Below are 393240 nucleotides of genomic sequence, written 5' to 3'. Positions count from 1 at the left end.
TCCGTCATTCCGACTCTTCTTTCCGTCACTTCGGCCTTTCTTCCCGTCGCTCAGACCCTTCCTTCCGTCACTCCGACTCTTCTTTCCGTCGCTTCGACCTTTCTTTCCTTCGCTCAGACCCTTCCTTCCGTCACTCCGACTTTTCTTTCCGTCGCCTTAGCTTCGTTCCGTCGCTTCGACTTTTCTTTCCATCATCCTGACCTCTTTCCGTCATTCCGACTCTTCTTTCCGTCACTTCGGCCTTTCTTCCCGTCGCTCAGACCCTTCCTTCCGTCACTCCGACTCTTCTTTCCGTCGCTTCGGCCTTTCTTTCCATCGCTCAGACTCTTCCTTCCGTCGCTTCGACTGTTCTTTCCATCGCCCTGACCTCTTTCCGTTGCTTCGACTTTTCTTTCCATCGCTCAGACCCTTCCTTCCGTCACTCCGACTTTTCTTTCCGTCGCTTTGACGATTCTTTCCATCATCCTGACCTCTTTCCGTCGCTTTGACTATTCTTTCCGTCGCTTCGGCCTTTCTTCCGTCGCTCAGACCCTTCCTTCCGTCACTCCGACTTTTCTTTCCGTCTCCCTAGCTTCGTTCCATCGCTTCGACTTTTCTTTCCATCGCTCAGACCCTTCCTTCCGCCACTTCAACTCCCCGCCTTTCCATAGAACAAAAAAAACGAGAACCCCCTTTATCAAAGAGAGTTCTCGCTTCATATTATTTATGCAATTGTATAAGCATTTAGTACTTTTTCTATTGTTTCCTCATCGATTTGACTATTCGAATATAAATAAGCAATCGTTTCGCCAGTACGAACATGGTCGCCTTTTTTGGCAATCAATTGAATACCAGCATCATAATCAAGCTCAGATTCCTTAGTTAATCGACCTGCACCAAGACCAACACTAGCTTCTCCGATTAATAATGCATTAATCGTCCCTACAGTGCCTTCAGTAGGTGCTTTGATAGCTACTTTATTTGCTGTGTCTTTTTGCACGATATCTGCTAAATCGCCACCCTGTGCTACGATAAATTCTTCAAATTTTGAAGCTGCTGAACCATCCTCTAACACTCGTTTAACAGCAGCTGTTGCTTCAGTCTCATTTACACCTGCTGCAACTTGGTACATAAGCGAAGAAATAATAATACATTCCTCAAGCAGATCCTCATGCGTTTCGTCCATACGTCCACTTAATAAAGCAAATGCTTCTACTACTTCAAGCTTATTACCAATCATTTTACCTAGTGGATTATCCATATCACTAATATGCGCAACTACTTTACGCCCTAGCTTTTCACCGATTGCAGTCATCGTATCAGCTAAAACCTGCGCTTCTTCTTGTGTTTTCATAAATGCACCTGAGCCACATTTGACATCGAGTACAATGCCGTCTGCACCACTTGCTATTTTCTTACTCATGATAGACGCGGCAATAAGTGGAGTGGAATCGACAGTACCTGTTACATCTCGCAATGCATATAATTTTTTGTCAGCCGGTACAAGATTACCTGTTTGACCAGCCACTGCAATTTTATGTTTATTGACATTGTCGATAAATTCTTGTGATGAAAGCTCTGTTTTAACGCCACGAATCGATTCTAATTTATCGATTGTACCACCTGTAATGCCTAGACCCTTACCACTAAATTTCGCCACTGGAATATCTAATGCAGCAATTATTGGCGTAACAATTAGTGTGACTTTATCGCCTACACCGCCTGTCGAGTGTTTATCAATTTTAAAACCTTCAATAGATGATAAATCAATAATGTCTCCAGATTCTATCATTGCTTTTGTTAAATAAAATGTTTCATCATATGTCATACCTAATAAACGAATTGCCATTAGAAGGGAGCTTGCTTGATAATCAGGAATTACACCAGTAGTGTAACCCTCTACAAAATATTGAATTTCAGCCTGTGATAGCTCCTTGCCTTGCTTTTTCTTTTCAAATAGTTGCGCCATATTCATATCGAAAATCCCCCTTACTTCAGATTATTTAAGAAGCTTTTACCAAACTCTGGTGCTTCTACTTTGAAGTTTTCAGCAACTGTTGCAGCAATATCTGCAAAAGTTTCACGTAGTGCTAGCTCACTACCACCATTAAAGCGTGGTGAATAGACAATTAACGGTACATATTCACGTGTATGATCTGTCCCATGGAATGTTGGATCATTACCGTGGTCCGCCGTAATGATTAGTAGATCATCTTCTGTCATTGCCTCAGTAATTTCAGGTATACGTGCATCAAATTCTTGGAGTGCGTTACCATAACCTAGTGGGTCACGACGATGTCCAAAATTCGCATCAAAGTCCACTAAGTTTAAGAAGCTTATACCATGGAAATCACGGCGTACTACCTCTGCAAACTTATCCATACCATCCTTATTATTTTTCGTACGTACTGCATCAGTGACACCTTCACCGTTGAAGATATCAGAAATTTTTCCGATTGCTATAACATCTAAACCTGCATCCTTTAAGACATTCATCGTTGTGCGACCAAATGGCTTTAACGCATAGTCGTGACGATTAGATGTACGCGTGAAGTTTCCTGGTGTACCAACAAATGGACGAGCAATAACACGGCCAACTAAATATTCTGGTTGTAATGTTAACTCACGAGCAATTTCACAAATTTTATATAATTCCTCTAGTGGAATAATTTCTTCATGTGCAGCAATTTGCAAAACAGGGTCAGCAGATGTATAGACAATAATCGCTCCTGTCTCCATATGCTCCTTGCCGAAGTCCTCGATTACTTGTGTTCCGCTTGCAGGTTCATTGCATAGGACTTTGCGGCCTGTACGTTTTTCTAGCTCTGCAATAAGTTCAGCCGGGAATCCCTCTGGATACACTTTAAACGGTTTATCAATATTTAACCCCATGATTTCCCAATGACCTGTCATAGTATCTTTACCAACAGATGCTTCTTGCATTTTTCCGTAATATGCTTTTGGTTTGTCGGTAGCTTGCATACCTTGTAATGGTTCAATGTTTGCTAAGCCGAAAGACTCCATATGTGGCATTGTAAGCCCATTCATTTTTTCAGCGATATGTCCTAGAGTATGTGAACCTACATCTCCAAAATTAGCTGCGTCTGGAGCTTCACCAATTCCAACTGAGTCCAATACTGCTACATGGATTTTTTTAAATGGTTTATTCATAATTTTGCCTCCTAATCTCATGTCTCTATTTTACCAAAAAACAGCGAAAAATAAAGGTCAGACCTCCGACTGATAAATTTCTCACTTAAGCGCGTGGATGAAATTGTTTATAAACCTCTGATAGTCGGGACTTACTAATATGTGTATAAATTTGTGTTGTGGAAATATCGGCATGTCCAAGCATCTCTTGCACTGCTCGTAAATCCGCACCATTCTCCACTAAATGTGTTGCAAAGGAATGACGTAATGTATGTGGCGTTAATTCATGTTGGATGCCTGCTTTTAAAGCATGCTCCTTCATTAATTTCCAACAACCTTGCCTTGTTAAACGTTTTCCTCTTTGATTGATAAAAAAAGCTTCTGTTTTTGGAGATTTCCCTTGTAATTGACTTCGTGCGCCATCTAAATAAGTACTTAATGCAGAAAGAGCGCTTTTTCCAAGGGGAATGATACGCTCTTTGCCGCCCTTACCAAAAACGCGTACGAAGCCCATTGTTAAGTGAATATCTGCTAAATCCAATGCAATCAGCTCACTAATGCGCATCCCTGACCCATATAATAGCTCTAGCATTGCCACATCGCGAATGCCCTGCGGTTTGCTGCGATTTGGTGCCATTAATAGCGCTTCTATTTCTTCTATAGAGAGGACATTTGGTAGCTTTTGCTCAATAGTCGGCATTTCTAAATGGACTGTCGGATCTGTTTCTGCTCGCTTTTCTCGGAGTAAAAATTGATGGAAACTGCGAATGGAGGAGATATGGCGGGCAACAGTACGACTTGTCTTTCCTTGCATACGCAACTGCTCTAAATGACGCAAAATGGTCGTTCTTTCCACTTTACGAAAATCAGACATCCCCTCCACTTCTCGTAAAAAATTCGCGTAATTTTCTAAGTCTCGGCGATAGGATGCTAATGTATTATCGGATAATTGTCGTTCTACTTGGATAAAATGGATATAATCCTCTATTGCATATTGAAATTCATTCATCACAGCGCCCCCCTTTACAATCTATTATCTTTCATAATAACATGTTCAATAAACCAAATGCTTTCTCTACAAAGAAAAACCTCGCTTCACTTCAAAACATTAGGGAAGCAGTTTATTTTATTTTTTCAATTGATACGATTGCAAAAAATACCAGCGGCAAAACGTATATGCTACTGATTGAAAATTTTTTTATCATTACAGATATCCAAGACCACATAAAACAACAAAATTTTACTAATAAAAAAAGATGCCCCAAAAAGTCATAAAACTTTTTGGAACATCTTTTTTATTTTTCTTCTGATACCTCGTCGTTTTTATCATGACAGCGCCAGCAAATGCCGTGGAAAGTTAGTCGGTGATCCTTTATGATAAAGTTCCAACGTTTTTCAACAACGGCTTCCACATCTTCAAGTAAATCTTCCTGAATTTCATCAACTGCACCACATTCGATACAAACTAGATGATGGTGGAAATGCGCAGCTCCCTCTTGGCGTAGATCATAGCGCGAAACGCCATCGCCAAAGTTGATTTTGTCGACAATTTTGAGCTCAGTTAGTAATTCTAACGTTCTATAGACAGTCGCAAGACCAATTTCCGGTGCCTTTTCTTTTACTAAAAGATAAACATCTTCTGCACTCAGGTGATCTTCCTCGTGCTCAAGCAGTACAGCAACTGTTGCTTCTCGCTGCGGCGTCAGCTTATAACTAGCACTATGCAACTGTTTTTTTATACGATCAATTCGGCTCTCCATGTGACGCCCCCCTAAACTCTTTCCATTATACCAAAGGAGTAAATCCTATTACAAGATAGTGAGTAGATTTCGAATATGCTTTTGTATGTTTTTACCTAATGCTAAATTTCTATAGCTCATCACCATAACATGTGGTTGATTTCCATTCTGACTGGGCGCTTTCCTGGGGGCGTCCAGTCTTCACTCTCATCAACGTTATAAAAGGTATACGTTTTAACAAATGCCATCCACAACCTTTGGTGATGAGCCATTTTCATGTTGTATTTATCAATTTAATACATAAGAAATAACAATAAACTCAGCAACTATTATGATGAAAAATGCGATAAAATTCAACAAAATTGTCCGACCATGTATCATTTTCCCGATTTTTCTCTTTGACCATGCTGGTACAAGTAAATTGCATAGGTTTAGCAACAATATACAATAGATGAGCTGAAATGGAAACCACCAAATCGTATAAACCCAGAAAGCTTCAAGCTTCTGTAATAAAAAAACGGAGCTAAAGCCAAAAAAGGTAGCACGTATCGCCACTGTTACACGTACTAGTACCTTCAGGACACTATGTGTTGCAAGCAATAGTACAAGCGCTATTGAAACAGCAACAGGCAACACTAAACGAATTAGAGAATGCCTGTCCCCATTTGTTAATCGAGGCTCTATAAATGAAATAAAAGGCTCTGCATTCGGCCCACCAATAATATGAAATAAGATAACGCCACAAACAAAACTCATAGCAATAATGGAAGCGTGATAAAATATAGACACCGTACGAGACATAAACATGCTCCTTTTCTATCAAGGTTTGTACAGCTTATGCTCGTCCGCTTCTATTATGCTAAAGATATTTTCTTATTGTGTCGCGAGCCAAAGTACTGCAAACGCTGTCTTGGCGTCGAATATACGCTCATCTGCAACCATTTGCCCCGCTTCTTCCAACGAAACTTCTAATAGTTCGACAAATTCATCCTCATCTAGCTCTGCTTTGTTTTCAATTTTATATAAATCCTTTGCCACAAATAGATGGATGATCTCGTCTGCGAAGCCTGGGGATGTTGCAAACGCTTGTAAATAAGTGAAGTTTTGTGCACCGTAGCCTGTTTCTTCCTCTAATTCGCGGCGCGCGGTTACAATCGGCTCCTCACCAGGTTCTAGCTTACCAGCTGGAATTTCAATAATTGAACGCTCTAAAGCTTTGCGATATTGCTCCACTAAAACTAATTTGCCTTCATCGGTAACAGCTATAACTGCAACTGCGCCTGGATGCTTAATAATCTCCCTTTTTGCAACATTACCATTCGGTAAAGTGACATCATCAACCTGGAGTTTCACAATTTTCCCGTCATAAATGGGTGTAGTCTTTGTCGTTTTTTCCTCAAACTTTTTCATTGACATAACCTCGCTTGTTCTTCAGATATGTTCATTGTACCATTACAAGTAGAGAAATCGAAGGAGGGCATTGGCATGAAAAAAAGACAGCTTGGCTCAAGTGAATTGTTTATTTCAGAAATTAGTTTAGGGGGCATGTCTCTTTCGACAGATAAGAAAAAGGCTGCTGAAATCGTTGCTATGGCACTAGATGCTGGCATTAATTACATCGATACAGCCGATTTATATGATTTTGGATTAAATGAAGAAATGATTGGCTCTATTTTAGGGAAACGCCGTCAAGATGTTATAGTCGCTACGAAAGTTGGGAATCGATGGACAGAAGGTGTAGAAGGCTGGCATTGGGATGCATCTCCGTCTTATATAAAGGAAGCTCTACACGCTAGCTTAAAACGACTAGGAACTGACTATATTGATGTTTATCAATTACATGGTGGGACGATTGAGGACAATTGGGATGGCATTATCGACACTTTTGAAGAGTTGAAAAAGAATGGATTGATTCGAGAATATGGTATTTCCTCTATTCGACCAAATGTACTAAAGCGTTTTTTACCAGCAAGCTCTGCAAAAAGTGTCATGATGCAATACAGTGCTTTAGACCGTCGACCAGAAGAATGGCTCGATTTTATTGCAAGTGAAGGGGCTTCTGTTGTAACACGCGGGACTGTTGCAAAAGGTTTACTAACAAATAGCTGGAAAGAACGTTTACAACGTGTCAACCGCTTTAACACATATACAGCGGACGAATTAACAGCAGTATTAACAGGCTTATCTTCACATTATGACGATTTACATGCGCTAGCTATCGCCTTTAATCTAAAGGAACCTACTATAGCCTCGACAGTGATTGGTGCAAGCTCACAGGAACAGCTGGCTCAAACACTCGCTGCCTATGAAAAAATTGCTTCAATAATAGATTTTAAAGCAGTAAAAGAGCTAACAAAAGCCGATCAATATATGGAGCACCGATGAAAAAATGGCTTATCCTATTAGCGTTTTTAGTAATACTTACGATCTCCTCTAGTATGACCTATGAACAACAGTCTATTATTCCTGAATTGGAGCAAGTATTAGCAAATAAACCGTTTGAAAAGCAATTATCCGTTTTCAAAATTCCTTATTGGGACACAGTTGTTTCTGTTGAAGAACGTGGTTACTTTAAGTTTGTAGAATTTTTAATTCGGAAATTAACACATTTTGTTGGATTCGGCTGCATTGCACTTGGCATTTACTTTGCATGGGGAAAACGTCGGTTCGCCGCAGGTGTCGCTATTGCTGGGACAGCTCTTATAGCAATGCTTGATGAAATGCGTCAAAGCTTTACACCAGAACGTATGATGAGCGGACAGGATGTTATGTTGGATACAGCTGGAGCGATTGTTTTTGTTGGGATGGCAGTGTTGGTGAGGAAGATATTTAATAGACAAAGGGCGCGTTAAAAGCACCCTTTGCCTTTTAATTGATGTCATTCGAATCTCCAGAAATATAGTTCTTCCGATTCTGAATATAACGTTGCACCAGCTTTTTGTAATACTCTGTGTGAGGCAATATTATTTTTATTAGTGTCGGCCATCACATACTTAACATTAGATTGACGTAGTAACCAATCTTTCATCACCCTAACAGTTTCCGTCATGTATCCCTTTCCTTGATATTGCGGAAATGTATGGTATCCGATTACGACTTCACCATGCTCATTCGGTAGACCTTTTAACATAATGCCACCGACGATACAGTTTTTTTCTTTCGACACGATTAACCAATTCGTGTACCAAATATAATTTCCCTCATCTTCTAATACTTTAGATAGTCTAAACTTCAAAGCATGTCTTAGTTCTTCATCAAGAAAAACTTCTTTACTATTTACTGACAACTCTATTTCCAATGTCATTTCTTCATGAATTAGTAAGTCTAAATACTTTAATGGGATTAATCTTAATCTTGTAGTGCTTAATTCAAACATTTTTTTCTCTCCTATCATAGATTATAACTAAACTATTAAGAGATATTTGTATTGGCAGCGTCTCCCGTTTTTTTATTTTTAAATTAATTTAGGATCATCACCATAAAGTGAGGTTGATTTCCGTTTAGTCTAGGTGCTTTCCTGGGGGCGTCCGATGATTCCCAAGGAGTCACTCAGTCTCCACTCCAATCATACGTTTTAACATACCAATAAAATTGAGTATAAATCATTCCGATAAAACATAAAAAACAGTGAATCCGTATTATTTGGATTCACTGTTTCTCTTTAGAATTTCGAGCCTTTATCGCCGTATTCGTTTAGTAGTTCTTCAAACGATTTGTTTTTTTCACGTTGTTTGCGCTCAAAAGCTAGCTTTGCTTGGCGCTCTTCTTCAGCGGCTTGTTCTTTCGCTGTTAAATCTTGCTTTGCAGCTTTTAGTTTGGCTAGCACGTCACCGCCTAGTTGATCGGCTAATGTCACTGCCTCCTGCTTTGGTAGACTAGCTGTTACGCTACTATCTACACGTTGCTGCTGTTTTCGTTTTTTTCCCATTGCATTTCACCTTCTTATTCACTTCAAGGACGCTTGACAACTGTTGCTACGCCTTGTCCACCACCGATACATAGTGTTGCGAGACCTGTTTTTGCATCACGCTTTTCCATCTCGTGTAAAAGCGTTACTAAAATACGTGCTCCACTTGCACCAATTGGGTGACCAAGAGCAATTGCGCCCCCGTTCACATTTAGTTTATCATGATTAAAGCCTAGTTCGCGATCTACAGCGATAGATTGAGCTGAAAAAGCTTCATTTGCCTCAATTAAATCAATATTATCTAACGTTACATCAGCTTTTGCCAATACTTTCTTTACGGCCGTTACAGGGCCAGTTCCCATAATAGCTGGATCAACACCCGCGCTTGCATTCGCTGTAATTAGTGCGATTGGTCGAATACCTAACTCGTCCGCTTTTTCTTTCGACATGACAACGACAGCCGCTGCACCATCGTTAATGCCCGATGCATTTGCTGCTGTTACAGAGCCATCCTTTTTAAAGGCAGGTCGTAGTTTTGATAGCGACTCAGCTGTAACGCCTTGACGCGGGAATTCATCTTTATCAAAAATAAGAGGATCGCCCTTGCGCTGAGGAATTTCCACTGCTACGATTTCTTCGTTAAACTTCCCTGCCGCCATTGCCGCTTCTGCACGTTGTTGTGAACGTGCCGCAAAGGCATCTTGTTCCTCTCGAGAAATCTCATAGGCATCACATAAATTTTCAGCTGTAACGCCCATATGATAGTCATTGAAGGCACACCATAATCCGTCATGAATCATCGTATCGACTACTTTTTGATCCCCCATGCGGAAGCCTTCTCGTGCATTTTTTAAGACATATGGTGCCTGGCTCATATTTTCAAAGCCACCTGCAACGACAATATTCGCATCACCTGCTAAAATGGCTTGTGTCGCTAAGTGAACCGCTTTTAGTCCTGAGCCACAAACTTTATTAATCGTTAATGCAGATACTTCATGTGGTAAGCCTGCTGCAATGGCTGCTTGGCGAGCTGGATTTTGACCAAGTCCAGCCGATAAGACATTCCCCATAATGACCTCGTCAACTTGTTCACCTGCTACACCAGCACGTGCTAATGCATCTTTAATAACAATACTCCCTAAGTTTGTTGCTGGTACGTCCTTTAATGTTCCTTGGAATGCACCAATAGCTGTACGTACAGCACTTACTATTACTACCTCTTTCGTCATAAACATTCTCCCCTTTTCCCCGTTCAAAAATGAACACTGCATGCATATGCTACTAGCAGATATATCTATTTTAACAAATATTTTGACGATTTTCGATAACAGAAATTATCGCAGTTTTGCTAAAGATAATGTAAAATGTTGACGTGTTTCAAACAATCTCAGTTGGGAACATTACAATTAAGAAAAGGGCATACATACGAGTGACGTCGCTTGTATGCCAAGACAACAAAAGAAACAGGACGTGGAGGTGTTAATAATGAAAAAGAAAATGCTGTTATTTTCAGGTATAACAACGACGATTGCCGCAGCAGCAACTGGTCTGTTCGGCTTCGCGCTTTCCAATAAATTAATGTACATTAAGCAAAAGGATCCTGAATTTGTTCGCGAACGTGAAACCACTGCTAAACGTTTTGATGAAGCTTGGTACAATAAAAATTTAAAATGTGAATTAAATATTGACTCGCCAAATGGCTATACAATCCGCGGCATTATGTTTCAGCCATTGGAAACAAATAATACCATCATTATTTGCCATGGCGTAACAGAAAATAAAATCAACTCCGTCAAATATGCTCGACTTTTTGAACGCCTTGGTTACAATTCCGTTATTTTTGACCATCGCAGACATGGGGAGACAGGTGGAAAAACGACTAGCTACGGCTATTATGAAAAAAATGACCTTGATGCAGTAGTCAAAACGATAAAGGCCATGATTGGCGAAGATGCCATTCTTGGTATCCATGGTGAATCGATGGGTGCCGCAACAATGTTACTATATGCAGGAACTATAGAGGATGGTGCGGATTTCTATATTTCTGATTGTGCGTTTTCTGATTTTTCAATGCTGCTGAAACAAATTGCGAAGACAGAATTTAAATACGGCTCGATTATTCCAATTCGTTTTGCAGATTTTTTTGTCCGCTTACGAGACGGTTACTCCTTTAAAAGCGTGACACCTTCTGAGGCGGTGACAAATATCGAAAAGCCTGTGCTCTTTATCCATAGTATTCCGGACACATTTATCCCAGCTTCCATGTCACTGGATTTATACAATAAAAAAACTGGTCCTAAAAAACTGAAGCTATTTGATAAAGGTGCTCATGCACAATCCTTTAATGAAAATATGGCTGAATACGAGGATTTAATCCATGACTTTTTAGAAAATTTCATTTACCAAAAAATTAATCGTGATTCTTCTTCATCTAATGTCATTCCATTTCATTTTTAAAAACGAGGGATTGATTATCTTTCCGATTGGTGGCTTCTGATGAACAGCTTCACTCTCGCTCCAAGGCTCACCTTGGACAGAAATAATTACAAAGATTTTTTAGCCATTTTAGACACCATGAAAAACCTTGCATACGCAAGGTTTTTCAATCTTTTATTCAGCAAAAACAATATGCCATTCATCACGTTTGGCTAAAAATTCTTTGGCTAACGCTTGTGCACCTTCTAGACTATGGCTAGCTGCCCAGCCGCATTGCACTTCATTGCATGCTGGGACTGCAGTGGCCTTTGTTACATCTGTAAATGTTTTTTCTAAAATATTCAATAAGTCTTCATAATCATTGTGATTTATTAGCGATACATAGAAGCCTGTTTGGCAACCCATTGGACTGAAATCAACAATATGGTCTGAATAATTGCGGATAATGTCAGCAGATAAATGCTCTAGGGAATGTAATGCAGGCATTTCCATATGCTCTTTATTTGGCTGTTTAAATCGAATATCATATTTGTACACTTCATCGCCATTTTTTCCTGTTTTAACACCCGCTAAACGTACATATGGCGCTTTTACTTTCGTATGATCTAAATCAAAGCTTTCAACATTTGTTTTTTCTTTCTGCAATACAAACAACTCCTTTATATAGAATATTTCCATTATAACTAGTTTTCCGATAGATTTATATGGTTTTTAACGAATTATTCAAATAATTTATAAAAATCAATTTTATCTCAGCATAATTGTTGCTGTCGCTTCGCTTTCGCACAGAAAAACATTTGTATAAGAAGTTAAAAAAACAACCAGCCCTGGCTTGGACTAGTTGCTCTTTAAAATTCCAATTACTTTTGGAATTTATTCATTTGTGACATCATTTGACGTACTTGCTTTTCAGACGGCGTACGACCCATCTGCGCCATCATCATACGAATCATTTGTTCGTTAATTGGTGGGTTCTCTTTTAAATATTTCATCATAGCTTGGCGAGCTAAATAGAAACCAAGTGCCGCGCCCGCTGCTAATGCGATAATTACGATAATAATCCAGCCCCATGTAGGCATACAACCAACCTCCTCCACTACAATATATACCGAGAAAAAACTCTCCACGCTCCATTATACACCAAATATTAGCGTGTTACTATATATTGTAGTGAAATTTCCTAATGCATTGTATACTTCATTGGCTTTAACCACCCACACTCATTATCTTGTTTATTAAATGCAATAAAGCGCTCGCTCATCTTCGCAAGCATTTGGAATAGATCCAAATCAAGCATTCGTGAACCCTCACAATAAACACAAATTTTGCGTTCCACTAAATAAATAGCCATTTTTCCTTTTATAGGATGTTCTAAAAATAAAGCATTACGAGCTCTCTCTAAATGTGCATACTTGGAATCTAGTTGCGCCTCAAGCATCGTAGCAATCTCATCGAAACGTACGCTTTCACATATATATGCAAGCTCTTTTAAGGATTTCTCGTTAGCGTCTTCACAGCCTTGCATCATTTCTAATAACTTACGCTCTCTGCCGAATATAAACGTTAAATGCTCTTCTTTTATTTTATATATGGAATAGGTTCTCACTAGAAATCCTCCTTCGCTCATTGCTTTTTCATAAGTATAGCTCATCCAAACTTTTTAATTTGTCAAACGAAGGAGGCATTCATCTTCTATTTTTGTCGAAAACTTTCTACTTTCCGTTCTATCAAATGCTTTATGGCTAATTAAGTTTTTACAATTTCAAGCTTCTTCTATAGTACTTAGAATATTCTCAGCCTCAAGACCTAGAGTAAAATCAATTTCCAGTCCGTTTTAGCAAAGCTTTCTAATAGGTAATATAAAGGTATCAACGAAAGGAGCTAAAAAATATGAGAAAATTTTTTCTACTAATAGGAGGCTTTATCGCAGGATGTGTTGCACTCGCTTTAACTGGACCACTTGCAGGTCTACTATTTTCTGGATTGTTTGTAGCACTCGGTATGCACTTTTACACTTCAAGTAAATCGACATTCGGCAAAATCTTGTGGTTTACAGTAGGTCTGATTGGTGTGCTATCAGCAATATCTAATATCCCAGCAATGGTTGGTTTAGCAGCAATCGCTGTCATCTATGTTATCTATAAAAAATGGAATGGCGAAGATGTAAAAATCCCAACAATTGAAGCTAAAGAAGAAGATCCATTTAAAAACTTTGAAAAAGAATGGTCTAACTTAACAAAATAAAAGGAGCGAATTTACATGAACTTATTTCAACGTTTTAAATATACAGTAGAGGCAGATTTACATCAGTTATTTGATAAGAAGGAACAAAAAAATCCAATTGCGATGTTGAACCAATACATTCGTGAAGCAGAAAAACAAACAGAGCAAACTGGAAAATTACTAGAGCGTCAAGGTCAGTTAAAAGAAAAACTAGAGCAGGAATTTAAACAAAATGCTGAATTACTAGCTAAACGTGAGGCTCAATTAAAATTAGCTACTACTAGCGGGGAGCAAGATTTAATCGATTTCGCTTCTGATGAAGTTGCTGCATACACAGCACGTAACAATACATTACAAGCTAGTATTGAAGCAAGTACACGTGAATACTTCGAACTTGAACGCAAATTTGAAACGATGAAACACAAAATTAAAGATATGAAAGTGCGTCAATTACAGCTAATGGGTAAAGAAAACGTCACACGCGCTCACCATCAAATGGACGGTATGATTGCTAAAAACAATAAAACCAACTTTGAAGATTTAGAATCGTATATCGATAAGCTTGCTTACCAAATCGACAAAGATCATGAAGTAACATCTTTCGAGTCTCGTCTTGCCCAGCTAGAAAAAAATGTCGCAGAAGATAACACACCACTGCTAATTGAAAATAAATAAGAGTAAGGGATGCCTCAATTATTGAAGCATCCCTTTTCTTTTAAAAAACTTTTGATGGTGACCTAAAAGAGATAGAGAAAATAATTTTAATAAAAAATTGTAAATAGAAAGTGTTTTAGTCCTATGATTAAAATATGTATTGATCGCTCATTTCTTTTTCATACGTATAGGTCATCACTACTCTTTAATTTGTAAAACTAAGGAAGCTTTCATCTTCTATTTTCGGTTCTATCAAATACTTTATCTTTTACCAATTTAGCTTCTTCTATAGTGCTTAGATTACTCTCAGCCTCAAGACCTAGAGTAAAATCAATTCCCAGTCCGTTTTAGCAAAGCTCTCTAATAGGTAATATAAAGGTATCAACGAAAGGAGCTAAAACATATGAGAAAATTTTTTCTATTAATCGGAGGCTTTATCGCAGGATGTGTTGCACTTGCTTTAACCGGACCGCTTATAGGTCTACTATTTTCTGGATTGTTTGTAGCACTCGGTATGCACTTCTACACTTCGAGTAAATCGACATTCGGTAAAATTTTATGGGTTACAGTGGGTCTGATTGGAGTTCTATCAGCAATATCTAATATCCCAGCAATGATTGGTTTAGCAGCAATCGCTATCATCTATGTTATCTATAAAAAATGGAACAATGAAGATGTAAAAATCCTAACAATTGAAGCTAAAGAAGAAGATCCGTTTACAAACTTTGAAAAAGAATGGTCTAACTTAACAAAATAAAAGGAGCGAATTTAAATGAACTTATTTAAACGTTTTAAATATACAATTGAGGCTGATTTACATCATGCATTTGATAAGAAGGAACAAAAAAATCCAATTGCGATGTTAAATCAATATATTCGTGAGGCAGAAAAACAAACAGAGCAAACAGGAAAATTATTAGAGCGTCAAGGTCAATTAAAGGAAAAACTAGAGCAAGAATTTAAGCAAAATGCAGATTTACTAGCTAAACGTGACGCTCAACTAAAATTAGCTACTACTAGTGGAGAGCAAGATTTAATCGATTTTGCCTCTGATGAAGTAGCTGCTTATACAGCACGTAACAATACATTACAAGCTAGTATTGAGGCAAGTACACGTGAATACTTCGAGCTTGAACGCAAATTTGAAACGATGAAACACAAAATTAAAGATATGAAAGTGCGTCAATTACAGCTTATGGGCAAAGAAAACGTCACTCGCGCTCACCATCAAATGGACAGTATGATTGCTAAAAACAATAAAACAAACTTTGAGGATTTAGAATCATACATCGATAAGCTCGCTTACCAAATCGACAAAGATCATGAAGTAACATCTTTCGAGTCTCGTCTGGCACAACTCGAAAAAAATGCTGCAGAAGATAACGCGCCACTGCTAATTGAAAACAAATAACATGTTATAATGAAAGAAATGCGCCATATTTAGAGGCGCATTCTTTCCGTTTTGAAATAGAGGGACCCATTCCCTCTCTTATACTCTTAGTAGAAAGAAGGGTGACCCTCTTGCAAAATTTCACAACTAATAAGCTCACATTTTTAGTACTATGCTTCTTTTTACTCGTTTTTGTGGAGCTTACAATCTTTAATAACGGTGGCGCCTTTTGTCTTTTGATTGGGGTAGGACTTCTTTATTTAAGTTTCTCGAAAAAAAATCGTTTCTTTAAATGGACAGGAATTTTCTTTATCTCGATTGCACTCTTTACGATGTGGAGTTTACGCTTATTTATTGTCATCATTCTCTTATATATGCTCTATCAATACTTGCAAAGAGAAAACAAAGCCAAAGTTGTTGGTTCGGAGCTTTTCGAAAAACTTCCTGCTACGAAAAACGAATTATTCGGTACAATGCCTGCACCATTAGATGCCTACAAATGGCAAGATGTTCAAATTCAGCGACTTGCAGGTGACATTACGATTGATACTACACAAACAATTTTGCCTACCGGCACAAGTATCATTACGATTCGTCAAGGCATTGGTAAGGTTCAAATTTATATCCCATATGAAATTCCATTTCGCTTACACTATACGACATTGTTTGGTGAGATAAAATGCCTAAATGTTGGACCGCAACGCATACTCAATGAAAGTGTAAATTTTTCAGATGGAAACCCTGAGGATGCAAAACGTATACTTGTGATACATGTTGCAACATGGCTTGGGGACTTGGAGGTGCTACGTAAATGATTGCCTTTATCTCAAGAATATTTACTATACTTTTTATGTTGATGAGTGCTGTATTCGGCCTTCTTGTCGCTGTTTGGGGCGAGCCAAACGAGAAAACATGGGAGCCATTATGGCAGCAGAATTATAATAATATCCCACTCGGTGGGTTTATTGTTGTCATTCTTTTTGCGCTTAGTTTACTGATTGCAAGTTGGATTAGTATGACAGCCCGCGCAAGAGAGGCTCAGGCAACCAAAATCGTGAAACAATTAGTTGAACCTGATTTTGTATTACCTAAAAAACAGCCTTTACCAAAACCTTTGAAAAAAGCTTTAGTTCAAACAAGTGAATTAATCGATACCCAACGAAAAAGCTTACAGCGCTTATCCAATGAACGTGCAGAAGCTAATGATAAAATTATTCAGGAGCGAATTATTGCTGAACGTCAACGCCTTGCTCGCGAGCTCCATGACTCTGTATCACAGCAATTATTCGCAGCTTCGATGTTGCTTTCCGCATTGACCGAAACTGATGAAAATGCTCCAAGATTAAAGCAAGTCGAAAAAGTTGTACAACAGGCACAACTTGAAATGCGCGCATTATTATTACATTTGCGTCCAGTAGCTTTGCATAATAAAACGCTGGCACAAGGTCTTGAGGAGCTCATTATTGAGCTGCAGCAGAAGGTATTTTTTCATATTGAATATGAGCTTGAGGAAATGTCGTTATCCAAAGCGGAGGAGGATCATTTATTCCGCATTGCACAGGAGGCGTTATCCAATACGCTACGCCATGCAAAAGCGAGCGAAGTTGAATTACTGCTCGTTGCCCGCGATGATTTAGCCATTTTACGTATTCAGGACAATGGCCTCGGCTTTGATGTCGAAGCTGATAAATCTACTTCTTATGGACTGCAAAACATTGCCGAGCGCGCGGTAGAGATTGGCTGTACGTACAAAATTGTATCCGTGCCTGGAGAAGGTACAATTGTAGAGGTTAAAATTCCACTACAAAAGGAGGTTGAAGTGAATGATTCAAGTGTTAATAGTGGATGATCATGAAATGGTGCGAATTGGTGTTTCTGCCTATCTATCAGCACAACCAGATATCAATGTTGTAGGAGAAGCTGAAAATGGTAAAGAGGCAGTGGAACGTGCTCTTGAGCTGCGTCCAGACATTATTTTAATGGACAATGTGATGCCCGTCATGACAGGAGCTGAAGCGACAGCTGAAATTTTAGCTGCATGGCCAGAAGCAAAAATTATGATGGTGACAAGTTTTTTAGATGATGACAAAGTCTACCCTGCATTAGAGGCTGGTGCAGTCAGCTATATTTTAAAAACGTCAAATGCGAAGCAAATCGCCGATGCCATTCGAAAAACAATGGGCGGCGAAACCGTTTTAGAGCCAGAAGTAACATCAAAAATGATGCATCGCATGCGCCACGGCTCTAGTACTCCTCTGTATGAGCAGCTAACCGAGCGCGAAATGGAAGTATTATTGCTAATGGCTAAAGGCAAAGCCAATCAGGAAATCGCCGATGACTTATACATTGCTTTAAAAACCGTAAAAACACATGTCAGCAATATTTTAGCGAAGCTTGATGTTCAAGATCGCACACAAGCAGTTGTCTACGCTTTTCAAAACGGGCTTGCGAAGTAGTTTTTCTTAGGTCGTTTGGTTTATTAGCGATTTTGCTGGGGTTATCAGCGATTCTACCTGGGCTATCAGCGATTTTACCTCTTTTATCAGCGATCCTACCTGGGTTATCAGCGATTTTACCTCTTTTATCAGCGATCCTACCTGGGCTATCAGCGATTTTACCTCTTTTATCAGCGATTACGTCTGTTTTCCAAAAAATACGAAACTGCATTTCTATCAATGCAGTTTCGTATTTTTTAACTCCATCTATTAAAAAACTTTTGCAGCTCGTTTACACTGTTCACTATGTATGTTGCTTGTGCTTCCGTCAATTCCTCAAGTGAGCCATAGCCATAAGTAACACCGATAGAATCGATTTGATTTTCAAGTGCCCCAACAATATCGTATTTACGATCTCCAATCATAATTAATTGATTGATATTCACTTCATTAAAATGTTCGCGTACATATGCGATAACTTCTCCTTTAGCTGACCGTGTACCATCTAAATTGCTGCCTGCAACAAGGTCAAAAAAATGTTCAAGGTTAAAGTATTGTATAATTTGTTCTGCAAATACAGTTGGCTTAGATGTGGCTATTGCTAACTGATAACCATCCTTCTGTAAATATTCTAATAAAGATGATATATTTTGATACAATTTATTCTCATACATGCCAGTTTTGATAAAACGTTCACGGTAAAAAGCAATCGCTCGTTCAATTTGAACATCATCCATTCCATATATTTCTCGAAATGATACTTGCAGCGGCGGCCCAATAAACGTTTCAAGCTGATCAAGGTCTTCTTCAACTATACCCATTTTCCCTAAAGCATATTGAACAGATTTTGTTATCCCTATTTTAGGATCAGATATTGTACCGTCTAAATCAAATAACACTACGCTATACTTTTTCATTACTAGCCCTCCTTTTATTATTAAAGAATTGATTGATACACGGTTGAACCAAAATCATGAATATCTTTAATATAATCAAACCCTTCAGGTGAGCCAAAGCTGTTAAATCCACGAACTGCCACAATATTTTCTTTAGGAATTACCAATAGAGCAACACTTGTGAAACCAAGTAATTGAAAGCTTCCTTGTGGTAATATTGGGATTAACTCTGTAACCCCTTCTCTCTGTTGTGGCTGAATGAACCAGAAAAAGCCATTAGTTGGCAAGTTCTTTGGTTTAGAATTTGGGGATTGAATTGTCGTTAATAACTGTATGATTTCTTCAGGTATAATTTGTTTTCCAAGTAATCTCCCTTTATCAAGATGCACTTGTCCCCACTTAGCTAGCTCTCTTAATGTGCTATACATATTCATTTTACTACCATCACATACGTCGCTTTCATACCAAAAGGGGTTATCATTATGTATTACTTCTATATGCTGTTCGTTTTTTTCACTAAACCAATTTGTTTCAGTTAAAGACAATGGCTGAAATACTTGCTCATCTACAATTTCTGCAATAGTTTTTCCAGTAGCTTTAAAAATGACTTTTGCAAGTAGTTCTACATTAATATCTCGGTATGCCCAGTTATAACCTGCTTTGAATTCCTTCATTACTTTTTCATTTTGCCGACGTAAACCGTGAGTATGGGTGAGTAGATGTCTAATTGATACATCAGCAAAAACTATTTCATTCTCTAAATAATCACTTAGTTTATCATCTATTGAAGCAATATAGTTATGATAAATCGCATATGCTACAGCAAATCCTACATATGTTTTACGAACAGAAGCAAGATGAAAAAGAGTATGTGGTCCAATCCTTTTGGCGTCTTGTTGTTGTCCTTGCACACCAAAATATTCTTCTAATACTGTTTGACCATGCTTATTAATAATAACTCCGCCACCTGTACAATCTAATTGTGAGAAAGTTTCCTTTACTTGTGTGAGTATTGCTTGTGAATTCATTTAAACACCTCTCAACATTTCTAGTTCGATGCCTACACTTATCATTATATACCTATTGGGAATTAATACTAGATGAGTTTCTTAATTCATGAAACCTTTTATTACCAAAACCGTTATTATTTTTAAGGAGGGGTTGTGTGGATACTCAATTTACTTATAAGCATTTTGTAAATGAAAATACGTTTTCACTTCTAGATCCGATTTTTGAAGCTACCCTACTTTTTGCTGTTTTGCTACTCATTATTGTGATTGTAAAAAAAGTATCTATTTGGTTTTGTTTACTTTTTGCAAGCCTCTCAGCAATTATCACAGGTCAGCTTCTTTGGTTTAGTGGCATTATAGCTGATGAGCTAAACATTGAAGGAAGTTCCAAAGGCTTTTACTGTTTTGTCATTATGCTGCTAATTCATTGTGCAGCTATTTGGATTTCTTTAGTGAAATCCTCTAAACACGAAAAAATACCGCAGTACTCAGAGGAGATTTAACCTACTGAGTATGCGGTATTTTATGAATTATAGCGCTTTTACCTTCGCTACAACATTTTCTACTGTGAATCCGTATTTTTCCATCACTATTTCACCTGGTGCAGAAGCGCCGAACTTGTCAATTGCAAGAACGTCCCCTTCAAAACCAGTGTATTTATGCCAGCCGAATGATGAGCCCATTTCGATTGCAAGACGTTTTGTTACAGCTTTTGGAAGAATAGATTCTTTGTACGCTGCGTCTTGTTTTTCGAAGCGATCCATAGATGGCATTGAAACAACTGCCACATCTACACCATCAGCTTTTAATGCTTTTTGTGCTTCGACTGCAAGTGAAACCTCAGAGCCTGTTGCAATTAAAATGGCATCTGCCACTTCTTTTGTAGCAGGAGACACTGTATAAGCACCTTTAGTAACACCTTCACGTACTGTATCAATAGATGCGTCAAGAACAGGTAAGTTTTGACGGGACAATACTAAAACAGTTGGTGTTTTTTCAGATGCTACTGCTAGCTCCCATGCAACGGCTGATTCATTTGCATCAGCTGGGCGAACAACAGATAAATTCGGCATTGCACGTAAAGATGCAAGGTGTTCGATTGGTTCATGTGTTGGACCATCTTCCCCTACAGCAATTGAGTCATGTGTAAATACATAAGTAACAGGAAGACCCATTAATGCAGAAAGACGTACAGCTGGACGAACATAATCAGAGAATACGAAGAATGTACCACCAAATACGTTAAGACCACCGTGAAGTGCCATACCGTTCATAGCAGCACCCATTGCAAACTCACGTACACCGAACCAAATATTACGGCCAGCATAATCGTCTGCAGAGAAATCTCCAGCGTCTTTCATCGTCGTTTTATTTGAGCCAGCAAGGTCAGCTGAACCACCGAAGAATGATGGAGTTTTCTTTGCAATTGCATTGATTGCATCTCCAGAAGAAGAACGAGTAGCTACTGATTTACCTGCTTCATAAACTGGTAATTCAGAAGCAAAATCTTCTGGTAATTGACCATTCATTGCCTTTTCAAATTGCGCTGCTAATTCTGGGAACTCTTGCTTATATGCTTCAAACTTAGCATTCCAAGCTTCTTCAGGTTGTGCCCCTTGAACTTCAGCAGCTGCTGCGAATGTATCATATGCTTCAGCAGGAATTTGGAATGGCTCGTGTGCCCATTCATATGCTGCTTTTGTTAAAACAACTTCATCTTGACCAAGTGGTGCACCGTGAGAAGCAGCTTTACCAGATTTGTTTGGTGAACCAAAACCGATAACAGTTTTCACTTCAATCAGTGTTGGCTTGCCAGTTGATTTTTTAGCTTCTTCGATTGCTGCGTTAATTGCTTCAACATCTGTACCATCTGCAACTTTTAAATAGTTCCAGCCATAAGATTCGAAACGTTTTTGAACATTTTCTGAGAATGATTTTTCTAAATCACCATCTAAAGAAATATCGTTTGAATCGTATAAAACGATTAACTTTTCAAGTTTTAAGTGACCTGCTAAAGAGATAGCTTCAGCTGCTACACCTTCCATTAAATCGCCATCGCCACAAAGTGCAAATGTATAGTGATCAACGATGTCATGTCCTGGTTTATTGTAAGTAGCTGCTAAATGGCGTTCAGCCATTGCCATACCAACTGTCATAGCAATACCTTGACCTAGAGGCCCTGTTGTTGCCTCTACCCCAACAGTATGACCATATTCAGGATGCCCTGGAGTTAATGAATCCCATTGACGGAAGTTTTGAATTTCTTCCATTGGTAAGCCGTAGCCACCTAGATGAAGTAGGCTATATAAAAGCATAGAGCCATGACCTGCAGAAAGTACAAAACGGTCACGGTTAAACCATTTTGGATTAGCCGGATTATGGTGAAGTTGTTTTGTCCAAAGCGTATAAGCCATTGGCGCAGCCCCCATCGGTAAACCTGGGTGACCTGAGTTTGCTTTTTCAATTGCATCAATTGACAAAGTTCGGATAGCATTAATCGCTAGTTGATCCGCATGTTGAGTCATTATTTTGTGACATCCTTTCTCGTCCTATATATTGTTCTTATACAGTTTAGTCAACATTGCTTCAGAAAACAATGGTTTTGTTATACTATTAACGATTTATAACATACTTTATCTTTATTCAGCGAAAAATCCCCCACATTATAAAGCCGGCAATGAGGCCAACTGAATAAAGATAATGCCTCCGGCGGGATGTCACGGATTTTGAAAGGAATTAACATAAGGATGTTAGCCTAAACCTTCGCATCCTGCGAAAACGGCTAACTGACCTGCATTGCGCAAGCCTAAGCACAATTCAAAATCCGGACGCAATTACGTCGAGGCGTAATTGTCCTAAATGTGTCATATTAATTGAGAAATTTATTTTTTTTCGCTTGTTTAACTTTTTCTGGTGTTACATCATTTCCTTCAGCATCTACCACTTTTACGTTTTCAATTGTATCTCGCATCGTTGATCTAAATGTATCTAGATATTCTTTACGAAGCGCTGATCGTTCCTTAGCTTCTGCCTCTGTTAATGTACCACTTTTAGCCTTAGCAGAAAGTTCATTGATTCGGTTAATTTTTTCTTTTGATAACATAATTACACACCTTTCAATACATATCTTAATGAATATGGTATATAAAGTATAGCATGTATCCCCTTGAAATGCAGTTATACCAACCTTTCAAGTATCACTTTATTCTTGAATGTAGTATAGAGCGAATTTCTAGAAACTTCACTCAGTACACACTTGCAAGGAAATAAAAACATCCTTGCAGGTTAAGGACAATTAGCAAGTGTAATTTGTTCTTTATTTACTAGACCATTTTCCAGAAACAGCAGATAACATTAGCCATGGTTCAATAAACATATTAATTAAAATATGAGCTACTATTGGTGCAAAGGTACTTCGGCCAGCTACAATATAAAGCGTTGCGAGAAGACCCCCTAATATTGTGGTACTTATAATAGCAGGTAATGCAAACTTCCAATCCCCTTTCAAAAGTACCCACATACCGTGAGCAATTCCAAAGAGTATCCCTGAAATTAATATTTGTGCTACGTCTGAAAATGCAATAGTTAATAGGTACTCCATAAGTATATGTCTGAAAACAACTTCTTCAACTATTCCTGTCACAACGGCAGCCCATATCCCAATTACTTTAAGCCAAGAAATAGTAAATAAATGAGCTTTTACAAAAGGTATTGCACTGAGTGTGTATGCAATGTATCCCGTTATGATTAATAGTGTGAAAATCCAAATAAATATATTCGAAAATACATCCGTCCTAAAGCCAATTCCATTTTCAATAAAACCTTCAGGATTATTATAGAACCAAAAAATTATACTAGCTGTTAGCATACTTGCAATACTTACTAATAGCCAACCAGTTTTAGTTCTATCACTTGAGGTAGTTATTTCATTCATATTAATCCTTACCTCCTAATAATGAATTGTCAAATAGTCAATTACTCGAAAAATTCATATCCCTATATTGTTTAGATCTCTATTTCATTTGCAGTACATTAAAAGCTTTTAATTTACCTGGACTCAATATAACGAACGAAATGTACCCCAACAATACGTTTGGAGTAACATGTTGTTATGATTGTGTAAGATGCCTTTTTCGAATAATGACCTGCATTTTCCAAAACGCTGTATATGCTATAATTTTTTTGAGAGGTGATAAAGCTGAAAATAGAGGTAAAAATAGATTCAGAGTATGAAGAGCCACATGTAACAATTTGTACAGCAAAACTTAGTCCTACGATACAAGCTGCTATTTCTTTATTACAAAAAGAGAAAGAAGAACAAATTTTAACAGGGCTAGCAAATAATAAAACATATATCATTGATCCAAATTCAATTATTGTTATTCGAACTGAAGGAAGAGAATTAGCTTTATATGATAAAGATAATAATCGTCTCATATTGAATAAACCTTTATATGAATTAGAGAAGCTATTGGGGAATAATTTTATACGGATTTCTAAATCTGCAATTATAAATCTAACAAAAGTTAAAAATATCGAAGCTTCATTTAACGGAACATTGGAAATTGAGCTAGTTTTAGGAATTAAAGAAGTAATTACTCGTAATTATCGAAAGCAATTTAAAAAGCGTTTGGGGGTTTAAGTTAGGTGCATTTTTTTAAAAATGTAGCGTTTGGTGTAAGTATGGGCTGTACAGTTTTTGTTTTTATTAATCTTTTCGGTTCTTGGATTTTTGGAGATATTTTTTTCGAAGCTATAACGGCTGACTTCATACAACAATCCCTTGGTTCAATTATGGTGGGACTCGCTTGTGTATTACCATCGTACATTTATCAAGTAGAACGTTTAACATTTTTACTACAAACAGCTATCCATTTTGCAATTTCTTTAGGTACTTTTATTGTTGTTGCGCTATTTTTAAATTGGCTTCCCACATCGTCTATAGGAATAACTTTGTTAATGCTATTCTTTAGTGTTTTGCTATTTACTTTAATTTGGGTGTTATTTTATCTATATAACAAATCAGAAGTGAAAAAAATGAATAAAAAGATTGATGAGCTGATAAATAAATAGAAAATAAAACTAATGTGAAATATCAAAGCTTGGAGGAATATAAATTGTTTATCAAAACGAACAGACTTTTAATAAGAGAATTTGAGATTCAAGATTGGCAAGCTGTCTATGAATATACTTCGAATCCAAATGTAATGAAGTATATTCCCGAAGGAGTTTTTAATGAAGAAGAAGCTAAAAAGTTCGTATTAGAAAATAGCGGTGGACAAGCAAAATACTTCCCCGTTATTTTAATAAGCGAAAATATTGTCATTGGTCATATTGTTTTCCATCAATATTTTGGTGACCATACGTATGAAATTGGCTGGGTATTGAATCCGAACTATTACAATAATGGCTATGCCTCTGAAGCAGCAAAAGCTGTACTGAATTACGGATTTAAAGAAAAGCAACTTCATAGAATTATTGCTACATGCCAACCAGAAAATATCCCATCTTATCGAGTGATGGAGAAAATCGGCATGAGACGCGAAGGTTATTTTAAAAAATGCATACCAAATGGAGATGAGTGGTGGGATGAATATTACTATGCTGTCTTAAAAGAAGAGTGGGCATAAGATCCTTTTAGGGATTATCGATTTCTAGAGGAGAAATTTATATAAAAAAGACCGCTGTATTATTGTATCCCCAATTTAGTGAATTGAGTGTAGCATTATCTATATTAATGCAAGGAAATGAACCCGGCATACTGTTGGATTAAACAGCGAAAAAATTAAAGGGGAATCTGGGTTATCTTGTATAGCAGATACACAAATAAGTGATATTAATCTTGACGAAGTTGATAGCTTGATATTACCAGGGTGTTTTATTAATACATGAGCAATATTATTTGATTTTATTAGTCATGTAAATGCCGAAGGAGCTATCATTGCAAGTATTTCTAGCACGCCATCTCTTTTAGCAAAAGCTGGAGTATTAAAGAACAAAAAATATACTGTAGGATTATCTCTAGAAGGTATGGATAAGTTGGGCTTCTTTGATCTTAGTCATCTCTCTGAAGACTTAGTTGTACAAGACGGCAACATCATAACTGCAAGAAGTAAAGGTTTTATACAATTTGGCATTACTGTGGGTAAAGCCCTGCATCTCTCTTTTGATGAAAATTGGTACAGGGCATAAATAAAAATATCGCTAATTGATGATATAAAAATTTTTTATAGTGAATTTATAAGGAAGAGAGGTAGCAATCGCTACTTCTCTTATTTTTTTGCTATTCATTCTATTCGTCGATCGGGTCTACCCGTCAGTTTGGAACTTAGAACCTTTAAAAATTAAAAAATCAGCGGGACGATAAAACTCCCACTGATTAATACGTTACTTTATTTTGCCCGTTACCCTCTTGATGTTCCCGATATCTCCTATGGACTGTAGCTTTGCTTACTTCAAAGCCTAAACCTCTAAGCGTCATGGCGATTTCCTCAAAGGTGAAGCCTCGATTACGTAGGTTGACAATTTCGTCTATAGGAACATCCTTACGTTCTTGACCATTTGGATTTCCACGGTTAGATAAATTGTTTTCAGGGCGATAGCCATTTTCAACGGCACGACGCATGCCACGACGTATTTTAGCATTATGGATTCTGCGCTGGTACTCCTCTACGATTGCTAAAATTTCTAAGAGCATCGTATCCATTTCATTTAATTGTATAGGTCCCTCGTCTCGCATAGAAAAAACATCAGTTTCAGTTTTCTGCAATAAATGCAATACTGCCATTCGAGCATTTCCACGCCCTAAACGTGTTTCATCCTGTACAAATAATGCTTCTATTTCTTTTTCTTTAATGAAATCAAGCATTTCTAGTAAACCTTCACGTTCCACATCATAACCACTATGCTTGTCCATAAAAACACGCTTGACTTCGTAGCCCTGTTCTTTGGCATAGCGCATCAACTCCTCTTGCTGACGCTCTAATGAAGAACTTTGTGTCTCTTTTTCTGTACTCACACGGCAATAGACAACAGCCGATTGTTGATTCATTATCATTTTTCGTTTCTCGCAATTTCAATTGAATTTATAGGGGATTGGCCACCCACTACTGGAATCACTAGGGATTTACCTGCAATAATTTGTACGTTCGATAATTCATTTTCTGTTTTCACAAGCTTAATCCATTCATCCGTTTTCATTTTACCACGGTATTGATCGGCTAACGACCATAAGCTATCACCATGTGTGATTTCAATTTCTGTGTATGTTACATCGCCTGGGTCTGTTATAAAAAGGTATGCCGCCAAAAGCAGACAAGCTCCTAATAAAGTTGTAATATGTGGATTTTTCTTTAACCAGTTCATGTTTAAAACCCCTTTCCTAGAATGTTTGTTCGGAATATATGTTCTCATATTAATACGAACAAACGTTTTTGTCAAACACTTTTCGAACCTATGTTTGCTTAAGTGTTCGCATTCTGTTATACTATTAATTAGTAGAATGATTAAAAAAAGAGGTGAGCAAATATGAAAAAAGTTTCGAAAAGACAAGAGGCCATATTAGAGTTCATTAAAGAAGAAGTACGAGCAAAGGGGTATCCACCATCTGTACGTGAGATTGGTGAGGCAGTTGGACTTGCCTCAAGCTCAACAGTTCATGGGCATTTAGCTCGTTTAGAACAAAAAGGCTTGATTCGACGCGATCCAACTAAACCACGTGCAATTGAAATTTTAGAGCCAGAGGATTCTATTCAAAAGCAACATGTTATTCATGTCCCATTAGTTGGGAAGGTTACTGCAGGTTCTCCGATAACCGCTGTTGAAAATATCGATGAATATTTCCCACTTCCAGATATTTATGGTACAAGTGAAGATCAATTATTTATGCTTGAAATTATGGGTGAATCAATGATTGAAGCTGGCATTTTAGATGGAGATTTAGTGATTGTTAAACAAAAAGCAACAGCTGATAATGGTGATATTGTCGTAGCAATGACTGAAGAGAATGAAGCAACTGTAAAGCGTTTCTTTAAGGAAAAAAGTCATTTTCGTTTACAGCCTGAAAACTCAACAATGGAGCCAATTATTGTAGATCAAGTTTCTATTTTAGGGCATGTTGTAGGTCTATATCGTCGTGTACATTAAAAGTATCTCAATATTAAAGTATAAAAAGAGGTTATTATGTTCACAAATGGGCATATACCTCTTTTTCTTATCTTTTGAGTGTTATGTTAAACGCTAAAAAAGAACCCACTTGAAAATGGATTCCTTACACCTAGCAATATATTCATGTTCATCACCAAGGTTATCTAGAACCTTGGATAAATAATTAATGCTTATAAAGTTTATGCCTCTACCTTAAATTTCAAACTTGCCTTTACAAATGCAGCAAATAGTTTCTTTGATACTGCATCTCCTACAATAGCTAGCTCTTCAGGATGCCATTGTACTGCTAGACAAAATGGTAAATCATCATGCACTACCGCTTCAACGATACCATCACTTGATTTTGCTACCACTTTCAGCTTTTCTGCTACTACGTTTATTGCCTGATGATGAAATGAATTCACAGCAATTTTTTCTTCCTCAATAATCGTTTTTAATAATGTTTCAGGTGATAGATTAACATAATGTGTTGTAACACCTCGTGCTGCCTGTTGCACATGCTTTATTAATTTTTTACTATGATACTCACTTTCAATATCCTGATAGACTGTGCCTCCAAACGCAACATTTAGTATTTGAAGCCCTCGACAGATTCCGAGAATTGGCATTTTCCGAATATAGGCTGCATTAATTAAAGCAAGCTCCACTGCATCTCGTTCAGGATGAATCTTCCCTAATTTTGGTGCAGGTTCTGCGTCAAAGAGGAATGGATGTACATCATAGCCACCTGATAATAATAATCCGTCCGTCAACGATAAAATTTGTGCTACATCCTCTTCAACGCCAATTGGAATTATCAGTGGAACTCCCCCTGCTTCCATTATACTTTTGCTATAAGCAGCATTTAATCTTGAGGACAAATCATCCTCCGCAAAAGCCGTTATTCCGATAATTGGTTTCATCTTATCCCCTCCATGATCTTTATCTTGCATTCACTGCCTGACTATTAATCATTGAAGGAATCCATCAATGATTACTTACCAAAACCCAAGATACCAATTCATCAACGCATCCCCATAGAAATAGATGATAATAGCTGCTAGAGCAATAGAAGGTCCGAATGGTATAGGCGTTTTCCTTCCCTGTCCACGTATCTTTAATACAACGATGCCAACAATCATGCCAATTACTGCCGCTACAAACAGCGTCAAAATTGTATGTATTGTCCCGAGTACGAGACCAAGTAAAAAGAATAATTTAATATCGCCACCACCCATTCCACCTCTTGATAGAACAGCTATACAATACAATATGCCAAAACCTACGACAGCACCAACTATACTGTCCCACCAAGGAGACAAAGGAGAGATCACGCGTCCAAAAACTAGCAATGGTAAAAAGAATAATAGCACCTTATCGGGAATAAGCATATACGCAAAATCCGATACAACAATAATGACTACTAATGAAATTAATAATAGCGCCACAAAAAATTCTGCACTAAAGCCTAATTTCCAATAAGCAAAAGCAAATAATAGGCCAGTAATAAGTTCCATCAGTGGATAAATCCAAGAAATTTTTTGCCCACAGCTACGGCATTTTCCACCTAAAAATAAATAAGACAAAACAGGGACCAAATCAAGCGCCGTCAACTGTCTCTTACAAGAAGTGCAATGCGAGGGTGGGCGCACAATGGACTCCTTCATAGGCACACGTAAGCCAACTACATTAAAAAATGAGCCAAGAACAAGCCCAAATAGTAAAACTGTAATTGTATAAGCGATTTCCATTTTTATGTCCTCCTATACTAATAGACGCCCATACACTTAAGTATGCGCGCCATCTAGATTATTGTTGTCCTTCATAATAGAACGTCGTTACTTGTATGGTTGCTTTTAAAGTTGTATCAGCGTCCTCCTGGAATTTCGCTTCTTCACCAGTTAATGTGAAATCAATCGCATCAATTTTCATCACACGATCAATTTTTTCAATCTCTTTTATAAACTCAACCATAGCTTTATTATCCAATGCGACAACTTCAATATCAAATGTTACGAGTTTTAATTCCTTCGGTAAGGAATCTTTATTAAGAGTAGCAGTTGGTATTTTATCTTTCACTTCAGATGTTTCATCATTCTTAGCAACAGCTTGTTCATCCGCTTCAGTTGCAGATTGCTGTGTATCAGCCTGTTCCTCAGAGTTTGTCGAGTTAGGATCTGTAATAGCTGACTCCATTACGAGCGAATCATAATTATTAAAGTCCATAGCTTCTACCCGTGTGCCCGTCACCACTTCAATCTCTTCAATATTTCGAATTACTTCATCAATAGCTCGAGTTTGAGGTACTTTTTTACGTAATATTAAGTTACTTGTACTATTCGATTTACCATTCTTTTCAATTAAAGCAATCTGCTCCTGAATTGTAGAAACTTCTTGTTGAAGGGCGATATTCGAGCTTTCTTTCGCATCCACTTCTTCTAATTTAGGTGTTACTATATAGTAATAAAGCGCAAATAAAATCGCTGCAATTAAAGCCGTTAAGATAAGAATCGTTGAATTTTTACTACTTGTCATGATTCTCTACCTCCAGCGAGAAATTTAAAATCAATTCCTAATGTAATAGTTGCCGAATAACGTGGTATTTCCTTAAACTTATTTTTAGCACTTTTTTCCTCTTGATTTCCAATAGCAACATCAAAATTAGAAATAGTATCAACCTGTATATCATTGAAATAGGGGCTTGCAGTTAGCTTTTCTAAATAAGATGATATAGCTGACATCGTTTCAAAATCAGCCGTAATTTCAACATTTTTCTCACCAAATACATAGTTCCTTAAATACGTTTGCTCTGGTAATAATACTTGCGTTTCATCCATTAAAGGTGTCACAGGGTAGGATACATTTTCCACAAATTGTACGGATTGCTCCAATGAGCCTTTGTTCGCATCTTGTTTACCATCTAACTCTATTTGAAGTTGTTCGCGTTGCGATGAAAGCTCCACTTCCTGCGCATTTAATTTTGTAAGATCACTTTTCGCTTGGAAAAACAAGAAAATCATGTATCCTACTATCAAACCAATAAGAATAATAAATACTACATATATTAAAGTAGGCGTTGAATGCTTCTTTTCCAAATTTGGCAAGAGGTTAATGTCTGGTACCATCAGTTAACCTCCTTTAATGCAAGTCCAATTAAGCTAGCAAATTGCTCTGAAAATTGAGGGAAAGATTTTTGAATGATTGAATCATTTAACATAATAATCGGTATCGAAAAATTATTTTCTAAAAACTCTTTAACGGTTGAAAGTAGTGGATTATCTCCTAAAATGATAATCTCATCTACACTTTTCTCACCTTTATGTAAGGAAAACTTAAAAAAATTCATAATACGATCGATTTCAAGCATTTGATCGGTAAGAATCATACGATACTCATCTTCGACTTCTGAATGATAAGAAAAACGATACTCTTCAATTTCTTCAGGCTTCCATTTCGATAAATCTGTATCAAATGATTGGTATCGTAAAAACTCCAATTGACCGAATGAAAAAATACTTATCGACAATTCATTGATTGACCAATCCGCTATTAAATAAGTTCGATCGTCCTTTATTAACTGCAAATGCTCTAACAGACGAATATTACACAATGCCCGAATATCTGCTGCTTGTGGATCTAATGTAGCATCGAGTAAAAGTCCAATCATTTTCGTCACTTCTTCTGAAGGTGCCGCAAATAACATGGCCTGTCCATCATTAGGATTCGGGTCATAGACATCGATAAGAGGATCTTGAAACGGAAGATGAATGGACTGACCAAGCTCCATCTCTACATAACCTTTTAATTCATTCCACTCTATATCATCAGGATGCTCAAAGCTCTTTAACAAAACGGAAATATCCGGTACAAAAATACGCGCATTTTGCTTTTTGCCAGCCCATTTTGCCACATCATTTTTCATGACATCAAACAATTCCATTTCATCCTGAATAACAGATCCTTCAACAATCCCTTGTGCTAATGGCATTTCATAGCCTTTCCATTGCGACGGATCAGCACCTTTTGCCACAATCGCACGCAATATATAATCTTTTATTTCAATCGACACATGCGATTTTTTCTTTTTTGTAAACATGTGAAAAGATGCCTCCTTTTTGATTTTTATAACAAAATTTAAATATATTAATCTTTCATTTGAACATCCAATTCATGAATTGGATGTTCTTTGAAAAATTAATATTTAATCTTTCTTTTTATCCTTATCCGTATTACCCATTGCTTTATTCAAATCTTTTTCACTTATTGAAGTACTAGCTCCAGGTTTAAATGCTCCAACTTCAAATTTCGATTTATTTTTAATATTTTTTAAATCATCAAAAGTTATAGTATATTTTTTGCCTGTTTTAGTATATTCTACTTTATCACCGTCTGTTAATTCACCGTCAAAAACGTCTTTAAGAACATCTGTTTTACAGGTAACAGTTTCTAGAGTTGAATCACCACATGCTCCATCTGCAATAGCAATTTTTGCACCCGCTAGGACACCGGCAGCATCTGAAAGGATTGCTTTGTCTTTAGAATTACTAATAACATTCCCAATCGCAGGAATAGCAATAGCCGCAATAATCGCTAGAATGACAATTACAGCTAATAGCTCGATTAACGTTAAACCTTTTTGATTTTTTAATAGTTTTTTGTTTAAGATTTTTTTGAACATCACTGTTCCTCCTTATAAATTGTTATGATTAGTCCGAAAACACAAGTACAACCATTGCTACAACAACTTTTCTCTCTACCACCCCCTTTAAAGTTAGTCACCTACATATTTTCGTATAATGCGAACATTGGTAGGAAAATCGCTGCGACAATCACTCCTACAACCGCTGCTAAAACTAGTATCATTAATGGTTCAATGAGTGATTTTAATGTATCAACGGACCGATCTACCTCATCCTCATAGAAATCGGCTATCTTCTCGAGCATATAATCAAGAGAACCTGTTTTTTCTCCGATAGATGTCATTTGAGTTACTAAAGGAGGAAATAGCCAACTTTTTTCTAATGGCTCTGATAATGTACCTCCTTTTTCTAGATTATCTCTTGCCTCCAGTACAACCTGTCCTACTACTGGATTCCCTGAAACCTTTTCGACAATTGTCAGTGCCTGTAAAATTGGCACTGAACTACTGAACAAAGAAGATAAGGTTCTAGTCATTCGAGCAATTACATTTTTTTGCATTAAAATACCAAATACAGGAATTCTTAATAATGCATAGTTCACATTGTAATGAAATTGCTTATTATTTTTATAGAAAAATCTAAATAGAAGAATCGATAATAAGAGAATGCCAATCGCAAAATACCAGTATGCTATTAACCAATCCGATATACTGACAACAACGACAGTTAAGATCGGCATTTCTATGTCCATTTCTTCAAAAGTAGCCATAAACGTTGGCACGATAAATACCATTAAAAACATCCCTACAGCGATTGTCAGTACTGATAAAATAGCCGGATATGCCAATGCCGATTGTACTTTTTTCTTAATTTTAAATTGTTTTTCAAGTGTCCCTGCTAAACGCTCTAAAGTCTCATCGATATTCCCCGTTGCCTCACCTGAGCGCATCATATTCACAAACATTACTGGAAAAACCTTTGGGTGTTTGGCCGCTGCGTCTGAAAACGCTGTCCCCCCGCGTATATCCTCTTCCACTTGTTCTAATGCTTTTTTCAAGGCTTTACTTTTCGTTTGGCCACTTAAAATATGTGTTGCCTCTACAATTGAAACGCCAGCACGGATTAGTGTTGCATATTGACGACAGTAAATAACGAAATCCTGATGCTTTACTTTACCGCCAATAGTTAAGTCTTTGTGCAAAATGCTTTTAGACTCTTCCAGCTCACGAGCATTAATGCCTTGTGCTCGTAATTTTTCTAGTGCTACTTTTTTGTTAGTCGCGTCAATAATTCCTTTTTTGTGTGCACCTGTTTTTGTGCGTCCACTATATCGAAAAACGGTCAATTATAATCCCCCGCATTCATATATGGCCTTGCTTCTTCCAAAGAAATTTTCCCCATTGCTATTAGCTGCTGCATAGAAGATTCCAAAGTATGCATACCTAAAGCTTTACTCGTCTGCATAACAGTAGGAATTTGGTGAACTTTTTCATTTCGAATTAAATTTGAAATAGATGGTGCTTGTACTAATATTTCAGTTGCAGCAATACGTCCCTTAGCGTCCTTACGTACAAATAAACGCTGTGAAACAATGCCCACTAAAACATTGGCTAGTTGTACACGAATTTGTCCTTGCTGATGTGGTGGAAAAACATCTATAATACGATCAATCGTAGTCGGAGCACTACTTGTATGTAATGTCGCCATCACTAAATGGCCCGTTTCTGCCGCTGTAATGGCTGTTGAAATCGTTTCGTAGTCCCGCATCTCGCCTACTAAAATAATGTCAGGGTCCTGACGAAGCGCAGCACGCAAACCATTGGCAAAGCTCTGCGTATCGACGCCTACCTCACGTTGATTAATAATTGATGTTTTGTGTGTATGTAAATATTCAATCGGGTCCTCAAGCGTGATAATATGCTTTGATTTTGTTTCATTAATATGATCAATCATTGCAGCAAGTGTTGTAGATTTTCCCGAACCGGTTGGCCCAGTTACTAAAATAAGTCCCTGTGGTTTTTCTGCTAATTGATACAATACCTGTGGCATATTTAACGATTCAATGGAAGGAATTTTCGCTTCAATTAAACGGGCTGCTATTGTCACTTCATTGCGTTGATGATACGCATTTACACGAAAACGACATTTCCCGGGCAATGAATAGTTAAAATCAGTTTCCCCTTTATCATGAAATTCTTGTAATTTATGTTCTGGTAAAATAGTTTTCACCATTGCTTGTAATTCTTCAGAAGTTAGTAGTTCACTCCCATAATGTTCTAGCTGCCCATGGATACGATAAACCGGCGGGATCCCTTTTGTTAAATGGAGGTCAGACGCTTTTTCTTCAAATGCGCGTGTTAATAGCTCATCAATATTTCTAAATGTTGTCATGAACATTCACCTCCTAATCTACATTTGCTACACGCAATACTTCTGAAGTAGTTGTTTGTCCTTCTACTACTTTTAACAACCCATCTACTAGTAATGTGTAATAGCCTTCTTGTTTCATATAATCGCGGATCACACTATCGCTACTTCGACTTAAAATCATGTCTTTAATATTGCGGTCGATTGGTAAAATTTCGTGAATAGCCATCCGTCCACGATACCCTGTTTGATTACACGAAGGGCAACCCCTTCCGCGTCTACCATGCGTGAAACCTTCAATGCCGTTATTACGCATTATTTCCAATTCATGGTTAGTAAAAGTATAGTCTTCTCCGCAATCTCGACAAATTCGTCGTACTAAACGCTGTGCCATAATTCCTACAAGTGAGGAGGATAATAAAAACGGCTCTACCCCCATATCTTGAAGTCGAGAAATTGATTCCACTGCACTATTTGTATGTAAAGTACTTAACACTAAATGCCCTGTTAACGAGGCACGTACTGCTATTTGCGCCGTCTCGAAGTCCCTAACTTCACCTATCATTACAATATCTGGGTCTTGGCGCAAAATTGAACGTAATCCAGTGGCAAAAGTTAAGCCTACTTCTTCTTTCACTTGAATTTGGTTTATCCCAGCGAGCTGATATTCAACCGGATCCTCAACTGTAATAATATTGACACCCTCTTCATTCAAGTTAGTTAAGGCAGCATATAATGTTGATGATTTCCCAGATCCCGTAGGGCCGGTAATGAGCAGAATCCCATTCGGATTGGCAATCATGTTTCGGAAAAGGGCCTCGTTTTGCTCTGTAAAACCCAGCTTGTCAATAGAATTGGCAACACTGCTTAAGTCTAAAATCCGCATTACCACTTTTTCTCCATAAACAGTTGGCAGTGTCGAAAGTCGAATATCTACTGGCCTAAAATTAACATTCGTTTTAATACGTCCATCTTGAGGAATTCGATTTTCCGTAATATTTAAATTTCCCATAATTTTAATACGTGCTAATACTATATTTTGCATATGTTTTGGTAAAGAGCGCTCTGTTCTCAAAACGCCATCCACTCGATAACGAACCCTTAGCTCCGTTTCCTGTGGGTCAAAGTGGATATCGCTCGCTCGTTGGGCAACTCCGTTAGCAATGATTTGATTAACTAGCCGAACAATCGGAGAATCCTCTCGTTCAATTTCTTCCTGTGCTTCAGCAACTGTCGCGCCAATGTCGAGCAATGCGGCTTCCATAGACTCTTGTAAATCATAGTATTTCGTTAGTGTACGATATAAGTCATCCTTAGCTGCAATACTTGTTTCGATTTGGCAGCCCGTCGCCATACGTACTTCCTCAATTGCAAAATAATCCATCGGGTCAGCCATCGCGATAAACAGTTTATTTTTTTCGCGACGGATTGGAATAATATTTGTCCGTTTAGCGAGTTCGGCTGGAACAAGTTGAAGTAAATCCGGGCTAATTGAATATTGATTCAAATGAATGTGTGGGATTCCTAGCTGAAACTCTAGTACTTCGATTAACTGTTGCTCGGTTAGAATATTTTCTTTTATAAGAAAATCGCCCAATTTCTCTTCTTTTGTTTTGTTTGTAAGAGCAAATTCTAATTGCACATTTGTAATAACACCAGATTCGACAAGTAAATCACCTAAGCGCTTTCGTCCAGTTTTTACGATCATTCGCGTTTGCTCCTCTCTTTACGGGCTTATTTGTATAAAATTCCCACCTTTATCGTAGTAGCCGTATACAATTTCAGGGTCATTCGGGTCTGTTGAAGTATTAGTATCTTTACTCGTTATTGCAGCATTATTGCCGAATTTTTTATTTTCAGATTGTGTATCCGGTAATCCATCTCCATCTAAATCCATTTGTAAGTCTGGATCATTGAGATTTACCTTATCCGTTCCACTACTATTTTCAGAAGCAACAGGTTGTCTTGAAGATTTCACAATAATTTTGTTAACTGGTGGATAATAGTCACGACTAACAAGTTCCTCTGTAGTGTTACCATTTTCTGAAATCGAGCGATACACTTCGACCCGTATGCCTTCTTGACCTTTTTGAATAACTTCTTCTCTACCTGCTGGTAAATCTTTCGAATAGCGAGTAATGACTCGAGGTTGTATAATCTTATCTTTACTAACACGAACTGAAACTTCTTTGTCTTTCTTTTGAGCTAGTAATTCCACTTTTAAAGAATCACCTTCTACTGTGAGTTTTAATTTATTTGGTTGATCCGAACGGTTTATAAATTGCAAATCTTTATCTAACGCTTGATTCACCTTCGCATCCAAACCTTGTTGTAAATAATTTGGCTTCTCTCCTTGGGAATGTCTTTCTGAAATCTCATATTCGGTTTGAAGAGCAACATGATAAAGCAAAGAGGCGACGAAATTAATCGCTTCACTATCTGATTCTTCATATTTTTCTTCTATCATTGTAAAAAAAGAAAACGGTTCATTCGGTAAAACAATAGCATCATTTAATGTATTCGCTAATTTATCAACACCCATTGCATTTGCAGGGATTTCCTCAATCGATAGAGCTAAACGCTCCGCTTCTATTAAATTAGTATCTGCAACTGTTGCAGGGACTTCGCGACTTTTTAAATTGGAAGCTTCGGTGATAATCGTATGTAAAGTCCTTTCAACTTCCCATACACCAGTAGCCTCAAGCTGCTTCTTCACTTGCTCGTCAACTACCACATGTAAGGGTATATGTACTACTTGTCTTTGCTTCCAGAAAGCAAGCCAAGACTTGTCAGTTAAACTATGATATTCAGCTAACGTACTCTCTACATCAAATACAAACAATTTAGGGTCGAGTGAAATCGTAACATTAGCCCCTTCTACATCGATAGGAGCCTCTTGCCAAGTATTTATGGCCTCTCGTAAAGCATTTTCAATAGCATCATCTTCTAAATCCTTAACTGATATTCCACCGATTGTAGATTCATCGCCTTTAGCTAATGCTCTATCAATCATTAAGTTCGGTATCCAGACTGTTAATAAAATGATTAGAACAACTACTATTGAGCCTAGCTTCAAATGTAATTTCATAGCCTTACCGCCTTTGCAAATATATCCAAAAATAAAATGTCTAATTACTCATATCTATCCATTACTTTTTATTCATATTTTTACCATACAGCATACTAGATATTATTTAATGAGTCTTTTTAACTAAAAAAAGTTAAAATTTTATGAACTGAAATTTTTTCATGTGTAATTAAAATCATCAATAACACATTGTCAATAAGGTAAACACCCTATATAATGAGGTTATATATACCTATGTATTTCCGAATCAAACTTATTAAATCAACTTTTCTAGATAGAAAAAACTATTAGATCGGAGGTATTTATGTTGATCAAATCACAGAGAGGATTTTCTTTAATTGAAGTAGTTGCATCACTTGTATTAATATCCATTATTCTCTTATCCTTTGCCCAAATATTTATATTTACGAATAAAACAGCCATAGTAAATACCGAAAAATTAGTCACTGTAAATTTAGCCGATGCTGTATTAGCTAAATTAAAATCTGATCCACTTACCAAAATAGCTACACAAGACTTAAATGATTATTTTAAAGATACCGGTGAACCAGATGCCAAAAAGGAACCTCACAAGATAGTTTTAAATGGAAAAACATATGCAATTACATATACCCCTTATCAAAATTCTAATAAATATGTGAATTCAGATTTCACAGAAAAGGATTTAAATCTAATAAAAGTAGTTGTAACAGTAACTTCTCAAAATGGAAAAACAAAAGGCTCGTCGGAAGGATATGTGTCAATTGAATAAATATATTAAAAATCAAAACGGTTTGACACTAATTGAATTACTCGCAACGATTGTTATTCTAGCAATCGTCTCCACCCTTATCTTTTCAATCCTTGTGAAAACTTTAGAAACGAATCAAAATATTCAACAAGAAACTATGCTTAGAGATGAGGCAGATCTAATCATAAGTAAATTTATTAAAACCCTCTATACAACAAACCAAAGTCATATTGTTAGGAATATCAGTAATCAATATATTGAAGTAACCAATGATCTGTCTAAATGTAAAAAAAACGATGATGGTAAATGGATTATTACTAGCGAATGCGAAAAGACTCTTGAGCCTATAGGATTTAAAACTGAAAATAGCACTACATATATCCATTTTAAAAAGGAGAAATATAAAGTTCAAAACAGCAACATTAAAATTTCCGAAGATTCCGAAATAGAAGGAAACCCTATAGTCGAATCCATTTACACAATCAATTTAAAGCTTGCGATTATAAAACAACGTTCAGGTAATGACCAAACAAAAACTATGGAATTTAAAAATCAGATTGAACCTATTGTAAGCTCAAAATAGTTTAAATAAAGGAGATTGTACTATGAAAATTTTCCGGCAAAATGAAAATGGCTATTCATTGTTAATAACATTTGCAGTCATCATCATTTTCACTATACTCGGTTTGAGTCTTATCACTTTAACGTCAAGCGGCATTACAAAAAACAACACCCGAGAGGAACTAGTACAAGCACAAGATTTATCAGATAAAGGAATCGACTATGCCGTTAAAGACATTCAAGCTATTCTAAATAAAGAGATTAAAGATAAACCTATGGGAAAGACTGCATTTGAAACTTTCCTCGATAACACCTTGAATGCTTCAAAGCTAAGTTGCTCGCAAGGCATTAACATCCCTGCTGAGAAAACTAATCAAACAAACGTCTGCATCGAGAAAGTAGAACTAATTTCAAATGAAGAGAAGGATCGTTATAAACGCCTAGTAACATTTAAAAGTACTGGAAAAGTAAATAGTAAAGAGCATATTACATATTCACAAATCATCATCGGCACAGATGCAATTCCAGATCAATTACGCTATGCTGTTTCAACGAATGACGAGGGGAATCTTTATTTACATGGTGGTGTTGAAATTCAGGGAGATATTAAAACAGATGGTCATTTAATTATCTCTGAAAAAGCCCATTGGCTAAAAAATAATATGGCACAATGGCCAGATAGCGTTTTTCCTAGAATAATTCCAGACTCTAAAAGTGTTACCCCCAAAATTATTATGAGGGAATCAGAAAAAAATATATATTATGTAAATAATACTGTTGATTACTCCTCACATATATCTGGCAATACAAACTATTTAAACGGTTCAAAATATACAAAATTCACTCCCTCAAATCCTACTACAAAAAGTGAATTACAGAATCGTTTGTTTTTAACAAAAAATGTATCCCTAGTCACAAAAAGCTTACCGGGAGATAATCTTGAAATAACAGAGAAAGTTATACCTTTGTATACAAATAAAAATTATAATAAAAATTATCCTTCTGGATTAAGTGTCTCGTACATAAATCACGAAACATCTAAATTTAATAGAGACAATATCATTTTCATACATGGAGAAAAAGAAGACTGTAATATTTGGGGTTTATTTGGATGCAAGAAAACCCTCGATAGAGGAAATTTTAATATTAATGGAAGTGGAAAAACTTTAAATTTGTCGGGCACCTATTTTATTAATGGAGATTTCATTGTAAACAATACTAATTTACGGAGCGACGCCATGCTATATGTAAATGGCAACGTTGATATTAAAGATAGTACTTTAAATGGAATAAATTCAAATAGCACCCTCTTTATTTTCGCTACAGGAGATATTTCAATTAGTAATATTTCTGTTGATAGTGCTACGCCTAGTATGATTAAAGGCTTTTTCTATTCAAAACAAAACATGATTATGTATGGAGTTGGCTCGAATATAAACTTGTACGGAGGCATTTCTGCAAAACGAACGATTCTAACTGCAGTACGTGGTAATAGTAATAACTATACTTATGAAAGTTCTAAAAACCAAAAAGAAACCGTTATTACAAATGGTATTGAAGTACCTAAAAGAAAGTCCAGATTAAAAATAACCTATGACGAAAATTTAATATCTCAATATACATCCTTTAAACGTGATGAAGAAGAAGAATTTATTACAGAATTGAACGAACCCGAAACAATTAATCGTTATTAAAATAAGGGTTGTTTAGAAAGACTGATTTCACACAGTCATTGTAAACAACCCTTTTCTATTATTTCCTCAAGAACCATCCCGACAAATCGAAGAGTATATGTTTTTCAACAGCTTAATGCATTTAGTCAACTTCAAGCATACCATTAGAAATTGTTAAATTGTTATTTTCTTCAAAAATCAAGCCACCATTTGATATTGTATCTTCAATCGTTTTCGGTTTGTACGTAACAGCCGGAGCTCCACTAGTCTTGACTGTATGAGCCATTATTCCGCCTATAACTGTTCCTGATCCCCCCAATATGACTCTTGCGTTAGGGGCATATATATATAAGTTGTGATTATAAGATCCTCCTTCAATGGTGATATTTGATCCGCCTGCATAGATATTTCCTTGTACGCTACCAGAACCATCAATTTTTATATTGGTTGATTTAGCATAAATAGAGGCTTTTGTGCGTGTATTACCAGTAAAATCCATTGGCGAAGTGCCTGCATAATAGACACTTAATTGGCCTATGTCCCCTGTATTATTCATACTTGAATCCCCCTTTAAATCAAAAGCATTCTTTATATACAAAGTTAATTTACCACTTCCTATAATATTTAAATGACCTTGAGAGAAGTCAAAGTTATCTATAAATAAATTTTTGTCTGAATTACCAACATCAATCGTTAATATATTATTCGAAGCAACCATAAGCGTCTTGACGTACATATCCTGAGAAATCGGAAGAATACCATTGAAATTTGGTTCACCATTTATCTTTCTATCCTTATCAATCTCAATTGAATTATTTTTTAAAAAATGTTCAACTCGCTCCCCACCGATCGTAACTTGTATTGATTTCGTATATGGCCTTGTGCTTAAATTAGTAAATTGATTATCCGGGAAAGGTGGCAATATATCTTCAGGAAACGCAACATTCCCTATAATCTTATTTGTAATAGTCATCCAGTCTGGTTTTGAAAACTTATCTAAAGTTGTGCCAATTTTCCCATTAATTTTTGTATCATCTTGTGTAATATCAATATTTCCACTTTCAGATACAACATCCCCATTAAACTTACCGCCCCCAAGTATGATGTTTTCAATAGCGTGGATAGCAGCGGCATTTGAAAAAGCAGGGCCAGTTTCCGTTCCACTTCCTAAATTAACTGTAATTGTTTGCGCTACGGCTCTCGTTTTCTTACCAATAGATCCAACAGACGTTATTTTATATTGCAAAGGTTCTGTATTTTCTTGAACAATTGTTACATTCGCAATAGGTTGTTCTTTAAATTGTTCATCAAAAGTGACTGTAGCAGTATATGTTGATTGGGTATTCTCTTCAAAGGTTTTTTTTAAGCTACTTTCAAATGCATCAATAAAATCTAACTTGAATTTTTCCGGCTTTCTTTTATCAAGAGGTAGCTTATTGAAATCCTTTCTATTTTGATCGTATGTAATTTTAGCTATTTGTTCTACTTTGCTTTTTGTACTGTTTAAACCGCCTTCTGCAATGTAAAATACAGATTGGTCATCTCGCTCACTAGTAGAAATCTTTAATGAATTTGCAGTAAGTGTTAAAAGCGTAATTCCAAGAACTGATAGTAAAGCAATTGTCAAAATTACTAAAAGTAACGAATACCCATTTTCTTGTTTTAAATACTTAAACATCTAGCTACCTCCTCTGAAATATATAGTTGATGAAAAGGGCTTATTATTTGGCGTTGTAATATCAATAATTATATGACTCCGTTTATCTTTAATTTTAAAATCAAGTACATTCACTGCAATTATTTCATCGTCCCTTGCAATTGTCTGATTATTTCGATGAAACACGTAGTTGTATTTTTGATTATTTTGATTATTAGTTAATATATATTCTGTACGATCATCTAAGTCTTTCGTAATAATTTCTGTAGATTTACGAGTATCTTTAGTGACAACTTTCAAAATATAAGTTGCATCAGACAATTGCACACTCGATTTCATTTGTTTATCGCTAGAAGTCTTGCCATTCGTTAAGATCGACATTAGAACAATAGAAACGAGTGTAACTATTATGGTAACAGCCAAAACTTCTAGTAAGGTCATGCCTCTCTCATTATAAAATTTAGACATATGCACCACCTCTTTCCTTATAAGCTAAAGATATTTTGCACTTTTGCTTTTAATATCTTCCCTCTTGCATCATAGACTTCAATAGTAATCCTAACTGTTTTATCAGACGACATATCTTCAGCTGTCACTATTATGATTTCCTTATTTTTAGCATTCACGGGTGTCACTTTATACTGAGTGGTATTACCGCTCGATTTCTCTTCATCCTTTTCGTTTACATATGGAAAGTCAGATTCCCAAGTTTCGATTTTGGTGGATTTGAAGTAGTTATACATTTTCTCCATTTCCTTTTGCGCTAAATAGGTTGCATCAATAATTTGTTCAGAGCTTTTTCCTGTTTTATTCGATTGAATGAGTAAGCCAAAAAAGGATACTAAGATGATAGTTATGATAACTAAAGAAGCAATAACCTCAATTAAAGAGAATCCCCCTTGACTGTTAAATAATTCTCTATTTTTACGCTTCATTTTCGCCCTCCTTCTGCAGATAATACTTTTATTAATATAAGATATCAAAAAAGTCTATTAGCCTTAAACACTATAATAACAGTGCTTATAGCAACTAATATTCACTAATTATTCAATTAAATACTATTTTATGATAATTACACTATTCCATATATAAACAATATTTACAAGACCACTTCTTCATATGAATATATATATTCTTCAAAATTTTCCATACCTAAAACTACGTTTAAATTACAATAAAAAGCAATACGATGTAAAAAAACGTTTACCCAAATTATGGTAAACGTTTTTTTGTGAAAACATTTTATTCATTTCCTCAACAACCTACCCGACAACAGCAACCCAATCCCACCAATCGTCATAAACAGGACTGCTCGTATTAGTAAGTCTAGTGCTGACAAATCAAAGAATATAAGCTTAATAAACGCAATAACTAAGATGATAAAACCTGTTATGCGTAATGTTCGTAAGTTTCGCACGTTACTAAGCCAAAGGGAGATACTTGCTGTCAGGAATAACGTAATCGTTGAGAAGGCAATGCTTAGCTTCCAATCAAGCAAACTGTTGTAGGAAAGCTGGAAGATGAGACCCCAAACAGCTATCATCGTAAGCACCACACCTGCACTTACAATTGGGTCAAGAAGTTTCTCTATTTGCTCTTGATAGCTTTGATAAATGCGACCCTTCATCAGTAAATCGATCATAATTGCTACGATAACAGCTATATAGACAATTCTTGTCACTATATTTAACCACTCGACACCTTGCATATTGTACGGAATTATTTCAAGCATTATTGTGAAGAGTATGAAAAATACACTAAGGACCGGCGTTAATGCACGCCCTTTGTATTTTGTTGGTACTAAAAGTGATCCCGCGAAAAGTACAGCGAGGATCATACACATTAGATGTGGAATATTACCAGCACCTGCAAAGTACGTTCCATCCAGCTTTCCGATATAAGCTAAGAAATAACCAGTCGTTATTACTGCTAAAAAGTCAATCACATATAGTTCCTTCATTACCTTTTCAAATACAGTCTGTGTCTCTTTCGGACGTCTTGCATATACATAAATAATTAGGAGATATATTCCTGGCATTATCAAGCTAACATGGTCTATGCTAAAAAATGGTGTTGGCTCATGAATTATAAAGCTTAAAGCGAGTGCAATCATAAATGAAAATGAGCTGACAATCTTCATCCTACTAATTCGTAAACGTAAACTCATCATTACGCCCATAAAGGTAATGAATGGGATGAGCAAATGATCCACTTTCTCTGGGAAATTCATAACTAGTAGTGTATTACATAATGTAATAAATGCGAGTGTTACGGCACTATCAAATGCCTCCTGCCATTTTTGCTTATAGCCATAACCCGCTAAAGCTGCAAACAAGCAAACTAATATGAGTAATAGTGCTTCGCTATATTCAATAGGACTAATGATAAAGTTCAAGAGCAATAAACTAAAGGCTCCTAGGCTAAATTGAAGTCCAACATGGATATATTTCAATTTAGACTCTGCATTATATAAACGGTACCAACTCGTGTGAAAAATAGATAAAACAACAAGGAAACCTATTGCAAAAACAGCTCGATTGTCCTGATTCATAAACGCTATAATGCTGACAGCTAGCACTGAGAAAAAGGTTGCTATATAGAGAGCCAACTTCTGCTTGTGTTGATGAATAACAAATTGCAGCATCGTAAATAGGACAACCACATAGATTAAAATAATGATAGGACTAAAATCCATATATTCTAATAAATAAGGTAATAATAATGAGGTAAATGCTACGAATATTGTTAGTACTTCGTTTTTCTTTAAATAGCTAATAGCAATACCGTAGCCGATATAAACGGCTGCAATAACAAGTGCCATCGTTAAACCGATGATTTCATACAATATCGCACTAGCCGCTGTTGTTAATATTCCAACAATAAACGCCCCACCGTATAAAGATATTGTGATGGCTGAAGACCCTATTTTTTTATGTTCCAACACATAAGCTGTTGCGGCTAAGGCAAGCGATAATGCATAGGCGAGAATAATTTTAACCTCGTTCGATAAATAGCCATAATCATTCACAAGCTTAAGACCCCAAAGCACCCCCATCACTAAAATTACCATAAATACTTTTGGAAGTGCCCACATAAAACGTTCTTCCAACGTTCGCTGTGGCTCCGTCTTTTTTTCTGGAGCTGGCATTGTTTTTGGCCTTTGTTCCAAGTTTGAATTTGGCTTTGGGCTTTGCGCTAGTTTTGGCGTAGATTGCTCAATGATGGATTTTCTGGCGTTCAATATGCTTGTTTTATCAACAGATTGCTGACGCTTTAAGCCCTCTAATTCCTGCCGTAAATCCACCATTTCTTGCTCGAGCGTGGCAATCCTCCGCTCCATTTCAAGCGACATTCAATCATCCTCCCTGCACTATCAATTTTTAACATTATAACATATTTATTCTTGTTGTAAAATTACACTTTTGATTTATTTTTACCCCATTATTTATCTTGGTCTTCGATACATTAAAGCACGTTCACTATCACTGGTTCCCCGTGTAGTTGGATCTACTACAACTCCTATTAAAACGAAAATTGATAATACGGTATTTAAGATGTGCGTTGCCTGATCACTCATTGCACTCGTTAAGTCATAGCCAAAAATAGTTGCTACTTGCTGTGCGAGTAACAAAATCAACGAAAATAGCGCAAATAAAAATGGTTTATGCTGAAAACGGATCATCCAGTTAATTCTCATAAATACTCACCTCCCTCCTTCTTATACACAGTATATGCTCCTCCGTAATATGGCACATATGCAAAAATGGAGCTATAAATAGAATAAGAGGGATTTTTATACCACAAATATTATTAAGTACAAATATGCAATGCTAGTTTTCACAAAATGCACATTAAAAAGCCATCTCAGCAATGAGATGGCTTCGAATTGTTGAAAATCTATTATGTTAATGAAATTAAGTATAGCTCTTCGACAAAACGAGGGATTGATTTCCATTCCGACTGGGCGCTTTCTCGGGGGCGTCAAGTCTTCGCTCTATTTTATATCAGCTGAAGTTTTTTGTGGGAAAGTGAAGCGACAGCAACACCAAATGTTTTATGTCTGAAAAACAAAGCCTCCTAGCTATGATGATCCGTGCGAAAGCGGAGTGTCAGTGGAATTGTTTATTGCTAAGTTACGAAGTGTACGCAACAACAAAGTGCAGTAAGTGACACACCATTTCTTATACCCCATTTTTGTTTTTCATCACATTAATCATTTCAGTAATGAGATGCTTCAAAGCCTTTTCGTTTATCAAATTTTCGCGCAACGAAGACTAGCCCATAAACAAGCGGTGTTGCTACAATGGACGCAAAAAATTTAAACAAATACTGTGTTATAAATAATGTCAGTAACACTTTAATTGGCATTATTCCATAAAAGGCTATCGTAATAAACAATGCAGTATCGATGAGTTGACTTAACATCGTAGACGCATTGTTTCGAAGCCAAAGTTTACCGCTTCCATGCTTTTCTTTTAATTTATTGAATATCACTACATCCAAATTAACACTTACCGTATAGGCTACAAGACTTGCAATAATGACACGCATACTGCCGCCGAGAATTGTCTCAAACTCCTGTTGATGAACAAAGGCTTCTGCAGGTGGTAGTGCAATGGCAATCGCGATAAAGCATGCTGCAAACACCTGTGCCATAAGCCCTGTTCTTACCGTGCGAGCGCCCGCTTCCTTGCCATATACTTCACAAATTACATCAATAAGAGGATACGTAAAAATAATTAAAATAGCTGCTGCCGGAAGCATCATCCATTCGCCTATACTAAACACTTTAACAGCTAAAACATTTGCTAAAATTAAAAAACCTACAAACAATCCATTTAAATAGTAAAGCATCAACGATTATCTACCTTTTCTGGATACAGATCGTGGTTCATCAAACGATGCTCCGCCATTTTTTCATATTTTGTGCCAGGGCGACCATAGTTACACCATGGATCAATGGACAGGCCACCACGTGGCGTAAACTTACCCCACACTTCAATATAGCGCGGCTCAATCAGTTTAATTAAATCATTCATGATGATATTAACACAATCCTCATGGAAGTCCCCGTGATTACGGAAGCTAAATAAATAGAGCTTTAAAGATTTACTCTCCACTAGCTTTTTATCTGGAATGAAAGATATATACATAGTCGCAAAGTCAGGCTGCCCTGTCATTGGACAGAGGCTCGTGAATTCTGGGCAATTAAATTTCACAAAAAAATCGTTTTTCGTATGTAAATTGTCAACTGCCTCAAGTATCTCCGGAGAGTATTCAAATAAATACTTTGTGTTTTGGTTACCAAGTAGGGTTAAATTCTGTAATCCTTGTTCTTCATTTCTTCCTGCCATAAAAATGCCTCCTCAAGTTGTGAGAAGTCCATTACGCATTAAATCTAATAAAAAAAAATCGCCATATCCGCATTTTTGGGATATGGCGTAAATGACGTCATCCATAGTTTTTTATAGAGGGTATGCGCTATGAACCTCTTTCTTATTCGCTAGTAATATTAACTTAATGAACGCATTCAGTCAACTAAATTTTTCATAATTTAGCATTGACAAAATATACTGTCGTACTTTACTCTATCCTATCTATGGCGATTCGAAATGCTCCTGTTAATCCAGCATAATTCTAGATGCTATTAACCGTGCAGAATAGTTCCATAAGGATTATTTAAATACCCAATGCTTTTTCGATGTATTTAATTTTATAGAGTAAATCACATCTTGAAGTGAAGACTTTTTGTTTTAACAGCAACAATCTTTAAGAAAACAGTAAATGATGCCAAGCCCATATTGTCTTGGCATTTTTTATTATCCATGTTCATCCTCTTGCGTTGTATAGTCAATGGAATTAGCTATGTCAACTAAAACTTCAGGTGTCACCTTATTTGAAACCATTTTATCAATCCACAGCATGTATTGCCAATCTTCTCTTTCAAAAGCAAGAACATTAAAACCTGATATTTCCATATAAATAGAAGTCATTCCGTTTTTCAACTTGAATGTCTTTACTATATTTTCTTTTTTAGATGGGAACTTAAACTCAATAGGTCGAACCGTTATTTTATAATGATGCTCAGGAAGTTGATGATTAATAAATGTCGCTTCAAAAAAATCATTCATATCATCATCAAGATCATTAAATCGACCAAAATGATGTGTAAAACTAATAGGAGGTACTCGAAGTGGTAGCTTTAGCCCTTGATGAAAGTGCCGTTCAAAATCGGAGGCAGCTGCTTCAACCGTTTTATAGCCTATCTCTGGATAAATTTCTTCATAAGAACTGAGCGAATCATTGATATAGGCATCACTTGGTTGAGAAAATAATAAATAACAGGAACTTAAGCAGAGAGAAAAAATTCTGTCCATTTTATCACCTCAGTATCACTTTACGTGTAGTTTTTCCCAACTCAATGAAATTATGTGTCAAGTTGTATTCTGTTCACAGTTATTTATTCATTTTTCCTACGGATATTTTCCATTAACGCGCGATATAGATAAAGAAAAAAGCAATTGTTCGCGTTAATAAGTTCGAACAATTGCCTTTTTAGTCTAAAAGAGTATATGTGCAACTAATGCCGCGATTGGTAGAGAAATAATCGTACGTATTAAGAAAATAACAACTAGATCAAAAAATTTAAGTGGAATCTTTGTACCTAAAATAAGTCCACCAACTTCAGACATATAAATAAGCTGTGTCACAGAAACGACAGCAATTACAAATCGTGTAGTGTCAGCTTCAATCCCTGCTCCTAAAATTGAAGGTAGGAACATGTCAGCAAAACCAACAACCATCGTTTGTGCTGCCTCAGCTGCTTCCGGTAAACCAAGCACTGTTAAAATAGGTTCAAACGGCTTTCCTAAAAGTGCAAAAATATTAGTGAATTCAGCAAGCATTAAAGCAACCGTACCAAATGCCATAACAACCGGTGCTACACCAACCCATAAATCCAAAACATTTCTAATGCCATCTTTCAAAAATTGACGTGGGTCACGATTTGCATGCGCAACAGTTAAAGCATTTTCTAAGCCATGTGACACAGAATTATAACCTTCTGGTAATTCCTCACGCGATAAATCTACTGGTGTTCCGTCGATATAAGTATCTTCTTTGTTAGCAAGTGGGAAAATTCGTGGCATTACTACCGCTAACACAAGACCACAAAGAACTACTGTTAAGTAATATGGAATAAAATAGCGTGACAAATGCACTGTATCTAATACTACGATACAGAATGTGATAGATACTACCGAGAAGCTCGTTGCAATAATGGCAGACTCTTTTTTCGTGTAGTTCCCCATTTCATATTGCTTACTCGTCATAAGAACACCAATTGTTCCATCCCCAACCCACGATGTAAGTGCATCAACCGATGAGCGACCAGGGCTTTTAAAGAGAGGACGCATGATTTTTACCATCATCGTTCCGAAAAATTCAAGCAAGCCGAAGTTTGTTAGAAACGGTAATAGTAGGCCTGCAAATAAGAAAATCGTGAATAAAAATGTTACTAAACCACCGTCTGGGTTCATTAATAATCCACCAGTATTTTCATTATTAATCGCCGATGGTCCAAAATCAAAGACAACCATTGAGGCAAATACTAAACCAATGACTCTTATAATTGTCCAAAACCAATTGACATAAAATAATGTATCTAAAATACTAGGTTCTTTTGAATTATTTCGCGGAATAAATTTGGCAATGAGTGAACCAATTGCCGAAATCGCAAACATAATTATAGTAAAATAACTAATAACCGGAGCAATAAAACCTGCTAGTAAATTTGCTAAAATAGCAATTGGAACTTTCCATCCATCTTCCGTTAAGACCGGTGTCATAAATAACAGGACACCAATAAGAGACGGAATTATGAAGAAAAAGTATGTAGAAGTAGGATATTTTTTCATCATTTAAAGCCTCATTTCTCTTGGTTTTCGAAGTTCTATATATCAAGCTTGTTAGTTATGGACTGATCAATTTTACCTCGGCATAATTGCGTCCGGAATCGGCCTAATTCCGTGACATCCGCCGGAGGCTTTAACTTCTTTTGTGCGAATGTCTTTTGTACCGAAAGCGTAGCGACAGGTACTGATGTTTGGACACCGGCTGAAAGAAGTTATCCCGCTAAGAAATGTATATCTGCACTTTAATCAGTAGGAATTTTTTTATGCCTCACTGATTATTAGTCTTTACCAATTAGGCATTTACGAGCCGTTAATCTCCCACTCTTTTTACTTTAAGCGAGAGCGTTGTTACCTGAGCTTCTCTTTTTTGTACAGATAAATTACTGTCCGTTAATGCGCGATAAAAATGGGATAAGGATAAAATAAAAAAACATCCCTCTAAAAAGTAATAAAGGAATGCCCAAACATACTTTTTTATAATTAACATCCGCAATGCAAAATTTCTATTCATTAAGTCATAGCTATAAAATATCATAAACCAACAATACATCGGTTAATTCTACAACAAAATGCATTTTTATTCAATCCATAAAAATTTGTTATTATGATAATTCTCTTCTAATTATCCACACTTCTTCTTAGTATCATTCCCTTTCAACAATGCTCAATTTTACATTGTTTAAAAGAAGACCCATTTGGCCTTGCATACTTGCGTCCGGAAGCTTTAAGTTCTCTCAGCAGGTGTCCAAACATCCGCTGAGAGAACTTAAAGTTTGGTGAAACTCTCCATTAATCATATCTATTTTAATTGCCTAAGAGATTTAACCAGCCCTTAATAGGCATACAAATAGACCATACTGTCTTTCATCTCATATGTTAATTATGAACCACAACTTATCAAAACAGGAGGTTTTACCATGCATAGACGTATGCATCATCATCATGCAGGTCCACATTGTTGTCCACCACAGCATTGCCCAACTCAATTTGATCCACCACACTTTTGTCCGCCAGAGGAATTTGTTCGCACTAATTACATCCATACGGTCGTACCTCATGTACAACCAGCACATATTACAACAGTTAACAAACATATAATTGATCATCAATATCATTTCCCATGCACTGAATGTGTAGTGGAAGAATGTTGCGAAACTCATACACTTTGCGAGATGCCACCTGATCCTTGCCATATGCCACATCATCATATGGGACACCATCACCATCACATGGGCCATCATCATATGTGCCATCATATGGATCATCATACGGGCCATCATATGGGTCATCATCATATGGGCTATTAAAAAATATGCGATGAGGTTAGAAATACCTCATCGCTTCATTTTTTTATAGCATACTGCTTACCTAGTTCTATTAGTGATCTCTTAATTTCATAAGAAAAACCGAGCACCTATACTAGGTACTCGGTTACTATTTTTAGTACATTTTTAAATATTGATCGCGTTCCCATTGGTGTACTGTTGTACGATACATGTCAAACTCGATTTCTTTTGCCTCTTTAAAGTTTGCATAGATATGCTCACCTAAAGCTGCTTGCGCTACTTCATCTTGAGCAAGTAATATTAAAGCATCGTCCAGTGCTGCTGGTAAGTTTGCGATACCATTCGCTTTACGCTCTTCATCAGACATCACGTAAATGTTACGGTTAATAGCTGCTGGTGGTGTTAAGCTACGGCGAATACCTTCAAGACCAGCTTCTAAAATAACAGCCATCGCTAAATATGGATTAGCAGATGGGTCCACAGAACGTACTTCTACACGAGTTGAAAGACCACGTGCTGATGGGATACGGATAAGTGGTGAACGATTTTGAGCTGACCATGCTACATAACATGGTGCTTCATAACCCGGTACAAGACGTTTATAAGAGTTAACCGTAGGGTTTGTCACAGCTGTGAAACCTTGAACGTGAGCAAGGACACCTGCCATGAATTGCATCGCTGTTTCAGAAAGACCTAGTTCAGTAGATTCATCGTAGAATGAATTCTCTTTACCTTTAAATAATGAAACGTTGAAGTGCATACCAGAGCCAGCTTCACCGAATAATGGTTTTGGCATAAATGTAGCATGTAAACCGTGTTTACGAGCAATTGTTTTAACAACTAATTTAAACGTTTGGATATTGTCACAAGCTGTAATTGCATCTGCATATTTAAAATCAATTTCGTGTTGTCCTGGAGCTACCTCATGGTGAGATGCTTCAATTTCGAAGCCCATTTCTTCTAGCTCTAATACGATATCACGACGGCAGTTTTCGCCAAGATCAGTTGGTGCTAAGTCGAAGTAACCACCGTGGTCATTTACTTCTAGTGTCGGTTCACCTTTGGCATCTAATTTAAATAAGAAGAATTCTGGCTCAGGCCCTAAATTGAAGCTTGTGAAGCCCATGTCTTCCATTTTCTTAAGGATACGTTTTAAGTTGTTTCGTGGGTCACCAGCAAATGGCTCGCCTTTAGCAGTGAATACATCACAGATGAAACGTGCTACTTTCCCTTTTTCAGAAGTCCAAGGGAACACTACGAAAGTATCCAAGTCAGGATATAAATACATATCTGATTCTTCGATACGTACGAAGCCCTCAATAGATGAGCCATCAAACATCATTTTGTTTTCTAGAGCTTTGTCTAATTGGCTTACAGGAATCTCAACATTTTTGATTGTGCCAAGAATATCTGTAAATTGTAGACGTATAAAGCTTACGTTTTTTTCCTCGATTAGACGTTTAATGTCCTCTTTTGTGTATTTACCCACAGTTTTCCACACTCCTATAAAATGTCTAGCTTTTTTATCATTACCCTACCCTATTAATAAAGTAATTAATGATGTTGCTTTTTATTAATAGAATCGAGATAAATCCCCACGACGGATGGATGATTTTTGCATGCGCTGCGCTTGAAGCATTTCCTCACGCATGATGCGACGTAATTCTGAGTCACTTAAATTAGGTTCATCTGTTGAAACAGGTTCATTCTTTTTAGCGAACAGCTTTTTAATTTTTGCCATGTTCATACCCTGTTCCAAGTAATCTTTTATTTCTAGCAATGCATCGACGTCATTTAATGAAAACATTCGACGGTTGCCTTCTGTTCGGTGCGGCTCAATTAAATGGTGTTCTTCATAATAACGAATCTGACGTGCCGACAGCTCGGTCAATTGCATTACGATATTCATTGATAATAACGGCATAGTTCGTCTAATTTCACGACTCATTTAAGTCCCCTCCAATACCTGCTAATAATATAACGAAAAATTTACACTGTCAACCGCTCATGTGAGGTTTCCTAACATGAGTTAAAAAATTTTTTTCGAAATTGTAAAAAACTAAAATTATTATCCTAACGTGGAGATTGATTTCCGTTCCGACTTGGCGCTTTTCCTGGGGCGGCCGATGTCCAATTCACTTAATTACATTTCTACGTTTTAACAAATGAAATCTTCAACTTTTCATCTATAAATAAAAAACTATTCAAAATAGAAATTTTGAATAGTTTTTTCTCTACTTATTTTTGGATTTTTTGAACAGCACTACAAATTGCAAATTTTACGTGTTCGTATGTTAACCCACCTTGAATAAATGCTGTAAATGGCGGACGAATAGGACCGTCTGCTGTAAGCTCAATACTAGAACCTTGAATGAATGTTCCAGCTGCCATGATGACATCATCCTCATAGCCAGGCATATAAGCAGGCTCTGGTGCATAATGCGCATTAATTGGTGAATTCGCTTGAATTTCACGGCAAAAAGCAATCATTTGTTCCGCAGTTTGGAAAGAAACCGATTGAATTAAATCTGTACGATTAGCATCATAGCTCGGTGATGTATTCATACCAATTTCTCCTAGTATAGCAGCCGTGAAAATCGCACCTTTTAAAGCTTGAGATACAACATGTGGTGCAAGGAAAAATCCTTGATAGAAATCACCAAGCGTATTTAATGTTGCTCCTGCTTCAGCACCTATACCTGGTGATGTCATACGATAAGCACATTTTTCTACTAAATCTGCACGGCCAGCAATGTAACCTCCAATTTTCGCTAAGCCTCCGCCTGGATTTTTAATGAGTGAGCCTGCAATTAAATCAGCCCCAACCTCTGTCGGTTCCTGTGCCTCAACAAATTCACCGTAGCAATTATCAACGAAAATAACTGCATCCGGTGCTAATTCACGGATTTTTGCACACATGACTGTAATTTGCGAAATGGTAAATGATGGGCGTGTTGCATAGCCCTTCGAACGTTGGATAGCAATCATTTTTGTGTTTGGTGTAATTGCAGCTGCAACACCTTCCCAATCGATCGCTTGATTATCGATTAAATCTACATGGCTATAACCGATTTTATAATCTTTTAAAGAGCCAGTATCTTTATCGCCACCATCAACTATTGATTGCAATGTATCATAAGGCTGACCCGAAATATAAAGTAATTCATCACCCGGACGTAGTACTCCGAATAAGCTAAGTGTAATTGCATGTGTACCAGAAATAATTTGCGGACGTACAATGGCAGCTTCCGCTCCAAAGACCTCTGCATAAACTCGTTCTAGATTGTCACGCCCCTCATCATCATAGCCATAACCATTAGACGGGTGCAGATGATAGTCACTTACTTGATGCTTTCGGAACGCGGCAAGCACTTTTTGTTGATTGAAGAACGCCATGTCTTCTACCTTTGCATGAAAAGGGCGTACCTTTTCTTCTATTTTAGCAGCTAATGCTAGTGTTTCTTCTGATAAATTGGTTGTAAAAGTCATACTGTTCTTCTCCATTTCACATTTGTTCAAATCTTATCTTAACAATTTGTGAGCTTGCCTGCAAAGCTTGCTAATTGCATTAGGCACTAAGATCAATTATGACTCGGCATAATTGCGTGACATCCAACGAAGGCTTTCATTTCTTTTTAGCTATCCTTTTGCGACAGGCACAGGGTGTTTGGATACCTTGAAGTAACTTAAATCCGCATTCATCTCATCCACCTATAGTGCTGGGATATTTCTGTTGAAAAGAAGTAGTTACGAACTTAAAGTTTTAATTCTGCTATAATAAAATATTTAGTATCTGATAATTCCAAATCATAAGTCGATGCTTTTTTTTTGCGAAAACTTGTAGATACAGTAACTAATCTACAACAACATAAAATGATTTATTCACATAAGGGGTGAAAGGGTTGGCTTGGGAGGTTTTTAGTATCATTGGCACAATTGCCTTCGCAATTTCCGGGGCAATAATTGCAATGGAGGAAGAATACGATTTATTCGGTGTATATATACTCGGTATCGTAACTGCTTTTGGTGGTGGAGCTATACGAAACTTACTTATAGGTTTACCTGTAACAACACTGTGGGGGCAGGATAGAATGTTCCAAATTGCCATTGCAGCTATTACGCTCTTTTTTTTATTTCCACATCGACTCATTCAACATTGGCATCGTTGGGGCAATGTCACTGATGCTATTGGATTATCGGCATTTGCGATTCAAGGTGCCCTTTATGCTGTGAAGCTCGACATGCCTATTAGTGCCGTTATTGTTGCTGCTGTCTTAACAGGGTCAGGCGGTGGAATTATTCGTGATTTATTAGCTAGACGACAACCATTAGTCCTCCGCGATGAAATCTATGGTGTTTGGGCAGCATTAGCCGGGCTTATCATAGGACTTCAACTATTTTCAGGGGATATCTTTTTATATGTATTATTTGGTGTGATCACAGTACTAAGAATACTTTCATATATAAAGAAATGGCGTTTACCGTTACGGAAGTTGAATCGAGCATAGATATACTGTTGCATATTTAAAGCCCAAATCTGATATTTGGGCTTTAATTTTTAAATTCATTCTTTCTTAGCGGTTCTATTCAACGACTTTGGCTGTTCTATCCACGATTTTGACGGTTCTATCCACGATTTTGACGGTTCTATCCACGATTTTGACGGTTCTATCCACGACTTCGGCTGTTCTATCCACGATTTTGACGGTTCTATCCATGACTTCGTTTATCACACACCGTGATCCGCGTAATAAAGTTACTTTTTCAACAGCAACATTGCTTCTTCTAAAGTAGCCATATTTTTCATCATAGAGCACGCTGCGTCCAAAATAGGAAAGGCTAAAGCTGTACCAGAGCCCTCCCCCAATCGCATATTCATCTGCAACATCGGTTCAACTCCGAGCATTTCAGCGGCAATTTTTGCACCTGGTTCTTCAGAGGCATGCGAAGGAATGATATAGTCTTTTACGTTAGGTTCAAGTTCGTAAGCGATAAGGGCAGCGATGGTAGAAATAAAACCATCAATAACAACAGGTTTACGATGTGCAGCGGCAGCAAGTATCACCCCAGCCATAGCGCCTATTTCTAATCCACCGACTTTTCCAAGAATATCTATAGCATCATCACGATTTGGTTTATTTAATGCAATAGCATCATAAATGACTTGTACTTTATGCGCTATCCCGCCTGGTCCAACACCTGCACCGAAGCCTGTCACTTCATTCGGATGACATTCACGAAGAACCGATAATATGGCAGCACTCGGTGTTGTATTACCAATACCCATTTCACCTGTCCCGAGTACATTTATCCCATTTTTTATTTCTTCTGTAGCTACTTCAATTCCTACTTCAATAGATTGAATGGCTTCTTCCCTTGACATAGCAGGGCCCTTTGCCATATTGTCCGTGCCATATTTAATTTTTTTTACGATAACACCAGCATCATGTGGAATATCTTCTTTTACACCAACGTCAACTGTGACAATTTTAGCATCTGTGATTTTTGCGATGGCACAGACACCAGTTCCTCCTCTAGGAAAATTTAATGTTTGAAAGACTGTTACATTTTGTGGATTAGATGTCACCCCTTCATCACAAACACCATGATCTGCGGCACAGACAATAATTGCTTTATTATCAATCGCAGGAAATAGTTCGCCTGTAATTCCGGATAGTTGCACAGCAAGGGCCTCCAGTTTCCCCAAGCTTCTAGGCGGCTTGCAAAGTGCATCTATGCGTTCTCTTGCCTTCTCCATCATTATGTAGTCAGCACTTTGAATGTTTTGAATCGTCTGTTGTAATAATTGCATGAAAATTTCCCCTTTCTTTTTTGCCCTTGTAACTTGAAGAATGATTTATAGAAAAAATAAAAAGCCTGTAGTTTATTCCATAACAAATAAACTACAGACTTTTCCATCGTCTATATAACCGAAGCAGATAGGCAGGTCTCCTGGCTCAATTTCAACATTTCATAGAACCTTCCCAGAACGATGCTAGTGGCATTCTCTATGAAACTCTCTTTTACAGTGGTGGGACCGCTAAAGCTTTTCACTTTATTCCCTATTCTCCCGCAATGGGCACCTAATGCTCTTATGCAATTACTTTAAATCTACGTCAAAGTAGTTTTTGTGTCAATACATTAGTGAAATTGTATATTTCTTGCCAACTTTTCTGAGTCCGACTTTCCAAGTGACTCAACAATCAACCGGGACAAGAAAGCGAATATTATATCTCATACCTTTAAATAATAAATCGACACGTATATACGCGGTTTCACTTGGTAATGTAAACGTATCTGATAACCGCGTCCAATCAACTGTCCCTGTAATTGGAGCCGATAAGAATTTTTGAAAATATAAGAAAAATCAATTTGTACTTTTAAGAAGATAGCTTAAAGGCTACTCTTTACTGAAGGCATCTGAGCTTTTTCGTCACCCTTAGCCTAAATGATTGCAAAAAAAAATAAAATGAAGGTTGTTTTATTCCCCCTCTTAATCACTTTATTTATATGAGTGTGAGAAATCGTTGATAACAAGGTTCGTGGATAACCTTAATCAACGACATCCACTAGTCTCACATCTCAAATAACTTTTAGGAGGAAATAATAATGGCTTCATGTTCTCAATCTGATTTAACTGCTGCGACAATCCCAAATGTGGTACCATCTTTAAAATTATACGGTAAAGCAAGTAATAATCAACGTTTCTTCTTGTCTGATAATCCAGAAACTATTAGTAGCTCTGTTCCATTTACTAATGGTTTTGCAACGCTTTGGGCTGATACTGCATCTGGATTACAGAGTGTAACTTATCGAATGTTTGTTTGGCATCTAAATAACACAGGTGCGACTATCAAGTTTGGTGTTACCATTGGTAATGGTTCAAGTGGCAGTACTTATCAAGTCTCTGGTGTTAAAGACTGTGTCGAGACTATTACCAACTTTGTAGCTCATGGGAAATGTGCCGCAAAAGCTTTACTCGGAAATACATTAACGCCTAGTTCTCCGGTTGATAGTTCCATTGCAGCGGGGAAAGTTGGATTAGTTAAAGAATGGAAAGTACCAAATGGTTATTTGGTGGGTGGAATTATTGAGTTTACGTTATCGTCTAGTTCTCCAATGTCTTATAAAGTCAGAACAGTAGCTGCTAAAAGTACTACTGCCGATCTTCGTAGTAATCAAAATGCAGTTGTGTCACCAGTTGGAACTCATCCGCGTGGTTCTTGGAACTTTTCCAATATCGACGGCTATGGTACTTCAGATGGTGCTGCTGCTCTATATACTGTTGGAGACGGCAATAAAAGTTTCTCTATAAATAATGGCATTAATGACAACTTAATGACTAAAGACACTAGCTATATGCCTAGCGAAGCTGTAGCAACTAATAAGGGGCATTATGGTGTTATTTATAAGGCGAATATCACTTTCAAAAACCCAACTCAAGCCGATAAGGCATTAAAGGTCTATTTGACAGGTCGTGGAGGTTCATATGGCGGCGCTGTACGTTGGAACAATGGTCCAACTTACGGTGTTCCTACACTGGCTTCCAATACCCAAGGTGTTCGGATTGCTACATTTACTATACCTAAAGGAACTAGTGTTACACATTCAGTCTATACTTCTACAGCTGGCTCGCTTAACACCCCAGCGGCGATACTGATTACAGAGTAATTTAAAGAATTTCTCGTTAAATAAAGGAACCCTGTACTTATCGCAAATTCTCCGATGAGCTACAGGGTTCTCTACATATCATAATATAATATTCATTCGAAACATCTTGGAACGTAAAACCAGGGAAAACGGTATAACTGCTTAATTGGGTATTACTAATTATTTGAGCTTTATCTATTCAAAAAAGAATAAAGAGCTGCGTATGCCACTCAATGATCTTTAATTAACGCACCCCCTTAGGTTTGTATATGTTATTAATCATATTTTACTAAAAGTTAAACAAGCCTACGATATTCCCCACCACAATAAACGAAATACTTCCCAACCCTAAAAAACATACATTAAAACACTTTCTTTTGAAAAAGTTCGAACTTTCATGAATTCTTTACCGGCATCATAAAAAGAATAAACAACGACTGGTAATATTAATGCCATCGCTAACCAATGTTTCCACTCCCCATCATTCCAGGAAAGCTTCCATAATGCATCATAAATTGGTAACATAATTGCAAATAAAAAACCCTGTATATATTTCTTGATGTATCTCTCCACACCTATCCTCACTCGTCACCTCATAATTTTAAAACACTTAAAAGTTATCGTATTTATTCAGGTGTTTTCCTATCTAAATTTTTTAAGTGTAAATCAAGTCTTAAAAGTGCTATTCAACAATTTTCCTTTTTTATAGTCGCAACTAGGAAAAGGTCGGATAATTTTTTTACAACAGTTAGTTTATTTTCAATTATCGTTTCAGTCTCTTCACCGTATTCATGATCTAATAAATAGACAGGAGGATTATTTCCTTCATGTATATTTATTGCGTATGGATTTCCAATACCTATTTCTAACCCGATACAAATATAACCGTTTTTATGTACTGCGCATCCTGGAACATATAATAAACATTCTTTACTAATACTCTCTGGATTCAAGAATTCTATTCGCAATTCAGCTTCTTCATCTAGAGGAACTACCAATTTACTATCACACACTTCTACCGTAGTCATTAGTTCTATCAACCACTCTGGAAGTTTAATATCTAGTTTTTCATTTAGGTCATTTATTTCTCTAACTGTGGCTATCCTAGTGGATGTTCCAGACCTTTGAATCATTTCTTTAGCATTTGTAATTACTTCATTCACCAACGTGACTCCTCCATACAATTGGGAATATTCACCTCTTGAACTAACGCTATTTCTATGTACCTTATACATTCACATACAGCCAGCTATTGCATCTCGTTAGTAAAAAATTTCTTTCCATTATCCTCTAATGAAAAAAATTTTTGATTTAAAATATCCATTTAAAAAATGTATAAACTCCAACCAATGCAAAAATAAATATTAAAATTATGATTGAAAGACAACCAAAAATAATCCAGTTATGTTCACCCTCTATTGAAGCATCTGGTTCCTCTACTAATTTTTCTTTTACTTTATTGATAGATAAAAGTGCTGGGTCTAAATCCAGTCCTTTTAAAAGTTCAATATCACCTTTATACTTTAAAGCTCTTGCTATATTATTAATGTCATTTCCCATAGAGCTTTCAAATTCAATACACGCATGTACCATTTTTGGAGTCTTATTCTTTTCTAAATACCAGTATCGACCAGCCATTGCAGGATATTTTAACTCAAAATAAATGTCTCCCAACTTTTTACGGAGTTCTAATTCATTAGGAAAGGTTGCTATTAACCCGTGTAATCTATCCCTTGCTTTCCCTAAATCATCATTTAATATCCTCTTCTATTCGTTTTAAAGTCTTTGAAATTTTCTTTTCAATAAAAAACACCCTCTTATGTCCTAATTCTTTACTCTTATTATTTTTCGATAGTATACTGCATGGTTAGTAAAAAACGTCTCCACTTGTTGGCGAAACGTTCCCACTCTAATTTCTTTCCTTAGAATACTTGGCCTATCAAATCTTAACAATGTATGGCCTTATTATATATGTAATTTTTTCCTCATCAACTAAACTGTAAAATTTTTCACAAGATAACCATCGATATTAACATAAATATCCAAATCAGGTGCAATTACTGAGCAAGAAGTAAAAGGGTGATACATATTATATATGACTAATATGTATCACCCTTTATATTTTATGATTTTTACAATTTAAGTCTTGATAATGCGTTCGAAGTTTAATCGACCATTATTTAAATTCTAACTCTCCATCATAAGCAAGCATGCCGCCTTCAAGGTTTGTTACGTCAAAGCCTTGAGCTTCTAGGTATGCACAAGCATTTGCTGAACGACCGCCTGCCTTGCAAACGATAATGTATGGCTTAGTAGCATCTAATTCACCTAAACGCTCTGGGATTGTCCCAAGAGCAATGTGCTGCGCACCGGGAATCATGCCTTGTGCTACTTCATCATCTTCACGAACATCAATAATGTATAGATCTTCGTTCGCATCTAATAGTCCTAATATTTCTGTTGTTTCCATAGTTTTCATCTGTGTAGTCCTCCAATATGTCGATTTCCTCTTACATTATAGCCTGTGGGCAAAAAAACAGCTAGTGTCATGAACACTAACTGTTTTACTCTCATGTTTCTATTCTTCTGTTTCTAAAAAATCTACTTGCTTTGCTGGAACAAATGTAGAAATAGCGTGTTTGTAAATAAGATGTTGCTTGCTTTCAGCATCTAGTAATAAAACTGTAAAATTATCATAGGATTTCACAGTTCCTTTTAACTGAAATCCGTTTAACAAAAACACAGTTACAAAAACATTATTTTTACGTAGATGGTTTAAGAATGTATCTTGCAAGTTAATTGATTTCATCAAATATGCCTCCCTATGCTCTCTTTCTACCTCTTCATTCCTATAGTAGCATGTTCTACCAATTTAGCAATTAGTAATTTTTAGGAATTAATTAAAGTTTTCGCCATTATTAACAAAATATACATCCATTTTGTTGCGGAAGTATGTTAGCTGTCTTTTCGCATAGCGGCGAGAATTTTGCTTTAAGCTGTCAATGGCTTCTTCTAAAGAACATCTTCCATCAAGGAAATCATATAGTTCTTTGTAGCCGATTGCTTGGATTGACTGTACACCTCGTATATTTTGCTGCCATAGGCCTTTTACTTCTTCTAAAAGTCCTTTTTCCATCATTATATCAACACGGCGGTTAATACAATCATAGAGCACCTCACGTGACATATTTTGCCCAAGCCCTATTATCACATGATTGTAAAGTGGGACTTCTCCACGATTTTGTGCTTCGGATGCCTTTGAAACGCCACTAAGCTCAATCATCTCTAACGCACGTATAACACGGCGAGTATTATTTGGATGAATCGTCTCTGCTGTTTGTGGATCAAGTTTTTTAAGCTTAGCATGCATTGCCTCTGGACCTAATTTCTCCAGTTCTGCATAATAGGCTTTTCGTGCCACCTCATCTACCTGCTCCTCTGTAAATTGAAAATCATAGAGTACTGCCTGCACATATAAACCTGAGCCCCCTACAATAATCGGTAGCTTACCGCACGCTTGAATTTCTGCAATTTTAGCTCGCACTAATTTTTGATAGTCTGCTACTGAAAAAGACTCTGTTGGCTCTTTGAAGCTTAGTAAATGATGGGGTACACCCTCCATCTCTTCCTCCGTAATTTTCGCTGTCCCAATATCTAATCCTCGATAGATTTGCATGGAGTCACCGTTGATGATTTCGCCATTATATTTTTTTGCTAACTCAATGCTTAGTGCCGTTTTCCCAGAAGCAGTTGGCCCTACGATTGCTACGACCTCTGCCTGCTGTAGTTTATCTTGTATCATATTTTTCTAACCACCGTAATAAAACTTGATAGACTGCCTCTTGATTGTCCTCGTTTAGGATTTCATGGCGCTTATCCTCAAATAAGTAAACCGTGACATCCTGTATGCCCGCTTCTGCCAATTGTTGTGCTACAACGTAAACACCTTGGCTTTGTTCTCCGACCGGATCCTTACTACCACTTATTAATAATATAGGTAAGTCTTTTTTTGTTTTTGCTATCTCTTTTTTACGATTTAACGACATAAAACCTGTTGTTAAATCTACAAAAAATTGGTTTGTTGGAATAAAGCCGCAATACGGATCATCTATATATTTTTGTACCTCGTCTTCCGCTGAACATAACCAGTCATACGCAGTCTTTGAATTCGGGAACTGTTTATTAAAACTACCAAAGCTCAGCTTATTTAATAACTTGCTCTCCGTATCTTTACCAAGTTGTTTGGCCAATATTTTTGCTACTAAATTTCCCATCGTATGCAATGTTGTAACGTTTCCTGTTCCACAAAGAATGACATTATCCACTTGATCGCTGTACAATTGAATATATCTTCTAGTAATGAATGATCCCATACTATGACCAAATAAAATCAAAGGTGCATCTGTAAATTGTTCATGCAATATTGTTACTACTTCATGTACATCCTCCACGACGCGATCGAACCCATTTTCTTCAGCGAAAAAACCTAGTGTGCCATTATAGGCTGCTGTTTCTCCATGCCCTCGATGATCATGCATTGTCACTGCATATCCAGCTTCATTTAGGCTATTTGCAAATTTAACATAACGTCCACTATGCTCCGCCATACCATGTAAAATATGAATATGACCAATACATGGCTTCGATGGCTTTAATGTCCGAGTAAACAAAAAATGGCCATCTGACATTTCAATATAACGCATTGCCTACACTCCTTCCTCCGCAAAATTTGTTGCATCTACAATAGCTTGCTCTAGTTGTGCGACATAAGTATTTCTTTGTGACTCTGTATAGTTAAAATGTTGTTGCATAACTTGAATGACCTGCTGTTTATAACGTTTTACCGCATCAATATCGAAGTATAATAAGCCTGTTCGACGGATAAAGAAATCACTTGGTGTGTACACCATTTCCGCTTCTATACCATAAAGTAGTATGGCATGTAAGGCTAAGGGCATCGAACTTCCATGTTCATGCAAATATTTCACCTGGTTATATAATGCATCAACATTCGTGCCATATTTTTGTACAAGCTGTTTTGCTTCATCATAATTTAGACCATACTGAACGCCCTCTTTAGCTTTATAAGTACAATAATCAGTGAAATTAATGGCATTAATGCCTTTTGCACCAGAAAGTGATAACTCGCGTGTTACACATGGACTTGCATGCTTATATTTATGTGTTTTCACAATTTTATCAACGATTGTCTCTGCCATTTGACGGTAGCCCGTTAGTTTGCCACCCGCAATCGTCATTAGTCCACTCGGAGCCGTCCATATCTCATCTTTGCGTGAAATTTCCGATGGATCCTTGCCTTTTTCAAAAATAAGTGGACGCACACCTGCCCATGACGATTCAATCGTATCTCTTGAAATATTTGCCGTTGGAAAGACGGTTTTTGCAGCAGCGATTAAATAATCAACATCCTCTTGGGTAGCGACGGGATGTACAGGGTCTCCCTCGTAAACTGTATCTGTTGTCCCTACATAGGCTTTACCATCACGTGGAATAGCAAAGGCCATACGCCCATCCACTATATCAAAGTAGACTGCTTGTCGTAATGGAAAATCCTTTTGATCAAGGACAATATGGACTCCTTTTGTGAGACGTAATTGCTTTTTGTCTGCTACTTTATCTTTTTGGCGAACCTCGTCCACCCAAGGTCCAGTTGCATTAACAATTTGCGCAGCATGTACTTCAATCGTTTTCCCTGTAACATGATCCTTCACTTGTGCCCCAACAAGCTTTTTCTTCTCATATAAAAATTCTGTCATCTCCGCATAATTTAGACAAAGCGCCCCATATTCAACAGCTTTTTTCAGCACTTCAATTGTCAGACGGGCATCATCTGTACGATATTCTACGTAGTAGCCACCACCAATAAGCTCATCTCGATTGAGTAAAGGCTCTAGCGCTGCCGTTTCCTGAGCGTTTAACATTGTTCTACGTTCATGCTTTTTAACACCTGCTAATCGATCATATACCTTCAGTGCCATTGATGTTGTAAATGGTCCAAGAGAGCCCTTCTTATATAATGGTAGTAGCATCTTTTCAGGTGTTGTCACGTGGACAGCATTGTCATATACAATTTCACGCTCACGCCCAACCTCAGCTACTACACCTACTTCAAGTTGCTTTAAATAACGAAGTCCACCATGAATAAGCTTTGTTGAACGGCTTGATGTGCCAGCAGAAAAATCCTGCTTCTCAATCAAAGCGACTGATAGCCCTCTAGATGCTGCATCAAGTGCAATGCCAGCACCAGTAATGCCGCCACCAATGACTAAAACGTCAAAGCTATATTGCTCTAAAAACTGCATAATTTTAGGACGATGTTCAAATGAAAACATAACTTTTTCCCCCATTAGCTATAATTTAAAAATACGTGTAACCTCTACTGCGTATGCAAGCCTGTATAACTAGCAATAACTTTAAACATAGAAATTCTAATATCATTTGTATAGCTCATCACCATAACGTGTGGTTGATTTCCGTTCCGACTGTGCGCTTTCCTGGGGGCGTCCGATGAGCCGCTTCGCTTCGCTGCAGGGTCTCGGGCCAACAGGATGTTGGTCACGAAGGCGTTATCACAGGACGTGATGCTTTTAGCCTTCGTTCCTCTATATCGCTAATCCCCAAGGAGTCGCCCAGTCTCCACTCCAATCAACTTATATAAATGGCATACATTTTAACAAATGTGAACTGTTGTTCTAGGCGTTACATCTACATTACCCGTTTAAACATTTTTTCCACTTCATACGTTGTAAAATGTATCAACACTGGACGTCCGTGTGGACAAGTAAATGGATTGTCGGCATTGCGTAAATCTAGCAGTAACGTATCCATTTGCTCTTTCGTTAAATAATGATTGGCCTTTATCGACTTTTTGCAGCTCATCATAATCGCTGCCGCCTCACGTAATTTTTTGACGTCCGCCTTTTTAGTTGTCAGTACCTGTTCAATTAAGTTCTCAATAATTTCTTGTTCTTCTCCCTTAGGGAACCAGCTAGGATGCTCCCTCACTACAAATGAAGCCTGTCCAAATTCCTCTAAAAATACGCCAACAGCTTCTAACTCCTGACTATTTTCTCTTAGTATAAGAGCTTCGTCAGCAGCATAATGGAAGGTCAATGGAAGCAATAAAGCTTGACGCTCATTTGGGTTCACCTGACCGACCTTTTCACGGAAAAATTCATATTTAATACGCTCCTGAGCAGCATGCTGATCAATTAAATAAAAGCCATCCTCCATTTGTGCAACAATATACGTGCCGTGAATTTGCCCTACCACCTCAAGCGCAGGGAACGGTTCTTTAGCAGGATCATCCTCTAGTATTTCCACTAGCTCCTCTAGCTTCACTTCTTCAGGAGGATTCTCCATCACTGCTGTCGGTTGCCAGCTATCTTCAATGGCAGTAGGAACGGATTCAGGTTGTGGCACTATAGGATCTATTGTGTTCGATTCCTGCACTGTTTGCACATCATAAAGTTTTTCTACAATAGCATTCATTTTCTCCACATTAAGCTTTGGTGCTGGTTTCCAAATATTTAACTGCTCCGTCGCAGGCTTTACCACTTTTTCCTTCTTTTCCATTAGCGGTACCCGAATAACATTGCGGATTTTCTCTCGTATTGTTTCTTCAATTAGCTTAAGAAGCTCAGGCTCCTTACTTAAACGTATTTGGTGTTTGGCAGGATGAACATTGACATCCGTTAAATAAGGATCACCCTCTATATAGAGCGCGACAATCGGAAAACGTTCAATTGGCAAATACGTATGATAGGCGTCGACAATCGCTTTTTGTACCAAATAATGCTTCACCCAGCGACCATTTACAAACAAAGACATATAGTTTTTCGAAGCTCGAGTCACCTCAGGTAGTGATACGAAGCCAGAAATTTTATAATCATGTGATTCTCCATTGAATGACACCATTTTTTTCGCATTATGCACACCGTAAATGGCAGCTAATACTTGTTGTACGTCACCTCGTCCATTTGTTTGTAACAACTGCTGACCGTTATGCAATAATCTAAACGCAATTTGTGGATTTCCGAGTGCAAGACGGTTCATCAGATCAATTGTATGCCCAAGTTCGGTCTGTATTGTTTTCATATATTTTAATCGAGCAGGTGTATTGAAAAATAGCTGTGCCACTGTAATATCTGTTCCCTTGCGCAAAGGGCCAGGTTTATGTGTAGCAATATGCCCACCCTCAAGCTCTAAATACGTTCCTGATTCACCATTAGATGTAATAAGCGTCATTTTTGACACCGATGCAATGGAAGCTAAGGCCTCACCACGGAACCCGAGGGTACGAATACGAAATAAATCGTGTTCTTGATGAATTTTACTAGTCGCATGGCGAGAGAATGATATTAATGCATCCTCTTCATCCATACCACTACCATTATCAATTAGTTGAATTGAAGTGAGGCCCGCTTCTAGTAAAAAAACATCAATGGACGTACTTCCTGCATCAATGGCATTTTCAACAAGCTCTTTAACTACAGAGGCCGGTCTCTCAACTACTTCCCCTGCCGCGATTTTATTGGACAGCCACTCGTCCATAATTTGTATTTTTCCCATAGCGTATCACTCCTTTACTTTTTTGCGTTTACTAGTTGCTGCTGTAATTCGTATAAAATATTCATCGCTTGCATTGGTGAAGTGCCCAGAATATTTACTTTTTCTAGGTTTTTAAGCACTTCTGACTCTGCCGGAGAGATTGGTTCTCCCTCCGTAAATAGTGACATTTGCACTGGCTTTTCAATAACTTCCTGTACCACGGCTACTTTGTTTTCAGCTTCGTTTCCGGCCTCGAAGTTTTCAAGCAATACTTGTGCTCTTGTTAAAATTTCCTCTGGCAATTGTGCAAGCTGTGCTACATGAATTCCGTAAGATTTATCGGCAGCACCCTTTTTCACCTTATGCAAAAAGACAACCGTGCCATTTTTTTCAGTAGCAGATACGTGTACATTTTGCAGTCGAGGAAGCTCCTTTTCGAGTGCCGTTAATTCATGATAGTGAGTTGAAAACAGTGTATTTGCCCCAATTTTGTCATGGATGTATTCCATCATAGATTGGGCAAGGCTCATACCATCATAAGTAGAGGTCCCACGACCAATTTCATCAAACAGCATTAAACTATTTTTTGTAGCATGCGTAATGGCATGCTGAGATTCTAGCATCTCCACCATAAATGTTGATTGTCCCGCAGCTAAATCATCCGCTGCACCGATGCGTGTAAAGATCTGATCTGTAATTGGTAATCTAGCTTTTTCAGCAGGCACATAACAGCCCATTTGCGCCATGACAACAATTAGTGCAACTTGACGCATATACGTACTTTTACCGGACATATTCGGACCTGTAATAAGCATCATATTGTTATTTTCCTCAAGTACACAATCGTTTGGTACATACATTTGCTTATTAAGCATCTTTTCAACAACCGGATGGCGTCCTTCAATAATTTCTAGCGAACGTCCGCCATGAAACTCCGGCTTCGTAAAACGATATTTCTCTGAAACACTTGCGAAGCTTAATAGCACATCTAGCTCACTAATGCTCGCTGCTAACGCTTGGACACGTGGAATAAACGCCTTCAATTCATCACGTATTTTCACAAATAAGTTATACTCTAACGTTAAACTCTCTTCCTCAGCATTTAAAATTAATGCTTCTTTTTCTTTAAGCTCTTGTGTAATATAACGCTCGGCATTGGCCAAAGTTTGCTTACGTTCATAACGTGTTAAATCTGCTAAATGGATATTAGACTTCGTAATTTCAATATAGTAGCCGAAAATTCGATTGTAGCCGATTTTTAAGTTTTTAATGCCCGTTTTCGTCCGTTCCTCTTGCTCTAGCTGTGCAATCCAATCCTTCCCATTACGAGAAGCATAGCGTAATTCATCTAAGCGTGCATCATAGTCATCGCGAATGACGTCACCCTCTTTAATTGTAATTGGTGGATTGTCTGTAATAGCACGCGCTAATAGTGCCTCTACATCTGCACACGTATCAAGCGCCGCGCCTAGCTTTTGCAATGTTTCTTTATCGGTATCAAGTAATTGCTGCTGAATGGCAGGTACTTGACGCAATGAATCACGTAGCTGCGCTAAATCTCGTCCACCAACATTACCAAAAGCTACACGTCCAGCTAAACGCTCTAAATCATATACTTGTTTTAAAGAGGCTTGTAGCTCTGTTCTTACAAAGTATTCCTCTAATAAATCAGTGACGTATGCTAGTCTTTCTTCAATGGCAGCGCGTGAAGCAAGAGGTTGGTGTAACCATTGCTTTAACTTGCGTCCCCCCATTGCTGTCACTGTATCATCTAACAACCATAAAAGTGTGCCCTTTTGATCGCCACCGCGAATAGATTGAATAAGCTCTAAATTACGCTTAGAGCTAGAGTCAATACGTAAATAATTTTTCATTTCATTGTAAGTAAATGCTTGAATATGTGATAATGAACGCATTTGTGTTTTATCGATATAAGCGAGCAAACGAAGGCAAGCAATTTGTAAATCATTTGGCACCGCATCTAAATAATGTGCGGCTTTAGCCATTGTCATTTCATCTGTTCCAATAGAAAGGACGATACCCGCGTTTACTGCATACTCTGCTAATAGAAGCTGCAAACTTTCCGTTACAATTAATTCACGAATACCGTATGCCTGCATTTGCAATAAAAGTGCCTTACCGTCGCCCTCAATCGAGGAGGCTACTGCTTCACCTGTAGATAAATCTAAATAAGCGTAGCCAAATGTCATATCGTCAAATTGCTCCGCAGCACCAATAAAATGATTGGTTTTACCATCAAGCGACTTACCTTCCATGATCGTTCCTGGTGTAATAAGCTGAACAACTTCACGTTTTACTACACCCTTTGCTTGCTTCGGATCTTCTGTTTGCTCACAAACAGCAACCTTATAGCCCTTTTGCACAAGAGTTTCAATATAATTTTTTGCCGAATGATGTGGAACGCCACACATTGGAATACGCTCTTTTGCACCCGCATCTCGGCTCGTTAATGTAATTTCTAAAAGTTGAGAGGCATTAATAGCGTCCTCAAAAAACATCTCGTAAAAGTCGCCTAATCTAAAAAATAAAAAGGCATCCTTGTAATCTTCCTTTACCTGCAAATACTGTTGCATCATTGGTGTATATGTTGTCATTTTAAAAATTCCCTCGCTCTAACCATTTAGATATTTTTATTATAACAAAAGATACATGCGAAACGCTTAATTCACCTTTTTTTAAGATGCTAGCGCTTCGCATGTATAGAATGTTTAGTATTATCTTTGTCTTTCATCAGGAAACGATGAGGACTCTAAAACATACCTGCCTTCTTCACTGGAGCTAGACGATGAGCTGGAACTGGAGCTAGATGAAGACGATGAGGAGCTCTCATCAAAACTCCATTCCTCTTCGAAATCTAGTGGATGTACACTAATGCAAATCGTCGTTTCTCCCATTACCTCTACAACTACTTCACGTTCTACTACGATTTCAAACTTCGTACCACATGGAGAGATAATTGCCTCTATGCAGTTTGGCTCTTGAATAACACGTACACGAACATCATCACCAGCACTCACTTCGCCTTCTCTAAAAGAAAGCTTCACTTTGTCTTTATAGTGTACCGTTTCAGAAAACACTGCTGTTTTCGAATGACTACTATAGGCATACCATACATTGACATCAAATTTCCCCGATACTTCTACAAATTTACCGACTTTTTTCGCGGAGCAAGTATGATTGATAACCCAGCAACCGAGAATACTCGTCGGTTTATTCGATGGACTTAATGTTACACGGTCTTCCGTTCTTTTCTTCCCTTTGGCAACTACTGCTCTCGTCACGATTTGTCGTAAACGTTTCAGCGCAATTCCTCCTTTGATTCTTTTCACTCCATCATATGCAGGTAGCGCCTATTGGGTGAACATATATTTTTATAGAATCGAATTACTGACTTTTTCATACTATGTTGTCTGAAATGCGCTAATTTCCAAGAGTATTATGCAATTATGCCTCGGCATAATTGCCGCTGTCGCTTTGCTTTCGTTTCAAAGAACATTTGCAACGCGTCCGGAATCGGCTTTGTACTTAGTCCTGCATCAGGGTCTACACAATGTCGGTCATTTCGGTAATACCAATGAACGTGGCGTTCTTAAACTGAGTTCCTCTATTTCAGAAGATGTCTTTTGTCCCGAAAGCGTACTACAGGTACGGATGTTTGGACACCCACTGAAAGAAGTTAAACATATAAAAATAGCCCGAATGCTTGCATTCGAGCTATTACTTTTATTATTTTTATGAGCAGCTGCCTGGTGTTGTATTGGCTACGTATGAGCCAGTTTCTCCACGAAGTAAATCTCCATCAGTTGAGCGAACAATCTCATTTGTAACATTGTTAGCAATTGTGTTTGAAACTAATTGCAATAAATCATTTACATCAATTTGAGATTCTTTAAATTGTTGAACCACTGGGATTGAGTTGATTTCTTCTTCAATTTTTTCGATTTTATCTTCAATTAATTTAAGCGCTTTTTCTTTTCCTAAGTGTTGGAAGTTAACAGCTTGCTTCTGTAGGCTTTTTAGGCTGGCAATACGCTCACGTACAAATTGATTTTCATTAATTTGTGCTTCGGCTTTTTTGAAAAATTCAACTTCTTGCGTATTGGCAATCATATGCGCAATTTCGTGTGACTTCTTGATTAAATCATCTTTTGTATATAATACTTGTGACATTTACGCTTCCACCTTTTCATTTTTTACTACTTCTACGAATTCACCACTTAGTGAATAAGAAGTAGCCTCAACTATTTTTACCTTCACTAATTGACCAATTAAATCTGCTGGCGCTTTAAAGTTTACAAGACGATTTTTACGCGTATAGCCAGCTAATACATCTTCGCGTTTTTTACTTGTACCTTCGACTAAGACTTCTACTAATTCACCCTTCAAGCCCTCTAATGCTTTTCGAGAGTATTCCCCTACAACTTCATTTAATCGTAGAAGACGTTCTTTTTTCACTTCTTCAGGTACATTATCCACCATTTTTGCAGCAGGTGTACCCTCGCGAGGAGAATAAATATAAGTAAAGGCCATTTCAAAGCCTACTTCACGGTACAAGGATAATGTTTCCTCAAATTGCTCCTCTGTTTCATTAGGATAGCCTACGATAATATCAGTCGTTAGTGTTACTTCCGGAATAGCCGCTTTAATTTTCGCTACTAATCCAAGGAAATGCTCACGTGTATACTTACGCGCCATAATTTTTAGCACATCATTTGAACCAGATTGTACTGGTAAATGAATATGTTCAACTAAGTTACCACGTTTTGCAAGAACTTCGATTAAATGATCATCGAAGTCACGTGGATGACTCGTTGTAAAACGAATGCGTGGAATATCAATTTTTCGTAATTCATCCATTAAATCACCAAGTCGATATTCAATATCCTCAAAATCCTTGCCGTAAGCGTTGACATTTTGCCCTAGTAGCATAATTTCTTTATAGCCAGCAGCCGCTAATTCACGAACTTCAGCAATGATTTCGTCTGGACGGCGACTACGCTCCTTACCACGTGTATAAGGTACAATACAATACGTACAGAATTTATCACAGCCGTACATAATATTTACCCAAGCTTTGATGGAGCCAAGACGTTTTTTCGGCAGATTCTCAATAACATCGCCTTCTTTGGACCAAACCTCAATGACCATTTCCTTAGACATATATGCTTCTTTTAAAATGTTCGGTAAACGGTGAATATTATGTGTACCAAACACCATATCGACATGTGGATAACTTCTTAAAATTTTATTTACAACGGATTCTTCCTGTGACATACAGCCACAAACCCCAATAAGCATCTCTGGATTTTTACGTTTATATTTTAGTAGGAAGCCCAGTTCTCCAAATACTTTGTTTTCTGCATTTTCACGGATAGCACACGTATTCAGTAGCACCACATCAGCTTCATCAATCACATCTGTAGGCGTATAACCTAGCTGCATAAAAATCCCAGCCATCACTTCCGTATCATGCTCGTTCATTTGGCAGCCATACGTACGAATATAAAAAGTACGCCCCGTACCCATACCTGCAAACTCTTTTGCAATGTTAAAGTCCTTATGGTACTTAACTTCTTCTTTCCCACGTTTTTTAGCATCTTTTAATGAAGGTGCCGTAAAGACCGTTTCAAAATATTTACTATAATCCTTTTCAGGCTTGTCTTCTTTTTTTGGTTGATTGACTTGTTGATTTGCTAAGCGTTGTTCTTCATTCATTGCAATCAGGTAACTCCTTTCAAACGAATTCCATACATTTGAATTCCCATTTTACTATTATACTGAATAATTGCAACATCCTACAAGGTTTGCGAACTAAATGTCGCGGTTTAGACTTAATTACACGTTGGTTAGATGAATATTTTTGTTGGGTTGAGGGGGACTGCCAGTTTTATGGGGCTTTCTTTCAGTTTATTGGTTCTATCCGTCGCTTTGTCGGGGCTATCCATCACTTTGATGGTTCTATCCACGACTTTGGCTGTTCTATCCACGACTTTGGCTGCTCTATCCATCATTTCGACAGTTCTATCCACGATTTTGACGGTTCTTTCCGTCGCTTTGACTGCTCTATCCACGACTTTAACTGTTCTATCCACGATTTTGACGGTTCTATCCACGATTTTTGCTTTTCTATTCTTCACTTTGATCTTTCCATCCTTCACTTCGCTGAAGCCCATTCACCACTCTTCCTAAAAATAAAAAATCACCGAAGATATCCATCAACGGCGACGTTTATTATAGTTCTATATATTGTTTTTGGCGTTGGTCAAATCCAATAATTGTTTGAACGCCATAGCTTTTTAGTAAAGCTGTATTCGCAAATGTGTATTTACCTAAATCGTCTGGGAAATGCGCATCTGAGGAAACTGTAAAGGCTACTCCATGTTCAATTAAAATTTGCAAGAAACGTGGTCCTGGGCACATTTCCTTTACTGGATAGCGATAAAATAAACCGGCATTTATTTCAGTGGCAGTTTGTGTGGTCACAAGTGCCTTTGCAATTCTTTCATACCAAGAGTCAAGAAAAGCCGTGTCCTTCACTTGATAATCGAACACTTTAAAGTTGTCTAAATGCGCCACAAAGTCAAACATATTCGAGAAGATCATTTTTTCTACTGTAGCAAAAAAACGTGCAAAGTTTTCCTGTAAGGCTGCTGCGTCCATGCTCTCAAATATGTATTGGGTTTGAGGATTATCAAAGCCCCAGCCATCCATAAAATGGACAGATCCGATGACATAATCCCACGGATAACCTTCTAATAATGATGCTAATTCTTCTTCACCGCCGACAAAATAGTCTGCCTCGATGCCAAGCTTTAAGGAAATACCATGACGACTCCATTTTTCCTTTGCTCGATTAATAGTTGACACAAAATCATCCATGCTTTCCGTCATCACACGATCAAGCCAGTAACGCTGAGCTATACCAACTTCATTGTCATCTAATTGCATATAACGTTCAAAGTATGCTCGCGTCTCCTTGAAACGATAGAGATGGTCGACAACCCCAACCTCGCGCAAACCAAGCTGCTTTGCTTGCTGTAAATATAAATCTAACCATTCCTCACTATAGCAACCATTGTGTAAACGCTTTGATAACTGTTGCATTTGTAGCTCTATAAATGCTTTAGAACCTTTTGTTGCTCCTCCATCTTCATTAAAAAATCTAATTGCCCGAGAAGTACGCTCTAGCCAACGAAATGAATATGGCCCCTCCTCTAAATGTACATGATAATCAATCATCCGATTTCCCTCCATTGCATACCGTCCACTTTTCCTCATACGCATGCCACTCTAATGGGCAAGCTATATCACAAAAAATTTCTGAGCACTGCTCTATGTGACAAATTTGATAAAAGGACTTACCATTTATTTTAGATGCATCCGATAATAAAAAGTTCATCTTGCTGCGATCAAGCATTTTTTTAGAAATTAATGATTCATCCAAATCATAATCGTACACGATACCATCACTTATACCACCACACGAAATAAATGCCTTATCAAAATTCATATTTCCTAATAATTCTAATGTCATAGCTCCTATTACTGAGGATTGTCTTGGATTTGTCGTTCCACCGAGTAATATGACCTTTCCAGTCATTCGTCGCTCCTCTATCGCCAAATTAAATTGTACAGCTGCAGCGATAGAGTTGGTTACGACAGTTATATCGTCGACTGCCAATAAAAAATCTGCAATATGCACCGTCGTTGTACCTGTATCAACCGCAATTGTATCCCCGCCACATATACGACTAGCTGCTAAGCGGGCTATATTACGCTTTGCCTCTTTTTGCATTTGAAGCTTACGCAAAAATGCTGGTTCATTTCTAACGTTCGTATACTTTACTGCTCCGCCGTGTACTCTCGTTAATAAATGCTGTTGCTCCAGCTCATCAAAATCTCTACGAATCGTTTCTGGTGCTACTTGTAATTCATCTGCAATATTGGCAACGACAATTTTTCCATCAGCCTCTAACTTTTTTAAAATAAATTCAAAACGTTCAATTTTTGCATATGTCATGATAATGCAATCACATCTTCCCTCGCTATATAGCACACATATTGCTTACCAAGCTCAAACGAATGCCCTCGTTGGTGTAGCTGTTCCATCATAAAGAGACATCCACCCTCTAACGTTGTCCGAATAACATTGCCACTCATTAATGACTGCTTCACCTCTCCAGTCAGACAAACATCCCCCTGTCTCTGATCGAGATGTATGGCTTCTGGTCGAATCGCAAATTTTGAGTATTCTTTTGGCAATGCCTCGCCAATCATTTTCTCAAGGGCTTGACGCGTAAAAACATTGTAATGTCCGATAAAATTTGCGATAAATTCACTTTCAGGGCTTGTATAAATCGCAGTAGGTGTTCCACTTTGTGCAATCATTCCATTATTCATCACAAATATTTTGTCAGAAACAGCCATTGCTTCCTCTTGATCATGCGTAACTAAAATCATCGTTATACCTAGCTTTTGTTGAATAGCTCGTAAGTCTTCTTGAAGTTTCTTACGAATTTGGGCATCTAACGCACTGAGCGGTTCATCTAATAGCAATACTTTTGGACGTACAATTAATGCTCGAGCAAGGGCAACACGCTGCTGCTGACCTCCAGATAATTCTTTCGGATATGTATGCGCTTTTTCACTTAAATGCACGATTTCAAGTATTTCTTGAACACGTTGATCCACTTCAGCAGTATTTACTTTTTGCATACGTAAACCGAAGGCTACATTTTCTTTCACCGTCATATTTGGAAATAGTGCATAAGATTGAAACACCATACCAACTTGGCGATCCTTTGGTTGAACACTATTCATATCCTTGTCTTCTATGTTAATTTTTCCCGCAGATGCATCTGTTAAGCCTGCCAAAATACGAAGGATTGTACTCTTACCACAGCCACTCGGACCTAAAAGAGTTATAAATTCACCTTTTTCAATCTTCATATTTATATTTGATAAAACCGTCGTTGATCCATATTTTTTATGAAGTCCTTCAATCACAATATAACTCATAGATTTGTAGCACCTTTCGATCGTTTCGTTAATGTTGCAATAGCGTACGTTAATAAGCCCATAAGAACGATATAAATAAAGACAACTGCACTAGCAATATGTCCACTTGTACTAAGCTTCTTCATTAAATAAATTTGCACCGTCTCAAAGCGAGTACCAACCACTAGATTAATCAGTACAAATTCTCCAAAAAGTACGGAAAACGATAATAATGCACCAGCAAATAAGCCTGGGTAAACAGTAGGTAATAATATTTTAGTAAATGCCTGCAATTTTGATGCTCCCAGTAATTGCGCTGCGTCTAAAAGCTGTCGTGCATCAACATTCTGCAAACTATTGCGTGTCCCCTGATAAATGTATGGTAGGATACCGATAACATATGCCCCTAATACTACTAAAATCATCGGCACACCAAATTTGCTATAAACACGAATGAGCCCGACTGCTAAAATAATTCCCGGGAATGAATACACCATCACAACAGCCATCTGTATCCATTTTTCGTATTTTGGAAAATACAACACGATCACAAAAATAGCCGGTACGATAACGAGCAATGCAATCATGACAGCCCCACTAGACAATAAAACCGAACGTCCAAACGCCTGTATAAATTCTGCATCCTGAAATAATGTCGCAAGCCATTTCAATGTTAATCCTTCTGGCAAAATGGTCTTATTCCAATTCGTCGCAAAGGCATAAAGCATTGTTGCAACAACTGGCAACACTAAATACACCACTAACAGGAGGAAAAATAAATCAGCAAAGCCTCTTTTTTTCACTATAACTTCCTCCTTGTTTTTGAAATGCTCCACTCACTTAATAGCATTGCCGTCACCATCGTTACTGCTAGTATTACTGCAATAGCACTTGCCAGCTCTGGTTGTGCAAAAATATCTCCCTTAATAAGAGAACCAATACGAATGGCTACTAAATTGTAATTACTGCTAGTTAGTGCATAGGCAGAGGCATACGCTCCCATTGCATTGGCAAACAATACGCTAAATGTCCCAACAATTCCAGGAAGCATAACAGGGATCCCAATCTTCATCCAAAACTGCCATGTGGAAGCTCCAAGTAATGCTGCTGCGTCCTTCCATTGTTGCTGAATCCCATCATAAATTGGGTATAAAAGCATTAAGGCTAATGGTAGCTGAAAATAAATATAAATCAGTAACAAGCCACCCCAGCTATAAAGAGAAAATGATGAAAATGTGTCAATACCCCATTTATCGAATAGCAATGTAAAGAGCCCGCTATTGCCAAGTAATACAATAAAGGCAAAAGCTAACGGAATACCTGAAAAATTTGATGTTAAATTTGTTAGTATTAAAATTTTCTCACGCACTGGCTCAGAAAATCTCATAAGCGCATAAACAGCAAATAGGGTAACAATTAAGGCAATGACTGCCGAAATAACAGACAGTGTAATACTATTTGTAAAGCCTTGTAAAATGTAATCGTTCGTTAGTACAGTTTGATATTGTGCGAATGTAAAACCATCACTATTTTGAAAGCTTGTGATGAGCATATACAGTAACGGTACTAAGAAAAATAACAAGACAAGTACTAGAAAAGGAGAAAGCCAGGCAACTGTTTGCCGCTTCGAAATCAAAACAATCACTTCTTTCAATATTTAATAGCAGTTCATGTTGATTTAATCATTTTTATTAATTAGAAGGCTCATCACCATAACGGGGGTTGATTTCCGTTCCGACAGGGCGCATTGTTGCTGGCGCTTCGCTTTCGCACAGACAACATCCGCTTCACTGCAGAATCTCGGGCCAACACGATGTTGGACACGAAGGCGTTATCACAGGACGTGATGGTTTTAGCCTTCGTTCCCCCTATCGCTGATCCCCAAGGAGTCGCCCTGTCTTCACTTCAATCAACTAACACATTACAAATATTTTGAAAATGTCATCCCAACTTTTGATGATGAACTAATAGAATTTCCCTGCTGGAAGCTTCCCAAACACGCCCAATTAATATTGATGATTAAACCTTTTTTAATGAATGCATCCCTTCTAATAACAGGGGAACCATTTCATCAGAAGGTTCGATATTCAATAAATGACAGCATAACGGAGCAATTTGTAACTGTGATACAATCTCATCCTTAATGCCTGCTTTAACGTGATTCGAAATAACAAACATTGGTACATGACGATCCTCAGCTGTTGTGCCTCCATGATTTCCATCACTCGTCATCCCATGATCTGCTGTCACGATCACTTCATAGCCCTGCGCAAGACATTTTGGGATAAATACAGATAATAATGCATCAACTGCTAAAACACGATTTCGATATTGCGCCGAGTCAGCTGTAAATTTATGACCGTCATCATCTACATTCATCGGATGAATATATAAGAAATCTGGTTGCTTTTGATCCATTAGCCAAGCAGCTTCAGCAAATAAATGACTGTCTGGATAGTAATCCTCAAAGTAGAACAGTCCATTCTCAATCGGCAATTGGGTATCTAATTGTAGTCTGTCCTCCATATGCACAAATGGAGCACGATTATATAGCTCACTTACCCAATAATAGGCAGCTGCTGCTGTAGATAGACCGTTTTCTTTCGCTAAATGAAATAAACTATTTTGCGTCGATAAACGCACTGTCATATTGCTCGTTACTCCATGTACAATGGGTGGTGTCCCCGTTAAAATCGTTTCATATAAAGGCCTTGATAGTGAAGGGACCTCTGAGCAAACCTTGTAGCGTGCTGCTAGTTTACGTTCAACTAAATGGTGCATAAATCCCATATGGGTACAAGCTGTATCAAAGCGAAGTGCATCTACGACAATTAAGACAACTTTATTATTTTCCATGAATTAATACCTGCTCCTGATATTGTTGTGGAATTTGCTTTGTTGTTTCTTCCCATTTCTTTTGGTCTTTTACTGGCTGTGCATTTTTGTACATTTCCGCAGGTAATAATAGCTTCTGAACATCTTGAGGTAATTGAACCTTGTCACGAATTGGACGAGCATAACCCTTCGCTAAATTTTCTTGTCCTGCATCCGATAAAATGTATTCACGAGCTAGCATAGCTGCATGAGGATTTTTGGCATATTTATTAATGATTGTTGCATAGCCTGATGTTACAGAGCCTTCTGATGGAATGATGACATCAAAACGTTTCTCATCAATTTGGTGTCGATAGCCAAGTGCATTAAAATCCCATAAGATGGCTACATCAATCTCGCCTTTTTCTAAATTCGCTACAGTTGGATCTCCTTTTAAACGCCCTTGTTTTGCTAAAGATGCAAAAAAGTCTATTCCAGGTTGAATATTCGATTCATCACCACCAAATGCCATAGCAGCTGCTAAAATAGCAAACTGTGCTTGATTCGCTGTTAAAGCATCACCAATGCTAACCGTGTAATCTCCGTTTTTAATATCCTCCCATGATTTCGGGGCATTTTTGACGTTGTTTTTATCAGTTAAAAATGAAATAGTTCCAGTATAACCCACGATCCAATGGCCATCATTATCCTTTGCCCAGTCAGGTATTTCATTCCAATAAGATGTTTTATACGGTAATGTTAAACCCTTGTCCTTGGCAATCGGTCCAAAAGCAATTCCGACGTCACCAATATCCGCAGTTGCATCATCCTTTTCCGCCTCAAACTTCGCTAGCTCCTCGGCACTCGACATGTCTGTATCCTTATGCTTAAGGGTATATTCAGTACCAAGATCACCCCAAGTCTCTACCCAGTTAGCCCATGTATCTGGCATTCCGACAGAATTTACAGTTCCTTCTTCTTTTGCTTTTTTCGTAATCTCTTCAAGTGTCAAATCACTTTTCACTTCATTCGAACTAGATGAACCGTCGGAACAAGCTGCCAACATTGAAATTGCTACTGCTCCGATTAGACCTTTCTTCCACAACTTTTGAATTGCCATGAGTTGGAACCTCCATTTGTTTATGTTTGTTTTCATTTGCCTTACAACATTTATGTTAGGAAACAAACATTAAGCAAGTATGGAGGACATTAAAATATTCAGTAAAAATTATGAAGGAATTATGAAAATCTATAAACGATTATTAATTGAAGGGGGATTGTAAAAGTTTTAGAGGAGTAAGTAGGGATCTAGTTCTGTATGCGCACGTTTATGTAGCTTTCTAAGAACGTGCACACACTCTAGATTCATTTTATAAACCAAGAAAATCTGCATATGTATGCGGCTCGTTTTCTTTTAAAATTGTTAAAAATGTAAAGGCAAGCTGTACAACTGACCACCATTTCATATTGTAGGACATCTCAAAGTGGGCAGGTGCTAATGTAAAAACATCTTGAAAAATATCAAGTGGATCGATTTTTTTATCATTTAATATCGAGAGAAAACCTAAAAACAACGTATGGTCCTTGACCTCAATCATTTTTCCATCAACAAGTGCATCAATATTTTCCGGTTGATGAAAATTACATTGTGTCGCAACATACCTTTCCAAATCCTGTGTGCGTTGTCTTTCTTCACGTTCTTTTTTCTTTGCAATAAAATCAATGACGTTATCCACGTGCATCGCCTCTTCTTTTTTTCTTTTATTGTAGCATTTTTTACAATACTATTGCCCGAACACGCTCCCCATTTTTTCCCTTTTATCAAAAACAAAAAGAATGTTTTGACAAATTCGTCAAAATCATTCTTTCTAATGAATTTCATTAATATGCTATTGGTAAAACGTTTACCATCTATATAAGTTGATTGAAGTGGAGACTGGGCGACTCCTTGGGGTCAGATCACAGCGTCACACATGAGACTCTGGAGCGAGCACACAAGGGAACGAAGGCTAAAACCATCACGTCCTGTGATAACGCCTTCGTGACCAACATTGTTTTATCTGTGCGAAAGCGCAGTGTAACGAAGCGTCCAGCCGGAACGGAAATCAACCCCACGTTATGGTTATGACCTTATTTTCTTCATTAACATAACTCTATTGTGACTAATTATTGATTGGGATTGATATGGTTACTCTTCCTCCACCAGCTAATAAATCATTGTCAATTAGCAATGTTCCAGCGTGACGCTGAACAATTGATTGGGCAATATAAAGTCCCATCCCATGGTGATCTCCTGCATTTCTGCTTGGATCTCCGCGATAAAACTGTTTGGTAGCCTCGTTTAAATCTCTCGGAGAAAATCCACAGCCGTTATCAGTAACGATAAATCGAATAACATCAGTAGCAACTTGCACAGTTAATGTTACCTTTCCATATTCAGGTGTGTGCTCTACAGCATTAGCAATGACATTTAAAATCGCACGATAGAACTGCTCTTCATCGATAAATATACGTGCAGGAAGAATTTCCTTCTGGATATCCACTTGAAGCCTTTTTTCCAACGAAAGAGCTCTCATTTGTTGTTCTACATCTGTCATAAATGCATCCGTTTTAACATTCGTTTTTTCACGAGTTACATTTCTTTCCATTTTCGATAAATCAATCAACTCTTTCGTGAATTTTTCTATTTCCATTGTATTTTTTAAAATATAGTCATTATATTCTCTTTGTATATCATCTTGAGCCGTATCCTGCAAAAGCTCTGCATTTCCCCGAATAATTGTGAGCGGTGTTTTCAGATCATGAGCAAGAGCAGAAATTTGTTCTCTACGTGCCTGTTCAGATTCCCATTGCTGTTTTAAGGAGCTATTTAAAGCCTCTTTCATCTGCTCAAGAGAAACCGATATTTCATCTATTTCACGAATTCCTGAATGATTAATCGTAAAATCCAAATTTTGATTTTGTATTTTTTCAATCGCTTCCTGCAAGCCAAACATTTTTTTCTTTAGACTTCTTCCAAAATGGATAGCAAGGACAGTTGCATAAGCTACTATCCCTATAATAAACACTAGAAATTCTAATAGTTGCGGATTAGGTAAATATTTTCTTAAAATTTCTGAACGATACTGAGGTACTAAATAATATCGTAATATACAAATCTCATTTTCTCGCTCTATAAACGAGTAAAATTGGGAACTATTTCTAGTTTCCCTTTTTTTCATTACATCCCATGCTTTAAAAGCTTCCTTTTCTGAAAGATTCCCTGTAAGGAATTGTCCATCTTTAGAAAAGACAGCATAGTCAACAAGGTCTGGAATAATATCAGCGGTAACCGAACTACTAGACGCAATCCGATCCTTTGATAATGTAATTTGACTTTCTGCATAATTTGCTGGCAAAACAATGTTGGTAGAAAAAGTAAATAAAAATATACTAAACAGTATTACGACTAACAGAATGGTGCCTAAACTTAGGAAAAGGAGATATCGTAGAAAAAAAGTATGTAGTCGAGTGCCTTTTGTGGGCTTTATTGTCTCCATTTATATCCGATCCCCCAAACAGTGTCAATGGCGTCAACATGAAAGGCATGTAGCTTTGAACGAATATTTTTAATATGCTCCGTAATAGCAGTACTGTCACTCTTCCCATCAAAGCCAAAAATAGTTTCATAAATTTTTTCTTTCGAAAATACTTGTCCTCGATTTCGAGCTAGAAATTCGCATATTGCATATTCGCTTTTTGTCAGCATTACCTTCTCTTCATTTATAAACAGCTCTTTGCCTGATAGATTGAAGTGAACATTATCTACAAAAAGGATACTACGTCTTTCTCTTTTTTCGCGTCTCAAATGCGCATTCACTCTTGCACGTAGCTCTCCAATGCCAAACGGCTTGATAATGTAATCATCAGCGCCAAGACCTAGACCATACATTAAATCTTCTTCTAATGATTTAGCCGTTAAAAAAAGGATGGGACAATCTACAGCATGACGTATTTGACCACATAGTGTAAATCCATCTATTTCGGGCATCATTACATCCAGTAAAATTAAATCGAAGGCACCAAGATCCATTTTACTTACTTCCGGCGCATCAAAGACTGCCGTTACTAAATGTTCGTCTTTTAGTAGTGCATTTTTTATCAATACTAAAATATCTTTTTCATCATCTACTGCTAATATTTTTGCCATATTTCTACCCTCATCATTTCTTCATACCCTAATTCTCCGATCTTCTTCCTTCCCACTTCCAAAACCAGAAACAAGATAGGACTAATGCGCACAATGTTCCGCAAACTGAAGCAATAATACCTTCCTGTAGTCCTACTTTCACCGTTGATAGGTCTAGCCCTGACGTCTTCATTGTCCATAACGAAACAAAGTGACCACCCCAACCATAAGGTATAAATGACCAAATACCATTACCTAGTCCAGTTAGTAGTAAGGCTACTATTAGTGATCCCACAATCCCTAAACCGATTGAGGCACCTTTACCAAAATGAAGACTAACAAATAAATGTAAAATATATAAAAATACATAGCCTACAAATAAAATACATCCAGCTATGAAATAAAATTGATAACCAAAAGTATCTTCATGCAAAAGCTCAATAAAACCAGCACTAAAAATACCGATGGACAGTAATATTGCGCCAAAACTAAATAATAATAACAGTAGCAACTTGCTTAAATAGGCTACTATTTTTGTTTTAGTAGTGGTTAGCATCTCCTGAAAATGTCCTGCAGTTGCTTCTTGTTCCGCTGCCATCGCACAAACTAACCCAATAATAATTGGAAATCCGCATGCTACTCCTTGAAGATAAGCCGTTACCCTAGCATTGAAACCCCATGGTGAATAAGTATAGTATGCTAAAAATATCCCTGAAATAATGATAGGTACAATTAGATGTGTGAGTAAAAAAGGCGTTCTTTTTGTTTTAAGAAGCTCTGCTCTAAGTAATCTTAACATTATCATGCACTATTTCGCCTCCCTTTTTTGGAACCATCGTGCAGTAAGGAAGCTTATTAAAGCAAACCATACTAAGGCAATTAATATACCTGGAGCTATAACCCACGTGTTTAATAATGGACTTCCTTCAGGCACTAGCAGACCATTTGGTAAAATCTCTAATGTTGGACATATTAGTCTTGCTGTAATGGCGTAAGGAACACTATACCAAAAATCTCCATTCGCAAATGCAATCATACCTGCCATATTACCGACTAAATTTATTAAAATTGCTATATAAGTTCCTAATTTTGCCGCAAGAAATAGACAGAAGGGAATTTGCCATAATAACGTTAAGAAAATTACCGAGCTACCTGTAAAACTACTTGTTAAAGAATAGCTAGTGCCAAAGAGTACTCCACTAGCAGATATACTTACAAAGAAAATAAGTGTAGTTACTAACAACCAGGCGCTACATGTTAGTATTTTACCAAACCAAATCTTCTTTAGGTCAATCGGCATTGCGAGAATACTATGATATTTCAATTTAGCATCTTTTTCCACCACTAATGTGCAGCATATCGTCAGTGCACCTGGTAGGAGCAATGTATACCAAAAATTATAAGCACCACTTTGAAAAAACTTTCCTCCCATTAATAATGCAGTTAGTACTATCGCCACAATGGGTGCTAGCCAAACTAATTTAGGAATAAAAGTCTTTTTCCATTTTAATCTTTCAGCCTTCATAATTGAAATCATGTTACATGCCTGCCTTTCTATTAGCAGACACTACTTGCATAAATAATGATTCTAATTCCTGACCTTGTGGAGCAACTCCCTGATAGCCTAATTTCCCTCCTGCAATGATGCCAATTTCATCAACAACCTGCTCTACCTCTGACAGGATGTGACTAGATAAAATGACTGTAATCCCTTGCTCTGGAAAAGATCGGATTAGCTTTCGAAGCTCTTGAATGCCGATTGGATCGAGACCATTTGTCGGCTCATCAAGAATTAAAAGCTTTGGATAGTTTAATAGCGCAATAGCTATTCCAAGACGTTGTTTCATCCCTAACGAAAACTGTCCTGCTCGTTTTTTTCCTGTATTGGTCAAGTCTACGATTCTTAATACTTCGTCAATACGTGACTGTGGCAATCCGAGGGCAATCGTTCGAACCTTTAGATTTTCTGTTGCCGTTAAATTTTCGTAAAGCGGTGGTGTTTCAATTAATACACCAATGTCTTTTAAATCATTGCGATTCCATTCACGTCCATTAAAAAGTATCTTTCCTGCATTCGGACGCAGCATACCCGTAATCATTTTTAACGTTGTCGATTTCCCTGCACCGTTAGGACCGAGTAAACCGTAAACAGTATTGCGAGGTATCGTTAACGACAAGTCCTCCACAATTTTTTGTCCCTTAAAGCTTTTACTAAGATTTTCTGTTTGTAAAATAATATCTTCCACTTTATAATCATCTTCCTTTCGATGATTATAGTGTAAAAAATGATTATAAGGATTTTATAAGGATAGCAAAAATTTTGAAGAAACCCTATAAAAATCAAAATTGGTTGGCAAAACGAGGGGGTTGATTTCCGTTCCGACTGAGCGCTTTCCTGGGGGCGTCCGATGAGCCGCTTCGCTTCGCTGCAGGGTCTCATCTGTGACGCTAATCCCCAAGGAGTCGCTCAGTCTCCACTCCAATCAACCACTTCACAGAGCATGTATCTACTCATTTATAATGATAAAACTCAAGCTTCAGCACTTCGCTTCTTATGTGCGAAAGCGTAGTGCTAACGTAGCGACAGCTAGAAAAATATTTTAACATCTTAATTTCATTGACTTAACAGTCTTTCAAAAACACAAAAAGCATTTGGAATGAGGACATCCCAAATGCTTTTTATCATGCTATATAAAATTTAATTTACATAAATTCTTTTACTAATTCATTAAAATCATTTTCGCTCATTTTAATATCGATATCCGTTAATGGTAGCTCTGAATAGCCTGGTACTTTTTCTTGGTATGAAGCTGTTTCAGTATCTTGATAAATAATACCTGTTACTAAACCTTCATGCTCCATCACTGTACGCATTGCCATACCACGGTCAGAATTGTCATAGCCTTCAATATCAGCAAGCTTCGTTAAGTTTTCTTTAAACCAATCGTACGTGTTCACTTTGTTATACGTAACACAAGGTGAGAATACGTTGATGAATGAGAAGCCTTTATGATTAATGCCCGCTTCAATTAAAGCTGTTAACTCTTTAATATCCGTTGAGAATCCTTGTGCGACAAAAGTAGCTCCGCTTGTTAAAGCTACTTCTAACGGTTTTAATGAAGGCTCAATCGCACCACCTGGCGTAGATTTTGTAATAAATCCTGCAGCAGAACGTGGAGATGTTTGCCCCTTTGTTAAACCATAAATTTGGTTATCCATCACAACGTATGTGATGTCAATATTACGACGGATAGCATGAATTGTATGACCCATACCAATCGCAAATCCATCTCCGTCACCACCAGAAGCAATAACGTTTAAATCACGGTTAGCCATTTTTAAGCCTTGTGCAATTGGTAATGCACGACCATGAATACCGTGGAAGCCATAAGAATTAATGTAGCCTGAAATACGACCAGAACAGCCAATCCCAGAGATAACAGCTAATTCGTTCGGTTCAATACCGACGTTTGCCGCGGCACGTTGAATCGCTGCCTGAACAGAGAAGTCACCACAGCCTGGGCACCAGTTTGGTTTCACTGTATTACGAAAATCCTTAAATGTCGCCATTAGCGAGTCAACTCCTTCACACGATTTTCTAATTCACCTGGCAAGAATGGTGTACCATCATATTTTGTAATAGTCTCGATTTTATCGTGACCACCAACATTCATCTTCATAATATTTGCTAATTGACCTGTGTAGTTATTTTCTACAACGATTACTTTTTTCGCTTTTGCTACAAGTGGTGCCACCTCAGCAGATGGGAATGGGTGAATTAAACGAATATGTGCATGGTTCACCTTCATGCCTTGAGCATTTAAGCGTTCTTGTACTTCTTCAATAGCTCCACGTGTTGAGTTAAAGCCCACTAATAAAATATCAGCTTCTTCGTGTGGCGCATTTGAATGTACTGGATGATCAAATTTCAATGCTGCTAGCTTACGGAAACGTTTATCCATTTGTACTTGACGGTTACCAGATGCTTCAGACGGTTTACCTGTTTCATCGTGTTCAACCCCCGTTACATGGTGAATACCATTCAACGTACCAGGTAGCACACGCGGTGAAATACCATCTTCCGTATCTTCATAACGTTTAAAGTATGCTTTATCGGCTACTTCTTCAATATCGCCTGTAACAATTTTACCGCGACGAATTTCAATTTTATTGTAATCGAATGGCTCAACAGATTGTTTACCTAGAGATAATTGCAAGTCTGTCATTAAAATAACTGGTAATTGTAATTCCTCTGCAATGTTAAATGCTTGGATTGTGTCAAAGAATGCTTCTTCCATTGTAGATGGTGCAATTACTACTTTTGGAATTTCACCATGCGTACCATATAACATCGCCATTAAATCTGATTGCTCTTGTTTTGTTGGTAATCCTGTTGATGGACCACCACGTTGTGTATCAACAACAACTAGTGGCTGCTCTGTCATACCTGAAAGACCAAGTGCTTCCATCATTAATGAAAGACCAGGGCCAGCAGAAGCTGTAAAAGCACGAACACCACCAAAGTTTGCACCAATTGCCATTGTCGCTGCAGCAATTTCGTCTTCTGTTTGAATAACCGCACCACCGAATTTCGGTAATTTTTTAATAAGATATTCCATAATCTCAGAAGCTGGTGTAATTGGGTAGGCTGCCATAAAGCGTGTCCCAGCTGCAAGTGCACCAAGTGCAACTGCATCGTTTCCGATCATGAACATACGGCGTTTACCGTCTGCTGGTGCTAAAGCCCAGTCACCTACACGATCTCCTAGCAGCTCATTCATTAATTCATGACCGCGTGCAATGGCCTCCATATTTTTCTGAACAACTTCTTCACCTTTTTTGCCAAAAATATCATCTACAACATTTTGGAACACTTCGTCCTCTAGATTTAGCAATGAAGCTGTTGCTCCGATCGCCACCATATTTTTCATCAACGAAGTACCAAGCTCTGCCGCTACCTCTGTAAAAGGTACTACAAATAATGGCGCTTTTGAATCTTCTGGCTTCACTGGAGTAAATTTTGAATCCGCTAAAATAACGCCTGTTTCTGTTAATTCTTTATAATTGACGTCGATTGTTTCTTGGTCGAACGCTACTAAAATATCTAAATCATCCGCAATTGAACGTACTTCTGTTGGACGAACTGTAATTTTATTATTCGTATGGCCACCTTTAATTCGAGAAGAGAAATGACGATAACCGTATAGGAAGTAACCTAAACGATTCATTGCCGTTGAGAAAATTTCGCCGGTACTTTCAATCCCTTCACCCTGTTGCCCACCGACTTTCCATGAAAGCTGATGTAACATGTCAACAACTCCTTAGATCCAATGTATATACTATTATTTTTCCTTCATAAGTTTAACACGAAGAAACGGTCTACACTATTGTTATTCCCCGATTTAAACGAAAATCAGACCTTTGACTGAAAATGGCGTTCATAAAGTTGTAATTTTAAATCAATTAAGTTTAAAAAATTAATTTGCGGATTTCAAGTGACATTTAACATATTAGTATGTAGAGCATGTAGGATTCTCTTCCTCAAATTCTGATTGTCTATATAAACGAAAAAAATGCCTTGCAGCTTATTATGTGCAAGGCATTTTACTTCATTACTTTTTTATCGAATACGTTTCTCCACAAGAAGCTTTAAAGCTGTACGTTCCTCACCAGCAATTAAAATATCGGCAAACGCCGGTGCGCAAATTAAATCTGTGCCACTTGGCGCTACAAATCCGCGTGCAATGGCCACTGCTTTCACGGCTTGGTTAAGTGCACCTGCCCCAACTGCCTGCATTTCTGCTTGCCCTTTTTCTCTGATTACCGCGACTAATGCACCTGCAACTGAATTTGGATTAGAGCGTGATGATACTTTTAATGAATCCACAATTATTCCTCCCCGTTTCGCGAATAGTGTTTACGCTCAACAACTCATGTCCCCCTTTTTTTGGACCTCAAGTTATTGTCGATAGGTCATTTTATGCTCGGTAAGAAGAAAATAGACTATTTTCATTTCTTATATATCAAAACAATCTAAAAAGACTGATATTTACAGTTAGAAAATTACTTTGTCATTGAAATAAATACGCCATTATAAATAACTTAGGGCTCCTTTGCAAAACGTGGGATGATTTCCGTTCCAGGCTACTCGCTTTCCTGTGGGCGAGCGCCGAGCCGCTTCCTTCGCTACGCTCCGTGCAGGGTCTCGCCTGTCTCGCTTTCCCACGGGAGTCGAGTAGCCTTCCACTCCAATCAACGATAGTGTAGAGCTTTTATAAGTTTTTATCGTTTCAAAAGTGAACACTATTGCTACTTATTATAATCGAAAAGAAAAGACTTATAATAGTGACACAATTGTACACCTGTTATTTCTGAACTTTTGCACAGACAAACCCCTTTGTTGAAGTTTCGTTTTATCACTATAAATTTTGAGTGACATGCCAGAAGGTACAAGCTTGTGAAATGGTTGGTTGGAGTGGAGGCTGGGCGACTCCTTGGGGATTAGCGATAGAGGAACGAAAGCTAAAACCATCACATCCTGTGATAACGCCTTCGTGACCAACATCGTGTTGGCCCGAGACACTGGAGCGAGCAACGCGAGTGAAGCGGCTCATAGGGCGCCCCCAGGAAGCTCTGCTCTGCGCGAAAGCGTAGCGTCCGCGGCAAATTTTTTATCTGTGCGAAAGCTAGCGACAGCAACAAAGCGCCCAGTCGGAGTGGAAATCAACCTCTCGTTTTGCCGAAGAGTCATTTTTTATTATGACGCTTTAATTGAATTAACAAATTTTCAAACAAAAAACTATTGTGCATTTTTTAACACACAATAGTTTCTCTTCTTATGCTTGGAACGGATAATCTTCGTTTATATATATTCGCTCACAATGTCGAGCTTTTCCTGTTTTATCATCAATCTCTACAAAGAAACCACTTAACACTTCGCGTCCTTTTTTAGGCACTTCAAAACGAGATGGCATGTTTGTTTGGAATTTATAAATGACACTTTCCTTCGTCATCCCTAAAATTTCATCGTATGGACCTGTCATACCAACGTCCGTAATATAGGCTGTTCCATTTGGATAAATGCGTGCATCGGCTGTTTGCACATGTGTATGTGTACCAACAACTGCCGAAGCCTTCCCATCTAAGTGCCATCCAAGTGCAATTTTTTCACTTGTCGCTTCTGCATGAAAATCCACGAATACAAGCGGTGACGTTTTATGTGCTTCTTCGATTAATTTCTCCGCCATCGCAAACGGATCTTCATGAGGAGGCAAAAATACTCGTCCATGTAAATTAATAACAGATAGAGTTGCACCGTTTTTTGAAATTTGCACCATTCCTTTACCTGGTGCATCATTTGAAAAGTTCGCCGGGCGTATTAAATAATCTGCATCATCTATAAAATCAAAAATATCTTTATTATCCCAAGTGTGATTGCCCATCGTAATAACATCAACACCCATTTGCAATAACTCATTATAAATATTACGTGTAATTCCGCGTCCTGCTGCTGCATTTTCACCATTGGCAATAACAACGTCTAGATTGTATTTTTTCTTTAAACGGGGTAAATATTTTTCTACTGCATCTCGACCGATTGAACCTACAATATCCCCAATAAATAAAACTTTCATTTTCATAACCACTCTTTCATTAATTAGCACCTTATATTTTACCACTAATTCAAAGTCAAACGCAAAACTATGTCCGTTCAGCGTATTAAACTGGTCTTGAAAAAGTAGGTACTCATACTCTTTCTCATTGTCTATAAAAAAACACCTAACAAGTAATTTAGGTACTTGTCAGGCGGACGGTACTGATTTCTATTTTTTCACATGATAATACTGGCTCTTATATTGTTTTTTTTGCAAAGTATAGTTATTCATGACGACCCCTAATATTTTCGCTTGTGCCACTAATAAGGAATTTTTTGCTTTGACAACACTAGATTTCTCAACTACTCCAGTATTAACAATAAGTAGTGCACCATCTGTTTTATTTGCTAAGATTTGAGCATCGGTCACAGAATTAACAGGTGGCGTATCAAAGATTATTACATCATAATACGCTATCATTTTTTCTATTAAAGTATCCATCATTTCTGAAGAAAGAAGCTCTACTGGATTAGGTGGGATCGGCCCACTAGTGAGGACAAATAATCCCTCAATAAACGTTTCTTGTATAGCCTCGCTCAAAGTGTCATTTTGTATCAATACACTCGATAAACCTGAAATATTAAGCAATTCAAATGTATAGTGCATTGTAGGCTTTCGCATATCAGCATCCACTAATAAAACTTTTTTTCCTTCTTGTGCAAAAACTATCGCAATATTTGCTGCATTCGTTGTCTTTCCTTCACCAGGGATAGATGATGTCACTAAAATTGTTTTACACGATAAATTAGGGAGTGCAAATTTCAAATTTGTTCGTATTGTTCGAAATTGTTCAGAAATGATAGAAGTTGTATGTTCGCTAGTCAATAATTTCCGTGGCATCATCGCTAATACTTTCTTTTTTTTATTTTTCATTTTAAACATTATGTGACTCGCCTCCCTCTTCTAGTAGAGATAGACCCTCTGCCTCCTTTTATTGAACTTACGAATCCTAATATCGGTAAATTCAATAGTTCTTCAATTTCCTGCTCAGTCTTTATTGTTGAATCGAAAAATTCTAGACTAAATGCAATGCCTGTTCCTAAAAGGAGTCCAAGGAGTCCTGAAATTGAAATATTTAGAATTTTTTTCGGCTTCACTGGTTGTGAGTCATCAGCTAATGTAGCTACTGATAGGACATTGATATTATCTACGTTCATCAGTTTTTGAATATCTTCTTTAAAGACATCTATTATCGTATTAGCAATCTCCACTGCTCGTGCTGATTGTTCATCAAGAACTTTTATAGAAACTACTTGTGATTTGTTTTCATTACTGACCGTAATTTTCTCTGCTAATTGTTCAGGAGATAATTCTAATTTCAATTCTTTAATCACTTTAGATAGAATAGCTGGGCTTTTTATAATGACATTATACGTATTAATTAATTGTAAATCCGTCTCAATTGAATACCCACCCGTATAAAGTTGTTGATCCGTATTTTTTTGGTTGATTAATATTTGAGTTTCAGCTTGATACACAGGTGTGATGACATAATAACTAAGATAAGCAGCCAATGCCATCGCCATTACGATTATCGATAGAATAAGAAGTAAACGTTTGCGTAAAATTTTCACTATCGCTTTTACTTGAATAGAAGTCTCCACCGAATAGATCTCCTTCCCCTAAACTGTCTAAATTTATGTAATGTAATGTCATGTGATATTCATAGTTAATTGTTATAGTAGCTATATTTAATATATAAATTTATGCCCTATGTTATTCCTAGATAGTGTCAATATTTAGTGAAAATGACTTCAAGACCTTTTTAGTCAGTTTTCTTTATGGATAAAAAAATGAAAAATGCTAGCGTAGATACAGCATTTTTTTTCAACAGCTGATAATAGAGCTTTTTTTTCAATGAAAATTTTATTGGTTTTAACTCGAGAACATGAGGGTAGTCATCAACAAAACTGACTATTTCTTCTTTAATCGCTCTTAATAAATGGAGCCCCTTATATGGGGAATCCTGCATATGAAGCGTTAAATTTACTAAACCTGAAAATACATATCCGTTAAAACTAGTTTCAATAGATGTAAAAATATTTTCAGCTACTAATGTCTCACGAACACGTTCATAGATTACATCATATTTTTCTCTTCCATTCATACGATAGCCTCGCGTTAATGATTGCTGTGTCAACACATTGTAATGATAAAGTTGCTGAGGCACATAACAAATTGCCTTACTCTTTGAGATAGCTTTTGTTATAAATAAAACATCTTCAGAAAAATTCATATCCTCTTCAAATCGAATTCCAAACTTATCAAGAAAAACTTTAGAATACAATTTGCAGCAAGCAAAACCGAAATGTTTTTCATTAAATTCAGTAAATAATAAATGTAAACATTCCTGAGGATCAAAAAGTTCATTTACTGTTGAGGGATAATTCAAACGGTTACCACCGTTTTTTCCATCTACAAAAACATCACATTTAGCTATTTTAGTTCCTGATTCTTTAATAGCGCTATATAAACGTTCCAACATAGAAGGCTCTATCCAATCATCCGCATCGACAAACGTAACGTATTGACCTCTTGCCTGGTCAATCCCTCTATTTCTTGCATGACTAACCCCACCATTTGCTTTATTATGAATGATAATTCGCTGATCTTGTAAGGCAAATTGCTGTAAAATAGAAAGGGATTCGTCAGTACTGCCATCATTAATCGTAATAATTTCGATTGGCTTTAACGTTTGTTGGCAAATACTTGCTAGACATTTCTTTAAATACGGTGCTGCATTATATACCGGTATAATGACAGTTACGAGGATTTCTGACCCCAAAATTTCATCCCTCCAGCTAGGCTGAGCATTTTCACTTTTCGAATCAAGTATTTTCTATCAGAAGCGGGAATGCCAAATGTGAACAAAGATATACCGAAAATAATACTGTATAAAGCAATATATAGTCCTAGAATGTACCAGGTATTTGTAAGTGGGAAAACAATAATAATGCCTTTCATTAAAAGGGACGCAATAACAATAGCTACGAAAAGCTTACTAATGCGTAGCCAAAATCTTTTAATATCTAGGTGTATTTTTTTTGCATAGTAAACATTGATAATACATACATTCCCAATAAATAATGATACAGCCGTTATAATAGCTGTTCCAATAACCCCGTAAAAATAGATGGCAGGAATAGATAGAATAATATTTATGCTAGCAAGTATGATTAATAATACCGTTCGAAACTTAAACATGTTTTTTGCCTTTAACACACTTAGCCCTATATTTTGAATTAAATCGACAGAAAAAGGCAACATGATGATCAGTACGATAGGATAAACAATTAAATATTCATCACCTATCCATAGTGAGATGAAAGTTTTACCAAATAAAAAAAAGCCACTTAGTACATAGCCAAGAATCATTAGCTGAATGGCACCAACATTGACAAATAACCGGTTAATCTCTATTAGGCCATTCGCTTGTGTCACTAACATTGAAATCTTTGGCAAATACAAATCACTGATTGCAAGTGCTAGTGCCATAAAAATCATAATAAATTGTATAGCAATCCCATAAACCGCTACATCTTCTGTTCCTTTAATAATCCCGAGTAATACTTGGTCAGTTTGCCAATAAATTTTGTCCACTATGACTGTCACAAATAGAAAAAATGAATAGACAAATATTTCTTTCATAAGACCAGAGTTATAACCAGAAAATATAAATCGTACTTTCAAAGTTTTCATACAGATTACAGAATTTATTATTAATACACATACATTTAAGCTAGCTACAATAAAAATCATCACCAATGCATCTGCACCTTGTAACAAGAAAAACAGCATCAGTAACGGTTGTACTATTACTTTTATAAATGAAGTTAAATTAATTAGTATGAATTTTTCATAGGCCTTAAGTATAGAAGAGAAAACACTTAATGGAAATTGCAAGGCAAAGCTTACGATCATCGCCATAACCATTACTTTTGCCTTTTCGATTTGCAAGGAAGATAAGCTTTGTCCAAAAATTGTCTCAACTTGGAAATACATAACACAACCAATGGCAAGGGTGAAAACACCTATAATCGAAAAAAGCCGCAGAAAAAAGCCATTTAGTCTAGCTTCCATCTCCTTATCGCCTGCTACTCGATTATTAGAAATATAACGAATAATTGCATTCCCTAAACCAAAATCTAATATAGTTAAATACCCAACAAAAACTGTCATTAATGTGTATAATCCGTATTCTTCTTGACCAAGAATTCGAATCATAATAGGGGTAAACACAATTGCCACAATAAATGTACAAAAAATAGATAAGTAAGAGAGAATAGCACCCATCCGAATTTCCTTCATTAGTCCATCTTGCCTCCACTAGTCCATTTATGGATTACACTTTACTCGAAAATCTTTGTACCATTTAATTTTTTACGTGTTTTATTTAACATATCAAAAGCATTCGGTCCAAATATTTTGTTTATTGCATATTTATATCGCATGACTTTTTTATGTCGTTTTTTTTGTTCTTCTGACAACCATGACCCATTAAAATGATGGATTGTAAAAGTATTAACAGTTTGGTTAATCTCTCCTGATTCGAAGTCTTTCGAACAGAAATATTCAAATGGATAAATGTGTAGATCGTCATCCAATTGGCTATGTTGATTTGACTCTGTAAATCCATATTTTTCTCTCGTTAAATCCGTAATGATGACAGTATTTGTTTGTTGGCCTTGTTCCGTATAAAAGCTTTTATCTTCATAATAATCCAGTAGCAACTTAATCCACGGATGCCCCTTTACTGCACCCATAATACCAGTTACACATGTATCACTACTTTCTCCGCCAGTAAATGCTCGATGGGATAAAAAGGGTGTTAACGATTGCACAACTTCTACATCTGTATCCAAGTAAATACCACCTTGTGTATATAGTGCATATAACCTTACATAATCAGCTACATAAGCATATTTTTTAGATTCGTAGGCTTCTTGTACAAATTGATTGGATTGAATATCAAATGATTTTTCATTCCATTCAATTAGTTCATAGTCAGGCATTAATTTTTGCCATGAGGCAATACACGCTTCAACTACCTGTGGGTAAGGATTTTCTCCAAACCAACAGAAGTGAATTTTTTTAGGGATCATTATACAATTTCCTTTCTGTTATGCAAATAAATTAATGCATATCACCTATCAAACTATCCCATTACTAATTTGATAAACTCTATCAGTTTTACCCTATCTAACAATAGGTTCCACTCTAGATAACTAACATCTGGCGTCACAAATTCAAAGCTATTTAAATTTGTCATCGTTAAGTTTGCTAAATTTCGGTGTAATTTAAAAAAGCGCCCTTGTGTTTTCTGTTCAAAATTGTTGACCCAAGGATAATCAGTCGAAACAATTTTCAAATCTAATGCGCAGTACTCGAGGAGCTTTGTTGAAGCTTGTAAATTAAAGGGGTACACATCTGGTATATAATTCAGCCCGTATTCTGCTTTTGACGCTAGAAGAGGAACTTCATGATAAGGAAGCGATCCTGAAAAGATAATATTTTTATAGTCTTTGAAAGATTTATATAATTCATTTGTTGGATTTCCTATTAATAAAATAGTGTTATCTTTTAAAGTTGTCGTAAAGGGCTTTAGCGCATGATCGATACCTCTTCCATGTCCCATATCACCAACATATACAAAATCGTACTCTTTTTTTGACGTTTTTATAAAAAAGTCTTTTGATATTCCCATATCTCGATGAATTTTTGGAATATTGCCCTTCATCTTTAAATCCTTTTCTACAAGTTCATTCAAAAATATGCGACCATGCGGTTTAATATTACATGTTTTTTTTACATAATTTTTCAACATCGCAAAGTGACCAATTGATAACGAATTATATTCATGGATAATCTTTGTCTCGCTTGAATATTTTTTAATATCTAAACCAGTAAATTTCCATAATAAATCTATATTGGCTATCGGAATTTCATTCATCTCCGCTGTTAAAATGGTTATAGCTTCAATATTATCCTGCTGATTTAAATATGCTGCATAGGCTGAAATTTCTGGTAAAAATGATTTTCCGCTATTGACAAATCCTATCTTCAAATAGATTATCCCTCCTTTTTACAAACGCTATTTTTCATTAAATTGGTCTTTTTACTATTTCTATTACTTTGATTCTCGTTTTATTCATATTTGAACTATCAATTATGAGTTTTATGATGGGTAAATGAATTGCCAGAAAGAACAAATAAAACGATCATTATCGGCGTTGTATAAATAATTATTTCCGTCATTGAAAGTAGAATATAGGTGATAAGTATTAAAAATGGTAATAGTTGTAGCATTTTCGCATACTTTACTTTTTTTTTGGCAAAAGAAAATGCATTCCATACTAATGTTGCTACGAATAATAGAAAAAATGTAACCGCCAACCAACCATACTGAGCTAATAGGGCGATAAAAGTATTATGTGCATCCAATTGGCCAACATGATAATTCTCTCCATGCCCAAATAATGTGGAATCTTTTATTATATTTTGCCAAATAGCCATTCGTCCATCAGATATATCAGCAGATTTTCGCTGAAATTTCCCTACAATATTTTGAACTGCTTCGTTTAGTATCGGAAATTTACTAAGACTAAAAATGAATATCATACTTAGTACACATAGAACTGAAACGAGTGCGCCTACTATTCTAATACTTGAAGTGTTTTGAATAGCTAACATGGTTATACTCATTATGACACCGATTAGTACGGTGATGGCAGCCGTTCTACTTTGTGTTAGTAAAATAGTATAAAAAACAAAAAAGAATAGGCTTACTAGGAATACGATTGTAACTTTTTTCGTATCAACCTGAAAATATTGAACAGCCCCAGCTAGTAATACGACTGCAAATAATGCCATGACCAATCCCATCATGTTCGGGTTGCTATAAATCCCCGCAAATGCGTTGAAAACAACTCGATTCATGAAAAAAGATAAGAGTAAAATAATGAGATGTGAGACACAAATACTAATTGCTAGCACATGTAAAGTAGATGTTTGAAAAGAGTTATATATAATCGATAACCCTATATACATCACAAGCATACATACAATATTCTTAAGTGATCCCATATCTGAATTGGCTAAAGTACTTATTAGCCCACAAATAATAAATAGATAGAAAAATAAATCGCTCACATACATTCTACGAATATTTTCGTTGCGATTATAGATAAAAAGGATGATTGGAAAGATGGAAAAAAAGACAGTAAAGTAAATTAGTATGGGTATTTCATAAGATAATGCACTAGAGAGTAGTAATACGCTCATACACATTGTTAGTATAAAAAACCGCACTTTCATCACCCCACTATTGCTTTATTTCGTTTTTTTATATTGTGAAAAGATGCCACCATTTTCTTTCGCTTATAACGATTGGCTCCGCAATTAATAGCTGCTTATTTTCTAAAACACGCTCATTGTTTTCAAGGAAAAGGTTGACCATATCCAGCTGTTTCATTTTCTCCAAGTAATCTAACCCAGCTTCAAAAAGCAGTGGTCTTGTAGACATATTATGGACATCTGAGCCATACGTATGAACAAGTCTTGCTTCTATTAAATTCATTGCACACTGTCGGGCTTTTTTCCCAAAATGCCCAGTAATGCTACCCGCTGTAATTTGTGCTAATGCCCCTTCACGAATTAATTGTTCAAGAAGTGCTACATTTTGTTGAATAGCTCTATTTCGCTCTGGATGTGCAATAATGGGTGTAATACCTGATGCTACTAATAGCCTAATCATTTCTTTACAATAAAAAGGTATCGTTTCCGAAGGTAATTCCAGTAATAGATAGTTTGAGTTTGCCAACATATGAAGCTGTTTAGTTGTGCTATATTCTAAAATATTTTCATTTATGTGCACTTCATGTCCAGGAAATATTTTGATTGGCCATGCTCTTTTTGCTATTTCTAGCTGTAAAGTATGTACTTGATGTAATACATTTTCATATGACACATCGTATATTGGATGTTTGGCATGAGGGGTAGTAATAATGGCTGTTATGCCTTGCATCACAGCATGTTCTATTATTTGCAATGACTCAGCAAGTTGTTGTGGTCCATCGTCAACTCCGTATAATAAATGACTGTGAATATCAACCATGCTCTTTCATCTCCCTATCCCAATTCATCACCTAAATATTTCCACCAATTTAGTGAAAATCTAATTGATTTTAAATAAAGGTACTTATTGTATATATGCCATTTCACGATAAATATGACAGTAGCTCACTTACAACCAAGTTACTAAAAAAACGCCTTTTACTCTATTTCGAGTAAAAGACGTTTCTGTATTACAATTATTTCGCATATTCCACGGCACGTGTTTCACGAATAACCGTTACTTTAATATGACCTGGATAATCAAGTTCTTCTTCAATTCGCTTACGGATATCTCTCGCTAAGCGATGTGAAGCTAAGTCATCAATTTTTTCAGGTTGTACAATTATACGGATTTCACGACCAGCCTGAATCGCAAAGGATTTTTCTACGCCATCATAGCTTTCAGAAATTTCCTCTAACTTTTCAAGTCTGCGGATATAGTTTTCAAGCGTCTCACTTCGAGCACCTGGACGAGCTGCTGATAATGCATCAGCTGCAGCCACTAATACCGCGATGACAGATGTTGCTTCTGTATCACCATGGTGGGAAGCAATACTGTTTATAACGACCGGATGTTCCTTGTATTTTGTTGCCAATTCCACACCGATTTCGACATGGCTACCTTCAACTTCATGGTCAATTGCCTTACCAATATCATGTAATAAGCCTGCACGGCGAGCTAATGCTACATCTTCACCAAGTTCAGCAGCGAGCAAGCCTGATAAATATGCGACCTCAATGGAATGTTTTAGGACGTTTTGTCCATAACTTGTACGATATTTCATGCGGCCTAAAATCTTCATTAAATCTGGATGTAAATTATGAATGCCAATTTCAAATGTTGTCTGCTCACCTGTTTCGCGGATTTGTTCATCCACTTCACGACGAGATTTTTCGACCATTTCCTCAATTCGAGCAGGGTGAATGCGGCCATCCTGTACAAGTTTTTCAAGTGCAAGTCGAGCCGTTTCACGACGAATCGGATCAAAGCCTGATAAAATAACCGCCTCTGGAGTATCATCAATTATTAAATCTATACCTGTTAACGTTTCCAAAGTTCGGATGTTACGACCTTCACGACCAATAATACGACCTTTCATTTCATCATTTGGCAAGTTCACGACAGATACTGTTGTTTCAGCAACATGATCTGCTGCAAAACGTTGCAGTGCCAGTGATAAAATTTCACGTGCTTTTTTATCTGATTCTTCCTTCGCACGTGTCTCAGCTTCCTTCGTCATCACAGCAATATCAGTTGTTAGCTCTTTTTCTACTTCTCCTAAGATAATAGCTTTTGCTTCATCTCTAGTTAAAGCAGAAATTCGCTCTAGCTCTGATTTTTGCGAGGCAACGAGCTCGTCCACTTTGCTTTCCATCTGTTCAATATGCTGTTGTCTTTCGCTTAGAGCTTGTTCTTTACGCTCTAAACCTGCTTCTCTCTTATTTAGAGCATCATCTTTGCGATCAAGATTCTCTTCTCTTTGCAATAAACGGTTCTCTTGTTTCTGAAGTTCTGAACGACGTTCACGAATGTCATTTTCTGCTTCAGTACGAAATTTGTGAGTTTCATCTTTGGCTTCAAGTAGTGCTTCTTTCTTCAATGCCTCCGCTTCTCGTTTTCCTTCTTCAACGATTGTTTCAGCGACATGTTTAGCACCAGTGATTTTTGAGTCATTCACTTTTTTCATGTAGATATAGCTAACAGCGGCACCAACGATGAGTCCAAGCAAAGCGGAGATGATAGTAATTCCATCCATATGAACACCTCCTCTTGCTATTTGGGTATTACAGTTTCAGTCGGCGCATACATCAATTTCGCCTTGGCATAATAATAGACATCTGCCAAAGTCTTCATTTAATAGATCTTCAAAAGCCATTATAAATGAAGTCAGAATGTACTGCCTATTTAAAGTCATAATTCAGAAATTATACATTTTTAATTGTATAGCTAGCCTTAAGCTCTGTCAAGGATAGTCGGGCATCTGTTCGCCCTCTCAAGAAAAAAAGTAAGTCATATCCATTAGGAGAATTAATTACCTAATACTTTTTACACTAACGCTTATTTTATCTTTTATCATTAATGCGTAGAAGCAGTACTTAGGAATTATTTTTATAAAAATGTCATTCATAACTTTCGAAGAATATATGGATAACCTAACAACAAAACGGCATTCTCCAGTATGTGTAAATAAAAAAATGCATTGCTCTCACTATAAAGAGTGGGAACAATGCATTTATATTATTCATCTTCAAGAAGAAGCTTTAATTCCTCATCCATATCTTCCTCTTCATCATGCGCAGCAATTGTGTAAGCTGAAGATGCAATACCGTAAGAAGCACGAATTTTATTTGCGATGTCGTCTAGTACTGCTGGATTTTCTTTTAAATATTGTTTAGCATTTTCACGACCTTGACCTAGGCGCTCATCACCGTAAGCATACCAAGAACCGCTTTTTTGAACGATGTCTAGTTCAACACCTAAATCGACTGTTTCGCCCTCTTTTGAAATTCCTTCACCGTACATAATATCAACTTCTGCTGTACGGAATGGTGGCGCTACTTTGTTTTTCACAATTTTAATTTTTGTACGGTTACCCATAATGTCATTACCTTGTTTAATGGCTTCTGCACGACGTACTTCTAAGCGAACGGAGCTATAGAATTTAAGTGCACGACCACCAGGTGTTGTTTCTGGGTTTCCGAACATGACACCGATTTTTTCACGTATTTGGTTAATGAAAATAGCAATCGTTTTTGATTTATTGATAGCACCTGAAAGCTTACGTAAGGCCTGAGACATTAAACGGGCTTGTAAACCAACATGCGAATCACCCATATCTCCTTCGATTTCTGCTTTCGGAACTAATGCTGCTACGGAGTCAATAACGATGATATCGATAGCACCACTACGCACTAATGCCTCTGCGATTTCAAGCGCCTGTTCTCCTGTATCTGGTTGAGATAATAGAAGTTCATCAATATTGACGCCCAATTTTTGTGCGTAAATTGGATCTAGTGCATGCTCAGCATCGATAAACGCTGCTTGTCCACCATTTGCCTGCACTTCTGCAATGGCATGAAGAGCAACCGTTGTTTTACCTGATGATTCTGGGCCATATACTTCAATAATACGTCCACGTGGATAGCCACCAACACCTAATGCAGCATCAAGTGCTAGCGAACCACTTGAAGATGTAGCGATTTCTAAATCCGTCTTTTCACCAAGTTTCATGATGGAACCTTTACCAAAATTCTTTTCAATTTGTTTTAACGCCTGTTCTAAGGCAGCTTTACGATCACTCATTCATTTTCCTCCTTTGAAAACTGTTCACTGTTTTTCTCTATCTCTACTATACTTGTTTTTGAGAGAAGACGCAAGAAAAAAGCGAACGTTTATTCGTTTTTCTTCAAAATAAAAATTTGGGTAACTTTCCATTACCCAAATTTCTATTTTCAACATATTTAACTTCTTTCAGCAATATTTTCTGTAGCGAAAGCAAAGCGTCAGCTACAAGTTTGCCGAGGAATAATTGATTAACGTTTTTTAAAGCCTCTTTCTTCCAAAAGTTGCATTAAATAATGACAAGTAAATTTCGCCGCGCGCAGTCGATTTGTATTGCGCATACCTGATAAATGAAGTAAATACGTTATTGGTTTATCATCGCCAATGGCAAGACCAATCCAAACCGTCCCCGCTGGTTGATGATCATGGGCTGTAGGACCTGCCGCACCTGTTAATCCAATACCAATATCCGTATCAAACTTTTTACGTACAGCACTAGCCATAGCCGCCGCACATTCACTGCTTACAATCCCATGTGTAGTTAAAAATTCTTTTGAAATACCGAGTTGCTTAATTTTAGCCTCTTCCGTATACGTAACAACGCCACCAACAAGGGCATCCCCTACACCCGGTATTTCAGCAAGTTCTGACTGAAATAATCCTGCTGTTAAACTTTCTGCTGCAGAAATTGTTAACTTATTGTCTAGTAACATTTCTACTGTTTTAGAGGCAAGAGAATCGTCATCTATACCGTATTGATAGTCCCCAACAAGCGCTTGAATCTCTGTTACCTTTGCGGCAATAAGATGCTGCGCTTCTAGCTCCGTTTCTGCTTTAGCTGTTACACGCAATGTAACCTCGCCGTCAGAAGCAAGTGGAGCAACAGTTGGATTTGTTTGCGAATCTAAAATATGTTGGACACGAACCTCAAGCTCCGCCTCTCCAATTCCATAAAAACGCATAACATGCGATGTAATTACCCCTCCAGCGTTTAACATCGCACCAAGCTTTGGCTTTGCTTCAAACTGGAACATTGGCTCAAGCTCTTTAGGTGGCCCCGGCAGTAAAATATACGTACGTTCATCCTTAGTTACTATCATGCCAGGTGCCATACCGTGATGGTTTGCAAGCACCTCACTACCCGCTAGTATTAAAGCCTGCTTACGATTATTATCCGTCATTGGACGTCCTCGTTTTGCAAAAAACTGCTCAATATTAGCCAGTGCGATATCATCAAATTCGAGAGAAACGTCCAGATGACGCGCAATCGTTTCCTTTGTTAAATCATCCTTTGTAGGCCCAAGCCCACCAGAGAAAATGATTAAATCAGCACGAGTCTCTGCAATGGAAATAGCCTCTTCCAAACGTTGTGCATTATCTCCAACAACAGTGTGATAATATACATTTATTCCCAACTCTGACAACTGACTAGAAATAAATCTTGCATTTGTGTTCGCAATCTGACCAAGCAATAACTCTGAGCCAACTGCAAGAATTTCAGCATTCATGACCCTCAAGACCTCTCTTATTTAGACTCAAGTAAGACACGTCGATTTAGATAGAAATAATCCCATCCAGACCATAGCGTAAAGAACAATGCAATATATAGCATAATTGTATCGAATGGAAGACCGATAAGTGTAAAAATTGTATTGTGTAAAAGTGCTGCACCGATGGCCACAATTTGAGCCCACGTTTTAATTTTGCCAAGCTGGTTGGCCGCAACAACTTCTCCTTCACCTGCCAATATTAAACGAAGGCCAGTAACTGCAAACTCACGACTAATAATAATGATTATTATCCATGCAGACGCCATATCAAGCTCTACCATTAAAATAAAAGCCGCTGAAACTAGCAACTTGTCAGCAAGTGGGTCTAAAAATTTCCCAAATGTCGTCACAAGATTGTACTTACGTGCATAAAAACCATCCACCCAATCAGTCGCTGAAGCAATAATAAAAATGAGTGCACCTACAAAATGATGAACAGGCATCGTCGCACCGAATAGTGACATTGTTCCCCAGCCAAAATCAAACATCATAACAATGACAAAAAACGGAATAAGTAAGATTCGAGAGATGGTAATTTTATTTGGAATGTTCATTTTTCTAACACCTTTCATGATGAAAGAAAGTAGTCATCGCTAGATGACTACTATTCTTTATTGAAATTGATGACGATGTTTTGCGTTACAATTTGCTGTGCATACGTTAAAGGCTCGTCATTAATGTATACTTTAGCTTGCGCTGAATTACCTAAGCGGATACGGGCGTAATTTTGAGATGTTGCGTCGAATTCTACTACTTCTCCTGCATTATATACACGAGTATCTGACAGTAATTCTTGTTGCTGTTGGTTACGAATACCGATAAATGTAGGACCTGATACTTCAATACGTATTTTAAATGCATCTGTACCTGTTAACGTATAAGAAGTTGTCGCACGGTCTGCTTCAATAACCCCAGCTGAAATCGATTGCTTAACCTCTTCCGTTTGCTTTTCGTCAGGTGTTTCCTCTTTTGAATCTGCTGAGTCTTGTTTGTTATTTGTTTGAGCTTTTTTTTGCTCTTTATCTTTTTCTGTATCTATTGGTTTTACTTTTGTATCATATTCTATTTCCGATGGAGTATCGCCTATAGCATCATCTGGCACTACTTTATTTTTAGACTGCATTAGCACCCAAATCACCACAATAATGACAATGATAAATAAACCAACGGTTATTTTCGGCATTGCCTCCATCATTTTAGTAGAAGGACCTTTCGAAACTTTTCTTCTACTTGGGCTACTCGTCATCGATTGACTTACTTGATTGTTTGGAGTACCTGGTAGCTCGCTTTTATAAGTTTCTAAAAGCTCCTCTGCGTCCAAACCAACAGCGTCAGCATATTGTTTAATAAAAGCTCGTACATAAAACGAACCAGGCATAATCGAATAATTACCCTCTTCAATACCTATTAAATAACGCTTTTGAATTTTCGTTATTTCTTGTAAATCGTCTAAGCTGTAGCCTTTAGACAGTCTCGCCTCTTTCAGTCGAGTCCCTAATTCTGCCACTCATAACACCTACTTTAATATCAAATTAAAAATTAAATCCACCAAATGAATTAGATTCGGACATCATTTGGCTTTTTTCCATTATTTCATACGTAATTTCTTCATCTGGGTGATGACGCAATTCAATGATATAATCAAAATCCTCTATCTTATATTCTGAATGCTGAACAAACATGTCTGGATGCTCGATGACCTTAATGGAAGGCATACTCATCATTTCACGCACTAGTTGCAAATGTCGCTCATCAGATGAACGACGTGTCACAATGCCATCTAATATAAAAATATTATTGTCACTGAATTCATCACCAGCAAGTTTATTGCGAACAGTCTGCTTAATCATTGTAGACGATAAAAAAATCCATTTTTTATTGGCACATACACTTGCAGCTACAATTGATTCAGTTTTTCCAACACGAGGCATTCCACGAATCCCAATAAGCTTATGCCCGTCTTTTTTAAATAGCTCAGCCATAAAGTCAACTAAAATACCAAGTTCATCTCGTACGAAGCGGAAGGTATTTTTTTCATCTGCATCTCGAGGAATATAATGACCGTGCCTAATGGCTAAACGATCACGGAGCTTAGGTTGTCGAAATTTGGTAACGTTAATATGTTCCATTGTCGAAACAATTGTACGAAAACGCTCAATTGTTTCATCGTTGTCTGTATGCACTAACATACCACGTCGATCCTCATCGACACCATTTATTGAAATAATATTGACACGAAGCATCCCTAAAAGTGAAGCAATATCTCCTAATAATCCAGGGCGATTCACCTGAATTTCATATTCAAAGTACCAATCGCTCAAACACACTCGTTCCCTTCCTATTAGTTAACGTAAAAAATCCTTTATAAGTTCCATCATAGCTGATTTTTTATGTAATGGAAAGTTAGAATACATGGAATTATGAGGTTATTTTTAAAAACTTACTATTTTTTTTTTCAACGTACGAAATAGGCTTACATACGTTCCCTTTTCTATGTAAAAATTGCTTTTTTATATAGAAAAAAGAGGAGATAACTCTCCTCTTTGTTTTACTGTACATGTTTATTTTGTACAAGTTTAACGACACAATTCGCCAGTGCGTGTTTTTCCTCTTCAGAGGCAACGCCCCATAAATCCGACAGCACTCGCTCTTGTTCATTTTTAGGATCGACATTTGTCGCCAAATATTCTCCAATTTGTACAGCAGCTTGTTGAATCATTTGCGATGGCATACCGCTTGATTCTGCTCGCATAACGTTTTGACCTAAAAACGAAGTCCATTTTTGCCAGTTTTCTAAAATAGTCATATGTTCCTCCTCCTTTACACATGTAGTATGTGCGAAAAAGAACATTATATGTACCAGCCACCGTTTAATCTAATAACTTGTCCCGTTACATAATCTGCTTTTCCAGAAAGATAAAAACGTACCATTTCAGCAACATCCGTTGTTTGTCCGGTTATACCTAGTGGAATGTCCTCTAAAATATATTCAAGCTCTTCTTCGCTTAAATGACTGTTCATCGAGGTATTAATAAAACCAGGTGCAATGGCATTAACACGAATATGTGACAGTGCGGCTTCTTTCGCATATGACTTCACAAAAGCATGTTGGGCGCCTTTCACAGTGGCGTAAAGTGCTTCACCAGCTGATCCAGCCTCTCCCCAAATTGAACCAATAAAAAGCACATAGCTGACATCATGAGCGCGTAGCTTTGATGATAGCAATGCCGTAAGACGCATTGGATTTTGTACATGGACACGCCATAATGCCTCCATATCCTCCACCGTAGTATCTTCCAGCAGAGAATAATGTGCTTGACCATTTGCAAAGACAATCGCTTGCACATTAAAAATTTGAGATGCTAGCAATTGTGCCCCGGACGCTTTCGAAAAATTTCCCTGTACAAGCATAAACTCCTGTGCAGGGAAACTTTCTGAAAGGGAGCAGTATAGAGCCTGTGCTGCTTTTTCATTGTTTGAAAAGTGTATGTAGATGGACCAACCGTCTTCTGCCAGACTTCGACAAATAGCACGGCCAATCTCACCCGATGCACCTAAAACGAGCGCAAACTTTTTCACTATACGCCCTTCTCAGTAGGTAAAATTTTAAAGACAGTTTGTTGAGATTCACCTTGAACTGAAGAAAACGCTTTTTTCAAATCTTCAATCGTTAGTTCTTCTAGTACAGGCACAATATCGAACAAATTCATCTCATTAAACGAATAACGTGTAAATTGGTTGGCGATAAATTCAATAGAGTTCAGTGCACGTAGGAAGAAACCTATTTTTTTACGTTTTACTCGTTCTAAATCGGTACTTTCAAAATGTGCATCTCCATCATACTTTGCTAATTCTTCCTTAATAGCTTTCTCTAATGCAGCCGGGTCTGTAGAATCTGAGCCAATCATAGCAAATCCAAAGCCTTTTTCTAACGTGAAATCAAATGCATATGTTTCATCAATTAATCCGTCATCATAAACGTTCTCATAAAATTTAGATGTACGTCCAAAAATAAGTTCAAGTGCAATTTGAACAGACAGCTCATGTTTTAACATGTCACGCCCAGAAAGATTTGTTTCTTTTGCTTTTAAGCCGATATAGATCTTAGGTTTTTGTACATCCATATGCAGCTCACGTTCTTTGATAGCAACTTCTGTCGGCTCTTGATCGAAAAAGCGTTGAATTGGTGTTGGTTCAGGGAATTCTTTTTTGTCTTGATTGTCACGAATAAACGTCATCATTTCATTAGGATCTACTGCACCAATGACAAACAATAACATATTGGACGGATGATAAAATGTATTGTAGCACGTATATAAATGGTCGGCAGTAATACCATCAATTGACTCAATTGTACCAGCGATATCAATTTTTACTGGATGATTATGATACATATTTTCGATTGTACCGAAATATAAGCGCCAATCCGGCTGATCGTCGTACATCGTAATTTCCTGACCAATAATGCCCTTTTCCTTATTAACAGTTGCTTCTGTAAAGTAAGGCTCTTGAACAAAATTTAATAATGTTTCTGTGCTGTTATAAATATTGTTAGTTGAAGAAAATAAATACGCTGTACGTGTAAATGATGTAAAGGCATTGGCTGAAGCGCCGAATCCACTAAACTTTTGGAAGACATCTCCATCTTCTTTTTCAAACATTTTATGCTCTAAGAAGTGGGCAATACCATCTGGTACTGTCATGCTTTCAGTTCCACCAATTGGCACAAAAGTACGGTCAACAGAACCATATTTTGTGGTGAACGTTACAAAAGTTTTAGAAAAGCCTTTTTTCGGTAATATATAGACATCTAAGCCATTTTCTAGTTTTTCATAATACAATGTTTCATCTAATTGTTTGAATTCAATTGTTTTCATTGTGCGGCTTGCTCCTTCCCACTTAAGAAATAGACCGCTTCTAGCTGTACTTGCTTCGCCATTTCAACAATATCTTGCTTGGTCACAGCTTTCCATTTACTTGCCCAAGCCTCAACAGTGAACTCTTCGGGTAAATCTTTATATTGGTCAAAAATTTCTATTTGTCCTCGAGCAGAATCCAATGCTTCTTTTAGCTGATTCGTCAGCATTGCCTTTGTTTGCTCTATTTCCAAATCTGTAATATCGCCCGCTTGCATAACGGCAAGTTGTTCCTTAATTAGTGATAACGCTTTTTCCTCATTCTTTGGTTCAATCCCAGATACAACAAAGACTAAGCCATAATGTGATGCATATGAGCTAGACGCGTAGTAGGCTAAACTTTCCTTTTCACGAACATTCATAAATAATTTGGCGTGAGGGTAGCCACCAAATACGCCGTTAAAGATTTGCATTTTGGCGAAATCAGCGTCACCAAATCGTACTGGTGTACTAAAGCCAATATGCAACTTTCCTTGCTTCATTTCTTGTTGTTCACGTACATAATCATTTTGTGGATGCTGTTGTGGAAGTACAGCAAGAATTTCTTCAGGTGTACGATCATTAAATGGTAGCGCTTCTTTTAGCTTCGCTACGATTTCTTCTTCATTGATATCACCCGCGACATAAATGTCTATTTTATCGTTAGCAAGCATGGATTGATATGCTTCAAACAATGATGTAGGGGTAATTTTTTGAATGTCCTCGATAGTTCCATTAGCAGAAATAGAGGCCGGTTCATTTGGACGTAAAATTTGTTGAATGCGTTGCTGCGCAAAACGAGATTTATCGTCAAAAATGGACTCAATACGCTGAATGACCGTTTTCTTTTCACGTCCCACAATCGATTCCTTAAATACACCATTTTCTATATTCGGTTCAAATATTGCTGTGTGCAATAAATCGAGTACCTCGTTTAAAACACTAGTATTTGCCAAATAATGATCATTAACAGCTTCTACATTCATCAATACTGTATGTTCATTACCACGTTTAGATGTGTCGAAATATAACACTGTGCCATACAAGTCATCCAAGAAACTTCGGAATGCAGCTGTTGTCTTATATTTCGCATTACTGTGTTGCAAAACATTTGTTAACACTGTACGTTCAGACGCATTTGCCGCCGTTAATGCTCTTCTCCATTTAATTGAAAAATTTACGGTTTTAAATTGGGTCGTTTGTCGGATATGCAAATTGACACCTTTTGCAAAAGGTATTGTTTTAAACATATATAGAACCCTCCTTATCTTTCTTAATATAACAAAGTACTACACATACTATACATGTCTATTGTCTATAATTGCAAAAAGAATCCAAAGTATGTATATGAAATGTGTGAAATTACATTTGGTTGTTGAGGAACCTGTACATACAAGCACATAAAGATCAACCACCAACCATTATTTTCCCAAACACTTGAAATATGTACAAGGAAAAAGACTGAGCATTTTCGCCCAGTCTTTCGTGTCAACAATTATCTGTTTGTTATTAGCGTTTCCCTTTAATATAAGGTTGACCACTAGCTTTTGGTGCATTTGCTTTACCGATAAATCCTGCTAATGCAAAAATCGTTAAGACGTACGGTAAAATTTGTAAGTAAACAGCAGGAATATCTTGAATGTAAGGAATTCCACTTCCTGCAACACTTAACGTTTGTGCTACTCCAAAGAATAAAGCTGCACCTAATGCACCGATCGGATGCCATTTCCCAAAAATCATTGCAGCAATAGCCATAAAGCCTTGACCAGCAATTGTTGCATGTGAGAAATTGCCTGCAATCGATTGCGCATATACTGCACCACCAAGACCACCTAATGCCCCAGAGATGACAACAGCAATGTAGCGCATTCTATTCACTTTTACACCCATCGTATCTGCAGCCATTGGATGTTCACCAACAGCGCGTAAGCGTAAGCCAAATGGTGTTTTATAAATGATAAACCATGCCCCAATAGCTACTGCAAAAGCTAATATCGATGTACTGTAGACATTTTGGAATAATAATGGACCAAAGAACGGTATGTCCTCTAAATAAGGGATAGCGAAACGATTTATTGCATAGGTTTGGTCAATCATATCTGTTTGACCTTTATCATAAATCATTTTCACCAAGAATACGGATACCGCTAAACCTAATAAGTTGATAGCAACCCCCGATACTGTTTGATCGGCACGGAAGGAAATAGACGCAACTGCATGAAGAAGTGAAAAGATTCCCCCAATAATGAAAGCCGCCAGCATTGCCATCCAAATTGTTGCTGAACCGAATGTTGAAGCATATTCTAAATTGACATAAATACCAACAAATGCTCCAACAATCATTAAACCTTCTAATCCGATGTTTACTACACCAGAACGTTCAGAGAATACACCACCGATTGCCGTAAAAATTAACGGTGTTGCATAAAGAATCGCCGAAGGGATGATGAAATATAACATTTCTAAAAAGCCCATGTTATTGTCCCTCCTTTTTCTTGCTCAACTTTTGTAATGCTACTCGAATAATATAGCCTGATGCCACGAAGAAAATAATTAACGCGATAATAATAGACACGATTTCTTCTGGAATACCTGCAGCATTCGGCATATTTAGCGCTCCGTATTTAAGTGAGCCGAATAATGAAGCCCCGAATACAACCCCTAGTGGCGTGTTGGCACCAAGTAAGGCCACGGCGATCCCATCGAAACCTATACCTGTAAAGCCTGGTTTAATAGAGGCGTTTCCGAAAGTACCTAGTGCCTCCATAGCACCAGCAAGACCAGCGAACATACCTGAAATTGTCATAGCTAAAATAATGTTTTTATTGACGCTCATACCAGCATAGTCTGCAGCATTCTTGTTAAAGCCTACCGCTTTTAGCTCATATCCGCGTGTTGTTTTTTCTAAAATGAACCACATAACCATTACCATTAATAGTGCAACAATGATGCCATAGTGAAGACTTGAATTGTCTGTAAGCTCTCTTAAAAACGGAGAACGTAATGAAGCTGATACATGAACGCGTTCTGTTTTAAAGCCACCGTCAGACAAGTTTTTAATAACTGCATTTGCAATATAAAGCGCAGTGTAGTTTAACATAATTGTCGCAATAACTTCGTGAACTTTAAATTTCGCTTTTAAGAAACCTGCAATAAAGGCCCAAAATGCACCTGCAGCTGCGGCTGCAAGTAATGCTAATGGTAAGTGAATGACTTTAGGTAGATCAAATGCAGATCCTACCCAAGCTGCTGCTAACCAACCTAAAATTAACTGACCTTCTACACCGATGTTGAATAAACCTGTGCGGAAGGCAAATGCTACCGCAAGACCCGCCAATATGTACGGTGTTATTTGACGAATTGTGTTCCCAATTGAATATGAATCTCCAAAAATACCTGTCCAAAGGGCGCTATAACCTTGTACTGGGTCATAACCGCTAACTACCATTACGATAGCACCAACAATTAAACCGATAATGATAGAGATGATAGGAACGAGTATATTAATGACACGATTTGACATTAGTCGTTCCCCTCCTTCGCGTCATTCATGTTATTTTTATTACTTTGTCCTGCCATTAATAGGCCCAGCTCTTGTTCAGTTGTTTCTTTTGGATTTAACTCATCCACAATTTGACCGTCATAAATAACAGCAATACGATCCGAAACATTCATGACCTCATCTAATTCAAATGAAATTAACAGTACGGCTTTTCCTTTGTCACGTTGCTCAATAAGGCGAGAGTGAATAAATTCAATTGCCCCTACGTCAAGACCACGTGTTGGTAAAGCAGCAATCAATAAATCTGGATTACGATCAATTTCACGACCGATAATCGCTTTTTGCTGGTTACCGCCTGAAAGGGCACGTGCTGGAGTCATTTCACCATTACCAGTACGCACATCATATTCTTCAATGATTTGGCGTGCTTTTTCAGACACTTTCTTGTAGTCCATGACAAAGCCCTTAGCGATTGGAGACTGATAATATGTTTGTAGTGCGATATTATGACCTATTGGGAAATCTAACACTAAACCATGCTTATGGCGATCTTGTGGGATATGCCCAACGCCTTCCTCCGTAATTTTTCGAGGCTTCATATTTGTTATATCTTTGCCATTTAATCTAACGTTACCACTTTTAATTTTACGTAGACCCGTTATAGCCTCGATTAACTCGGATTGTCCGTTGCCATCGATACCCGCAATACCAACAATTTCACCTTTACGTACTTTTAAGTTCAAACCTTTTACTTTATTGATATTACGATAGTCTGTAACAACCAAGTTTTCGATTGTAAGTACTTCATCAGTTGGTTTTGCTTCTGTTTTTTCTGTTTTAAATTCGACTTGGCGTCCAACCATCATTTCAGCTAATTGGTTAGGATTTGTTTCAGCAGTTATAACTGTCCCAATCCCTTCCCCTTTTCGAATAATCGTCACACGGTCAGAAACTTCCATAATTTCTTTTAGCTTATGAGTAATTAAAATAATGGATTTGCCCTCTGCAATTAAACGGCGCATTATTTGAATTAGTTCTGTAATTTCCTGTGGTGTTAAAGATGCCGTAGGTTCGTCAAAGATTAAAATTTCTGCACCGCGGTATAGTGTTTTTAAAATTTCAACACGCTGTTGCATCCCCACAGTAATATCCTCGATTTTGGCATATGGATCAACATCTAAACCATATTTCTCAGAAAGTGCCTGTACTTTCTTTGCCGCATCTTTAATATTAATAACACCCATTTTTGTAGGTTCAGAGCCTAAAATAATGTTCTCTGTTACTGTAAAATTTTCCACCAACATAAAATGCTGATGCACCATACCAATCCCTAGATCATTGGCCACATTTGGATTTGTAATTTTAACAGCCTTCCCACGAACTTGAATTTCGCCACCCTCTGGTTGATACAAACCAAAAAGGACGTTCATTAAAGTCGATTTACCTGCACCATTTTCACCTAGCAATGCATGGATTTCGCCTTTTTTCAGTTGGAGGGTGATGTTATTATTCGCCACGAAATTACCGAATTCTTTTCGGATTCCTAGCATCTCAATCACGTATTCCAATTTCGTCACTCCCTTAATAGGCACTTTTATCAATTTCGCCTTGGCGTAATTGCGGCTGTCGCCACAGAAAACATTTTGTAGCTGTCGCTTTGCTTTCGCTACATAAAACATTACTGACGCTTTGTTAACACTCCGCTTTCGCACAGATAAACAATACGTCCAGTTTTTGAAACCGTTATTTAGACAAACTTAAAACTAGCTATAGTCACTGTTAGTTCAACGTTTTTTCACATCGACAGCAATGACCTCAGCCAGAGGTTCCATCTTCGCTCAGTGGCATTATGTACCCTATTAACAAAAATTCACGCATATCATGTCCCACTAATAGAGGTAGATATTCTTCTGAATGAAGATAAATTAATACAGGAAAGGTCATCGTTAGAAACCTTTCTTCTATTAACTTGTTACCATCATTACTATTCTTTCGATAAACTCATAGAAAAATTACTACCTCTATGGTAAACAAATAGAATCCAACAGAGTATTGCAAATAGTCGAAATATAACGATAGATTGAAAAATCATCATAAGGGCCTTTTAAAAGTCCCTTATGATGATCAAAAGATGAATTATTTTTTCACTTTTTCCGGAACTTTAATTTCACCTTTAGCAATTTTTTCTTTATATTCATCAATGACAGTTTGAACATCTGCTGGGATTGCACCACGAGAATCTGCAAGTTTCACGCCGTCTTCAGCTAAACCATAAGTAAGTGTTTTGCCACCAGGGAATTCACCGTTTTTAGCTTTATTTGAAATATCTATAACTGCTGCGTTAACACCTTTTAACATAGAAGTTAATGTAACGTTTGTTTTATCATCCACTTTACCTTCTTCGTATTGGTCAGCATCTACACCAATTACCCATACATTTGCATTAGGATCTTTTTTCTTACGTTCCTTGGCCTCAGAGAATACACCGTTACCAGTTGCACCAGCAGCGTGGAAGATAATATCTACGCCTGAAGAATACATGCTATTAGCTGTCATTTTACCAAGATCAGCTTTATCAAATGCGCCAGTATATTTTCTTTTAATATCAATATCTGGATTTACTGTTTTAGCCCCTTCAACGAATCCAGCTTCAAAGCGATTAATAACGGGAATATCTCCTCCGCCAACGAAGCCGATTTTCCCTGTTTTAGACATTTTTGCAGCTGCTACACCAGCTAAGAAGGCACCTTCTTGCTCTTTGAACATAATAGATGCTACGTTGTCTGCTTTTACTGAAGCATCAACGATTGCGAATTTTTTATCTGGATTTTCTTCAGCTATTGCAGTCATAGCATCTTCCATCAAATAACCAATACCAAATACTAAATTAAAGTCACGACGTAATAATAAGTTTAAATTTGATTCATAGTCAGCGTCTGATTTTGATTGTAAGTAATCGAAGCCACCATTACCTTTTTTTAGGTTATTTTCTTCACCGTAAGCTTGAACACCTTCCCAAGCAGATTGGTTGAATGATTTATCATCAACGCCACCTACGTCAGTAACCATTGCTACTGAGAATGCTTCTTTTTTGTCTTCGCCTGTTGATGCATTTCCATTGTCTTTTGCAGGTTTTTCTTCGTCTTTCGTACCACATGCACCTAAGATTGCACTTGCAGCTAAAACTGATGATAATACTAAGCCAAATTTACGTTTCTTCATTCTGTTAACCCCCCAAAGGTATTGTAATTAGCAGGAAAATATTTAGAAATGTTCTACACCCGTTTACGAACTACATGGAAGCTGAATTTATCAGCTCGGAAATAATTTTTTGAATACAGCACTACTTGATCATGATCATCGTAATGCAACTGCTTTAATACTAAAAGAGCTGTTTCACGCCCGCAATTTAAAATCGGTGAAGCTTGCTCATGATACCCGATTGGATCAATATATGTAACGGCATAGGCAACATGAATTTTACCAGATTGTTCAAGTGCAGAAAAAAGTGAAACTTCTTTTTTTTCAACAAAGTCAGTTGGCAGGAAACTTGCTGGTAATCTGTCTATGCAGTATACTACCGGCTCGCCATCCGCTGTTCTGACACGTTCAATTGTGAGTATTTTATCTTCGCCATCACATTGGAAGCGTTTTAAATCTTCCTCAGAAGGTATACTTTCCGTCGCCTTTAAAAAGCGGGAACCGGGTTCCATACCTGCTGCCTCGATCATAGAAGAAATGCTCGATAAATGCTCGATACCTGATGTAAACAAAGGCTTAGGGTTTACAAATGTCCCCACCCCATGTCGACGCACGATAACATTTTCCTCTTCCAACAGTCGTAGCGCTTCTCTAAGAGTTGCTCGACTGACTCCTAGTGATTTCGATAATTCAAACTCTGAAGGCAGTTTTTCATTTTCTTTAAAAATGCCTGTTTCAATGTCAGACTTTAAACGATCAATTACTTGAAGATAGAGATGACGATGATCTGCTTTAATAGTCACATATATCACCACCAAAATCAGAGATCAGACATCTGATGTACAACATTCCTACTAATCGTTCATAAATATAACATTTTTATAGACTGAAAGCAATTACACCTTAGCGTAATTGCTTCCGAATTTTGAAATGAATTTGGCCTATTTGATATATTCAACATTATTCATTTTTTTGTCGTTGTTTTGGCTCTAATTATCGTATTGATTAATGAGCACTTGTCGAGGTTTACTACCCTCTGAAGGCCCGACAATACCGCGTTGTTCCATTTGATCGACAATACGAGCAGCTCTCGAATAACCGATACGGAATCGGCGTTGCAACATCGAAACAGAGGCCGTCTGCATACTCACAACTAACTGTACAGCCTCATCAAATAATTCGTCGGTTTCCTCTAATATTGTCTCTTCTTCGGTCGGAATCATTTCCTCCTGATACTGTGCTTTTTGCTGTTCTATAACAAAGGTAACAACTGACTCAACTTCTTGATCTGATAAAAAGGCACCTTGCACACGTTTCGGTTTAGATGCACCGGCAGGTAAAAACAGCATATCGCCTCGACCGAGTAAACGTTCTGCTCCACCCATATCTAAAATCGTTCTAGAATCGATTGCTGATGAAACCGCAAAGGCAATACGCGAAGGAATATTTGCTTTAATAACACCTGTCAATACATCAACACTTGGTCGTTGGGTTGCAATTATTAAATGAATCCCTGCTGCACGTGCCATTTGTGCTAAACGTGTAATAGAATCCTCTACATCACTTGAGGCAACCATCATTAAGTCTGCTAACTCGTCTACAATTACCACAATATAAGGTAATTTCGGATGTTTTTCATCCGTTTGCTCATTAACTTTTTGTACATGACCATTGTAGCCTTCGATATTACGAGTACCTGTATGAGAAAATAGATCATAGCGGCGCTCCATTTCAGCCACAACTTTCTTTAGCGCCTGAGACGCTTTACGAGCATCCGTAACAACTGGTGCCAGTAGATGAGGTATTCCATTATAAACATTTAACTCCACCATTTTCGGGTCTATCATCATTAGCTTTACCTCATGTGGTTTTGTACGCATTAGGATTGATACGACAATACCATTTATACACACACTTTTCCCACTACCCGTCGAACCTGCAACAAGTAAATGTGGCATTTTATTGAGCTCGGCGAGTACTGCTTGTCCAGTAATATCACGACCTAATGCGACTTGTAATAAAGCTTCTGGCTTGGCACCATCTTTAGACTCTAACACTTCCCGCAATGTAACAATTGCTACCTCACTATTTGGTACTTCAATGCCAATCGCAGACTTCCCTGGAATAGGTGCTTCCATACGAATATCCTTTGCAGCAAGTGCTAAGGCAAGATCATCCTGTAAATTTACTATTTTACTTACTTTCACGCCTATATCCGGTAATATTTCGTATTTCGTTACAGCTGGGCCTAAATGAACCTGCGTTACTTTTGCTTTTACACCAAAGCTTTGCAACGTTTGCTCAAGCTTTTTCGCATTGGCCTGAATGACAGAATATTCGCCACTTTGGTCATGCTGCGGCGGTAATTGTAATAGATTATAAGACGGTAGTTGATAATCTGCATTTTCTACAGCATCTGCCCCTTCGATATGGACATCATCAACAATTTCTCCATGTTCAATATCTTCATTTTCAGCTGTTGCATATTCTTCTCGTTCATGAGATACATTTTGAGTAAAGGCAGAGATGATTGGTTCATAAGAATTTCCATCTTCTTCTTGTACCTCAGGCTCCTGTTCGACAGCTGCGATATCATCCTTGCTTTCTACTTTTGAACGGCGATTTTTAGATTTCTTTGGCATATTTTTTTTCTTTTCACGATGTTTTTTCTGCCATTTCCCAAAAAGGTCAGGCATTTTTTCTGCTAAATATGGAACAAGCGCCTTTCCTGTTACTAAAATTAAGCCGATAAAGAAGATAACCCATGCAACGACCTTCGCACCTCTTGCCTCAAATAATACATGTAGAGCGCTGAATAACAGTGCACCAATCATACCTCCGCCAAGTGCGTTACTTCGATGGATAATACCCTCTGAATTAATTAATATTCGCCAAGATTCTCGCAACACAGAGTCCGATAATAAACCACCAGATTTTGATAATTGTTCAAAAAGAATACCGTGACTAAAAATTGTTAAACTCATAACAATGAGGAGCATCCCTAATATGAGACGATCATAAATGCTTACTTTTTTCCGCCCAATCATTAGTAATAACGCAACAAATATAAGCATAAATGGCACAGCAAAATGTAAATTTCCTAAAAGAAACATTGCTATTGTTTGGAGAACACGTCCAATCATGCCATATTCAAAAATCATAATAACCGCTAATGCAATTAAAATAAGTCCTAAAATTTCATACATAAGTGGATGCATTTCTTTTTTTTCTGTAGACGTTTTACCTTTCGTGACTTTTCTTTTTTTACTAGTCGCCATCTATTTCACCTTCTTTTGTAATCCATTCTATATATGTAGCGAATAATATCATGTAGAACTTGTTTATTTCAAAAAATAGACTCATCACCATAACGTGTCGTTAATCTTCGTTCCGGCTGGGCTTTCCTGGAGGCGTCAGCCGGAACGGAAATCTACTCTCTTATCAATTTTACCTTGGCGTAATTGTGGCTGTCGCTACAAATAAACAATGCGTCCAGATTTTGCATTATACTCAGGCCTGCACGAGGGCCGACACGATGTTGGTCATTTCGGTAATGCCACAGGACATGGCATTTTTACCGATGCAGGTTCAGAGGTGAGAGTCTTCTACTCAATGAGATAAATGACATATGTTTTAACAAATATCATTCTTACTATTTAGGTTCGAGCCAAAAAAAGGATTTTCCACCGTTTACATTCGGTTAGAAAATCCTTTTTCATTCAACGATGATCTTTCATTTTTAATATTCCATAATGATTGGGATAATCATTGGGCGGCGCTTCGTTTTTTGGAATAAATACGTATTCAGTGTATCTCGAATTTCTTGTTTAATGTTTGTCCATTCAAATGTATCTTTACCAACGTATTTTTCAATAACAGTTTTCGCAATCTCAGAAGCTTCTACCATCAATTCTTCTGATTCGCGTACATATACGAAACCACGCGATAAAATTTCTGGACCAGATGCAATTTTCTTTTGAGCACGGTTTAACGTTACAACAACAATGAAAATACCATCCTGCGATAATAACTTACGATCGCGAAGTACAATATTGCCTACATCCCCAACACCAATACCGTCTATTAATACATTACCAGCTTGTACACGGCCACTCATTCGCATTTTACCATTTTTATATTCTACAATATCCCCTTTATCGGCGATAAAAATTTGTGATTTTTGCATACCTAGTTGTTGAGCAAGCTTAGAGTGAGCAATAAGCATACGGTACTCACCTTGCACAGGGATAAAGTACTTCGGTTGCATTAAGTTTAGCATTAATTTTAAATCCTCTTGGCTACCGTGACCCGACACATGTACATTTTTGCTAGATGTTAGAATTTCAGCGCCTGCTTTTGCAATAGAGTTCATCGTATTTGCCATCTGTACTTCCATACTAGGAGATGGTGTAAAAGTAATTAATACGGTATCATCTTGCTTTATTTTAATGTCTCGGTGATGTTTGCGGACGATTTTCTCTAATGCATCAAGTGGCTCCCCTTTATTACCTGTAGCAATAATAATAATCTCATCATCTTGATACTTTTGCATTTCTGAAATAGGGATGATTGTATCTTCCTCAGTCGTTAAGTAACCTAGCTGTACACCTAAATCCACAGCTTTCTCTAAAGGTTTTCCTACGATGACTACCTTACGGAAAGACTTTTGAGCTTGTGTAAATACTTGTTGAATACGAATAAAATTCGATGCATAAACAGCAACTAAAATACGACCTGGTGCTGAATGGAATGTTTTTGATAATTGCTCTTCAATGACAATCTCAGATGTCGTATAACCTGGTCGCTCAGCTTCACTCGACTCAGATAATAGAATAAATACGCCTTCTTCTCCTAACTGAGCCATTTTTGCTAAATCAGGCTTAAATTTACCTGTCGCTGATTGATCGAATTTAAATTCCCCTGTATGAACAATTGCTCCTTCAGATGTATGGAACACTACCCCTAACGAATCGGGAATACTATGTGTTGTATGGAAGAATGTCACATACGTTGAGTTAAAATTCATACGACTACGGTTCGTAACCTCAAAGAATTTCACCTGATGTGGTGCAGGCAATTCCTTTAATTGTTCCTTTGCAAGTGCAATTGTTAATTTTGATCCGTACACTGGCGCTTTCACTTTTTGTAATACATAGGCAATCGAGCCAATCGCATCTTCATGACCATGTGTTAAGAAAATCCCTTTCACACGATCTTTATTTTCTTCTAAATACGTAATATCCGGAATTACGATATCAATGCCCAGCATTTCGTCTTCAGGGAACATCAAGCCGCTATCCACTACAAATAGCTCTTCGTCAATTTCTACTACGTACATTGCTTTCCCAATTTCGCCCACGCCACCAAGTGGGATGATGCGAATTAATTCATTTTTCTTTTTTGTCAATTTATTTCCTCCTAAAAAATATCCCGAACAGCAACCACTTAAGATTTATTATACGGTTTGCAAAGCTTTTGCACAAATTAAAAATTCAACTTTCATGAAGGAAACAGAAATTTTTTGCTAATTTTATTACTAATAGATGGAAAGCTGGTTGAGTATGTAGCATTGTGAAAGGTCTAATTTTCGCCTTTTATTTAGCGACGTAAGCTTTTGGTAATGGGGTATATCGCGGATTGTAAGCCTTTCTCTGTAAGGTTGTTCTAGCGCTTCGAGCGGATTTCAGTCTTACTTGAGCAGTTCTCTTTCCTACCCGAGCGGATACCATCTTCCATGAGGGGGGCATCCCTTCGAGCAACGATCTTATTCTTCTATATTTTTAACAAAAGAAAAAAGACCGTAAACAAACTAAAAAATTTCACGTTTGTTTACGGTCTGAGGATTTAACTAAAGGTACTTATTTTTCTAAAGCTTTTCGCTTTTTCTTGATACGTATCCCAAATTCGGTCAAAGTTTGCTTTTTCTTCATCTGTCATTTCCATCATTGGCAGACGAACATTAAGTGTATCAAAGCCTAATTTTGTCATCGCGTATTTTACAGGCGATGGGTTTGGCTGTGCGAACAACGCACGTACAAGTGGTAATAATGCTCGGTGAATTTTGGCTGCTAGCTCGTGATTTCCTTCTTCAAACGCTTTAATCATTAATTGCATATCATTTCCAACAACATGAGCAGCAACAGAAATAATTCCTGCTCCGCCTATTGCTAGTAGTGGGAGTGTTAAACCATCATCCCCACTATAAACGAAGAAATCATCATCTGAATCAACATTCTCAATAATATCGCCCATTTGATCTAAATTGCCACTCGCTTCTTTAATCCAGGAAATATTAGGGATTTTACTTAAAGCAACGGAAGTTTCATAGGCAACATTGATGCCTGTACGTCCTGGCACGTTATAAAGCATGACAGGCAAACTTGTTTCTTTTGCAATTGTTTCAAAATGCGCAAAAATACCGCGTTGATTTGGCTTATTATAATATGGTGCTACAAGCATGATACCATCTGCACCATTTTCTTCAGCCTTGTGCGTCATTGCAATAGAGTAAGCAGTCTCGTTATCCCCTGTACCTGCAATTACAGGTACACGGCCTGCTACTTTTTCTACTGTAAAGCGTACAACTTCAATTTTTTCTTCTGTGGACATAGTTGGGTTTTCAGAGGTTGTGCCACATGCGACAATGCAATCTGTACCATTATCAATCAAATAATTAATAATACGTTCTAGTTCTGGATAATTAATCGTGCCATCTTCTTTGAACGGCGTAATCATCGCCGTTCCAATTCGACCTAAATTCATCCTTACACCCCTCTTATAGTAAGTTATCCTCCAGCATTGCTTCTGCAATTTGAATAGAGTTTAATGCAGCGCCTTTTAAAAGATTGTCAGAAACGATCCATAGATGGAATCCTTTTTTATTGTCTAAATCTTGACGGATACGTCCTACATAAGTAGCATCTTCCCCTTCTGCATAGATAGGCATTGGGTAAGTTTGTGTTGCGATATCATCTTGTAATACTACTCCAGATGCACTGCGTAATACTTCAAAAACCTCCTGTACCGTTGCTTCTTTTTCTACTTCAATATAAACAGATTCAGAGTGTCCTGAAACGACTGGCACGCGAACACAAGTTGCTGCTACTTTTAGTTCTGGTGCATGCATGATTTTCTTCGTTTCATTAATCATTTTCATTTCTTCGTATGTAAAGCCATTGTCTGTAAATTTATCAATTTGTGGAATGACATTACGAGCGATTGGATAATGACGTTTGTCGCTACCAGAAGGTAAAATATTTGCTTCTACATCCTTACCTGCATCCCAATTTTCACTTTGTGCCTTTAATTCTTGAATAGCAGAAATACCTGCACCTGAAACGGCTTGGTATGTTGATACAATAATTTTAGTTAAGCCAAATGCATTACGAATAGGTTCAAGTGCAGCCATCATTTGAATTGTAGAGCAGTTTGGATTCGCAATAATCCCTTTATGCTTAGCAAGATCGCCACGATTTACTTCAGGCACAACTAGTGGTACCTCCGGATCCATGCGGAAATGGCTCGTATTATCGATTACTACGGCACCACGTTTTGCCGCTTCTGGCGCCAGTACCGCTGATACAGAACCACCAGCTGAGAATAAAGCGACATTGACGCCTTCAAAAGCTTCAGGTGTCGCTTCTTCAATTGTATATGTCTTACCATTAAATTCGATTGGTTTCCCTGCTGAACGTGCAGAAGCTAAAAATTTTATATCTCCGATTGGAAAATTCCGTTTAATTAGCTGTTCCATCATTTTTGTGCCTACTGCCCCTGTTGCTCCAACAACCGCAACTGTTAACTGCTTTGTCATCTGTCATCTCTCCTTGAATACATGTTCCATAATGTGTGCTATTGTATCACAAAAATACAGAAAATTGTGTGTAATTCGTGAATTATTTGAAATATTGTATAAACAGTGGCTGTAATTGTTTTTTCTCCGTAATTGCTTCATGTACAGTTGCGACCATTTGATCAAAATCAGCAATCAAGGAATTTGGCTTGGAATGCGGGGAGTCCTGCCCGAATGGAATAAAGTAAATGTTTTTAGCATTTAGCAGCCTCATAATATTCATACCATTTAAGCCAAGCGCATCATTAGTTGAGATGCCTAGGACAACAGGCGAACCGTTACGCAATGTTGCCTTAGCAGCCATCAATACTGGACTATCTGTTGCTGCATTAGCAAATTTACTAATACTATTGCCAGTCATCGGCGCTATAACCATCGCATCCAATGGATTGGATGGTCCGAATGGTTCTGCCTCTTTAATAGAGGATATTACCTTTTCTCCAGTAAATTCCTCTATTTTTGCAATCCACTCCTCTCCGGTACCAAAACGCGTAGCCGCATGTAACACAGAATGCGTAATTATTGGAATAACTGTTGCTCCTGCATCTATAAAGTTTTGAATTTTAGGTACTACATCCTCATACGTACAGTGAGAGGCTGTAATACCTAAACCAATTCGTTTACCCGTTAGCAATTTTCTTCCTCCTCTATTGCCTTGCACAATATTGTAGCTGCATCATGTGCAAAGTATTTCCCAGGTAATGATGGCAATAGTACGTACGTTTGTAATTGCTCAGTGTCTATATCTAAACAGCCAGGCTCTGAAGCCAAATCATATAGGACAGCTGGGACATGATCTAGGAATGATTCTGTAATCCATTTAGCTGGAATCGTATTGATAAAAATCCCATCATTAATTGACCATTTGCGGTCGTCTAAATTCGTAGCTTTATAACCATATGCCTTTGCTTCACTCACTTGTACAACTGAACGCGCAACTATATGGACATTAGCGCCCATCTTGACGAGTAAAGAGGCGAGCATTTTGGCTGTGCGTCCAAAACCTGCGATCGTAAAGTTTTGTCCGTGAATGCACTTTTGCTCGAGTCCGTAAAACGTGGCGATAAACCCTTCGGCTGTTAATCTTGCGTTTTGCCAAATAAAAGATTCTTGTTGTAAATAACAATTTGTTTCATTTTTCTCAAGCAATTGCTTCCAATGCATCGTCAAACGCCCTGTATAAAACTTAACTTGGGATATCCCATAAAGCTGTTCCACTTCAATTTTTAGTGGAAGGACGGGAAGAATAATTCTATTTGGTTGGAATTCTAATACAAGCTTATTTAACTCTTCATTCCAAACTGATGTTCTTTTATAAAATACCGTTCTCGATGGGCTTCTTAGCATAGTAGCTAATTCCTTTAACCTTAGATCCTCACCGATAACAAGCCATTTTTCATTTTCCAAAAGCTCACCTCACTGTAAAAATTCTGACTGTACCGTCGTTGTTTTGTTAAATAAAATTCGATCTTCTCCAATTAGTATAATTTCATGCCAAGGTATCATTTCACTAACTTTTACTTTCTTTTTTTGGAATGGCAATTTATCTTTAACAATCTCAAAACCATGAATCTTTCCTGTTTGCACATCTAATAGACATTCTGTATGTGCCAATATACCAAAATGTACGCCACCCTCAATTTGAATTAACTCTTTATCCACCATCTCTGATAGTAGCATGCCTCATCTCCCTCCTTGAACCGTTACCCCAATATATGCCGAGTTTTTGCAATTCGTGACCCTTACCCAAAGTATGAAAATATTGCATTTATTCTTCAGGCTGTGTATAGTGTATATATACAGTTGTGTGAGGTGAGAAATTTGTGCATATTCATTTAAGCAATGCCAGTGATAAACCCATCTATGAGCAAATAACCGTACAGCTTAAGGAAGCGATACTAGCCAATAAATTACAAGCAGGTGACGCACTACCATCTATCCGTGCACTTGCAAAGGATTTAAAAATTAGCGTTATGACAACGAAGCGAGCTTATGCTGATTTAGAGCGAGATGGATTTATTGAAACGGTAGCCGGAAAAGGAAGTTTTGTTACAGAACGAAATCAGGATTTTCTACGCGAGGAATTATTGCGTCAAGTTGAAAAGCATATGCAACTGGCAGTGAAAACGGCCAAAACTGCAGGGCTAACAAAAGAGGAATTACAGGAGTTACTTTCATTAATTTTGGAGGAGGACAACTAAATGAATGCTATTGAAGTTTATGATTTACAGAAAAGCTTTGAAGGGTTTTCTCTTAATGATGTAAGTTTTTCAGTACCTCAAGGCACTGTCATGGGTTTTGTAGGAGAAAACGGTGCTGGGAAGTCTACTACAATTAAATGCATACTTAACTTACTTAAAAAAGAACATGGCGAAATTTTGCTATTTGGTAAGGATGTTGTCGAACATGAATTATCGATAAAAAACGACATCGGTGTGGTTTTTGACGATTTACATGTGCCTGAAACGCTCAATGCGACGCAGCTCGACAAATTTATGAAAAAAGTATTTAAAACATGGGATTCAGGTTATTATTTTGAACGATTAGCACAATTTAAAATTCCAGTGAGGAAGAAGGTAAAAGAATTATCTCGAGGAATGAGGATGAAGCTGTCCATTGCATTAGCCATGTCGCATCATCCAAAGCTATTAATTTTAGATGAACCTACGAGTGGGCTAGATCCAATTATTCGTGATGAAATTCTCGATTTGTTTTTAACGTTTATGCAGGATGAAACACATAGCATCCTATTTTCTTCTCATATAACAAGTGATTTAGAAAAGATAGCTGACTACATTACATTCATTCATAATGGGGAAATTTTATTTAGCGAAAGTAAAGATGTACTTGTCTATGAGTACGGCATATTTAAAGGAAATAATGAAGAGGTAAGTGTAATACCAGAACATGCCATTATAAGAAAACGTAATGGCACCTTTGGAACAGAAGCTTTAGTTTTAAAAAATGAAGTAAATGAGGTATTCTGCCTTGAAAAGCCATCTATAGAAGATATCATGCTATTTTATGTGAAAGGTAGTGTTTGAACATGGCAGGTCTTATCTTAAAAGATTTAATGACGATTCAACGTCAACTAAAAACACAGGCTTTCGTGCTAATTTTCTTCCTATTTATATCAATTTTTATGCAACAAGGGTTAATGCTCTTTACAATAATTATATTTATCGTGACCTTTCAAACTATAACTGCTCTTACCTATGATGAACAAAGCAGTTGGGATAAATATGCAAATACTTTCCCCATTTCAAAAGGGGACATAGTACTTAGTAAATATATACTTAGTATCCTTCTTATGCTTTTTGGGCTTATACTCGCACTACCGATTGTCTTTATTATTCATCGTTTTATGAATAACTGGGCATCAGCAGAGTTTTTTCCAACATTTAGTCTTCTTGTGACATTAGCCTTTTGTATGCTAGCACTTTTATTACCGATCTACATTAAATTCGGTTCTATAAAAGGAAGAATGGTTCTTATTGCTCTTTGCTTCATACCTGGTTTTTTATTTGGTCTTTTAAAAGAGTATTTTCCAGATATGACATTACTATTATCCAACTTAAAACAGTATATGTTTTTTGCTCCTGTTGCTGGACTTTTAATCTTATGGTTGTCCTCTCTCATTTCAACCGCAATTTATCAACACAAAGAATTCTAGGAGGGAAAGAGTAAATGCAGGCTTTACTTTTACAAAGAATAATGATCCAAAAATGGTCTATTCTTTTTGCAGTTATTATTTGTACGATCATAAGTTATATGGAAATACCTTTTTTAGATAATCCCGCAATAGTAATATTTGCTGCAGTTTTTTCTGCTTCCATTGTGGAAGGGATCTATAAGGACGATCAAAAAGTAAATTGGGAATTGTTTGTGAATAGTCTACCTTTGACAAGAAAAACACAGCTACAAGCTGATTTTCTATATTGTCACGGCATCGTGATGCTACTTTTTGTTCTCATAGTACCTGCTTATTTTTCACAAACCGCAGCTGACGATAATTTTCCAGAGCATTTTGCCATGTACTTCGCCTATATTAGCAGTGCTTCTTTACTCATCTCCATCCAGTTTTATATCCATCATCTAGAAAAGCGGATGCGTTATTTTAGAATGATAATAGCCATCTTCCTTATCTTTATAATTAATTTCCCTATTCATTACTATTTATCCCAAATGGCGGAAAATTTGATCATTATGTTAATTCCTACACTAATAAGTATACTCATTAGTAATTATATTTTTCGTCAAAGCCATACCTTATATTTAGCAAGAGAGGTTTTTTAAAGCAACAAAATCGAGAAAAGGTTGCCTATTAACGGCAACCTTTTTTTAATCTTCTGGGCCAATAATTGAAATGGCTGGCTCAACTTTCAAGATTTTAGCTATTAAGCGCTCGATCGATTCCATTGAGACGGCATCGATTGACGCTAATACTTCATCTACTGAACGATGTTTACGATGTACTAACTCACTTGTACCGTTGCGATTCATACGAGCACCTGTCCCCTCTAGACCGAGTACAAAACTACCCTTCAGCTGTTCCTTCGCATTCATAAGTTCTTCCTCTGTCACGCCACCTGCTACGATATCAAGTAATGTCGCATCAATTGTATGTTGAAGCTGTGATAATTGTTGACGACTTGTACTACCATAAATCGTAAATGCTCCAACATCCGCATAACAAGATTGGTAAGAAAATATTGAATAGGCTAAACCACGTTCTTCGCGTACTTCTTGGAACAAACGAGAGCTCATATTACCACCAATAATATTATTAAGTGCAATAAAGCTATACATATCTGGATCCTTTACACCAATTGCTGGATAAGAAATAGCCAAATGCGCTTGCTCCGTATCGCGAGTTTTAGAGACCTCTCCTGGATAAAAATGAGGATTCGAAAGCACAGGCTCAACCGCAAGTGGAGATGGCTGATATTGGCCAAATAAGTCTTCAATTGTTTGCATGAGCTTCGCAGAAATATTTCCCGCTATTGAAATAACAACTGATTCTGGACCATAATGTTTAGCCATGTAATTACGTATCATATCTGCTGTAAATGTTTTTAAAGTAGCCGCAGTTCCGAGAATTGGACGACCGAGTGCGTCGTTTGGATACATGACTCCCCATAGCTTTTCATGAACATCGTCATCAGCTGCGTCTTCACTCATTAATATTTCCTCTAGTACCACTTGTCTTTCCTTCTCTAACTCTTCCCCTGCAAACGTAGAATTAAAGAACATATCAGCTAATATTGTAACTGCAAGCTCAGCATGATGGTCTAAAACCTTTGCATAATAACAAGTGTTTTCCTTGGATGTAAAGGCATTTAATTCTCCACCAATTCGGTCAAATTCTTCAGCAATTTGGCGAGCTGTTCGAGTTTTTGTCCCTTTAAAAAGCATATGTTCTATAAAATGCGTAATACCATTTTCCTCAGGTAGCTCATAACGAGATCCTGCATTAACAAAAATGCCTAGCGCAACGGATCTTACATGATCGATTTGCTCAGACACAATACGCACACCATTCTGACATGTATGTACTTGTACCAAAAAATCTCCCCCAATTTATCTCTGGTTCTACATCAAAGGCATAATGTGGGGTCATCACCAAAACGTGTGGTTGATTTCCGTTCCGACTGGACGCTTTGTATCTGACGCTTCGCTTTCGCACAGAGCAAAGCTTCCTGGGCAGGATATTGGTCACGAAGGCGTTATCACAGGACGTGATGCTTTTAACCTTCGTTCCCCTAGTTGCTCGCTCCAGGGTCTCGGGCCAACAGGATGTTGGTCACGAAGGCGTTATCACAGGATGTGATGATTTTAGCCTTCGTTCCTCTATCGCTAATCCCCAAGGAGTCGCCCATTCTCCACTTCAATCAACTTATTTACGTTTTACCAAAAGTCATCCACGACTTTTAGTGATGAACCATAATGTGAAGCTTCCCCCAAAATATCCCTTATTGAACCAAATTCCTTATACTTGATTTAAAAAAGGCTGCGCATTATACGCAGCCTTTTCTACAATTTATTATTTATCTTGCTCAGCGCGTTCTTTTTCCTCTTGAATCACAACTTTACGAGATAAATTCACACGACCTTGCTTGTCAATTTCAATAACTTTTACAAGTAATTGATCGCCCAGTTTTAATACATCTTCAACTTGTTTTGTACGTTCCTCTTGAATTTCAGAAATGTGAAGTAAGCCATCTTTTCCAGGGAATATTTCACAGAACGCACCGAATTTTTCAATACGTTTAACTGTTGATAAGTAATACTCGCCAACTTTTGCTTCACGTACGATGTCTTCGATAATTTGTTTTGCACGAGCGTTCATTTCTTCATCTGCAGAAGAGATGTAAATTGTACCATCTTGCTCCGTATCAATTTTTACGCCAGTTTCTTCAATAATTTTGTTAATTTGTTTACCACCAGGTCCGATGACATCGCGAATTTTATCAGGATTAATCTTCACGATAACAATTTTCGGTGCGAATTTAGATAATTTTTCACGTGGGTCTGCAAGAGTAGCAATCATTGATTCTAAAATGTGCATACGACCAATTTTAGCTTGTGTTAATGCTTCTTCTAAAATATTACGTGATAAACCATCAATTTTAATGTCCATTTGAAGTGCTGTTACACCTTTAGCTGTACCTGCAACTTTAAAGTCCATATCTCCAAGGTGGTCTTCCATACCTTGAATATCCGTTAAAATAGAGTAGTGTTCTCCTTTTTTAATAAGACCCATTGCAATACCTGCTACAGGTGCCTTTAATGGAACACCAGCATCCATCATCGCTAACGTTGAAGCACAGATAGAAGCTTGAGATGTAGAACCGTTTGATTCAAGTACTTCCGATACACAACGGATTGTATATGGGAATACAGATTCATCTGGAATAACCGCATCAAGAGCACGCTCTCCTAATGCACCATGTCCGATTTCACGACGACCTGGTCCACGAATTGGGCCAGTTTCCCCTACAGAGAATTGAGGGAAGTTATAGTGATGCATAAAGCGTTTTGATTCTTCTACACCTAAACCGTCGATAATTTGTACATCCCCAAGTGCACCTAATGTACAAATAGAAAGGGCTTGTGTTTGTCCACGCGTAAATAATGCTGAACCGTGTGTACGTTGCAATATGCCTGTTTCAGAAGAAAGTGGACGGATTTCGTCTAACTTACGACCATCTGGACGTACTTTATCTTCTGTAATCTGACGACGTACTTCGTCTTTAACCATTTTATCTAGAATTGTATAAACTTGCTTCATTGTTACATCATCAGCTTCTTGCTCTTCATAAGAAGCAATAACACGGTCTTTTACCGCTTTAATAGCCTCATCACGTGCATGCTTTTCAGCAGTTTGAATAGCATCATGCATGTCTGTCTCACAAGCTGCTTTTATATCTGCTTGAATCGCTTCATCAATTTCAAATAATGTTATAGATAATTTTTCTTTTCCTACTTCTGCAACGATTTGCTCTTGGAAAGCAATAATTTTTTGGATTTCTTCATGACCGAACATAATGGCTTCTAGCATTATTTCCTCTGGTACTTCTAGTGCACCTGCTTCAACCATGTTGATAGCATCCTTGTTACCTGCTACAGATAAATGGACTGTTGATTGATTAGATTGTTCCACTGTTGGGTTCACGATAAATTTACCGTCGATATATCCAACTTGTACACCTGCAATCGGTCCGTCGAATGGAATATCTGAAATAGCTAACGCTATTGATGAACCAAGCATTGCAGCCATTTCAGACGTACAATCCGGATCGTTAGACATGACCATCGAAATCACTTGTACTTCATTACGGAAACCGTCTGGGAACATTGGACGAATCGGACGGTCTATTAAACGGCTTGCTAGTATTGCTTTTTCAGATGGACGTCCTTCACGCTTAATAAAGCCACCAGGAATTTTACCCGCTGCGTATAAACGTTCTTCGTAGTTTACTGTTAATGGGAAGAAATCAAGTGGCTTCGGTGATTTTGACATTGTTGCAGTTGAAAGTACAGATGTATCACCATAGCGTACTAATACGGCCCCATTTGCTTGTTTTGCTAACTGTCCAACTTCGATTACAAGTGGACGGCCAGCCCATTCATAGGAATAGACTTTCTTTTCGTTCATTCAATGAACCCCTCTCTATTATAAAAACACTTACTTCGTCTGTATGTACTAATAGTAAGTGTACCAAAAATGCTTGTTCTATGCTAAATATTTCATCAAATAATCATACATTTAAATTCAGTTATTGCCAATTTATTTAGGATTTATTTCTGTATTCGATTGAAACCAAGTTTTTTTGCTTGAATTTCGTGTCATATATGCTTTTTTCGCAATAGTAAAGTTAATGTCTTCTTAATGTTTATAAACATAAAGAAAAAGCGGGATTAATCCCGCTTTTAGATCGACAATTAGCGACGTAAGCCTAAACGAGTGATTAGTTCACGGTAACGTTGTACGTCAGTTTCACGAAGATATTTTAATAGGTGACGACGACGACCTACCATTTTAAGAAGACCACGCTCAGAGTGGAAATCTTTTTTGTGTGTACGTAAGTGAGTATTTAGAGCGTTGATTTCCGCTGTTAATACTGCAACTTGTACTTCTGGAGAACCAGTGTCACTTTCGTGAGTACGGTACTCAGCAATAATTTCATTTTTACGTTCATTTGTAATAGCCATTTGTATGGACCTCCTAAATAATTGTTAATCGCCATTAGCACAGTAAACGTTGGAGTCATCGATATACCGAGCTAAGGTTAAGCATATTATGCACTTATGAATGTTACCATAAATCAAAAGGTCAAGCAAGTGTTAACATAAGCACCTATTCATTGGCTAAAGCAGATTTGATTTACATTAATAAACTTTATTTGAAGTCTCTGTTAGATCTCAATAAAATATGGTTCATCACCATAACGTGTGTGGTTGATTTCCGTTCCGGTTGGGCGCTTTGTTGCTGCCGCTACGTTAGCACTACGCTTTCGCACAGAGCAAAGCTTCCTGGGGGCGTCGGGGCAACAGGATGTTGGTCACGAAGGCGTTATCACAGGACGTGATGCTTTTAGCCTTCGTTCCCCTACCCGCTTCGCTAGCGCTCCAGGGTCTCGGGCCAACACGAGGTTGGTCACGAAGGCGTTATCACAGGATGTGATGCTTTTAGCCTTCGTTCCTCTATTGCTGATCCCCAAGGAGTCGCCCAACCTCCACTCCAATCAACTCATGGCGTACGTTTTAACTTTCGGCGATGATCCCAAAATATTCAATTGCTTCCTGTTTATCTTTTTCGATTTGCGCTTTCAAAGCTTCAATGCCATCGAATTTTCGTTCACTTCTTATACGTTTATACCAAGCGACATGCACTTCTTCACCGTAAATATTTTTTTCGAAGTTTAATATATGGACTTCGATAGATAATTGTTTGTCGTTTGGATTTTTAAATGTTGGTTTATAGCCTACATTACATACACCATCATACCAGTTATTTTGCACAAGTACTCGAACCGCATATACACCGCTTGCTGGAATATAAGTTCCCTCTAACGCTTGGACATTTGCAGTTGGGAAACCGATTGTGCGTCCTCGCTTATCACCATGTACAACGATTCCCGTAACTTCAAATGGACGTCCTAGGAGTAATCTTGCTTCCTCCATATCTCCGTCTTGCAAAAGCTTACGGATACGTGTAGAGCTAATTTTTTCAATATCATCAGTTTTCTTTTCAACAACCGTTACGCCGTAATCTCCATTACTCAATGCACGCATTTCTTCCATTGTACCTTTCCCAAATGCACCAAAAGAATAATCAAAGCCAGCTGTAACATGTTGAATGTTCAACCCACGAATAAATGTATCAATAAATGCATCAGGTGAAAGCTTTGCAAAATCAGATGTGAAATGTACAACAAATATTGTATCAACACCCTGTTCTTCAAAAAGCTGCAATTTTTGCTGTAATAACGTTATATAAAATACTTTTTCGTTACGTCCGCCAAGCACTAAAGAAGGATGTGGATCGAATGTCATAACAGCCGTTGGAATTTGGCGCTTGTCTCCTTCTTCTTTCGCCGCCTTAATAACTGCCTGATGCCCTCTATGTACACCATCAAAAAAACCAAGAGCCAATGAATATGGCTGCATGCTTTCTCGTTGCTGTAGTTGGTGTGGGTATTTTAAATGAATGACCTCCATACAAAAAATCCTCCTACTCTATCGTCGGAAACATCTTATGTGGCTTCATAAACCCTTCCTTTGTAGGATGGGCTTGATAGACCGCAATTGCTTTCCCACTGATTCCAAAAACAATTTTATCATGTATCTTTAATAATGCATCTGCGGGAAGCACTTGTCCATTGAAAATTTCTTTTTCATTAGCAGAAGTTATTTCAATAAATGGATAATCTGTCAATGCATACTCAACTGGTAAAATGCATGTATCAATTTGTTCACCTTCCATCAGTTCAGCAACTTGTGCCAACGTAAAGCAATTTTCTTGTGTAAATGTACCTGAGGCTGTGCGTACGAGCTCCTTCATGTGTGCAGGATAGCCAAGTGCCGCTCCGATTTGCACAGCTAGTGTCCGAATATACGTCCCTTTACTACACGCTATACGTACTGGGAATGTAATTTCTTGCCCTTCATATATTTCTACATCATCTAGTAGTTCTAATGCATAAATGGTAACTTGACGTGTAGGTCTTTCGACAATTTCGCCTTTTCGAGCATATTCATAGAGACGTTTACCATTTACTTTGACAGCTGAAAACATCGGTGGCGTTTGTTGAATAACACCTGTTAGCGATGTTAAAACCTCTTGCAATTGAGTACGTGTGAACTTTTTAGTCGTACTATCTTGCTCAACCGTTTCTCCTTCTGCATCCTCCGTTGTCGTTGTACGGCCAATTGAAATAACAGCTTCATAGGTTTTCCCTGCATCAGTTAAGTATTCTGCGATGCGTGTTGCTTGACCTATACAAATGGGAAGAACCCCCTCAACACCTGGATCAAGTGTGCCAGTATGGCCAACCTTTTTAGTACGTAAAATTTTTCGTAATTTAAAGACGCAATCATGACTTGTCATGCCGCGTTCCTTCCAAAGCGGTAAAATACCGTTCATAATTTTCCTCCTAATATCCAATAAAAATAACAGGTGTGTTGATTAACCATTTTTATCCATCCTAATAAATAGAAGGCTCTGATTTCCGCTACGGGCTACTCGCTTTGTAGCTGCCGCTTCGCTTTCGCTACAGAAAACATTTGTCGCTGATGCTTCGCTCCGTGCAGGGTCTCGTCTGTCTCGCTTTCCCGTGGGAGTCGAGTAGCCCTACGCTACAATCAGTTAAAAATGGGCATATATTAACAAAATAGCAAAAAAAATCTCTTTATCGCTCAATAATAAACCTATTGTTTCCTAATTAACACGCCTGTAAAAAAATAGAGTCACAAAATGTTTTATTGCATTTCCGATAAATATAAAAAGCCTGCCTGCATGAACATGCATATGGCAGACTTTTTTAAGTTAAGCTTATTCTTCGTGTAAACCACGTAGCAATGTATCAATACGGTTCCCATATTCAATCGATGAATCGAATTCAAAAATTAGTTCTGGTGTACGACGTAAACGGATTCGTGAACCGATTTCTGAGCGAATAAAACCAGAAGCCTTTAATAAGGCTTTTAGTGTGTCCTCTTTTTCACGTTCATTGCCTAGAGTTGTAATATAAATTGTCGCTTGCTGTAAATCACCTGTCACCTCAACACCAGTAACAGTAACGAAACCAACACGCGGATCTTTAATTTTACGTCCAATAATCTCGCCAAGCTCTTTTTTCATTTGCTCAGCGACACGGTTTGAGCGTAGAGACATAGTTTGTCACCTCAATTTCGATGTACAGAAAGTTGTGTCCTTACTTACACATCTATTTTCATGCAAGGTTGGTAAATCAAACAACACAACTTCTAATGTTACTTATAGATAGTCTCGCCACACATTAAGCTGTTCCCAAGATGGATTTGACTGTAAGTAGTGGAGCGCGTGATTAATTTCACGCTCGGCTGCTTCTTTTGAAGAAGAAACAGCAACAAGCGCTAATTTCGTGCGTTGCCATACATTTTGATGATCAATTTCCGCGATGGATACATTAAATTTTTGTTTCGTGCGGGTAATCATACGCTGTAAGACAGCACGTTTTTCCTTCAACGAATGGGCAGTTTGAATAATGAATTCAACCTCTGCGTAAACAATCATTAAGCACGTTTAACTTCTTCCATAATATAGGCTTCGATAATGTCGCCTTCTTTAATATCGTTGAAGTTTGTAATTGTAATACCACATTCGTAACCACGGGCAACTTCTTTTACTTCATCTTTGAAACGTTTAAGTGTATCTAATTCACCTTCAAAAATTACTACGTTATCGCGAATCACACGTACGCCTGAATCACGAGTTACTTTACCTTCTGTTACGTATGAACCAGCAATTGTACCAACTTTTGATACTTTAATTGTTTGTCGAACTTCTGCTTGACCAATAATTTTTTCTACGAATTCTGGATCAAGCATACCTTTCATTGCTTGTTCAATTTCTTCGATTACTTTATAGATAATGCGGTGTAGACGAATATCTACGCCTTCTTCTTCTGCTGCACGTTTTGCATTGACATCTGGACGAACGTTGAAGCCGATAACAATTGCATTAGAAGCCGCAGCAAGAGAAATATCTGATTCTGTAATCGCTCCAGCGCCAGTGTGAATAATTTTTACGTTTACGCCTTCAACATCAATTTTCATTAATGATGCAGCCATAGCTTCTACAGTACCTTGAACGTCAGCTTTAACAATTAAGTTAAGCTCCTTCATTTCGCCTTGACTCATTTGTTCGAATAAGTTATCAAGCGTTACGCGTTGTTTTTCTGAACGTTGTGCTTGAATCGCTGTCATTGCACGAGTTTCTCCAACTTGACGTGCTGTTTTTTCGTCTTCAAAGACAACGAAACGGTCGCCAGCTTGTGGTACATCGTTTAAACCTGTGATTTCAACTGGCGTTGATGGTCCAGCTTCTTTCACACGACGGCCTTTGTCATTCACCATAGCACGTACACGTCCATAAGTATGGCCGACAACAATTGGGTCCCCTACTTTTAATGTTCCATCTTGTACTAAAAGCGTTGCAACAGAGCCTCGACCTTTATCTAGCTGTGCTTCAATTACTGTACCAAGTGCTAAGCGATTAGGGCTCGCTTTTAATTCTCCAACTTCAGCAACAAGTAAAATCATTTCAAGTAATGTGTCAATGCCTTCACCTTTTAATGCAGAGATTGGTACGAAAATAGTTTCGCCACCCCAAGCTTCAGGAACTAGGCCATGCTCTGTTAACTCTTGCATCACACGGTCTGGATTAGCTGAAGGTTTATCCATTTTATTGACTGCAACAATAATTGGTACTTCTGCTGCTTTTGCGTGGTTAATTGCTTCTACTGTTTGTGGCATAACGCCATCATCCGCAGCCACTACTAAAATCGTTAAGTCCGTTACTTTCGCACCGCGCGCACGCATAGTTGTAAACGCAGCGTGTCCTGGTGTATCAAGGAACGTAATTTTTTTGTCGCCTTCAGTTACTTGATAAGCACCGATATGCTGAGTAATACCTCCAGCCTCTCCAGCTGTAACTTTAGTATTGCGAATAGAGTCTAACAATGTAGTTTTACCATGGTCAACGTGACCCATAATTGTTACTACAGGAGGACGTTCTGATAAGTCCGCCTCGTTAATTTCTTCTGTTTGTTCGAAGTGTGTTTCTAAATCCGTAATATCTACACGAATTTCTTCTTCAACTTCTACACCATAGTCTGCGCAAAGTAATTCAATTGCATCCTTATCTAATTCTTGGTTAATTGTTGCCATTACACCAAGCATAAATAATTTTTTAATAATTTCTGATGGCTCACGGTGTAATTTTTTTGCTAATTCCGCTACAGAAAGTGATTCAACAAATGTAATTTTTTCTGGTAATTCCTTTTGTTTCACTGGTAGAGTTGGTTGATGTGTTTTTGGATGGCGACGTTTCCCGCCATGGATTCCTGGTTTTGGACGTTGGTTGTAACCACCGCCACCTCTGCGATTATTATTATTATTATTGTTATTATTTTGTGTCATATTTTTATTTTGATTACCTTTTATATTCTTAGATTTTTCGTTAGACGAATTTGAGTTTTGACGCGTTTGTTGCTGATTACTTGTTTTAGGCTTAGAAGTAGCAGATTGTTGCTTTTGCCCTTCTTGCTTTTTCACCGGTTGCTGTTGTTTTTGCGATACATTTTGAGTAGGTTGCTTCACATCTTTACTATTTTTAAATGTTTGGTTTAACTTTATCACTGTGTCTTTTTCTAACATTGACATATGATTTGTTACGCTCTCATTTAATTTATTTAGTGCTTCAATAACCTCTTTACTCGTTTTATTCACTTGTTTCGCATATTCATGAACTCTGATTTTGGTCATCTGCTCACCCCCGATTATTTTTCGTTGAGTAGACTAGACAATTTGCTTGCAAAACCTTTATCGGTAATAGCTAAAGCCACTCGGGCCTCCTTACCTGTAGCATGTCCTAGATCATAACGATCACCAATTACATGATACTCAACGTTGTAGTACGTGCATTTATCTTGAATTTTTTTGCTAGAGTTTTTAGAAGCGTCGTTTGCAAGCAGTACTATCTTAGCATTACCATTGCGGACTTCCTTTACTACTAACTCTTCTCCTGAAATCACTTTACGGGCTCTTGCCGCTATTCCAAGCAAATTATGCACTGCTTGATTGATCATAATATAGACTCCCTACGAATCATCAAAATAAGTTCATCGTAGATTTCTTCAGGGATTTTTACATCAAGTTGATGCCCTAAAACATTTTTCTTACGGGCGATTGCAATCGCTTCCTCCGATTTAGAAACATAGGCACCACGTCCGGGTTTTTTCCCGGAAACATCTACACTTACTTCGCCCTCTTTCGAACGAACGACACGAATCATTTCTTTCTTTGTTAGCATTTCTCCGGTTGCTACGCATTTTCGAAGAGGTACTTTTTTATTAATAGCCATAAGAATCACCTTTCCTCTCTGAAGCTTGTCGTAAGAGGTGGACCAGCCATGCACTACATTGTTATATATTCAGAATTTAACCATAATATTTTCCAATGTAGGCTCTGCCATTATTCAGTCGACGCAGCCCAACGCCCACTGAATAATGGCAGCTAACAAGTCACACGGGCTTTCTTACTTATTCTTCGTCGTCTTGATATAAGTCAACTGTCACATCATCAAAATCACTTTCTTCATCCTCAGCAGGTATGAAAGTGCTTGTTGCAGATGGATAAATGCCTAACTCACGTGCATCTGTTTCACTCTTAATATCAATTTTCCAGCCAGTTAGCTTAGCAGCTAAACGAGCATTTTGACCACGTTTACCAATTGCTAGTGATAGTTGATAGTCTGGAACAACAACAGTAGTAGATTTTTCTTCTTCATTGACTTGAACATCTAAAACTTTAGATGGGCTAAGAGCATTTGCTACAAATACAACCGGGTCTTCTGACCATTCAACGATATCGATTTTTTCGCCGTTTAATTCATTTACAATTGTTTGCACACGAGCGCCTTTTGCTCCTACACATGAACCTACTGGATCTACCTCTTCGTTATGTGCATAAACAGAAATTTTAGAACGATCTCCTGCTTCACGAGCAATTGATTTAATTTCTACAATACCTTCATAAATTTCAGGTACTTCCATTTCAAATAAGCGGCGTAATAAACCGGGATGTGTACGTGAAACAATAACTTGCGGTCCGCGCGTTGTACGTTCAACCTTTGTAATATAAACTTTGATGCGCTCGTGTGGATGGTATGTTTCACCTTGAATTTGTTCGTTTTGTGGTAATGCAGCCTCTACTTTTCCAAGACCTACGTAAATATTACGAGCATCTAGACGCTCAACTACACCCGTCACGATATCATCTTCACGGTCCACATATTGCTCGTAAATTAAGCCGCGTTCTGCTTCGCGAACACGTTGTGTTACAACTTGTTTCGCTGTCTGTGCAGCAATACGACCAAAGTTTCGAGGTGTTACTTCCTGCTCAACCACATCTTCCAACTGGTATGCAGGGTTGATAGCCTTAGCATCTTCTTCAGAGATTTGTAAACGGTCATCTTCTACTTCTTCAACAACATCTTTGCGTGAAAAGACACGAATAGAGCCCTTATCTAAATTTAAGTCAACACGAACATTTTGTGCTTGATTGAAGTTGCGTTTGTAAGCTGTAACTAATGCCGCTTCTATTGCTTCAATTAACACATCTCTTGAAATTCCTTTTTGTTCTTCTAGCGCATTTAGCGCATCTAACAAATCACTACTCATTTTTGTTTTCACTCCTAAATATGCATTATGCTTAAAAATCGATGGCTAGTCGTGCCAATGCGATTTTTTCTTGTTCAATTGTTACTGTAATTTTACGCGTTTTAATGCGTACTTCCATCACTAATGTATGTTCATCGTATGACGTTAAGTAGCCTTGGAATTCCTTCATGTCCTTGATGGGCTCATAGGTTTTAACATAAATAAATTTGCCAATCGCATTTTCAAAATCAGTATCTTTTTTTAATGGACGTTCTGCTCCAGGTGAAGAAACTTCTAAATAATAGTTTTGTGTAATTGGATCATTTTCATCCAATAGCAAACTTAGTCGTTCACTAACTTGAGCACATTGTTCAATGTCAATTCCACCTTCAGGTGTATCCACATAAACACGTAAAAACCAGTTACGTCCTTCTTTTACGAACTCGACATCTACAAGCTCAAGATTTAACTCTTCAACAATCGGTTTGGCGAGCTCTTCAATTAAAGATGGTACTTTGCTCATTATTTCCTCCTGTATCTATCAAATTCTGGCGTAATAAAACAGAAATTCCACCAGTAGCTTTGGTGAAATTTAACGGTCTTACCTGCTGTTAGTCAAAAATTTGTTTTGCTACGGTATAACAACAGAAAAGAGCGGGAAGGTCCCACTCTTTTGCTGGAAAAATATCAACAAATTATTACCATAAGGATAGCATAGTTTACAGCACAATGCAAATTTCCTTCAACTAGACAACAGTTGTATATAGCCATTGTTATGTCTGAAATTTGAATTGACACTTTATTTAGTCATAAAGAATTCACTTTATCCGTATTATTTGCATGAACATTATATCTGATACCTTAATTTAATCCCACAATCGATATTAGAAAAGTGTTAGCTGATTAGTATCAGTCATCCCCTCTAAGCAGCCTAGCTGATCCATGTATTTGATTAATGTTTTAGAAACACGACCTCTATCTTCCTTCTTTTGCAGTACACCTATCATGCAGGTTCACAAAAGTCAGGTAGTTAAATATCCATTTTGCTTAATGTTTATTTTTTCAATAATATAGTTTAATTTATCATTTAAATCATTATAGGAATTCGATTTAAGTATAATATACCCCAATCGATCAGAGGAGTTTCTAGCTTTTCTAATCATTGTACCTGCTTTAGCATTAATTGAGACCAAGTGAAATTCAGGTAAGTTTTTTATTTCTTCAATACCACTGATTTGTTCTAAAATACCATCAGAAGGTGAAGTAATAAACTGTATACCAGCAAAGCTATCGATGTTAATTTTTTTAATTTCTCTTTTATTTAAAATTGAAAGTATATGTTGCTCAAGAATATCAATTCCTGTCGACAGTTTTACTAGTTCTGGTATCATACCACCAGCCAATCTAGGATTAATCTCTATAATATAACAATTGCCTTTATAGACTTTAATTTCAGCATGGAGTGCCCCTCTTAAGTATCCCAATTCTTCAATTGCAATTGAAACAGTTTGAAGAATAAGTTTTTTAGTATCTTGACAAATGCAAGCAGGGAATATGTGCCTGCTTTCAACAAAGAAAGGCATACCCATAGTTGTCTTTTCTGTAATACCTATTAAGTTGAATTCTTCTTTATTTACGAAGAACTCAACACTGAATTCTCTCCCTTCGATATACTCTTCAATCAAGACTTTTGGGTACATTTTCTGGTTTCGCATATTTGTATCTTTCTGTAAAATCACATTGACGTGGTCACCGACTTCTTTATCAGAAAAGCATAATTTAACATCATTTGACCCACTATCTTCAGTAGGCTTTACAATACACGGAAAGCTAATCTCATCATTATAGTTCTTTAAATCTCCATATTTTTCTATTATTCTGTATTTTGGTTGCATGATTTGTTTTTTCTTTGAGAGTTTGGTTCGGAGAAGTGCCTTATCTCTATAGTTTCTAATAAAATTTGGATTATTACCATTGTAGCCATATTGGTTTGCAAGTTCAGCAGATATTTCTATATAGTATTCACTGGTACTCATGATACCAACAATAGATTCTACTCCTATATATTCAATTGTAGAACTTAGTTCCTTAATGTTATTAGTATCACAAGTTAGATACTCTATCCCTTCAAAACCATTATATTGAGAAAAATCATTGGTTAAAAGAAGCCCTTCATACCCAAGTTTTTTAACAACATCAAATGCTTTTTTTCCTGTACCGGTTGTATTAGACTCTATGAATAGAATTATGTTTGGTTTCTTCGTATTCAATACTATCCCCCCGTAAATTTGAGTACGACCAACTTTCTACTACATCACCTTCTGTAACCATAGTAGGGTTATTAGGAATGGTCCCTAGTTTTAGATTGTTCTCATTCCAGAATTGCTTACTATATATTGAATTATGGTATCGATCTCCTCTATCAGGAAAAATCGCTACAATTACCTTATCACTACTAATCTGTTTACTAATCCAAGATGCAACTGTATACACTGACCCAGAGCTGTTACCTGCAAATATTTTCTCTTTTTCTCCTAATCTTAAGGTCGATTCAAAAGCCTCGTTGTCGTTTAGCCAGTGTACCTCATCAATTATGTCATAATTTACATTTTGGGGTTTTATGCTATTTCCTAATCCACCTTGAAGTCTATTACTCTTTAAAGGTTGATTAAAAATCACACTACCTGCACTATCAACAGCTATAACTTTTAGATTTTTATTATATCGTTTAAGTTGACTTGCTATTCCACATAATGAGCCTCCACTACCTACGGCGCCAACTAAGTAATCGATATTTTTTAATTCTTTCATAAGCTCATTAGCAAGTGTCTTATACGCTCCTGGATTATTAGGATTCTCGTATTGTTTTGGCCAAAAATGATTTGGGAAAATCTTGAAAAGCTCATATACATATTCAAGCCGAGCACCTTGCCAACCATGCTCATTCATCTTTTCAACGATATGCACATTAGCACCTAATGTTTTTAATTTCACTAAAGTCAATGGATCAATTCTCGGATCCGTTACTATAATAACCTCGTGACCAAGTGCCGTACCAACCATTGCTACTCCCAGTGCCATAGTTCCTGAAGAGCTTTCTATAATTGTAGCATTTGGTTTTAGACTACCATCTTTTTTAGCTTGTAAAAGAATATTTTTAGCAACTCTATCCTTCATACCGTAGTGGTTTAACAATTCTAATTTGGCATAAATATTCGATTGACTCAACTTAACCAGAGGTGTATTTCCAATGGAGTCAATTAAATTGTTTTCCATAGCATTTCTCTCCTTGGTTAATAGTGTGCATTACCTGAACATCATCCGATAGTTTGCTAATAAGTTGTTTGGCAATGCCTAATTTTTCATAATACTCTTCATCATGTTGAGAAATTAAAATACCTATATAAGTGCCACTGTGTGCTATCACAACACCTAGTCCATTAATTTCATTATTTATATCTATCATTTGATTTAAAGTTCTCTTTGGAGAAACGTTTTGATGTAAAATCGCACTTCTTGTTGTAATTTCGCCAATCCCTTTATAATCATTGTTGTTTATTGCAGTAATTAATTTTTTTAGTAATAATTCATATTCTTGTTTTACATCAATTTCATATTTATAATATCTTCTATTAAAGTCAATAGTATTGATTTCTCCCCCTTCATCGTGCGAAACGATTGTTAATGCAGGTACATTACCAATATAATCTTTTAATTTTGCTTCTCGATGATAATAAGAAACAATAGATGGGTACATTACTCCGTCTGTTGGTTCTATACTAGCAAGATACTGTTCTAATTTATTAATATCTAATGTAAAATCATAGGCTGATTCAATTGCCCTTGACACAGCTACTAAGTCTGCAGAGGAACTTGCTAACCCTTTTCCTACAGGAATTGTACTCACTATTTCTAATGTACCTCCTAATGGGAGGTTATTATCTCTTAATATCATTTCACAAAGGCATTTCGCTTTTACTTTAAATTCAGGTATTACCTCAATTGATTCTTTAGCAAGAGAAGGTTTGAAAATTGCTTTAGAAAACCTATTAATGGGCAGTGTGACCAAAAATGGTTTACCGTTCGTAAGTACTCCTTGCAACATTTCCCCAAAAGTTCCACTAGAAATTCCGGTTCCTTCTTGTCTTACAGGAAGCTTGCTAGGGATATTTAGAATGTCAGTATACAAATTTACAACCTCCTAAATTTTAATCATTTGGTTTCTTTCTACTATCCCAGACATCATCAATTTCTTTATTAATTATTTTATAATCTTTCAACATGGATTCTACTGAACATGGATTAGTTGATCCTAGAGTCTGTTTATTTAAGTTTTGTTTTACAGAGAAAAGATTTTGTATTTGATGATCCTTTATATACACACTATACCCATGCTTCTCACTAACTTCTTGTATTATTTGTGAGCTCAGATTCATTGGGGTTAGATTATTCTCGATAGCTGTTCGAATTACTGAACCCACAATGGATTGAGCTTTTCTATTCGGAATTCCGTATTCCTTTGATAAGTAGTTTGCAAGCGTAAATCCACCAAAAAATTCATTTGAACAGTCTTTTAGCATTTTATCTTCATTAAATTTCATATTTTCTATAACTATTTTTAATAAATTTAGATTTACGTTCGTCGTCCTAAATAGTTCTAGTATATATTTACTTCCTTCTTTAGACGTCTCAACTAAATTTGTAAATGGTGTATTTTTTTGAGACAAAGTTAACCCATTATAAAAAGATATCATGTGGGAATTTTGACCTCTAATCCTCTCCATAATTGGATAATTTTTCTTCTGTGGCATAGCTGAAGATATACCAGATAACTCATCTGGTAAGTCTATATAATTATTTACCAACCAATCAATAAGATCAGTTGCAAATCTACTAATCAATACGCCTAAATTTGCTTGCATGGCTGCGACTTCAAGATGACCTTGCTTAGATGCTATAGCAGATAGTGCAGTGTTTTTAGGTTTTATAAAGCCTAGTTCTCTAGCAATCCACACTCGGTTCCATTCATATTCTAACCCAGCCATAGAACCAGCCCCTAATGGACATTGATTGACATAATCATAAATATTTAATAGTGAATTTCTAATATGAGTTAGTTCCTCAACAATTGATATAAAATAAAAGGCAGGTGTAATAATTTGAGCAGGTTGATAATGAGTACGCCCTGGAATCGGCTTATCAATTGACTCGTAAGACTTATTAATTAAACTTTTTATCAATCCCGATACTTGGCTTTCTAGGTTTAATAATTGATCTCTTAACAACATGATTTGGGCACAACTTTGTATATCGTTTCTGCTTCTATCGCTATGCCATTTATCAGGTAGTTTATCTTCCATTATTTTTTCAACGTACTTTTCTATTGCAAAAGATATATCCGACATGTTTTCTAATGGATTAGCCTTTATAATTGAGGCATCTAAAGTGGTTAGAGCCTCGTCTATTTTAATTCTTTCGTTATTACTAATTAAACCTAGCCTTTCGTATTCCTTATTCATGACAAGTTCAATTTCAACATAGTACTTCAATAAGTTTTCTACTTCGTAACTAAAATGCGGCTCCAAAATGTACGCATTAACGAGTTCATTTGGCTTTTGGGTTATCCTACCTGTTAAATGTATCAACGATATATCCCCCCTTCTTTCTTCGAAAGAGGTAGAGCTCTTTGTATAATTTCTATTGTATCTAATATATCTTCATCGCTAATATTCCTATGCAAAACTGCCCTAATAATCCCTGGCTCTAACTCATCTATATTTAGTCCAAACATTGCACAAGTAGTAATAAATTTATTTATTGAATATTCAGGTTTTAAAGTAAAAAAAACCATATTAATTTCTACATTTGCATTAAGTTCAATCTCATTAATTGAACTTAAGTAACTTGCTAAGTTTTTAGCTCTGCTATGATCTTTTTGCAAGGTCTGATGCATATTATCTAACGCTATAATGCCAGGTGCCGCAATTATCCCTGCTTGCCTCATCCCCCCACCGAGCATTTTTCTAATCCTTCTAACCTTACTGACAAATTGTTCGGTACCTGCCACGATTGACCCTATAGGAGCTGATAAACCTTTCGATAAACAGAACTGCACCGAGTCAGCATACATAGCAATCCGATTTGCCGGTATCTGTAATGCAATAGCAGCATTAAAAATTCGCGCACCATCCATATGCAAAGCTATTTCTTTTTCCCTAGTAAAATGGAACAACTCTTCTAAATATCCTAATGGTAGAATATTCCCCCCAGTGCGGTTACTAGGATTTTCAATACAAAGTAACGCAGGTAATGCGAACTGTGGATCATCAGTATCAACAGGAAATGCTTTTTCTATATTCCCTATTTTTAAAGTACCATTTGTCTCTGTTTGAATCGGTTCATATATAACTCCACCACATACGGATGCCCCACCAGCTTCATAAATATAAATGTCAGATTTATTTCCAACTAAAACTTTGGAGCCCCTCGGACAATGGGCGAGTATTGAGGCTAAATTTGCCATAGTACCAGAAGGCATAAGTATTGCATCTTCCTTGCCTAGCATATTTGCAGCCTTTTTTTCTAATTCTTTAACAGTTAAGTCTAAACCGTATACATCATCACCTAATATAGCCCCACTAATAGAATTCAGCATATCTACACTAGGCAAAGAAAAGGTATCGCTTCTCAGTTCAATCACTTTTTTACCTCCTATCTTCTAGTAAAGTTTTAAATGTATTAGCAAGTTTACTTACTTTGGACTTATCCATTAAATTATGATGATCCCCATCTATCTCATGGATAAATAATTTTTTGGTTGTTCTTTCTCTCCACACATTAGCATCTACTAAAGGTATGGGGTTAATATGAGATAATTCATTAACATTAAATAAATGGATATTGTGATTTAAATAGTAATCACAATAGAAATCTTCTGCAGCCATATTATTACAGTACATTACTTCTAAGATTTTATTTGTTTCATTGATAGTTGACTCTAGGGGTATCATTTTTCTGTTCTTAACTTCTGAATGGATTAGTTTAATTTTTTCTTTTTGGGTTGTATCCGTATCGAAGGAAATGTTTAGCCTTGTAGCCCACGCCTCAATCGGAGTTTTGCGGGATTGTGCCACCTTAAGGCTATCTTTCATACTATCGATAGGATATGTATCTATTAATCCTAAAAAATCCACAGTTTTATGCATTTTTTCTAATTGGTGTGCAATTTCGAACGCAATTGTCCCGCCTAATGACCAACCAGCTAAAATATATGGCCCAGTGGGCTGCACTTTTACGATTCCTTTAATGTACTCTTCTGCCATGTGCTTTATAGATTTCAAAGGTTCTCTATTGTCATCGTACCCTAAAGACTGTATTCCATAAATTGGATTTTCGATATTCATTTTTCTTACAAACTCGTAGTAACATATAATACCTCCTCCACCGGGATGTATTAAAAATAAGGGAGCCTTATTTACATCACCGTTTTGTAACAGAATTATATTTGATTTTTCAACTTCCAGACATCTCCTGTTTTCAATAACTTTACACATTTTTTCAATAGTTGAATTTTTAAAAATAAAACTTAAAGGGAGATTTATTTTAAACTCTTGGTTGATACTATTTAGCAATTTAAATGCATTTAAAGAATGACCTCCTATATCAAAGAAATTACTATTAATACCTATTTGATTGTGCCCTAATAGATTACTCATTAATCGACAGATGATGAGTTCCTTGTTTGTTCTTGGCAAAACCAATTTTGACTGTGATATTGTGCTTAAATTTGGTATCGGCAATGATTTTCTATCAATTTTTCCGTTGGACAACAACGGTAAAGATTTCATTTCCTCATAATGATTTGGCAGCATGTACATTGGTAATTTGGAAGTCAGTTCTTCTTTAACTTCCTGCATTGCAGAACTATGCTCAGATATCAATGAAATGTATGCTATAAGCTTGTAATTATTATTATGATTAATTACTTTCACAACACCTTGATTGACTAATTTGCTATTATTAATTACTCTCTCAATTTCATCTAATTCAACTCTGATTCCTCTAAGTTTTATTTGGTTATCTTCACGTCCAACAAATTTTATATTTCCATCTTCAAGGAAGTATCCTTTATCACCAGTTCGATACATAATTGTGTCTTTTTTAAAAGGATTATTTATAAATGATGCACTCGTCTTTTCTTGATCATTTACATATCCCTTACTTAGTCCTATACCAGATACATATATATCACCCGTTACATACACAGGTACAGGGTTTAGATTTTCGTCTAATATATACACCTCATTATTCATCATAGGTGTACCTATTGAAATAATTTCATCGCTAAATTGATCTTCCTCCCTACATAAGTATTGGGTAACGTCAATTGAGGCTTCAGTTGGCCCCCATGTATTATAAACAGGGCAATCTATTTTCTTTATCAAACTTCTATATAAACTAGATGTTAACGGCTCACCAGCACTTGCTATAAATTTCAAATGCCTACTTAAACAGGAAAGGTCTTCTTTTTTTAATTCTCTGACTATTTCATTTAACATACTAGGCACAACTTGAAGAAAGATAACTTTATGTTTTATCATTGCATCAATAATGGATCTAGGATTTCTATGTTCTCCAGCCTCTAACAAACATACATTCCCGCCAAACAATAATGGCCAAAATACTTCCAAACCAAATGCATCAAAGGTATATAAAGTCTTCTGCAGTACAGAGTCACCAACTTGTAAATGATGAGTCTGTTGCATACAGTTCATTCTATTAATCCAACCAATATGATGATTTATTACACCCTTTGGCTCACCAGTAGAGCCAGAAGTAAAGTAAATTGAAAGCATGCTTTCGGGTGTTGTTTTGGTTGAAGGATTATTCATGAATTCATCTATAGGTAAATCTGATTCATTAAAACTATAAGATTCTATATTAATAAATTTCTTTAATTTATCTTTACTGTCTTTATTTGATAAAACAAATATTACATTTGCTTTTTTTATAATATTTATTGTTCTTTTTGGTGGATCCTCTATATTAAGCGGTACGTACACTCCCCCCATTTTTAAAACAGTTATTATCGAAATAATCATTTCCATTGAACGATCCATATATATGCCAATTGGGGACCCGCTCTCAATTTTATGTTTAAGTTTCCCTGCTAACTTATTGCACTTTTGATTGAGTTCAAAGTATGTTAGCGTCTGCTCTCTAAATGTTAAAGCTATAGCTTGAGGGTTTACTGCAACTCGATCTTCAAATAATTCATGTATACACTTTCTAGGAGGCATCTCTTTTTTGATATTGTTTAACAAAATATTATTTTGTTCCTCTTCAGTCATAATTTCTAGGTACTTTAAAGGTTTGTTTTCATTGTTAGACAAATTAGCTAGTAATGTCATAAAGTGATGACCAAACATCTGCTTGATATAATTTTCATTGAAAATTTTTGTATTATATTCTACTTCCATCCCCATTCGATCGTCTTCTATAATTATAGAAAGAGATAAATCAAATTTACTGGTACTGTTATCTAATCGAATCTCATCATATTTTATACCTTCTAATTTAGGTTTATCGGTAGCGTAATGTAACGCAAACATTATGTTAAATAACGAGTTATTAATATCTTCTCTATCAGGACTAATTTCTTTTACTATTAAATCGTAAGGAATATATTTATGTTTAAAACATTCAAAAACATTAGCTTGAATATGGTTTACGTTATCCGAAAACGAAGTGTGTGGATCAATCTTAGAATTAATGACTACCGTGTTGATGAAAAGTCCAATAACATTTTTAAGTTGTTTGTTCTCTCTCAAACTTACAGGTGAGCCGATACTGACTTCATTCTGTGATGTGTACTTGTTAATCAATACTTTGAATGCAGTTAATAAGGTAGTAAATACAGTTGTTCTATTGGATTTTGAAATTTCTCTAATGAATTGCTGTAATTCACTCGGTAATATGAATCTACTAGTTTTCCCATTAAATCCAAATGCAGTTCCGTGTTTATTAAAATTTACTTTAGCAGGGGCATCTTTTAAATTTTCTTTCCAGAACTCTAGAGATTCTTTGTAACTAGTTTCCTCTTGTAGGGATCTTTCCCATTCTGCGAAATCTGCAAATTGAATATCTAGTTCTGGTAATGTTAATGCTGTTTTACTAACCTTGTGGTTATATAAACTAAATAAATCTTTAATTAATATCCCCAACGATGGTCCATCACAAAGAATATGATGAATATTTAATGCAAAATAATAAACATTTAATTCTGTTTTTATTATTTTTGCTTTAAATAGAGAGTCATCACATTCAATATCAAATGGCTGATGAATAAAATCGTTTATTACTTCCCGTGCCTCACCCTCTAATAATTCTAAGTAGTCAAAAGAGGGGGTTGTATTACTTGTAATAAGTTGAAATAGCTCTTCTTCAAATATAAAACTAGTTCTTAAGATCTCATGACGTTCTATTAATTCTTCTAAGCTTTTTTTCCATGCCTCCAACTTTAAATTCCCGTGAAAACGAAAAACTTTTGAGATATTATAGGTAGGTTTATGCGGTTCTAAATTATGAAGAACCCAAAATCTCTCTTGGGAAAATGAGGGCTTTAATTTGAAGTATGTTATGGGTTTGCTTTTTATTTCAGTAGTCATACTTTATCACTCCTAAAAAAAATTTTTGGATGATTAGCTTTAACAAAGTATAATTTTTTTAAATAGAATAATCATTAGTAAATAACGCAAAGTAAGTGAGAATAACAAAATTAATTTTACAAAACACATAAACTGTAATATAAAAGTAGCCCCACTGTTAAAAAAACTTAGTTAAGAAAATTTTCGTAAACGTTCTTAGTCATTCTTTTTTTGGGAATTGTTAGTGGAATCTTTTATACTATTCGAAGTAAAGTGGAGACCAATTTTCTGTAGAAAGCGGAGTTTGTCCCACTTTTTGGGCTCCGCGGGCGTAATACCACGGTAGAGGGCAGGACAGAGAGCTCTTTTGAGCTATCCGGCTAGGGGAACTCACCTGTAACAGGTGCAACGTATCATGAAAGAGCTTGGTTTAAAATGCTTAGTGTGAAAAAATATAAATCCTATAAAGGAAACGTTGGCAAAATTGGTCTAAATATTTTAGACCGTCACTTTACAGCTGAGGCCCTAATAAAAATGGGTAACGGATATCACAGAGTTTAAATTATTTGGAGGTAAGCTCTATTTAATTAACGGGGAAATTATCACGTATACAATTGGCTCTAGACCACCTATTCACTTGTTTCAGACATGTTAGACAAAACGTTCGAACGTTTACCTGAGCACCACTAGCTACTTATGCATTCCGATCAAGGCTGGCACTCAAATGAAGAAATATCGTCGCTCCTTAAAATCAAGAGGAATTGTTCAAGATGTCTCGTAAAGGAAACTGTTACGACAACGCTGTCATGGAGAATTTCTTTGGAATTATGAAATCTGAATTCCTTTACATGAGGGAAATTGAAAGTATTGAGAATTTTAAAATAGAATTACTATAATACGAAACGGATCAAGGATTAAAAATGAGTTCGGTGCAATACCGAACTCATTTTACCCAAGCTGCCTGATGAAATAACCGTGTCTAACTTTTAGGGGTCACTTCATCTCCCAAGAGCTAGACCGCCATCTACCACTAAAGAATGTCCAATGATATAACTTGCACTATCTGAAGCTATCCAATACACTGCCTCAGCAATTTCTTTGGTACTAGCCATTCGACCAGCAGGAATATATTTATTGCATAACTCATCAGAACCATCTTCACTGATGCCTAAAACTCTATTCGCCATTGGTGTTTGCACTAATCCAGGAGTAACATTGTTTATTCTTATTCCAAATCTTGCAAATTCATGAGCAGCTGTTTTCGTTAAACCTTCTAACCCGTGTTTACTGGCTGAATAAATGGAACCGTTTGGGGTAGTCTTCAATCCACTAACTGAGGATATATTAATTATTGATCCACCATTCCTTTGACGCATCATTTGTTTTATTTGATATTTCATACATAACCAGGCACCCTTTAGGTTAACATTAATTACTTTATCGAACTCCTCTTCTTCCAAATCAATCATTGAAGCAAAGCGATGTTCGATCCCAGCACAATTACAAGAGATATCGATTCTACCATATTTTTGTGCTATAGTTTTAATAATATTTTCTACATCTTGAGCATGATTAATATCCAGTGGATAGAATTCAATATTTTTGGATACCCTCGACAATTCTTCTTGTGTGTTAAGTCCTTTTTCAATATCTCTACCAGTAATAATAACTATATTCTTGCTGTTTTCGAGGAATTTTCTCGCAATTCCTTTTCCTATACCTGAATTTCCACCTATTATTAACACAACTTTATTCATGTCATTTTCGTTTTTTTTCATGCTATTCAATTCTCCATTTTATGTTTTTTAATATTAAGCAATATGAAACAACAGTAAAAATGATTAATATTACTGAGTTAATTATTACTCCTTTAGTAAGCCCGCTAATTAATAGCTCTCTCAGTGCTTCAGCAACGTAAGTTGTTGGGAAAATTAAGGACAGCCAATATAACACTTTAGGTAGTTGCGAACTATCAATTAGAACAGGTGTTAAAAAACCTAAAAACATCATTAAACTAGGTAAAACAATATTAGTTACTTGTGGGCTTGGCGACCAAAATCCAATAAAAACTCCAAAACCCACTATACTCAAAATACTCAAGAAAATCAGAGGAATTATAAACCAATGAAAGCTCCAGTTTAGGTCATAAATCATTTCACCTATCATTGCTAATATCAAGAAGGAAGGAAGACTTGTAATTATCCCTTTAATCAGATTTGCGTAAATAAAAGTTATCTTACTAATAGGTAAAGTAGCATAAAAAACAAAATGTCCTCGGTGTTTTTGCCATGATAAATCTTGAGCAAGCAGATTAATGCCAGTTATTATTAAGGCAAAAACCATATTTCCAGTTACAATCCTTAATATCATTTCATTTGTTGGATTCTCCACAAAAAAATGAAGTAACATTAAAGTTGTTAATGGAAATAAAGATGCTAAAATAATTATTAAAATCCATTGTTCTCTAACATTTGCATACTGTATTCTAACCAAAATCCATAAATCAGTCAGCCATTGGCCTACACTCATTTTCTTTTGTTTATATTCCAATTGATTCACTAATTTTTTCACCCCCTTCGAAACGAAGATAAACATCTTCCAAAGTGGGAGGAACAAGTGAAAAATCGAAATCCAATTTCTCGTTTAAGTTAGCAAGTTTTTTAACAATACTAACTACTTCATCTTTTTGAATCAATAATCTTAATTTATGATCCGTTATTCTTTGGGGTCCCTTTTCACTAAATGAAGTATATAACTTATTAGTTATTAAGCTATCATTAGTTGATAAATCTAATCTCATTCGTTGATCTATCCTATGTTTAAGTTGTTTTATTCCATCTAAAGCTACAATCTTTCCTTCGTTTATAATTGCTACTCTATCAACTACCTGTTCTGCTTCCAATACATTATGTGTAACTAAAATTATAGTAGCTCCTTCTTTATTTTTATCAGTTATTATCTCCCACACCTTTTTCCTTTTAACTGGATCTAATTCATTTGTTGGCTCATCAAATATAAGGACTTTAGGATTACCTGTTAATGTTAGGGCAACACTTATTAAACGCTTTTGTCCTCCTGAGAGATTTTTAATGTAATCATTTTTATATTTTTCTAAGCCTATTTGTTCGATAAGTCTATCTGCCTCTATGGTGGCAGAAGCTTTATTTAATCCTTTTAATCTACTGGAAAAATAAACTGATTCCCATACTCGCAATGAAGTTATTGCGTGCGGATCCTGAGCATAGTATGATACATTTTCAGTAATAAACTTACTGTTTGCTTGTATGTCCTCACCAAATAAATGTATACTCCCACTTGTAGATTTAATTAGTCCCATCATTTGCTTTATAAGTGTCGACTTACCTGCACCATTTGGTCCTAAAAGTGCAATTATTTCTCCCTCATAAATCTCTAGATTAATCTCCTGGTTAGCAGTAATATTGCGTGAGGGATATTTTTTAGTTACATTTTTTATATCGTAAATAATTTTCATAAGACCTCCTTATTTTGAAGTTCTATTATCATCATATAAAGGAAGTTGTTATAAAACATCTGTATATTACGCAATGTAACTCCGTTTATGTGTAAATTAAAAGGAAACCCTCTTGTTTTGCAATTAAATAGGAAACATCATTCATTAATAAGAGTTCTATATTGTAAGGGCTCAGGTTGTTTCATTTAATGTTGAAAGCTCTAGTGATTTATGCAGAAGAATTACCATTATGTTTTATTTTTGCATTCCTACGTATTGAGTCATCATTAATTTTAAGTCATTTTTGTTACTACTCAACTCATTAGTATGTAAAATGCTCAATACCTGAAAGATATAGTCTCTCCGCATCAAAGACCCAATAAATAAGTCCTGTAACGCCCTTTCTCATTAGGTTTTAAAGCTTGTAAATCTCTGCTATGGCAACTCTCTTAAACAAGATAAGCTTCCTTATCTCTTTCACATTGCATCACATTTTAGGTGCAGATCTAAAAGTTTTCTTTTACAACGTACGTTTTAAGTTTCGTGCTTCTTTCCCATAAACAATCCCCTATAGTAGACAGATTAATTTACTTTCTTTTCTGTCTTCCATAGGGGAACCATATCATTATTTAATTTTCTTTTAATGCACTTAGAAGATTAACCTTTGCAGCAATGTGGGATGGTATAATTGAGGCAATTAGAGTTAGGAGTATCCCTGCAGTAATTGCCAAAACTACGTTTCCCCACGGGATAATAAATGGCATATGCATTGCAGATAAGTTTGAGATAGAGTTTAAATATACTACAAATATGCCCAATAAAACCCCCATAATTATTCCTGCCACACCTACCACAAAACCTTCTCCTATAATCATTGTTCTGACTTGTTTAGTAGTAAATCCAATCGCACGAATGGTACCAATTTCCCCCACTCTTTCCATCGTATTCATCAATAATGTATTACTTATACCTATACTAGAAAGAGCAATCACAATTATCAATAAAAATTGCATAACTTCATTCATTCCATCAAAAGAACTTTGCGAAGATTTAATTTGATCTTCTACTAATGTAACGGTAGAAATTGAAGTTGCAAAATTTAAGTTTAATTTTTCGCGCAATGTATAAGGATCCCCAGAAACACTGGTATTTATCATAATTGTATTAATTACATCCCAATTAAAACCTTCTTTAAACTCATTTTCAGATATAAATCCAACATATCCTCCATCTTGAGAAGTATTAACTTTCCCTACTACCTGATATTCTCTTGTACCTGAAGGGGTATTAATAGTAATGTAATCATTCACTTTCCCACCCCATTCATCAAACGCTCTTTCACCTAAAAGTATAGAGTTGGATGGAAGATTAATGCCTGGGTCTTCGAAGAGTTGATATTCTTCAGTATTTTTAGATGGCGTACTCATAATATAGAATTCTCTATACTCACCTTCAACTGTTTTCCAGGTCACCATTGTTTCTCTGAACCATTCAACCCCTTCTACACCAGCGTAACTCCTTACCTTATTAATAATTTCCTCATTTACTGGTTCTTCAAACTGTACTTGAATATCCCCTCCAAAAGTCCGGCGAATCTCCTTTTCAAATCCAGAAGGGATTGATTCTAAAGCTGAACCTAAAAAAATTACTACCGCAATACTTATTGCCAACATCGCTGATGTATTAGCGTTTCGATTAGTATTAACTTTTATGTTACTGACAGATAATTTCCCTGGATAGCCAAGCATTTCTTCTATCATTGGTGTAAGAATTTTTGCAAGGGTCCTCATCACCAATGGATATATTAATACCACTCCAAATAATAAGAAAATATACCCCAAATAACTGTCAACAAAGCTTAGTAATATGAGTATAAGCCCCAATAAATACCTAAGAATTTCTACTCTAAACCTAGGCGTTTTATTTGTATTTCGCATTGCGTTTACTATAGGAGTTTTAAATGCAATATACATAGGTATTCCAGAAATTATTATTGGAAATAAGATTCCGATTAATGCAGATAAAATTGTTGCGCTTTTCCAATCTAGCGTGTAAACCATAGTATCTTGAAAGATTCCTAAAAGCATTTCTACAAACAAATCTGCGAATAAAACACCAGTTGGCAATGCAATAGCAGTACCTAAGAGCGAAAGTAAAAAGACTTCAATCAATACAAGTTTAAATACGTCAAAATTTGTATATCCAAGACTCTTCATAACAGAAAATTCTTTTTTTCGTTCAATTACACTTGAATAAATCATATTAAATATTATGAAGGAACTTATAAAAAGAGAGAGAATACATACGAGATAAAAGACAGAGTATAGACCTTCAACGTCATTATTTCTTAAATCATCAATAACAACAGGTTGAACATAAAGGGGTGTCCCTCGTAATAATTCTTGATAAGTCGATAACCAATTTTCATTATCACGATCTTTATGCTGGAGTCGTATATAACTTATTTGATTATCTAGGTTAGTCCAGTCTTGAAGTGTTTCTAAATCCATCATAACTCTAAATGATCTACCTTTAGCGTCATTCCAATTACTAGGACTGGCGAGCCAAGATGTAAAGCCAACAATCCCCGTTACTTCAATTTTACCCAACCCTTTAAATGTCAAAGTGTCTCCTATATCTTTACCCCATAGTTTAGCTGCATTCTCGGGTATAATTATACCCTTACCTTTCAAACTCCCTTTTATTAATGGGAGCTTTAAAAGATTACTTTCTATATCACTGACACCAGTTATTCTAACTGAAGTTTCAGCCGGAGCTTGAGGTTGATCTATTTCCACCAATGCTTGTTTATCAAGGACACTTAAGCTATCTATTACAATATCCCGCTGCTTTATTGCTTTTACTTCATCTTCTGAGAAAGAATAATTTTTGCTTAATATCCAATAATCAGCATTCCCTGCGTAGATTTCTTGATAATACTTAAATGTACCTTTAATAGTGTTATTAGCCACCAACATACTAGTTGTTAAGAAGATACCAAGTATTACTGCAATGAGTGTAAAGAAAAACCTTTTTTTATTTTTTGTTAAGTTACGCCAAGAAACTAGCCAAATATTCAGCATAGCCATGATCCTCCCTAGTTACTTCGGTTTCAATTAATCCATCCTTGAACAAAATAATTTTATCCGCGTAACCAGCTGCGAAGATATCGTGAGTTACCATAATAATTGACTGTTTTCTTTGTTTGTTAAATTTAGCTAATAGATCCAGTATTTCTTTAGCTCGTTTCCTATCTAGGTTTCCCGTTGGTTCATCAGCTAATAATATTTTGGGCTCGTGGATCAAAGCCCTTGCTATAGATACCCTTTGCTGTTGTCCTCCGCTTAACAGATTAGGAGGCTTCTTTTCAAAACCTTCTAAACCAACTTCTTTTATAATGTTTCTTATTTTCTCTTTGATGTTTTTGTTTTTCCTACCATCTGCATGAAGTGGAAAACCAACATTTTCTTCTACAGTTAACGTAGGTAATAATTGGTAATTCTGAAAAATGAATCCGATATTTTTTCTCCTTACGATAGTTCTTTGCTTCTCAGTTAATCCAGAAAAATCTTTTCCTTGTATTTTCACCTGACCAGAGGATGGTCTATCTAAACCACCTAATAGTTGTAATAGCGTACTTTTACCCGAACCACTAGGTCCCATTATTGCTATAAATTCACCTTCCTTTACAGAGAGGTCAATACCTTTTAGCACTTCTATCTTTTGATTACCTTGTTCAAAAGATTTAAATACTCGATCAACTGAAATCATACTTGTATCTCTCCTTTAAACTCAAATAATAAAAATCTTCATTTTTTCACTAACATTGACAGGAATTTAAAGGCCGTTGATTTTTTGTAACTAGTTCATTAAATTCCGTAATGATTTCATAGTCATTCATATCTTTGTAATACAAAGCACACAATATTGTAAATTTAACCATCATGTGAATCCCTACTTCTTTATTTACTTGTAAATACTTAGTATACGTATCATTGATCATAATTATTTTTTAAAAAATTATTTAAATAAAAAGTATGGGAGAGACACTTTATTTACGTTAATTTATCAGTTCAAATTTACACTTCCTGATTTAGTTTCAATTTTCATTTTATTTTCTCCATTACCTGAGGAACCTTTTAAACCTTTCTTTGTTTGTGTTTTTTCGCTTAGGGACAGGTTTATGGATTGTCTTCCGCTGTTTGTAGCGATTTCCAAATTTAGATTGGGTTGCTTTTCATCAAAAGTTACTGAGGCATTGCCACTTGTAGTTGAAAGTTCTACGTCACCATTTAATTCTTTAAAGTGGAGTTTAATATCGCCACTGCTAGATCGTATGTCAATATTATTTTGAACAAGATCCTGTCCAGAAACATTGCCAGAGGATCCATCCAAAATTATTTTCCCCTTAAATTGATGAGGAATTCTAACCTCTAAAGTAGGTTTTTTTTTGTAATTGATTAAGCGTCTAATATCATTACCTAGATCAATTGATAACCGTTTTGAAGACTTATCTAATGTAACACCTGGTCCGTTATCATAAGCCGTTAGATAGGTTTCTAATTCACCGTTTTCGCTTGGCAGGAAATTAACATCGGTACTTGCAAAATTTATAACAATTTCCTCAACCTCTTCTATCGACTCTTTATTAACACTTACCTCCTTTTCCCCTGATGAACACCCTGCAAGAACGATTACTACTAAAAACAAAATTAAAGCAGATTTTTTCAACATAAAATTTCCTCCTTATGCCAATTATACAAAATGACGCAAGGTCATTTTCAATCTTTACGCAGTATAATGTTTAAATTAGTTGAAAGTGACCTCGCGTCATCTTTTATACTGGAACTATACCTTTTACATTATTATCTATAGAAGGAGGAAATTTCTTTTGAAAAAAGAAGATATTATTATCTATGCTTGCGTTATTATTGGAGCAGGTATAGCTTTCCAATTTGGTAATGCTATTATTGGGGTGCTTATTGGCCTGGGAGTAGGTTACTTATTTAAATCTCTATTTTTCAATACGACGAATAAAGAATAAAGAATAAGGAAGTAGGAATAAAATTGTTACATATTAATGAAGTTAAAAAGATGAGTGGTGTGTCCGTTAGAACCTTAAGATATTATGACCAGATAGAACTGCTAAAACCTGCATCAAAAACTCAAGGAGGTCACAGATTATACTCAAATACAGAGTTAAAAAAATTACAGCAAATACAATTCTTAAAAACGATAGGCTTTCAATTAAGTGAAATCAAAATTATGTTAGAGTCTGAAGAATGGGACTGGTCCATTAGTCTAATGAAACAACTATCTTATGTAATAAATGAAAAGGACCGACTCTCAAATATAGAATTTAATTTAAGAGAACTAATAAATGGGATAGCAATTGAAGGAGAGGAATTTAGAATTCAAAAAATTATGAGTTTATATACTAGGGATTCAAAAGATATTCTAGCTCATAATAGAGATGAATTAAATATTAAAAACACTGAAGTACTATATAGACTACCGAATATGACAAGTAGTGATCCTGATTCTTTAGAGTGGATTGCTCTACTTGGTCAATTAAAAAAACATATGCACCTTGGTTATAGTGCTACACGCATACAAAATATTATAAAAAGGATGGATGAAAAAAGAAGTGAAGATTTTGGTGATGAAGATGCTTTTTTAGATACCCTTTGGAAAATTAGAATGACACCTGAGGAGTCAAAAAAACATAACCTTTATCCTATTGATCAAGAGGTCCTCAATTTTATGGAAAAAGCTTATATTCATTACACCGCTAAGAGGTCATAGTTTTTTATCATTATCTATCGATGTGGAGGAATATATGGGAACAGATATTTTGGTTTATATAGGTGGCTTAGCGCTATTAGACACATTAAGTCCTACAATAGTGGGCGTTACACTATACCTTATTTTAACAAATAAAAGAAATTTAACTTCAAGATTATTTTTATATCTATTTACAGTTGCACTATTGTATTTCTCATTAGGTGTAGCAATGATGTTAGGGTTAAATTATATTATTGAAACCTTCTCTAACATATTTCAAAATAAAGTATTTAGTTGGATTATTTTTATAGTAGGGGTTATTTTATTTGTGGGTAGCTTTTTTATCCCTACAAATAAAAAAAATAATATTCCCAAACCTAAAACTCAAAGTATATCCTCAATTATATTTATTGGTATTACAACTTTTTTAATTGAGGCAAGTGCAGCTTTTCCGTATTTTGCTGCTATTGGTTTGTTAACAACAAATAATATACCTACTTATCAATGGTTGCCAATTATCGCCACATATAACATTATTATGGTTTTACCAGCATTACTTATCTTTTTAGGATATAAGTTATTTGGAAGTTGGATAAATTCTAAATTAGTTAATCTTCATCATAAACTATCAAACACTTCAAATTCCGCACTATCTTGGATAATGTGCATTGTTGGGTTAATATTAATTTTTAACACTCTAGATTATCTATAATCAAGTGAATCCCCAGCCTAGTTGATAAGTTCCGCTATGGGGAGTAGAAATAAAAAGAGCATTGACCTGTGGACTGCTCCCCGTTTTCAATATAGGAATCAAAAAACATCTAAACAGCCAATTGCCGGGATTTGACCGGTGACGGCTGTTTAGTTTCGCTCGAATACATGTATGGGATAACAATTTTCGGTGGAGGCATTACCATTGGGTTAATACCAATTGAACAAAGAAAACGTTTTAACTCGCTTCGAAGCTTACTTGATTCTGGCGCTTTCATAACCGGTCCAGCCATTGCAGGACTGCTGCTTACGATTGGAACACCTAATATGGCAATTTACTTGAATGCCAGCCTTTCCGTCACTCTGACTCTTCTTACCGCCGCTTTGTCGGGGCTATCCACGACTTTGACGATTCTATCCATCACTTCGGCTGTTCCTTCCGTCGCTCCGATTTCTTTCCGTCATGATACTATATCCGATTGTCTAATCACTAGGGGTTTTAAATTAAATGAAACAACCTGAGCCCTTACAATATAGAACCCAAGTTGATGAATAGTACTTATTTATTCTCTCCTATTTAACGGGATGCACTAATCCGGGATGGTAACACCGTCTAACTTTAATACCTCTTCTGAACTGTATATGGATATGGTTTTTTTCTCACAGTTTAAAAATGTGACACTTCCAATCATATCTTCAATTTGAAAATCCACCATTTGATGTTGAAGTTGAGGTTTATTTGGAAAGTTAATAATATAGGGTTGTTTATCCCAATCAGAAACTTCTAACTTAGTTAAGTCAATATTCAATCCAATACCCAATGCTTTCACAACGGATTCCTTTCGTGTCCAATATTTTAAAAGAGCCATAGTCTTATTAGCTTTAGTAATTGTTTTCTTTTCATTATCTGATAATGTATTAAATAGAAAATCAAAATCTTTATTTTGATTTAAATTTTCTATATCAATTCCTATCTCATCTAGACTTACGCCAATTACTACGTATTTACATGTGTGCGACACATTAAATTTAATCTTCTGATTCTTTCCAGTTAGATAAGGCTTACCATGGGGCTCACCACACGTCTTACAATCCCTATTAATTTTTATATTTTTTGGAGAGTCTGCAGTATATAGAGCTAGTATGTCCCTTAAGAAGGTAAAGGTAACTACTGCATTGTCTTTATCCTTTTTAAATCTTAGTCTCCTTATTCTTTGTAGTTCCTCTTCACTCAAGTTATTGCAATCCTTTCCATATGTATCTAATTTAGCCCACCAAATGTGACATTCATTTTTAGAAAGCAAGCTAATACTGATCTCCTCCTTCCGCTATCAATTTCTTCACTTATTTTTGTTTCCTTCATATTATGATATATCTTTGATGGCACTTTCGCTATTGCGTGAATTACTAGTTTTTCTTCGGACAAAATATAGCGTAGACGGCGATACTAGGTGATCTACTTGAGCAAAGCAGGTGCCGATTCTGTTTAAGTTTAACAGAAACAGCAAAAGCAAACGGCATTGACTTCTATCAATACCTTGTGAAGTGACTGATGATCTGCCTCCCTTACCGCTTCATCAACAACATAAAACTTAGTCGAAGTTGATTCAAGCAACATGTGCAAATTAACAGCCTTCTATCCAAATAGCATCGGATAGAAGGCTGGTTGTCATGCATACTGGGAGGTGCGTTATTTTATTATCAAAAGCCAACTTCAGCAATGGATCGCTAGCCTTCCTAAGAACTTACTTTCTAATCGGAACTCTGGCAGCTCTATATATCTTATTATCAGCTTCTTTATCTTCACCATTTAGAGAGTGCTTCTTAATCAATTGGCTCATTAACTTAATTGTAGGATTTTCAAACAAACTTATTAGTTTTATATTAGTGTTATATACTTCATTTATTTTTATTAGTAGTTGAACAGCTAACAATGAATGCCCCCCTAACGCAAAGAAGTCCTCATTCTTAGATATCTCAACATTAGTATGAAGAATCTTCTGCCACAGCCTAGCTAAATGAAGTTCAGTCTCTTCTAAAGGCTCTAAGTTCTCGCTAGCTATTTCATCCCATCTTATCTGTGGTAGTTTTTTTCGATCTATTTTTCCATTAGCACTAATAGGTAAATCATTTAACAACACAGTTTTACTTGGTACCATGGCAACCGGAATATTTTCCAGCAAATACCTTCTGATTTCATGCTCATCAAGATTTACATTCTCGTGCGGAACAACATAGGATTGTAAATATTCCTTATCATTATCATTGACTTTAATCACTACTGAACTTTTAATTGCTGGATATTGATTCAGAAAATATTCAATTTCGTTCAGATCAATCCTCACTCCATTTAATTTAACTTGAAAATCCTTTCTACCCAAATATTCTATAAATCCACTTGGATGATATCTGCCAATATCGCCCGTATAATAGACTAAGTCGTCATGTTTTTGGGATAAAGGGTTACTTCTAAAAGTATTATTAGGGTGGTTAATATAACCACTACTTTTATATGGAGTCTTAATAACGATCTCTCCTGGTTCATTAATTGCACAGAGAGAATTTTGATCATTGATAATTAATATTTCCGTATTTTTTATAGGCTCACCAATTGGAACAATAGATAAGCGTTCTTTATTGTCCCTTACCCTATGGAAACATTTAGCTAAGGTTGTTTCAGAGGGACCATATAAATTGACAATTTCGCTTTCTTTTGAAATAGCATTTTTCCATTGTTCAACTAATTTGTAACTAAGAGGTTCGCCTGCAAAGAATGTCAGCCTAACATCCAAGCTTTTTACTTTATTAGATACAATCCACCTATTTAGTAATGAAGGGACAGCATGAATGACCGTGATTTTGTTATTCATTAACCACTCGATGACATCTTCATAGGAATTCGGTAAACAAAGGGTAGCTCCACTTATTAAAGGTAGAAATACATCCCGCAAATATACATCAAAAGCAGGATTCGTAAATTGAGCAAACCTATCGTTAGGCTTAATATTAAATTCACTTTTTTGCCAACATAAAAAATGATTTAAACCTTTCTGATTACCGATAATACCTTTCGGCTTACCCGTTGATCCAGATGTGAAATAAACATAAGCTTCGGAATCATTTCTAACTAATGGATTTATTATTAGCTCATTTACACGGCCACTCTCTTTAGAAATAGAGATATCTGGTGATAGGTACTGTGCATTTATTTTATTTCTTTGTATAGAAGACATTAAATTATCAAAGTCAATAAATAATTTTACATTAGCCTCATCTAAAATAGTATTAACTCTATTGATTGGTGTGCCTACATTAATAGGAACAAATACATAACCATTCATTAGCATACTGATAATACTAGTTATATAGTTAAAAGAGCTCTTTCCATAAATGGCTATTCTATCTCCCTCTGTTAGATTTAATTCGCGCAATACTTTTGTAAATTCATTTGTATAATCTAGTACATCCTTATATGTCCAAACTCTATTTTGTTCTTCAATGGCAGCTGATTTTAAGTTCGCTTCTATGGAGCCCTTTAAAGTATTTAAGAAGGTCTCATGAAGATTTTCATTATAATTAAAGTTGTTATTATAATGATGACTAATATTACTTAAACGAATACAACCTATTCTATTATTTTGTTGTTCAATCAATGATTCACATAAGGTATTAAGTTGTTCAACAAATGCTAGCATGCGTGTTGTATGGATTTTATTGTTTTGAAAAACTACTTTTAATTCGAGAGAATCCCCCTTATCAATGAAATAAAAAGTGATAAGGAATTTTGCCTTAGTTTCATGTAATTGTTTTCTTTCTACTTCCAAGTCTATTAATTCATTAGAATTCCGATCATAGTTTATATAGTTTACTAATATATCAAATACTGGGTTAGCACTTATTGTTCTAGACGGTTGAATTTCTTCTACAATTTTTTCAAAAGGAACATCTTGATTTACAAACATCTCTGTAATTACATTATTCATATTGTCAATCACATCAGTAATGGTTTGGTCATTTTGTATATACGTTCTTAAAGGCAACGTATTTAAAAATAATCCAATTGTGTTTTCCCACTTTGTTGATCGATCAATAACTGGTGTTCCTATTATTACATCATTTTGTCTATTCATTCTATGAAGTAGTATATTTAAAGCTGAAACAATTGTTGTGAAGTGTGATGTCGCCTGCTGTTTACTGATCTCTTTCATATTATTATAAGATTTAGTTGAGAACGTATAATCAAGCTGTGTACTATGGTTGTTATGAATAGTATTATACTCATCGATGGGAAATTTGGTCTTCATTAAGTTTCCACTTAAATTTGCCTTCCAATATTCAAGTTGCTTTTTATAGAATGAAGAATTAGTAAAACGAACCTGCTCTCTTGCGTACTCAGTATAAGAGCATGGTTTCTTATAGGTTAAGTTATTCCCTAGTTTTAATTGATTATAATTTTCAAACAGTTCGCTCTCGAAATATTCTACTGAAAGACCATCAATAACTATATGATGGAAAACTATTAAAAGGAGATATTCTGTGTCACTAAACTTTAATAACTTGACTCTATAAGGCATATCCGTCTCTAAATTAAATGGTTTGGACAAAATCTCATTTAATTGATTCTTGCTAAAGCTATCTTTATCGCAATGTTCATCAAATTGTTCGACTTCAAAGTCTACTTTTTCTATATTTTTAATCAACGTGTATGGCTTACCATTGTTTACTCTAAAATTAGCTCTTAATATTTCATTATCCTTAATAATCTTTGTAACACTTTCAATCAATAAATCGATGTTTAATTTGCCATTTATTTTTAATGAATAAGGTAAATGATAATTATAATCCTCTGGATGAAGTTGATATAAGAACCATATCCCTTCTTGAGCAGAAGACAATGGTTGAAAGTCGTTGTCATTTTTATCAATAACTTCTTTGTTATTGATAATTTCGTTATCAATCTTTGACGCAAGTTCCCTAATAGTTGGAGTTTCGAATATATCTCTAAGTCTTAACTCTGTTTCAAAAGCTTTATTGATTTTAGAAATAATCTTGACACCTAATAAAGAGTGTCCACCTATCTTAAAGAAATTGCTTTCTACCCCTATATCTTCTAAGCATAACGCTTCTTCCCAAATATCTGATATGTCTTTTTCTGTTTTATTACTTGGTGACACATAACCAGCAGGGCTGAGAATGTTTTCCTTATTTGGTTTAGGCAAAGCTTGATAATCTAATTTCCCGTTTTTATTAATTGGGAACGCGTTTAAGTACACTATATATTGAGGGATCATATAATCAGGAAGCTTCTTACTTAGAAAATTATATAAATAATTGTTTTCCAACTGAGAATTCGCAATGACATATCCAACTAGCGCATTTTTTTGATTTGATTTATCGAAATGAACAACTGCATCTTTTATTTTATCAAACTCCTTGAGTGAGTTTTCAATCTCACCCAATTCTACACGCATACCTCTCACTTTGACTTGCGAATCTTCTCTGCCGGTAAACATTAAATTACCATCAATGTCTAAATATCCCTGGTCACCTGTACGATAGATTGTCTCATCTATACTGTATGGATTTTTAATGAAGCTCTTATTTGTTTTTTCTATATCATGTAAATATCCATTTGCTAATCCGATACCTCCTATATACAGGTCTCCGGTAACACCATAGGGAACAGGTTTCATCTTTTTATCAAGTACATAGATGTAATTATTATTTATTGGTTTGCCTACTGAAACAATTCCTTTTTTATGACCGTCTTGAGATGTACATTCATAACAAGTGGAATCAATAGAAACCTCCGTAGCTCCCCACGAGTTAAATAACCTAACGTCCATTTTTTTGAATAGCTCTTTAACTAAAGATGATGATAACGCCTCTCCACTAGATATAATTGCTCGTAAATTCTTAAGTTTTAATGTTTCTTCTTCACTAATTAAATCTATGAAAGGTTTTAACATACTCGGTACAAAATGCAATATTGAAACATTATATTTTATAGCATCTTCAATAATAGAGTGCGGATCTTTATGTTCTTCCGGTTTCATTAGTGCTACTCTTGCTCCTACAATTAATGGCCAAAATATTTCAACTGCCGCATCATCAAAAGATAATGTTGTTTTTTGTAGGACAGTTTCATCAGGTTGCAAATTATGATAATTTTGCATCCATAACATTCTATTAATCCAGCCTCTATGATTATTAGCAACGCCTTTCGGTTTCCCGGTCGAACCAGATGTATAATAAACTGAAATTAGGTCTGTAGGTTTTACCTCGCCTTCTTTGCAGCCACCAAGCTCAAAAGATGCATCTAAGTTTAGTTGTTTAATATCAAGTATGGAGGTATTTGTGTCAACTACATCACTTTCCTTACATCCTGATAGCAGTAATAATTTTGCTTTTGAGTCTTCTATTATTTCATGAACCCTATCTGCTGGCATACTATTATCTATTGGCAAATAAGCCCCACCTGCTTTTAAAATGCCCATTAACCCTATTATCATATCAAGTGAACGTTCAATTTTAATAGCAACTACATCATTTCGTCCAATACCCCTGTTTTTTAACAGTTTACTTAGACATGTAGACTTTTTTTCTAGCTCCTCATAGGTAATATTCTTATCACCAAATGTAACAGCTATATTATGTGGAGTTTTTGATGCTTGCTCCTCAAATAAATTATGCAATCCTACATTTTGAGGGATTCTTATCACACTTCCCTTATTCAACAAGCATTCTATTTCATTCTTATTAAGCATATTAATATCGCCTATTTTACTGTCCAAAGTACTATTTTGGATATTATTTAATATCCCCTGGAAGTGATTGGTAAATTGATAAATCATATCTTCGGTAAAAATGTCTGATTTATATTCCCATCTCCCAGATATAGCATGCTCATCTTCCTCGAAAAACAATGTAAGGTCATACTTAGATGTATTATTGTTAACTTTTTCAGGTACACCTTTAATGAAATCAAAGTGCTTTTTATTATATTTAGGAGTATTTTGGAGTGCCATCATTATATTAATTATTGGAGTAAAGCTCTGATCAATGCCTTCTCTAACCTCATTAACTATCTTTTCAAAAGGCAAATCAGCATTTTTTAAGTTACTTATACTTTGCTTTTGAATATGATATAGAAGGTCTCTGTATGTTAAATTGTCATCGAGTTCTGACCTCCAAGGTAATGTGTTCACAAAAAACCCCAGTACATTTTCAAAATTACGGTTAGGCCTTCCTGCAACTGGCGCACCAACAATCAAATCTTTTTGCTTTGTATATTTATAAAGCAAAACTTGAAACACACTCATTAGTACCATAAACTTGGTTGTGCCTGTTTCTTTTGTAATTCGATTTATTATATCGACCTGCTTTTGAGGAAGTATAAAACTAAAAAAATCACCCTGGAAATTACTATCTGAATTAACTCTATGGCTTGTAAATTTAACTTTATCTAGCTGTCCTTTCAATAAATCTTTCCAATAATTAATTAATTCAGCTTCATTATGCTGTAAATATTTCTTGTGCCATAGCGTATAATCTTTATATTGAAAAATATTATTGGCTTCTATTTTATTTTCCCTATCAGTTTGTAGTGAATTGTAAATTGTAAATAAATCATCGATGAAAATATTGAAAGACCAATCATCAAATATAATATGATGAAAGTTAAGAAATAGTAGATAGTTATCAGTACCTAATTTATATAGGTTAACTTCAAAAAGAGGGGCTTTAGACAAATCGAACTTTCTTTTAGATTTTTCAATTAAGATAGCTTCTAAGTTTGTTGAGTCTTTTTCCAAATCAACAAATTGAAAAGGCGTCGTGTCAAGATTGTTTACGACTTCTTGCAAAGCAGTACCATCTGACTCAAAAATTCTAGTTCTTAATATTTCATGTTTATTGCATAACACTTTTATAGAATCCTGGAGTTTACTTGAATCAATTTTGCCTTTCAACTTTAATTTATATGGTATGTTGTATAAATAATCGCTCATTTCCGTTTTATCCCAAAACCATAGTCTTGTTTGTTGCGAAGAAGCTGCTAACCTTTTCTCGTTCGTCTTACTTATGACATAATTTCTAGTTTTTTTCTCCCTTTTTCCGATTAGCTCAGCAAGCTTTTTAATAGTTTTCATCTCAAAAATGTCACTTATATTAATATTAATATCGAAAGTTTCCTCAATCGCACCTAATAATTTTACTGCATTTAAAGAATTTCCCCCTATTTCAAAGAATGATGTATCAATAGGTATGCTATTGACATCTAAAATCTCCTTCCAAAGTGAATAGATTTTACGCTCAACCTCATTCATCTTGACTTTTTTTGTAATTTCCAAATTAGAAATTACATAATTGGTCAAATACTGCCTATCAACCTTACCATTTTTATTAAGTGGTAGAGACTCCAGTGTTAAGTATTCCTGAGGAAGCATATAATTAGGTAGCTTTTTAGAGAGTATTTCTTTTACTTCATCCAAATTTCCTTGACCTTGATTTTTAAAGACAATTACTGCTCGGATTATCGTTTCATTATTCTTATTAATCCTTGAAACAACTGCACTATCTTGTATTGAACTGATCTTATCAATTTGAGCTTGTATTTCATTTAATTCAACTCTGAAACCTCGGATTTTAACTTGATGATCTACCCTACTTATGAATTCTAATTGATCATTATCATCTACCCTTGCTAAATCACCGGTTTTATATAAAATCGACTCATTTTTACCTTCTTGAAAACAATTTTGTTTATATTTTGAAGCAGTTAATGAATCGTTCTTGTAATACCCTCGGGTAATCCCCAAACCAGTAATATAAATTTCACCGACTCTACCCTTTTCTACAGGATTCATATATTCGTCTAATAACAAAATAGTTGAGCGGCCGTAAGGTTGACCTAATGGAATTACATTGCCTTTTCGTTCTATTCTATCTACATCATTTGCCATTACACCTACAGTAACTTCAGTTGGTCCATAGTGGTTAAAAATTTTACATGCAGCGTTAGTTTCTTTAATTTTATCTACAAGACTCCACTTTAATTGTTCCCCGCCTAAAATTATGTATTCTGGTATAAACATTGATGTATTTTGTCCGTGTAAAAGAGCTTCCATATGAGACGGCACTAACTTAATACAATGAATGTCGTGCACCCTACAATAACTGCTCAACATCACAGAATCCGTTATCATACTCTCTGGTATAACATGAAGTGAGCCACCTGTAGTTAATGATGCAAAAATAGGCGTTACAGATAAGTCTGCAGCAATTGTAGTTAACAACGTATAATTTAACGGCTTGTTGACCTCCATATAATGAAGAATTCCTTGTAGATGATTCAAAACATTTTTATGCTCAACCTGAACACCTTTAGGTTCTCCTGTGGTGCCCGATGTAAAAATAGTATAAATCAAATTATCAATCGTATATTCTTTTGATACGTTCATTTCACCGTATCGATCATAATCTAATATCTCTAAATTATGAATACTAGTTACACAAGCTTTCTCAAACTTGCTTCCATTTTTATTGTCAGTTAACAAAAAATTAGGATTTACTTGATCTACTATTTTTGTTAGACGGTCCACAGGTAATGACGGGTCTAAAGGTACATAATATCCACCTGCTTTAATAATACCTATGATTGCTATAATCATTGTAATTGATTTATCAAAGCATATTGCCACCGGTTCTTCTACATTCATTTTTTCATTCTTTAATAGATTTGCTATTTGGTTTGCTTTACTGTTTATATCTTTATAAGTGATAGTTTCATCCATAAAGCGAACGGCTATCTTATTTGGGTGCTTGATTACTTGTTCTTCAAAAGAATCAATAACTGTTTTAGTTAAATCAATTTTTTGGTTACTTACAAATATAAAATCTTTCTTTGCAATTAACACTTTATCACCTCATGCAATATTCTATTTAAAAAAACTCCCATTCGAAATCGAAAAGATGTCGCTCACTACCATTTTATGATTGGCTTTTCTATTTTCCATTTTCACTCGTTTGTTTATCTTTTCCCTATGGAGATTTTTAATATGAGCGTTGAATGGCAAGTTGCCAAACTCTAATATCCTGACTGCCCCTAAATGATCTCTTATTGGGATAACACTTCCTTGATTATAGATACTTGGTGCGAACGGAATATCTAATACACCGTTAGCAAAAGATTTAATGGTTCCTTGTGCAAGGTCTCCATTTCCAATTTCCAGGACTTTATCTATAATTAGATTTGTTTCCTCATTTATAATTGTGACTTCATCAGATACGTCAATTTTTATACTGCCAATTTGACTACTAATCATCTTCACCATATGTTCAGAAGTTCTTATTCCATCCATATTTGCCTCTAAGGTAGGTATTCCTTCCGCCTCATGCGGTGTTTTTAATATCATTTTATTTGCAGCAGAAAGAACAGCTGTAAGAGAACCTAAGTTTATCACTGAATAAGCAGCTGATTCTTCTCGTGGAAAATTGCCCATCCATTGATGATACACTGTTGACAGGTTTACAGTGTATCCATACTTCTTGAATATATCAATTGCTTGAGTACGTAATGAAATCATCGCAGCAATGTCCTGTACAATATGTCCAACGCTACCATATCCTAGGCTTATATTCTTTACACCTTGTTCTGCTGCTAATAGCCCCTCTATTATGGCTATTGAATTTGATATACTCGGTGGTACCAGTGTACCTGTTAAAGGTCCAAATGGTTCTCTATTCAATGAAATGCCCATTTCTTCATAAATACCTATCAACCTATCACAGTATTGCCAATCGGATATACTTTTTTCTAAGCTAACTTTCTTAGAATAAGGAATATTATAAGAAATGCCTCCCCCCTCATTAGAAGTCCATCCAGAAGCGTGTATAATCTCTGCTAGAAGTCTACCATCTGGAGAACCATGCCTCGCCTGTAATGGTTTTGAGATTGAGTCGTTCAATTCCCTACACCCTTTTAACCCGTGGTTAACTGCTGGGAAGCCATTTAAAACCGAGCTTTTTTTGCTTAAGCTCTCACTTAAACCTTTCTCACTTTTAAGGTATTCATTTTGTCTTGTGTAACTATCAATAGTCACAGGCATTAAATCTGCGCCAGCTTCAATAAAACCTTCCAATAAGGTCTTCTGTCCCCGAAGTGTAGCTACCCCACCTCGAGGTTGAAGCAATAATTTATTGTTCCTTTTAGCATCATCTAATATTTTTGAGAAGTATTTATGCTCAGGCAAGCTACTTAAATATTGATAAGCTTCATCTAACTTAATTGATTTACCTGTAGGCCAACTATCCAATACTTGTTTTCTTGTCTGATAAAATTGATCTTTAGTTAACTTTACGTTTTTGACTTGCATCTTTATTCCCCATATCTAAAGTAAGATCGTTAACTTTCCTTAGAGAAATATCATTATAAATAGAATCTATTGCCCATTCTAAGTCATCTGCTGGGCTAAAAACTCTGTTAAATCCCATTTTCAAAAACTTTCTTTCTACAGTTTCCCATTCACTTTTACCAATGCTTAAATTTCCTCCAATATAAAGTAATACATTATTTAATCCATTTTTAAGACAATTTCTAGAAAATCCCCTACAATCTAGTTCAGCATGACCATATAATGAAGATACTACAATTGCATCCGCCTTTACTTCCTTCGCAGTATTGATGAAATCTTCTTGTGAACACTGTACACCTAGGTTATGAACTGTGAAACCCTTTTCCTTGAACGCAAAATGCAGGATCTTGTTCCCTACAGAGTGACAATCCTGACCAATTACTCCCATAACAATAGTAATAGTATTCATGTATATAATCCTCCTAACATAATACCTCCTGCCTGAACTAGACAAGAGGCAAATTAATAATATTTATATGGATTTTCAGCTAGTTTCTTTTGGCATGGACATGTTAATAAAGTCCACCATTTTATTCATAGTGTTAAAATTAGTAATTTGCATTGCGTTAATTTCTAGCCTGTATTCATCTTTTAAAATAGAAATGATCCTTAGAACATCCATAGAATCTAATTTGTATGGTGAATCTGGCCCGAATAAAACGGTATCACTATCAATATCCTCTTTAAGGTTTACTTCATATACTTCAGCAAACAATTCTATAATCTTCTCTTTAATTAATTCATCCATTTTACTTTCCTCCTAAAAATATTTGTTAACCAATAAGTATACTAAAGGGCGAATCCGGTACAAATAATGAACAATCTTCCTCAACTAAATAATCATCAATTTCAACTAAATAATCATCAATTTCAATTGAATTATCACTAGTCTCATTTTTAATTTTTAGTAGGTGGTTCACATTGTAGCCTCCCTTGTATTCGATTTTCTAAATCCCAATGCCCCCCAGATAAAGCCGGCCCCTATACCTCCAATAACAATTGATTCATCCCTAGATAGAGTATTGTTTGCTAATGCTTGATGTAATACCGTTAATACCGTTGCCGCACCTGTATTGCCGTACTTATCAATATTAATTGTAGTCTTATACTCAGGTTGATTAAGTTCTTTTAAAACCTCTTTTATAATATTTAAATTAGCTTGATGAATAATATAATGATCTATATCATCTGGACTTAAATCCATATCATTAATAACAGAACGAATTGAATTTGGTAAGTACTTAGTAGCCATTTCCCATACTGTTCTTCCATCCATCTTAATATAGTGCTCGTTATTATCTACAGTCCTGAAACTTGTAGGCTTTCTCGATCCCCCTGCTGGAATCTCTACTTTATATGAGAGTTCTGAATCTAAATTCCAAGACATTAAATTATAGCCATCTTCTTTGTAATTCAAAATAATTGCTCCTGCAGCATCCCCAAAAAACACACGTGTTGTTCTATCAAGTGGGTTTGTGTACTTAGATAATGACTCTGCACCTATAACGAGTACATTATTAATAGAAGTGTTTTGAAGTAAATGGGTTCCTAAAAACAAGCCATAAATCCCACCCGCACAAGCAGCTTGATTTAAATCTAAAGTAATAGCATTTTTAATACCCAGGGCATCTTTAACAATTACAGAGGTTGAAGGTAATATTTGATCTGGAGTAAATGAGGCAATAATAATTGCATCAATTTCCTCTGGTGAAATACTAGCATTTTCGATTGCCTCCTTGGCTGCAGCAATACATAGATCCGATGTTGCCTCAGATTCATCCACAAACCTTCTCGTTTTAATCCCTGTTCTAGTTACAATCCACTCATCTGAGGTATCTAAACTTTCACTCAAATCATTATTAGACACCTCATTTTTAGGAACGTACATTCCAGAAGATAGAATCCCAATTGGTCGGATTAAAGTGTTCACTTGTTTGCTTTGCTTAATTGTAGTCTCAATCATCATAAACCTCCCATTATAATTTAAAATTCAAAGGATCAATGTTTATAACTTTAAAATCCTTCTTTAAAATGGCTCCAAAGAAGCTACTAGGACCAATCACATAGATATCTTTAATCTTGTCATCTAACATTTTTTTGTGAACAAGTGTAAATTTAACGGGTGTGTCTACACTTTTAAGCATTTCCTCTTTCAAGCCTTCTCCACATGTGATACTGCTTGCATCTAAATCTGAAACGAATGGTTTCGATAATTCTGAAAATTCATACCCTGAGTAAACCTCTTTGTCTAACAAATTTCTCAACTCTTTGAGATTACTTGTATGACTTAGCTCTGTAGTGTATATAGATGTACTTTTCCCTTGAATCTTAATTATTCGTTTAAGTTCATTAATGGTCTCTACAGTAGATCCTATACCTATAAGCTCATCTGATATATAAACAGATATTTCAATCCATTTTCCTTCAGACCTAAATTTTTGTATGAGGTTTTCTAAATCTTCAAGTGAATACTTGTATATAAAATGGGTACAATATTCCTTGTCCATATTTCTCAAATATTCATCTTCCACAATTGCAGTGTCTCTCACTATTTTAAGAGCTTCTTGAAAGTTTAGACTACCTAGATAAACACCTGCTGCAATTATCCCAAAACTCGAACCAATCACATATTCAGGATGCAAATCTTTATTGCTCTTTTGTAATTCATAAAGCAAAGTAAGCGTGTTAACGAAAAAAGCACATCGCTCAGTAACGATTGACTTGTCCCCACTTAAGAAACTTTTAAGTAATGGATAATTAAGACATTCTTCTGCTTTCATATATAACGACTGAGAAATTTCGGAATTTCCTATCAATTCTTCAAAATCACTAAACCTCGATTTAGCCATACCTGGAAATAAAAAGACTGATTTACTCATTATAGTCCTCCATTTTTAACTTCTAGCGAATTGAAAATCATTTATATCTAAATAACTTTCAATATCAAAGGAAATATCTGTATATTCCATCGATTTAACCAAAAATTTCCCTGGCCCAATGATGTCTAATTGTTTAATCTCTTCTTTCTTTAGCAAATGTAGAATATCTGTCCATCTGACAGGTAGAACATATTGCTCAGTTAATGATTCTTTAATTTGTTCACCTTTTAATAAGGGTTGCGCGGTATTGTTACAAATATTCGGAATAATCGGATCTTTAAAATCATTGATATCCATAAACTTTTGTTTAAAGATATCTCGCACTCTATTCATCATAGAAGAATGTGCAGGCGGGCTATAAGGAATATGCACACCCAATCCTCCACTCTTTAATACTTTCCATCCCATTTTTTCTAAGCCAGTCAATTCTCCAGTAATTATCATTTGATTATCCGCTGTATACATACAAGGTGCAACATAATAACCTTGATCATTCATTTCTTCAACTATTTTTAATAATTCTTCTTGCCTAATGTTATAGAACATATAATTGCCATACTTATCATCTGAATAAACAGATTTCTCACTATTAACCATAGCTACAATCATCTTTAAAGCTGTCTCAAAGCTATAAGCTCCACTAATGTAACCAGAAGTAATACTACCTAGACTCGGACCGGAAATAAATGAGTATTCATTCAAATCAATATTGAGTTTTTGTAATAATCCACAAGTGATTGAGACAATTCCACATCTGCCGATATAGCTTTCATTTATTAATTTTTCGTCTTCAGAAAAAAATGACTTATATAAATTAATTCCTAATATTGCACTTGCTTTTTCAAAATATTGTTGTACTTCTTCAAACTGTTCATAATATTCTTTCAGATGACCAGTACGTATGGTCATTTGCGGAGGTAATATTAGTGCTTTTTTTACCATTTAAGATATTCACCATCCCTTATTAAATTGACAAGCCACCATCAACAACTAGTGTATGTCCAGTTATGTAACTGGCATCATCTGAACAAATAAAACATACCGCTTTTGCAATTTCTTCTGGTTGGCCAAATCTATTTAAATCAATTTGTTTTTTGTATTCCAATAAGTCTTTTTCTTCTATTTGATTAAACATCCTAGTACCTGCTATATATCCCGGTGCAACAACATTTATTCTTACATTGTAACTTGCAAATTCTTTACTTAAGGATCTCGTAAGTCCTATGATGCCAGCCTTACTAGCTGAATAACTGCTTAATTTGGGTAGACCTTTAATTCCAGCTACAGAGGAAATATTAGTAATGCTCCCCTTTCTCTCCAGAAGCATATGTAAAGAAACTGCTTTAATACAATTAATAGTACCCATAATATTTGTTGATAGAATATCAGCCCAATTATCTAGACTGTTAATCGCTAATGCTCTTTCTGCGCTTACAGCAGCATTGTTGACTAAAATATCAATTGTTCCATAATCTTTTATTATTTGACTAAAAACCTCTTCAACACTTTTATAATCTCTAACATCCAACTGTAGAGCTTTTGAATCAGCTTGATATTTACTATTAATTTCTTCCACAGTCTTATTTGCTTCAATATGATTGTTAAGATAAGTTATTATAACTTTGGAACCTAATTCAGCTAACCTAATGGCGATTGCTCTACCAATGCCTTGGGATCCCCCAGTAACTACAGCAATTTTACCCTTCAATTTATATTTCACACTCCTAAATTCGAAAAGAGACTTCTTTGATTTTCGTAATATTTCCTAAACTTTTCTTTTGTCTCCTCTAATTTCTTTGGATCAAAAATATTGTAGTAGAATTCAGGGTTCTCTTCGTAATATTCATAATACTCATCGCGAAGAACTGAACAAATAACAGCATCATGATATTTACCGTCTAAGAAATAGTAGTCCCTCAATATGCCTTCAATTTGAGTTGAATGCTTCATTAACATACTAATTGTTCTTGTATTATATAAACCTGTTATAAATTGCAGTCTGTGGGCGTTTTTAAAATGAAATAAATAATCCATTATTAATTTAGTTGCCTCGACACCATAACCTTCATCCCAGATAGATGGGTCTCCTATCGTGCCGCCAATTTGATAATTCCCTTGTGTTTTTACCTCGTGCCAAGAAACAAAGCCTATTTTTCTACCGGCATTAGTTTTTACTCCCACATATCTAGTTTTATCTTGCTTCATTTGTTCCTTCATTTCATTTAGCGATACAAAATCTAGTGAACCGCTCATTAAAGTACTAGTTAGGTCTGATTGTCTCCATTTATAAATTAGCTCTACATCATCTTCTTCAAATGGCACTAAAGAAACCATTAATCCTTTCAATGAAAGCGTCCCCCTTTTTTACTTCACTAACTCATTTATTAATGAGTCATATGATTCCCCTTCAATAAGAAAAAGTGCTTTTACAGCTAAACCTACTCTCGAGTTAACCTCAAATTTCTGAATACAAGAAGTAATATGATATTCTACTGTTCTTCGACTCATATAGAGAGTATTTGCAATCTCTTGATTTGTCTTATCTCTTATTAATTCTTTAACTACAGAAATTTCAGTTTTGGTTAATGGCATTTTGTTCGCATTCCTTCTGAAATAGCCTCTATTTTCATTATAATCAGAAAATTCTTTAGAATAATAAAACCCCCCGCTAGAGACTGTTTGTATAGCTAATAGTAAGTCTTCCTTTTGTCTATTTAAGATTATGCTGTTAGAAAATTCCCACATTAAATGGATCCTTTCGATATTAACTACAGTATCATCAAAGATAATCACATTTGGCTTATCTTTACCATTGGCTATATGCTGTTGTTTTAAGAACCCTCTTAACATTTTTAATGCAGACAAATTAGTATTACTCATTATAATTAAATCAAGTTTTATTTTGTCTAGATTATTGAGTTCATATATCTGGTCATCATCATACAAACTATATTGAACATCGATTTTTAAATTACAGGATTTAAGATACAAATGCGTTTGGTTAACCAGTGACAAGTTTCTATCAATTATCGCTATTTTTAATGGCCTTATCATATTTCCTCCAGTAATTGTTAGTCTAATTCTTCTGTAAATCTAAACAAAGTGGTAGGTTAATTTTTAATAAGGATTTTATCATTTGAATAAACTGATGCAAGAGTGGCTTTTTGTACATAGAGTCTATTTTCTGCGGTATTATACATCAATGATCTTGGTCCATCAATAATTTCCGCAACAGCTTCATCTCCTCTAATAATAGGTAGTGGATTAATAAAATAAGCGTCTTGATTCGTTCTATTAAACCGCTCGTTGTTTACCAACCACTTATCTCTAATTTCATTTTTATATCTTTGTTCTTCATAACCAGGTAGATTCAAACTTCCCCATGCTTTTGCATAAACCACATCAACATCTTCTATTGCCTCATCTAAATCATGAGAAAACTCTAGATTCGCCCCTGATTCTTTTGCAGCTTGTTTAGCAAATGATAAATATTGTTCATCTAACTCAAACCCTTTTGGATGAGCGATTCTTAAATCCATCCCGAGTAGTGATGCAGCTGTTAACATACTATGAGTACACCCGGGAGATTTTTTCCTTTCAGCATATCCCCAAGTAAATAAAACTTTTTTCTTTTTATAATTTTGACCATACTTTTCTTTTAAGGTAAGAATATCTGCCATTATTTGACACGGATGATCTTTGTCGTCTAGTGCATTTATTACTGGAATATTAGAATGACTTGCTATTTCTTCTAATGTGTTACGTCCATATCCATAATCATTCATGTTATACCAACGGACTACTAATCCATCTAAGTATTTCCCCATGACTGTAGCCGTATCTTTCATACTTTCTTTATTTGCTAATTGAAGCTCATGAGCACTATAGGTGAAGGCCTCCCCTCCTAAATGCTTAATTGCTGTTTGGAAGGAGATTCTTGTACGAGTAGAGGGTACATTAAATAATAAACCGATATTCTTATTTTTTAATGGTTGATCGTTAATTTTTCCACTTTTATAATCTGATGCTAATTCTATTAATCTTTCTAACTCACTACCACTCAATTTCGAAAAATCAAAAAAGTTCTTCAATTTCCAACACTCCTTTTCTCCTAGAAACTCTAATTTTTTATTTTTTTGTATTATTCTGTAATGAAAGTATAATATACCAATCTGTTTTTTGTATACGTAATTACCGCAAGTTTGGAATTTTTACAAAATTTATATATTCAGTAAATAGTTGCGTTATTTACCGTGGAATTCAACTCCCCAGTAAATTAATATATCTATATTTAAAGGAGGTATTTAATATGGATATTACCCAGAAAAAAAATAGTTCAATTATTTTTGAAAACGAAGTTTATTCACATGCGCGCTTTACAAACGATGTCTTTAACTACTCAAATGTTCTCTTAGCTCATGGAGTTGTTAAGGGAGACAGAGTGATCCTCTGTTGTGATAATAATTATGCATTTTTGGTATCTCTTTTTTCACTTATGCATATTAATTGTTCAATTGTTCTCCTCGATACAAATACTAACTACTCTGATTTACAAATGATAAATATGAGAACAAAAGCAAATTGGATACTCACAGAGGATGAATCTTCTGCATTTAATGGACCTAAATACATTAGCTTATCTGCTTCATTTGATAATATAGGAACGAACCAAGCCCCTCCCGGAAATAAGATAGATTTACATGAATGGTATCGTAGATCCGATGCCATCATACTATTTTCTTCTGGCTCAACTGGAACTCCAAAAGGAATTGTCAAATCTGGTGCTTCCTTATTCAATAATATGGATTCAACTGCATTGGGAATGGGTTATAAAGCAAACGAAGTTATTCTACCTGTGGTTCCATTTTTTAATATATGGGGATTAAATATGATTATTCAGTGGTGGGTCGTCGGGTGCACAATTGTTATATGTGATTACCAAAATATAAGAACATTACCTTCTATTATTAATAGGCATAAAATTTCAGTTGTAGAGGCTACCATTGCAACAACTTATTTAACTGTACAAATTGCAGAAAGAAATAAAGAAAAAGTTAATTTCATAAAAGATAATATACGTATGTGGTTTACTAGTGGTGCTCCAGTCCCCCTAGTATTAAAAAATAGGTTTGAGAAAGTTTTTAACATACCATTGCTTGATTATTATGGTTCTTCAGAGGCTGGAAATTTAACATCTACAAATTTAAATAGCCACAATGGAACAGGAAAAGTTTTACCTGGACTTTCAGTTAAAGTAGTCGATGAAAACTTTAATGAAACAAAATCTAATGAACTAGGACACATCTATGCAAATGGCAATGGATTAATGGAAGGATATCTCGATAACGATGGAAATGTTAAATTAGACTTAAAAAACGGTTGGCTCGATATGAAGGATTTCGGATATTTCGATGTAGATGGAAATCTAGTTGTAATAGGTAGACATGACAATGCGATACATAGAATGGGGGCAACTTTTTATCCCTGTCATATGGAAAGAATCGTAGAGGAACTAGGAGTATTGAGTAAAGTAATAAGTTTCACAGAAGATAGAAAAGGTTCCTATTTAATATTGTTTATTCAATATTCTTCTGAGGACTCCGGTGAGTTACGAAAAAAAATAGTTGATGCTTTGCCTACCTATATGTATCCAGATAAACTAATTTGCACAAAAGAATTTCCTTTTCTACCAAATGGAAAAATAGATAATAAAAAATTAGAGAAATACGCATTGGAAAATTTAACAATTTCAATTTAATGAGTAATAATGACGGCGACTCTGTCTTAAAAAGATAACTATCCACTTTCATCAGGATTAAATATGTCCCTTATATGGTTGCATGGTCATTTTGAAGTGCTCTCGTCAAGTAGACCTTAGAAATAATACAAAAACTTTATGCGGCTTGATTCCTAAATCCCAAAGGGCTCAAGCTTTCCTCTAGGGCACTGAAAAAACAAATAATTATATTGTTTTGAGTAGTTTAATTAAAAAAAGACAGCTTCTTATTCATATTGAACAAGAAGTTGCCTTTTTTATTCTCCATTACTATTTTCTTCTTTTAAAAGTACTTTGGGTAATCAAAGCAATGCTTCTCATCTTTATCCTTCCGTTTTAGAAGGTGATATAGCTTTTTGTCTTAGTAAATAGAAATGGTCATATCAGATTACTAACTGAAAAGTTCTGTCAGTCTATAGCTATCCGTCTCTGGATCATATATACTTTTGCATCCGCATAAGTGACGCTTTTCTTAAAGCTTTTAGAAAAGTGATAATTGATTTGCATCAGGCATTCCTTCTAAACAACCCAATTGATCCATGTATTCAATTAATGTCTTGGATACTCGACCTCGTTGTTGTAAATCTTCCTTCGATAAAAATTCTCCGTCCTCACGTGCTGCCACAATTTGTTTAGCAACGTTTGTACCAAGTCCAGGAATCGCATCGAATGGTGGAATTAAAGAGTTCCCATCAATGATAAATTCACTAGCCTGCGAACGATATAAGTCTACCTTCTGGAAGCTCATGCCACGCTCACACATTTCAAGTGCTAGTTCCATCACAGTTAATAGGTTTTTTTCTTTTGTTGAAGCATCTAAGCCCTTTATATTGATTTCATCAATTTTTGCACGAATCATTTGCGAGCCTTGTACCATGGCAATTAAATCAAAATCATCTGCACGTACTGTAAAATACGCTGCATAATAAAGAATCGGGAAATGTACTTTAAACCATGCAATACGAACAGCCATTAACACATAAGCTGCTGCATGGGCTTTCGGGAACATATATTTTATCTTTTTACATGAATCGATATACCAACCTGGTACTTTATTCGCTAGCATTTCTGCCTCAAACTCTTCAGATAAACCTTTCCCTTTACGTACGGACTCCATAATTTTAAATGCCAGTGAAGGTTCTAGCCCTTGGTAAATTAAATACACCATAATATCATCACGACAGCCAATTACTTCTTTCAGCACACATGTACCGTTTTGAATTAACTCTTGCGCGTTACCAAGCCATACGTCTGTTCCGTGTGAAAGTCCTGAAATTTGCACGAGCTCCGAGAATGTTGATGGCTTTGTATCTTCAAGCATTTGGCGTACAAAACGAGTACCGAACTCAGGAATGCCTAGTGTTCCTGTCTTACAGCCAATTTGTTTTTCTGTTACGCCTAAAGATTCTGGAGAACTAAAGATTTTCATAACGACTGGATCATCTGTTGGAATGGTTTTTGGATCTATCCCTGATAGATCCTGCAACATCCGAATCACAGTCGGATCATCGTGCCCAAGTATATCAAGCTTTAAAATATTATCGTGAATGGAGTGGAAATCAAAGTGCGTTGTACGCCATTCTGCATCCTGTGCATCCGCAGGGAATTGCACTGGGGAGAAATCAAAAATATCCATATAATCTGGTACTACAATAATTCCTCCTGGGTGCTGTCCTGTTGTACGTTTTACGCCAGTACAGCCTTGCACTAACCGGTCTACCTCGGCACCGCGGAAATGTAAGTTGTTATCATTAGCATAGCCCTTTACGTAGCCATATGCTGTTTTCTCCGCTACTGTGCCGATTGTTCCGGCACGAAATACATAATCCTCACCGAATAATACCTTCGTATAGTTATGAGCTTGTGGTTGATATTCCCCAGAGAAATATGACGATAGGTAAGCATTTGATATGATCTCCAGCTTTTCCCCCGTCCCACACCGTACATGACCCTTTCGGCGTCATACGGCGTTCCATCGTTAACTTTGTTGAAATTTATAAACTAAGCTTTGGATTTCCTACTTTTGTTTCAACGTTAACGACTTGTGCCCTTCCCTCTGAAATGTTTTTCCCTCCGACTTATTGGTTATTCAGTCATCAACAGCATTTCTTCGTCGGTACTACGGCACTACTGCCACTCCTTTAAAGTATGTTATAGCGATTTGCCTTTCCATACACCGTCATCATTGAAGTGCAACCTTCTCTTACGTTAGGAGCTTCACACGTTCCACTATTTCTATCTGTACATAATTCCCGTAGGTTCCCTCTAAATTCCGCTAGGCAAAGATTGTGCCTGTAACACAATATGGATTTTCATAACCTAACGCTTACTCATCCACACCTAGAAGTCCTAACTGGACCCCGCAGCATTTCTACTACGTGACATTTACGAAAAGTCAGTCGAGGGTTCGTCTCGATGATTCTACCGGTTCTAACCATAGGAATTTTATAGACGCCAGACCTATCATTCACAAGAGATTTCTATCCCTCTTTCCACAGCCAAACTGTTTGGGTGAACTTCAGCCTACTTTAACGAGCTTCAAACGTTTTTGGTGTTTGCAATACCGTCCACGCTTGTCGTAGCTTTAGCGAGTGTGTTTCAAGACGTTACTCTCTCATTCCACACTTTGAAATAGCAGTTCTACCAATTTAGGTGGTTAACCTTTTCAGTTAACAACGTGTCGCACTCAAGTCGATATCAGGTACCTTATCCCCTTTAAAGCCAAGGAACGTTTCGAATGGGATATCTTGCCCATCTTTTTTATACGGTGTTCCACATTCTGTACAATCTTTATTTGGTAAGTCAAAGCCTGAGCTTACTGAACCATCATTAAAAAACTCGGAATGCTTACAATTTGGACAAATATAATGAGGTGGAAGTGGATTTACTTCAGTAATCTCCATAAAGGTCGCTACTAATGAAGATCCAACAGATCCACGAGAACCTACTAAATAGCCATCCGCTAATGATTTTTTCACAAGCTTCGCTGAAATTAAATAAATTACGCCGAAACCATGGCCTAAAATTGACTTTAATTCCTTTTCAATTCGGGCCTTCACGATTTCTGGTAGTTCTTCTCCATATATAAGATGTGCCATTTCATAGGTTAAATTTGTGACCTCATCATCTGAACCTTCAATTTTTGGTGTATATAAATCATCTTTAATCGGCTTAACATCACCAATCATATTTGCGACTTTTTGAGAATTGGTGACAACGACTTCCTTCGCAAGATCCGGTCCTAAAAAATCAAATTCTTCAAGCATTTCATTAGTCGTTCTAAAATGAACTTCAGGTAGCTTTGATCTATTTAAGATGTTGGCACCACCTTGAGAGCCAATTAGTATTTGTCTAAACATCCCATCTGTCGGATCTAAGTAATGGACATTACCGGTAGCTACAACGGGTTTATCAATTTTCTTCCCTAGCTTTACAAGCTTACGAATAATATCTTCAAGTGTCCATTCATCATGTATGACATTGCGCTCAATTAACGGTGCATACACGGCCTTTGGTTGAACTTCAATATAATCATAAAATCTTGCAACTTGCTCGGCTTCCTCTGGGGATTTATTCATCATCGTCTCGAATAATTCGCCATTACTACAACCTGATCCGACTAATAAACCTTCTCTATATTGCTCAAGAACCGCTCGTGTGACGCGAGGTACACGATAGAAAGTTTTTGTATGGGCGTGAGTGACTAATTTAAATAAATTTTTTAGTCCCGCATTATCTACTGCTAATATCGTGCAATGCATTGGTCGTCCCTTTTTATAAGCATCTCCACCGCCAACATGCTTGTTAAAGTCGTCGTGATATTTGATACCTAATTCATCCGCATCTTTTAACAGCTGTAAAAGTAAGAAGCCGGTTGCTTCTGTATCATAAATAGCTCGGTGATGCTGGGTTAAATCGATATTGAATTTTTTACAAAGCGTATTTAAACGATGATTTTTCATCGTTGGATACAGCATTCTCGCAAGCTCCAACGTATCAATAACTGGATGAATCGTTCCCTCAAGCCCATATTTTTTATAGCCTGTGTATAAAAAGCCCATATCGAACGATGCGTTGTGGGCTACTACTATGCCATCTCCGATAAATTCATGGAACTCCTTAATGACTTGCTCTACTTCTGGCGCGTTACGTACCATATCATCTGTAATACCTGTCAGCTCAATGGTCGTTGCTGAAAGTGGATGATGTGGATTGGCAAAGCTTTCGTATTTGTCTATAACATTTCCATCTTGAATTTTAACTGCAGCAAGCTCAATGATCGTATCGTAAGCAGTAGATAGACCTGTCGTCTCGACGTCAAACACGACATAAGTTGTATCATCTAATAATCGGTGCTCAGCTGCATAAGCAATCGGTACACCGTCATCTACTAAATTAGCCTCCAAGCCATAAATAACTTTTATACCATGCTTTTTCCCTGCTGAATAAGCCTCTGGGAAGGATTGCACAACAGCATGGTCAGTAATAGCCACGGCTGGATGACCCCACTTTGCCGCCTGCGCAACGAGTCTATCAACCGGTGTCACTGCGTCCATTGTGCTCATCGGTGTATGCAAATGTAATTCAACTCGTTTTTCTCCCTCTGGCGCCTTATCCCGTCGTGTTTCTTTTTTGATTTCATTGATATCATTTGCCATAACGATTAAATCACGAATGAATGTGTCAGTTTGTACAGAGCCTCGGACTTTTACCCACATGCCTTTTTTCAAATGCTTCATAAGTTCTGCATCATCATTATCACGTGAGAACATTTTTACTACGATAGAATCCGTATAGTCGGTAATTTTAATTTGTAATAAAGAGCGACCACTTTTCAGCTCCCTAATTTCCGTATCAAAAACAAAACCTTCTATGATAACACGGCGTTCTTCCTCAACAATGCGTTTAATTTCCATCGTTTCATCATCTTTAATTAACATACCAAGCTGGAATGGACGGTCACCAAGGTTCGCAAGAGCTGGATTTTCTTTCTTCTCTTGCTCACGTTTTTGGTAATCTTGTACCGCTTGTTGGGCTAAAGCTGCTTCCTCTAAACGCCTCTGTTCCATGAAAGCTTCCTGTGCCGCGATCATTTCTTCCGTTTGATCTTGAAGCACAAAATCTATCACAATGTGTGGAAAGCCAAATTGACTATAGCTTTCGGAAAGCTTTTCTGCATACTTTGTTTTCAACATCATAAATTCCAATTCTTGCATGCAAGATAAAGTGATTTTTTGCCCATTCCACATAGGCATTTGCGATACTAGACAATGTTTTAAAGGTGGCGCCATCTCATCTATTTGCTCTACTACTGTTAACCAATATTGTTGGACAAGTTCTTCCGTAACATTTTTCTCTACCGTATCAAAAGTTGTGTGGATTTGAGCGATAGCTGAAAATTTTTCAGTCAACCGAGTACGAAATAGTTGGTATAGTGGAAAAGGGAGTACATCTCGTAATTTAATGGTAAAATTCCATAGCCTGTTCTTTTTGTGTACAGTTAGGCGTGATAATTCACCTTCTTCAAAAAAGGACATATACACATCATCTGTTAACTCTAGTTGTTGCAAGAGCATTTGAAACTTCGTTCTTGCTTCTTGTTGCTGTTCCAATCTATTGACACCTACTTTCAGAAAGAGGCAGTCTTAAAAGCCCCTTGTTTTATTTCCTCACCAACGTTTACGAACTAAAGAAAAAATTCGCTCCCTTTCCGCGGGCGACTGTCAAGCCTCACAAATCCTAAACATCTATGAATTCATGCTTGGCTCGCTGTCCCCGAGAAGTGGCGCGAATCTTTATCTATTTAATGCCATTTCATCCTTTTTGGGACAAGCATTTCTAAAGGAAAATCAATTATACCTCGGCATAATTGCGTCCGGAATCGGCTTTGTACTTAGGCCTACGTATGCAGGTCAGTTAGCCGTTATCGCATGGATGCGATGAATTTAGGCTAGCAACCTTAGCTCCATTCCAATTCCATGACATCCGCCGGAGGCTTTAGGCCATCACGAAGTTGGTCACTCAGTCGTTGCCACAGGATGTGGCGTTCTTTGACTGAGTTCCTCTATTTCAGCGGATGCTTGGACACCCACTGAAAAGTAGTTCAAACCCGCATTCATCTCACCACCGTTGAAGTGTGAGACTTCAGCTAAAAAGAGTTAATTTTTGCGGAAAAATTCATTTAAGCGATCAATGACCTCTTCTTTTTTCCATTCGAACGTTTCACCTGTTTGACGGAATTTAACCTCAACAACACCTTCTGTTGCTTTTTTACCCACTGTTACTCGGACCGGTAAGCCAATTAAGTCAGCATCTGCGAATTTAACCCCAGCGCGCTCAGCACGATCATCTAATAACACATCATAACGGTATGATTTTAATAAGCCATATAGCTCATCAGCTAAGGCAACCTGTGTTTCATCCTTTGTATTAACAGGGACAACATGGATATCATAAGGCGTTAATTGTGTTGGCCAAACAAAACCATTTTCATCTTGGAAATGCTCTGCAACAGCAGCTAAAATACGTGATACACCAATACCATAGCATCCCATGATAAACGGTTGTGATTTACCTTGTTCGTCTAAGAAAGTACCATTCATTTTTGCAGAGTAAGTTGTTCCTAATTTGAAAATATGACCAACCTCGATACCTTCTGCAAATTTGATCATTCCTTGTCCATCTGGAGATGGATCACCCTCTTGAATAAAACGAATATCTAAGTATTCATTCACTGCAAAATCACGCTCTGGATTAACATTAACTAAATGGAAACCATCTTCATTTGCACCAGCTACACCGTTACATATAGATTTAATAGCATTGTCAGCCACTACTTTTACGTCTACTGGTAATTTAACAGGACCGATTGAACCAACTCCACAGCCTAATAAATCACGGATTGCCGCTTCACTAGCTAGTTCAACAGAACCAGCATTAAGCGCATTTTTCAGCTTAATATCATTTATTTCGTGATCTCCACGAGCAAGTACAACAACTAATTCACCATCAACATCAAATACTAATGATTTAATGACATTTGAAGGCTCAATATTTAAGAAAGCTGATACTTCTTCAATTGTTTTTTGGTCTGGTGTTGCCACTTTTTCAAGCTCTTTTAATGCTTCATCTGATGGTTGATAGTCTACAAGAACTTCTGCCATTTCGATGTTTGCAGCATAATTAGACGTGTCAGAGTATGCAATTGTATCTTCCCCAATTTCAGAAAGCACCATAAATTCATGAGTACCTTTCCCACCAATTGAGCCAGCATCTGCAATAACTGCACGATAGTTTAAACCTAAACGAGAGAAAATATTTGAATAAGCACGATACATATCATCATATGTTTCATCCAAACTTTCACGTGATGCATGGAAAGAGTATGCATCTTTCATAATAAACTCTCTGCCTCGTAATAAACCAAAGCGAGGACGTTTTTCATCACGGAATTTAGTTTGAATTTGATAAAGTGTTAGCGGTAATTTTTTATAGGATTTAATTTCATCGCGTACTAAAGTTGTAATCACTTCTTCATGAGTTGGCCCTAATGCGAAATCACGATCATGACGGTCCTTTAAACGCATTAATTCTGGACCGTATTTTTCCCAGCGGCCTGATTCCTGCCAAAGTTCCGCAGATTGTAATGAAGGCATTAAAAGCTCAATAGAATTGATCGCTTCCATCTCTTCACGAATAATATTTTCTATTTTTGTTAACACACGTTTTGCAAGCGGTAAATACGAGTATACCCCACTTGTATTTTGACGAATAAACCCTGCACGTAGTAATTGCTTATGTGATTTTACCTCTGCATCAGCAGGTACTTCACGTAGCGTTGGGATAAATGTTTTACTTTGCTTCATTCAGTGTTCCACCTTTTTAATAGATAAGTTTTATACTCTAATTAGCATAAACAAATTTAGCTTTGAACGCAATGTTTCAAAAAAATTGCGCTCAAAGCTATGTTTTTTCAATCAATTTTCACCTTGGCATACTTGCCTTGGCATCTTCTAACTATGTTTCACTTGAAAAACTTAACTTAACTTCATTTATTTAGCTCAATTATGCCTCTGCATAATTGCGTCCGGAATCGGCTTTGTGCTTAGGCCATGTTAGCCGTTATCGCATGGATGCAATGATTTTAGGTGACATCCGCTAGAGGCTTTAGGCCAACAAATGTTTTTCGCGCGAAAGCGAAGCGTCAGTGGCACCGAGGTTGGTCACTCAGTTGTTGCCATAGGACGTGGCGTTCTTAGACTGAGTTCCTCTATTTCAGCGGATGTTTGGCATCTGCTGAAATAAGTTAAAAGAAAAATCGTTGTATATCATTCCATGTAACTACGACCATTAAGATCATCAATAGTACGATACCGACAAAATGCACAAGACCCTCTTTTTGACGATCAATTGGTTTGCCTCTTACTGCTTCGAAGCCGAAGAACAATAGACGACCACCGTCAAGTGCTGGAAGCGGTAGTAAATTCATAATTCCAAGGTTAATACTTAACATCGCGGCCCAATTCATTAAATTGATGAATCCATATTGAGCGACCTGCTCTGTCGCTTTATAAATGCCTACTGGACCTGATAAAGCATCAATCGTAAATTTACCGGTAATTAACATACCAAGCAATTCAAATATTTTAGCAGTCATATTATACGTTTCTTGAGCGCCATAAACAACAGACTTTAACGGATTAAATTCACGTGGGCTCTCATACTTAACCCCTATTTGACCAAACTTTTCGCCATTTTGTTCAACTTCTTTTACCGTCATATTCAAGTTAACTTGCTGACCATTTCGTTCAACTGTAACAGCAATATCTTCACCTGGATGATCTTGTACAATGGCAGCTAAATCTTGCCATTTCTCAACCGCTTGTCCGTCAATGTTAACTACTCTATCCCCTGCAAGCATTCCTGCTTGTGCAGCTGGATCATTTTCTACTACTTCTGTGATGATTGGCTCATACGTAGGTACACCATGAATTAATCCAATCAGCATATAAATAATAAACGCTAATATAAAGTTAAATAACGGGCCTGCAAAGATTGCCATAGCTCGTTGACCGACTGTCTTAGCGTTAAATTGACGATCGTATGGTGCAATTAACGTTTCTTTTCCGTTTTCTACGAGAATACAATCTCTTGCAACATTATAACGAACTAATTTTTCCTCTTCATCATAGCCTTCTACAAACAAATCCTTTTCTAAATCGGCATGCTCAACTTCTAAAAATAACAAATCTGGTAATTGCTTATTATTTTGATTAAAGATAATTTTCTTTACAACATTATCTTCATCTACAATAAGCCCTACTCGATAGCCCGGCTGTAATTCGGCGCCATCCATGTCCTCACCAGCCATACGCACGTAACCGCCGATCGGCAATAAACGTATCGTATAGATTGTTTCACCATGTGTTTTTCCATAAATTTTTGGTCCCATACCGATAGCAAATTCCCGAACCATAATTCCTGCTCGTTTCGCGAATAAGAAGTGACCAAATTCATGGAAGAATACAAGTATGCCAAATATTAAAATAAATGCAATAGCTGTTTGCATAAAATCCCACCTTTAAAAGCGAATAGTTAACGATATCTTCTCTCTTTATTTTACCATGTCTAACACTGTTTTTCTCGTTTCACTGTCTACATGCAAAATTGTTGGCAAATCTGGCACTAATATGTTGTTATGTGCTTGCATTACACGCTCAATCGTTTCGTCAATTTCAAGGAATGTTATTTTCCCTTGTAAAAATGCCGCAACTGCAGCTTCATTCGCTGCATTCATCGCTGTTAAAATTGTACCGCCTGTGCGCCCAGCCTCATATGCTAGTCGCAATGCTGGATAACGTTCAAAATCCATTTCTTTAAAATGTAGCTGACCAATTTGCGCTAAATTAAGTCGTTGTCCGTTATGTAGCGGCATACGATCTGGGTAACTTAATGCATATTGGATAGGTACACGCATGTCCGGCGTACCTAGCTGTGCAATGACACTAGTATCATGATACTCAACTAGGGAGTGAATAATACTTTCTCTATGCAAAAGTACATCAATTTTATCATAAGGCATATCAAATAACACATGTGCTTCAATGACTTCTAGCCCTTTATTCATCATTGTAGCTGAATCTATCGTAATTTTCGCACCCATTGACCAGTTCGGGTGATTTAGTGCATCTACAACCGTTACATGCTTCAATTCCTCGCGTGTTTTGTCACGGAAGCTACCACCAGAAGCCGTAATAATTAATCGTTCAATATTTTTCGGATTCTCACCATTCATCGATTGGAAAATCGCAGAATGCTCACTATCAACCGGCAAAATTGTTGCGTTATATTTCTTAGCCTCTGCCATCACTAAATGTCCAGCGGTTACAAGTGTTTCTTTATTGGCAATGGCAATTGTTTTGCCCATGCGAATTGCAGCTAATGTCGATTCTAGTCCAACACTTCCAAGAACCGCGTTTACTAGCACTGTCGAATCAGGATGTGTAGCGACCTCTATGAGCCCTTTTGCACCAAACGTAAAGTGTACTTGTGGATATTCTTTAGCGAGCATAATTGCATCTTCTTCTAATTGAACAGATACAAGCTCAGGCTTTAAAGTTTCAATCATTTCACGAGTTTTTTCGATATTTTTTCCTGAAGAAAACGCTACTAAATGAAAGGCATCGCGTTGTTCTTTTAAAATATCATAGGTTTGCCAACCGATTGAACCAGTTGCACCAAGTAAACTAATTTTTTTCACGACGAGTTGTCCCCTTTTTCTATCTCAGCAAAAATGATATAGCACGATTATTACCACTCTGTTTAGAGGTAAATGCTATTGTTATGGCTCATCACCATAACGTAGAGTTGATTTGTGGTTCCGACTAGACTCTTTCCAAGAGGAGTCCAACGAGCCGCTATTGTTCCTAGTTACCAAAAAGATGTAAAAAAATGTAGTAAAGGCACGACAAATAAAAGACTATCAAAGCGATCTAAAATACCGCCATGTCCAGGTAAGATATTGCCTGAATCCTTTACGTCAAAATGACGCTTGATAGCCGATTCCACTAAATCGCCCATTTGACCAATAATTGACGCAAAAATTGTGATGAAAATAAGTGAGACATAGCCGTTCGCAAACGGATAAATTGCCTGCATTCCAACAGCAAAGATTACAGCAATGACAATCCCCCCAATAAAACCTTCCACGGTTTTCTTCGGTGAAATTTCTGGCCATAGCTTATTTTTGCCTAGTTTTCTTCCTACAAAATATGCACCTGAGTCAGTTGTCCAAACTACAAGTAAACAATATACGACAAACTCTAGACCATAGCTTCGTGTTTCGATTAAATAATGGAAGCCTAACCCGACATAAAACGCACCTAATAATATAAATGCAACTTCATCGAATGTAATTTTATTTTTTACAAGGACTACATATATGAGTAATAGCATCATTAGACCATACACAACCATTAAATTGGAGGAATAGCCAATTGCATCTACTACCTTATTTGACCAGTCTGTTGGTATAACAAGAAGTATTAATGTTAGTAACCCTAAAAAACCAGGTACTGAAAAAAGTGAAATACCTTTCATTTTTAGTATTTCATAAAAGCCGACAACAGCCATTGCAAGCACAAGTATTGTAAATGGCACTTTTCCATAAATAACAAATGGAATAAATAGTGCTGCTGCAATTATTGCTGTAATAATTCGTTGTTTCAAGTTGTTTCTTCTCCCTTCAACCCACCGTAACGGCGATTACGTTTCTGGTAGTTTTCCACCGCTGCCAGTAAGTTTTCCTCGCTAAAATCTGGCCACAATGTATCTGTAAACCAAAATTCTGTATAGGCGAGCTGCCATAACATAAAGTTGCTTAATCGCACTTCACCACTTGTACGAATTAATAAATCTGGCTCTGGCAAATGAGCCGTCATTAAATGAGATGTCAAGCATTCTTCTGTTATGTCTTGCATCGTTAATTGACCATCCTGCACCTTCTGAAGCATTATTTTCATGGCGTTAACCATTTCCGAACGACTTCCATAATTCAGAGCAAAATTTAGAATTAATCCTGTATTATGCTTCGTCTCCTCCATCGCTTCATACAACGCTTTTTGCGTATGTGCAGGTAATAAAGATGGATCTCCTATCATCTCAACACGTACATTGCGTTCCATCATTTCAGGTAAAAAGGAACCTAAAAATTCTACAGGTAAACGCATTAGGAAATCGACCTCTGGTTTTGGTCGCTTCCAATTTTCTGTAGAGAATGCGTACACCGTTAAAACTTTAATACCTAAATCTGACGCAAATCTAGTTACCTTTCGTACCGTCTTCATACCTTCATGGTGCCCAGCAACACGTGGCATGGCACGTTTCTTTGCCCAACGTCCATTTCCGTCCATAATAATCGCTACATGGGCAGGAATCGGCTCGTTTTTAGCAAGGGCAACACGTTCCTCCAATGATAGTGAATCTATATTTATTTGTTTACCTAATAGCTTTTTAAACATGCTAACTCCCCCACTACAACTAATCGGACGTATACTAACCTATCATAACAAACAAAAGCGCGTTTTGTCTTTTTTTTCCCTCTAAATTGACTATGTATGAACTACCTTATTTTAGAACTACACACATTTTAAGATATCACCATATGTTGAGTTAATTTTCGTTACAACTGAGTGTAGTCGAAACGAACATCAACTTATCATGACATATTCCAACCTAAGGTGATGAACTCTTTAGTAGAGGGGCTTTTAAGACTTTTATCACGCCCACTCAATTGAAGGGGTAATTGCTTCCCTTATTTTGTTCATAATAATGTATTTCAGTTCACGTAAAGAATAGTTCTTCTTAATCTTAAATGAAAGCAAAAATAGATGAAAGGTATTTCCCTTAAAACAATTAAAGATGCTCTGTCTCGGTAAGTGTTTGTATAACTGCCTGAATAAAGACCCTTTAACAGTAAAGAGAAAAGACGTCCTTTATATATATAGGACGCCTTCATCTCATCAAAAAGTTCCATCATAGATATGCAAAACGAGTTGCTTACACTTCTAGAATTTCTTTTTCTTTTTCTTTCGTCACTTGATCTACTTTAACGATGAATTCATCTGTTAATTTTTGAATATCTTCACCGTAGCCACGTAGATCATCTTCTGTGATTTCGCCAGCTTTTTCAAGTTTTTTTAGATCATCATTCGCATCGCGACGAACATTACGTACAGCGATTTTTGCATCCTCTGCTTCTTTTTTCACTTGCTTCACAAGATCTTTACGACGCTCTTCTGTTAAAGCCGGGATCATTAAACGAATGACAGATCCATCATTTGTTGGTGTAATACCAATATCTGATTTCATAATCGCTTTTTCGATTTCACCTAAGATTGTTTTATCGTAAGGTGTAATAACTAATAAACGCGCTTCTGGTACCGATACACCTCCAAGCTGATTAATCGGTGTTGGTGCACCATAATAATCAACCGTAATGCGGTCTAATAGAGAAGCATTTGCACGACCTGCACGGATTGAAGCTAGTTCACGTGAAAAAGCGGCAATTGTTTTGTTCATTTTGTCTTTAGCTTGTTCTAAAACTTGTTTAGTCATTATGCATTCCTCCTAACAACTGTTCCAATTTTCTCGCCTTGTACGGCACGTTTAATATTACCTGGTTCCGTAATTGAGAAGACAATTAACGGAATATCGTTATCCATACATAAAGTAGAAGCTGTTGAATCCATTACTTGTAAGCCCTGTTGAATAACGTCTAAGTATGTGAGTGTATCATATTTAACGGCAGTTGCATCTACTTTCGGATCTGCAGAATAAACACCATCTACATTATTTTTCGCCATTAAAATCGCATCTGCGTCGATTTCAGCCGCTCGTAACGCAGCTGTAGTATCTGTAGAGAAGAATGGGTTACCTGTACCTGCTGCAAAAATTACTACACGTTTTTTCTCTAGATGACGAACTGCTTTACGGCGAATATATGGCTCCGCTACTTGTGTCATTACGATAGAAGATTGCACACGTGTTTCAATTCCTAATTTCTCCAGTGCATCTTGTAACGCTAAAGAGTTCATAACCGTTGCTAACATACCCATATAATCGGCTGCTGCACGATCCATCCCCATTTCGCTACCGATTTTTCCACGCCATATATTACCGCCACCTACAACAACAGCAACTTCTACATCAAGATCTACTACTTCTTTTACCTGTTCTGCAACAGACTTGATAATTTTTGGTGATAAACCGAAGCCCGCTTCCCCAGCTAACGCTTCACCACTTAATTTTATAACTACTCGTTTATATTGTGGCACACTCATTGTAAACCTCCGTCAGACTTTATTTAAAACATCTCTATTCCCTTTTCCATTATAGTATAAATAACAATAATTGCTAGTTGTGAATAAGGCAGAATAGGAAATTATATGGCTCATCACAATAACGTGTGGTTGATTTCCGTTCCGGCTGGGCGCTTTGTAGCTGCCGCTTCGCTTTCGCTACAGAAAACATTTGCCGCTGACGCTTCGCTTTCGCGCAGAGCAGAGCTTCCTGGGGGCGTCCGATGAGCCGCTTGGGCCAACACGAAGTTGGTCACGAAGGCGTTATCACAGGACGTGATGCTCTTAGCCTTCGTTCCTCTGCCTGCTCGCTCCAGGGTCTCGTGCCAACAGGATGTTGGTCACGAAGGCGTTATCACAGGATGTGATGGTATTAGCCTTCGTTCCTCTATCGCTGATCCCCAAGGAGTCGCCAGCCTCCACTCCAATCAACTTATATACATAGCATACGTTTTAACAAATGTCATCCACAACTTTTGGTGATGAACCAATTATATCTTTTTTTCGCTCATTTCGGAAAAATAGGGAACACGCTATGTTGTGTTCCCCATTTTTTTGTCTAGAAAATCTAGATATTATTTGATTAGGATCAAACGCAAGTAAATTAGTTACCTTTAACTTGGCTCATTACTTCTTCAGCAAAGTTATCTTCACGTTTTTCGATACCTTCACCTACAGCGTAACGTACGAAGCCGTTTACTGAACCGCCAGTTGAAGCAACGAAGTCACGTACTTTTTGATCTGAGTTTTTAACGAATGTTTGGTCAAGTAAGCAAACATCTTCGAAGTATTTACCAAGACGACCTTCAACCATTTTTGCTACGATGTTTTCTGGTTTACCTTCGTTAAGAGCTTGTTCAGTCAATACTTTACGCTCACGTTCAACTTCTTCAGCAGAAACTTCATCGCGAGAAACATAAGTAGGGTTAATAGCTGCGATATGCATAGCAACATCTTTAGCAGCTGAAGCATCTGTAGAACCTTCTAAAGAAACTAATACACCAATGCGGCCGCCCATGTGTAAGTAAGAACCGAATGCATCTGCATCAGTTTTTGTTTTCACTTCGAAACGACGAAGAGTAATTTTTTCACCGATAGTTGCAATTGCTGATGAAATTTGGTCAACAACTTTTACACCTTCAGCATTTGTAAGCTCTAATGCAGCTTCAATTGATGCAGGTTTAGCAGCAAGTAATTGTTCAGCTAGAGAAGCAACTAATACTTGGAATTTATCGTTTTTAGAAACGAAGTCAGTTTCAGCATTTACTTCAAGGATAATTGCTTCGTTACCTTGTTCTAAAATGTAAGTTGTACCTTCTGCAGCGATGCGGTCAGCTTTTTTAGCAGCTGAAGAAAGACCTTTTTCACGTAGGAAATCGATTGCAGCATCTAAATCGCCATCAGTTTGTACTAACGCTTTTTTACAATCCATCATTCCAGCGCCAGTTTTTTCACGTAATTCTTTTACTAATTGTGCAGTAATGTTTGCCATTTAGTGTTTCCTCCTCAAATTGGTTGTACAAATTTTAGTGATAGGTTCTAAAAAAGGTGATAAGGGTCCTGAGCCACTTATCACCTTTTTGTAAACGTGAATTACTCAGCAGCAGCTTCTACAGCTGGAGCTTCTTCTTCACCTTGTTTTGACTCGATTAAAGCGTCAGCCATTTTAGCAGTTAAAAGTTTAACAGCGCGAATAGCATCATCATTAGCAGGGATTACGTAGTCGATTTCATCTGGATCACAGTTTGTATCAACAATACCTACTAGAGGGATGTTTAATTTAATAGCTTCTGCAACAGCAATGCGTTCTTTACGTGGGTCAACCACGAACATTACGTCTGGAAGAGCGTGCATATCACGGATACCGCCTAAGAATTTGATTAGACGTTCGTGTTCTTTTTTAAGTTGGATTACTTCTTTTTTAGGTAGAACTTCAAAAGTTCCGTCTTCTTCCATTTTTTCGATTGCTTTCATACGTGCAACACGTTTTTGAATAGTACCGAAGTTTGTAAGAGTACCACCTAACCAACGTTGGTTGATGTAGTAGTTGCCTGAACGTTCAGCTTCATCTTTGATCGCTTCTTGTGCTTGTTTTTTCGTACCAACGAAAAGAACTTTACCACCGTCTTGACCAACTTGACGCATGAAGTCATAAGCTTCCTCTAATTTTTTAACAGTTTTTTGTAAGTCGATGATGTAGATCCCGTTACGCTCAACGAAGATATATTTCTTCATTTTTGGGTTCCAACGACGAGTTTGGTGACCGAAATGTACACCAGCTTCAAGTAATTGTTTCATAGAAATTACTGACATGTGAATTTCCTCCTAGTATGTTTGGTTTTTATCCTCCGCATTTATCACTTGCAACAAGCTACCCTATACTTAGAGCACCACTTACTACATCAAAATGCGTGTGTATTAATAACACCATTTGCAACTATATCATAGCTTTATCCCGTTCGCAACTGTTTTAGTGATGAAATTTCAACAAAAGCTCAATCTCTGTTTTTCCTTTTTGCAGCTGCTTGGCAATTTCTTCTGCTGTTTTACCTTGTTTCGCTAATTCAACAGCTTGTTGTTCTATTGTTAATGGCTTCGCTTCTTCCTTTTTGGTTGCATTAGTTGGCTGCTGGGCCGAATGCACCACTTTAGCTTCTGTTTTAGCTTCAGTTTGCTGCTGACGTGAATAAGCATTGGCTACAATATTTTTGGGCACATAGAAACGCGGTTCATTATCTAGACTAGTAGAACCGTCTACTGTGCTTTCCTTTGGCAAAGAAGGCGATTGCTCCTGCTCCTTTTGTCTCTCAATCTGTTCTTCATGTTTCACAGCATTCGTTTGAGTTTCAGACTTTGAAACTCGTTGTAGCTCTTGAATTAGGCGATCATTTTCATCTTTCATCTCAGCTAAATAAACACTAATGGTGTCATCCATTTCACGCATTAAGCGCTCCTGCTTTTTTTCTAAGTCCTTAAATTTTGCTAGCTTCGTATTTAATATAATAAGGAAATAAAATGAAAGTAGCTGTAAAATAAAAAGAACCGCGATTAGTATGATTGTCATAGTAAGCTCCTATCCACTAAAATCCACAAAATTTCCTTTAAACGGATGCTGCGCTTGCGTTTCTCGCTTCTCGTTATCCTTATTTTTCTTTTTTCGAGTACCTTTTATATACTCGCCACCTGCTTCTTCATCTTCACTAATCTCATCCATACCCTCTGAAGTATTCACAACTTTTTGCTTGCGTTCTATTTCTTTTTTTAACGCGTCATTTGCATGTGCTTGCTGAGCCAAAGTTTGTTGTTGGGCCTGATCCGCCATTTTCCCTGCTTCAAATGTTTTTGGAATAGCTATTTGTAGTTCGACACCCTTTAAACTCATGTGACTCCCTCCTTCAACGATATGTATATAAGGATTATTATGCATTAATCATTTCATTAGATAATAATTTCCGTAGCTTTAATAGCGCCTTTGAGTGGATTTGTGAAATGCGCGATGTTGATAACCCAAGCATTTCTCCAATTTCTGTTAATGTTAATTCTTCAGTATAAAATAAACTAAGCACCAGCTGCTCCTTATCATTGAGCTTTTGGATATTTTCTGCTAAATCCCCAAGCAGTTCAGACTTAACGACAGCTTGCTCAGGTGTCGTTGTTGTATCATCACGAATAACAAATGACTTTCCATCAGTCTCATCTTGATCTTGCTGCTCATTAATGGAAAGAACATTTGAAAAGAAATGCTCCTGTACAGTTTGGTAAACTTCCTCAACAGGTAAAGTCATATGTTCCGCAAGTTCCTCAGGTGTTACATGACGCATATATTTTTGTTCTAACTGTTCAATCTGTGCATCTAATTTTTTTGCCTTCTCACGTGCGGAACGCGGCAACCAATCTTCCTTACGTAAACCATCAATAATTGCTCCTCTTACTCTAAAAGAAGCATATGTATCAAATTTTAAGTCTCTATTAATATCAAATTTATTTAATGCATCAAAAAGGCCTACCATACCTAAGCTCGTTAAATCGTCTCGCGATACACTCTTTGGTAAGCTCGATCCAATGCGTTGTACATGATAAGATACTAGAGAAATATATTTTTTTATAAGTAAATCACCAGCATCTGGATCACGTTCATTTATCCAGCGGTTCCACAGCTTTTGTTCATCGTTCAGAATTGGTTGTGTCATGTAATCCACCTCTCTAAGAAAAACGCATTTACGCGCCTGTTTGCCACTGTCTTATATTACCTTGTTGTTTTCTGTTGTACTTCTTCCTATGAAATTTAGTTATTTACAGAGGGTAACAAAGCGTTACTAGCTATCCAGCCTCTAACATAAAAACCAATGTAATTCTTTCCTATATTATAACAAGAATCGACTTTAATTTCATTTGTTTCTCAGACTCAATCACAGATTCTTTACATTTTTGTGTCAGGCATTTTTTAGTTTGGACATAGTCAAAACTAAAAAATGCACAAGAATTAAGATAACTATAAAAAGAGCCGCTACTCGCGACTCCTATTTTTTAAGCATTATTTAATTGCGGATCATCCTCACGAATCATCATTGTACGTACAACTTGAGCAATTTCTTCTGAGTTTTCATCTTGAAACTCAACGGTAGAGCTGGCCGTCGGTGTTTCTTGATTGTCTTCCTCACGATTGCCGGATTCGTTTTCTTCATGCTCACCTTCAACGACTTCTTCAGCATCCTCTGGTGTGAATAAAATGTAGGCAATTAAAAATCTTACAATATACATGATGAAAAACACAATTATTCCCGCCACAAATGACCCTATGATAATACGTAATGGTGTATAAGGTTTTAGAAAAGTACTAAAAAAATATATAGAAAAGGCAATTAATGCTCCCCATAGGTTATAAAAAATAGAACCAAACATTATATTTCGCTCACTCCTTGGTTAACCGTTCGAATATGTAATATCGAAGTCGCAGGACTAAATTCAATTGTTCTACCACTATTTCCGCCCGTGTCTTCGGCAACTAAACGAATTCCATGACGCTTTAGCTCATGCTTTACAGCTTCTACATTACGCGGGCCGATGCGCATGGAATCTTTATCTGAAGTAAATTGAAACATCTGCGCACCACCCGCAATTTTTGCCTTTAGCTTGAATTTTTGAACGCCTTCTAACTTTAATAAGTCAATCATTGCCGCAATGCCTGTGTCAGCAAATTTAGCCACATTTATTGACTCTTGTCTACCTAAACTCGAATCTGGCAACATCACATGAATTAGACCAGCTATTTTTTTTGATTCATCGTATAAAATAACACCTACACAAGATCCAAGACCTGATGTTCTTATCGTATTTGGTAACTTTACTACATCCATTTGTGCAATTCCAACTTTTATAACTTGCCCATTACCACTGTTTTGCATCATCTATGAAACTCCTAATGCTTTAAAAATAGCATCAAATGAGTCTGGATCTGGTAATAAAAAGAAATGCCCTCTTACTGTTTCCTGATCCTCTACACCGTCTTCAAAAATGGATGTGTTAATGACGATAACATTATCGCTAACGTGTGATAATTCAATTAAACCAATACTAATAATGGCACCAAACATGTCAACACTTAGTCCCGGCACAGTTGGATAAATTTTTAAATTTGTAAAGTCAGATAACGCCGATAAATAAGAGCCAGATAAAATATTACCCATCTCCTGCATAGCTGATAAACCTAACTCTGAAACAGGTCGTTTTTTAAAGTCGAATGATTCATCAAATATGAGACGACGAATAAAACGATTCGCTTGTTCAATTGGCAGAATAAAGAACATACTACCTTCAGCATCACCTTCAATGCGTAGATAGATTCCAACTACGACATTCTCAGATCCGCCAGCAAGCTCCATCATGTCATTAAATGAAACCATTTCAACCTTTGGTACCCGCATATCAATTTTTTTACCGAGTAAATTGGAAAGTGCTGTCGCCGCATGCGCAGCACCTATATTACCAATTTCCTTTAATACATCTAAATGTAGTGATGTAATCTTTTGATTATATGTCATTATCGATCCCTACTTTAGTGGATTTAGTACTTTTTCTAAATGCAATAAAATTAATAATCGTTTATCTATTTTAGCCACCCCTGAAATAAACTCTTCTTCCAATGAACCTACTACTTCGGGCTGTGGTTCAATAGAGTCAGCAGGGATGTCTAACACATCATTTGCAGAGTCTACGACGAAACCTACTTCCATATCTTCTAATGAAATAATGATAATACGTGTTGTTTCTTCGTGCTCAGAGATAGGTAATTCAAACCGTTCACGTAAATCTACAATTGGTGTTACGACACCGCGTAGGTTAATAACACCTTTTACATATTTCGCCGTTTTCGGTACGCGCGTAATATGCATTAGTTTTTCAATTCCTTGTACATGTGACACTGGAATCGCATATTCTTTATCAGCTAGTTGAAAAACAATTACTTTAATACTTTCTTGTTCCACTGCATTTGTCATTGTTTACACCTCTCTTATTCATTCACCTTATTTAATAAGTGCGTTACAATCCACAATTAAGGCTACTTTTCCGTTACCTAAAATTGTTGCACCTGAAATTGCAAAGATATTCGTTAAGTAGTTTCCTAATGATTTCAGAACAATTTCTTGTTGGCCAATGAATGAATCCACAACTAAACCAGCAAGCTTCTCACCTTTTCGAACGATGACCACTGAATGGAATTCGTCACCCTGTGGTTCTTTGCGAGGTACCTCAAAGATTTCTTCTAAAAATACTAGTGGTACAACTTTGCCACGGAAATCGATTACTTTTTGATTATGCGCATTCATAATTTCAGATGAACGGATAATGGAAGTTTCGATAATTGATGAAAGTGGAATTGCATAAATCTCTTTCTCTATTTCTATTAGCATGACAGAAATAATCGATAATGTCAGTGGTAATTGAATCGAGAATACTGATCCTACATCTTGTGTAGATTCAATTGAAATATTTCCACCCAATGATTCTATTGTTGTTTTAACAACGTCTAATCCAACACCTCGGCCTGATACGTCAGAAATAACATCTGCCGTTGAGAAACCAGAAGCCAAAATAAGCTCATTGATTTGCTTATCTGACATTGAATATGATTGCTCTTGTGTAACAATACCTTTAGAAATAGCTTTCGCAAGTACTTTTTCACGGTTAATACCTGCTCCATCATCTTCAATTTCAATAAAGACATAGTTACCACTATGATAAGCACGCAGGACAACTGTTCCTTCTTCTGGTTTACCTTTTGCAAGACGAGCAGTCGGATTTTCAATACCGTGGTCAACAGAATTACGAATTAAATGAACAAGAGGATCCCCGATTTCATCGATTACGGTACGATCAAGTTCTGTTTCAGCACCAATAATTTCGAGGTTAATTTTCTTGTTTAGATCACGAGATAACTGACGAATCATTTTCGGGAAACGATTGAATACTGTTTCAACCGGAACCATACGCATCGTTAAAATAATAGTTTGTAAGTCACCCATGACGCGGCTCATACGTTCCACTGTTTCATTTAACTCTCCATGGTTAACTTCAGTTGCAATAGACTGTAGTCGTCCTCGATCGATAACAAGTTCTTCAAATAAGTTCATTAATATATCAAGTCGCTCGATATTTACACGAATTGTTTTATTACCTACAGGCGCATGACTTTTTTCAGCCTTAGCAGGCGCCACTGCTTTTGCAGGTGTAGGTGTTGCAGTATTTGTTTTAGGTGCGGTAGCAGGTTGAGCCTCAACTTCTACCGTTGCTGTTGCCACTACTTCTTGAATTGCTTGTTCTTTTTCGCTCTGGTGCTTTTGTTCGATCGTTGCGACAATCACTTCTTCGACTTCAGAAACTTTCATAATCTTTTTCTGCATATCTTCAGCAGATTCTTTTGTTACGAAGGCTACGTAAAATTGTTGGTCGAACTGTTCGTCTTCAAGCTTATCTACAGATGGAGTTGATTTAATAACATCCCCATCTTTTTCCAATATTTCAAACACCATAAATACACGTGCTGCTTTCAAAAGACAGTCCTCACGTAATTTCACTGAAATTTCGAATGCATTGAAACCTTGTTCAGCAGATTGTGAAATAACTGTTTGTTCAAAGCCGTCATACTCTAACACACTTGCTACAGCAGTAGTTGGTGTCTCAATAGTTGCGACAATAACTTCTTCAACTTCTGAAACGCTCATAATCTTTTTCTGCATATCTTCAGCAGATTCTTTCGTTACGAAAGCTACGTAAAATTGTTGGTCGAACTGTCCGTCTTCAAGCTTTTCTACAGATGGAGTTGATTTAATAACTTCTCCATCTTTTTCTAAAATCTCAAACACCATAAATACTCGTGCTGCTTTTAAAAGACAGTCCTCACGTAATCGCACTGAAATTTCAAATGCATTGAAACCTTGTTCAGTAGATTGAGCAATAACTGTTTGTTCAAAGCCGTCATACTCTAACACACTTGCTACAGCTGTAGCTGGTGTCTCGGCAGTTACTACTACTTCAGGAATCGCTTCCTCACCTAATTCAATACGCTTTAATTGAGCAACAGTTGAAGATACATCACGTTTTCCATCTCCGCCATTTGCAATGTCCATTACCATTTCTTCTAGATGGTCAACAGACTCGAAGACAACATCTAAAATTTCAGGAGTTACATGGATTTTCTCATTGCGGATCGCATCCAACACATTTTCCATTTTATGAGTTAAATCTGCTAAATCTTCAAAGCCCATTGTCGCAGACATACCTTTTAATGTATGCGCAGAGCGGAATATTTCTCCAACAATCGCCAAATCGTCTGGATTTTTTTCTAGTTCTAATAAATGTTCACTACACGCTTGTAAATGGTCTTTACTTTCTTCAATAAACATCTCTAAATATTGATTGACTTCCATAAGAGGACACCCCTTTAAGGCAAATATTTCATTATTGTTTGTGCAATATCATCTACATCTGCTACTTCATCGACAAGCTGCGTTTCCACTGCTGCTTTCGGCATACCATACACTATGCAAGTTTCAGCTGACTCAGCGATTGCAATCACATTTCCAGTACTTTTTAGTGCTTTTAGTCCATCAGAGCCGTCATGGCCCATACCTGTCATAATAACTGCCACTTTATCAAAATCATTAAATTGGCTGACATCTTCAAACATGACATCTACAGAAGGGCGATGTCCAGATCTAGGTGGTTCATTATTATCAAGAACTATGCCAAAGGAGGTACCTACTTTTCTAAGTTTTAAATGATACCCACCAGGTGCAATATACGCCGTGCCATTTTGAAGAATATCTCCTTGCTCAGCTTCCTTTACGGTAATCTCACTCAATTGATCCAAACGAGTTGCAAGAGATTTTGTAAATCCTGCTGGCATATGCTGGACAATTAAAATTGGTGCTTGAATTGATTTTGGGATTTTTGTTATTACTTCTTGTAATGCTCTAGGTCCGCCGGTAGAAGTCCCAATCAGTACAATTTTCCGCCCTACTTTATTCCATTCAACATGTGGCTTTGATAATTCTGCCCTTGTCGGAAAAACATTGACAGGAGGAGCCACTATGCCTTCACTAAAAGATTCTCGTCTAACAGTACTCGCTATTAATGAATGTTCTTGTTGTCTTTTACTACTAGAAGGTTTTTTTAATTTTGAAATAGGTACCGATGATGCTTGTTCAACCTTGTGAACAAGTTCGGTTTGGATTTTATGTAAATCAAGAGAAATTGTTCCGCTCGGCTTTGCGACAAAATCTACTGCACCAAGTTCAATTGCTGACAAGGCATTTTCTGCTCCTCGTTGAGTTGTACTTGAGAGCATGACAACAGGTACTGGACATATAGTCATAATTTCTTTTAAAGCATCAAGCCCATTCATTTCAGGCATCTCAATATCCATTGTCACAACTGTTGGCTGCAATGATTGAATCTTCTTTATCGCATCTTTCCCATTTCGTGCTGTTCCAACTACTTCAACCTTCGAGTTGCCAACAAAAAAGTCACTAATTAGCTTTCTCATAAAAGCAGAATCATCAACAACTAATAGCTTGCTTTTATGTAAAAAGTCCAATTAATCACGCCCTTTCGAAAAAATACTTCTTAATTTAGTTAAGAAATTACCCGCTGACTGATCATGTGCATGAACTTCCTCCACACGGTATTCCATAAAACGTGCCACTATAAGATGAAGCGTCTTTGTAATAAGCGCGTCTGGATAGGCAAGTGAAAAAGGCACTTGCTCACGCACAGCCTTACGCACAACAGAATCTTCAGGTAATGAGCCTAATATTGTAACCTCTTTGTCCAAAAAACGTTTCATCGAACGCTTCAGTCGTTCATTGGTTTCCAGTCCTTCTTCTTTACTATAAGCTCGATTACAAAGTATATAAAATTGCTTGTCTACATCTCTCGTATGAATATATTTCATCATTGAATAGGCATCTGTTATAGAAGTTGGCTCTGCTGTTGATAAAACAATGATTTCATCTATAGAAGTTAGTAAATCTAATGACCAGTTAGTTGCTCCTGCTCCCATATCAAATAAGATGTAATCAAAGCTTTTTTGAAGCTGCTCAAATGCATGAATGAGTCGATCAAACATAATCTCTGACCATTGTAAGACGCCCGACATACCAGACCCGCCTGAAATATACTTTAAATCGTAAGGACCTTCAAATATTACCTCATCTAGTAACTTATTTCCTTCTAAGTAATCTTTCAAACTATAGGATGCATTTTTTCCAATTAAAATATTGATATTTCCCATACCAATATCCATATCAACGATGACAACTTTTTTCCCTTTATTGGCCATTGTAATGGCAAAATTCATCGTGAAGTTACTTTTACCAACTCCACCTTTTCCACTTACAACCGCAATTGCCCTGCCTAATTCGCCTTGCTGTTTTAACATTTTCAAGCGTAATGTTTCAGCTTGGTCTCTCATTTTTCTTCACCTTGAAAAAATAAATTTAGTACTGCTTCTAGATCAGCTTCCTCAATATCTTCTGGTACTTCTTGACCATTCGTGTAGTAAGCAAGTCCTTTATTATATTTAATCATTAAATTAATCATTGTGCCAATAGAATTTGTTTCATCAATTTTTGTAAAAATGAATTTTTCAATTGGTAATTGCTTAAATTGCTCTACAATGTTTGCCATATCCTTTTCTTTCGTTGTCATAGCAAGTACTAAGAAGGACTCAGCTTGATCATCAAATTTTATGAGACGCTGTAAATCGTCTACATATTTTACCTCTTTATAATTGCGGCCAGCTGTATCTATAAACACTAAATCTAAATGGGACAAACGATGGATTGCTTGTTCAAAATCTGTTGCATTATAGGCAATTTCGACAGGAGCTTGTAACAGTCCAGCATACGTTTTTAATTGTTCAATTGCGGCAATACGGTAAGTATCTGTCGTGATAAATCCTATTTTTTTCTTTTTTTCTAAAACTGCTCTAGCTGCCATTTTAGCAATTGTCGTAGTCTTTCCGACACCTGTTGGACCTAGAACATTAATATATTTTTTGTCATAGGATAAGCCCCCGACTGGGAGATTCTCTAGCTCTTTGCGCAATAAATTTTTCGTAACCATCTTACATTGAGAAAAATTGATTTCTGACGCTTCTTTGAAATGCGTAAAAAGCTCATCACCAATCGTTGTGATGAGCTCCTCACTTAGCTCCTGCTGTCTTAAGTATTCAATGAAGGGTAAGAGTTCATCGGGATATTGATCTTGGATAGTCTTCTTATGCATAGAATGCATTAAAGATTTTAAATCTGCGATTTCCTTCCTCAAATCTTCAGAAATGCCAGTTTCCTCATGCAAGGGCACATCATTCTGTGGCTGTACTTGGTGCGTTTTAGCTTGCACAGCATTCGTAATCTCTTGTAACCTTACATTTTCTTTTTTAGCTGTTGTTATAGGTAAAGCTGCAGGTGCTGGAGCCACATTACCTGGCTCCATTGAATCAATCCCTGCAACAACCTCAAAACTTTTCTTTTTAATAATTCCAAAAAACTTTTTTGTAACGACTACTTTCGAATTCAAAATGACAGCGTCCTCACCTAATTCAGCACGTACAAGCTTCATCGCTTCTGGTATGGAGGATGCATAATATTTTTTCATTTTCATTCAACATTCACCACCCCAACACTTTGAATTTCAATTGTAGCATCAAGTTCATTGTATGATAGAACTGGAATTTGCGGGAAATAACGCTCCGTTAGTTGACGTAAATACATACGAACTGCTGGAGAGCATAAGATAATAGCAGATTGTTCCATAAAGGAAACGCGTTCTACTTCTGCAGCCATAGTCTCCAAGACAGTTTGAGAATCTTGCGGATCCATCGCTAAGTAATTTCCGTGATCAGTTTGTTGAATACTATCAGCAATCATTTTCTCTACTTTACCCGAAACAGTTATAACCTTTAATGATGAGTTGTCTCCTACGTATTGAGAAGTAATCTGACGTGCCAATGATTGACGTACATACTCCGTTAATATATCGGTATCGCTCGTTAACTTTGCATAGTCTGCTAGCGTCTCAAAAATAATTGGTAAGTTTCGCACTGAAACATTTTCTCGTAAGAGTTTACCCAGTACTTTTTGAATTTCTCCAGTCGATAACGGTGTAGGCGTCAGCTCTTCGACTAAAATTGGATGTGTTTCACGTAAATGATCAATTAACTGCTTCGTCTCTTGACGACCGAGTAATTCATAAGCATTTGCTCGAATCATTTCGGTTAAATGAGTCGACACTACGCTCGGTGGGTCAACAACTGTGTAGCCGAACATTTCGGCATCTTCTTTCACTTGCTCAGTAATCCATTTTGCAGGTAAACCAAATGACGGTTCAACTGTGTCAATTCCTTCGATGGAATCATCATCTCCTGGACTCATTGCTAAATAATGATCAAGTAGAAGTTCCCCACGTGCCATTTCGTTACCCTTTATTTTAATTCGATATTCATTTGGTTGTAATTGAATATTATCGCGAATACGGACAACCGGAATGACAATCCCTAATTCTAATGCTAACTGTCGACGTATCATAATGACTCGATCTAATAAATCTCCACCTTGAGCAGCATCTACTAACGGTATTAAACCATAGCCGAATTCAAACTCGATTGGGTCCACATTTAATAAATTCACAACGTTTTCAGGGCTCTTCATGCCGTCTGTTGCCACTTCTTCCTCAATTTCAAGTAATTCTTCTTCATCCTCTGGTTTCTTATGGTCCATCATATAAGCACCAGCAATTAGCGAACCACCAATTGGAAGCGTTATCCATAAAGGGATAGGTGTGAAAAATCCAAGTAAAAGTATTGTTCCACCAGCTACATAAAGCAGTTTCGCTTGAGCAAAAAGCTGCCCTGTAATATCTTCACCAAGACTTCCCTTAGAAGATGCACGTGTTACGACAATCCCTGTCGCAGTAGAGATAAGTAGCGCAGGAATTTGTGAGACAATACCATCCCCAACTGTTAACTTAGAAAAATGATTCGCTGCATCTGCAAATGGAAGACCCATCTGCACAACACCGATGATGATACCAAATAATAAGTTGATAATAACCATGACCATAGAGGCAATGGCATCCCCTTTTACGAATTTTGTGGCACCATCCATCGCTCCGTAAAAGTCCGCTTCACCCGCTACTTTTTCGCGTCGTTCACGTGCTTCCTTTTCAGAAATAACTCCTGCATTTAAATCAGCATCAATACTCATTTGTTTACCCGGCATCGCATCCAGTGTGAAACGTGCTGCTACTTCAGCTACACGCTCCGCTCCTTTTGTAATAACGATAAACTGAATTAACACAAGAATTAAGAATACAACTAAACCAACTAGTACATTCCCGCCGACTACAAAATCACCAAACGTTTCAACAACCGCACCAGCATCACCTTTGGCTAAAATGGCACGTGTTGTAGAGACGCTCAGTCCGAGTCGGAACAAAGTTAACAATAAAATAACTGAAGGGAAAATAGAAAAGTCTAACGCTTCCTTCATACTCATTGCTGTTAACAGTACGATTAATCCTAATGTAATATTAATGACGATTAAGAAACTTAACATCCACGGAGGAAGAGGAATGATGAGCATCGCAACGATTAAAATAACCGCACCTAAAACCCCTATATCGCGAACTTTCATTTGTGTCCCTCCTACAAAAAGCTTTAAATTTTCCGCTTAATTCGATAAACATAAGCAAGCACTTCGGCTATTGCTTTGAAAAACTCTTCTGGTACTTGATCACCGATTTCAACTTGATCGTACATTGCTCGTGCTAATGGCCTGTTTTCAACCATAATCACATCATGTTCTTTCGCAATCATTTTAATTTTTTGAGCGATAAAGTCTGTACCCTTGGCAACAATGCGTGGGGCTTCCATACTTTCCTCATCATATTTGAGGGCAATCGCATAGTGAGTTGGGTTAGTGATGACAACATCGGCGTTTGGAATCTCTGACATCATTCGACGCATCGCCATTTCGCGTTGGCGTTGCTTAATTTTCGATTTTATCAGCGGATCGCCCTCACTATTTTTATATTCATCTTTAATATCTTGCTTAGACATTTTAAGATTTTTTTCGTAATCAAATTTTTGATACATCCAGTCTAAAAGGGATACACATAGTAAGACAAGCGAAGCAGCAATCCCCATAATACCAACAAGCTTACCCACGGTAATAAGAGTTATCCATGGGCTTTTAAAGGATAACGCCAAAACTTTCGGTAAATTTGTCCAAACTATAATTGTCGTAACGCCACCGATGAAGCCAATCTTTAATACTGACTTTATAAGCTCTATAATGGCTTTAACAGAAAATATTTTTTTCAACCCTTTGATCGGGTCCATTTTTTTCAAATCAAACTTCATTGGTTCTAATGTAAATAGAAAACCGAACTGTAGAAAGTTACCTGCCAACGCTCCAACAAATGCAATTCCCATAATTGGACCAATAACAAAAGCCATTTGCGCCAATGTTTCTGTAAATAAGCGCATCACACTATCAATTGTTAGTGTTTCTACGCGTATGTTATGAATAAAAGTTTGCTTAAAAAAAGCTAAAAGATCGTCTAGCATTGAACCTGCAAAGAAATATAAAAAGATAAATACCATGAGCATGACAATTGCACTGGAAATATCCTGACTCTTGATAACCTGACCTTTTTTTCGAGCATCTTGTCGTTTTTTGGGCGTTGCCTTTTCCGTTTTTTCTCCCGCAAAATACTGTAAATCTAAATCCAGTAGTAGCAACATTTTACCCACCACCTAAAATAGCCATTACATCACGCATCGCATAAATCATAATTGTAATAAGCTTTTGTATCACTTGAACCATTACAGCCATCATTGTGAATAACACTAGAAAACTAACACCAATTTTAATAGGAAAACCAACAACAAAAATATTTAATTGCGGTACAGTTTTCGCCGTGATTCCTAGTGCCAAGTCGACTAAAAATAAAGTAGCTACTACTGGAGCAGCCATTTGAAAGGCAATCGCAAAAACAGCTGTAAATTTTGTGATGATAAACTCTATATAATTATCATTTGCGAAATTAGGAAATCCTTGATCCATCGGTAAAAATTGATAACTATAATAAATTCCATCGAGAATCATATGATGTCCATTTATAGCTAGTAGAAAAAGTAATGCTAGCGTATTAAAAAACTGTCCTATCAATGGACTTTGTGCACCTGTTTGCGGGTCAATAATATTGGCAATGGCAAAACCCATTTGAAAATCTATAAAGCTTCCGGCAATTTGAATTGCCGACATGATGATATAGCCTACTAAACCGAGTAACAGTCCAATGAGTGCTTCTTTCATCACTAAAAGTATGTAATCACCATTAAATACAAATGGTTCGACGTCAATTGTGTAATACATCATCCAAGCTAAAACTAATGCGAGCGTTATTTTAACTTGTGGCGGAATCGTTCTGTACGAGAAAAAAGGCACCGTGACAAAAAATGCCGATACGCGCACAAGCACTAATAAGAAAACCGTAAAATGCGGGATTAATTCATTCATCTACTCACCCTATATAACGCGTTAAATTCTCAAAAATGTCTCTCGCATAGCTAGTCACTTGTGATAACATCCAAGGACCGAAAAATACGATGGCTGCTAATACAGCGATGATTTTTGGCACGAATGCTAAAGTTTGCTCTTGAATCGATGTAGTTGCCTGAAAAATACTTACCGCTAAACCAGAGATTAAAGCAACTAATAGTAGCGGACCGCTTGTTAGAAGGATAACCATAATGGCACGCTCTGCAATGGAAATAACCAATTCACCTGTCATACTGTATCATCCCCTAAAAACTTTGTAGTAATGATTTCATCACAAGATACCAACCATCAACGAGTACAAATAATAAAATCTTAAACGGCAATGAAATCATAACCGGTGGTAACATCATCATCCCCATCGACATTAGCGTACTTGCGACAATCATGTCGATTACTAGGAATGGAATAAAAATCATAAAACCAATTTCAAATGCTGTTTTAATCTCACTCAATGCGAAAGCAGGTACTAGCATTGTCAGTGGAATTTCTTCTACAGATGCTGGTGTTTCTGCTTTATTATACTTTAAAAATAAATTAAGATCCTTTGGCCTTGTATACTTACTCATAAACTCTTTAAACGGCACACTGGCTCGATCGTACGCTTCTTCAATGCCAATTTCCTCAGAAAATAATGGCTGTAATGCCTCTTTATTGACCTCTTGAAATGTTGGGGCCATGATAAAGAAAGTTAAAAACAAGGCAAGCCCTACAATGACCTGGTTCGGTGGCATTTGCTGTGTCGCCAACGCAGTACGAACAAACGATAATACGATAACTATTCGTGTGAACGATGTCATCAAAATTAAAATACTAGGTGCCAGTGAAAGAACTGTTAACATCAAGAGAAGCTTCACTGCGCTAGAGACATTTGTCGGGTCGCTGTTGGAAAAAACACTGATTACATCATTCATTTATCATCATTCTCCTTTTGCTTCCATTTCTCCAGCTCTTCACTGCGCTCCTGTTTAATTTCGGAAATCTTTTTTTCGAACAGCTCACCAAAAGAGTTTTGTTTTTGTTGTACTGTTGAACTTTCATTATTTTTTTTCTTAAACTTAGATAATACTTCTGCAATATACGGTGATGTTGCTGCAAGTTCTTGTCGTTCATTATATAGCGCTAAAAGTGTTGCAATTTCATCCGGATCAGTAATTTCACGTAATAGCTGGACATCATCACCGACCCCAACTAAATAGAGTGTTTTACCTACTTGTAATAGTTGTACCGACTTTTGGGCACCTAACGATAAACCGCCTAAATTTTGTACTAATTGATTACGTTGAAAGTTTAAATTTCTTCTATTTAAAAACTTCATTAATCCATAAAATAAAGCTACAACAAAAATAAGCGCCAACACCATTTTTATGTATTCCCACGTAGATACACCTCCAGCCGCTTGTGAATCTGAATCTTTCTTAGCAGCTGGAGTACTATCTTCTTCACAATCTCCTTTTTTGATGCAGTCGCTCACAGAATTCGTGTTAGATTCTGCATATACAGAAGTCGTTGTAGGGTACAAAAACAGGAAGGTTACAAGAAATGCGAAAATCATCGTTAGACGAAATGATTTTAACATTTGCATTCAATCATCCTAGAGCTTTTTGAATCGCTTCAATTACACGATCAGCTTGGAAAGGTTTCACAATAAAGTCTTTCGCACCAGCTTGAATTGCATCGATTACCATTGCTTGTTGTCCCATTGCCGAACACATAATGACAGTTGCATTTGGATCTGAACCTTTAATTGCTTTAAGCGCAGCAATACCGTCCATTTCTGGCATCGTAATATCCATTGTTACTAGGTCTGGCTTTAATTCGTTGTACTTTTCAACTGCCTGTAAACCATCAGCAGCCTCTCCAACAACTTCAAACCCATTTTTCGATAAAATATCCTTGATCATCATGCGCATGAATGCGGCATCATCTACAATCAAAATTCTTTTAGACATGGTTAACTCCTCCAATTGAAACTATCTTAAATTATTTAAACGCTCTGCTTGACTTAAAACATCTGTAATGCGGACACCGAAGTTTTCATCAATAACAACGACTTCACCTTTAGCGATTAAACGGCTATTTACTAAAATATCAACTGGTTCACCAGCCAATTTATCTAGTTCAATAATCGAACCACTAGATAGTTCTAATATCTCTTTTACAGAACGCTTTGTACGTCCTAACTCTACAGTAACTTGCAATGGAATATCAAGTAGCATATTTAAATTTCTAGCTTCAGATTGCGAGATAACATTTGGATCAAAACTAGCAAACTGTGCTTGTTGAACATTGACCGGTTGCATAGGTCTTGTTGCTTGAGGAATCTGTTGTTGCTCTTGATACATTGGTTGCTGCACAGGAGCTGTCTGCTGTTGATATACTGGCTGTTCAGGCTGTGGTGCTACTGGCGCTTGCGGTTGCATAGTCGCTTGTGGTTGTACAGGCGCAGGAGCTACTGGCGCTTCAGGTGCTATTGTTGCAGCCACAGGTTCACCGATTGATTCTGTTTCTCCTAACAGAGATTTTACAATGTTTTGACTAAATTTCAGCGGCAATAATTGCATTATATTCGAATCAATTAAATTACCAATTTTCAATCTAAACGATACTTTTACGAGTAAATCATCTTCAGGAATATTTTCTCGTCCTTCGTTTTGAGAAATATTCATTAAATCAATAGTAGGTGGAGAAATATCCACTTTTTTATTAAATACTGTCGACATTGAAGTAGCCGCAGAACCCATCATTTGATTCATAGCTTCTTGCACGGCACTTAGCTGAATTTCACCTAAATCTGGTTTCGGATTTAAGCCATCTCCACCTAACATTAAATCAGCAATAATCGCTGCATCGGATTGCTTAATAACAAGTAAATTCATACCTGTTAACCCGATTGTATATTCAACCTGTACGGCTACATAAGGATGAGGAAATTCCTCTTCTAATTTATTTCGGTTAATCATTGAAATACTTGGGGTAGTAATATCTACTTTTTGACCTAGTAACGCTGAAAGCGCCGTTGCAGAGCTACCAAAAGATATATTTCCTACCTCACCTAACGCATCTTGGGCAAACGAATCGAGGTAATCCTCTACTTTTAAATCATTAATTTCCTCATTTGTAGAAGCTTCAGTGCCGCTGTTTTTATCTTCCAACGTTTCGCCCCTTAATAACGCTTCAATTTCTTCTTGGGAGAGCATTTCATCACTCATCTTCGTCTCCTCCTTTCAAAGGGTCGATAATCTGGATTGCTAATTTTTTGCCTTGTTTTCCTGGTTGAACTGTAAATTTCGGTAATGTCCCTACTTTTAACAGTAGTGGATCTTCAATTTTTTGTTCTAATTGAATAACATCTCCAACTTGCATTGTGAGGAAATCCTCAATGGTAATGTCTGTAATACCTAGTTCAACGGAAACAGGTAGTTGTGCTTGTTTCACACGTGTTTCAAGCATTTTTGTTTGCTCTGGAGACATCTCTTTTGTATTAGTCTGCATCCAGTAACGAACAGAAAGATTTGGAACTATTGGCTCCAATACAACATGCGGGATACAAATATTAATCATACCGCTTGTCTCACCGATGATCGTATTTAAGGAAATAACGACAACTGTTTCATTTGGTGAAATCATTTGTAAAAATTGAGGGTTGACCTCAAGTTCTACTAAAATTGGATCAATTTCCGCAACATTTTCCCATGCCTCGCGTAAATTGTCGAATGAACGTTCAAAAAGGTTTGTCATAATTTTAGTTTCAATTTCTGTTAAGTTATCCACATTACTATGACTCGCCCCACTACCGCCCATTAAACGATCTAACATCGAGTAGGCGATGTTTGGGTTTATTTCCATCAATATATTACCATCTAATGGTGGCACTTCAAACACATTAATGAGTGTCATATTCGGAATCGAACGTACAAACTCTTCAAATGGTATTTGGTCCACTGATGCAACAGTAATCTGCACATAGCTTCTTAGCTGTGCAGAAAAGAAGGTTGTCAGTAATCGTGCAAAATTTTCATGTATTCGGGTCAAACTTCGGATTTGATCTTTTGAGAAACGAAGTGCTCGTTTAAAGTCATACACTTTAACCTTGCGCCCCTCGTCCTCTTTTTTCATGTCGTCCGCTGACATTTCCCCGGTTGATATTGCGGAAAGCAGCGCATCTATCTCGGATTGAGATAACACATCTCCTGCCATTTGCCCACCTCCATTTCAAGCAGTTTCTTTAATTATTGGGTGATGAAGGAGGTAAAATAAACTTCCTGAACTTCTCCCTCTTGCATCAATTCATTAATTTTTGTTTTTAATGATTTTTGGAAAACTTGTTTTCCTTGCTTACCTTCTAAATCTTTTTGCTCCATCTCGGAAAGCTCTTGAATAACAATATTTTTCACTTGGAAATCACGCTTCGTTAATTCAGCAGCAGCATCTTTACTTGATGTTTGAATTTTTAACGAAAAGCGTACAACTTTGTTATCAGCTAGATTTGTAGTAATTTCCGGAATTTCAACAGAAGCTTCTACGATTTCATCAATAGTTGGCTCAAGAGTCTTTGCTGGCTTATTAAATTGAGTAAATAATGCAAAGCAAATACCCCCGATAAGTATAATTGCTACTAGTACGATGATAATCATCGTTAACATTTTGTTATTCTTCATCTTCTTCACCTCGTAGATGCGGGTTTGATAGTATTTGTATATTTTTATAAAAGGCTGATACCTTTTGTCGCACCTCATCTTCACTCTGTAAAACAATGATTTTGGTTCCAGTCGTTAATGTAATGGTCGTATCTGGAAAAGATTCGACCGTTTCTATGTATAAAGCATTCAATGTAAATGCTTTGCCATTTAAACGTGTTAGTTCAATCATTGAAATAGGGCCGGGTCTAGCACGAGAGCCGGCCCGACCCTCCCTCATATGAAATTATGTTTTTAGTTTTGAGCACTTTGAAATCTTAACTGTGTTTCTTTACTTACAAATTACTTAGCGTTTTAAATTTACAAGCTCTTGAAGAATTTCATCAGAAGTTGTGATAATACGTGTATTGGCTTGGAAACCACGTTGCGCCACAATCATTTCTGTGAACTCTTCAGAAAGATCGACGTTAGACATTTCTACCGCTCCCGCAACAACTTGACCCATACCTGCTACAGTAGCTACTTGTGCATATGCTACACCTGAGTTTGTAGTTTGTTGATAGTAATTACCACCTACTTTAGCAAGACCACCAGCGTTCGGGAATTTAGCCATTACCAGCTGTCCAGCCCACTGTAGATCACCGTTTAAATCTTGATAAGTAATATTACCATCAGGTCCGATATTTACTTCTTTAGCTGTTGTCGGGATACGAATAGGTCCTACAGTACCATTAGCAGGTGTTAACACTCCTGCATCATCAAATAAATTAGCACCTTCATCACCAGATGCATTTGGTGCATCATCCGCTAAAATACCTTTATCATCCTTCTCGGTAACAATATCTTTACCCGCAGTGACCCCAACTAAATATTTCCCATCTGCATTTACTAAGTAGCCATTGTTGTCCATGTAGAAAATACCATTACGTGTGAATAACGTGTTATTGAATCCATCTTCATCAATAAATCCAGAAGTTTCGTCTGGAGCGCCATTCGCATTAGCCACCATAAAGAAACCATCGCCTTCAATAGCTAAATCTAGTCCACGTCCTGTACCCTGTAAGGATCCACCACCGTGGATAGTATCGATAGCAGCTAATTGTGAACCTAAACCTACTTGTTTTGGGTTGACACCTCCACGCGTCGCAGTAGATCCAGCTGCGCCTGCTGTTGTTTGAGACATTAAATCTTTAAAATTAACACGTCCTTTTTTAAAACCAACTGTATTAACGTTAGCAATATTATTACCAATAACGTCCAGTTTTGTTTGGAAGTTTTTAAGACCTGAAATACCTGAATACATAGAACGTAACATAATGTCGTTCTCCCTTCATTTATATTGTGTGCCTCTATCAATCAGCACACCTAGGCTTCCTTTCGAAGGTCCAGCCCTTATAGCACGATAGTGCCATCTATATTTGTAAATATTTGCTGCTTTGCTTCCGTGCGGTCCATCGCTGTAATGACAGTTGCGTTTTTAGCACTGACAATTAGAGCTGCTTGATCCATCAAGACTAATGGTTGTTTGACACCTTTTGAGTGTGCTTCAAATACCTTGTCCGATACAACCTGCCATTCTTGTTCAGAAATCGCTATCTTACGCTCTATAATACGTTCATGAGCATGCTTGCTCACTTTTAACTCTTGTTGATTGGTAGCTTCTTGCAAATGAGCTTTAAACGATTGCTGTGCGTTTATTGGCTTAGGTTGTGCCTGGCGAATAGATGGATGCAATGGTACACGATGAATTGAAAACTTATCCATCATTCTTCTCCACCTTTATTCGCTGATTACGGTAAATTCTTTATCTGTTAATTTTTTGTCATTGTCTAAAACATATTGAATGACGCCATCTTTATTCGTTACAGAAACGATACGTCCTTGTAGTTCTTGCTCGCCGTCCATATACGTAACTTTTTTACCAATTAGTTTGCTAGCTTGTACAAGTGGAGATTCTGATTCTGTTACTGCATTATCACTCGAACCGCCTAAAATAGCTGAAATATTACCAGGCGTTAATTCTTTACCATCTGCTAGTTCAAACACTGCATTACCATCTACAAACTTCACCGATTTAATTGTGCCTGTTCCTTCATTAATAACCGGTTTGCCTTTGTCATCTAGCTTATCCGTTACCTCATGCCATTTTACTTCCTTACCAACAAATGATGTATAATTCATAAGCTGTGTTTGCTGCTGTGAGGCAAGTAATGATTCCATCGCTTTTGTCATATTTTGCATTTGCTCTAGCGAAGAGAATTGGGCCATTTGAGAAATGAATTCTCGGTCGTCCATTGGATTTGTTGGATCTTGGTGTTGTAATTGCGTAATTAATAATTTTAGGAACGCATCCTTGCCAAGGTCACTATTACCCGTTTGCTTCGTTGGCTTCTTATAGTTGGAATAATAAAAGTCATCTGTTACATTTGTACTTACTGGTTTTGTATTAGACGTTGCATCTGCCATCTTTACACCTCCTCACTTATTAAAAAATCACTAAATGATTTACCTTCATCATCATCGTCGTTTTTTTGCTCTTGCTCTTCTTGCTGTTGTTGCTTAAAGAAATTATTGAAGAAGCTTTGGTCGCGTTGTTGGCGATCTGCGTCTTGCAATGATTGAGCAATATCGAGTCGATCAACTTGAATATTTTGCTGTACAAAGGCTTGCTTTAATTGATGTGCCTGACTATCAAGTAATTCACGTCCTTGAGCTGTTGAAGCGAGTAGTCTTGCTGTCAGGACACCGTCATTTTGCACAAGCTCGATACGTATTGTTCCTAGATTTTCTGGATACAATTTCAATGTTAAGCGCGTAATACCTTGTGCATTCGAGATTTGGGCTCTATTGATGATTGCTTGCATCTCTTTCAAAAATGCCTCAGACTGTGCTGGCTTTGCTGCTGGCAGTGTCACTTGGAACGTGTCTGCTTTTGTTTGGACTGTATTAGAAGTCACCATTTCATTAGCACTTGTATCTGTCTGCTTTGTAACCTGAACTTGTTGAACGACTTTTTGGAAGCCTTGCAACGGAAGTGTCACTGTTGTTTTAGTTGTTACTTGCTGTTCAGATAGAGTCGTTTCTACTTGTGTTTGAATCGTTGTCAAAAGACTTTTTATGTCAGTTAGCAAGTTTTCTTGTGATGCTGTTAAGTCCGTTTTTTGCCCAACTAATTGTGCTAACTTTAACACTTGAAGTAATGGCGCTGCTTCCTTTGGCGTCACTTTTCCTTCACCTTGTAAAGCTGTTACGATTTGCGTTTGAAGCATTGGTGCCTGAGCGTCTACTAGTGCTAAAAGCTCCCAAACATCTTTTGCTTCTTTATCTTCGCCTAGCAACTGTTGTACTAATTTTTGAAGCTGCTCGGCATCAATCCCCAATGCATCCATTAGGTTATTTAGATTTAACATTTCATCTATTGCAACAGCTTTGCCTTCATCACCAATTTGAAGCATTAACAAGCCATCGTCGTGTGGAATCCCCAGTAAGTCTAGTACGTCTTCTATAGATTCAGCATTTAAAACTGCTGTCAAATCAGAGGTATCTTTTGTATCTGCTGACTGTGTAGGCTGCTGTATTTGATTTGAAGAAGAAATAATCTGTCCAAAAACAGACCCAAACTTGTTCGACGGTCCATTAGCTTTAATATTGGAATCGCCTGATGTTGTAGGTTTTGTAGCCGCTGCTTTAGTTGGCATAGGCTTAGACATCATTTGCATCATTGCTACATCCATTTTTTCACCTCCCTTCAGATTTTCTTATTGTTTAGCCATCATTTCTGTATATTTCGCTGCATTTTGTGGATCCATTTTTTCTAAAATCGCGGCTAATTTATCTGGTTTTAAGTTTGTTAAAATACGAAGTGCTTCAGTATCGCTCATTTTAATAAGAACTGGCGCTGCTGCTTTAGGGGACATCTTATCAAATGTTTTTAAAATATCAGTAAAGTCACGCTTTACGTCACTTTGCTCCCTATTTAATTTCTCCATTTCAAATTTTAACTGTTCATTTTCTGTCGTTAACTTTTCTTTTTCAGTTGTTGCCGTATCCATCTTTTTTTGAAGCTGTACGATTTCTGCTTCTTTTTCTTGTATTTCGGCCTGTAACTTTACAACTTTTGAATCATTATTAACTACAGCATCTTTTGCTTGTTGTTCTTCTGAAGGAACGAATGGTAAGCTTTGAACTGCCTTCTTCCCTAAATCAAAGACATTCGTATTCATAAGGGTTGCAACAACAAGTAGAACTGCCGCTACGAACATGATAGGTATTACAAACCACGTAAAAAACTTTCGCAAGCCTCCTGATTTACGTTTAGGCGGTTGTTCTACTAATTCTGCTTTAAGTCGATTGTCTGTTTTCGCCATGAAATCACCTGATTTCTCTCTTGTTATACGTCAGCGATGAAATCTCATCTAAAAAAATGCCTTCGATACGATCCTGTTCCTGCTGAAACACTTTAAAATCTTTCTCTCGCATTTTTTCAAATTTACGTACTTCCAAGTTTTTTTCTAATAATTTTTCTTCGTGCCAATTCATTTTTGCACGAGCTTGAACAACTTTTTGCTGTACATCAACAATTGTTTTTTCGAGGCTATCAATAAACCGTGCATAGTGATGAACTTCTTCTATTGATGAACCTACAGCTAAACGCTCCTGCTGAAACTCTATTAAATCTTCTTTCTTTTTTAACAAGTCATATAGCTTAGTTGCAATTTCTTCAAAAGAACGTACAGATTCTTTATAGGCAATTTCTGTTTCATTTTTTTCTTGCTCTCGAATGGTTAACACTTTTTCAAAACGATATATATAGCTTACCACCCTATTTTCCACCACCGATCGATAATGAAATTAACTCATTCTTGCTTTCCTCTAAGGTCACCTTATCTAAATAGCCCTGCTTTAAATAAGCGGTAATGAGCGGTTCATAGTAAATGGCTTCATCAATCTCTTTTGATGTTCCTGTCTTATAGGCACCGATATTAATTAAATCCTCTGACTTGTCATATGTATAATAGAGCTCCCTTAATCGTTCTGCAGCCTTTTTGTGCTCTGGCTCTGCCACATGATTCATCAAACGGCTGACACTTTTTAATACATTAATAGCTGGATATTGACCTTTATTAGCAAGGTTTCGATCAAGGACTATATGACCATCTAAAATCCCTCGCACCGTATCTGCTATCGGCTCATTCATATCATCACCATCTACTAACACTGTATAAAAGGCAGTAATAGAACCTTTCTCATTCGTACCTGTACGTTCTAATAGTTTAGGTAGAATGGCAAATACAGATGGTGTATATCCTTTTTGAGCTGGTGGTTCACCTGTCGCAAGACCGATTTCACGCTGCGCCATAGCAACACGAGTCACAGAGTCCATCATCAACATGACATTTAAGCCGCGATTTCTAAAATATTCGGCAATCGCTGTTGCGGTAAAGGCCCCTTTAATTCGCATTAGTGCAGGCTGGTCAGAGGTAGCAGCTACTACTATAGATCGACTTAAACCCTCTGGTCCTAAATCACGCTCTATAAACTCACGAACCTCACGACCACGTTCCCCAATTAGCGCAATTACATTTAAATCTGCTTGGGTATTTCGCGCAATCATACCGAGCAATGTACTTTTCCCGACCCCAGAGCCAGCGAAAATACCAACACGTTGTCCATTACCCACTGTTAGCATGCCATCAATTGCTTTAACACCTACTTCAAGTCTTTCATTAATAGGTGGGCGCGTTAGCGGATTGGGTGGATCCTGCTCTGTCGGAACTGTCATTAATCCTTTCGGTAATACAGTTCCATCTATTGGATTCCCCATAGAATCAAGTACCTTACCGATTAGCTCAGGGCCCACTTTTACCTCAAGTGGTGCCCCTGTACCTTCGACTAGGCAGCCTATTGATATTTCCCGAAGAGAAGTAAAAGGCATTAAGACGACAATTTCATCTTTGAAGCCTACAACCTCTGCTAAGATGATTTGATGGCCGTTTTTAGAAGTTTCCACATGAATTTTACAAACATCACCAATGGAACTATCTGGACCTTGTGACTCAATCATCAAGCCGACAACTCTAGTTACTCTACCAAATTTTTTAAAGGTTGGTATTTGAGGAATTTGTTCGATTAATTGAGCCGTTTTCATCTAGATCATTCCTTACTTTCTAATATTTCATGTAGCTTTAATCTTAGTTCATTCAATTGCTCATCAATACTTACAACAATACGGCCATGATTTGTTTCAATATAACAATCTGTTTCATTTTCTAACTCCTCATTTACAAAAATCATAAATGGTACGTCAGTTGGGAACATTTCAGCTAGTTCATCCCGATTAGCAGTTATTAAAGCATAGTAGGTTGGCGAAACGTAAATTTTTATTTCCTTCATTTCTCTCGCTTCTTTAAGTCCTCTGTGAACGATTGAAACAAACAATTCGTTGTCTCGCTCTAAAGATGCATCAATAATTCGCTCTGCTGCAGTTAAGCCTAGCTCTAAAATAATCGATTCTTGATCTTCAATATATTTCCGAGCATTTTCCCTCGCATGAATGATTGTTTCATTGGCCGTTTGGAGAGATTGTGCCATCGCTTCAGAAGCTTTGTTTATCCCGTCCTCATAGCCTTGACCGAATCCTTCATCATAAGCTTCTTGCACTCGATTAGGTCGTTCTTCTTCCCAACCTTGCTTTAAATGTTCAATTTCCTGAAAAAACATTTGCTTTTCTTGTTCAAAAGCTTCACGTTCAGCCTGTAAAGTAGCTCTAGCCTCTGCAAATAAACGTTCGCGCTCTTCTAGCACTTCTTCCATAGTCATTTGTTTTTGAGGTGAATTTTCTCCTTCTTCTACCTCTTGCATTTCAAACATGTCACGAATTTGAATTTTTTTGACATGATCGCCATTGGACTGTGTGTATACAGAACGGATGATTCTAGACAATGACGTCATCTCCTCCACCACGTGCAATAATAATCTCACCAGCATCCTCTAAGCGACGAATGACAGCAACAATTCGAGATTGCGCTTCCTCTACATCACGTAAACGTACAGGTCCCATAATTTCCATTTCTTCCTTAAATGTCTCAGCCATGCGTTGTGACATATTGCGGAAAATAATATCTTTTACTTCTTCACTTGAAACTTTCATTGAAAGCAGTAAGTCTTCATTTTCACAATCACGAATAACACGTTGAATCGAACGGTTGTCAAGTGTAACAATATCCTCGAATACAAACATACGTTTTTTGATTTCTTCAGCAAGCTCTGGATCTTGAATTTCGAGTGCATCGAGAATCGTTTTTTCCGTTTGTCGGTCTACACCATTTAACACTTCAACAACTGCGTCAACGCCACCTGTTTCCGTGTGATCCTGTGTAACAGTTGATGATAGTTTACGCTCTAAAACCGATTCAATTTCACTAATAACTTCTGGTGAAGTGGATTCCATTACAGCAATACGTTTAGCAATATCAGCTTGTACTTCCTGTGGTAATGAAGATAAAATAACACCCGCTTGCCCTGCCTCTAAATAAGATAGAATAAGGGCAATTGTTTGTGGATGTTCATTTTGAATAAAGTTAAAAATTTGTGCTGGATCAGCTCTACGCGCAAAGTCAAATGGACGCACTTGTAAAGAAGATGTTAGACGATTAATAATTGTTTGCGCCTGTTCTACACCAAGTGCTTTTTCCAATACTGTCTTCGCGTAACCAATACCACCCTGTGTAATATAATCTTGAGCAAGTGCAATATTGTGGAATTCTTCAATAATTTCCTCTTTAACATTTGCTTCTACTTTTTTAACACTTGAAATCTCTAAAGTTAAACGTTCAATTTCTTCTTCTGTTAAATGTTTATAGACAGAGGCTGAAACCTCAGGCCCTAATGAAATTAACAAGAGAGCGGCCTTTTGTTTTCCGGTTAATTCCTTATCTTTCTTGGACACAGCCTAACCTCCTAGTTAGTCTTCCGCAATCCAACTACGCAGTAACTTCGCAAAATCGTCTGGCTTATCTTTTGCCATTTTTTCAAGCTGCTTACGACGCATTGTAGCTTCCGTTTCAATTTCTTCATTAATATCTTCAATCATTAATTCTTCTTGTTCATCTAGGATACTAAGTTCTTCTTCTTCCTGCGCACGTTTACGTGAACGGATAATGAAGAATGCAAGCAATAATATTACTGCTAGTAATATGCCACCGATTACCCAAACCCACCATGGAATAACAGATTTTTCACTAGCTGTCTCTGTTGCTTTACCATTCAAAGGTTGCACTGAAACAGCTACTTTTTCATCGATTTGCTGTTGTGTAAGTTCAGCTGCTACATCTTTAGAAATCGTCGTACGAACAATAGTACTTAAAATTTTCTGGATATCCTCTTGAACCCCATTTGGTAACGTTCCCGCGTCAGTTCCTGTCGGTGGTTCAACAATTACTTGGATCCCCATATCTTGAATTTTATATGGTGCCTCTTGGATATCTTTACGTATACGATTTACTTCACTATTAATTGTTTCTTCAGTACGTTCGGATTCTCCATTACCATTTACACCTTCGTTATAAGTTGTGAAGTTATCTGTCGTCGTTTCAGCTTCAGGTGTACCAGTAGCTGCAGCCCCTCCAGAATATTGCTCTGTAATACGTTGAGCACTAATTTCTATTCCTGCCATATTCTCTTCGTCAACTGGCGTAACTAGTTTTTCTTCACGATTTTCTTTTTTGAAATCAATGTCTGTTGTCACAGAAACTACTACTTTGTCTTGTCCCATAAGCGTACCTAGCATATTTTGAACTTGACGCTGTAGGTCACGCTCAACTAATTTCTTCGCTTGTAACTGACCTTCTGCTGTCGTTGTTGAAGTTCCATCAGTAGTCGCAGCATTCAGATCAAAGTAATCAGAAAATTGGTTAGAAATAACAATATTATCCGTTTTTAAATTTGGAACACTTTTTGCTATTAAATTGTACATAGTGGCAATTTGTTGCTCTGTAAATTTATAGCCAGGGTCTGTATTTAAAACAATAGATGCTGTCGCTTCCTCTTTAACATCCTTTAAGAAAACTCCTTCTTCTGGAATGTTAATCATTACCTTTGCATCTTTTACACCATCTAGATTTTTAATGAGCTTTGCAACTTCTGTTTCAGTTGCCGCTTTTTTCAAGAGGTTAAACTCATTATCTGTCATACCAAATCCAGAGCTATTTGCAAAAGAGTAATCAATCGACCCTGTTTGCGGATATCCTTCCGATGCCAACGACACTAACAATGAGTCTACTTGGTCTTCAGGTACTGAAATCGATGTCCCTCCCGGTTCAATTTCATACTTTACACCTTTAGCGTCTAGCGCTTCTTTCACTTGTCCGATTTCTCTTGTCGATAAATCTTTATAAAGTGGTACATATGTAGTTTTTGTAGCAAAAATTGTAATAACTATAGCAAGTGCTACAACCCCTACTAAAGAACCGATCATTACAACTTTTTGTTTTTTACTACGACTTGTCCAAAATTGGCTGGTGTCGTTTTTTATTTTCGTCAATCGTTCATTCATTATGATCCTCCGGTTATAGTGAATAACCTATCCATCTAATAATTCGCGAAAACAGTGGTATCCCATAACATTCAATCAATATCATCACCATAACGGATTGATTTCCGTTTCGATTAGTCTTTTTCCTAGGAGCGTCCGATGAGCCACTTTTGGCAATCAGGGTTTGGTCACGAAGGCATTATCACAAGACTTGATGCTTTTAAACTTCATCACTTCTGTCTCCAGGGTATTATTTGTAACGTAATCCTTAAGGAGTCGTCAATCCTCTACATCATTCATTCATTTAAATAAGTATAAATTATGGGATATATTCTTTACTTCAATAGTGATTGTAATCACTTGTTCAAATAAAGTTAGACACTCATTCGCATTATTTCTTGGTAAGCTTCAATCACCTTATTGCGAACTTCAATTGTTGCATTTAATGTAATGCTCGCTTTTTGTGATGCAATCATCACTTCGTGCAACTCTACATCTCCTCCATTAATTAACTTTTGAGTAAGATTGTCAGAAGTAATTTGTTGATCATTTACTTTCGATATGGCTTCTTTTAACGAGTTCGCAAAGCTCTGTTGTGCTTCATAAGGTGTCGTTTTAAGTTTATTTGTTTCATTTACAACCTGCGTAGGTGTCATTTGTGAAACGGACGAAATTGTCATTATGTATCTTCCTTTCTTCTTATTTATCTTCCAATCTCTAAAGCCTTTGTCAGCATGGATTTATTTGCATTCAATACAGTTACGTTTGCTTCGTAGGAACGAGTGGCTGACATTAAATCTACCATTTCTTTTAATGGATCTACATTTGGCATATTTACATAGCCATCTGCATTTGCATCGGGGTGAGTTGGATCATACACAAGTTTGAAAGGTGTTTCTGTATCCTCTTTTATTTGTGTAACTTTTACGCCGTTACCAACGCCGCTTTTTGCGTTTTTACCAAGTGCTACATTAAAGAACTTTGAAAACTGTCCCTCTTGCGCTGTAAATGTCACAGACTTCCGACGGTATGGCTCCCACTCCCCATTCACTTGTTTAGCTCGCGTTGTATCCATGCCAGCCATATTTGAAGAAATGACATCCATTCGTAAACGCTGTGCTGTTAAAGCTGAGGCAGTGGTATTCATTCCATGAAAAATAGACATCTATTACCTACCTCCTTTAATAACAGTATTTAATGTGTTTAACTTACCGTTCATACGTTCAATTAATGCGTTGTAATAAATTTGATTTTCCGCTAGTTTCGCCTGTTCAGCATCCATATCTACGGCATTACCGTTATTCCGATAACGTAAGCCATTAATATTATTCACACCAGGTGTTGATTGTCGAATCTCGAAATCATAATGTCTACTATCAGTACGATATGCCGACAGGGACATTTGTTGTTCTTTCTCCAACATATCTTTAAAACTTACACTTTTCGCCTTATAGTTCGGCGTATCGACATTCGCAATGTTATTAGCGATTGTTTTATGATTCAAAGTTGCATAAGAAAGTCCGTTTTCCAGGCTACTAATAGTTCCTCCAAACAAATCCAAAACATTCACCTCATTTATGTATTTCTTTTTTTATCCAATAACACAATTGTAATTAAGATGATACCTAGTGTCTATTGTCTTTTGTCCCTTTTTGATAGTAAATCAGACCTATTTTTATTCACAAACAACCAGGACAATACTTCTGCACCCCTTGCTACCACAGGCTTCATGGGACACAAGACGTATCTAGTTAATTTACACTACTTGGATAGTGTTTACGGTTTTAGGATTGATTTTTTTCCTTTTTCTTACAAAACATCAGTAGACACAATGTCTAAATTAGAGTTCCTTTTTACTATTCAAGCCCGAGCTACCGAGATTGCTAAAAATTCAGAATAGTTATTCTAGACTGTCTTATAAGTAACAATTGGAGCATCTATTTTTTTCATTTATGCAAATAGTAATGCGCACTCAAAAAATCTAATTTAGGGAGAAAGCAATGATAATTGCATCTATAAAGGTCGAAAACTTACCTATAAGAAATGAGAAAAAGAATTAAAACATAGATTATTTCTCCCCCCTATTTAGTACTATATCACAGTTCGACTTAATTAGAGCATTGTAAATCGGCTGAAAATTTCGTCGAATCCTTGTCGAATTACGAAAAGTTTAAAAAGGCATCCAGAACATAATTATTCCTGATGCCTTCATGATACTAATAAGTTTTAGATGTCATATTATATCTTTTTGCAAAGCGAGGGGATGCTTTCCGTTCCGGCCGAGCGCTTACCAAGGGGCGTCCGAAGAGCCGCTTTTTTATCTGCGCAAAAGAGGAAGCATAGCGACAAGTTCAGGTGTTTGGGCCCCACTGAAAAGTAACTTAAATCCGCATTTAACTCACCATCTATGGAGGTAGGAGACTTCTGTAACTGCCATTTCACTTACGTTACAAAAGACATTTGATGAAAGAAGTTAAAAGGCATCTAGAAAATTCATTCCAGATGCCTGACACCGTTCCGAAAGAACGTTTTATTATTTCATTTTAATTTCAGCTAATGCGTTTAAGAATTTACCGTTTAGTACTTTAATGTAAGTACCTTTCATACCTAGAGAGCGAGATTCGATTACACCTGCAGATTCTAGTTTACGTAATGCGTTTACGATTACTGAACGTGTAATGCCAACTCGGTCTGCAATTTTTGAAGCAACAAGTAAGCCTTCATGGCCGTCAAGCTCTTCAAAGATATGTTCAATGGCTTCTAACTCACTGTATGAAAGAGAATTAATTGCCATTTGTACAACAGCTTTGCTACGAGCTTCCTCTTCAATTTCCTCAGATTTTTCACGTAAAATTTCCATACCAACTACTGTTGCACCATACTCAGCTAAAATTAAATCATCATCCTCAAATTGTGAAGATAAACGAGCAAGAATTAATGTACCTAGACGCTCACCACCACCAACAATTGGAACAATCGTTGTTAATGCATTTTGGAATAGCTCTTTGTTTTCAACAGGGAAAGCAGTATGTTCGTCATTAATATCTAAGTTTGAAGATGTTCCAGAAATTGTAAACAAGCTATGTGTATACGCTTCTGGGAATTGACGCTCTTCGAACATCTTTTTCATACGTTCGTTTTCAATTTGTTGATGAATTGAAATGCCTAATAGCTTCCCTTTACGGCTTACAATATAAACATTACTGTCTATAATATCTCCTAAAGTATCTGCCATTTCTTTAAAGTTTACTGGCTTACCAGCAGATGCTTGAAGCATCGAGTTAATTTTACGCGTTTTTTCTAATAAATTCATTATATGTTCCTCCTATAAATAATCCGAAGAGTATTTACTTAATATTCTAAAGTTTTTTACAACTGAATGAAACTATTCAGCCTTATATTACAATATAAACTGTGACAAATCTTTGTTTTTTACAATACCCGCAAGTTTTTGATCTACGTACGCAGCATTAATCGGAATATTTGCAGGCGCAATTTCTGCAGCTTCAAACGATAATTCTTCCAATAAACGCTCTAAAATCGTGTGTAAACGTCGAGCTCCAATATTATCGGTCGCTTGATTGACCTCGGTTGCAATTTCTGCAATTCGTTCAATCGCGTCGTCCGTAAAGTTTATTTCCACACCTTCTGTTTCTAATAATGCCTTGTATTGCAAAATAAGTGATTGGTCAGGCTCTTTCAAAATACGTACAAAATCTTGTTTCGTTAATTTTTCAAGCTCTACTCGAATCGGGAATCGGCCTTGCAACTCAGGAATTAAATCTGATGGTTTTGACATATGAAATGCTCCAGCAGCAATGAACAGCATAAAGTCTGTTTTTACAGCACCGTACTTCGTCGTTACAGTAGAACCTTCAACGATTGGCAGAATATCACGTTGCACACCCTCACGTGATACATTCGCAGAGGAGTTACTATCCTTACTAGCGATTTTATCAATCTCATCAATAAAAATAATACCTGACTGTTCAGCTCTCGAAATAGCTTCTTGGGCAACTTCATCTGCATCTATGAGCTTATTCGCTTCCTCTATTGTTAAAATACGGCGCGCGTCTTTCACTTGTACACGGCGTTTCTTTTGCTTTTTAGGCATCAAATTAGATAACATATCCTGCATGCCACTGTTAGCTGACATATCCATGCCCGTTCCTTGTAACGCATCGAAAATAGAAGGATTTTGTTCCGTTACTTCAACTGTAACCCATTCATTTTCTAATTTACCATTACGTAAATCGATAGCGATTTGCGCACGTTTGGAGCGTACTTCAGTTTCTTCAGAGGAATCGTCATTGGCTTGCGGTTCTTTCCCACCAAATAACATTTCAAATGGGTTTTGCATAGACTGTTTTTTCCGTAAGGAAGGAACCAATAGCTTAACGATGGCTTCGTTTGCCAATTCTTCTGCTTGGTCCTTTACAGACTCCATCATTTCTTCTTTTACAAGACGATGAGAAGCTTCTACTACATCACGTACCATTGACTCTACGTCACGTCCAACGTACCCTACTTCGGTAAACTTTGTTGCTTCTACCTTCACAAAAGGTGCATTCGTTAGCTTTGCAATTCTTCGTGCAATTTCTGTTTTTCCGACACCTGTAGGTCCAATCATCAAAATATTTTTTGGAATTACCTCAGCCTTCATCTCATCACTTAACAATGAGCGACGATATCGATTACGTAACGCAATAGCTACCGCTCGCTTCGCTTCATTTTGTCCAACGATATAACGATCCAAATGCCCAGTAATTTGTCTTGGCGTTAAATTATTTTTTGTCATTAGTTAAGCGCCTCCACGATAATATTATGATTCGTAAACACACAGATTTCAGCAGCGGTTTCTAATGCCGCTTCAGCAATTTCGCGAGCAGACATTGTATCACCCGCATATTTTTTCAAAGCACGACCTGCTGATAATGCATAATTACCCCCAGAGCCAATTGCCAAAACTCCATCATCCGGTTCAATTACTTCTCCAGTACCTGAAACAAGAAGGAGCGTACTTTTATCCATTACAAGTAGCATCGCCTCTAATTGACGTAGCATTTTATCACCGCGCCATTGCTTAGCTACTTCAACTGCTGCACGTTGTAAGTTGCCATTGTATTCATTTAACTTTCCTTCAAACATTTCAAAAAGTGTAAATGCATCGGCAACCGATCCGGCAAATCCGGCAAGTACCTGCCCATTAAACAGACGTCTGACCTTCCTTGCTGTACCCTTCATCACAACCGCATTCCCTAGGGTTACTTGACCATCACCTGCCATTGCGCAAGCTCCATTATGATGAACCGCAAATATCGTTGTCGCATGAATTTGTCCCATTTGCCTTCCTCCTTAGCTTATTATGCCCTTGGATGAGCATTCATATATGTTTGACGAAGATGCTCTTTTGTTACATGTGTGTAAACTTGTGTAGAAGTTAAATGAGCGTGACCTAATAACTCCTGCACCGTACGTAAATCTGCGCCATTATTCAATAAATGCGTGGCAAAAGTATGGCGAAGCATATGTGGATATATTTTCGTATGGAGCGAGGCCTTGTCAATCATTTCAGTTAAAATATGACGTACACCTCGAGGAGTAAGTTCCCCACCGCGCATGTTGACAAACAATTGCTGATGACTTGTGTTTTTCATCAATCGAGGACGAGCTTGTTCTATGTAATCCAGCATAGCTAAACTCGCAAATTGCCCGAATGGAATGATACGTTCTTTTCGCCCTTTTCCCATTACCCTAATAATTGAATAATGGAAATCAATATCTTTTACTTGAATAGAGGTAAGCTCACTTACACGAATACCTGTCGCATATAACAGCTCTAATATAGCCGTATTTCTTAATGATTTCAAATCATCGCCAACATTCGCATCAAATAGCTGCTTCAACTCTTCTTCATAGAAAAAACTAGGTAAGCGTGATTCTTTTTTGGGATGATAAAGTGATCGAAATGCCCCATCATCTAATCCGTACTGTCTATTTAGGAAGCGATAGAAGGAGCGTATTGAGGAGATTTTCCTTGATACCGATGATCTTGCTCTCTTTTCATCGTACAACTTCGTCACATAAAGACGTGCATGTATATACTCAACACTAGCTAAATCATTTACGCCCTCCGCCTGCAAAAACGCTAAAAAATCTAGTAGATCTGATTCATACTCCCGCACTGTATGAACAGAGAAGTTTTTTTCAATTTGAATATAAAGCATAAACTGCTCAAGTGCATCTTGGGACGAAACTAACATTAAAAGATTCACCACCAACGAATTATTATAAACCTTCTGTATATTACGGCTCATTACCATAACGTGGGATTGGTTTTTTGTTCGGGCTAGTCGCTTTCCCGGGGGCGTCCAGTCTGAACGGAAAACCAATATTTATACATAGCATACGTTTCAACGTCATCCCTAACGTTTGGTGATGAACCCAAATACTTACACCTTGCTATTAAAAATGTACAATTTCGTGTATCTCTTTAGTTTGTCATGTTGGGTATCGTTAATGTAGAAAACATACATATTGACACTATACCTATCTTCATCATATAGCAAGTGGAAATGTTTATATTTTGAGAAAATCTCCATACAAAATAATAAAATACGTGTAAATTAGCATTTTATCTACAAAAAAGAAAAAGCCTCTAAGAGTATATCAACTTTTAGAGGCTTTTTGCAATCAAATTGTTTGTGAATTCACAAAATTACGAATTGTACTTATTGCACGTGTAGCATGCATCTCTGCACGCTCTGGTTTTGAACGACGTCCTGGTGGTAGTTCAGGGAAAATTCCAAAGTTAACGTTCATTGGCTGGAAGTTTTTCGATTGTGCTTCTGTTATATAACGCGCCATACTTCCTAACGCCGTTTCAAATGGGAAGATAAGTTGTTCTTGTCCTAATGCTAAACGAGCCGCATTAATACCAGCAATTAAACCACTACCAGCAGATTCAACATATCCTTCGACACCTGTCATTTGACCAGCGAAGAAAATATTTTTTCGCTCGCGAAGCTGATAAGTTTTCTCTAGAACCTTTGGTGAATTAATGAACGTATTTCTATGCATAACTCCATAACGAACGATTTCAACATTCTCTAATCCCGGAATTAATTGCAGTACTTCTTTCTGTGGTCCCCATTTTAAATGAGTTTGGAAGCCAACGATATTGTAAAGAGTTCCTGCTGCATCATCTTGACGTAATTGAACAACAGCATAAGGTCGTTTCCCTGTTTTTGGATCTTCTAGACCTACTGGCTTCATCGGTCCAAATAACATTGTTTTCTCCCCACGAGCAGCCATTACTTCGATAGGCATACAGCCTTCAAAGTAAATTTCCTTTTCAAATTCTTTTAATGGCACAACCTCTGCTTCGATTAACGCTTGACGGAAACGATCAAATTCTTCCTTTGTCATAGGACAGTTTAAATAAGCTGCTTCCCCTTTATCGTAACGAGATTTTAAATAAACCTTTTCCATATCGATGCTGTCTTTTTCAATAATTGGTGCTGCTGCATCATAGAAATATAAATAATCTAAACCTGTTAAGCCCTGAATTTTTTCAGCTAAATCTTTCGATGTTAGTGGTCCTGTGGCAATCACAGTAATGCCTTCTGGAATTTCAGTGACTTCTTCATGAATTACTTCGACAAGAGGATGATTTTTCACAGAGTCTGTCACATAGCCCGCAAACTCATGACGATCCACTGCTAATGCACCGCCTGCCGGTACTGAACATGCATCTGCTGCCTTCAAAATAACAGAATCTAAAATACGCATTTCTTCTTTAATCACACCTACGGCATTTGTTAATCCATTTGCACGTAATGAGTTTGAACAAACAAGCTCTGCAAATTTATCAGTATGGTGAGCTGGAGTTTGCTTTACCGGACGCATTTCATAAAGTTTAACTTTCACACCACGTTGAGCAATTTGCCAAGCTGCCTCACTGCCCGCAAGACCTGCGCCTATTACATTTACTACTTGTTCAGTCATGTTCTTACCATCTTTCTATCATTGAGTAGGTGTCTCTTCATAGTCACATTTCGTACACTGAATTTGTACACCTTTTTTAATTTTTTTCTCTACTAATAATGCACTACATTTAGGGCATGGTCTACTAATTGGCTTGTCCCAAGAAACAAATTCACACTCAGGGTACTGATTGCAACCATAGAATAAACGCTTTGTTTTACTCTTTCGTTCTACAATTTCGCCAGTTTCACAGGAAGGACATTTTACACCAATAGGTTTCATAATAGCTTTTGTATTGCGGCAATCTGGGAAGTTTGAACAAGCCATAAATTTCCCATATCGTCCAAGCTTAAAGACCATTGGAGATCCACAAAGCTCACAATCCTCGCCAGCGGGTTCATCTTTTATAACAACCTTTTCCATAGCCTCATCTGCATACTTTACATGGACCTCAAAATCCTTATAAAACTCACGGACAATTTCTTTCCACTGACGACTACCTTCTTCAATATCATCCAAATCTTGCTCCATTTGTGCTGTGAATTCGATATTTATTTCATCAGGGAAAAACTCTAGTACGAGTTGATGCACGATTTCTCCCAGCTCAGTCGGCATAAATCGTTTTGCATCTAATACGACATAGCCACGGCGCTGTATTGTATCGAGGGTCGGTGCATATGTGGACGGGCGCCCTATACCTAACTCTTCCATTGTCTTTACAAGACGCGCCTCTGAATAGCGTGGTGGTGGCTGTGTAAAATGTTGCTTTGGCTCAATTTCAAGAGATTTTACTTGATCGCCAACTTCCATTTCAGGTAGAAGCTTTGTTGTTTCTTCAGTTTGATCATCTGTACCCTCAATATATAACTTCATAAAGCCAGCAAATTTAACTTGTGAGCCGTTTGCACGGAATAAAACATCCTCATTTTGTAAATCAACAGCAACTGTATCAAGTACAGCCGGCGCCATCTGACTAGCGATAAAGCGCTCCCAAATTAAACGATATAAGCGCAATTGGTCGCGACTAAGCACTGCTTTTAATTCATCTGGAGTTCGTATCGTACTAGTTGGACGAATGGCCTCATGGGCATCTTGTGCATTGGATGCTTTTTTAGCCTGCTTCGACTCCGTGGAGATGAATTCTTTACCGTACTTGGATTCAATGTAGGCAATTACTTCAGTTTTTGCTGTGTCCGAAATACGTGTAGAATCGGTACGCATATAAGTAATTAAACCGACTGTCCCCTCTTTTTTACCAATATCAATACCTTCATATAATTGTTGGGCAAGCATCATCGTTTTCTTAGCACGGAAATTTAACTTACGTGCGGCCTCTTGCTGTAAAGAAGACGTTGTAAAAGCAGGTGCTGCATTTCGTTTACGTTCTTTTTTAGATACATTGACAACTTCAAAACTTGTACCTTTAACATTTTTTAAAACAGATTTTACTTGTTCTTCATTTGTTAATTTAATTTTTTCTTTGCCATCACCATAATAAAGCGCATCGAACGTTTTCTTACCTTTTTCAAAAGAACCTTCAATTGTCCAATATTCTTCCGGTTGGAAGTTTTTAATTTCATTTTCACGATCAATAATCATGCGTAGTGCTACAGATTGTACTCGTCCTGCTGATAATCCCTTTTTAACCTTTTTCCAAAGAATCGGACTAATGTTATAACCAACAAGTCTATCCAAAATACGGCGTGTTTGCTGTGCATCTACTAAATCCATATTAATAGGACGTGGATTTTTAAAGGATTCTACAATCGCATCCTTTGTAATTTCATTAAAAACAACACGACAATCTGAATTAATATCAATATTTAACGCAGTCGCAAGGTGCCAAGCAATCGCTTCTCCCTCGCGGTCTGGATCGGCCGCTAGGAAAACTTTCTTCACTTTTTTAGCTGCAGACTTTAAGTCCTGTAAAACAGGACCTTTACCACGAATAGTAATATATTTAGGTTCAAAATCATTTTCAGGACCAACACCCATTTGGCTACGTGGTAGATCACGAACATGCCCGATTGACGCTTTCACTTTATACTTTTTCCCTAAATATCGTTCAATTGTTTTTGCTTTTGCTGGTGATTCTACAATCACTAAATAATCCGCCATCTATGTCTCCCCCTTAGAGAGGTCTATTGCTATTTTTTAAGTTACCTGTTGCAAAATGTATAACAGATTTTAAGATAATGCAACTTTTTTTCAATTTTTGTTAGAAAAGAGAGTAAGTGTTTCAACGATTTCGTGACCATTGCACACCGGAATAGCTCCTTCTAATAGTAGTTTATTTGTGCCTTTTGATTGCTCCGCATTAATTGGACCCGGTACAACAAATACATCTTTTCCTTGCTCTAAAGCATATTCTGTTGTAATAAGTGTGCCACTTCTTAATGCTGCTTCGGTTACAACTAAAGCTTTGGACAATCCACTAATTATTCGGTTCCGCATTGGAAAATGCCATTTTTCAGGCTTCATATATGGGGGATACTCTGTGACAAGTAACTGATGCTCCGCCATATGCTCAGCGAGCGACTGGTTTTCCTTAGGGTATATAAAATTAAACCCATGTCCAAGCACTGCAATTGTGGAACCGCCAACTTTTATGGTTGTCTCATGAGCGATCGTATCTGCCCCTCTTGCAAGCCCACTTACGACAGCATATTCGTGTTCAACAAGAGGCGGGACAATTAGGTCCAACGCAACCTTTGTATAAGTTGTAGCCTTTCTAGAGCCTATAATGGCTACTTGTTTTTCTTTCGTTAATAAAGAGTACCGACCTTTCACATACAATACAGTAGGTGGACTGGATATTTCAAATAATTGCGCCGGGTATAAAGGATGATGAAAAGGGATAGGGAAAATATTAGCCCGTTCATAAGCTTCCCGAAACGAAAATGTCATAATTTGTCGAAAACTCTTGGATATTTCCAACGCTCTTTGGGATGATATTTGCAATGCTTTGGCAATCTCGTTGGGGGGCACTTCTTCAAAATAACTTAGTATATCCACCGGGGACAATAATTGCTGAAGTTTTTGAAGTGGCAATGGGTATATATAATGTAAAGCTAGTAATCTCTGTGTATCAACTGATAAAATCATTTAAAAACCTCCTTTTAATAGAAGAAATTAAATGACCGCATCTTTAATGACATAGCTTTTTTAGACAGTAAGTAGGGAGTTAGCTATTTCATCTCTTAAAGCCGTGTCTAAATAAAGAAAAAGATGTAGCCACAACGTGCTACATCTTCCATTTTAATGGGTTTTACACTTTTCGTATAGCCCTTTTTCTTTGATTACTTTAATAAGTGTGTCACCAATGACAGATGGCGTTTCTGCTACTTCAATACCAGCAGCATTCATTGCTTTAATTTTCTCTGCTGCTGTTCCTTTACCACCTGAAATAATAGCACCAGCGTGACCCATACGTTTTCCTGGAGGCGCTGTTTGGCCACCGATAAAGCCAACGACAGGCTTCGTCATATTCGCTTTAATCCACTCAGCCGCCTCTTCTTCAGCTGTACCCCCAATTTCCCCGATCATTACAACTGCATATGTTTCCGTATCGTTGTTAAACGCTTCCAAAACATCGATAAAGTTCGTACCATTGACAGGGTCTCCACCGATACCTACAGCTGTAGTTTGGCCAATACCAGCTTGTGTCAATTGGTGTACAGCTTCGTATGTTAACGTACCAGAGCGAGAAACAACTCCTACATGCCCTTTCGTATGGATATAACCTGGCATAATACCAATCTTACATTCATCTGCCGTAATAACACCTGGACAGTTTGGACCAACTAGACGTGTCTTTTTACCTTCCATATAACGTTTAACCTTAACCATATCAAGGACAGGAATATGTTCAGTAATACAGATTGTTAATTCTAATTCAGCATCAACTGCCTCTAAAATAGCATCCGCCGCGAATGGAGCAGGTACATAAATAACTGAAGTTGTTGCGCCTGTTGCAGCTACAGCTTCCACTACAGTGTTAAATACAGGCACTCCTTCGATTTCCAGACCACCTTTACCTGGTGTTACACCAGCTACAATTTTAGTACCATAATCAAGCATTTGCTTCGTATGGAAAAGCGCTGTTTCGCCCGTAATCCCTTGTACAATTACCTTCGTATCTTTATCAATAAATACAGCCATTGTTCTCCCTGCCTTCCTTAGCCTACTAGTCCCACAATTTTTTGTGCACCGTCAGCCATTGAATCCGCTGCAACGATGTTTAAACCAGATGCATTTAATATTTCTTTTCCAAGTTCCACATTTGTACCTTCTAAACGTACAACTAATGGCACAGCTAAGCCAATTTCTTTGGCAGCTGTCACAACACCCTCGGCAATAATGTCACATTTCATAATTCCGCCAAAAATGTTTACGAAAATACCTTTTACATGTGGATCAGAAAGAATAATTTTGAAAGCTTCTGTTACTTTTTCTGCCGTTGCACCGCCACCTACATCTAAAAAGTTAGCAGGGCTTCCGCCATAATAGCTAATTGTGTCCATTGTAGCCATTGCAAGACCAGCTCCATTAACCATACAGCCAATGTTGCCATCTAGAGAAATATAACTAAGATCATATTTTGATGCTTCGATTTCCTTTGGATCTTCTTCATCAAAATCGCGTAATTCGACAATATCTTTATGACGATACAACGCATTTGCATCAAAATTAAATTTAGCATCTAATGCCAAAACTTCTCCTTGTCCAGTTATAACAAGTGGATTAATTTCTACAATAGAAGCATCTTTGTCGATAAATGCTTGATACAAACCTAACATTAATTTAACAGCTTTCCCTACTAGGTTAGCTGGAATATTCATATTAAACGCCATGCGACGTGCCTGGAAACCTGTTAATCCAACAACTGGATCCACAACTTCTTTGAAGATTTTTTCTGGATTTGATTCCGCTACTTCTTCAATATCCATGCCACCCTCTTCAGACCCCATCATTGTTACACGGGATGTTGCGCGGTCTAATACTAGACTTAAATAATATTCTTTTTGAATATCAGAACCCTCTTCAATATATAAGCGTTTTACTTCTTTTCCCTCTGGACCTGTTTGATGAGTTACTAAAATTTTACCTAGTAATTCTTTTGCGTATGCACGCACCTCGTCAAGGTTTTTAGCGATTTTTACGCCTCCCGCCTTACCGCGTCCACCTGCATGAATTTGCGCCTTGACTACTGTCACATTAGAGCCAAGTTCTTTCGCTACTTTCACTGCTTCATCAGGGGAAAAAGCTACTTTTCCGTTTGGTACAGCTACACCATATTTTCTAAGAATCTCTTTCCCTTGATATTCATGGATATTCATAATACATCCTCCCATCAAACATTTGCATAAAATTGTTTTACTAACATAATCTATTCTAACGAAAGATTCTGATAAAGTCTATACCTTGTCTCTTATTCATTTTTTATCTTTTAATATGATGCTTTTTACTGTTTTGTGTACTAAAACAGAGTTTTATGAAAATCAGAATTCTCTATTTTTTCTATTTTTTCGGCATATTGTTGGTCTAATCGATAAATAAATGCAAAAACCTCAGCAACAGCTTCAAACAATTCTTCCGGGATTGACTCATTTAAATCTAATTGTCCAAGTAAATGAACAAGGTTAGGATCCTCATAAATTGGGATTTCGTGCTCATTCGCGCGTGCTAATATATTTTCCGCTATTTTCCCTTTTCCTTTTGCTACTACTGTTGGACTATCAAAACTTCCTAACTTATACGTGAGAGCGATAGCCTCTTTTCGAGTAAATTTTTCTTCACTCATACGCGAAAATCCACCCCATTATGTTCCTCCTGCTGTTCTACTACAGGTGTTTTTGCAGGTTGGGCTTTTTCAAATTGCTTAATAAAAACGCCTGAAAGTTGATATTCTTTTTCTGCTAGGCCAATTTTCAACGCTGCTTTTAGCGGTTCTGCAAGCGGAATAATATCATCATTTCCATTAAATACTGTCACAGAAACTACACGATTTTGAACCTGCATATCAATAACGGTTTCTTTCATAGATTCCATTTGTAAATAAAATAGTATACGCGCATAATTGGCATCAATTTTACCGTCTTCCTTCATGCGCCCATTCCACTGCAATGTTGCATCCATTTTCCTACCAAAGAATTCTAATGGTACTTGCATAATAAGCTGATGCTGATGACCATTCTCCCCTGACGCTAGCTGCATGCCGTTCATGCGTGCCATTAACATTTCTGCTGCTTCCTTCAGCTGCGGAGAAATATGTGTTTCCTGCAATAATGTATGTAGCTGCGGTTTTAATTGATGTGCAATCTGCTGTAAATCTGCTGACTTATTACTAAGTGTCGCTTCATAGCTAACTCCTAGATTTTTTAATACTGTTTTAAGTGCATGTTCCATTGCTTTACTGTCCATAGAATTTTGTACATGGGCATCTGCTTGCGTCACGATTTGCTGAATCATTGCTTGCGGGGATTCAACACTATTTTTCATAAGACTTCGCATGAATGCTTCATTTTGTAGCGGAGTAGTAGCTTCATGCTTTAAAAGCGATAATAAATGGTCCTTTACTGAAAGAGCATTGGCGTCTTGTGTAAATAAACGCTCCGAAGAATTTTCTGCAAACGCTTTTATAAATTGTTCTTGCATCTGTTTTGCGAAAATCTCTAGCGTATGTTTAGTTGCTGGTAGCTGATTAAATCGATCGATAAGTTGATTGAATGACTGCTTTTGTTCGTTGGTTAGCAAGCTTTGATTTGCTGTCCAAGATTTAAGCTGGTCAACTAGATGATTTATATTGTCAGATTTTGTCGTTAAAATTAATTGAATAACTTCTCCAGCCTGTTGAAACTGATTTGACTGGATAGACTTTACATTGCTAAAGCTTGACCAGTTTTGCAAGGTTGTCTGCTGAGGAAGTATCCCTGCCTCTTTTAAAATAGTCATGGCTTGAATCTTTTCACTCATAGAAGCAGCATTATTCGATAATATTTGTATGGATTTGGCAAGTACTAAACTACCTGTTTCTACTTCAAAAGGCTTTGCAATAGCCTTTACCTGTTGGATTAGATTTTGCTTAAGGTTTTCTGGTAAAGCTATTTCTTTCGTTAAAAGCTGTGTAAAGTTTTCCATTACGGAAACCATGCCAGTAGTTTTTTGTCCACTTATAAGAGCATGAAAAACATCATTTGTCATCGGCATTTTAAGCTCCACCATTTTTTGAATAGCTTGTAGGGCATCCATCTTAGTAACACCCTCCGGTAATGCCTTTAACCACATTTCTGCCTGCATTAGCTGCTCTTTTGAAATCGGTAGCTGCGCTTTCATAAAATGAGCTAGAAGTTGCTGCATCTCAGCTGTTTTGGGTAAATTCATTGAGTCAAGTAACTGATTAATTTGTTGACTTTGAGAAGCCGTTTGTCCCATAGGGCCCGTAACAACTTTTAGTTCTGTTTGTGGGCTTGTACCAGTTACTTGGAAGAAGTGGGCATCCCCTGCTTTTAGCGGCACTTCGAGTTTAGCAATAAACTTCTGATGGCCAACCTGTATTTCTGCCATTTGATCTGGATATAATTGTTTGATTGTTCCTTGAAATACTTGCCCTTGTTTTAAAGTAAGTGGCTGATTATTTGGGGTTAAAGCAGTTTGTTGCATTTGAATCGGATTAAAAGATGTGGCTGTCATATACATACTCCTTTCATCAACTACTCCTTGTAATTGGCGTCCTTTTTTAACGCGGGGAGATTTTTGCTCCGACTGGGCGCTTTCCTAGAGGGCTGAGTGCCTAGTCGGAGCTCTAATCAACTTATTCACATGATATACGTTTTTACAAATGTCATTTCTAACTGCTTGAATGTGCCTTTTATTTTTTGCTTGCTATTATGTGTTAAAAATGACATCCGCCAGAACATTAACTTATTTCAGCGGATGTTTGTACAATAAACATTTGTAGCTGTCGCTTTGCTTTCGCTACATAAAACACTTGTAGCTGTCGCTTTGCTTTCGCTACGTAAAACATCGCTGAAACAAGTTAAAGCATTGACTTTATCGGCTCAAATGATTTGCGATGATGAATAGTTGGACCAAACTCTTCAAGGGCTATTAAATGCTGTTTTGTTCCATATCCTGCATGCTGAGCAAAACCATACATAGGGAATTCCTCGTCCAATTGATCCATATAATCATCTCGAGCTGTTTTTGCCAATATGGATGCAGCTGCAATAGCTAAGCTTTTCGCATCCCCTTTAATTATTGAATCCTGCGGAATAGAGATTGGCAGCGTCATAGCATCAACTAGCACATAATTAGGTTTTATAGATAACGATTCTACACTTGTCTTCATCGATTGCTTCGTCGCTTCGTAAATATTTAATTCATCAATTTGCTGTGTTGATTGGAAATGGATAAAGTAACATAATGCATGCTCTTTTACTAAAGCAGCATAAGCATTGCGTTTATTTTTTGATAATTGCTTTGAATCATTTAAGCCGACTAGAGCTTCACAGTTCGCAGGTAAAATAACAGCTGCTGTTACTACTGGCCCTGCTAACGGTCCACGCCCTGCTTCATCTACTCCTGCAATTAAAGTATTCTCTCCTCCGTAACTTCGATCGAAATCAACTTTCGCTTGATGTTCCTGCAGTATCTGTTGCTTTTTCTCTTGACACTTTTGCCAACTTTGCCAAGCCTTTTGTACACCTGCACGTTCATCGGTTGCTACCCCTGACATCCAGTCCTGCCATTCCTCCGCTTCTTTCAATGCTGTAGTAATTTCTTTAATCGTTTTCATATATTTACTCCCTATTGGTTCTTAACAGTTATTCGCTAATTTTACTTTTTAGTGGGCTAAGGATTCACCCTAACGTTTTGGCGTTCTTCGCAATATATCCTTTTTTGTAATATGTACTTAAATGCACAGCACTCTTCATGCCGTACATTTGAAGCCTGAGTCTCCCCGCCCATGCTTTTATACTAACAATACTTTTTTAGAAAGAACAGGTTTGGAATCGTATTACATTTAATGGTATTCCGTTATATTAATTGATTGTAGTGGAGGTTGGGCGACTCCTTAGGAATCAGCGAATGAGGAACAAAGACTAAAACCATCACATCCTGCGATAACGCCTTCATGACCAACACAGGTGCCTCTTCACTTTCACGCAAAAAAACATCTGTTGGGCCGAGACCACGCAGCGAGCAGCGCGAGTGAAGCTGCTCATCGGACGCCCCCAGAAGTCTTTGCTCTTTTGCGAAAGCGAAGCGCAAGCCTTCACTACAATCAATCCCTACGTTATAACGAAAAGCTCCAAATCAATTCAAAAATATTTATTGCTTTTTTCTCACTCTATATCATTTATCGGCAAGATGGCGTATTCCTAAAAGAAAAACTGTCACACTCACGATTTAAGGCGTGAGTGTGACAGTTTTATTACTGTTCTGTTTCTTTTTCAAGTTGTTCGTCAACAAAGTCAAATGTTAGTTTACCTAATTGCAACCCACGGATATCGCGAACGACTAGTTGAGCTACTTGATCATAATCGATTTCTCCTCCAGGACCGAAAACACGGCGAAGTTTACCGATATGATCGAAGGTATCCACTAAATCTTCATGGATAAACTGGAAGCCATAGCGTTCTTCCATTCGTGCCGGATAATGAACGGATAAAAAGCGTAGACCATATACAGCTAAATCCTCCATATTCGTTATAGTATCCTTTATAGCACCTGTTAAGGCTAATTTAAAGCCTACTTCTTGGTCTTCGAATTTCGGCCATAAAATACCTGGCGTATCGAGTAATTCTAGCTCCTTGCCGACCTTTATCCATTGCTGAGCCTTAGTGACCCCTGGCGTATTCCCTGTTTTTGCGATATTTTTCTTCGCTAAGCGATTAATAAGCGTCGATTTTCCTACGTTCGGAATGCCAACAATCATTGCACGAATGGCTCTTGGCTTCATCCCACGTGATTTCATGCGTTCAAATTTTTCTTTCAAAATTTCTTGAGCAGCCTTTGTCACCTGCTGTAATCCTTTGCCTTCAAGAGAATTGATTGCAACCGCCTTATGACCTCGTTGTGCAAAGTATTCAACCCATTTACGTGTTTCGTGCTCATCTGCCATATCTGACTTATTTAAGATAAGGAGACGCGGTTTTTGATTAATTACTTCGTCGATCATCGGATTTCGGGAAGAAAGCGGTAAACGTGCATCTATTAATTCAAATATAATATCAACTAGCTTTAATTTTTCTGTAACTTCTCTGCGGGCCTTTGCCATATGCCCAGGAAACCATTGTATAGTCATATCTATACCTCCTAAACTAAAAGAAAAAGGGAGTTTTAACTTCTTTCAGCAGTGTCCAAACGCCTGCTGAAAGAAGTTAAAGCCTCCGGCGGATGTCATGGAATCGGAAAGGAGTTCTTTGTGCAAGCACAAAGCCGATTCCAGACGCAATTATGCCAAGGCATAATTGATTTCTCCCTTTCAAGAATTACTTTACAATTTTAATATCACTAAACGGCCAGAAAATCAGACTTGTACTTCCAATAATCTCTTTCTGATCGACGACTCCAATAATACGACTGTCCTTACTGTATCGACGATTATCTCCCATAACGAAAACATAGCCTTCTGGAATTACATTATCTTTTAGGTTTACATCAATGTCTTTTAATGTAAAATCCTCGGTTAAAGTACCTTCTGTAATTTTTGATTTGTAAGCATCTAAATAAGGTTCATCTATCGGTTCACCATTAATGTATAATTGATCATTTTTATACTCCAATGTCTCTCCTGGAAGCCCAATAACACGTTTAATATAGTTTTTCTTTTCAGGAGCATGGAATACCACAATATCAAAGCGTTTTGGTTCACCTATTTTATAACCAATTTTATTCACAATCATACGGTCGCCATCTTCAAGGGTTGGCATCATGGATTGGCCATCTACTGCAATGGGTGTAAATAAAAAATAACGAATAATCGCTGCAATCGCAAATGCAATTAGAAGTGCCTTTGTCCATTCCCATAGTTCATTCTTTTCCTTTATCTGTTTTTCCATCGAGATTTGCCCCCTTGTCTATCCTCATTTTAGTTGATAGCTATTTAAGATGACAAGCAAAAAGAAAAGGGGCTTGTTACACAAGCCCCTCACTTTTAAGTCATAATTATCGAATTTCTTTAATACGAGCAGCTTTACCACGTAGGTTACGTAGGTAGTAAAGTTTAGCACGACGTACTTTACCACGACGTACAACTTCTAAGTTAGCGATTTTTGGTGTGTGTACAGGGAATGTACGTTCAACACCTACACCGTAAGAAATTTTACGAACTGTGAAAGTTTCGCTAATACCGCCACCACGACGTTTAATTACTACACCTTCGTATACTTGTACACGTTCACGAGTACCCTCTACTACTTTCACGTGTACCTTAACAGTATCACCAGGACGGAAAGTTGGTAGATCAGTGCGAAGCTGAGCTTTTGTAATCTCTGTAATAATGTTTGACATTGTTTTCTCTCCTTAGACAGATGCTCTTGCACGCAATCTATGCCACAGCGGAACACCGTAATTCAGTACTTCACATAGAAGTACAGAATAGATGTTATCATAAATATAGATAGCAATCAAGCATCTTTATCGTTATTTTTAAGTTTTTCTAGATACAATTTTTGCTTGTCTGTTAATGGATAATTCTCGAGCAAATCAGGACGACGCTCGAATGTTCTTTTCAGAGATTCTTCCATACGCCATTGCTCAATCTTTGCGTGATTGCCCGATAGTAAGACATCAGGTACTTTCATCCCACGAAATTCAGCAGGGCGTGTATAATGTGGGTGCTCTAGAAGACCCGTTGAGAACGAATCTTGTATGTGGGAATCCTCTTGTCCTAAAACCCCCGGCAGAAGTCGTACAACGCTATCTATAACTGTCATAGCCCCTAGCTCGCCACCAGTTAATACGAAATCTCCAATTGAAATCTCATCTGTGACAAGATGCTGACGAATGCGTTCATCATAACCTTCGTAATGACCACATAAAAATACTAGCTCTTTTTCTTGCGCCAGCTCTTCTGCCTTTTTTTGAGTAAAGCGCTCACCTTGTGGGCACATCAAAATGATACGAGGATTTTTCCCTTCTGTAATGGCCTCGACAGCGCTAAACATCGGCTCTGGCTTTAACACCATTCCCGCACCACCACCATACGGATAATCGTCTACTTGATTATGCTTATTACCCGAAAATCCACGGAGATCAGTGACTTCCAGATTTACAGCACCTTTTTCCTGCGCTTTCTTTAATATGGACGCTCCAAAAACGCCTGTAAACATATCCGGAAATAAACTTAACACATGAATATTCATCATAGTAGACCTTCCATTACATGGATCACTATTTTCTTCTCATCAATATTAATTTCCTTGACGATATCCTCGATATACGGGATGTAATGCTCTTTTTTAGTGCCTTTGACTACCCACACATCGTTTGCACCTGTTTGAAGAATGTCGGTCACTGCTCCAATTGTTTCGCCTTCTTCAGATACAATTGTACAGCCAATTATTTCGTGGAAGAAATATTCATTTTCCTCTAATAAATCATCTGTCAATTGATCTTTCGTAATTTTCAGCATTCCTTCTTTGAAAGGCTCAACCAAGTTGATGTTATTCATTCCCTCAAAGGTTAACAAAATAAAGTTTTTATGACGACGCACTGATTCAATTGTTACCCACGTTGGCTTTTTATCGTCTTTTTTAAACGCCGCAAGCTTTATTCCCACTGCAAAGCGCTCTTCCTCAAAATCAGTTGTTGATAATACACGCACCTCACCACGAATACCGTGCGTATTGACAATACGACCTACATTAAACCATTCCATTCAAATCTCACCTCATATCAATTTCGCCTCGGCGTAATTGCGTCCGGATTTCGAATTGTGCCCAGGCCTACGCGAGGCAGGTAAGTAACCGTTTTCGCAGGATGCGAAGGTTTTAGGCTAACATCCTTCATTTAATTCCTTTCAAAATCCGTGACATCCGCCGGAGGCTTTATCTTCATTCAGCGGGAGTTTGAAATCCGCTGAAAAGGAATCACATCCTCATTCATCTCACAACCTTAAGAGGCGGGAGTCTTAAGCTGAATGAAGATAAAAAATGCTAAAACATGCTCGTCCCCGTCAAGCTACTTGCTAGCCAGATCAAAAAGTAACATTTCTCTCACCTTTCACCTACAAAAACAGTTTAACTTTTGGTGGACGGTGTTATAGCTAAGACGTTGACCAGTCTTCCTCAATGTCATTATGTTCAATTATCTCTCAATGTAACTAAGATAATGAAAAAAGGAAGGAACCGGCAAGCTCCTTCCTTTTAATTCCAGATTTTACGCTTTTCCTCAAGGCCACTTCGAATTCCTAAGCGCATGTAAACATACCTGTTAGGACTCTCCAGTGCTTGTTGCATATAAAAGAGCGTGAAAATCTTTTCTTTCAATCCAATATATCGACGTAGGTCTTTTTTTGATGGTGACTACCCGCCGCTGAATAAACAATTGTACGAATCGCTTTCGCTACTCGCCCTTGCTTGCCTATGACTTTCCCTCGATCCTCTGGATGAACAAAAAGTTTATAAACAATTCGATTTGCATTTTCATCCGTCTCTATACGAACTTCTTCTGGATAATCGACTAACGGTAAAACGATTGCTTCAATCAGCTGCTTCAAAGACCTCGCCCCCGATTATTTACTGAATTTTTGGTTATGGTATTTTTCCATGATACCTTGTTCTGAGAACAAGTTACGCACTGTATCTGATGGTTTTGCACCGTCAGTTAACCATTTAAGAGCTTTCTCTTCATCAATGTTTACAGTAGCTGGTTTAGTTAGTGGGTTGTAAGTACCAACTGTTTCGATTGAACGACCGTCACGTGGTGAACGAGCGTCTGCAACTACGATACGATAGAAAGGAGATTTTTTAGCTCCCATACGTTTTAAGCGAATTTTAACTGCCATTTTAATAGCACCTCCGAATAAGTTTCACACAAGATAGTATATTATCAATGTTTAGGTTGTTTGTAAAGTGTTTTTTCTTAACACCTATAAAATATTATTTAAACAATGAATCGAAGCCTGGTAGTTTCATCTTTTTCTTTCCTTTTCCACTCGCCATGCCTGTCATTTGCTTCATCATTTTTTTCATTTCTTCAAATTGCTTCAATAGACGATTTACCTCTTGAATTGATGTCCCAGAACCCTTCGCTATACGCTTTTTACGGCTACCGTTAATAATTTCTGGATTCGTCTTTTCAGCAGGTGTCATCGAATAAATAATCGCTTCTACGCGACCCATTTGCTTATCATCGACTTTAACATTGTCTAAGCCTTTGATTTTGCCGGCACCTGGCAACATTTTTAAAATTTCGTCAAGTGGACCCATTTTCTTTACTTGTTGCAATTGTTCCACGAAATCATCGAACGTAAAGGTCTGGGATTTAAATTTTTCCTCTAGTTCTTTAGCCTTTGCTTCGTCAACATTCGCCTGAGCCTTTTCTATAAGTGATAGAACGTCACCCATCCCTAATATACGGGACGCCATACGCTCTGGATGGAAAGGTTCCAGCGCATCCAGCTTCTCACCCATACCAACAAACTTAATAGGCTTCTGTGTAACGGAACGAATTGATAACGCCGCACCACCACGTGTATCACCATCTAGCTTTGTTAAAACAACTCCTGTAATACCGACTGCTTCATTAAAGCTTTCTGCCACGTTTACAGCATCCTGACCTGTCATAGCATCTACAACTAGGAATACTTCATCCGGCTCTTTTAACGCACGAATATCCTTTAATTCTTGCATTAAATCTTCATCGATATGCAAGCGACCAGCTGTATCGATAATAACGACATCATGATGTTCTTCTTTTGCCAATTCAATTGCCTGACGTGCAATTTCTACTGGAGATACATCGGTTCCTAATGCAAAAACAGGTAGGGATAACTGCTTTCCTAATGTTTGTAACTGCTGAACAGCCGCTGGACGATAAACGTCTGCAGCAACTAGTAATGGCTTACGATTATATTTTTTACGTAACACATTTGCCAATTTACCTGTAGTTGTCGTTTTACCTGCACCTTGTAAGCCGACCATCATAATGACAGTTGGTGGCTTTGTATTAAATTTAATTGGGCTTTGCTCGCCACCCATTAGTTCTGTTAATTCTTCTTGTACGATTTTAATAACTTGCTGACCTGGTGTTAAGCTTTGCATAACATCTACACCGACAGCACGTTCACTGACCTTTTTAACGAATTCTTTGACTACTTTTAAGTTAACATCCGCCTCGATTAAAGCAAATCGGACTTCGCGCATCATTTCTTTAACGTCTTGTTCCGATACTTTACCTTTACCTTTAATCTTTTGGATCGTTCCTTGGAGTCGTTCCGCTAATCCTTCAAAAGCCATTGCTTTCGCCTCCTAATCCCATTCTTTCAACTGTTCTATAAGCGTTAGCTGCTCTTCAATTGTCATACTTTGTTCTGTAATCCCTGTTGTTAGCTGCGCAAGCATTTGTGTACGTTGTTGAAATTTTTCAAGTAAACATAGTTTTTCTTCATATTCTTCAAGCATCGCTTCTGTTCGACGAATATTATCATAAACAGCTTGGCGTGAAACCCCATACGATTCAGCGATCTCACCAAGTGAGTGATCATCTAAATAATAGAGTTCCATATAACTTCGTTGCTTATCTGTTAATAATGCTTGATAAAAGTCGAAGAGAAAGTTCATGCGTGTTGTTTTTTCAAGTAGCATCGAATGTTTCTCCTCCCGTTATTAGTCATTTGTATCATAACGAAAAGCGCCCGTCTGTGTCAAGGTAATCTCCTTGTCTAAAAGCTTTAATTAACTGCTTTTTAGGTGTTTTCCACCTATAGCCAGTATTTCCCTTTTAAACAATGCGATTCCCCTGTTTACAGACGAGCGCTTCAAATTACTTGTGAGCCATTAGTCCTCACTATTTTGTAATTCTTTATCTAAACCATCAGCAAATAAGCCATACACATAACGCTCTGCATCAAATGGTTGTAAATCATCCATTTTTTCACCAAGGCCAACAAACTTTACAGGAATGTGTAATTTATTACGAATAGCAAGAACAATACCGCCTTTTGCAGTGCCGTCAAGCTTTGTTAAAACGATCCCCGTTACATTTGTAGCTTCCTTAAATGTTTGTGCTTGAACAAGTGCATTTTGGCCTGTTGTTGCATCTAATGCTAATAGTACTTCATGTGGAGCATTCGGTATCTCACGAGAGATTACTCGATGAACTTTTTCAAGCTCATTCATTAAGTTTACTTTGTTTTGTAAGCGCCCTGCTGTATCACAAATTAACACATCTGCATTACGGTTTTTCGCTGCACGAATGGCATCATACATAACCGCCGCTGGATCTGAACCTTCCGATTGCTTAATCACTTCACAGCCTACACGGTCTCCCCAAACTTGTAATTGATCGATGGCACCAGCACGGAAAGTATCACCTGCCGCTAAAACAACTGTTTTACCTTGCGATTTTAGACGATGGGCAAGTTTACCGATTGTCGTCGTTTTCCCAACACCGTTTACCCCTACGAATAAAATTACCGTAAGCTCACCTTTAGGTTGCATATTAAGCTCGATTAAATCCTCTTCTCCTTGCTCATAAATTTCCACAAGTTTTTCAGAAATAATCGTTTGAATACCGTTCGTATCTTTTATATTTTTACGCTGAACCTCAAAGCGTAATTTGTCCATTAGCTCCATTACTGTTTCAAAGCCAACGTCTGCCTGTAATAATAAGTCTTCTAATTCTTCAAAGAAATCTTCATCCACTTTTCGATAACGAGCAACTAGATCGTTTACTTTAGAAGTAAATGAATTACGCGTTTTTTCAAGACCAGCCTTGAATTTTTGTGTAATAGACCATGCAGAAGGTTTTTTCTCCTCCTCAGGTTCTTCTACTACTGCAACTTCTTGCACTTCTTGTTGCTCTTGATCTTTAATTGCTACAGGAGTTTCTGTTTCAATTGAGGTTTCTGTTTCAGAAACTTCTTCAACTTTTTCCATTTCATCTACAGTTGCTTCAATTTGAGCAGGCTCTGTTGCTTCGTCTTGCTTCTGTTCAGCAGCTTCTTCTTCATTGATTGCTACTACTTTTTCTTCCTCGGTGGGATTGCCTGTCAATTTATCTTTTAAACGTTTAAAAAAACTCATGCTTGTTCGCTCCTTTGCTCCGCAAGTACGGGTTCATCTTCTAATTTTACTGATACAAGTTTAGATACGCCAGATTCCTGCATTGTAATACCATACAATACATCCGCTCCCTCCATCGTCCCTTTACGATGGGTGATCACAATAAATTGCGTATTGCGACTAAATTTCTTCAAATATTGGCTATATCGAACGACATTCGCCTCATCTAAAGCCGCCTCTACCTCATCGAGAATACAAAATGGTACAGGTCGAATATTTAGGATGGAGAATAATAACGCGATTGCAGTTAGTGCACGCTCACCACCTGAAAGCAAACTTAGATTTTGTAATTTTTTCCCTGGAGGTTGTGCTACAATTTCTATACCTGTTTCTAGCAGATTCTGAGGGTCCAATAACACTAAATCCGCCTGTCCTCCACCAAACAATTCACGGAATACACGTTTAAATTGCTCTCGAATGGCATAAAAGGTTTCGCTAAATCGTAGCGTCATTTCTTCATCCATTTCTTTAATAGCCTCATGTAATGTTTCCTGTGCAGCAAGTAAATCCTCACGCTGCTCTGTTAAAAATGAATGGCGTTCAAGTACGCGATCGTATTCCTCGATGGCGCTCAAATTAACAGGACCTAGCTCTTCTATCGATTTCTTCAGTAATTTCACTCGACGTCGCATATGCTCTTCATCTTCAATTGCAAGGGCTAACTCCTCAGCTTCCTCATATGTTAGCTGATAGTTTTCTTCTAGCTGTTCATTGAAATTATTGATTTCAAACTCTACGCGACTTCGCTTCAATTCATTTGCACGTATCGCTTCAAGGTAGCCTTTATGCGTACGTTGCAATTCCTTCAGCTGTTCTTCTAAAGTAGTAAGCTCTTGTTGTTGTGCTACTTTTTCATCTTTTTTCTGTGAAATAGTGTCTTGCAACGAATCTCTTGTCGTTTTCCACGTAGCAACTTGCTCATCCACTTCTTCATCGCTTAAAAGTTTTGTCGATTCATCAGATTGAAGCCAGATTATTTCCTGAGAAATATTTTCGGCTTTTTGACGAGCTTTGTTTAATTGTAGGGCTAACTCTGCTGTAGCAATTTGTACTTGTGACATTTGCTCCTGCATTACCGCTAACTGCGAGCGTTTTTCAGCTGACTGCTCACGAAGTAAATCTTTCTCCGATTCACTTTGTAGCTTCACCTTGCTTAATTGCTCCACTGTTTCGTTTATCTCTAGCAGTTCTGTCGCTAGTGCCGTTAAACGCTCCGTAGACGCTTCCTTTTGAGCTAACAATGCTTCTTCGCGTGTTTTTACATCTTGTGTTTCATTTGAAGCAAAGGATACTCTTGCGGATAAGCTTTTCTCGACAACCTCTAGCTCGCGAATACGACTTGCCTGTTGCATTTCATCTTTTCGAAGTTGCTCACCGTCAAGCTTCAATTGTTCTACTTTGTCTCGCAATGTTGCAAGCTTCTCTTTCTCAACTGAGACAGCCTGTTCAGCACTATAAATAGATGCTTCCAGCGATTCTAGCTTTACTATTAAACCATCTAATTCCGCTTTTCTTGTAAAGAGTGACGATTGTTGCTTCATTGCACCACCTGTTAATGAACCGCCTGCATTAACGATATCACCTTCAAGTGTTACAACACGATACCTAAACCCACATAAACGAGCAATTTGACTTGCACCTTCTAAACTTGATGCAACGATAACATTACCAAGGAGGTTCTCAACAATTGTGCGGTTGTTTTCATCGAACGTTACAAGTGCATCAGCCATATGGACAAATGCGGGGTGCTCAGTTGCTAGCTGAATCATAGATAGATTGATCTTCCGTGACTTGATAACTGTTTTAGGTAAAAATGTTGCGCGTCCAGCTCTCTTTTGTTTTAACCAATGAATTGCCTGTTGAGCAAATTGTTCATTGGTTGTCACAATATGCTGAGAGGCTGCCCCTAATGCTGTTTCAATAGCCTGGGAATATTTCCCTTCAACTTGAATTAACTCAGCAACGGCTCCTTCAATCCCAGCTAATTCACTTTTATCACGTGCTAGTAATACTTCTTTTACGCCATGGAAAAACCCAGAGAAATCTGCTTCAAGCTCAGCAAGCGTATCTTTTCTAGCTTTCAGTTGCTGCTGATGCTGATAAGCTTTATAAAGCATATCCTGCTTTTCATTAAATGATGCATTGACGTTTTTAAGCTGTATTTGCAATGCTTCATATTGCTCAAGTTTTTCCTGCAAGTCGTTAGTTGTTGTAGTATGAGCAACAACTAGCTTCTCTTTTTCAGCTAGAATTTGCGCAAGCTCTTGCCCGATTTCATCAGTTTGATCTAACATTCGTGTCGCCATCGCTTTTTGCTGCGCTAACTGTTGTTCGATATTTTTTAATTCATTTTTAACTGTTGCTTCTTCGTTTAAAGAGTCGATATAGCGGTTTTTTTGTTCTTCAATTTCTTCTTCAATTTCAGAAACTGAGCGATTTAAAGATTGTTCTAATTGCTTAATGCTTTGTTTCAGCGCTGCAACCTCTTGCTGTTTTTCAATGAACAATTCTTTTTTCTCTTGCTCTTGGGCTATAAGAGACTCAACCTCAGCTTTTGCTTCCTGTAATGCCGTATTCAATTGAAGTAGTTGATTAGAAGCATTTTGTCGTTTTTCAGCCATTAACGCTTTACGACCATCCCAACGCTCTACCTCCATTGTTGCATTAACAAACTCAGCCTGAGTCGTATCTAGATAATCATCTAACTCTTTTAAAAGCTTACGAATACTTACAGTTTGCTGTTCTATCGAAGAAATATGATGAGCTTGTTTTTGCTCCGTTTCATATAGCTCCGTATACTCAGCTTTCAGAGCATGCAAAGATTGTGCACAATTTTTTAAATCGTGCACAAGGATAGCAATATCAAAATCCTTTAACTCTGTTGACATTTGCACATAATCTCTTGCACTTGATGCCTGAATTTCTAACGGCTCCAGACGACTGTCTAGCTCATGTAAAATATCCAAAACACGATACAAGTTTTCATCTGTTTCAACAAGCTTATGCTCTGCCTTTTTCTTTCTTAGTTTATACTTTAATACGCCAGCTGCCTCTTCAAAAATTGAACGACGGTCATCAGGTCGGCTATTTAAAATTTCATCGACACGGCCTTGCGAAATAATGGAGAATGCCTCTTTCCCAAGTCCTGAGTCCATAAACAAGTCCGTAATATCCTTCAGGCGACACTGTTGGTTATTTAGTAAATATTCACTATCACCTGAACGGTATACGCGTCTTGTTACGCTAACTTCTGTATATGAAAAAGCTAACTGTTCATCTGTGTTATCTAAAATTAATGTTACTTCTGCAAAGTTTAGTGGCTTACGTGAGTCACTTCCAGCAAAAATAACATCCTCCATCTTTGCCCCACGTAACGACTTTGCCGATTGCTCCCCAAGTACCCAACGAATAGCATCAGTGACATTACTTTTACCACTACCATTTGGTCCAACCACCGCTGTAACACCAGGTACAAAATCAACTCCAATGCGTTCCGCAAAAGATTTAAAGCCAATCACTTCGAGTCGTTTTAGGAACATCTATTTAAGCCTCCTCTTTTGCAGTTTGCTCACGCATTGAACGCATCGCACATTGCGCAGCTTGTTGCTCGGCTTCTTTTTTTGATTTCCCACGACCAATACCAAGTTCTTGCCCATTTAATAGCACGCTCGATACAAAGGTACGATTATGTGCAGGACCCTTTTCATCAATAATTTCATAATGAAGAAGACCATTATTTGTTTGCTGTACCATTTCTTGCAATTGGCTTTTGAAATCCATCACATGCGAAAAAGCACCGATTTCTACTTTCGGGAATACGATTCGTTCTAAAAAGCACACAACCGTTTGTAAGCCTTGATCTAAATAAAGGGCACCTACAAATGACTCAAATACATCTGCAAGTAACGCTGGGCGTTCCCGTCCACCTGTTAATTCCTCACCTTTTCCAAGTAATACAAAGCGACCAAAGCCTAATTCATTTGCAAAGATAACAAGTGACGGCTCACATACTATGGATGCTCGTAGCTTCGTCAGCTCACCCTCACTCATATGTGGGTATTTCTCAAAAAGGTATTTAGAAACAGACAGTTCAAGTACTGCGTCTCCTAAAAACTCAAGACGCTCATTATCCGTAAACAATTTACGGCGATGCTCATTCACATAAGATGAATGTGTGAATGCTTGATACAATAAATTTTTATTAATAAATGTGATATTTAATTCATGCTGTAACAGCTCGAATTGATTGCGTACTTTTTCAGGAAGCACGCCAGATTTCTGCATAGTTCCTTTTCTTTTCATAGCCATTGAACAATCTGCCTTCCTAATAGTTTCTACCGTTTAAGTGTACCTTTTTCAAGGCATTTATGCAAAAGTATTTCGGCTTAAATACAATGTTTTGGAAATTATTTTTTTCAAGGTCAATTTCGCCTTGGCGTAATTGCGTCCGGGAGGCTTTTGGCCAAGGTGATGTTGGTCACTCAGTCGTCACCACAGGACGTGGCGTTCTTAGACTGAGTTCCTTTATATCAGTAGGTGTTAGGCACTCACTAAAAAGGGATAACTTTTGCATCCTTCTTACTACCTTCAAAAATGAGTGTCTCTACTGAATGAAGATAAAAAAAGGGACGATCACAGTTCGCTAAACGAACCATTTCGCCCCTTTTTAAACATACCTTCAGCATAGTATCTGCTCTTCACAATGAAGAAAAGCATGCGTAATTTCTGCCAAAGACTTTAACTTTATTTAATCATAAACATTTATTGTGTAATGACCGCATCCATGTCAGCACCAGTAGAGGTGATTAATCTCAGCTATATAAAGTTAAACGAATTAGTTTAATTTACTTTCGATGTATGAAATTGCAGAACCAACTGTTGAGATTTTTTCAGCATCTTCATCAGAAATTTCCATATCGAATTCGTCTTCAAGCTCCATTACAAGCTCAACTACGTCTAATGAGTCAGCACCTAAATCATCACGGAAAGAAGCTTCTAGTGTAACTTCACTTTCTTCAACACCTAAACGGTCCACGATTACTTTTGTTACGCGTTCTAATACTGTAGACAAAACATTCACCTCCCCTCAATGATTATACAAAAAATCATTATTTATGACTAATTGAAATTACATTACCATACCGCCATCTATATGTAATGTTTGACCTGTCATATAGGTAGCATCATCTGAAGCTAGAAAAGCTACTGCCTTTGCAATATCCTCAGGCTGCCCAAGTTTTGCTAGAGGAATTTGCGTAAGCATACCTTGCTTTATATCTTCTGATAGTTGCTCAGTCATTTCAGTTTCTATAAATCCTGGTGCAATTGCATTCACTAAAATATTACGTGATGCTAATTCCTTTGCAGTTGTTTTAGTTAGCCCAATAACACCTGCTTTTGCAGCTACGTAATTAGCTTGCCCTGCATTACCAGCTACACCAACAATTGATGAAATATTGATGATACGGCCTGCACGTTGCTTCATCATTTGACGTGTTACTGCTTTCGTACAAAGGAAAACACCTTTTAGGTTCGTATCTAGTACATCGTCCCATTCATCTTCTTTCATACGCATTAACAAGTTATCACGCGTAATACCCGCATTATTGACTAAAATATCAAGCGAGCCGAATGTTTTCACCGCTGCATCCATTAACGCAGAAACTTCCTCAGTTTTTGAAACACTCGCTTGTACGGCTATAGCCTCGCCGCCATTCTCTTGAATCGTAGCTACAACTTCCTCTGCCTTTGCCTGTGAACCGCTGTAGTTAACGACAACTTTAGCACCCTCGTCAGCAAGCTTTAATGCAATAGCTCTTCCTATTCCACGTGAAGCACCAGTTACAACAGCTACTTTACCCTCTAGTTTACGCATTAATTGTCCACTCCTTCGCCGCTTCTAGTACAGCCTCTAATGATGCTTCATCATAAACACAGTATGTCGCAACAGATCGATCAATTTTCTTCACTAATCCACTTAATACTTTGCCTGGTCCACACTCAATAAAGACATCCACACCTTGTGCAATCATTTCACGCACAGATGCTTCCCATTGTACAGCGCTATATACTTGTTCTACTAACTCCTGCTGAATAGCTGGAACATCCTCTAATACTTTCGCCATTACATTGCCGATTACAGGAATTTGTGGAGCTGATAATGATATAGTAGCCAATGCTGCTCTTAATTTTTCAGATGATGGTCGCATTAGCTCTGAGTGGAATGGACCACTAACAACTAAAGGAATAGCTCGTTTTGCACCAGCTTCCTTTGCCGCTAAAGAAGCCTTTTCAACGCCTTCCTTCGTACCAGAAATAACGATTTGCCCCGGACAGTTTACATTCGCTACCTGAACTGGATCACTTGTTGCAGATACTTTTTCAGTTACTTCATGCAGTGCCTCAAGCTCCATCCCTAAAATAGCTGCCATAGCACCTTGTCCTGCAGGTACAGCTTCATTCATATAAAGCCCACGCTTATGCACAACTGAAACTGCATCCTCAAATGAGAGCACACCAGCGATTACTAATGCACCATATTCTCCAAGCGAATGTCCAGCTGCAAAATTTGGCATTATGCCTGCTGTACGTAATTTTTCTGCAACCATTACACCAGTAGTTAAGAGTGCCGGTTGTGCATGGTAAGTCAATGTTAGTTCCTCAGCTGGTCCCTCTAGCATAAGCTTAGATAACTCAAAGCCAAGCGCTTGATTTGCACGGTCATAAAATGCTTTACTTTCTGCCGCGTTCTCAATAAACTCTTGCCCCATCCCAACTACTTGGGAACCTTGTCCTGGAAAAATAAATGCTATTTTCGTCATTTTTTATTAATCCCCTTTTTAATCAATTATGCCTCGGCATAATTACGTCCGGAATCGGCTTTGTGCTTAGGCCTGCACGAGGGCCGACACGATGTCGGTCATTTCGGTAATGCCACAGGACGTGGCGTTTTTACCGATGCAGGTCAGTTAGCCGTTATCGCACAGATGCGATGATTTTAGGCTAACACCCTACATTGAATCCCTTTCCGATTTCGTGACATCCGCCGGAGGCTTTTGGCCAACGTGATGTTGGTCACTCAGTCGTGTGTTGTTGCTGTCGCTTCGCTTTAGCACAAATAAAACCGTGTTGCTGTCGCTTTGCTTTCGGCACAAAGACACCTGCTTAAATAAGTTAATCAATTTCTAAGTGACGTACTGTATCTGTAATCGTCGAGATGACTGTATGCTCAACCATCGTATTTGCTTGGCGAATTGCACTGTATATCGCTTTAGCATTAGATGAGCCATGCGCCTTAATGACAGGTGCTTGCAAACCAAACAAGCCTGCACCACCGTACTCTGTGTAGTCCATCTTATTTTTTAGGTCACGTAAATTATTTTTCATAAGTGCTGCCGAAATTTTTGTTTTTGTTGAAGACATAAATGCTTCTTTTAGCATTGAAAATAACGCTCCAGCAGTACCTTCGATCGATTTCAGCACCATATTACCTGTAAAGCCATCTGTTACAACAACATCCGCTACCCCTTCAAGTAAATCTCGTGCTTCTACATTACCGATAAAATTTAAATCAGCTTCTTTTAATAAGCCAAAAGCTGCCTTCGTTAATTCATTCCCTTTTTTATCCTCAGTACCGATATTTAATAAGCCGATACGTGGCTTTTGTAAGCCACCTACCTTTTTCGCATAAATATCGCCCATAATGGCATATTGCAATAAATGCTCAGGTCGTGCGTCCGCATTTGCCCCTAAATCGAGCATTAAAAAGCCCTTACCATCTAAAGTAGGTAGTGTAGTGGCTAGAGCAGGTCTAGCAATCCCTTCAATACGTCCTACTTTAAATAATCCTCCTGCCATTAAAGCACCTGTATTACCCGCCGAAAGACAAGCATCCGCCTTTCCTTCTTCAACTGCATCCATCATGCGTGCCATGGATGAATCCTTTTTACGACGAACAGCGCGTGCTGGATCGTCTGTTCCTTCGACAACTTCATCACACTGTATTACAGTTAATCGATCATGTATTTTTAAAAATGGTTCGAGCTTTTGCTGCTGACCATATAATTGAATTTCTAAATTTGGAATTTGCTCTAATGCTAATAAAGCACCTTCAACAACTGATTTTGGTGCGTTGTCTCCACCCATTCCATCAAGCGCTAATTTCATTGTTGTTCACCTTTACCTTTCGTGCGGTACATATCAAATTCACCAACAAAAACTGTTTCACCGTTAACAGTGGACGTTAACTCTACTTTTGTACGATGATTTTTTTCATCACGTCCGATAACGATTGCTTTTGTAATAACACGATCTCCAGCTCTAACAGGTTTTACAAAGGTAATGTTAGAATGTACTGTTAATGCTAGTTCGTCGTCAATTACTGCTACCGCTAATGAGTTTGCCTGTGCAAACAAATGATGTCCACGTGCGATGCCATTGCGCTGAAAAACATGTTCTTCTTTTACGTCAAAAATAGATAATGCACGATTATCCAATTCAATATCAATTATTTCTCCGATAACTTCATCAATCGGTAGTGATTTCACTTCATTTTCATAGGTTTTCGAAGCAACATCTTTAATTCGTTCTCGTAATTCTGGAATAGATAATTCCATACGATCTAAACGAATTGTTTGGACACTAACCTGAAACTGTGTTGCTAGCTGTTCATCTGTGACGAATGGATTATCAGCTATCGTTTCGGATAATTGTCGCTGTCGCTCTTTTTTCGTTCGTCTCAACATCATTCGCCACCTTTTTAGTTGTTATTAGCACTTGGTACTAATATCAGTATATAGAGTATAAAAAAAGAATGCAAGACTTGTTTTTAAAACAAGTGCTCACATTCCTAATTGAGCATCAAAGAATCAGTTAATCGAAGCGGTCCCCTTGTAAAACACCTGAATTGTCAAGCATTTCACGTAAATATTTGTACTCATCATCATGCCAAAAAGCATCAGTCTCAAGCATATCCGTTGCATCTTTTCTCGCCGTTTCAAGTATTCGATAATCGTGCACTAAATCCGCTACTTTAAAATCAGGCAAACCACTTTGTTTACGCCCAAAAAAGTCACCTGGGCCACGTAGTTCCAAATCCTTTTCAGCTAGACGGAAGCCATCATTCGTTTCCGTCATCGACTGCATTCGCTCTTTGCCTTCATCGGATTTCGGATCGGCTAACAACACACAATATGACTGATGTTCACCTCGTCCAACACGCCCACGCAGCTGATGCAACTGAGCTAAGCCGAAGCGTTCAGCGTCATAAATAATCATAAAAGTTGCATTCGGTACGTTCACCCCAACCTCAACAACGGTTGTAGACACGAGCACGTGAATAGTTCCCTCACTAAAGGCTCGCATAACAGCGTCTTTTTCATCCGCTGATAGACGACCATGCATTAGCCCGACGTTGTAACGCCCATTAAAATACGTTGCAAGTTGCTCATAGATTTCTACCGCATTTTGTACATCCAGCTTGTCTGATTCCTCGATTAGTGGACAAATAGCATAAGCCTGCCTACCAGCAGCAAGCTCTAATTCTAGCTTTGACATAACAGAGCCAAATTGCTCTTTTTTCATCCAATGCGTTTCAATTTGCTTACGCCCCGCTGGCATTTCATCAATCATCGAAACATCCATTTCTCCAAATGCTGTAATCGCGAGTGTACGCGGGATTGGTGTCGCGGTCATAAAGAGCACATCTGGATTTTCTCCTTTATCACGTAATATTCTACGCTGCTCTACACCAAAACGATGCTGTTCATCCGTTATAACAAAACCAAGTTTGTAAAAAACGACATCAGGCTGAATTAGCGCATGTGTACCAATTAAAATATCTATGTCTCCGTTTGCCAGTTCTTCTAAAAGTAAACGACGCTCCTTTGCTTTCGTCGATCCTGATAGTAAAGCTACACGTACGCCAAACGGCTCAAACCATTCCTTCAAATTTTCAGCATGCTGCTCTGCTAAAATTTCCGTTGGCGCCATTAATGCCCCTTGAAAACCAGCAGTTACTGCTGCATATAAACATATTGCCGCAACAACTGTTTTCCCCGACCCTACGTCACCTTGAAGTAAGCGATTCATACGATGTGGCTCTTTCAAATCTTTACAAATTTCATTGACAACGCGTTTTTGCGCACCTGTTAATTCATAGGGTAATGATGCAATAAAAACACGTAACTTTTGTAACTCAAACTGTATAACTGTACCGCGCTCACTATCTTTTCTAATTTTACGTAACGCTTGAATACGTACTTGAAAGTTTAGTAACTCTTCATAGGCAAAGCGTCTTCTAGCCTGTTTCGCATGCCCAGCATCAAGAGGAAAATGAATGCCCTCAAGCCCTTCACGCATTGTCGTAAGTTTATAATCGGCTTGTAAACGCTGCGGAACAGCATCTGGTATTTCTACACCAAACTCATCTAATGCTTGTCGCATATATTTACGAAAACGTTTTTGTGGAATCAAACCTTTTAAACTATAAACAGGTTCAAAATCGACTTGATCTGTCTTAGGGCCAAACGTTACAGACGTTCCATTGATTACTTGTCTGCCGCGATCCCATTTTCCCGTAACGGTTATAATAGCTCCCGGTACAAGCTTTTGTTTCAAATAACCTTGATTAAAAAAAACAACCTTAACTAAATGTCGCCCTGCTAGCACCGTAACTTGTAATCGTGATTTATTGCGCCCTAAAAACAGCACTGTCGGTTCTCGTTCAACTTTACACTCAACTGTGACACGTTCATTATGTGGTGTTTGTGCTAAATCCTTTAAACGAAAATCCTCATGCCGATGCGGAAACGTCCATAACAAATCCGCAATCGTCTCGATGCCCAATGCCTCTAAATGTCCTGCTGTTTCTTTCCCGATTCCCTTTAATTCAGTAACGGGATTCGTTAAATCAGTCACCTTGCACGACAACTCCTCCAAAGTTTTTCACCACAAGTACTTTACCTGCAGTCATTTGTATCATCATACTATTTTTCAGCATATGAGTTTTCCCCTTTCATACGATTACTCTTAGCGTTTAACACATCTGAACACACGTATTATTATTCTCAATATTATTATATAACTTTTCATTTTCTGTAGGATAGCAATTCAATTCATTAATAATTGATTGATAGTTAATTATATCGAATGAATTAACACTTTTTCATCCTATTGCATTTTCATAATGATACTCCTTTTCTAGACTCATCACCATAACGTGTGGTTGATTTCCGTTCCGGCTGGGCGCTTTCCTGGGGGCGTCCGATGAGCCGCTTCGCTTACGCTCCAGTGTCTCATCTGTGACGCTGATCCCCAAGGAGTCGCCCAGCCTTCACTCCAATCAACTTATTTACATGGCGTACTATTTCAGCATGCTTTTCATTAACTATAAAAAATCTATAGCATAGAGAACCTCAAAAAAACACGCCTCCCTTAGGAATAGCGTGTTTCATATTTTTATTTTTGAAGTGACTTGATACTTTCTAAATCGCCATTATCAAAAATGGCTTTGCTAATAGCTTTACCTGTTGGTGTTGCAGCAAGTCCTCCACGAGCAGTTTCTTTTAAATTCGGACTCATAGATTGTCCAATTCGATACATCGCACCAATCACTTCGTCACACGGGATGCGACTTGTAACCCCTGCAAGTGCCATATCCGCTGCCACAAGGGAATTTGCCGCTCCCATTGCATTTCGCTTAACACAAGGAACCTCTACTAATCCCGCTACCGGGTCACAAACAAGCCCTAGCATATTTTTCAGTGTAATGGCAAATGCTTCTGAACATTGCTGTGGTGTACCACCAGCCATCTCTACAATCGCTGCGGCCGCCATACCAGCAGCTGAGCCAACCTCCGCTTGACAGCCACCAGCAGCACCTGAAATCGAAGCATTATTAGCAACAACGAAACCGAAAGCTCCCGATGTGAATAAATAACGAATCATTTGCTCACGTGTCGGATTTAGCTTGTTCTTTACCGCGAACAACGTCCCTGGTACAACCCCAGCAGAACCCGCAGTTGGGGTAGCACAAATTGTACCCATAGCTGCATTCACTTCGTTTGTTGCAACAGCCTTACTCACTGCGTCTAGTAATAAATCCCCCGACAGTGAATTGCCTTGCGCAATATAATTTTGAAGCAATACTGCGTCACCGCCCGTTAAGCCTGTTACAGATTTCACACCCTTCAAACCTCTTTCAACAGCTTCTTCCATCACCGTTAAATTATTGTCCATTTGCTGTATAATTTCATCTCTTGAGCGTCCAGTTATTAACATTTCTTGCTCAATCATAATTTCAGAAATTAGCTTTCCTTCTTGCTCCGCTCGTTCAACTAGTTCACGAACATTATGAAACAATACGTCCATATTCGTGCACCTCCTTAGTTATTAATTTTAGAAACCTTCGAAATATGTGGTATTAAAGCAATTTGTTGTAATATTTTATCCTCAATGTTTTGATCGACTTCTATCACCATAAGGGCCGTTAAACCACGTTCTATACGCGAAACCTCCATATGTCCAATGTTGACTGCATGCATCGCTAAGCAATTTGCCACATTGGCAATACAGCCTGCACGATCATCATGAACAACAAGGATTGCTGGCATACCACCTGTTAAACGTAGCTTAAAGCCATTAACCTCACTTACTTCAATTTTACCGCCACCGATAGAAATACCAACGACAGACATCTCTCCTTCATCATCGCCAATTACAAGGCGAGCAGTATTCGGATGCTCCATATTTGCTGTTTCTGGGATAAACTCATAATCTAATCCTGCCTTTTCTGCATCGGCAAAAGCTGTTTTGATCCGCTCATCGAATGTATCGTAATTTAATAGGCCCCCTATCAAAGCTACATCTGTTCCATGTCCTTTATACGTTTCAGCAAACGAACCATATAAGTGGATTTTCGCCCATTTTGGTTGTCTTCCAAATAAATCTCTAGCAACGCGTCCAATTCGTGCGGCTCCTGCCGTATGCGAAGAAGAAGGCCCAATCATCACTGGTCCAATAATATCAAATACTGAAGTAAACTTCATAATAACACCCCTCTATTCTATCCATATAATAATATCGATTTTTTATTTATATCATGCTTGATAGTTACTATAAAAGTAAAGCACTTCTTTATCAACTTTCAGAAAATTTACACGACTATATTTTACACAATGGCAATATTGATTAACCTTTGTCTACTCCGTATACACAATAATTTCAAAATGCTGATATTCCAATATTTCCAAGTTTGTTGTCCACTGGACGCATACATCGAATCATTTATTTTTAGCTACTTCAGCTCGTGTATGATCCCCTATTCTCCCAGTACCATAAACAAAAGCAGTACACGACTTGTGCACTGCTTTGTCTACTTATGCGCAAAGTAGAGTGAATTATTCTACCGAAATAATATATGGATATAATCCTTGTTTACCATTAAATAACTCTACTTCAACCTCTGGATAATTCTCTTCAATGAATTTCACTAATTCTGAAGCATTTTCTTCGGTTGTATCCTCACCATAGATGACTGTTACAATTTCTGCATCTTCATCCACTAAATCAGTAATTACCTTCTCAGCAGCATCTTTTAATGCTGGAGTAGATAATACAATTTTCCCTTCTGCAAGAGCCATGAAATCATCCTTATGAATTTCCACACCATCAATAGATGTATCTCGAACTGCATAAGTTACTTGGCCTGTTTTAACATTTGCGAAGGCTTCTGTCATTGTTGCTTGGTTCATTTCAACTGCCGCCTCTGGATTAAACGATAAAATCGCTGCCATACCTTGAGGGATCGTTTTCGTTGGAACTACAGCCGCTTCTATATCTAATAGCTCTACCGCTTGTTCTGCTGCCATTACGATATTTTTGTTATTTGGTAAAATCAATACTTTTTCAGCACCAATTTCTTTTACTGCCTTCACAATATCTTCAGTTGAAGGGTTCATTGTTTGACCACCTTCAATAACATAAGAGGCACCAATTGAACGGAGTAATTCAGCAACTCCCTCGCCCATTGCAATCGTTACAATTGCATATGGGTGCTTTTCTGCTTTCTTAGCTGAAGAAGGTGCTTTATGATCCTCACCAACAATGGCAGAATGCTGTTCACGCATATTGTCGACTTTAATTTTAATAAGACTACCATATTTTTGACCCATTGCTAATACAGCGCCTGGTTGTTCAGAATGAATATGCACTTTTGCAATTTCTTCATCTGAAATAACGAGTAAAGAATCACCTAGAGGATTTAATTCATTGCGGAATTGTTCTTCACTAAATGGCTCTTTTCCTTCTTCAAAACGTACCATGATTTCAGTACAATAACCAAATTCAATATCCATAGTATTCATGAAATCTTGTGCTCTATGATGTTCTGCATTAATTAAATCATCTAAAGTTACTTCATTTTTCACCGGTAATGGCTCGCCCTTTAGGGATGCTAAAAATCCTTCATACACAAATAGAAGACCCTGACCGCCACTATCTACAACTCCGACTTCTTTTAGAACAGGTAGAAGTTCAGGCGTACGTTGCAACGAAGCCTGTGCTTCAGCAGTAAATGCCTCCATCACTGCAATGATATCGGTTTCAGTTTGTGCCACTTCTACACCTTTTTTCGCCGCTTCACGTGCAACCGTTAAAATCGTTCCCTCAACTGGCTTCATTACTGCTTTATAAGCAGTTTCTACGCCTGCTTGGAAGGCACCAGCAAAGCCCTTAGCATCAATCGTCGCTTCTTTTTCGATAGATTTACCAAAGCCACGGAATAACTGCGATAAAATAACGCCTGAATTTCCGCGTGCTCCCATAAGTAAACCTTTTGATAAAGCTTGAGCTGTTTTGCCGATATGTTCTGACGCATACTGCTCTGTTTCCTTTGCCCCAGATGTCATCGATAAGTTCATATTCGTTCCTGTATCACCATCTGGTACTGGAAATACATTTAATGAATCAACATAATTTGCATTTTGGAATAGGTGATGGGCACCCATTTGCACCATTTCTGCAAACTTTATTCCGTCTAAAGACTGCATTAGAATTAGTTCCTCCTCTTAATCATTCGCTACACGAACGCCCTGCACAAAGATATTGACAGATTTCACGCTCATACCTAATGTTTTATCCACTGTATATTTCACTTTCGACTGTACTTGATAAGCAACTTCCGAAATTTTTGTCCCGTAACTAACAATAATGTACATATCAATATGTAAATCGTCGTTCTGTTTTCGAATAACAACACCTTTTGCAAAATTTTCTTTACGTAAAATATCAGTTAGACCATCACGAATTTGATGTTTAGATGCCATGCCAACAATACCGTAGCATTCTACAGCAGCGCCACCAGCTATTTGTGCAAGTACATCTGTTGAAATATCAATTTGGCCGAATTCATTGTTTAATTCAATCGACATAGAAATGCCCCCTTGGCTCTTTTTGACTAAATGATATTGTAACACTTTCGTTATGCATTAAGCAACCTTAGAAGGCATTAAAGCGCATTGTATCAACGTTTTACTGACATTTTAAAGGGAAACATACATCTTCATCGAAATTTCCACTTTTGCTGAAAAAGTTGTTACGACCGTTTTGTTTTGCTGTGTTTAGTGCTTGATCAGCTAATTCACAGCATATTTTCAATTGCTCGCTATTTGAGATTTTGACATGACACATCCCGATGCTGACTGTTACAATATCAGCTACTTCTGAATGCTCATGACGTATATTTAAATGGCTTACTTCCTCTAAAATTTCCTCATACACATGCTCTGAAAATTTAGCCGCATGTTGGCTAACGATTACGAACTCTTCGCCTCCCCAACGTGCTGCAAATGCATTATACTTTTCTGCAATTTCATCTAATAGAGCTGCCACTTTTATTTAAGCTTCATCACCTTGTAAATGACCGTAATAATCATTTAATTTTTTAAAGAAATCAAGATCAATCATCATGACAGATAAAGATTTTGGTTTACTTAGTTGTTGCCCTATTTGTGTCAATTTATTATTAAACGCTCGACGATTAGGCAAATTTGTCAATGTGTCCCGGAATGCTTGCGAATGCTTAAAGTATCACGTCCTGTGATCCACAACTACGTAGCTAGGCGTAGAGACGGAATAAAAATAAAATGAATGAAGGAGAGGTGGGACATCAATGCAATTACTAGAACAAGCTATGACAATCGCTAAAGTTCTGGCTTCTGAAGCAAATGAAAACAGCTTGTCCATTTCAGAGCTTTCGGCAAAATGCAATTTACCACTTAGCAAATTACATAGAATATTAAAAGCGATAATGAAGTAGTCGGTTCAGTAAGTATAGGTTTTGTTAGCTTTAACGTTTCTGCAGAACTTATTAATACCCTTACAGAGCGTTTAGTGGAAACTGGTAAACGTGTTTCAATGAAGTTTGGCCACCGAGGAAAATAAGGGTTTTTTTATCTTCCACTGATTGTCAATCCCTTACAATCAGGCGTGCGGTTAGGGCGAGTTAAAATCGAGCTACTATATCCCAAGATTTTCAACACCTAGGAATTAACAACCATTATTTAACAAGTATTTTTTGTCTGTAAAGGTTTTTTTCTTGAAAGGTTATGTGAAAACTATTGCACTGAACGTCATGGTATGTTAAATTATTATGGTATGTGAAATATCGAACTGAAATAATAATCTTTCAGCATCAACAGTAAGGAGGGAATACTACATGCCTAAACAATGTGTAATCACTGGACGTAAAGCTCGTACTGGTAACAACCGTTCCCACGCTATGAACGCTAACAAACGTACTTGGGGTGCTAACCTTCAAAAAGTTCGTATCTTAGTAGACGGTAAACCAAAACGTGTATGGGTTTCTACACGTGCATTAAAATCAGGTAAAATCGAGCGCGTTTAATCGTTGCTTCCAAAAAATCGATTTCGCATTTGGCGCAAATCGATTTTTTTCTGTCTTATTAACTGGGCAAACTACCAACCGCCTTTGTGAATATTTATATAATAAAATGACTATGCCGCTAGAAATTACTTCTCATAGTAATTCCTAGCGGCTTTCATTACATATAGCAGCACAACAAAACACCTATGCAGAATGGCAGTTACGATATAATAAAGTATAGTTCTTCAACAAAGCGAGGGGTTGATTTCCGTTCCGACTGGGCGCTTTCCTGGGGGCGTCCAGTCTCCACTACAATCAACCACTTCTCATAGTATGTATCTTCTGGCATGTCTTTCGCGAAAGCCTAGAATTAACGTAGCGTCAGCAAGATCAGGTGTACAATAGCATTATTGTAATAAGTTTCTTCTGTTTGATTATAGTGAGTAGCCATAGCGTTCACTTTTGAAATACATAAAATTAATAAAAGTTCTACGCTACCGCTGATTGGAGTGGAAGGCTACTCGACTCCCGTGGGAAAGCGAGACAGGCGAGACCCTGCACGGAGCACAGCGGAGGAAGCGGCTCGACGCTCGCCCACAGGAAGCTTTGCTCTGCGCGAAAGCGAAGCGTCAGCGACAAAGCGAGTAGCCTGGAACGGAAATCATCCACCATAATATTCACAAAGAATTCCTTGACCGTTTTGTTTTTCAATACTATAAAAAAAATCCGACTAGTGTTAGTCGGATTTTTTTACTTTCTTTTCTTTTTTAAAAATGTTGATACATGTACGCGTAATACTACTTACAAATTTCGGCAGCTGGAACGTATATACTTTCAGGACTCTCTCCCCCTTACGCTAATCTATGCTTCTTATCATTAAACATATGCCTTGCGAGAAAGATATAGACCCTGAATTCCCTATTATTTCATTACTTGTAAAGCGAGATGTACCAAGAGAGATTTCTTCATTTGTTGTTTCATACTTCACATGCCTTAATGTCACATCTTTAATCGGCTCTTCATGTGCAAAGAAAGATAAATAACGGTATTGCTCGTCTGCTTCAATGAAGTGCTTGCCCGGCATTAAAAATTGCAACATATTTGCATGATTAATAATCTTCAATACTACCTGTGGATGCTCTTTTTGTAATCGATAAATCGAACGAACTGCTGCCTCATAATGATCTAAACGACCACCTGTAACACCTGTAAGTACAATTTCTAGCGGTGTATAGGTCAAAGCTTTTAATAATGCTAAGTCCGTATCTGTTTCATCTTTTTCTTCCATGAATCGTTGTCTATCATTTGTATGTGCCATCACCAGCTTGTATTCCTCTTGCGATAGTGAGTCAAAATCTCCTACTATGGCATGCGGTGTGATTCCTTGCTCGATTAAATATAGCGCTCCTCGGTCTGCTCCGATAAATAACACATCACTTTGTTCTTTATACGGACTAAATGAACAGAGTTCCGCTCTTGGCCCACCTGCACAAACAACGACTACTGTCATCCTTGAATCGCTGCCTCACCAGCAGCTAAAATTTCCTGTAGGGCCGCGGAACGATCTTCTTTACTATAAATAGCGGAACCAGCTACAAAAATTGTTGCTCCTGCTTTGGCACAAGGAATAATAGTCTCTGCATTAATACCACCGTCAATCTCTATAGCAATATCGAGATTACGTTCTTTAATGATAGCTGCTAGTGCTTCAATTTTTGGCACAACAGAATGAATGAATTTTTGCCCACCAAATCCTGGATTTACTGTCATGAACAACACCATATCAATATCTTCTAAAATGTGTTGAATAGATTCTATTGGTGTATGTGGGTTTAATACAACACCAGGTTTAACTCCATATGAGCGAATTAATTGAATCGTGCGGTGTAAATGGCGGCAAGCTTCAACATGCACCGTAATATAGTCCGCTCCTGCTTTGGCGAATTGTTCAATATATTGATCAGGATTTTCGATCATTAAATGAACGTCTAGTGGCAAATCAGTTAAAGGGCGAATGGCGTCTAAAACAATAGAGCCGAAAGAAATATTTGGCACAAAATGACCATCCATAACATCGATATGAATAAGCTGTGCCCCTGCCTTTTCTACTTCTTTTACTTCTTCTCCTAATTTAGCAAAGTTCGCTGCTAAAATTGATGGTGCTATTTGTATCATCATTAATACCTCGGCTTTCGATCCATAATTTCTTGCATAAATTGTTCGTAGTGTTTATAACGGTAGTCACGAATTTCTCCCGCCTCAACAGCTGCCTTTACTCCACATTTTGGTTCCTTTAAGTGTAAACAGCCTCTAAATTTACAATCATCTGCCATACGGGCCATCTCAGGGAAGCATGCGCCTAATTCTTCTTTTTCTATTTCATCAAAATCAAATGAACTAAATCCTGGAGTATCTGCTAATAAGCCATCACATACCTCGATTAATTCCACATGGCGAGTCGTATGTTTTCCACGCCCTAAACTTTGCGAAATAATGCCGGTTTTTAAATTTAAATCTGGAATTAAAGTATTTAATAGTGTGGATTTCCCAACTCCAGATTGCCCTGCTAATACAGAAGTTTTTCCCTTTAAAATAGGCTGTAGACGATCAACTAATTCTTCTTCACCTTTATAGGTTTGTAGCACTGTATAACCCATGCTTTCATAATCTGCTATATAGCTTTGCAATTCCTCGCGTTCATGATCTTCTAGTAAATCCATCTTTGTTAAACAAATAATCGGATGAACATGGAATGATTCTAAAACAACTAAGAAACGATCCAGTAAAATTGTATTAAAATTAGGTTCTTTTACAGAAAATACCAAAATCCCTTGATCAATATTAGCTATTGGCGGACGTACTAATTCATTTTGACGTTCCATAATTTTTTGAATAGTACCGTCTGACCCCTCTGTTTCCAGAGTGTATTCTACATTGTCGCCAACGAGTGGGGATTCCCCGCGATTGCGAAAAACCCCACGTCCTCGACATTGTATTAGTTGTTCTCCATCATATACATAGTAGTAACCGCTTAATGCTTTACGTATTTGGCCTTGCGCCATCCAATTCCCCCTTATTTAACATCATCATAATTAAAACTTTCTCCAGCAATAATTTGCGAATCACGTATAATTCTATATGCGCCTACTTTGCCCTCTTCAATGACAAGCTGGATTTTATACGGTTTATTAGCCGTAATAGTAAATTGATCGGCAGCTGATGACATTGTATGGTCTTTATCTTCAATTTCAATACGAATAGATTGCACCATACCTTCCTCTGTTGGCTCATATGGTATTTCCAAGTGCACAGTTTTCACCAACGTTTTTACAGGTTTTTCGGCAGGTCCTTTACTTATTACAACAGCTATTGTAGATCCTACTTCAACTGAAGTCCCTGCTCTTGTCAATTGGGAAATAACACTTCCGGCCGCTACTGTATTATGATAGTCTTCACGAGCTATACTCCATTTTAAGCTATTTCTTCTTACATACTCATCCATTTGAGCCTTCGTGTAATTCGCAACATTACCTACGGTAACCATTTGTATACCTGCGCTTACCTTAAATTTCATCTTTGTATCTTTAGCGATTACCTCTTCTTGAGGTTTTGGCTCTTGATCAATAATTTGTCCTTCTGGCTCTGTTGAATGCACGAAGGTAATATCTGGCTCTAAAAATTTATCCTTTAACATTGATTCAACTTGGCTGATTTGCTGCCCTCTATAATCTTCCACTTTCGTCATTTCTACTCCAAGACTGACGATTAAATCTATTTCCGTACCTTTTACACGCTCCGTACTCTCTGCAGGGTCCGTTTCAATAACTTTACCCTTTTCAACTTTCTCATCATAACGCTCCTGATGTTCTTCACCAACAGTAAAACCTTCAGCCACTAATTTATTTGTAGCTTCCTTAACGGTCATATTAGCCACATTAGGTACAGGTATCTTTTTCGGGCTAAATAAATCTGTGGCAAAGAAAAAGAATAGGAAGATAGCGATAGCGGCTATTACTAGTCCAGCAACAACTATTGGCCATTTTTTCTTTTTCTTCACAGGTGCTGTCTTTTCAACAGGCTTCTTAGCCTCAGGTTTCGGCTTTGATTGCGCAATTGGTTCGATTGCTCTTGTCTTCGTTAAATCTTCATCTTTACGTATAACCGGCTCTTTAATAATTGGAATAGCCTTTGTCACATCATTATCTTCCGGTATGACAAACTTCGGTTCATTCATACGATTTGGCGATAAAACTGTTTCTAAATCTGCTTGCATTTCTTCTACTGTCAAATAACGATGAGAAGCATCTTTTGCTGTAGCTTTTAGCACAACGTTTTCCAGGCTTTGTGGAATCGTGGCATCGAATGCACGAACGGACGGCGTCTCAGATTGTAAATGTTTAAGCGCGATAGAAACAGCTGACTCGCCTGAGAAGGGCAATTCCCCTGTTAATAATTCATATAAAACAATGCCAAGTGCATAAATATCAGACTTGTTTGTTGCCGTACCACCACGAGCCTGCTCTGGTGATAAATAATGCACCGTTCCAAGTACGGAGTTCGTTTGTGTAAATGACGTTGCACTAAGCGTCATCGCTATGCCGAAATCAGTTATTTTTACATTGCCTTCAGCATCCATTAAAATATTTTGAGGTTTAATGTCACGATGGATAATATGATTTTCATGAGCATTGGCAATTGCTGATGTTAACTGCTTCATAATATGCACACTTCTAGCAGGAGAAATTGGTGCAAATTCCTGTATGTACTGCTTTAATGTTTTCCCTTGGACATACTCCATCACAATATAATGTAAATCACCATCATCACCTACATCATAAACACTAACAATATTTGGATGTGTAAGGCTTGTAGCAGAAAGTGCTTCACGTTGAAAACGGCGATGCAATTCATCCTCATTAGTAAAATCATAGCGTAATATTTTGATCGCTACATCACGGTTTAAAATCATGTCATGTGCTAAATAAACATTGGACATACCACCGCCACCAATTAGCCCTATAATTTTATAGCGATCACTAATTCGTTTACCTACAAGCATACTTACACCTCCTCATCTTGCCTTGTGAGTAGCACGAGGGAGATATTGTCTTCTCCCCCGCTTGCATTTGCTAATTCCACAAGTTTTCGTCCTTTTTCTTCTATTGAATCCGGATACGTAATAATTGATGCCATTTCATACACTGTAAGTTTATTGCTTAAACCGTCAGAGCAAATGAGTAAATACGATTCTGATGCTAAATCAACTTCATAAAAGTCTGGTTCAATCGTTTCTTCTGTACCAACAGCTTTTAAGATGAAATTTTTCTTAGGATGTGTCAACGCTTCCTCTTCACTAATTTCACCATTTTCAACCAGAACATTTACATAAGAATGATCTCTTGTTATTTGTTGTGCACCATCATCAAAGAAATAATACACACGACTATCACCAACATGTGCGATAAAGCAATGATGTTCTTCAATTAACACTGCAATAAACGTCGTGCCCATTCCTTTACAGTCTTCATGTGATAAAGAATAGTCATATATACTTTTATTCAATTGCTTGACTGCCTGTAATAACCACTCTTTTTTTGTTGTCGTTGATGCAAAATGATGTGCCTCTGCCTGTAAAAAAACGGATTCCATCTGTTTCATCGCCATATCACTCGCTACATCGCCAGCATTATGACCACCCATGCCGTCCGCTACAAGTGCTAGCGCAAGACCGTTTGGACGTTTGAAAAATGCCGCACGGTCTTCATTAATTGCTCGTTTTAACCCAATATCACTTTCGACTGTGTATTCCAACACTGGTCACCTCGTCTCTTCAGATCTCTCTTGCGCACGTAATTGACCACACGCAGCAGCAATATCAGAACCTTGCTCTCGGCGGATCGTTACGTTAATACCATTCTTCTTTAATGTTTTTTCAAAGGCAAAAATTTGACTACGAGATGTGCGAACATAATCACGTTCTGGTACGTAGTTTACAGGAATTAAGTTCACGTGGCATTTAAGTCCTTTTATTAATGCAGATAATTCTTCTGCAATTTCAACTGAATCATTTTCACCAGACATTAAACCATACTCAAAAGTAACACGTCGGCCAGTTTTTTTAGTATAGTAACGAACGGCTTCCATTAATTCATCCAATTTGTAAGCACGTGCAATTGGCATCAGCTTTTGACGAGCCTCTTGGTTTGGTGCGTGTAAGGATACTGCAAAGTTGATTTGTAGCTGTTCATCAGCAAATTCGTAAATTTTAGGAACAATTCCTGATGTTGAGACAGTAATGTGACGAGCACCAATATTTAACCCTTTTTCATGGTTGATGACTTTTAAGAAGTTCATCATCGCATCATAATTATCGAAAGGTTCTCCAATACCCATAATGACGATATGTGACACACGTTCGTCCAATTCATCTAAAGTTTGTTGTACTTTGACAACTTGCTCCACGATTTCCCCTGCTAATAAGTGACGTTTTAATCCACCTAAAGTTGACGCACAAAACGTACAGCCAATTCGGCAGCCTACTTGTGTCGTCACACAAACAGAGTTCCCATACTCATGACGCATTAATACAGTTTCAATAGAATAGCCATCTTGTAACTGGAATAAAAACTTGATCGTACCATCTTTGGATTCCTGTTGAATAATTGTTGACAATGTCGTCAATGCAAAACTTGCTTCAAGCTTTTCACGTAATCCCTTTGAAAGGTTTGACATTTCTTCAAATGTTTTTACACGTTTATTATAAAGCCAATCAAAAATTTGTGCTGCACGGAATGGTTTTTCACCATTTTCCTTTAACCATTCTTCTAATTGTTCCGGCTGTAATGAGTATACCGATTCCTTTAAATTTGGTTTTTCTTTTTTTGCGCGTCGAACAGGCTTGTCTTCTGCTTCATCAACTAAGTCGTTAATGCGCTCATTATATTTCTCTTGATCCACCATTAGTTGGATCCTCCTTTTTTACGAAAGGCGGCAACGAAGAAACCGTCACTGCCAAAGTCTTGTGGAAAGACTTGAAGCATGCCATTTGCTTGCTTTTCCGCTAATTTTGTTGGTAAAGATTCTAGTTGTATAGCTTCCATTTCTGGATGCGTTGTTAAAAAGGCTTCTACAGTACCTTCGTTTTCCCTTTTATCTACTGTACATGTACTGTACACAAGCTTGCCATCTATTTTTAATACTTTTGTTGCAGCATCTAATAGTGCCAATTGTATTTTTTGGAGGCTTTCTAAATCTTCTTCTCGCTTTGTATATTTAATATCTGGCTTACGGCGCATAACACCTAAGCCACTACAAGGTGCATCGACTAAAATAGCGTCGAATGATTCTAGTTGTAGAAAATCCGGTGCCTTACGTCCGTCAATCGGAGCAGTCTCTACGATATCAATCCCTAGACGATCCGTATTATGGTCGATTAAATCTAATTTATGAGGGTGAAGGTCAGTCGCTAAAATTGAACCTTCATTTTTCATAATCTCAGCTATATGTGTTGTCTTTCCTCCCGGAGCTGCACACATATCTAAGACGCGCATGCCAGGTGATGGATGTAAAACATTTGCTGGAATCATTGAGCTTTCATCCTGAATAGTAATAAGTCCTTCTTGGAATGCCTTTGTTCGAGCTGGCTGACCATTTGTTACATATAAACATTCAGGCATTAGCCCGCTTCTTTGCGCCGATAAACCTTCCGCTTCTATGCTGGCAATCGCTTGCTCAACGCTTGCTTTCGTCATATTTACACGTACAGTCTGCACTGGTGGTACATTATTTTCATGTAGCATTTCAGCCGCTACTTCAATACCGTAGTTATCGACAAATCGCTGCACTAACCATTCAGGATGACTCGTTTCAATAGCAAGGCGCTCAATCGGATCTTTAATGTCATCCGTAGAAGCTACACCTTGACGTAAAATAGATCGTAAAATACCATTGACCATTGAAGCTATCCCTTTGTGACCTCGACGCTTAGCAATTTCAACAGCCTCATTTACCGCTGCATGTGGTGGGATACGCGTTAAATAATGCATTTGATAGAAAGATAAACGTAAAAGCCAGCGTACCCAATGATCCACTGTGCCACGAATAAATGGCTCTAGATAATAATCAAGTGTCATTTTATATTGTAAAGTACCATACGTAATTTCTGTTAAAAGCGCACGATCCTTCGCTTCAATTTTATGTCGCTTGATCGTTTCATTTAAAAGCAAATTACTATAGGCTTGATTTTTATCTACTGCTAACAGAATAGAAAGTGCAGCATCACGCACATTCCCATCCCAAATTACTACGCTTTTTTTACTCATTTAAATTGGTCCCCGATCTGTAATTTAGAACCTGTACCACGCAAATATTCCTCTGCTGTCATGCGTTTTTTACCAGCTGGTTGTACATCATACAGGGCTAGTGTTGTACCATTTCCTGCTGAAACTTCAAAATGGTCCTTTGAAATCGCAACAACCTCACCTGGTAAAGTATCATGCTTTGTGTTACCAAGCTGCGCCCACCAAATTTTAAAGTTTCCATCTTCAAATGTTGTGTAGGCAACAGGCCACGGATGAAGACCACGCACTTGATTGTATAAAGTTGTCGCATCCTTTGTCCAATCGATACGTTCCTGTTCACGTGAAATATTGCTTGCAAAGGTTACTTGTGCTTCATCCTGCACTGTACGACTATTTGTTCCATTAATAATAGAAGGAAGTGTATCTTTTAATAATTCACAGCCTACAACACTTAGCTTATCAAATAGTCCACCTGTATGATCATCCTCTTCAATCGGGATAGCCTTTTGAGATATGATGTCACCGGCATCAAGCTTTTGTGCCATATACATAATCGTTACACCCGTCTCTTTTTCACCATCAATAATTGCTTGGTGAATAGGTGCTCCTCCACGATACTTTGGTAAAAGTGACGCATGGACGTTAATACAACCAAGCGGTGGTGTATCAAGTAATTCTTTCGGCAAAATTTGTCCAAAAGCGGCTGTTACGACTAGGTCAGGCTGTAAATCAATAATTTGCTGTAATTCCTCAGAACCACGCAATTTTTCAGGCTGAATAACAGGTAAACCTAATTCCATAGCTGCTGCTTTAACAGGTGGTGGTGTTAGCACACGCTTACGCCCAACTGGACGGTCTGGTTGTGTAACTACAGCTTTAATATCATAACCTTCATGATGTAGCATACGCAAAATTGGCGCGGAGAAATCAGGTGTTCCCATAAAAATTATTGAAGACATGTTATTCCTCCTCTTCAGCGTACATCGCTTCAAGCTCTTCTTCAGTTAAAATGCGTTTAATTTTCGAATCAAATAGCACGCCGTCTAAATGATCGATTTCATGTAAAATTGCTCGTGCATCAAAGCCTCCCGCTTCCAACTCGTATACACGTCCTTCACGGTCACATGCTTCAATTTTCACGTAGTCAGGTCGTTCAACCTCACCGTACAATCCCGGGAAGCTTAAGCATCCTTCAATATCAACTTCAGCGCCATCCGTTTCAATGACAGTCGGATTAATCATTTCTAAAATATCTCGTTCCTCGCCAAGCTCGACAATGGCAACACGTAATCCTACATTTATTTGTGGTGCAGCAATACCAACACCATCGTATTCAACCATTGTGTCATATAAATCATCTAGTAATGTAATAATCTCTTCATTAATTTCTTTTACTTCCGCGCACGGCGTTGATAATACCTTTGCTGGATGTTCAACAACTTTTTTAATTGCCATGTTATGTTCCTCATTTCTATATTTAAGGCGTATTGCCTTGTCTAATTGTAACGTTACATCATAATCTAGCTAATTCATATCAATTATGCCTTAGCACCATAACGTGAGGTTGATTTCCGTTCCGATTGGGCGCTTTCCTGGGGGCGTCCGATGAGCCGCTTCACTCGCGTTGCTCGCTCCAGGGTCTCATCTGTGACACTGATCCCCAAGGAGTCGCCCAACCTCCACTCCAATCAACTTATATACATTGCATATGTTTTTAGCAAAATGTCATCCCAAACTTCCGATGATGGATCAATTTATTAGAAATCACTTGTATAGCACATCACCAAAGTGTGAGGTTGATTTCCGTTTATGCCGAGGCATAATTGATTCAAGTTTATTGATTAACCAATTATATCTTCTCAAATTAATTAGTGTGTGACTGATTAAAATATCAGATACATTAATTAGAAAACATTGTTTTGAGCAATTAAAGATTTTTGTTGATATTTTGCTTATGAGTGCCCATTTTTAGCAGATTGTAGTGTAGGGCTACTTGACTCCCGCGGGAAAGCGAGACAGACGAGACCCTGCACGAAGCGAAGGAAGCGGGTCGGCGCTCGCCCGCAGGAAGCTTTGCTCTGTGCGAAAGCGAAGCGTCAGCAACAAATGTTTTATGTAGCGAAAGCAAAACGGCAGCTACAAAGCGAGTGGCCCGTAACGGAAATCGACTTCTCCCCAAGGAGTCGCCCAGTCTCTACTCCAATCAACTAATCCACATGACATCAGTTTTAACAAAATGTCATTCCAAACTTTGACTGATGGAGCATTTTATATAGTTGACGGGTCTAAATCTACCGTCATTAATATACCCTGTTTAATCCATTCCGCTCGATACATCGCTAAAAGGCGCTGTAATACAGGAATGAGATTTGGTTCAATTTTATATTTTATCAAACATTGATAACGATATCTATTTTGGAGACGACTAATGCTTGCAGTTGTCGGTCCAATAATGGCTACCCGGTTTGATAAGTTTTCCCTTAGCCAATCCGCTGCACGTCCAGCATACTCTGCTGCCAGCATGACATCCTCATGAGATATTTGAACAAGTGCTACATAATAATACGGTGGATAGCTAGAACGGCGACGTAAAAACATTTCACGTTCGTAAAATGGCTCATAATCTTGTATTTTGGCCAATTCAATTGCATAATGTTCAGGTGTATACGATTGAACAATAACCTCACCATGCTTTTCATGACGTCCAGCTCTACCACTAACCTGCGTTAATAATTGGAATGTACGCTCCGCTGCACGGTAGTCGGGTAAATGCAGAGATGTATCTGCACTAAGTACACCAACAAGCGTAATATTAGGGAAATCAAGACCTTTAGCAATCATTTGCGTCCCGAGCAAAATATCTGCCTGTCCTTCTCCAAATGACTGCAAAATTTCTTCATGTGCACCTTTTTGTTTCGTTGTATCCACATCCATTCGGAGAACCCTTGCCTCAGGAAATAGCTTATAAATTTCTTCCTCGACTTTTTGTGTTCCCGTACCAAAATAACGAATATGCTCACTCTGGCATTGGGGACATATTTGAGGAACACGCTCCTCATAACCGCAATAATGACATTTTAATTTCTCGGTTGTTCGATGATACGTTAACGAGATGTCACAGTTCGGACATTGTACAACCGTTCCACAATCACGGCAAAGCACAAAAGAAGAATAGCCACGACGATTTAAAAATAGCACCATCTGTTCTTTTTTCTCAAGCCGTACACGTATTGCATCAATAAGCTGCTCCGAAAACATAGAACGATTCCCTTTTTGAAGTTCTTCACGCATATCAGCAATATAAACAGTTGGTAACGCTTGATGCAAAGCACGTTGCTTTAAGGATAGCAAACTATATACACCTTTCTTTGCTCTCGCAAATGATTCAAGTGCAGGCGTTGCACTACCTAATATAACAGGACATTTGTAAAATTTACTTCGCCAAATCGCTACATCTCTAGCATGATAACGAGGTGAATCTTCTTGCTTGTAGGTTGATTCATGCTCTTCATCTAAAATAATGAGGCCTAAATTTGTAAAAGGTGCGAAAATGGCTGAACGAGCTCCAACAACAACGCTTACTTTTCCTTGCTGAATTTTTCGCCATTCATCATACTTTTCACCGACAGATAATCCACTATGCATCACAGCCACCATCTCACCAAAACGACTACGAAAACGCTCTGTCATTTGTGGTGTTAATGATATTTCAGGTACTAACATAATAGCTTCCTTACCTTCATCTAACACCTTTTGTATCGCTTGCAAATATATTTCAGTTTTACCGCTTCCCGTGACACCGTGTAGTAAAAAAGTTTGCGCCGTTTGTTCTTCCATCGATCTAGTAATAGCCTTAAGTGCAATGTGCTGCTCATTCGTCAACTGTAAAGATTGAGTACGGGAAACCTCCTTCGTAAAGGGGTCACGATATACCTCTTCTTGTATAAAATGGGCGGCCCCTTTGTCAATAACTGACTGTAAGACCGCGGAAGATGCACCTGTTTCCTCATAGATTTTCTGTGGCAAAAGGACCTCTCCAAGATGTCTGCTCATCCATTCAATCAGTTGGCGTTGTTTAGCTGCTCTCGCTGCACCTTCCATTGCTTTGTCTATATCTTGCTGATAATCGGATATTTTGACCATCCGTATTTCTTTCACATTGCCTTGCTGCTTCACAATATTTTCAATTTTTACAATTTTATTAGTCATAAGCTGTTTTAATAAAGGAAGTAATTCTACACGCTCGAATTCTTTGAAATTAGCCTGTTGTCGCTTACCAAAAACAGCTTGAGCCTCATCTGGCAAAGCATCTTTCTCCTCTAATAGCGTTATGATTTTTTCATACTTCGCACGAAGCGCTGAAGGGAGCATGACCTGTAAGGCATCAATTTCATAACAAATCGTTTCGTTTTTCAACCATTTCGCCATTAACAACATTTCTTCGGTCAATACCGGCTCTATATCTAAAATTTGCGCAATAGACTTTAATTTATTAGATGGTACATCTGTTTCATTTTTTAATCCGACCACAAAGCCTAGAACATTTCTTGGCCCAAACGGTACTTTTACACGACAACCCAGTTCGATAATATGTGCCCATTCTGTAGGCACTTCATAGTCAAATGGACGATCTACATGGTATGTCGAAACATCCACTATAACCTCTGCAATAAACAAACTCATCGCTTCTCACCCTGTAGTATATATGTCCAAAATGCTTGTGCAAACTGCGTGGCATTTGTCGTATCCCACAGTTGACCATTTACTTCTGCCGTGTCACTAAAATCAATCCACGTGTCAGACATAATTGTTAACATTGGCTCACCAATAACCTTTTGCCCAAAAGTTATTGCGGTCATGCCTTTTACGGATAGCATCGGCGCCCCTTCAATTGTAGGCGTATTTGCTGCATGGATAAAAAATGCAGATGGATATTGCTTTTTATAATCCTCAAGCTGCTCAAAAAGCTTATGCATGCTTCTTCCGTTCTCATCTATGAGGATTACATTTGCCCCAAGTGTTTTTGCCTCTTTTGCTATTGCCTGACCAATTCTACTATTTGACTGTGTACTAATTATATGGTGCTCGTCCATCGGAACATAAAACGCCCCAGCTGTAACTACAACCGTTTTACCAGCTAACGGCTTATGCTTCTCTGAAAAAAACTCTTGCACAATCGCCGTTATTTTTTCTGGCTCCTCTAAACGACCTTTACCAACATAGCCGCATGCTAAAAATCCTTCCGAAGGCTCAATAAATTGATAGCCATCAGATTGTAACTGCGCCAAATTTCGTTTTACCGCTGGATGGTCATACATATGTACATTCATCGCTGGTGCAAGCCATACAGGGGCAGTTGTTGCAAGCAAGGTCGTCGTTACCATATCGTCTGCAATTCCATTCGCTAGTTTCCCTATGACATTTGCAGTAGCTGGTGCAACTAAAATTAAATCTGCCCAATCCGCCAAATCAATATGGGCAATCACACTCGAATCCTTTTCATCAAAAGTATCGAAAAAAACATCATTTTTGGACATAACTTGAAAACTCAGCGGATTCACAAATTGTCTTGCTGATGCTGTCATGATAACCTTTACAGTTGCTCCTGCCTGAGATAGCTTACTAACTAAAGCGACAGCCTTATAAACTGCTATACCACCTGAAACACAAAGTAAAATATTTTTATTCATGCACAATCGTCCTTTCAAATGATAAGCTCCCAAAGGAACATTCCCCGGGAGCTCTCGACATTCTGTATAATCAAAAATCCACTGCAGACGCATAATTGCGTCCGGAATCGGCTTTGTGCTTAGGCCTGCACATGCAGGTCAGTTAGCCGTTATCGCACGGATGCGATGATTTTAGGCTAGCATCCTTTATGAACTCATTTCCGATTCTGGGACACCCGCCGGAGGCTTTAGGCCAACACGATGTTGGTCACTCAGTCGTTGCCACAAGACGTGGCGTTCCTAGACTGAGTTCCTCTATTTCAGCTTGTGTTTGGACATCCGCTGAAAAGTAGCTTAAATCGGCATTCATCTCACCTATAGAGGTGGGAGACTTCTGTAGCTGACGCTTCGCTTTCGTTACAGGATATAAATGCTGAAAGAAGTTAACATTAATTTAGCAATTTGGCAAAAGCTCTCTTATCAATGTTAGATTTCGTCTTCGTACACAGTTGACTCATCCTGTGATACTTTCGTAAGTACACCTGCTGCTACTTCTTCAAGTGCTTTCCCTACGTACTTATGGGAAACGTATTTGTGTAAACGTTCAGTGTCTTGTTCCTCTTGCATTTGACGAGCACGTTTAGATGCTAGACTTACTAAAGAGTATTTTGAATCGATTTCTTTTTTTAATGTATCTACTGATGGGTATAACATAGGTTTATTCTCCTCTCAACATTGACAAATATCTTTTTTCAACACGTTCTCTACGACAATGCTCTGCTTTAATAATCGCATTTATACGATCACAAGCATTTGTCACTTCATCATTTTCAACTACATAATCATAAAGGCTCATCATTTCGAGCTCTTCACTTGCAGTTGCAATACGCTTCGCAATAACGTCTGCTGTTTCTGTCCCTCGACCAACTAAACGGTCTTTTAATTCCGTTAAGCTTGGTGGGGCTAAGAAAATAAATAATGCATCTGGTGCCTTTTTGCGGATTTGTGCAGCACCTTGCACTTCGATTTCTAAAAACACATCGCGTCCTGCATCAAGTGTTTCATTTACGTAGGCTAACGGTGTTCCGTAATAATTCCCTACAAATTCAGCATGCTCCAATAAGCCACCCTGTTCAATCAACGCTTCAAATTCTTCACGTGTCTTGAAAAAATAGTCTACACCATCTACTTCACCTTCGCGAGGATTTCGTGTTGTCATCGAGATGGAATACTCATAATTCGTATTCGGCTGAGAAAATAATTCTTTGCGCACTGTCCCTTTACCTACACCAGATGGGCCAGACAGAACAATTAATAATCCACGTTCTTTTATCATTTATTCTCTATATCTCCCTTAATTTATAACAGATACAGGCAAGCTATTCGATATTTTGAACTTGCTCACGCATCTTTTCTAAAATTGTTTTCGCCTGAACTACTGCAACGGCCGCCTCTGTTGATTGATTTTTGGAACCAATCGTATTGATCTCGCGGTGTATTTCCTGCATTAAAAAGTCTAATTTACGACCAACTGAAATCATTTCTTGTAATGTTTCTTCCAGCTGATTAAAGTGACTATCTAATCGGTCCAATTCTTCAGTGATGTCCACACGTTCTGCGAATATCGCTACTTCGGCAAGTAGGCGATCTTCTAACAACACTCCATCCGCCACTTGAGAAATTCGTTCCGATAATCGTGTACGATATTTTTCTACAGCAAGAGATGCACATGAACGAATCTGGTTCACTTGTTCCATTAACTGTGCTTTATATTGTACAACAACATCATGTAATTCTTGCCCTTCACGCTCACGCATTTGAATAAGCTGTTCAAGTGCTTGTGAAATAGCCTTTTCAACAGCAAAGAGTAAATCCTCAGGTGTAAGCTGTGGCTTATCCTGTACAAGCGCTTGTTCAAGCGATAATAGCTCTTGCATTGTCCATTTTTCTTCTAGTGGTACTTTACTTGCTAATTGCTCTTTTGCCTTACGATACGCTTCAATTAATGACCAATTAATTTCAATAGATTGCTCGACGTTCTCTAAATCCTTAACATAAACCATCACATCAATCTTACCACGTGACAAAGCTTGCGAAATTAATTTCTTTGCAAAAATTTCTGCTTCAAGCCATTCTTTCGGGAATTTTGCATTGATTTCTAAAAATCGATGGTTGACCGAGCGCATTTCTACGGTTAATTGAAAGTCTGTTGTTATTGTGACACCTCTGCCAAAACCAGTCATACTACGCACCAAGGTTCGTCACACCTTTCTTTGCATACTGGGATTATTATAACATAAGCTCTGTCATTTATGATGTCTCTCCGTAAAAAATTAGATCAATTTCGCCTTAGCAAAATTGTAGCTGTCGCTTCGCTTTCGCTACAGAAAACATTTGTTGCTGTGCTAGGTCGTTGGACAACCAATAAATGAAAATAGAACAAAAGCTAATTCTACCACATTCGAAGCTATATTTTAATATTCACCTAAAAAATGCTATGATAAACATAAGAAAAAACTCATTAACAAAAGAAGGGATGACCTTTGTATTAAAATTTATGCCATGTCTAGAAGTTGATTGGCGTGGAGACTGGGCGACTCCTTGGGAATCAGCAATAGAGGAACGAAGGCTAAAACCATCACTCTCTATGACATCTGTTAGCTCGAGACCCTGGAGCGAGCAGCGCGAGTGAAGCGACTCATCGGACTCCCCCAGGAAAGCGCAGCAATCAACCACACGTTATGCCGATGAGTCATAAATAAAATGCATTTGTGCTCCAGCAGAGTGATGAGAATGCACCATAAAAAAATAATAAATACGAAAGTACCAAGATGCTTATATCTTTGGAAAGAGGAATTCATATGGCATTTGATGGCTTATTTACTTATTCAATGACAGCCGACCTCCAACAATTAGTAACAGGTCGGATCACTAAAATACATCAACCAAACGCTCAGGAAGTTGTTCTACATATCCGTGCGAACGGCAGTAATCATAAATTACTTTATTCGATTCATCCTTCTTACGCACGTGTTCACCTTACTGAGCAATCTATAGAAAATCCAGCAGAGCCCCCTATGTTTTGCATGCTGTTGAGAAAGCATTTAGAGGGTGGTTTTATTTCTTCTATTAAACAGCACGATTTTGATCGAATTATAATAGTAGAAATTGAAAGTAAAAATGAAATAGGCGACCCTATTGTACGGGAGTTACATGCTGAAATTATGGGCCGTCACAGTAACCTGTTATTAATAGATAAAGAACAGGGAAAAATAGTCGACAGCTTAAAGCATTTGCCACCTTCCGTGAATAGTTTCCGTACAGTTTTACCTGGTCAGCCTTATATCGCACCGCCCGCACAGAATAAGTGGCACCCTCTAGCAGTAACCGACGAACAGCTTACACTGTTTTTCTCTGAACCAAAAACAGCTAAGGAAGTAGTTTCGCAATTTATTGGTTTCTCGCCTATACATGCTGAGGAATTATTATTCCGATTAACAGACACAGATGACCGTGTAAATTGCTTTAAAAACTTTATAGCTTCCTTTAATAATGGCAGATCAAAGCCGATGTATGTAAACGCAAATAATAAAACGTACTTCTCACCAATCGCGCTAACACATTTACAAGGAGATGTAACGATTTATCCAAATGTCCATGAGCTACTTGACCGTGTATTCTTTGCTCGAGCTGAGCGTGATCGTGTCAAACAGCAAGCTGGTGATTTGGAGCGATGGCTACAAAATGAAATTGACAAACTTATCTTAAAAACTAAAAAGTTGAATAAAGACTACGAACGCGCATCTAAGTTAGATCAGTTCCAACTATATGGAGAATTACTGATGGCAAATATTTACGCGTTTGAAAAAGGTGAAAAGGAAGTAACTGTCACTAACTATTATAGTGACACTGGAGATGAAGAAATCACCATTCCAGTGAGTGAACGTAAAACACCTGTTGAAAATGCTCAAAGCTATTACACAAAATACACAAAAGCAAAAAATGCCCTTATTATGGTTCAAGAACAGTTAGAAAAAACGAAAGAAGAAATTGCCTATTTCGAAATGCTTGCTCAGCAAGTACAACAAGCTGCTCCTGGAGATATTGAAGAAATTCGCGAAGAATTAGCAGAACAAGGTTATTTGAAATTACGTCATGCACGAAAAAAGAAAAAACAAGCGAAGCCTGAGCCTGAACGTTACGTCTCTTCAACAGGTGTAGCGATTTCTGTTGGAAAAAATAACAAACAAAATGACATGCTTACATTTAAAATTGCTAAACGCACAGATATTTGGTTGCATACGAAGGATATTCCAGGCTCACATGTTGTCATCCATACAAGTGAACCTGATGAAACGACATTACGAGAAGCTGCAACACTTGCTGCCTATTTTTCAAAAGCAAGAGACTCTTCCTCTGTTCCAGTAGATTACACAGAAATGCGTCAGGTAAAAAAGCCAAATGGCGCTAAACCTGGGTTTGTTATTTACTTTGAACAAAAGACTGTTTACATCGATCCAGATGAAGCTGTCATTTTACAACTAAAAAAACAGTCCTAAAGATTGAGACTGGGACATAACTGGTTAAAACCTAAAAAGCGCGAGAAATCCATTTTAGAAATGTAGATTTCTCACGCTTTACTAATGTTATTTTTTATTGTGCCTTCCTAGCCTCTCAAACTGTAGACAAACTCTTGAATTATTAGATTTAATCGTAATTCAGTATGTTGGGGAGAGCGTCGATACTTTTCATCTCCGTGGTGAGCTTATCATGGAGATGAAAAGTATCATTCTTTTTTATGGCAGACCACGTATTCTGTACTATACAGCTATCATTCCTACCTCGGCATAATTGATTCATTTAAGCAGAGCATTTCTTTAATCGAAATGCACTACATTCCTAATATCGAAAGCGTGCGTGCAACAGAGCTACCATAGTTAAGGAGACTACCATCATATACGGGCAAATAATCCTTCACACGCCTAAGAAAACGTTCGCCTTTAACTACCGTTAATCGCAACTTTACTGTTTATTTTTAGGAAGACCACCATTAAGTTATTTATATATGGTAAAATAGACCACGCAAAGATGCGCAGTAATTTTCTGCTCATTAAGTTCTACCTACATGTATAGTAACTTTATGTAGGAGCTTTCCTCCTAAGCAAGACAATTGAATTTCTCCATAAAACAACATCAAAAAATAAACATGTTTTTCCATTTATTGCATGTAAAATCCTACATTTATATAATTAATTCTATGCATTGTTTTTATACAGCATTGTATATTCAAGTAATGTGTAAATTATTTCAAAAAAACATATTTTACTAAATACCCGATATTTATTCTTTAAGAGAGGCACATTTTACTCTAATTTTTCTTTCTTTTCTTTTATACTGGTTAATCTTAGATAAATACAAAACAAGTTTCTTATATATTATTAATAGCTAAAAATATTCATTCTTCGAGAATATAAATTACAGAAAATACATTTCTAGGAATCGAAATTACTCTTTTTTACAATGATTTTCTACAAATCTACACAAATATCTTAAATATTCCACACATGACTTTAGACTTATTTTTTAAATAACAATAGTGTTATCTGAAGAATAAGAATTTTCAACATAGCAAGTTACTTTTTTATTTTTATTACTTTTTTGATGTATTGAATAAAAAAATATCATTTTTTTATTACGAAAGCGCTTTCCTGATTTAAAGTAATGAATCAGAAAAAGTTATTATCTTCAAAAATGTCAGATAATACTATATAAATTTGAATATTTTTTATTTTGTACACAATGATTTTTTTGGTATATTAAATAAGAGCTTCATAGAAGGCTTAAAATTGTATAAGGGGGATTTACATGAATAAAAACAAAAAGTTTTTATTATTAACTGTCCTTGCAGTATTCTCATTAGTACTGGCTGCATGTGGCTTTGGTGGTGATAAGTCTGATAATTCTTCATCTTCAGACGGCAGTAAAGATTCTGGTTCAAAATCTAAAGAGCTTAACTTAGCAATTCCTTCAGAACCACCATCTTTAAACCCAGGACTTGCAGAGGATACTACATCTAGTGCAATCTTAATTAATGTTTTTGAGGGTCTAACTGTGTCAGACGCTGAAGGTAAGCCTACTCCAGGTATGGCTGAAAAGTGGGAAATCAGTCCTGATAAAAAGACTTACACTTTCCATTTACGTGATGCAAAATGGTCAAATGGTGATACAGTTGTAGCTGGCGACTTTGAATATGCTTGGAAATGGGCATTAAATCCAGATAACCTTTCTGCGTATTCTTCTATTTTCTACCCAATTAAAGGGGCTCAAGCTTACCACCAAAATGGCGGTTCTGCTGATGACGTTGGTATCAAAGCTGAAGATGACAAAACTTTAGTCGTAACTCTAGAAAACCCAACTCCGTATTTCCTAGAATTAACCGGATTCAAAACTTATTTACCAGTTAACAAAAAAGTGACTGAAGCTAATAAACAATGGTACGCAGACGCAGGTGAAAATTACGTAACAAATGGTCCTTATAAATTAAGCGATTGGAAACATGACGCTTCTATCGTTCTTACAAAATTTGAAGATTATTGGGATGCTTCAAATGTTGATGTTGATACTGTAAATATTGCTATGATTGAAAAAGAACCAACTGTTGCTACTAACTTTAAATCTGGCTCGCTTGACTATATTGGTGCACCATTCCAAACAGTAGATCTTAATGCAATTGATGGCTTCAAAAAAGATGGTTCTTTAAGAATCAAGGACCAAGCAAGTATTTATTGGTATAAATTCAATACAAAAGACAAAATTATGAACAATGCAAATATCCGTAAAGCTCTTGCTCTAGCAATCGATCGTCAAAAATTAATTGACAACGTAACTAAAGGTGAACAAAAACCGGCTACAGGTATGATTCCGGTAGCAGTTCCTAACTTTACAAAAGACCGTGGTTACTTCAAAGATAATGATGTTGATGCAGCAAAAGCTGCTCTTGAAGCAGGGATGAAAGAACTTGGTATTAAAGACGCTAAAGATATTAAAGTGAATATTTCATTCAACACTTCTGAAGCGCATGCAGCAATCGCTCAATATATTCAAGAAGAATGGAGCAAAAAACTTGGTATTTCATCTCAGTTAGATAACTCAGAATGGCAAGTTTATATTGACAAATTAAAAACTGGTGACTATCAAATTGGTCGTATGGGCTGGGTAGCTGATTATCTTGATCCATATACATTCCTTGAACAGTTCGATACAGCTAAAAATGGTAACAATCAAACAAGCTGGGAAAATGCTGAGTACAAAAAATTATTGGACAAAGCAGTTGCTGAGGTAGACGAAGCTAAACGTCTTGATTATTTAAAACAAGCCGAAGCTATTATTATGACAGAATTCCCAGTTGCACCTATTTACTACTACACTAACTTGTCAGTAGTTAAAAAAGGTATTGAAAACTTAGATCCAAATCCAACTGGTGATATTCACCTTAAATATGTAAAGATTAAATAATAATTTCTTTTAAGCTCTAAGCGGAGAGCTGCCTCGTAGCCACTGCGGCGCGAGTCAGCTCTTTTTAAAATACGAAGGCACTTATTTGTCAGAAAATTGACAAATAGAAGGAGGAGTTTTATGTGATTAAATATATTTTGAAAAGGCTGATGTATATACTTCTCGCGCTTTTCGTCATCGTAACGGCTACGTTTTTCCTATTGCGTCTTGCTCCTGGTAACCCATTTGCATCTGAACGTAATTTACCTCCTCAAATAGAGGCAAAGTTAAACGAAACGTATGGATTAAATAACCCTTGGTATATTCAGTACAAAGATTATTTAATCGATGCGGCCACTTTTAATTTCGGTGAATCTATGAAATATAAAGCGCGTTCTACAAATGATATGATTGCAGAAGGCTTCCCTGTATCATTAACTTTAGGAATTGAAGCGATGCTGCTAGCAATTGGATTTGGTGTATTAATCGGTGTAATTGCTGCGCTTTATCATAATAGGTGGCCAGATTATTTGGCAACGACCTTTGCGGTGCTCGGAATTTCCGTTCCATCTTTTATATTAGCTGGACTTATGCAGTATTTCCTTGCCTATAAACTTCAGTTATTCCCAATTAGTGGATGGAAAGGCTTTGCTTATAGTATATTGCCAGCCTTAGCTATTGCATTATCGCATATGGGCTTTATTGCTAAACTAGTACGTTCAAGTATGCTGGATCAAAATAATAGTGATTACGTAAAAATGGCTCGTGCAAAAGGTATAGGTAAATGGACAATCGTCTTCCGCCATACTTTACGAAACGCCCTCTTACCAGTCGTTACTTATTTAGGTCCATTAACAGCTGCTGTTGTTACAGGTAGCTTCATTGTAGAGTCAATTTTTGCGGTTCCTGGATTAGGTAAGCACTTTGTGCAAAGTATTACGAATCGTGATTATACTGTTATTATGGGGACAACCGTGTTCTACGCAATCATTCTTTTATTTGCGGTATTCATCGTAGATATTTTATATAGCGTGATCGATCCGCGAATTAGACTGAAAGGAGCGAAAAAGTAATGACACAGCAACAAATCGAAAAAGATAAATTTAAAATTGTTGGCGGAAATCATGAAGCAACCGAAAAATTAACTGATAAATCTGTCTCTTTTTGGAAGGAAGTATTTATCCGTTTTTCCCATAATAAAATGGCCATTTTTGGCTTAATTGCTTTAATAATTATTGTTTTAATGGCTACCTTTGTGCCGATGTTGTCACAATACCACTATAGCGATCAATTAGGTGCTTTTAATGCCCCACCATCATCAGAATTTTGGTTTGGTACAGATGATTTAGGTCGAGATATTTTCGTTCGCATATGGGCTGGCGCTCGTATTTCTTTATTCATCGGGTTTGCTGCGGCAATCATAGACTTGATCATTGGTGTATTATGGGGAAGTATTTCTGGTTTAGCAGGCGGTCGTGTTGACAATATTATGATGCGTATTGCCGATGTTTTAACAGCAGTACCTTACCTTTTAGTAGTAATCGTACTTTTAGTAGTATTAGAACAAGGTATTTTCCCAATGATTATTGCATTATCCATTACAGGTTGGATCAATATGGCCCGTATTGTACGTGGTGAAGTATTATCTATTAAAAATCAAGAGTATGTTTTAGCGGCTCGTACATTGGGCGCAAGAACAGGACATTTAATTATCAAACATTTAGTGCCAAATGCACTTGGTGCAATTTTAGTATCCATGACATTAACAGTGCCAACTGCTATTTTTACAGAGTCTTTCCTTAGTTATTTAGGACTTGGGGTTCCTGCCCCACAAGCCTCTTGGGGAACAATGGCTTCTGATGGAAATGGAGCGATTGCCAATGCACCGTGGCGTTTAATATTCCCTGCAGTATTCATTTCACTAACAATCTTTGCATTTAACGCAGTTGGTGACGGCTTACGTGATGCATTAGATCCAAAACTACGTAAATAAGGAGGTGGCCGAAAATGAGTAAAACAATTTTAGAAGTAAAAGATTTAAAAATAAACTTTAAAACGTATGCAGGGCTTGTTCATGCTGTTCGTGGTGTTAATTTTGACTTAAAAGAAGGTGAAACACTCGCAATCGTTGGTGAATCCGGTTCTGGTAAGAGTGTTACGAGTAACGCATTAATGAAACTAATTCCACAGCCACCTGGTATTTATGAGTCCGGACAAATTATGTTTAATGGCCGTGATTTAGTGTCTTTAAGCGATAAAGAAATGTCAAAAATACGCGGAAATGAAATTGCAATGATTTTCCAAGATCCAATGACAAGCTTAAATCCGACGATGAAGGTCGGACGTCAAATAACTGAAGTTATTTTACAACATAAAAAGGTATCAAAAGCTGATGCTAAAAAACGTGCAATCGAACTTTTAACACAGGTAGGTATCCCCTTCCCTGAAAAACGTTATAATCAATACCCGCATGAGTTTTCAGGCGGTATGCGTCAACGTGTTGTTATTGCTATCGCACTCGCAGCTGATCCTAAGCTTCTAATTGCCGATGAACCAACAACAGCTTTAGACGTTACTATTCAAGCGCAAATTTTAGAGCTAATGAAAGAAATTCAAAAAAATTCGAAAACATCGATCATTTTCATTACTCACGATTTAGGTGTCGTGGCAAACGTTGCTGACCGAGTTGCAGTTATGTATGCCGGACAAATCGTTGAATATGGTACTGTTAATGATATTTTCTATAACCCTAAGCATCCATATACATGGGGTCTACTTGGTTCAATGCCTGACTTAGATAACGATACGGATGAGCTATTACGCACGATCCCTGGTTCACCACCAGATCTTATTCACCCTCCAAAGGGCGATGCGTTTGCCGCTCGTAATGAATTTGCAATGGCTATTGACTATGAGCAAGAGCCACCGATGTTCCAAGTAAGTGAAACGCACTTTGCAAAAACTTGGTTGATGCATCCTGATGCACCAAAAATTCCGCTTCCAGATGAGGTTGCTAAACGTATTGAAGGATATTTAGCAAAGGAGGCACAATCAAATGACTAAATCGGGCGCAAAAAAAGTTCTTGAAATTAAAAATTTAAAGCAGCATTTCGGTTCAGCAAGTAACCCTATTAAAGCAGTTGACGGTATTAGCTTCGATGTCTACGAAGGTGAAACACTCGGTCTTGTAGGAGAATCAGGCTGTGGTAAATCAACAACTGGGCGTTCCATTATTCGCCTGTACGACATTACAGATGGGGAGATTATTTTCGATGGCGAGAACGTCCATGGGAAAAAAAACAAAAATGAATTAAAGAAATTTAATCGTCAAATGCAAATGATTTTCCAAGATCCATACGCTTCATTAAACCCGCGTATGACAGCTGGAGAAATCATTAGTGAAGGCTTTACAATTCACGGTCTTTACAAAGATAAAAAAGAGCGCCGTGAAAAAGTAAATCAACTGTTAGAGGCTGTTGGCTTAAACAAAGAGCACGCAAACCGTTATGCTCACGAATTCTCTGGCGGCCAACGTCAACGTATCGGGATCGCCCGTGCGCTAAGCTTAGATCCTAAGTTTATTATCGCCGATGAACCTATTTCTGCACTTGACGTTTCGATTCAAGCGCAAGTTGTAAACTTATTAAAACAACTGCAAAAAGAACGTGGCTTAACATATCTTTTCATTGCCCATGACTTATCAATGGTTAAATATATCAGTGACCGTATCGCTGTTATGTACCGTGGTAAAATCATGGAAATCGGTAAAGCAGATGATATATACAATCACCCTGTTCATCCGTATACAAAATCTTTATTATCTGCGATCCCACTTCCTGACCCAATGTCAGAAAAACGCCGTCAACGTATTCCGTACAAGCATACTGAGGTTGACGATAGCGCAACATACCACGAAGTTGGCGATCAGCATTACGTTTATGGTACTGCAGACCTTATGAAAACTTGGATTGCTAATCGATAAAAACTTATAAATCCATCCATTATTTATTACTGGATGGATTTTCATCTTTTTTTATTCGCGGATTCATGTAAATAAAAATTTAACACCTTTAAAAGTGAGAATTTATTACTTTTAAAGGTGCTTTATTTTCTGCTAATACAAATCAAGCTTGTCTATTACCTTCTTGATTTTGGATTCAAAGCATCTTTTAATCCTTCTCCAATAAAGTTGATAGACAAAATAACTAGCGTGATAGCCGTTGCAGGTGGTACCCACATCCAAAGCTTATCCTTTAGTACATCTGAGTTTCTAGCCTCAAATAGCATATTGCCCCAGCTAGGTGTATCAGCCGGAACCCCAAGGCCTAAAAAGCTTAAACTAGATTCTGCAACAATTGTTACCGCCATCAATAATGTTGCCTGTACAATAATCGTCGATGCAACGTTAGGCAATAAGTGCTTAATGATTATTTTTGATGGTTTACAGCCAATTGACTGGGCAGCTAATATATACTCATTTTCCTTTTCAGTTAAAACCCTACTTCGTACTATCCTTGCAACGCTTCCCCACATTAAAAGTGATATAACAATTATTAATGTCCATAGACCGGATATTTTTCCTGAAAGTATAGTATTTAAAACAATACAGAAAACTAAAAATGGAAACATTAATACGAAATCAGTAAATCGCATTAACATTTGATCTATTTTCCCTCCAAAATACCCTGAAATAGCGCCAACAGCTGTTCCAATCAATACAATAAAAATCATACAGCCTAATCCAACTGTTAAAGATGATCTACCAGCGTAGAGCATTCTAGTAAAAACATCTCGTCCATTCGTATCTGTTCCTAGCCAATGCTCGCTTGATGGAGGTAGACTAATTTTCATGAAATCAACACGTACAATATCTTTTGTTGTAATATAAGGAGCTAAAAACGATACAACGATAACGATTAGTAAAAAAATTAGACTAATCATCGCTAATTTATTTTTAACAAACTTTCGTCTCGCTATCACCCATGGCGAGGGGCTTTTTTTCGGTGCCTTTGGCGATAAAACTTCTTGATCAGTTACCAATGTCATATTTTCCCCTCCTTAATCTAGTCTAATACGCGGATCTACAACACCATATAATATATCCGCTACTAAATTTCCAAAAAGTGTTAAAAATGAAAGTAACATTGTTATCGACATCATGACCGCATAATCTCTACGTCCAACAGATTCTAAGAAGAGTGCGCCTATCCCCGGATAAGTAAAGATGGTTTCTGTTATTACCGCACCACTAATTAATGTGGCAATATCAAAACCTAGATACGTAATTATTGGAATAATAGAATTCCGTAAAATATGTTTGTTATATATTTTCGACTCTTTTGTTCCCTTTGCTCTCGCTGTTCTTACAAAATCTTTCCTACTATTTTCAATAATGTCATTTCGTAAAAATTGTGTATAGGACGCCGTTCCCATTAATCCTAAAATAAGTGCAGGTAACAAAACATGGTGCATCCTACTCATGTAGTACGCCCAAGTTCCTTCCCCTATCCCTACACCTACGGAACCATTGAAAGGAAACCATCCTAGCTTAAAGGAAAAGAAATAAATAGCAACAATCCCTGCAACAAACGATGGAATGGCTAAAGCTAAATAATTATAAGTTGCAATTAAATTATCACCGAGTGTATAAGGTTTTCTTCCTGCATACATTCCCATAAGAAATGCAAAAAAGTACGTAAAAACTAATGATGTTAACGCTAAAAATATTGTATTTGGTATTCGCTGAGCAATAATCTCTGCAGCCGGTTTTTTATAAACTGTAGATTTCCCGAAATCCCCTTGTATAAATTTACCGACCCATCTACCATATTGCACGATAATCGGGTCATTATAGCCTAATTTTTCTCTCATTTCTTCAATGTATTGTGGATTCGTATTAGAAGGATTGATTTCACCAGCAAATGGATCTCCTGGCATCATTTTTGCTAAAAAGAACACCACCACAGAAATAAGGAGTAACAATGGAATCATGCCAAGAAATCTTCTAAGTGTGTATTGAAGCATGTGACGTCTCCTTATCTAGAAATTTACTAACTAGGCCCAATTCATGAAGGTGGCCTAGTTAGTAGGCTTAACAGTTTACAATTTATTCCTCAACATACCATTTATAGACATCTGTTTGGAAACCAACAGCGTTAATATGAACACCTTGTAGTCGATTATTAATGCCATATAAATCTAAGCCTTCCCATAATGGTAGGGCTGGTAATTCTTCATTGAAGTATTTTTGCCATTCCACATAAATTTGCTTACGCTTATCTTTGTCAAATGCTTCTTCACTTAAGCCTTGATCTAATAATTTTTGGTTTTTAGCATCTATATAGCGACCGAAGTTCCATTCTGCATCGTTCCCCCATAAACCAGATGGGTCAGGATCTGCACCTGTACTCCAAGAACCGAAGAATGCTTCTAATGCAGCATCATCATTTTTTTTCATATCATTATATAAGTTAAACTCTATTAAAGTACCAGTTGCTTGCTCTGTTTTCACTCCGATATCATTCCAAGCTTGGATAATCGCTTGAGAGCGACCTTCAAAGGCAGCAGGACCAGCATAGTGAGCAAATGAAATTTTAAATGGCTTCCCTTTAGGATCTTCTACAAAGCCATCACCATTAATATCTACATAACCCGCAGACTTAAGAAGCTCTTTAGCCTTTTCTGGATTGTGTGCATATTGATTTAAGTCAGATTCCTCTGCAGCAATCCAGAAGGCACGTGGAACCACAGTATTCGCAACTTCAGCTTTTCCTTCTAAGAAAGCATCGATCATTGCTGGACGGTTAATTGCGTATAATAGTGCTTGGCGCAATTCTTTTGATTTAAACTTATCAAAATCTGCTACATTTTTAAGAGTAGCTTTATCACGATGACCAAAACGAAGACCGATATACGAGTAAGTTACACCATTCGTTTCTTCAATACGTACATTTTTCAATGCTGACAATTCTTTCACAGCTTGTGGTCTAATATCCATAATGTCAATTTCTCCGTTTTGGAACGCACCAGCTGCCAATGATGGGTCAATTACTTTTACAATCACCCCATCAAGCTGCGGCTTGCCCTTCCAGTAATCATCAAAACGCTCTAATTCAGAATATTCACCGTCTACAACCTTTTTCACTTTAAACGGTCCTACGCCAACAGGATTTTCACGAACTTGTTTCGACTCGCTTAAATCTTTAACAGCAATACCTTCATAATGTTTCTTTGGCATTGGATAAGACCAAAGATTTTCTAAATTATTTACTTTCACTTTGTCAAAAGTAATTTTCACAGTATATGGATCAACGACTTCGATCCCTTCGATTTTGTCAGCTTTCCCTGCTTTTTTTGCTTTTGCCCCTTTAATATTTTCAACATAATTGAATCGTGGGCCATCGTAATCCTTATTAGCTATTGTCTCTAATGCAAATACCCAGTCATCAACTGTTAACTCTTCACCATTGTGCCATTTTACACCTTTCTTAAAGGAAAACGTATAAGTTAATTTATCCTCACTAATTTCCCAAGTTGCTAAATTAGGAACATATTCTAAGTCATCATTTACATCATAAATACCATCCATTGTGAAATTTTGAATATAACTATCTACAATACTTCCATTAAATGCTGGATCAAATACACCTTCAGGCGCTTGGTCAGTACCGAAAGTGACTACATTATTTTTTGCTGTTTCACTAGTCTTTGTGGAATCACCTTTATCTTTTTCCTTATCTTTGTCAGTTGTCGAGTTGTCGTTATTACACGCTGCTAAAAACAAAGCTGTTACTAGCATTAGCATGAAAGCCCAAAATGCTGATTTTTTCATTGTTTATCCCCCCGTGAATTTTATTTTGAAAATAATTAACACACGATTTTCTTATAATTTTTTAATATAAATGGCATGCAACTCTATGCCCCCGCTTCACCTCCTTTAAGGTTGGTTTAGATAATGAACACTCTGCCATTACCTTTGGACAACGTGGATGGAAGGGGCACCCCTGAGGAGGATTAGCCGGACTAGGGATATCCCCCTCTAATACGATACGGCTACTCTTTTTCCTTGGATCAGGTACCGGAATGGCAGAGATTAACGCTTGTGTATACGGATGAAGTGGTTCATCATAAATATGTTCTTTATCTGCAATTTCCACAATGTTTCCTAAATACATCACACCGATTCGATCACTCATATGTTTTACAACACTTAAATCATGAGCAATAAATAAAAATGTTAAGTCAAACTCATCCTGTAACTCTTTTAGCAAATTAAGCACCTGAGATTGCACAGAGACATCTAATGCTGAAACTGGTTCATCCGCTATAATTAGTTTTGGTTTAAGTGCAAGTGCTCTAGCAATACCAATCCGTTGACGCTGTCCACCAGAAAATTCATGTGCATATTTGTAATATGCATCTTCGGGTAAGCCAACTTTTTGTAAAAGCTCCATCACTTCATTTTTCAAGGATTTAAGTGGTTTTTTATGATAATTCATAATTGGTTCAGCTATGATACTACCTACCATTTGCATAGGATTTAATGATGCATAAGGATCTTGAAACACCATTTGGATATCTTTCCTTATTTCTCTTAATGATTTTCCTTGCAATTTTGTAATATCATGACCATTAAAAATAATTTTTCCTTCCGTTGCGTCTAACAATCTTAAAATAGTACGACCTGTTGTTGACTTTCCACAGCCAGATTCGCCTACTAACCCTAATGTTTCACCATTTTTTATTGAAAAAGAAATATTATCTACGGCTTTAACATGTCCAATCGTATGTTTGAATAATCCACCTTTAATCGGGTAATAGGTTTTTAAATTAATTAGCTCCAATAAATTTTCTTTATTATTTGTAGTTTGATTCATATTGTCTGCCCACACCCTTTCTAGAATTACAGCCTTCAAAAAGTAAACAAGAGACTTCATGATTATCGTCTACGAAAGTAAGTTGTGGCGTAACATTACTACATTCAGGCATCGCCGATGGACATCTATCAACAAAACGGCAGCCTTCTTGAGGCATATTTTTTAAAGAAGGTACAATGCCTTTAATAGTAGCTAACTCATTTACTTCTGTATCTATTCTCGGAATCGATGCCATTAAGAGTTTGGTATATGGGTGTTTGGGATTGTAAAACAAGTTATCAACAGTTGTCCGTTCTACGATCTTTCCAGCATACATAATAATTACTTCATCACATATTTCCGCAACTACACCTAAATCGTGAGTGATCAGTACAATAGACATGTTATTTTTACCCTGAATACTTTTCAATAAATCTAGTATTTGGGCCTGCACTGTTACATCAAGTGCAGTAGTTGGTTCATCCGCTATTAAAAGTCTAGGCTGACAAGCAATAGCGATAGCGATCATTACTCTTTGCCTCATACCACCTGACAATTGATGAGGGTATTCATTCACAATTTTTTCAGCTCTTGGAATGCCAACCTGTTTTAATAAATCAATCGCCTTACTTCTAGCCTCAGCCTTAGACATTTTACTATGATTAAGCATAATCTCTTCAATTTGTGAGCCTATAGTAAAAACAGGATTTAAGGATGTCATAGGTTCCTGGAAAATCATACTAATATCATTTCCTCTGATTTTATTCATCTCGTCGTTCGAATAATTCTCTATGTTTTTCCCGTGGAATCTTATTTCACCTCCCGTGATTTTACCAACTCCTTTTGGAAGTAATTGCATAATAGAAAGAGACATTACACTTTTTCCACAGCCTGATTCACCAACTACTCCAACGATCTGACCAGATTTAACTGAAAATGAAACATCATCAACAGCATGATATAGCTCCCCGTCTATATCAAAACCAGCTTTAAGGTTTTTCACTTCTAACATTAAGCTCATTTTTACATCACACCTTTTAAGAGTTTTTACTTAACTACTGTTGCAATGTAGTAAGTTAGATGCCGCGTGTTAAGTACTATCCTTTTCACATAAAAATTCCTTTTAAAAATTCATCGACTTTGTGCTTAGGCCTGTATGAATGCGATACGATGCCGATCCTTTCGGTAATACCACAGCGCCTTCTGAGCTGACGCTTTGCTTTCGCTACAGAAAACAATTGCTAAAAGGCGTTGAATTAATAGCCCGAAAAAATCAGATAAACTTATTTCAAAATCATTTCAATATAAAAATCATCAAAATAAAAGAATATCAATCTCTTCTTTGTAAAGAATTTTAAGACAAGTCCCAAATGAAATAATATTCTGATAATTAAGTGTAATATCATTTTAGCTAGAAATAACATGTTTAATCAAGTGAATTTTTACATTCCTTATATTCTTATATACAAATTAATCCATACAACTATTCCAATTTCACTCAATAAATTTGTATTTTTCTTCAATGAGTATTTTGTTGACTTCCCACTTTATCGGTTTAAAGCATGACTTTTTTATTATTACAATATAGCAAATATTCATTTATTCCTTATACTTTTCCTCATAAATCCTACATTTATTCGGATTCGGTTTTTAGATGAATTTTAGCTGATCACCATAACGTGTGGTTGATTTCCATTCCGACTGGGCACTTTCCTGAGGATGTCCGATTGCGTTTACAGAGTCTCCACTATGACGCTGAACTTTTCATATTTTACCATTTTTACACCTTTTCCCTAATAATTATTAATAAATAATTTTTTCTATTAACACATCAACCCCTTAAAGCAAGAATTATTATAGAGGACAAATAATTTAATTCAACTATTTGTTACGGACATCTACTTATTTTTTTGTAAAAAATAAATTAATTTCTCGACATAAAATTAGATAATAATTATGGATTGTGTTTTAATTTGATGAATGAAAAGCTGCAAGGGGACTTTGATTTGACTAAATTGCTCCTTATTGTCGCATTATGTAATTAACCAAAGCAATAATGTGATATCGCAACGAATGCTTTTTCTTGCCCATTTTAGTTAATGTACGGTCCTACACTTTGAAACAGACCTGTTTCCTTTGATTGTGCTGGCACACGTTGAAAAGTAACTAATTCGCATTCATCTACCCGCCTATAGAGGTGGGAGACTTGTGTAGCTGACGCTGTGCTTTCGGTAATTACTGAAAGAAGTTAAAAAAACGCAAAAAAACTGTAGGAAATTCTTATTAAAGAATTTGCCTACAGTTTATACTCTCACACTTAACTATGTGCTATTAGTTTTTTAATGGAGCATCAGCAGTTAACTCGATTTCATGGTATTGAGTTTCATTTGCATAGTCAAAATTATAGTTTTTAACACGTTTATTAACTGGAATTAGATCAGTAACTGCCACAGTTGGAATTGTTGTAGCCTGTTCAAACATATACTCTTCAAACTTTCGGAATGCTTCTTTGCGATGATTTAAATCTAAAGATTCTTTAGAATCGATATCATCTAAAATTGCAGTTAATTCAGGTGATACAAAACGTGACAAGTTGAATAATGCACCCTCACCATATAATCCTTTTGGAGATGGATTTGTTCCTGTACTCCAAGCACCAAAGAACATTTCAATCTCTGGATCATCTTTTTTAAGCTTATCAGTAAATGAGTTAAACTCCATTAGACGACCAGAAGCTAATTCAACATTAATACCGACTTCTTTCCAGTTTTGACGGTAGTATTCAATCGTAGATTCTAGTACCTCGGTACCACCTTGTGCACCTAATTTGATTGTAAATGGTTTACCATCTTTATCTTCACGAATACCATCGCCATCCACATCTTTATAGCCTGCTTCATCTAATAATTGTTGCGCCTTTTTCTTATCATACGTGAAGCCTGGCATATCCTTTGTATGGAATGATGCAAATGCTGGAGGAATTAACGTTGTGGCACGTGTATTAATACCATTGCCTAATTTTTCGTTTACCTCTTCTACATCGATTGCATAAGCTAATGCTTGACGTAATTTTGGGTCACCTAATTTTGCATTTTTATCTGTTACGTTAATTCCTTTTGCATTATCGAATTTACCTAGCTTGAAGCTCAAATAGCTATAAGATAATCGTGGACGCGATAAAATCGCTAAGTTTTTAGAATTTTCAATTTGTGTAATCTTTGAACCTGGGAAACCATTTACCGCTATGTCATAAGTTCCTGAATTTAATGCCTTCGGTAATGTTTCTGGTGAAACTACTTTTACTACTACACCGTCGAGTTTAGGTTCACCTTTCCAGTAATTTTCATTTTTAACAAATTTCACTGACTCACCATTAACAATTTTATCGAATTTGAAAGGCCCTAAAGTTACTGGATTTACACGCACTGCATCAGAGCTTATCATATCTTTTACCGGAATATCTTTTAATTGATGTTTTGGTACAGCTGAACTCCACAATCCATCACCACCGCTGAAAATTGCTGGTGAAATTGATTTAAATGAAATTTCTAATGTATGATCATCTACTCGTTTTAAACCTGAAATTGTATCTGCTTTCTTATCATGGTACTCTTCAGCGCCAATAATATTTTGGAAATCATCGTCATAACGAACGCCTTCATAATCAGGGTGACCGATAATTTCATAAGGGAAAATAACATCGTCGATTGTAAATGGCTCTTTATCAGACCATTTTACATTTTCACGTATTTTTACAGTTGCTTTATTTGCATCTGCGTCAACCTTTAGACTTGCAAGACCTGTATCTGTTAGTAAAAAGTCACCGTCATTATCAAAAAGAATGTTACTTGCAAATTTCATAATCGCTGAGTCATTCGTATCTGAGGAGAATTCTTGTAAAAAGATACCTTTGAACGGTGATGAAGATGGTAAAGCTACTTGTAAAACACCACCTTTAATTGGTTCTCCTTCATTCTTTACTTCCATTGGGAAACTACGAGTTGCTGTTTTCTTCTTGTCATCTTTTGAAGATTCTTTGCCCCCTCCACTACATGCCGCTAGTGCTAAAACTAGTGTTAATAGTAAAGTTAGCAGAAAAACACTTTTTTTCTTCATTTACCCTTCCTCCTTAGCCTAATCGTTGTCTTGAGTCAGCCGCACGTCGTAACGCTTGACCAACATAATTTATACCAAGCATCATCACTAAAATAAATAATGCTGCAGGTAACCAAATCCACCATTTATCTACTAAAATCTCAGGATCTCTCGCATAGCTTACTAGAGTACCTAAACTTGGTGTTGAAGGTGGTAAGCCATACCCTAAAAATGAAAGACCCGTTTCAGCACCCATATTACCCGCTAGACTTAATGTTAAGTTAACGATAATAATAGAGCTTAAGTTTGGTAAAACCTCTCTAAACATAATTTTAAAATCACTTGTACCCATCGTTTTTGAAGCACTTACATAATCTCGACGGGCTTCTGTTAATGTTTTACTACGTATTAACCTTGCCTTCCCAATCCAAGCAAACATACTTAATAATATAACGATGTGGATCGGTGAATATTTCTCTAGCGTTGAAACAATGGCAATCGTAATCATAAAACTAGGTAAAATCATAATGAAATCCATAATTCGCATAATAGCAAGGTCAACTTTACCTGCGTAATAGCCAGTGATTAAACCGATAACGATACCGATAACTGCTGCAATAATCGTAATACATATAGCAATAATTAAAGAGTTTTTCGCTCCGATAATTAATTGTCCAAAAATATCGCGCCCTGCGTCATCTGCACCTAAAATATATCCATCAGCACCCGGCTCCGCAAAGCGACCTAGTAATTTAACTTTCATTATTTCGTCTACATCAATAATAAAACTAGTAATAAACACTGCCGCTATTAATAATGTTAAAAATATTAATGAAAACATCGCTAATTTATCTTTTTTAAACTCGCGCCAAACAACTTGGAAACCTACAGCTGGGCGATGTTGTTCTTCTAATTTTTTCTCTTCTGTTTTATCCATGTAAAGTCACCTCTATTCTTTGCAAGTTAGTCGATACGAATTCGTGGGTCTACAATGCTTAAAATAATGTCTGATAACATACTTCCAAGTAACCCCAAGAAACCATACAACACAATAAGTGCTGTAATTACACTATAGTCACGACTCGCAATCGAAGACATGAATAGTTCTCCCATACCTGGATAACTAAAGATTGTTTCAATAAAGATTGTTCCGCCTAGTAAACCTGTAATAGTGAACCCAAGACCCGCCGCAATCGGAATTAATGAATTACGGAAAATGTGTCGTGTATATACTTTATTCATAGGTAAACCTTTACTACGTGCTGTTTTAACATAGTCTTGGTTTTTAGAATCAATAATTTCTGAACGTAAATATTGAATGATTGTATACGTCCCCAAAACCGCCATCGTAATAGCAGGTGTAATAATATGATATAGTTTATCCCAATAGTAAGAAAAAGTACCTTTTTCGGTTAATACATCTACTGAACCTGATGTTGGAACCCAGCCTAATTTATAGCCGAATACATAAATTAAAATTAAACCAAACACGAACGGCGGTATTGCCATACTTAAAAAGTTATAAAACACGATTCCACGGTCTAATCGAGAATCTTGATAACGACCTGCTAAAAGTCCTAATGGAATAGCGATTAAATAAGTTAGGATCATTGCAACTAATGATAAGTAGAAAGTATTGAGCGCTCGTTCACCAATAAGTGATGTTACACTGCGTTGATATGTGTAGCTTTTACCTAAGTCGCCATGTACTGCATTTGACACCCATCTGGCATATTGTTGATACCATGGGTCGTTTAAGCCTGCTGCTTCGCGTAACTCTTCAATACGGTTAGGATCTGTCTCTGGTCCCATTAAACCTGTAAATGGATCGCCTGGCATTAGCTTAGCAATGATAAACACTAACATACTTAAAATAATAATTTGTGGAACCATGATGATGACTCTTCGAAGAACCGTTTTCCACATAATCACATTCCTCCTTCAATCGACGCCAATGCAACAGCATGTGTATCTGAAATTGATTGTAAAGGATAAACTTTTCCGTCTTTATCAAAAAATTTATGCTGATTTTCTTTATAATACTGACTTACTTTTAAACGCTCTTGCTTACGTTCTACACGTGTTTCAGGCTCAATATCTGGAATGGCAGATAATAAACGGTGTGTATAAATATGACGTGGATCATTATATATATCTGCTCTTTGTCCTTTTTCCACGAAGCGTCCTCGGTACATAATATTGATTTCATCACACATATGCTTTACAACACCTAAGTCATGTGAAATGAATAAGTATGTTACGCCAAATTCCTCTTGTATATCTTGCATAAAGTTTAAAACCTGCGCTTGTACAGATAAATCAAGAGCAGAAACAGGTTCATCTGCAATAATTAATTTGGGGCGACATGCCATAGCACGTGCAATACCCAATCGTTGCTTTTGACCACCAGAAAATTCATGTGGATATTTATATTGGGCATCCTCTTGCATGCCAACAATCGCCAAAAGCTCGTTAATTCGTTTTCGTTCTTCCTCTTCACTTAAACGCAGGAAATTTCGAATAGGCTCTGCAATAACATCACGTATACGTTTTCTTGGATTCATACTGGAATGAGAATCTTGGAAAATCATTTGTACGTCACGATTAAATCCTGAATTACCGCTACGACGCATTTTCGTTACATCTTGTCCTTCATAGATTATTTGACCAGATGTCACTTTCTCTAAACCAATAATTGCCTTACCTGTTGTCGATTTACCACAACCTGATTCTCCAACAAGACCATAAGTTTTTCCTCTTTCAAACTCCATAGTAATGCCATCTACCGCATAAACATGATCTACAATGGTATTGAAGAAACCACCACGGATAGGATAATGTACGCATAAATCATTAATTTGCATAAAGCTCATATTATTTTCCCCCATCCTTCTTAAAGTGAAAGTCTTTCCAACACGTACAACGAACAAAATGTTCTGGTCCAACCTCATGTAATATTGGATTTTCCTCATGGGCGCTTTCGTCAATCCATGGAATACGTGCTGCAAAGCGACAACCTCCACGTGGCAAATTAAATAATGAAGGAACCATACCATGAATAACCTCTAACTTTTCATTTACCTTATGGGATTGAGGAATAGAGTTCAGTAACGAACGTGTATATGGATGTTTAGGATTTTTAAATAATTCAATAACTGGTGCTTCTTCGACAATTTGTCCAGCATACATGACTGCAACACGATCTGCTACTTCAGCTACTACACCTAAGTCATGGGTAATTAACAAAATGCCTGACTCAGTTTCTATTTGTAATTCTTTTAATAAATCTAGTATTTGCGCTTGAATCGTTACATCTAATGCCGTCGTTGGTTCATCTGCTATAATAAGAGGTGGCTTACATGCAATCGCTGTCGCTATCATTACGCGTTGTCGCATACCACCTGATAATTCATGCGGATATTGCTTATAAATACGTTCCGGGTTATGTATACCTACTTGCTGTAATAACTCCATTGCACGCTCACGGCGTTGTGCTTCATTTAAATCCGTATGGTATATAAGCGGTTCTTCAATTTGGAAACCGATTCGCTTTAACGGATTCAATGCAGCCAGTGGATCTTGGAAAATAAAACCGAAATCACTACCACGTAACTGGGTATATTGCTGCTCCGTTATATCTACCAAATTTTTACCTTTATATAATATTTCACCTTCAATTTTTGTGTTGATAGGATTATGTAACCCAACAATTGATGTAGCTAAAGTACTTTTACCACAACCTGACTCACCTACAATTGCAAGCACCTCATTTTTTCGAATGCGCAAATCAACACCATCTACTGCAGCGAAATATTCATCTGCTCGCCGAAAGCTTGTACGTAAATTATTAATCTCAATAATCATTTCATGATTATTTGTCACACGATTACCTCCCTATCAAATCAAAAGAAAAAACCAACTTACTAACACCATATTCAAATGAATTTGCTTTTGTTTATAACGGTTTACTTAATATTTCCTTTACCGCGTATTTCAATTTTCAGAAAAATCAAAACAGTTTCGTCCTTGAATATAATTTACATCTTAATTTCAAATAAATTGTTGTCATTAATAATCACTCTCATTCCCGAACTATTATTCCAACAAAAGAATTATCTGACAATTAATTGTATCATCATTTTATCTAGAAATAATATACTAAATCAAGTACATTTTTAAATTATTGTAAAAATAAATACAATTTCGACTTTACATCATCATCAAAATCATTAGAAATCGAGTTTACAATTTTTCATTATTTATTATTTCATTTCTCAACTCTCTATTATTTTAATAAAATAATTAATGTAAAATAATGGTTAATTATTAATAAAAAAACCTATTTTTTTCACTAAAAAACACAATAAAAATGCATATTTATTATTTATAAAATAAAATATATCATGAAGTACACATTTTTCATTATATTTAAATAATATTAAATCTCTGTTTTTCTTCAATAAAAATATACATACCTCTTACAAATAATTTATAATTTTTTTAATACTAATTTTTTAATCAAATTATTCTATTATTGCGAATATTCCAAATATTGTATACCTTCAAGCGGTAAATATTACGCTTAATGAATTGTTAATTATTATTTTCCGTTAAGTTGATTTATCATTTAGGAGAATTATTATTGAGAAAATTCAACTTCTTTCAGCAAATGTTTTCTGTAGCGAAAGCAAAGCGGCAGTTACAAATGTTTTCTGTAGCGACAGGTACGGGTTTAAGTTACTTTTCAGCGAGTGTACAAACATCCGCTAATAATAGAAGAATCTCAGTCTAAAAACGCCACGTCCTGTGACATTGCCGATATGACCGACATCGTGTCGACCCTCATGCAGGCCTAAGCACAAAGCCAATTCCGGATGCATTGTTTATCTGTTTTGATTCACAGTAGAGGAAGCATTCGTGATAACTAAACATATTTTACCATAATTAACAATATCCATCTAACAAAGGAGTGTCTATATTGTAAATAACAAGAAAACAATTTATCATAAAACTATAAAAGTACTACTTCCTCTTTTAAAAATATAAAAAAGAATAGGTGAAAATGTATACATATGAAGAATCGCGTAGTCCAATTACTATTTGTATTTGCAATTGCGGCAATTATGCTCATCGTCTTAAATAAGTCCGTCATTTCCTTATATACCTTAATCGGCATACTATTGCCTATCACAATTATCGGGATTTCCTTTGTTATTTTTATTGAAAACCGTTCCCCGCAAAGTACATTAGCTTGGTTTTTAGTATTAGCCATTCTCCCTGTTATCGGTGTACTACTGTACTTACTGTTCGGAAGAAGTCGCTGGAGAAGAAAGAAACATTTACAACGTTCAGAAGAGAAAAGAATGATATTCCGTGAGATTTTAGAAGGGAGAAGTTTTAACTTAGATATCTCTTCCTCTTTAAATGAAAGATCCACCTATTTGACTCAAATTATCCAAAAATTTGGCGGTGGTCCTGTTGCGAATGAGACAACAACAAAGCTCTTAACAAACGGGAATGAAACATTTTCCGAAATCCTACAAGCAATTGAAAATGCTACACATCATATTCATATTCAATACTATATTTATCGATCAGATGAAATCGGTACAACCATACGAGATGCCTTAATCAAGAAGGCAAAATCTGGCGTGATCGTACGCTTTCTTTACGATGGACTCGGCAGTAATAAATTACGCAGAAGTTTCTTACAACCAATGAAAGATGCAGGGATTGAAGTAGTTGAATTTGATTCTATTCTTTCACCTTGGCTATTAGAAACCGTCAATTATCGTAACCACCGTAAAATTGTTATTGTAGATGGGACGATTGGTTTTACAGGTGGGCTCAATGTCGGAGATGAATATCTTGGTCGTTCAAAGAAGTTTCCTATTTGGCGTGATAGTCATTTAAAAATAGAAGGAAAAGCCTTATATAAACTGCAGGCTATTTTTCTAGAAGATTTTCTGTATGCCACTAGTAGTTTAAATACGGAGTCTTGGAATCAATTTATGGATAGCACATACTTTCCTAGTCAAGGAATTCATCAAGCAGAAGGTGCCGTACAAATCGTCGCAAGTGGACCTAGCTCAGATGATACAAATATTCGAAATGCTTTATTGAAAATTATGGGCTCTGCTAAAAAGTCAATTTGGATTGCCACTCCATATTTCATTCCTGATCAGGAAACATTAACATTATTACGTTTGAGTGCGCTTTCTGGAGTAGATGTCCGCATTTTATACCCAGGAAAAGGCGATAGTATCATTAGTGATCAAGCATCCCAATCATACTTTACACCGCTTCTAAAAGCGGGTGTCTCCATTTATCGCGTTAAAGAAGCTTTTATGCACGCTAAGATTGTACTTGTTGATGATGAAGTTGCATCAATTGGTACAGCAAATATGGATATTCGTAGTTTTGAACTTAATTATGAAATCATTGCGGTCCTATATGAATCTAAAACGGTGCTAGATATTAAAAATGATTTTGAACAAGATTTTAAAGACTCCATAGAAATTACATGGGCGTCATTTCAAAAGCGAAGTATTCAAAAACGCATGCTTGAATCACTTATGCGACTCATTTCTCCGCTACTGTAAATTCGGGTGCGATTCATGATGCTATCGGCGGTTCTTGAAATTGTTATCAGCGATTTTTTTGATGTTATCAGCGATTCTTGGCATTTTATCAGCGGTTTTCTCGATGTTATCAGCGATTCTCAGCATTTTATCAGCGGTTTTCTCGATGTTATCAGCGATTCTTGGCATTTTATCAGCGATACGGAAACCACCCCCTCGTTTTGCCGAAGAGCCCTGCTTTATTTAGTTTGACATAATAGAACAACATGAAAGGGTGGTATGAAAAAATTCATACCACCCTTTTTATATCAATTATCCCTCGGCATAAATGCGTCGGGAATCGGCTTTGTGCTTAGGCCTGCACGAGGGCCGACATGAGGTCGATCATTTCGGTAATGCCACAAGACGTGGCCTTTGACCGATGCAGGTCACTTAGCCGTTATCGCATGGATGGCTAACATCCTATAAGAATGCCTTTCCGACTCCGTGACACCCGTTAAAGCTCTCCTGCTTTTAATTTTCCATGCCAGTCTTTTAAGAATGGAATATCTTCTTCTTTAATAGTGCCTGATTCATTAGCTGCTTCAATTAAATAATCAAAATTTGTTAGAGATACATATTTTATGCCTGCCTCTTCAAATGCTTGTTCAGCACGTGGAAGGTTGTATGTGTAGACGCAAACAACGCCTAGTACTTCACAGCCTGCAGCACGTAAGGCTTCCACTGCTGTAATGGATGAGCCGCCTGTAGAAACGATGTCCTCTACTACTACGACTTTTTGACCTGCTGCGTATTTTCCTTCGATTTGGTTACCACGGCCATGCTCTTTTGCTTTAGAGCGTACATAAACCATTGGTAATTCTAAAATATCACTTACCCAAGCTGCATGTGGAATGCCTGCCGTTGCTGTACCTGCTACGATTTCAGTTGTACCAAAGTTTTCTTTAATAAGAGATGCTAGACCGTTTGCTAATTGCTTACGAATTACAGGGTCAGAAATTGTCAGACGTGTATCACAGTAGATTGGAGATTTAATGCCTGATGCCCATGTAAATAGTTCTGTTGGATTTAATTCTACTGCACCTACTTTTAACATAGCGTGTGCGATTTCATTTTGTAATGTCATAGTTATGCCTCCCATAATTCACTTACGATTTTATATGCTGCTACTGGATCTTGTGCACCTGTAACGGCACGTCCAACGACGATTAATGAAGAACCGTCACGCTTTGCGCCGTCTGGTGTTGCAATGCGCTTTTGGTCGTGTGCGTCGCCACCTGCTAATCGGATACCAGGTGTCACACGTAAGAAATCTTCACCGCACACTTCAGCAATAGCTTTTGCCTCATGTACGGAGCAGACAACACCATCTAAACCAGCTTGTTTTGTTAAGCTTGCATAATGTAATACAGAGTCCTGTAAAGATAAAGCAATTTTTTGCTCTGCCTGCATTTGCTCTTCTGTTGTTGACGTCAGCTGTGTTACGGCAATTAATGCCGCACGTTCACGTCCTGCCGGAGTACCCGCTTCAAGCCCCTCAAGTGCTGCCTCCATCATTGGACGTCCGCCTGCCGCATGAACGTTGACTAAATCTACGCCTAATTTTGCTAGGCCTTTCATAGCAGAGCCCACTGTATTAGGAATATCGTGTAGCTTTAAATCAAGGAAAATATCATGGCCTAGACCTTTTACTTTTCGTACAATATCTGGCCCTTCCTGCATATATAATTCCATACCAATTTTCACAAAAAGAGGCTCGTTAAAGTGCTTTAGAAAGTTGAATACTTCTGCTTCTCCAGGAAAATCTAGTGCTAATATTGGTTTTGTATTCATAGACGATGGCTCCTTCCGATAATTTCTGAAATATGCTCCACTCCTAATTTATCGAGCTTTGCTGGTAGTTCATCAATAATAGTTGGACAAACGAAGTGATCGACAAAGTTTGCTGTTCCAACAGCAACTGCAGAAGCGCCAGCCGACATAAAGTCAATAACATCCTGTGCTTCTGTCACGCCACCCATCCCAATTATCGGAATATTGACAGCCTTATACACTTCATACACCATACGAATCGCAACTGGCTTTACTGCAGGACCAGATAAGCCGCCTGTACCATTGGCAATCACGGGCTTACCTGTACGCTCGTCTAAACGCATACCAATTAGTGTATTAATCATTGTAATGCCATCTGCACCACCCGCTTCAACAGCTTGTGCAATTTCTACGATACTCGTTACGTTAGGAGACAATTTCACGTATACTGGCACTTCAGAAACAGCTTTGACAGCTTTCACTAGCTCTCGTGCAGTTGCAGGATCTGTTCCAAATTGAATACCACCACATTTAACGTTCGGACAAGAAATATTAAGCTCTAATGCTTTCACATTTGGTGCAGTAGAAATGCGTTGCGCTACTTCTACGTAATCCGTTGTCTCTGTACCTGCAACATTTGCAATGATTGGCACATCATACGCTTCTAAAAACTTTAATTCTTCATGCATTACTTTTTCGATTCCAGGATTTTGTAAACCAATGGCATTCAACATCCCTGCTGCTGTTTCTGCTACTCGTGGCGTTGGATTGCCGGGACGTATTTCCACAGTTGTAGCTTTAATCATAATGGCGCCAAGCTTCGATAAATCATAAAGCTGTGCATATTCACGTCCAAAGCCAAAGCAACCGGATGCTGGCATTATTGGATTTTTCAAGTCTAAGCCTGGTAATTGAATGTTTAAACGACTCATAATGCCACCGTACCTTTCGGGAAAACTGGACCGTCAGAGCATACTTTGACATAGTCTTTTGCTACCTGATCTGTTGTTTTACATACGCATGCAAAGCAAGCACCAATCCCACAGCCCATACGCTCTTCAAATGATAAATAACCTTCTTTTTCTGGATAAAAGCCTTCAAGTGCTTTTAACATTGGTAGCGGACCGCAAGAATAAAAGACATCGAATTCAGGTGCTCGTGACTCTAAAACATTTGTGACAAAGCCCTTTGTTCCTTTAGAACCGTCAACCGTTACATAATGCGTTTCACCAAGGGCACTGAATTCTTTCTCATAGAAGCAAACATCTTCCGATTGGAAGCCTAGCACATGAATTGTTTTAACACCACGTGCATTCAATTGCTTGGAAAGCTCATGTAATGGAGGTACGCCAATTCCCCCACCAACTAGTAGAGCTGTACCACCCTCTTTTACAGCTTCTACAGGGAATCCATTACCGATTGGACCAAGGACATTGACAAGTTGCCCTTCACGATTTGTCGCTAACACTTTTGTTCCGCGACCTTCCGCACGATATATCATTGTAAATTCGTTGTTGTCTTTATCTATATTTGCAATACTAATTGGTCGACGTAAAAGCGGCTCCAATGAATCTGACACCTTTACATGGACAAACTGGCCAGGTGTCATATCCTGAACCAGTTCTCCATGAAGTGTCAATTCGAAAATGTTTGTCGCAATATGCTTTTGAGAGACGACCGTCATTTTCTCTTGACGAATCATATTAATGTACTACCTCCGCTTTTGGCATTTGTTCTGCTGTGAATGTCATTGATTCAATAACTCGAACCATCGCTTCCGCTGTGTCTAATGAAGTGAAGCAAGGTACGCCATTTTCTACAGACTCACGACGAATTCTGAAGCCATCGCGTGCTGGCTGCTTGCCTTTTGTTAAAGTGTTGACAACAAGTTGTGCCTCACCGTTTTGAATTAAATCGATTAATGTTTCACCTTTTGCACCGATTTTGCCAACTATATCTGTGCGTACGCCAGCCGCTTCGAACGCTTGAGCTGTACCTTCAGTTGCGACAATACGGTAGCCTACTGTTGAGAAGCGTTTTGCAAGTGCAATTGCTTCGTCTTTATCTTTATCGGACACAGTGAACAATACTGTTCCTTCTGTACGAATTTCCATACCTGCTGCAACTAAGCCTTTGTAAAGGGCTTTTTCTAATGTTGCATCTTTCCCCATTACTTCACCTGTTGATTTCATTTCAGGCCCGAGTGTAATGTCAACACGACGTAATTTAGCGAATGAGAATACTGGCACTTTAACGAAGACACCTTTTTGCTCTGGCGCTAAGCCTGTTGGGTAGCCTTGTTCTACGATTGATTTACCAAGAATCGCTTTCGTTGCAATATTTGCCATCGGAATGTTTGTAATTTTACTTAAGAACGGTACTGTACGAGATGAACGCGGGTTAACTTCGATGACAAATACTTCGCCCTGTGAAATTACATATTGAATGTTCATTAAGCCTACGATGCCAAGACCTTTTGCAAGTCGAGTTGTATAATCCACTAACGTATCTTTTTGCACTTGTGTTAATTTTTGTGGCGGATAGACAGAGATAGAGTCACCAGAGTGAACCCCTGCGCGTTCGATATGCTCCATAATACCTGGAATTAAGACATTTTCACCGTCACAAATGGCATCTACTTCAATTTCTTGACCTGTTAAGTAGCGATCTACTAATACAGGGTGATCAGGTGATGCTTCTACTGCGTTCTCCATATAGTGTTTTAATTCCTCTTGGTTGTAGACGATTTCCATCGCGCGTCCACCTAGTACGTATGAAGGACGAACTAGTACTGGGAAGCCTAGTCGGTCACTAATAGCAAGTGCTTCCTCCGTAGATACAGCTGTTTCACCTTGTGGCTGTGGAATGTCCAAGTCACGTAATGCTTGCTCGAATTTATCTCGGTTTTCTGCACGGTCGATATCTTCAAGCGTTGTACCTAGGATTTTCACCCCATTGGCAACTAATTTATCAGCTAGATTAATAGCTGTTTGACCACCGAATTGTACAACTACTCCAATTGGTTGCTCAAGGTCGATAATATGCATAACATCTTCGATTGTTAATGGCTCAAAGTATAATTTATCTGAAACCGAGAAGTCAGTAGATACTGTTTCTGGATTCGAGTTAATAATAATTGCTTCGTAGCCCGCTTCTTGAATTGCCCATACTGAATGTACTGTTGCGTAATCGAATTCAACCCCTTGACCAATGCGGATTGGACCAGAACCAAGTACAACAACTGACGGCTTATCTGATTTAATCGATTCGTTCTCATCTTCATATGTGCCATAGAAGTATGGTGTTTCAGATTCAAACTCGGCTGCACATGTATCAACCATTTTATATACAGGAATAATGCCATTTTCTTTACGATATGCATATACTTCTTCTGGTGTTGTTGCCCAAAGCTCGGCAATTTTCTTATCTGCAAAGCCTAGACGTTTTGCTGTACGTAACACATCTTTATCGTTTTTATGGTCAGCAAGTGTTTGCTCCATATCTACGATGTTTTTGAATTTATTTAAGAAGAATAAGTCAATGGCAGACCATTCATGGATTTGCTCAATTGTTACACCGCGACGCAGTGCTTCACCGATGAAGAATAGACGCTCGTCACCTGCTTTGCGGATACGTTTTTCGATCCAAGAATCAGTGTTCTCTTCTGCATGTTTCAGCTCTAAGTGAACTTGGCCTGTTTCAAGTGAGCGCACTGCTTTAAGCATAGCTTCCTCAAATGTACGACCAAGTGCCATTACTTCACCAGTCGCTTTCATTTGTGTACCTAGATTACGCTTTGCTGATTCGAATTTATCGAACGGCCAACGTGGAATTTTCGCCACGATGTAGTCTAGAGCTGGCTCGAAGCAAGCATACGTAGAACCTGTTACTGGGTTTTTGATTTCATCTAATGTTAAACCAACTGCGATTTTTGCTGCTAGCTTTGCAATTGGATAGCCTGTTGCCTTTGATGCTAACGCTGATGAACGTGATACACGAGGGTTTACTTCGATTACATAGTAATTAAAGCTATATGGGTCAAGCGCTAACTGTACGTTACAGCCACCTTCAATTTTTAGTGCTCGGATAATATCTAATGAAATATTACGTAGCATTTGGTTTTCTCGATCTGAAAGTGTTTGTGTAGGTGCCACTACGATAGAGTCACCTGTATGAATACCAACTGGGTCAACGTTTTCCATGTTACATACAACGATAGCGTTGTCGGCAGCATCACGCATTACCTCATATTCGATTTCTTTATAACCAGCGATTGATTTTTCTAGTAAACATTGTGTTACTGGAGAATATTTTAGACCTGATGTCACGATCTCCTCTAAATCTTGATCGTTGTAGCAAATACCGCCGCCTGTTCCACCAAGTGTGAAGGCAGGGCGAACGATTACTGGGTAGCCAATTTTCGCTACAAAGTTTTTCGCCTCGTCTAAGTTATGAATAATATCTGATTCAGGTACTGGAGCACCTAGCTCATACATTAAATTACGGAATAGATCGCGGTCTTCTGCTTTATGGATCGCTTCTAATTTTGTACCAAGAATTTCAATATCTAGCTCATCTAGAATTCCTGATTTATCTAATTCAATCGCCATATTTAAACCAGTTTGACCACCAAGTGTTGGTAGGATAGCATCTGGACGCTCTTTACGTAAAATACGTGAAACAAACTCCAGTGTAATTGGCTCAATATATACTTTGTCGGCAATTTCTGTATCTGTCATTATTGTTGCAGGGTTTGAGTTTATTAAGATAACGCGATAGCCTTCTTCTTTTAAAGAAAGACAAGCTTGTGTTCCTGCGTAGTCAAATTCTGCTGCTTGTCCGATCACGATTGGACCTGATCCGATTACTAAAATAGTTTCAATATCTGTACGTTTAGGCATGTTGTTTCCCCTTCCCTGCTTCTACTTCCATCATTTCGATAAATTCATCAAATAGGTGATTTGAATCCTCTGGACCCGGTGATGCTTCTGGGTGATATTGCACCGTGAAGATTGGATATTTCTTGTGACGTACACCTTCACAAGTACTATCATTTAATGCGATATGCGTTATTTCTAAATCTGTATCTTTTAATGAATCGATGTCAATCGCATAACCATGGTTTTGAGATGTTAAATCTGTACGACCAGTGCGTAAATCTTTTACCGGATGGTTACCACCTCGGTGACCGAATGGTAATTTAAAGCTTTGTGCACCACATGCTAGCGAGAAGATTTGGTGACCTAAGCAAATACCGAACATTGGCACTTTTCCGATTAAATTGCGTACAGTTTCAATGCCTTCTACTACGTCTTGAGGGTTACCTGGACCGTTTGACAGCATAATGCCATCTGGATGCCATGCTAAAATTTCTTCTGCCGGTGTATTGTAAGGGACTACAAGCACATCGCAATCACGTTTGTTTAACTCACGAAGAATACCGTGCTTCATACCGTAATCAATTAATACTACTCGTTTGCCACGACCTGGTGATGGGTAGGCTGCTTTCGGTGATACTTCACGAACATGATGTGTAATCGTTGGTGTTGCCTGTAATTTTGCTACGACTTCATCCACATTCACTTCTTCATCAGCCGCTGTTAAAATAGCCTTTACTGACCCTTTACTGCGAATAATGCGTGTTAATTTTCGAGTATCAATTCCTTCAATCCCCGGAATATCCTTTGCAGTTAAATACTCATCTACCGTTAAATCACAACGGAAGTTTGAAGGTGTTTTTGCTAATTCACGAACTACAAATCCACGAATAGCTGGTGTGATCGATTCAAAGTCATCACGGTTAATACCGTAATTCCCGATTAAAGGGTAAGTTAACGTTACGATTTGTCCGTAGAATGAAGGATCTGAAATTGTTTCCTGATAACCTGTCATTCCTGTTGTGAATACAACCTCACCTTGCGAAGCTCGCTCACTACCGAACGCTGTGCCTGTAAATACTGTGCCATCTTCTAAAATAAGTAAACGTTTTTTCATTACTCTGCCTCCTGGTATACGATATTGCCTTCAAAAATTGTTAGGACCGGCCACCCTTTTGCAACCCAACCATTGAATGGTGTATTGCGTCCTTTTGATACAAAGCCCTCTGCATCAATCGTTTGCTCTTTATTTAAATCTATTAAAATCATATCTGCTGAAGCTCCAACTTCTAATGTGCCATATGGTAGATCAAAAATTTGAGCTGCCTTGACAGACATCCAGTCAATCAACTGTTTTAAAGTCCATTTCCCTGTTTCTACAAACTGCGTGTAAAGCAGTGGGAATGCTGTTTCAAAGCCTACAATGCCAAATGGTGCACCAACCATACCACAGCATTTTTCTTCTACTGTATGTGGAGCATGGTCTGTAGCGATACAATCGATTGTGCCGTCTAGCATAGCTGAGTGAAGTGAGTCTTTATCATCTGCTCCACGTAATGGAGGATTCATTTTCCAGTTCGCATCATCTGATGGGATATCCATTTCTTCAAGTAATAAATGATGTGGGCAAACTTCTGCAGTGACACGAATACCCGCTGCCTTCGCGTCACGTACTGCACGTACAGATTCCTTCGTAGATACGTGACATACGTGGTAGCGTGCTCCAGCTGCTTCTGCCAGTAGAACATCTCGTGCAATTTGAACAGATTCACAAATCGATGGAATTCCTGGTAAACCAAGCTCTTGATTACGCTTCCCTTCATGCATCACCCCTTCGTAAATTAATGAGTTATCTTCGCAGTGTGCTACAACTACCATATCGTGCTGTGCGGCATCCTTCATTTGCTCATACATTGTGGATGCAAGCTGGATACCAACACCATCGTCTGAAAATGCGACAGCCCCATGTGCTTTTAATTCTTCAATACTTGTACGAACCTCACCTGAGATATCTTTTGTTAATGAGCCATATGGAAGTACTCGAATAACTGCACTTTCTTTAATAAGACCGTTAATCAACTGCATATTTTCTACTGAATCTGGCACTGGTTTTGTATTTGGCATCGCACAAATTGTTGTAAAGCCACCTTTTGCTGCTGATGCTGACCCTGTAGCAATTGTTTCTTTATGTTCAAAGCCTGGCTCACGTAAATGTGTATGTACATCAACAAAGCCTGGTGCAACAACTAAACCATTTCCTTCGATCATTTCTGCGCCTACTACATTTACGTTTTGACCTATTGCCGTAATTTTGCCATCCGCCATAGCGATATTTACTGTTTGTAACTCGCCTTGTTCATTTAGCATTTGTACATTTTGAAGAATCTTTGTCATGTTACTCTCTCCCCTTTAATATTGTTTCAACAATAGCCATCCGTGTATAGACACCGTTACGAACCTGCGCGAAAATTCTAGAACGCTCGCATTCTACTAGCTCTGACGCAATTTCTACATCACGATTGACCGGTGCTGGATGCATAATAATTGCCTTTTCTTTCATTTGTTTCTCACGTTCAATTGTTAAACCGTACTCTTCATGATAGCTCTCTTTTGAGAAGCTTTTATTTACCTTATGGCGTTCATGCTGTACACGAAGTAACATAATCACATCGCTTATTTCGATTAAATCATCCCAAGAATGATGTGCTTCGAAACTGCCTTGCCACTCTTCTGGACAAAGGAAATGAACATTTGCCCCTAAGCGCTGTAACGCTAATGCATTCGATTTCGCTACACGGCTATGGCATATATCTCCAGCAATTGTAACATTCAACCCTTCAAAAGAACCAAACTCTTTTTTGATCGTATAAAGATCTAATAATGATTGAGACGGATGCTGACCAGTGCCGTCACCTCCATTAATGATCGACACATTGATATCTTCAAGTAGTTCATTGTAATACGCATCTTCCTTTGCGCGAATGACTACTGCATCCATGCCAATCATTTCTAGCGTCTTTACCGTATCGTACAATGTCTCCCCTTTAGAGACGCTCGAAAAGCTTCCATCAAATGGGATAACGATACAACCAACTTTGCGCTCTGCCATTTCAAAGCTTGTTTTCGTGCGTGTACTTGGTTCAAAAAATAAATTTGCGACGTTGTATGGGCGAGATAATGATGAAGTTTCACCATTCTCAAAAGCTTGCGCACGATCTAGAATGTGGTTAATTTCTTCAATTGTTAAATGTTCCATCGATAATAAGTTTTTCATCATGTACCTCCATTGGGTTGTGTTTCATGAACGTTATGTATAACTAACGTTTTATAAAATCAATTTCGCCTTGGCGTAATTGCGTCTGGATCTTGAATTGTGCTCAAGCCTGCACGATGCAGGTCAGTTAGCCGTTTTCGCAGGATGCGAAGGTTTTAGGCTAACATCCTTTATTCATTCCTTTCAAAATCCGTGACATCCGCCGGAGGCTTTATCTTCATTCATCTCACCTTCAAAGGTAGGATGAATGAAGATAATAAAAGCCTCGTTGATGTCATCAACGAGGCATAAGGAGGCGCGACAAACTACAGCAGGATACACTCCTACTTTTAGCCTGTCTACAACTTCCCTTTTTTTGCCTCTCTGGACAATTCATTAAAAGGTACTTCTATGAATTTTTATTTTGATTGTACGGTACTGGTATTTCCGCTTCTTTTTTACCTGGTAGGATGGCATTTAAAAGAACACCGATAATCGCTGCTAATGCCATACCTTCGATACTTAGTGATTCTGAAATAACGAACTTCGCACCACCGATGCCAATGACTAAAATAACAGAGGCGATGACCAAGTTACGACTATTTCCAAAGTCGATATGATTATCAACTAACATTCGTAATCCACTTGCTGCAATGATACCGAAAAGCAAGATGGAAACCCCACCAAGTACAGCTGTTGGAATCGTTGCAATCACTGCCATTGCTTTCCCGAAGAATGATAGTAAAATTGCTACGACTGCTGCACCTGCAATGACATACACACTGTAAACACGTGTGATAGCAAGAACACCGATATTTTCACCGTAAGTTGTTTTCGGTGGACCACCGATTAATGAACTTATAAATGTTCCAATTCCATCACCTAAAAGTGAACGGTGTAAGCCTGGCTCTTTAATATAATCTCGATTAACAACTTTCCCTAATACTAACTGGTGACCAATATGCTCTGAAATAGTTACGATAACGATTGGCACCATTGTTAGTAGTAGCTTAGTTGTGATTTCAAAGTTATAGTGAACACCTGGGATTAAAAAATCAGGCTTTGCAAAGAAATCTGCTTTGGCAATTGGTGAATAATCTACAATTCCGATCATCATTGAGTAAATATATCCCACGATTAAGCCAATTAAGATTGGCATTGTGCTTAAAATGCCTCTAAAGAAAATCGTGAAAATAATAGCTGTAAATAATGTCACTAACGCTGCTGAGAAGTGTAAAAAGCTATATTTACCATCTACATTCATCGCCATATTTACCGCTGTCCCTGATAACCCAAGACCAATTACCATAATGACAGGTCCTACTACAATCGGCGGTAAAATTTTCATAATCCATTTGTAGCCGCTTTTCCAGATGATTAGGGATACGATTCCATATGTAATCCCGACTGCCATTGCACCAATCATCGCATGACCTGGATTTACACTTGAACCATCTTTATTTAAACCACCTGCGGCAAGTAAAATTGGGGCGATAAAAGCAAAGGATGAACCTAAATATGCTGGCACTTGAAATTTCGTAATTAATAAGAAGAACAGTGTAGCAATTCCACTTGTTAAAAGGGCAATCGCTGGACTAAGACCAACCAACTGAGGAACTAAGATCGTTGACCCAAACATGGCAAACATGTGCTGGAAACTTAATGTCACTAGTTGGACTGGGGTCGGTTTATCTTTAATATCTAATACTGCATTTGACATAAGGTTTCCTCACTTTATAGTTAGTCTTCTTTAAAAATGATGACGCAATCTTCTCCGTCTACCTCTTGTAAATTTACGACAATACGCTCAGCGCCAGATGTTGGTACATTTTTGCCAACATAATCAGCTCTTATTGGTAGTTCTCTATGACCTCTATCGATCAGTACTGCAAGTTGAATTTGTGAAGGTCGCCCTAAATCCATTACTGCATCAAGTGCTGCGCGTACTGTACGTCCTGTGTAAAGTACATCATCGACTAAAATAATTTTTTGATTAACGACCACATCATCAATATCTACTTGTTCAACATGTGCCTGTTCATTATCATGCTTTGTCGTTAAATCATCTCGATAAAGGGTGATGTCTAGCTCCCCTGTACGGATCGGTTTACCTTCAATTTTTTCAATTCGTTCTGCAAGACGTCTTGCAAGAAAGGCACCTCGTGTTTTAATACCAACTAAAATACACTCATCGATTCCTTTATTGCGTTCAATAATTTCGTGTGCAATGCGTGTTAACGCTCTTGCCATAGATGGGCCATCTAATAACTCATTTTGTGCCATGTTAGTTTCCTCCTCTCTTTTATCTATTGTTGGCCATGTGTCCATAAAAAAACCTCTCAAGGCGAATGGCCTGAGAGGGTTATATACGTGTTTAAATAGTATGTTGAAAAATTTGCAGCACAAATTTTTTACAACACATTCACATGTACCTTCTCAGCCTCTCTGGACTGTCATTAAAGGTGAATATTTAGTTAAGTTGTTCATTCACTTTCGTTAGTATAGACCTTCTTTTACTATACGTCAATGCCTATTTCTTAAATCATTTAATAATTGTTCATAATCAGCAGGAATTGGTGCTTCAAACTGCAAATATTCACCTGATGTAGGATGATCAAAGCCTAATACACCCGCGTGTAATACTTGTCCACCAAAGTCGATTGTCTTTTTCGGTCCATATTTTGGGTCACCAACAAGTGGGAATCCAATATATTTCATATGCACACGAATCTGATGAGTTCGTCCCGTTTCTAAGCGACATTCTACAAGCGTGTATTCACCAAAGCGTTCGATAACTTGGAAGTGAGTTACTGCATGCTTCCCTTTATCGACAACTGCTTGTTTTTGACGATCTTTTTGATCGCGACCAATCGGTGCATCAATAGTGCCTTTGTCATGTGCAATGTGCCCGTGAACTAGCGCAGTATATTTACGTGTCACTGTTTTATTGACTAACTGATTCACTAACGATTCATGAGCTGCATCATTTTTAGCAACCATTAATAATCCTGATGTATCTTTATCGATACGGTGAACAATTCCTGGTCGCATAATACCATTAATGCCCGATAAATCCTTGCAATGATACATTAAGCCGTTTACAAGCGTACCCGTCAAATGTCCAGGTGCTGGATGGACAACCATGCCCTTTGGTTTATTCACAACAAGGACATCTGCATCTTCATAAACAATATCAAGGTCTAAGTTTTCAGCAATAACATCTAATGGCTCTGCTTCGGGTACATCAATCTCTATAATATCCCCTATTTTCACCTTATACTTCGCCTTAATAGTCTCTCCATTTACTTTGACAATACCCTCAGTAATCCAATTCCCGATTTGTGTACGCGACCATTCTGATTGCACACCCGAAAGCGCCTTATCAATGCGCTCTCCCTGTTGTTGTTCTTCCATTGTATATGATACTTGCGTCATTCTTTCACCTGTTTCTTTCCTTTTTTATCTTCAACGATTAAGCCAATCATTAATATCACTACCGCCATTGTTAAAGCAGCATCTGCAATATTGAAGATTGGGAAATCATAATTAATTACTGGAATTAAGACATTTACAAAATCGACCACTTCACCTCTAAAGATACGGTCAATAAAATTACCTACAGCTCCACCTAATAAAAACATTAAGCCTACTTGAAAAATAGGTTTACCTTTAGCCTCTTTATGATAAAAGTACAGGATCGCACAAATAACGCCTATCGTGACAATGCTAAATAACCACATTTGTCCTTCTAAAATTCCCCATGCCGCTCCTCTATTTCGATGAGACAATATCCCAAACCACGGATCCCATACTGAAATTCGTTCGCCAAACTCCATATTTTTCACAATTAGCCATTTTGTCCACTGATCTAAAATAACTACGAATGCGGCCAATCCATAATATTTATACACAGACACTCCTCCGTTCGCTCAACATCTAACCTATTCTACCATAACAGCCCATCTCAGAATAACTAATATAGCATGAAAATATGGATCAATACCATTGTGTGGAGGGATTTTCGTTCCTACTGGGCGCTTTCCTGCGGATATTTTGTGTGCTGTCCGCTGCTTTGGCTACTCTATCCACGACTTTGGCTGCTCTATCCGTCGTTTCGGCTCTTCTTTCCGTCACTCTGGTTTTCATCTGTCGCTTTGGCTCTTCTTTCCGTCGCTTTGGACTCTCTATCCGTCGCTTCTTCCGTTCTTTCCGTCGCTTTGATTTTCATCCTTCGCTCTCGGCCTCAAAAAAAACGCAAGCCCCCATTACCAAGGAGACTTGCGTTATTCATTACATAGAATGTAGATTCTTATTTTTAGTTTGCATTATTATTGTTTATTTTAAACGTAATACTTTTCTACAACTTCTGCACAACGCGCACACACAGTTGGTTGTGCTTCATTTGAACCGACTGATTCAGAAATAGACCAGCAACGCTCACATTTTTCACCTGTTGCTTTTTCTACAACAATCGATGCATGCTCTAGAGCTAATGCATCTGCAGGTGCAGCTTCAATTGACGCTACTTCAAAAGCAGAAACGATTGAAAGTTGTGCAAAATCAATGCTTGCATCATTTAATAATGCTGCCACATCTTCTTTCGCATAAACTGTCACTTTTGCTTCAAGTGATTTACCAATTGTTTTTGCATTACGAGCTTCCTCTAATGCTTTTAAAATATCGTCACGAACATCAATAATTTTCACCCATTTTGCACGTAGACTTTCGAAGTTTGCATGTTCATCTACCTCTGGGAAGTCTGTTAATTGTACAGATACCTCTTCTACAACACCTTGAGCATGTAAGTAAGACCACATCTCGTCACTTGTATGAGGAATAATAGGTGACATTACTTTTACTAATGTCATTAATGTATCATAAATAACTGTTTGCATTGCACGGCGATCTTTGTTGTCATGGCCTTCGATGTACACAACATCTTTTGCAATATCTAAATAGAATGAAGATAGTTCTACTGCAACAAAGTTATTCACTGCATGATACACAGCTGCGAAATCATAGCGATCAAATGCAGCACGTACAGTTTTTAATACATCCTGTAGACGCATATAAACGTACTGATCCATTTCACGAAGATCCTCATATGCTACTCGATCTTTCGTTGCATCGAAATCAGCTACATTTCCATGTAAGAAACGGAATGTGTTACGGATTTTTCGATAAACCTCAGATACTTGCTTCAACATATCCATTGAGATACGAACATCGGCTGTATAATCTACAGAAGCAACCCATAAACGAAGAATATCTGCTCCATATTGATCCATAACTTTTTTCGGGATAATTACATTCCCTAAAGATTTACTCATCTTACGACCTTCACCATCTAGCACGAAACCATGAGTTAATAGTCCCTTATATGGTGCATAGCCATTAGTAGCTACAGAAGTAATTAATGATGAGTTAAACCATCCACGGTGTTGGTCAGAACCCTCTAAATATAAATCAGCTGGATACTTCATACCACGTTCTACTAGCACACCTTGGTGAGAAGAACCTGAGTCAAACCAAACGTCCATAATATCGTTTTCTTTTGTAAATTCACCATTCGGGCTACCAGCGTGTGTGAAGCCTTCAGGTAATAATTCTTTCGCTGTTTTTTGGAACCAAATATTTGACCCATGCTCACGGAATAATGCAGAGATATGGGCAATTGTTTCTGGTGTAATAATTGGTTCGCCATTTTCAGCATAGAAAATTGGAATTGGCACACCCCATGCACGTTGACGTGAAATTACCCAGTCTCCACGGTCACGAATCATATTATAAAGACGAGTTTCACCCCAAGCAGGTGTAAATGTTGTTGATTTTACAGCGTCTAGTAACTCATCACGGAATGCATCAACTGACGCAAACCATTGTGGTGTTGCACGATAAATAACTGGTTTTTTCGTACGCCAGTCATGTGGATATGAGTGTGTAAAGAAGTTAAGCTTTTCTAAAGCGCCTACTTCTTTTAATTTTTCTGTAACCAATTTGTTTGCATCATTGTAGAATATACCTTCAAAACCAGGTGCTTCATCTGTATAGCAACCGCTATTATCAACAGGGCTAAGAATAGGTAGACCGTATTGTTTACTAATATGATAGTCATCTTCCCCGTGTCCTGGTGCTGTATGAACACAGCCGGTACCCGCTTCAGCAGTTACGTGCTCTCCAACCATTACAAGAGATTCACGGTCATAGAATGGATGCTGTGCAACAATTCGGTCTAATGCTTCACCTTTAACTTCTTGAACAACTTCATACACTTCCCATTCAAGTACGTTAGCAACTGTTTCTAATAATTCTTTTGCAATGATGAATTTTTTATCTGCAACTGCAACAACTACATAGATAAATTCAGGGTTTACAGAAATCCCTAAGTTCGCTGGAATCGTCCAAGGTGTTGTTGTCCAAATGATCATTTTAGCGTCTGCTGGGACAACACCTTTAGCATCTTTTAGCGCAAAGCTTACATAAATAGAAGCCGATTTAACATCTTTATATTCAATCTCAGCTTCTGCAAGTGCAGATTCAGATGATGGAGACCAGTAAACTGGTTTTAAACCTTTATAAATATAGCCTTTTTCAGCCATCTTACCGAAAACTTCAATTTGACGTGCTTCAAATTCAGGCTTTAATGTAATATATGGATTTTCCCAATCACCACGAACACCTAAACGGCGGAATTGTGTACGTTGGTTGTCGATTTGCTCGTAAGCATACTCTTCACATAATTTACGGAATTCAGCAACAGACATTTCTTTGCGCTTTACACCTTTGTTCGTAAGTGCTTGCTCAATTGGTAAACCATGAGTATCCCAGCCTGGAATATAGTTTACATGGTAGCCAGTCATAGAACGATGACGTGTAATCATATCTTTCAGCACTTTGTTTAATGCATGGCCGATATGGATATCACCATTTGCATATGGAGGTCCATCATGTAATACATACTCAGGGTAACCTTTAGTACGCTCCATCTGTAATTTATTAATGTCCATTTCATCCCATTTTTCTTGCATCTTCGGTTCATTTGCCGGTAAATTTCCACGCATTGGGAAATCTGTTTTTGGCATTAATAAAGTATCTTTGTACTCAACCATTTTTCAATTCCTCCTTTATGTTTACAAACAAAGAACATATGCAATTAGGCGCTCATTCACATACGACAATTATTAGACTCATCACCATAACGCAGGGTTGATTCCACTCCGACTTGGCGCTTTCTAGAGGGTGTGCATGATAATTTATATTCACGGCATACGTTTTGAGAAATGCTATCCCTAAGTTTTAGTTATTAGCAAAATCAATACTTTTCAATAACGAAAGTATAGAGCCACACGACTAAAAATGGAAGCCTTCCGCCATTTGAACATAAAAAAAGCCCCTCAATCCCTCAAAGGGACGAGAAGCTTATACTCGCGGTACCACCCTAATTGTAGCACAAAATCGTACTACCACTCTTAAAGCACATTAACGTTGTGCATCACGAAATAACTTACTGCATTCAGTTATTTTAGCTCAGAAGTGATGTTCATTGTTATTTGCTGTTCGGGCTCACACTATCCCCAAATCGCTTAACTACGCCTAACAAATACTGTCTTCGTCTCTGCCTATTTTGCATATGTGTTCAAAATAATTACTATTACATTAGTATATGAAAATCATACAATCACGTCAAGTTTCACTTATTGCTACCTACTATAGGATTAAACTTGATCAGCTTCCTGTGCTTCTTCAACAGATACTTGAATTTCAGTAAGGTCAATATCATATTGTAGCAAATGGTCCCAATCGTCAGCATTTAATAAATCCAGCTGTGCTTCTACAAGCATTTTAAAACGATTACGGAATACCTTTGATTGCTTTTTCAGCTCATCAATTTCAATTGTCACCTTTCGAGCCTTTGTTAAAGCCTCATTGATAATACGATCAGCATTTTTTTCTGCTTCCTTCACAATGAGTTTAGCCTCTTTTTGAGAATTTCTTCGTACTTCATCAGCTGCTTCTTGTGCAACAACAATTGATTTTTGTAACGTTTCCTCTAATGAGTTAAAATGTCTCGCTTGTTCTAAGGAAATTTCTAGTTGTCTGTCTACTTCCTTTTTTTCACGTAACAAAATTTCATAGTCTTTGATAATTTGATCTAAAAATTCATTTACTTCATCTTCAGCATAACCTCTGAAAGATTTAGTAAACTCCTTATTATGTATATCAATAGGTGATAATGGCATACGATCCTTCTCTCCTTTACATGTACATTCGTACTTTCTATTATACAATTGTTCCAACAACTTAGCAGTAAAAATTAATGGAATTCACTTGATTTTTAGCTTTTTTGGGTCAATCGACCGATTTGTAAACGAATTTTATCTTTTTTTGTACGACCTTCAGTCATCATCATTTTTATTCGACCGCTTCCACGTACAGATAAAATATCTCCTTCTTGTAATTCAAAAGCAACTGAATCTCGTTCAGTCCAATTGACACGTACCTTTTTACCTGTAATTAATGCTTGTGCCTTCTGGCGAGAAATTTTTAAAATCGTTGAAATAATCACATCTAAACGCATAGAAGAAACAGTATGAGATTCTTCTAGCCACTCATCCTCGTTTTGAAGCAATGGCTCCGTCTCTTTAATCGATTCTACATGTACCTTTACCTTGCCAATGCCTGTTAAATGTAAGCGTACATATTCAGCCACCTCAATCGCTACTACAAATTGTACATGATGGTCACTGACACGAATATCACCGAATTTGCCACGATCCAATCCTAAAGATAACAAAGCTCCAAGGACATCTGGATGGCTTAATTGGACAAATTTCACAGGATATTGAATCGTAAATACTGTAAGCTGAAAATCTTCCTCCATAGGCTCATAATAAGTAGGATAAATCAGCATGCGTTGTCTTTCTGCTTCATCAAAGAGCCCAGAACTAGCTGTTTTTAATGTATCATACTGCCCAATTATCGATGCTACAATAAAGCGCTGTCGAGGATCTAGAAAATCAGTAAGCTTTGGAGCATATCGATCCTCTACCTCATGCTGCCAGCCCACAACTTGTTCAATGAAAGGCTGTTCATCTTTCCTAAAATGCTGTATTAAATGCTCCATATAACTTCACCTCTATTATGACTCTTTTATTTGTACAATTTCATTGGTATTTTAAGGCAAAACGGGGTTAATTTCCGTTCTTGGGCATCCGACGAGCCGATTCGCACAGGGTCTTGCTGCACCTGCTGAGGAGTTCTAGGGATCACCACTAAATATTGTTTAAATTTAGTATTCCCCATAAATAAAAAATCCCCACCGTTCGTGAGGATTTCTTTTATTAAAACATAAAGTATATTTTTTGAATAACAATAAAAAGCCCATTTTTAATAAAATTAAGTAAAAAAATCGCCACAATCGGTGATATGTCAATCATCCCAATCGGAGGGATAAATTTCCTAAAAATACCCAAATAAGGCTCACATACTATTTTAAGGAAACGGCCAATTGCTGAATCTTGTACAGCAGGCACCCATGACATTAAAACATATCCAACTAACATATAAGAATACACGTTAAATGCTAATGATATATAACTTAGAATTATCCATAAATCCATATAAACTACAATCCTCGCTATTAATTATCGTCTAAAATAAAATTTGAAATTTCGCCAGACACTTCTACATTATCAGGTGTGCATAGGAAAATGTCTTTACCGATTCTTTGGATATCACCGCTAAGTGCATAAACTGTGCCACTTAAAAAATCAATAATTCGTACACCTTGCTCTCGCTCAATACGTTGTAAATTGACGATCGTTGCACGCTTATTTTTCAAGTGTTCAGCAATATCCTGTGCTTCGGCATAAACTCTAGGTTCAACTAAGATAACTTTTGCACCTTTAGAATTCATTGCTGCCTGCAAACTTACTATGTTGTTTGTAGGTGTTGTACTTTGTGGAAAAATTTCCTGAACTTGTGCTTTACGCTCCTTCATAACTTTTTTAGGCTTCGCAGATTGAATCTGTTGCTGTTGTTGTACGGGTTGTTGCTGTTGAATAGGAGCTTGCGTGATTTCTTCTTCTAGTTCTTCCTCAAGATAAAAGAAATTTTTAATTTTATTTTTCATGCTCATCCTGTTCCCTTCTTTCATATCCAACAAGAGCCGTTCCAACTCGAACAAATGTAGCCCCTTCTTCTACCGCAATTTCAAAGTCATTAGACATGCCCATTGATAACTCGGTACAAGGAGCGTGCGCGAATCCTTGCTCGGCTATTTGCTGTTGACATTGTTTTAATTGCTTAAAAACAGAGCGAATAATTGTATCCTCATCTGTGTTTGGTGCCATTGTCATTAAACCAACAATTTGAATTTTTGTAAAATCCTTTAATGATTCAATAAAAGGCAGGACTTCTTCAATCGATAAACCATGTTTTGCTTCCTCGCCAGATACATTAACTTGTACAAAACATTTGACAGGTTTGTCTGCTCTTTTTTCAATTTCCTGTGCTAAACTCAAACGATCTAATGAATGTAAAAAATCAATACTGTCAATAACTTGTCTGACCTTACGGGTTTGTAAAGACCCGATATAATGCCAATGTACATCAGCTTGAATCGTTTCAATTTTACGATTTAAGCCTTCAGGACGGTTCTCACCTAAATGTATAAGCCCTGCATCAATTGCTTCTTGTGTTCTTTCTACAGAAACTTCTTTTGTCACTGCAATAACTTGGACTTTTTCCGTTTCACGATTTGCACGTTTTTTTGCTGTTTGTATAAGATCATTAATTTTCTTCAAATTTACTAAGATTTTTGTCACTGTTTTTCCCAACTTTACAACAATAGTTTCTTTTATTGTAACAAGCAATGCTTGAATTATCAATGAATAGCCTGGACTATGTGAAAGTACTTATACCCTGCCTATGCTTTAAAATTGCTTAATTTGTATAAATATTTTTCTCTTTAGGATAGTGCTTTTACTAAAATTACATCTTTCCCCACTACAAGTACATCTTTCATATACACTTTCCTAACAGATTCTTCTCCGCGAAAAAAGCCTAGATATTTACGGGGTTCTGCAATCATAAAAGCCGTTACATAGCCTGTTTCTTTGGAAACTTCTGCATCTACCACAAATCCTAAAAAGCGTCCATTGCCTGCTTCAATAACTTCTTTTTGCTGTAACATCGAGAAACGCATTTTATCCCTCCCTAAATCAATTACTCACAACATCGTTTTATCTCAATAAACTATGTTTTCTATATATATTTATGTGTTTATTGTTGTTTAAATGAAAATGAAATGATTAACGAATCTCTCTTTGGCAAAAAGAAGAGGTGATTTCCGTTCCAGGCTACTCGCTTTGTCGCTGACGCTTCGCTTTCGCGCAGAGCTTCCTGTGGGCGAGCGTCGAGCCGCTTCCTCCGCTTCGTTGCTGCCGCTACGCTTTCGCACAGAAAACATTCGCTCCGTCCAGGGTCTCGACTGTCTCGCTTTCCCACGGGAGTCGAGTAGCCTTCCACTCCAATCAGCGATAGCGTAGAAATTCAATAGTGGACGCTATAACAACATACCTTAAGTTAACACTTCGTCTTCGCACGGAAAACATTAGACAAAACCCTTTTGCTAAAGTAACGTTTTATCACTTAAATTATAGCGATTGGATAAGGATACATGCTATATGAATTGGTTGATTGGAGTGGAGACTGGGCGACCTTGGGGATCAGCGATATAGAGGAACGAAGGCTAAAAGCATCACGTCCTGTGATAACGCCTTCGTGACCAACATCCTGTTGGCCCGAGACCCTGGAGCGAGCAACGCGAGTGAAGCGGCTCATCGGACGCCCCCAGGAAAGCACCCAGTCGGAACGGAAATCAATCCCTCATTTTGCCGAGGAGCCCTACTTAATTTATACCATTGATATAAATTAAAATGCGCACCGAGAATTCAGGTGCGCATTGTTTTTTTACTTATAATCTTTCTGCATTGTTTCAATTGCATTTTTTTCTAGACGTGAAATTTGCGCTTGAGAAATCCCCAATTCTTTTGCAATTTCAGTTTGTGTCTCACCGTAATAAAAACGCTTTGCAACAATCATTTGTTGACGATCATCTAACTTTTGCAAACTTTCCTTTACTGACACGTAGGCAACCCATTGATCTTCCGATACATCATCATCACGTAATTGGTCCATCATATAAACAGCGTCTCCACCGTCTGAATAAATGGGTTCCTGTAAGGAAACTGGGTCTTGAATGGCATCTAAAGCAAATAAAACATCTTCCTTTTTCATGTCAATCATTTCAGCAATTTCTTCAATTGTTGGCTCTCGTAAATTATCGGTTATCCATTGTTCTTTTGCCTGCATTGCTTTATATGCAATATCTCTTAAAGAACGAGAAACGCGCAATGCATGATGATCACGCAGATGGCGACGAATTTCACCAATGATCATTGGAACAGCATATGTTGAAAAACGTACATTATGTTTCAAATCAAAATGATCAATAGCTTTCATGAGGCCAATACAGCCTACCTGAAATAAATCATCTGCCTGTTCACCCCTGTAGGCAAATCTACCGACTATACTGAGCACTAACCTTAAATTGCACATTACAAGCTCTTCCCTAATCTCATTTTCTCCAGCTTGTAAACGAATGAATAGTTCTTTCATTTCCTCGTGCTTTAAAATTGGCAAAGTCGATGTATCTAAGCCGCAAAGATCTACTTTAGTTCGCATATTCGATTCCTCCGGATGTTATTCTCTGACTAAACCGTTACATCAGTTTGTCCGAGAGAAACGAGAATATGCACAAAAGCTAAGACCAATTTTAGGTAGGTTAAATTTCCCTCCCTAAGATATTGGCTGATTCAGATTTTCACGTAAATCTTGAATAATTTTCTTCTCTAATCGGGAAATATAGGATTGCGAAATACCTAAATGATCAGCAACTTCTTTTTGAGTCATTTCAATTTTTCCATTGAGGCCAAATCGGCATTCCATAATATATCTTTCACGCGCACCTAGTAAATTAATGGCATGAAACATATGTTGACGCTCAATTTTCTTCTCTACATTGTCTAAAATAATATGCTCTTCAGTTCCTAAAATATCAGACAATAACAACTCGTTTCCATCAGCATCGGAGTTTAATGGTTCATCTAGTGAAACTTCACCCTTCATGCGACTTGTTTTACGTAAATGCATCAAAATCTCATTTTCAATACAACGAGATGCGTATGTGGCAAGCTTAATATTTTTATCTGTATTGAACGTTTCAATCGCCTTTATTAAACCGATTGAGCCAATACTTATTAAATCCTCAATCGGCGTTCCCGTATTATCAAAACGTCTAGCAATATAAACAACAAGACGTAAATTACGTTCAATTAGTGTATCTCTAGCTCGTAAATCACCATTCATAAAGGATGCAATGACTGTAACTTCTTCTTCTCGACTTAATGGCACTGGCAATGAATCATTTCCCCCTATATAGTACGTTTCACGACTCCGAAACTTACTCCAAAATTTTTTCAAGCTAGCAAGTAGCCTAAGAAGCAATAGTTCTCCCCCTCTATGAGTTATTTGAAAGCGCTGAAAAATGCAAAATTGCTGCTGTGCTATGTGGAAAATTTTTAGCCTTTTTTGTTAAAACGATATATTCATTCGTTTTCACTTGTGAGTGCTCCCCCTTTATATGCCACTCTTCAAAGCGAAAACCTAATACAACCGATTGCTGTTGTACTGTATTGACATGAATAAATCGAATATAACGCTGATAATCTTCTGAAAACATGGATACATTATACGGATCAGTTTCTTGCCATTCTAATAATGATTTGCAAAATGCTGCAGGTAAGTGTGGACGTAATGCTGCATAAGAGACAAAGTGTACAGGTTTTCCTGATAGTGGCTCAATCGCTTGATTTCCCGTATCCACAAATGCAGAAAGCGGTATCTTTACATCAAAAATTTTTAACGTCGTAGCAAACACAAACTGACCACTTAACCGCTCAAGCTTTACAAATCCCCATTGCTTATAAAAAGCTACAAGATTACCAACAGCTAGTAGTAGGCAAATCATTATAAAATGGACAACAGAAAGATTCTTTAAATACGGTTGTAATGCTGTTAATAATCCACCAATAATAATTGTTGCTGTTAAAACGATTGGTCCTTGCTTTTGAAAGCTTCGAATCTTGAAGCGAAAAGCTAGTCCAATCAGTAAGATAAAGCTCAGTAGCATCGTTAACAGCATTTGTCCACCTATTACAGCTACAAAACTACTACAAATAGAACTCATTAATAATCTTGTGTTCTTTACAAAAACCCCTGTTACTTTTGCCGTAAACTTGAGTATCGCTAGATTAAAAAGTGTATTAATGAGCACCAGCCATTCTCCATACATAACAGCCGCCTCCTACATACAAAGTTAGCATGTTACTCCCACAAATATTGTCAAACAATCGCATCATTTTATTAAAATGTTTTGACAAAATACATCCTTTCCTTACACATTTGAACATAATTAATTTTTAAGTCACTGAAAATATCAATGGAATATGAATGAAATTATGCTGGCATATTAAATATAGTATATGGCTTTTCTGCAAGGCGAGTGGTTGATTTCCGTTCCTACTGGGCGCTTTGCCGCTGACGCTTCGCTTTCGCGCAGAGCAGAGCTTCCTGGGGGGCGTCCGATGAGCCGCTTCACTCCCGTTGCTCGCTGCAGGGTCTCGGGCCAACAGGATGTTGGTCACGAAGGCGTTATCACAGGACGTGATGCTTTTAGCCTTCGTTCCTCAATATCGCTGATCCCCAAGGAGTCGCCCAGTCTCCACCCCAATCAACCACTTCATAGAATATATCTTCTGGGGATGTCAATCTCTAATTTAAAGAAAACAAGTATTTTCAGTGCGAAAGCGTAGTGACAGCAGCAACAACATTCATAACAATAGTTTTTCAACAACACAAAAAAGCTCGTATTTCACATAATGTAAAATACGAGCTTTTTAAAGTTTGGATGCTGATTTATCCGCGATTTTTACGGTTACGTAAAAATGCTGGTACCTCAAGCATGTCATCCTGTACATAATTTTGTTGATTTTGGCGTGGTTGTTCTTGCTGTACATGCACATCTTGACGTTGCTCACGAATCGGAGCTTGCTGTTGTTGTGCAGCTTGTCTATTTGTATTTAACGTCGGTCGTGTAGTATTACGCTGTTGCTGTAAAGCTTCCTCTGAGAAACCAGTCGCAATTACTGTAACAATAATTTCATCCTTTAGATTTTCGTTAATAACAGAACCGAAAATCATATTTACTTCTTCGTCTGATGCTGATGCTACAATATCTGCAGCCTCTTGTACTTCAAATAGGCTTAGATTTGAGCCACCAGTAATATTCATGAGGACACCTTTTGCGCCATCAATTGATGATTCAAGTAAAGGACTTGAAATAGCTTTCTTAGCTGCTTCTGCAGCACGGTTTTCACCTGTAGCAATACCAATACCCATTAACGCAGAACCTTTGTTAGACATAATTGTTTTTACGTCTGCAAAGTCTAAGTTAATAAGACCTGGCGTTGCAATTAAATCCGAAATACCTTGTACACCTTGTCGTAAAACATTATCTGCTTCACGGAATGCCTCTAGCATTGGCGTAGATTTATCAACAATTTGTAACAGCTTGTCGTTCGGAATAACGATTAAAGTATCAACAGACTCCTTCATGCCACCAATACCGCCGATAGCTTGTGTTTGTCGTTTGCGACCTTCAAACGTAAATGGACGCGTTACAACACCGACTGTAAGAGCTCCTAAATCGCGAGCAATTTGAGCGATTACTGGCGCGGCACCAGTACCAGTTCCTCCGCCCATTCCAGCTGTAACGAATACCATATCTGCACCACGTAGAACCTCTTCTAATTGTTCACGGCTCTCTTCAGCAGCTTTTTTCCCTACTTCAGGGTTTGCACCTGCACCCAATCCACGTGTAAGTTTTGTTCCAATCTGTAGCTTTATTTCTGCTTTCGATAAATTTAGCGCTTGTGCATCTGTGTTTACTGCAATAAAGTCAACACCTTGTACACCATGTTCTATCATTCGATTGACAGCGTTGTTACCGCCGCCACCAACACCAATGACTTTTATTACTGCAAGTTGATCAACACTTGTATCAAATTCTAACATTTCTTTTTCCTCCCACGGTAACTCGACTCTGTATCATTCATTACGCATTCAAGATCAATTATGCCTCGGTATAATTGCGTCCGGAATCGGCTTTGTTCTTAGGCCTGCACGACGCAGGTCAGTTAGCCGTTATCGCATGGATGCGATGATTTTAGGCTAACATCCTCTTAGAACTCCTTTCCGATTCCGTGACATCCGCCGGAGGCATTAACTTCTTTCGGCAGGTGTTTGGACATCTGCTGAAAAGTAGCTTAAATCCGAATTCATCTCACCACCTATAGAGGTGGAGACTTCTGTACCTGTCGCTACGCTTTCGGTACAAAGGACATTTGCTGAAAGAAGTTAATCAAAAAATTTATCAAATAATTTTTTTGCTCTTCCGATTACGCTTCCTTTTGATTCTGAAGGTGCAGCATATTCTTGCTTCTTTGGTGTGGCTGCAGGGGATCCTACAACTGCATATTCAAGAGGCTGCGTATTTGTACTTTTTCCATAAAAATCATCTTCTAAATAGGCGTAACGAATAAGTCCAACTGCCGTCGTAAATGAAGGCTCTCTAACGCCAATATAGTCAGGTGTATATATTCTAACACGTGTTTGCAGTATCTGGCGTGCCAGTTGAGCAATTCCCTCAAGCTTTGCAACGCCTCCTGTCAAAACAACACCGCCTGGTAAATCTCTAACACCTAGACGGGCTAACTCGTCGATGACTAACTCAAATAATTCTTCCAAACGAGCGCCAATTATTTCTGATATAAAGCGCTGACTGTACTGATCTGTTGAATCTGTCCCTACAACTGGTACTTCGAAGAGTTCATCATCTGATGCGTCATCATAAAAGGCATGTCCAAATTGATGTTTAATTTGTTCTGCCTGTTCTGTTGGTGTTTTTAAGACGATTGAAATATCTTTCGTAATATGATCGCCACCAACTGGAATGACACCCGTATGAGTTAACAGTCCTTCGTCGAATACTGTGATAGTCGTTGAACCGCCTCCTAAATCAATGAAAGCGGTACCTTGGTTTTTTTCATCCTCTGTTAATGCAAAGTAACCTGCTGCTAGTGGTTGTAAATAGATTTCTCGAATACTTAGACCTGCACGTTCTACACAACGTAAAACATTGTGTAAAAGTGTTTTGGAAGTTGTGATCATTGTGGCATCCATTTCTAAACGAATACCAATCATACCTCGCGGATCTTTTATTTCATCTAAATTATCCACAATAAATTGTCTTGGAATAATATTTACTAATTCACGTTCAGGAGGTATTGACATGACTTGTGCAGATTCTACCACTCTATCTAAATCATCATCTGTAATTTCTCTATTTTCACTATTTACAGCGACAACACCTTTAACTAGTTGTAACATCGTCTGGTTAGCAGGAACACCTAAAACGACTTCATTAATTTGATACCCTGTCATTCGTTCAGCTTGATCTATTGCTTTTCGAATCGATTGAACTGTTGCATCAATATCAACAATTGCACCTTTTCGAACACCATTCGATTTTACATTTCCGACTCCAATTACATGTAATTGGCCGTCGCTCATTTCACCTATTAATACCTTGATAGAGGAGGATCCAATATCAAGAGAAATATATAAATCTTGCTGATTCAATTAGCTGCACCTCCTTGAAAAAATGCTCTTATTCTCATTCTATTGTAAATTCAGCATAATGTCTAAGCAAATCGAGCATTTTGCTCAATTTTTCTCTCATTCTATGGAATTTTTGTTCTTTTTATGACGTTTCTCATCTAAGCGAGTTAGTAGAATACGCCTAATTATTGCTATATTTTGGAACAAACGTACTCCGAAAGCGAAAATAGCAGCTAAATACAAATCTATCCCTAAATACACACCTAAAAAGGCTAATCCTGCTGCTAAAGCTATATTAAAAAAGAATCCTGATACAAATACTTTATCGTCATATACTTGCTGTAATTGAGCACGAATACCGCCAAATAATGTATCTAAAGCTGCTAAAACAGCTATTGACAGATAATTTTCATATATAGAGGGTATTTGTATATTTGTTAACAAGCCAAGGGCAAGTCCAAATATCAAACCTAAAAATGGTAGCCACATATATTATTCTCCTTTTTCCACCTCTGTTAAATAATCATTTGTCAATGGCTGATCAAATGCTGGGATTGTTAAATGCTCAGATGGTTCCTCTATTAATAAATTAAAGTTATCCAAATAAAAGGAATCGATAAATGTAGAAGCTTGTAACGAGTTGTACATTTTTTGAGCTTCTTTAAAAGAGCTTGTCCCAACATAAATTTCAAAGGGTGGTGAGGACAGTGGTACACTGTTCACTGTAGTCTTTCCATTTATGTCTCGAATGGCTGTCGTCTGAACAACGCGATTTCCATCTATCGCGACACTTGCTGCATTGTTTTTAAACAGAGCATTTAGTAATTGGGTTAGTAAATCAGGTGTAATTTCTTTGATTTCATACCCCATTTCAACTAATTCGGGTGCTGGTTCAACTCGAAGTATAACTCCTGGACTTGTGACTTCCGTTAGCCCTGCCTGTAGTTTTAAACGATTCAGCGTTTCATTTAATGCTGACTGTAAATTTGCTTTCTCAGATTGCTCATAGCGACCCACTACTTCATTAAGTGAGCGAATTTCTGCTAATAATGCGGAATGCCTTTGCTTCTCTTCTGCTAATTCCTCTCTTATGGCCCAAATATCTCGTGTATCTCGCTCAGCTGGTTGCTTTATGGTATTGTATTGTACCGCTATCATCAAACCGATAATAAATAGCACGATCGTTATTCGGGTAAACATATTTTTTTTCAAAATAGCCCCTCCTAGACGTATCGTAACCCCTCACAGATTTACGCCTTAGATCTTAAACTTTGCAAATCTATAAGCTACCTAGAGGCTATAACCAAATTTAATCTGTAAATATTGACTTGAAATCGTTTAACTTTCTACTTTTGCTTTTGGCATTGCAAGCTTTTGATCTTCTTCTAATGATACAACAATATTGTCATTTAATAATTGATCCACAACCCCACCAGTTAAGTTTAAGGCAGCTATTAATGTTGCTGAATCTCCTACAGCTTCGACGACGAATGGAGCTGGATGTTGCTTACCATCAATAGTGATGACTGGTCCATTACAACGTATATAAGAATTCGCTAAAACACGTTGACCATTAATAGCAATTGCTTGCGCACCAGAAATTTTAAGTTCATTGAGCAATTTAAAAATATGACTTTCATGCACGATATAATCATTAGGATTAGCAGATTTTGGATTGTAATCACCATCTTGAAGGGTAATACGTATCCCTTTTCCTTCTGAATTTAAATCACCTAACAACAAGCGTAAATCCTCTGCTTCTTCAACAAGCTTTGTATAATCCTTTTTGCTAGCGACAAACGATTTTTCATACTTGCGAATTTTTTCTTGCAAAGCATTCGCCTCTTCTGATAATTCTTTATTTCGCTCTTGTTGTGCAATTAACTCCTCACGATAAGATTCCTCTTGCTCGAAAAGCTCCTTATTAGTCGAACCTGCATCTCGATTTTCTTTCGCCTGGTTGTAGGAATAGCCAATGATAAACCCCATAGTCACACAAACAATAAGCAACTGAAATTGTTTTCTTGAAAAGAAATTTTCTTTGCTATTCTTTTTCTTGTTGTTCATCTTTTTTCACTTCCTGGTTGGCCGCATTTTGATCTAAATCAATATTTGCTTGGTTGTACTCAGTATTGAAAGGACGATAATACGAGCCGACCTCTAAATCGATAACCCCCTTCTCCAAATTTGGAATTTGTGCCACAAGTGAAGGGTAATGATTTAGTTTTTCTGCTAAAGTTTGAATAACGGCACGAACTTCATAGCCATCGTTCATATAGAGCTTGATTGCATTAGGATTTGTTTCATTACTATTTGTATTGACTTGAGAAATTAATGCTAATACTTCTGGGTTTAATTGTGCTAATTGCTTGACAAGTTTCTTAATTGTCTTTTCGCCAGTTATGCCGATAAATACAGGTGCATCAATCGGGATATCATCCCCAACTTGTTCAAAGCGCTTGCCATTTTCAAGCAATGGATAATAAGTACCGTCACCAGCTAAGTAAGCAACCTTTTTCCATTCTTTAATATCTATTGTCACACCCCGAAGCCAATTACGTTTAACATGTGCTTCTTTCACCCATTTATCCTTTAGTAATATTTTCTCTACGTCTTCTACTTTAAATCCCCACATCGACTTCCCAGTTGTAAGAGTACTTGTCTTCATATAATATTGTTCTTCTACTAATCGAGCACCGTTGACTGTTATTTTGTTGATTTTACTGTAAGGAGATTGAAAATAAAGGAGTACTGCTAACACAATAAAGAAAAGTAATATTAGCACTATAAATTTCCGATTTGTACGCTTTTTTCGTCGCTTTTTTAGCGTAGGTATGCGATCTTCTATGTCAATTACTTTCTCCAAAAAAGTACTCCTCCTTTATATTTATTTCGCTAATTGATAAATAATACCTATTATTAGCCACATTGTTACTAAAGATGTTCCCCCATAGCTGATAAAAGGCAATGTAACACCTGTTACAGGAACTAAGCCAATCACTACTGCTATGTTTAAAAATGCTTGTACGGCAAGCATTGTTACAAGTCCGATGATTGCGTAATATGATGTTCTTGTTTTAGCTCGCACTGCAAATTTATAGCCTGCATAAATCACCAGTACGAAAAGTGCTAAAATACTAAGTCCACCAAGCAATCCAACCTCTTCAAGAATTATTGCGTAAATAAAGTCATTTTGTGGTTCAGGTAAATATAAAAACTTTTGCCTACTTTGTCCAAAACCATGCCCGAAAATTCCAGCAGGGCCTATAGCCATTAATGATTGTACAGCTTGAAACCCACTACCTAAAGGATCGACCCACGGATCGATAAACGCCTCAATCCTCTTAAGTCGGTATGGCGCTGTAACAATCAAGCCTACTAACCCAGCAATTCCAGCTATCAAAAACATGGCATAAAGCTTTAAAGGATACCCTGCCACAAAAAGCAATAAAAACACAGACACAACGAGAATAAAAACTGAACCAAAATCAGGCTGAAGCATAATAAGTATTACAGGCAATAATAAAATCAATCCATGCCGCCAATTAACAATCGACTTACCTGTTTTATGCTGTGCTAAAATATGGCTCATATATACAATGACTGTAATTTTCGTTAGCTCTGCTGGCTGAATTGTTAAAGGACCTATGCCAATCCAGCTTTGAGAACCATTTCGAACTAGTCCAATTCCTGGTATAAGTACAAGGACTAGTAAAATTAACGAAAATATATAGGCCATTTTCCAAAAGGACTGCTCTTTCAAAATATTTAATCGAAAAGTGATTAAAAACACTACAATAGCTACCGCAAAGTATAGACTTTGCTTCATATAAAACGGCATTTTTCCACTATAATGAACGGCACTCCAATAGGTACCTGCAGAATAGACGAAAATAATGCCGATTATAGAAAGCATCAATGTTGTGACGAGCAATAAATAGCTTTCTTTCCCTCTCAGTATTGCCATCCTTCCAAGTCAAGTATATTCTAAAATAGTTACAGGCTCATTACAGCTTCATTACAGCATCAATAAAAACATCGCCTCGTATTTCAAAGCTGTCATATTGATCCCAACTTGCACATGCTGGAGATAATAGCATAACATCGCCTTCTGCTGACATTGGCGCCGCGTAATGGACTGCATCCTCAACATTTTGGGCAATGACAGTTTGTTGTACACCACATGATTTTGCAAATTCTACAAAGCGTAGTCCTGTTTCTCCAAAGGCAACAACACCCTTTACATGGCTCATACATGGACGTAATTCTTCAAACGAATGTCCTCGATCTAAGCCACCTGCCAGTAAAATAACAGGTGCTTGGAATGCATCTAAAGCACTTTTTGTTGCTAAGCAGTTTGTAGCTTTTGAGTCATTGTAAATTTTGCGGCCGTTCCATTCACGCACGAACTGAGTACGGTGACGAACTCCCCCAAACTTCGCTAAAACTTCTTCCATTTTAGCTTTGTCACAGCCGACTAAAATACAAGCTGCGACAGCCGCTAAAATATTTTCTAAGTTATGCTTACCAGGCAACGCGATATTTGCTCGATCTAGATAAGGCTCACCTTGCCAGTAAATTGTTGTATCATCCGCACTAATTCCTTCATCCGTACGTCCCTTAGAACTAAATGGTACCTTTTTAGCTTTTGATTGTGTAGCATAGCCTACAACGATCGGCTGATCAGCATTATAGATAAAATAATCGCTTTCATCTTGATTACGTGTAACACCAAACTTTGCCTCTGCATAGTTGTCAAACGTCCCATGATAATCAAGATGAGCATCATAAAGATTTGTTAATATGGAAATTTTTGGCTTGAAAGTTTTAATACCCATTAATTGGAAAGATGATAACTCTGTAACGATTACATTATCCTTTTGTGCTTCTCTTGCAACACCACATGCGACTGTCCCTATATTCCCTGCAATTAACGGTTGTAAACCACCGTTATTCAGCATGTCGAAAATTACTGTTGTCGTTGTTGTTTTACCGTTTGATCCTGTAATACCGATAAACGGGGCTTCACTAATTAAATAGGCAAGCTCAATTTCTGTCCATACGGGGATTCCACGGTTTATTGCATCTGCTACTATTTTGTTACTATAAGGAATCCCTGGATTTTTCACTAATAATTCAAAGCCTTCATCGAGTAAATCCTCTGGGTGACGGCCACAAATAACCGTAATTCCCTTTTGCAATAGACCTTGCGCATCTGGGCTTTCATCAAATGGTTTAGAATCATTGACCGTCACAAAGGCGCCAAGCTCATGTAAAATCTCAGCTGCAGCCACACCACTTTTAGCTAGACCTAAAACAAGGACTTTTTTATGTTGTAAATCTGAAAAGTTTCTCATAAGAACGCCTCCGATAAAACTGCAATCAATGCTACTGCTAAAGCAGTTGACCAAAAGACAAGTACTACCTTCCATTCTGACCAACCTGATAATTCAAAATGATGATGAATAGGACTCATTTTAAAAATACGTTTTTTACGAAGTTTGAAGCTACCTACCTGTAAAATAACGGATAATGTTTCAATAACAAACACCAATCCAATTAACAACAGTAAAAGTTCTGCTTTTACTAATACAGATACCATGGCTAAAGCTCCACCTAATGCTAACGAACCCGTATCTCCCATAAATACTTTTGCAGGATTCGCATTGAAAAGTAAAAATCCTAATAATGCACCTGTCACCGCAAATGCAAATAAGGCGATATCAGCTTGTTCTTGGAATAGAGCAATAACACCAAATGCTGCAAAGGCAATGGATGCAGTACCTGCCACAAGCCCATCTAATCCATCTGTTAAATTCACAGCATTTGAGAAGCCTACTAACCAGAAAATTAAAAAGGCTACATAGAAATTACCAAGATCGATCGTCCAATCTGTAAATGGTATAGCAAGTGTTGTATCAAACGATCCTAGTAAGAAATAAGCCAGGACCGCAATAACAATTTGACCGATAAGCTTTTGAATTGATGTTAGTCCTAAATTACGTTTAAAAACAACCTTTAAGCTATCATCTAATAAGCCGATTAACCCAAATCCTACTAATACTAATAACAGTACGACAGTATATGTTGTAAATAAATCTAAAAAACTACCTACACCAACAGTAGTGAGGATAATGGCCAGTAAGAAAATAATGCCACCCATTGTTGGTGTACCAGCTTTTTTCATATGGGATTGTGGTCCCTCTTCACGAATACTTTGACCGAACTTTAATCGGCGAAGAAGTGGAATACTAATTGGTGCCAGGATAACTGTTACTATAAAAGCAAGAGCTAAAATGGTAAGTGTTGTTGCGAGTTTCATTGAAAAATCTCCTTTAAATCTTGTTTCACTTTCTTCTTGAAGAAAAAAGCACATACTTTCATGTATTTATTACTACCCTTCATTATAATAGTGGTTCTTTCCCATTTTTTAAAGGTAAAGTTATATTAGTTCTCTAAATAAAGGTGAATGGTGCCATCTTGTTTAATAACACTATCCACTTCAGGCAGTTGATTGCCAATTTTAGTACCTTCTCCATGCCATTCAATACGGAATGGATATTGTTGCTTGGCAATATCGTCCTTCGTTTGACCAATAAAACTTGGTACCTTCACAGTGATTGGGTCACCCCAACGATAATCCTTTTCAAGCTGTTCCTTCGATTTTTCAATGCCAACAAAAGGTGCAACGTCTTCAATAATCTGTCCAACGATTGGAGCTGCGATCACACCGCCAAACTGTGTTCCCTTTTTCGGGTTATCTACTGCTACATAAACGACAATTTGCGGATTATCCGCAGGTGCGAAGCCAATAAACGATACGATATATTCACCGTCTTTATAGCGCCCATTTTCCACCTTTTGTGCTGTACCTGTTTTGCCACCAATCCGTAATCCATCTCGGTAAGCTTGACGTCCTGAGCCTTTTGCTACAACAGATTCTAATGCACCTCGTACCTTTGCAGACGTCTCCTCACGAATAACCTGTTTTTTAACTTCCGGTTTAGTCTCTTCTATAACTTCTCCAGTATTAGGATTAATAATTTTCTTCACAACATATGGCGTATAAAGCTTGCCCCCATTTACTGCTGCGGCTACTGCTTGCACTTGCTGAATTGGTGTTACGGCAACACCTTGGCCAAATGAAGTTGTGGCCTGCTCAACAGGTCCAAAAGAATCTTTGGAAAATAAAATCCCTGAAGCTTCGCCAGCGATGTTAGAACCTGTTTTTTTGCCAAAACCAAAATCTTTAACATATTGTAGTAGTTTTTCATTACCTATTCGTTGACCTAATTCAATAAAGCCAGGGTTACAAGAATTTTCTACAACTTCAAGGAAGGTTTCAGAGCCATGACCTTCACGCTTCCAACAGCGCAATCTTGCTCCTGCAACCATTGAATAGCCTGGATCATAAAATGTATCCTTCTCTAAATCTACTACATTTTCTTCTAAAGCAGCACTGAGCGTTATAATTTTAAACGTTGACCCAGGCTCATATGTCATCCAAACTGGTAAATTTCGATTGTAAATAGCAGGCTCTACCGTTTGATATGCTGCCGGATCGAAAGTTGGATATGAGGATAACGCTAAAATCTCGCCAGTGTTTGGATTCATGGCGATCGCCATTGCTTGGTCAGCGTCATAACGCTCCATTGCCTGTGACAGTTCACGCTCGACGACCTGTTGTACATCTACGTCTACCGTTAGCTCGATCGTTGCGCCATCTTCACCAGCCTTCCAGGCGCTCTTTACGTTCGGTAAATTATTCCCTTTGGCATCTGTAAAGATCCGTATTGCAGAAGAATTAGCCTTTAACAACTTATCGTATTCATATTCAATTCCTGCTAAACCTTGAGCATCATAACCTGTGAAGCCTAAAAAGCGAGATAGTAGGGTACCGTATGGATAATCCCTTGAATAATCGACACCGCTATATAATCCCTCAATCTGCATACCTTGTAACTCCACTGCTTTTTCATACGAAATATTTTTTCCTTCAGGTGCCAGCTTTACTAAGTATGCTTTTTTCTTCATTTTTACCAACAGCTTTTGTTCATCTACTCCCAAAACTTGTGCAATTTTCGCTGCTGCTCCTTCAATATCCTTACTTTGCGAAGGCATGAAATACAAAGTTGGCGCAAGCTTATTTGTGACAATATTTTTCCCTTTACGGTCAGTAATATGCCCTCGCTCATTGGCAAAAGGAATTTCCCGGTCCCAATTCTCTTCGGCTTTCTTTGTCAGGTCTTTTTGATCTAATACTTGCAAGAAGATAAGTCTAATTACAACCGCAACGGCTACAAACATAAACAATACGTATAAAATACGCAATCGCTTTTTGGAATGGATAGAAATCCACTTCATTCGACATCACACCTTGTTTTTTACAACGTATGAAATAAAGCGGGCTTCTATTCAGGGTTTATTCAGTTGTTTCACCCTCGGGTGGGGTCTCTACATCTTGCTTAAAGCTTTCAGCTGGCGTTTTCAGCTTCACAACAATCGGTGAACTATCTGAAATTACCGTTCCTGCCGAGACGCTCTGACTAGCTACAAAGCCCTCTCCGACAACTTCAATTTCTAAATTTGTCATCGTCTTAAAAGCAAGTACATTACGTAACGACCAATTAGTGAAATCTGGTAGCGTTATATTACCCTTAGTCTTTAAAAATACAAAATTACCTTTTACAAGTTTTTGAGGACCTTTTGGATATTGGTCAATAATTTTACCGCCACTACCAACAATAACAGGCTTTAGACCATCGTTCGCAAGCTCTACTTGTACAGCCTCAGCACTTTGACCTGTGTAATCTTGTATTTTTGTATCGTCAACATGCTTTACATCTTCTGGATTAACATTTAAATACTTTAAGCTATTTAACATAACTGGGTTAAATACTTTTGAAACTGGTACAGAACCAAGTTCACCCTTAAGCTTTGGTCTTTTTACAGAGACATACATAACGAGCTGAGGGTCATCTGCAGGAGCCATCCCTAAGAAAGAATATAAAAATTCATTTGCTCCCCATGAATAGTTACCATTTCCTAGTGGGATTTGAGCAGTACCTGTTTTCCCTGCAACTTCATATTCATCAAGGATAAAATCCTTCGCTGTACCATTCTTAGCTGTTAACGTAGATGCTAGGATTTCTTTAACTTGCTTCGCTGTGTCGGCTGAAACTGGTTGTCCCTTTACAACGGGCTCATGATTTTGGATAACCTTCCCTGTTGAGGAATCGACAATTCGATCAATAACGTAAGGTTGCATCATCTTTCCACCATTCGCGATCGCTGTCAATGCTTGAATTAACTGAATCGGCGTTACTGTAGAACCTTGACCGAATGTTGTTGTCACTCGTTCTACTGGATATTTCGATAAAAGTGTACCCGACGCTTCATTTGGTAAATCAATGCCTGTTTTCTTACCAAACCCAAATCGATCTAAATAATCAAAAAACACATCGTTACCAATTCTCTTTAAAAGGTGGGCCATTCCAGTATTGGATGAACGTTGGAAGCCGTCTAAAAATTGAATCGGACCCCAACCTTTCCCACCATTATGGTCCCTAATAGGCTCACCAAAAACATAGTAAGTTCCTGACTGATACCACGCATTTGGATCCCACGCTCCTGTATCAATAGCCGAAGCAAGCGTAAACGTTTTCATCGTCGAACCTGGTTCAATGGTCTCTTCAATAGCCTCGTTTAGCCATTTCATATTTTTACCTTCTCGTGTATCAGGATTAAACGTAGGTCGTTGTGACATCCCTAGGATTTTACCAGTTTTCGGATTTGCCACAATAGCTGTCATTGATTCAGGGTTATATTCCTTTTCAACCGCTGTCATCGCTTCCTCTAAAAAGCTTTGAATTGTTTTATCTAGTGTTAAATAAATGTCATCACCATTTTTCGCAGGCGTCACCATTTTTTCACTACTCGGCAATAAATAATGGAATGCATCTGTCTCATATTCAACCTTACCGTCTTTTCCGGTTAGTTCTTTGTTATAAGTAAGCTCAAGACCCATTTTTCCTTTTGTCGTGAACGTACCATCCTTATTGTCCTCTTTTAGTGCAAAACCAATTAAGTGCGAGGCAAAGATACCATTTGGATAATAACGTTTTAAATCGTTGATAAATACAATCCCTGGTAATTTCTCCGCTTTGATTTTACTCATAGTATCATGACTTATCCCACGGCCTGCACTTCCAAATTCAACTTGATAAGGCTTTTTGCCCTTATTATTTACCCTAGTAAGCTGTTTATAGATTTTTTCTTCGTCCATAGGAATATATTCTTTTAATATTTTTGCAGTTTTTTCAGCATCTACTACATGTCGAGGTTTTTTTTCATCCGTCGTTGCTTGTTCATTGACGACGGCGATTAGTCGATAACTAAGTGTATCTTCCGCGATAACTTGTCCATTTGTATCGTAAATCTTCCCACGGCTTGCTGATATTGCACTTTCTTTGCTATATTTAGCAGCTGCTCTTGCCGCAAGCTCTTGTCCTTCCACTTCACCTGTCACCTGTAACATAAACATTCTTGAGAACAATAGAAAAAAGAGCCCTCCATAAAAAATTAATAATAGAAAGGCTCCCCATTGGAATCGAAATCTCTTTTTTTTCATTCTCCCGGCACTACCTTTACATTTTTCTCATTTTGAGTTAAACCGAGTTCTTTAGCTTTTTTCCATATGTTATCGTATGTAGAAAGTTCACTCACACGAACTGTCAAGTCAACATTCTTTTTAGCAATCTCTTCTGCTTCAGTTTCGATTTTTTGAATGTCCATGCTAGTCGTTTGAATTGCTGCTTGCTTGTTCAAAACTAGTACCGATAATACAGCAACAATGCTAACTAAAACAATTAGCATTGTTTTTTCAAACTTCTGGTTCGTTTTTTTACGACGGATAATAGTGGGTTGTGGACTAGGAGGTGTTAACGGTTGTTGCACTTGTTGTTGCTGGTGCTGCCTTACACGAACTGCTGCCATTTACTCACGCCCTTTGTCGTTAATTTTCTCAACCACTCTAAGCTTTGCTGAACGAGCACGATTGTTTACTGCCAATTCTTCATCAGAAGGAAGAGTCGGCTTTCTCGTGATAAGCTTTAAAGTTGGCTTCATGTCATCTGGAATCACTGGCAAATTCGGTGGTAATTCCGGTAATGATGACGCTTCCTTAAAAATAGTCTTGCATAGGCGGTCCTCCAATGAATGGAACGTAATGACACTAATGCGTCCACCTACGTTTATCATATCAATCGCATCGACTAACGAATCCTCTGCCGCGCCTAGCTCATCGTTAACAGCAATTCGTATTGCTTGGAATATGCGCTTCGCTGGATGTCCACCTTTACGGCGAGCCGCTGCTGGAATACCCTCTTTAATAAGTTCTACAAGTTGGCCGGTTGTTTCAATCGGTGCCACCTTACGTGCTTCTTCAATTTTACGAGCAACTTGCTTGGAAAATTTTTCTTCCCCATAACGGAAAAATATACGTACTAAATCTTCATATGCCCATTCATTCACAACATGAAATGCTGTAAGTGTTGCTGTTTGATCCATGCGCATATCTAGAGGTGCATCATGGTGATAACTAAAGCCACGTTCTGGTGTATCTAGCTGAGGTGAAGATACGCCTAAATCATATAAAACACCATCAACTTGTTCAATACCAAGCGCTAATAGCTCTTCTTTTAAATAGCGGAAATTCGAATGAACAAATGTCACACGCTCAATATATGGCGCCAATCGAATTTTTGCATTGTTAATAGCTGTCATATCTTGATCGAAGCATATTAAACGCCCTTTTTCAGATAATTGTTGTACTAAATATTCACTGTGTCCTGCTCCACCTAACGTACAGTCCACATATACACCATCAGGATCGATGTTCAACCCATCAACAGTTTCTTTTAATAACACGGTTGTATGATCGAACATACCACTCGCTCCCTTCGGGCCTTAACTAAATAAATTTTAAAAATCAAAGCCAATCATATTTTCTGCAATTTCATTAAAGGATTGTTCCGACTCACTGAAGTAAGCTTCCCAAGCATCTTTCGCCCATATTTCAATTCGATTCGAAACTCCTAACACGATACATTCTTTCACAAGATGTGCATGCTGCATAAGAGTTGAAGGAATATTTATGCGCCCCTGCTTGTCTATTTCTACTTCCGTTGCTCCTGAAAAGAAAAACCTTGCAAAAGCACGTGTATCCTTTTTAGTCATCGGTAAGTCCTTTAATTTTTCTTCGAGTTTTCGCCATTCATTCATAGGATAGCCAAATAAACAATTATCAAGTCCGCGCGTTACAACAAATGTTTCACCTAAGGCGTCACGAAATTTTGCGGGCACGATTAATCGTCCTTTCGCATCAACAGAGTGTTGATATTCTCCCATGAACATGCTATTCACCCCACTTTATTAAATAATGTACCACATCCCCCCACTTTCCACCACTTTTTTTAAAAAAAACTTGACATTTTTATACTTAATATGTGAATAGACCTTTAACAACATATCGAACCCATGATAAATGACACAAAAAAAGAGCTACCCTTAGTAGGATAGCTCTCCATTTACTATTTATGTCGTCATTGTTCATCAAATTAATATTGTATTAAATTGTTAATTGGGTATAAAGTTACAAATATTAGGATTATAAATAAATTAAATAGTGGTGATTGCCAATGCTATAATTTTGTTTCAGCATTTCAGTAATTAGCATAGGCCCAAACTCATTAAAATATTGATAAGGGTTATAAGTTCTTTCCTGGAATCCTTCATTCGGATACAACTCATTTTGTAGCGTCATAAATTTTCGAATTGTCGTTTCATGCTTGTTAAGGACAGTTTGTTCAACCTTTTGCTGTAAATACTCAAATTGCTTTAGATGATTCTCTTTATTTTTCACAAGAATTTTATCTAGTAAGAGTTGTTGCTCTTCTAAATAAAGTTGAAGGGCCTCATACTTTTCTAAAAGATCTTGTTGCATCGCCTGAATTTGATGCTTCGCTTCAGCATCCTGTACTTCAGCAATAAACTGTTCTTTAAGCTGTACCGCTTTTCCACCCAAAACATCGGCAACATTTAAACGATATTCACGTAAAAGTTGTTCTACATGACGTGTGACAATCGTGATATGAAGACGCGGAGCAAAAATCGGCATTTGTAAACCTAATACCGCAAACGCATCTTTCAATGTCGCCCAGTACGCAAGCTCCCCTGGTCCACCAACAAACGCAAGCACAGGCAATGTCATTTCCTGCATTAGCGGACGCGTCACAACGTTATTACTTAACTGCTCAGGATGTTTTTCTGCAATTTCTAAAACTTCTTCACGCGATAGCTTGATATTTGCAGCTAGATTTACAAATTGCTGATTTTTTCTTTCTAAAAGATGACGCTCCCCATCTTCTACATAAAATAAATTGGCCGCCTCGTTTGATGCCAAAATAGGATTGCCATAGCCTGCACGTTCAAGCTCCGCTTCTTTTTCTGTCACCACTCTAGCAATTTCTTCATTTTTATGAATGATACGGGTAAAATTATCACGCTCATATTGGCGGAACTTAAAGTCTGCTGCATCAATCATCAATAAACCTTCATCTTTAAACAATTGGTTCATAAGTTGCGCAAAGAATTCCGTAAATGTTTCACACTCATTAAGAGTATCCACTAATTGTTTCACAAGCATTTCAGTGAATGCTGTTTCGCCCATATCCTTCGCAATCGTATTTATTAATTGTGTCATTGATTCTTTGTTTATACTTGTTTCAGAAGCCATCGTTTTACGTCTTGAACGTTCACCGTAAACACGTTTTTTAATATCTTCACCACATACTGTATATGTGTGGTTAATTTCCTCTAAATCATGATCTTCACCAGCTATCCAAAAAACAGGAACAACCGGTCGCTGAAGTTTTACACTTTGCTCTTTCGCTAATGCAATGACCGAAATCGCCTTATGCACTGAGTAAAGAGGGCCTGTTAATATACCCGCTTGTTGCCCACCGACAACTGCAACAGCCCCTTGCTCTAGTTGCTGCAAATGTTCATTCGCTTTCTTCGATAATCCGAGCGGCTCCATAAATTGACGTATAATGGCTGTTAATCCCTTTTGATCATATGCATGCTGATCTAAATATTGCGCTCGTTTTTCAAAAGATTTATCGTTATATGCGTATTCAAAAAACTCATGGATAGCAGTATTCGACGACCAATAATCTGCTAGCAAACGATTTTTTATGGGTACTTGGATTGACTCCAGTTTCATTTAACACAAACTCCTCTACTCACTAAATCATCTTCTTACTCTTCATAAGCAAACTTGAAATAAAATAAATTCCTTTTAATACTACTAAGCAATTTGAACGTTTATCAAATCGACAAACTCCAACAAATATTCAAAAAACGGTATACGATTTTTGTTAGCTACTCAAACGTTGTCGTACATTGGAATTTTATTTAATTTATTTGCAATATAGAGTTATTAATATAAAACAATCTTTAATGCTATTATTTTAACGCTTATGGCATCAACATGAAAAGAAAATGCTTAGACAGCCTGTAAATATTCAATAACAGATCGAATAACACCTACTATACAAATAACAATATATGCCGTACTTAACACTAAAAATTGAAAGCGCCAAATTTTCCTAAGGAGCAATTTCACTTCAATTTCCTTTTTCGTCCGCCAATCAATATATGTAAAAATCATCGCCATCATTATCGCAAACGTTACTAATAGCGCACTAACATCGATATTCCACAGCACACTAATTACTAGTGGTACTGAAAAAAACAAACACACTGTTGTCACGTCCGATGCTACTCCAAAAGCATGAGTGCCTCGAATTTTAACCTTTCGACTAATTAAATAGACAATCACAAAAAGAAGGATTGGACAAAAAATAATGATACTTATAACTATATGTAAAAAATCTTTCAACGTCTTTCACCGCTCTCCTCTATCGCAAGTACTTGGTAGTATAAAGTGCGTAAAGTAGGCAAATTATGACCTTTCGCTAGAGCTTTTTCTAAAATTACTCCTACAATCGTGTCAATTTCACTTTTTTTCCCATGTATCCGATCCGCTAGCATAGATGATGTATTGCTTGCTGTTATTTCACATAACTCTATCACTTTGAAAAAAGGTATAGCTTGTTCTATGTCTTCAAAAGCATCCGTTAATTCTCGATAGATAGTTTGCATCAATAAAAATGCTTGCTTATTCGTTATTAACTCTCCATTCCTCACTTGCAATATAGCCGTTAATGGGTTAATCAAGCAGTTAAATACCGCTTTCTCAAATAACATTTGTTCAGCATTAGCAACCAACTCAAACGAATACAAGGAATTTTTTAATTGCAACAAATCGTTAAACGTATCACCGTTTCCTCGCTCTATCGCAATTTTACAAACACCCACGCCCCTATGTTGCACGGTTACCCGATCTATCATTTGAGCACCAAATGACACAGAGCAAAAGGCAATATTTTTTTGTGGCAAACGAAGAGCTTCATCAAAATGTGCTAAACCATTTTGCATAAACAACAACGAAACTGTACTCGGCAACGCAGATAATTGTCCGTAAAGCTCTTGTAATTGACCATACTTAACAGCAATTACAATTAAATCTTGCTGTGATAACTCCATTAAGTTCGTAGTTGAAGCAACTTTTTGTGCAGTTTTCGTTCCATCAACATTCACTCGTGTTAAATACTTCGCATTAAGTTCATCTATCTGTTCACTCCTTCTTGAAACCAACGTTACAGACATACCAGACTCAGCTAAAAAGCTTGCCGTTAACAGACCTACAGCACCTGCACCAATAACCGCTACATCCACAACTCATTACACCTCCCACATTTACAACGGACGATCTAACATAAGAGAACGCCCTCCTAAACAGCTCTACTGCCATTACATTTTAGCCGCTACCGACCATCAATCAATTTTACCTCGATATAATTGTTGCTGCCGCTTCGCTTTCGCACAGAAAACATTTGTTGCTGCCGCTTCGCTTTCGCACAGAAAACATTTGTTGCCGACGCTTTGCTTTCTCACAGATAAATTGCCACAGGACGTGGCGTTCTTAGACTGAGTTCCTCTATTTCAGCGGATGTTGTGACACCCGTACCTGTCGTTTGCTTTCAGCACAAAAGACACCCACTGAAAGAAGTTAAATGATCCTTTTCGTCCCTTTCTACAGAAGGAGGTGCCTTAGAATGATCTCTAAGGCACCTCCTATGCAGGTTCTTTTATTATACAGGATTGACTAAGTGTTTACGATAATATAAAAAGTGAAACTTTAATCAGTAGTTTTTTCTCACTAATTATCAGCCTTCACCTATTGGAATTTTACGGACCGTTAATGAGGGATGAATATTTTTTAAAACACTCAGCGCAGCATTATGTTTTCATTCAAGTTTACATTTTTTCTAAGTACCTTACTCTACAGCACTTTTAACTTTTGGCAGCTTCCTTATTTAATCTTTCATTAAAGAATACCCTTGCTGCAACCATTTCACTAGTTTATCATGTTCATTTTGTAATTCACGGTGCCTTACTTCGAGACTTTGATAGGCTTCTGTTAATTCATCAAAACTTGTTAATGCCAGTTTCAAATGACTCCGCATCGATTGTTGTGGCTGATTTCGGACAGCTAGTAGTGACTGACTATATTGACTGCGTAATGTTTTATTCCAACGGAAACCACAAGCTTGTTTTGTACGACCTAGTTCAGCAGCAGCCAATTCAAAAGCTTCTAGCTGTGTTTTGCCATTTTGCACATTATGCAACACAATTTCTGCTAATCTTTCATCGTCTTCCTTTGTCCATTGATCTTTTCTTTTTTTCAATTCCATAATCTATCACCCTCGCATTTTTTACTACTATATGCGTGAACGAGCAAAATAGAATCATCGAATTAAAAAAGACAGTGATTAAGTTTTGTTATAATCACTGCCGTTATACATTATTTATTGTTTTTCTTTGTTAGGAAATTAGCAACTGCCTCGTGGTGAGCTTCACTTTCCCACAATTTAGCACATGTACGAACTTCCTCCATAACACGTTCATACATATTACGCTCACGCCACTTACGAAGCTCAATTTCTTTATAAGCTTTATGAACAGAAGGATGAATTTTACGCATATGTTCGATAAAATTATTCAATGCCGCTTCTTTTGAACCTTCAAAAACGCGCATTGCCCAACCAATCTCATATAGCAATTCTGCTGAATATGGCTTCGCATCGGCTAGCATCTTCATCGCACGATCATGGCGTAATCCTCGTTCGAATAAGTATGTACCGCCTCCCCAGCCGCTCGTAATTGCTAATGTCCCCTGTATAAAACCGCACTTCGCATGACTTGCCACTAGACGAAAATCGCAAGCTGTTGCAATTTCACAACCTCCACCAACCGCTGTTCCGTTAATTAACGCAATTGTTGGCACAGGTAACGTTGCAAGATCGTATAATATTTCGCCCATCTTACCTAACATCCCAAACGCTTCATCCTCCGTTTCGAGCGCATGGAATTCAGATAAGTCGCCGCCCGAGCAAAATGATTTATCCCCTACTCCCGTAACGACTAAAAAACGAACATCCTCATGATTTCGAATATATGTAATGACTTCTTGTAGCCCATCCATAACCTCATCATTTACCGCATTCCGTTTTTCTTCTCGATTAATCGTAAACGTCATAATACCTTCTTTGTTATCAATTATGTAAGCCATACTATTTCCCCCTTTGTCCTGATGGATAAATTGTATCATACAATTATTATAGTACTATATATCTTTTCGTTATTGCCGGAAAATTCCGTCTCTTTAAGCCAACAAAAAGGCTAGTAAAGAGCCATGGTCTCTCTACTAGCCTTTTAAGTGAGCAAACACTGTATTATTTGCTTACTACTTCTTTACCTTTGTATTGTCCGCAAGCTTTGCAAACACGGTGTGATAATTTAGCTTCACCACAGTTTGGGCAAGCTACCATACCAGGTACAGATAATTTGAAATGCGTACGACGCTTTCTTTTTGCAGTTTTAGAAGTTCTTCTAAATGGTACAGCCATTGATGGCACCTCCTTACAGATCGTCTATTCGTCTGTTTGATCAAAATACTTAGCTAAATTAGCAAGTCTTGGATCCACTTTTTGTTCGTCAGCTTTTTTGTGTAGTTCAACGTCTTCATCCGTCGCGTAAGACCAATTTTTCCCACCATGCACTTGCCCTTCGGAATTTTCCTTAAACACTTGCAAAGGTACTTCAAGAAGCACTAACTCCTCAATAACCGGCTTCATGTCGATTACTTCACCAATAATATAGTGAATATCTCCGTCATCTTCCCCTCGTTTTTCCTCGTCAATCCAGCTGAAAACCTCAACTGTCTCAACTTCGATAGGAAACTCAACATCTTCCCATGTGCGTGCACATGGTAATGTTAACGTCGCTTCCACAGTTAGCTGACATGTCATTTGCGATGCACCGAAAGTACATAGCCCTTTTACATGAACGGGCGAAATTGCTCGAATATCCTGGTTTCGCTCCATCACCTCGTCCAGCTGGACATAGGCATCGATTGGCATCCCGTTTTGGCGGTATTTAGATAATTGATGAATTGACCATTTCATTCGTTTAATCACCTCGAGACAACACTGTTGATTATATAATGTGTAAAAATAGATGTCAAGATAATTTCTTGTCACCACAATAAAACCCACCTATAATTAAATATTATAAAAAGTGTATTTGCTCCAAACCGTTCTATATAAGAAAAAGGTTCTAAGTAAGAACGAGAAGCAATTGACATTGGTAAAGGGGGCTTAAATTTGCAAGCAGTCGGAATAGTTGTTGAATACAATCCTTTTCACAACGGACACGCCTATCATTTAGAACAGGCAAAAAAAGTAGCACAAGCGGATATTGTCGTTGCAGTCATGAGTGGAGATTTTTTGCAGCGTGGTGAACCAGCCATGGTTGATAAATGGACACGCACAAAAATGGCTCTCGCAGGTGGTGTTGATATTGTCATTGAACTACCCTACGTTTATAGTACCGCACCTGCAACTGATTTCGCAAAAGGAGCAATTTCCTTACTATCTGCAATTGGTTGCGATTCTTTTGCCTTTGGAAGTGAAGACGGTTCCATTCAACCCTTTATGAATACGTTTCAGCTCATTAATAATCATCGCACTGAATATAACACTCTTATTAAAGAAAGCCTTAAAACGGGTGCAAGCTATCCCAAAAGTCTACATTACGCCTATGAACAGCTTTCTCAAAAATTCCCTGCAACATACATTGATTTGGGACAACCAAACAATATACTTGGTTTTCATTATATTGAGGCTGCAACGACTCTAGGTAGTAACATTAAACCTTTAACGATCCCTCGCATTGTTGCAGGTTACCATGACGCTTTGCAAGAAGGGGCATCCATAGCTAGTGCTACAGGAATACGCAAGGCTCTAGCAACAACCAACACGCTTCAAAGTGTGGAAGATTTTCTCCCTAAAGCATCGTTTGATTATTTAGCTGATTGGTACGAAAAATATGGTGAATTTGCAAGTTGGGAAACTTTTTGGCCATTGTTACAGTTTACGCTTATTCGTCACACACCTCATGAACTTACGCGCTATGCAGAAGTAACAGAAGGCATTGAAAACGCTCTAATTAAAGCAGCGAAAACAAGTCATTCATTCAGTAGCTTTATGGAGAAAATTAAATCAAAACGCTATACTTGGACGCGACTTCAACGCATGCTTACACACATTTATACTGGGTTTACAAAGGAACAGTTGCAAAGCTTTGACGCCCCATCTAGCATACGTTTACTTGGTATGAGCAAGAAGGGACAACGTTATTTAGGAATGCATAAAAAAGATATACCTTTACCTTTAATCAGTCGTGTAGCTGCTATGGATGATGCTATGCTTGCTGTAGATATACATGCAGCAGAGGTTTACAATTTAAGTATAGAACAAGGAACAAAAGAGCAAAGTCTTCCTAAAGATTATCAAACACCACCGATTCGTTTTTAAGAAATGGAAAACTACAAAAAATTCTTCAGGAGGTATGGCTTTGAAGTATTTTTTATATTTTTATTGTTTTTTGTTAATTTTCTTGTTAATAGGATGCAATTCTTCATCTTCTTGGGCATTTCAATTCGTAAAGTACAATAATACACATTACATTATGACTGAAGAAGTTTTAGAAAATAACCAACTTGGCGAAAAGTTAGGCGAAGTAAAATACGACCTCAACAAAGAGCAAGACAGTAAAGAATTGTCTTCAAATATTTATCCAGTTGAAACAAAAATTTATGCTATTTACAACATAGATACTTCAAAAGCGATTGCCGTAGTTAATGAAGAAGGAAAAATAATAAAACTTGTAGCAGAGAATTAAGTTAGATTTTTAAAACATCAAGGTAAACAAAAAAGCCTGGTTACTCAATTAATTTTGAGTAACCAGGCTTTTTTATCATTTTTCCCCATCAACATTAGCAAGCAATTAGAGGAACGAAGACTAGGAGCATCACTCCCTGTAATACGCCTTCGTATCAACCTCCTGCTGTCGCTGTTGCTAGACAAACCTCTTTAGTTGCCCAAGCGTCTCATTGGACACTCCCAGGAAAGAACCAAACCGCAATGGAAACTAACCCATCGTTACAGTGAAAACCTATTTCGGATGTAACTGTTTTAAATATTCGATTGCATCATCCACAGTTTTAACCGGAACTATTTTCATTTTTGTTCCAATTTCTTTCGCAATCTTTACTGCTGTAGCATAATTAGATTCCAGTTCAGGATATTTAGCTTTCATTTCTGGAGTAATTTCATCATCTGGTGCAAAAAAGATTTCCATACCATCACGATCAGCAGCAATGACTTTATAGTCTATTCCACCAATTCTTCCAACAGAGCCATCTACCAGCATTTCACCTGTCCCCGCAATAGCATAACCTTTCGTTAAATCTTCTTCGAGAAGTTGGTCTAAAATTTCTAAGGTAAACATTAGCCCAGCAGACGGACCTCCAATATCCTCCGTTTTCATAGACACATTTGGATTTGTTTCAATAGATTTACTTTCAGTATAAGTAATACCTAATCCTGCCCTTTTCTCTTCTGATTTAGGGATTTCCTTTAATGTAATCGTTACCTCTTGTTCTTTTGTATTACGATTAAATTTAATTGTCACCTTATCTCCAAGTTGCTTTGGCTTTAAAAGATCTACAAGCGTTTGTTGATTTTTAATTTTTTGTCCATCAACCTCAATAATTTCATCACCAGCTTTTAATAAATTATCCGAAGCACCGCCATCTAGGACATTTAATACAAAAACACCATTAAAGAGAATTTTTGTTTGGAGACCAGCCCTCTGAAAAGCTATATACTTTGCATTAAATTGAGAATCAGACATTAATTTAAACTGTCGAACATTATATTCCTCTTCATCCTCTAATGGATTTCGAACTTGTTCAATATTCATTAGTTTTTGATATTTTTGGGTTTTCGCCCATAAATATGAAAAAGGCGTTGCTTGCTGCATAGCCACCGTCATTAAGCTCAATGATCCTTTATCATCGGTGTGACTATTTTCAACGTTAACAAATTTACTGACATCATAAGCACTTCCCGGCTTCATGATATAAGCGTCTAGTCGGAACAACATTAAAAAACAAATCACGACTATTAACACTGCATAAATACTAATTTTTTTCTTCAAAGAAAAACACCTCCTAGGACGCTCGCAAAACCATACGTTCATGTTTTTGCCTTTTTTACATATATTGATTTTAGCATTTGCCTATGTGAATGACAAAAAGTTGAAACGAGATGATAACATGTATGCGATAATTCAAATAGCGATTTGCATAGTTCTTATTCTATTACTCTTGTTATTCCCACAAACTGCTCATAATGGTACTGATTTAGGTTTAAACCTCTTTATGGAGGCCCTTTTTCCGTATTTATTACCTTACCTTATTTTAACGCAATGGCTTCTCCGTTTAACAGCTCCTATGCGAACTAAAACAAAAAGAGCTTCTTTATACGTACAAGCCTACATTATTAGCGCACTCGGAGGGTATCCATCTGGAGCAACAACGATTGTTTACTTAAAAAACAGTGGGCAACTACATCCAAAAGAAGCAAATTTTTTATTAGCCGTATGTCACGCACCTAGTCCTCTTTTCGTGCTAGGCTTTGTAAGCCTTGATTTATTACACAGTAATACGTTCGGATGGATGTTTTTATGTTTACTACATAGTTTTAATATTTGCTGTTTAATAACTGGTTACTTCTTATTTCGTAAAACGGATCCTCCTAGCATCTCCATACACAATACACCTTTGCATACAGCACCATTTTCTGAAAGTATTAAAGAAACAGCACCGACAATACTTTTAGTTGGAACTACAATAATTTTTTTCACTACCATCCAAACGATTGTCCAGCAAGGCTTAGATTCACTGATACCTAAACTTCCCTATACAGCTGAGCTTTCCATAGCAGCCATTCTTGAAGTTACAAATGGACTTAAAATGACCGTCTCAGCATTTCCAGATCTCCCATATTTACCATTACTAGTTGTTATGTTGTTAACAATGCAAAGTATAAGCATTCACTTACAAATTTTCGTAATTGCGAAATCAGCCAAACTTTCCGTTCGACCATATATAAAATTCCGCCTACTTAGCATAATCATTGTACCCACTATTTATGCTCTTTTTTTCTTAAAATAAATAATCGTTCTTTAGAGTAAAGATAAGGTTTACTATTTAATGATTGGCATGAGGAGTAAAGAATGGACTTAGGAGTAAGCATAGCAGAGGAAATCAATCATTCCCCTACTCCTATAGCTTCCCTCGAATTTAATCACAAATAATAGCGCAGAAAGTATTATGATAATTCCTAAATCCATTTTTTGTAAAACAAATAAAACCAGGACAAAATTCTACGTCAAAAAAGCGCGGGAAATCAACTTTTTTAAAATTGATTTCTCGCGCTTTTTAAAGCTTAGACTAGTTTTTGTCCCAGCCTCATTCTTTTAGTTTATTTAACAATTATGCCTCGTTGCTGTCGCTTGCGTGGCGTTCTTAGACCTCTATTTCGTCTTATGTACCGAAAGTTTAGCGACAGGTACAGATGTTTGGACACGGGCTAAAAAAAGTTAAAAATGATACTTTTCCTTCAAAGCTTCTACAACACAAGCAGGAACAAGCTCGCTAACATCACTACCATATTTCGCAACCTCTTTAACAATGCTTGAGCTTAAGAATGAATATTGATTTTTTGTCATGATGAAAAACGTTTCAATGGTTTCATCAAGAAAACGGTTCATCGAAGTAATTTGCATTTCGTATTCGAAATCCGAAACAGCACGTAGACCACGGACAATCGCTTTTGCTTTTTTTTCCTTAGCATAGTCTATTAATAGCCCCGATGAACTTTCAATACGTACATTAGGCAATGTTTTAGTGACTTCTGCCATTAATGCCATGCGCTCTTCCACTGAAAATAACGGCTGCTTGGATGAATTATTTAAAACAGCAACATAAACTGTGTCAAATACATCTGCCGCCCGTTTAATAATATCTAAGTGACCAAATGTCACCGGATCAAAACTTCCAGGAACTACAGCAATCTTCTCTGACAACTTATTCTCCCTCTTCCTCTATGCAACGATCAATGTCCAAGGGGTGCTTAGACACCTTCCGAATGAAGATAAACGGATATAATCGTTCCGCCATATATTTCTTGTCTTTTTAATACAAAGTCCCCAAATATCTGTGGTAATTCTACTTCTTTTGCATGCTCACATAAAATAATGCCATCATGTTGAATTTTATCATTATCAACAAGAATCTGTACTAAGTCATAATATTCTTTATGATGATATGGTGGATCTAAAAATACTAATTTAAACGTAATATCACGTTTTAATAACGCTTTCACAGCACGCTTCGCATCGATACGAAAAAGCTCAGAGCAATCCTCGTAACGACATTTTTTTACGTTATCCTGTAGTACCTGGAACGCCTTTGCATCTTTTTCAATAAATACGGCGTGCTCAGCCCCTCTACTTAAAGATTCGATACCTAAGCCACCACTCCCTGCAAATAAATCGAGCGCTATACCTCCGTCGAAGAATGGGCCAATAATATTAAATATGGATTCCTTTACTTTATCAGTTGTAGGTCTCGTCGTGTTCCCTGCAATTGCCTTTAAAGGCATCCCTTTACGTTCTCCTGCTACAACTCTCATAGGTAAATCACCGTACTTTCTTTTTCCATAAATCAATTTCGCCTTGGCGTAATTGTTGTTGTTGCTGTCGCTTCGCTTTCGCACAGTCAAAACCCTCTTGTTGCTGCCGCTTCGCTTTCGCACAGTCAAAACCCTCTTGTTGCTGTCGCTTCGCTTTCGCACAGTCAAAACTCTGTTGTTGCCGCAACAACAACATGCTGATTGAAGATAAAAGCATTTTTGCAGCGAAAGACGAACCTCCGCTGCAAAAAGTTTATTCTTGTTCTTGTGTTAATAACTTAATATTGATACGACCATCACTTTTTTGTAATTCTACTAAAAATAATCGTTGTAGCCAAGCTTCTTCAATATAATAATTATTGGCAATTTTAATAATCGGTTCTGAAATAGTCGAATATCTACGTTGATTAAATACATAAAATCCTGGTTCTTTCGGGAATCGGAAGGTACGATTATCACTATTGATATAATACCCATTTTCACCTTCACCAGCAGTATAGCCTAAATAAGGTAACAATTTATCAGCATTATATAATACTTGCCCTTCATAAAGTATTACACGAACGTCTTCTTTCAAAACATCATTCACGTAAACACTTCGTTCATCCTCAAATAATAGTGGATATGTGCCATTTTCTTGAGCAGCATTCAACTTAAAATAAGACGTTTTTGCATCTAATACCTCGGATAAAAGATCGTCCATTGATGCAGGGGAAATCGGCTCTTCCCCAAGTTTATTCAAAGCTTCCTGCCATGTCGACTCTTGATTAGCTGTCATATATTCTTTTAACGTCTTCACGATTTTCTTTGCTTTATCTGAGCCAATCGTATCTTTCACTAAATAGGATGCCACCACTTCCGGCAACCATGTCGGTGAATCTTTAAACTTATATTGCGACTTTATTTGCGACAGTATAACTTCCTGTTCAACAGCTTGTTCCGTTAGCTCTGGTAAAAATAAAAGTCGGTCATCATGTTCTTTCACTGGATTCTTATCTTGAATAATAGCAATATGTTGATCATTCAAAAACTTAAAATTCTCCAATGATTTCAAGAAATCCTTCGAAATAGCTCCCGGGGCATAAATAGACAATACAGGAGTTTGCTCTTGTACTTTTAAATTAGCCGTTTGCCAATAAATATCACGAACTGTACCATATCCACTAAACATTGTATAGTTAACAAGTGATAGTTTTTGCTGACCTACTAAAGGCAAGCCCGTTACCCACTGACCAACAATTTTACTATCCGTTGAAATATGTACAACAGAGTAAGATGATTCACCATTCGTTAATGTGGCGAAAGCATTTTGGATGAGCATTTTATCTTTTAAGCCATCCTTAATTGGAATTATGTATGAAACAGATTGTGATTTAGTCTCCCCTTTTTGAAAATACGAGACTTCTTTTGATAAGCGATCACAACTTTTTTCGTTATCGATAAAGCAACTAGGATTTATCGCATTTTCTGGCCACTCTATCTTCACTTTTTGGTTGGGTAAATTTTTAAAATGTTGACGAATATCCAAGCTATTTTCTCGATAGACAATCTCTATCTCTTGTGAATAACGGAATTCGCCATCGCCTGTCTCTAAGTCAGAAGAATAAGCATGATACTGAAAAAATAACGTTCCGGTAATGATTAGTGCTAGAATAGAAAAAAAACTCATTGCAAATTTCATGTGCTTGACCTCCCGCAGCATGATACTATGTGTATTGGAAAGGATGTGCAATTTTTATGCCACAACAATTTATAGAATTAGGTGAGGGCTATGGTGATGTTTATGAGCTACTTGAAATAGTGAGAACCAACCAAGATCGCTTCCACCAAGCCTTTATACTAACATCCACTAAAGAAGAAAAAAAGGTTGCCTCTTTAGCAGTCGCTTTAAAACCAGTCGGTGAAAGTAAATTCATGCCGATTTATATTTGTCGAGAAGGCATCCCTTATAATGAAGAGCAGCCTTCGCAGCGACAAAAAATGTTTGAAGAAAGTATTAAACGACTAGATCGAAAAGCGGTTGTTGTAGAAATAAAGCACTCTTCTATATTTTCGGAATCAAAACTATTTTATCAATACTTGATTGGAATAATGAGACTTCATCACTATATTCCATCGTTGACATAGTATTATAGACCCGCTTTGTAGTCATATTCTTTCGCTTTATCTGGTTTTGCATTTTCATACTCAGTTTTAACAAATGGACGATAAGACTTTACAACGTCTTTCACGAATGGAAGGCGTTGTAGTTTTGTTGTCATTGGTTCAATTTCCTCTCGCTCGCAATAAATTACTACATATTTTTGCCTCCGAGAAATATAAAGAACATGACCATATTTTCGAAGAGACTTCGCATGTTTTAATTGATGGACGTAAACGATTAGTCCTTGGCGTTCGTTCATAGTATTCCCCTCATTTCTTACATAAAAGAATACCATAGACCGGAAAATGATAGCAACAGAGTTTAGCTGACAGAACGCTCAATTTTCCGTTATAATGGAAAAGCATACAACTTTGACTACACGTTTTATATTCACTTATGTAAGTTATAGAGTTCTAGTTTACGTTAGATTGCTCACTGAAAAATCAATTATGCCTCGGCATAATTGTAGCTGACGCTTTGCTCTCGCTACACAAAACAATTGCTGAAAAAGTGAAATTGCCAGTACTATTTATATTAATTTAATTGTTAAGGAGGACGAATATGGGTAAGAAAACAAAGATTGCTCTTGCAATCGCAGCGGCAAGTGCAGCTGCTTGGGCAGGTAGTAAAGCTATTTCTAAACCTCAACAACGAGAGGGGAAACAAGCATTACAATTTGATCACCCAATTATTCTCGCACATCGTGGCGGTGCTCATATAGCACCTGAGCATACAATGCCTGCTTTTGAAAAGGCCGCACAGTTAGGTGTTGACGGCTTTGAAATAGATATTCGCTTAACCAAAGATGAGGAAATTATCGTTTTCCACGATGATACTGTCGATCGTACGACAGATGGCTATGGACTTGTTGCAGATATGACTTTTGCGGAAATAAATGCATTAAACCACGGTTATCAATTTGAAGATTTAGATGGGGGATATCCTTATCGAGATGAAAAAATAGACGTTGTATCATTACGTGAACTATTAGAAACTTATCCAAACATGTTAGTAAATATTGATATTAAAGATGCACCAGATACGTATGAAGGAAGTTTAATGCCATCTAAACTATGGCGTTTAATTGAAGAACTTGGTGCTGAGAATCGAGTAGTTGTCACAAGCTTTTACGGTGAACAGATCGATCGCTTTAATTTATATGCACAAAATCAAGTAGCGCTCGGTGCAGGTGAATCAGATGTTCGTAAAGCATTTGCTTCTTTCTCAAGCCAGTTTGGACACTTATATCATCCAAAGGTAGACGTATTCCAGATACCGCCTAAATCAGGAGTAATCACACTGGAATCTCCGAAGTTTATCCAGTTTCTAAACAATTTAAACATTCCTGTTCATTATTGGACTATCAATGACGTAGCAACAATGAATAAATTAATTCACAACGGTGCAAAAGGTATTATTACAGATCGACCTGATATTGCTGTAGAATTACTACAAAAACAAAAATAATAAAATGGAGATTTGGCTTCATTTTATTATAATTAACACTTAATTGGTGAGGGCCTTCTTTTAACAGCCCTTACCTTTTTTAATTTCTCTACCTATTATAATTAGCGGTACAAAGACAGCTGCCCTATATGATGAATTTTATGCGCAATAACTTGGTGCAAAATCTCATTTTTAGTATAAGCATTTATACCCAAAGAGCCGCGTCCTATTGTTGAAGATCACAAAATATAAAAAATAACGACTGCATACATACGTTGTAATGAAGTAAACTATATTATTAAAAGCATTTTGTTCTTTATTACTCTTTAACAGGAGTTGGATAATTACAGAATATTAGGTAGGAATTATAAAAAAAAAAGAAGGAGAGATACGATGTTCGATCAAGTTGCGTATTTGATTTTTCAAGCACTGGTAATTCTAACGGTTTTGGTTGTTGTGGTTGGCATCCCTCTTGGGGATACACTGTTTAGAAAAAAATAAAATTGTATCCAAATGTTTTAAAAGTCAAGTTATTTTCTACTGTTAAAGATTTAACAATATTGCAAATAAAATGTTACACATTATAATAGCTTTTTGCAGAATTAGTTGAAGGACTAATTCTGCTTTTATTTTTAAAAGATGTAGCTTTTTAATAAAGTTCGATTAAAAGTAAGTTGCAAACGCTGATTTTATACTGAAAGAAATGAAACAAAGTTTGATCAAATCAGTTGGTTCTTTATTTATCTAGTTTGGTTTTTATAAAAAAGTTTGACTATTTCGGGATGCGAATATTCAATTAAACAAGGCATAAACAAAGATGACTTATTTTATTATTTGGTCGCTAAAAATTTAAATAAAACAAAGGGCAAATCTTCAATTGAGTAGATTTTGCCCTTTTCCTACGGACGGTTAGGACATGGGGATTTCTCATAGTACATCACAGGCACATCATTTACGTAAATTAATGCAACATCAATAATTTAACAAATCTTGCTCTCACCCTTTATGAAAGGTTCTTATGGTCTGCTTCACCAATAAATTATTTGCCATTTATAGTTGTCACTTCCCCTGTATTTCCCCCTCACACGACTTCGACAAAAAACGAAAAAGAATGGTTAACGCTACTCTTAGAATCTTTAATGTTCCTCTTTCTCATTACAAGAAAACTCATAACTCTGAGTTAACTTATTAGTAATTACTAATTCGTACTCTCCATCTTTTTTTAAACATTCTGAAGAAAGCAAGCCTATTTCTTTGTTATTAAAATAACTTTTTACAGCAATTAATATTGCAAATACCAATAACAAAGTAAAAACAATTATTATGGAAATTTGAATATAATTATAATCCCCATTAACATTCTTCACATAAATCTCCCCCCTTTAAGCTATAATTAATTAGATTTTACCCAAAATAATGTATTAAAGGAAGGGATTTCTAATAGTAGCCAATTACACTCAGAATGTAGAGGACACTAACCATCATAATAGTAGGGAATAAAGGCTGGAATTTAGCTGAATAAACCAAATAATCGAGTTGGCTAATATCATGCCCATTTGTAATACCAATGTTAAATAACTCTTTAAACGGTGTTGAATACTTCCATTCCAAAGAATTTTCTATAATGGCACTTCCCTCATACCAAGCTATAAATGTTGATTCAGCTAAAATTAAAATTCCAATTATAAGTTGCAATATATACTTAAACAATTTATCCCTCCTGATAAAGTTCATTATTCACGATACCAGAAACGTCCTCTTATGTTAAAAATCCACTTTAAATCCATTAATCATAATGGATTTAATTTGTTCGGGCTTTAATGGTTCCTCTGACATTAACTTTAGTTTCACTTGATTTTCATCCGTGAAGGAAACTAAACTTGTCAATTCCTTATGACTTCCGTCTTTATTAACAATTGTAGCCGTTAATTCTTCCGTTTCTGTCGCATCGCCTTCCCCTATGAACGTTAAACCCAGTGGAGAAATCTTCAGCTCTTTCGCTTTCCAGTCACCAAAATTCATAGCAAATGGCACTGACTGCCCTCTCATCTCTTTTAGTTTGAAGGTTGCTTCCCAATCACCCTCCACATATTGACCAGCTGTATAAATCTTGGCCTGCAACTCGTGCTTAGCTAAATCGATATCCTTCACATCAAATATATTTTCCTCATAATTATAAGCATAAATGGGTGTTCCTTGTTCATCTCTCCCATAGGAATATCTCTCTGTAGGATGAATCTTCTGCCCGACTTGATTTACCAAATAAAATTGTCCGTGATCAATCGCATTATTGGCTGGCCACTCTATTTGCACATAGAGTTTGTCATTTTGAAGTCCTATATTTGTCATTCTCATTCCGTCATATAGTTGAGTTTGAATATTCAATTTACCTGCAGGCAGTACATATACATCCTCTAACACTGATTTATCATTTAAAAAAGAACGGATTTTTAACTTAAAATTATCTGTACTACTCCCATTAAATGACATGAATCGAACTAAGGCTGTTTTCGTTGTAGCATCATAACCAATTCTTTCCACAGTAAAAGACCGTCCTTTTGACATGGAATAATCATAAATATCCAATGTTTCATCAATACGGTTTCCTTCAACATCCTGCAATGTCACATACACTACTGCCATATCTTCATCTTGCATTGCTGAAACGATTTCCATTTTTACCCCATCATATTCAACAGTACTTTCTATTGGTTCAAGTAATGCAGCTATTTCAGGGCTAATTTGCCATAGCAAATTTTTTACATTGTCATTCATTGCAGCACCAACTGTAATAGAGCTAGCTAGAAATACGGTAGCCACTGAAGGAATGAGCCATGTTCTCTTCCTTTTTTTCTTTACTTGGCTAACACCCATTTTCGCTCTTTTGTGTAAATCCTGCGGTAATGGAATCGACTCTACTGACTCTTTTAACTTATCCATAAAAATCTGCCTCCTCTACTTGAACACGTAACTTTTTCAATGCACGATAAAGGATTGACTTTACTGTTCCTAATGGGATTTGGAGCGTGTCAGCAATTTCTTGAAAAGTATAGCCCTCATAATATTTCAGTAATACAATTCCTTTTTTCATCGCTTGTTAATTCCTCTAGTATCTGTTGTAGCAAGACTTTAACGGTATGGTCACCCTGTTCAAACTGTATATTGTCTATGTATTCATTTTGCATAGGCACAATCTTTTCTAGCTTTTTTAAACGATTCAGTGAATTACTAATGGTAATCTTAATAAGCCATGTTTTAATGTACGCAGGTTCTTTTAAGCTTTCAATTTTATCGAACGCTTTATAAGCGGTTTCTTGTACAATATCTAGAGCCTCCTCTTCATTCTTTAAATAAACAAATGCCATTCGATATATATCTGCTTCATACATTTGAAAAAGTTTTAAAAAGGCTTTTTCATTTCCTTTTTGAGCTTTTTTAATTAAACGAATAATGTAACTCACTCCCTTCTATACATTAGACAATTTAGTTCATGATTTAGCTTAACTAATCTACATTTTCCCATAAAAAAAATAGGAAGAATATTCTCCCTACGATTTCATTTATATTATTCCAATTAATTTTTAAACAGCGGGGCTGAAGAAAACCCCACTGTTTAAAGTTTTGCTTTATTGTAGATGATGTAATACAGCATCCGTTACATCACGTAATGTCGCTGTTCCGCCCAAATCGCCTGTTTTAATACCTTCAGCTAGTGTCGCTTCCATCGCATTCAGCACTTTTGTACCAATTTCATGATAGCCTAAGAAATCAAGCATCATTTTACCTGTCCAAATTTGTCCAAGTGGATTTGCTATACCTTGTCCTGCAATGTCAGGAGCAGAGCCATGAACTGGTTCAAACATGGATGGATATTGTCTTTCTATATTTAAATTTGCAGCTGGAGCAATTCCGATACTTCCCATAATCGCACCACCTAAGTCTGTTAAAATATCCCCAAATAAATTGGATGCAACAATGACATCAAAGTTTTCTGGCTTCATTACTAAAAAGGCAGCTAAAGCATCAATATGATTAGATACTTGTCCTATATTCTCGTAATCTTTACCTACTTGCGCAAATATTTCATCCCAAAAAGGCATACTGTATGTAATTCCGTTAGATTTTGTGGCACTTGTAACATGCTGGCGTCGAGTTTTCGCCATTTCAAATGCATATCGCATTGCACGCTCTGTTCCTTTCCTTGTAAAAATAGCATTTTGGATAGCGACCTCATCCTGTCCACTATGTATTCTGCCACCACTCTCAGCATACTCTCCCTCTGAGTTTTCACGTACAACAACAAAATCAAAACCATTTGGGTTACGTAAAGGTGAAGGTAAACCTTGAAGTAATTTTGCTGGACGCACATTAATAGATTGCTTCATCTCACGGCGAATTTTAATAAGTAGGCCCCATAATGAAATATGGTCTGGTACTAAATCTGGCATGCCTACAGCACCTAAAAAGATTTGATCGTAACCTTTCAAAATTTCAATACCATTATCAGGCATCATTTTACCTGTCTCTAAATAATAATCACAACCCCATGGGAATGTGGTCCATTCAAATTGAAAGCTGCCATCTAATTGAGCGGCTTTATCAAGAACTTCTATCGCCGCTGGTACTACCTCTTTACCAATCCCATCTCCTGGTATAACGGCAATTCGATAAGTCTTCATCTGTTAATCCTCCTTCAATTTCTATAACACCTATGCAATTACTATACAATTTTTCTGCAGTAATTACACCCTGATGTTTATGGCTGTCGCTACTGTAGCATAGTATAAAAAAGACTGTATAGAAACTCACCCGAGTTTGCATACAGTCTAAGAAAAAGTATTACCTATGTTTATGCAGAGCAAGAGCAAGAACCGCCTGAGCCACATCCTCCACCACATGAAGAACCTGATGCAAAGAACGGATTACTTACAGGAACTTTTACCGCTTCTGAAACATTTTTCCCTATAAGTAAGCTTATTTGATCAAGTAAATCTTGAAAATCGTTCTCAGCAATTCTTAAAGCTGAAACCTTTTCATTTAAATCGAGTGCGCGCTTTTGCTGACGAATCGATTTCATAATTGTATGATAGTCCGGATGATATTTTCCGAAACGTTGTACATCTTCATACTGCTCTTTCATGCGATTAAATGCATAAATAGCTTCGACTATTTGGACATCGCTATACACAGCATTATATGCTTGCTGCAGCATTTTCGCAGGTTCAGAGGAAAGAATCATCTCACAAAGCGCATCGGCCTCATCCAAAATGATTGCCCAGTCAGAGGTCATCATCATTTTTAATTCCCCCAATCTCTTTTCCATCATAACAGATTTTATGGTAATTTTACATTATTGATATTTTTAAATGAAGGAGTTTTTAAATTGGTACAATCGTCTAAAAAAGAAATAGAACAATTACTTGCAGAGATTTTACAACATAGTACAGCTGAAGATGAGGAAGTTTTACTGCATTTATTGTCTGGCCTTCACGATAAGCAACAAGGTATTCATCGACGCTATATTAATGCTGCCTTACACATGGTTGGCAAATTTGAGCCTGAAATTAGCGAAGTTCGCATGCCCATTACACCTGTTATCCATAATACCATTAAGGTACCACACGGCGGGATTATTGCAACAATTGCAGATGCAGCAATGGGAGGACTTGCTTCACGTTCAGTGCCAGAAGGCTTTAATGTTGTCACAACAAATATGAATATCTCTTATATTGCTACAACAACCAACAAAGAACTTATTGCTCGTGGACGTTTCGTACATAAAGGGCGTCAGACACTTGTGATGGAATGTGATATCGAGGATGAGACAGGACGAAAACTTGCTATTGCGACGGGTTCTTTCTTTGTCATTCAACGCCGTCCTTAGACATAAGATTTAAAAAGTAATCTCGAATACATTGTTGATCGGAAAAAGGGAATTTTTGATTTTTTATTTGTTGGGTCTGTTCATGCCCTTTTCCGGCAACAAGTACAATATCGCCTTTTTCTGCCTTTGCTAATGCTTGATGAATAGCAACTTTCCGATCTAGATAGACTTCATAATATTGCTGCTCAGTAAAACCAGCAATAATACTTTCATTAATTAAAATTGGGTCTTCATCACGTGGATTATCAGTTGTTAAAAAAATGACATCCGCATACTTACTAGCTACTGCTCCCATCGCAAAACGTTTCGCCTTATCTCGATTCCCCCCGCAGCTAAATACAAGGTAAAGGGTTTTCGAGCGATCAAAAGTTTGCAGAACAGCCTGTAATGCCTCTGCAGTATGTGCATAATCTACATACACATCAATCCCAAATGGATTGTCTATTTTCTCAAGTCTTCCTTCTGGTAGCCTTAACAACCACATATGCTCTGCTATCTCTTCAATTGAGAAACCTAGGCGCCATAAAGTCATCAACGCAGCTACAGCATTTTGTACATGATATTTACCAACAAAAGGGATTTCTACAATATGCTCAGTCGATGATGTTTGTAAACAAAGTACCGTTTTTCCAAATGATTCACTGACAATTTGGATATGTAAATCATTATGATTATCAAAGCCAAATGAGCAAGATTTTTTCTTATCATAAATACCGACGGAACGGCAAAAATTATCATCTCCATTTAGCACTAGCTTTTTCGATAAATCTGCCAGCCTTTTTTTCGCACGCTTATATGCCTCGAGTCCTCCGTGATCTTCTAAATGATCCTCCGATAAATTTAAAAAAACACCACAATCGATATCACAATGATCAAGTCTATTTTGCTGTAATCCCATTGATGAAGCTTCTAAAACAACATGTGTAACACCATTTCGTACACATTGCTTTAAAATCGGATGCAACTCTTTCGCCTGTAATGTAGTTAATTGCTCATACACGGTTTGTTGTTTCTGTTCATTGATGAAAAATCCTACTGTTCCAATAACTGCAACGTTTTTATGTAGGGCTCTTAATAATTGGCTCAAGAAATGACTCACTGTTGTTTTACCATTTGTACCTGTAATCGCAATGACTGTTAATGCTTCTGCGGGAAAGGCTGAAAGCTTTGCACTCGCATACGATAAAAATAAGGCTGTATTTGGAACCCAAACAAAAGGAATATTTTGATCGGTAATAGGCATTGAAATACTTTCTTCTGATACTATCGCGGCAGCACCCCGGGCTAATGCTTCTTTTACAAAACGATTTCCCGATGTCTTCTTACCTTTACGTACAATAAAAATATCCCCAGGTTTTACTGCCTGAGCATAATCCTCGACTCCTGTAATAGTTGTGCGAATAGATCCCCCAGTTACGCTACACGGCCAGTCTTTTAATAGCTCCGCTAATTGCAAGCTTCATTCCCCCTTTCGGTTCTCTATCATATGACGGCGTATGTAACGATGTGACGAAAAATGTAGGCGATCATTGTGCTTATCTCACCTATAGAAGTGGGAGACTTCTATAGGTAAGATTTTGCTTTCGCTTCTCAATACATTTGAAAAAGACTGAAGATAAACTTGATTTCGCCAAGTTTATCTTCAGTCTCAAATTTCTATTTATGGTGATGATTCATCAATATTTTCTACTGGTTCCTCAGAGTCTTTCTCACTATCCAGCCCCTGTGAAGATGATTCTAATAATATTTGCGTATAATAGTTTAAAAATACTCCAGATCCCGCTGTCGTATATTTATCATTTAAAATGACATTTCGATGCTCAGGTGAATTAAGCCAGCCATGCATTGCTTCAATCGCATCAAAATAATCAGTCGCAAGATTTTCATTTGCTTCACTATATTCGATTCCCTGTGTTTCTAATCTCTTTTTTAAATCTCCATTTGTTGGTGATTCATGAGCAAGGAAATTGTGCACCTTCATATCTTCACTATGCTTTTTTGCAACTTCTTCTAATGAATCATCCATATTTAATGGTGTTAAATCATGTTGAACTCTTGTTACATTTATTAAATCGTTAAGCTGCGCAGCATTTGCTTCATTAATTTCCTGCTGTAAAAAGGAAGATGGTGGTGTTGGTATTACTAGCTCACCTTGATAAGTCATTTCATACGGTTGATGAAGAACAAGGGTTTTACTATTAGTAAAACGTATTCCTTGTAGCTTACCCGTTTCTCTATCTATATAAAGTTGTGCAAAAAGCCCTTCAAATTTTACAAGCAGTCGTGTCTGCATATCTTCTTCACTCATCGAGAAAACGAAAATATTTTCACCGACATTCGCAGTTACTTCATAATCAATAATTGTCATTCGGTATATCTCATCGCGCTTCTGACCAACCTTAAAAGGAGAAGCATCCAAATCTTCACCAGCAATGTAAACTTGTGTCACAATGTGATTGTCAACGCCTACCATGAAAAATGTAGAAGCACTGGAGTTATAGATCCACCAATCATATCCAAAGGAGGATGGTTCCTTTCGTACTGGTTCACCATATTTCTCCAAAACTACCTTAGCTTCTTGACCGATTAATGTCGACATCCCGCTTTTTGGACGTGTCGTTGCTCCCATTTCAGGCTGCTTTAATTCGGTTTTGGGAATAACATTTGAATTGGCATTCGGGCCTTTTAGTGGCTCGTTTTCACGCGGTGTATTAAAAAACATAAAGCCAATTAATGTAATTGCAGCACATGCCATAAAAATGCGAAATAAAGCTTTCATACATGACTCCTTCTTATCACATTAGTCTATTTATTATATCAATTGTAATTGGGTTGACACAATGTTGTCATTGCAACAATGTCGAATATGCTCTATTATAAAAATGAGCGTATACTTTGTACGAGAACCTAAAGGAGGATTAAAGATGTATTTCGAAAATACTAACCTTGAAAATTTAACAGCTGATCAAGAACTTATTGTAAGCGTCATGAAAAAAAACGGTTTAGAATGTGATGGCGGCTGGGATTACGAACGTATGACATTTGATAAGCGTTTCGATACTCGCGAAGGTCGTTATTATCTACGTGTATTCTCATATGCTAAATCTGGTGATGTTGGTGCACACGATGCCATTTTAACATTAATGAAACCAGTACTTGGTAAGTACTACTATCCACACGGCGTTGAGTATGGTGATGATGAAGTTTATCCAGCTCATCTTGTAAAAAAATGTGAAGAAATCTTAAAAAAGGTTAAATTAGACCTAGAAGCTTTTGAAATTCATGCTTAATTTTAGATAGTTATGTCATTTTGCATTGATGTCGATTAAACATCGAAATTATTTTATTTTTTTATAAGGGTATACAGTAAATCGGCAATAACATGCAGTGCAATAGCTAAATCTGAAAAGACTGGTGGTCCAGTCTTTTTTATTTTGAGTAAAAATTTTATTTCTTCTCATACTAACTATATCTTTTACATGATGTAGGTGAGACAAATGTTACAATTTTTAAAACATCCCTTTTTTCGCCATCCGATCATTGTTATAGCTATCGGAATTGCAATTCTCTGGTTTATATCTCTGTCATTACCCATACTGCTTGCCTACGTAACTGCATTATTATTGGAACCTGTCATCATACGAATTAGCAAACGGTTCCGAAAAAAACGCAAAATAGTCGCATCTCTTTTTTTCTTGTTCTTTTCAAGCATGACATTACTTTTATGTATTCTCATTATATTTATAAGTTGGAAACAATTTTCGACATTTATCATTCATATTCCAGAGTACCTCAACCAGCTATCAGCACTATGGATTCAAACACAATCCAAGCTTTCCAACTATACTTATCACTTGCCCTTAGATCTTATTATACAAATTCAACTTATGATAGCACGAGCTCTCTCTTCAATCGAGAAATATGCTCTTTCTTTAACAAATGTAAATGTTTGGTCATCTTCACTTACGTATATAACTTCTCGTTTGTTCGATATTTTCGTTTATTGGATTGTACTATATATGTTTCTTTTAGAATTACCGAATATTAACCGTAAAATGTTAGCACCTATTTCGTTTCACTATCATCAAAAAATACTATTTATTGGACAGCGCGTAAAACTTGCTTTATTTGGTTTTGTAAAAGCTCAATTTTTAATTGGTATTTGCATTTTTGTTATCGCTTTTGGAACCTTTTATTTTCTTAAAACACCGTTCCCATTTATTTTTGCAATCTTACTAGTCATTTTAGATTTCGTGCCTTTTTTAGATTCATTTATTTTGCTTCTTCCTTGGGCAATATACAAAGCTTTTACAGGTGAATACATTTATGCTGTTATGTTAGTCGTACTTACGATCGCACAATTTTTAGTTCGACGAATGATTGAGCCTAGAGTTATTGGAAATAAAGTTGGACTCTCCTCACTAACAACCTTTATTGCCATGTTTATCGGTTTTAAAATGTTTGGGTTTTCCGGTATTTTAATTGGTCCTTTACTCGTTGTTGTTATCGTTTCCCTATTTAATCAAACATCCATAAAAAATCTCCCACCTTCTCAAAAATAAGGAGGGAGATTTTTTTTTTTAATCAATTATGCCTCGGCATAATCGCGTCCAGAATCGGCTTTGTGCTGCATATAGAACTTCATTCCGATTCCATGACATCCGCCGGAGGCTTCAGGCCAATAAATGTTTTTTGCGCGAATGCGAAGCATCAGCAGCAAATGTTTTTTGCGGAAAGCCCAGTGCGCAGGTACAGATGTTCGAACACCCGCTAAAAGAGGTTAAAAGCCTAATATAGCTTTAATGACAGATGTTGTTTCACCTGGTTCAAACATAACGTATAGTAAAAAGTATACTAAAACTCCTGTAATAGCTACGAAGAACCAAATAATACTTGTAATCGGTCCAATACGACGGTGAAGCTTGAGATTAGTTTTCAAACCAGAAATAATACTAACAATTCCAAATACTGCTCCAGTTGTTGCGAGAGTAATGTGGAAAATTAAGAAGAAAGTATAATATGGCTTTAAATCTTCTCCACCACCAAACGCTGTGTTACCAATAAAGACTGTTCGTGAAGCGTAAATAATAAAGAAGATAAGTGCTGCAACTCCTGCTGCAAGCATTACTTTTTTATGTGCCTCTACTTTTCTTTTTATAATTAAGCCCCAACCAATAGCTACAAGTACAGCACTAATAACGATGAATGACGTACTTATAGTAGGCAAAATTTGCAATTCCATTTACAAAACCCCTTATACAAATTAAAGTTTCTTTTTACAACTGATGTTGTTGTTGTTGATTTTCCCATTTCTTTTGATGTTCTTTTAATGCATCAGCAGTAATTTTATCAGGATCCTTTTGTTCTGAACGATACCACTTAATAAATATTGATCCAAGTAATACACCAAAAATAAGCTCTTGTAAAATCTTCATTAAAACGCCGCCTAGTTGCTGATCGGCAACAGGTGTCATATTTGTAAAGAGCTCTGGTCCTGATAAAGATAAACTAGACAATGTAGAAACAGGTACACAAAGTTCCATTGCCTTTAGCCATGCATCACCATTTGTATATGTTTCGTACATAGCGTTTGGCGCAAAAATAATTAACGCACACGCAGGTGTAATTAATACCGCGTTAGCAATAATATAGGCTAATTTATACAAGGGTTTCATATGCGAACTATTAGGCATCTTTTGAATCAAAGGCCAGTACATTAAAGTAGCAGAAACAAATAATACAAATGTATATGTACCATGTAAAGTTTCGTTTAATTTAATGTAGTCTAATACTGCAGGTAAATGGTAGAAAGAAAATAAACCAATAAACACAAATACCGCAACGACAGGGAGTGTAAGTACTTTAAATAAAGATTTAACAACCGGTGCTTCAATCGCAACTTTCCATACCCACCAAGGAATTCCCTTAATTAAGAAAATCGGCACAAGTAACAATAAAATAGCCATTTGCACCATATGCATCGTAAACATAATATGCGCCATTAAATCTATTGGAGATCCTTTAATAATATAAACCGTTACCATTGCCAGTACAAAATAAATAGCCTCTTCCTTTTTCAAAGGCTCACTTACTTTAAAATCCTTGCGCCACTTTGTTGTGACTAGAAAATAGATGACTGTTATGAAAACAAGAACCCCTATTAAGTATGGGCTCCATAAAGCTTGGAAACCAAATATACTAAGTGGCATACAGAACGCACTCCTTTTACTTCAATACCCCTATTATAGAACGCTTACACTTATTCTGCAATGAACGAAAGGTGAACAAATTACTATCTATCTATAGTTTACCTTTCTTACAGGATTATCATATTTATAGAAAAAATATTCGAAGTATATAAACCCAACATGAAATATATTATTTCTTGCTAGCTCATCATCATAGCGTGAGAGTGATTTCCGTTCCAGGCTACTCGCTTTCCTGTGGGCGGGCGACGAGCCGCTTCCTCCGCTTCCTCCGCTTCGCTCCGTCCAGGGTCTCGTCTGTCTCGCTTTCCCACGGGAGTCGAGTAGCCTTCCACTCCAATCAACAGTAGCGTAGAATTTTTATTAATTTTAACATTTCAAAAGTGGACGCTATGACAACGCACCATAATTGAACAGAATAGATGTATAACAGTGACGTAATTGTACATTAGTTTTTGCTACCGCTTCGCTTTCGTACAGACGAAACTCTTTTGATAAAGTCGCGTCTTCACTTAAATTAAAGCTACATTTAAGAGGAACATGCTATGTAAATCAGTTGATTAGAGTGGAGACTGGGCGACTCCTCGGGGATTAGCGTCACAGATGAGACCCTGGAGCGAGCAAAGCGAGTGAAGCGGCTCATCGGACGCCCCCAGGAAGCTTTGCTCTGTGTGAAAGCGAAGCGACAGCAACAAAGCGCCCAGTCGGAACGGAAATCAACCACTCGTTTTGCTCTAGAGCCATAATGGATGCCTTGGTTCTTACCTGCTCATCACTATAACGTGAATAGAACCCAAAAAGAAAAGCACGTTCCTACTGAAAGTAGAGAACGTGCTTTTTTGGTGATTACCACCAAATAATTGTTAAAAATGCTAAGAAGAATGTAAATGCGATTAGTATACCCATCCACATGAAGAAACCAATTACACCACCGAAGTGTGTTTTTTTGTCTTCTAAGTGCATGAAAGCGTAAAGTTGAAGAACAACTTGAACACCAGCAAGCAATAAAATAAGCGGTAATACTAAGTATTTAGAAAAATCAGCAGCAACTACTGCGAATGCGATGAACGTAAAGAAAATCATAATCGCAAAGTTGAGTACTTGTTTACGCATATGAACGGCATTATGATGACGATCATACTCGTATTGTGCCTGTGTCTTAGCAACTATAGGTGTATCGTGTGTAGACATATTATCCGATCACTCCCATCAAGTATACTACTGTAAAGATGAATACCCAAACTACGTCGATAAAGTGCCAGTATAAAGCAGCTACGAAAAATTTAGGTGCATTGTATAAGTTAAGACCGCGCTTAGCATTACGAAGCATTAACGTAGCAAACCACACAAGACCCAATGTTACGTGGAAACCATGTGTACCAACTAATGAATAAAACGCAGTTGAGAATGCAGATTGGTCAAATGTAAAACCAAGACCTACATAATGATTGAATTCATAGATTTCAAGACCTAAGAATCCAAGACCTAAAAGTAATGTAATACCAAACCAAGTTTGCATAGCTTTAAAGTTAAAATTACGCATATGGTAAATGGCATAAACAGACGTTAGTGAAGATGTTAATAATAACATCGTCATAGCGAAAGCTAAAGGTAATTCAAATAAACCTTGTGTTGTGAACTCCATGCCAGCAGGCCCTTTGTTCTTAAGCGCTAGGTAAGTAGCGAATAAACTTGCGAAAAGTACAACTTCACAGGCAAGGAAAATCCAGAAACCAACAACTTTATTTTTCCCTTCCATCGTCGCTTGTTCAGGATGATCTGGCCAAGTATGAGGAGTAAATTTAGTATTGAAATCCATTATTTATTTCCTCCTTTGCCGTAAAGATGTTCTTCAATTTCAAGAATTTCTTCTTTGTGTAAGTGGAAACCGTGATCGTCCTTAACAGAACGGAAAATCATAGCACCGAATGTAATTGCAAGACCACCGATTAAAATATAAATTGACCATGGTTTATCTGCATCTTGATTATAAAGAGCACCGAATGCTGCGATAAACAAGCCCATAGAAATAACAAATGGGATAGCTGAGTTATTTGGCATATGAATATCACCGACTGGCTCAGCAAATGTAATTTCTTTATTACCTTCTTGCTTTTCAATCCACCATGGATCTAAACCACGAACAAGTGGTGTTTGACGGAAGTTATAGAATGGGATTGGTTGTGGAATTGACCATTCTAATGTACGTCCATCGCCCCATGGATCGCGACCTGCTGGTTTGCCTTTGATTGACATTAAGCAGTTGATTACCATTAAGATAACCCCTACACCCATCATTAATGCACCTATTGTAGAGATATAGTTGAACTGATCCCAACCTTGACCTTCTCTGTAAGTGAATACGCGACGTGGCATACCCATTAAACCTAAGAAGTGTTGAACGAAGAACGTTAAATGGAATCCAATAAAGAATACCCAGAAAGTAATTTTGCCAAGTGTTTCGTTTAACATACGGTTGAAGAAAATTGGCCAGTAGAAGTGCGCTGAACCAAATAACGCTGTTACGATACCACCAACGATTACGTAGTGGAAGTGAGCAACGATAAAGTAAGAATCGTGTAATTGGTAGTCAAGAGGTGCAGATGCTTGCATTACCCCTGTAACACCACCCGCAACGAATGACGGGATGAAACCAAGTGCATAAAGCATTGGTGTTGTAACTTTAATAGATCCTCCCCAAATAGTTAAGATCCAGTTAAATACTTTCATACCTGTTGGAACGGCAATTGCCATTGTTGCAACAGCAAAGATTGCGTTTGCTGTTGGCCCAAGACCAACTGTAAACATGTGGTGAGCCCATACCATGAACCCTAAGAAACCGATTAAAATTGTTGCGAATACCATTGAAGAGTATCCAAATAAACGTTTACGAGAGAACGCTGGGATAATCTCAGAGAATAAACCAAACGCTGGTAATACTAAGATATAAACCTCTGGGTGTCCGAAGATCCAGAATAAGTGTTCCCAAATAATTGTGTTACCACCCATCAAATGGTCAAAGAAGTTACCACCGAACATACGGTCAAATAACATCATTAATAAACCAATTGTTAATGGTGGGAATGCGAATAAAATTAATGCACTTGATACTAGCGCTGTCCAAGTGAATAATGGCATACGCATGAATGTCATACCTGGAGCACGCATTGTAATAATCGTAACGATAAAGTTAAGACCTGATATTAATGTACCCGCCCCTGATATTTGTAAACCGAGAACATAGAAGTCAATACCATGTCCAGGAGAATATAAAGATAATGATGCATAAGACGTCCAGCCCGCATCAGGCGCGCCACCCATAAAGAATGACAGGTGAAGGAATACTGCACCTAGGAAGAATAACCAGAACCCTAACGAATTAAGGAACGGGAATGCTACGTCACGTGCACCAATTTGTAATGGTACAAGCATGTTCATAAATGCAAATAGTAATGGAGTTGCAGCTAGGAATAACATTGTTGTTCCGTGCATTGTTAATAATTGATTGAAAAAACCAGCTGAGACGAAATCGTTATTTGGTTGCATTAATTGAATACGCATTAATAACGCTTCAAAACCAGCGATAGCGAAGAACAATGTGCCGGCTAATAAATACATTACTGCTAACTTTTTATGGTCAACAGTTGTAATGTATTCCCAGACAGTTGCTCCAAAGCCCTTTTTCTGTGTGTATGAGCTCACAACTTTTACCTCCCTCAAAGTTTGTTACATTAAAGTTAAAATCATTTCTCAACAGATAAGCCCATGATATAAGTTGCTAGAGCTTGAATTTCTTCGTCAGTTAAATCGCCATAAATTGGCGCAGTACCTTCTGCGTTCATCATTAAGTTACCTGGCTTGAATTGCTCAGGATTCTTAATCCAAGCTTTTAAGTTTTCTTCATCATGATCTAAGAAACCAGCGACACGGTTACGGTCACCAAATGTAGTTAAGTTAGGACCCTTTGAACCTGGACCGCTTGTACCAGATACAGCATGACAACCCATACAGCTATTAGCAAATGTTGCCTCGCCTAGATCAGCTGAAGTTTTGTCTGGCATTTTTTTATCTGTTGCTTTCATTGAAGCTACCCATGCGTCGAATGCATCCGGGCTTAATGCTTTAACTTTGAAGTCCATTAGAGCGTGTGAAGGACCACATAACTCAGCACATTTACCATAGAATACGCCGTCTTTAAGGTCTTTTGATTCTTTATCGAATTCTAGATAGAACTTGTTTAAGTTATCAACGTTCGTATCCATTTTACCGCCTATAGCAGGAATCCAGAATGAGTGCTTAACATCGGCAGCTTTTAAGTTAAAGTAAACTTTTTGACCTGTTGGTACAACTAATTCTTGTGCAGTTATAATACCTTGGTTAGGGTATTCAAACTCCCACCAATATAAATTTGCAGTTACATTTACAGTAAGTGCTGTTTTGTCACCGTTTTCATCTACTTCGTCCATCGCAGCAACATCTGCAAATTTGTAAGTAGCCGTAACGACTGGTACAGCTAAGATTAATAATAAAATAATTGGAATAACTGTCCAAATTATTTCAAGAGTGTGACTTCCTTCTACTTGCTTAGGAATAACGTTTTCGCCAACTTTTGAACGGCGGAATTTTAAGAATGCAAGTAAATAGATAACGGATACTACTACTACAACTAACGTCATAATTCCAGTAGCTAGCATTAATAGATTGAATTGTTCTTTACCTACTTGACCAGACGGTTTCAGTGCAGAAATATAATCTTCACCACAACCAGAAAGGAAAACCATCATCACTGCTAGTAGTGAAAAAAGACGCCATTTTTTAAGCCCTTTCATCATAGCTTAATTAAACCCCTCTTTCTTTGTTGTATTTTTCATGTGTACCTAGGAAATAAGTTCTGTCTATATGAATTCAAAAGAAAGAATTCCTAAATTTAGCTAAACAACGCAAAAATTATGATGGCTACAAATAGTATGGTCATATGATTCAAAGAATAGATAAACATTTTATTTGCCCATTTCATATCATCTTTTGTGGTAAAGCCTTTAAAAGCTAGAATCAACCAGCCTAAGTTCAATGCAGTGGCAAGAATTAAGAAGCCAACACCAAGCTCTGGTAAAAGGAATGGTAATGGTAATAATAAAAGAATCCAGAAAAACATCGAGTACTTTGTACGTTTAAATCCTTTTACTACAGGTAGCATTGGTATATTAGCTGCACGATATTCCTCAGTACGTTTCATAGCAAGTGCATAAAAATGCGGTGGTTGCCATGCAAACATGATAAGGAATAGGGCAAGTGCTCCAGGACCTAATGCAGGTTCAACCGCTGCAAACCCAATAACTGGTGGGATCGCCCCTGAAATACTTCCTACAACCGTGTTACTAACATGCTTCCTCTTTGACCACATTGAGTACAGAACGACATAAGCAAATATCCCTACTAGTCCCCACATGCCGGCCGCAAACGATGCCGCAAATAACAAAATTTCACCTACAATTAAAAATGAGAGGGCAATAGTCAATACAAAATTCGGCTTAAATCTACCTGTTACTGTCGGTCTACCCTTTGTTCTTTTCATGATTGGATCAATATCCTGATCAATAAAGTTATTCATTGCGCCTGAGCCACCTATAATTAATGCCGCACCCAGCATGGTGAACAATATGACATCAAGCTCTTGCAAGAAGTGTCTACTAGTAAATTGAAATGCCAGCCACATCCCTGTAAACGTTGTGACAAGATTCGAGTTAACGATTCCAATTTTTATTAGTGCTAAGAAATCTTTTACAAATGATGTTGATGCTGGTCCACTATTTCTAGTAGCCGTCAGAGCACGACCGTTTGACATGATACCTTCTCCTTTCATTTTTGTAAGCATATTCCGCTACAATTACTATAGCGAAATTTGCGATTGATTTCTAGACATTAAGTGAAATTTAGATGAAGTTGTAAAAATTAGCTTTGTCTAGAAATATATTAAAAACAACATATCTATAGTAAATCATTTTCTAAAATGAATTGTGAAGGTTAGAGTACGAAATTATGAACAATTTGTGAAATGGAATCGACATCTAATACTCCCTACTCTTTACAAGTTGTATTTTAATTGTATTTTCGATATTATCTAGTAGCAGAAACATTACTTTCATGTAATGTCCATAGATAAAGTAGGTGACTCATTTTATGCAACAAAACAGGTATATGAAATGGTTTGCTGTTGCCGCTACAGTTGGAATGCTCCTAGTTTTACTAGGTGGGGCACTTGTTACCAAAACAGACAGTGGCTTAGGCTGTGGTCGAAACTGGCCTGATTGCAATGGTTCTCTTATTCCAAAAGAAATTACACCAGCAATCTTAATTGAATTTTCACATCGTCTTATAACTGGGATCGTATCTATTTCAATTCTTGCGTTAACAGTTTGGACATGGCGTAAAATCGGCCATATTCGCGAAGTAAAATTATTAGGTTTCTTAGCAATGTTTTTCTTAATCGCACAAGCTCTTATTGGAGCAGCTCAAGTGTTGTGGGGACAAGGTGATTTCATATTAGCGCTCCACTTTGGGATTTCTCTTATTTCCTTTGCTGCTGTTCTCCTCCTTTCTATGATTGTATTTGAAGTCGATCGCAAATTTGATGCCGATAACGTTTTTATTGGAAAAAAATTACGTTGGCATACGATTGCTGTCACAATTTATTCTTATTTAGTCGTTTATACAGGGGCGCTTGTTCGCCATACAGATTCAAGCTTAATATGTCCTGACTGGCCATTTTGCTATAACGATACACCATTCGCAGCTTTTAATAATATGTACGAATGGATGCAAATGGGGCATCGTCTAGCTGTTCTTATCTTTTTCATTTGGATTGCATACATAACGTGGCACGCTGTAAAAGAATATAAACATCAACGTGTAATTTACTATGGCTGGATTATTGCCTTTACTATAGTAATTTTACAAGTAATTGCTGGTATGCTAGTAGTTCTAACTAAATTGAATTTAACAGTCGCATTACTTCATTCATTATTTATTTCAATGCTGTTTGGTCTACTTTGCTATATGGTAATGCTAGTTGCACGTAGCAATTATAATGAAAAAAACAAATAATAATAGAAAAAGATTCGCCATATTTTTCAATGGCGAATCTTTTTTATTTTCAAACGCTTCTATCTCAATAATATGTCAAAAAATCGACAAGTTTATTATTAAAAAATAGTAATATTTATAGGTAGGTGGATGTCGATAAAAACGTGAAAGTTGGTCGATAAAATTCAAAAGTTGGACGATAATTCCTGAAAGTGTTCCGATAAAACTAAAAGATAATATTATGTTAAGTATGCAAGGCTACAACTATCACCTGTGATAACGCCTTTGTTACCAACATCCTGTCGCTTCGCTTTAAGCACAGACAAAACGCAGTTGTTGCCCCGACGCCCTCAGGAAATCAACCCTACATTTTGATAATGAACCAAAATAGCAAAATAAAAAAGGTTATTAGTATACTATAAAAGCCATCTAATAACCTTCTTTTTTATCAATTATTCAATTTCAATTAACAAATCACCTGTTGAAATGGCGTCGCCCGCACTTGCGTATACTTCTTTCACAATGCCATCTTTCGGTGCTTGGACGGTCGTTTCCATTTTCATTGCTTCAGTAATTAATAAGTGATCCCCACGTTTTACATGGCTTCCTTTCGATACGACTACCTTTAAGACCGTACCTGGCATCGTTGCACCAATTTGATTTGGATTACTTGGATCAGCTTTTAATGCCAAGCTACCATCTACTTCGACAGTTATATCTTGAATGACTAGTTCACGGGATTGACCGTTTAGCTCAAAGTAAATAACACGCGTACCATCGTGCTGTGGTTCACCAATGGAAACAAGTTTAATTATCAGTGTTTTTCCTTTTTCGATCTCGACTTCAATTTCTTCGCCTAGTTTTAACCCATATAGGAATGTTGGCGTATTTAATACCGAAATATTGCCGAAGGAGTTCACAGTTTTTGCATACTCTTCAAACACTTTTGGATACAAAGCAAACGCTAGCACATCCTGTTTCGTCACGGCACGATTTAATTTTCCCTCTAGTACCGCCTCTAGTTGCTCAAAATTCACAGGCTCCAATAGCTCGCCAGGACGTACTGTAATTGCTTCACGATCCTTTAACACAACCTTTTGCAGTGCCTCTGGGAAGCCACCATGAGGTTGTCCTAAATAACCCTGGAAGAACTCAATTACAGAATCTGGGAAGTCAATAGTTTGCCCTCTTGTCAGTACAGAATTTTCATCTAAATCATTTTGTACCATAAATAACGCCATATCACCGACTACTTTCGATGATGGGGTTACTTTGACAATATCGCCAAATAGAAGGTTTACACGGGAATACATGTGCTTCACTTCTTCCCATCTGTCCCCTAGGCCAACTGCTTTAGCCTGTTGCTGCAAGTTACTGTATTGACCACCCGGCATCTCGTGGACATAAATTTCAGAATGTGGGCTAATCATGCCGCTTTCAAAATCCTTATAATACTTACGCACATCTTCCCAATAGTACGATAACTTTTCAAGCGCATCGATATCGGCACGAACGTTACGCTTATTACCCTTCATAGCATAGTACAAGGAGTTGGCGCTTGGCTGGGACGTTAAACCTGCCATCGAACCGAGCGCTGTATCAATGATATCCACTCCTGCCTCGATCGCCTTGGCATATAAATAAATACCATTGCCACTTGTATCATGCGTATGCAGATGGATTGGTAGGCTTGTCGTCTCTTTCAACTCGGAAATTAAACGATAGGCTGCTTCTGGTTTCAATAACCCCGCCATATCTTTAATCGCTAAAATATGGGCACCTGCTGCCTCTAACTCCTTTGCCATTTCCTTGTAGTATTGAACTGAATATTTTGCTCTTGTTTCATCAAAAATATCTCCTGTGTAACAGATCGCTGCTTCAGCAATTTTACCTGATTGACGTGCAGCATCAATGGCTACTTCCATTCCTTTAATCCAGTTCAAGCTATCGAAAATACGGAAAACATCAATGCCTGATGCCGCTGATTCAGCGATAAATTCACGAATTAAATTGTCTGGATAGTTTGTGTAACCAACTGCATTCGCACCACGTAATAACATTTGGAATAGCACATTCGGAACTTGTTCGCGCAGCTTGGCAAGACGCTCCCATGGATCTTCTTTTAAGAAACGGTAAGCCACATCAAACGTCGCGCCTCCCCACATTTCGAGTGAGAAGAAATCATGCATCATACGCGCTGTTGCATCTGCAATTTCGAACATATCCTGTGAACGTACACGTGTCGCAAGAAGTGATTGGTGCGCATCTCGGAAAGTTGTATCCGTTAATAGCACATCCTCTTGCTCTAGAATCCATTTCACTAGCCCGTCTGCTCCTTGGGCATCTAAAATTTGCTTTGTCCCCGCCGGAGGAACGATTAGTTTATCGACTTTCGGGATGCTCGGCTGTACAAAAATTGGTTTCGCCTTCTGCTCTACTCCAGGGAAGCCATTTAATGTCACATTACCAATATAGCTTAAGAGCTTTGTCCCACGGTCTTTACGCTCAGGGAAATTGAATAGCTCAGGTGTTGTATCGATAAAGCTTGTATCAAATGCTCCCGTTAAAAATTTCTCGTGCGTCACGACATTATTTAAGAATGGGATATTCGTTTTCACCCCACGAATACGGAACTCCTTTAAATTTCGATCCATTTTTGCTGCGGCTTCTTTAAACGTCATCCCTGTCGTTGAAATTTTCACTAGCAATGAATCATAGTACGGTGTTACTACAGCCCCTTGGAAGCCATTTCCGGCATCTAATCGAACGCCGAAGCCACCGCTTGAACGGTATACCATAAGCTTCCCCGTATCTGGCATAAAGTCATTAGCGGGGTCTTCCGTTGTGACACGCGCTTGAATCGCATAGCCAATCATTGGAACATCTGCCTGTTGTGGAATGTGGATTTCCTCACTATGCAGTCCGTAGCCTGCTGCTACTTTAATTTGGGCGTGCACAATATCAACACCCGTAATCATTTCAGTAATCGTATGCTCTACTTGAACACGTGGGTTAACTTCGATGAAGTAGAAATCCTCGCCTGCAACTAAAAACTCTACTGTCCCTGCATTTATGTATGAGACATTTTTCATTAATTGAACCGCCGCGTCGCAAATTCGGCTTCTTAAATCTTCCGAAATTGAATTAGATGGTGCGATTTCAACAACCTTTTGATGACGACGTTGAATCGAGCAATCACGTTCATATAAATGAATGATATTACCTTGTTGGTCGCCTATAATTTGGACTTCAATATGCTTTGGCTTAATAATAGCCTTTTCTACATATACATCATCAGAGCCAAATGCTGCCTTCGCCTCTGATTTTGCACGTTCATAGGAGGAAGCTAACTCCTCTTCTGTATGAACAAGACGCATTCCACGACCACCGCCGCCTAATGCTGCCTTAATCATAATTGGATAGTTGTATGCGCTAGCAAAAGCCTTTACCTCTGCTAAATTATCTACTGGGCCATCTGTTCCAGGAATAACAGGAATGCCTGCAGCAATTGCTTGTTCACGCGCCTTCACCTTATCTCCAAACATATCTAAATGCTGAGAAGTCGGCCCAATGAAGACAATCCCCTCTTCTTCACATCGACGTGCAAATTCTACGTTTTCCGATAAAAAACCATAACCCGGATGAATCGCATCAACATTAGCATCTTTGGCGATCGAAATAATGCCCTCGATATCCAAATAAGCATCAATTGGTTTCTTGCCAGCTCCTACTAAATAGGCCTCATCTGCTTTAAAGCGATGGAAAGCCCCACTGTCCTCCCGCGAATAAATGGCTACTGTTTGGATATTCAACTCCGTACATGCACGGAAAATACGAATTGCAATTTCTCCTCGATTGGCTACGAGAATTTTTTTGATTGACTCCATTGATATCCCCCTTTATGATTGTGTTTTTTTCCTTTCTACCTTTTCAAACATAGAAACATTGATTAATATTCCCATCGCTAAAGATAGAATAATTATAGATGTCCCGCCATAGCTAATAAAAGGTAACGTTACACCGGTTAACGGGATTAACCCAGTTGCACCCCCAAGATTGATAAACGTTTGAAAACCAATCCAACTTGCTATACCAGCCGCAATCATACGTGCTAGCGGATCTTTCGTGCGTAATGCAATCGAAAGTCCTTTATATACAATAAAACCTATACCACCTAAGACGATTAGCACTCCCCAAATACCTAGTTCTTCCATAATGATCGCCATAATAAAATCGGTTTGTGGTTCAGGTAAATACCCTAATTTTTGAATGGATTGACCAAGGCCTCTTCCTTCTAAACCGCCTCCGCCAATTGCATAATAACTATTAACAACTTGATGACCCATATCGGATTCATAATCAAATGGATTAAAATAGGAAAGAATACGGCCTTTACGATTACCCGTTAACAGATCTCCTTTAAACAGCCAAAGAATACCGATAATAGCTGCACCAAATGCCCCTAACACCCCAAAAAACTTCCAAAATGTTTTAAATGGAATGCCACTTGCTGCTACAACAGATACAGCAATTCCACAAAGAATAACGCTAGCCCCTAAATCAGTTTCAAATGCTACCCCCGCAACAACAAGAATCCAGAGAAATATTGGATAAAAAATTTCTGTCGGTTGTAGCTTTTCAAATGTATATTTTTGTGCTTTCCGATAAAAGGCAGCGGCAAAATATAAAATTATAAATAGTTTCGCATATTCAGAAGGCTGAAAGTTCCCTAAACCTGGGACCTTTATCCAGCTTTTAGATCCTACCCCTGCCACATCACCATTACCGGCTACTTTTACCCAAGTAAATAATATAGCTAGCACAATCGTAAGCAGTAACATAATATTTTTGTTAGCATAATGCTTGTACGGGAAAAATGCTGCAACTAAAAATCCAAGAAATGCTACAATTAAATTGATTACTTGCTTGTGATAATAGTTATCAGGATCATATCCTTTTTGAATTGCTACCATCATACTTGAGCTATAAATCATTACTAATCCAAATAAACTTAACAATAGGACAGTAAAAAATAATGGGTAATCAAAATTTTGTGCATAACGTTTTAAGTATTGTTTCATCGGAAGACCTCATTCTAGAAAAAAAACTCAAATCGCAAATTGCGTTTGAGTTTTTTCTTTTTATTTGTCTGTATACGCGTCATGTAGTACAGAAAGCTCTTTCTCGAGTGAATCGAGAATTTCTTTGCCTTTTTCGCGATCAATGAGTCCAAGCTTCACAGCAAAGTCAATTTCACGTGAAAGGCCGAACATTTGTGTATCTAATACTTCTTCATATAAAGGGCATTGTGGCATTGTTAAATGATCCATTTGTACTCGAATGAGGCGAGCAATTTTATCTGCATCAGCAACTAAAAGCTCCAAAGCCTTCTCCTGAAAAGAAGTTTGTGATTTAGTATCCATGAGGACGCCCCCATTATCTGATATTTCTTCGATTCTATCTTAATAAAGTTTATCTTTTAGTCGTTAAAAATGCAAGTGTCTACATTGGAAAATAGAGAAATCGAATTATATTTCTTTATTATCTCTAGTCATTAGCGTTATACTATTTCATGGATATACAAGATTTGAGGAGGATTTCTATAATGGAAACAATAATTCCTATCAAGGGCGCAGTTACATTCCAACTAACATTAGATCCCACTGTTTGGATTTTCGATGATCGTAAATTAGATTTAAAAACGTACTTCGATACAAAAGAAGTTGAGGAAGATTCGGATATTAAATATATGCGTGAAGTAGGTGCTCACTGGTCGCGTGAGATTATGGAAGGAGCTACTTTTCCACCAACATTGAAATCAGAACGAAAATTTGACCGCAAAGGAATGGAAACAGGTACTTTCGGGATTGAATTAAGTCACTTCTTGAAAAATGCTGAGATTAAACCTGAAGCAACAACAATCGTCATTGAATGTGAAGATGGCAAAGAATATTTATTTTCAATTGAAGAAGCTTACACATTCATTTTAAAATACAGCCAAGATGGCAAGCCATTAACGGATGATGGCCCTGTTCATGTGCTATTTAGAGACGGTTCAAATGTAGACAACCCTATCAAAAATATAGTAGCGATTCGTGCTGAGTAGGAGGGAATGCAATGCGCGTAAAATGCGTTATTTGCGATACAATTAACAATTTAGATGATAATTTACCGTTAGCAAAAAAATTACGTAATCGACCAATTCATACGTATATGTGCGGTACTTGCCATGATCGTATTGAAGAAAATACCGTTGCACGCATTGAAACAGGAAATTTCCGTTTTTATCGTACTTCACCACAAATGGATAAAGAATTTTAACAGCAACTAAGGAGGTGGCTCATTATATTTGAGACACCTCCTTTGTCGTCTAACCATTATTTTTTACAATCGCCTTCTCTATCAACTCGACAACCTGATACATAATCGTCGCAAAAAAAGCGATGATGAGAAGTGACATAAGCACAAGATTAAAATTAAACACTTGGAAGCCATAAATAATTAAATAACCTAGCCCTTTTGAAGCAACTAAAAATTCACCTACAATGACACCTACCCAAGAAAGTCCTACATTTACTTTCAAAGTAGAAATAATCGTTGGAAATGAAGCAGGTAAAATGACTTCCCTAAATATTTGCCATCTAGTTGCCCCAAAAGTTTGTAATACTTTGCTGTAGTTCGGATCTACCCCTTTAAATGCTGTATAAACTACGATGGTTGTAATGATGATTGAAATCAACGCACCCATCGCTATAATTGAAAAATACCCCGGACCAAGAGCGACTATTAAAATTGGTCCTAAGGCAACTTTCGGCATGGCGTTTAAAATAACTAAATACGGATCTAGTACCTTTGATAGCATCGGCGACCACCACAATACAATTGCTATTAAAGTGCCTATTAATGTACCAGCAATAAAGCCAATGATCGTCTCCATTAACGTAACACCAACGTGCAATGTTAACGTACCATCGCTCACTTTTTCTACTAATGTGTGCCATACCTGCGTTGGTGAACTAAAAATTAAACGGTCAATCCATCCAAATCTTGAAAGAAGCTCCCACCCACAAAAAAATACGAGTAAGATGATAAGCTGATATAATCGAACATAGCGCTTTTCTTTTTTTAACATTTGCAGATACTGTTTAAATAAAGCATTATCCAAGACTCTCCAGCTCCTTCCAAATAGTTTGGAATATATCTGAATATGTTGGATGCTGTCGAACATCAAAAGGTGAAAGCTCTTGTAACTCCGTAGGTATTTCAAAAACTCTATGCAATGTACCCGGATTTGCCGAGAATAGAAATACCCGTTCACTCATCGCAATGGCTTCACCAATATCATGCGTTACAAGAACTGCAGTTTTTTGATAGGCCTTTAACGTTTCAACAACCAAATCCTCCAGTTTTAATTTAGACTGATAATCAAGTGCCGAAAACGGTTCATCTAGCAATAAAATTTTAGGGTCCACCGCTAAAGTTCTTGCCAGCGCTACTCGTTGACGCATGCCACCTGATAACTCTCTCGGATAATTATTCCCTACATGCGGTAAACCAATTTCTCGCAAAAGTGCATTTGCAGTTACTTTATGCATTTTAGTGCTTCGCTCCATGATTTTCAAACCAATCGTGACATTTTCTTCAATAGTCTTCCAAGGGAATAAATAATCTTGCTGAAGCATGTAACCAATGAGAGACTGATTGTGTGATGAAAATTCCTCACCATCAATGTATACCTTACCTTCTGTTGACGAAAACAAGCCCGCAATAATTGATAATAACGTCGTTTTCCCACATCCGCTAGGTCCTATAAAAGAAACAAACTCACCTTCACGAATATCCAAATTTATATCATGTAAAACATCCTTAGCCTGCGTTTTCGAAAAATAGCAATGGTGAATATTTTCTACTTTTAAAAAACCCATATTACTCAGCTGCCTTTTTAGCAAAGGTTGTATTCACAAGCTTTTCATAATCCACCCGTTGAGGAAGTTCACCTGCTTCCTCCATGATCTTTTGCAAGTTATCCCATTCCCCCTTATCCAAAATAGGATCTGTAGCATAGGAACCTTGTGATTTATAACGTTCAACCACTGTTTCAATTAAGCCAACATCTACATTTTCAAAATATGGCTGAATAATTTTCGCTATTTCGGCCGGACTCGCTTTTTGCACAAAATCCTGTGCTCGTTTCAAAGCATTTGTAAAGCCTTGAACTGTCTTCGCATTGTCTTTTAAATAGCTACTTTTCGCCATAAACGATGTATAAGGTAATTGCCCCGATTCAGTACCAAATGAAGCGACAATGTAACCCTTACCTTCTTTCTCAAAGATACTAGCTTGTGGTTCAAATAGCTGTACATAGTCCCCTGTTCCAGAAGCAAAGGCTGTAGAAATATTAGCATAATCAATGTTTTGAATGAGTTTTAAATCATTGGTAGGGGCAATGCCATGTTTTTTCAGGACAAACTCACCAGCCATTTGTGGCATCCCACCTTTACGTTGACCTAAAAATGTAGAGCCTTTTAACTGATCCCATGAAAAATTATCCATCTCGTTACGTGCCACTAAAAATGTGCCATCTGTTTGTGTTAACTGCGCAAAATTTTGAATCGGGTCATTGGCGCCTTGGAGCGTAACATAAATAGAAGTCTCCGATCCAACTAAGGCGATATCAATGCCATCAGAAAGTAGCGCCGTCATTGTCTTATCGCCACCTGCAATTGTTTGTAGCTCAACGGAAAGCCCTTCATCCTTGAAGTACCCTTTTTCAAGTGCTACATACTGCGGCGCATAGAAAATCGAGCGCGTCACTTCCCCAACTTTGACTTTTTCAAGCTCCGTTTTATTACACGCCGTCAAAGAAAGGAGTAATAAAGCAATAACACTAAATAGTAAACCTTTTTTAAGCCACCGCATTCCATTTCCTCCTTGATTGCTGAAAATAAGCCTATCGACATTAACTTATTCATATCGGAAGATTTCGGTGCCTAGATTTTAAAATTGTTCAAATACCCAATGTTTGAATGATGTTCTATTCGTCGCTTTGGCTATTCTCTCCGTTACCTTTAAAATGGTTTATTATCAAAACGTGTGGTTGATTTCCGTTCCGACCGGGCGCTTTGTTGCTGCCGCTTCGCTTTCGCACAGAAAAAATATTTGTTGCTGCCGCTTCGCTTTCGCACAGAAAAAATATTTGTTGCTGGCCGCTTCGCTTTCGCTACAGAAAACATTTGTTGCTGCCGCTTCGCTTTCGCACAGAAAAAACATTTGTAGCTGACGCTTCGCTTTCGCACAGAAAAAATATTTGTTGCTGGCCGCTTCGCTTTCGCTACAGAAAACATTTGTTGCTGCCGCTTCGCTTTCGCACAGAAAA

The 393240-nt window shown here is 37.3% G+C and carries 365 protein-coding genes, 7 pseudogenes, 1 riboswitch and 1 other annotated feature; of the genes and pseudogenes, 54 read left to right on the top strand and 318 right to left on the bottom strand.

The window, feature by feature from the left end; genetic code table 11:
- Positions 1-703: 703 nt before the first annotated feature.
- The 6 genes from ACIQZA_RS02360 to ACIQZA_RS02335 all read right to left on the bottom strand — a co-directional run bounded on the left by ACIQZA_RS02360 (position 704) and on the right by ACIQZA_RS02335 (position 6278).
- The gene (locus ACIQZA_RS02360; RefSeq protein ID WP_402879951.1) at positions 704-1954 is read right to left on the bottom strand and encodes a thymidine phosphorylase; all 1251 of its coding nucleotides are present in this window, start codon (positions 1952-1954) and stop codon (positions 704-706) included.
- 14 nt (positions 1955-1968) lie between these two features.
- Positions 1969-3150, bottom strand: a complete 1182-nt coding sequence (gene deoB, locus ACIQZA_RS02355) for a phosphopentomutase (RefSeq protein WP_402879953.1) — start codon at positions 3148-3150, stop codon at positions 1969-1971.
- Between the two features lie 85 nt (positions 3151-3235).
- Complete coding sequence (gene xerD / locus ACIQZA_RS02350) at positions 3236-4138, bottom strand: site-specific tyrosine recombinase XerD (protein WP_142507320.1); 903 nt, start codon at positions 4136-4138, stop codon at positions 3236-3238.
- Positions 4139-4424: 286 nt separating this feature from the next.
- Positions 4425-4889: a ferric iron uptake transcriptional regulator gene (gene fur, locus ACIQZA_RS02345; protein ID WP_132363163.1), complete on the bottom strand. Its 465-nt coding sequence runs from the start codon at positions 4887-4889 to the stop codon at positions 4425-4427.
- Between the two features lie 267 nt (positions 4890-5156).
- On the bottom strand, positions 5157-5669 hold the full coding sequence (locus ACIQZA_RS02340; RefSeq protein ID WP_142507321.1) for a hypothetical protein: 513 nt from the start codon (positions 5667-5669) through the stop codon (positions 5157-5159).
- Between the two features lie 72 nt (positions 5670-5741).
- Positions 5742-6278: an NUDIX domain-containing protein gene (locus ACIQZA_RS02335; protein WP_400935503.1), complete on the bottom strand. Its 537-nt coding sequence runs from the start codon at positions 6276-6278 to the stop codon at positions 5742-5744.
- Positions 6279-6353: 75 nt separating this feature from the next.
- Here ACIQZA_RS02335 and ACIQZA_RS02330 point away from each other — a divergent pair, with 75 nt between their 5' ends.
- Positions 6354-7253 (top strand): aldo/keto reductase, encoded by a 900-nt coding sequence (locus tag ACIQZA_RS02330; protein ID WP_400935505.1) that lies wholly within the window; start codon positions 6354-6356, stop codon positions 7251-7253.
- Positions 7250-7720 (top strand): VanZ family protein, encoded by a 471-nt coding sequence (locus ACIQZA_RS02325; protein WP_402879956.1) that lies wholly within the window; start codon positions 7250-7252, stop codon positions 7718-7720. Before ACIQZA_RS02330 ends, ACIQZA_RS02325 begins: the two co-directional genes overlap by 4 nt.
- Positions 7721-7746: 26 nt before the next feature.
- On the opposite strand, the gene ACIQZA_RS02320 is transcribed toward ACIQZA_RS02325, so the two are convergent.
- The 3 genes from ACIQZA_RS02320 to ACIQZA_RS02310 form a co-directional block, all read right to left on the bottom strand.
- A complete protein-coding gene (locus tag ACIQZA_RS02320) occupies positions 7747-8244 on the bottom strand; it encodes a GNAT family N-acetyltransferase (protein WP_402879958.1) in 498 nt (165 codons plus the stop codon).
- 285 nt (positions 8245-8529) lie between these two features.
- Positions 8530-8796 carry a YqkE family protein gene (locus tag ACIQZA_RS02315; protein ID WP_132363177.1) on the bottom strand — a complete coding sequence of 89 codons (267 nt, stop codon included), beginning with the start codon at positions 8794-8796 and terminating at the stop codon, positions 8530-8532.
- Positions 8797-8819: 23 nt separating this feature from the next.
- The gene (locus ACIQZA_RS02310; protein WP_402879960.1) at positions 8820-10004 is read right to left on the bottom strand and encodes an acetyl-CoA C-acetyltransferase; all 1185 of its coding nucleotides are present in this window, start codon (positions 10002-10004) and stop codon (positions 8820-8822) included.
- A gap of 256 nt (positions 10005-10260) precedes the next feature.
- On the opposite strand from ACIQZA_RS02310, the gene ACIQZA_RS02305 reads away from it, so the two are divergent.
- Positions 10261-11232, top strand: coding sequence for an alpha/beta hydrolase (locus ACIQZA_RS02305; RefSeq protein WP_400935514.1), 972 nt, complete (start codon positions 10261-10263; stop codon positions 11230-11232).
- Positions 11233-11385: 153 nt separating this feature from the next.
- Here ACIQZA_RS02305 and ACIQZA_RS02300 read toward each other — a convergent pair whose 3' ends face one another.
- The 3 genes from ACIQZA_RS02300 to sirA all read right to left on the bottom strand — a co-directional run bounded on the left by ACIQZA_RS02300 (position 11386) and on the right by sirA (position 12817).
- Complete coding sequence (locus ACIQZA_RS02300; RefSeq protein WP_400935516.1) at positions 11386-11889, bottom strand: S-ribosylhomocysteine lyase; 504 nt, start codon at positions 11887-11889, stop codon at positions 11386-11388.
- Between the two features lie 182 nt (positions 11890-12071).
- Positions 12072-12290 carry a YneF family protein gene (locus tag ACIQZA_RS02295; RefSeq protein ID WP_132363185.1) on the bottom strand — a complete coding sequence of 73 codons (219 nt, stop codon included), beginning with the start codon at positions 12288-12290 and terminating at the stop codon, positions 12072-12074.
- Positions 12291-12391: 101 nt separating this feature from the next.
- Positions 12392-12817 carry a sporulation inhibitor of replication protein SirA gene (gene sirA, locus ACIQZA_RS02290; RefSeq protein ID WP_049668606.1) on the bottom strand — a complete coding sequence of 142 codons (426 nt, stop codon included), beginning with the start codon at positions 12815-12817 and terminating at the stop codon, positions 12392-12394.
- Between the two features lie 284 nt (positions 12818-13101).
- Between sirA and ACIQZA_RS02285 the strand changes: the two genes are divergently transcribed.
- The 7 genes from ACIQZA_RS02285 to ACIQZA_RS02255 all read left to right on the top strand — a co-directional run bounded on the left by ACIQZA_RS02285 (position 13102) and on the right by ACIQZA_RS02255 (position 17934).
- Entirely contained in the window at positions 13102-13455 is a 354-nt protein-coding gene (locus ACIQZA_RS02285; RefSeq protein WP_142507330.1) for a lmo0954 family membrane protein, read from the top strand.
- Between the two features lie 15 nt (positions 13456-13470).
- Complete coding sequence (locus tag ACIQZA_RS02280; protein WP_402879963.1) at positions 13471-14109, top strand: PspA/IM30 family protein; 639 nt, start codon at positions 13471-13473, stop codon at positions 14107-14109.
- A 382-nt stretch (positions 14110-14491) separates the two neighbouring features.
- Complete coding sequence (locus tag ACIQZA_RS02275) at positions 14492-14845, top strand: lmo0954 family membrane protein (RefSeq protein WP_402879964.1); 354 nt, start codon at positions 14492-14494, stop codon at positions 14843-14845.
- A gap of 15 nt (positions 14846-14860) precedes the next feature.
- Positions 14861-15499, top strand: coding sequence for a PspA/IM30 family protein (locus ACIQZA_RS02270; protein WP_142507333.1), 639 nt, complete (start codon positions 14861-14863; stop codon positions 15497-15499).
- 110 nt (positions 15500-15609) lie between these two features.
- The gene (liaF, locus tag ACIQZA_RS02265; RefSeq protein ID WP_403009834.1) at positions 15610-16293 is read left to right on the top strand and encodes a cell wall-active antibiotics response protein LiaF; all 684 of its coding nucleotides are present in this window, start codon (positions 15610-15612) and stop codon (positions 16291-16293) included.
- Positions 16290-17327, top strand: a complete 1038-nt coding sequence (locus tag ACIQZA_RS02260; RefSeq protein WP_400935521.1) for a sensor histidine kinase — start codon at positions 16290-16292, stop codon at positions 17325-17327. The genes liaF and ACIQZA_RS02260 overlap by 4 nt, the downstream gene beginning before the upstream one ends.
- Positions 17302-17934 carry a response regulator transcription factor gene (locus ACIQZA_RS02255; RefSeq protein ID WP_142507336.1) on the top strand — a complete coding sequence of 211 codons (633 nt, stop codon included), beginning with the start codon at positions 17302-17304 and terminating at the stop codon, positions 17932-17934. Before ACIQZA_RS02260 ends, ACIQZA_RS02255 begins: the two co-directional genes overlap by 26 nt.
- 236 nt (positions 17935-18170) lie before the next feature.
- On the opposite strand, the gene ACIQZA_RS02250 is transcribed toward ACIQZA_RS02255, so the two are convergent.
- Both ACIQZA_RS02250 and ACIQZA_RS02245 read right to left on the bottom strand, forming a co-directional pair.
- Positions 18171-18830, bottom strand: a complete 660-nt coding sequence (locus ACIQZA_RS02250; RefSeq protein WP_402879969.1) for an HAD family hydrolase — start codon at positions 18828-18830, stop codon at positions 18171-18173.
- 20 nt (positions 18831-18850) lie between these two features.
- The gene (locus ACIQZA_RS02245) at positions 18851-19837 is read right to left on the bottom strand and encodes a serine hydrolase domain-containing protein (protein ID WP_402879971.1); all 987 of its coding nucleotides are present in this window, start codon (positions 19835-19837) and stop codon (positions 18851-18853) included.
- A 137-nt stretch (positions 19838-19974) separates the two neighbouring features.
- Between ACIQZA_RS02245 and ACIQZA_RS02240 the strand changes: the two genes are divergently transcribed.
- Positions 19975-20322 (top strand): hypothetical protein, encoded by a 348-nt coding sequence (locus ACIQZA_RS02240; RefSeq protein ID WP_248718302.1) that lies wholly within the window; start codon positions 19975-19977, stop codon positions 20320-20322.
- Positions 20323-20349: 27 nt separating this feature from the next.
- Here ACIQZA_RS02240 and tkt read toward each other — a convergent pair whose 3' ends face one another.
- The 3 genes from tkt to ACIQZA_RS02225 all read right to left on the bottom strand — a co-directional run bounded on the left by tkt (position 20350) and on the right by ACIQZA_RS02225 (position 23753).
- Complete coding sequence (tkt, locus tag ACIQZA_RS02235) at positions 20350-22344, bottom strand: transketolase (protein ID WP_142507340.1); 1995 nt, start codon at positions 22342-22344, stop codon at positions 20350-20352.
- A gap of 344 nt (positions 22345-22688) precedes the next feature.
- Positions 22689-22922 (bottom strand): DUF896 domain-containing protein, encoded by a 234-nt coding sequence (locus ACIQZA_RS02230; protein ID WP_132363207.1) that lies wholly within the window; start codon positions 22920-22922, stop codon positions 22689-22691.
- 213 nt (positions 22923-23135) lie between these two features.
- Complete coding sequence (locus ACIQZA_RS02225) at positions 23136-23753, bottom strand: CPBP family intramembrane glutamic endopeptidase (protein ID WP_402879974.1); 618 nt, start codon at positions 23751-23753, stop codon at positions 23136-23138.
- Positions 23754-24008: 255 nt separating this feature from the next.
- Between ACIQZA_RS02225 and ACIQZA_RS02220 the strand changes: the two genes are divergently transcribed.
- From ACIQZA_RS02220 to ACIQZA_RS02205, 4 genes and pseudogenes are all read left to right on the top strand, one after another.
- On the top strand, positions 24009-24461 hold the full coding sequence (locus ACIQZA_RS02220) for a LytTR family DNA-binding domain-containing protein (RefSeq protein ID WP_402879976.1): 453 nt from the start codon (positions 24009-24011) through the stop codon (positions 24459-24461).
- 5 nt (positions 24462-24466) lie between these two features.
- The gene (locus tag ACIQZA_RS02215; RefSeq protein WP_402879977.1) at positions 24467-24892 is read left to right on the top strand and encodes a DUF3021 domain-containing protein; all 426 of its coding nucleotides are present in this window, start codon (positions 24467-24469) and stop codon (positions 24890-24892) included.
- Between the two features lie 44 nt (positions 24893-24936).
- A complete protein-coding gene (locus tag ACIQZA_RS02210) occupies positions 24937-25449 on the top strand; it encodes a GNAT family N-acetyltransferase (protein ID WP_402879979.1) in 513 nt (170 codons plus the stop codon).
- 154 nt (positions 25450-25603) lie between these two features.
- Positions 25604-26011 (top strand): annotated as a pseudogene (locus ACIQZA_RS02205) (DJ-1/PfpI family protein).
- 187 nt (positions 26012-26198) lie between these two features.
- Here the strand turns inward: ACIQZA_RS02205 and ACIQZA_RS02200 are convergent.
- Together ACIQZA_RS02200 and yneA are read right to left on the bottom strand one after the other, a co-directional pair.
- Positions 26199-26876: a YneB family resolvase-like protein gene (locus ACIQZA_RS02200; protein ID WP_402879981.1), complete on the bottom strand. Its 678-nt coding sequence runs from the start codon at positions 26874-26876 to the stop codon at positions 26199-26201.
- Positions 26873-27184: a cell division suppressor protein YneA gene (gene yneA / locus ACIQZA_RS02195; protein WP_400934500.1), complete on the bottom strand. Its 312-nt coding sequence runs from the start codon at positions 27182-27184 to the stop codon at positions 26873-26875. Before yneA ends, ACIQZA_RS02200 begins: the two co-directional genes overlap by 4 nt.
- A 162-nt stretch (positions 27185-27346) precedes the next feature.
- Here yneA and lexA point away from each other — a divergent pair, with 162 nt between their 5' ends.
- A complete protein-coding gene (lexA, locus tag ACIQZA_RS02190; protein ID WP_132363219.1) occupies positions 27347-27964 on the top strand; it encodes a transcriptional repressor LexA in 618 nt (205 codons plus the stop codon).
- A gap of 200 nt (positions 27965-28164) precedes the next feature.
- Here lexA and ACIQZA_RS02185 read toward each other — a convergent pair whose 3' ends face one another.
- The 10 genes from ACIQZA_RS02185 to ACIQZA_RS02140 all read right to left on the bottom strand — a co-directional run bounded on the left by ACIQZA_RS02185 (position 28165) and on the right by ACIQZA_RS02140 (position 38059).
- Positions 28165-28887, bottom strand: a complete 723-nt coding sequence (locus tag ACIQZA_RS02185) for a gamma-glutamyl-gamma-aminobutyrate hydrolase family protein (RefSeq protein ID WP_402879982.1) — start codon at positions 28885-28887, stop codon at positions 28165-28167.
- Between the two features lie 75 nt (positions 28888-28962).
- Positions 28963-29715 (bottom strand): prepilin peptidase, encoded by a 753-nt coding sequence (locus tag ACIQZA_RS02180; RefSeq protein ID WP_402879983.1) that lies wholly within the window; start codon positions 29713-29715, stop codon positions 28963-28965.
- Positions 29716-29773: 58 nt separating this feature from the next.
- Positions 29774-30499 (bottom strand): potassium transporter, encoded by a 726-nt coding sequence (locus tag ACIQZA_RS02175; RefSeq protein ID WP_402879985.1) that lies wholly within the window; start codon positions 30497-30499, stop codon positions 29774-29776.
- On the bottom strand, positions 30496-31089 hold the full coding sequence (locus ACIQZA_RS02170; protein WP_402879987.1) for a PilN domain-containing protein: 594 nt from the start codon (positions 31087-31089) through the stop codon (positions 30496-30498). The genes ACIQZA_RS02175 and ACIQZA_RS02170 overlap by 4 nt, the downstream gene beginning before the upstream one ends.
- The gene (pilM, locus tag ACIQZA_RS02165; protein ID WP_402879989.1) at positions 31089-32060 is read right to left on the bottom strand and encodes a type IV pilus biogenesis protein PilM; all 972 of its coding nucleotides are present in this window, start codon (positions 32058-32060) and stop codon (positions 31089-31091) included. The genes ACIQZA_RS02170 and pilM overlap by 1 nt, the downstream gene beginning before the upstream one ends.
- A gap of 105 nt (positions 32061-32165) precedes the next feature.
- Positions 32166-32642: a prepilin-type N-terminal cleavage/methylation domain-containing protein gene (locus ACIQZA_RS02160; RefSeq protein WP_400934489.1), complete on the bottom strand. Its 477-nt coding sequence runs from the start codon at positions 32640-32642 to the stop codon at positions 32166-32168.
- A gap of 101 nt (positions 32643-32743) precedes the next feature.
- Entirely contained in the window at positions 32744-33949 is a 1206-nt protein-coding gene (locus ACIQZA_RS02155; RefSeq protein WP_402879990.1) for a type II secretion system F family protein, read from the bottom strand.
- A complete protein-coding gene (locus tag ACIQZA_RS02150) occupies positions 33946-34995 on the bottom strand; it encodes a type IV pilus twitching motility protein PilT (protein WP_402879992.1) in 1050 nt (349 codons plus the stop codon). Before ACIQZA_RS02150 ends, ACIQZA_RS02155 begins: the two co-directional genes overlap by 4 nt.
- A 13-nt stretch (positions 34996-35008) precedes the next feature.
- On the bottom strand, positions 35009-36679 hold the full coding sequence (locus ACIQZA_RS02145; RefSeq protein WP_402879993.1) for a GspE/PulE family protein: 1671 nt from the start codon (positions 36677-36679) through the stop codon (positions 35009-35011).
- Between the two features lie 18 nt (positions 36680-36697).
- Positions 36698-38059 carry a VanW family protein gene (locus ACIQZA_RS02140; protein WP_402879994.1) on the bottom strand — a complete coding sequence of 454 codons (1362 nt, stop codon included), beginning with the start codon at positions 38057-38059 and terminating at the stop codon, positions 36698-36700.
- A 304-nt stretch (positions 38060-38363) separates the two neighbouring features.
- On the opposite strand from ACIQZA_RS02140, the gene ACIQZA_RS02135 reads away from it, so the two are divergent.
- Genes ACIQZA_RS02135 through ACIQZA_RS02125 form a run of 3 tightly spaced genes read left to right on the top strand, consistent with a single transcriptional unit; the run spans position 38364 to position 41044 of the window.
- Positions 38364-38810 carry a type IV pilus modification PilV family protein gene (locus ACIQZA_RS02135; RefSeq protein WP_400934479.1) on the top strand — a complete coding sequence of 149 codons (447 nt, stop codon included), beginning with the start codon at positions 38364-38366 and terminating at the stop codon, positions 38808-38810.
- On the top strand, positions 38803-39372 hold the full coding sequence (locus tag ACIQZA_RS02130) for a PulJ/GspJ family protein (RefSeq protein ID WP_402879995.1): 570 nt from the start codon (positions 38803-38805) through the stop codon (positions 39370-39372). Before ACIQZA_RS02135 ends, ACIQZA_RS02130 begins: the two co-directional genes overlap by 8 nt.
- Before the next feature lie 22 nt (positions 39373-39394).
- Entirely contained in the window at positions 39395-41044 is a 1650-nt protein-coding gene (locus tag ACIQZA_RS02125; RefSeq protein WP_402879996.1) for a hypothetical protein, read from the top strand.
- A 121-nt stretch (positions 41045-41165) separates the two neighbouring features.
- On the opposite strand, the gene ACIQZA_RS02120 is transcribed toward ACIQZA_RS02125, so the two are convergent.
- The 9 genes from ACIQZA_RS02120 to ACIQZA_RS02080 all read right to left on the bottom strand — a co-directional run bounded on the left by ACIQZA_RS02120 (position 41166) and on the right by ACIQZA_RS02080 (position 50596).
- Entirely contained in the window at positions 41166-42701 is a 1536-nt protein-coding gene (locus ACIQZA_RS02120; protein WP_402879997.1) for a DUF7305 domain-containing protein, read from the bottom strand.
- Entirely contained in the window at positions 42702-43121 is a 420-nt protein-coding gene (locus ACIQZA_RS02115) for a hypothetical protein (RefSeq protein ID WP_402879999.1), read from the bottom strand.
- Between the two features lie 44 nt (positions 43122-43165).
- Positions 43166-43615: a type IV pilus modification PilV family protein gene (locus ACIQZA_RS02110; RefSeq protein ID WP_400934472.1), complete on the bottom strand. Its 450-nt coding sequence runs from the start codon at positions 43613-43615 to the stop codon at positions 43166-43168.
- Positions 43616-43926: 311 nt separating this feature from the next.
- On the bottom strand, positions 43927-46032 hold the full coding sequence (locus ACIQZA_RS02105; RefSeq protein WP_402880001.1) for a DUF2339 domain-containing protein: 2106 nt from the start codon (positions 46030-46032) through the stop codon (positions 43927-43929).
- A gap of 93 nt (positions 46033-46125) precedes the next feature.
- Complete coding sequence (locus ACIQZA_RS02100; protein WP_400934469.1) at positions 46126-46377, bottom strand: phage holin; 252 nt, start codon at positions 46375-46377, stop codon at positions 46126-46128.
- Between the two features lie 521 nt (positions 46378-46898).
- A complete protein-coding gene (locus ACIQZA_RS02095; RefSeq protein ID WP_142507623.1) occupies positions 46899-47534 on the bottom strand; it encodes a queuosine precursor transporter in 636 nt (211 codons plus the stop codon).
- Positions 47534-48034, bottom strand: a complete 501-nt coding sequence (gene queF / locus ACIQZA_RS02090) for a preQ(1) synthase (protein WP_132363257.1) — start codon at positions 48032-48034, stop codon at positions 47534-47536. Before queF ends, ACIQZA_RS02095 begins: the two co-directional genes overlap by 1 nt.
- Before the next feature lie 465 nt (positions 48035-48499).
- The gene (locus ACIQZA_RS02085; protein WP_402880003.1) at positions 48500-49057 is read right to left on the bottom strand and encodes a hypothetical protein; all 558 of its coding nucleotides are present in this window, start codon (positions 49055-49057) and stop codon (positions 48500-48502) included.
- Between the two features lie 183 nt (positions 49058-49240).
- A complete protein-coding gene (locus ACIQZA_RS02080) occupies positions 49241-50596 on the bottom strand; it encodes a YjiH family protein (RefSeq protein ID WP_142507624.1) in 1356 nt (451 codons plus the stop codon).
- A 914-nt stretch (positions 50597-51510) separates the two neighbouring features.
- Here ACIQZA_RS02080 and ACIQZA_RS02075 point away from each other — a divergent pair.
- Positions 51511-51900 carry a CotD family spore coat protein gene (locus tag ACIQZA_RS02075; protein WP_402880005.1) on the top strand — a complete coding sequence of 130 codons (390 nt, stop codon included), beginning with the start codon at positions 51511-51513 and terminating at the stop codon, positions 51898-51900.
- 133 nt (positions 51901-52033) lie between these two features.
- Here ACIQZA_RS02075 and glnA read toward each other — a convergent pair whose 3' ends face one another.
- The 3 genes from glnA to ACIQZA_RS02060 all read right to left on the bottom strand — a co-directional run bounded on the left by glnA (position 52034) and on the right by ACIQZA_RS02060 (position 55368).
- A complete protein-coding gene (gene glnA / locus ACIQZA_RS02070; protein WP_142507362.1) occupies positions 52034-53368 on the bottom strand; it encodes a type I glutamate--ammonia ligase in 1335 nt (444 codons plus the stop codon).
- Positions 53369-53452: 84 nt separating this feature from the next.
- The gene (locus ACIQZA_RS02065) at positions 53453-53827 is read right to left on the bottom strand and encodes a MerR family transcriptional regulator (RefSeq protein ID WP_142507363.1); all 375 of its coding nucleotides are present in this window, start codon (positions 53825-53827) and stop codon (positions 53453-53455) included.
- Between the two features lie 290 nt (positions 53828-54117).
- Positions 54118-55368 carry a methionine gamma-lyase family protein gene (locus tag ACIQZA_RS02060; RefSeq protein ID WP_400934463.1) on the bottom strand — a complete coding sequence of 417 codons (1251 nt, stop codon included), beginning with the start codon at positions 55366-55368 and terminating at the stop codon, positions 54118-54120.
- Positions 55369-55781: 413 nt separating this feature from the next.
- On the opposite strand from ACIQZA_RS02060, the gene ACIQZA_RS02055 reads away from it, so the two are divergent.
- On the top strand, positions 55782-56387 hold the full coding sequence (locus ACIQZA_RS02055; protein ID WP_400934462.1) for a trimeric intracellular cation channel family protein: 606 nt from the start codon (positions 55782-55784) through the stop codon (positions 56385-56387).
- Between the two features lie 75 nt (positions 56388-56462).
- Here ACIQZA_RS02055 and ACIQZA_RS02050 read toward each other — a convergent pair whose 3' ends face one another.
- Positions 56463-56612: a hypothetical protein gene (locus ACIQZA_RS02050; protein WP_402880008.1), complete on the bottom strand. Its 150-nt coding sequence runs from the start codon at positions 56610-56612 to the stop codon at positions 56463-56465.
- A gap of 23 nt (positions 56613-56635) precedes the next feature.
- Complete coding sequence (gene cobT, locus ACIQZA_RS02045) at positions 56636-57691, bottom strand: nicotinate-nucleotide--dimethylbenzimidazole phosphoribosyltransferase (protein ID WP_400934459.1); 1056 nt, start codon at positions 57689-57691, stop codon at positions 56636-56638.
- Between the two features lie 113 nt (positions 57692-57804).
- Positions 57805-57982, bottom strand: a riboswitch (cobalamin riboswitch).
- A 506-nt stretch (positions 57983-58488) separates the two neighbouring features.
- Here cobT and ACIQZA_RS02040 point away from each other — a divergent pair.
- Positions 58489-59550, top strand: a complete 1062-nt coding sequence (locus ACIQZA_RS02040; protein WP_400934458.1) for a hypothetical protein — start codon at positions 58489-58491, stop codon at positions 59548-59550.
- Between the two features lie 327 nt (positions 59551-59877).
- Here ACIQZA_RS02040 and ACIQZA_RS02035 read toward each other — a convergent pair whose 3' ends face one another.
- The 61 genes and pseudogenes from ACIQZA_RS02035 to ACIQZA_RS01735 form a co-directional block, all read right to left on the bottom strand.
- A complete protein-coding gene (locus ACIQZA_RS02035; RefSeq protein ID WP_400934456.1) occupies positions 59878-60102 on the bottom strand; it encodes a hypothetical protein in 225 nt (74 codons plus the stop codon).
- 113 nt (positions 60103-60215) lie between these two features.
- Entirely contained in the window at positions 60216-60692 is a 477-nt protein-coding gene (locus ACIQZA_RS02030) for an SMI1/KNR4 family protein (protein ID WP_400934455.1), read from the bottom strand.
- Between the two features lie 148 nt (positions 60693-60840).
- Positions 60841-61333: pseudogene (locus ACIQZA_RS02025) on the bottom strand (DUF6584 family protein).
- Between the two features lie 372 nt (positions 61334-61705).
- Positions 61706-62008 carry a rhodanese-like domain-containing protein gene (locus ACIQZA_RS02020; RefSeq protein WP_142507375.1) on the bottom strand — a complete coding sequence of 101 codons (303 nt, stop codon included), beginning with the start codon at positions 62006-62008 and terminating at the stop codon, positions 61706-61708.
- A gap of 99 nt (positions 62009-62107) precedes the next feature.
- Positions 62108-62338, bottom strand: coding sequence for an RNA chaperone Hfq (gene hfq, locus ACIQZA_RS02015; protein WP_049668557.1), 231 nt, complete (start codon positions 62336-62338; stop codon positions 62108-62110).
- 87 nt (positions 62339-62425) lie between these two features.
- Complete coding sequence (miaA, locus tag ACIQZA_RS02010; RefSeq protein WP_402880010.1) at positions 62426-63331, bottom strand: tRNA (adenosine(37)-N6)-dimethylallyltransferase MiaA; 906 nt, start codon at positions 63329-63331, stop codon at positions 62426-62428.
- Complete coding sequence (locus tag ACIQZA_RS02005; protein WP_400934453.1) at positions 63318-64232, bottom strand: alpha/beta fold hydrolase; 915 nt, start codon at positions 64230-64232, stop codon at positions 63318-63320. The genes miaA and ACIQZA_RS02005 overlap by 14 nt, the downstream gene beginning before the upstream one ends.
- A 3-nt stretch (positions 64233-64235) precedes the next feature.
- Complete coding sequence (locus ACIQZA_RS02000; RefSeq protein WP_400934452.1) at positions 64236-65882, bottom strand: glycerol-3-phosphate dehydrogenase/oxidase; 1647 nt, start codon at positions 65880-65882, stop codon at positions 64236-64238.
- Between the two features lie 373 nt (positions 65883-66255).
- Positions 66256-68121 carry a DNA mismatch repair endonuclease MutL gene (gene mutL, locus ACIQZA_RS01995; protein ID WP_400934451.1) on the bottom strand — a complete coding sequence of 622 codons (1866 nt, stop codon included), beginning with the start codon at positions 68119-68121 and terminating at the stop codon, positions 66256-66258.
- A 14-nt stretch (positions 68122-68135) separates the two neighbouring features.
- On the bottom strand, positions 68136-70715 hold the full coding sequence (mutS, locus tag ACIQZA_RS01990; RefSeq protein ID WP_402880013.1) for a DNA mismatch repair protein MutS: 2580 nt from the start codon (positions 70713-70715) through the stop codon (positions 68136-68138).
- A 120-nt stretch (positions 70716-70835) separates the two neighbouring features.
- The gene (gene cotE / locus ACIQZA_RS01985) at positions 70836-71450 is read right to left on the bottom strand and encodes an outer spore coat protein CotE (RefSeq protein ID WP_400934449.1); all 615 of its coding nucleotides are present in this window, start codon (positions 71448-71450) and stop codon (positions 70836-70838) included.
- Between the two features lie 403 nt (positions 71451-71853).
- A complete protein-coding gene (locus ACIQZA_RS01980) occupies positions 71854-72291 on the bottom strand; it encodes a YlbF/YmcA family competence regulator (protein WP_142507381.1) in 438 nt (145 codons plus the stop codon).
- The gene (gene miaB, locus ACIQZA_RS01975; protein ID WP_400934447.1) at positions 72292-73836 is read right to left on the bottom strand and encodes a tRNA (N6-isopentenyl adenosine(37)-C2)-methylthiotransferase MiaB; all 1545 of its coding nucleotides are present in this window, start codon (positions 73834-73836) and stop codon (positions 72292-72294) included.
- Positions 73837-73967: 131 nt separating this feature from the next.
- The gene (locus ACIQZA_RS01970) at positions 73968-74294 is read right to left on the bottom strand and encodes a hypothetical protein (RefSeq protein ID WP_400934445.1); all 327 of its coding nucleotides are present in this window, start codon (positions 74292-74294) and stop codon (positions 73968-73970) included.
- A 58-nt stretch (positions 74295-74352) separates the two neighbouring features.
- On the bottom strand, positions 74353-75360 hold the full coding sequence (locus tag ACIQZA_RS01965) for a histidinol phosphate phosphatase domain-containing protein (protein WP_400934444.1): 1008 nt from the start codon (positions 75358-75360) through the stop codon (positions 74353-74355).
- Positions 75353-76141 (bottom strand): DeoR/GlpR family DNA-binding transcription regulator, encoded by a 789-nt coding sequence (locus ACIQZA_RS01960; protein WP_402880016.1) that lies wholly within the window; start codon positions 76139-76141, stop codon positions 75353-75355. Before ACIQZA_RS01960 ends, ACIQZA_RS01965 begins: the two co-directional genes overlap by 8 nt.
- Positions 76138-77139, bottom strand: a complete 1002-nt coding sequence (locus tag ACIQZA_RS01955; protein WP_402880018.1) for an ABC transporter ATP-binding protein — start codon at positions 77137-77139, stop codon at positions 76138-76140. The genes ACIQZA_RS01960 and ACIQZA_RS01955 overlap by 4 nt, the downstream gene beginning before the upstream one ends.
- Positions 77136-77921, bottom strand: a complete 786-nt coding sequence (locus ACIQZA_RS01950; RefSeq protein ID WP_400934438.1) for an ABC transporter permease — start codon at positions 77919-77921, stop codon at positions 77136-77138. Before ACIQZA_RS01950 ends, ACIQZA_RS01955 begins: the two co-directional genes overlap by 4 nt.
- Positions 77921-78763 carry an ABC transporter permease gene (locus ACIQZA_RS01945; RefSeq protein ID WP_400934521.1) on the bottom strand — a complete coding sequence of 281 codons (843 nt, stop codon included), beginning with the start codon at positions 78761-78763 and terminating at the stop codon, positions 77921-77923. Before ACIQZA_RS01945 ends, ACIQZA_RS01950 begins: the two co-directional genes overlap by 1 nt.
- A gap of 374 nt (positions 78764-79137) precedes the next feature.
- Positions 79138-79974, bottom strand: a complete 837-nt coding sequence (locus tag ACIQZA_RS01940; protein ID WP_402880020.1) for an alkaline phosphatase family protein — start codon at positions 79972-79974, stop codon at positions 79138-79140.
- A complete protein-coding gene (locus ACIQZA_RS01935; protein WP_402880022.1) occupies positions 79964-81052 on the bottom strand; it encodes an ABC transporter substrate-binding protein in 1089 nt (362 codons plus the stop codon). Before ACIQZA_RS01935 ends, ACIQZA_RS01940 begins: the two co-directional genes overlap by 11 nt.
- Before the next feature lie 250 nt (positions 81053-81302).
- A complete protein-coding gene (locus ACIQZA_RS01930; protein ID WP_255504986.1) occupies positions 81303-81674 on the bottom strand; it encodes a 2-oxoglutarate ferredoxin oxidoreductase subunit beta in 372 nt (123 codons plus the stop codon).
- Between the two features lie 420 nt (positions 81675-82094).
- Positions 82095-83471 (bottom strand): sensor histidine kinase, encoded by a 1377-nt coding sequence (locus ACIQZA_RS01925; protein WP_402880024.1) that lies wholly within the window; start codon positions 83469-83471, stop codon positions 82095-82097.
- Positions 83459-84121: a response regulator transcription factor gene (locus tag ACIQZA_RS01920; protein WP_142507392.1), complete on the bottom strand. Its 663-nt coding sequence runs from the start codon at positions 84119-84121 to the stop codon at positions 83459-83461. Before ACIQZA_RS01920 ends, ACIQZA_RS01925 begins: the two co-directional genes overlap by 13 nt.
- A 28-nt stretch (positions 84122-84149) precedes the next feature.
- On the bottom strand, positions 84150-84905 hold the full coding sequence (locus ACIQZA_RS01915) for a lantibiotic immunity ABC transporter MutG family permease subunit (RefSeq protein ID WP_402880026.1): 756 nt from the start codon (positions 84903-84905) through the stop codon (positions 84150-84152).
- Positions 84906-84908: 3 nt separating this feature from the next.
- Positions 84909-85637 (bottom strand): lantibiotic immunity ABC transporter MutE/EpiE family permease subunit, encoded by a 729-nt coding sequence (locus ACIQZA_RS01910; protein WP_402880028.1) that lies wholly within the window; start codon positions 85635-85637, stop codon positions 84909-84911.
- A 1-nt stretch (position 85638) separates the two neighbouring features.
- A complete protein-coding gene (locus tag ACIQZA_RS01905; protein WP_402880030.1) occupies positions 85639-86346 on the bottom strand; it encodes a lantibiotic protection ABC transporter ATP-binding protein in 708 nt (235 codons plus the stop codon).
- A 457-nt stretch (positions 86347-86803) separates the two neighbouring features.
- Positions 86804-87670: a 2-oxoacid:ferredoxin oxidoreductase subunit beta gene (locus tag ACIQZA_RS01900; RefSeq protein WP_132357351.1), complete on the bottom strand. Its 867-nt coding sequence runs from the start codon at positions 87668-87670 to the stop codon at positions 86804-86806.
- A complete protein-coding gene (locus ACIQZA_RS01895; RefSeq protein WP_402880032.1) occupies positions 87670-89409 on the bottom strand; it encodes a 2-oxoacid:acceptor oxidoreductase subunit alpha in 1740 nt (579 codons plus the stop codon). Before ACIQZA_RS01895 ends, ACIQZA_RS01900 begins: the two co-directional genes overlap by 1 nt.
- 311 nt (positions 89410-89720) lie before the next feature.
- Positions 89721-89987: a stage V sporulation protein S gene (locus tag ACIQZA_RS01890; RefSeq protein WP_004224903.1), complete on the bottom strand. Its 267-nt coding sequence runs from the start codon at positions 89985-89987 to the stop codon at positions 89721-89723.
- Between the two features lie 949 nt (positions 89988-90936).
- The gene (locus tag ACIQZA_RS01885; RefSeq protein ID WP_142507399.1) at positions 90937-91734 is read right to left on the bottom strand and encodes a TIGR00282 family metallophosphoesterase; all 798 of its coding nucleotides are present in this window, start codon (positions 91732-91734) and stop codon (positions 90937-90939) included.
- A 189-nt stretch (positions 91735-91923) separates the two neighbouring features.
- On the bottom strand, positions 91924-92637 hold the full coding sequence (locus ACIQZA_RS01880; RefSeq protein ID WP_400934421.1) for a CpsD/CapB family tyrosine-protein kinase: 714 nt from the start codon (positions 92635-92637) through the stop codon (positions 91924-91926).
- The gene (locus ACIQZA_RS01875) at positions 92637-93359 is read right to left on the bottom strand and encodes a YveK family protein (protein WP_402880034.1); all 723 of its coding nucleotides are present in this window, start codon (positions 93357-93359) and stop codon (positions 92637-92639) included. The genes ACIQZA_RS01880 and ACIQZA_RS01875 overlap by 1 nt, the downstream gene beginning before the upstream one ends.
- A gap of 161 nt (positions 93360-93520) precedes the next feature.
- Positions 93521-94540, bottom strand: a complete 1020-nt coding sequence (locus ACIQZA_RS01870) for a glycosyltransferase family 2 protein (RefSeq protein ID WP_402880036.1) — start codon at positions 94538-94540, stop codon at positions 93521-93523.
- The gene (locus tag ACIQZA_RS01865) at positions 94519-96063 is read right to left on the bottom strand and encodes an oligosaccharide flippase family protein (protein ID WP_402880038.1); all 1545 of its coding nucleotides are present in this window, start codon (positions 96061-96063) and stop codon (positions 94519-94521) included. Before ACIQZA_RS01865 ends, ACIQZA_RS01870 begins: the two co-directional genes overlap by 22 nt.
- A 41-nt stretch (positions 96064-96104) precedes the next feature.
- A complete protein-coding gene (locus tag ACIQZA_RS01860; RefSeq protein WP_402880040.1) occupies positions 96105-96857 on the bottom strand; it encodes a glycosyltransferase family 32 protein in 753 nt (250 codons plus the stop codon).
- Positions 96858-96910: 53 nt separating this feature from the next.
- A complete protein-coding gene (locus ACIQZA_RS01855; RefSeq protein WP_402880041.1) occupies positions 96911-97819 on the bottom strand; it encodes a glycosyltransferase family protein in 909 nt (302 codons plus the stop codon).
- 98 nt (positions 97820-97917) lie between these two features.
- Positions 97918-98904, bottom strand: coding sequence for an O-antigen ligase family protein (locus ACIQZA_RS01850; protein WP_402880043.1), 987 nt, complete (start codon positions 98902-98904; stop codon positions 97918-97920).
- A gap of 193 nt (positions 98905-99097) precedes the next feature.
- Positions 99098-99868: a tyrosine-protein phosphatase gene (locus ACIQZA_RS01845; RefSeq protein ID WP_400934409.1), complete on the bottom strand. Its 771-nt coding sequence runs from the start codon at positions 99866-99868 to the stop codon at positions 99098-99100.
- A gap of 196 nt (positions 99869-100064) precedes the next feature.
- Positions 100065-101624 (bottom strand): ribonuclease Y, encoded by a 1560-nt coding sequence (gene rny, locus ACIQZA_RS01840; protein ID WP_142507408.1) that lies wholly within the window; start codon positions 101622-101624, stop codon positions 100065-100067.
- Between the two features lie 482 nt (positions 101625-102106).
- Entirely contained in the window at positions 102107-103171 is a 1065-nt protein-coding gene (recA, locus tag ACIQZA_RS01835; protein ID WP_142507409.1) for a recombinase RecA, read from the bottom strand.
- 230 nt (positions 103172-103401) lie between these two features.
- The gene (locus tag ACIQZA_RS01830) at positions 103402-104658 is read right to left on the bottom strand and encodes a competence/damage-inducible protein A (protein WP_402880045.1); all 1257 of its coding nucleotides are present in this window, start codon (positions 104656-104658) and stop codon (positions 103402-103404) included.
- A 17-nt stretch (positions 104659-104675) separates the two neighbouring features.
- Positions 104676-105254 (bottom strand): CDP-diacylglycerol--glycerol-3-phosphate 3-phosphatidyltransferase, encoded by a 579-nt coding sequence (gene pgsA, locus ACIQZA_RS01825; protein WP_402880046.1) that lies wholly within the window; start codon positions 105252-105254, stop codon positions 104676-104678.
- Between the two features lie 50 nt (positions 105255-105304).
- Positions 105305-106207: a helix-turn-helix domain-containing protein gene (locus ACIQZA_RS01820; RefSeq protein WP_402880047.1), complete on the bottom strand. Its 903-nt coding sequence runs from the start codon at positions 106205-106207 to the stop codon at positions 105305-105307.
- Positions 106208-106232: 25 nt separating this feature from the next.
- Positions 106233-107021: a DUF3388 domain-containing protein gene (locus ACIQZA_RS01815; protein ID WP_142507413.1), complete on the bottom strand. Its 789-nt coding sequence runs from the start codon at positions 107019-107021 to the stop codon at positions 106233-106235.
- 227 nt (positions 107022-107248) lie between these two features.
- Positions 107249-107506, bottom strand: a complete 258-nt coding sequence (locus tag ACIQZA_RS01810) for a DUF3243 domain-containing protein (protein WP_132357376.1) — start codon at positions 107504-107506, stop codon at positions 107249-107251.
- A gap of 44 nt (positions 107507-107550) precedes the next feature.
- The gene (ymfI, locus tag ACIQZA_RS01805) at positions 107551-108279 is read right to left on the bottom strand and encodes an elongation factor P 5-aminopentanone reductase (protein WP_142507414.1); all 729 of its coding nucleotides are present in this window, start codon (positions 108277-108279) and stop codon (positions 107551-107553) included.
- Positions 108279-109577, bottom strand: coding sequence for an EF-P 5-aminopentanol modification-associated protein YfmH (gene yfmH, locus ACIQZA_RS01800; protein WP_400934401.1), 1299 nt, complete (start codon positions 109575-109577; stop codon positions 108279-108281). Before yfmH ends, ymfI begins: the two co-directional genes overlap by 1 nt.
- A complete protein-coding gene (yfmF, locus tag ACIQZA_RS01795; RefSeq protein ID WP_402880049.1) occupies positions 109574-110845 on the bottom strand; it encodes an EF-P 5-aminopentanol modification-associated protein YfmF in 1272 nt (423 codons plus the stop codon). The genes yfmH and yfmF overlap by 4 nt, the downstream gene beginning before the upstream one ends.
- 259 nt (positions 110846-111104) lie before the next feature.
- Positions 111105-112070 (bottom strand): ABC transporter permease, encoded by a 966-nt coding sequence (locus ACIQZA_RS01790; RefSeq protein ID WP_142507417.1) that lies wholly within the window; start codon positions 112068-112070, stop codon positions 111105-111107.
- A 1-nt stretch (position 112071) separates the two neighbouring features.
- Entirely contained in the window at positions 112072-113118 is a 1047-nt protein-coding gene (locus tag ACIQZA_RS01785) for an ABC transporter permease (RefSeq protein ID WP_400934398.1), read from the bottom strand.
- On the bottom strand, positions 113118-114665 hold the full coding sequence (locus ACIQZA_RS01780) for an ABC transporter ATP-binding protein (protein ID WP_400934396.1): 1548 nt from the start codon (positions 114663-114665) through the stop codon (positions 113118-113120). The genes ACIQZA_RS01785 and ACIQZA_RS01780 overlap by 1 nt, the downstream gene beginning before the upstream one ends.
- A 568-nt stretch (positions 114666-115233) precedes the next feature.
- A complete protein-coding gene (locus ACIQZA_RS01775; RefSeq protein ID WP_400934394.1) occupies positions 115234-116319 on the bottom strand; it encodes a BMP family lipoprotein in 1086 nt (361 codons plus the stop codon).
- A gap of 53 nt (positions 116320-116372) precedes the next feature.
- Positions 116373-117101: a GntR family transcriptional regulator gene (locus ACIQZA_RS01770; RefSeq protein WP_132357384.1), complete on the bottom strand. Its 729-nt coding sequence runs from the start codon at positions 117099-117101 to the stop codon at positions 116373-116375.
- A 186-nt stretch (positions 117102-117287) separates the two neighbouring features.
- The gene (locus ACIQZA_RS01765) at positions 117288-119576 is read right to left on the bottom strand and encodes an FtsK/SpoIIIE family DNA translocase (RefSeq protein ID WP_400934392.1); all 2289 of its coding nucleotides are present in this window, start codon (positions 119574-119576) and stop codon (positions 117288-117290) included.
- Positions 119577-120037: 461 nt separating this feature from the next.
- A complete protein-coding gene (locus ACIQZA_RS01760; RefSeq protein ID WP_400934390.1) occupies positions 120038-121705 on the bottom strand; it encodes a ribonuclease J in 1668 nt (555 codons plus the stop codon).
- A gap of 437 nt (positions 121706-122142) precedes the next feature.
- Positions 122143-123060: a 4-hydroxy-tetrahydrodipicolinate synthase gene (dapA, locus tag ACIQZA_RS01755; protein ID WP_142507423.1), complete on the bottom strand. Its 918-nt coding sequence runs from the start codon at positions 123058-123060 to the stop codon at positions 122143-122145.
- A gap of 13 nt (positions 123061-123073) precedes the next feature.
- Positions 123074-124111 (bottom strand): aspartate-semialdehyde dehydrogenase, encoded by a 1038-nt coding sequence (locus ACIQZA_RS01750; RefSeq protein ID WP_400934388.1) that lies wholly within the window; start codon positions 124109-124111, stop codon positions 123074-123076.
- 82 nt (positions 124112-124193) lie between these two features.
- Positions 124194-124784, bottom strand: a complete 591-nt coding sequence (locus tag ACIQZA_RS01745) for a dipicolinate synthase subunit B (protein WP_400934386.1) — start codon at positions 124782-124784, stop codon at positions 124194-124196.
- Positions 124778-125557 carry a dipicolinate synthase gene (locus ACIQZA_RS01740; RefSeq protein ID WP_400934384.1) on the bottom strand — a complete coding sequence of 260 codons (780 nt, stop codon included), beginning with the start codon at positions 125555-125557 and terminating at the stop codon, positions 124778-124780. Before ACIQZA_RS01740 ends, ACIQZA_RS01745 begins: the two co-directional genes overlap by 7 nt.
- Positions 125558-125566: 9 nt before the next feature.
- The gene (locus tag ACIQZA_RS01735; RefSeq protein WP_132357391.1) at positions 125567-125830 is read right to left on the bottom strand and encodes a YlmC/YmxH family sporulation protein; all 264 of its coding nucleotides are present in this window, start codon (positions 125828-125830) and stop codon (positions 125567-125569) included.
- Between the two features lie 143 nt (positions 125831-125973).
- Here ACIQZA_RS01735 and ACIQZA_RS01730 point away from each other — a divergent pair, with 143 nt between their 5' ends.
- The 4 genes from ACIQZA_RS01730 to ACIQZA_RS01715 are packed head-to-tail and all read left to right on the top strand — an operon-like array spanning position 125974 to position 128446.
- Positions 125974-126351 carry a GntR family transcriptional regulator gene (locus tag ACIQZA_RS01730; protein ID WP_142507427.1) on the top strand — a complete coding sequence of 126 codons (378 nt, stop codon included), beginning with the start codon at positions 125974-125976 and terminating at the stop codon, positions 126349-126351.
- On the top strand, positions 126352-127194 hold the full coding sequence (locus ACIQZA_RS01725) for an ABC transporter ATP-binding protein (protein WP_400934381.1): 843 nt from the start codon (positions 126352-126354) through the stop codon (positions 127192-127194). It begins immediately after the preceding gene.
- Positions 127195-127196: 2 nt separating this feature from the next.
- Positions 127197-127823, top strand: a complete 627-nt coding sequence (locus ACIQZA_RS01720) for an ABC-2 transporter permease (protein ID WP_400934380.1) — start codon at positions 127197-127199, stop codon at positions 127821-127823.
- Between the two features lie 14 nt (positions 127824-127837).
- Complete coding sequence (locus tag ACIQZA_RS01715) at positions 127838-128446, top strand: ABC-2 transporter permease (protein WP_402880053.1); 609 nt, start codon at positions 127838-127840, stop codon at positions 128444-128446.
- 45 nt (positions 128447-128491) lie between these two features.
- Here ACIQZA_RS01715 and ACIQZA_RS01710 read toward each other — a convergent pair whose 3' ends face one another.
- The 18 genes from ACIQZA_RS01710 to ACIQZA_RS01625 all read right to left on the bottom strand — a co-directional run bounded on the left by ACIQZA_RS01710 (position 128492) and on the right by ACIQZA_RS01625 (position 151244).
- Positions 128492-129715 carry a M16 family metallopeptidase gene (locus tag ACIQZA_RS01710; protein ID WP_402880055.1) on the bottom strand — a complete coding sequence of 408 codons (1224 nt, stop codon included), beginning with the start codon at positions 129713-129715 and terminating at the stop codon, positions 128492-128494.
- A 478-nt stretch (positions 129716-130193) separates the two neighbouring features.
- Positions 130194-132308, bottom strand: coding sequence for a polyribonucleotide nucleotidyltransferase (gene pnp, locus ACIQZA_RS01705; protein WP_400934376.1), 2115 nt, complete (start codon positions 132306-132308; stop codon positions 130194-130196).
- Between the two features lie 287 nt (positions 132309-132595).
- Complete coding sequence (gene rpsO, locus ACIQZA_RS01700; protein WP_142507433.1) at positions 132596-132865, bottom strand: 30S ribosomal protein S15; 270 nt, start codon at positions 132863-132865, stop codon at positions 132596-132598.
- 552 nt (positions 132866-133417) lie between these two features.
- Entirely contained in the window at positions 133418-134374 is a 957-nt protein-coding gene (gene ribF, locus ACIQZA_RS01695; RefSeq protein ID WP_402880057.1) for a riboflavin biosynthesis protein RibF, read from the bottom strand.
- 13 nt (positions 134375-134387) lie between these two features.
- Positions 134388-135299 carry a tRNA pseudouridine(55) synthase TruB gene (gene truB / locus ACIQZA_RS01690; protein WP_402880058.1) on the bottom strand — a complete coding sequence of 304 codons (912 nt, stop codon included), beginning with the start codon at positions 135297-135299 and terminating at the stop codon, positions 134388-134390.
- A gap of 408 nt (positions 135300-135707) precedes the next feature.
- Positions 135708-136049, bottom strand: coding sequence for a 30S ribosome-binding factor RbfA (rbfA, locus tag ACIQZA_RS01685; protein ID WP_400934372.1), 342 nt, complete (start codon positions 136047-136049; stop codon positions 135708-135710).
- A gap of 102 nt (positions 136050-136151) precedes the next feature.
- Positions 136152-136430, bottom strand: a complete 279-nt coding sequence (locus ACIQZA_RS01680; RefSeq protein ID WP_004225006.1) for a DUF503 domain-containing protein — start codon at positions 136428-136430, stop codon at positions 136152-136154.
- Complete coding sequence (infB, locus tag ACIQZA_RS01675) at positions 136430-138682, bottom strand: translation initiation factor IF-2 (RefSeq protein ID WP_400934370.1); 2253 nt, start codon at positions 138680-138682, stop codon at positions 136430-136432. Before infB ends, ACIQZA_RS01680 begins: the two co-directional genes overlap by 1 nt.
- Before the next feature lie 14 nt (positions 138683-138696).
- A complete protein-coding gene (locus ACIQZA_RS01670; protein WP_323645110.1) occupies positions 138697-139005 on the bottom strand; it encodes a YlxQ family RNA-binding protein in 309 nt (102 codons plus the stop codon).
- Entirely contained in the window at positions 139002-139280 is a 279-nt protein-coding gene (gene rnpM / locus ACIQZA_RS01665) for an RNase P modulator RnpM (RefSeq protein ID WP_400934369.1), read from the bottom strand. The genes ACIQZA_RS01670 and rnpM overlap by 4 nt, the downstream gene beginning before the upstream one ends.
- A gap of 178 nt (positions 139281-139458) precedes the next feature.
- A complete protein-coding gene (gene nusA, locus ACIQZA_RS01660) occupies positions 139459-140598 on the bottom strand; it encodes a transcription termination factor NusA (RefSeq protein WP_142507438.1) in 1140 nt (379 codons plus the stop codon).
- Between the two features lie 31 nt (positions 140599-140629).
- On the bottom strand, positions 140630-141100 hold the full coding sequence (gene rimP / locus ACIQZA_RS01655) for a ribosome maturation factor RimP (protein WP_142507439.1): 471 nt from the start codon (positions 141098-141100) through the stop codon (positions 140630-140632).
- 499 nt (positions 141101-141599) lie between these two features.
- The gene (locus ACIQZA_RS01650) at positions 141600-142847 is read right to left on the bottom strand and encodes an ATP-grasp domain-containing protein (protein WP_402880061.1); all 1248 of its coding nucleotides are present in this window, start codon (positions 142845-142847) and stop codon (positions 141600-141602) included.
- Positions 142804-143853, bottom strand: coding sequence for a cysteine synthase family protein (locus ACIQZA_RS01645; protein ID WP_400934366.1), 1050 nt, complete (start codon positions 143851-143853; stop codon positions 142804-142806). The genes ACIQZA_RS01650 and ACIQZA_RS01645 overlap by 44 nt, the downstream gene beginning before the upstream one ends.
- Positions 143834-144766, bottom strand: a complete 933-nt coding sequence (locus tag ACIQZA_RS01640; protein ID WP_400934364.1) for a GHMP family kinase ATP-binding protein — start codon at positions 144764-144766, stop codon at positions 143834-143836. Before ACIQZA_RS01640 ends, ACIQZA_RS01645 begins: the two co-directional genes overlap by 20 nt.
- A gap of 19 nt (positions 144767-144785) precedes the next feature.
- Positions 144786-146222 (bottom strand): argininosuccinate lyase, encoded by a 1437-nt coding sequence (locus ACIQZA_RS01635; protein WP_400934362.1) that lies wholly within the window; start codon positions 146220-146222, stop codon positions 144786-144788.
- Positions 146219-147277, bottom strand: coding sequence for a GntG family PLP-dependent aldolase (locus ACIQZA_RS01630; protein ID WP_402880063.1), 1059 nt, complete (start codon positions 147275-147277; stop codon positions 146219-146221). The genes ACIQZA_RS01635 and ACIQZA_RS01630 overlap by 4 nt, the downstream gene beginning before the upstream one ends.
- A 4-nt stretch (positions 147278-147281) precedes the next feature.
- Positions 147282-151244 (bottom strand): non-ribosomal peptide synthetase, encoded by a 3963-nt coding sequence (locus tag ACIQZA_RS01625; protein WP_402880065.1) that lies wholly within the window; start codon positions 151242-151244, stop codon positions 147282-147284.
- Between the two features lie 379 nt (positions 151245-151623).
- Between ACIQZA_RS01625 and ACIQZA_RS01620 the strand changes: the two are divergent.
- Positions 151624-152188 (top strand): annotated as a pseudogene (locus tag ACIQZA_RS01620) (IS3 family transposase); the annotation flags it as partial.
- Positions 152189-152221: 33 nt separating this feature from the next.
- Here the strand turns inward: ACIQZA_RS01620 and ACIQZA_RS01615 are convergent.
- The 6 genes from ACIQZA_RS01615 to ACIQZA_RS01590 all read right to left on the bottom strand — a co-directional run bounded on the left by ACIQZA_RS01615 (position 152222) and on the right by ACIQZA_RS01590 (position 159429).
- The gene (locus ACIQZA_RS01615) at positions 152222-153001 is read right to left on the bottom strand and encodes an SDR family NAD(P)-dependent oxidoreductase (protein WP_400934356.1); all 780 of its coding nucleotides are present in this window, start codon (positions 152999-153001) and stop codon (positions 152222-152224) included.
- Position 153002: 1 nt separating this feature from the next.
- Entirely contained in the window at positions 153003-153782 is a 780-nt protein-coding gene (locus ACIQZA_RS01610; RefSeq protein ID WP_400934354.1) for an ABC transporter permease, read from the bottom strand.
- The gene (locus ACIQZA_RS01605) at positions 153763-154716 is read right to left on the bottom strand and encodes an ABC transporter ATP-binding protein (RefSeq protein WP_400934352.1); all 954 of its coding nucleotides are present in this window, start codon (positions 154714-154716) and stop codon (positions 153763-153765) included. Before ACIQZA_RS01605 ends, ACIQZA_RS01610 begins: the two co-directional genes overlap by 20 nt.
- A 608-nt stretch (positions 154717-155324) precedes the next feature.
- Entirely contained in the window at positions 155325-157778 is a 2454-nt protein-coding gene (locus tag ACIQZA_RS01600) for an ABC transporter permease (RefSeq protein ID WP_400934350.1), read from the bottom strand.
- Positions 157747-158466 carry an ABC transporter ATP-binding protein gene (locus ACIQZA_RS01595; protein WP_400934349.1) on the bottom strand — a complete coding sequence of 240 codons (720 nt, stop codon included), beginning with the start codon at positions 158464-158466 and terminating at the stop codon, positions 157747-157749. Before ACIQZA_RS01595 ends, ACIQZA_RS01600 begins: the two co-directional genes overlap by 32 nt.
- Before the next feature lie 297 nt (positions 158467-158763).
- Positions 158764-159429, bottom strand: a complete 666-nt coding sequence (locus ACIQZA_RS01590) for a DUF4097 family beta strand repeat-containing protein (RefSeq protein WP_402880068.1) — start codon at positions 159427-159429, stop codon at positions 158764-158766.
- Positions 159430-159586: 157 nt separating this feature from the next.
- Between ACIQZA_RS01590 and ACIQZA_RS01585 the strand changes: the two genes are divergently transcribed.
- From ACIQZA_RS01585 to ACIQZA_RS01570, 4 genes and pseudogenes are all read left to right on the top strand, one after another.
- Complete coding sequence (locus ACIQZA_RS01585; RefSeq protein ID WP_248718195.1) at positions 159587-159739, top strand: hypothetical protein; 153 nt, start codon at positions 159587-159589, stop codon at positions 159737-159739.
- 23 nt (positions 159740-159762) lie between these two features.
- Positions 159763-160500, top strand: coding sequence for a MerR family transcriptional regulator (locus tag ACIQZA_RS01580; protein WP_400934346.1), 738 nt, complete (start codon positions 159763-159765; stop codon positions 160498-160500).
- 34 nt (positions 160501-160534) lie between these two features.
- Complete coding sequence (locus ACIQZA_RS01575) at positions 160535-161191, top strand: GAP family protein (protein ID WP_400934344.1); 657 nt, start codon at positions 160535-160537, stop codon at positions 161189-161191.
- A 209-nt stretch (positions 161192-161400) separates the two neighbouring features.
- A pseudogene (locus ACIQZA_RS01570) lies at positions 161401-161539 on the top strand (MFS transporter); the annotation flags it as partial.
- A gap of 241 nt (positions 161540-161780) precedes the next feature.
- On the opposite strand, the gene ACIQZA_RS01565 reads toward ACIQZA_RS01570, so the two are convergent.
- The 13 genes from ACIQZA_RS01565 to ACIQZA_RS01505 all read right to left on the bottom strand — a co-directional run bounded on the left by ACIQZA_RS01565 (position 161781) and on the right by ACIQZA_RS01505 (position 179574).
- Entirely contained in the window at positions 161781-162494 is a 714-nt protein-coding gene (locus ACIQZA_RS01565; RefSeq protein ID WP_402880070.1) for a 4'-phosphopantetheinyl transferase family protein, read from the bottom strand.
- A 441-nt stretch (positions 162495-162935) separates the two neighbouring features.
- A complete protein-coding gene (locus ACIQZA_RS01560) occupies positions 162936-171107 on the bottom strand; it encodes an amino acid adenylation domain-containing protein (RefSeq protein ID WP_402880071.1) in 8172 nt (2723 codons plus the stop codon).
- Between the two features lie 21 nt (positions 171108-171128).
- The gene (locus ACIQZA_RS01555; protein WP_400934338.1) at positions 171129-172565 is read right to left on the bottom strand and encodes a methylaspartate mutase subunit E; all 1437 of its coding nucleotides are present in this window, start codon (positions 172563-172565) and stop codon (positions 171129-171131) included.
- Positions 172537-173013 (bottom strand): methylaspartate mutase subunit S, encoded by a 477-nt coding sequence (gene glmS, locus ACIQZA_RS01550; RefSeq protein ID WP_400934337.1) that lies wholly within the window; start codon positions 173011-173013, stop codon positions 172537-172539. The genes ACIQZA_RS01555 and glmS overlap by 29 nt, the downstream gene beginning before the upstream one ends.
- 75 nt (positions 173014-173088) lie before the next feature.
- Positions 173089-173352: an acyl carrier protein gene (locus ACIQZA_RS01545; RefSeq protein WP_400934335.1), complete on the bottom strand. Its 264-nt coding sequence runs from the start codon at positions 173350-173352 to the stop codon at positions 173089-173091.
- Between the two features lie 25 nt (positions 173353-173377).
- On the bottom strand, positions 173378-173524 hold the full coding sequence (locus ACIQZA_RS01540; protein ID WP_400934333.1) for a hypothetical protein: 147 nt from the start codon (positions 173522-173524) through the stop codon (positions 173378-173380).
- Positions 173521-174570 carry a 3-oxoacyl-ACP synthase III family protein gene (locus ACIQZA_RS01535; RefSeq protein ID WP_402880073.1) on the bottom strand — a complete coding sequence of 350 codons (1050 nt, stop codon included), beginning with the start codon at positions 174568-174570 and terminating at the stop codon, positions 173521-173523. Before ACIQZA_RS01535 ends, ACIQZA_RS01540 begins: the two co-directional genes overlap by 4 nt.
- Before the next feature lie 10 nt (positions 174571-174580).
- Positions 174581-175483 (bottom strand): ACP S-malonyltransferase, encoded by a 903-nt coding sequence (locus ACIQZA_RS01530; protein ID WP_400934329.1) that lies wholly within the window; start codon positions 175481-175483, stop codon positions 174581-174583.
- Between the two features lie 15 nt (positions 175484-175498).
- Entirely contained in the window at positions 175499-176425 is a 927-nt protein-coding gene (locus tag ACIQZA_RS01525; RefSeq protein ID WP_400934328.1) for an ACP S-malonyltransferase, read from the bottom strand.
- Between the two features lie 22 nt (positions 176426-176447).
- On the bottom strand, positions 176448-177191 hold the full coding sequence (locus ACIQZA_RS01520) for an SDR family NAD(P)-dependent oxidoreductase (protein ID WP_402880075.1): 744 nt from the start codon (positions 177189-177191) through the stop codon (positions 176448-176450).
- Positions 177192-177199: 8 nt separating this feature from the next.
- The gene (locus ACIQZA_RS01515; RefSeq protein ID WP_402880076.1) at positions 177200-177829 is read right to left on the bottom strand and encodes a GNAT family N-acetyltransferase; all 630 of its coding nucleotides are present in this window, start codon (positions 177827-177829) and stop codon (positions 177200-177202) included.
- 18 nt (positions 177830-177847) lie between these two features.
- Positions 177848-178537, bottom strand: coding sequence for a LuxR C-terminal-related transcriptional regulator (locus tag ACIQZA_RS01510; RefSeq protein WP_400934323.1), 690 nt, complete (start codon positions 178535-178537; stop codon positions 177848-177850).
- 56 nt (positions 178538-178593) lie between these two features.
- Positions 178594-179574, bottom strand: coding sequence for an ornithine carbamoyltransferase (locus tag ACIQZA_RS01505; protein WP_400934321.1), 981 nt, complete (start codon positions 179572-179574; stop codon positions 178594-178596).
- A gap of 218 nt (positions 179575-179792) precedes the next feature.
- On the opposite strand from ACIQZA_RS01505, the gene ACIQZA_RS01500 reads away from it, so the two are divergent.
- The gene (locus ACIQZA_RS01500) at positions 179793-181241 is read left to right on the top strand and encodes a class I adenylate-forming enzyme family protein (protein ID WP_400934319.1); all 1449 of its coding nucleotides are present in this window, start codon (positions 179793-179795) and stop codon (positions 181239-181241) included.
- Positions 181242-181740: 499 nt separating this feature from the next.
- Here ACIQZA_RS01500 and ACIQZA_RS01495 read toward each other — a convergent pair.
- From ACIQZA_RS01495 to ACIQZA_RS01095, 81 genes and pseudogenes are all read right to left on the bottom strand, one after another.
- Positions 181741-183144: pseudogene (locus ACIQZA_RS01495) on the bottom strand (PolC-type DNA polymerase III); the annotation flags it as partial.
- A gap of 799 nt (positions 183145-183943) precedes the next feature.
- Positions 183944-186871: pseudogene (locus ACIQZA_RS01490) on the bottom strand (PolC-type DNA polymerase III); the annotation flags it as partial.
- A 546-nt stretch (positions 186872-187417) separates the two neighbouring features.
- Positions 187418-189124 carry a proline--tRNA ligase gene (locus ACIQZA_RS01485; protein WP_400934316.1) on the bottom strand — a complete coding sequence of 569 codons (1707 nt, stop codon included), beginning with the start codon at positions 189122-189124 and terminating at the stop codon, positions 187418-187420.
- 440 nt (positions 189125-189564) lie between these two features.
- Complete coding sequence (gene rseP / locus ACIQZA_RS01480) at positions 189565-190827, bottom strand: RIP metalloprotease RseP (protein WP_400934315.1); 1263 nt, start codon at positions 190825-190827, stop codon at positions 189565-189567.
- Positions 190828-190872: 45 nt separating this feature from the next.
- Entirely contained in the window at positions 190873-192018 is a 1146-nt protein-coding gene (gene dxr, locus ACIQZA_RS01475; protein WP_400934313.1) for a 1-deoxy-D-xylulose-5-phosphate reductoisomerase, read from the bottom strand.
- A gap of 170 nt (positions 192019-192188) precedes the next feature.
- A complete protein-coding gene (locus tag ACIQZA_RS01470; protein WP_402880078.1) occupies positions 192189-192986 on the bottom strand; it encodes a phosphatidate cytidylyltransferase in 798 nt (265 codons plus the stop codon).
- The gene (locus ACIQZA_RS01465; protein ID WP_142507448.1) at positions 192983-193777 is read right to left on the bottom strand and encodes an undecaprenyl pyrophosphate synthase; all 795 of its coding nucleotides are present in this window, start codon (positions 193775-193777) and stop codon (positions 192983-192985) included. The genes ACIQZA_RS01470 and ACIQZA_RS01465 overlap by 4 nt, the downstream gene beginning before the upstream one ends.
- Positions 193778-194315: 538 nt before the next feature.
- Positions 194316-194873 carry a ribosome recycling factor gene (gene frr / locus ACIQZA_RS01460; protein WP_400934309.1) on the bottom strand — a complete coding sequence of 186 codons (558 nt, stop codon included), beginning with the start codon at positions 194871-194873 and terminating at the stop codon, positions 194316-194318.
- On the bottom strand, positions 194873-195598 hold the full coding sequence (pyrH, locus tag ACIQZA_RS01455; RefSeq protein ID WP_142507450.1) for a UMP kinase: 726 nt from the start codon (positions 195596-195598) through the stop codon (positions 194873-194875). Before pyrH ends, frr begins: the two co-directional genes overlap by 1 nt.
- A gap of 622 nt (positions 195599-196220) precedes the next feature.
- Positions 196221-197108, bottom strand: a complete 888-nt coding sequence (gene tsf, locus ACIQZA_RS01450) for a translation elongation factor Ts (RefSeq protein ID WP_142507451.1) — start codon at positions 197106-197108, stop codon at positions 196221-196223.
- Between the two features lie 101 nt (positions 197109-197209).
- Positions 197210-197929, bottom strand: coding sequence for a 30S ribosomal protein S2 (gene rpsB / locus ACIQZA_RS01445; protein WP_049668466.1), 720 nt, complete (start codon positions 197927-197929; stop codon positions 197210-197212).
- Positions 197930-198086: 157 nt separating this feature from the next.
- Positions 198087-198680: a hypothetical protein gene (locus ACIQZA_RS01440; RefSeq protein WP_142507452.1), complete on the bottom strand. Its 594-nt coding sequence runs from the start codon at positions 198678-198680 to the stop codon at positions 198087-198089.
- A gap of 9 nt (positions 198681-198689) precedes the next feature.
- Positions 198690-198998: an RNA polymerase subunit sigma gene (locus ACIQZA_RS01435; protein WP_132357417.1), complete on the bottom strand. Its 309-nt coding sequence runs from the start codon at positions 198996-198998 to the stop codon at positions 198690-198692.
- 37 nt (positions 198999-199035) lie between these two features.
- Positions 199036-199806 carry a FliA/WhiG family RNA polymerase sigma factor gene (locus ACIQZA_RS01430; RefSeq protein WP_132357418.1) on the bottom strand — a complete coding sequence of 257 codons (771 nt, stop codon included), beginning with the start codon at positions 199804-199806 and terminating at the stop codon, positions 199036-199038.
- Between the two features lie 337 nt (positions 199807-200143).
- Positions 200144-200518, bottom strand: a complete 375-nt coding sequence (locus ACIQZA_RS01425) for a hypothetical protein (RefSeq protein ID WP_142507453.1) — start codon at positions 200516-200518, stop codon at positions 200144-200146.
- A complete protein-coding gene (locus ACIQZA_RS01420; RefSeq protein WP_142507454.1) occupies positions 200518-201024 on the bottom strand; it encodes a chemotaxis protein CheD in 507 nt (168 codons plus the stop codon). The genes ACIQZA_RS01425 and ACIQZA_RS01420 overlap by 1 nt, the downstream gene beginning before the upstream one ends.
- Positions 201025-201657 carry a chemotaxis protein CheC gene (locus ACIQZA_RS01415; RefSeq protein ID WP_132357421.1) on the bottom strand — a complete coding sequence of 211 codons (633 nt, stop codon included), beginning with the start codon at positions 201655-201657 and terminating at the stop codon, positions 201025-201027.
- Positions 201658-201666: 9 nt separating this feature from the next.
- Positions 201667-202113, bottom strand: coding sequence for a chemotaxis protein CheW (locus tag ACIQZA_RS01410; protein ID WP_132357422.1), 447 nt, complete (start codon positions 202111-202113; stop codon positions 201667-201669).
- A gap of 27 nt (positions 202114-202140) precedes the next feature.
- Complete coding sequence (locus tag ACIQZA_RS01405; RefSeq protein WP_402880080.1) at positions 202141-204543, bottom strand: chemotaxis protein CheW; 2403 nt, start codon at positions 204541-204543, stop codon at positions 202141-202143.
- Between the two features lie 14 nt (positions 204544-204557).
- Positions 204558-205712, bottom strand: coding sequence for a protein-glutamate methylesterase/protein-glutamine glutaminase (locus ACIQZA_RS01400; protein WP_402880081.1), 1155 nt, complete (start codon positions 205710-205712; stop codon positions 204558-204560).
- Positions 205713-206588 (bottom strand): MinD/ParA family protein, encoded by an 876-nt coding sequence (locus tag ACIQZA_RS01395; protein WP_400934299.1) that lies wholly within the window; start codon positions 206586-206588, stop codon positions 205713-205715.
- Positions 206585-207781 (bottom strand): flagellar biosynthesis GTPase FlhF, encoded by a 1197-nt coding sequence (gene flhF / locus ACIQZA_RS01390; RefSeq protein ID WP_142507457.1) that lies wholly within the window; start codon positions 207779-207781, stop codon positions 206585-206587. The genes ACIQZA_RS01395 and flhF overlap by 4 nt, the downstream gene beginning before the upstream one ends.
- Positions 207778-209811 carry a flagellar biosynthesis protein FlhA gene (gene flhA, locus ACIQZA_RS01385; protein ID WP_402880082.1) on the bottom strand — a complete coding sequence of 678 codons (2034 nt, stop codon included), beginning with the start codon at positions 209809-209811 and terminating at the stop codon, positions 207778-207780. The genes flhF and flhA overlap by 4 nt, the downstream gene beginning before the upstream one ends.
- 23 nt (positions 209812-209834) lie before the next feature.
- Positions 209835-210923 carry a flagellar biosynthesis protein FlhB gene (gene flhB / locus ACIQZA_RS01380; RefSeq protein ID WP_142507459.1) on the bottom strand — a complete coding sequence of 363 codons (1089 nt, stop codon included), beginning with the start codon at positions 210921-210923 and terminating at the stop codon, positions 209835-209837.
- A gap of 1 nt (position 210924) precedes the next feature.
- A complete protein-coding gene (fliR, locus tag ACIQZA_RS01375) occupies positions 210925-211701 on the bottom strand; it encodes a flagellar biosynthetic protein FliR (RefSeq protein WP_142507460.1) in 777 nt (258 codons plus the stop codon).
- A gap of 4 nt (positions 211702-211705) precedes the next feature.
- The gene (gene fliQ, locus ACIQZA_RS01370; RefSeq protein ID WP_142507461.1) at positions 211706-211975 is read right to left on the bottom strand and encodes a flagellar biosynthesis protein FliQ; all 270 of its coding nucleotides are present in this window, start codon (positions 211973-211975) and stop codon (positions 211706-211708) included.
- Between the two features lie 13 nt (positions 211976-211988).
- Complete coding sequence (gene fliP, locus ACIQZA_RS01365) at positions 211989-212654, bottom strand: flagellar type III secretion system pore protein FliP (RefSeq protein ID WP_142507462.1); 666 nt, start codon at positions 212652-212654, stop codon at positions 211989-211991.
- Entirely contained in the window at positions 212651-213319 is a 669-nt protein-coding gene (locus ACIQZA_RS01360; protein WP_402880084.1) for a flagellar biosynthetic protein FliO, read from the bottom strand. The genes fliP and ACIQZA_RS01360 overlap by 4 nt, the downstream gene beginning before the upstream one ends.
- 10 nt (positions 213320-213329) lie before the next feature.
- The gene (locus ACIQZA_RS01355) at positions 213330-213692 is read right to left on the bottom strand and encodes a response regulator (protein WP_049668450.1); all 363 of its coding nucleotides are present in this window, start codon (positions 213690-213692) and stop codon (positions 213330-213332) included.
- A 21-nt stretch (positions 213693-213713) separates the two neighbouring features.
- Positions 213714-214952, bottom strand: coding sequence for a flagellar motor switch phosphatase FliY (gene fliY, locus ACIQZA_RS01350; RefSeq protein ID WP_400934292.1), 1239 nt, complete (start codon positions 214950-214952; stop codon positions 213714-213716).
- Positions 214945-215940 carry a flagellar motor switch protein FliM gene (fliM, locus tag ACIQZA_RS01345; protein WP_049668449.1) on the bottom strand — a complete coding sequence of 332 codons (996 nt, stop codon included), beginning with the start codon at positions 215938-215940 and terminating at the stop codon, positions 214945-214947. Before fliM ends, fliY begins: the two co-directional genes overlap by 8 nt.
- Before the next feature lie 32 nt (positions 215941-215972).
- Complete coding sequence (fliL, locus tag ACIQZA_RS01340; protein ID WP_142507465.1) at positions 215973-216401, bottom strand: flagellar basal body-associated protein FliL; 429 nt, start codon at positions 216399-216401, stop codon at positions 215973-215975.
- On the bottom strand, positions 216391-216612 hold the full coding sequence (locus ACIQZA_RS01335) for a flagellar FlbD family protein (RefSeq protein ID WP_400934290.1): 222 nt from the start codon (positions 216610-216612) through the stop codon (positions 216391-216393). The genes fliL and ACIQZA_RS01335 overlap by 11 nt, the downstream gene beginning before the upstream one ends.
- Before the next feature lie 114 nt (positions 216613-216726).
- On the bottom strand, positions 216727-217695 hold the full coding sequence (locus tag ACIQZA_RS01330; protein ID WP_400934288.1) for a flagellar hook-basal body complex protein: 969 nt from the start codon (positions 217693-217695) through the stop codon (positions 216727-216729).
- A gap of 77 nt (positions 217696-217772) precedes the next feature.
- Positions 217773-218144, bottom strand: a complete 372-nt coding sequence (locus tag ACIQZA_RS01325; RefSeq protein ID WP_400934520.1) for a TIGR02530 family flagellar biosynthesis protein — start codon at positions 218142-218144, stop codon at positions 217773-217775.
- Between the two features lie 15 nt (positions 218145-218159).
- Positions 218160-218846, bottom strand: coding sequence for a flagellar hook assembly protein FlgD (gene flgD, locus ACIQZA_RS01320; protein ID WP_402880086.1), 687 nt, complete (start codon positions 218844-218846; stop codon positions 218160-218162).
- A 2-nt stretch (positions 218847-218848) separates the two neighbouring features.
- Positions 218849-220114, bottom strand: a complete 1266-nt coding sequence (locus tag ACIQZA_RS01315) for a flagellar hook-length control protein FliK (protein WP_402880087.1) — start codon at positions 220112-220114, stop codon at positions 218849-218851.
- A 24-nt stretch (positions 220115-220138) separates the two neighbouring features.
- The gene (locus ACIQZA_RS01310) at positions 220139-220747 is read right to left on the bottom strand and encodes a MotE family protein (RefSeq protein WP_132357438.1); all 609 of its coding nucleotides are present in this window, start codon (positions 220745-220747) and stop codon (positions 220139-220141) included.
- Between the two features lie 4 nt (positions 220748-220751).
- Positions 220752-221201, bottom strand: coding sequence for a flagellar export protein FliJ (gene fliJ, locus ACIQZA_RS01305; protein WP_400934283.1), 450 nt, complete (start codon positions 221199-221201; stop codon positions 220752-220754).
- A gap of 1 nt (position 221202) precedes the next feature.
- Entirely contained in the window at positions 221203-222528 is a 1326-nt protein-coding gene (fliI, locus tag ACIQZA_RS01300; RefSeq protein WP_132357440.1) for a flagellar protein export ATPase FliI, read from the bottom strand.
- Between the two features lie 5 nt (positions 222529-222533).
- Positions 222534-223322 (bottom strand): flagellar assembly protein FliH, encoded by a 789-nt coding sequence (gene fliH / locus ACIQZA_RS01295; protein ID WP_400934280.1) that lies wholly within the window; start codon positions 223320-223322, stop codon positions 222534-222536.
- Positions 223315-224328 carry a flagellar motor switch protein FliG gene (gene fliG, locus ACIQZA_RS01290; protein ID WP_400934278.1) on the bottom strand — a complete coding sequence of 338 codons (1014 nt, stop codon included), beginning with the start codon at positions 224326-224328 and terminating at the stop codon, positions 223315-223317. Before fliG ends, fliH begins: the two co-directional genes overlap by 8 nt.
- Positions 224329-224343: 15 nt before the next feature.
- The gene (gene fliF / locus ACIQZA_RS01285; RefSeq protein ID WP_400934277.1) at positions 224344-225933 is read right to left on the bottom strand and encodes a flagellar basal-body MS-ring/collar protein FliF; all 1590 of its coding nucleotides are present in this window, start codon (positions 225931-225933) and stop codon (positions 224344-224346) included.
- 353 nt (positions 225934-226286) lie between these two features.
- Positions 226287-226592: a flagellar hook-basal body complex protein FliE gene (gene fliE / locus ACIQZA_RS01280; protein ID WP_132357443.1), complete on the bottom strand. Its 306-nt coding sequence runs from the start codon at positions 226590-226592 to the stop codon at positions 226287-226289.
- A 23-nt stretch (positions 226593-226615) separates the two neighbouring features.
- Positions 226616-227077, bottom strand: a complete 462-nt coding sequence (flgC, locus tag ACIQZA_RS01275; protein ID WP_142507473.1) for a flagellar basal body rod protein FlgC — start codon at positions 227075-227077, stop codon at positions 226616-226618.
- 3 nt (positions 227078-227080) lie between these two features.
- Positions 227081-227473, bottom strand: a complete 393-nt coding sequence (gene flgB / locus ACIQZA_RS01270) for a flagellar basal body rod protein FlgB (protein ID WP_142507474.1) — start codon at positions 227471-227473, stop codon at positions 227081-227083.
- Positions 227474-228445: 972 nt separating this feature from the next.
- Entirely contained in the window at positions 228446-229225 is a 780-nt protein-coding gene (gene codY, locus ACIQZA_RS01265) for a GTP-sensing pleiotropic transcriptional regulator CodY (protein ID WP_370075233.1), read from the bottom strand.
- 87 nt (positions 229226-229312) lie between these two features.
- Positions 229313-230710: an ATP-dependent protease ATPase subunit HslU gene (hslU, locus tag ACIQZA_RS01260; protein WP_400934275.1), complete on the bottom strand. Its 1398-nt coding sequence runs from the start codon at positions 230708-230710 to the stop codon at positions 229313-229315.
- Positions 230710-231255 carry an ATP-dependent protease subunit HslV gene (gene hslV, locus ACIQZA_RS01255; protein ID WP_132357448.1) on the bottom strand — a complete coding sequence of 182 codons (546 nt, stop codon included), beginning with the start codon at positions 231253-231255 and terminating at the stop codon, positions 230710-230712. Before hslV ends, hslU begins: the two co-directional genes overlap by 1 nt.
- A 20-nt stretch (positions 231256-231275) precedes the next feature.
- Positions 231276-232175, bottom strand: coding sequence for a tyrosine recombinase XerC (xerC, locus tag ACIQZA_RS01250; protein WP_400934274.1), 900 nt, complete (start codon positions 232173-232175; stop codon positions 231276-231278).
- Between the two features lie 430 nt (positions 232176-232605).
- Positions 232606-233919: an FADH(2)-oxidizing methylenetetrahydrofolate--tRNA-(uracil(54)-C(5))-methyltransferase TrmFO gene (gene trmFO, locus ACIQZA_RS01245; protein WP_142507478.1), complete on the bottom strand. Its 1314-nt coding sequence runs from the start codon at positions 233917-233919 to the stop codon at positions 232606-232608.
- Between the two features lie 18 nt (positions 233920-233937).
- The gene (topA, locus tag ACIQZA_RS01240) at positions 233938-236016 is read right to left on the bottom strand and encodes a type I DNA topoisomerase (protein ID WP_400934273.1); all 2079 of its coding nucleotides are present in this window, start codon (positions 236014-236016) and stop codon (positions 233938-233940) included.
- 90 nt (positions 236017-236106) lie between these two features.
- Entirely contained in the window at positions 236107-237003 is an 897-nt protein-coding gene (gene dprA, locus ACIQZA_RS01235; protein WP_402880089.1) for a DNA-processing protein DprA, read from the bottom strand.
- 153 nt (positions 237004-237156) lie between these two features.
- Entirely contained in the window at positions 237157-238059 is a 903-nt protein-coding gene (gene sucD / locus ACIQZA_RS01230; RefSeq protein WP_142507481.1) for a succinate--CoA ligase subunit alpha, read from the bottom strand.
- 17 nt (positions 238060-238076) lie between these two features.
- Positions 238077-239237, bottom strand: coding sequence for an ADP-forming succinate--CoA ligase subunit beta (gene sucC / locus ACIQZA_RS01225; RefSeq protein ID WP_400934268.1), 1161 nt, complete (start codon positions 239235-239237; stop codon positions 238077-238079).
- Between the two features lie 140 nt (positions 239238-239377).
- Positions 239378-239701, bottom strand: coding sequence for an EscU/YscU/HrcU family type III secretion system export apparatus switch protein (locus ACIQZA_RS01220; RefSeq protein ID WP_142507483.1), 324 nt, complete (start codon positions 239699-239701; stop codon positions 239378-239380).
- Positions 239698-241590, bottom strand: coding sequence for a hypothetical protein (locus ACIQZA_RS01215; protein WP_402880090.1), 1893 nt, complete (start codon positions 241588-241590; stop codon positions 239698-239700). The genes ACIQZA_RS01220 and ACIQZA_RS01215 overlap by 4 nt, the downstream gene beginning before the upstream one ends.
- A gap of 346 nt (positions 241591-241936) precedes the next feature.
- Positions 241937-242695: a ribonuclease HII gene (locus tag ACIQZA_RS01210; protein WP_400934260.1), complete on the bottom strand. Its 759-nt coding sequence runs from the start codon at positions 242693-242695 to the stop codon at positions 241937-241939.
- Positions 242696-243334: 639 nt separating this feature from the next.
- The gene (gene ylqF, locus ACIQZA_RS01205) at positions 243335-244207 is read right to left on the bottom strand and encodes a ribosome biogenesis GTPase YlqF (protein WP_142507486.1); all 873 of its coding nucleotides are present in this window, start codon (positions 244205-244207) and stop codon (positions 243335-243337) included.
- 187 nt (positions 244208-244394) lie between these two features.
- Positions 244395-244964: a signal peptidase I gene (lepB, locus tag ACIQZA_RS01200; protein ID WP_132357459.1), complete on the bottom strand. Its 570-nt coding sequence runs from the start codon at positions 244962-244964 to the stop codon at positions 244395-244397.
- A gap of 106 nt (positions 244965-245070) precedes the next feature.
- On the bottom strand, positions 245071-245415 hold the full coding sequence (gene rplS, locus ACIQZA_RS01195; protein WP_049668419.1) for a 50S ribosomal protein L19: 345 nt from the start codon (positions 245413-245415) through the stop codon (positions 245071-245073).
- Between the two features lie 116 nt (positions 245416-245531).
- On the bottom strand, positions 245532-246269 hold the full coding sequence (gene trmD, locus ACIQZA_RS01190; protein WP_132357881.1) for a tRNA (guanosine(37)-N1)-methyltransferase TrmD: 738 nt from the start codon (positions 246267-246269) through the stop codon (positions 245532-245534).
- Positions 246269-246784 carry a ribosome maturation factor RimM gene (gene rimM, locus ACIQZA_RS01185; protein WP_142507487.1) on the bottom strand — a complete coding sequence of 172 codons (516 nt, stop codon included), beginning with the start codon at positions 246782-246784 and terminating at the stop codon, positions 246269-246271. The genes trmD and rimM overlap by 1 nt, the downstream gene beginning before the upstream one ends.
- 606 nt (positions 246785-247390) lie before the next feature.
- Positions 247391-247624: a KH domain-containing protein gene (locus ACIQZA_RS01180; RefSeq protein ID WP_004269410.1), complete on the bottom strand. Its 234-nt coding sequence runs from the start codon at positions 247622-247624 to the stop codon at positions 247391-247393.
- A gap of 15 nt (positions 247625-247639) precedes the next feature.
- A complete protein-coding gene (gene rpsP / locus ACIQZA_RS01175; RefSeq protein WP_142507488.1) occupies positions 247640-247912 on the bottom strand; it encodes a 30S ribosomal protein S16 in 273 nt (90 codons plus the stop codon).
- Positions 247913-248006: 94 nt separating this feature from the next.
- Positions 248007-249365: a signal recognition particle protein gene (ffh, locus tag ACIQZA_RS01170; RefSeq protein ID WP_402880093.1), complete on the bottom strand. Its 1359-nt coding sequence runs from the start codon at positions 249363-249365 to the stop codon at positions 248007-248009.
- A 12-nt stretch (positions 249366-249377) separates the two neighbouring features.
- Positions 249378-249713 (bottom strand): putative DNA-binding protein, encoded by a 336-nt coding sequence (locus tag ACIQZA_RS01165; protein WP_132357463.1) that lies wholly within the window; start codon positions 249711-249713, stop codon positions 249378-249380.
- Positions 249714-249905: 192 nt separating this feature from the next.
- The gene (gene ftsY, locus ACIQZA_RS01160) at positions 249906-251153 is read right to left on the bottom strand and encodes a signal recognition particle-docking protein FtsY (protein ID WP_400934255.1); all 1248 of its coding nucleotides are present in this window, start codon (positions 251151-251153) and stop codon (positions 249906-249908) included.
- Positions 251150-254731, bottom strand: a complete 3582-nt coding sequence (gene smc / locus ACIQZA_RS01155) for a chromosome segregation protein SMC (RefSeq protein ID WP_402880094.1) — start codon at positions 254729-254731, stop codon at positions 251150-251152. Before smc ends, ftsY begins: the two co-directional genes overlap by 4 nt.
- A gap of 4 nt (positions 254732-254735) precedes the next feature.
- Complete coding sequence (gene rnc / locus ACIQZA_RS01150; protein ID WP_400934252.1) at positions 254736-255500, bottom strand: ribonuclease III; 765 nt, start codon at positions 255498-255500, stop codon at positions 254736-254738.
- Between the two features lie 526 nt (positions 255501-256026).
- Positions 256027-256263, bottom strand: a complete 237-nt coding sequence (gene acpP, locus ACIQZA_RS01145) for an acyl carrier protein (protein ID WP_036124798.1) — start codon at positions 256261-256263, stop codon at positions 256027-256029.
- Between the two features lie 57 nt (positions 256264-256320).
- Positions 256321-257067, bottom strand: coding sequence for a 3-oxoacyl-[acyl-carrier-protein] reductase (gene fabG, locus ACIQZA_RS01140; RefSeq protein ID WP_402880096.1), 747 nt, complete (start codon positions 257065-257067; stop codon positions 256321-256323).
- On the bottom strand, positions 257060-258013 hold the full coding sequence (fabD, locus tag ACIQZA_RS01135; protein WP_402880098.1) for an ACP S-malonyltransferase: 954 nt from the start codon (positions 258011-258013) through the stop codon (positions 257060-257062). The genes fabG and fabD overlap by 8 nt, the downstream gene beginning before the upstream one ends.
- Before the next feature lie 352 nt (positions 258014-258365).
- Positions 258366-259358 (bottom strand): phosphate acyltransferase PlsX, encoded by a 993-nt coding sequence (gene plsX / locus ACIQZA_RS01130; protein WP_142507495.1) that lies wholly within the window; start codon positions 259356-259358, stop codon positions 258366-258368.
- The gene (fapR, locus tag ACIQZA_RS01125) at positions 259355-259933 is read right to left on the bottom strand and encodes a transcription factor FapR (protein ID WP_132357884.1); all 579 of its coding nucleotides are present in this window, start codon (positions 259931-259933) and stop codon (positions 259355-259357) included. The genes plsX and fapR overlap by 4 nt, the downstream gene beginning before the upstream one ends.
- Before the next feature lie 130 nt (positions 259934-260063).
- On the bottom strand, positions 260064-262109 hold the full coding sequence (gene recG, locus ACIQZA_RS01120) for an ATP-dependent DNA helicase RecG (RefSeq protein WP_402880100.1): 2046 nt from the start codon (positions 262107-262109) through the stop codon (positions 260064-260066).
- Positions 262110-262649: 540 nt separating this feature from the next.
- Positions 262650-263561, bottom strand: coding sequence for an L-serine ammonia-lyase, iron-sulfur-dependent, subunit alpha (gene sdaAA, locus ACIQZA_RS01115; RefSeq protein ID WP_400934242.1), 912 nt, complete (start codon positions 263559-263561; stop codon positions 262650-262652).
- 14 nt (positions 263562-263575) lie between these two features.
- Positions 263576-264238, bottom strand: a complete 663-nt coding sequence (sdaAB, locus tag ACIQZA_RS01110) for an L-serine ammonia-lyase, iron-sulfur-dependent subunit beta (protein ID WP_402880102.1) — start codon at positions 264236-264238, stop codon at positions 263576-263578.
- Positions 264239-264589: 351 nt separating this feature from the next.
- Positions 264590-266239 (bottom strand): DAK2 domain-containing protein, encoded by a 1650-nt coding sequence (locus ACIQZA_RS01105; protein ID WP_402880104.1) that lies wholly within the window; start codon positions 266237-266239, stop codon positions 264590-264592.
- 18 nt (positions 266240-266257) lie between these two features.
- A complete protein-coding gene (locus ACIQZA_RS01100; protein ID WP_132357473.1) occupies positions 266258-266620 on the bottom strand; it encodes an Asp23/Gls24 family envelope stress response protein in 363 nt (120 codons plus the stop codon).
- A gap of 100 nt (positions 266621-266720) precedes the next feature.
- Positions 266721-267254: pseudogene (locus tag ACIQZA_RS01095) on the bottom strand (diguanylate cyclase); the annotation flags it as partial.
- 106 nt (positions 267255-267360) lie between these two features.
- Here ACIQZA_RS01095 and ACIQZA_RS01090 point away from each other — a divergent pair.
- Together ACIQZA_RS01090 and rpmB are read left to right on the top strand one after the other, a co-directional pair.
- Positions 267361-267507: a helix-turn-helix domain-containing protein gene (locus tag ACIQZA_RS01090; protein WP_402880105.1), complete on the top strand. Its 147-nt coding sequence runs from the start codon at positions 267361-267363 to the stop codon at positions 267505-267507.
- Positions 267508-267906: 399 nt separating this feature from the next.
- On the top strand, positions 267907-268095 hold the full coding sequence (rpmB, locus tag ACIQZA_RS01085; RefSeq protein ID WP_054770615.1) for a 50S ribosomal protein L28: 189 nt from the start codon (positions 267907-267909) through the stop codon (positions 268093-268095).
- 715 nt (positions 268096-268810) lie between these two features.
- Here rpmB and spoVM read toward each other — a convergent pair.
- The 15 genes from spoVM to ACIQZA_RS01010 form a co-directional block, all read right to left on the bottom strand.
- Positions 268811-268912, bottom strand: a complete 102-nt coding sequence (gene spoVM, locus ACIQZA_RS01080; protein ID WP_100544041.1) for a stage V sporulation protein SpoVM — start codon at positions 268910-268912, stop codon at positions 268811-268813.
- An 18-nt stretch (positions 268913-268930) separates the two neighbouring features.
- On the bottom strand, positions 268931-269584 hold the full coding sequence (locus ACIQZA_RS01075) for a thiamine diphosphokinase (protein WP_400934235.1): 654 nt from the start codon (positions 269582-269584) through the stop codon (positions 268931-268933).
- Complete coding sequence (rpe, locus tag ACIQZA_RS01070; RefSeq protein WP_142507629.1) at positions 269581-270249, bottom strand: ribulose-phosphate 3-epimerase; 669 nt, start codon at positions 270247-270249, stop codon at positions 269581-269583. The genes ACIQZA_RS01075 and rpe overlap by 4 nt, the downstream gene beginning before the upstream one ends.
- 2 nt (positions 270250-270251) lie before the next feature.
- Positions 270252-271136 carry a ribosome small subunit-dependent GTPase A gene (gene rsgA, locus ACIQZA_RS01065; protein ID WP_400934233.1) on the bottom strand — a complete coding sequence of 295 codons (885 nt, stop codon included), beginning with the start codon at positions 271134-271136 and terminating at the stop codon, positions 270252-270254.
- Between the two features lie 11 nt (positions 271137-271147).
- A complete protein-coding gene (pknB, locus tag ACIQZA_RS01060; RefSeq protein ID WP_400934231.1) occupies positions 271148-273133 on the bottom strand; it encodes a Stk1 family PASTA domain-containing Ser/Thr kinase in 1986 nt (661 codons plus the stop codon).
- 2 nt (positions 273134-273135) lie between these two features.
- Complete coding sequence (locus ACIQZA_RS01055; protein WP_142507630.1) at positions 273136-273885, bottom strand: Stp1/IreP family PP2C-type Ser/Thr phosphatase; 750 nt, start codon at positions 273883-273885, stop codon at positions 273136-273138.
- Between the two features lie 6 nt (positions 273886-273891).
- Complete coding sequence (rlmN, locus tag ACIQZA_RS01050) at positions 273892-275034, bottom strand: dual-specificity RNA methyltransferase RlmN (protein WP_400934229.1); 1143 nt, start codon at positions 275032-275034, stop codon at positions 273892-273894.
- Positions 275034-276395 (bottom strand): 16S rRNA (cytosine(967)-C(5))-methyltransferase RsmB, encoded by a 1362-nt coding sequence (gene rsmB, locus ACIQZA_RS01045; RefSeq protein WP_402880108.1) that lies wholly within the window; start codon positions 276393-276395, stop codon positions 275034-275036. The genes rlmN and rsmB overlap by 1 nt, the downstream gene beginning before the upstream one ends.
- Positions 276392-277333: a methionyl-tRNA formyltransferase gene (gene fmt / locus ACIQZA_RS01040; RefSeq protein ID WP_400934226.1), complete on the bottom strand. Its 942-nt coding sequence runs from the start codon at positions 277331-277333 to the stop codon at positions 276392-276394. The genes rsmB and fmt overlap by 4 nt, the downstream gene beginning before the upstream one ends.
- A 1-nt stretch (position 277334) precedes the next feature.
- On the bottom strand, positions 277335-277829 hold the full coding sequence (def, locus tag ACIQZA_RS01035) for a peptide deformylase (RefSeq protein WP_049668389.1): 495 nt from the start codon (positions 277827-277829) through the stop codon (positions 277335-277337).
- A gap of 813 nt (positions 277830-278642) precedes the next feature.
- Positions 278643-281057, bottom strand: a complete 2415-nt coding sequence (gene priA, locus ACIQZA_RS01030; RefSeq protein ID WP_402880110.1) for a primosomal protein N' — start codon at positions 281055-281057, stop codon at positions 278643-278645.
- Positions 281054-282064 (bottom strand): bifunctional phosphopantothenoylcysteine decarboxylase/phosphopantothenate--cysteine ligase CoaBC, encoded by a 1011-nt coding sequence (coaBC, locus tag ACIQZA_RS01025; RefSeq protein WP_400934223.1) that lies wholly within the window; start codon positions 282062-282064, stop codon positions 281054-281056. The genes priA and coaBC overlap by 4 nt, the downstream gene beginning before the upstream one ends.
- 465 nt (positions 282065-282529) lie before the next feature.
- Positions 282530-282757 (bottom strand): DNA-directed RNA polymerase subunit omega, encoded by a 228-nt coding sequence (rpoZ, locus tag ACIQZA_RS01020; protein WP_053483349.1) that lies wholly within the window; start codon positions 282755-282757, stop codon positions 282530-282532.
- A 4-nt stretch (positions 282758-282761) separates the two neighbouring features.
- Complete coding sequence (gene gmk / locus ACIQZA_RS01015; RefSeq protein ID WP_132357484.1) at positions 282762-283379, bottom strand: guanylate kinase; 618 nt, start codon at positions 283377-283379, stop codon at positions 282762-282764.
- A 43-nt stretch (positions 283380-283422) separates the two neighbouring features.
- Positions 283423-284298, bottom strand: a complete 876-nt coding sequence (locus tag ACIQZA_RS01010; RefSeq protein ID WP_400934221.1) for a YicC/YloC family endoribonuclease — start codon at positions 284296-284298, stop codon at positions 283423-283425.
- 606 nt (positions 284299-284904) lie between these two features.
- On the opposite strand from ACIQZA_RS01010, the gene ACIQZA_RS01005 reads away from it, so the two are divergent.
- The 6 genes from ACIQZA_RS01005 to ACIQZA_RS00980 all read left to right on the top strand — a co-directional run bounded on the left by ACIQZA_RS01005 (position 284905) and on the right by ACIQZA_RS00980 (position 293519).
- On the top strand, positions 284905-286602 hold the full coding sequence (locus ACIQZA_RS01005) for an Rqc2 family fibronectin-binding protein (protein WP_400934220.1): 1698 nt from the start codon (positions 284905-284907) through the stop codon (positions 286600-286602).
- 1306 nt (positions 286603-287908) lie between these two features.
- The gene (locus ACIQZA_RS01000; protein WP_402880112.1) at positions 287909-289558 is read left to right on the top strand and encodes a peptide ABC transporter substrate-binding protein; all 1650 of its coding nucleotides are present in this window, start codon (positions 287909-287911) and stop codon (positions 289556-289558) included.
- Positions 289559-289680: 122 nt separating this feature from the next.
- Positions 289681-290610, top strand: coding sequence for an ABC transporter permease (locus ACIQZA_RS00995; RefSeq protein WP_132357488.1), 930 nt, complete (start codon positions 289681-289683; stop codon positions 290608-290610).
- Complete coding sequence (locus tag ACIQZA_RS00990) at positions 290610-291530, top strand: ABC transporter permease (protein WP_400934217.1); 921 nt, start codon at positions 290610-290612, stop codon at positions 291528-291530. The genes ACIQZA_RS00995 and ACIQZA_RS00990 overlap by 1 nt, the downstream gene beginning before the upstream one ends.
- 14 nt (positions 291531-291544) lie before the next feature.
- Positions 291545-292600: an ABC transporter ATP-binding protein gene (locus ACIQZA_RS00985; protein WP_400934215.1), complete on the top strand. Its 1056-nt coding sequence runs from the start codon at positions 291545-291547 to the stop codon at positions 292598-292600.
- Positions 292593-293519, top strand: coding sequence for an ABC transporter ATP-binding protein (locus ACIQZA_RS00980; RefSeq protein WP_402880114.1), 927 nt, complete (start codon positions 292593-292595; stop codon positions 293517-293519). The genes ACIQZA_RS00985 and ACIQZA_RS00980 overlap by 8 nt, the downstream gene beginning before the upstream one ends.
- A 155-nt stretch (positions 293520-293674) precedes the next feature.
- Here ACIQZA_RS00980 and opp4C read toward each other — a convergent pair whose 3' ends face one another.
- From opp4C to ACIQZA_RS00930, 10 genes are all read right to left on the bottom strand, one after another.
- On the bottom strand, positions 293675-294583 hold the full coding sequence (opp4C, locus tag ACIQZA_RS00975) for an oligopeptide ABC transporter permease (protein ID WP_402880116.1): 909 nt from the start codon (positions 294581-294583) through the stop codon (positions 293675-293677).
- A gap of 12 nt (positions 294584-294595) precedes the next feature.
- Positions 294596-295561, bottom strand: coding sequence for an oligopeptide ABC transporter permease (gene opp4B, locus ACIQZA_RS00970; RefSeq protein WP_274066577.1), 966 nt, complete (start codon positions 295559-295561; stop codon positions 294596-294598).
- Between the two features lie 82 nt (positions 295562-295643).
- On the bottom strand, positions 295644-297368 hold the full coding sequence (gene opp4A / locus ACIQZA_RS00965) for an oligopeptide ABC transporter substrate-binding protein (RefSeq protein WP_402880118.1): 1725 nt from the start codon (positions 297366-297368) through the stop codon (positions 295644-295646).
- Positions 297369-297429: 61 nt separating this feature from the next.
- On the bottom strand, positions 297430-298413 hold the full coding sequence (locus ACIQZA_RS00960) for an ABC transporter ATP-binding protein (RefSeq protein WP_400934210.1): 984 nt from the start codon (positions 298411-298413) through the stop codon (positions 297430-297432).
- Complete coding sequence (locus tag ACIQZA_RS00955; RefSeq protein WP_400934209.1) at positions 298394-299413, bottom strand: ABC transporter ATP-binding protein; 1020 nt, start codon at positions 299411-299413, stop codon at positions 298394-298396. The genes ACIQZA_RS00960 and ACIQZA_RS00955 overlap by 20 nt, the downstream gene beginning before the upstream one ends.
- 1310 nt (positions 299414-300723) lie before the next feature.
- Complete coding sequence (locus ACIQZA_RS00950; RefSeq protein ID WP_400934207.1) at positions 300724-302508, bottom strand: oligopeptide ABC transporter substrate-binding protein; 1785 nt, start codon at positions 302506-302508, stop codon at positions 300724-300726.
- Positions 302509-302521: 13 nt separating this feature from the next.
- Positions 302522-303424 (bottom strand): ABC transporter permease, encoded by a 903-nt coding sequence (locus ACIQZA_RS00945; RefSeq protein ID WP_400934206.1) that lies wholly within the window; start codon positions 303422-303424, stop codon positions 302522-302524.
- Between the two features lie 26 nt (positions 303425-303450).
- Complete coding sequence (opp4B, locus tag ACIQZA_RS00940) at positions 303451-304413, bottom strand: oligopeptide ABC transporter permease (protein ID WP_142507522.1); 963 nt, start codon at positions 304411-304413, stop codon at positions 303451-303453.
- 2 nt (positions 304414-304415) lie between these two features.
- Positions 304416-305360 (bottom strand): ATP-binding cassette domain-containing protein, encoded by a 945-nt coding sequence (locus tag ACIQZA_RS00935; protein ID WP_142507523.1) that lies wholly within the window; start codon positions 305358-305360, stop codon positions 304416-304418.
- Between the two features lies 1 nt (position 305361).
- The gene (locus ACIQZA_RS00930) at positions 305362-306351 is read right to left on the bottom strand and encodes an ABC transporter ATP-binding protein (RefSeq protein WP_400934517.1); all 990 of its coding nucleotides are present in this window, start codon (positions 306349-306351) and stop codon (positions 305362-305364) included.
- Between the two features lie 778 nt (positions 306352-307129).
- On the opposite strand from ACIQZA_RS00930, the gene ACIQZA_RS00925 reads away from it, so the two are divergent.
- The 3 genes from ACIQZA_RS00925 (at position 307130) to ACIQZA_RS00915 (ending at position 309320) form a co-directional block, all read left to right on the top strand.
- Positions 307130-307279, top strand: a complete 150-nt coding sequence (locus ACIQZA_RS00925) for a hypothetical protein (protein WP_402880120.1) — start codon at positions 307130-307132, stop codon at positions 307277-307279.
- A 280-nt stretch (positions 307280-307559) separates the two neighbouring features.
- Positions 307560-309089, top strand: a complete 1530-nt coding sequence (locus tag ACIQZA_RS00920; RefSeq protein WP_400934203.1) for a cardiolipin synthase — start codon at positions 307560-307562, stop codon at positions 309087-309089.
- 15 nt (positions 309090-309104) lie between these two features.
- Positions 309105-309320 carry a hypothetical protein gene (locus tag ACIQZA_RS00915; protein WP_402880122.1) on the top strand — a complete coding sequence of 72 codons (216 nt, stop codon included), beginning with the start codon at positions 309105-309107 and terminating at the stop codon, positions 309318-309320.
- Positions 309321-309564: 244 nt separating this feature from the next.
- On the opposite strand, the gene pyrE is transcribed toward ACIQZA_RS00915, so the two are convergent.
- From pyrE to ACIQZA_RS00700, 43 genes are all read right to left on the bottom strand, one after another.
- Positions 309565-310194 (bottom strand): orotate phosphoribosyltransferase, encoded by a 630-nt coding sequence (gene pyrE, locus ACIQZA_RS00910; RefSeq protein WP_142507525.1) that lies wholly within the window; start codon positions 310192-310194, stop codon positions 309565-309567.
- A gap of 2 nt (positions 310195-310196) precedes the next feature.
- The gene (gene pyrF, locus ACIQZA_RS00905; RefSeq protein ID WP_402880124.1) at positions 310197-310901 is read right to left on the bottom strand and encodes an orotidine-5'-phosphate decarboxylase; all 705 of its coding nucleotides are present in this window, start codon (positions 310899-310901) and stop codon (positions 310197-310199) included.
- Positions 310898-311812, bottom strand: a complete 915-nt coding sequence (locus tag ACIQZA_RS00900; RefSeq protein ID WP_402880126.1) for a dihydroorotate dehydrogenase — start codon at positions 311810-311812, stop codon at positions 310898-310900. The genes pyrF and ACIQZA_RS00900 overlap by 4 nt, the downstream gene beginning before the upstream one ends.
- The gene (locus ACIQZA_RS00895) at positions 311809-312582 is read right to left on the bottom strand and encodes a dihydroorotate dehydrogenase electron transfer subunit (RefSeq protein ID WP_402880128.1); all 774 of its coding nucleotides are present in this window, start codon (positions 312580-312582) and stop codon (positions 311809-311811) included. The genes ACIQZA_RS00900 and ACIQZA_RS00895 overlap by 4 nt, the downstream gene beginning before the upstream one ends.
- A gap of 1 nt (position 312583) precedes the next feature.
- The gene (gene carB / locus ACIQZA_RS00890; RefSeq protein ID WP_402880130.1) at positions 312584-315781 is read right to left on the bottom strand and encodes a carbamoyl-phosphate synthase large subunit; all 3198 of its coding nucleotides are present in this window, start codon (positions 315779-315781) and stop codon (positions 312584-312586) included.
- Complete coding sequence (locus ACIQZA_RS00885) at positions 315774-316874, bottom strand: carbamoyl phosphate synthase small subunit (RefSeq protein ID WP_400934193.1); 1101 nt, start codon at positions 316872-316874, stop codon at positions 315774-315776. Before ACIQZA_RS00885 ends, carB begins: the two co-directional genes overlap by 8 nt.
- Positions 316874-318151 carry a dihydroorotase gene (locus ACIQZA_RS00880; RefSeq protein ID WP_402880132.1) on the bottom strand — a complete coding sequence of 426 codons (1278 nt, stop codon included), beginning with the start codon at positions 318149-318151 and terminating at the stop codon, positions 316874-316876. Before ACIQZA_RS00880 ends, ACIQZA_RS00885 begins: the two co-directional genes overlap by 1 nt.
- A 1-nt stretch (position 318152) precedes the next feature.
- The gene (locus ACIQZA_RS00875; protein ID WP_402880261.1) at positions 318153-319031 is read right to left on the bottom strand and encodes an aspartate carbamoyltransferase catalytic subunit; all 879 of its coding nucleotides are present in this window, start codon (positions 319029-319031) and stop codon (positions 318153-318155) included.
- Positions 319032-319419: 388 nt separating this feature from the next.
- Positions 319420-320730: a solute carrier family 23 protein gene (locus ACIQZA_RS00870; protein WP_402880133.1), complete on the bottom strand. Its 1311-nt coding sequence runs from the start codon at positions 320728-320730 to the stop codon at positions 319420-319422.
- A gap of 20 nt (positions 320731-320750) precedes the next feature.
- Complete coding sequence (gene pyrR / locus ACIQZA_RS00865; protein ID WP_142507533.1) at positions 320751-321293, bottom strand: bifunctional pyr operon transcriptional regulator/uracil phosphoribosyltransferase PyrR; 543 nt, start codon at positions 321291-321293, stop codon at positions 320751-320753.
- A 240-nt stretch (positions 321294-321533) separates the two neighbouring features.
- A complete protein-coding gene (locus ACIQZA_RS00860) occupies positions 321534-322445 on the bottom strand; it encodes an RluA family pseudouridine synthase (RefSeq protein ID WP_402880135.1) in 912 nt (303 codons plus the stop codon).
- Positions 322442-322921: a signal peptidase II gene (gene lspA / locus ACIQZA_RS00855; RefSeq protein ID WP_402880137.1), complete on the bottom strand. Its 480-nt coding sequence runs from the start codon at positions 322919-322921 to the stop codon at positions 322442-322444. The genes ACIQZA_RS00860 and lspA overlap by 4 nt, the downstream gene beginning before the upstream one ends.
- Before the next feature lie 429 nt (positions 322922-323350).
- Positions 323351-326119, bottom strand: a complete 2769-nt coding sequence (gene ileS, locus ACIQZA_RS00850) for an isoleucine--tRNA ligase (protein WP_402880139.1) — start codon at positions 326117-326119, stop codon at positions 323351-323353.
- Between the two features lie 294 nt (positions 326120-326413).
- Positions 326414-326635: a binding site (T-box leader), on the bottom strand.
- A 90-nt stretch (positions 326636-326725) separates the two neighbouring features.
- The gene (locus tag ACIQZA_RS00845) at positions 326726-327250 is read right to left on the bottom strand and encodes a DivIVA domain-containing protein (RefSeq protein ID WP_100544018.1); all 525 of its coding nucleotides are present in this window, start codon (positions 327248-327250) and stop codon (positions 326726-326728) included.
- A 95-nt stretch (positions 327251-327345) separates the two neighbouring features.
- Positions 327346-328134 (bottom strand): YlmH family RNA-binding protein, encoded by a 789-nt coding sequence (locus tag ACIQZA_RS00840; protein WP_400934181.1) that lies wholly within the window; start codon positions 328132-328134, stop codon positions 327346-327348.
- A gap of 217 nt (positions 328135-328351) precedes the next feature.
- Complete coding sequence (locus tag ACIQZA_RS00835) at positions 328352-328630, bottom strand: YggT family protein (protein ID WP_142507540.1); 279 nt, start codon at positions 328628-328630, stop codon at positions 328352-328354.
- A 20-nt stretch (positions 328631-328650) separates the two neighbouring features.
- On the bottom strand, positions 328651-329148 hold the full coding sequence (locus ACIQZA_RS00830) for a cell division protein SepF (protein ID WP_400934179.1): 498 nt from the start codon (positions 329146-329148) through the stop codon (positions 328651-328653).
- Positions 329132-329836 carry a YggS family pyridoxal phosphate-dependent enzyme gene (locus ACIQZA_RS00825; protein WP_400934178.1) on the bottom strand — a complete coding sequence of 235 codons (705 nt, stop codon included), beginning with the start codon at positions 329834-329836 and terminating at the stop codon, positions 329132-329134. The genes ACIQZA_RS00830 and ACIQZA_RS00825 overlap by 17 nt, the downstream gene beginning before the upstream one ends.
- 143 nt (positions 329837-329979) lie before the next feature.
- Positions 329980-330216: a PRC-barrel domain-containing protein gene (locus ACIQZA_RS00820; protein ID WP_049668351.1), complete on the bottom strand. Its 237-nt coding sequence runs from the start codon at positions 330214-330216 to the stop codon at positions 329980-329982.
- Positions 330217-330983: 767 nt separating this feature from the next.
- Entirely contained in the window at positions 330984-331757 is a 774-nt protein-coding gene (gene sigG, locus ACIQZA_RS00815) for an RNA polymerase sporulation sigma factor SigG (RefSeq protein WP_142507543.1), read from the bottom strand.
- Between the two features lie 114 nt (positions 331758-331871).
- On the bottom strand, positions 331872-332579 hold the full coding sequence (gene sigE, locus ACIQZA_RS00810; protein WP_049668349.1) for an RNA polymerase sporulation sigma factor SigE: 708 nt from the start codon (positions 332577-332579) through the stop codon (positions 331872-331874).
- Positions 332580-332592: 13 nt separating this feature from the next.
- Positions 332593-333426 carry a sigma-E processing peptidase SpoIIGA gene (locus tag ACIQZA_RS00805; RefSeq protein ID WP_402880141.1) on the bottom strand — a complete coding sequence of 278 codons (834 nt, stop codon included), beginning with the start codon at positions 333424-333426 and terminating at the stop codon, positions 332593-332595.
- 623 nt (positions 333427-334049) lie between these two features.
- Positions 334050-335207 (bottom strand): cell division protein FtsZ, encoded by a 1158-nt coding sequence (gene ftsZ, locus ACIQZA_RS00800; RefSeq protein ID WP_100544024.1) that lies wholly within the window; start codon positions 335205-335207, stop codon positions 334050-334052.
- A 342-nt stretch (positions 335208-335549) separates the two neighbouring features.
- A complete protein-coding gene (gene ftsA, locus ACIQZA_RS00795; RefSeq protein ID WP_142507546.1) occupies positions 335550-336833 on the bottom strand; it encodes a cell division protein FtsA in 1284 nt (427 codons plus the stop codon).
- A gap of 96 nt (positions 336834-336929) precedes the next feature.
- Positions 336930-337301 carry a small basic family protein gene (locus tag ACIQZA_RS00790; protein WP_132357543.1) on the bottom strand — a complete coding sequence of 124 codons (372 nt, stop codon included), beginning with the start codon at positions 337299-337301 and terminating at the stop codon, positions 336930-336932.
- A gap of 3 nt (positions 337302-337304) precedes the next feature.
- Positions 337305-338024 carry a DUF881 domain-containing protein gene (locus tag ACIQZA_RS00785; RefSeq protein ID WP_142507547.1) on the bottom strand — a complete coding sequence of 240 codons (720 nt, stop codon included), beginning with the start codon at positions 338022-338024 and terminating at the stop codon, positions 337305-337307.
- 126 nt (positions 338025-338150) lie between these two features.
- Positions 338151-338879, bottom strand: coding sequence for a DUF881 domain-containing protein (locus ACIQZA_RS00780; protein ID WP_400934175.1), 729 nt, complete (start codon positions 338877-338879; stop codon positions 338151-338153).
- Complete coding sequence (locus ACIQZA_RS00775) at positions 338857-339678, bottom strand: cell division protein FtsQ/DivIB (protein ID WP_402880143.1); 822 nt, start codon at positions 339676-339678, stop codon at positions 338857-338859. The genes ACIQZA_RS00780 and ACIQZA_RS00775 overlap by 23 nt, the downstream gene beginning before the upstream one ends.
- Positions 339679-339699: 21 nt before the next feature.
- Positions 339700-340779, bottom strand: a complete 1080-nt coding sequence (gene ftsW, locus ACIQZA_RS00770; protein WP_400934173.1) for a putative lipid II flippase FtsW — start codon at positions 340777-340779, stop codon at positions 339700-339702.
- 40 nt (positions 340780-340819) lie between these two features.
- Positions 340820-342169, bottom strand: a complete 1350-nt coding sequence (gene murD / locus ACIQZA_RS00765) for a UDP-N-acetylmuramoyl-L-alanine--D-glutamate ligase (RefSeq protein WP_402880146.1) — start codon at positions 342167-342169, stop codon at positions 340820-340822.
- Positions 342166-343134, bottom strand: coding sequence for a phospho-N-acetylmuramoyl-pentapeptide-transferase (gene mraY / locus ACIQZA_RS00760; protein WP_402880148.1), 969 nt, complete (start codon positions 343132-343134; stop codon positions 342166-342168). The genes murD and mraY overlap by 4 nt, the downstream gene beginning before the upstream one ends.
- A gap of 125 nt (positions 343135-343259) precedes the next feature.
- The gene (locus tag ACIQZA_RS00755; RefSeq protein WP_402880150.1) at positions 343260-345176 is read right to left on the bottom strand and encodes a stage V sporulation protein D; all 1917 of its coding nucleotides are present in this window, start codon (positions 345174-345176) and stop codon (positions 343260-343262) included.
- 58 nt (positions 345177-345234) lie between these two features.
- On the bottom strand, positions 345235-347442 hold the full coding sequence (locus ACIQZA_RS00750; RefSeq protein WP_402880152.1) for a penicillin-binding protein: 2208 nt from the start codon (positions 347440-347442) through the stop codon (positions 345235-345237).
- Positions 347439-347807 carry a cell division protein FtsL gene (ftsL2, locus tag ACIQZA_RS00745; RefSeq protein WP_400934163.1) on the bottom strand — a complete coding sequence of 123 codons (369 nt, stop codon included), beginning with the start codon at positions 347805-347807 and terminating at the stop codon, positions 347439-347441. Before ftsL2 ends, ACIQZA_RS00750 begins: the two co-directional genes overlap by 4 nt.
- Positions 347808-348758: a 16S rRNA (cytosine(1402)-N(4))-methyltransferase RsmH gene (gene rsmH, locus ACIQZA_RS00740; protein WP_132357563.1), complete on the bottom strand. Its 951-nt coding sequence runs from the start codon at positions 348756-348758 to the stop codon at positions 347808-347810.
- A 36-nt stretch (positions 348759-348794) separates the two neighbouring features.
- The gene (mraZ, locus tag ACIQZA_RS00735) at positions 348795-349226 is read right to left on the bottom strand and encodes a division/cell wall cluster transcriptional repressor MraZ (protein ID WP_142507556.1); all 432 of its coding nucleotides are present in this window, start codon (positions 349224-349226) and stop codon (positions 348795-348797) included.
- A 253-nt stretch (positions 349227-349479) separates the two neighbouring features.
- Complete coding sequence (gene bshC, locus ACIQZA_RS00730; protein WP_402880155.1) at positions 349480-351096, bottom strand: bacillithiol biosynthesis cysteine-adding enzyme BshC; 1617 nt, start codon at positions 351094-351096, stop codon at positions 349480-349482.
- 282 nt (positions 351097-351378) lie between these two features.
- Positions 351379-351774, bottom strand: coding sequence for a DUF3397 domain-containing protein (locus ACIQZA_RS00725; RefSeq protein WP_400934159.1), 396 nt, complete (start codon positions 351772-351774; stop codon positions 351379-351381).
- Positions 351771-352673, bottom strand: coding sequence for a ketopantoate reductase family protein (locus ACIQZA_RS00720; RefSeq protein ID WP_400934158.1), 903 nt, complete (start codon positions 352671-352673; stop codon positions 351771-351773). Before ACIQZA_RS00720 ends, ACIQZA_RS00725 begins: the two co-directional genes overlap by 4 nt.
- A gap of 641 nt (positions 352674-353314) precedes the next feature.
- Entirely contained in the window at positions 353315-353692 is a 378-nt protein-coding gene (locus ACIQZA_RS00715; protein WP_132357574.1) for a transcriptional regulator, read from the bottom strand.
- Between the two features lie 110 nt (positions 353693-353802).
- The gene (locus tag ACIQZA_RS00710) at positions 353803-354570 is read right to left on the bottom strand and encodes an enoyl-CoA hydratase/isomerase family protein (protein ID WP_402880157.1); all 768 of its coding nucleotides are present in this window, start codon (positions 354568-354570) and stop codon (positions 353803-353805) included.
- A 163-nt stretch (positions 354571-354733) separates the two neighbouring features.
- Positions 354734-354907, bottom strand: a complete 174-nt coding sequence (gene rpmF / locus ACIQZA_RS00705; protein ID WP_010858320.1) for a 50S ribosomal protein L32 — start codon at positions 354905-354907, stop codon at positions 354734-354736.
- Between the two features lie 24 nt (positions 354908-354931).
- Positions 354932-355465 carry a YceD family protein gene (locus ACIQZA_RS00700; RefSeq protein WP_400934154.1) on the bottom strand — a complete coding sequence of 178 codons (534 nt, stop codon included), beginning with the start codon at positions 355463-355465 and terminating at the stop codon, positions 354932-354934.
- Positions 355466-355663: 198 nt separating this feature from the next.
- On the opposite strand from ACIQZA_RS00700, the gene ACIQZA_RS00695 reads away from it, so the two are divergent.
- Together ACIQZA_RS00695 and ACIQZA_RS00690 are read left to right on the top strand one after the other, a co-directional pair.
- Positions 355664-356875 (top strand): nucleotidyltransferase, encoded by a 1212-nt coding sequence (locus tag ACIQZA_RS00695; RefSeq protein WP_400934152.1) that lies wholly within the window; start codon positions 355664-355666, stop codon positions 356873-356875.
- 40 nt (positions 356876-356915) lie between these two features.
- Positions 356916-357242: a hypothetical protein gene (locus tag ACIQZA_RS00690; RefSeq protein WP_400934150.1), complete on the top strand. Its 327-nt coding sequence runs from the start codon at positions 356916-356918 to the stop codon at positions 357240-357242.
- Between the two features lie 273 nt (positions 357243-357515).
- On the opposite strand, the gene ACIQZA_RS00685 is transcribed toward ACIQZA_RS00690, so the two are convergent.
- The gene (locus ACIQZA_RS00685; protein ID WP_400934148.1) at positions 357516-358562 is read right to left on the bottom strand and encodes a SepM family pheromone-processing serine protease; all 1047 of its coding nucleotides are present in this window, start codon (positions 358560-358562) and stop codon (positions 357516-357518) included.
- Between the two features lie 118 nt (positions 358563-358680).
- On the opposite strand from ACIQZA_RS00685, the gene ACIQZA_RS00680 reads away from it, so the two are divergent.
- Positions 358681-359580, top strand: coding sequence for a hypothetical protein (locus tag ACIQZA_RS00680; protein WP_255504992.1), 900 nt, complete (start codon positions 358681-358683; stop codon positions 359578-359580).
- A gap of 428 nt (positions 359581-360008) precedes the next feature.
- Here ACIQZA_RS00680 and coaD read toward each other — a convergent pair whose 3' ends face one another.
- The 3 genes from coaD to ACIQZA_RS00665 all read right to left on the bottom strand — a co-directional run bounded on the left by coaD (position 360009) and on the right by ACIQZA_RS00665 (position 362783).
- Positions 360009-360494 carry a pantetheine-phosphate adenylyltransferase gene (gene coaD, locus ACIQZA_RS00675; protein WP_142507566.1) on the bottom strand — a complete coding sequence of 162 codons (486 nt, stop codon included), beginning with the start codon at positions 360492-360494 and terminating at the stop codon, positions 360009-360011.
- A 47-nt stretch (positions 360495-360541) separates the two neighbouring features.
- The gene (gene rsmD / locus ACIQZA_RS00670; protein WP_402880160.1) at positions 360542-361102 is read right to left on the bottom strand and encodes a 16S rRNA (guanine(966)-N(2))-methyltransferase RsmD; all 561 of its coding nucleotides are present in this window, start codon (positions 361100-361102) and stop codon (positions 360542-360544) included.
- A gap of 253 nt (positions 361103-361355) precedes the next feature.
- A complete protein-coding gene (locus ACIQZA_RS00665) occupies positions 361356-362783 on the bottom strand; it encodes an RNA polymerase II (protein WP_400934143.1) in 1428 nt (475 codons plus the stop codon).
- Between the two features lie 56 nt (positions 362784-362839).
- On the opposite strand from ACIQZA_RS00665, the gene ACIQZA_RS00660 reads away from it, so the two are divergent.
- Positions 362840-363229, top strand: a complete 390-nt coding sequence (locus ACIQZA_RS00660; RefSeq protein ID WP_142507569.1) for a DUF7147 family protein — start codon at positions 362840-362842, stop codon at positions 363227-363229.
- A gap of 2 nt (positions 363230-363231) precedes the next feature.
- Here ACIQZA_RS00660 and ACIQZA_RS00655 read toward each other — a convergent pair whose 3' ends face one another.
- Entirely contained in the window at positions 363232-363504 is a 273-nt protein-coding gene (locus ACIQZA_RS00655) for a YlbG family protein (RefSeq protein WP_142507570.1), read from the bottom strand.
- 302 nt (positions 363505-363806) lie between these two features.
- Between ACIQZA_RS00655 and ACIQZA_RS00650 the strand changes: the two genes are divergently transcribed.
- On the top strand, positions 363807-364712 hold the full coding sequence (locus ACIQZA_RS00650) for a glycerophosphodiester phosphodiesterase family protein (RefSeq protein ID WP_400934140.1): 906 nt from the start codon (positions 363807-363809) through the stop codon (positions 364710-364712).
- Between the two features lie 1115 nt (positions 364713-365827).
- Here ACIQZA_RS00650 and ACIQZA_RS00645 read toward each other — a convergent pair.
- From ACIQZA_RS00645 to ACIQZA_RS00615, 7 genes are all read right to left on the bottom strand, one after another.
- Entirely contained in the window at positions 365828-366058 is a 231-nt protein-coding gene (locus ACIQZA_RS00645) for a hypothetical protein (protein ID WP_400934137.1), read from the bottom strand.
- Between the two features lie 70 nt (positions 366059-366128).
- Positions 366129-366401 carry a YjdJ family protein gene (locus ACIQZA_RS00640; protein ID WP_400934134.1) on the bottom strand — a complete coding sequence of 91 codons (273 nt, stop codon included), beginning with the start codon at positions 366399-366401 and terminating at the stop codon, positions 366129-366131.
- 54 nt (positions 366402-366455) lie between these two features.
- Positions 366456-367631 carry a hypothetical protein gene (locus ACIQZA_RS00635; RefSeq protein WP_402880163.1) on the bottom strand — a complete coding sequence of 392 codons (1176 nt, stop codon included), beginning with the start codon at positions 367629-367631 and terminating at the stop codon, positions 366456-366458.
- Positions 367624-367782 (bottom strand): RNA polymerase sigma factor, encoded by a 159-nt coding sequence (locus ACIQZA_RS00630; RefSeq protein ID WP_402880165.1) that lies wholly within the window; start codon positions 367780-367782, stop codon positions 367624-367626. The genes ACIQZA_RS00635 and ACIQZA_RS00630 overlap by 8 nt, the downstream gene beginning before the upstream one ends.
- Entirely contained in the window at positions 367748-368152 is a 405-nt protein-coding gene (locus ACIQZA_RS00625; protein WP_402880166.1) for a sigma factor, read from the bottom strand. Before ACIQZA_RS00625 ends, ACIQZA_RS00630 begins: the two co-directional genes overlap by 35 nt.
- Positions 368153-368317: 165 nt before the next feature.
- Positions 368318-369370 (bottom strand): tartrate dehydrogenase, encoded by a 1053-nt coding sequence (locus ACIQZA_RS00620; protein ID WP_400934128.1) that lies wholly within the window; start codon positions 369368-369370, stop codon positions 368318-368320.
- A gap of 170 nt (positions 369371-369540) precedes the next feature.
- Entirely contained in the window at positions 369541-369987 is a 447-nt protein-coding gene (locus ACIQZA_RS00615) for a YlbF/YmcA family competence regulator (RefSeq protein WP_400934127.1), read from the bottom strand.
- An 87-nt stretch (positions 369988-370074) separates the two neighbouring features.
- On the opposite strand from ACIQZA_RS00615, the gene ACIQZA_RS00610 reads away from it, so the two are divergent.
- Entirely contained in the window at positions 370075-370575 is a 501-nt protein-coding gene (locus tag ACIQZA_RS00610; protein ID WP_400934125.1) for a PaaI family thioesterase, read from the top strand.
- Here ACIQZA_RS00610 and ACIQZA_RS00605 read toward each other — a convergent pair.
- Together ACIQZA_RS00605 and ACIQZA_RS00600 are read right to left on the bottom strand one after the other, a co-directional pair.
- Complete coding sequence (locus ACIQZA_RS00605) at positions 370556-372031, bottom strand: UDP-N-acetylmuramoyl-L-alanyl-D-glutamate--2,6-diaminopimelate ligase (protein WP_402880169.1); 1476 nt, start codon at positions 372029-372031, stop codon at positions 370556-370558. The two genes, ACIQZA_RS00610 and ACIQZA_RS00605, sit on opposite strands and share 20 nt — an antisense overlap.
- A 204-nt stretch (positions 372032-372235) precedes the next feature.
- The gene (locus tag ACIQZA_RS00600; RefSeq protein ID WP_402880171.1) at positions 372236-373354 is read right to left on the bottom strand and encodes a CAP domain-containing protein; all 1119 of its coding nucleotides are present in this window, start codon (positions 373352-373354) and stop codon (positions 372236-372238) included.
- 145 nt (positions 373355-373499) lie between these two features.
- Between ACIQZA_RS00600 and ACIQZA_RS00595 the strand changes: the two genes are divergently transcribed.
- Positions 373500-373865, top strand: a complete 366-nt coding sequence (locus ACIQZA_RS00595; RefSeq protein ID WP_132357615.1) for a YugN family protein — start codon at positions 373500-373502, stop codon at positions 373863-373865.
- Positions 373866-374072: 207 nt separating this feature from the next.
- Positions 374073-375137 (top strand): sporulation integral membrane protein YtvI, encoded by a 1065-nt coding sequence (gene ytvI / locus ACIQZA_RS00590; RefSeq protein WP_400934116.1) that lies wholly within the window; start codon positions 374073-374075, stop codon positions 375135-375137.
- 218 nt (positions 375138-375355) lie between these two features.
- On the opposite strand, the gene ACIQZA_RS00585 is transcribed toward ytvI, so the two are convergent.
- From ACIQZA_RS00585 to cyoE, 7 genes are all read right to left on the bottom strand, one after another.
- Positions 375356-375817, bottom strand: a complete 462-nt coding sequence (locus ACIQZA_RS00585; protein WP_142507580.1) for a DUF420 domain-containing protein — start codon at positions 375815-375817, stop codon at positions 375356-375358.
- Between the two features lie 34 nt (positions 375818-375851).
- Positions 375852-376784 carry a cytochrome c oxidase assembly factor CtaG gene (ctaG, locus tag ACIQZA_RS00580; protein WP_402880173.1) on the bottom strand — a complete coding sequence of 311 codons (933 nt, stop codon included), beginning with the start codon at positions 376782-376784 and terminating at the stop codon, positions 375852-375854.
- An 843-nt stretch (positions 376785-377627) separates the two neighbouring features.
- Positions 377628-377972: a cytochrome C oxidase subunit IV family protein gene (locus tag ACIQZA_RS00575; protein ID WP_132357623.1), complete on the bottom strand. Its 345-nt coding sequence runs from the start codon at positions 377970-377972 to the stop codon at positions 377628-377630.
- A gap of 1 nt (position 377973) precedes the next feature.
- A complete protein-coding gene (locus ACIQZA_RS00570) occupies positions 377974-378600 on the bottom strand; it encodes a cytochrome c oxidase subunit 3 (protein WP_142507582.1) in 627 nt (208 codons plus the stop codon).
- Positions 378600-380483: a cytochrome c oxidase subunit I gene (gene ctaD / locus ACIQZA_RS00565; protein WP_400934108.1), complete on the bottom strand. Its 1884-nt coding sequence runs from the start codon at positions 380481-380483 to the stop codon at positions 378600-378602. Before ctaD ends, ACIQZA_RS00570 begins: the two co-directional genes overlap by 1 nt.
- 41 nt (positions 380484-380524) lie before the next feature.
- Positions 380525-381613, bottom strand: a complete 1089-nt coding sequence (gene coxB, locus ACIQZA_RS00560; RefSeq protein ID WP_142507584.1) for a cytochrome c oxidase subunit II — start codon at positions 381611-381613, stop codon at positions 380525-380527.
- A 95-nt stretch (positions 381614-381708) separates the two neighbouring features.
- A complete protein-coding gene (gene cyoE / locus ACIQZA_RS00555; protein WP_142507585.1) occupies positions 381709-382626 on the bottom strand; it encodes a heme o synthase in 918 nt (305 codons plus the stop codon).
- Positions 382627-382961: 335 nt separating this feature from the next.
- Between cyoE and ACIQZA_RS00550 the strand changes: the two genes are divergently transcribed.
- Positions 382962-383885 carry a COX15/CtaA family protein gene (locus tag ACIQZA_RS00550; RefSeq protein WP_142507586.1) on the top strand — a complete coding sequence of 308 codons (924 nt, stop codon included), beginning with the start codon at positions 382962-382964 and terminating at the stop codon, positions 383883-383885.
- A gap of 431 nt (positions 383886-384316) precedes the next feature.
- On the opposite strand, the gene pyc is transcribed toward ACIQZA_RS00550, so the two are convergent.
- From pyc to ACIQZA_RS00535, 3 genes are read right to left on the bottom strand one after another with little or no spacing between them, the layout of a single operon-like run.
- On the bottom strand, positions 384317-387751 hold the full coding sequence (gene pyc, locus ACIQZA_RS00545) for a pyruvate carboxylase (RefSeq protein ID WP_402880177.1): 3435 nt from the start codon (positions 387749-387751) through the stop codon (positions 384317-384319).
- A 12-nt stretch (positions 387752-387763) separates the two neighbouring features.
- Positions 387764-388945 (bottom strand): FtsW/RodA/SpoVE family cell cycle protein, encoded by a 1182-nt coding sequence (locus ACIQZA_RS00540; RefSeq protein ID WP_400934103.1) that lies wholly within the window; start codon positions 388943-388945, stop codon positions 387764-387766.
- Between the two features lie 60 nt (positions 388946-389005).
- A complete protein-coding gene (locus tag ACIQZA_RS00535; RefSeq protein ID WP_053483432.1) occupies positions 389006-389287 on the bottom strand; it encodes an Fpa/YlaN family protein in 282 nt (93 codons plus the stop codon).
- A 182-nt stretch (positions 389288-389469) separates the two neighbouring features.
- On the opposite strand from ACIQZA_RS00535, the gene ACIQZA_RS00530 reads away from it, so the two are divergent.
- Together ACIQZA_RS00530 and ACIQZA_RS00525 are read left to right on the top strand one after the other, a co-directional pair.
- Entirely contained in the window at positions 389470-389970 is a 501-nt protein-coding gene (locus ACIQZA_RS00530; protein WP_402880179.1) for a molybdopterin-binding protein, read from the top strand.
- Between the two features lie 11 nt (positions 389971-389981).
- On the top strand, positions 389982-390185 hold the full coding sequence (locus tag ACIQZA_RS00525) for a YlaI family protein (RefSeq protein ID WP_053483434.1): 204 nt from the start codon (positions 389982-389984) through the stop codon (positions 390183-390185).
- Between the two features lie 49 nt (positions 390186-390234).
- On the opposite strand, the gene ACIQZA_RS00520 is transcribed toward ACIQZA_RS00525, so the two are convergent.
- The 4 genes from ACIQZA_RS00520 to ACIQZA_RS00505 form a co-directional block, all read right to left on the bottom strand.
- Positions 390235-391029, bottom strand: a complete 795-nt coding sequence (locus tag ACIQZA_RS00520; RefSeq protein WP_400934100.1) for an ABC transporter permease — start codon at positions 391027-391029, stop codon at positions 390235-390237.
- Complete coding sequence (locus ACIQZA_RS00515; RefSeq protein WP_402880181.1) at positions 391022-391789, bottom strand: ABC transporter ATP-binding protein; 768 nt, start codon at positions 391787-391789, stop codon at positions 391022-391024. The genes ACIQZA_RS00520 and ACIQZA_RS00515 overlap by 8 nt, the downstream gene beginning before the upstream one ends.
- 1 nt (position 391790) lies before the next feature.
- Positions 391791-392783, bottom strand: a complete 993-nt coding sequence (locus tag ACIQZA_RS00510; RefSeq protein WP_400934095.1) for an ABC transporter substrate-binding protein — start codon at positions 392781-392783, stop codon at positions 391791-391793.
- Positions 392784-392948: 165 nt separating this feature from the next.
- The coding region (locus tag ACIQZA_RS00505; protein ID WP_403009828.1) for a hypothetical protein at positions 392949-393240 on the bottom strand (292 nt) is incomplete at its 5' end.

Origin of the sequence: Lysinibacillus sp. NPDC096382, assembly GCF_044762845.1 — a bacterium.
GTDB lineage: Bacteria > Bacillota > Bacilli > Bacillales_A > Planococcaceae > Lysinibacillus.
The sequence above is the reverse complement of the archived record's forward strand: the minus strand, read 5'-3'. Positions and strand labels throughout refer to the sequence as shown.

Coding starts and splice junctions, on each gene's coding strand:
- cyoE (WP_142507585.1), bottom strand. CDS start 382,626: ATGTCAAACGGTCGTGCTCTGACGGCTACTAGAAATAGTGGACCAGCA.
- ACIQZA_RS02360 (WP_402879951.1), bottom strand. CDS start 1,954: ATGAATATGGCGCAACTATTTGAAAAGAAAAAGCAAGGCAAGGAGCTA.
- ACIQZA_RS01500 (WP_400934319.1), top strand. CDS start 179,793: ATGGATATTACCCAGAAAAAAAATAGTTCAATTATTTTTGAAAACGAA.
- rpsP (WP_142507488.1), bottom strand. CDS start 247,912: ATGGCAGTTAAAATTCGCTTAAAACGTATGGGAGCTAAAAAATCTCCT.
- ACIQZA_RS02230 (WP_132363207.1), bottom strand. CDS start 22,922: ATGTTATCAAAAGAAAAAATTAACCGAATCAATGAACTTTCTGCTAAG.
- ACIQZA_RS00525 (WP_053483434.1), top strand. CDS start 389,982: ATGCGCGTAAAATGCGTTATTTGCGATACAATTAACAATTTAGATGAT.
- lepB (WP_132357459.1), bottom strand. CDS start 244,964: ATGGAAAAACAGATAAAGGAAAAGAATGAACTATGGGAATGGACAAAG.
- frr (WP_400934309.1), bottom strand. CDS start 194,873: ATGACTAAACAAGTTTTAGAACAAGCTAAAGACAAAATGAACAAAACA.
- ACIQZA_RS01000 (WP_402880112.1), top strand. CDS start 287,909: ATGAATAAAAACAAAAAGTTTTTATTATTAACTGTCCTTGCAGTATTC.
- ACIQZA_RS00700 (WP_400934154.1), bottom strand. CDS start 355,465: ATGAAATGGTCAATTCATCAATTATCTAAATACCGCCAAAACGGGATG.
- ACIQZA_RS00930 (WP_400934517.1), bottom strand. CDS start 306,351: ATGATTATTGAGATTAATAATTTACGTACAAGCTTTCGGCGAGCAGAT.
- miaA (WP_402880010.1), bottom strand. CDS start 63,331: ATGATACAAGATAAACTACAGCAGGCAGAGGTCGTAGCAATCGTAGGG.
- ACIQZA_RS02260 (WP_400935521.1), top strand. CDS start 16,290: ATGATTGCCTTTATCTCAAGAATATTTACTATACTTTTTATGTTGATG.
- ACIQZA_RS00985 (WP_400934215.1), top strand. CDS start 291,545: ATGAGTAAAACAATTTTAGAAGTAAAAGATTTAAAAATAAACTTTAAA.
- ACIQZA_RS02080 (WP_142507624.1), bottom strand. CDS start 50,596: ATGAAAAAATATCCTACTTCTACATACTTTTTCTTCATAATTCCGTCT.
- ACIQZA_RS00665 (WP_400934143.1), bottom strand. CDS start 362,783: ATGAAATTTGCAATGAGTTTTTTTTCTATTCTAGCACTAATCATTACC.
- ACIQZA_RS00570 (WP_142507582.1), bottom strand. CDS start 378,600: ATGGATTTCAATACTAAATTTACTCCTCATACTTGGCCAGATCATCCT.
- ACIQZA_RS02150 (WP_402879992.1), bottom strand. CDS start 34,995: ATGACAACATTTAGAAATATTGATGAGCTATTAACACGCGCATTTGAA.
- sucD (WP_142507481.1), bottom strand. CDS start 238,059: ATGGCTGTATTTATTGATAAAGATACGAAGGTAATTGTACAAGGGATT.
- hslV (WP_132357448.1), bottom strand. CDS start 231,255: ATGGGACAAATTCATGCGACAACGATATTTGCGGTTCATCATAATGGA.
- yneA (WP_400934500.1), bottom strand. CDS start 27,184: ATGAACTGGTTAAAGAAAAATCCACATATTACAACTTTATTAGGAGCT.
- ACIQZA_RS01750 (WP_400934388.1), bottom strand. CDS start 124,111: ATGACAAAGCAGTTAACAGTTGCGGTTGTTGGAGCAACAGGGGCAGTA.
- ACIQZA_RS02075 (WP_402880005.1), top strand. CDS start 51,511: ATGCATAGACGTATGCATCATCATCATGCAGGTCCACATTGTTGTCCA.
- truB (WP_402880058.1), bottom strand. CDS start 135,299: ATGAACGGTATTTTACCGCTTTGGAAGGAACGCGGCATGACAAGTCAT.
- xerD (WP_142507320.1), bottom strand. CDS start 4,138: ATGAATGAATTTCAATATGCAATAGAGGATTATATCCATTTTATCCAA.
- ACIQZA_RS01885 (WP_142507399.1), bottom strand. CDS start 91,734: ATGAAAGTTTTATTTATTGGGGATATTGTAGGTTCAATCGGTCGAGAT.
- ACIQZA_RS00595 (WP_132357615.1), top strand. CDS start 373,500: ATGTATTTCGAAAATACTAACCTTGAAAATTTAACAGCTGATCAAGAA.
- ACIQZA_RS00960 (WP_400934210.1), bottom strand. CDS start 298,413: ATGAATCAAACTACAAATAATAAAGAAAATTTATTGGAGCTAATTAAT.
- ACIQZA_RS00935 (WP_142507523.1), bottom strand. CDS start 305,360: ATGAGCTTTATGCAAATTAATGATTTATGCGTACATTATCCTATCCGT.
- ACIQZA_RS01930 (WP_255504986.1), bottom strand. CDS start 81,674: ATGCACGTGGATAACGTCATTGATTTTATTGCAAAGAAAAAAGAACGT.
- ACIQZA_RS01920 (WP_142507392.1), bottom strand. CDS start 84,121: ATGGCAAAAATATTAGCAGTAGATGATGAAAAAGATATTTTAGTATTG.
- hfq (WP_049668557.1), bottom strand. CDS start 62,338: ATGAAATCAATTAACTTGCAAGATACATTCTTAAACCATCTACGTAAA.
- pyc (WP_402880177.1), bottom strand. CDS start 387,751: ATGGAGTCAATCAAAAAAATTCTCGTAGCCAATCGAGGAGAAATTGCA.
- ACIQZA_RS01360 (WP_402880084.1), bottom strand. CDS start 213,319: ATGTTAAAATCATTTCGTCTAACGATGATTTTCGCATTTCTTGTAACC.
- ACIQZA_RS00655 (WP_142507570.1), bottom strand. CDS start 363,504: ATGAACGAACGCCAAGGACTAATCGTTTACGTCCATCAATTAAAACAT.
- ACIQZA_RS00920 (WP_400934203.1), top strand. CDS start 307,560: ATGAAGAATCGCGTAGTCCAATTACTATTTGTATTTGCAATTGCGGCA.
- ACIQZA_RS00540 (WP_400934103.1), bottom strand. CDS start 388,945: ATGAAACAATACTTAAAACGTTATGCACAAAATTTTGATTACCCATTA.
- ACIQZA_RS00990 (WP_400934217.1), top strand. CDS start 290,610: ATGACACAGCAACAAATCGAAAAAGATAAATTTAAAATTGTTGGCGGA.
- fur (WP_132363163.1), bottom strand. CDS start 4,889: ATGGAGAGCCGAATTGATCGTATAAAAAAACAGTTGCATAGTGCTAGT.
- ACIQZA_RS02160 (WP_400934489.1), bottom strand. CDS start 32,642: ATGTTCAAAAAAATCTTAAACAAAAAACTATTAAAAAATCAAAAAGGT.
- rpsB (WP_049668466.1), bottom strand. CDS start 197,929: ATGTCAGTAATTTCTATGAAACAATTACTTGAAGCTGGTGTACATTTC.
- trmD (WP_132357881.1), bottom strand. CDS start 246,269: ATGAATATTCATGTGTTAAGTTTATTTCCGGATATGTTTACAGGCGTT.
- rpmB (WP_054770615.1), top strand. CDS start 267,907: ATGCCTAAACAATGTGTAATCACTGGACGTAAAGCTCGTACTGGTAAC.
- ACIQZA_RS02095 (WP_142507623.1), bottom strand. CDS start 47,534: ATGCTTTACTATTTAAATGGATTGTTTGTAGGTTTTTTAATTTTAGCA.
- rplS (WP_049668419.1), bottom strand. CDS start 245,415: ATGTCAAACATTATTACAGAGATTACAAAAGCTCAGCTTCGCACTGAT.
- ACIQZA_RS01720 (WP_400934380.1), top strand. CDS start 127,197: ATGGCAGGTCTTATCTTAAAAGATTTAATGACGATTCAACGTCAACTA.
- rseP (WP_400934315.1), bottom strand. CDS start 190,827: ATGCAAACAGCTATTGCATTTATTTTAATATTTGGCATACTTGTATTC.
- ACIQZA_RS01325 (WP_400934520.1), bottom strand. CDS start 218,144: ATGGATAAGTTTTCAATTCATCGTGTACCATTGCATCCATCTATTCGC.
- ACIQZA_RS01775 (WP_400934394.1), bottom strand. CDS start 116,319: ATGAAGAAACGTAAATTTGGCTTAGTATTATCATCAGTTTTAGCTGCA.
- rnc (WP_400934252.1), bottom strand. CDS start 255,500: ATGGCTATGAAAAGAAAAGGAACTATGCAGAAATCTGGCGTGCTTCCT.
- cobT (WP_400934459.1), bottom strand. CDS start 57,691: ATGCAATTATTACAACAGACGATTCAAAACATTCAAAGTGCTGACTAC.
- ACIQZA_RS01810 (WP_132357376.1), bottom strand. CDS start 107,506: ATGACTATTTTAGAAAACTGGCAAAAATGGACTTCGTTTTTAGGTCAA.
- ytvI (WP_400934116.1), top strand. CDS start 374,073: ATGTTACAATTTTTAAAACATCCCTTTTTTCGCCATCCGATCATTGTT.
- ACIQZA_RS00585 (WP_142507580.1), bottom strand. CDS start 375,817: ATGGAATTGCAAATTTTGCCTACTATAAGTACGTCATTCATCGTTATT.
- tsf (WP_142507451.1), bottom strand. CDS start 197,108: ATGGCAAACATTACTGCACAATTAGTAAAAGAATTACGTGAAAAAACT.
- ACIQZA_RS01725 (WP_400934381.1), top strand. CDS start 126,352: ATGAATGCTATTGAAGTTTATGATTTACAGAAAAGCTTTGAAGGGTTT.
- ACIQZA_RS02120 (WP_402879997.1), bottom strand. CDS start 42,701: ATGTTTAAGTATTTAAAACAAGAAAATGGGTATTCGTTACTTTTAGTA.
- ACIQZA_RS02065 (WP_142507363.1), bottom strand. CDS start 53,827: ATGAGTCGTGAAATTAGACGAACTATGCCGTTATTATCAATGAATATC.
- ACIQZA_RS00840 (WP_400934181.1), bottom strand. CDS start 328,134: ATGGAGCATTTAATACAGCATTTTAGGAAAGATGAACAGCCTTTCATT.
- ACIQZA_RS01915 (WP_402880026.1), bottom strand. CDS start 84,905: ATGATAATGTTAAGATTACTTAGAGCAGAGCTTCTTAAAACAAAAAGA.
- ACIQZA_RS01925 (WP_402880024.1), bottom strand. CDS start 83,471: ATGGAGACAATAAAGCCCACAAAAGGCACTCGACTACATACTTTTTTT.
- ACIQZA_RS01765 (WP_400934392.1), bottom strand. CDS start 119,576: ATGGCGACTAGTAAAAAAAGAAAAGTCACGAAAGGTAAAACGTCTACA.
- ACIQZA_RS02140 (WP_402879994.1), bottom strand. CDS start 38,059: ATGAAATTACATTTGAAGCTAGGCTCAATAGTAGTTGTTCTAATCATT.
- ACIQZA_RS01880 (WP_400934421.1), bottom strand. CDS start 92,637: ATGTTTAAAATGAAAAATAAAAAAAAGAAAGTATTAGCGATGATGCCA.
- ACIQZA_RS01435 (WP_132357417.1), bottom strand. CDS start 198,998: ATGAGTTTAAAGGGTGTCGAACTACAAATAGCTATTCCAAAAACATTT.
- ACIQZA_RS01425 (WP_142507453.1), bottom strand. CDS start 200,518: ATGTTTGGTTCTATTTTTTATAACCTATGGGGAGCATTAATTGCCTTT.
- rbfA (WP_400934372.1), bottom strand. CDS start 136,049: ATGTCTCTACGCTCAAACCGTGTCGCTGAGCAAATGAAAAAAGAGCTT.
- ACIQZA_RS01645 (WP_400934366.1), bottom strand. CDS start 143,853: ATGGAAAACAATTTAATTGACTCCATTGGAAATACACCTCTGGTTAAG.
- pyrE (WP_142507525.1), bottom strand. CDS start 310,194: ATGACATTACAAAATGAAATCGCACACGCTATGTTAAAAGTAGGTGCA.
- ctaG (WP_402880173.1), bottom strand. CDS start 376,784: ATGCCACTTAGTATATTTGGTTTCCAAGCTTTATGGAGCCCATACTTA.
- tkt (WP_142507340.1), bottom strand. CDS start 22,344: ATGACTCAACATGCGGATCAACTAGCGATTAATGCTATCCGAACTTTG.
- ACIQZA_RS02285 (WP_142507330.1), top strand. CDS start 13,102: ATGAGAAAATTTTTTCTACTAATAGGAGGCTTTATCGCAGGATGTGTT.
- ACIQZA_RS02005 (WP_400934453.1), bottom strand. CDS start 64,232: ATGCGTTATATTGAAATGTCAGATGGCCATTTTTTGTTTACTCGGACA.
- fliP (WP_142507462.1), bottom strand. CDS start 212,654: ATGAATGATGTAATCAGTGTTTTTTCCAACAGCGACCCGACAAATGTC.
- mraZ (WP_142507556.1), bottom strand. CDS start 349,226: ATGTTCATGGGAGAATATCAACACTCTGTTGATGCGAAAGGACGATTA.
- ACIQZA_RS02200 (WP_402879981.1), bottom strand. CDS start 26,876: ATGATAATGAATCAACAATCGGCTGTTGTCTATTGCCGTGTGAGTACA.
- ACIQZA_RS02335 (WP_400935503.1), bottom strand. CDS start 6,278: ATGAAAAAGTTTGAGGAAAAAACGACAAAGACTACACCCATTTATGAC.
- ACIQZA_RS01960 (WP_402880016.1), bottom strand. CDS start 76,141: ATGACATATGCAAAAATTGAACGTTTTGAATTTATTTTAAAAAAGTTA.
- ACIQZA_RS01860 (WP_402880040.1), bottom strand. CDS start 96,857: ATGATCCCTAAAAAAATTCACTTCTGTTGGTTTGGAGAAAATCCTTAC.
- ACIQZA_RS00805 (WP_402880141.1), bottom strand. CDS start 333,426: ATGTATGGAGAATGGCTGGTGCTCATTAATACACTTTTTAATCTAGCG.
- ACIQZA_RS01415 (WP_132357421.1), bottom strand. CDS start 201,657: ATGACATATAATCAAAAGATTACATCACTACATTTAGATGTATTAAAG.
- ACIQZA_RS02185 (WP_402879982.1), bottom strand. CDS start 28,887: ATGAAACCAATTATCGGAATAACGGCTTTTGCGGAGGATGATTTGTCC.
- pyrH (WP_142507450.1), bottom strand. CDS start 195,598: ATGAGTGTGCCACAATATAAACGAGTAGTTATAAAATTAAGTGGTGAA.
- ACIQZA_RS01595 (WP_400934349.1), bottom strand. CDS start 158,466: ATGATTTCAGTTGATCGAGTATTTAAATCTTTTGAACAAGGTAATCAA.
- ACIQZA_RS02250 (WP_402879969.1), bottom strand. CDS start 18,830: ATGAAAAAGTATAGCGTAGTGTTATTTGATTTAGACGGTACAATATCT.
- ACIQZA_RS00660 (WP_142507569.1), top strand. CDS start 362,840: ATGCCACAACAATTTATAGAATTAGGTGAGGGCTATGGTGATGTTTAT.
- ACIQZA_RS02300 (WP_400935516.1), bottom strand. CDS start 11,889: ATGGAAATATTCTATATAAAGGAGTTGTTTGTATTGCAGAAAGAAAAA.
- miaB (WP_400934447.1), bottom strand. CDS start 73,836: ATGAATGAAGAACAACGCTTAGCAAATCAACAAGTCAATCAACCAAAA.
- ACIQZA_RS01465 (WP_142507448.1), bottom strand. CDS start 193,777: ATGTTTAAAAAGCTATTAGGTAAACAAATAAATATAGATTCACTATCA.
- ACIQZA_RS00780 (WP_400934175.1), bottom strand. CDS start 338,879: ATGAACAACAAGAAAAAGAATAGCAAAGAAAATTTCTTTTCAAGAAAA.
- ACIQZA_RS00630 (WP_402880165.1), bottom strand. CDS start 367,782: ATGAAAAAAGGAATTGTATTACTGAAATATTATGAGGGCTATACTTTT.
- ACIQZA_RS01900 (WP_132357351.1), bottom strand. CDS start 87,670: ATGGCGACATTTAAGGATTTTCGTAATACAGTGAAACCAAACTGGTGC.
- sucC (WP_400934268.1), bottom strand. CDS start 239,237: ATGAATATCCATGAATATCAAGGGAAAGAGATTCTTAGAAAATATGGT.
- ACIQZA_RS01210 (WP_400934260.1), bottom strand. CDS start 242,695: ATGAAAACGATTAAAGAAATTACTACAGCATTGAAAGAAGCGGAGGAA.
- ACIQZA_RS00915 (WP_402880122.1), top strand. CDS start 309,105: ATGATGCTATCGGCGGTTCTTGAAATTGTTATCAGCGATTTTTTTGAT.
- coxB (WP_142507584.1), bottom strand. CDS start 381,613: ATGATGAAAGGGCTTAAAAAATGGCGTCTTTTTTCACTACTAGCAGTG.
- fliR (WP_142507460.1), bottom strand. CDS start 211,701: ATGAATGAATTAATCCCGCATTTTACGGTTTTCTTATTAGTGCTTGTG.
- ACIQZA_RS00615 (WP_400934127.1), bottom strand. CDS start 369,987: ATGATGATGACCTCTGACTGGGCAATCATTTTGGATGAGGCCGATGCG.
- ACIQZA_RS01830 (WP_402880045.1), bottom strand. CDS start 104,658: ATGAATGCTGAAATTCTTGCAGTTGGCTCAGAGTTATTGCTTGGTCAG.
- ACIQZA_RS01315 (WP_402880087.1), bottom strand. CDS start 220,114: ATGGATGTAGCAATGATGCAAATGATGTCTAAGCCTATGCCAACTAAA.
- ACIQZA_RS02255 (WP_142507336.1), top strand. CDS start 17,302: ATGATTCAAGTGTTAATAGTGGATGATCATGAAATGGTGCGAATTGGT.
- deoB (WP_402879953.1), bottom strand. CDS start 3,150: ATGAATAAACCATTTAAAAAAATCCATGTAGCAGTATTGGACTCAGTT.
- topA (WP_400934273.1), bottom strand. CDS start 236,016: ATGGCGGATTATTTAGTGATTGTAGAATCACCAGCAAAAGCAAAAACA.
- ACIQZA_RS01510 (WP_400934323.1), bottom strand. CDS start 178,537: ATGATAAGGCCATTAAAAATAGCGATAATTGATAGAAACTTGTCACTG.
- fliM (WP_049668449.1), bottom strand. CDS start 215,940: ATGGCAGGAGATGTGTTATCTCAATCCGAGATAGATGCGCTGCTTTCC.
- ACIQZA_RS00620 (WP_400934128.1), bottom strand. CDS start 369,370: ATGAAGACTTATCGAATTGCCGTTATACCAGGAGATGGGATTGGTAAA.
- ACIQZA_RS02225 (WP_402879974.1), bottom strand. CDS start 23,753: ATGAATGAAATAACTACCTCAAGTGATAGAACTAAAACTGGTTGGCTA.
- ACIQZA_RS02085 (WP_402880003.1), bottom strand. CDS start 49,057: ATGGACAGAATTTTTTCTCTCTGCTTAAGTTCCTGTTATTTATTATTT.
- ACIQZA_RS01335 (WP_400934290.1), bottom strand. CDS start 216,612: ATGATTGAACTAACACGTTTAAATGGCAAAGCATTTACATTGAATGCT.
- ftsZ (WP_100544024.1), bottom strand. CDS start 335,207: ATGTTAGAATTTGATACAAGTGTTGATCAACTTGCAGTAATAAAAGTC.
- pnp (WP_400934376.1), bottom strand. CDS start 132,308: ATGAACGAAAAGAAAGTCTATTCCTATGAATGGGCTGGCCGTCCACTT.
- ACIQZA_RS01965 (WP_400934444.1), bottom strand. CDS start 75,360: ATGATTGATTATCATGTACATTTAGAGGAGGGGCCATATTCATTTCGT.
- ACIQZA_RS01980 (WP_142507381.1), bottom strand. CDS start 72,291: ATGTCACAAGTATTATATACAAAAGATGATTTAATCAAGAAGTCACAC.
- pyrF (WP_402880124.1), bottom strand. CDS start 310,901: ATGAATACAAAACCAATATTAGCACTAGATTTTCCTGGAGAAGCAGAA.
- ACIQZA_RS00845 (WP_100544018.1), bottom strand. CDS start 327,250: ATGCCATTATCACCTATTGATATACATAATAAGGAGTTTACTAAATCT.
- fliY (WP_400934292.1), bottom strand. CDS start 214,952: ATGAGTGATGAAATGCTCTCCCAAGAAGAAATTGAAGCGTTATTAAGG.
- ACIQZA_RS01970 (WP_400934445.1), bottom strand. CDS start 74,294: ATGGGCTTCAGCGAAGTGAAGGATGGAAAGATCAAAGTGAAGAATAGA.
- bshC (WP_402880155.1), bottom strand. CDS start 351,096: ATGAAACTGGAGTCAATCCAAGTACCCATAAAAAATCGTTTGCTAGCA.
- opp4A (WP_402880118.1), bottom strand. CDS start 297,368: ATGAAAAAATCAGCATTTTGGGCTTTCATGCTAATGCTAGTAACAGCT.
- fliE (WP_132357443.1), bottom strand. CDS start 226,592: ATGACAATTTCGTCCGTTTCACAAATGACACCTACGCAGGTTGTAAAT.
- ACIQZA_RS01955 (WP_402880018.1), bottom strand. CDS start 77,139: ATGAGTTATATTGTGATTGAAGGACTTCATAAAAAATATGGATCAACG.
- ACIQZA_RS01430 (WP_132357418.1), bottom strand. CDS start 199,806: ATGACACAACCAATTCTGAACGATGAACAAAAGCTGTGGAACCGCTGG.
- ribF (WP_402880057.1), bottom strand. CDS start 134,374: ATGGAGGTCATTCATTTAAAATACCCACACCAACTACAGCAACGAGAA.
- ACIQZA_RS01100 (WP_132357473.1), bottom strand. CDS start 266,620: ATGTCGATTGAATTAAACAATGAATTCGGCCAAATTGATATTTCAACA.
- ACIQZA_RS02305 (WP_400935514.1), top strand. CDS start 10,261: ATGAAAAAGAAAATGCTGTTATTTTCAGGTATAACAACGACGATTGCC.
- ACIQZA_RS00530 (WP_402880179.1), top strand. CDS start 389,470: ATGGAAACAATAATTCCTATCAAGGGCGCAGTTACATTCCAACTAACA.
- ACIQZA_RS02275 (WP_402879964.1), top strand. CDS start 14,492: ATGAGAAAATTTTTTCTATTAATCGGAGGCTTTATCGCAGGATGTGTT.
- sigG (WP_142507543.1), bottom strand. CDS start 331,757: ATGCGAACTAAAGTAGATCTTTGCGGCTTAGATACATCGACTTTGCCA.
- ACIQZA_RS00870 (WP_402880133.1), bottom strand. CDS start 320,730: ATGTCAAATGCAGTATTAGATATTAAAGATAAACCGACCCCAGTCCAA.
- queF (WP_132363257.1), bottom strand. CDS start 48,034: ATGGCAGGAAGAAATGAAGAACAAGGATTACAGAATTTAACCCTACTT.
- ACIQZA_RS00535 (WP_053483432.1), bottom strand. CDS start 389,287: ATGGATACTAAATCACAAACTTCTTTTCAGGAGAAGGCTTTGGAGCTT.
- ACIQZA_RS01625 (WP_402880065.1), bottom strand. CDS start 151,244: ATGACTACTGAAATAAAAAGCAAACCCATAACATACTTCAAATTAAAG.
- sdaAB (WP_402880102.1), bottom strand. CDS start 264,238: ATGAAGTTTACTTCAGTATTTGATATTATTGGACCAGTGATGATTGGG.
- ACIQZA_RS02325 (WP_402879956.1), top strand. CDS start 7,250: ATGAAAAAATGGCTTATCCTATTAGCGTTTTTAGTAATACTTACGATC.
- ACIQZA_RS01935 (WP_402880022.1), bottom strand. CDS start 81,052: ATGGCAATTCAAAAGTTGTGGAAGAAAGGTCTAATCGGAGCAGTAGCA.
- priA (WP_402880110.1), bottom strand. CDS start 281,057: ATGAGTTTGTTTATTGCAGAGGTTATAGTGGATGTTTCGACATACCAT.
- ACIQZA_RS01410 (WP_132357422.1), bottom strand. CDS start 202,113: ATGACAAATGCAGTGGAACAAGAAAGTATTAAAGTAATTGTTTTTCAA.
- ACIQZA_RS01535 (WP_402880073.1), bottom strand. CDS start 174,570: ATGATGATTGAGACTACAATTAAGCAAAGCAAACAAGTGAACACTTTA.
- yfmH (WP_400934401.1), bottom strand. CDS start 109,577: ATGAAAACAATTGAATTCAAACAATTAGATGAAACATTGTATTATGAA.
- ACIQZA_RS02145 (WP_402879993.1), bottom strand. CDS start 36,679: ATGATCGTAAAAACTGGACGAAAGCGCTTAGGTGATTTACTTGTCGAA.
- ACIQZA_RS00515 (WP_402880181.1), bottom strand. CDS start 391,789: ATGGGTTTTTTAAAAGTAGAAAATATTCACCATTGCTATTTTTCGAAA.
- ACIQZA_RS02180 (WP_402879983.1), bottom strand. CDS start 29,715: ATGGAAATCGCTTATACAATTACAGTTTTACTATTTGGGCTTGTTCTT.
- rsmD (WP_402880160.1), bottom strand. CDS start 361,102: ATGAGAGTTGTAGCAGGAGAACGTAAAGGGATGCCTTTAAAGGCAATT.
- ileS (WP_402880139.1), bottom strand. CDS start 326,119: ATGGTTGAGTACAAAGATACTTTATTAATGCCAAAAACAGATTTCCCA.
- ftsW (WP_400934173.1), bottom strand. CDS start 340,779: ATGGCAATACTGAGAGGGAAAGAAAGCTATTTATTGCTCGTCACAACA.
- ACIQZA_RS01420 (WP_142507454.1), bottom strand. CDS start 201,024: ATGATGCAAAACAGTGGTAATGGGCAAGTTATAAAAGTTGGAATTGCA.
- ACIQZA_RS02175 (WP_402879985.1), bottom strand. CDS start 30,499: ATGACAAGTAGTAAAAATTCAACGATTCTTATCTTAACGGCTTTAATT.
- pilM (WP_402879989.1), bottom strand. CDS start 32,060: ATGTTTACAAAAAAGAAAAAATCGCATGTGTCGATTGAAATAAAAGAT.
- mutL (WP_400934451.1), bottom strand. CDS start 68,121: ATGGGAAAAATACAAATTATGGACGAGTGGCTGTCCAATAAAATCGCG.
- hslU (WP_400934275.1), bottom strand. CDS start 230,710: ATGACAAAAAATAATTTAACGCCAAGACAAATTACTGGGCATTTGGAT.
- ACIQZA_RS01590 (WP_402880068.1), bottom strand. CDS start 159,429: ATGTTGAAAAAATCTGCTTTAATTTTGTTTTTAGTAGTAATCGTTCTT.
- ACIQZA_RS01600 (WP_400934350.1), bottom strand. CDS start 157,778: ATGCTGAATATTTGGCTAGTTTCTTGGCGTAACTTAACAAAAAATAAA.
- ACIQZA_RS01330 (WP_400934288.1), bottom strand. CDS start 217,695: ATGTTACGTTCTATGTATTCAGGTATTTCAGGTCTTAAAAACTTCCAA.
- ACIQZA_RS01680 (WP_004225006.1), bottom strand. CDS start 136,430: ATGATTGTTTACGCAGAGGTTGAATTCATTATTCAAACTGCCCATTCG.
- fliL (WP_142507465.1), bottom strand. CDS start 216,401: ATGAAGAATAACAAAATGTTAACGATGATTATCATCGTACTAGTAGCA.
- ACIQZA_RS01735 (WP_132357391.1), bottom strand. CDS start 125,830: ATGCTACTATCAGAGATGGTGGATAAAGAGTTAATTCAAATTGAGGGT.
- fabD (WP_402880098.1), bottom strand. CDS start 258,013: ATGACGAAAATAGCATTTATTTTTCCAGGACAAGGTTCCCAAGTAGTT.
- ACIQZA_RS00650 (WP_400934140.1), top strand. CDS start 363,807: ATGGGTAAGAAAACAAAGATTGCTCTTGCAATCGCAGCGGCAAGTGCA.
- ACIQZA_RS01310 (WP_132357438.1), bottom strand. CDS start 220,747: ATGGCGAAAACAGACAATCGACTTAAAGCAGAATTAGTAGAACAACCG.
- ACIQZA_RS02170 (WP_402879987.1), bottom strand. CDS start 31,089: ATGGTACCAGACATTAACCTCTTGCCAAATTTGGAAAAGAAGCATTCA.
- ACIQZA_RS02295 (WP_132363185.1), bottom strand. CDS start 12,290: ATGCCTACATGGGGCTGGATTATTATCGTAATTATCGCATTAGCAGCG.
- ACIQZA_RS02330 (WP_400935505.1), top strand. CDS start 6,354: ATGAAAAAAAGACAGCTTGGCTCAAGTGAATTGTTTATTTCAGAAATT.
- ACIQZA_RS01790 (WP_142507417.1), bottom strand. CDS start 112,070: ATGGGCTTTTTAGAAATGTTATATTTCATCATCCCTTCGGCGATTCTT.
- coaBC (WP_400934223.1), bottom strand. CDS start 282,064: ATGAATAAAAATATTTTACTTTGTGTTTCAGGTGGTATAGCAGTTTAT.
- ACIQZA_RS01075 (WP_400934235.1), bottom strand. CDS start 269,584: ATGACAGTAGTCGTTGTTTGTGCAGGTGGGCCAAGAGCGGAACTCTGT.
- ACIQZA_RS01545 (WP_400934335.1), bottom strand. CDS start 173,352: ATGGATGAATTAATTAAAGAGAAGATTATAGAATTGTTTGCTGAAGTA.
- flgD (WP_402880086.1), bottom strand. CDS start 218,846: ATGGCAGATGCAACGTCTAATACAAAACCAGTAAGTACAAATGTAACA.
- ACIQZA_RS00885 (WP_400934193.1), bottom strand. CDS start 316,874: ATGAAAAAACGTTTACTTATTTTAGAAGATGGCACAGTATTTACAGGC.
- ACIQZA_RS01895 (WP_402880032.1), bottom strand. CDS start 89,409: ATGTTACATCAGCTTTCATGGAAAGTCGGTGGGCAACAGGGTGAAGGG.
- ACIQZA_RS00900 (WP_402880126.1), bottom strand. CDS start 311,812: ATGAGTCGTTTAAACATTCAATTACCAGGCTTAGACTTGAAAAATCCA.
- ACIQZA_RS00895 (WP_402880128.1), bottom strand. CDS start 312,582: ATGATTCGTCAAGAGAAAATGACGGTCGTCTCTCAAAAGCATATTGCG.
- ACIQZA_RS02270 (WP_142507333.1), top strand. CDS start 14,861: ATGAACTTATTTAAACGTTTTAAATATACAATTGAGGCTGATTTACAT.
- ACIQZA_RS00835 (WP_142507540.1), bottom strand. CDS start 328,630: ATGGATTTATGGATAATTCTAAGTTATATATCATTAGCATTTAACGTG.
- dapA (WP_142507423.1), bottom strand. CDS start 123,060: ATGAATTTAGGTCGAATTGGAACGGCGATGATTACGCCGTTCAAAGAA.
- ACIQZA_RS02115 (WP_402879999.1), bottom strand. CDS start 43,121: ATGACCTTACTAGAAGTTTTGGCTGTTACCATAATAGTTACACTCGTT.
- ACIQZA_RS02315 (WP_132363177.1), bottom strand. CDS start 8,796: ATGGGAAAAAAACGAAAACAGCAGCAACGTGTAGATAGTAGCGTAACA.
- ACIQZA_RS02125 (WP_402879996.1), top strand. CDS start 39,395: ATGAAAATTTTCCGGCAAAATGAAAATGGCTATTCATTGTTAATAACA.
- ACIQZA_RS01845 (WP_400934409.1), bottom strand. CDS start 99,868: ATGGTTGATATTCACAGTCATTTATTATACGGAGTTGACGATGGACCA.
- ACIQZA_RS01615 (WP_400934356.1), bottom strand. CDS start 153,001: ATGAAAAAAAACGAAAATGACATGAATAAAGTTGTGTTAATAATAGGT.
- ACIQZA_RS01910 (WP_402880028.1), bottom strand. CDS start 85,637: ATGATTTCAATTATGAAGGCTGAAAGATTAAAATGGAAAAAGACTTTT.
- plsX (WP_142507495.1), bottom strand. CDS start 259,358: ATGAAATTAGCGCTTGATGGAATGGGTGGAGACAACGCACCAAAATCA.
- ffh (WP_402880093.1), bottom strand. CDS start 249,365: ATGGCTTTTGAAGGATTAGCGGAACGACTCCAAGGAACGATCCAAAAG.
- rimM (WP_142507487.1), bottom strand. CDS start 246,784: ATGGAATGGTTTAATGTAGGTCGTATTGTCAATACGCACGGTATTCGT.
- ACIQZA_RS00880 (WP_402880132.1), bottom strand. CDS start 318,151: ATGACAAAGATTCTTCAAAATGTACAAATGCTAAATGAACAAGGCGAG.
- sdaAA (WP_400934242.1), bottom strand. CDS start 263,561: ATGGACGTATTGTTTCATAATGTTCGTGAACTAGTTGAACGAGCGGAG.
- murD (WP_402880146.1), bottom strand. CDS start 342,169: ATGAGAAACTTTTCAGATTTACAACATAAAAAAGTCCTTGTTTTAGGT.
- ACIQZA_RS00715 (WP_132357574.1), bottom strand. CDS start 353,692: ATGGAATTGAAAAAAAGAAAAGATCAATGGACAAAGGAAGACGATGAA.
- glmS (WP_400934337.1), bottom strand. CDS start 173,013: ATGAATACTATTACTATTGTTATGGGAGTAATTGGTCAGGATTGTCAC.
- mutS (WP_402880013.1), bottom strand. CDS start 70,715: ATGACAACATATACACCAATGATGCAACAGTATTTGCAGGTAAAGGAA.
- ACIQZA_RS01715 (WP_402880053.1), top strand. CDS start 127,838: ATGCAGGCTTTACTTTTACAAAGAATAATGATCCAAAAATGGTCTATT.
- ACIQZA_RS02020 (WP_142507375.1), bottom strand. CDS start 62,008: ATGAAAACTATGGAAACAACAGAAATATTAGGACTATTAGATGCGAAC.
- rsmH (WP_132357563.1), bottom strand. CDS start 348,758: ATGTTCGATCATACAACCGTGTTATTAAAAGAAACTGTTGATGGGTTG.
- ACIQZA_RS02280 (WP_402879963.1), top strand. CDS start 13,471: ATGAACTTATTTCAACGTTTTAAATATACAGTAGAGGCAGATTTACAT.
- ACIQZA_RS00950 (WP_400934207.1), bottom strand. CDS start 302,508: ATGAAGAAAAAAAGTGTTTTTCTGCTAACTTTACTATTAACACTAGTT.
- pknB (WP_400934231.1), bottom strand. CDS start 273,133: ATGCTTGTAGGTAAACGAATTAGTGATCGCTATAAAATTATAGGGCTA.
- fmt (WP_400934226.1), bottom strand. CDS start 277,333: ATGTCTTCAATAATTTTTATGGGAACACCTGATTTCTCCGCGCCAATT.
- ACIQZA_RS02040 (WP_400934458.1), top strand. CDS start 58,489: ATGGCTTCATGTTCTCAATCTGATTTAACTGCTGCGACAATCCCAAAT.
- rsmB (WP_402880108.1), bottom strand. CDS start 276,395: ATGAGTAAAAAAAGCGTAGTAATTTGGGATGGGAATGTGCGTGATGCT.
- rpoZ (WP_053483349.1), bottom strand. CDS start 282,757: ATGTTATACCCATCAGTAGATACATTAAAAAAAGAAATCGATTCAAAA.
- ftsL2 (WP_400934163.1), bottom strand. CDS start 347,807: ATGGCAGCAGTTCGTGTAAGGCAGCACCAGCAACAACAAGTGCAACAA.
- ACIQZA_RS01005 (WP_400934220.1), top strand. CDS start 284,905: ATGGCATTTGATGGCTTATTTACTTATTCAATGACAGCCGACCTCCAA.
- xerC (WP_400934274.1), bottom strand. CDS start 232,175: ATGTTAGTTTCGTCCCAAGATGCACTTGAGCAGTTTATGCTTTATATT.
- ACIQZA_RS00820 (WP_049668351.1), bottom strand. CDS start 330,216: ATGCGTTTCTCGATGTTACAGCAAAAAGAAGTTATTGAAGCAGGCAAT.
- ACIQZA_RS00945 (WP_400934206.1), bottom strand. CDS start 303,424: ATGGATAAAACAGAAGAGAAAAAATTAGAAGAACAACATCGCCCAGCT.
- fliI (WP_132357440.1), bottom strand. CDS start 222,528: ATGAAAACGGCTCAATTAATCGAACAAATTCCTCAAATACCAACCTTT.
- fliF (WP_400934277.1), bottom strand. CDS start 225,933: ATGAATGAACGATTGACGAAAATAAAAAACGACACCAGCCAATTTTGG.
- flgC (WP_142507473.1), bottom strand. CDS start 227,077: ATGTCTATTTTTCATGGAATGAATACCACTGCCTCAGCTTTAACAGCA.
- lexA (WP_132363219.1), top strand. CDS start 27,347: ATGAAAAAAGTTTCGAAAAGACAAGAGGCCATATTAGAGTTCATTAAA.
- ACIQZA_RS00750 (WP_402880152.1), bottom strand. CDS start 347,442: ATGAAAAAAAAGAGATTTCGATTCCAATGGGGAGCCTTTCTATTATTA.
- yfmF (WP_402880049.1), bottom strand. CDS start 110,845: ATGTTTAAAACAATACCTTTTGCAAAAGGTGTCAATTTGCATATCCGA.
- recA (WP_142507409.1), bottom strand. CDS start 103,171: ATGAGTGATCGTAAAGCTGCCTTAGAACAGGCGTTAAAACAAATTGAA.
- rimP (WP_142507439.1), bottom strand. CDS start 141,100: ATGAGCAAAGTACCATCTTTAATTGAAGAGCTCGCCAAACCGATTGTT.
- ACIQZA_RS01090 (WP_402880105.1), top strand. CDS start 267,361: ATGCAATTACTAGAACAAGCTATGACAATCGCTAAAGTTCTGGCTTCT.
- opp4C (WP_402880116.1), bottom strand. CDS start 294,583: ATGACATTGGTAACTGATCAAGAAGTTTTATCGCCAAAGGCACCGAAA.
- ACIQZA_RS02060 (WP_400934463.1), bottom strand. CDS start 55,368: ATGACTTTTACAACCAATTTATCAGAAGAAACACTAGCATTAGCTGCT.
- ACIQZA_RS02110 (WP_400934472.1), bottom strand. CDS start 43,615: ATGAAGCGTAAAAATAGAGAATTATTTAACAGTCAAGGGGGATTCTCT.
- nusA (WP_142507438.1), bottom strand. CDS start 140,598: ATGAGTAGTGATTTGTTAGATGCGCTAAATGCGCTAGAAGAACAAAAA.
- codY (WP_370075233.1), bottom strand. CDS start 229,225: ATGAATTTATTAGAAAAAACGCGTAAAATTAACTCGATGCTTCAAGCA.
- ACIQZA_RS00635 (WP_402880163.1), bottom strand. CDS start 367,631: ATGGATAAGTTAAAAGAGTCAGTAGAGTCGATTCCATTACCGCAGGAT.
- ACIQZA_RS02245 (WP_402879971.1), bottom strand. CDS start 19,837: ATGAATTCACAAGCAATACTCACACAAGTAAAGGAAACTTTCTCACAA.
- pgsA (WP_402880046.1), bottom strand. CDS start 105,254: ATGAACATTCCAAATAAAATTACCATCTCTCGAATCTTACTTATTCCG.
- ACIQZA_RS02100 (WP_400934469.1), bottom strand. CDS start 46,377: ATGAGAATTAACTGGATGATCCGTTTTCAGCATAAACCATTTTTATTT.
- ftsY (WP_400934255.1), bottom strand. CDS start 251,153: ATGAGTTTTTTTAAACGTTTAAAAGATAAATTGACAGGCAATCCCACC.
- trmFO (WP_142507478.1), bottom strand. CDS start 233,919: ATGACTGAACAAGTAGTAAATGTAATAGGCGCAGGTCTTGCGGGCAGT.
- ACIQZA_RS00830 (WP_400934179.1), bottom strand. CDS start 329,148: ATGAGCATGAAAAATAAAATTAAAAATTTCTTTTATCTTGAGGAAGAA.
- rnpM (WP_400934369.1), bottom strand. CDS start 139,280: ATGGCTATTAATAAAAAAGTACCTCTTCGAAAATGCGTAGCAACCGGA.
- gmk (WP_132357484.1), bottom strand. CDS start 283,379: ATGATAAAAGAACGTGGATTATTAATTGTTCTGTCTGGCCCATCTGGT.
- fabG (WP_402880096.1), bottom strand. CDS start 257,067: ATGCGTAAACTAGAGGGTAAAGTAGCTGTTGTAACTGGTGCTTCACGT.
- ACIQZA_RS01395 (WP_400934299.1), bottom strand. CDS start 206,588: ATGAGAGACCAAGCTGAAACATTACGCTTGAAAATGTTAAAACAGCAA.
- ACIQZA_RS02135 (WP_400934479.1), top strand. CDS start 38,364: ATGTTGATCAAATCACAGAGAGGATTTTCTTTAATTGAAGTAGTTGCA.
- rsgA (WP_400934233.1), bottom strand. CDS start 271,136: ATGGCGCAAGGCCAAATACGTAAAGCATTAAGCGGTTACTACTATGTA.
- ACIQZA_RS01575 (WP_400934344.1), top strand. CDS start 160,535: ATGGGAACAGATATTTTGGTTTATATAGGTGGCTTAGCGCTATTAGAC.
- ACIQZA_RS01555 (WP_400934338.1), bottom strand. CDS start 172,565: ATGCAAGTCAAAAACGTAAAGTTAACTAAAGATCAATTTTATCAGACA.
- rpe (WP_142507629.1), bottom strand. CDS start 270,249: ATGATACAAATAGCACCATCAATTTTAGCAGCGAACTTTGCTAAATTA.
- ACIQZA_RS00860 (WP_402880135.1), bottom strand. CDS start 322,445: ATGACGCAAGTATCATATACAATGGAAGAACAACAACAGGGAGAGCGC.
- ACIQZA_RS01785 (WP_400934398.1), bottom strand. CDS start 113,118: ATGTCAAATCGTGTCATTAATATACTCGTTCCTATCATCTCTATCATT.
- ACIQZA_RS00755 (WP_402880150.1), bottom strand. CDS start 345,176: ATGAAGTGGATTTCTATCCATTCCAAAAAGCGATTGCGTATTTTATAC.
- dprA (WP_402880089.1), bottom strand. CDS start 237,003: ATGATTTTATCAGTTGATACACAGAGATTACTAGCTTTACATTATATA.
- ACIQZA_RS00680 (WP_255504992.1), top strand. CDS start 358,681: ATGTATGCGATAATTCAAATAGCGATTTGCATAGTTCTTATTCTATTA.
- ACIQZA_RS00790 (WP_132357543.1), bottom strand. CDS start 337,301: ATGTGGCTACCATTTTTAGGTTTGATATTTGGACTTGCCCTTGGCTTG.
- pyrR (WP_142507533.1), bottom strand. CDS start 321,293: ATGGCACAAAATGAGTTATTAGATGGCCCATCTATGGCAAGAGCGTTA.
- flhA (WP_402880082.1), bottom strand. CDS start 209,811: ATGAAAGTTCGCGATATAGGGGTTTTAGGTGCGGTTATTTTAATCGTT.
- opp4B (WP_142507522.1), bottom strand. CDS start 304,413: ATGTGGAAAACGGTTCTTCGAAGAGTCATCATCATGGTTCCACAAATT.
- ACIQZA_RS02320 (WP_402879958.1), bottom strand. CDS start 8,244: ATGTTTGAATTAAGCACTACAAGATTAAGATTAATCCCATTAAAGTAT.
- ACIQZA_RS00875 (WP_402880261.1), bottom strand. CDS start 319,031: ATGAAAAACTTATTATCGATGGAACATTTAACAATTGAAGAAATTAAC.
- fliQ (WP_142507461.1), bottom strand. CDS start 211,975: ATGACAGGTGAATTGGTTATTTCCATTGCAGAGCGTGCCATTATGGTT.
- ylqF (WP_142507486.1), bottom strand. CDS start 244,207: ATGACTATACAATGGTTTCCTGGGCATATGGCAAAGGCCCGCAGAGAA.
- carB (WP_402880130.1), bottom strand. CDS start 315,781: ATGCCTAAACGTACAGATATTGAAACTATTTTAGTAATCGGATCAGGT.
- smc (WP_402880094.1), bottom strand. CDS start 254,731: ATGTTCCTAAAACGACTCGAAGTGATTGGCTTTAAATCTTTTGCGGAA.
- ACIQZA_RS01865 (WP_402880038.1), bottom strand. CDS start 96,063: ATGAAGGAAATTCGGATGGGTGCTATTCTCTCTTACTTATCTATTTTT.
- infB (WP_400934370.1), bottom strand. CDS start 138,682: ATGACCAAAATCAGAGTTCATGAATATGCGAAACAAGTGAATAAAACG.
- ACIQZA_RS02310 (WP_402879960.1), bottom strand. CDS start 10,004: ATGACGAAAGAGGTAGTAATAGTAAGTGCTGTACGTACAGCTATTGGT.
- rny (WP_142507408.1), bottom strand. CDS start 101,624: ATGGATGGAATTACTATCATCTCCGCTTTGCTTGGACTCATCGTTGGT.
- ACIQZA_RS01220 (WP_142507483.1), bottom strand. CDS start 239,701: ATGAGTGAAGAAAAATTTACTCGAAAAGAGGCTATCGCTCTCACGTAT.
- ACIQZA_RS00550 (WP_142507586.1), top strand. CDS start 382,962: ATGCAACAAAACAGGTATATGAAATGGTTTGCTGTTGCCGCTACAGTT.
- ACIQZA_RS01405 (WP_402880080.1), bottom strand. CDS start 204,543: ATGGAAGTCAATCAATATTTAGAGATGTTTATTGAAGAAAGTAAAGAC.
- flhF (WP_142507457.1), bottom strand. CDS start 207,781: ATGAAAATGAAAAAATATTATGCATCCTCCATACCAGAAGCGATGAAG.
- ACIQZA_RS00600 (WP_402880171.1), bottom strand. CDS start 373,354: ATGAAAGCTTTATTTCGCATTTTTATGGCATGTGCTGCAATTACATTA.
- ACIQZA_RS01355 (WP_049668450.1), bottom strand. CDS start 213,692: ATGTCTAAAAGAATTTTGATTGTAGATGATGCCGCATTCATGCGCATG.
- ACIQZA_RS00510 (WP_400934095.1), bottom strand. CDS start 392,783: ATGCGGTGGCTTAAAAAAGGTTTACTATTTAGTGTTATTGCTTTATTA.
- ACIQZA_RS00710 (WP_402880157.1), bottom strand. CDS start 354,570: ATGGCTTACATAATTGATAACAAAGAAGGTATTATGACGTTTACGATT.
- ACIQZA_RS00575 (WP_132357623.1), bottom strand. CDS start 377,972: ATGTCTACACACGATACACCTATAGTTGCTAAGACACAGGCACAATAC.
- ACIQZA_RS00955 (WP_400934209.1), bottom strand. CDS start 299,413: ATGAGCTTAATGTTAGAAGTGAAAAACCTTAAAGCTGGTTTTGATATA.
- ACIQZA_RS00980 (WP_402880114.1), top strand. CDS start 292,593: ATGACTAAATCGGGCGCAAAAAAAGTTCTTGAAATTAAAAATTTAAAG.
- ACIQZA_RS01440 (WP_142507452.1), bottom strand. CDS start 198,680: ATGACAATCATACTAATCGCGGTTCTTTTTATTTTACAGCTACTTTCA.
- ACIQZA_RS01165 (WP_132357463.1), bottom strand. CDS start 249,713: ATGCTACTTGAAAAAACAACACGCATGAACTTTCTCTTCGACTTTTAT.
- ACIQZA_RS02340 (WP_142507321.1), bottom strand. CDS start 5,669: ATGTCTCGTACGGTGTCTATATTTTATCACGCTTCCATTATTGCTATG.
- flhB (WP_142507459.1), bottom strand. CDS start 210,923: ATGTTGCTACTACTGGATTTAGATTTACAGTATTTTGCGGGAGAAAAA.
- rpsO (WP_142507433.1), bottom strand. CDS start 132,865: ATGGCTATTACAAATGAACGTAAAAATGAAATTATTGCTGAGTACCGT.
- ACIQZA_RS01215 (WP_402880090.1), bottom strand. CDS start 241,590: ATGACAGCCACATCTTTTAATCCGATTCAAATGCAACAAACTGCTTTA.
- rpmF (WP_010858320.1), bottom strand. CDS start 354,907: ATGGCTGTACCATTTAGAAGAACTTCTAAAACTGCAAAAAGAAAGCGT.
- ACIQZA_RS02105 (WP_402880001.1), bottom strand. CDS start 46,032: ATGTCGCTTGAAATGGAGCGGAGGATTGCCACGCTCGAGCAAGAAATG.
- opp4B (WP_274066577.1), bottom strand. CDS start 295,561: ATGCTTCAATACACACTTAGAAGATTTCTTGGCATGATTCCATTGTTA.
- rlmN (WP_400934229.1), bottom strand. CDS start 275,034: ATGGTGGATCAAGAGAAATATAATGAGCGCATTAACGACTTAGTTGAT.
- ACIQZA_RS02000 (WP_400934452.1), bottom strand. CDS start 65,882: ATGTTTTCATTTGAACATCGTCCTAAAATTATGCAGTTTTTAGAGCAA.
- ACIQZA_RS01605 (WP_400934352.1), bottom strand. CDS start 154,716: ATGAAAATTATTTACGATATAAAAAATGTAACTAAAAAATATCCCTCA.
- ACIQZA_RS01485 (WP_400934316.1), bottom strand. CDS start 189,124: ATGAAGCAAAGTAAAACATTTATCCCAACGCTACGTGAAGTACCTGCT.
- ACIQZA_RS01670 (WP_323645110.1), bottom strand. CDS start 139,005: ATGATCAATCAAGCAGTGCATAATTTGCTTGGAATAGCGGCAAGAGCC.
- mraY (WP_402880148.1), bottom strand. CDS start 343,134: ATGAAACTCGCAACAACACTTACCATTTTAGCTCTTGCTTTTATAGTA.
- ACIQZA_RS01525 (WP_400934328.1), bottom strand. CDS start 176,425: ATGGTAAAAAAAGCACTAATATTACCTCCGCAAATGACCATACGTACT.
- ACIQZA_RS01530 (WP_400934329.1), bottom strand. CDS start 175,483: ATGAGTAAATCAGTCTTTTTATTTCCAGGTATGGCTAAATCGAGGTTT.
- ACIQZA_RS01940 (WP_402880020.1), bottom strand. CDS start 79,974: ATGGAAAATAATAAAGTTGTCTTAATTGTCGTAGATGCACTTCGCTTT.
- def (WP_049668389.1), bottom strand. CDS start 277,829: ATGGCAATTAAAAAAGTTGTTGAACATCCAGCAAAGGTATTATCAACG.
- ACIQZA_RS01105 (WP_402880104.1), bottom strand. CDS start 266,239: ATGCAGTCTTTAGACGGAATAAAGTTTGCAGAAATGGTGCAAATGGGT.